Raw genomic sequence first — 461373 nt, forward strand, 5'->3', positions numbered from 1 at the left:
GCGTTGCGGCTAAAAACCTGATCCCGCCAACCATGTGGGGCTATAACGATGACGTTAAAGACTACACCTACGACCCAGAGAAAGCGAAAGCGCTGCTGAAGGAAGCAGGGCAGGATAAAGGCTTTACCGTTGAACTGTGGGCGATGCCGGTACAGCGTCCGTACAACCCGAACGCACGCCGTATGGCTGAAATGGTTCAGGCTGACTGGGCGAAAATCGGCGTTCAGGCCAAGATTGTTACCTACGAGTGGGGCGAGTATCTGAAGCGCGCCAAAGCGGGTGAGCATCAGGCAGTGATGATGGGCTGGACCGGTGACAACGGGGATCCGGACAACTTCTTCGCCACCCTCTTCAGCTGTGCGGCGGCAAAAGACGGCTCTAACTACTCTCGCTGGTGTTACAAGCCGTTTGAAGACCTGATCCAGCCGGCACGTGCCACCGACGATCACAACAAACGTATTGAACTCTACAAGCAGGCACAGGTTGTTATGCACGATCAGGCTCCGGCTCTGATTGTTGCTCACTCCACCGTGTACGAGCCAGTGCGCAAAGAAGTGAAAGGCTACGTGGTTGATCCGCTGGGCAAACACCACTTCGAAAACGTATCTGTTGAATAATCAGTAGGGTGTTCTCCCTCTCCCTGTGGGAGAGGGCAGGGGTGAGGGGCGTGCCATGCTTGCCCTCACCCTAACCCTCTCCCGCGGGAGAGGGAAGTTACATTTGTGAGCAATACAGACGCCACGCCACTGGTCGTGCGTCTTCAGAGAGAATCCGGGTTATGTTGCAGTTCATCCTCCGACGTCTGGGACTTGTCATCCCCACGTTTATCGGTATCACCCTTCTCACTTTTGCCTTCGTCCATATGATCCCCGGCGACCCGGTAATGATTATGGCGGGCGAGCGTGGTATTTCCCCTGAACGTCATGCGCAGTTGCTGGCTGAACTCGGCCTCGATAAGCCGATGTGGCAGCAGTACCTCCACTATATCTGGGGCGTTATGCACGGTGACTTAGGGATTTCACTGAAAAGCCGTCTTCCGGTGTGGGACGAGTTCGTGCCGCGTTTTAAAGCGACACTGGAGCTTGGCATCTGCGCCATGATTTTTGCCACTGCGGTGGGTATCCCTGTCGGGGTGCTGGCTGCCGTTAAACGTGGCTCTATTTTTGACCATACCGCTGTGGGCCTGGCGCTGACCGGCTACTCCATGCCGATCTTCTGGTGGGGCATGATGTTGATTATGCTGGTCTCGGTGCAGCTTAACCTGACGCCGGTCTCCGGACGCGTCAGCGATATGGTCTTCCTCGATGATTCCAACCCGTTGACCGGCTTCATGCTGATTGATACGGCGATATGGGGTGAAGAGGGCAACTTTATTGATGCGGTCGCGCATATGATCCTGCCGGCGATGGTGCTCGGCACGATCCCTCTGGCGGTAATCGTGCGTATGACCCGTTCGTCAATGCTGGAAGTGCTGGGCGAGGATTATATTCGTACCGCGCGTGCCAAGGGTCTGACGCGTATGCGAGTCATCATCGTTCATGCGCTGCGTAACGCCATGCTGCCGGTGGTGACCGTTATCGGTCTGCAGGTGGGTACGCTGCTGGCAGGGGCGATCCTGACCGAAACCATCTTCTCCTGGCCGGGCCTTGGCCGCTGGCTGATTGACGCGCTGCAACGCCGTGACTATCCGGTCGTGCAGGGCGGTGTATTGCTGGTCGCGACGATGATTATTCTCGTCAACCTGCTGGTCGATTTGCTGTACGGCGTGGTGAACCCGCGTATTCGTCATAAGAAGTAAGGGGCCATCATGTCACACGTTTCTGAAAATAAAGTGGTTGCTGCACCGGTTCCAATGACGCCGCTGCAGGAATTCTGGCACTACTTCAAGCGTAATAAAGGCGCGGTAGTGGGGCTGGTCTATGTCTCTGTCATGATCCTGATTGCCGTGTTTGCAAACGTGCTTGCACCGTATAACCCGGCGGATCAGTTCCGTGACGCGCTGCTGGCCCCCCCTGCATGGCAGGACGGCGGGAGCCCTGGCTCACCTGTTGGGTACCGATGATGTAGGTCGCGACGTGTTGTCGCGTCTGATGTACGGCGCGCGTCTGTCGCTGCTGGTAGGCTGCCTGGTGGTGGTGCTGTCCCTGATCATGGGGATCATCCTCGGCCTGGTTGCGGGTTATTTTGGCGGCATTGTTGATAACATCATCATGCGTATCGTCGACATCATGCTGGCGCTGCCAAGCCTGCTGCTGGCCCTGGTGCTGGTGGCGATATTTGGCCCGTCGATCGGTAACGCCGCGCTTGCGCTGACCTTCGTGGCACTCCCTCACTACGTGCGTTTAACCCGTGCGGCAGTGCTGGTGGAAGTGAACCGCGACTACGTCACCGCGTCCCGCGTGGCCGGTGCCGGTGCGATGCGCCAGATGTTCGTCAATATCTTCCCGAACTGCCTTGCGCCGCTGATTGTTCAGGCGTCGCTCGGCTTCTCTAACGCCATTCTTGATATGGCCGCTCTTGGCTTCCTGGGCATGGGTGCGCAGCCGCCAACACCGGAGTGGGGCACGATGCTCTCCGACGTGTTGCAGTTCGCACAAAGCGCCTGGTGGGTTGTCACCTTCCCGGGTCTGGCAATTCTGCTGACGGTGCTGGCATTTAACCTGATGGGTGATGGTCTGCGCGATGCACTTGATCCCAAACTGAAGCAGTAAGAGGCACGAGATGGCGTTATTAAATGTAGATAAATTATCGGTGCACTTCGGCGATGAAGGCACCCCGTTTCGCGCCGTGGACCGCATCAGCTACAGCGTAAATCAGGGCGAAGTGGTTGGCATTGTTGGGGAATCCGGTTCCGGTAAGTCCGTAAGCTCACTGGCGATTATGGGGCTGATCGATTATCCGGGCCGCGTGATGGCGGAAAACCTGCAGTTCAATGGTCAGGATCTGAAGCGCATTTCCGAGAAACAGCGCCGCCAGCTGGTGGGCGCGGAAGTGGCGATGATCTTCCAGGACCCGATGACCAGCCTGAACCCCTGCTACACCGTGGGCTTCCAGATTATGGAGGCGATCAAGGTCCATCAGGGCGGTAACAAGAAAACCCGTCGTCAGCGGGCGATCGACCTGCTGAACCAGGTGGGGATCCCTGACCCGGCATCGCGCCTTGATGTCTACCCGCATCAGCTTTCTGGCGGGATGAGTCAGCGTGTGATGATCGCGATGGCAATTGCCTGTCGGCCAAAACTGCTGATTGCCGATGAGCCGACCACAGCGCTGGACGTGACCATCCAGGCGCAAATCATCGAGCTGCTGCTGGAACTGCAGCAGAAAGAGAACATGGCGCTGGTGCTGATTACGCACGACCTGGCGCTGGTGGCTGAAGCAGCACACAAAATCATCGTGATGTATGCAGGACAGGTGGTGGAGACCGGAAGTTCGCACGATATCTTCCGCGCACCGCGTCATCCGTATACCCAGGCGCTTTTACGTGCGCTGCCGGAGTTTGCCCAGGATAAAGCGCGTCTGGCGTCGCTGCCGGGTGTGGTACCGGGTAAATATGACCGTCCGCAGGGCTGCCTGCTGAATCCGCGTTGCCCGTATGCGACGGATAAATGCCGTGCAGAAGAGCCTGAGCTGAACCAGCTGGCTGACGGTCGTCAGTCGAAATGCCACTACCCACTCGATGATGCCGGGAGGCCAACACTATGAGTACGCAACAGGCCACCACGCAACAACCGCTGTTGCAGGCTATCGACCTGAAAAAACACTACCCGGTGAAGAAGGGGATTTTTGCCCCTGAGCGCCTGGTGAAAGCGCTGGACGGCGTCTCCTTTACCCTCGAACGCGGTAAAACGCTGGCGGTGGTCGGGGAGTCGGGCTGCGGCAAATCAACCTTAGGCCGTCTGTTGACGATGATTGAAACGCCTACCGGCGGCGAACTCTATTATCAGGGGCAGGATCTGCTCAAGCACGATCCGCAGGCGCAGAAGCTGCGTCGCCAGAAAATCCAGATTGTGTTCCAGAACCCGTACGGTTCATTGAACCCGCGCAAGAAAGTGGGGCAGATTCTGGAAGAGCCGCTGCTGATTAACAGTAATCTCAGCAAAGAGCAGCGTCGTGAAAAAGCGCTGGCGATGATGGCGAAAGTCGGCCTGAAAACCGAGCATTACGATCGCTACCCGCATATGTTCTCTGGCGGTCAGCGCCAGCGTATCGCCATCGCCCGTGGCCTGATGCTCGATCCGGATGTCGTGATTGCCGATGAACCGGTCTCAGCGCTCGACGTTTCCGTGCGCGCACAGGTGCTGAATCTGATGATGGATCTGCAGCAGGAGCTGGGGCTGTCTTACGTATTTATCTCCCACGACCTGTCGGTGGTAGAGCATATCGCTGATGAAGTGATGGTGATGTATCTGGGGCGCTGCGTGGAGAAGGGGACGAAAGATCAGATCTTTAATAACCCTCGCCACCCGTACACCCAGGCGCTGCTCTCTGCGACACCGCGCCTGAACCCGGACGATCGTCGTGAGCGTATTAAGCTGACCGGTGAACTGCCAAGTCCGCTGAATCCACCTCCGGGATGTGCGTTCAACGCCCGCTGCATTCGCCGCTTTGGCCCTTGCACCCAGCTACAGCCGCAGCTGAAAGATTATCGCGGTCAGCTGGTGGCCTGCTTTGCGGTCGATCAGGATGAAAACGGCGAAAAGCCTCAGGCGTAAACAAAAAAACCGGCGTTGAGCCGGTTTTTTTATGTCTGCTAACCTATTTCCGCAAACGAATCTGGTCCACGGCGTGTTTCTCGCTCTTGGTGAGGATCAGGCTCGCCCGCTCGCGGGTAGGGAGAATGTTTTCTTTCAGGTTTACGTAGTTGATCTCGTTCCACAGACCTGTCGCCACCTTCACCGCCTCTTCTTCAGAAAGCTGGGCGTAGTGATGGAAATAGGAGTCCGGGTCAGTGAACGCCCCTTCGCGGAACTTCAGGAAACGGTTGATATACCAGCTTTGCAGTAAATCTTCCGGTGCATCGACATAAATAGAGAAATCGACGAAGTCAGAGACAAACACGTGATGCGGATCGTGAGGATAATCCATCCCACTTTGCAGCACATTTAACCCTTCCAGAATCAGAATGTCTGGCTGCACCACCGTTTTGTCTCCGCCTGGAATGCGATCGTAGATCAGGTGCGAATAGACCGGCGCCGTGACGTTAGGCACGCCGGATTTCAGGTCAGAGACAAATTTCACCAGACGGTGCATGTCATAAGAGAGCGGGAAGCCCTTCTTCTTCATCAGCCCGCGTTCTTTTAACACCTCATTGGGGTGCAGAAAGCCGTCGGTGGTGATCAGCTCCACGCTGCGGTGTTCTGGCCAGCGGCTCAGGAGAGCCTGCAAGACACGCGCGGTTGTGCTTTTACCTACCGCCACGCTGCCAGCAATACTGATGATATAAGGAATGCGTTGACCATTGGTTCCAAGGAACTGCTCCAGCACCGCCTGACGGCGCAGGTTGGAACTGATATAGAAGTTAAGCAAGCGTGAGAGGGGGAGATAAATTTCTGCCACTTCTTCCAGGGACAGATCTTCGTTTATCCCTTTTAACCGTGCGATTTCACCTTCCGTCAGCGTCATAGGGACGGAATCACGCAGGGCAGCCCACTGGCTGCGGTTAAAGTGAAGATAAGGCGTCATTAACGTTTGCTCTTTTTTGCTCATAAGCATGCTTCAGTGAGCCAGCATCACACTGCCGGATCATGGCTCATCACACAGTTAATTTTGGACAATGGGCAGGAGGTTAACACCAGATGACAGGAATAATAAGAAAAAAGATGGAAAGCGCTGCGTTACGCGGAAGCCGTCACGCTACGGCGTATGCGATGCAATTCGCTCATATATGTTGAATATTTGACCGCTAATGATTACTTTTACAGCGCTTGATGCGTGGTTAGCATAAAATGTGAGCGAAAGAACGTTTTATGCAAATTTTTAGTTGCATGACCGCGCAGGTATCCATAGAATGCGCGCTACTTGATGCCGACTTAGCTCAGTAGGTAGAGCAACTGACTTGTAATCAGTAGGTCACCAGTTCGATTCCGGTAGTCGGCACCATCAAGTCCGGTGGGGTTCCCGAGCGGCCAAAGGGAGCAGACTGTAAATCTGCCGTCACAGACTTCGAAGGTTCGAATCCTTCCCCCACCACCACTTTCTGGCAGCGTAAATGCCGCCGGAGCTGGTTTAAAAGCTGAATCAGCTCGAACTTAAAAAGAGAGAAATCTCTTTTTTTGTTACAGAAAGAACTGGGTAGCCGAGTTTCAGGATGCGGGCATCGTATAATGGCTATTACCTCAGCCTTCCAAGCTGATGATGCGGGTTCGATTCCCGCTGCCCGCTCCAATACGTGCTGATATGGCTCAGTTGGTAGAGCGCACCCTTGGTAAGGGTGAGGTCCCCAGTTCGACTCTGGGTATCAGCACCACTTCACTTCTCCTTCCCGTTTCTCTCTGTTTCAATTTTACTTGATTCAACAGTTCAGGCATTTCGCCTGGTTGATGTGGTGATATCACCGATTTATCCGTGTCTTAGAGGGACAATCGATGTCTAAAGAAAAGTTTGAACGTACAAAACCGCACGTTAACGTCGGTACTATCGGCCACGTTGACCATGGTAAAACAACGCTGACCGCTGCAATCACTACCGTTCTGGCAAAAACCTACGGTGGTTCTGCTCGTGCATTCGACCAGATCGATAACGCACCAGAAGAAAAAGCTCGTGGTATCACCATCAACACCTCTCACGTTGAGTATGACACCCCGACTCGCCACTACGCACACGTAGACTGCCCAGGCCACGCCGACTATGTTAAAAACATGATCACCGGTGCTGCGCAGATGGACGGCGCGATCCTGGTAGTAGCTGCGACTGACGGCCCAATGCCTCAGACTCGTGAGCACATCCTGCTGGGTCGTCAGGTAGGCGTTCCTTACATCATCGTGTTCCTGAACAAATGCGACATGGTTGATGACGAAGAGCTGCTGGAACTGGTAGAGATGGAAGTTCGTGAACTGCTGTCTCAGTACGATTTCCCAGGCGACGATACCCCAATCGTTCGTGGTTCTGCTCTGAAAGCGCTGGAAGGCGACGCAGAGTGGGAAGCGAAAATCATCGAACTGGCTGGCTACCTGGATTCTTACATCCCAGAACCAGAGCGTGCGATTGATAAGCCATTCCTGCTGCCAATCGAAGACGTATTCTCCATCTCCGGTCGTGGTACCGTTGTTACCGGTCGTGTAGAGCGCGGTATCATCAAAGTGGGTGAAGAAGTTGAAATCGTTGGTATCAAAGAGACTGCGAAGTCTACCTGTACTGGCGTTGAAATGTTCCGCAAACTGCTGGACGAAGGCCGTGCTGGTGAGAACGTTGGTGTTCTGCTGCGTGGTATCAAACGTGAAGAAATCGAACGTGGTCAGGTTCTGGCGAAGCCAGGCTCAATCAAGCCACACACCAAGTTCGAATCTGAAGTGTACATCCTGTCCAAAGACGAAGGCGGCCGTCATACTCCGTTCTTCAAAGGCTACCGTCCACAGTTCTACTTCCGTACAACTGACGTGACCGGTACCATCGAACTGCCAGAAGGCGTAGAGATGGTAATGCCAGGCGACAACATCAAGATGGTTGTGACTCTGATCCACCCAATCGCGATGGACGACGGTCTGCGTTTCGCAATCCGTGAAGGTGGCCGTACCGTTGGCGCGGGCGTGGTTGCTAAAGTTCTCGGCTAATTGCTGATAACATTTGACGCAATGCGCAATAAAAGGGCATCATTTGATGCCCTTTTTGCACGCTTTCACGCCAGAACCTGGCTCATCAGTGATTATTTTTGTCATAATCATTGCTGAGACAGGCTCTGCAGAGAGCGTATAATTCGAAAAGCGAATTAGCATTTCGATTTGGTTTGCCTCGCGATCGCGGGGTGAAAATGTTTGTAGAATACTTCTGACAGGTTGGTTTATGAGTGCGAATACCGAAGCTCAAGGGAGCGGGCGCGGCCTGGAAGCGATGAAATGGGTAGTGGTAGCCGTTCTGCTGATCGTAGCGATCGTCGGCAACTATCTTTATCGTGACATTATGCTGCCGCTACGCGCGCTTGCAGTGGTAATTCTGATTGCTGCAGCGGGTGGTGTCGCGCTGTTGACGACAAAAGGCAAAGCGACTGTCGCTTTTGCCCGCGAAGCGCGTACCGAAGTCCGTAAGGTAATTTGGCCGACTCGCCAGGAAACATTGCACACCACGCTGATCGTAGCGGCGGTAACCGCTGTAATGTCACTGATCCTGTGGGGACTGGATGGTATTCTGGTTCGCCTGGTATCCTTTATCACTGGCCTGAGGTTCTGAGATGTCTGAAGCCCCTAAAAAGCGCTGGTACGTCGTTCAGGCGTTTTCCGGTTTTGAAGGCCGCGTAGCAACGTCGCTGCGTGAGCATATCAAATTACACAACATGGAAGAGTTATTTGGCGAAGTTATGGTTCCGACCGAAGAAGTGGTCGAGATCCGTGGCGGCCAACGCCGCAAAAGCGAGCGTAAATTCTTCCCGGGTTACGTGCTGGTTCAGATGGTTATGAACGACGCGAGCTGGCACCTTGTGCGCAGCGTACCGCGCGTGATGGGCTTTATCGGCGGCACGTCTGACCGTCCGGCGCCAATCAGCGACAAAGAAGTTGATGCGATTATGAACCGCCTGCAGCAGGTGGGTGATAAGCCGCGTCCGAAAACGCTGTTTGAACCGGGTGAAATGGTTCGTGTTAATGACGGTCCGTTTGCTGACTTTAATGGCGTGGTCGAAGAAGTGGATTACGAGAAATCCCGCCTGAAAGTTTCTGTTTCTATCTTCGGTCGTGCGACCCCGGTAGAACTGGACTTTGCCCAGGTAGAAAAAGCCTAAGCAGCGATCAAAAAAGCGGCGATTTAATCGTTGCACAGGGCGCGAGATTGGAATACAATTTCGCGCCTTTTGTTTTTATGGGCCACGGCCTGTAAAACGATTTTATTCACGGGGAGCCTCGCTGAGGCGCTATCACCCAATCAGAGGATTTTAGAATGGCTAAGAAAGTACAAGCCTACGTCAAGCTGCAGGTTGCAGCTGGTATGGCGAACCCAAGTCCACCAGTTGGTCCAGCTCTGGGTCAGCAGGGTGTGAACATCATGGAATTCTGTAAAGCGTTTAACGCCAAAACTGAATCCCTGGAAAAAGGTCTGCCAATCCCAGTTGTAATCACTGTTTACGCTGACCGTTCTTTCACTTTCGTTACCAAAACCCCTCCTGCAGCAGTTCTGCTGAAGAAAGCGGCTGGTATCAAGTCTGGTTCCGGTAAACCGAACAAAGACAAAGTGGGTAAAATTTCCCGCGCTCAGCTGCAGGAAATCGCGCAGACCAAAGCTGCCGACATGACTGGTGCCGACATTGAAGCGATGACTCGCTCTATCGAAGGTACTGCACGTTCCATGGGCCTGGTAGTGGAGGACTAAGAAATGGCTAAACTGACCAAGCGCATGTCCGTGATCCGTGACAAAGTTGATGCGACCAAACAGTACGACATCAACGAAGCTATCGCTCTGCTGAAAGAACTGGCTACCGCTAAGTTCGTTGAAAGCGTTGACGTTGCTGTTAACCTGGGCATCGATGCTCGTAAATCTGATCAGAACGTTCGTGGTGCAACTGTACTGCCACACGGTACTGGCCGTTCCGTTCGCGTAGCTGTATTTACTCAGGGTGCAAACGCAGAAGCTGCTAAAGCTGCTGGCGCTGAACTGGTAGGTATGGAAGATCTGGCTGACCAGATCAAAAAAGGCGAAATGAACTTTGACGTTGTTATCGCATCTCCAGATGCAATGCGCGTTGTTGGCCAGCTGGGCCAGGTTCTGGGTCCACGCGGCCTGATGCCAAACCCGAAAGTGGGTACTGTAACCCCTAACGTTGCTGAAGCAGTTAAGAACGCTAAAGCAGGTCAGGTTCGTTATCGTAACGACAAAAACGGCATCATCCACACCACCATCGGTAAAGTGGACTTCGACGCTGACAAACTGAAAGAAAACCTGGAAGCTCTGCTGGTTGCGCTGAAAAAAGCTAAACCAACTCAGGCGAAAGGCGTGTACATCAAGAAAGTTAGCATCTCCACCACCATGGGTGCAGGTGTTGCAGTTGACCAGGCTGGCCTGAGCGCTGCTGCAAACTAATGCCTTTACGTGGGCGGTGATTTTGTCTACAATCTTACCCCCACGTTTGCTAACGAAAGTTAGCGGCTAAAAGAATTGTTCGTTGGAGCCTGGCCTAATCCAGGCCTCCGTCGAAGACCGCAGGTGTTTCGCAAGAGACTTAATCCCCTGCGTAGACGGTGACAGAACGCTAAGATTATTTTTGGATATTCTGGCTTGTTTCTGCTCACCGTATTAAGACGCTCTTTCCGTTGGGAAGAGTGAAGTGAGTTCCGGAACATGAGTTCCGGCAAACATCCAGGAGCAAAAGCTAATGGCTTTAAATCTTCAAGACAAACAAGCGATTGTTGCTGAAGTCAGCGAAGTAGCCAAAGGCGCGCTGTCTGCAGTAGTTGCGGATTCCCGTGGCGTAACTGTAGATAAAATGACTGAACTGCGTAAAGCAGGTCGTGAAGCTGGCGTTTACATGCGTGTTGTTCGTAACACCCTGCTGCGCCGTGCTGTTGAAGGTACCTCTTTTGAGTGCCTGAAAGACACGTTTGTTGGTCCGACCCTGATTGCATACTCTATGGAACACCCGGGCGCTGCTGCTCGTCTGTTCAAAGAGTTCGCGAAAGCGAATGCAAAATTTGAGGTCAAAGCCGCTGCCTTTGAAGGTGAGCTGATCCCGGCGTCTCAGATCGACCGCCTGGCAACTCTGCCGACCTACGAAGAAGCAATTGCACGCCTGATGGCAACCATGAAAGAAGCTTCGGCTGGCAAACTGGTTCGTACTCTGGCTGCTGTACGCGATGCGAAAGAAGCTGCTTAATCGCAGTTATCTTTATAAAGCATCTGCTTACGTATAAACTTATTCTGATATTCAGGAACAATTTAAATGTCTATCACTAAAGATCAAATCATTGAAGCAGTATCCGCTATGTCCGTAATGGACGTTGTTGAGCTGATCTCTGCAATGGAAGAAAAATTCGGTGTTTCTGCTGCTGCTGCTGTAGCTGTTGCTGCTGGCCCAGCTGCTGACGCTGCTGAAGAGAAAACTGAATTCGACGTAATTCTGAAAGCTGCTGGCGCGAACAAAGTTGCAGTAATCAAAGCTGTTCGTGGCGCTACCGGTCTGGGTCTGAAAGAAGCTAAAGACCTGGTAGAATCTGCTCCAGCTGCGCTGAAAGAAGGCGTGAGCAAAGACGACGCAGAAGCACTGAAAAAATCTCTGGAAGAAGCTGGCGCTGAAGTTGAAGTTAAATAAGCCAACTTTTCTGGTTGCAGCCTAAGTAATTAGGCTGATGGCTGGTGACTTTTTAGTCACCAGCCTTTTTGCGCTGTAAGGCCTCGGTAGCATTTCACACTGTTTGACTATCGATGTGTCTTTCAATGCTTGTTTCTATCGACGACTTAATATACTGCGACAGGGTGCTCGCTCTGTGTAAATCGCAATGAAATGGTTTAAGCGTGATAGCAACAGGTATTGCGGAAAGTATTCAATTTTCCGGTCCACAAAATGGTGTTGCACAAACTGTCCCTTCGTCGGACAGATGGGTCGACTTGTCAGCGAGCTGAGGAACCCTATGGTTTACTCCTATACCGAGAAAAAACGTATTCGTAAGGATTTTGGTAAACGTCCACAAGTTCTGGACATTCCATATCTCCTTTCTATCCAGCTTGACTCGTTCCAGAAGTTTATCGAGCAAGATCCTGAAGGGCAGTACGGTCTGGAAGCAGCCTTCCGTTCCGTGTTCCCAATTCAGAGCTACAGCGGTAACTCCGAGCTGCAGTACGTCAGCTACCGCCTTGGCGAACCGGTGTTTGACGTTCAGGAATGTCAGATCCGTGGCGTGACCTATTCCGCACCGCTGCGCGTAAAACTGCGTCTGGTGATCTACGAGCGCGAAGCGCCGGAAGGCACTGTTAAAGACATTAAAGAACAAGAAGTCTACATGGGTGAAATTCCACTCATGACAGACAACGGTACTTTCGTTATCAACGGTACTGAGCGTGTTATCGTTTCCCAGCTGCACCGTAGCCCGGGCGTCTTCTTCGACAGCGATAAAGGTAAAACACACTCTTCCGGTAAAGTACTGTATAACGCGCGCATCATTCCTTACCGTGGTTCATGGCTGGACTTCGAGTTCGATCCAAAAGACAACCTGTTTGTCCGTATCGACCGTCGTCGTAAACTGCCTGCAACCATCATTCTGCGCGCACTGAACTATACCACTGAACAGATCCTGGACCTGTTCTTTGAAAAAGTGATCTTTGAAATCCGCGACAACAAGCTGCAGATGGAGCTGGTGCCGGAACGTCTGCGTGGTGAGACCGCGTCGTTCGACATCGAAGCCGACGGCAAAGTGTATGTGGAAAAAGGTCGCCGTATTACCGCGCGCCACATCCGTCAGCTGGAAAAAGATGATATCAAACACATCGAAGTTCCGGTTGAATACATTGCAGGAAAAGTAGCCGCGAAAGATTACGTTGATGAATCAACTGGCGAGCTGATCTGCCCGGCTAACATGGAGCTGAGCCTGGATCTGCTGGCTAAGCTGAGTCAGGCTGGCCACAAACGTATCGAAACGCTGTTCACTAACGATCTGGACCACGGTCCGTACATCTCTGAGACTGTACGCGTCGACCCAACCAACGATCGTCTGAGCGCGTTGGTAGAAATCTACCGCATGATGCGTCCTGGTGAGCCACCAACTCGCGAAGCAGCTGAAAGCCTGTTCGAGAACCTGTTCTTCTCTGAAGACCGCTACGATCTGTCTGCAGTTGGTCGTATGAAGTTCAACCGTTCTCTGCTGCGCGATGAGATCGAAGGTTCCGGTATCCTGAGCAAAGACGACATCATCGAAGTGATGAAGAAGCTCATCGATATCCGTAACGGTAAAGGCGAAGTGGACGACATCGACCACCTCGGCAACCGTCGTATCCGTTCCGTAGGCGAAATGGCGGAAAACCAGTTCCGCGTTGGCCTGGTACGTGTAGAGCGTGCGGTGAAAGAGCGTCTGTCTCTGGGCGATCTGGATACCCTGATGCCTCAGGATATGATCAACGCCAAGCCGATTTCTGCAGCAGTGAAAGAGTTCTTCGGTTCCAGCCAGCTGTCTCAGTTCATGGACCAGAACAACCCGCTGTCTGAGATTACGCACAAACGTCGTATCTCTGCACTCGGCCCAGGCGGTCTGACCCGTGAACGCGCAGGCTTCGAAGTTCGAGACGTACACCCGACTCACTACGGTCGCGTATGTCCAATCGAAACGCCTGAAGGTCCAAACATCGGTCTGATCAACTCCCTGTCCGTGTACGCACAGACAAACGAATACGGTTTCCTTGAGACCCCGTACCGTAAAGTGACTGACGGTGTTGTTACCGACGAAATTCATTACCTGTCTGCTATTGAAGAAGGCAACTACGTTATCGCTCAGGCGAACTCCAACCTGGATGACGAAGGCCACTTTGTAGAAGATCTGGTTACCTGCCGTAGCAAAGGCGAATCCAGCTTGTTCAGCCGCGACCAGGTTGACTACATGGACGTATCCACCCAGCAGGTGGTATCCGTCGGTGCGTCCCTGATCCCGTTCCTGGAACACGATGACGCCAACCGTGCATTGATGGGTGCGAACATGCAACGTCAGGCCGTTCCAACTCTGCGTGCTGATAAGCCGCTGGTTGGTACCGGTATGGAACGTGCTGTTGCCGTTGACTCCGGTGTTACTGCAGTGGCTAAGCGTGGCGGTACCGTTCAGTACGTTGACGCATCCCGTATCGTTATCAAAGTTAACGAAGACGAGATGTATCCGGGCGAAGCGGGTATCGACATCTACAACCTGACTAAATACACCCGTTCTAACCAAAACACCTGTATCAACCAGATGCCTTGCGTATCTCTGGGTGAGCCAGTTGAGCGCGGCGACGTGCTGGCAGACGGTCCGTCCACCGACCTTGGTGAACTGGCGCTCGGTCAGAACATGCGCGTAGCGTTCATGCCTTGGAACGGTTACAACTTCGAAGACTCCATCCTCGTCTCCGAACGTGTGGTACAGGAAGATCGTTTCACCACCATCCACATTCAGGAACTGGCCTGTGTGTCCCGTGACACCAAGCTGGGGCCAGAAGAGATCACCGCTGACATCCCTAACGTGGGTGAAGCTGCGCTCTCTAAACTGGATGAATCCGGTATCGTTTACATCGGTGCGGAAGTGACCGGCGGCGACATTCTGGTTGGTAAGGTAACGCCGAAAGGTGAAACCCAGCTGACGCCAGAAGAGAAACTGCTGCGTGCAATCTTCGGTGAGAAAGCGTCTGACGTTAAAGACTCTTCTCTGCGCGTACCAAACGGTGTTTCCGGTACGGTTATCGACGTTCAGGTCTTCACCCGTGACGGCGTTGAGAAAGATAAACGTGCGCTGGAAATCGAAGAGATGCAGCTCAAACAGGCTAAGAAAGACCTGTCTGAAGAACTGCAGATCCTCGAAGCGGGTCTGTTCAGCCGTATCTACGCGGTGCTGGTTGCCGGTGGCGTTGAAGCTGAGAAGCTCGACAAACTGCCACGCGATCGCTGGCTGGAACTGGGCCTGACCGACGAAGAGAAACAAAATCAGCTGGAACAGCTGGCTGAGCAGTATGACGAACTGAAACACGAGTTCGAGAAAAAACTCGAAGCGAAACGCCGCAAAATCACTCAGGGCGACGATCTGGCACCAGGCGTGCTGAAGATTGTTAAGGTGTATCTGGCTGTTAAACGTCAGATCCAGCCTGGTGATAAGATGGCAGGTCGTCACGGTAACAAGGGTGTTATCTCTAAGATCAACCCGATCGAAGATATGCCGCACGATGCTAACGGTACGCCGGTAGATATCGTACTGAACCCACTGGGCGTACCGTCTCGTATGAACATCGGTCAGATTCTGGAAACCCACCTGGGTATGGCTGCGAAAGGTATCGGCGACAAGATTAACGCCATGCTGAAACAGCAGCAGGAAGTCGCGAAACTGCGCGAATTCATCCAGCGTGCCTACGATCTGGGCACCGATGTGCGTCAGAAAGTCGACCTGAACACCTTCAGCGATGAAGAAGTGCTGCGTCTGGCAGAGAACCTGCGCAAAGGTATGCCAATTGCAACGCCGGTATTCGACGGTGCAAAAGAAGCTGAAATTAAAGAGCTGCTGCAACTGGGTGGTCTGCCAACGTCTGGTCAGATTACGCTGTTTGACGGCCGTACCGGTGAACAGTTCGAGCGTCCGGTAACCGTAGGTTACATGTACATGCTGAAACTGAACCACCTGGTCGACGACAAAATGCACGCTCGTTCTACCGGTTCTTACAGCCTGGTTACTCAGCAGCCGCTGGGTGGTAAGGCACAGTTCGGTGGTCAGCGCTTCGGGGAGATGGAAGTGTGGGCGCTGGAAGCATACGGCGCAGCATACACCCTGCAGGAAATGCTCACCGTTAAGTCTGATGACGTGAACGGTCGTACCAAGATGTATAAGAACATCGTGGACGGCAACCATCAGATGGAACCGGGCATGCCAGAGTCCTTCAACGTACTGTTGAAAGAGATTCGTTCGCTGGGTATCAACATCGAACTGGAAGACGAGTAATTCTCGCTCAAACAGGTCACTGCTGTCGGGTTAACGCCCGACAGCAGAGTGTGCTAACTCCGACGGGAGCAAATCCGTGAAAGACTTATTAAAGTTTCTGAAAGCGCAAACTAAAACCGAAGAGTTTGATGCGATCAAAATTGCTCTGGCTTCGCCAGACATGATCCGTTCATGGTCTTTCGGTGAAGTTAAAAAGCCGGAAACCATCAACTACCGTACGTTCAAACCTGAGCGTGACGGCCTTTTCTGTGCACGTATTTTCGGGCCAGTAAAAGATTACGAGTGCCTGTGCGGTAAGTACAAGCGCCTGAAACACCGTGGTGTGATCTGTGAGAAGTGCGGCGTTGAAGTGACCCAGACCAAAGTGCGCCGTGAGCGCATGGGCCACATCGAGCTGGCGTCTCCGACTGCTCACATCTGGTTCCTGAAATCTCTGCCGTCCCGTATCGGCCTGCTGCTGGATATGCCGCTGCGCGATATCGAACGTGTTCTGTACTTCGAATCTTATGTGGTTATCGAAGGCGGGATGACGAACCTGGAACGTCACCAGATCCTGACTGAAGAGCAGTATCTGGACGCGCTGGAAGAGTTCGGTGACGAATTCGACGCGAAGATGGGTGCGGAAGCTATTCAGGCCCTGCTGAAGAGCATGGATCTGGAGCAAGAGTGCGAGCAGCTGCGTGAAGAGCTGAACGAAACCAACTCCGAAACCAAGCGTAAAAAGCTGACCAAGCGTATCAAACTGCTGGAAGCGTTCGTTCAGTCTGGTAACAAGCCAGAGTGGATGATCCTGACCGTTCTGCCGGTTCTGCCGCCAGATCTGCGTCCGCTGGTTCCGCTGGATGGTGGTCGTTTCGCAACGTCCGATCTGAACGATCTGTATCGTCGCGTGATCAACCGTAACAACCGTCTGAAACGTCTGCTGGATCTGGCTGCGCCGGATATCATCGTACGCAACGAAAAACGTATGCTGCAGGAAGCGGTAGATGCCCTGCTGGATAACGGTCGTCGCGGTCGTGCGATCACCGGTTCTAACAAACGTCCTCTGAAATCTTTGGCCGACATGATCAAAGGTAAACAGGGTCGTTTCCGTCAGAACCTGCTCGGTAAGCGTGTTGACTACTCCGGTCGTTCTGTAATCACCGTAGGTCCATACCTGCGTCTGCATCAGTGCGGTCTGCCGAAGAAAATGGCACTGGAGCTGTTCAAACCATTCATCTACGGCAAACTGGAGTTGCGAGGACTCGCCACCACCATCAAAGCCGCTAAGAAAATGGTTGAGCGTGAAGAAGCTGTCGTTTGGGATATCCTGGACGAAGTGATCCGCGAGCACCCGGTACTGCTGAACCGTGCACCAACTCTGCACCGTCTGGGTATCCAGGCATTTGAGCCAGTCCTGATCGAAGGTAAAGCTATTCAGCTGCACCCACTGGTTTGTGCGGCGTATAACGCCGACTTCGATGGTGACCAGATGGCTGTTCACGTACCGCTGACGCTGGAAGCCCAGCTCGAAGCGCGTGCGCTGATGATGTCTACCAACAACATCCTGTCTCCAGCGAACGGCGAGCCAATCATCGTTCCTTCTCAGGACGTTGTATTGGGTCTGTACTACATGACCCGTGACTGTGTTAACGCTAAAGGCGAAGGCATGGTGCTGACTGGCCCGAAAGAAGCTGAGCGTATTTATCGCGCTGGCCTGGCCTCTTTGCATGCGCGCGTTAAAGTGCGTATCACTGAATACGAAAAAGATGCTAACGGCGAATTCGTTGCGAAAACCAGCCTGAAAGACACGACTATCGGCCGTGCCATTCTGTGGATGATCGTACCGAAAGGTCTGCCTTTCTCCATCGTCAACCAGGCGCTGGGTAAGAAAGCGATCTCCAAAATGCTGAACACCTGTTACCGCATTCTGGGTCTGAAGCCGACCGTTATCTTCGCTGACCAGACAATGTACACCGGCTTTGCTTATGCAGCGCGTTCAGGTGCATCTGTTGGTATCGATGACATGGTCATCCCAGAGAAGAAACACGAGATCATCTCTGAAGCAGAAGCTGAAGTTGCGGAAATCCAGGAGCAGTTCCAGTCTGGTCTGGTAACCGCGGGCGAACGCTACAACAAAGTTATCGATATCTGGGCTGCGGCGAACGATCGTGTATCCAAAGCGATGATGGATAACCTGCAAACCGAAACCGTGATTAACCGTGACGGCGTAGAAGAGCAGCAGGTTTCCTTCAACAGCATTTACATGATGGCCGACTCCGGTGCGCGTGGTTCTGCAGCACAGATTCGTCAGCTGGCAGGTATGCGTGGTCTGATGGCGAAGCCAGATGGCTCCATCATCGAAACGCCAATCACCGCGAACTTCCGTGAAGGTCTGAACGTACTCCAGTACTTCATCTCCACGCACGGTGCGCGTAAAGGTCTGGCGGATACCGCACTGAAAACAGCGAACTCCGGTTATCTGACGCGTCGTCTGGTTGACGTTGCGCAGGATCTGGTGGTGACCGAAGACGATTGTGGCACCCTTGAAGGTATCACCATGACCCCGGTTATCGAGGGTGGTGATGTTAAAGAGCCACTGCGCGATCGCGTACTGGGTCGTGTTACCGCGGAAGACATTCTGAAGCCGGGTACCGCAGACATTCTGGTTCCACGCAACACGCTGCTGCACGAACAGTGGTGTGACCTGCTGGAAGCGAACTCTGTTGACTCCGTGAAAGTGCGTTCCGTTGTATCCTGTGACACCGACTTTGGTGTATGTGCGCACTGCTACGGTCGTGACCTGGCACGTGGCCACATCATCAACAAAGGTGAAGCCATCGGCGTTATCGCGGCACAGTCCATCGGTGAGCCGGGTACACAGCTGACGATGCGTACGTTCCACATCGGTGGTGCGGCATCTCGTGCGGCTGCTGAATCCAGCATCCAGGTGAAAAACAAAGGTAGCATCAAGCTCAGCAACGCGAAATCGGTTGTGAACTCCAGCGGTAAACTGGTTATCACTTCTCGTAACACCGAACTGAAGCTGATCGACGAATTCGGTCGTACCAAAGAGAGCTATAAAGTGCCTTACGGTGCTGTTATGGCGAAAGGTGATGGCGAGCAGGTTGCCGGCGGTGAAACCGTTGCAAACTGGGATCCACACACCATGCCAGTTATCACCGAAGTGAGTGGTTTCATCCGCTTCACTGACATGATCGACGGCCAGACCATTACTCGTCAGACTGACGAGCTGACCGGTCTGTCTTCTCTGGTGGTTCTGGATTCTGCTGAACGTACTACCGGCGGTAAAGATCTGCGTCCTGCACTGAAAATCGTTGATGCTCAGGGTAACGACGTTCTGATCCCTGGTACCGATATGCCTGCGCAGTACTTCCTGCCTGGTAAAGCGATTGTACAGCTGGAAGATGGCGTACAGATCAGCTCTGGTGACACCCTGGCGCGTATTCCTCAGGAATCCGGCGGTACCAAGGACATCACCGGTGGTCTGCCACGCGTTGCGGATCTGTTCGAAGCACGTCGTCCGAAAGAGCCGGCAATCCTGGCTGAAATCAGCGGTATCATCTCCTTCGGTAAAGAGACCAAAGGTAAACGCCGTCTGGTTATCACCCCGGTAGATGGCAGCGAGCCGTACGAAGAGATGATTCCTAAGTGGCGTCAGCTCAACGTGTTCGAAGGTGAACGCGTAGAACGTGGTGACGTGGTTTCCGACGGTCCAGAAGCGCCGCACGACATCCTGCGTCTGCGTGGTGTGCATGCTGTTACGCGTTACATTGTTAACGAAGTACAGGACGTATACCGTCTGCAGGGCGTTAAGATTAACGATAAACACATCGAAGTTATCGTTCGTCAGATGCTGCGTAAAGCGACCATCGAGAACGCGGGCAGCTCCGAGTTCCTGGAAGGCGAGCAGGTTGAGTACTCACGCGTCAAGATCGCTAACCGCGAACTGGAAGCGAACGGCAAAATCGGTGCGACCTTCTCGCGCGATCTGCTGGGTATCACCAAAGCGTCTCTGGCAACCGAGTCCTTCATCTCTGCAGCATCGTTCCAGGAAACCACTCGTGTCCTGACCGAAGCCGCTGTTGCAGGTAAACGCGATGAACTGCGCGGTCTGAAAGAGAACGTTATCGTGGGTCGTCTGATCCCAGCGGGTACCGGTTATGCGTACCATCAGGATCGTATGCGTCGTCGTGCTGCAGGCGAACTGCCAGCTGCACCGCAGGTGACTGCTGAAGATGCATCCGCGAGCCTGGCAGAGCTGCTGAACGCAGGTCTGGGCGGTTCCGACAACGAGTAATCGTTGATGCCGTAAATAAAAAACCCGCCTCGGCGGGTTTTTTTACAGCTGTAGCTTTTAATTTAGCAACGGGATGCGTCGATAAAGCTCAATCATATCGCCCGCCAGATCCTGGATGACCATCGCGTTCATCAGGTGATCCTGAGAATGGACGGTAATCAGGTTAACAGGAAGCTTCCCGGTGCCTTCATCAAGACCAATAAGCTGTGTCTGGATGGTGTGCGCATGCTTCACATACTCGCGCGACTCTTCCATCGCCTTTTCGGCTTCGTCAAAGTCACCTTTACGCGCCATCTGTAATGCCGTCAGGGCAGCACTGCGCGCCGCACCCGCGTTGACCAGCAGTTCCATGATTGTCGTTTCTAAGTCTTCCATTATGACTCCAGCAGTTTGAGCGCTTTTTCCAGTACGGCATCACCTTTCATCATGCCGTAATCCATCATGTCGATCACCGCGACCTTTTTACCCAGCGGCTCGGCCTGGGCCTGAAGTTTCGCCTGCTCGTATTTAACCTGTGGCCCCAGTAATACGATGTCGGCCGTCGCGATGTTGTCTTTAAATTCCGCGACCGGAACGGCTTTAATGGTGACTTCAACCCCTTTTTTCTGCGCGGCGTCTTTCATACGTTGAACCAGCATGCTCGTTGACATTCCCGCTGCACAGCATAAAACGATGTTCTTCATAATCAGCCTCGATCTACATGTGTTTATTGATAATTATCCCGTGCAGACTGCTTCAACAACCGCTTTACGGTGATTGTGTGTCAGGCATCACAAAGAAATCGGCATTTTTCTGAAACCGGTTACAATTTTGCGCCGGGCAGCGAAAATCAGCCGACGGACGTTCGAATAATGCGGTTTTTTCCCTGTTGTTTCGCGCTGTAGAGGGCGTTATCTACGCTCCCCACCAGTTCTTCCAGCGGTTCGAAATGCCACTCTCCCAGACCGGCACTGAACGTTACCCGCAGGTTTTCTTCCCGCCAGAGGCGTTTTTCAACGGCGGTACGCCACGCGTCCAGTAACGAGAATGCGCTAGCGATCTGGTCAGCCTGGAAAATCACTGCGAACTCTTCTCCACCGTAGCGGTAAACCGAGACGTTATGCGGCTGCATTATCTGGATCCCTTCACGCGCCACGTTACGCAGGACAATATCACCGCTCAGGTGACCCCAGGTGTCGTTAATCGATTTAAAGTTGTCGATGTCAATCAGCGCCAGGGCGAAAGGCTGGTGGGCACTGAGTAGCTCATCTACATCGCTATCAAATGCCCGGCGGTTTTTGCAGCCGGTGAGTGCATCATGGGTGGCCTGGCGCACATAGGCCATCTCACGCGCTTTATTGGACTGGATGGTATGGCTAAGCATCGCTTCCAGACGCGGAGCCTGGTTGACGTCGCCGGTTTTGATGGCGTTGATAATCGTCATCAGCACGGTACGCGACTCATGGCGCAGGTACAGACCGAAGAGGATGATAATGATGGCCGCCAGCGCAAAACCCCAGCCGACGATAGTGGTCTCATGGCGGGTAATGTCGGTGAGCGTTGCGCCCGAAACCCGGTAGATGACAAACCAGTCCGGGTTGGTGAAGGAGTAGTAGTAATACCAGGCTTTGGTTTTCTTATCATACAGATGGCCTTCGCTGCTGGTCATTTTGTCCATCAGCGCTTCGCTCACGTACTGCTTGAAGAGTGCGCCCGGATCAGGATGAAGCACCACGGCACCGTCGCGTTCGACAACAAAGAATTCCCCTTGTACAGGCGCTACCATCTGACGAAGGGTAAACCCCATGGAGGTCAAATCGAGATGAAATGCTATTGTACCCTTGAGCCGTCCTTCCGGCGAAATCAACGGCTTATAAAGAGTGACCGTGGGATGCCCGGTAAAATAGTCCATGTAGGGGCGGGTATAGTGGCTGAAGATGCTGGCTTCCGCCTGGGCGATGAACCATGGACGCGTCCGGGGATCGAAGGTTTTGCTCTTTTCCGTGGGAAGTACCTCCGGCGCGCGCAGATAACGGCCCTGGGTGTCTGTCAGAGAAATGGAAGAGACGGTCGGCATCAGGTTCTGTAGATGCATCAACATCTGTAAACCCTGCGACGGATTGACGTTCAGCATCTCGTTCAGCGTGTCGTTGCGTGCAAAATAGAGCGCCGAACGCCCAAGGATATAGTCGTTTTCACGCAGGATAGATTCGGTGTAGTTCACCGCCAGGTTGTGGGTGAAGTTACCATTAATCTTATGATAATCCTCAAGAAAATCTTTTTGTTGTGAAAGGGTAACCACGACCGCGATCAGCGCAAAACTGCACAGGATCCCCGCAAAGCTGAGCATAATGGGTCGGGTAAAAGAGAGCTTTCTGCTGTGAAGTGCCATGAGTTGTACATCAATCCTGATGGTGAGTTTTTTCGTCTGCCGATATCCTCTCAGCATAGTCGCTGTCCTGCGGTTAGCTGTGAATTATACGGAACACAGTTTCAGATGAGATGATTTATCTTAAGAACCATTAAGAAAATACTCATTCCTCTGGCGGGCGGCGTGTGCAATGAATCAGAGGCAGGGCGAAACGAGGAAGAAGCTTTTCGCCCTGGTCAGCTTCCGTTGCTGACGGCATGACAATAAAAAACCGGACGATAGATGACAATCGTCCGGTTGTGACTCTCCAGAGCGCCTCGACAATTTTTTAACGGCTTGCAGTGCGTTTCAACGCATTTGCGAGGCTCTTCCCAGCCAACTATCCCAGTCTTTCCAGACCGGTTGTAACCCCTGCGCGGTCAGGGCGGCGGCAACCGCTTCTGGCCGTCGACTATCATGTGGCGCAAATTGTTCCAGCTCCGGATGGTCATCGGCATAGCCCCCTGGCTGCGTTTTGGAGAACGCACTGACGTTGTTAATCGCAAGCGGGATCACGCGGTCACGAAACGCAGGAGATTCACGCGTCGAGAGGGATAATTCAACCTCCGGGGCAAGCAGGCGAAACGCACAGATGGCCTGGACCAGCTGACGTTCGTCCATTACCGAGGCGGGTTCAACACCTCCCGTACATGGCCGCAAGCGTGGGAAAGAGATGGAGTAACGGCTTTGCCAGTAGTGCTGCTGCAGCCATAGCAGGTGTTCCGCTACCATGTAGCAATCCACTCGCCAGCTATCTGACAGCCCAATCAGCGCACCCAGACCGATTTTGTCGATCCCGGCCCGGCCCAGTCTGTCCGGGGTCTCCAGCCGGAAGAAGAAATCCTGTTTCTTTCCCTTCAGGTGATGCCGGGCATACGTCGCCTCGTGGTAGGTTTCCTGATACACCATCACTCCGTCCAGCCCGAGGGTTTTAAGCTCCGCGTATTCCTCCTGCGACAGGGGCTGAACCTCCATCTGTAGCGACGCGAACTGACGGCGAATGGCCGGAAGGTGCTGTCGAAAATAGTCCATCCCGACTTTGCTCTGATGTTCACCCGTGACCAGCAGGAGATGCTCAAAACCCATTTCACGGATGGCGGCACACTCACGGGCGATTTCGCTCTCATCGAGTGTTTTCCGCTTGATGCGGTTGCTCATGGAGAAGCCGCAGTAGGTGCAGTTATTCGCGCACAGGTTAGAGAGGTAGAGCGGTACGTAAAAGCTCACCGTGTTGCCAAAACGCTGGCGGGTGAGCCTCTGAGCGCGCTGGGCCATCGGCTCAAGAAAGGTGCTCGCCGCCGGAGAGAGCAGGGCCATCATATCGTCGCGGGACAGGTGACGGGCTTGTAAGGCGCGCTCCACGTCAGCCTGCGTTTTACTGTTGATACGCAGGGCAATATCGTCCCAGTTAAGCTGCCGCCAGCGGTCGGTAAAGGTGGTCATGAGAGCGCCTCCAGAAAGCCGGTCAACGGGCTGGTGGCCTGTGCCTGAAAACTGCGCGTTCCCGGGCCAGACTCTCGTGCCAGCAAGCCAGCCTCCACGGCCATGCGGAACGCACGGGCCATCCTGATGGGGTCGTCGGCGACCGCAATGGCTGTGTTCACCAGCACGGCACTTGCTCCCATCTCCAGCGCCTGGGCGGCATGGCTGGGCACGCCAATGCCTGCATCCACCACCACCGGCACGGTGGCTTGCTCAATGATGATCTCCAGCATGGCGCGGGTCTCCAGGCCCTGATTAGAACCAATTGGAGCGCCCAGCGGCATGACGGCAGCGCAGCCGACCTCTTCCAGCCGTTTACACAGCACGGGATCGGCCCCGCAGTAGGGCAGAACGGTAAAGCCTTGCTGCACCAGCTTTTCGGCCGCTTTTAACGTTTCGATGGGGTCGGGCAACAGCCAGCGCGCATCCGGATGTATTTCCAGTTTCAGCCAGTGGGTACCCAGCGCTTCACGGGCCAGCTGAGCCGCAAAAATCGCCTCTTCAGCCGTTTTCGCACCGGAGGTATTGGGCAGCAGGGTAACGCCAGCATCCAGCAATGGTGCCAGAATGGCGTCGCTGTGATGGCGCAGATCGACGCGCTTGAGCGCCAGCGTCACCAGCTGGCTGCCGCTTTCACGGATGGCATCCACCATCAGCTGCGGCGAGGCGAATTTTCCGGTCCCGGTAAACAGATGTGAATCAAAGACTTTATCAGCAATACGTAACATCTCAGCCCCCGGCGATAACCTGAAACAGCAGGATCTGGTCGCCTTCGCTCACCTGCTGATGTTCCCACTGCTCACGCGGCAGGATCTGTTGATTAAGCGCCAGCGCCGTTCCCGGCTTGAGCTGGCGCAGCTTCTCGAGCAGCGCGGCAACGGTGAGACCGTCATCGCATTTCATCGGCTCATCATTAAACAGAATGCGCATTGCGGCCTCCGCACACCGGACAGTGGCTGGCGCGGTGCAGTGCCAGATGACGCCAGCCGCTGGAGCGGGCATCAAACAGCCGCAGCGTATTGCGCTCTGTTTCCATACCGCTGAGCAATTTAATGGCTTCCAGCGCCTGCAGGGTTCCCATCACGCCCACCACCGGGCCCAGTATGCCCGCGGTGCGGCAGTTGCGCTCCGGCTCGGCATCATCCGGCCACAGGCAGCGATAACAGCCCTGCGCCCAGGGCGGGGTCAGCACCATCATCTGCCCGCCGAAACCGACCGCACTGGCGGTGATAAGTGGCGTATTCTGTGCCACGCAGGCGGCGTTAATGGCCTGGCGGGTCGCCATATTGTCGGTGCAGTCCAGCACCGCATCAGCAAGGGCGACTTCGCGCTGCAGAGTGTCGCCGTGGAGCCGCTCCTGGTGCGCGATGAGCGTGATGTCCGGGTTCAACTGCTTCAGCCTTTTGCGGGTGATTTGCGCTTTGGGCTGGTTAACATCCTCCGTGGTGAAGAGGATTTGTCGCTGCAGGTTACTGATATGTACCTCGTCATCATCGGCCAGAACCAGCGTGCCCACGCCCGCGCCTGCCAGATAGAGCGCGGCAGGAGCGCCTAATCCGCCCAGACCAACAATCAGGACCCGGCTGGCGAGCAGCTTTTGCTGCCCGTCAATGGCGATATCCTCCAGCAGGATCTGGCGGCTGTAGCGCATAAAATCACGATCATTCATCGCCTGCTCCTGCCAGCTTTAACAGCTGTGCGGTGGCGGCCTGCCAGTCTGCCGCCTGGGTAATGGCGCTGACGACAGCGATACTGCCGACACCGGTATCCAGCACGGCAGGAGCGCGTTCCAGGCTGATCCCACCGATCGCGACGGTAGGGTAATCGGCAAGGCGTTTAACGTGCGCCGCCAGCTGCGTCAGCCCCTGTGGGGCAGAGGGCATCTGTTTGGTCTGCGTCGGAAAAACATGGCCAAGTGCGATGTACGAAGGGCGAGCCGCCAGCGCCACGTCGATCTCCATGTCGTCGTGTGTTGACACCCCCAGTCTTAATCCAGCGTCCCGGATAGCGCTCAGGTCCGTTGTTTCCAGGTCCTCCTGACCCAGATGCACACCGTACGCCTGGTGCTTAACGGCCAGTCGCCAGTAGTCGTTGATAAACAGGCGCGCGTCGTAGCGACGCCCCAGTGCGATGGCGGCGACCACATCGGCCTCCACCTCGTCATCACGTTTATCCTTAATGCGCAGCTGGATTGTGCGAACGCCGCACGCCAGCAGGCGTTCAATCCACGCCACGCTGTCCACCACAGGATAGAGCCCTAAACGGAAGGGAACGCAAGGGAAATCAGGCTGATACATTACGCCTCCTCTTTTTTGAGGTAGATTTCGCCGCCCTTCGCGCGGAAGGTTTTTGACATATCCGCCATGCCCACTTCAATGGTTTGCGTGGCGGCGTAGTCACGGACTTCCTGGCTGATTTTCATCGAGCAGAATTTTGGCCCGCACATGGAGCAGAAATGCGCCACTTTGCCCGACTCCTGCGGCAGGGTTTCATCGTGATACGCGCGGGCAGTGAAAGGATCGAGCGCCAGGTTGAACTGGTCTTCCCAGCGGAATTCAAAGCGCGCCTTCGACATGGCGTTGTCGCGGATTTGCGCGCCAGGGTGGCCTTTGGCCAGATCCGCGGCGTGAGCGGCGATTTTGTAGGTGATCAGCCCCTGCTTCACATCCTCTTTGTTGGGCAGGCCGAGGTGCTCTTTCGGCGTCACATAGCAGAGCATGGCGCAGCCGAACCAGCCGATCATCGCCGCACCAATCCCGGAGGTGAAGTGGTCATAGCCCGGAGCGATATCCGTGGTCAACGGCCCCAGGGTATAGAACGGCGCTTCGTGGCAGTGCTCCAGCTCTTCGGTCATGTTGCGGCGGATCATCTGCATTGGCACGTGTCCCGGGCCTTCAATCATCACCTGCACGTCATACTCCCAGGCGATTTTGGTCAGCTCACCCAGGGTATGTAGTTCGGCAAACTGCGCTTCGTCGTTGGCATCACGAATGGAGCCCGGACGCAGGCCGTCGCCCAGCGACAGGGAGACATCGTACGCGGCACAGATTTCACAGATCTCGCGGAAGTGTTCGTAGAGGAAGTTTTCTTTATGGTGCGACAGGCACCATTTGGCCATGATAGAGCCGCCGCGCGAGACAATACCGGTCAGACGCTTCGCCGTCATCGGCACGTAGCGCAGCAGCACGCCCGCGTGAATGGTGAAGTAGTCGACTCCCTGTTCAGCCTGCTCCAGCAGCGTGTCGCGGAAGGCTTCCCAGGTGAGGTCTTCGGCAATACCGTTCACCTTCTCCAGTGCCTGATAAACGGGCACCGTTCCGATAGGCACCGGGCTATTGCGCAGGATCCACTCGCGGGTTTCGTGGATGTAACGCCCGGTGGAGAGATCCATCACCGTGTCCGCGCCCCAGCGTGTCGACCAGACCAGTTTTTCCACCTCTTCTTCAATGGAGGAGGTCACGGCTGAGTTGCCGATATTGGCGTTGACCTTCACCAGGAAGTTGCGGCCAATGATCATTGGTTCAGATTCCGGGTGATTGATGTTGGCAGGGATAATCGCGCGGCCAGCGGCCACTTCATCACGCACAAACTGCGGCGTGATGTTTTCCGGCAGACGTGCCCCGAAGCCTTCACCCGGATGCTGGTGGCGTAACACCTCGCTGCGGATACGCTCGCGACCCATGTTTTCACGAATGGCGATAAACTCCATCTCCGGCGTAACGATGCCCTGGCGGGCATAGTGCAGCTGGGTAACGCATTTACCCGCTTTCGCGCGTTTCGGCGTCAGCAACCCGGCGAAGCGCAGCTCATCAAGACCATCGTCCGCCAGACGCGCTTTGGTGTACGCCGAGCTGCGGTCAGAGAGCTCTTCGCAGTCGTTACGCGCGTCAATCCACGGCTGGCGCAATTTCGGCAGCCCCTGCTGAACGTTAATGGCAACCGCAGGATCGCCGTACGGACCGGAAGTGTCATACACCGGAACGGCTTCGTTATCTTCATACTGCGGGTGCGCTTTGCTGCCACCGATAAGGGTCGGGCTAAGCTGGATTTCACGCATTGGCACGCGGATATCCGCCTGTGAACCGGTGATGTAAATGCGTTTTGAGTTCGGGAAAGCGGTGCCTTCCAGAGTGTCGATGAAGTGTTGGGCTTGTGCGCGCTGTTCGCGGCGGGTCAGTTTTGTTGTAGACATAGCTCATTCCAAAAGTGAAGGACATGGCTTGTCAGACGACGGATGAAGCAAGAGAGGATCGCCCTGGGGGCGATACAACAGCAGTGTGACTCTTGTTCCCTTCGCAGGTATTAGCCTGATCAGGTTCCGCGGATCCCGAATTAACGGTCTCAGCCCGTGCTTGCACACTGGGCACTCCGACAAGAAAAATCCCCCTCCGCAGAGGGGCGAATGGTTGTAAATTACTCGTTAACGATTAAGAACTCAAGCAGGTCGCGCGACGTTATCTTCGTGGCTCACATCCAGGCCGTGATCCAGGGCGAGGGCGATCAGCTTATCTTCCAGCGTGAATCGCTCTTCCAGCGCTTCGCCGAGGTCGGAAAGCGCCTGCTGAAACTCAAGATAGTTATCGTGATCGATAGCGTTCTCAAGCGTGGAATCGTAGTAATCCATGATCTGCTGGGTGTTAGCTTCCAGCAGCGGATAGAGTTTGCTGGCTGCTAAATACGGTGTAGTCCCTTCCATTTCGCGGATAATGCGTTCATAAATATTGAAATGGCCGTCGGACAGATAGTCGACCAGGCTCTGACAAAAATCATCCAGCGCTTTTTCATTCAACCGCATAAACGATTCTTTGCCAGGCTTAATACCGACCAGATTGTAATAAGCCACGAGTAGATGCTTGCGCACATGTAGCCAGCGATCCACCAGTTTGTTACTTCCTCTAACGCGCTCAGTCAGGCTCTCTAGCTGGTTTAACATGGTTGACTCCGCAAGGTTGAGAATTGAATCTGCTTATCCAAAATGTAACCACAATGCTAACAACATGTCAGTGAAGCGAAGGTAGTGCAATAGATATGGATCGTATTATTGAAAAATCAGATCTGGGTTGGTGGATCGTCAGTCACGAACAAAAATTATGGTTGCCTGCCGGGGAAATACCCTATGGCGCAGCAGAAAAATTCGATCTTGTCGGCCTGCCCGCGCTGAAGATCGGGGAATGGCAGGGTGAACCCGTGTGGTTGATCCAACAGCCACGCCGCAATGACATGGGATCGGTTCGTCAGGTGCTGGATCAGGATGTGGGCCTGTTCCAGCTGGCGGGCCGGGGCGTGCAGCTGGCTGAGTTTTACCGTTCGCATAAGTACTGCGGCTACTGTGGTCATACCATGCACCCCAGTAAAACCGAGTGGGCGATGCTCTGCAGCCACTGCCGTGAGCGCTACTACCCGCAAATTGCGCCGTGCATTATCGTCGCTATCCGTCGTGACGATTCCATCCTGCTGGCGCAGCATACCCGTCATCGCAACGGCATTCATACCGTGCTGGCCGGGTTCGTCGAGGTGGGCGAAACGCTGGAACAGGCGGTGGCGCGTGAAGTGATGGAAGAGAGCGGGATTAAGGTTAAAAACCTGCGCTATGTTACCTCCCAGCCGTGGCCGTTCCCGCAGTCGCTGATGACGGCCTTTATGGCCGATTATGACAGCGGCGAGATTGTCATCGACCAGAAAGAGTTGCTGGAGGCGAACTGGTATCGTTATGACGATTTGCCGCTGCTGCCACCACCAGGCACCGTCGCCCGTCGGCTGATAGAAGATACCGTAGCAATGTGTCGGGCTGATGCTGAGTGACATGTTACACTGAGGCCATGACGCTTAAGGAACTGCAAAAATGACCGAACTGAAAAACGATCGTTATCTGCGTGCGCTGCTGCGCCAGCCCGTTGATGTCACCCCGGTGTGGATGATGCGCCAGGCGGGACGCTATTTGCCAGAGTACAAAGCCACGCGTGCGCAGGCGGGCGATTTTATGTCGCTGTGCAAAAATGCCGAGCTGGCGTGTGAAGTCACGCTCCAGCCGCTGCGCCGCTTCCCGCTGGATGCCGCCATTCTCTTTTCGGACATTCTGACCATTCCGGATGCGATGGGCCTTGGGCTCTATTTCGAAACCGGCGAAGGCCCGCGTTTCACTTCAACAATCAAAAGCAAAGCGGATGTTGATAAGCTGCCCGTTCCCGATCCTGAGCAGGAGCTGGGCTATGTGATGAATGCCGTGCGCACCATTCGTCGCGAACTGAAAGGCGAAGTCCCGCTGATTGGCTTCTCCGGCAGTCCGTGGACGCTGGCGACCTATATGGTTGAAGGCGGCAGCAGTAAAGCCTTTACCGTGATCAAAAAGATGATGTATGCAGAGCCGCTGGCCCTGCATGCGCTACTCGATAAGCTGGCGAAAAGCGTCACCCTCTATCTGAACGCGCAGATCAAAGCGGGTGCGCAGTCGGTGATGATTTTCGATACCTGGGGCGGCGTGCTGACCGGGCGCGATTATCAGCAATTTTCGCTCTACTACATGCACAAAATCGTTGATGGCCTGCTGCGTGAAAATGAAGGCCGCCGTGTGCCGGTCACGCTGTTCACCAAAGGCGGCGGCCAGTGGCTGGAAGCCATGGCGGCGACCGGCTGCGATGCGCTGGGTCTCGACTGGACCACCGATATCGCCGACGCGCGCCGTCGCGTGGGTGACAAAGTGGCGCTGCAGGGCAATATGGATCCGTCCATGCTCTACGCGCAGCCTGCCCGTATTGAAGAAGAGGTGGCGTCTATTCTGGCTGGCTTTGGCCAGGGGGAAGGGCACGTGTTTAACCTCGGGCACGGTATCCATCAGGACGTTCCGCCAGAGCACGCTGGCGCGTTTGTGGAGGCGGTGCACCGACTTTCTGCGCAATATCACAAATAAGGAGTGGTTATGGATCTCGCGTCATTACGCGCTCAACAGATAGAACTGGCTTCATCCGTGATCCGCGAGGATCGTCTGGATAAGGATCCCCCGCAGTATATAGGCGGTGCGGATGTCGGGTTTGAGCAGGGCGGTGAAGTGACGCGGGCGGCGATGGTGCTGCTGAAGTACCCCTCACTTGAGCTGGTGGAGTACAAAGTGGCGCGTATCGCCACCACCATGCCGTACATACCGGGCTTTCTCTCCTTCCGTGAATACCCCGCGCTGCTCGCAGCGTGGGAGCAACTCTCACAAAAACCCGATCTGCTGTTTGTTGATGGACACGGTATCTCTCATCCGCGTCGCTTAGGCGTTGCCAGCCACTTTGGTCTGCTGGTGGATGTACCCACCATCGGTGTGGCCAAAAAACGCCTGTGCGGTGCATTTGAGCCGCTCTCCGCCGAGCCGGGCGCGCTGGCGCCGCTTATTGATAAGGGTGAGCAGCTGGCATGGGTCTGGCGCAGTAAAGCGCGCTGTAACCCGCTGTTTATCGCAACCGGGCACCGTGTGAGCATGGACAGCGCCCTGGCCTGGGTGCAGCGTTGTATGAAGGGTTACCGGTTACCTGAGCCCACGCGTTGGGCAGATGCGGTGGCCTCTGCTCGTCCGGCTTTTGTTCGTTGGCAGGAAATTCAGTGATGAATCAGGTAAACTGCGACTAATTTTCGATTCGAGATCTCATCATGCTACAAAACCCGATTCACCTGCGCCTTGAGAAGCTGGAAAGCTGGCAGCACGTCACCTTTATGGCTTGCCTGTGCGAGCGCATGTATCCGAACTACGCCGCGTTCTGCAAGCAGACGGAGTTTGGTGATGGCCATATTTATCGCCGGATCCTCGACCTCATCTGGGAAACGCTGACGGTCAAAGACGCAAAGGTGAACTTCGACTCTCAGCTGGAAAAACTCGAAGAGGCTATTCCGGTGGCGGATGATTTTGATCTGTACGGTGTCTATCCGGCAATTGATGCCTGCGTAGCGTTAAGCGAACTGATTCACTCTCGTCTGAGCGGTGAAACGCTGGAGCACGCTATTGAAGTCAGTAAGGCATCCATTACGACCGTAGCAATGCTCGAAATGACCCAGGCAGGCCGTGAAATGACCGACGAAGAGCTGCGGGCTAACCCTGCTGTTGAACAGGAATGGGATATTCAGTGGGAGATTTTCCGCCTGCTGGCAGAGTGTGAAGAACGCGATATTGAGCTGATAAAAGGGCTGCGTGCGGACTTGCGTGAGGCCGGCGAGAGTAATATTGGTATAATTTTTAACCAATGAGACAACAAAACGTGATTTAACGCCTGTTTTGTCGCACCTCGACTCTTCCCTTCTGCCCCCCGTCTGGTCTACATTTGGGGGGCGAAAAAAAGTGGCTATCGGTGCGTGTATGCAGGAGAGTGCTATTTTGGCATTTTCGTCGCACTCGATGCTTAGCAAGCGATAAACACATTGAAAGGATAACTTATGAACAAGACTCAACTGATTGATGTAATTGCGGACAAGGCTGATCTGTCTAAAGTGCAGGCTAAAGCTGCTCTGGAATCTACCCTGGCTGCTATTACTGAGTCTCTGAAAGAAGGCGATGCTGTACAACTGGTTGGTTTCGGTACCTTCAAAGTGAACCACCGCGCTGAGCGTACTGGCCGCAACCCGCAGACCGGTAAAGAAATCAAAATCGCCGCAGCTAACGTGCCGGCATTTGTTTCTGGTAAAGCACTGAAAGACGCAGTTAAGTAAGACGCGTGGCAGTGAACAGTTTTAACGAAGGGGCGGCAACGCCCCTTTTGTCATTCTGGCGTGGCGCGCTCGCGCTGGCGGGCGTGTTACTGCTTTCCGCCTGTAGCCATGACACCTCTTTACCACCGTTTACCGCCAGCGGTTACGCTGACAACCAGGGAGCGGTGAGGATCTGGCGTAAAGATTCTGGCGGTGAAGTGCATCTGCTTTCCGCTTTTAGCCCGTGGCATAACGGCAATACATCGACCGCAGAGTATCGCTGGCAGGGAGACGACCTGTCATTCATCGAACTCAATATCTACGGCAAAACCCCCGAACATGTAAAAGTGCGGTTTGATGACCACGGCGAGCTGAGTTTTATGCAGCGTGAAGTCAACGCTCAAAAACAGCAACTCTCCAGCGATCAGGTTGCTCTCTATCGTTATCGTGCCGGACAAATCCGCCAGACCAGTGATGCGCTGCGTCAGGGACGCGTGGTGCTGCGCCAGGGGCGCTGGCATACCGATGGTACGGTCACTACCTGCGAAGGGCAGACAGTCAAACCTGATCTTGAATCCTGGGCAACCGAACATATTCAGCGCCGTCAGCGTCATTCATCGATGGAAGTGAGTGTGGCGTGGCTTGAAGCGCCTGAAGGCTCTCAGCTGTTGCTGGTGGCGAACGAAGATTTCTGCACCTGGCAGCCGACAGAAAAGAGTTTTTGACGTAAATCCCCTCTCCCTTCAGGGAGAGGGTTAGGATGAGGGGGGGATTACTCCCCCTGCTCACGTGCAATCGCACGATAGCCGATATCCTGACGGCTAAAGCTACCGTTCCAGTGGATATCCGCCATCAGGGCATAAGCGCGCTTCTGCGCTTCGGCAACGGTATGACCCAGCGCGGTGGCACACAGCACGCGACCACCATTGGTCAGTACGCGATCGTCGTCAGCCAGTTTCGTTCCGGCGTGGAACACCTTGGCACCTTCGGTTTCTTCCAGCGGCAGGCCATGGATCTCATCTCCGGTGTTGTAGTGGCCAGGATAACCCCCCGCAGCAATCACCACACCCAGAGACGCGCGTTCGTCCCACTCTGAGGTTTTCTCATCCAGCTTGCCGTCGCATGCGGCCAGGCACAGTTCCACCAGGTCAGATTTCATGCGCAGCATGATGGGCTGAGTTTCTGGATCGCCGAAGCGGCAGTTAAATTCGATCACCTTCGGATTGCCCTGCTTGTCAATCATCAGGCCCGCATAGAGGAAACCGGTGTAAGTGTTACCCTCGGCGGCCATTCCTTTTACGGTTGGCCAGATGATACGGTCCATGGTGCGCTGATGCACTTCATCCGTCACCACAGGGGCAGGAGAGTAAGCGCCCATACCGCCGGTATTCGGTCCGGTATCCGCATTGCCCACGCGCTTATGGTCCTGGCTGGTGGCCATCGGCAGAACGTGTTCGCCATCCACCATCACGATAAAGCTCGCCTCTTCGCCATCAAGGAACTCTTCGATCACGATGCGGTGGCCTGCGTCGCCAAAGGCATTGCCTGCCAGCATATCCTGTACGGCTGCTTCGGCTTCTTCGAGCGTCATCGCGACGATAACACCTTTACCGGCAGCCAGACCGTCGGCTTTAATCACAATCGGCGCGCCTTTTTCACGTAAGTAAGCCAGCGCGGGCTCGACTTCGGTGAAGTTCTGGTATTCCGCCGTCGGGATGTTATGACGCGCAAGGAAATCCTTGGTAAAGGCTTTAGACCCTTCCAGTTGTGCTGCGCCTTCCGTCGGGCCGAAGATTTTCAGCCCTGCAGCACGGAACGCGTCAACGACGCCAATCACCAGTGGCGCTTCCGGGCCGACGATGGTGAGATCGATTTTCTCGTTCTGGGCAAAGCTCAGCAACGCGGGGATATCGGTCACGCCGATGGCGACGTTCTGCAGCGCAGGTTCCAGCGCCGTACCCGCATTACCCGGAGCCACAAAAACGGTTTCAACCAGCGGAGACTGCGCCGCTTTCCACGCCAGCGCGTGCTCGCGCCCGCCGTTACCAATCACTAATACTTTCATTTTCTGCTCCGGGAATTAATGACGGAAGTGACGCATATCGGTGAAGATCATCGCAATGCCGTGTTCGTCGGCAGCGGCAATGACTTCGTCGTCACGGATAGAACCGCCAGGCTGGATCACACAGGTGATACCCACAGCGGCGGCCGCATCAATACCGTCACGGAACGGGAAGAAGGCGTCAGACGCCATGGCAGAACCTTTTACTTCCAGGCCTTCGTCGCCTGCTTTGATACCGGCAATTTTCGCAGAGTAAACGCGGCTCATCTGGCCTGCACCTATCCCGATGGTCATGTTCTCTTTGGCATAGACAATGGCGTTGGATTTCACGAACTTCGCCACTTTCCAGCAGAACAGCGCATCACGCAGTTCCTGTTCGGTTGGCTGCCGTTTGGTGACGACGCGCAGGTCAGCGGCTGTCACCATGCCCAAATCGCGATCCTGAACCAGCAGCCCACCATTTACACGTTTGAAATCAAGACCCGGCACGCGCTCTGCCCACTGGCCGCAAACCAGCACGCGCACGTTCTGTTTCGCGGCGGTGATTTTCAGCGCTTCTTCAGACGCAGATGGCGCGATGATCACTTCAACAAACTGACGAGAGATAATGGCCTGTGCGGTTTCGGCATCCAGTTCACGGTTAAACGCGATAATGCCGCCGAAGGCAGAGGTTGGGTCAGTTTTATAGGCGCGATCGTAAGCGTCCAGGATAGAAGTACTGACCGCTACGCCGCAGGGGTTCGCGTGCTTCACAATAACGCAGGCAGGCTCATTGAACTCTTTCACACACTCCAGTGCGGCATCGGTATCGGCAATATTGTTATAAGAGAGTGCTTTGCCCTGAACCTGCTGTGCGGTAGCGACAGAAGCTTCTTTTACCTCTTCTTCTATATAGAAGGCTGCCTGCTGGTGGCTGTTCTCGCCATAACGCATATCCTGCTTCTTGATGAAGTTCAGGTTCAGCGTGCGTGGGAAGCGGCCGGAAGGATCTTTGCTTTCGCCGTGGTAAGCCGGCACCAGGCTACCGAAGTAGTTGGCGATCATGCTGTCGTACGCGGCGGTGTGTTCGAATGCTTTAATCGCGAGGTCGAAACGGGTGTCCAGAGTCAGTGACCCTTCGTTCGCATCCATTTCATTAATAATGGCGGAGTAGTCGCTGCTCTTCACCACAATGGCCACATCTTTATGGTTCTTGGCCGCGGAGCGCACCATCGTCGGTCCGCCGATATCAATATTCTCTACGGCGTCTTCCAGAGAGCAGCCTTCACGCGCCACGGTCTGGGCGAACGGATAAAGGTTAACGACAACCATATCAATTGGCGCGATATCATGCTGTTCCATAATGGCATCATCCTGACCGCGACGACCCAGAATGCCGCCGTGGACTTTCGGGTGCAGGGTTTTGACGCGTCCATCCATCATTTCCGGGAAACCGGTGTAATCGGACACTTCGGTTACCGGCAGACCTTTATCTGCTAACAGGCGTGCGGTACCACCTGTGGACAGCAGCTCTACACCACGTGCAGAAAGTGCCTGAGCGAATTCGACGATACCGGCTTTATCAGAAACACTGAGCAGAGCGCGGCGGACTGGACGACGTTGTTGCATGGTAAATCCCCTGGATTTCACGATTACAGAGAGCGTTAGATGAATTTTCCAGCGAAAAACTCATCTAACACACCTGACGAGGCATCCTTGTTAAGCGCGAGCATTTTAACGAAAACGTTTGCGCAACGCTCGCGAATTTTCACTTTTTCGCATCGCTGTGGATAACTCTGTGTGTAAAAAGGTATAAGGCGGGGTTTTGCTGGGGAATGCAGCAGTCAGTCATTTTTCTGTCATTTAGCGGTTGCGGTCGCTCGGGAACTCCCTATAATGCGCCTCCATCGACACGGCGGATGTGAATCACTTCACAAACAGCCCGGTCGGTTGAAGAGAAAAAATCCTGAAATTCAGGGTTGACTCTGAAAGAGGAAAGCGTAATATACGCCACCTCGCGACAGAGCGCTGAAGCGCGTCGCAACTGCTCTTTAACAATTTATCAGACAATCTGTGTGGGCACTCAAAGTGACATGGATTCTTAATGTCTTCGGACAAAAAATGAATACCAAGTCTCAAGAGTGAACACGTAATTCATTACGAAGTTTAATTCATTGAGCATCAAACTTTTAAATTGAAGAGTTTGATCATGGCTCAGATTGAACGCTGGCGGCAGGCCTAACACATGCAAGTCGAACGGTAGCACAGAGAGCTTGCTCTCGGGTGACGAGTGGCGGACGGGTGAGTAATGTCTGGGAAACTGCCTGATGGAGGGGGATAACTACTGGAAACGGTAGCTAATACCGCATAATGTCGCAAGACCAAAGAGGGGGACCTTCGGGCCTCTTGCCATCAGATGTGCCCAGATGGGATTAGCTAGTAGGTGGGGTAACGGCTCACCTAGGCGACGATCCCTAGCTGGTCTGAGAGGATGACCAGCCACACTGGAACTGAGACACGGTCCAGACTCCTACGGGAGGCAGCAGTGGGGAATATTGCACAATGGGCGCAAGCCTGATGCAGCCATGCCGCGTGTATGAAGAAGGCCTTCGGGTTGTAAAGTACTTTCAGCGGGGAGGAAGGTGTTGTGGTTAATAACCGCAGCAATTGACGTTACCCGCAGAAGAAGCACCGGCTAACTCCGTGCCAGCAGCCGCGGTAATACGGAGGGTGCAAGCGTTAATCGGAATTACTGGGCGTAAAGCGCACGCAGGCGGTCTGTCAAGTCGGATGTGAAATCCCCGGGCTCAACCTGGGAACTGCATTCGAAACTGGCAGGCTGGAGTCTTGTAGAGGGGGGTAGAATTCCAGGTGTAGCGGTGAAATGCGTAGAGATCTGGAGGAATACCGGTGGCGAAGGCGGCCCCCTGGACAAAGACTGACGCTCAGGTGCGAAAGCGTGGGGAGCAAACAGGATTAGATACCCTGGTAGTCCACGCCGTAAACGATGTCGATTTTGGGAGGTTGTGCCCTTGAGGCGTGGCTTCCGGAGGCTAACGCGTTAAATCGACCGCCTGGGGAGTACGGCCGCAAGGTTAAAACTCAAATGAATTGACGGGGGCCCGCACAAGCGGTGGAGCATGTGGTTTAATTCGATGCAACGCGAAGAACCTTACCTGGTCTTGACATCCACAGAACTTTCCAGAGATGGATTGGTGCCTTCGGGAACTGTGAGACAGGTGCTGCATGGCTGTCGTCAGCTCGTGTTGTGAAATGTTGGGTTAAGTCCCGCAACGAGCGCAACCCTTATCCTTTGTTGCCAGCGGTCCGGCCGGGAACTCAAAGGAGACTGCCAGTGATAAACTGGAGGAAGGTGGGGATGACGTCAAGTCATCATGGCCCTTACGACCAGGGCTACACACGTGCTACAATGGCGCATACAAAGAGAAGCGACCTCGCGAGAGCAAGCGGACCTCATAAAGTGCGTCGTAGTCCGGATTGGAGTCTGCAACTCGACTCCATGAAGTCGGAATCGCTAGTAATCGTAGATCAGAATGCTACGGTGAATACGTTCCCGGGCCTTGTACACACCGCCCGTCACACCATGGGAGTGGGTTGCAAAAGAAGTAGGTAGCTTAACCTTCGGGAGGGCGCTTACCACTTTGTGATTCATGACTGGGGTGAAGTCGTAACAAGGTAACCGTAGGGGAACCTGCGGTTGGATCACCTCCTTACCTTAAAGAACCTGCCTTTGTAGTGCTCACACAGATTGTTTGATAAATGAATAATTTCAAAATGTACTGTTAAGTGCATTGTGAAATTTTGCTCTTTAAAAATCTGGATCAAGCTGAAAATTGAAACGACACACATGTTATGTGTGTTCGAGTCTCTCAAATTTTCGCAATCAGAAGTGAAACATCTTCGGGTTGTGAGGTTAAGCGACTAAGCGTACACGGTGGATGCCCTGGCAGTCAGAGGCGATGAAGGACGTGCTAATCTGCGAAAAGCGCCGGCGAGGTGATATGAACCCTTGACCCGGCGATGTCCGAATGGGGAAACCCAGTGTGATTCGTCACACTATCGTTAACTGAATACATAGGTTAACGAGGCGAACCGGGGGAACTGAAACATCTAAGTACCCCGAGGAAAAGAAATCAACCGAGATTCCCCCAGTAGCGGCGAGCGAACGGGGAGCAGCCCAGAGTCTGAATCAGCTTGTGTGTTAGTGGAAGCGTCTGGAAAGTCGCACGGTACAGGGTGAAAGTCCCGTACACGAAAACACACAGGCTGTGAACTCGAAGAGTAGGGCGGGACACGTGGTATCCTGTCTGAATATGGGGGGACCATCCTCCAAGGCTAAATACTCCTGACTGACCGATAGTGAACCAGTACCGTGAGGGAAAGGCGAAAAGAACCCCGGCGAGGGGAGTGAAAAAGAACCTGAAACCGTGTACGTACAAGCAGTGGGAGCACCTTCGTGGTGTGACTGCGTACCTTTTGTATAATGGGTCAGCGACTTATATTCTGTAGCAAGGTTAACCGTATAGGGGAGCCGAAGGGAAACCGAGTCTTAACTGGGCGTTAAGTTGCAGGGTATAGACCCGAAACCCGGTGATCTAGCCATGGGCAGGTTGAAGGTTGGGTAACACTAACTGGAGGACCGAACCGACTAATGTTGAAAAATTAGCGGATGACCTGTGGCTGGGGGTGAAAGGCCAATCAAACCGGGAGATAGCTGGTTCTCCCCGAAAGCTATTTAGGTAGCGCCTCGTGAACTCATCTTCGGGGGTAGAGCACTGTTTCGGCTAGGGGGCCATCCCGGCTTACCAACCCGATGCAAACTACGAATACCGAAGAATGTTATCACGGGAGACACACGGCGGGTGCTAACGTCCGTCGTGAAGAGGGAAACAACCCAGACCGCCAGCTAAGGTCCCAAAGTCATGGTTAAGTGGGAAACGATGTGGGAAGGCCCAGACAGCCAGGATGTTGGCTTAGAAGCAGCCATCATTTAAAGAAAGCGTAATAGCTCACTGGTCGAGTCGGCCTGCGCGGAAGATGTAACGGGGCTAAACCATGCACCGAAGCTGCGGCAGCGACGCTTATGCGTTGTTGGGTAGGGGAGCGTTCTGTAAGCCGTTGAAGGTGGCCTGTGAGGGTTGCTGGAGGTATCAGAAGTGCGAATGCTGACATAAGTAACGATAAAGCGGGTGAAAAGCCCGCTCGCCGGAAGACCAAGGGTTCCTGTCCAACGTTAATCGGGGCAGGGTGAGTCGACCCCTAAGGCGAGGCCGAAAGGCGTAGTCGATGGGAAACAGGTTAATATTCCTGTACTTGGTGTTACTGCGAAGGGGGGACGGAGAAGGCTATGTTAGCCGGGCGACGGTTGTCCCGGTTTAAGCATGTAGGCGGAGGTTCCAGGTAAATCCGGTACCTTTTAACGCTGAGGTGTGATGACGAGGCACTACGGTGCTGAAGTAACAAATGCCCTGCTTCCAGGAAAAGCCTCTAAGCATCAGGTAACACGAAATCGTACCCCAAACCGACACAGGTGGTCAGGTAGAGAATACCAAGGCGCTTGAGAGAACTCGGGTGAAGGAACTAGGCAAAATGGTGCCGTAACTTCGGGAGAAGGCACGCTGATATGTAGGTGAAGCCCCTGCGGGTGGAGCTGAAATCAGTCGAAGATACCAGCTGGCTGCAACTGTTTATTAAAAACACAGCACTGTGCAAACACGAAAGTGGACGTATACGGTGTGACGCCTGCCCGGTGCCGGAAGGTTAATTGATGGGGTTAGCGGTAACGCGAAGCTCTTGATCGAAGCCCCGGTAAACGGCGGCCGTAACTATAACGGTCCTAAGGTAGCGAAATTCCTTGTCGGGTAAGTTCCGACCTGCACGAATGGCGTAATGATGGCCAGGCTGTCTCCACCCGAGACTCAGTGAAATTGAACTCGCTGTGAAGATGCAGTGTACCCGCGGCAAGACGGAAAGACCCCGTGAACCTTTACTATAGCTTGACACTGAACACTGGTCCTTGATGTGTAGGATAGGTGGGAGGCTTTGAAGCGTGGACGCCAGTCTGCGTGGAGCCATCCTTGAAATACCACCCTTTAATGGCTGGTGTTCTAACGTAGACCCGTAATCCGGGTTGCGGACAGTGTCTGGTGGGTAGTTTGACTGGGGCGGTCTCCTCCCAAAGAGTAACGGAGGAGCACGAAGGTTAGCTAATCCTGGTCGGACATCAGGAGGTTAGTGCAATGGCATAAGCTAGCTTGACTGCGAGAGTGACGGCTCGAGCAGGTGCGAAAGCAGGTCATAGTGATCCGGTGGTTCTGAATGGAAGGGCCATCGCTCAACGGATAAAAGGTACTCCGGGGATAACAGGCTGATACCGCCCAAGAGTTCATATCGACGGCGGTGTTTGGCACCTCGATGTCGGCTCATCACATCCTGGGGCTGAAGTAGGTCCCAAGGGTATGGCTGTTCGCCATTTAAAGTGGTACGCGAGCTGGGTTTAGAACGTCGTGAGACAGTTCGGTCCCTATCTGCCGTGGGCGCTGGAGAATTGAGGGGGGCTGCTCCTAGTACGAGAGGACCGGAGTGGACGCATCACTGGTGTTCGGGTTGTCATGCCAATGGCACTGCCCGGTAGCTAAATGCGGAAGAGATAAGTGCTGAAAGCATCTAAGCACGAAACTTGCCCCGAGATGAGTTCTCCCTGAGACTTAAAGTCTCCTGAAGGAACGTTGAAGACGACGACGTTGATAGGTCGGGTGTGTAAGCGCAGCGATGCGTTGAGCTAACCGATACTAATGAACCGTGAGGCTTAACCTTACAACGCCGAAGATGTTTTGGCGAAGAGACGATTTTCAGCCTGATACAGATAACAGAATTTGCCTGGCGGCTTTAGCGCGGTGGTCCCACCTGACCCCATGCCGAACTCAGAAGTGAAACGCCGTAGCGCCGATGGTAGTGTGGGGTCTCCCCATGTGAGAGTAGGGAACTGCCAGGCATTAAATAAGAAGAACCCCGTACCGTAAGGTGCGGGGTTTTTTGCTTTTGTTTTTCTCCCTCTCCTTGAAACTTTCTCACCTTTAGCTTGCAGACTCGACATTCACGCCAATTCTGGGTATCGTTGGCTGTCTGGATGTCTAAACGTTTATACGTATGCTGTGAGGATACAAGGTTATGCCGATTCGGGTGCAGGACGAGCTACCAGCCGTCAATTTCTTACGTGAAGAAAACGTCTTTGTGATGACCACTTCACGCGCGACAGGTCAGGAAATTCGCCCCCTGAAGGTGCTCATTCTTAATCTGATGCCGAAAAAGATCGAAACAGAGAATCAGTTCCTGCGCCTGCTTTCGAACTCTCCGCTTCAGGTGGATATTCAGCTGCTGCGGATCGATGCCCGTGAGTCGCGTAACACGCCTTCTGAGCATTTGAATAACTTCTACTGTAACTTCGACGATATCCGCGAGGAAAACTTCGACGGACTGATTGTCACTGGTGCGCCGCTGGGCCTGGTAGAATTTAATGATGTCGCCTACTGGCCGCAGATCAAACAGGTACTGGAGTGGGCAAAAGATCACGTCACGTCCACGCTGTTTGTCTGTTGGGCAGTACAAGCTGCGCTGAATATCCTCTACGGCATCCCCAAACAAACCCGTACCGAAAAACTCTCCGGCGTATACGAACACCACATTCTTCACCCTCATGCCTTGCTGACACGCGGGTTTGATGATTCGTTCCTGGCCCCGCATTCGCGCTACGCCGATTTCCCGGCGCAGCTGATTCGTGACTACACCGATCTGGAGATCCTGGCCGAAACAGAAGATGGCGATGCTTACCTGTTTGCCAGCAAAGATAAGCGTATTGCCTTTGTAACCGGCCATCCTGAATACGATCCACACACCCTCGCGGCAGAGTATTTCCGTGATGTCGAAGCGGGTCTCAATCCGGATGTGCCGTATAACTACTTCCCGAAAAACGATCCCCAGAACAAACCGCGAGCCACCTGGCGCAGTCACGGGAATTTGCTGTTTACCAACTGGCTCAACTATTACGTCTACCAGATAACGCCATACGATCTGCGTCACATGAATCCGACGCTGGAGTAATCTTCTGCATAAAACGATCCTAAAGCGTTTCAGCTATTCACATCAGGCACCTTCGGGTGCCTTTTTTATTTCCGAAATTCAACTCAACATGCAATAAAACTTTAAATTCATATTAATCAATAAGTTGAAGTTAAATTGAATTTAAAATGGAAGTTGTTTTTGATTTTGGAAAAAATAGAGATAGTCTTAATTCTGCTGAGCGAAAACTACACAACGATCTTTCGTTCGCATTGGGGATGTGAATTTGGATCTTTGATGAGGAGCAGAGTGATGACTCAACAGGCAACGACGGTCGATGAACTGGCCTTTACCCAGCCGTATGGCGAGCAAGAACAGCAAATTTTGACGGCTGAGGCGGTTGAATTCCTGACTGAACTGGTGACCCGCTTTACGCCGCAGCGCAATAAGCTGCTGGCTGCACGCATTCATCAACAGCAGGAAATTGATAATGGCAAGCTGCCTGGGTTTATTTCGGAAACCGCTTCCATTCGACGCGGCGACTGGAAAATCCGCGGCATCCCTGAAGATTTGCAGGATCGCCGCGTTGAGATCACTGGTCCGGTAGAGCGCAAAATGGTGATCAACGCCATGAACGCCAACGTTAAAGTCTTTATGGCGGATTTTGAGGACTCCCTGGCCCCGGACTGGCGTAAAGTGATCGACGGGCAGATCAACCTGCGCGATGCCGTTAATGGCACCATCAGCTATACCAACGAAGCCGGTAAAATTTATCAGCTGAAACCCAATCCGGCGGTTCTGATCTGCCGCGTACGCGGCCTGCACCTGCCGGAAAAACACGTCACGTGGCGCGGAGAAGCGATTCCGGGCAGCCTGTTTGATTTTGCCCTCTATTTCTTCCACAACCACAAAAACCTGCTGGCAAAAGGCAGTGGCCCCTATTTCTACCTGCCGAAGACCCAGGCCTGGCAGGAAGCGGCCTGGTGGAGTGAGGTGTTCAGCTACGCGGAAGATCGCTTCAACCTGCCGCGTGGCACCATTAAAGCCACCCTGCTGATTGAAACGCTGCCTGCCGTATTCCAGATGCATGAAATCCTGCACGCTCTGCGCGATCACATTGTGGGTCTGAACTGCGGACGCTGGGACTACATCTTCAGCTATATCAAAACGTTGAAAAACCACCCCGATCGCGTACTGCCGGATCGCCAGGTTGTCACCATGGATAAACCGTTCCTCAGCGCCTACTCGCGCCTGCTGATTAAAACCTGCCACAAGCGCGGTGCCTTTGCGATGGGCGGCATGGCGGCCTTTATTCCGAGCAAAGACGCTGAGCGTAACAATCAGGTGCTCAACAAGGTGAAAGCTGACAAGGAGCTTGAAGCGCGTAACGGTCACGACGGCACGTGGATCGCCCATCCGGGCCTGGCCGATACGGCAATGGAAGTCTTTAACCACGTACTCGGTGACAACAAAAACCAGCTGTTTGTCACCCGTGATGACGATGCCCCAATCGCAGAAGAGCAACTTCTGGCGCCGTGCTCGGGTGAACGCACGGAAGAGGGCATGCGTGCCAATATCCGCGTGGCCGTGCAGTACATCGAAGCGTGGATCTCCGGTAACGGCTGTGTGCCCATCTACGGTCTTATGGAAGACGCGGCGACGGCAGAAATCTCCCGTACCTCTATCTGGCAGTGGATCCACCATCAGAAAACGCTCAGCAACGGCAAGCCGGTGACCAAATCCCTGTTCCGCCAGATGCTGGCCGAAGAGATGCGCGTCATTCAGGACGAGCTGGGCGAACACCGCTTCAGCAGCGGACGTTTTGATGATGCCGCCCGCCTGATGGAGCAAATCACAACCTCAGATGACTTAATCGACTTCCTCACCCTGCCAGGCTACCGCCTGCTTGCGTAAATCCACCACATAACAATATGGAGCATCTGCACATGAAAACCCGTACCCAACAAATCGAAGAACTGAAGAAAGAGTGGACACAGCCGCGCTGGGAAGGTATCCGTCGCCCATACAGCGCTGAGGAAGTGGTGAAACTGCGTGGCTCGGTCAATCCGGAATGCACGCTGGCGCAAAATGGCGCGGTGAAGATGTGGCATCTGCTGCATGGCGGCTCCAAAAAGGGCTACATCAACAGCCTCGGTGCACTGACCGGCGGTCAGGCGTTGCAGCAGGCGAAGGCCGGTATCGAAGCCATTTATCTTTCCGGCTGGCAGGTCGCGGCGGATGCCAACCTGGCCTCCAGCATGTATCCGGATCAGTCGCTCTATCCGGCAAACTCGGTGCCGTCGGTGGTGGATCGGATCAACAACACCTTCCGCCGTGCGGATCAGATCCAGTGGGCGGCAGGTATTGAGCCAAACGATCCGCGCTTTATTGACTACTTCCTGCCGATCGTCGCGGATGCAGAAGCCGGTTTCGGCGGCGTGCTGAACGCCTTTGAGCTGATGAAATCGATGATTGAGGCCGGTGCAGCGGCCGTACACTTCGAAGATCAGCTGGCCTCGGTGAAGAAATGCGGACACATGGGCGGCAAAGTGCTGGTCCCGACCCAGGAAGCGATTCAGAAGCTGGTCGCTGCGCGTCTGGCCGCTGACGTGCTCGGCGTGCCGACGCTGGTGATTGCCCGTACCGACGCGGACGCGGCTGACCTGATCACCTCTGACTGCGATCCATACGACAGCGAGTTCATTACCGGCGAGCGCACCAGCGAAGGATTCTATCGTACCCATGCTGGCATTGAGCAGGCCATCAGCCGTGGCCTGGCGTATGCACCGTACGCAGACCTGGTCTGGTGCGAAACCTCCACGCCGGACCTGGCGCTGGCAAAACGCTTTGCCGATGCTATCCACGCCAAATACCCGGGCAAACTGCTGGCCTATAATTGCTCGCCGTCCTTCAACTGGCAGAAGAATCTGGACGATAAAACCATCGCCAGCTTCCAGCAGCAGCTGTCAGACATGGGCTACAAGTATCAGTTCATCACCCTGGCGGGGATCCACAGCATGTGGTTCAACATGTTCGACCTGGCGCACGCCTACGCGCAGGGTGAAGGCATGAAGCACTATGTCGAGAAAGTGCAGCAGCCGGAGTTTGCCGCGGGCAAAGAGGGCTATACCTTTGTTTCTCATCAGCAGGAGGTGGGAACCGGTTACTTTGATAATGTGACCACGATTATTCAGGGCGGCGCCTCCTCCGTCACTGCCTTAACGGGGTCAACAGAAGAAGCACAGTTCTAATCTTTTCCCCCTCTCCCCTCTGGGGAGAGGGTTGGGGTGAGGGGGAATCTATGTCGCGTGGTCTGGAATTACTGATTGCACAGACTATTTTGCAGGGCTTCGATGCCCAGTATGGTCGTTTTCTGGAAGTCACCTCCGGCGCGCAGCAGCGCTTTGAGCACGCCGACTGGCATGCGGTCCAGCAGGCCATGAAGCAGCGTATTCACCTCTACGATCATCACGTGGGTTTGGTGGTGGAACAACTGCGCTGCATTACCGACGGTAAAAACCCTGACGCGGCATTTTTACTGCGCGTTAAGGAGCACTACACCCATTTGTTGCCAGACTACCCGCGCTTCGAGATTGCGGAGAGCTTTTTCAACTCCGTGTATTGCCGGTTATTTGACCACCGCTCATTATCTCCTGAGCGGTTATTTATTTTTAGCTCCCAGCCGGAGCGCCGTTTTCGCACCATTCCGCGCCCGCTGGCGAAGGATTTTTTCCCCGACCACGGCTGGGAGAAGCTCCTGCACCGCGTGTTAACAGATTTACCGCTGCGTTTGCCGTGGGAGAATAAAGCCCGCGATATTGGCTTTATCATCGCCCATCTCCACGAATCCTTTGGCGAAGAGGCTCTCAGCCACTGCCATTTGCAGGTCGCCAACGAGCTTTTCTACCGCAATAAAGCCGCATGGCTGGTGGGCAAGCTGGTGACGCCCTCCGCCACCGTGCCGTTTCTGTTGCCCATACACCGTACCGATGACGGCGAACTGTTTGTCGATACCTGCCTGACCACCAGCGCTGAGGCCAGCATTGTGTTTGGCTTCGCCCGCTCCTATTTTATGGTCTACGCTCCGCTGCCTGCCGCCCTGGTGGAGTGGCTGCGCGAGATCCTGCCGGGCAAAACCACCGCCGAGCTGTATATGGCGATTGGCTGTCAAAAGCATGCCAAAACGGAAAGCTACCGGGAGTATTTGCGTTATGTCACCACCGCCGATGAGCAATTTATCGAAGCGCCCGGCATTCGCGGCATGGTGATGCTGGTCTTTACGCTGCCGGGGTTTGACCGGGTGTTTAAGGTCATCAAAGATACATTCGCGCCGCAGAAAGAGATGACCGCAGCGCATGTTCGTGCCTGCTATCAGCTGGTGAAAGAACACGATCGCGTCGGACGTATGGCGGATACGCAGGAGTTTGAAAATTTTGTGCTGGATAAGCGGCAGATCGATCCGGCTTTAATGGCCCTGTTACTGCAGGAAGCACCGGCAAAAATCACCGATTTGGGCGACAAAATAGCGATTAGCCATCTGTATATCGAGCGCCGTATGGTGCCGCTGAATATCTGGCTGGAACAGGCCGACGGTCAGGCTTTAAAAGATGCCATTGAAGAGTACGGCAACGCGATTCGTCAGCTTGCCGCCGCCAATATCTTCCCCGGCGACATGCTGTTTAAAAACTTCGGCGTGACCCGACACGGGCGGGTAGTGTTCTATGATTACGATGAAATTTGCTACATGACCGAGGTTAATTTCCGCGATATCCCGCCGCCCCGTTACCCGGAAGATGAACTCTCCGGCGAGCCGTGGTACAGCGTCTCACCGGGCGATGTCTTTCCCGAGGAGTTTCGCCACTGGCTGTGCGCCGACCCGCGTATTGGGCCATTGTTTGAAGAGATGCATGCCGATCTGTTTCGTGCCAGCTACTGGCGCGGGCTGCAAACGCGGATCAAAAACGGGCATGTGGAAGATGTGTACGCCTACCGTCGTAAGCAGCGGTTTTGCATCCGGTTTTCTCCCTATCACGCAGGGTAAGGGCATCATGTTTTCTCCCTCTCCCTGTGGGAGAGGGCCGGGGTGAGGGCAACAGACCGCACCCAATCCTAGCGAATCCCACCATACGCCAGGGTGACCTCTTTCGCAGCCTTAATCACCAGCGCACCCAGCTCGGTGACGCGATCGTCGGTCATACGTGAAATCGGCCCCGAGATGGAGATGGCGGCAAACGGTTCGCGATGCTCGTCAAAGATACAGGCCGCAATGCAGCGCAGGCCCAGGGCGTGCTCTTCGTCGTCAAACGAATAGCCGCGCTTACGGGTCAGAGCCAGATCTTCTTTCAGATGTACCGGTGAAACCAGCGTGGCGTGGGTATAGGCGTGTAGGCCTTTACGGTGCAGCAGCCCCGTCACCTGTTCCTCGCTCAGCTGCGACAGAAAGGCTTTCCCCGCGCCGGACGCGTGCATAGGCAGCTTACCGCCAATGGGGGCTGACATACGCATCAGCTGGGTACACTGTACCTGATCAATAATAATCGCCTGATGGTCGCTCTGGTCGAGTACGGCCAGATTCACGGTCTCGCCCGACTCTTCCATTAATTTGCGCAGGATAGGGTGCACAATCGCAAGCAGGTTGCGGCTTTGCAGGAAGCTGCTGCCGACGATGAACGCATGGGCGCCGACTGCCCAGTGCCCCAGCTCGCCAACCTGACGCACAAAGCCAAGCTGTTGCATGGTGGTCAGCAGCCTGTGCGTAGTGGAGTTCGGCAAACCAGCCTGTTGGGCCAGCTCCGTCAGGGCCACGCTGCTGTGCGACTCGGCTATCCATTCCAGCAGCTTCAAACCGCGTGTAAGCGATTGAACCTGTCCACCCTGTTGTGCGGCGGGGGTGGCAGCAGGTTTTCTGCCGCGTTTCGCGGGAACGGTCGTGACCATGACGATCTCCTTTTTCTGTATCGTGGAAATCATTTTCGTTTTATTTGGTGATTTTGCAACCGTTATCCTGACTGATCGGATGAGTGATAGTGAACATGTCTCATGTTACCGCCGTGTGACTTTTCCACCCTGCAAGATTGTGCCAGTATGGACCGCAGCCTTTTGGCCTGGTTGAGCGTTGTCGGGAGCAAGTGTGAGCAGCAAAGTAGAGCAACTGCGTGCGCAGTTAAATGAACGAATTCTGGTGCTGGACGGCGGCATGGGCACCATGATCCAGAGCTATCGCCTCAGTGAAGACGATTTCCGTGGCGAACGTTTTGCGGACTGGCCATGCGATCTCAAAGGTAACAATGACCTGCTGGTATTAAGCAAACCGCAGGTGATTGCGGATATCCACAACGCCTACTTCGAAGCGGGGGCGGATATCGTTGAAACCAACACCTTCAACTCGACAACCATCGCCATGGCGGATTACCAGATGGAATCCCTGTCGGCGGAGATAAACTATGAGGCGGCGAAGCTGGCCCGCGCCTGTGCCGACGCGTGGACGGCGCGCACGCCGGAGAAACCGCGCTACGTTGCCGGGGTGCTCGGCCCAACCAACCGCACCGCCTCTATTTCACCGGACGTAAACGACCCGGCGTTTCGTAACATCACCTTTGACCAGCTGGTGGCAGCCTACCGTGAATCAACCAAAGCGCTGGTGGAAGGCGGTTCCGACCTGATCCTGATTGAAACGGTTTTCGATACCCTCAATGCCAAAGCCGCGATTTACGCGGTGAAAGAGGAGTTCGAGGCGCTGGGCGTCGAGCTGCCAATTATGATTTCCGGCACCATTACCGATGCCTCTGGCCGTACCCTGTCCGGGCAGACCACCGAAGCGTTTTATAACTCCTTGCGCCACGCGGAAGCGCTCTCCTTCGGCCTGAACTGTGCGCTGGGTCCGGATGAGCTGCGCCAGTATGTGCAGGAACTGTCACGTATTGCGGAATGCTACGTCACCGCACACCCGAACGCCGGTCTGCCAAACGCCTTTGGCGAATATGATCTGGATGCGGACACCATGGCGGCGCAGATCCGCGAATGGGCCGAATCCGGTTTCCTGAATATCGTTGGCGGCTGCTGCGGCACCACGCCAGAGCACATCGCCGCAATGAGCAATGCCGTGGCCGGTCTGCCGCCGCGTAAACTGCCCGAGCTGCCGGTTGCCTGCCGGCTCTCCGGCCTTGAGCCGTTGACCATCGGTGACGACAGCCTGTTTGTGAACGTTGGGGAACGTACCAACGTCACCGGTTCCGCGAAATTCAAACGCCTGATCAAAGAAGAGAAGTACAGCGAAGCGCTGGACGTTGCCCGCCAGCAGGTAGAAAGCGGCGCGCAGATCATCGACATCAACATGGATGAGGGGATGCTCGACGCCGAGGCGGCGATGGTACGTTTCCTCAACCTGATCGCCGGCGAGCCGGATATCGCTCGCGTGCCGATCATGATTGACTCCTCCAAATGGGAAGTGATCGAAAAAGGGCTGAAGTGCATTCAGGGCAAAGGTATCGTCAACTCCATCTCAATGAAAGAAGGGGTCGATATCTTTATTCACCACGCGAAGATGGTGCGCCGCTACGGCGCGGCCGTGGTGGTGATGGCCTTTGATGAAGTGGGCCAGGCGGACACTCGCGAGCGCAAAATTGAGATTTGCCGCCGTGCGTACAAGATCCTGACCGAAGAGGTGGGCTTCCCGCCGGAAGACATCATCTTTGACCCGAACATCTTCGCCGTCGCCACCGGGATTGAAGAGCACAATAACTACGCCCAGGACTTTATCGGCGCGTGTGAAGACATCAAACGTGAGCTGCCGCATGCGCTGATCTCCGGCGGCGTCTCGAACGTGTCGTTCTCGTTCCGCGGCAACGACCCGGTACGTGAAGCGATCCACGCCGTATTCCTCTACTACGCCATCCGCAACGGGATGGATATGGGGATCGTCAACGCCGGACAGCTGGCGATTTATGACGATCTGCCCGCAGAACTGCGCGACGCGGTGGAAGATGTGATCCTCAACCGCCGTGACGACGCCACCGAGCGGCTGCTCGATCTGGCAGAAAAATACCGCGGCAGCAAATCGGACGACGCTGCCAACGTCCAGCAGGCCGAGTGGCGTAGCTGGGATGTCAAGAAGCGGCTGGAATATTCGCTGGTAAAAGGCATCACCGAATTTATCGAGCAGGATACCGAAGAGGCGCGCCAGCAGGCCGCCCGGCCCATCGAGGTTATCGAAGGGCCGCTGATGGACGGCATGAACGTGGTGGGCGATCTGTTCGGCGAGGGCAAAATGTTCCTACCGCAGGTGGTCAAGTCCGCGCGCGTGATGAAGCAGGCCGTGGCGTATCTGGAGCCGTTCATCGAAGCCAGCAAAGAGCAGGGCTCCAGCAACGGTAAAATGGTTATCGCCACCGTGAAGGGCGACGTGCATGACATCGGAAAGAACATTGTCGGTGTGGTGCTGCAGTGCAATAACTACGAGATTATTGACCTTGGCGTAATGGTGCCGGCGGATAAAATCCTCAGGACCGCGCGCGAAGTCAATGCTGACCTGATTGGCCTTTCCGGGCTGATTACCCCGTCGCTCGACGAGATGGTTAACGTGGCGAAAGAGATGGAGCGTCAGGGCTTCACCATTCCGCTGCTGATTGGCGGGGCGACCACCTCAAAAGCGCATACTGCGGTGAAGATTGAGCAGAACTACAGCGGCCCGACGGTCTATGTTCAGAACGCCTCGCGCACCGTGGGCGTGGTCTCAGCGCTGCTCTCCGACACCCAGCGCGATGACTTTGTGGCCCGGACCCGCAAAGAGTACGAAACCGTCCGCATTCAGCATGCCCGCAAGAAACCGCGCACCCCACCGGTGACGCTTCAGGCGGCACGCGATAACGATCTGGCGTTTGACTGGGCGAGCTATACGCCGCCGGTTGCCCATCGCCTGGGCGTGCAGGAGGTGACCGCCAACATCGAAACGCTGCGCAACTACATCGACTGGACACCATTCTTTATGACCTGGTCGCTGGCAGGCAAATATCCGCGCATCCTGGAAGATGAGGTTGTCGGCGAAGAGGCGAAGCGCCTGTTTAAAGACGCCAACGACATGCTCGACAAACTCAGCGCCGAGAAAGCCCTTAACCCGCGCGGCGTGGTGGGGCTGTTCCCGGCTAACCGCGTGGGGGACGACATCGAAATTTATCGCGATGAGACGCGCACTCACGTGCTGACCGTAAGCCATCACCTGCGCCAGCAAACCGAAAAGGTCGGGTTTGCCAACTACTGTCTGGCCGATTTTGTTGCGCCGAAGCTGAGTGGTAAAGCCGACTACATCGGTGCCTTCGCCGTGACCGGCGGTCTGGAAGAGGACGCCCTGGCGGATGCCTTTGAAGCGCAGCACGATGATTACAACAAAATCATGGTCAAAGCGATTGCCGATCGTCTGGCGGAAGCGTTCGCAGAGTATCTGCATGAGCGCGTACGCAAGGTTTACTGGGGCTACGCGGCGAATGAAAATCTCAGCAATGAGGAGCTGATCCGCGAAAACTACCAGGGGATCCGCCCGGCACCCGGCTACCCGGCCTGTCCGGAACATACCGAAAAGGGCACCATCTGGCAGCTGCTGGACGTTGAGGCCCATACCGGAATGAAACTGACCGAATCTTTCGCGATGTGGCCTGGGGCATCGGTATCCGGCTGGTACTTCAGCCATCCGGACAGCAAATACTTTGCCGTGGCGCAGTTGCAGCGCGATCAGATTGAAGATTATGCACTGCGTAAAGGCATGAGCGTCTCTGAAGTGGAGCGTTGGTTAGCGCCGAATCTCGGCTACGACGCCGACTGACCGTCACTTTTCCTTACAACTAACAGGGCGCTCATTGAGCGCCCTGTCTCTTTCTTACGTTTAAACCCTTATACTGACCTAAGGAAAATGAATAACGATAAGGAGGATAACCTTCCGTGCTGACCCTGTTACATCTGCTCTCGGCAGTCGCACTGCTGGTCTGGGGCACCCATATTGTCCGTACCGGCGTGATGCGCGTGTTTGGCGCACGTTTACGTACCGTTCTCAGCAGCAGCGTGGAGAAGAAACCGCTCGCCTTCTGCGCGGGTATTGGCGTAACGGCGCTGGTTCAGAGCAGTAATGCGACCACATTGCTCGTGACATCGTTTGTCGCTCAGGATCTGGTGGCGCTGGCCCCTGCACTGGTTATTGTGCTGGGCGCTGACGTGGGTACCGCGCTGATGGCACGTATCCTGACTTTCGATCTCTCCTGGCTGTCGCCGCTGCTGATATTTATCGGGGTCATCTTTTTCCTTGGGCGTAAGCAGACGCGCGCTGGCCAGCTTGGACGCGTGGGGATTGGCCTCGGGCTGATTCTGCTGGCGCTGGAGCTGATTGTGCAGGCGGTAACGCCCATTACCGAAGCCAACGGTGTGCAGGTTATCTTCGCCTCGTTAACCGGCGATATTATGCTGGATGCGCTCATCGGCGCGGTGTTTGCCATCGTCAGTTATTCCAGCCTGGCGGCGGTGCTGCTGACGGCCACGCTCACCGCCGCAGGGGCGATCTCCTTCCCGGTCGCACTGTGTCTGGTGATCGGGGCTAACCTCGGCTCGGGCCTGCTGGCGATGCTCAATAACAGCGCTGCCAATGCTGCCGCCCGCCGCGTGGCGCTCGGCAGTCTGCTGTTTAAGCTGGTGGGCAGCCTGATTATTCTGCCGTTTGTGCACCCACTGGCGAACCTGATGGACAACCTCTCTCTGCCGAAGGCAGAGCTGGTGATCTACTTCCACGTCTTCTACAACCTGGTGCGTTGCCTGGCGATGGTGCCGTTTGCTGAACCAATGGCGCGCTTCTGTGAACGGCTTATACGCGATGAACCGGAGCTGGATGCGCGCCTGAAACCGAAGCATCTGGACACTTCCGCGCTGGATACTCCTGCGCTGGCGCTGGCCAATGCCGCCCGCGAGACGCTGCGCATGGGTGATGCGATGGAAACCATGCTCGAAGGCCTGCAAAAGGTGATGCACGGCGAGCCGCGGGAAGAGAAAGAGTTGCGCCGGCTGGCGGATGATATCAACGTGCTTTATACCGCTATCAAGCTCTATCTGGCGCGCATCCCGCAGGATGAACTGGCGGAAGAGGAGTCCCGCCGCTGGGCGGAAATCATAGAGATGTCGCTTAACCTTGAGCAGGCTTCGGATATTGTGGAGCGGATGGGCAGTGAAATTGCTGACAAATCTCTGGCCGCCCGCCGTGCGTTCTCCGTCGAAGGGCTGAAGGAGCTGGAAGCCCTGCACGAACAACTTCTTAGCAACCTGAAGCTGGCGATGCTGGTCTTCTTCTCAAGCGATGTGCCGAGCGCACGCCGTCTGCGCCGCAACAAGCATCGCTTCCGTATCCTCAACCGCCGCTACTCGCACGCCCACGTTGAACGTCTGCACCAGCAGAACGTGCAGAGTATCGAAACCAGCTCCCTGCACCTGGGGCTACTGGGGGATATGAAACGCCTTAACTCATTGTTCTGTGCGGTGGCGTACAGCGTGATGGAACAGCCGGATGAAGATGACGAGCGGGATGAGTATTAATCCCCGGCGGGTTTGATTGTGAGCCCAAGACCCAATGCTTTCATGACCGCCAGCGTGGTTTTGAGCGTTGGGTTCCCCTTATCACTAAATGATCGGTACAGTTGTTCCCGTGACAGGCCAGTTTGCTGTGAAATGGTCGACATCCCTTTCGCTCGCGCGATGACGCCCAAAGCTTTAGCAATATACGCTGAGTCACCGGTTTCTAATGCATCAGCCATAAACACGGCTATTTCCTCATCATCCACCAACGCGATGGCTGGATCGTAGGGTGTTAATTTATGCATGCTCATTCACTCCTGCCATTGGGATACATTGCTCAGCATTTTTGCCATAAGTATGTCTCTGGCCTGGCTGCTTTTGTCACCACCACACAACAGCACGATGATGCAATTGCCCTGGTCTTTAAAATAGATTCTGTAGCCCGGACCAAAGTGGATCCTCAGCTCGCATATACCTTCCCCCACGGGTTTTATGTCGCCCGCTAAGCCATTTGCCAACCGAAAGAGGCGGGACGCGATAATGGTCCTTGCTCGCCGATCTTTTAAATTTTGCTCCCAGCGTCGGAAGGATTCTGTCTGAACGATCTCCTTCATATTACTCCCTGTGATTTATAAACTACAAATAAATGTATGTGGGGAGTAAAGCTAAAAGGAGTTAGCTCAAGGATAAATGGCCTGACGCTAAATCCTGAAAGTGTCTCGCAAACTAAAAAACCCGTCTCAGTTACCGTCGGCTAATCTTTTTTTCCTGCCCAGACCTAAGGTATATTTCGCCCTTCACAGGAGAAACTATGCTGCCAACTCAATCAATCCGATTAAACAAATACATTAGCGAGAGCGGGATCTGCTCACGTCGCGAGGCGGACCGTTACATCGAACAAGGTAATGTGTTCCTCAACGGCAAACGCGCCACTATTGGTGACCAGGTGATGCCTGGCGACGTGGTCAAAGTGAATGGTCAGCTCATCGAACCGCGTGATGCAGAAGACCTGGTGTTTATCGCGTTGAATAAACCGGTTGGGATTGTCAGCACCACAGAAGATGGCGAGCGGGACAACATCGTTGATTTCGTTAACCACAGCAGCCGTATCTTCCCGATTGGCCGTCTGGATAAAGACTCGCAGGGGCTGATTTTCCTCACTAACCACGGCGATCTGGTGAATAAGATTCTGCGTGCCGGGAATGACCACGAGAAAGAGTATATCGTGACGGTGAATAAGCCGGTCACGGACGAATTTATTCGCGGCATGGGCGCCGGTGTACCCATCCTCGGTACCGTCACGAAAAAGTGTAAGGTGAAGAAAGAAGCGCCGTTCGCGTTCCGCATTACCCTGGTGCAGGGCCTGAATCGTCAGATCCGCCGTATGTGCGAATACTTCGGTTATGAAGTGACGAAGCTGGAACGCACGCGCATCATGAACGTCAGCCTGTCCGGTATCCCGCTGGGCGAGTGGCGTGATTTAACCGATGATGAACTGATCGAGCTGTTTAAGCTTATCGAGAACTCCTCGTCTGAAGCAAAGCCGAAGGCCAAAGCCAAACCGAAAACTCAGGCGATTAAACGCCCGGTCGTGAAAGCACCGCAGTCGGAAGAGAAAGGGCGAGGCAAGCCCGCAGGTAAACGCTTTACGCAACCGGGACGTAAAAAGAAGGGGCGTTAAGCCCCTTTTTTCCCCGGCTTGCGCCTGCGGAGAGTGTAGGTCGGGTTAGCGTAGCGCCACCCGACTGTTAAAGACGATATTCATCTGTTTTCTGTGGTTTTTCTTCTATCGGTTTGCCGGACCAGTATCCCGCCAGCAGCGAACCGGACAGGTTATGCCAGACCGAGAAGAGCGCACCAGGCAGAGCCGCCAGCGGCGAGAAGTAAATTTTCCCGAGTGCCGCTGCCAGACCGGAGTTCTGCATCCCTACTTCAATTGCCAGCGTCCGGCAGGTGGATTCATCGAAGCCAAACAGTTTCCCGCCCCAGTATCCGCCCAGCAGGCCAATGGTGTTATGCAACACTATCGCGATAATCACGACAAAGCCCACGGATGCAATGTGCGACGCAGAACCGGCTACCACGGCGCTGATAATGGCCAGAATACAGACCATCGAAAACGCAGGCAGATAGGGCTCAACGGCTTTTACCACGCGCGGGAACAGGTGGTGAATGACAAGGCCCAACGCGATCGGGATCACCACGATTTGCAAAATGCTCAGCAGCATTCCCATCACGTCCACCTGAATATGGGCGTCAACGTACAGGCGTGTTAGCAGCGGCGTGGCAATCACGCCCACCAGCGTGGATACCGAAGAGATGGTTACGGAGAGCGCCACATCGCCTTTTGCCAGATAGATCATGACATTGGAGGCGGTTCCGCTGGCCACGCTGCCCACCAGCACCATCCCGGCGGAGAGGTCGGGTGGCATCTTAAAGGCCATTGCCAGCAGCCAGGCCGCAAGGGGCATCACCAGGTAGTGCAGGAAAATCCCTGCAGCAACCGGAGCCGGGCGTGAGAGCACGCGTTTAAAGTCGTCGATTTTTAGATGCACACCCATGCCGAACATAATCAGCATCAGCAACGTAGTCACCCACGGACCAATGCCCGTGAACGTAGTGGGGGTGTAATACGCGAGTATGGAGAGCAGCAGCGCCCATAACGGGAACAGCCGGGTGATGGCGGATAACATAGATATTCCTTGCAGTATTGTCGTGTTGTTTAGTTATAAAAAAGCCGGGTCTGTGCCCGGCTTATAGATATTGTTTATCGTGCTAACGAATTTTATTCAAACAAATTCTGATGAAGTTTCTGCACCACCTGTTCTGCCTGCTCAGCAGGCACCAGGAAGCAGAGGTTGTAGCTGGAGGCACCGTAGCAAATCATGCGGATATTGAACGGGTCGAGCACACCGAAGACCTCTTTGCCCACGCCACAGGCGCGCGACAGCTTATTACCGATGATGGCCACCAGCGCCAGGTTTTCTTCTACTTCCACGCGGCACAGTTCTGACAGCTCAATCAGCAGCGACTGGGTCAGCAGGGTGTCACCCGTTGAGGTTGAACCTGTGGTGTCCAGCGTCAGTGCGATACTCACTTCGGAGGTGGTGATCAGATCCACGGAGATGTTATGACGCGCCAGGATGCCAAACACTTCCGCCAGGAAGCCGCGCGAGTGCAGCATATTATGGCTGTGCAGCGTAACCAGCGTTTGCTTACGGCGCAGGGCCAGCGCGCGGAACAGCGGTGGATTTTCGGTTTTCTTGCACACCAGCGTACCGCCCGCTTTCGGATCTTTACTTGAACCGACGAAGACCGGGATATCACTACGCACGGCAGGCAGCAGCGTTGCCGGGTGCAGCACTTTCGCACCGAAGGTCGCCATTTCCGCCGCTTCTTCAAACGCAATCACATCAATACGTTTTGCCGCAGAGACGACGCGTGGATCGGTGGTGTAAATCCCCGGGACGTCAGTCCAGATATCCACACGGGTCGCATGCAGCGCTTCACCCAACAGTGCCGCGGTGTAATCACTGCCGCCACGGCCAAGCGTGGTGGTGCGTCCTTTGGCTTCGCTGCCGATAAAGCCCTGGGTGATCACGATACCCTCATCCAGGCGTGGAACCAGTTGCTGATTGGTCAACTCGGCCAGCGCTTCCACGTCCGGCTCGGCGCGGCCAAAGCGATCGCTGGTGCGCATGATTTTACGCACGTCGAACCACTGTGCCTGAACGTTACGTTCACGCATGATTTCAACAAACAGCAGGGTGGACATGAGCTCACCGTGGCTGACCAGCTCATCGGTCAGGGCGGTGGAGGTGGCCAGAGAAGCCGCTTCTGCCAGCGTGGTGATATTTTCCAGCAGACGCTCCACTTCTTCACGGATCACGTTCGGGTTCTGCAGACGTTCAAGGATATCGAACTGAATTTTGCGCAGTGCGTCCAGCTTAACGAAGCGCTCGGTGGCCTCCAGCCCTTCAGACAGAGAAACCAGCAGGTTCGTCACGCCAGCAGAGGCAGAAAGCACTACCAGGCGGGTATTCGGATCGGCCAGCACCACATCGGCGCTGCGGTTCATGGCATCGTAATCTGCCACACTGGTGCCGCCAAACTTGGCGACCACAAAACTCGTCATAACAACCTCGTGTCAGGGAATGAATAAAGCGACCATGGCACAAGAATGAAACGAAAACAGGTGCAGGCGCAAAATACGGCCCTATAAATAAAATGTGGGGGAGGTCCTGTCAATGCCGGGATTATGCGGATTTTTCATGGGGGGGTACCCCTGAGAAACAGGACTTATAACAGGGCCATATTTTATGCTCCGTTTTCCCCGGTTTTGACCGACATTTCGCCGCCACGGGTGGGCGCGTCAGCAGCTATACTTTTCGGGTCTTTTCACCTGCGTTTGATGCAGGCCAGGGCAATGGCATAAAAACCATCACAATTTTTATTTGCAGGCGCTACAATCGACCGCAGTCACAATCCTCAAATCAGAAGAGTATTGCTAATGAAAAACATCAACCCAACGCAGACCGCTGCCTGGCAGGCACTACAAAAACATTTTGATGAAATGAAAGACGTCACCATCGCGGAGCTGTTCGCGAAAGATGCCGATCGTTTCAACAAATTCTCCGCGACCTTCGATGATCTGATGCTGGTGGATTTCTCCAAAAACCGCATCACCGAAGAGACGCTGGCGAAACTGCAGGATCTGGCGAAAGAGACGGAACTGGCAGACGCCATCAAATCCATGTTCTCCGGTGAGAAGATCAACCGTACCGAAGACCGTGCCGTGCTGCATGTGGCTCTGCGTAACCGTAGCAATACGCCAATCATCGTTGACGGCAAAGATGTGATGCCGGAAGTGAACGCGGTGCTGGAAAAGATGAAAGCCTTCTCTGAAGCAATCATCTCCGGAAGCTGGAAAGGCTACACCGGCAAAGCCATCACCGACGTGGTGAACATCGGTATCGGCGGTTCTGACCTCGGCCCGTTCATGGTGACCGAAGCGCTGCGCCCATACAAAAATCATCTCAATATGCACTTTGTCTCCAACGTCGATGGTACCCACATCGCCGAAGTGCTGAAGAACGTGAACCCGGAAACTACACTGTTCCTGGTGGCCTCTAAAACCTTCACCACCCAGGAAACCATGACCAACGCCCACAGCGCGCGCGACTGGTTCCTGAAAATCGCAGGTGACAACAAGCACGTGGCGAAACACTTCGCAGCGCTGTCCACCAACGGTAAAGCGGTTGGCGAGTTCGGTATCGACACCGCGAACATGTTCGAGTTCTGGGACTGGGTTGGTGGCCGCTACTCTCTGTGGTCTGCGATCGGCCTGTCTATCATTCTCTCCGTGGGCTTCGACAACTTTGTTGAGCTGCTCTCCGGCGCGCACGCGATGGACAAACACTTCTCCACCACCGCACCTGAGAAAAACCTGCCGGTGCTGCTGGCGCTGATCGGTATCTGGTACAACAACTTCTTCGGCGCAGAGACCGAAGCGATCCTGCCGTACGACCAGTACATGCACCGCTTCGCGGCTTACTTCCAGCAGGGCAATATGGAATCCAACGGTAAATACGTTGACCGTAACGGCAACGCGGTGGATTACCAGACTGGCCCAATCATCTGGGGTGAGCCAGGCACCAACGGTCAGCACGCGTTCTACCAGCTGATTCACCAGGGGACCAAAATGGTACCGTGCGATTTCATCGCCCCGGCTATCACCCACAATCCACTGTCTGATCACCATCCTAAACTGCTGTCTAACTTCTTTGCTCAGACCGAAGCGCTGGCGTTTGGTAAATCCCGCGAGGTGGTAGAGCAGGAATACCGTGACCAGGGTAAAGATCCGGCCACCCTGGAACACGTTGTGCCGTTCAAAGTGTTCGAAGGCAACCGTCCAACCAACTCCATCCTGCTGCGTGAAATCACGCCGTTCAGCCTGGGTGCGCTGATTGCTCTGTATGAGCATAAGATCTTCACGCAGGGCGCAATCCTGAACATCTTCACCTTCGATCAGTGGGGCGTTGAGCTGGGTAAACAGCTGGCGAACCGTATTCTGCCTGAACTGGGCGATGACAAAGCGATCAGCAGCCACGACAGCTCGACAAATGGTTTGATTAACCGTTATAAAGCATGGCGCGCGTAATTAAATCGTCATAAAAACGTGCCGGCGATATGCCGGCATTTTTTTATCAGATAATTCCTGATGTCTGTTATTTAACTCAAATTCCCGTTATGAGTTTTATCCGAAAATACCTTTTAACCCGTTAATGAGTGCGGTTTATTTTAGGATTATACGGAGAGTTACTTTCGCCTTATGTAATTATATCTATTTGATTTTAAATGGATAATTTATTAGTTAATTATTCTTATACTTCACATTTATCCAATAGTCCGAAAACCCTTCCTCTATTTATCCGTACGGCAAACCCTCTGCTTTAGTTGTGTATACTCGAATCCGCCTGAATTTCTTTTCGGGCAAATCTCCATTCATTCATTGAAGGGAAATTGTTATGAAGAAAGTACTGTATGGCATTTTTGCCATATCTGCACTTGCGGCGACATCTGTCTATGCAGCTCCGGTCCAGGTCGGGGAAGCAGCAGGGTCGGCAGCGACGTCTGCGTCTGCGGGGAGTTCTACCGCGGCCAGCACCAGCACCGTAAGTTCAGCCGTGGGTGTCGCGCTGGCGGCAACCGGTGGCGGTGATGGCTCCAATACCGGAACCACGACCACTACGACGACCAGCACCCAGTAATTCCGGGTGTTTTAATCATAACCACACTTCGGTGTGGTTATTTCGCCCCTTCGGAGAAGAGTCGTGAAGCGACCTGCAATCATCCTGATTTGCCTGCTGTTGCAGGCGTGCTCGGCCACCACCAAAGGGCTGGGCAACTCACTGTGGGACAGCATATTCGGTACGCCGGGTGTGCATTTGACCGATGATGAACTTCAGAACATGCCGTATGCCAGCCAGTACATGCAGCTCAACGATGGTCCGCAACTGTTTGTGGTGCTCGCTTTCGATGAAAACGGGCAGCAGAAATGGGTGACGCAGGATCAGGCCACCATCGTGACGCAACATAGCCGTATTGTGAAAACCCTGCTCGGTGGCGATAACCTTCTTGAGGTCAACAACCTTGCGGCCGATCCGCTCAGCAAACCGAACCAGATCACCGACGGGGCAAGCTGGACGCGGACAATGGGCTGGACGGAACACAAGCAGGTGCGTTACGCCACCGCCCGCTCTACCTTCCGCTGGGACGGTACGGACAGCGTCAGGGTAGGCAGCGACGAAACCCGGGTTCGCGTACTGGATGAAGAGGTCACGACCGATCGGGCAACCTGGCATAACCGTTTCTGGGTGGATGATGAAGGGCAGATCCGTCAGTCCCTGCAATATTTGGGTGCCGGATTCTTCCCGGTTAAAACCACACTGATCAAGGCCGCGAAATCATGAAAACACTTATTCGCGTTGCGCTGATCGCAAGCTTTGCCACACCGCTCGCCTGGTCTGCCGGGACGGTGAAGGTCTACACGCCGGACAGCACGCAGCCCAAAACGTTAACGAACGCCGGCAACCTGATTGATCTCGTCGGCCAGCCAAGGCTGGCAAACAGCTGGTGGACAGGTGCGGTGATCGCCGAGCGGCAGGCAACGGTGGCGGCGGAACAAAAGCACAAGGCGCTGCTCGCCAGATTAACGGGATTAGCAGAGCAGGAAGACGGCGACGATGCGGCAGCCATTAACAGCCTTCGTCAGCAGCTTCTGGCGCTGAAGGTTACCGGAAGACAAAACATCAATCTCGATCCGGATGAAGTCCGCGTGACGGAAAAAGGTAATCCGGCCCTGGAGGGAGATTACACGCTCTGGCTCCCGGCGCAGCCTTCCACCATCACGGTGATGGGGCTTATCAGCAGCCCGGGTAAAAAACCGTTTACTCCCGGCCGCGACGTGGCGAGCTATCTCGACGAGCAGAGCCTGCTGAGTGGTGCGGATAACAGCTACGCCTGGGTGATTTATCCTGACGGGAACACGCAAAAGGCGCCGGTTGCCTACTGGAACAAGCGGCATGTCGAACCCATGCCAGGCAGCATCATTTTTGTCGGTTTTGCCGACCATTTCTGGACGAAGGCATATGACGGGCTGAATGCCGATATCCTTCATTCCCTGACACAGCGGATACCGGAATAATGAAAAAGACCTATCTCTATAGCATGCTGGCACTGTGTGTGAGTGCCGCCTGTCATGCAGAAACATATCCGGCACCCATTGGCCCGTCTCAGTCAGACTTCGGTGGCGTCGGTTTACTGCAAACCCCTACCGCGCGTATGGCGCGAGAAGGGGAAATTAGCCTTAACTATCGTGATAACGACCAGTACCGCTACTATTCTGCATCCGTACAGCTGTTCCCATGGCTCGAAACCACGCTGCGCTACACCGACGTACGAACGAAACAGTACAGCAGCGTGGACGCGTTTTCGGGCGATCAGACCTACAAAGATAAAGCCTTCGATCTCAAACTGCGCCTGTGGGAAGAGAGCTACTGGATGCCGCAGGTATCCGTGGGGGCCAAAGATATCGGCGGTACCGGCCTGTTCGACGCGGAGTACATTGTCGCCAGTAAGGCCTGGGGGCCATTTGACTTCTCGCTGGGGCTTGGCTGGGGCTATCTCGGCACCAGCGGCAACGTGAAAAACCCGTTCTGCACCTACAGCGACAAATTCTGCTATCGCGACAACAGCTATCAGAAAGCGGGTTCCATTAACGGTGACCAGATGTTCCACGGCCCGGCTGCCCTGTTTGGCGGCGTGGAGTATCAGACGCCGTGGCAGCCGCTGCGCCTGAAGCTGGAGTATGAAGGTAACGACTACTCGCAAGAGTTCGCCGGAAAGATTGAGCAAAAGAGCAAGTTTAACGTCGGCGCCATTTACCGCGTCACCGATTGGGCCGACGTTAACCTCAGCTACGAGCGCGGCAACACCGTGATGTTTGGCTTTACGCTGCGTACTAACTTTAACGACATGCGGCCGCACTATAACGACAACGCGCGGCCTGCGTACCAGCCGGAGCCGCAGGATGCCATTCTGCAGCACTCCGTGGTGGCCAACCAGCTGACGCTGCTGAAGTACAACGCCGGTCTGGCGGATCCGAAAATCCAGGTGAAAGGCGATACGCTGTACGTGACCGGTGAGCAGGTGAAATACCGCGACTCGCGGGAAGGGATCGAACGTGCTAACCGGATCATCATGAACGATCTGCCGGAGGGGATCCGCACGATCCGCGTAACGGAGAACCGCCTGAATCTGCCGCAAGTGACGACGGAAACGGACGTGGCCAGTCTGAAGCGCCATCTGGAGGGCGAGCCGCTGGGGCATGAAACCGAGCTGGTACAAAAACGCGTTGAGCCAATCGTGCCGGAGACGACCGAGCAGGGCTGGTATATCGATAAATCGCGCTTCGATTTCCACATCGACCCGGTGCTAAACCAGTCTGTCGGCGGGCCGGAAAACTTCTACATGTACCAGTTGGGCGTGATGGCAACGGCGGATCTGTGGGTGACCGACCACCTGCTGACCACCGGCAGCCTGTTTGGCAACATTGCCAACAACTACGACAAGTTCAACTACACTAACCCGCCGAACGACACGAAGCTGCCGCGCGTGCGTACCCGCGTGCGTGAGTACGTGCAGAACGATGCCTACGTAAACAACCTGCAGGCCAACTACTTCCAGTACTTCGGCAATGGCTTCTACGGCCAGGTCTACGGCGGTTATCTGGAAACCATGTATGGCGGTGCGGGGGCGGAAGTGCTTTATCGTCCGGTGGACAGCAACTGGGCGTTTGGTATTGATGCCAACTACGTTAAACAGCGTGACTGGCGCAGCGCGCAGGACATGATGAAGTTCACCGACTATAGCGTGAAAACCGGCCATCTGACGGCCTACTGGACGCCGTCGTTCGCCCAGGACGTGCTGGTGAAAGCCAGCGTGGGTCAGTACCTGGCGGGCGATAAGGGCGGCACGCTGGATATCTCCAAACACTTCGACAGCGGAGTGGTGGTGGGTGGTTACGCCACCATCACCAACGTCTCGCCGGACGAATACGGGGAAGGGGACTTCACCAAAGGGGTGTATGTGTCGATTCCGCTGGATCTGTTCTCATCCGGTCCAACCCGCAGCCGTGCGGCCATTGGCTGGACGCCGCTGACGCGTGACGGGGGCCAGCAGCTGGGTCGTAAGTTCCAGCTGTATGACATGACCAGTGATAAGAACATTAACTTCCGCTGATAGCCCTCATCCTTTTCTGTTGTAGGCCCGGTAAGCGCTTGCGCCACCGGGCCACTCACAAGCGGCGCAGCAGCCTCGCCGGGTTTCCCGCATAAACGCCTTTCTCGGTGATGGATTTGGTCACCACGCTCCCCGCACCAATCACCACCCCGTCGCAGATGGAGACCGCCAGGATGGTCGCCCCGCTGCCTATCGACACATCATTTCCCACAGTAATGCGTCCCCAGCTGTTCCGGTCAGTATTGGGTTTGCCGTCGCGGAACATATCGTTGGCAAACATCACCCCATGGCCAATGAAACAGCGTTCGCCCAGGGTGACGTATTCGCAAATGAAGGTGTGCGACTGAATTTTGCTCTCGTCGCCAATGCGCGTATTGCCCTGAATTTCAACAAACGGGCCGATAAACACACCGTTGCCAAGCACGCAGTCATAGAGATTGCAGGGCTCATACAGGGTGACATTTTCACCACAGGTTACGTTGCGAACCCCGGTAGGTCTGCGCTCCATTCGTTACCTCCGTACATAAAACATAATTAAAAAATATAGATCCACGTCACATTTTTGCGTTATACAGGAACCTCGCCCTGGAGAATGAGGTGCTGTATGACATCCCTGACTCGCCCGCGCGTTGAGTTCATCTCAACTATCCTCCAGACCGTGCTCAACCTCGGTCTGCTGAGCCTTGGCCTGATCCTGGTCGTCTTTTTGGGTAAAGAGACGGTGCATCTGGCGGATGTACTGTTCGCCCCCGAGCAAACCAGCAAATATGCGCTGGTGGAAGGCCTGGTGGTCTACTTTCTCTACTTTGAATTTATCGCCCTGATTGTGAAGTATTTCCAGTCAGGCTTTCACTTCCCGCTGCGCTATTTTGTCTACATTGGGATCACCGCGATAGTGCGGCTGATCATCGTCGATCATAAATCTCCCCTTGATGTGCTGATCTACTCGGCGGCGATCCTGCTGCTGGTGATCACGCTCTGGTTGTGTAATTCGAAGCGGCTGAAGCGCGAATAGGCGCTCTGACGCGGAAGAGATGCGGTCAAAATGTGATCTATATAGATTTAATTTAAAACTATATAGTTTTAAATGTGTGGCAGTTCAGGAATACGCGGTACTGAAATTAACTGCCACATACTTAATCTATTCGACAGGTGATCTGCATGGCCCACTCTTCAATACTGGAGCGGATAACTGACGTCTCGCAAAAGCTGGCATCAGAAGTCCATCTTCGAAGTCTACGGGACAGTTTTATTATTTCTGTCCCGTTCCTTGTCCTGGCTGGACTCTTCATTATGCTTAATTATGTTTTTCTCGATCCGAAAGGCATATTGAGCGGTCTGTTATCCACTGACACCCTGGTACAGCTACGCAATATTGGCGAGCGCGTTCTTAACGGAACAATGAATATTTTATCGCTGATGCTGGTGATATTAATTGCGTATCATATTGCCAGTAAGAAAAAACACCCTACGCCAGTCATACCCGCTATGGTTGCGCTGGCGGTGTTTTATGCATTAATGCCCATTGAAACCGTGCAAACCCTGGCCGATGGTCAGCAGGCTCGGCTTACCGGGATGGTCTCCTATGGCAGTACCAATGCTGGCGGTGTCTTTCTGGCAATACTGACGGCGGTGTTATCAACAAATCTTTTTTTATGGATTTCGAAAAATAAAAAATTACAGATCCGGCTAGGAGATGATGTGCCTTCCATGGTGGTGCAATCCTTCCAGTCGATGTTTTCAATTATGCTAACCGTCGCTATTTTCGCGCTGGTTGCATTTAGCGTTAATCTTTTCCTTCATACTGAAATCCCGACGCTGATTCAGCATCTCATCCAGGCGCCGCTGGTACATTTAACGACTAATTTATCCGGTTTTCTGGTGTTAACGACCCTGACAAATCTTCTCTTTTCGTTGGGGATACATCCGGGTGGGATTATTAATCCCATTCTTGAACCTCCCTTACTGGTAGCGATGCAGGAAAACATGTCCGCCTTTGCCAGCGGACAGATCCCACCCCATATTATCGTTCTGCCATTTCGCGATCTGTATGGTCATATGGGAGGAACCGGGAGCACGCTGGCCCTGCTGCTGGCAGTGTTTGTTCGAAGCCATATGTCCAGCCACCGTAACTTTTCCAGAACGGTGATTGCCCCAGGCATTTTTAATATTAACGAGCCGGTCATTTTTGGTTTCCCGGTACTCTACAACCCGTTAATGATGATCCCTTTTATCCTTTATCCGCAAATTAATTTTACGATCGCGTACTTTGCAACCGCCTGGGGGTGGGTCTCAAAAATTGTTGCCTACGTTCCCTGGTCAGTGCCTCCGCTTATTTCTGGCTGGCTCGGATCCGGCGGTGATTTTCGTAATGTCATTTTGCAGATCCTGCTATTAGCGCTTGGGGTCGTAATCTATTTACCTTTTTTAACCGCCTATGAGCGTTCGTTAATCAAACGCAGCAATGAAACGATAATTAATACTCTCGCCTCTGAGTCAGAAATAACGCTGCAGGAGGACAATGATATTCATCGGTTGGATGGGAAAACCATTATTCTGGCCTGCAATGAAGGTATGTCGACCTCTTTGATGGCCAGCAAAATGCGAAAATATTGCGAAAGCCAGAATTGTACGCTCAATGTGTATGCCGTGAATGCAGGTAAACTGGTCGATGAATATAAAAACGCCCAGCTTATTTTGCTGGGTCCGCAAATCGCGTATCTCCAGGAAACCATTCTTCAGGATATCAATCACCACTGCCCGGTGATCCCCCTTGACCCTCAGCACTTCAGCAAACTTGATGGACCGGAGGTAATTCATGCCGCCCTGCCATACTTTAAAAAGGAATCCGTATGATTAACTGCGCCTATATTGGCTTTGGTAAAAGCGCCACGCGCTATCATCTCCCTTATGTTTTATGCCGCAAGGATAAATACAACGTAAAGCGTATTTATGATATTGCGCGTAAGCCAGAGGTTGAAGCGCAGCCGCACTATCAACACATCTGTTTTACCTCCCGGCTGCAGGATATTCTGGAAGATAATACGCTTCAGCTGGTGGTTATCTGCACCCATCCTGATAGCCATTTTGAGTATGCCCGGCTATGTCTGGCACACGGCAAAAACGTGCTGGTCGAGAAACCTTTTACAACCACCCCAGAAGAAGCGAAAACGCTGTTTGCTCTGGCGAGAGAAAAGGGCTTAACCGTCTCTCCGTTTCAAAACCGACGTTTTGATAGCTGTTATTTGACCATGAAACAAGCGATTGAGAGCGGTAAACTGGGGGAAATTGTCGAGATCGAAAGCCATTTTGACTATTTTCGCCCGGCGTCGGAAACCTGTCCCGGCAGTTATTTCGACGGCGCGTTTTATGGCCTTGGCGTGCATACGCTCGATCAAATTATCGCCCTGCTGGGGCGTCCGCAGCAGGTCGGGTACCATCTTCAGCGCCAGAGAAACCCGCTCAACCCTGACGACGCCTTCACCGTTCACCTCTATTACCCGAAGACGACCGCGATCGTGAAAACCAGCCATCTGGTGAAAATACCCGCGCCGAGATTCACGGTACACGGTACGCGAGGATCGTTTATTCGCTATGGTATCGACCAGCAGGAAACCAGCCTGAAGGCGGGCATTATGCCTGGGCACCCAGGGTTTGGTGAAGATAGTGAATGCGCGGTGCTGGAGTATATCGATGACGCAGGATGTTCTGTCCGGGAGGAACTGTCGGCGGTACCCGGCGACTACGGACGCGTTTATGACGCGCTTTACGACACACTCTCCTCAGGCAAGGCCAACTATGTCAGCGAGCATGAAGCGTTAACCAATCTCGACATTTTGCAAAAGGCATTTCAACAGCCAACGCCTGCCATCGTTTCTCTCGAAGAGGAGGCGTAAAGATGAAACGGCTTCTGAATTGCCGGGCCAGCGACTTTCGTGGCCCCATTACCGGCGATAGCTTACGAGATGCCATCAGCGCCAGCGAAGGGCGCGTCATTATGGCCGAAATTGCCGTGCAGGCGCCCCCGCTGTTTGCAGAGGTGACGAATGCGGAATTGTTGTGCGCGTTTGGCGCCGACCTTCTGCTGCTCAAGGGGATCCATTTTCAGCGGCCCGCATTAAACGGCGGAGAAGAACGTTTTGGCGCCGATCCTGTCAGCCAGGTGAAATGCCTGACGGGGCGTTTAACAGGCGTTAATTTTGAAGTCCTGCCCGCAGACGATCTCTCCAGCCCCGGCGCTTTTCTGCCTGCGCATCTGGAGGCAGTGCGGCATGCGGATTTTTACTGCCTGACCGGCTATGACAAGCCCGGGGTGACGGCCGGGCGTATGTGTCAGGCGATAGCAGCGCTCAGGGCGCAAACCAATAAGCTGATTCTGGCCGCGAAATTTTATAATTCCGGGCTGGCGCAACCCCAGGAGTATGCTGGCTATATCAGTGCAGGCGCAGATGGCGCTATCTTTTCGGCACCAGGCGGATGCCGGGGGGCATCGGAAGGACGCGTCAGCCACATTGCGCAGGCAGTGCAGTCGCTGGGAGGGCTTGCCATCACCACGCTGAGCAGTAGTCAGGAAGGTGCGGATTGTGCTACGGTGCGCGACATTGGCCTGGCCAGTAAACGTTGCGGTAGCGACATGCATAATTTTGGCGACGCAGGGGTGGCAGGCATGGCCGACCCGGAAGCGCTGAATGCCTTATCCCTCGCTATCCGTGGCCGACGGCACACCTGGGTGCGTATGGCAGCATCCCTGTCTCGTTAATTTGAGTCGGCCCTGTAAGGGGCCGTTTGCGGAGAGCGTTATGCCTAAGTATATGGAGATCTACCATGAAGTGCGGCGGCGCATTGTGGTGGGCATCTATGCTCCCGACAAAAAATTGCCCGAAGGGGCAAGGCTCGCCGCTGAATTTGGATGTAGCGAGCTAACCATCACCAAAGCGCTGGATTTGCTCGTCCGCGAGGGACTGGTGTTGCGCAAGCGTGGGCTAGGCTCGTTTGTTAAGCGCCAGGTTTCTGCTGCAAGCAACTCACACCTGATAGGCACCGCGCAGCGCTGCGCCACTCAGGGGAAAACCCTTACCACTCGCGTGCAGTTATATACCGCCGTGCCTGCCTCTGCCGATATCGCGCAAAAATTGCAAATCCCTGAGGGTGAACTGGTGCATGAAATCCACAGGGTACGCGTCATAGCGGAGATCCCTTCCATCGTGGAGTACACCTGGATGCCTGTCGCGCTCTTTCCTCGTCTGGCTCTGAGCCATGTTCAGCATTCCATTTACGCGTACATTACCCATGAACTGGGGTGTACCGTCCATAGCGCACATATGAAAGTCACCGGGCGAAACGCCAGCGAGCAGGAAAGGGTGTGGCTGGAGCTGACCGAACCCACCACGCTTATTCAGGTGGAGCAGACGGCATTTCTCGATAACGGCAAGCTGTTTGAATACTCCTGCGCCCGCCATCTCTGGCATACCTTTAACTTTGAGACTGACTTTGTGCGTGTCTGACCCATAAAAAAATGGCGCTCCGAAGAGCGCCTAACAACAGTCACAAGTTGGGTTAATACAATACGTCTAAAGTTGAGGGTTGCAGTGGCATAACAGATGAAACTTAACCTTTCACACCGCCCGCCGTCAGGCCGTTGACCAGCCAGCGCTGCGCCAGCAGGAACACCACGGTAATCGGGATGGCAGAGAGTACGGCCGCCGCGGCAAAGTCGCCCCACAGGTAGTTTTGCGGGTTGAGGTATTGCTGCATACCCACGGCCAGGGTGTAACTATTCACATCACGCAGTAACAGAGACGCGACCGGCACTTCGGTGATGGCGGCGATAAACGACAGGATAAACACCACCGCCAGGATAGGCACCGACAGTGGCAGCAGAACCAGACGGAACGCCTGCCATGGTGTCGCGCCATCCAGCGCCGCCGCTTCTTCCAGCGAGCCGTCGATGGTTTCGAAATAGCCTTTGATGGTCCACACATGCAGGGCGATACCGCCAAGATAGGCGAAGATCACGCCGCCGTGGGTGTTCAGGCCGATAAACGGCACATACTGCCCCAGGCGGTCAAACAAGGCATACAACGCGACCAGAGACAGTACCGCCGGGAACATCTGGAAAATCAGCATCCCTTTCAGCAGTGAGGCCTTGCCCGGGAACTTCATACGGGCGAAGGCGTACGCACAGGTGGTGGAGAGCGTCACAATGCCGATCGCGGTGATGGTCGCCACTTTCACCGAGTTCCACAGCCACAGCAGTACCGGGAACGGCGGCGGGGTAACGCGGCCATCGGCATGCTCCACGCTGAAGCCCAGCGCAAGCTTCCAGTGCTCCCAGGAGATTTCGTCCGGGATCAGGCTGCCGGTAGCGAAGTTACCCGAACGCAGGGAGATGGCGATGACCATCAGCAGCGGGAACATGATCGCCGCAATAAAAATCAGCAGCCCTAAATGCGTCGCCAGGAGGCGCAGTTTCTGAGATTTGGGTTGTACCATAGCCATGATCGATGCCCTCCTTAGTCAAATTTCATACGTGTGGCTTTCAGGTTCACTATCGCCAGCGCGCCAACCAGCAGGAAGATCAGGGTGGCAATCGCTGCCGCCAGACCAAAGTCCTGACCGCCGCCGCCTTCAAAGGCGATGCGATAGGTGTAGCTCACGAGCAGGTCGGTATAGCCGGCTGGCGTGGTGGTACCGAGACGATCCGGGCCACCGTTGGTCAACAGCTGAATCAGCACGAAGTTGTTAAAGTTGAAGGCAAAGCTGGCAATCATCAGCGGAGTCAGCGGTTTGATGAGCAGCGGCAGCGTAATCTTAAAGAAGTTCTGGAACGGACCCGCGCCATCCATTGCCGAGGCTTCATACAGGTCGTCCGGGATAGCTTTCAGCAGGCCCATGCACAGGATCATCATGTACGGATAACCCAGCCAGGTGTTGACGATGATAATCATCGAACGGGCGGTGGTCGGGTCGCTGAACCAGGCCGGTTTGATGCCGAACAGCGCGCTCAGCATCATGTTGATTTCACCGAAGCTCTGGTTAAACAGCCCTTTGAAAATCAGAATTGAGATAAACGACGGTACGGCATACGGCAGGATCAGCAGCACGCGGTAGATCGCTTTGCCTTTCAGGGCTTCCCACTGCACGAGGCAGGCCAGCACCATACCCACGGCAACGGTCAGGAGTACCGTCAATACGGAGAAGACCACCGTCCAGACGAAGATAGCAAAGAACGGCTTCTGGATCCCTTCGTCGGTAAACACGCGGGTAAAGTTGTCCCAGCCGATAGTCACGGTATAGCCCGGGCTGAGTTTGTCATCGCCCCAGCTGCCGTCGGCGTTTACAGACTGATAGAAACCAATATCGTTGTTCGGACGGTACTTCACGCCGCTCTGGTTATTCGTCAGCGTGCCGTCATCCGCAAGGGTATAGAGTGGCTGCGTACCGGAAAACTGGCGCAGCGAGCTCATGGTCACTTTGCTTTCGTCTGGCAATACGGCGGTGAGCTGAGTCAGCGCCTGACGGTTCTGGGTAATGATACGCAGGTTAGCGCGTTCGCCTTCCGGCAGGGCAGGGGCCTCTTTTAAGGCCAGCTTCTGCTCGCCACCAAATTTGAAAGCGTCGGAAATATAGGTTTTGCCGCTCTCGCCGTCAGTCAGTGCTAATTTCCATTCGTCACCCGCAGGATACAAACCAAAGTTGAAGGTCTTGCCTGCCTGATAAGAACTGTCCAGAAGCACCTGAGTGGCGCGCTCTTGTGCGAGCTGGTTGGTGCTGCTGTAGTTAGTGAATGCGATAGCGATAGTACAGATCAGCGGGAACAGGACAAACAGCCCCATCCCGGCCACGCCCGGATAGACATAACGCCAGGCATACGCCTTACGGTTGGCGAAAATATACAGGCCAGCAGAGCTTAAAATCAGCGTCATGATGGCGAACAGATATTCCCCTTGTACGTACATTAAAACAACAAGGTAACCCACCAGCAGACAGAGCAGACCGATCGCTGACCACTTCAGCACGTCGCTTTGCCACCAATGTTTCTTTTTAATGACATCCATGGGGTTCTTCCTCTACAACGTTTGATCTTTTCTCCCTCTCCTGGGGGAGAGGGCCGGGGTGAGGGCGTGCGGATAGCGACAACCCTCACCCTAACCCTCTCCCAGAGGGAGAGGGGACTACGGCATTACTTAGTAATACGACCCTGCGCATCTTTCAGCGCGGCATCGACAGTCTGACGACCGCTTGCGGCGTTAATCACCGCAGTACGGGTGGCATACCAGAACGCGGCCATCTGTGGGATGTTCGGCATGATTTCGCCTTTCTGGGCGTTATCCATGGTTGCCGCGATGCGTGGGTCTTTTGCCAGCTGATCCTGGAAGGATTTCAGCGCAACGGCACCCAGCGGTTTGTCCTTGTTCACTTCATCCAGACCCTGATCGGTCAGCAGGTAGTTTTCGAGGAACTCTTTCGCCAGCTCTTTGTTCGGGCTGGCGGCGTTGATACCTGCGCTCAGCACGCCAACAAACGGTTTAGACGGCTTGCCGTTGAAGGTTGGCAGCAGCGTCACGCCATAGTTGATTTTGCTCTTGTCGATGTTGGTCCAGGCCCACGGACCGTTGATGGTCATCGCGGTTTCGCCTTTGTTGAACGCCGCTTCCGCGATGGAGTAATCGGTATCCGCGTTAATGTGTTTGTTCTTGATCAGATCGACCAGGAAGGTCAGACCCGCTTTCGCACCCGCGTTGTCCACGCCCACGTCTTTGACGTCATATTTGCCGTTTTCAAACTTAAACGCGTAACCGCCATCGGCAGCAATCAGCGGCCAGGTGAAGTACGGCTCCTGCAGGTTGAACATCAGCGCGCTCTTACCTTTCGCTTTCAGCTCTTTATCCAGTTTCGGGATCTCTTCCCAGGTTTTCGGCGGGTTAGGCACCAGGTCTTTGTTGTAAATCAGAGACAGGGCTTCCACTGCAATGGGATAAGCGATCAGCTTGCCGTTATAGCGAACGGCGTCCCAGGTGAACGGGAACAGTTTGTCCTGGAAGGCTTTATCAGGCGTGACTTCCGCCAGCAGGCCGGATTGTGCATAACCCCCGAAACGGTCATGCGCCCAGAAGATGATGTCCGGGCCGTCACCGGTTGCCGCAACCTGCGGGAATTTCTCTTCCAGCTTGTCCGGGTGTTCTACGGTGACTTTGATACCGGTGTCTTTTTCGAATTTTTTACCCACTTCGGCCAGGCCGTTATAGCCTTTGTCGCCGTTAATCCAGATAACCAGCTTACCTTCTTCAATTTTGGCGAGAGCCGGTGCGGAAATCATCATTGCTGCAAGGGCGGACAATGCGAAAACGCGTGCGCCAGTCTTGATCTTCATATCTGCCATCCTTTTTTGGTGATGTGCTCGTGGATACATAAGGTGGTTCAACGTCACTCAGTCTCCTTATTTGACATCCTCTTTCCATCCTCCCAACCCCTACGCCCCACCCCCGGTTTGTGTGATCTGTGTTGCATAAATTTAAGTTATGAGTGCTGGCGCACATAAAAACACGCTGAATTTTGCAGGTGGCTTCACGAATTTTGCCTCAGCCCGCCAGCTGCGGTCGCAGAGCCTGCTCTCTCATCCTCCCGCCTCCTCCCCCATAAAAAAGCCGGGGGGTGGAGGATTCGCGAAAGTAATGGATACCCCATAGTGAACTTATCTTGAATGTTTCTGTCGGTGACAGGTTGTAACGAAGGGAGAAGGGCATGGCGAGCGTACAGCTGCGTAATGTAACGAAAGCCTGGGGCGACGTAGTGGTGTCAAAAGACATCAATCTCGACATCCACGAAGGTGAATTCGTGGTGTTTGTTGGCCCATCTGGCTGCGGTAAATCAACTCTGCTGCGTATGATTGCCGGTCTTGAAACCATCACCAGCGGTGATTTGCTGATTGGTGATACCCGAATGAACGACATTCCGCCTGCCGAACGTGGCGTTGGCATGGTGTTCCAGTCTTATGCACTTTATCCCCATCTCTCCGTCGCCGAGAACATGTCCTTTGGCCTGAAGCTGGCGGGGGCGAAAAAAGAGGTGATTAACCAGCGCGTCACGCAGGTGGCGGAAGTGTTACAGCTGGCACACCTGCTGGAGCGTAAACCGAAGGCGCTTTCCGGTGGTCAGCGTCAGCGCGTCGCGATTGGCCGTACGCTGGTGGCCGAACCACGCGTCTTCCTGCTGGATGAACCGCTTTCTAACCTGGATGCCGCGCTGCGCGTCCAGATGCGTATCGAAATCTCCCGTCTGCATAAACGTCTTGGCCGCACGATGATTTACGTCACCCACGATCAGGTCGAAGCGATGACGCTGGCCGACAAAATTGTGGTGCTGGACGCAGGCCGCGTGGCACAGGTGGGTAAACCGCTGGAGCTGTATCACTATCCGGCAGACCGCTTTGTTGCGGGCTTTATTGGCTCGCCAAAGATGAACTTCCTGCCCGTCAAAGTCACGGCGACAGCCATTGAACAGGTACAGGTGGAGTTGCCAAACCGTCAGCAAGTCTGGCTGCCGGTCGACAGCGCCAACGTACAGGTGGGGGCCAACATGTCCCTCGGTATTCGTCCTGAGCATTTACTGCCGAGCCACATCGCCGATGTGACGCTGGAAGGTGAAGTTCAGGTCGTCGAACAACTTGGTCACGAAACACAGATTCATATCCAGATCCCCGCCATCCGTCAGAACCTGGTCTACCGCCAGAATGACGTGGTGTTGGTAGAAGAGGGTGCCACATTCGCTATCGGTTTGCCGCCAGAGCGTTGCCATCTGTTCCGCGAGGATGGCACTGCATGTCGTCGGCTGCACAAAGAGCCAGGCGTTTAAGCAATCCCAAAAGAAGACACGAAACCGACAGGTCAAGTGTTCAAAGAAAAGCAATGATCTCAGGAGATAGAATGATGATTACTCTGCGCAAAGTCCCTCTGGCACTCGCCATTGCGGCAGGCATTATGTCTGCCCAGGCAGGCGCTGTAGACTTTAAAGGTTATGCTCGTTCCGGCATTGGCTGGACCGGGAGTGGCGGTGAACAACAATGTTTCCAGGCAACCGGTGCTCAAAGTAAATACCGTCTCGGTAACGAATGTGAGACGTACGCTGAGCTGAAACTGGGCCAGGAAGTGTGGAAAGAGGGCGACAAGAGCTTCTATTTCGACACTAACGTAGCGTATTCCGTTTCTCAGCAGAACGACTGGGAATCCACCAGCCCGGCCTTCCGTGAAGCTAACGTGCAGGGTAAAAACCTGATTGAGTGGCTGCCAGGCTCCACCATCTGGGCCGGTAAGCGCTTCTATCAGCGTCATGACGTCCACATGATCGACTTCTACTACTGGGATATCTCAGGTCCTGGTGCCGGTATTGAAAACATCGATCTGGGCTTTGGTAAACTCTCTCTGGCAGCTACCCGCTCTTCTGAATCAGGCGGTTCTGCAACCTTCGCCGATCGTGATGCCAACGGCGACCGTGTTTATGACAACGTTGTACCTAACGACGTCTTCGACGTGCGTTTAGCCGGTCTGGAAACCAACCCGGGCGGTACGCTGGAGCTGGGCGTTGACTATGGTCACACCAACATTCCTGATGACTACTACCTGCAGCCTGGCGCTTCTAAAGATGGCTGGTTGTTCACTGCTGAACACACCCAGAGCATGATGAAGGGCTTCAACAAGTTCGTACTGCAGTACGGTACGGATTCCATGACCTCTAACGGCAAAGGTATTCCACAGGGCGGTAGTGTTGATAACGATGGCTCCATGTGGCGTGTGCTGGACCACGGTGCAATCACCCTGGCAGACCGTTGGGACCTGATGTACGTCGGTATGTACCAGAACATCGATCGTGACAACAACAACGGTACCGAGTGGTGGACTGTGGGTGTTCGTCCGATGTTCAAATGGACGCCAATCATGAGCACCCTGCTTGAAGTGGGCTACGACAACGTCAAATCTCAGAGAACTGACGAGAAGAACAGCCAGTACAAAATCACCCTGGCACAGCAATGGCAGGCAGGCGACAGCATCTGGTCCCGTCCGGCTATCCGTGTCTTCGCAACCTACGCGAAGTGGGATGAGAAATGGGGTTACGCAAACAACAGCGACACTGGCTACACCTCCGGTGTGGCTTACAGTGACACCTCTGCGAAAACCTTCAGCCGTGGCGACAACGATGAGTGGACCTTCGGCGCCCAGATGGAAATCTGGTGGTAATTCGTTAGACCTGACGTAATGACCTGAAAAGAGGGGCGCAAGCCCCTCTCTCCTTAGGGTGCTGCGCGCTATTGCCTGGCCACCGCAGTGCTCACGCTATCAGAGGTAATAACAATGAAAATGAAGAAAAGTCTCGTCGCGCTGTGCCTCTCTGCGGGGCTGTTAGCCTGTGTTCCGGCCGTCTCCTTTGCAGACGTGAATTTCGTGCCACAAAATACCAGTGCTGCGCCCGCTATCCCGGCAGCGGCACTCCAGCAACTGACATGGACGCCGGTTGATCAATCCAAAACGCAGTCGACTCAGCTCTCTATGGGGGGCCAACAACTGAACGTGCCGGGAATTTCTGGCCCCGTTGCGGCTTATAGCGTACCGGCAAACATTGGTGAATTGACCCTGACGCTGACCAGCGAAGTGAACAAACAGACCAGTGTGTTTGCGCCAAACGTCTTGATCCTCGATCAAAACATGACGCCATCGGCGTTCTTCCCGAGCGACTATTTTAGCTATCAGGAACCGGGCGTGATGAGTGCGGACCGCCTGGAAGGCGTTATGCGCCTGACGCCTGCTCTGGGTCAGCAAAAGATTTACGTGCTTGTATTCACAACAGAGAAAGATTTGCAGCAGACAACAAAGCTGGTTGACCCGGCGAAAGCTTATGCCAAAGGCACCGGTAACTCTGTCCCGGATATTCCGGATCCGCTTGCCCGCCATACCACTGATGGCCTGGTCAAACTGAAAGTTTCCACCAACAGCGCTTCCAGCGTACTCGTTGGCCCACTATTTGGCTCCTCCGGTACCGGGCCTGTCACCGTTGGGAATACCGCTGCACCTGTTTATACCGCGCCAGCGGCTACGGCAGCCGCGACCGCAGCCCCAGCTCCGGCGAAGAAAGCTGAGCCGGTACTGAACGACACCGAAGAATACTTCAACAACGCCATTAAGCAGGCGGTGAAGCGCGGCGATGTCGATAAAGCGCTGAAACTGCTTGATGAAGCCGAACGTTTAGGTTCAACCACTGCCCGTTCCACCTTTATCAGCAGTGTAAAAGGCAAGGGGTAACCGTTTCCCCACAGTGCTGATTTGTTAGTAGTTTAGTGCGCCTGAGTGGGCGCACTTTTTTTCGTGCCGCTCGCGCTGTTGCACCATTGTTGCGATAGTGATCGCTAAATAACGTTTGACCGCCCTCAATGCGCTTTTCTGCGATACAATGCCATTACGTTATGTATCGGAGAGTCCGGCATGTCACACCCTGCGCTAACGCAACTGCGTTCGCTGCGCTATTTCGACCAAATACCTGCGCTTGACCCGCAGCAGCTTGACTGGTTGCTGCTGGAAGATTCCATGACTAAACGTTTTGAGCAACAGGGCAAGACGGTTACGGTGACGATGATTCAGGAAGGGTTTGTCACCTCCGCTGACATTGCCAGTGAGCTGCCGCTGTTACCAAAAGAAGAACGCTACTGGTTGCGTGAAATTCTGCTCTGCGCGGATGGTGAGCCGTGGCTCGCCGGACGAACCGTGGTGCCTGAATCCACCCTTTCCGGGCCTGAGCTGGCACTGCAACGGCTGGGAAACACCCCGCTCGGGCGGTACCTTTTCACCTCGTCTGAACTTACCCGGGATTTTATTGAAATTGGACGCGATGCCGAACTGTGGGGACGTCGTTCCCGTCTTCGCCTGAGCGGTAAACCGTTAATACTGACGGAGCTTTTTTTACCGGCATCGCCGTTGTACTGAGAGGAAGAAAAAAATGGAGTGGAGCCTGACGCAGAACAAGCTGCTGGCCTATCACCGCTTAATGCGTACCGATAAACCCATCGGCGCGCTACTGCTGTTGTGGCCGACATTATGGGCGCTATGGGTGGCGACGCCGGGCGTTCCACCGCTGTGGATCCTGGGCGTGTTTGTGGCCGGTGTCTGGCTGATGCGTGCGGCGGGCTGTGTGGTCAATGACTACGCCGATCGTAAATTCGACGGACATGTGAAACGGACAGCCAATCGTCCGTTACCCAGCGGGCAGGTCACAGAGAAAGAGGCCCGCGTGCTGTTTATCGTGCTGGTGCTGCTCTCCTTCCTGCTGGTGTTAACCCTCAACACCATGACCATCCTGCTTTCCGTTGCGGCCCTCGCGCTGGCATGGGTCTACCCGTTTATGAAACGCTATACCCATCTGCCGCAGGTGGTGCTCGGCGCGGCGTTTGGCTGGTCGATCCCAATGGCGTTTGCGGCGGTCAGCGAGTCGGTACCGCTGAGCTGCTGGCTGATGTTCCTGGCGAACATTCTTTGGGCCGTGGCTTATGACACGCAATATGCGATGGTTGACCGCGATGACGATCTGAAAATTGGCATTAAATCGACCGCCATTCTGTTTGGTCGTCACGACAAGCTGATTATCGGTATCCTGCAGGTCGCGGTGCTGGCGCTGATGGTGGCGATTGGTCGCCTGAACGGGCTCAACTGGGAGTTTTACTGGTCAGTGCTGGTGGCGGGGCTGCTGTTTGCTTATCAGCAAAAGCTGATCGCAAAGCGTGAGCGTGACGCCTGTTTTAAAGCGTTTATGAATAATAACTACGTGGGCCTGGTGCTGTTCCTGGGGCTGGCGATGAGCTATTTTGGCTGAAAAAAAGCCCGGTGACGCTGAAGCTTACCGGGCCTGCATGATATGAAGCGTCAGATTGTGAGCCGGGTAAGGCGAAGCCGCCACCCGGCTTTTTCACATCACTCGCCCTGCGTCGCACTCTCAATCGTCAAACGCACGTCGGAGGTAATCAGCTCTGCCAGCATCTGATACACCTTCAGCGTCTCTTCCGGCTCGGCATCGCCCGTGTCGCTAATGAACCCTTCATCACGCAACGTCAGTACCAGTGAACTGAAGACCGCTTTGTCGAAGAATTCCGGGGCGTTGATGCCGTGCAGAACGGAAAGGCGCTGTGCCAGCGTCCGGCTCTCTTTCTCCAGCGTACCGCGGTTAATGGATGGGTTCGCGCTCAGCAGCCAGAAGGTGATAGCGTAGCGCTGCAGCGTTTCTCGCGCACCCGCCGCCAGCAGTTGCAGCGTACGGGAGCGTGACGGATTGATATGCAGCTCGTCGTTAACAACGGTAATCAGCCCCTGACGACGCAGCTCCTCGGTCATTTTATCCAGCTCTATCGCCAGCTCATCCTTGCTCCAGCGCAGGAACAGCTCTGCTTTCAGCATCGGATAGAGCGTCTCTACATGGCGCAGCAGCTCCTGACGAGAAATACGGCGATGCTGGGTAATGATCGCCGCCATCAGCGACGGCAGCATCAGCATATGCGCGATATTGTTACGATAGTAGGTCATCAGCACCGCCTGCTCGCGCGGGAGAATGATGATGTCGCCAATCGTATCTTTCTCGACTTCAAACTTGTTCATCTGCAGCGCATGGTCGATCAGCTCGCTCGCCGTGCTGGCAGGCGTCGTTGAATCCACCGAGTAGGGAACGTTGCGCATCAGGTCAAGATAGCAATCCAACTGCTCCGTAAGCTGTTCACGGGTCAGGGAGCGTTGACGTGACGCCAGCAGCGCCGTACAGCAGAGGTTCATGGCGTTTGCGGCACCGGCATTGTTAATACGCACCATCAGCTCAGCCGCGATACCGTTAACCGTAGGCGTCAGCCAGGCTGGACGCACCGCTTCGATAGGATCGATAGACTCGCGCCAATCGGGAACATGGTTGTTCAGATACGTCATCAACGGCATCGGCTCGCCGAAGTTTACGTAGCCCTGACCAAGATTGCGTAACTTGCTCAGCCCGCGCAGCATCTGCGGCAGGCTCTCTTTCTCTTTAGTCGCCCCGCGCAGCTCTTTGGCGTAAGTCCCCACTTCCATGACGTGCTCATAGCCAATGTAAATGGGCACCAGCGTGATGGGACGAGTGCCGCCGCGCAGCATCGCCTGGATGGTCATCGACAGCGTGCCGGTTTTCGGATCCAGCAGACGGCCGGTTCGTGAACGTCCCCCCTCCACGAAGTACTCAACGGAATAACCGCGGCTGAACAGCTCGCCCAGATATTCACGGAATACGGTGGAGTAGAGCTTGTTGCCCTTAAAGGTACGACGAATGAAGAACGCCCCCAGGCGGCGGAAAATCGGGCCTGCTGGCCAGAAGTTCAGGTTGATACCGGCTGCGATGTGCGGTGGCACCAGCCCCTGGTGATAGAGCACATACGAGAGGAGCAGGTAGTCCATGTGGCTGCGGTGGCAGGGCACATAAACAATTTCATGCCCGTCATGCGCCAGTTGGCGAACGCGCTCGGCGTTATGGACGTTAATGCCCTGATAGAGGCGGTTCCATGTAAAGCCCAGGATGCGGTCAGAAAGACGGATCATCTCATAGGAGAAGTTCGCGGCAATCTCTTCCATCAGCGCAATGGCGTTCTGCTGTGCTTTTTCATGAGAAATCTTTTTACTGCGCGCTTCGTCTTCAACAGCACGGGCGATCGCTTTGGAAGCCAGCAGCTTGTTGAAGAGATCCTGACGCGCCGGAAGGCGAGGGCCAACGGCGGCCAGACGCTGACGAGCGAAATGCATGCGCGCCACGCGCGCCAGTTTTTGCGCGATGATCTTATCGGTGCCGTGCTCGTCGGCCATCCGGCGCAGCGAGACGGAAGGGGAGAAGCGCACAAAGCTGTCGCGCCCCAGCCAGGAGACGGCGAAGAATTTCTGGATGCCATTAAGCATGCGTAACGGTGGGTTCTCTTCCCCCTTTTCGCGGCCCGGACGACGACCAAACATCACCGACACCGGCACCATCTGCACATCCAGATCGGGATTGCTGCGATGCAGGTCGAGATAGTCGTGGAACAGCTTAATGGACTCTTCTTTTGGCGTGTAATAGGTAAACACGCGTGGCCCACCGTGAATGAACACGTATCGCGGCAACAGCGTACCGTCGACTTCTAACGGTTCAAGCGGGTCAGGTAAATCATGCGCCAGACACTGGGCGCGAAGCGTCAGCAAGTCTGCCTTCGAGTTATAAGGCAAAACATACATAATAGGGCGCGACGTATCGAGCCCCAATTCCAGCGCGGGTTCTGCTGGGATAGACTTACTTTTTACCAGGACGCTTAATGGTAAATTAAGTAATTTGTAGTAAATTCGTGGCCAGCCAGACATAAACGATGTAAAGCCTCTGGTTAATAATGCAATTGCGGCGCAAGGATAACAGAAAGCGCGCGAAATTACTGTTGTTACCCGTCATACTTCAGGCTACAGCGCAACACGTTGCGCCTCCTGTTATTGACGCTATTTCAAATAAAAGGTTCTTTTAATGGCCAATAATACCACTGGGTTAACCCGTATCATTAAAGCTGCTGGCTATTCCTGGAAAGGTTTTCGCGCCGCTTGGGTCAACGAAGCCGCGTTTCGCCAGGAGGGTGTCGCCGCGATTGTCGCGGTGATTATCGCCTGTTTCCTTGATGTTGATGCCATTACCCGCGTGCTTCTGATCGGCTCCGTGCTGTTGGTGATGATAGTGGAAATTCTTAATAGCGCTATTGAGGCCGTTGTGGACCGTATTGGCTCTGATTTCCACGAACTTTCTGGCCGGGCAAAAGACATGGGCTCTGCTGCCGTGTTGCTGGCGATTATCACTGCGGTCATCACCTGGGTCACGCTGCTTTGGTCACATTTCCGATGAGCCTCGAGGAATAATTAAGTCCCTGGTTTTTTGTGCAGTTTTTGGTTCCAAAATCGCCTTTGACTGTATATACTCACAGCATAACTGTATATACACCCAGGGGGCGGAATGAAAGCGTTAACGACCAGGCAGCAAGAGGTGTTTGATCTCATTCGGGATCATATCGGCCAGACGGGTATGCCACCCACGCGTGCGGAAATCGCGCAGCGTCTGGGCTTCCGTTCTCCGAACGCTGCCGAGGAACACCTGAAAGCGCTGGCGCGTAAAGGCGTAATTGAGATTGTATCGGGTGCTTCACGCGGTATCCGCCTGCTGGTGGAAGAAGAGACGGGCATTCCGCTGGTGGGGCGCGTCGCGGCAGGTGAACCTCTGCTGGCGCAACAGCATATTGAAGGCCACTACCAGGTTGATCCCGGCATGTTCAAGCCGAGCGCGGATTTCCTGCTGCGTGTAAGCGGTATGTCCATGAAAGACATCGGTATTCTTGACGGCGATCTGCTTGCGGTGCATAAAACGCAAGACGTGCGTAACGGCCAGGTTGTGGTGGCACGCATCGATGATGAAGTCACCGTTAAACGCCTGAAAAAGCAAGGTAATACGGTTCAGCTGCTGCCGGAAAACAACGAGTTTTCCCCGATTGTGGTAGACCTCCGCGAACAAAACTTCTCTATCGAGGGGCTGGCGGTAGGGGTCATTCGCAACGGAGAATGGCTGTAATCTCATCCTGACAGGCTACGGATCTGCCGTGGCCTGATTCTTTATCCACTCCCGGTATTTTTTCATGTCACTGCTTACGGCATCCGATAAGGCATTGTGGCGTCTTGCACTGCCGATGATTTTTTCCAATATCACCGTTCCTCTGCTGGGGCTGGTGGATACGGCAGTTATTGGTCACCTTGATTCACCCATCTATCTGGGCGGTGTGGCGATTGGCGCGACGGCGACCAGCTTCCTTTTTATGCTCCTGCTCTTTTTGCGCATGAGTACCACCGGGCTTACGGCGCAGGCGTACGGTGCTAAAGATCCTTTGCGTCTGGCGCGCGCGCTGGTTCAGCCGTTAATTCTGGCGCTTGGGGCAGGCGCGTTAATCGCTATATTACGTACCCCACTGATTGATCTGGCGCTGCATGTCGTTGGCGGCAGCGAGGCGGTACTGGAGCAGGCACGACGCTTCCTTGAAATTCGCTGGCTCAGCGCGCCCGCGTCGCTGGCCAATCTGGTTCTGCTGGGGTGGTTACTCGGCGTGCAGTATGCCCGCGCGCCCGTAATCCTGTTGGTGGTAGGCAACCTCCTCAACATCGTGCTCGATCTCTGGCTGGTGATGGGCCTGCACATGAACGTACAGGGTGCGGCACTGGCGACGGCGATTGCCGAATACGGGACGTTTATCCTTGGTCTGTGGATGGTCTGGCGGGTGCTTGTCATGCGGGGGATTTCCCTTGCTCTGCTCAAGAGTGCATGGCGAGGCAATATCCGCACCCTGCTGGCGCTTAATCGCGACATTATGCTGCGCTCATTGCTGCTGCAGCTCTGTTTCGGCGCACTGACGGTCTTTGGCGCCCGGCTTGGGCCAGATATCGTCGCGGTGAATGCCGTTCTGATGACGCTGCTGACCTTTACCGCCTATGCACTGGATGGCTTTGCCTATGCTGTGGAAGCGCATTCCGGCCAGGCATACGGCGCACGTGAAAGTGGTCAGCTGCGGGATGTCTGGCGGGCGGCCTGTCGGCAGTCGGGGCTGGTGGCGCTGACGTTCGCGCTGATTTACGCCTGTTTTGGCGAACAGATTATTGCGTTACTCACCTCCCTTCCTGCACTGCGCGAGCTGGCAAGCCATTACCTCATCTGGCAGGTCATTTTGCCGGTGGTGGGGGTCTGGTGCTATCTGCTGGACGGTATGTTTATTGGCGCGACGCGAGGAGCGGAGATGCGTAACAGCATGGCGGTGGCGGCGGCTGGTTTTGCCCTGACGCTGCTCACGCTCCCCTGGCTGGGTAACCATGGTTTATGGCTCTCCCTGGCGGTCTTTCTCGCGTTGCGGGGCCTGTCACTGGGCTTTATCTGGCACCGGCACTGGCAAAACAATACCTGGCTTCCTTCCCGCAACGATATATCGTGACGGTTAAAGATTCCGAATATGAAATCAACTGCCGAATCCTTAACTACAATTATTATCACGTCCAGCAGAAAAGAACGTAACGGACGTTACGACCCGACGCTTAACTAAGAGGACACGATGATGAATAAAGACGAAATCGGCGGCAACTGGAAGCAGTTCAAAGGTAAAGCGAAAGAACAGTGGGGTAAGCTGACGGATGACGATATGACGGTCATCGAAGGTAAACGCGATCAGCTTGTCGGTAAAATTCAGGAACGCTACGGTTACGAGAAAGACCAGGCGGAAAAAGAGGTCGGCGACTGGGAAAAACGCAACGACTACCGTTGGTAACCGTGTGATACCCGACAGTACAAGGAAGTACTCCCTGAGGGCGGCCATGGGCCGCCTTTGTTTTGGCTGTTAACGCGGCTTTTTCTTTACGAGGATAGAGTGGTCATGGTGGCACGCGTCCTGATGCCGGCAGGCCTCCACTTCTACACACGCAGAGCATAATCCGTGTGCTTCAATGACGTTATGGCGCAAGGCAAAGCCCATTCTGGCCGCCAGCGTATGCATAATATCTTCTACGCCTTCCGCCCCTTCTTCTTTCACCACGCCACAACGGTCGCAGATAAACATGGCCGACGTATGGGTTGGCTGGTCAAAAAGATGACACAACACATAACTGTTTGTGGATTCGACCTTATGTACAAACCCTTGTTCCAGCAGAAAATCTAGCGCACGATAGACCGTAGGCGGTTTAGCCTGTGGCTCGCTTTCGCGCAGCAGGTCGAGCAGGTCGTATGCGCTGATGGCGCCCTGCTGCAGGGTCATCAGACGCAAGACTTCAAGGCGCTGCGGAGTCAGGCGCACATTGCGTTGCGCGCACAGCTTCTCTGCCTGCGCTAACAGCTCTTTTGTGGACTTATCCATTTAGCACCTCGGATGTTATAGGCTGGAAAACCCTCACTTTACCATGTTCTGGTAAAAACGCCGAGATCCGCCAGGCTGTGCTATACCTGACCCATCGCAAACCGGGAAATTAATGATGAAAAAACCTGACTGTATTCGGCACTGGCGAGACGTGGAAGAGCCAGATAATTCAACCTATCCCGACAGCAACGAGCTTTTCTCCATCGGTGCACCGCTGGCTCGTCACCTGGGGCTCAGGCGAATCGGTATTCACCACGAGCGTTTGCCGCCCGGGCGTCGAACCTCCTATCCCCACGCGGAAAGCGACGAAGAAGAGTTCATCTATGTGCTGGAAGGGTATCCGGAAGCCTGGATTAACGGCTATTTGTGGAAGCTTGAACCCGGCGACAGCGTAGGGTTTCCTGCTGGCACCGGCGTCTGCCATACCTTTATTAATAACACCGAAGAAGAGGTGCGATTACTGGTTGTTGGCGAGGCTAACAAGAAGCACAACCGAATCTACTATCCGCTTAATCCGGAGTATGCCGCCACGCGTGAAGATCGCTGGGTTGATCATCCCCCTCAGTTCTTTGGGCCGCACGATGGAAAACCTGGGAAAAAATAATTTCCTCTTCTATAAATATTGAGGGCCGTCACAAATAACAACAGGCCTGTCCGGAGTTTTACTTAAGGAAATAGCGGGTCTTTTTGTACTTATTCACAGCAATAGTTCGTTCCTGTTTGGGTGATAACAAACAGGGTGATGTTATTAACGACAATAAGACGAGCATACTGTGAAAAAACATTTTAAATTTTCGGTGGTTAGCATCGCTGTCTCCCTGTTTATGGCAAATCAGGCGGGAGCAGCCAATACCTGGACAGAATCACGTAGCGACGCAATGGGTGGCACGGGCGTCGCTTCGGGCAGCTATGGCAGCGGGGCGTTAATCAACCCTGCGTTGTTGGCAAAGGCGAAACCGGACGATGATGTGACGGTTATTTTACCGTCCGTCGGCGTGCAGGTGACGGATGAAGACAATCTTCAGGATGAGATTGATACCATCAACGATAAAATCAATCACTATAAGGATGTGGTTGATAGCCTGACCCCCATCGAAGTGATTACCAACCCGCTGGGCTCAATCGATCAGTTCCAGGGAGCGGCAAAAGATCTTGCCGATGAACTGGACTATCTCAAAGGCAAAACCGCACGCGCTACGGCAGGCGCGGGGATTGCGGTGAGTATCCCTAACGATGTGCTCTCCGTGGCCTTTATGGCGAAAGGCTATGCCCACGGGCGCGTCAGCTCTTCCATCGATCAGCAAGATATTGATTACCTGCGCAGTATCCAAAACAGCGATGCGGTGGCGGCGGGCGTGGCACTGGATGCGGCGCTAAACGGTACCGATCAAATCACGAAAAACCTTAACTCTACGGCGTCTGGCCGGGCGGCAATTGTCTCCGATTATGGTGTTGCCATTGCCCGTCAGTTCGATCTGGGTGGCGTCCCGGTTTCCCTTGGTGTCACGCCAAAACTGCAGAAAACCTGGATCTACAACTACACCACCTCAATTTACGATTACGACAGTAACAAGTGGAACGACAGCCGCTACCGGAAAGACGATACCGGCTTTAACGTGGATGCCGGTATCGCGGCCGATTTCGGCGAGAACTGGACGGTCGGGGTGAGCGGGCAAAACCTGATGTCGCGCGATATCGACACCAAGGACATTCGCATCCGCAACGGGCGCACGGGGGAAGTGGTGAGCTATAAAGACACCTATCAAATCCGTCCGCTGGTGACGGCCGGTGCCGCCTGGCACAACGATCTGGTGACCCTGACTGCCGATGGCGATCTGACAGAAACCAAAGGCTTTAAAAGCGAAGATACCTCGCAGTATGTTGGCGTGGGTGCGGAAGTGACGCCGCTAAGCTGGCTGGCCGTGCGGGCGGGTTATCGTGCCGATATGAAAGGGAATGACAGTAACGTCTTTACCGGTGGTGTTGGTTTTGCACCGTTTAACACGGTCCACGTCGACCTGATGGGGCTCTACGGTGAAGATGAAACCTGGGGCGCAGGGGCGCAGTTGAGTATGACGTTCTAAAGGGCACCGGAGGCGTTGCGCCTCCGGCTTTTCTTTATGCTATAGTAGCGCCCCTTTTCCACCAGATGCTTAAAACTTCGCCATGTCGTCAGAACACCAGACTGCCTTTCCCGCACACCGTTTCTCCATTGCGCCCATGCTCGACTGGACGGACAGACACTGCCGCTATTTCCTGCGCCAGCTCTCCCGCCATACGCTGCTGTACACCGAAATGGTCACCACCGGTGCAATTATTCACGGTAAGGGCGACTATCTGGCGTACAGCGAAGAAGAGCATCCGGTTGCCCTGCAGCTGGGTGGCAGCGATCCGGCTGCGCTGGCGCACTGTGCGAAGCTGGCAGAAGAACGTGGCTACGACGAAATTAACCTTAACGTTGGCTGTCCGTCCGATCGCGTGCAAAACGGCATGTTCGGCGCCTGTCTGATGGGGAACGCACAGCTGGTAGCGGACTGCATCAAGGCGATGCGTGATGTGGTCTCCATTCCGGTGACGGTGAAGACCCGTATCGGTATTGATGACCAGGACAGCTACGAATTCTTGTGTGATTTCATCAATACGGTTGCCGGAAAGGGCGAGTGCGAGATGTTTATCATCCATGCGCGTAAAGCCTGGCTCTCTGGCCTTAGCCCGAAAGAGAACCGCGAAATTCCGCCGCTGGACTACCCGCGTGTGTATCAACTGAAGCGGGACTTCCCGCACCTGACCATGTCGATCAACGGTGGTATCAAGTCGCTCGACGAGGCCAAAACACATCTGGCGCATATGGATGGCGTGATGGTCGGTCGCGAGGCATATCAGAATCCGGGTATTCTGACGACGGTCGATCGCGAGATCTTCGGCGTTGAAGGCGCAGACACTGACCCGGTTGCCGTGGTGCGGGCCATGTATCCGTACATTGAACGTGAGCTGAGTAACGGCACTTACCTTGGCCATATCACGCGTCATATGCTTGGCCTGTTCCAGGGGATCCCGGGCGCACGCCAGTGGCGTCGCTATCTGAGCGAGAACGCGCATAAAGCTGGCGCGGATATCGAAGTGCTGGAACAGGCGCTACGCCTGGTTGCAGATAAACGATAAATCTCGCTAAAAATTCGTCAAATTCACCCCGCCCCGCACAGCCTTGCGGGGCGTTTTACTTTTATAACAACATGTTAGGGTTGGCATGGATCTTGTAATGATTGCGACATCATTCGGGAACTCGTGGGAGAGAACCATGCTGGAACTGCTTTTTGTGATTGGCTTTTTTGTCATGCTGTTAGCCACCGGCGTGTCGCTGCTCGGCATTCTGGCAGCGCTTGTGGTGGCGACAGTGGTCATGTTTATTGGCGGATTATTTGCCCTGACGATCAAACTTCTGCCGTGGCTGCTGCTGGCCGTTGCGGTGGTGTGGGTTATACGGGCGATTAAATCACCAAAACTGCCCACTTATCAGCGTAATAACCGCTTTCGTTACTAAGGTATTGAGGGGTTCGTCACATACCTGCAACTTTTCCGGCGGCATTGCTTAGAACGGAATAGGATTTACTTATCGAATCTGTCACTATGGCTGCCGCTAAAGAATTCATCGAGCTGTACCCTACATACAGCCGAACTAAAAAAAGAAAGGGCTTCCTCAGGGAAGCCCAATTTCTTTTATGGGATCAGGGAATTAACAGACTTGACCCCTGCGTTGACCGGCTCTCCAGCACCTCATGCGCACGTTGCGCATCGCTTAGCGCGTACTTCTGCGCATCTGCCACATCCACTTTGATGACCCCGCTGGCAATCAGCGAGAACAGTTCGTTACTGGCTTCGAGCAACTCTTCGCGATTGGTGATGTAGCCCTGCAGGGATGGACGAGTGACATACAGCGAGCCTTTCTGGTTCAGAATACCCAGATTCACACCGGTCACCGCGCCTGACGCGTTACCGAAGCTCACCATCAGACCGCGGCGCTGCAGGCAGTCCAGAGACGCTTCCCAGGTATCTTTCCCTACCGAGTCATATACCACGCGCACTTTTTTGCCGCCGGTTACCTCTTTTAAGCGTTCAACGATGCTCTCTTCCCGGTAGTTAATCACCTGCCAGGCGCCGGCCTGCAGCGCGCGCTGGGCTTTTTGCGCGCTCCCCACGGTGCCGATCAGTTTTGCGCCTAACGCTTTGGCCCACTGGCAGGCGATGAGCCCTACGCCGCCCGCTGCCGCATGGAACAGGAACTGCTCGTCGGGTTTGATTTCATAGGTTTTGCGCAGCAGATAATAGACCGTCAGCCCTTTCAGGAAGGAGGCCGCGGCCTGTTCAAACGAAATGGCATTGGGCAGGAGGGCAACTTTGTCAGCCGGAACGTTGTGTACGGAGCTGTAAGCGCCCAGCGCCGATTGCGCATACACCACGCGATCGCCTTCTTTAACATGCTTAACGGCGCTGCCCACTTTGCTGACCACGCCCGCCGCTTCGGTACCCAGACCGCTCGGCAGTGACGGCGGTGGATAAAGACCGCCGCGAATATAGGTGTCGATGTAGTTAATGCCGATGGCTTTATTTTCAACCTGCACTTCATTTTCGCCAGGCGCGGCGGGGGTAAACTCCACCGCGTTGAGTACGTCAGGGCCACCATGCTTGTGAAATTCAATACGTGTTGCCATGCTTCCTCCAGAATGTGGTAATCTTTCGACCCACTCTTTATCTCGGTAACTCCATTCACTATGGCAGGAAACAAACCCTTCAACAAACAGACTGAACCTCGTGAGCGTGATTTTCAGGTCGCCGGGTTAAAAGTCCCGCCGCACTCGATTGAAGCGGAACAGTCGGTGTTGGGCGGTTTAATGCTGGATAACGAGCGCTGGGACGACGTCGCCGAGCGCGTCGTGTCCGACGATTTCTACACCCGCCCGCACCGCCACATCTTCACCGAAATGGCGCGCCTGCAGGAGTCCGGTAGCCCGATTGACCTGATTACGCTCGCGGAATCGCTGGAGCGGCAGGGGCAACTGGACAGCGTTGGCGGTTTTGCTTATTTAGCAGAACTGTCGAAAAACACGCCAAGTGCAGCGAACATTAGCGCTTATGCGGACATCGTTCGCGAACGCGCCGTTGTTCGTGAGATGATCTCGGTCGCGAATGAAATCGCCGAAGCGGGCTTTGATCCGCAGGGTCGCACCAGCGAAGACCTGCTCGATCTCGCGGAATCCCGCGTCTTTAAAATCGCTGAAAGTCGCGCCAATAAAGACGAAGGCCCGAAAAACATCGCCGATGTACTCGATGCCACCGTCGCCCGTATTGAACAGCTCTTCCAGCAGCCGCACGATGGCGTAACCGGAGTTAACACCGGCTATGACGATCTCAATAAGAAAACCGCAGGCCTGCAGCCGTCGGATTTGATTATCGTCGCCGCGCGTCCGTCGATGGGTAAAACCACCTTTGCGATGAACCTCGTCGAAAACGCGGCGATGTTGCAGGATAAACCGGTCTTAATCTTCAGTCTGGAGATGCCATCTGAGCAGATCATGATGCGTTCTCTGGCGTCGCTTTCTCGTGTGGATCAGACCCGTATCCGTACCGGTCAGCTCGACGATGAGGACTGGGCGCGTATCTCCGGCACCATGGGGATCCTGCTTGAAAAACGTAACATCTATATCGATGACTCCTCCGGCCTGACGCCGACAGAAGTGCGCTCCCGTGCGCGCCGTATCGCCCGCGAGCATGGCGGTATTGGCCTTATCATGATCGACTACCTTCAGCTGATGCGCGTGCCGTCGCTCTCCGATAACCGTACGCTGGAGATTGCGGAAATTTCCCGCTCGCTCAAGGCATTAGCCAAAGAGCTGCATGTGCCTGTCGTGGCGCTCTCGCAGCTTAACCGCTCCCTGGAACAACGTGCCGACAAACGCCCGGTCAACTCCGACCTGCGTGAATCCGGCTCCATCGAGCAGGATGCCGACTTAATCATGTTCATCTACCGTGATGAGGTTTATCACGAGAACAGCGACCTGAAAGGGATCGCCGAAATTATTATCGGTAAACAACGTAACGGCCCTATCGGTACGGTGCGTCTGACCTTTAACGGACAGTGGTCGCGTTTCGACAACTATGCCGGTCCTCAATATGATGATGAGTAATTTCTAAGGAAATCAAATGCAAGCGGCAACTGTTGTGATTAACCGCCGCGCTCTGCGACACAACCTGCAACGTCTGCGTGAACTGGCTCCCGCCAGTAAACTTGTTGCAGTCGTGAAAGCGAACGCTTACGGACACGGTCTTCTTGAGACCGCGCGAACGCTCCCCGATGCCGACGCCTTTGGCGTTGCCCGTCTTGAAGAAGCCCTCCGCCTGCGCGCGGGGGGGATCACCCAACCGATTTTGCTGCTCGAAGGCTTTTTTGAGGCTGCAGACCTGCCGACTATTGCAGACCAGCATTTGCACACGGCGGTACACAACGAAGAACAGCTTTCCGCTCTCGAAACCGCTGAGCTGAGCGAGCCAGTCACCGTCTGGATGAAGCTCGATACGGGCATGCACCGTCTGGGCGTACGTCCAGAACACGCGCAGGCGTTTTATCAGCGTCTGTGCCAGTGCAAAAATGTCCGCCAGCCGGTAAATATTGTCAGCCATTTTGCCCGGGCTGATGAGCCTGACTGCGGCGCTACTGAACAACAACTCGACATCTTTAACACCTTCTGCGAAGGCAAGCCGGGGATGCGCTCTATCGCGGCCTCCGGTGGCATTCTTCTGTGGCCGCAGTCGCACTTCGACTGGGCGCGTCCGGGGATTATTCTTTACGGCGTATCGCCGCTGGAGAACAGACCCTGGGGGCCGGACTTTGGCTTCCAGCCGGTGATGTCCCTGGTGTCTAAGCTGATTGCGGTGCGTGAGCACAAGGCGGGGGAACCGGTGGGTTACGGCGGCACCTGGACCAGCGCGCGTGACACCCGGCTGGGTGTGGTGGCGATGGGGTATGGCGACGGTTATCCACGTGCTGCGCCGTCCGGTACGCCGGTTCTGGTCAATGGCCGCGAAGTGAAGATTGTCGGTCGCGTGGCGATGGACATGATTTGCGTAGATCTTGGCCCCGATGCCCAGGATAAAGCGGGCGACGATGTGGTGATGTGGGGTGACGGTTTGCCCGTCGAACGCATCGCGGAAATCACGAAAGTGAGTGCTTACGAACTTATAACGCGCCTGACATCAAGGGTGGCGATGAAGTACATCGATTAAACTACTGTGAATGCCGGGGGGGCAGCGTTGCCTGACCCGGCATGGAACAGGTTAAACGCTCGATCTTCTGTCATATCCGGTTTATTGTTGAATTCCCTGCCTCATCGAATTCCGGAGAACCATCGCGTGTTTCAGAAAGTTGACGCCTACGCCGGCGACCCCATTCTCTCCTTAATGGAGCGTTTCAAAGAAGATCCTCGCAGCGACAAAGTGAATCTCAGCATTGGTCTGTATTACAACGAGGACGGCATTATTCCTCAGTTGAAAGCCGTTGCTGAAGCGGAAGCGCGTCTTAACGCCGCCCCGCACGGTGCTTCTCTTTATCTGCCGATGGAAGGGCTCAATACTTACCGTAACGCCATCGCGCCGCTGCTGTTTGGTGCCGATCACGCGGTGCTCGCACAAAAACGTGTTGCAACCATCCAGACCCTGGGCGGTTCAGGTGCGCTTAAAGTGGGTGCGGACTTCCTGAAAAAATACTTCCCGGATTCAGGGGTATGGGTCAGCGATCCCACCTGGGAAAACCACGTGGCGATTTTTGAGGGTGCTGGCTTTAAGGTGGCGACCTATCCATGGTTCGACAGTGAAACCAACGGCGTGCGCGTTGACGCGCTGCTGGAAAAACTAAATACCCTGCCAGAGCGCAGCATAGTGCTGCTGCACCCGTGCTGCCACAACCCGACCGGGGCAGATCTCACCAACACCCAGTGGGATGCGGTGATTGAGGTGCTGAAAGCGCGCAACCTGATCCCCTTCCTCGACATCGCCTATCAGGGCTTTGGCGCAGGGATGGAAGAAGATGCCTATGCCATCCGTGCCGTGGCCAGCGCTGGTCTGCCTGTTCTGGTCAGCAACTCGTTTTCAAAAATCTTCTCCCTGTACGGCGAGCGCGTGGGTGGCCTCTCTGTGGTGTGCGAAGACGCCGAAGCGGCAGGTCGCGTACTGGGGCAACTGAAGGCGACCGTGCGCCGCATCTACTCCAGCCCGCCAAACTTTGGCGCGCAAGTGGTGGCGACCGTGCTGGGAGACGAACAGCTAAAAGCCAGCTGGCTTGCAGAAGTGGTATCCATGCGTAAGCGTATTCTGTCGATGCGTCAGGAGTTGGTTAACGTGCTGAAAGAGGCCGTACCGGGGCATAACTTCGACTATCTGCTTAAACAGCGCGGGATGTTTAGCTACACCGGGCTGAGCGCCGCACAGGTTGAACGTCTGCGCGAAGAGTTCGGCGTCTACCTGATTGCCAGCGGACGTATGTGCGTGGCGGGTCTGAATGCCAGCAACGTTCATCGCGTGGCGCAGGCATTTGCTGCAGTAATGTAAGTACTTACTCACAATCCCTCTCCCCTTGGGAGAGGGCCGGGATGAGGGCATCAGGCCGCACAAACAGGTTGCCCGGCATTCTGTGATCTTCTTCTTTTTATCCAACCTCATAAGCAAAAACTCCTTCCCTTCATCTCCCGCTGGGGTTATGGTCGGATAGATTTTTGACCAGTCGCTCAAATTAAAACGATAACAAACTGAATATTCAGGGGAAAATATGCGCAAGATCACACTGGCGCTCAGCGCCGCCTGCTTATTGTTCTCGCTTAACAGTACGGTCGTCGCGCGCGCTTCCGCACCGACGCCGCTTTACACCGGCACTACCGCCGCTATTCTGGCTGAACAAGCCCCCATTCACTGGGTCTCTGTAGCCCAGATTGAAAACAGCCTGATGGGCCGCCCGCCAATGGCTGTGGGCTTTGATATTGACGATACCGTCCTCTTCTCCAGCCCCGGGTTCTGGCGCGGTAAAAAAACATACTCACCGGACAGCGAAGCGTATCTGAAAAACCCGGAATTCTGGGAAAAGATGAACAACGGCTGGGACGAATTCAGCATCCCGAAAGAGGTGGCCCGCGCGCTTATCGCCATGCATGTAAAACGCGGCGACAGCATCTACTTCGTTACCGGACGCAGTCAGACCAAAACGGAAACCGTCTCTAAAACCCTGCAGGATGATTTCCTGATCCCGGCGGCCAGCATGAACCCGGTGATTTTTGCGGGTGACAAACCGGGACAAAACACCAAAACCCAGTGGCTGGAGCAGAAACATATCAAAGTCTTCTACGGTGATTCAGACAACGATATCAGCGCCGCGCGTGATGTGGGAGCCAGAGGGATCAGGGTGTTACGCGCCTCAAACTCGACCTATCGCCCGCTGCCAATGGCCGGGAAGTTTGGCGAAGAGGTTATTGTGAACTCAGAGTATTAAACCGTTGGCGGCGAGTTTGGCTCTTTTTTAATCAAATCTCGTCGCTGCGGGTTTTACCTTTCGTCTTCTTGCTGCACACTTAGAAAGATTCACTTTCATAACGGAGCAGCACATGTGGTACCAACAAACCCTGACCTTAAGCGCTAAACCTCGCGGATTTCACCTGGTGACGGATGAAGTTATCGGGCAGATCCGCGATCTGTCGCGCGTCAAAACGGGTTTGCTGCATCTGCTGCTTCAGCACACGTCGGCCTCTCTCACGCTTAATGAAAATTGCGATCCCACCGTCCGGTCTGATATGGAGCGGCATTTTCTGAAAACCGTTCCGGACAACGCCTCCTACGAGCATGACTATGAGGGGGCGGACGACATGCCTTCGCATATCAAATCTTCTCTGCTGGGCGTATCACTAATGCTGCCGGTACACAACGGGCGGCTTCTGCTGGGAACATGGCAAGGGATCTGGCTGGGAGAACATCGCATTCACGGTGGTTCGCGTAAAATTATCGCAACGCTACAAGGGGAATAAAGATGACAATTTCGGAGCTACTGCAGTACTGCATGAGTAAGCCAGGCGCGGAGCAGAGCGTTCACAGCGACTGGAAAGCCACGCAGATTAAAGTGGGAGATGTGTTGTTTGCGATGGTGAAAGAGGTGGAAGGCCGCCCGGCGGCGTCGCTTAAAACCAGCCCGGAGCTGGCGGAGCTATTACGTCAGCAGCACGACGATGTCCGGCCGAGCAAACATCTGAACAAAGCGCACTGGAGTACGGTCTATCTCGACGGTTCACTCCCGGGGTCGCAGATTTACTACCTTGTGGACGCGTCTTATCAGCAGGCGGTTGAGCTGCTGCCGGAAGCGACCCGACAGCAACTCTCCGTGTGACAATTACAGCAACGGTTTAAGGAAGCGCGCGGTGTGCGAGGCTTCGCACTCTGCAACGGTCTCTGGCGTACCGGAGACGAGGATTTCACCGCCGCCGCTGCCGCCTTCCGGGCCGAGATCGACAATCCAGTCCGCGGTTTTAATCACGTCCAGGTTGTGCTCAATGACCACAATAGTGTTGCCCTGATCGCGAAGCTGATGCAGAACGTCGAGCAATTGCTGGATATCCGCAAAGTGCAGACCGGTGGTCGGCTCATCGAGAATGTACAGCGTTTGCCCGGTACCGCGTTTGGACAACTCACGCGCCAGCTTCACGCGCTGCGCTTCACCTCCAGAGAGCGTGGTCGCTGACTGCCCCAGACGAATGTAGGTCAGGCCTACGTCCATCAGCGTCTGCAGCTTACGCGCCAGCGCAGGCACGGCATCAAAGAACTCGCGCGCCTCTTCGATGGTCATATCCAGCACTTCGTGGATGGTCTTGCCTTTGTACTTAATCTCCAGCGTTTCACGGTTATAGCGTTTGCCTTTGCACTGGTCGCACGGCACGTAGATATCCGGCAGGAAGTGCATCTCAACCTTGATCACGCCGTCGCCCTGACAGGCTTCACAGCGGCCGCCGCGAACGTTAAAGCTGAAACGTCCTGGCGTGTAGCCGCGCGAACGCGCTTCCGGTACACCGGCGAAGAGTTCACGGACGGGCGTGAAGACGCCGGTATAGGTCGCCGGGTTGGAACGCGGCGTACGGCCAATCGGGCTTTGGTCGATGTCGATAACTTTATCGAAATGTTCCAGCCCCTGAATGTCGCGGTACGGTGCAGGTTCGGCCAGCGTCGCGCCGTTCAGCGCCGTCTGCGCAATCGGGAACAGCGTATCGTTGATCAGCGTCGACTTACCGGAACCGGATACGCCGGTGATACAGGTAAACAGCCCGACGGGCAGCGTCAGCGTCACGTCTTTCAGGTTGTTGCCGCGAGCGCCGGTGAGCTTCAGCACTTTTTCCGGGTTCGCCGCCACGCGCTGTTTCGGCACCTCAATTTTGCGCTTGCCGCTCATGTACTGGCCGGTTAACGACTCTGGCACCGCCATGATGTCTTTCAGGGTGCCTTCCGCGACCACCTGGCCGCCGTGCACGCCTGCGCCCGGGCCGATGTCGATCACATGGTCGGCAGCACGGATCGCATCTTCGTCGTGCTCGACCACAATCACCGTGTTGCCGAGGTTACGCAGATGAATAAGCGTTCCGAGCAGACGCTCGTTGTCGCGCTGGTGCAGGCCGATGGACGGTTCGTCCAGGACATACATGACGCCCACCAGGCCCGCGCCAATCTGGCTGGCCAGACGGATACGCTGGGCTTCACCGCCGGACAGCGTCTCTGCGGAGCGGGAAAGCGTCAGGTAGTTCAGGCCGACGTTCACCAGGAATTTCAGACGGTCGCCGATCTCTTTCAGCACTTTTTCGGCAATCTTCGCCCGCTGGCCGGAGAGCTTCAGGTTGTTGAAGAAGTCCATTGCGTGACCGATGCTCATGTCTGAGATGGTCGGCAACGCCGTGTTTTCGACAAACACGTGGCGCGCTTCGCGACGCAGACGCGTGCCCTCACAGGTGGCGCAGGAGCGGTTGCTGATGAACTTCGCCAGCTCCTCGCGCACCGCGCTGGATTCGGTCTCTTTGTAGCGGCGCTCCATGTTGTGCAGCACCCCTTCGAACGGGTGGCGACGCACGGAGGTATCGCCGCGATCGTTCATGTATTTGAACTCGATGTTCTCTTTACCGGAACCGAACAGGATCACTTTGTGCACGTTCGGGCTCAGGCTGGCCCACGGCGCTTCCACGTCGAACTTGTAGTGCTCTGCCAGCGATTTAAGCATCTGGAAGTAGTAAAAGTTACGCTTATCCCAGCCACGGATCGCACCGCCAGCCAGCGACAGTTCAGGATTCTGGATCACGCGGTCCGGGTCAAAATACTGCTGTACGCCCAGGCCGTCACACGTCGGGCAGGCTCCCGCCGGGTTGTTAAAGGAGAACAGACGTGGCTCCAGCTCACGCATGCTGTAGCCGCAAATCGGGCAGGCAAAGTTGGCGGAGAAGAGCAGTTCTTCCGCGTTCGGGTCGTCCATATCGGAGACCACCGCCGTACCGCCAGAGAGTTCCAGCGCAGTTTCAAAGGATTCCGCCAGACGGGTCGCCAGATCGTCACGCACTTTAAAGCGGTCAATCACCACTTCGATGGTGTGTTTTTTCTGCAGCTCCAGCTTCGGGGGATCGGACAGGTCACACACCTCGCCGTCGATACGGGCGCGGATATACCCCTGGCTTGCCAGGTTTTCCAGCGTTTTGGTGTGCTCGCCCTTACGCTCTTTAATGATTGGGGCAAGCAGCATCAGGCGTTTGCCTTCTGGCTGCGACAGCACGTTATCCACCATCTGGCTCACGGTCTGCGCCGCCAGCGGCACGTCGTGATCCGGGCAGCGCGGCTCTCCTACGCGGGCATACAGCAGACGCAGGTAGTCATGAATTTCGGTAATGGTACCGACCGTTGAACGCGGGTTGTGGGAGGTGGACTTCTGCTCAATAGAGATAGCAGGCGAAAGCCCCTCGATATGGTCTACATCCGGTTTTTCCATCAATGACAGGAACTGGCGCGCATACGCAGAGAGTGATTCAACGTAACGGCGCTGTCCTTCGGCATACAGGGTGTCGAAAGCCAGTGAGGATTTGCCAGACCCCGAAAGCCCGGTCACGACGATGAGTTTGTCGCGAGGGATTATGAGGTTGATATTCTTGAGATTGTGGGTGCGGGCGCCCCGAACTTCGATCTTATCCATTCACCTTTCCCGGTTGGAACACGGATTGCCTGGTTTGTTTGAAGGACAAACGGCTGTCAGAAACGGCTAATTATGACACAATTTAACCTGTTTGAATATACAGTATTGGAATGCATTTTCTGATTAGCTGTGTAACAATGTCGAGTTCGCGAGAGATTTCTGAACCCGCCACGCAACTATGCAAATTGACGCGTGGAAATGGTACACTCGCGCGTTTACACTATTAAGAAACGTATTCAGGAGACACGAACATGGCCAGCAGAGGCGTAAACAAGGTGATTCTCGTCGGTAATCTGGGCCAGGACCCGGAAGTACGCTACATGCCGAGTGGTGGCGCAGTTGCCAACATTACGCTGGCTACTTCCGAATCCTGGCGTGACAAAGCGACCGGTGAGATGAAAGAGCAGACCGAATGGCACCGCGTTGTGCTATTTGGCAAACTGGCAGAAGTGGCCGGTGAGTATCTGCGTAAAGGCTCTCAGGTTTATATTGAAGGCCAACTGCGTACCCGCAAATGGACCGATCAATCCGGTCAGGAAAAATACACCACTGAAGTGGTGGTAAACGTTGGTGGCACCATGCAGATGCTGGGTGGCCGTCAGGGCGGCGGCGCACCAGCAGGTGGTGGCCAGCAGCAGGGCGGTTGGGGCCAGCCTCAGCAGCCACAGGGCGGCAACCAGTTCAGCGGCGGCGCGCAGTCTCGCCCGCAGCAGCAGTCCGCACCGGCACCGTCTAACGAACCGCCAATGGACTTCGACGACGATATTCCGTTCTGATTCACGGATATGCAAAATAAAAAAACCCAGACATCGGTCTGGGTTTTTTATTCAGTCAGGTATCAGGTAATTACCATCGGCCAGTCTGGTGGCGTATGGCTCATTGCCTCAACCATCACTACTTTAATATTTTCCCAGACGGCGGCAATATCCAGCAGGGTGATACCAAGCAGACCCGTTGCAAACCAGCAAGCCGCGCCCAGTCCTAACAGCGTACTGATGACCGCAAGACCCGCGTAGTCAGATTTACGAAACTGAATGTTCAGCGTGCTGGCTAAAAACATCAGTACCGCACTCAACAAAGGCCAGCGCAGGAGAACCATGCTGGTCGTAATGGTTGCCATAAAACCCATCCTCTCCAAAACAGACGAACTGAATGAAACAGTGCTTCTCGTTACATGATATGTGTGAACTATATCACATTTGTTGATTTATTCGCCAGTGCCTATGCGAGCAGATTGGGGATTTTATTACGCTGAAAAAGAGAGGCGGCAGGATGGGGTTGCCTTCGACATCGGCGGATGCGAACCCACCACGTGCCGGGAGCAACCTCCTTCGAACGAGCGGAGGAGGGCAACGGCGTTCCCAGCGATGCCTTTTTATAAGTGAAGCGTTATTCTCTGCTGATCCTGGAAATAATGTGGTAATAGCCGAACGTTTATAAAACATTGATCAAATTACATCCGCGCAAATAGTATAAAACGTCATGTTGATGTTGTACTTTTTTCATGCTGCCAGAAGTTTGGCTTAATCAACGATCCTCTGTTGCGTTATCTTCAATCCCCCCGTTCAGGCTGGATAAATATTTCCCTTAATAGAAACGGAACGAATACTTTTAGTTTAGCTTACGGGCAAATATTATCGTCATAACGAAATTTAAGATTTTTAATACTAAAAGTCAGTTGCTAACTTCGCATGATTCATGCAACGTAATCACCTGTTTATCAAAGCATCCGGCCTTCATTACTACAGGCGTACAACATGCAGGGATATAGGGCGGGAAATGAATCGTAGCGCGCGGCGCAAGATGCTCAGAGTGGTAGGGATCATCATGGTAGTTATGCTGCCGGTGATGCTTGCGCTATGGTTTGCCCAGCTAAGAGCGGTGTCGGAAACAAGCGCGCAGTTACGCACATTTGCTGAACTGGCTTTAGACAAAACTGAACTGGTTATTGAACAGGTTGATCTGGCCCGGGCCGAAGCGGAAAAATATCAGGGTAAAGTTTGTACGCCGTCACATCGGCAATATATGTTGAACGTGGTTCGCGGCCGTCTGTTCATCGCTGATTTAATTTATGCCGAAGGCCAGAATTTTCGTTGCTCATCCATTTTTACCCCGGATCGGCCCTACGCGATCTCCCCCGCTAATTACATCCGTAAACCCGATATCGCTATCTATTATTACCGTGATACGCCATTTTTCACTGGCTATAAAATGACATATATGCAGCGCGGGAATTATGTCGTGGTGGTTAATCCGCTCTCGTACAGTGAAGTGATGTCCACCGATCACTCTCTCTCATGGGGCGTGTACGATACGGTAACGAATGCCTTCTTTTCCGTCAGTCAGAAAGCCAACGTTTCTTTATTAAACTCGATGATTCGGGATAAGGACGTGGTATTTCAAAAAGATGACCGTTTTTATACGGTGGTAAAATCGGATAAACGTCCGATTGCCGCCATCGTTTCAACGTCGAATAAACGCTTCTATGAAACGCTCTACCATCAGGCGACGTTGACGCTGCCGCTGGGAATGATCTGTAGCATCATTATTTTGCTGGTCTGGTCGCGCACCCACCGTGAGCTGAACTCCCCAGGACGATTGCTGCATCGGGCGCTGAATAAACGTCAGCTTTGTGTCCATTATCAGCCAATCATCGATATCAAGAATAATCAGTGCGTGGGGGCAGAGGCGTTGTTACGCTGGCCTGGTTTTAACGGGCCTGTCATGAGCCCGGCGGAATTCATCCCGCTGGCGGAAAAAGAGGGGATGAGTGAACGCATCACGGATTATGTTGTAGAAGAGGTCTTCAGCGATCTGGGCCATTTCCTGGCCGCGCATCCTGACCTCTATATTTCGATCAACCTGTCGGCGACGGATTTTCACTCTTCGCGGCTGATCGCCATGATATCCGACAAAGCGCGGCACTATGCCGTGCGTGCGCAGCAGATCAAAATCGAAGTGACGGAGCGCGGATTTATTGATGTGCCGAAAACTACGCCGGTTATCCAGGCTTTTCGTCAGGCGGGTTATGAAGTGGCAATCGACGATTTTGGTACAGGTTACTCGAACCTGCATAATCTCTACTCGCTGAATGTCGATATTCTGAAAATCGACAAATCCTTTATCGACACCCTAACCACCAACAGCACCAGCCATCTTATCGCCGAGCATATTATCGAGATGGCGCAGAGCCTGCGGCTCAAAACCATTGCGGAAGGGGTAGAAACTGCCGAGCAGGTAAGCTGGTTGTTGAAGCGCGGCGTACAGTTCTGTCAGGGATGGCACTTCGCGAAAGCGATGCCGCCCCAGGAGTTTATGACCTGGCAGCAGCAACCTTTGCACTGATAACCTTAATTCAACTGGTGACGGTAATCGCTTGGCGTGCGGTCAAACTCGCGGCGAAACACGCGGGAAAAGGTTTGTTGCGACACATACCCCAGATCCATCGCGATATCAAAAATAGGCCGCTGCGTAGAGCGTAACGCCTGCGCTGCCAGCAGTAACCTGCGCTGACGAATGTACTCACCCAGCGTCTGGTGCATTACGGTCCGGAACATTCTCTGTAAATACCATTTCGAATAGCCCGACTTTTTCGCGACCACATCAATGTTCAACGGTTGGTCGATATGTTCATCAATCCATTCAATAAGTGTCTGAATAATTTGCTGATGCGACATAAGGTTGCCCTCTGTAGATACAACTTTCCTGGTTGATTCGTCGTTTTCTCTGTGGGGGAGTATAATTCCTCAAGTTAACTTGAGGTAAAGAGGTTTTATGGAAAAGAGATTGCCGAGAATAAAAGCGCTTTTGACCCCGGGTGAAGTGGCTAAGCGAAGCGGTGTGGCAGTATCGGCGCTCCACTTCTATGAAAGTAAAGGGTTAATCAAAAGCATCCGTAACGCCGGAAACCAGCGGCGCTACACCCGTGACGTGCTTCGCTACGTGGCGATTATTAAAATTGCGCAACGAATCGGAATTCCCCTGGCCACCATCGGTGAAGCGTTCGGCGTGTTACCGGAAGGCCACACGCTGAGCCCGAAAGAGTGGAAAGAGCTGTCATCCCAGTGGCGTGAGGAGCTGGACCGGCGTATTCATACGCTGGTGGCGCTGCGTGACGAACTGGACGGGTGCATCGGTTGCGGCTGTTTGTCGCGCAGCGATTGCCCGTTACGCAACCCCGGTGACAAACTGGGCGAACAGGGGACGGGGGCGCGGCTGCTGGAAGAAGATTGAGATCTGTTTGCCGGGTGGCGGCTGCGCCATCCAGCAAAAAGCATAATAAAGAACTAAAGCGCCACATAAGGGCGCTTTAGTTTTTTCCGGTCTTTGTCTTTCTCTCTATCCCGCTGGCTCACGGGAGGGTTTCCCCCGACATCAGCACCCCTCATGTCGAGCTGGTTGAGGAGGTTCCGGTTTGTGCTGACACTTTAATTCTATGTAAGGGCCGCGTTTTCGCCAGTCACCGGGGCCGCTTTTTTGGCGAATATTTTTCGCGGTGTTGTTCAATTTTCTATAGTTAAAAAGTATGAATAACAGGAGACCTCTATGCTCACGGTACATCACCTTAACCAGTCGCGCTCACACCGCGTGATCTGGGCTCTGGAAGAACTTTCTCTGCCCTATGAGATTGTTCACTACCAGCGCGAAAAAACGATGCTGGCTCCCGAGTCCCTTAAACGCGTGCATCCGTTGGGCAAGTCTCCGGTCATTGAAGACAACGGACTGATCCTTGCTGAATCCGGTGCCATTCTGGAGTATCTGCAGGAAACCTACGACGCAGAATCGCAGCTTAAGCCGCTGGATCCTGCCCATAAGGTGCAATACCGCTTCTGGCTACACTATGCAGAAGGTTCTCTTATGCCGCTGCTGTTAATGAAGCTGGTATTTAGCAGCCTCGGTAAACCGCCCGTGCCGTTTGGAATACGCACGCTGGGGAAAGCGCTGGGTCAGGGCGTGCAAAAGGCCTATCTCAATCCCCAGCTCGAAACCCACGCGCGTTTTATTGAATCTCACCTGGCTGAAAATAGCTGGTTTGCCGGAGAGACTCTCAGCATGGCCGATATTCAGATGAGTTTCCCGATTTTTGCCCTGCTGGCACGCGGCGGTGTCGAGGATCTTCCGCACACCCATGCCTGGAAGAAAAAGGTCGAAAATCGTCCTGCCTGGCAGAGAACCCTGGAACAAGGTGGGCCGTTAACGATCCCTGGCGAGGCGTAATTTGTAACCCCATTGCGCATAAACGATAACGTTTGCGCATCCTCTGCTTATTTCTTCATCGTCATAAGGGAAATTTAGCGAAAAACGAGAAAGTTCAGTTGAAAAGGGCGGTGATTAGGCTGGATAATCGTTTGCCTAAATTTGACCACCCGTTTTGTAAGCGCGGAGCTAAACGTTTGCTTTTTTTGTGACGCCCCTTTTCGTCGCAAACGCAGCACAAGGATTTGACGTTTTGCTGGCAGTGGAGTCTCCACCACGCTTACGGACTTTCTATAAAAACTCTCAGGGGATGTTTTCTATGTCTACGCCATCCGCGCGTACCGGCGGTTCACTTGACGCCATCTTTAAAATTTCTGCTCGCGGCAGCACCGTGCGCCAGGAAATCGTTGCCGGTCTGACAACGTTTCTGGCAATGGTGTACTCCGTCATCGTTGTGCCGGGCATGCTCGGTAAAGCAGGCTTCCCACCGGCAGCGGTTTTCGTTGCAACCTGTCTTGTCGCCGGTGTTGGCTCCATCGTAATGGGGCTGTGGGCGAATCTGCCGATGGCGATTGGCTGTGCCATTTCCTTGACCGCCTTCACCGCGTTTAGCCTGGTGCTGGGCCAACACATCAGCGTACCGGTTGCCTTGGGCGCCGTCTTCCTGATGGGCGTGCTGTTCACCATTATCTCGGCAACCGGCATTCGTAGCTGGATTTTGCGCAACCTGCCGCACGGCGTGGCGCACGGCACCGGTATCGGTATCGGTCTGTTCCTGCTGCTGATTGCCGCCAATGGCGTGGGTCTGGTCATTAAGAACCCGCTGGACGGTCTGCCGGTGGCGCTGGGTCACTTCGCCAGCTTCCCGGTGATCATGTCCCTGATTGGCCTGGCGGTGATTATTGGTCTGGAAAAATTGAAAGTCCCAGGCGGCATTCTGCTGACCATTATCGGTGTGTCCATTGTTGGCCTGATTTTCGATCCGACCGTGCATTTCTCTGGTATTTTTGCCATGCCGTCGCTGAGCGATGACAACGGTAACTCCCTGATTGGCAGCCTGGATATTGTCGGCGCGCTGAACCCGGTGATCCTGCCAAGCGTGCTGGCGCTGGTGATGACGGCGGTGTTTGATGCCACCGGTACCATCCGTGCGGTGGCCGGTCAGGCGAACCTGCTGGATAAAGACGGTCAGATTATCGACGGTGGCAAAGCGCTGACCACCGACTCCCTGAGCAGCGTCTTCTCGGGTCTGGTAGGCGCTTCTCCGGCTGCGGTCTATATCGAGTCCGCTGCGGGCACCGCGGCAGGCGGTAAAACTGGCCTGACCGCCATTACCGTTGGTGTACTGTTCCTGCTGATCCTGTTCCTCTCTCCGCTCTCTTATCTGGTGCCAGCCTACGCTACGGCTCCGGCACTGATGTACGTCGGCCTGCTGATGCTGAGCAACGTGGCGAAAATTGACTTTGCGGACTTTGTGGACGCGATGTCAGGCCTGATCACTGCGGTATTTATCGTGCTGACCTGTAACATCGTGACCGGCATCATGATCGGCTTCGCGTCGCTGGTGATTGGTCGCCTGGTCTCCGGTGAGTGGCGCAAGCTGAACATCGGCACCGTGGTTATCGCCGTTGCGCTGGTGGTGTTCTACGCGGGCGGCTGGGCAATCTAAATTGTCCTTTGATGCGAAAACGGGTGGCTCAGGCCACCCGTTTTTATTTTCAGGACTCATCCCGTTGCCTTTTGCGTTACTCTGGGGAAGATAGAATAAAAGGCACGACGCCTTCCGTAGTACATAAGTAACACAGCAAACAGGGAACGCATGGAAATCTTTTTCACAATACTCATCATGACCCTTGTGGTCTCATTATCCGGGGTGGTTACACGCGTACTGCCCTTTCAGGTCCCCCTGCCATTAATGCAAATTGCCATCGGCGCGCTGTTGGCGTGGCCGACGTTTGGCCTGCACGTTGAGTTCGACCCGGAACTGTTCCTCGTGCTGTTTATCCCGCCACTGCTGTTTGCCGATGGCTGGAAAACACCCACGCGCGAGTTTCTGGAACATGGGCGCGAGATCTTCGGTCTGGCACTGGCGCTGGTCGTCGTGACCGTGGTCGGGATTGGTTTCCTGATCTATTGGGTGGTTCCGGGGATCCCGTTAATCCCCGCTTTTGCGCTGGCCGCAGTCCTGTCGCCAACCGATGCCGTGGCGCTGTCCGGCATAGTGGGTGAAGGGCGGATTCCGAAGAAAATCATGGGCATCTTACAGGGAGAGGCGCTGATGAACGACGCCTCCGGTCTGGTTGCCCTGAAGTTCGCCGTGGCCGTCGCAATGGGAACGATGATCTTTACCGTTGGTGGCGCGACCCTGGAATTCTTCAAGGTTGCTATTGGCGGTATCCTGGCGGGCTTCGTGGTGAGCTGGCTGTATGGCCGCTCGCTGCGCTTCCTCAGCCGCTGGGGCGGTGATGAACCCGCAACGCAGATCGTACTGCTGTTCCTGCTGCCGTTTGCCTCCTATCTGATTGCCGAACACATTGGCGTGTCGGGCATTCTGGCAGCGGTAGCGGCAGGGATGACCATCACCCGCTCCGGCGTAATGCGCCGCGCGCCGCTGGCCATGCGTCTGCGTGCAAACAGCACCTGGGCAATGCTGGAATTTGTCTTTAACGGCATGGTCTTCCTGCTGTTGGGTCTGCAGCTGCCGGGCATTATGGAATCCTCTCTGGTGGCGGCGGAGGCCGATCCGAACGTTGAAGTCTGGATGCTCTTTACCGACATCGTGCTGATCTACATGGCGCTGATGCTGGTGCGCTTCGGCTGGCTGTGGACGATGAAAAACTTCAGCGTGCGCTTCCTGAAGAAAAAGCCGATGGAGTTTGGTTCGTGGACCACGCGTGAGCTGCTGATTGCCTCCTTTGCGGGGGTACGCGGGGCGATTACCCTGGCCGGTGTGCTCTCCATTCCGTTGCTGTTGCCGACGGGCGATGTCTTCCCGGCGCGTTATGAACTGGTCTTCCTGGCGGCGGGCGTGATCCTGTTCTCACTGTTTGTCGGTGTGATTATGCTGCCGATTTTGCTGCAGCATATCGACGCCGGGGACGCCACGCAGCAGCATAAAGAGGAGCGGATTGCCCGCGCTGCCACTGCCGAAGTGGCGATTGTCGCTATTCAGAAAATGGAAGAGCGCCTGGCCGCCGATGCCGAAGAGAACATCGACAATCAGCTGCTGACGGAAGTGAGCTCACGCGTGATTGGTAATCTGCGTCGCCGGGCTGACGGCCGTAACGATGTGGAAAGCTCGCTGCAGGAGGAGAACCTTGAGCGCCGGTTCCGTCTGGCGGCGCTGCGCTCCGAGCGTGCCGAGCTGTACCACTTGCGTGCCACGCGGCAAATCAGTAATGAAACGCTGCAAAAGCTGCTGCACGATCTGGATCTGCTGGAAGCGTTGTTGATAGAGAATCAGTAACGCTGTTTTTTGCCCGGTGGCGCTGCGCTTACCGGGCCTACGTGCTCGATCGGTTCCCTCTCCCTGTGGGAGAGGGTTAGGGTGAGGGCACCCAAAATCCCTCACAACATTGCAGCCACGCCTGGGCGCTGTGCGACAAATATATCCCTTCTCGCCAGATCATCCCCAACTGCCAGTGCAAATCGCTTTCGAGTGGGATCCAGCGCAGCGTGTTTTTATCCAGACGCTCGCAAATCGGCTGCGGCAGAATGGCAATTCCCACGCCTGCCTGCACCATCGCTGCCAGGAAATCCCACTGGCCGCTGCGCACCGCAATGCGCGGCTTCACGCTATGTTGATTAAACAGCGTCATCAGCTGGCGGCTGAGGGCGAAATCTTCGTTGTAGATCAGCAGAGGGTATTCACCGAGCAGCTCAGGTTTCACTGAATCTCGCTTCAGCCAGTCGCCGGAGCGGGGAACCAGCACGCACAGCGGATGGCTAAAGAGCGGAAGCGTCGCCAGACCGCTCTCTTCCTCAACGGGGAGGGCTGTCATGGCGACGTCCAGCTCGCCGTTGGTTACGGCCTGCTGGACGGTTAACCCACCAAACTCCGAAATTTTGAGTTCAACGCCGGGGTAACGCTGGCGAAACAGGCTAATCGGCCCGGCCATCATCATCCCGACCATCGGCGGAATACCAAGGCGCAGCACCCCTTTGGTCAGGTGGTTAATATCGTCTAGCTCCGCTTCCAGCTGACGAAACTCGGCCAGGATCGCCAGGCCACGTTCAAACACCACGCGCCCGGTATCGGTAAGCAACAGCTTGCGTCCGTCGCGGATCAGCAGGGTACAGTTGAGTTCATCTTCGAGGTTTTTCAGCATTTTGCTGATGGTGGGCTGGGTAACAAATAACTTCTCCGCTGCGCGGGTAAAACTCTGCTGGCGAACCACTTCGACAAAATAGCGCAGCGTTCTTATGTCCATGATTATTCCTCGAAACTATACCTTCGATGATTTTAATTCATTTCAGTCCATACCGTGCGCTCACTATACTGGCGCCTCGTCTCATTTTTGAGGAAAACCCCCATGGCCGTGGCGTTAAGCCGTGTTACGCCTGCCGTTGTGCAACGACTCCAGGTACCGGTTCAGGTACTGCTCTACGCGGGACTGTTTGTTTTTGCGGAATATCTTGTCGGCTGGCTGCATCTGCCGCTGCCTGCCAACCTGGTGGGGATGGTGTTGATGCTGACGCTCATTCTCTGCCGCGTTATCCCCCTTAGTTGGGTGCGTGCCGGCGCGCGCTGGCTGCTGGCAGAGATGTTGCTGTTCTTTGTTCCTGCCGTGGTGGCGGTGGTGAACTATGCGCAACTGCTGATGGTGGACGGCTGGCGGATCTTCGCGGTCATCGCCCTGAGCACGCTGATGGTGCTGGGCGCCACCGCCTGGGTGGTGGACAAGGTTTATCGCTTCGAGATCCGCAGGCAAAAAACATGACTAACTTCCAGATAAGCGTGCTGTGCCTGATTGCCACGCTGGTTATCTACTTTGCCAACAAACGCCTGTATCGTCGCTTTCACGCGCTGCCGCTGATGCCGCTGGTCTTCACGCCGATCCTGCTGGTGCTGATGCTGGTTTTTGGCCATATCTCCTGGCAAAACTACATTGGCGAATCCCACTGGTTGCTGTGGCTACTGGGGCCGGCCACCATCGCCTTTGCGGTGCCGGTGTACGACAACCTGAATATCATTAAACGTCACTGGATGTCGCTCAGCGCGGGGGTGATTACCGCCACGGTGGTGGCGGTCTGTAGCTCCGTCTGGCTGGCGCGGCTGTTTACGCTGCCCGATGAAATTCAGCGTAGCCTGGCCGTGCGCTCGGTAACGACGCCATTTGCGCTGGCAGCCGCTAAACCGCTCGGCGGACAGCCGGATCTGGTGGCGCTGTTCGTGGTTGTCACCGGTGTCTTCGGTATGGCGGTAGGCGACATGCTATTTCTGCGGCTTTCTATCCGTGAAGGGTTGGCAAAAGGGGCGGGATTTGGCGCGGCGTCACACGGCGCGGGAACGGCACGCTCTTATGAGTTGGGTCAGCAGGAGGGAGTTGTAGCAAGCCTGGTGATGATGCTCTCCGGCGTGTTGATGGTGCTGATTGCGCCGCTGGTGGCGTGGGTGATGTTCTGAACTCCCCGGCCCGAAGGCCGGGGATCAAGACTCAGTGTGCGCGGCCTTGTTCCACGCCCAGGCCGGTTTGTGAGCGGATAAACTGGGCGCGGAATTTCTCACGCTCCAGGTTCCCCTCCGGCGAGTTGTCGGTTGCAGAGAAGATCCAGATACCGATAAACGCCACGGCGATTGAGAACAGCGCCGGGTACTCATACGGGAAGAGCGCCTTTTCGTGACCGAGGATCTGCACCCAAATCGTCGGGCCGAGGATCATCAGAATCACCGCGGTCAGCAGCCCCAGCCAGCCGCCTACCATTGCGCCACGGGTGGTCAGTTTAGACCAGTACATGGAGAGCAGGATGATAGGGAAGTTACAGCTCGCCGCAATTGAGAAGGCCAGCCCCACCATGAAGGCAATGTTCTGCTTCTCGAAGAGGATCCCCAGCAGGATCGCCACCACACCCAGAATCAGTACGGTGATTTTGGAGACTTTGAGCTCTTCACGCTCGGTTGCGCCTTTGCGGAACACGTTCGCGTACAGGTCATGCGACACCGCAGATGCTCCGGCAAGCGTAAGCCCGGCCACCACGGCAAGGATGGTGGCAAAGGCCACGGCTGAGATAAAGCCGAGGAAGAGATTGCCGCCTACCGCATCTGCCAGATGCACTGCCGCCATGTTGTTACCGCCAATCAGCGCGCCCGCCGCGTCTTTAAATGCCGGGTTCGCTCCCACCAGCATGATGGCGCCAAAACCGATGATAAAGGTCAGTATGTAGAAGTAACCCATAAACCCGGTGGCGTAGAAGACGCTCTTGCGCGCTTCGCGGGCATCGCTCACGGTGAAGAAACGCATCAGGATATGTGGCAAGCCTGCGGTACCAAACATCAGACCCAGACCGAGTGAAAGCGCGGATATCGGGTCTTTCACCAGCCCGCCCGGGCTCATGATCGCTTCCCCTTTCGGGTGGACCGCCATCGCTTCGGTAAACAGGTTGTTGAAGCTAAAGCCGACGTGTTTCATCACCATAAAGGCCATGAAGCTCGCACCGAACAGCAGCAGAACCGCTTTGATAATTTGCACCCAGGTGGTTGCCAGCATGCCGCCAAACAGGACGTACATCACCATCAGCACACCCACCAGCACTACCGCGACGTGGTAGTTCAGGCCGAACAGAAGTTCGATCAGTTTGCCTGCGCCAACCATCTGGGCGATCAGATACAGCGCCACCACCACCAGTGAACCGCAGGCGGAGAGAATACGAATCGGACCCTGCTTCAGGCGATACGAAGCCACATCAGCAAAGGTGAAACGCCCCAGGTTGCGCAAGCGTTCGGCGATCAGGAACAGAATGATCGGCCAGCCCACCAGGAAGCCGAGAGAGTAGATCAGACCATCGTAGCCGGAGGTGTACACCAGCGCGGAGATCCCAAGGAAAGACGCGGCAGACATAAAGTCGCCCGCAATCGCCAGCCCGTTCTGGAAACCGGTAATATTACCGCCCGCAGTGTAGTAATCATTACGGGAACGGACGCGTTTCGACGCCCACCAGGTGATATACAGCGTCAGCACCACGAAAATCAGGAACATGATAATCGCCTGCCAGTTGGTTGGCTGGCGCTGAACCTCGCCGGTAATGGCATCTGCGGCGTGTGCCGCAAAGGGAAGTGTGGCGGCAAGCGCCGTCAGGACTCTCTTCATGATGCTTTTACCTCACGCAGTACCGCTTTATTAAGACGATCGAATTCGCCGTTCGCGCGCCAGACGTAGACTCCGGTCAGCACAAACGAAATCACAATCACGCCAATGCCAATCGGGATGCCCCGTGTGACGCTGGTGCCCTCATGCAGCGGCGTACCCAGCCAGTGCGGGGCAAAGGCGATAAGCAGAATAAAGCCGACGTAGATAATCAGCATGATGATGGAAAGTAAGAAGGCAAACCGTTGCCGTTTATCAACGAGCTCCCTGTAGTGCGCACTATTCTCTATCTGCTGACAAATATCGTTATTCATCACAGAGTTCTCCAGAAGTAAGGTTGGTTTGTTTTATCCCCTCTCCCCTATGGGGAGAGGGTTAGGGTGAGTGGAGGAAGGTGCGGTCTGATGCCCTCACCCCGGCCCTCTCCCACAGGGAGAGGGAGAAAAGGTTACGAAGGCATTGCGATGGACTGCTTCTCTTCGAGCAGTTTTTCCACCACGCCCGGATCGGCGAGCGTTGAGGTATCACCAAGGTTGCTGGTGTCCCCTGCCGCGATTTTGCGCAAGATTCGGCGCATAATTTTGCCGGAACGAGTTTTCGGCAGTGAGTCAGTCCAGTGCAGTACATCCGGCGTGGCAAGCGGGCCAATCTCTTTGCGGACCCAGTTGCGCACGTCGGCATACAGTTCTGGCGATGGCTCTTCACCGTGGTTCAGCGTCACGTAGGCGTAAATCGCCTGGCCTTTAATGTTGTGCGGGATCCCCACAACGGCGGCTTCGGCAATCTTCGGATGCGATACCAGCGCGGATTCAATCTCCGCGGTGCCCAGACGGTGGCCGGAGACGTTCAGCACATCGTCCACGCGCCCGGTGATCCAGTAATAGCCATCCTCGTCGCGACGCGCGCCGTCACCGCTGAAGTACATGTTTTTAAAGGTTGAGAAGTAGGTCTGCTCGAAGCGTTCGTGGTCGCCAAAGAGCGTACGTGCCTGGCCCGGCCAGGAATCGACGATCACCAGGTTGCCTTCGGTGGCACCATCCAGCGGATTGCCTTCGTTATCCACCAGCGCAGGCTGGACGCCGAAGAACGGTTGGGTCGCTGAACCGGCTTTTAAGCGGGTCGCACCTGGCATTGGGGTGATCATGAACCCACCGGTTTCGGTCTGCCACCAGGTGTCCATTACCGGGCATTTTTCGTTGCCGATCTTCTTCCAGTACCACTCCCAGGCTTCCGGGTTGATAGGCTCGCCGACGGAGCCGAGGATGCGCAGGGAAGAGCGGTCAGTGCCTTCTATCGCTTTATCCCCTTCCGCCATCAGCGCACGGATCGCCGTTGGCGCGGTGTACAGAATGTTGACCTGGTGCTTATCGACCACCTGGCACATCCGCGCCGGGGTTGGCCAGTTTGGTACACCTTCAAACATCAGCGTTGTTGCACCGCAGGCCAGCGGGCCGTACAGCAGATAGCTGTGACCGGTGACCCAGCCCACGTCGGCAGTGCACCAGTAGATATCGCCCGGATGGTAGTCGAAAACGTATTTAAAGGTGGTGGCCGCATAGACCAGATAGCCACCGGTGGTATGCAGTACGCCTTTCGGTTTGCCGGTGGAGCCGGAGGTATAGAGGATAAACAGCGGATCTTCCGCGTTCATCTCTTGCGGTTGATGCTGGTCGCTTGCTTTTTCAATCAGGTCGCTCCACCACAGGTCACGCCCTTCATTCCAGTCGATCTTGCCACCGGTACGCTTAAGGACGATGACGTTGCTGACGGTTTTGACGTTCGGGTTTTTCAGCGCTTCGTCGACATTTTTCTTCAGAGGAATACCGCGCCCGGCGCGCACGCCTTCATCAGCGGTGATCACCAGTTTCGAACTCGAGTCGACAATACGCCCGGCAACCGCTTCCGGCGAGAACCCGCCAAAGATAACGGAATGGATCGCGCCGATGCGCGCGCAGGCCAGCATCGCCACCGCCGCTTCCGGCACCATCGGCATATAGATGGCGACCACATCGCCTTTTTTAATGCCCTGGTCCAGCAGCACGTTAGCGAAGCGGCACACGTCGCGGTGCAGCTCTTTATAAGAGATATGTTTGCTCTGAGAGGCATCGTCGCCTTCCCAGATAATGGCCGTTTCGTTACCGCGTTCGGCAAGGTGGCGATCGAGGCAGTTCGCCGCAAGGTTTAGCGTGCCGTCTTCATACCATTTAATAGAAACGTTACCCGGCGCAAAGGAGGTGTTCTTCACCTTCTGGTAAGGTTTGATCCAGTCAAGAATATGGCCCTGCTCGCCCCAGAAAGCGTCAGGATCAGAGACAGATTGCTGATACTTCTCGTGGTACTGCTCCGGGTTGATCAGGCAACGGTCCGCAATGTTAGCGGGAATGTCGTGTTTGTGTATTTGGCTCATGGCTTTTTTTCTCCTTGTAAGATGTTAATAATATGTCGCAAAAACGTTAATAGTAGGGGCTTTACAAGCTTTGTTTATTATTTGGGCGGCAGATCACGCATTGTTTGAAGCGTATGAAAAATGAGCGAATGAAACTTTGAAGAAAAATAATTTACCGGACGGATTATTCACATTTGCGCATAAAAAATCGTTTTTATAACAAATGGTTATTTATAAGAATTATCGTAAACTCGCGTCATAACGGCTTTTCGTAGTGAAATGCGTTGTTCTTTAAGGCTTGCGCAACACACCGCGCAGATGATACTCATACGCCGCGTTAAAAAATCCCATAAACCAACGCAACACAATTCATACCCTTTCAGTATGTCTCCATATTCATGCAGTCTGCATGAATAGGGCGCTTCATTGAGGAAGTCAGTTTCTATGAAAAACGTTAAAGTCAGCCTGGCCTGGCAAATCCTGCTGGCCCTTGTGCTGGGTATCCTGCTGGGTAGCTATCTCCATTATCACAGCGACAGCCGCGAGTGGCTGATTGCGAACTTGCTCTCCCCGGCGGGCGATATCTTTATTCATTTGATCAAAATGATCGTGGTGCCGATTGTCATCTCGACGCTGGTGGTCGGTATTGCCGGAGTCGGTGATGCAAAACAGCTGGGCCGCATCGGTGCAAAAACCATTCTCTATTTCGAAGTGATCACGACGATTGCCATCATCCTTGGCATTACCCTGGCGAATGTCTTCCAGCCAGGCTCCGGGATCGATATGTCGCAACTTGCGACGGTGGATATTTCGAAATACCAAAGTACGACCGCTGAAGTGCAGAGCCATGCGCACGGCCTGATGGGCACCATCCTGTCGCTGGTGCCGACTAACATTGTGGCGTCGATGGCGAAGGGCGAGATGCTGCCAATCATCTTCTTCTCGGTGCTTTTTGGTCTGGGTCTTTCCTCTCTGCCTGCCACGCACCGTGAACCGCTGGTCACCGTGTTCCGCTCCATCTCTGAAACCATGTTTAAAGTGACCCACATGGTGATGCGTTACGCGCCGGTTGGGGTGTTTGCGCTTATCGCGGTAACCGTGGCGAACTTCGGTTTTGCCTCCCTGTGGCCGCTGGCGAAGCTGGTAATTCTGGTGCATTTCGCCATCCTGTTCTTCGCGCTGGTGGTACTGGGTATTGTGGCGCGCCTGTGTGGGCTGAGCATCTGGATCCTGATCCGCATTCTGAAAGATGAGCTGATTCTGGCGTACTCCACGGCCAGCTCTGAAAGCGTGCTGCCGCGTATTATTGAGAAGATGGAGGCCTATGGTGCCCCGGCTTCTATCACCAGCTTCGTGGTGCCAACCGGCTACTCCTTTAACCTGGACGGCTCGACGCTGTACCAGAGCATCGCAGCCATCTTTATTGCCCAGCTGTACGGCATTGATCTGTCGCTGTGGCAGGAAATTGTGCTGGTGCTGACGCTGATGGTGACCTCAAAAGGGATCGCGGGCGTGCCGGGTGTCTCCTTCGTGGTGCTGCTGGCGACGCTTGGCAGTGTCGGTATTCCGCTGGAAGGTCTGGCGTTTATCGCCGGTGTTGACCGTATCCTTGATATGGCGCGTACGGCGCTGAACGTGGTTGGAAACGCGCTGGCGGTGCTGGTTATTGCCAAGTGGGAACATAAGTTCGACCGTAAAAAAGCGCTGGCGTATGAACGCGAGGTGCTGGGTCGTTTTGATAAGACGGCTGACCAGTAACATCCTAAGCCCGGTGGCGCTGCGCTTACCGGGCCTACGGGTTTTGTAGGCCGGGTAAGGCGAAGCCGCCACCCGGCACGTTATTCTCCGCTCAACGCATCAAACTCTTCACATCCCGTATCAAACCCTTCCGTACAGCTCAGGTTCAACCAGTAGAGCGCCTTCTGTTTATTGGGCGTGATAAAGCCTTTCTCGCCCTGCTGGAACAGCATCCCTGCCCAGTATTCGGCATAGCCAGTGCGTGACAAAGATGAGCTGCGCTTAAACCACGATGCCGCCAGAGCATCGTCCTGGGCCACTTCTACACCGTTGGCATAAATCAGACCCAGCAGCATTTGCGCATCTACCGCAGAGTCGTTGTCGATATCTTCGGTGGCCGTCTGCAGCAGTTTGATGGCCTGCGGGTAGTCTGTTTTGCCACCCTGGGTATTCACCAGAACGCGTGCCAGCATAATGGCGCCACGCTTGCTGCCCGCAATCGTGGCCTGCTGTGCCAGCGCTTTAGCCTGAGCGTAATCGCCCTGAGTAAAGTGGATCTGAGACAACAGGGCCATCGCATCGATGTCGCCCCCTTTTGCCGCTTTCTCTGCCCACATCGCCGCCTGCTTGCTGTCGCCGGAGCTGAACCAGGTGTCGGCGAGATAATACTGAGCGCGTGCATCGCCCGCCTCCGCCTGTGCTTTGTACTGGCTGCCAATCTCATCGGCATGGACGAACGACGTAAAAACTAATAACAACAGTAAAAATGGTTTCATGGATTCTTATCATCTGGGTACACGCCGCGCAGTATAATCGCGGCCATAGAATAAAAAAACGGGTGCGTTAAGACCTCAGCATCCTGCAAGCCGGGCGGAACTGTCGTTCCGCCCGCAGAGGTTAGCCTGCAACGCAGGCTAATTTCGCCGCCACCTCCTGATGTTCACTCTTTATTGTCAGTTCGCATAACTTTCCGCGAGTAATAAAGGTAAAGATCACTATCGTCAGGCAGATAATAAAGACAATGCCTAACGCAGTTTTTAATGGCGTCATGCCTTTTACTCCTTGTCAAAAAAAGAATAAGAGGCTACTCTCAACCTGTAGGTTGTTGAGGGGTAGCCTCGGGTAAATGAATATTTCCCGGGGCTTTCCACTTTCTGTCCCTCAACAATGCTCAAGACAGAAAGTCTTAAGCACCCGCCGCACATCTTATCCATCTGAATCAAAAAGCAAAGATGTAATTCTTTTTCGTGCAATTTACATTATTTCTGCGAGCAGCTTACAAGATTAATAATTGATATTTTTAATGAGTTAAGCAGAAATAAAAAGGGAGTGAATATTTCACTCCCTTTATTCATCAATTAAATAATATCATTATCCCATCGCACTTTCGCGCAAGCGGGCTTTCAGCTTGTTATATTCGTCGATCACATACTGTTCCGCAGCGTGCTGATCCGCAATCGGCTCCACGCGTACGGCACAGTACTTATACTCCGGCGTTTTGGTTATCGGGCTTAAGTTCTCCGTCACCAGTTCGTTACAGGCGCCAATCCACCACTGATAGGTCATGTACACCGCCCCTTTGTTGGGACGATCGCTGACCTGCGCACGGGTAATGATCCTGCCTTTACGCGAGTTCACCCATACCAGCGCTTCGTCTTCAATGCCAAGACGTTCAGCGTCAGCGGTGTTGATCTGCGCATAACCTGGCTCATCCGCCAGCGCTGCCAGCGCTGCGCAGTTGCCGGTCATCGAACGACAGGAGTAGTGGCCCACTTCACGCACGGTGGAAAGCACCATTGGATACTCATCGGTGAGTTTATCAATGGGGGCAACCCAGTCGCAGGTGAAGAACTGTGCCAGCCCATTTGGGGTGTCGAATTTCTCTTTAAAGAGATACGACGTGCCCTGGTCGGCCTCAGACTCATCCCGGCACGGCCACTGGATATACCCCAGTTCACCCATTTTTTCATAGGTTGCACCGTAGAAGTCCGGACACAGATGCCGCAACTCGTCCCAGATCTCCTGGGTGTTGTTGTAGTGCATTGGATAACCCATGCGGGTGGCAATTTCGCTGATGATTTGCCAGTCGGTTTTCAGATCCCACTTCGGCTCCACCGCTTTAAAGAAGCGCTGGAAGCCACGGTCTGCCGCCGTGTAAACCCCTTCATGCTCGCCCCAGGACGTTGACGGTAAAATCACATCTGCCGCTGCCGCGGTTTTGGTCATAAAGATGTCCTGAACAATCACCAGCTCCAGATCCTCAAACCCTTTACGCACCGCAGAGAGCTCGGCGTCGGTCTGGAGAGGATCTTCGCCCATGATGTAAGCCGCCCGCACTTCACCATGTGCCGCCCGGTGCGGCAGCTCGCTGATGCGATACCCGGTGTGCTCCGGCAAACTTTCCACCCCCCACGCTTTGGCAAACTTCGCGCGGTTTTCCGGGAACTTCACGTACTGATAGCCCGGATAGGTGTCCGGCAGCGCACCCATATCGCAGGCACCCTGCACGTTGTTCTGACCGCGTACCGGGTTCACGCCGACGTGTGCCTTGCCAAGGTTGCCGGTCAGCATGGCGAGGCTGGTCAGGGAACGCACGGTTTCCACGCCCTGATAGAATTGGGTCACGCCCATGCCCCACAGAATGGCGGCGGTTTTCGCCCCGGCGTACATCCTTGCTGCCTGACGGATCTCCTGCGCGCTGACGCCGGTGATCGCTTCGACAGATTCTGGCGTATAGCCTTCGACAATTTTCCGATACTCTTCAAAACCTTCCGTACGAGTGGCGACAAACGCCTGGTCGTAGAGGTTCTCCTCAATAATGACGTGCCCCATGGCGTTCAACAGCGCGATGTTCGAGCCGTTTTTCAACGCGATGTGCATATCTGCAATACGAGCCGTTTCGATTTTGCGCGGATCGCAGACGATGATTTTCGCCCCGTTCTGTTTGGCGCGAATAACGTGGTTCGCGACAATCGGGTGAGAATCCGCCGGGTTATAGCCGAAGATAAAGACGAGATCGGTGTTGTCTATCTCGTTAATTGCATTACTCATTGCGCCGTTTCCGACCGACTGGTGCAGACCTGCAACCGATGGGCCGTGTCAGACGCGAGCGCAGCAGTCGACGTTATTGGTTCCAATAACGGCGCGCGCGAATTTTTGCATTACATAGTTGGTTTCGTTACCCGTCCCGCGCGATGACCCGGTGGTCTGGATCGCATCCGGGCCATATTTAGCCTTAATGGCGCTCAGGCGGGTGGCGACGTAGTCCAGCGCCTCGTTCCACGAGACGGCTTCCAGCTTGCCACCGCGTTCACGGCGGATCATGGGGGTTTTCAGGCGCGGGGTGAGAATTTGGGTATCGTTAATAAAATCCCAGCCGTAGTACCCTTTCAGGCACAGCGTGCCCTGGTTGGTTTTCCCCTGTGCGGCCTCCGCCCGGACGATTTTGCCGTTATCGACCACCAGGTGGATCTTGCAACCTGAGGCACAATAAGGGCAAACCGTGACGACTTTTTTCATCAGTCTGCTCCAGTTAATCATTTCGCAGCCATAATGCAGCTTTTATGCCATGTTTTTAGTGTGGGTATCACTCGACTTTACGGGTGTTTTCCTGGCAAAACCCTGACGAAAAGCAGGCAATCGTCAAAATTGACGTGTCGAAAAGGCAGCGGATGTGACATGGGTTGTAATTCCGTCACGTAAAAATCCATTTGGCTGGAGCCGACGGCAGAATAGTTCAGACTTAACATAATCCCCTGACGGAAGCATGCGATGAAACCGGCGATTCTGGTGGTTGATGACGATACGGCAGTGTGCGAGCTGCTGCAGGATGTGCTCAGCGAGCACGTCTTTACGGTGCTCGTCTGCCATAACGGACAGGACGCACTGAACCGGGTTCATCAGGAACCGGGAATTGCCCTGGTCCTGCTGGACATGATGCTGCCGGATATCAACGGCCTGCAGGTCCTGCTGCAGTTGCAAAAGCAACGCCCGGATCTGCCGGTAGTGATGCTTACCGGGCTGGGGAGTGAGTCTGACGTGGTGGTAGGGCTGGAGATGGGTGCCGACGACTACATTGGCAAACCGTTTAATCCGCGTGTGGTGGTCGCCCGGGTTAAAGCCGTGCTCAGGCGTACCGGAGCGCTGGCGGCCGACACGCCCGCGCCACGAGTGGCGGGCATTGCTTTTAATGGCTGGACGCTGGATACCACCCGCTGCGAACTGATCGATCCGCAGCGTAACCCCGTACCGTTGACCCAGGGTGAATACGGCCTGCTGCTGGCGCTTACCCAGAATGCCCGCCGGGTACTGAGCCGCGAGCAGCTGCTTGAGCTGACCCACAGCGAAAGTGCCGATGTGTTTGACCGCACCATCGACGTGTTGATCATGCGCCTGCGCCGGAAAATCGAAGCCAATCCGCACCAGCCCGCATTAATCAAAACGATCCGCGGGCTGGGCTACGTCTTTGCCGCCGATGTCTGTCATCCCGATAGGGCGGCGTAAGTGCTTACGTTATGGCAGCGACAATAAGCGCGGCGAAAATCGCCGTGATGACCAGGTACTTCAGTGCGTAATAGAGCTTCCTATTGCGCTTCTTCAGACGCTGACCGCGTTCTCGCCCGGCGTGCACATATTTGAAGATACGGTTGATTCCCCCGGTGCGGTCGTTATCGTCATTGGGGGAGCTGGCCGCTGACATCAGCGTTGTCCCGACCCAGTGGTTAACCGCCTGCGCCCAGCGCCATTTCATCGGACGTTCGATATCGCAGAAGAGAATAATCCGCGTGTGATCCGATTTATTCTCCGCCCAGTGCACGTAAGTTTCATCAAAGATGACAGCCTCACCGTCACGCCAGCTGTGGCGCTGCTGGTCAACCTCTATAAAGCAGCGATCGTCATTTGGCGTGACCAGGCCTAAATGGTAACGAACCGAGCCGGCGTAGGGATCGCGATGCTTGCCGAGCTTCGCGCCCGCCGGGAGTTCGGCAAACATTGCCGCTTTCACGGACGGGATCTCACTCACCAGTTGTGTCGTAACGGGGCACAGGATCTGAGCCGAGGGATGCGCATCGGCATACCATTTGAGGTAAAACCGTTTCCAGCCGCGTTTAAAGAAGGTGTTAAAACCGGCATCGTTATGATTTTGTGCCGCCTTGATATGATCCTGCAAACGCAGCGCCTCTTCGCGAATGACCTCCCAGTTTTCCGTCAGTTTATTTAATTCCGGAAAGCGCTCGGTTTCAAAAAAGGGCTGTCTGGCGGGCAGCGAAGAGAACGCCGTCATAAACATATTGATAGGCGCCATAAAGGTGGAGTGGTCGAAAAGTTGACGGGAAAGCGTCTGTTTTTCTTTGCCGCGCGAATGCGCATAAATAACACTGATAATAAATATAGCGATGATAATTGCTGCGAACATTTTTCCTTGTCCTCTGTATCTCTCATTTCGGAAAAGCGTGTGGGCAATATGTTGCCCACGCCGAATGTGCCAGACGCAGAGAGTGTAGTTCGGCTATGCAAAATTCATAGAACTGTAATCAAAAATCGCAATTTTTGTTAATTTAGGCGCTGCTCTCCTGAATAAAGCGCGTCAATTCCTCCAGCGTTTTTGCTCCATAAATGGCATTCGCGGCCAGCAGGCTTGCCCGGGCGCAGGCATGCGCCAGGTAAATACTCTCTGCCAGCGGCAGCGATTCATGACAGCCATATAAGAAACCGGCACAAAAGGCGTCGCCCGCGCCGACGCTGCCAATAATCTCCTCCTGAGTCAGCCTCCATGAGGGGATCCAGCGTCCTTCTTCGTTTGCGGCTTCTCCCCAGGCACCTTCCGGGCAGTGGATCACCACCCGCTGCCGGACGCCTGCCGCCAGCAGCTGCGCGGCGGCTTCAGCGATGTGGGCAACGTGTGGTGCGTCGTTGCCGTCGCGCATCTCAAGGCCGCTAAATTCTCCGGCTTCCAGTTCGTTAATGACCAGATAATCGAGATGACGCAGGGCAGGGAGGACCAGCGGCTGATAGCGCGGATCGCCCTTGCGGGAGACCAGATCAAGCGAGGTTTCATACCCCTGCTCGCGCATCTGCGCCAGCAGCCGTGCGCTGCGGGTGCCGTATTCGTCATCTGGCATATCCAGACTGTCGAGCAGCAGCAGGTAGCCGAGGTGGAAGATTTTCATTGTGCCGTCGAGACGGTCAAACGCGGGGAGATCCAGCAGGCGGTTGGCCCCGGGAGAGTGGAAAAAGGTGCGCTGTCCGCTGGGGTCGGCCATCACCTGCGACATGGAGGTTGGCGCAAAGGTGGTGCGCTGTACGCGCTGTCGATTGACGTGATACTGGTCGAGCATTGCCAGAATGTAGTCCCCGTCGCTGTCTTCGCCAATCAGCCCCACCGCCTGCAGCGGCAGGCCGACGTGCATTTTCGCCAGCGTCAGCAGGACGTTAAGCGGCGCGCCGCCGGTGGAACGCTCGCTGTGGGTAATTTCTGCCAGCCAGCCGCGTTCCGGCCATTGCACGATCTGGTGAACGTGATCCACCAGCATATTGCCCGCGGCGATGATCCCTTTGCGTTCCATTATGCCTGCCCCGCGCTGCCAAAGATGCGCATCTGTTCGGCGACCGTATCGGTAATCGCCTCTTCTATGCCCAGCAGCAGCTCGGCAAACTCATCGTACAGCGGCTGGCGGTTGGCCATACGCTGCTCAACGGCGGAAAGCGCGGCCTGGGACATGCCGGTATAGAAGTTGATTTTATGAATACCAAGTTCAATGGCGCGACGAAAATCAGCATCGCTGATCCCGGAGCCGCCGTGCAGCACCAGTGGCAGGCCGGTCTGCTGGCGAATGGCGTCCAGACGGGGGAAATCGAGCTTTGGCTCGCCTTTATACTTGCCGTGCGCGTTGCCAATGGCGACGGCCAGCGCGTCAATGCCGGTTGAATCGACAAATTCCCGTGCCAGCTGCGGGTCGGTAAAGTACGCTTCATCCGCATGGCCGTAGAGCGCTCCGCCTTCATCGCCACCGACGGCACCTAACTCTGCCTCCACCGACACGCCCACCGCGTGACACATCTTCACCACTTCACGCGTCTGACGAATATTCTCCTCGTAGCTCAGTGTCGAGCCATCGAACATCACGGAGCTGAACCCTAAGCGCAGGGCGCGCACCACGGCGTCAAAGTGCAGGCCGTGGTCGAGGTTGAGTACCACGGGGATCGCGTGGCGGGCGGCTTCGTACTTAACCGCTTCGACAAGCGACTCCAGCGACACATATTTAAAATGCACTTCGGCGATGTTGATGATAAAAGGCGAGCGCTCCTGCTTCGCCGCGGCAAACAGGGCGCGCAGGAAGTGGGTGTCGAGAACGTTGAACGCACCCAGCGCGTAGCGATGTTGCCTGGCGTGCGCAAGACCGTCGGCAAGAGAAATCAATGGCATCATTTACCCCTTATATCCGAAACAGGTTGTACTCGTTGCACAGTACCAGCACCGCCGGTTCGTCTTCTTCGATGTTGTTATAGCGGGCAACGGGCTGCAAAAAGTGGTTGTCGTGTTCATCGTCATTGACCGATGACACTTCGCCCACCAGCACGTCGCCAAAACCGCGTTCACCCCAGAAACTGTGGTACAGGCCGGGCGTCAGACAGATGCTCTCCCCTGGTGTAAGGCGCAGCTGGCTGCCGGGGGCGTGGGTCTGCTGGCAACCGTCTATCGTGACGGTGACGTCAGTGTTTTCGGTCTCTGCATGTGCACCGGCATTCCATAACTCAATAATGAGATTTCCACCGCCGCGGTTGATGATGTCCTCCCGTTTGCGCCAGTGAAAATGCATGGGCGTGAGCTGACCGTCGCGTACGTGCATGATTTTTTCGGCGTAGCATTTTTCATACGGCGTGCCGTTTGGTGAGCCGTTGCGCAGGGTAAACAGCGTGAGCCCCTGCGCGGCAAAGCTGCTGCCGCCAAAGGCCGTTACGTCCCAACCGAGCTTAAGATCAAACACTTCCTGCCAGGCGGCCTGATCGAGCTGTTGCCATTTTGTGGGTGGGAAGCTGGCAAAAGGGGGGAGATGCACGTCGTGCATGGAGAAAAACTGCCGCGTGTGGCCGAGGATTTCGTTGATTTCGGAGCGTTTCATGGGGACTCCTTGTGTTTTTTGTCGGCCCAGTCCCCTCTCCCTGTGGGCTGAGGGATCCCCAGTAATATGGTCATGCCACCATGACCATATTACTGTACTCTTTTCCCAGCTTTTTCATCTCGTTAACTATATTCAGCCGTCTCACTTTTCCTGGCTCATGCCGGATGACTTCTTCTGCCAGACTCAGGTATGACAGAACCCGTCTGTGCCTGATGCTGCTTGCCTGATAGTGCCAGTGTAAACACTGCCTTTCTGCCCTGTAACCTGCCAGCCACATCACCAGGCTTGCCATTGCCGCGACCATATTCAGCACTTCCAGTCGCCCTTTTCCCTGACTCCGGCTCAGCCTCAGACCGAACCCGAAGCGTGGACTTTTGTCGTCCCGGAAGTTTTGTTCTATCTGCATTCTGCGGCTGTACAGGGCCATTATCTGGTGCGGCTCCAGTCCCTCTGCATTACTGAACAGCAGCCAGGGCTCCCGCGCGCTACTGCGGTGTTCCCGCTGTGTTTTCGGCATCCCCCCTTTTCCCTGACGCCCTGCGTCAGGGCGCTTATGCAGATAGAACCGGCCGTAACAGGGCGTTCGTGGTTTACGGGACAGGACACCGTAACCCACGCAGACCGGTTGTCCGGTAGCCTCAAGCTCACTGATTTTCATCCACTTTTTATCTCCGTCCAGCCGGAAGCTGATGCAGCCCCTGACCCTGCCGGTGAAGCTCCAGCCCAGCTGGCTGACATGCCGGAACCAGTCTGTCCGGAAGCCTGCATCCGTAATGATGGTGACGGCTTTATCTTTCGGGATGGCATCATGCAGGCGGTCAAGGAAGCGGCACTGTACATCGCTGTTCTGCGCCAGCTCTGCGGGGACAACCTCACTCATAAGCGGCAGTGAGCGACCATTACAGACCAGGCTTGCCCGCAGAAGATACCAGTTCCTGTCATGCCAGCCTGTCCAGTCGACAGCAATCACACAGAAGGGCATCAGGGAGGTGATGGTATGTGTGAGCAGGTGCTGAATACGGGGAATATCCCGGTGAAGGGCGGTATTACCCAGGGCACGGTCAACACGTTTAATTTTATTTTTGACGTGCGCCCTGCCGGGAAGAGAGCGACCAAGGCTGGTCAGGGTCAGATCCGCACCGTGCGTGAGGGCAACTGCCATGGAAACAAGAACATTAATCCGGAAGCTGTGAACGTCCGGTAAAGACGCGGAGAAAAATTTCTGGCAGACTGTCTGTAAAGGCACGATGAGGTCTCTTCTGATTTGTTAGCGCAACCAGTAGATCACACTTCATCGTGCTTTTCATTTTTCTGGGGAACCCTCAGCCCTGTGGGAGAGGGTTAGGGTGAGGGCATCGGGCCGCGCAATTGTTACTTAACCGTCCACCCCTTATACGTGCCGACGTTCTTTTTATCGATCATCGTCACCGGGATCAGCACAGGCTCTTTCGGCGCCGGTTTGCCCTGTAGAATGTCATAGCCGATCTCAACCGCTTTTGCCGCCATGACCTGCGGATCTTGTGCCGGCGTCGCCACAAACAGGGAGTTTTCCCGCTTCAGGGCTTCTTCGCCGTCCGGGCTACCGTCCACACCAACGATAAAGAACTCGTTGCGTTGCGCTTGCTTCGCCGCCAGATCGGCACCGATCGCGGTCGGATCGTTAATCGCGAAGACGCCATCGATCTTCGGATTGGCCGCCAGCAGCGAGGTCATGACTTCCAGGCCCCCTTCGCGGCTGCCCTTGGCGTTCTGGTTATCGGAGAGCACTTTGATATCCGGGTGTTTTTTGAACTCTGTCTGGCAACCTTCCACACGGTTCTGGACGGCAGAGACCGGCGGTCCGTTGATGATCACCACATTGCCTTTGCCGTTCAGGCGGTCGGTGATGTACTTACAGGCCATTTCGCCCGCCTGGGTGTTATCGGAGGTGATCGTCGCGTCTGCACCTTCTGCCGCCACGTCAACCGCGACCACCACGATCCCGGCCTCTTTCGCGCGTTTCACCGCCGGGCCGATCCCTTTAGAATCTGCGGCGTTGAGGATGATCATGTCCACTTTGGCGGCAATAAAGTTGTCGATCTGCGCCACCTGCTGGCCCAGATCGTACCCGCTGGAGACCAGCGTCACTTTGACGTTATCCCCCGCCAGCTTGCGCGCCTCCAGCTCGGCACCTTTGGTGATCTGCACGAAGAACGGGTTGGCCAGGTCACCCACCGTTACGCCGATGGACTTCAGATCTTTCGCCTGCGCAAACGGCGTTGCGGCAAGCAGCGCGCCAGCACAGAGCGCTGTCACTAAGGGCTTCAATCTCATGCTCTCTTCCTCACGTAGGGTATTGTTGTTATGCACTTTGATGGTGTCGGGTACGGTATTTGTCGATCAGCACCGCAATGATGATCACCGCCCCTTTGATCACCAGTTGCCAGAAGTAGGAGACGCCCATCAGCGTCATGCCGTTGTTGAGGGTGGCGATAATCAGCGCTCCCACCAGCGTGCCGGTGATCGTGCCGATCCCGCCAACGAAGCTGGTGCCGCCGAGGATCACCGCCGCAATCGCATCCAGCTCGTAACCCATGCCCAGGTTTCCGTTGGCGCTGTAGAGGCGCGACGCGCTCATCACACCGCCTAACCCGGAGAGCAGGCCGCTCATGCCATACACAAACAGCAACACCAGCCAGACTTTGATGCCCGTTAAGCGTGCCGCCTGCATGTTGCCGCCTACCGCATAGATGTGAACGCCAAGCGTAGTGCGACGCAGGATAAACCAGCACACCACAATCACCGCCAGGGCAATCACCACCAGCCACGGCACGGGGCCAAGATAGTTATTGCCTATCCACTCAAAATTGATGTTCGAGTTAATCACCGTCGTGCCATCGGCCAGCAGGTACGCTGCGCCCCGCAGTGCCGTGTAGGTGCCGAGGGTGACAATAAACGGTGGCAGTCCGGCAAAGGCCACCAGCGCGCCGTTGAACAGCCCCAGCACCAGGCCGAGCATCAGCGCGGCGGGAATAGAGAGCCCGGCGAATTCCGGTATTAACGACACCACCATCGCGGCGACCGCCGTGGTACCCAGAATCGACCCGACGGAGAGGTCAATCCCCCCGGTCAGGATGATGAAGGTCATCCCTGCCGCCAGCACGATGTTGATCGACGCCTGACGGGTAATGTTGAGCAGGTTGCTTTCGGTAAAGAAGTTAGGGGCGATAAAGCCAAAAACCGCCACGATCAGGATGAGAATGGGCAAAATGCCGACCGTTTGCATCAGATCGCTCATCAGCATTTTTTTGGCGGAGGCAGATTTTGCCACCTGCTGCGGATGGGTTGGAGTTGTCATAGTTGCACCGCCTGATGATGTGAGTCGTTCACGCCGGTTGCCAGCGTCATGATGTTTTCCTGAGAGATGTCGTGTCCGTGGAGCTCCCCGGCGATGCTGCCTTCACGCATGACATAGACGCGGTCGCTCATGCCCACCACTTCCGGCAGTTCGCTGGAGATCATCAAAATCGCCACGCCCTTGCGCGCCATCTGGTTCATGATGCGGTAGATTTCGCTTTTTGCGCCGACATCGACACCGCGCGTCGGTTCGTCGAGGATCAGAATACGCGGACCAATCGCCACCCAGCGGGAGATCAGCAATTTCTGCTGATTACCGCCTGACAGACCGCCCGCGCGGACCTGTGCGTGAGGCACGCGGATATTCAGCAGGGCGATGGCATCGTCAGAAATGGACTGCGCTTTTTTGCGGTTAAGCATGCCGAAGGTGGCGTCGCGCTCCAGCGTCGCCATGGTGATGTTCTCCTGCGCCGCCAGCTCCAGGAACAGCCCCTGCTCCTTGCGGTTCTCGGTAAGAAAACCGATCCCGTTTTCAATGGCCGCGCGCGGGGAGTGGATCACCACCGGCTCGCCGTCCACTTCAATCATTCCGCCCGTGGCTTTACGTACGCCAAAGATGAGCTGTGCCAGCTCGGAGCGACCGGCACCGACCAGCCCCGCCAGGCCGACGATTTCCCCTGAGCGCACCTGCAGGCTGCAGGGTTGGACTTTTTTACCGTCGGTGAGGTGATGCACGTTAAGACGCGGGCTGCCGAGCGGAATATCGCGCTCTTTGTTGAACAGATCGCTTAAGGGGCGACCCACCATCATTTTCACCAGCTCAGACGCGTTCAGTTTGTCGCGCGTCAGGCTACCGACGTATTGCCCGTCACGCAGGACGCTGACCCGGTCAGAGAGTTCGTACACTTCCGCCATGCGGTGGCTGATATAGATGATCGCCATCCCTTCATCCCGCAGGCGCAGGATCAGCTCAAACAGACGATGGGTTTCACGCGAGGAGAGGGCGGCAGTGGGTTCATCCATCACCAGAATGCGGCTGTTACGGTGCAGCGCGCGGGCGATTTCCACCTGCTGTTGTTCAGCGATAGTCAGCTTCATCACCAGGTCGGTGGCGTTGAAGTTTGCACCCAGACGGTCGATGACCGCCTGAGCCTGGGCGGCCATCTCTTTACGCTGCACCAGTCCGCCGCGCGAGAGTTCGCTGCCAAGAAAGATGTTTTCCGCAACTGTCAGGTTGGGGGCGAGTTGCATCTCCTGATAGATCAGGGTAATGCCTGCGGCCAGCGCATCCTTCGGGCCTTTAATGTGATACGGCTGACCGTCAATCAGGATCTCGCCGCTGGTCGCGGTGTAGGCGCCCGCGAGGATCTTCATCAGCGTGCTTTTTCCCGCGCCGTTTTCACCCATCAGCGCGTGGATCTCACCGGGAAAGACCGTCAAATCCACACCCTTGAGCGCGTGGAAGTTGCCAAACGTTTTGGCAATGCTGCGCATCTCCAGTACCGGGGTTCTGCTCATGGCGGATCTCCTGTGAAGGTTGATATCTGCACTTCATCACAGGTGCGTAAATGCAAAATGTCAGAAGCCGTTCATATTTGTCATAGTTATGAATAGCTAATCGCCGTCACATTTCTCTTTTCCCTCTGCCTGTGGGAGAGGGCCAGGGTGAGGGCACCCATTTGCAGAGGAGCCCAATCCCATGCCATCACGCTCGCCGTTCTTCGCCAGCGCCCGCGGTCGTCTGCTGATCTTTAATCTGTTGGTGGTGGCGGTGACGCTGATGGTCAGTGGTGTGGCGGTGCTGGGTTTTCGGCATGCCAGCCAGATCCAGGAACAGGTACAACAGCAGACGCTGGATGACATGACCGGCAGCATGAACCTCGCCCGCGATACCGCCAGCGTGGCAACCGCGGCGGTTCGGCTTTCGCAGGTGGTGGGGGCGCTGGAATACAAAGGAGAGGCCGAGAGGCTGAAGCAGACCCAAATGGCGCTGCGGCACTCGCTGGAACAGCTCGCAGATGCGCCCTTAGCGCAGCAGGAGCCGGGGCTGGTGGCGCGCATTATTCGTCGCAGTAATGAGTTACAGCAAAGCGTGACGGGCATGCTGGAGCGCGGACAGCGGCGCCATCTGCAGCGTAACGCGCTGCTTAGCTCGCTGTATCAAAGCCAGAGCTATTTACGCCATCTGCAGGATATTAACCGTCGGTTTGGCAGCAACATCCCGGATGCGCAGCAGCTTGCGGAAATGGACAGGTTGATTCTCGCCGCCATCGATACCCCCTCACCGCGCGCCACCCTACAGCAGCTGGACGCCGTTACCGCAACGTTGCCCCAGCGCGCCACGCAGCCCGTGGTGAATCTTGTTCTGCCCGATTTCAACGACGAGCTACGCAGGCTTGCCCCGCTGTCAAAGCAGCTTGAGGAGAGCGACCTGGCGATAAGCTGGTATATGTTCCACATCAAGGCGCTGGTGGCGATATTAAATAGCGATATCAATCAGTACGTTGAGCAGGTGGCGGAGGCTTCCCGGCTGCGTACGGCCCAGAGTCATCAGGAGCTGCGGTCCATCAGCGTATTTATCAGCATATTCGCCGTACTGGCGCTGATCATCACCGGTTGCGCCTGCTGGTATATCTACCGCAATCTGGGCTCCAACCTGACGGCGATCTCCCGGGCGATGTCGCGTCTTGCCCACGGCGAGCAGGACGTTTCGGTGCCCGCGCTGCAGCGGCGTGATGAGCTGGGAGAGCTGGCTCGCGCGTTTAACGTCTTTGCCCGCAATACCGCCTCGCTGGAGCACACTACCCGTCTGCTGAAAGAGAAAACCTCCCAGATGGAGATCGACCGCATCGAGCGTCAGGGACTGGAGGAGGCGCTGCTGCACAGCCAGAAGATGAAGGCCGTTGGTCAACTGACGGGCGGGCTGGCACATGATTTCAACAACCTGCTGGCGGTGATAATCGGTAGCCTGGAGCTGACCGATCCCGACTCCAGTGATGCCCCACGTATCGCCCGCGCGCTCAATGCCGCCGAGCGCGGTGCGTTGCTGACCCAGCGTCTGCTGGCTTTTTCCCGCAAGCAATCCCTGACTCCGCATGCGGTAGAGATGAAACCGCTGCTGGAGAATCTCAGAGAGCTGATGCGCCACTCCTTGCCCGCCACCCTGAGCCTGGAGATAGAGGCTCAATCCCCGGCCTGGCCGGCGTGGATAGACGTTGGTCAGCTCGAAAACGCCATTATCAACCTGGTGATGAACGCCCGCGACGCGATGGAGGGGCAGACGGGCGTGATTAAGATCCGCACGTGGAATCAGCGCGTCACTCGCAGCGACGGACGCAGGCAGGATATGGTGGCGCTGGAGGTGATCGACCGCGGCAGCGGTATGACGCAGGAGGTCAAATCCCGGGTGTTCGAGCCGTTCTTCACCACCAAGCAGACCGGCAGTGGCAGTGGGTTAGGGCTGTCGATGGTGTACGGTTTTGTGCGTCAGTCCGGCGGCCGCGTCGAAATTGAAAGCGCGCCGGGACAAGGCACCACCGTGCGGCTCCATCTGCCGCGCTCAACGCTGCCCGTCGTCCCTGAAGATGAAACGCACTCTGCCACCGCATCCGCTGAAAACGAACGGCTGGTGCTGGTCCTGGAAGATGAGGCCGATGTTCGTCAGACCCTGTGCGAGCAACTGCATCAGCTTGGCTACCTGACCCTTGAAGCGGAAAGCGGTGAGCAGGCACTGAACATGCTGGCGGCCTCGCCGGATATCGGCATGTTTATCAGTGATCTGATGCTGCCGGGCAGCCTGAGCGGGGCGGAGGTGATTAACCACGTGCGCAGCCACTACCCGCAACTGCCGGTGTTGTTGATCAGCGGTCAGGATTTACGTCCGACGCACAACCCGCAGTTGCCGGATGTAGCGCTACTGCGCAAACCGTTTACCCGCGTACAGCTGGCGCAGGCGCTGCGGAAAATCAGCGCTTAAACAGCGAATTTAGGATTTCATCAAGAGCCTGAGTAAAGTCGGCGATGCTAATCTGCGCAAAATTTAGCGGATTAAGATATAAAGGGAATTATGCCGGTACTCACAAGAGGGGACTCACAAATGATCGTGATGCCTACAACGTACAGCCCGAATACGGTTGCCAGGTCATTTACGCTCGTAGATGAATTTGAACTCTCCGGTCGGGTGTTACATGTCATTTATGACAGCCAGACGCCCCGGGCTGCAATTATTGAAGCAGATATCGAAACCTTTGATGGCGTTCCCCGGCATCGGGTTGTTGCTGCTCTGGATTTACAGCATAAAGCCCATCTGGGAAAGGACATTATCGCAGTCGAACGATGCTGGGAAGATACTCGCGTTGTCCAGGTAGAAGGCATTTGTGTCGATCCTGCCGAACGAGACAAAGGGCTGGCGACTCGTCTCTATGAAGCGTTGGTCTTACATTGCGGCGTGACCTTAATCAGCGACTTCGAGCAATATGAGGGTGGAAAGATGCTCTGGCAGAAAATAGCCCGTGAATCCGACCAAATCGCTGTTTTTGTACTCGACACAGAGCAGGGAGCATTCTGGCCTTATGATGGCAGCAAGGTGATATATGACGGAGGATGTATTCCTGAAGACCGCATCTGGAGTCATTCTCCGGACCAAAAATGCTCCGGGATTGTGCTGGTCGCAGAGAATAAACAGCGAGTGCGTCAAATAATGGAAGCGTCGCCTCGCTAAAGAATTTGAGATTCCTCCGCTACCTCTCCCGTTTGCGGTTAATTACCGTAAGGCCAGTTCACCTGCGAGTCTGGCCTTATGAAACGTTACTCTACCGCTCTGTTATTTGGTCTGCTGTCACTCTCCAGCCAACTGGCGCATGCCGATGTGATTGATGATGCCATTGGCAACATTCAGCAGGCGATCAACGATGCCTATAACCCCGGCAGCAGCCGCAGCAACGATGATGACGATCGTTATGACGATGACCGTCGCATTGATAGCCGTCAGTATGACGACCGCCGTCGGCAGCTTGAAGACAGACGCCGCCGTTTAGACGAGCGTCAGCGCCAGTTAGATGACGACAGACGACGCCTGGAAGAGGATGAGCGGCGGTTAGAAGAGGATTACGATCGCGGTTAAGTGCGGCCTGTTGCCCTTACCTCAACCCTCTCCCACGGGAGAGGGAGAAAACCTAATCCAGCACCAACACCATGCCGTCATATCCCGCTTCGATGCCGTCCGGCAGCGGGTTATCCATCATCCACACGTCAAACTGATGGCTGATATGGGTCAGGATCACCTGCGGGCAGCCAATCACCTCGTTCAGTGCCACCACGGTGTTTAAATCGCAATGGTTGCGCGGCGTCTGTGGGCGCGGTTCATGGCTACAGTCGATGATCATCGCCTGTGGCTGGTTGTTGAGCAGAAATTTCACCGTTTTCTCCGGCAATCCGGCGGTATCAGAGAGCCACGCCACGCGGCTGTGGGCGGACTCCAGCAGATAACCAAAGGTGAGCTTCGAGTGGTTGAGCGGCAGCGGCGTCACCCGCAGGCCCTGCAGCTCAAACATCACAAACGGCTCCAGCATATGGCTGAAATCCAGAATGCCCGGGTGTTTGAAGAGATCGTCACATCCGGCTTCATCCGGCGGGCCGTAAACGGGGATCGTCGCGCCAACGCCCCAGCGCAGGGGAAACAGCCCCTGAACGTGATCCATATGGTAGTGGGTCAGCAAAAACTGCTGAAAGCTGCCGGCTGGCCAGTCGTCCATCAGGTGCGGAATACCCGCGTCCAGTAGCGTCACCGCATCATTGAATTTGACGGCCGCGCTACAGGGCCGACGACGATAATTCTCCTGCAGACGTGCCCGGCGGCATGCCGCGCAATCGCAGCCAAACACCGGGACCAGCTGGGCACTGCCGGTGCCCGTTAACGTGATGGTCAGACTCATCGTGCACCTCTACAACGGTTTGGTGAAACGAAAATGGCTCTGCGTATACCCTTCACGAACATAAAAACGGTGGGCGTCCAGCCGCCGGACGCTGGTGGAGAGCTCCGTCAGTTCCGCGCCCGCCTGCCGCGCGGTGTCCTCTGCCCATGCCAGCAGTTGGCTCCCCACTTTAAGACCACGCGCCTCGGGCATCACCACCAGCTCCTGGATTTCGCCGATCCATCTGGCGTGGTGCAGGTGAAACTGCATATGCAGGCCAATCATACCCACCACCTGTCCATTCAGCTCTGCCAGCTGATAACGCATATTGTGGTCCTGCAGATTGGCCAGATACCCGGCGTGGAACGCCTGATGATCAAATTCGGCCTGTTTTAACTCGCAGATCAGCGCGTAAACGATTTGCGCATCATCGGCGGTGGCGGGGCGAAGCGTGCAGTCAGGCATGCTGTTTCTCCTTCTGACGGATAAGCGATAAAACGTTATCGACTGACTGTAGCAAACTTCCGTCGTTGTTGAGGATGTGGCAATCCGCTGGGGTATAGTGCGCTGCGCGTTCGAGCCGCTGCGCGATCTCTTTTTCGCTTTCGCGTCCGCGGCTTTGCAGGCGGCTGCGCAGGACATCCGGCGAAACCTGCAGACAGACCGGCAGCAGCGCCGAGGCATACCGGGCGCGTGCCTGGGGAAGATGCGCACGAGAGCCGTTGACCAGCACGTCAAAACCCGCGTGTAGCCACAGGTCGATCTCAATACCGATCCCGTAGTAGTAGCCGTTGGCGTGCCAGCTGAGCGCCAGCAGATTCTGCCCGGCGCGAGTGAAAAATTCCTGTTCGCTCAGGGCGATATGGTTTTCACTACCGGCATTCGCCGCCCGGGTAATATAGCGATGTGCGACCAGCAGCTGCGGGTGTTCCCGCTGCCGTAAGGCGGACAGCAGGCTGTCCTTCCCGGAGCCGGAGGGCCCCATTAACCAGATGACTCTTCCCATCAGAACACCCGTTTTCCCTGACGCCAGACGTGGTCGATATGGATGTGCTCGCCCTTACGGTGGGCCAGCACCAGATCCGCCCGTTTTCCTTCGGCTATCTCGCCCCTGTCGTGAAGATTAAGCGCCGATGCCGGGTTCTTCGTTACCAGGCGAATCGCCTGCGACAGCGTGAAGCAGTTGCTGTCGTCATCCGCGACACGGAAGGCGGCGTCCAGCAGGCTGGCGGGGTAGTAGTCGGAAGAGAGGATATCCAGCAGACCGAGCGAGGCGAGCTTGCTTGCCGCCACGTTGCCGGAATGCGAGCCGCCGCGCACGATGTTCGGTGCCCCCATCAGCACGTTCATGCCATGCGCGCGGGAGGCTTCTGCCGCCTCAAACGTGGTAGGAAATTCAGCGATCACGCTGCCAAGCTGGTGGGATTCGCGGACATGGTTGTGCGTGGCATCATCATGGCTGGCCAGCGCGATGTTACGGTCCCGGCACATTGCGGCAATCGAAACACGGTTCGGCTGTGACCACTGTGCCGCCAGCGCCAGCTGCTCTTCCTCGTAGCGCGCCATCTCCACATCGTTAAGAGAATATTTGCCCTGGTAATACTCGCGGTATTTTTCGAGGCTGGCGAACTGGCGCTGCCCCGGCGAGTGGTCCATCAACGAGACCAGCGACACTGGCTCGCGGTCTACCAGCTTTTCAAACAGCGGCAGGGTGGTGTGATGCGGCAACTCGCAGCGCAGGTGCAGGCGATGTTCGGCGCGGTTAAGACCGCGCTTTTGCGTCTCTTCCACGGCGTTGATCATCTTTTCCAGATTCTCCAGCCGATCGCCGCCGTCGCGTACGTCACCAATCGCCACCGCATCCAGCACGGTGGTGATGCCGCTGGCAACCATCAGCGCGTCGTGGCTGCTCATCGCCGAATGGGCGGGCCAGTCCACCTTCGGCCGTGGGGTGAAGAATTTATCCAGATTATCGGTGTGCAGCTCAATCAGCCCTGGCAGCAGCCAGCCGCCTTCGCCGTCCATCGCTTCGGGCAAATGGCTTCGGGTTTCGGCATACGCGCGGATCGCGCCGTCGCGGATCTCAATCGAGCCGTTGATGACCTCATCTTCCAGCACCAGCCTGACGTTATTGATAATCATACGTTTGTCCCCATCGGGTGCAATCTGTCCGCCACGCGGTTGCGAACGCTCTCGTCGTGGAAGATCCCGACGATCGCCGCGCCGCGCGCTTTGGCCTGTTCGATCAGTTCCACCACTGCCGCGCTGTTTTTGCTGTCGAGCGAAGCGGTGGGTTCATCAAGAAGTAAAATCGGGTAGTCGACGATAAACCCGCGAGCGATATTCACGCGCTGCTGCTCGCCGCCGGAAAAGGTCGACGGGGCAAGATGCCAGAGGCGCTCGGGCACATTGAGGCGCGTCAGCAGGCTGGCGGCTTTGGCGGCGCAGGTTTCGCGCGGCACGCCGAGATCCAGCAGCGGCTGCATGACCACATCCAGAGCGGAGATCCGCGGGATCACCCGCAGAAACTGGCTCACCCAGCCGATCGTCGAGCGGCGGACTTCCAACACCTTACGCGCGGGGGCCTGAACCAGGTCGACCCATTCATCGGCATGGCGAATATGAATGTGCCCCTCGTCCGGCAGATAGTTGGCGTACAGGGAGCGCAGCAGGGTGGATTTTCCGCTGCCGGAGTGGCCGTGCAGCACCACGCATTCGCCGCTGTTCACCTTCAGAGAGGCATTTTGCAGCACCGGCAGACGCACGCCGTTTTGCTGGTGGAGCACAAAGGTTTTACTTACGTTTTCTACGTGGATCATTTTGGCCTCGTGGCGTTTTCTTGCCGGGTGGCGCTTCGCTTACCCGGCCTACAAGGTACGGCGTTCGTTTTGCCGGGTGGCGCCCTCAATTCTGCAACACGGATGACACCAGCAGCTGGGTGTAAGGATGGAGCGGATCGTCGAGCACGCGGTCGGTTAACCCACTTTCCACCACCTGACCCTGCTTCATTACCAGCAGACGGTCTGCCAGCAGGCGAGCGACGCCCAGATCATGGGTGACAATCACCACCGCCAGGTTCAGCTCCACCACCAGGCCGCGCAGCAGGTCGAGCAGGCGCGCCTGCACTGAGACGTCCAGCCCACCGGTGGGTTCATCCATAAACACCAGCTTCGGGTGGGTGACCAAGTTACGGGCGATCTGCAGACGCTGCTGCATGCCGCCGGAGAAGGTGGTGGGCAAATCGTCGATGCGCGAGGCGGGGATCTCCACATCGGTCAGCCAGCGCTGTGCGGTTTCCCGGATGTTGCCGTAGTGCCGCGCGCCGGTCGCCATCAGCCGTTCGCCGATATTGCCTCCCGCCGAGACCTGACGACGCAGCCCGTCCAGCGGATGCTGATGTACCACGCCCCATTCGGTGCGCAGCAGGCGGCGGCGTTCAGCCTCGCTCATGCCATAGAGGGAGGCGCCCTCATACAAAATCTCGCCGTTCTGCGGGGCCAGGCGCGCGGAGATGGACTTCAGCAGGGTGGTTTTACCCGAACCGGATTCACCGACAATCCCCAGCACCTCGCCCGGCCACAGCTCGAACGAGACGTCGCTGAAGCCTTTGCCCGGCGCGTAAAGGTGGGTCAGGTTGTTCACTGAAAGCAGCGGTTTCATTGGCTGTTCGCCTCGCTCTGTTGGCGGCAGTAATCGGTGTCGGAGCAGACAAACATCCGTTTGCCCGTATCATCCAGCACCACTTCATCCAGATAGCTGTGTTTCGAGCCGCAGATGGCGCACGGCTCGTCCCACTCCTGCACCGTGAACGGGTGGTCATCGAAATCGAGACTCTCCACGCGGGTGTAGGGCGGGACGGCGTAGATGCGCTTTTCGCGCCCGGCACCGAACAGCTGCAGGGCAGGCATCATGTCCATTTTCGGGTTGTCGAATTTCGGGATCGGCGACGGATCCATCACGTAGCGCCCGTTGACCTTCACCGGGTAGGCGTAGGTGGTGGCGATATGGCCGAAGCGGGCGATATCTTCATACAGCTTCACCTGCATCACCCCGTACTCTTCCAGGGCGTGCATGGTGCGGGTTTCTGTTTCGCGCGGCTCGATAAAGCGCAGCGGCTCCGGGATCGGCACCTGGAAAATCAAAATCTGATCTTCAGTGAGCGGCGTTTCGGGAATACGGTGGCGGGTCTGGATAAGCGTCGCATCTTCGGTTTTTTCGGTGGTGTTGACGCCCGTCACGCGCTTAAAGAAGTTGCGAATCGACACGGCGTTGGTGGTGTCGTCGGCTCCCTGGTCGATGACCTTCAGCACGTCTGACTCACCGATGACGCTGGCGGTAAGCTGAATGCCCCCGGTGCCCCAGCCGTAAGGCATCGGCATTTCTCGACCACCAAACGGCACCTGATAGCCGGGGATAGCGACCGCTTTCAGGATGGCGCGGCGGATCATGCGTTTGGTTTGCTCGTCCAGATAAGCAAAGTTGTAGCCGCTTAGGTTAGCCATTTTCACGCTCCCGTTGCAGACGTTTCAGCAGTTCCAGTTCGGCCTGGAAGTCAACGTAATGCGGCAGCTTGAGGTGCGAAACAAAGCCCGCCGCCTCGACGTTATCCGCATGGGCCAGCACGAACTCTTCGTCCTGTGCCGGGCCGGAAATCTGTTCGCCGTAGTCCGGCGCCTGCAGGGCGCGGTCAACCAGCGCCATCGCCATGGCTTTACGCTCGCTCATGCCAAAGACCAGCCCGTAACCGCGGGTAAAGTGTGGGGTGTCGTCGTCAGGTGCGACAAAACCATTCACCATTTCACACTCGGTCATTAGCAGTTCACCGACGTTCACAGCAAAACCCAGCTCTTCGGGGATGATTTCGACGTCGAGATAGCCGCTGCGAATCTCCGCCGCAAACGGGTGGTTACGCCCGTAGCCGCGCTGCGTTGAATAGGCCAGCGCCAGCAGATAGCCTTCGTCCCCGCGCATCAGCTGCTGCAGGCGAGACGAGCGTGAACAGGGGTAAACGGGAGGCGTGCGGGTGATGTCGTCGGGTTGCGCTCCGGTCTCTTCTTCAGCCTTTGCCAGACCCTGCTTCGCCAGCAGGCTAAAGACGTGCGGAGATGCTTCCTGCCCGGTCTCCGTGGTGCTGAGCGTCGGCGTTTCGCCGTTCGCCAGCAGGGTGAAATCCAGCAGGCGGTGGGTGTAGTCGTACGTAGGGCCAAGGAGCTGGCCGCCGGGAATATCTTTATAAACGGCGGAAATTCGCCGCTCCAGGCGCATTTCTGCCGTATTGACCGGCTCGCTCACCGCCAGGCGGGGAACGGTGGTGCGCCAGGCGCGCAGCAAAAAGATGGCTTCGACGTTGTCGCCGCTGGCCTGCTTCAGCGCCAGCGCTGCCAGCTCGCGGTCGGCGACGCCGCCTTCGGTCATCACTCGATCCACCGCCAGGTTCAACTGCTGCTCAATCTGGGCGACGCTCAGCTCGGGAAGCTGTTCATCACCCCGTCGTCTGTGCGCCTGTAGCGCATGGGCGGCGGCGATGGCCTTCTCGCCCCCTTTGACGGCAACGTACATCAGCACACCTCCACGTGGGTGGTTCGCGGGATCGCCAGCAGGCGCTCGCCGCAGGTCAGGATCAGGTCAATGCCCAGCGGGAACGGATGCGGGCGTTCGGTCAGCTCATGAATAATGCACTCCGGCAGCTGTGGCGCGACCATGCGTTCGTCGGCAATCCCCGCCCCGGTCAGGCGCAGCATGCGACCACCGCTCAGGCTGGCGACCTGCAGGAGCAGCGTGGCGCTGGTCTCCGGTGCTACCGCGCTGCCTTCACTCAGGGCATTGAGCTGCTCATGGCTGATTTGCTCATCGGCAACGGCAAACACCGCCTGACGGGGCTGCTCAACCAGCGGGGCGTTAGTGTGAAAACGCAGATTCTGGCTGGCGATGTCATTGGATAACGTCCCCGAAAGCCACACCGGGGTATCGTTGTCGGCGAGGGTCAGCAGTACGCTGGTGGTCGCCAGGTTCAGCGGCAGCCAGCCCTGGGAGAGCTGATGCAGGGAGACAATCACGCCTGGCTCGCTCATGGCTTTCAGCAGGCGACGAAAACTGTGTTGGGCATCCTGGACGGCCAGGGTAAAAGCGGGTTGAAGCGTCATGCGTTATCTCCGCGAACAAGCGTAAAGAAGTCGACCCGGCTGGTATTGACTTGCGCCTGACGTGCGGCAGTGCGCGCGGCGAGGTTGGCTTCCAGCGGGGCAATCAGGGTTTCCATCAGGGTCTGGAAATGGGGTTGTTCCTGCAGCAGGGCGTCGATCACCGCGCAGCGCTCGGCGTGCGGTTTATCGCGACCGAGCACGTAGCTGTAACCCAGCGTGCCGCTGCTCAGACGAATGACCGCGCGGGTGAGGGCGGCATCACCGCCGAAAAAGCGCTCCCCGGTACCGCCCATTCTTGCCTGGATCTGTACCAGGCCAATTTCCGGCGCGCGGAGCGTTTCATAGTCTGGCGTCAGGTTAAGCGCGTTCATGCGGCTCGCCAGTGCAGCAGGCTGGCTATGGGCCAGGGCGCGCATCCAGCGCTGACGGGTGGAGGTGTCGAAATGCATTCAGTGCTCCATGGTGAATTCAATCATGTCGGCGCGGGTCAGGCTGACGGAGTACTCCGTTGCGTTGATCTCGCCGTCACGGTGGTTGAGGGTGCGCACGCAGAGCAGCGGAGCCATGTTGGGGATCTCCAGCACCTTGCTCTCTTTCGCCTGCGCGCGGCGGGCGCTGATACGCGTCTGGGTACGTTTGAGCACAAGACCCGTGGCGTCCTGCAAAAAGTCATGCAGTGAACCGCTGGAGAAGTGTTGCAGCACCGGCCAGAGGCTCAGGTCGCTGAAGTAGTGATCTATCTGGCAGACCGCCACGCCATTGACCCGGCGCAGGGTGCGCAGATGCACAACGTTGTCGCCCTCCTGAATACCCAGCGCATCGGCTACATGGCTGGAGGCCGGACGCAGCACGGAGAGCAGTTTTTCGCTGGTGGGATGGCTTCCCTGGTCGAGCAGGTTCTGACTAAAGCGCGCCTGGGCATTGAGCGGGTAATCGAACGGGCGCATCAGCACCAGCACGCCGACGCCCTGACGGCGCTGTACCCATCCGCGCTCAACCAGCTGATCGATGGCGCGGCGCAGGGTGTGGCGGTTCACTTCATAGCGGTCTGCAAGCTGCTGTTCGGCTGGCAGGTAGTCTCCGCAGCGATAATGGGTGCGCAGCTCCACTTCGAGCTTTGCTGCAATCTCTTGCCAGCGGGTAGGGTAACTGGTCGGATGTCTGGATAAGTGCATACCAATCAAAGCCTCGCTTCTCAGATGAAGTGCTTACGCAAACGTTGAGAGAGGAAATCCAGCAGGCTGACGGTGATGATGATGAGTACCATCAGGGCGCAGGTTTGCTGGAACTGGAAACCGCGGATCGCCTCCCACAGGGTGACGCCGATGCCGCCTGCGCCGACCATGCCGACGACGGTGGCGGAACGGACGTTAGATTCGAAGCGGTAGAGCGAATAGGAGATCAGCAGCGGCATGACCTGGGGCAGCACGCCGTAAAGGATCTCTTCAATTTTGTTGGCGCCGGTGGCGCGAATACCTTCGACCGGGCCGGGTTCAATGGCTTCCACGGCTTCGGAAAGCAGCTTGGAGAGCACGCCGGTGGTGTGGATGAATAGCGCCATCACCCCCGCGAACGGCCCCAGACCCACGGCAACCACGAACAGCATCGCGAACACCATTTCGTTAATGGCGCGGCAGGCGTCCATCAGGCGGCGCATCGGCTGATAAATCCACCACGGAACGATGTTTTCCGCGCTCATCAGGCCAAACGGAATGGAGAGGATGACGGCCAGGGCGGTCCCCCAGACGGCGATTTGCAGGGTGACAGCCATTTCGCCGAGATAGTCCTGCCACTGGCTAAAATCGGGCGGGAAGAAGTCGGCAGCGAAGGTGGCCATGTTACCGGCGTCTTTAAACAGCAGCAGCGGATCCATCTCCGCGCCCTTCCAGGAGATAACCAGCACCGCCAGCAGGATGGCCCAGCTAAATAGCGAGAACCAGCTGCGTTTCGGCGGTGGGAGGGTGATGGTTTGCATGTTGACTCCTTTGTGTTTAGTTCCCTCTCCCTGAGGGAGAGGGTTAGGGTGAGGGGGAAATGTGCGCGCTGATGCCCTCACCCCGGCCCTCTCCCACAGGGAGAGGGAGAAAAGCGTTACTGCACCGCTTTATTCACACTGGTCATTGCACCAAGCGCGGCGGTCAGGCGGTCCAGGTCTTCCAGCTGGGCCTGAATAGCTGCCACTTTGCTGGTCTTCTCCTCGTCCTTAAGCCCCTTGTTGTCCTTCACGCCCTGCATCTCTTTAAACAGCGCCAGCTGGCGAATCGGGACCAGTTGCAGGTCGCTCGACGGGCGGAACGGTGCCCAGCCCAGACGCGTCAGCACGGCTTTCTCTTCTGGCGTTTTGCCGTAGGTCATAAAGAAGTCGTACACCTTGTCCTTGGTGCTTTCAGAAAGGTTTTTGCGCCAGACAATCGGGTCACCCGGGATAAGAGGGGATTTCCAGATCACCTTCAGCTCTTTCAGTTTGTCCGGTGCGGAGGTCTTCAGCTTGTCGAGGTTTTCAGTATTGTTGGTGGCGACGTCCACCTGCTTGTTGGCCACGGCCAGGGCGTTGGTTTCATGGCTGGCATTGACGGTGCGTTTGAAATCGCTGGCAGAGGCATTGTTTTTGGCGAAGACGTAATAGCCCGGCACCAGGAAGCCTGAAGTGGAGTTCGGATCGCCGTTGCCGAAGGTCAGTTCTTTGCGTTTGGCGAGCATATCGTTGAGGTTATTGATCGGGCTGTCTTTGTTGACGATCAGCACGCTCCAGTAACCCGGAGAGCCATCGGCAGCAACGGTCTGGGCAAAGACCTGGCCGTTTGCACGATCCACCGCTTCCATGGCGGAGAGGTTGCCATACCAGGCGATGTCCACTTTGTTAAAGCGCATCCCCTGGATGATGCCCGCGTAATCCGGGGCGAAGAAGGCGTTTACTTTGATCCCCAGTTTGGTTTCCATATCTTTCAGGAAGGGCTCCCACTGAGGCTTCAGGTTCTGCTGTGATTCCGTCGAAATAATGCCAAAGTTCAGCGCTTTTTCCTGCTCCTCGGCGTACGCAGGGCTTAACAGGGTGCTGATGCTGAACATGCTGGTGAAAGCCAGCGCGGCAACCGTTTTATAGCTCATTTCCATTCCTCGTAGTGGGGACGTTATGCAGCCTTCGCGTTCTCTTCGACACGGTTAATGCTGCGGTAGAGATGGTCAAAACGTTCGTTATCAAACTGGTGGCTTGCGCCATCAAAGAACACATGTCCCTGACGCAGGGCGACAATGCGCTCGCAGTAGCGCAGGGCGTAATCCACCTGATGCAGCGTCACCACCACGGTGATGCCGTCGTTCTGGTTAATGTCATGCAGGGTTTCCATCACGATGCGGGCGGATTCCGGATCCAGCGAGGCGATGGGCTCGTCGGCAAGGATGATTTTCGCTTTCTGCATCAGGGCACGGGCGATGGCCACGCGCTGCTGTTGTCCACCGGAGAGGGTGGAGACGCGCTGATGGGCGAAGTGCGCCATGCCTACGCGGGTGAGTGCCCGCAACGCCTCTTGCTTCTGTAACGGGGAGAACCAGCGCAGACAGGTGCGCCAGAATGGGGTGCTGCCGAGCGCGCCAATCAGCACGTTCTCCAGCACCGTCAGTCGATTTACCAGATTAAATTGCTGGAAGATGCAGCCTGTCTGCGCGCGGCTTTTGCGGATATCCCGCGCCAGTCGCCCTGCACGCTGTACGGTGTTGCCCAGCAGTTCGACGTGGCTCTCCGGGATGCTATCGCCGGTAATCAGGCCGCTTAAGTGACGCAGAAGGGTGGATTTACCTGAACCGGATGGCCCCAGCAGCGCTACCATGTCGCCCTGCTGGACGGTCAGATCAACGGCATGCAGAGCCTTGTTGTGATGAAAGGTCTTGCTCAGTTTCTCGACGCGGATGACGGTTTGCATATGCTGGGCCTCACAATAAATGTGGCCTCATGCTGGCGCATCAATATGACATTTGGGTTAAGTGCAGGTTGCGGGAGTTTGAAGAGTTGAAGTGAAAACGATGACAATCTTTCCAGACCCGGTCAGCGCAGCGCCACCCGGGGTTGTTGCCGGATGCGCTGCGCTTATCCGGCCTACGAACTTTGTTGCTGCTTAACGACGTTAATCATCCACGGCACGCCGTATTTGTCGGTGACCTTACCGAAACCGTGCGCCCAGAAGGTCTCCTGCCAGGCCATTTCAATATTTCCGCCATCCGCGAGATTGTCGAACCAGCGTTGGCCTTCATTGACATCCTGTGTGTCGAGAACCAGCGTGAATCCGGCATACTGCGCCTTACTGCCCGGCGGCAGGCCATCGCTCATCATGATATCGCTGCCCGCAATGCGAACGTTGGAGTGGGCTATAGCGGAGTCCGGGAACTGCATGCCAGACGGGCAGCCTTCTTCGCTGCTCTCGCTTTTTGGCATTTCGCCGAAGGTGATTTTATAGAGGAGTTCTGCGCCGACGGCCTGCTGATAAAAGGCGGTTGCCTCTGCACAGTTGCCGGCGAAAGAGATGTAGGGACTTAACGGCATAATCTTTACCTCACGTAAGAAAAGCCCATTAAGTGTAGTGGGAGTGTGCCCGGTAAGCGAAGCGCCACCGGGCGGGTAAATCAGTTCTTTTTCACAAACTCAGATTTCAGTTTCATTGGACCAAAACCGTCAATTTTGCAGTCGATATTATGATCGCCTTCAACCAGACGGATATTCTTCACTTTGGTCCCGATCTTCAGCATGGAAGAGCTGCCTTTAACCTTCAGGTCTTTGACGACGGTGACGCTGTCGCCATCTGCCAGCAGGTTACCGTTAGCATCTTTTACAATCAGCACGTCAGCATCCTGTGACGGCTCTGCGTCGTTCCATTCGTGGGCGCATTCCGGGCAAATGAACATGCCATTATCTTCATAGGTGTATTCAGAATTGCATTTCGGGCAGTGTGGAAGTTGCATCGGGGGTATCCTCAAAAAAGTGCTTAACACGCTGGAAAGTGCCAGCAAAATGACGGCAGAGCGCCGAAAAAGAGGGCAAGTATAACGCAAATCCACACGATTGTCGGTGATATTGTTTAATAAAAAAAAACCGAAAAGCGTGTTGCGGGTGACACTTTCTGTCAGTCGGTTAAGCGATGCTAACGCCATTAACGTGTTGGGAAGAATTGACACTGAATATATCGAATATTTTATTGCGGCAAATTGCTACGTTCCGCCATTTCGGATAAGGTGAAGCGACACATTGTTATTTATCGCCGGTTTTCGTCGTCGTACATCTGTTATGACGCTGAACCATTCCCTCTCTTTTTAGGTGGGTAAATAATGATGATATATCCTGAAGTTTCTTAAAAATGGGCTACGCTTTTTATCTTTTGACTATCAGGTCAGGAGAAAAGCTTTTCACGCCATGCAAGGATAGCGATTTATTTCTGATTGTCTTCAATCAGTTATATTTCGGTGAACATGTTTTCCACACGTGATCATATAAGCCGAAAAACATAATTAAAACCCGGTGGCTTAATAAAAGTAATAAATTTGCGTTAAGGAAAGGCTTTTATCATGCACACACAGACAATTTTTGAATTAAGCCAGGAAGCAGAACGGTTGCTACAACTCGCCCTGCAAAACCTTGATACCTTGAAATCAATGCCGATAGCGATGCTGGAGAGTACCGCGACGGCCATTACGGGTGAAAAGAACAACGTTTTACCTTTGCATTTTAGCGCGCGTGGTGTCGAAGCACAGCAGGCGATGCTGAATAGTGAATTGCGCAAAATAACCCGTCTGGAAATGGTGCTGGCTATTGTTGGAACCATGAAGGCGGGGAAATCGACCACCATTAATGCGATTGTGGGCACCGAAGTATTGCCCAACCGCAACCGTCCGATGACGGCGCTCCCGACCCTTATTCGTCATACGCCGGGCCAGAAAGAGCCGGTACTGCATTTTACGCATGTCTCTCCCATTGATGATCTGATCCAACTGCTACAGAAAAAGCTCTGCGATGACGATCGCGGTAAGCTGGCGCAGCGTCTGGAAATCGATAAAGACATGAATACGCTGCTGGAGAGAATTGAAAGAGGCGAGGCTTTCGAGAAGCACCACCTTGGGGCGCAGCCGATATTTCATTGTCTGAAAAGCCTGAACGACCTGGTGAGGCTCTCTCAGGCGCTGGACGTGGCCTTCCCGTTCTCAGAGTACGCGGCGATAGAGCATATACCGGTGATTGAGGTGGAGTTTGTGCATCTTGCGGGTCTGGATGCGCACCTGGGGCAGCTGACGCTGCTGGACACGCCTGGGCCAAATGAAGCCGGGCAGCCCCATCTGCAAAAAATGCTCACCGAACAGTTGTCCCGCGCCTCCGCGGTGCTGGCGGTGATGGACTATACCCAGCTCAAATCGATTTCTGATGAAGAGGTTCGTCAGGCCATTTCGGTAGCGGGAAAATCGGTGCCTTTGTATGCGCTGGTGAATAAATTCGACCAGAAGGATCGCAACAGCGACGATGAAGAGCAGGTCAGGGCGATGATCTCCGGGACCTTAATGAAAGGGAACATCTCTCCGGGACAAATTTACCCTGTTTCGTCGATGTGGGCCTATCTGGCAAACCGCGCCCGCTATGAGATGGCGAACCATGGGCAGCTACCGGATCACCAGGAACAGCGCTGGGTACAGGACTTTGCCGAGGCCGCGCTGGGGCGTCGCTGGCGTACGGCGGACCTGGACGATATCGAACATATTCGCCATGCGGCTGATTTGCTGTGGGAGGATTCGTTATTTGAACAACCTATCCGCAAACTGATTTACGCCGCCTATGCCAATGCGTCGTTATTTGCGCTGCGTTCGGCGTCGCATAAGTTGCTCAACTATGCCCAAAATGCCAGAGAGTATCTCGATTTTCGCTATCAGGCCCTGACGGTGGCCTTTGAATCGCTGGAGCTGAATATTACGCGTCTTGAAGAGGATATGGCTCTGCTGCAAACGCGGCAGCGCGTGGCCAGCGAAGAAGTCAAACACGAAGTGGAGCAGGCCCTCCACGCCACTGACGATTTTATGGCGTTGCAGAAAGGAGCCCTTCAGCAGGCGATTGGCCATATCTTCAACAGCCACACGCTACTTGATTTGGCAGGTATTGATCCGCTGAATCATCGGCAGGATGCACCGGAGGCGCTGACGCAGCTGGTGCTGGATGATGAGAGGCAGGCGCAAACGGTACTGAACAGCATCCGCTCCGCCTGCGAGCAGGTCATGCTGGACGCACAGACGAAAATCAGCCGGGAGCTGGCGCTTCGCTTCGATCAACTGGAGTCTACGCTGGCGCGTTCGCTGAATGAGGCGATGCGGCCCATTGAGCTGCGTATTAAAGAGCAGCTCAGCCATGCCGGTTTCCGGGCGCGGATCAGTTTCCCGGCATTTCAGGCAAATCAGCTGAACTTCAATACGCGGGCGCTGTTTACTGATGCCATCGCGGAGGATACCCGTCCGGCAGGCCAGCCATCGGCTGCGGGAAGTGTACGGGAAACGGTGTCGCGCTGGCTGAACAATCCTGGCTGGGGCTGGGAAGATTATGTGGCGACGCGCACGCGATACGTTATTGATATTGCGCAGCTGCATGACAAGTTTATGCAGCATATTGATCAGTTTTGTGAACAAATCCGTAAAGCTTTAACCGCGCAGGTCGATGTCTCTGTTACGGCGGGTATGGCAACGTTCTTTGCAGAATTTTCGTTATGCCTTGCCGGGTTACAGGAAAGCTTGCGTGATAGCCTCGCAGTCCGTCAGCAAAATGAGCATTCGACCCGATCGCTCAGCCAGCTGTTGAAACAAAGTATCACGACTGCGACGTGGATTCAGGAAGATACCCGACTGTTACGCGATGATATTCAAACTCTTTTCGCGGCAGAGCAACCATGACAACACAGCTACTGGACGGTCCCGGGCGGACGCTGGAGTGTATCCATCCTAAATTTATGGTCGATCTGGTCCAGGGGGTAGACGCGCCGCGTCATACCCATCTGGGGCCGCAACAGCTGCAGTTTCGTGAGCGTTTGACGCAGGAGATCATGACGCACACCCGGCTGCGACCGTGGGCAATGGCGGGAATGCTCAACGAAAATGCGGCTCTGCGCCTGGGGCTGGCGGAAAAGCTGGCCGGCATGCTGGATCCGGGGCATCTCGCGCTGACGCGTATGGCCGATAAACTGGTTGCCCTGCGCCAGCAAACCTCTCTGCGTACGCAGCCCTCGCCGGGCCTGGTTCAGCAGTACGCTGAACTCTCTTCCCATTTTCTTCAACGCGCAGCCTATAAAGAAAAGGCGTTGTCCCAGCGTGGGTTAACGGTGCAGGCGGGCGATCATAGCGAGCAGATTTTTACCCGCTGGCGGGCCGGACACTATGATGGCTGGTCGCTGGCCGGGCGTTGCTACATTGTGCTGGAAGAGCTGCGCTGGGGAGCATTTGGCGATGCCTGTCGTCTGGCGAATGCGGACGTGGCGGCAATGCTCAAGGATAACCTGCGCAGCATGGCGGCAAATTATCTGGCGCAGGGGATCAATGCTTCTCCCACTACCCGCCATTTTTATCACCAGTGGCTCACAACCCCCTCTACGCCGGGGAGCATCGATCATAAAGATATGCTGGGCTGGCTGGGGGACTGGTGTCAGGCGGACAGCCACCCGGTGAGCTGGTCAGTAACTCAAAACTGGCAAACGGTCGCGCTGGGTATGCCGAGACTCTGTTCGGCAAAGCGGCTGGTGGATGGGATGGTGGAAGAAATTTTTGGTTGAACCCCTCACCCGGTGGGGAGAGGGGCCGGTCTTATGCGGTGCGTTAATGATGAAGCTCTACCGCTTTTGGTTCTGTATCCGGCTCGGGGAGATTGCCGAAGCGCTTCGCATACAGGGCCGTGATGATGGGCACCAGAATGGCGGTGACGATCACGCTGGCGGCAACCAGCGCCGTTGCCGAGGCCGCAACCGGTTCGAAAGCCGGGTTAATCTGGGCAATGATCACCGGATTCGCCACGGCGGCCCCGGCGGCTGAAGAGGCGGCTACACCTGCCGTTCCGTTTCCTCCGCCAATTACGCGATCGGCAATGATCAGCGGAATGCCGGTGATAATGATAACAGCCACGCCAAGGACAATACCCAGCAGACCGGTATCGAGGATCACCTTCAGGTTAATGGTATTTCCCAGCGCGAAGCCGAAGAACGGGATCAGCACCGGCGTGGCCTTGCTGAAGAAATCGCGCAGATCGTGGTCCAGATTCCCCAGCGCAAAACCGATCAGGAAAGGCAGGATCGCGCCGACAAAGTGGTGTGGTTCAAACGAGGCCAGCCCCGCCGAGCCCAGAATCAACATCGTCATCAGCGGACCGGACTCCAGAGACATCAGCACAAAGGCGCCAGACTCCTCTTTTGTGCCGTACTGGTTCATCAGGCTGGCATAGAGCCCACCGTTAGTCATATCCATCGCGGAGACAATGGCCAGAACGGATAATCCGGCGAAGAATCCGGTCTGAATGCCATTCTCCGGAATGAACAGTGCACAGACCATTGCCACAACCCAGGCAACCGCAATTTTCGTTATAACCAGCGTTCCGGATTTACGTAATACGGTGCCCGTTGCCCGCAGGTTAATAGATGCTCCAATACAAAAGAACCAGACGGCCAGAATGGGCACGGTTCCCGTAATCATTCCTTTTGTGAAACCACCAAAATAAGCACCGGTATCAGGTGCCAGGGTATTCAGAATGGCGCCAAGCACCAGAGGAACCAGCATCATCCCGCCGGGGATGCGTTCTATTGTGGCTTTAATCTTCATGTACAACCCTCACATCGTGTCCCGCGTGGCGGACGGAATGCTATCGAAAATAAAATCAACAAATTCAATTAATTGAAAGGATGCTTAGCCTGGCGCTTCGTTATCCTTTCAGGGAAATTAATCGCGTGCTCTTGATTCATGCCGCTCAAAAGCCCGCTGGACGTTGCGTTCGGATTTATCATGCGATCATTGGAATAATGATTCAATGAAAATAAAACAGTGTTTTAGTTATCTCTATCACATATTCAGCGTAAATATTCGAACCGCGTTTTAATATTTAAAATTTATGTAAATCTGATGTGACGCAGTATGGTTTTGAGAATTGTTGTGCAGGCGATAATAACGTGCGTGAGCATGTTCTTTTTTGGTGGATAAGAAAGAGCTGATGGGCGGCAATTGACAAATATTGAACTCAATTGACGATACGGAAAAATATATGTGAAGTTGATCACAAATATAAACGCTGGTAGGGTAAAAAGGTCATTAACTGCCCAGACAGGCGTCAACAGGTTCGGTTGTATCGACGTAAAACGTCAATGTAAGTAAACCTGCTACGCTTGAATAAGGCGATTCGCATGGAGCGGATCCCCGTTTCACGGTTCACCAGATGGCCGGTGAAATGGACAGGGCTGAGTCTACGAGGAAAGCTATGCTTAGAAGGAAAAAGATTAAACCCATCACGCTTCGCGACGTCACCATCATCGATGATGCAAAACTGCGTAAAGCGATCACTGCCGCCTCGCTCGGTAATGCGATGGAATGGTTCGATTTTGGTGTCTACGGCTTCGTGGCCTATGCGTTAGGTAAAGTGTTCTTCCCCGGCGCCGACCCCAGCCTGCAGATGATTGCCGCGCTGGGTACGTTCTCGGTTCCCTTCCTCATTCGCCCGCTGGGTGGTCTGTTCTTCGGTATGCTTGGTGATAAATATGGTCGTCAGAAGATCCTGGCCATCACCATTGTCATTATGTCGATCAGTACATTCTGTATCGGCCTGATCCCGTCTTATGCTTCGATTGGCATCTGGGCGCCAATATTGCTGCTGCTCTGTAAGATGGCTCAGGGATTCTCCGTAGGGGGAGAATATACCGGTGCCTCGATCTTCGTTGCAGAGTACTCCCCGGACCGTAAACGTGGCTTTATGGGAAGTTGGCTGGACTTTGGTTCCATTGCCGGGTTCGTCATGGGGGCGGGCGTGGTGGTGCTGATTTCAACTGTGGTTGGTGAGGCGAACTTCCTTGAATGGGGCTGGCGTATTCCGTTCTTCCTCGCGCTGCCGCTGGGGATCATTGGCCTGTACCTGCGTCATGCGCTTGAAGAGACGCCTGCGTTCCAGCAGCACGTTGATAAGCTTGAGCAGGGTGACCGCGAAGGTCTGCAGGATGGCCCGAAAGTCTCCTTTAAAGAGATCGCGACCAAACACTGGCGCAGCCTGCTGGTCTGTATCGGCCTGGTGATCTCCACGAACGTGACTTACTACATGCTGCTGACCTACATGCCGAGCTATCTGTCGCATAACCTGCACTACTCGGAAGACCACGGTGTGCTGATCATTATCGCCATCATGGTGGGTATGCTGTTTGTGCAACCGATTATGGGGCTGTTGAGTGACCGCTTTGGCCGTCGACCGTTCATTATTCTGGGTAGCGTTGCGCTGTTTGCCCTTGCTATTCCGGCATTCATTCTGATTAACAGCAATGTGCTGGGCCTGATTTTTGCCGGCTTGCTGATGCTGGCGGTGATCCTCAACTGCTTCATCGGGGTGATGGCCTCTACACTACCGGCCATGTTCCCGACGCATATTCGCTACAGTGCGCTGGCGGCGGCCTTTAACATCTCGGTTCTGATTGCCGGTCTGACGCCGACGCTTGCCGCCTCTCTGGTGGAAAGCACGCAAAACCTGATGATGCCCGCTTATTACCTGATGGTTATCGCGGTGATTGGTTTGATTACGGGTATTACCATGAAGGAGACGGCGAACCGTCCTCTGAAAGGGGCGACGCCTGCGGCATCGGATATTCAGGAAGCGAAAGAGATCCTGCGCGAGCACTACGATAACGTCGAGCAGAAGATTGAAGATATTGACGCAGAGATTGAAGAACTGCAGAAGAAACGCTCCCGACTGGTGGACCAACATCCACGCATCAACGAGTAATCAAAAAACCCGCCGCTGGCGGGTTTTCTTTTATTAGCATCCTGCTGCGATGTAATCGCCATTGGCGCTGATGGGGATCACCGTCAGGAACAGGATGGTCGCAAACAGGATCAGAACAATCCCGCCAGCAATCTTGACCGCCGGAACCAGCCACTTCAGCGAGGTGTCGCCACCAAACCAGGCGACCGTGCGCTCCCGGGCGTAACGCACGGCCAGCGATAGCCCCATAATCGACAGCGCGGTTCCCAGCGACATGGTCATTACCGCGGCCATTCCCCAGGTGACGATGCCCAGCGCATTCGAAAACATCAGGATCATAATGGCCCCACTGCACGGACGCGCGCCGATCGCCAGAATTACACCCAGACGGGTTTTCCAGTCACCCTGCGCAAGGTCTGCCCCTACGCCGTGATGGCCGCAGCCACAATGTTCATCATGCTGGTGAAGGGGCGTGATGGCGGAGATTGCCATCCTGCGCGGGCGCAGGCTTTTCAGCGCCTGGTAAATGATAAACGCGCCGAATGCGCCAATGAGGACCGCGCTTATCTTCTCGACATACCAGCGGCTGGTACTGATATCCCCGGACGCCAGGTTAAACCCCACCGCCAGAATAAAGACAAACAGAATGGCGCTGACGCCCTGCAGCATACTGCCAAAAAAAGGAACGACCCGGGCAGCCAGTTCGCTCTCTTTATTTGTACTGAGATAGGTCGTGACAATGAATTTGCCGTGCCCCGGCCCGATAGCGTGAAGTACGCCATAGAAGAACGCGCCGGTTAATAGCCATAAGCCACCGCTGTACTGATGGTTATTAAGCTGCAACAGGTACATCACCAGATAACGGTGCAGGGTGATTTGCGTAGCAAGACACCACTGGATGAAAGCCCCCCAGTGTGCGTGCAGAGTGAAGCCCGCAATAAGGAGTAGCAGCGTCATGAGGCCAGCGCCAGGAATGCGCCAGTCTCGGGTGAGGCGTTGTGTGATCATGGATATTGTCTGTCAGGGAAAATATTTGCCAATAGTATAGTTGATTATCCCCCTCAATCCGTGGGTTCTTATTATGCTTACGCGTTGTATTGTGGATAAGTCTGTGTGTAAAAGGGTATAAAGCGGGGTTTTGCTGGGGAATACAGCAGTCAGTCATCTTTTTGCAACTTTTCGGTTGCGGTCGCTCGGGAACTCCCTATAATGCGCCTCCATCGACACGGCGGATGTGAATCACTTCACAAACAGCCCGGTCGGTTGAAGAGAAAAAATCCTGAAAATCAGGGTTGACTCTGAAAGAGGAAAGCGTAATATACGCCACCTCGCGACAGAGCGCTGAAGCGCGTCGCAACTGCTCTTTAACAATTTATCAGACAATCTGTGTGGGCACTCAAAGTGACATGGATTCTTAACGTCGCAAGACGAAAAATGAATACCAAGTCTCAACGAGTGAACACGTAATTCATTACGAAGTTTAATTCATTGAGCATCAAACTTTTAAATTGAAGAGTTTGATCATGGCTCAGATTGAACGCTGGCGGCAGGCCTAACACATGCAAGTCGAACGGTAGCACAGAGAGCTTGCTCTCGGGTGACGAGTGGCGGACGGGTGAGTAATGTCTGGGAAACTGCCTGATGGAGGGGGATAACTACTGGAAACGGTAGCTAATACCGCATAACGTCGCAAGACCAAAGAGGGGGACCTTCGGGCCTCTTGCCATCAGATGTGCCCAGATGGGATTAGCTAGTAGGTGGGGTAAATGGCTCACCTAGGCGACGATCCCTAGCTGGTCTGAGAGGATGACCAGCCACACTGGAACTGAGACACGGTCCAGACTCCTACGGGAGGCAGCAGTGGGGAATATTGCACAATGGGCGCAAGCCTGATGCAGCCATGCCGCGTGTATGAAGAAGGCCTTCGGGTTGTAAAAGTACTTTCAGCGGGGAGGAAGGTGTTGTGGTTAATAACCGCAGCAATTGACGTTACCCGCAGAAGAAGCACCGGCTAACTCCGTGCCAGCAGCCGCGGTAATACGGAGGGTGCAAGCGTTAATCGGAATTACTGGGCGTAAAGCGCACGCAGGCGGTCTGTCAAGTCGGATGTGAAATCCCCGGGCTCAACCTGGGAACTGCATTCGAAACTGGCAGGCTGGAGTCTTGTAGAGGGGGGTAGAATTCCAGGTGTAGCGGTGAAATGCGTAGAGATCTGGAGGAATACCGGTGGCGAAGGCGGCCCCCTGGACAAAGACTGACGCTCAGGTGCGAAAGCGTGGGGAGCAAACAGGATTAGATACCCTGGTAGTCCACGCCGTAAACGATGTCGATTTGGAGGTTGTGCCCTTGAGGCGTGGCTTCCGGAGCTAACGCGTTAAATCGACCGCCTGGGGAGTACGGCCGCAAGGTTAAAACTCAAATGAATTGACGGGGGCCCGCACAAGCGGTGGAGCATGTGGTTTAATTCGATGCAACGCGAAGAACCTTACCTGGTCTTGACATCCACAGAACTTTCCAGAGATGGATTGGTGCCTTCGGGAACTGTGAGACAGGTGCTGCATGGCTGTCGTCAGCTCGTGTTGTGAAATGTTGGGTTAAGTCCCGCAACGAGCGCAACCCTTATCCTTTGTTGCCAGCGGTCCGGCCGGGAACTCAAAGGAGACTGCCAGTGATAAACTGGAGGAAGGTGGGGATGACGTCAAGTCATCATGGCCCTTACGACCAGGGCTACACACGTGCTACAATGGCGCAATACAAAGAGAAGCGACCTCGCGAGAGCAAGCGGACTCATAAAGTGCGTCGTAGTCCGGATTGGAGTCTGCAACTCGACTCCATGAAGTCGGAATCGCTAGTAATCGTAGATCAGAATGCTACGGTGAATACGTTCCCGGGCCTTGTACACACCGCCCGTCACACCATGGGAGTGGGTTGCAAAAGAAGTAGGTAGCTTAACCTTCGGGAGGGCGCTTACCACTTTGTGATTCATGACTGGGGTGAAGTCGTAACAAGGTAACCGTAGGGGAACCTGCGGTTGGATCACCTCCTTACCTTAAAGAACCTGCCTTTGTAGTGCTCACACAGATTGTCTGATGAAAAACAGCAGTAAAAACCTCTACAGGCTTGTAGCTCAGGTGGTTAGAGCGCACCCCTGATAAGGGTGAGGTCGGTGGTTCAAGTCCACTCAGGCCTACCAAATTTGCACAGCAAATTTGAAGAGGTTGCAAACGATGGGGCTATAGCTCAGCTGGGAGAGCGCCTGCTTTGCACGCAGGAGGTCTGCGGTTCGATCCCGCATAGCTCCACCATCTTTTATTGCGAACACAAGAAAACTTCAGAGTGAACCTGAAAAGGTGCACTGCGAAGTTTTGCTCTTTAAAATCTGGATCAAGCTGAAAATTGAAACGACACATCTTTAATGGTGTGTTCGAGTCTCTCAAATTTTCGCAATCAGAAGTGAAACATCTTCGGGTTGTGAGGTTAAGCGACTAAGCGTACACGGTGGATGCCCTGGCAGTCAGAGGCGATGAAGGACGTGCTAATCTGCGAAAAGCGCCGGCGAGGTGATATGAACCCTTGACCCGGCGATGTCCGAATGGGGAAACCCAGTGTGATTCGTCACACTATCGTTAACTGAATACATAGGTTAACGAGGCGAACCGGGGGAACTGAAACATCTAAGTACCCCGAGGAAAAGAAATCAACCGAGATTCCCCCAGTAGCGGCGAGCGAACGGGGAGCAGCCCAGAGTCTGAATCAGCTTGTGTGTTAGTGGAAGCGTCTGGAAAGTCGCACGGTACAGGGTGAAAGTCCCGTACACGAAAACACACAGGCTGTGAACTCGAAGAGTAGGGCGGGACACGTGGTATCCTGTCTGAATATGGGGGGACCATCCTCCAAGGCTAAATACTCCTGACTGACCGATAGTGAACCAGTACCGTGAGGGAAAGGCGAAAAGAACCCCGGCGAGGGGAGTGAAAAAGAACCTGAAACCGTGTACGTACAAGCAGTGGGAGCACCTTCGTGGTGTGACTGCGTACCTTTTGTATAATGGGTCAGCGACTTATATTCTGTAGCAAGGTTAACCGTATAGGGGAGCCGAAGGAAAACCGAGTCTTAACTGGGCGTTAAGTTGCAGGGTATAGACCCGAAACCCGGTGATCTAGCCATGGGCAGGTTGAAGGTTGGGTAACACTAACTGGAGGACCGAACCGACTAATGTTGAAAAATTAGCGGATGACCTGTGGCTGGGGGTGAAAGGCCAATCAAACCGGGAGATAGCTGGTTCTCCCCGAAAGCTATTTAGGTAGCGCCTCGTGAACTCATCTTCGGGGGTAGAGCACTGTTTCGGCTAGGGGGCCATCCCGGCTTACCAACCCGATGCAAACTACGAATACCGAAGAATGTTATCACGGGAGACACACGGCGGGTGCTAACGTCCGTCGTGAAGAGGGAAACAACCCAGACCGCCAGCTAAGGTCCCAAAGTCATGGTTAAGTGGGAAACGATGTGGGAAGGCCCAGACAGCCAGGATGTTGGCTTAGAAGCAGCCATCATTTAAAGAAAGCGTAATAGCTCACTGGTCGAGTCGGCCTGCGCGGAAGATGTAACGGGGCTAAACCATGCACCGAAGCTGCGGCAGCGACGCTTATGCGTTGTTGGGTAGGGGAGCGTTCTGTAAGCCGTTGAAGGTGGCCTGTGAGGGTTGCTGGAGGTATCAGAAGTGCGAATGCTGACATAAGTAACGATAAAGCGGGTGAAAAGCCCGCTCGCCGGAAGACCAAGGGTTCCTGTCCAACGTTAATCGGGGCAGGGTGAGTCGACCCCTAAGGCGAGGCCGAAAGGCGTAGTCGATGGGAAACAGGTTAATATTCCTGTACTTGGTGTTACTGCGAAGGGGGGACGGAGAAGGCTATGTTAGCCGGGCGACGGTTGTCCCGGTTTAAGCATGTAGGCGGAGGTTCCAGGTAAATCCGGTACCTTTTAACGCTGAGGTGTGATGACGAGGCACTACGGTGCTGAAGTAACAAATGCCCTGCTTCCAGGAAAAGCCTCTAAGCATCAGGTAACACGAAATCGTACCCCAAACCGACACAGGTGGTCAGGTAGAGAATACCAAGGCGCTTGAGAGAACTCGGGTGAAGGAACTAGGCAAAATGGTGCCGTAACTTCGGGAGAAGGCACGCTGATATGTAGGTGAAGCCCCTGCGGGTGGAGCTGAAATCAGTCGAAGATACCAGCTGGCTGCAACTGTTTATTAAAAACACAGCACTGTGCAAACACGAAAGTGGACGTATACGGTGTGACGCCTGCCCGGTGCCGGAAGGTTAATTGATGGGGTTAGCGGTAACGCGAAGCTCTTGATCGAAGCCCCGGTAAACGGCGGCCGTAACTATAACGGTCCTAAGGTAGCGAAATTCCTTGTCGGGTAAGTTCCGACCTGCACGAATGGCGTAATGATGGCCAGGCTGTCTCCACCCGAGACTCAGTGAAATTGAACTCGCTGTGAAGATGCAGTGTACCCGCGGCAAGACGGAAAGACCCCGTGAACCTTTACTATAGCTTGACACTGAACACTGGTCCTTGATGTGTAGGATAGGTGGGAGGCTTTGAAGCGTGGACGCCAGTCTGCGTGGAGCCATCCTTGAAATACCACCCTTTAATGGCTGGTGTTCTAACGTAGACCCGTAATCCGGGTTGCGGACAGTGTCTGGTGGGTAGTTTGACTGGGGCGGTCTCCTCCCAAAGAGTAACGGAGGAGCACGAAGGTTAGCTAATCCTGGTCGGACATCAGGAGGGTTAGTGCAATGGCATAAGCTAGCTTGACTGCGAGAGTGACGGCTCGAGCAGGGTGCGAAAGCAGGTCATAGTGATCCGGTGGTTCTGAATGGAAGGGCCATCGCTCAACGGATAAAAGGTACTCCGGGGGATAACAGGCTGATACCGCCCAAGAGTTCATATCGACGGCGGTGTTTGGCACCTCGATGTCGGCTCATCACATCCTGGGGCTGAAGTAGGTCCCAAGGGTATGGCTGTTCGCCATTTAAAGTGGTACGCGAGCTGGGTTTAGAACGTCGTGAGACAGTTCGGTCCCTATCTGCCGTGGGCGCTGGAGAATTGAGGGGGGCTGCTCCTAGTACGAGAGGACCGGAGTGGACGCATCACTGGTGTTCGGGTTGTCATGCCAATGGCACTGCCCGGTAGCTAAATGCGGAAGAGATAAGTGCTGAAAGCATCTAAGCACGAAACTTGCCCCGAGATGAGTTCTCCCTGAGACTTAAAGTCTCCTGAAGGAACGTTGAAGACGACGACGTTGATAGGTCGGGTGTGTAAGCGCAGCGATGCGTTGAGCTAACCGATACTAATGAACCGTGAGGCTTAACCTTACAACGCCGAAGATGTTTTGGCGAAGAGACGATTTTCAGCCTGATACAGATTAACAGAATTTGCCTGGCGGCTTTAGCGCGGTGGTCCCACCTGACCCCATGCCGAACTCAGAAGTGAAACGCCGTAGCGCCGATGGTAGTGTGGGGTCTCCCCATGTGAGAGTAGGGAACTGCCAGGCATCAAATAAGAAGAACCCCGTACCGTAAGGTGCGGGGTTTTTTGCTTTTGTTTTCTCCCTCTCCCTGCGGGTGACTGCATCCGACAGCACAGTTTCTCCCCATGATTAAACAAATTCACATTTCCTTCTACGAAATTTCTCAATTTCCCATTTTTTATATATTTATATATGTGGCAAAAGCATCATAAATTTCAGATTATTCATGCCACTCTGCGAGATATAAAACCCTGTTTTTTGAGCCTTACGAGTTAATAATGCGTATCTATCCCACATTAAATGTATTGCTTTGTGATGAAATTGTGATTTGGTAGCATTTGAATTAGTTCGAAGAAACGATGGGAATTAATATTAGGCGAGTTTCATTATTCGCATATCGTTTAAAGAACTAAACCAAGAGTTAATTTCACTCGCGTATATCATTTGTGTAGCGTGACGACTCTTTATTTCTCAGGATATTGGTAAAAACAGGATATTTTATGAAACTGAATAAAGTTGCTATGGCTGTTGCTTTGACCGCAGCTCTGAGTTCAATGTCTGCATTCGCTGATACGACGAATGGCCAGATTGAATTCCAGGGCGAACTGGTGAATACCGCATGTGGTCTGGCGCCAGGCTCAAGCCCGGTAAGCGTTGATTTCGGCCAAATTCCAGTTTCTGCACTGGCTAATGGTGCGCGCGCCGGAAACGTACATCAGAACATTGAACTGCAGCACTGTGACACCACCGTTGCACAAACAGCTGAGGTAACGTACTCCCCAACCAGCGTAAACCCAACGGATGCGTCTCTGGCTGCCTTCACTTCTGGTACTGCGTCGGGTGCCGGTATTGGCCTGCGTGACAGCGCCAGCCAGGACGTCGTCTGGGGTAACGCAACCACGCCTGTTCAGTTGGTTGATGGCACCAACACCATTCCGTTCGTGGCATATGTGAAAGCAGAAAGCGCAAGTGCGACCGTAACGGCGGGTTCCTTCCAGTCAACGGTTAACTTCGAGATTGCTTATCAGTAATCCGCAGAGCATCGTCAGTGCGGGAATTATCCCGCACTGTTAAAGAACGAAAATAAAATGGATTTTTAATGCTGCTTTATTTCACTGTCATCGCGATGGAACGATTTACGCGAAAGTCATGACGGCATTTCTCCATATTTTAATTGTAGGCATTAACAAAATAATTATAACGCGGTGGAACGCTGGACGCTTTTAATGGATTTGTTCAGGACGGGGATCATGTCAGTAAAATTAAAAACGAATCTTACAATTATTGCTCTCCTGGTGATGAATTGCTGCTATGCAGCAACGGCGCGCGGAGAAGAGCGCGTTGAGTTTAATACTGATGTTCTGGATGCTTCAGATCGTACCCGTATTGATCTGTCACGTTTTGCGACAGATAACTATGTCACACCTGGTGATTATCTGCTGGATATCCGTATTAACGGCCAGTCGGTAGGCCAGGAGAAAATCCGTTATGTGGAATCGCCTGAAGGCAATCGTACGCTGCCGTGTATCAGCGGCGACCTGCTGAACAAACTGGCGCTGAAAGAAGACGCACGTTCACAGATCGCTCAAATCTATGAAAACTGCTATTCCCTGCAGCGTTTGTCGGGCGCGAAATTAAGCAACTATGCCGGCGTGCTTGATATCACCGTGCCGCAGGCATGGATGAAGTACAACGATCCTGACTGGACGCCGCCTGAACGTTGGGATGAAGGTATTGCTGGCCTGATTTTTGACTACAGCATTAACGGGCAGCTGACTCGTCAGTTCAGCGACAATAAAAACTACAGCGCGATATCAGGTTACGGTCAGGCGGGAGCTAACATCGGCGGCTGGCGCATACGCGGTGAATATCAGACCAGCTACTACAGCCAGCACCATCAATCCAGTTTTGACTGGAACCAGATCTACGCCTACCGGCCTTTGCCGATGATGGCGGCAAAACTGACGCTGGGGGAGATTTACCTGAATTCGCAGGTTTTCGATACGCTGCGATTTACCGGGATTAACCTCGCCAGCGATGAGCGGATGCTGCCGCCTGCGCTGCAGGGCTATGCGCCTGAAATCCACGGTATTGCTCGCTCGAATGCCAAAGTGACCGTCAGTCAGAGCGGGCGCGTCATCTATGAAACTACCGTCCCCGCCGGACCGTTCAATATTCAGGATTTGCGCAGTTCAGTGCGCGGTACGCTCGATGTACGCGTTGAGGAGCAGGATGGCTCGGTATCGCTGTTCCAGGTGAACACCGCCAGCATTCCGTATCTCACGCGTCCGGGCTATGTGCGTTACAACCTCTCTGGTGGCACGCCGTCCCGCTATAACCACTCGCTAAAGGGACCGACGTTCCTGTCTGGCGATTTCTCCTGGGGGATCAGCAATGCGTGGTCGCTGTACGGTGGCCTTCAGTCATCGGGTGAAGCCTACACTGCAGCCTCTCTGGGTATAGGTCGCGATCTGAACGCGTTAGGGGCGATCTCTCTGGATGCCACAGAGTCGTGGAGCCGTGAGCCTGACGGCAAACGCCTGAAAGGTACCTCATATAAGTTGAGCTACGCAAAAACCTTCGACGAATACAACAGCTCAATCACGTTCGCGGGGTACCGCTTCTCACAGGAAGACTTCCGCACGATGGCGCAATACCTTGATGAGCGTTATCAGGGTTATGACCATGTCGGACGCGAGAAACAGCTCTACACCATTACCGGGAGTAAAACCTTCTGGGCCGGTGAGGCGGGTAAAGCGACGACCGTCTTTCTTACCTGGACCCACCAAAACTACTGGAATCAGCGCAGCCAGGATCGATACGGCATGTCCGTGGGGCGAGCCTTCCGCGTTGGCGATATCAACGGCATCACCGCCAATCTTTCTGCTTACCGTACCGATTATAAAGGGCGTAAGGACGACTCAATTTCCTTCTCGCTGTCTGTGCCGATTGGGGATAACAAATGGGCGGGTCTGGACGTCCAGACCAACAACGGTAAAACCAGTCCAATGGCGTCATACACCGACAACAGCGACTTCAACAATCTGTGGCGCGTTCGCGCGGGTGCCAGTCAGAACAGTAACGCCAGCGTTGACGGCTATTACCTGCACCGTTCGCAGTGGGCGGAAATTAATACCAACGCAAGCTACCAGCAAAATGAGTTTATGGCGTTAAGCACCACTCTGCGCGGCGGCTTTACGGCGACCCGGCACGGTGCGGCGATGCATAACAGTGGCGCAACAATGAACACGGCGCGGGTCATGGTCGATACCAACGGCATTGGCGGCGTCCCACTCAATGGTGAAAAGTCCCGGACTAACCGCTTCGGTATTGCCGTTGTACCGGATGTAGTGAGTTACAACAGCTTTGATACCCGCGTAGACGTCGACGCCATGGATGGCGATATCGAACCGGCCAGAGCCATCAGTACCAGCACCCTCACTGAAGGGGCCATCGGCTATCAGGCTTTTGGGATGGCGAAAGGGATGAAAATGATGGGCACGTTGCGCCTCGTTGATAACAGCGTCCCTCCTTTTGGGGCAGAAATTTACAACGCCGATGGCGTAAGCGTCGCCATGGTGCTGGAGGACGGAAAGGCATGGCTTGCGGGCATAAACGCCAATGAAACCCTGAATGTTATGTGGGGGGTAAACAGCAGTGCAAAGTAACCGTCCCGCCTGGAGAGAACAACGGACGTTCGGACATGCTTCTGCCGTGCCGTTAATCCTTTAGTAAGCATTATCTCACTGTAATGAAAGGCTAAAAATGAGCAAGAACAGACATAGCAGATATCTTATGGCGGCGTGTGCGCTGAGCCTGGTGGCGGGCTACGCGCAGGCAGGCGTCTCCCTGGATCGGACGCGCATCATCATTACGGAGAAAGAGTCTTCGTCCAGCGCCAATTTGTCCAATACCAGCCCGGATATCCCCTTCCTGGCCCAGTCGTGGGTGGAGGATGAAAAGGGCAATAAGATCGCCTCTCCGCTGATTGTACTCCCGCCGTTACAGCGAATTAATGGGGGGCAGAAAGGGATCGCGCGGGTCACTAAAACGGCTGGCATCGAAAAACTGCCGAAGGACAGAGAGAGTCTGTTCTACCTCAACGTCAGGGAAATTCCGCCAAAACCGGAAAAACCCAACACGCTTCAGCTGGCAATGCAATCACGCATCAAGTTGTTTTATCGCCCTGAAGCGGTGATCCCGAAGACAAAGGGGGAAGTTTGGCAGGATCGGGTGGTGTTCCAGAAAAGCGGCAGCGAAATGACCGTGCAGAATCCTACGCCTTACTACGTGACGATCCTCAGCCTGACCAAAGGAGACGGGGTGAAGATCACCCGTTTCCCGGGGATCATGGTTGCGCCTAAATCGAGCCAGACGTTTGCGGTAACGGACGCCGGTGTCAGTCAGTTTTCTATGAAGTTTGTGAATGACTATGGCGGGCATCCGGAGCTGAAATTCCGTTGTGATGGCAATACCTGTAAGGCGTTACCCCCTGCCCAGCAGGGTTAACAAGGAAGGAGCCTGACAATGCAACATCCTTATCCTTATGCCGCTCTTCTGGCGATGTGCGCGCTCGGATTTTCCGGGGCGGCACGATCCGTGGTGGACGGTGAAATTAAGGCGGTAAATGGCACCTATGAATACCTGATCAACATTAACAATCATGATATTACCAGCAATCAGGTCGGTGCTGTCGTTATCGACGAATTTGATCTGGCAGGGATGTTTCAGGGCCGCGCGTACTGCGCGCAGCCGATGATAAGCCAGCCGGTCTATTACACGTCGCAGGCAACGTTAACCCAATCAGGAATGACGGCGGGTTACCTCAAGCTGAATGACTACATGGACGTCAAAATCGAGATCTACATCGGCGGTAATCTACAGCAGTACAAAACCGTACCCTTCGATAACGTCTCCAATAACGTCAATCAGAACTACTGCAACCCCCCCAGCACCATACTGGACAACCAGTTTGCTTCCGGTGCGAAGGGGAAAGTGACCTTTATGATCACCAATCCCATTATCAATGGGGTCAACTTGCAGGGGTCAGAAATCGCAACACTTTATGGACGACTGGGGCCGGGGGCAATGGGCCAAACGCCACTGTCGCGCGTCACCATCGCTTCAGGCGTCATCACCGTACCGGATAAATGCATCGTGAATCAGGGGACGCCCATCGTCGTTGACTTCGGCAACATTCCGGGGACGGGCAGTCGGCTGGATGGCATCAATTACAGTCAAAACGTACCAATTCACGTCAAGTGCCAGGGCGGCAGTTTTTCCCAGGGAGAGCTGAATATCAAGCTGGGGATCCAGCAAGCTAATCCAGCATTCAGTGACGGCAAATACCTGAGTACGCAGGGAGCCGTCGACCGGTCTGAACTGGGGATCGCGCTGCGTGATAGCAAGGGTAATCCTGTGGTGCCAAACACGTTCTATAACGTGCCGGGATTTTCCCACAACGAAGGTGACTGGAACCTGATCGCCGCGCCGGTGGCCAAAAACACTACCTCGGTTATTCCCGAAGGCGAGTTCCATGCGTCGGCGACGGTTGTGGCTGAATTCCAGTAAGGAGGGAATATGCATCGCATGATAATCATCCTCACCTGTTATCTCACGGTCTTCGCTGCGGCACCCGCCTGGGCGCGGGGAGAGTTGATCGGTGGCGATCTTAGCTTTAAAGGCGTCGTTATGGCTTACCCGTGCAGTATTGCGCCAGAGTCGGGTCGGATCCTGGTGGATTTTGGTGAGATATCAACAAAGTCATTGTATATAAAAGGAAAAACGACACCGGTTCCGTTCGCGATTAAATTGCAGGACTGTAATCCGAACGTCTTTAACGCGGTGACGGTAACGTTCAGCGGCATCGCCAACGCCAATATGGCGGACCGGCTGGCCATCAACGCAACAGCGCCGGGTAATGCGGGCGGGGTAGGGATTGGATTGCTGGAGGAGGATGATACTCCCGTGCGCCTGAATGTCGCCACCCGTCCCACTCTCATCAACGACACCCTGTTACGGCTAAGCTTCCAGGCTTTTGTTGAAGCGGAACCCGATGCCGTGGCAAGCGGAACGTTAACTACCGGGCCATTTACCGCCACTGCACATTATACGTTGGATTATCAGTAGCGGCGTTAACCGGGAGCTGCGACATGAGATATCAGTTCTTTCTTTACGATAAAAATATTTTTTATTCGCAAGGAATTAAAATGGTTATTACCAGTTTACTCGCAGAACAAGCGGACGTTTTATATTCCTTAACGGATGATTACGATCAGCTCCTTGTTCAATTACAGCGTCAGGTTAATGACGAGGGTTGCATGTGGATCCTCTGTGATTTAGACAGCCTGCCGCGAGAGCGGCTTCACACGCTGCAATTAATGAAAGAGTTCTATCAGCAGGAAAATAAAAACCTGATTATTCTCTTAAGCAAACATAATATGCCTCTTTTTTTTGCGCTGTATTCGCTTTTGCCCACCGCGCACTGGTTGCTCAAAACTGAAAATATGGAGAGCATCACGCCTTTTTTTCAGCGGCTGTTGGATAAAACACGTCAGGGATGTTGCTTTAGTGCATCGCTGGTCAACTATACGAAAAAAAAACTTTATGACCGGAGCGTGGAACCCACGATTTCTGGAAGTGAGTGGTGGTTGATGGAAGAGCTATTTAAGGGGAAATCCCTGTCGCAAATATCAGACGAAGTAAACGTCGACATTCGTCGCTTGAGCTATATCAAACGCCATTTAATGAAGAGGTTGAATATCAGAAGCAATATCGCTTTATTCTCCGCGTTTCGCGGCATTATGCCCTGAATCCGTGAGCCACATTTTCGGTAGAACACATTACCGATTTAACAGTGCAACATATTGCACGCCATTAACCCGAAGTAAGGAGAACGGAAATGAAAAAACTGACCGCATTTGAAGCCGCGAGGATTGTGGGGGGAACCTGCAAGACGTGTGAAATCACGTATCAAAACGTCACCGTTGGTGGCGTCACCTCCTGTAAGCAGATCACAACCTGTACAGATAAGCATGGTTGTACGACCACAATGAGAGATGCTGATTCCAGCAAATGCGGTGGGATCCCTAACCGCTATTAACACCGACACTGCCTGGGGGCTGAACACCCTCAGGCTCTTATTTTCCACTGAGAGAATACGATAGTGACTACCTGTACGCGCAAAACCGCGATCGGTTATTCGATCTTTCTGATTATGGTTTCCGTTTTGATTACGGTACTTTGTTACCATATTTTTGTTTTTAAAACTTTTACGAGAGATGATTCGCAGACGCAGGCATTTCGCGAGGTCAGCCCCGACATGCAGGCGAACAGTCCGATTAAAAATGACCGCAGTATTATCGAAGTCATGTCTTATGGTTGTCATTATTGTGCGGCAAACGAAGAGAACCTCGCGGAATTTAGCCGTACTCTGCCGCCAGACAGCACATTTACCTCTATTCATATTGCTGACGAGGATAATGGTCTTGCAGCCTATGCACCGCTTTTTGCGACGCTGGAAGCGATGGGGATAGAAAAGCAGATTCGCGACAGTGCGTATAACGCCATTATCACGCGCAACGTCGATTTGACGGATGAAAAAAAGCTGAATGGTTGGTTAGTCAAAAATAATATTGATGTCGTCAAGTTTAATACGTTCAGGCTAAGCAAGGCGGTAAAAGAACGTCTCAGCGAAATGGCGGCCATTACTGCTTACTATGATATCAACGCCACCCCGATGTTTATTATTAATAAACGCTATGTTGTTGCTCAGGATCGCGAGTTCCCGGCGTTTGCGCAGCGCATTCGGGAATTGCTCGAAGAGGATAAATAATCCCGTGGTCAGATTATTCATAATCTGGAGCGTGTTGAGTTTTAAAAACAGCACGGGAAAGATTGAAGACATTCAGCAAAGGCTTACTCAGTGCGGTGTTTTTTTTCTGAGGAAAATTGTGCGCGTCGTGCCTCTCCCTGTGACGCTGACCGTGGCGAAGGGACTGTGCGCAACGCGACTGTTCGGGCGTGCGTTTCGCTTGCGTAACGCGGTGGCGAATGAAAACGTTCGTTGCCTGACCGGGCAAAAGGTCCGGCTGAACGTGGCCTGGCTGACAGTACGGCGACGCCTGCTGGAAGAGGCCGCCACCTGGGCGCAAAAACCGGCGCTGCTTCAGCAAATGCGTACTTGCGCAGCGGAACTCAATGCGGTGGTTACACCGTTGTACGAACAAAACGCACCCTACATACTGGCGCCGCTCCATACGGTGTCTGACGTGCTCGCTGCCATCATTGGTGCCAGCGTCACGCCGGGGAAAGCAAGCGTGGTGGTCTCGTCCAGCGCGGAGCTTTACAGCGCTCCCGCCCGTGCATTCGGCGGCGTAGCACTTGACTACTGTTCAATCCACCAGGAAAACAAAACGCTTGCCAGCAACCTGATGGATCTCATCACCGATGTCGCCGCCGGGCAGCGGAACATGATTATTTTTCCCGATATCACGCCCGACTATACCTCGCAGGCTGAAGGGATGCTGGTGGCGAAACAGCCGTGTCGTTTATTTGGTCGCAGCGCCAGGTTGCACGGTGGTCTGGTGCGTCTTTCCGGGGCGATAGCTGCGCAGGTCGTTTTTTATCACCTGAGCTATGACAACCGCCTGCACATTCACATTCATCCGCCGGTGAGCAGCCAGCATGTCGCCAGCGCGCTGCCCGACATCATTGAATCTACCCTGCAAGCGTCCCCGCAGGAGTGGCTCCTGTGGCACAGCCATTCTCTCTACTTTATTAATCACTCACGATAACAATGAAAAACACGATCCCGAATCTGATCTTTCAGGAAGAGACCAACGAATGCGGACTGGCGTGTGTAGCAATGCTGGCACAAACACAGGGACAGACTATCTCACTGGAAACGCTGCGCGATATTTTTCCAGCCTCCGACCACGGTACGTCGCTGGACACGCTGATGGCCATTCTGGCGCGGTTGGGCATTGCGACGGCCCCTGTGCTGTTTGAGCATCACGAACTCAGTGAACTGCCGCTGCCAGCCATTTTGCACTACGGCGCGAGCCACTATGTCCTGCTGGCCTGGCGTAAAGGCAACCACGTCTGCGTGATGAACCCGGCGATTGGCGAGCAGTGGCTGCCTTTTGCCGCGCTTAAGCAGGAGATCAGCGGCTATGCCCTGATAGTGGAGCCAGAGCAGAGGCTGGCTGCAGATCCCGCGCTGGCGCGACCGACAGCGGGACAGAGCATGCCTCGGGTGATGAGCATGAAGGAGACGGCAGATGTGCCGGGCATATATCGGCTGATGCTGTTGACCTTCATGGTGTCGTTAACGCTGTTTCTGATGCCCACGATGGTGAGTAGTGCCATCAATAAAGCTTTCTCCAGCGTTGAGAGCAGCGGCTTCCCGTACGGCTGGTTTATTCTGGCCTTTGTGGTCTCTTCGCTGATGGCGCTGGGGGTTCGGGCGATCGCCGAGCGCTACATTAAACGCTTTGTGCTGATCCACAGCGGTGTCGGCTTTTCTCGCATGCTTCAAAACCCCCTCCGTTTTTTTGAAAAACGCGCGCCGGGGGAGATCTTCAGCCGCTTCACGGCCTGGCAGATGGGCCTGCTGCAGAAGATCGAACTGGATAATGGTTTGCGTTCCGATTGGGTGATCGGTGCGATCGCGCTGGCGATCATGTTCTGGATCGCGCCCATCCTGGCGGCGATCTCCGCCATCGGCGTGACGGTGATGGGGATCATCAGCGTCTGGGCCGTGATCCGCGATCGCTGGTTTACCCAGCAGCTACAGCTGAAAAGCGCTGCGCTGAATGATTTTTTCATGGAGACCCTTCAGGGCATATTGACTGTCAAAACCGCCGGGCTGGAAGGGCAGCGTCAGGCGCAGTTTGCCGCCTTAAGCCGCGAGCTCTACACATGCCTACAGCGCCAGAAGGTCTATCAACAGGTGAAAGAAGGGCTCTATCAGCTATGCGGTAGCCTGGAGATGGTGGCGTTTATGCTGGTGGTACTGCCGATGGTCCATGGCAAGCAGATCTCGCTGGGCGATTTTTTTGCCTACAGCTTCCTGCGGCAAATCTTCACGTCCTACGTCACGCGGATCTTCTACGCCATCATCCAGAAAACGCAGCTGCACGTGATCGACACCCGCGCACATGCCCTCTTTGCTCCAGGAGGAGAACGCGCGCCCGCGCCGCTGATCGCGGTACCGACAGCGGATACAACGCCTGCTTTGGCCTTTGAGGCGCTTGGCTACGGGTATGACCCCGCTGTGCCCGTCCTTTCATCTGTCTCATTATCGCTGCCGGCGGGTGAGCAGATCGCGATAGTCGGGGAGTCGGGGGCCGGTAAAAGTACCTTACTTCGGCTGATCGCCGGGCTGTTTTCGCCTCAGGCAGGAGGATGTTATGCCGCCGGTCGCGCGCTGCCTGCCGCGCATCTGGCGCAGTATGTCTGTTTGCAAAGCCAGGAGGACATTCTTTTTAACGCCTCGGTGCGTGAAAACATCACCTTATTCGACGCGCACTACCGCGAGCGTGACCGCGGACGGATTGAGGCCCTGCTTGATGCTCTCATGCTGGGTGACGTGGTGCGTGCATTGCCGGGTGGTCTGGATGCTCTGATCCGCGAAAGCCACGCGGCGCTCTCTCTCGGCCAGCGTCAGCGCCTGTTGCTGGCCCGCGCGTTGTACAGCTCACGTCCGGTGTTATTGCTCGATGAGCCGACGGCCAATCTTGATGACGAAACCGCGGCAATCGTCATGGCAACGGTTCACGCCCACTGCCGCAGGGCCGGTAAGTCGTTGATTGTTGTCACGCATAGCGAGCAGGTTTTATCGGGCTTTCAGCAGGTTTACCACCTGGTCGACGGCAGGCTCAGCCTGCGGGAAGGGAGCGATGAAGCATAAATCTCGCTGGGTGATGCTGGGCTGCGGTCTGGCGTTTGTCGCCGCGATGGCGGGCGTCTGGGTGTCTATGGCCTCGCCCTCACCGCATACGCGTTTACCCGTGGACACTGTCGGCACCGGCGACATCGAAAAGGTGGTGCTGGTGACGGGGATCCTGAAGCCGGCGGTACAGGTTAACGTCGGTGCGCAGGTCAACGGACAGCTGCGGAAATTGTATGTTCGCCAGGGAGAGCGCGTGAAGAAAGGGCAACTGCTGGCAGAAATCGACCCGACGTTACAGGAATCGGAACTCAGGAATACAAAGGCGCAGCTTGCCAGCGCCCGAGCGCAAAAGCGCTCTGCGCAGGCAATGTTGCTGCGCTACCGCCAGGAGCTGGACCGACAGCGCCTGATGCAGCGCGACGGCTCGGGGGTGCGCAGTGAGTTTGAGCAGGCCAGGTCGCAATACGCTGTGCAGGTGCAGCAGATAGCGGTGAGCGAGGCGCAGATTGCACAGGCTGAAATGGCGGTGAAAACGGCGCAGGCCAACCTCAGCTATACCCGCATTGTCGCGCCGGTCGACGGCGAGGTGCTGGGTATTGTGACCCGTGAAGGTCAGACCATCGTTTCTTCGCAAACGGCGCCGACCATCCTGGTGTTGGCGGATCTCGATACGATGCAGGTGCAAACGCGTATTTCAGAAGCGGACGTCCAAAAAATTCATCCCGGCCAGCCGCTCAGTTTTTATGTCATCGCCAATCCGGATAAACGCTACGCCAGTACCATGGGCTATGTGCAGCCTGCGCCGCAGGACGCGATGGAGGCGTCCGGTGAAAGAGGTATGGGCGGGAACGCGCAGGCGATGGCAGTCTACTACACCGGCACGTTCGAAGTGCCTAACGCCGGGCGTGAGCTCAAAACATCCATGACGGCACAGGTATTTATTCAGATCGCCAGGGCCAGCAATGTCCTGCGTGTTCCGGTTGCCGCACTGGGCCAGGCGCAGGATGCCGATCGTTACACCATCACCACCGTTAAAGATGGAAATACGCAGTCCCGCACGATCCGCATTGGCATTCAAGATCGGCAGTACGCCGAAGTGCTGGAAGGGCTGCAGGCGGGCGAACAGGTGGTGCTGGAGCAAGAGACGGAGCGAGGATAGCGGATGGAGCCGATTATCGTATTACGGCGGGTGTGCAGACGATTCCACGCGGGCACTCAAACGTTAGCGGTGCTGAGTGATATTTCACTGACCTTTCATCGCGGTGAAATGGTGGCGATTGTGGGGGCATCCGGCTCGGGTAAGTCCACGCTGATGAACATCATTGGCTGCCTGGACAAGCCCACGTCCGGAGAAGTCCTGATCAACGGCACGCCCGTGCATAACGCGGATAGCCTCTACCTTGCCGATCTGCGCAGCCGTTACCTGGGATTCATTTTTCAGCGCTATCACCTGATGCCGTATCTGACCGCAGAAGAAAACATTGCCATTCCCGCGCTGTACACCGCAATGTCGGAACAGGAGCGTACCGTCCGTGTGCAGAGGTTAGCTGTTCAGCTCGGGCTGGAAAACCGTCTCCAGCACCGTCCAGCGGAGCTGTCGGGTGGACAACAGCAGCGGGTGAGCATTTGTCGGGCATTGATCAACGGTGCACACATTATCCTGGCAGACGAACCTACCGGCGCGCTCGACAGTACCCGTGGTAAGGCACTGATGGGCGTGCTGCATCAACTGCATGCGTCAGGGCACACGGTGATTATCGTTACCCATGACCGCGATATCGCCCGACAGGCGCAGCGCATTATTGAGATTAGCGACGGGCGAATCATCAGCGATGTACGGCACGCTGAGGTTCATCCCTCAACGCTGCTGCCGGAGCAGGACAACGGCCGAGCGTCGCTGGTGAGCCGTTTTCGCGAGTCGGTTCGTATGGCCTGGCGTGCACTGCTTGGGCACCGTATGCGTGCGTTTCTTTCCATGCTGGGGATCATCATTGGCATCGCGTCGGTGGTGTCGTCAATGGCGGTAGGGGAAGGCGCGCGGCGGGCGATCGTGGATGAGATAGGCAAGCTGGGAAATACGACGCTTGAGATCCGCCCGGGCACCGGATGGGGCAACGCGCGTCCGGACATGGCGCGCGCGCTGTCGATGGAAGACGTGCGCAGTTTGCAGGCGCTGCCGTGGGTGATGGGCGTCTCGCCGGTCGTCAGCAGCACTGCACTCGCGGTCCGCAAAGGTCTGGATTCCTCGATGATGCTGTCAGGGGTATCACAGGACTTTTTCACCCTGCAAGGGCTGCGCGTTGTTCAGGGTAATGGCTTCACGGCGCGCGATGTTGCGGAAGGTGAACCGGTTATGATCCTGGATGAAACCGGGCGAGATACGCTGTTCCCCGGTGGGGAAAATCCGCTCGGTGCACTTGTGCAGATTGCCGGTGCGCCGTGGCGCGTGATCGGCGTGGCCACTCGACCCGGGCCGAAAGTGGTGGGGGGCTTCATGGCGGCGTGGGTTCCGCATACTGCTTTGCAGCAGCGGCTGACGGGGCAAATACCGCTGGAGTCGCTGGTGCTGCGTTTTCAGCCGCCGCTGACATCACAGGAGGCCGCGCAGCGCGTGGAGCGCCACCTGCTGCGGGAACACGGACGAAAAGATTTCTTTATACAAACCGACGATCGGCTGGCGAATGCCATGCAAAAAACGTCGGACTCCATGTCGCTTCTGATTACAGCGATCGCGGCTATCTCGCTGCTGGTGGGCGGCGTGGGTGTGATGAATATCATGCTGGTGTCGGTGACGGAGCGGACGCATGAAATCGGCATTCGATTATCCGTGGGGGCTCGACCCGCAGACATCATGAACCAGTTTCTCATTGAGGCGGTGATGATCTGCGTGCTCGGTGGCCTGGTGGGGGTGTCAGGCGCCTGGCTGGCAGGGCATATTTTTGCCTTCGTGACGGACGCCTTTTCAATGGTGTTTACCGTATTCCCGGTGCTGATGGCCTGCGGTTTTTCTGCTGCGATCGGCCTCACGTTTGGTTATTTCCCGGCGCGCAGCGCGGCTCGCCTTTCCCCTACGGAGGCGCTGGCTCGCGAATGACACGATACCTCTTTTTAGCCGTACTGCTACTCCTGGCGGGTTGCCGCGCGATGACCCGCAGCGACTACCAGCGCCCGCTGCTGTCATTGCCCACACAGTGGCCCACGATGGCGGAAAAGGGGACGGAAAACGGCTGGCGTTTTAGCGATCCCCGCCTGTCTCGGGTGATTGAACAGGTACTGGAAAGCAATAACGATCTTGCAGCGGCAGCCCTCACGCTGCAGCAAGCACGCGTTGCGGCAGGACTCACCAGCACCAACATCTCCCCCGACGTCAGAGTGAGTGGAGCCGCCAGTAACAGTAAAAATGTGCGTCGGGGGGCACCTCCACAGGAGAACTACAGCGGCAGTGTTGCCATCGCCTGGGAGCTGGACCTGTGGGGAAAACTGGCGCGCACCCGTGAGCAAAGCGAATGGCAGGCCAGGGCAAGCGAGCAGGATTACCGTGCAACCGTTCTCTCAACGATGGGCCTCACCGCTCAGCTTTACTGGCGTATCGCCTTGTATAACCAGCAGATCCGCCATCAGCGTGACGGTCTGACTGTCTCTGAACAGACCGTGCAACAGGTGTCCTCATGGTTTAACGCCGGAAAGGTGGGGCAACTTGATGTTCTGCAAGCACAGCAGGCGCTGCTGGCGCGGCAAAATCAGCTCAGAACGTTGATTCAGCAGCGCCAGAACACACGCAGTGCGCTGGCACTGATGCTTAACAGGCCGGCGGAACAACATGCCGATGAATTGCGCGAGCTGGACGTGCATCAGCAGGTGCCTGTGGCACAAAAAACGCCGCTACGGGTGATCGCTCAGCGGCCAGATATTCAGGCTGCTGAGTCGCGCCTGCGCGCCGCGCTTGCGGGTTACGACGCGGCTCGCCTGCAGTTCTACCCCACGCTTTCGCTTGATGCGTCTCTGAATGCCGGGAGCCAGGTTTTTAGCCAGTGGTTCCGCGATCCTATCCGTACGACAGGGGCCGCGCTGGCCTTGCCGTTTATCCAGTGGAACACCCGTCAGCTCACCGTTGCGCAGGCGGATTTAGCGATAAAACAGGCCGCGATCGCATTTCGTTCTACCGCCTATACCGCACTCGCTGAAGTGGATGAGGCTATGGAAAACCGGCTGAGTGCAGATGAGCAACGCAGCCGACTCCATCAGTCGCTGGCGCTTAGCCAGCGGCGATTATCCCTTACGGAAAGCCGTTATCGCGCAGGTGCGGTGGATTTCCAGACGCTGCTCAACGCGCAGGACGATCTGCTGAACACAGAGAACGCCCTAGCGCAAACCCAGTACGACTACCTTTACGCCACGCTGCAGCTCTGGCTGGCACAAGGGGGCGACACGCAAAACAGGATGATAAAAGATGAAGCTGAAAAATGGAGATAATCGGGTGGTTGTTACCGGCTATGGGGCCGTTACCCCCCTTGGCGTGACGGCTGATGAGAGCTGGCAAGCGATCATGGACTATCGGCTGGGCTATCGCTACGTCGATTACACGGCGCGGAATATCAAAACCCATTTTCTCGGGCTGGTGGACAACGAACCCAGCCTGATTGGGGTTCCTGCCGCCGTCAGACGCCGTCTGCCGCGTTTTGCCCGGCTCACGTTTGGCGCGGCGCGTCAGGCCATGGCGATGGCTTTTGGCGGCCAGCCACCGCAGGAGTTCTATAGCCCGCTAGACTGCGGCGCGATCATGGGGACCGGCTGGGGAGGGCTGGACGAAAGCTACGATGCGCAGAGCGATTTTTCGGCAACGGGCTTCGCCTCGCCGTTTAACTGTTTTTATTCGATGCCTAGCGTCACCACTGCCGCCTGTAGCCAGTTCTGGGGGCTCAACGGCTTCCAGAACACCGTGGTAGCGGCCTGTGCGACGGGAACCATCGCCATTGGCGAAGCCTACGAGGTGATCCGCACCGGCAGAGCGCAGATGATGCTGGCGGGGGCCGGGGAGTCGCTGACCAGTCCCTGCGCGATCTGGAATATCGACGTATTAGGGGCGTTAAGTAAAGAAACGCAGGATCCGCAGCGCGCCAGCTGTCCTTTCAGTGCCCACCGTAATGGGTTCGTGCTGTCGGAAGGGGCGGCGGTACTGTGTCTGGAGTCGCGCGAGGGGGCGCTTGCGCGCGGCGCGACCATTCTTGGCGAAATTACGGGTTACGCCAATTTCTCTGACGCCTGGGATTTTACCTCGCCCGCTGAAGACTGCCTTGCGCGCGTGCAAACCATCATCTCCGCGCTGCGGCAGGCCGGACTTGAACCCGAGCACCTGGACTATATTAACGCTCATGGTACCTCGACACCGCTTAATGACATCAACGAAACGCAATCGCTAAAAATGGCGCTGGGGGAGGCGGTCTGGACTGTTCCCATTTCCAGCACGAAGTCTTACTCCGGGCACTTAATTTCAGCCGCAGGCGCGTTCGAGAGCATCGTCTGCCTGCAGGCCATTGCCAACGGCATTATCCCCGCGACGACCAATTTTCAGCATGCGGATGAGTGCTGTGATCTGGATTATGTCGTTGAAGGGCATCGTCACGCCACTATCCGCCGTACGCTCAACCTGAGCTTTGGGTTTGGTGGCGCAAACGCGGCGTTGATTCTGGAGAAACATTCATGATGACGCTGCGTTACAGCCAACAGGATGCGCGGCTATGGGCTGCATTTTCAGGGGATTACAACCCCGTGCATTTTGATAAAGCCTGGGTGAAATCGCAGGGGGGAAGCCGGCTCAGCGTGCACGGTATGCGCGCCCTGCTGGATGTCAAACGGTTCATCAGTCCGGAAGTTCGCCGCTCATCCTTTCTGAAGTGTACCGTGCGGTTGCGCAGGCCGCTGTGGCGGGATACCACTTACCTTCTGATGTGCGATCCCAACAAGCCTGTTTCAGCCTCCGTGTACGATCTTACCGCTCAAACGGTCTGCCTTTCATGTGCTATCGCGCCGGTTAACCTTTTTGCTGTGGCAGAAGCAGAAAGTCAGCGAGAACTCGGCGCATCAACCATTGCCGCGCTACATCAGACGTTTTTGCCCCTGCTTCCCCACGCACAGCAGTGGCATTTTCTTGATGCCCTGCTGTTTCGCCATCTTCTTCAGGATACCGCGCTGTTACATCAGAAAGACATCGCACCGCTGATACCGTCTGGTCATACGCTGGAGGCGTTGTTTACCCGCTATCCCGTTGTCCAGACCCATCAGGAGGTTGTTTTTGACAGCCATCTGCTCGCGCCCTGGCAGACGGTGCCTTTACCGGAACCGCTTGAGATAGAGACATTACCCGCCACGGTGGTTGGCGATCTTAGATATGGCGCAGTGGTGCGAATTGCTGCGCAAACCCGCTATCAACAACACTACATCAGCAGTGCCGTGACGCTGAAAGTTGGCCCGCTGACAAAAGGAAATGCAAATGAACTCGTATGAAATCATCTACAGCAAAATCAGCGAAATGATTGCTGATGCAAAAGATCTGCCGCTTGAGGCGCTGACACCGGACACGACGCTGCCGCAGCTGGAACTTGACAGCCTCGATTATGTTGAACTGATGGTACTGGCGAAACGCGAGTTTAACGTGACGCTCACGGCCGAAATGTTTATGAAAAAGCCGCATATGACCCTTCGCGATTTGAGTCTGTACATCGACCAGGAAATGGCTGGCTGAGATGACAAAGAGATGGATGTTGATCACCGGCGGCAGCAGAGGAATCGGACAGGCTTTGGTGAGCCACCTTCTGCCCGAGTGGAACATTGTGTTTACCGGCCGCAATGAGGCCGGAATTGGCCGTACGCTGGCGCAGGCGAAAGGTCTGCGCACGGCAACCTGGGTAAAAGGTTACCGCTGCGATGGCCGCGATGAGGCGGATGTCCAACGGCTGGCGACGTCGCTACTTGACGAGTTTGGCGCACCAGCGGCCATTGTACACAACGCCGGAATGACCCGTGACGCACTGCATATTCATCAAACGGCACGCGACTGGCAGGATGTGCTAACGAACAACCTGGTTGCGCTCGTGAACTGGAACCGAACGCTTTTACCCGCCATGATGATGCAGGGGAGCGGAGCCGTGGTATTGATGTCGTCCGTAACGGCAATAAAGGGCAATAGCGGCCAAACGGCCTATGCAGCCAGTAAGGCCGCAATGATTGGCCTGACGCGTTCGCTGGCGCAGGAGATGGGACGCTTTGGCATTCGGGTTAACTGTCTGGCGCCGGGACTGATTGAAGGTGAAATGGTTGAGGCTATCCCTGAAGCCCGCCTGAAAGCCATGCGGCAGAGCATTCCCTTACGCCGTCTGGGGCAAACGCAGGACGTGGCGCACGCTGTTGCCTTTCTGGCCGGAGAAGGAAGCCGCTATCTCACCGGGCAAACGCTGGTACTGGACGGAGGGCTGTCAGCCTGAGTTAAGGCAGCCGCGAGAAGGGCGACTTCCCGCGGCTCATGACAGGGTTAGTTGATTAATTCGCTGTACCAGAGCGCGTCGTTCTTTGACCGACTCATGGAATATCTGTAATAAAATCGCACTGTGTTGCTGCACGACACCCGCCAGCGCGGGGGCGATTTCCGCCGTTTCACCTACCCGGGCCTTAAATTCGGACGATAGCGTGACCCCCTGAAGTAACGAGGCCAGCCAAATGCTGGCTTTGATAATCGTCACTTCCGGCGGATAAGCGGATTTTGCATCTACGGATTTCTGAAGCTGACACCATCCTGCTATGTCTCTTATTGCCTCAATAGGATAGAGCTCATCCCAAACTGCTTTTCCCTCATCGGTCTGTGCCGGTGTGGCGCACAGGGCCAGGCTCGGGAGATTATGCAATAGCCCTCCGATTTCAATCTTTAAACACTGCACGGGAGGAATACCCATTTCTCTGGCAAGGTATCCCGATATTCGCCCGACCACCAGAGAGTGCTGAACCCCATGTTGACTGAATCCATCTATAATAAACGCCAGCATACCGGCGATATCGCGAAAGTTGTGTAATGAGAGGGGGTCGTTATGAATGCGGGGGATTTCTTTAATATAATCGTCAAACTCTGTTGATTGAATTCTTAGCCAAAAATGATCCCTGCTTGCGACCCTTTGGAAGGCATGGATATAGTCAGGTTGAAACAGGTCGTTCTCACCGCTGACAATAATTTTTATAATTTCTTCTTGTGCGGTGATGATATCGCTGGCCCGGTAGTGAGAGATTAATACATCCAGACGATCGGCCAGATAAATGATATGGCTTTCTTTCGGGGTTTTAATGCCATTAACACACGCCCCCCGACCATTATTCCAGTGGGTATGATGATATCGCACAATGGCGTTCAGCGGATTCAGTAAAGGGACACTGGCCAGCAATTCCGCTCCCACAGCAGCGTGGTTATTGAGTTCATTATCGTAATAGCTCATAGGCTGGAGGCGAGACTCTTCATTCAGTCCTCCAATATCATGAAGCAGGGCCGCCAGCAGGGTTTTCCGACATTGCGCAGGCGTAAACTGCGACTCTCGTGCCAGGAGCCAGGCAATATACGCCGTTCTGACATGATGCAAGTTAAGCCGAGGATTGATCATGTCTATTATTTTTGAGATGCAAGCCAGTGATTCTATTAAGTTTATATTCATGATATTGAAAATTTAACTTACGCTGTGCTTCGTTTAAGAAAACCACACAAATTATTTTCGTTTGCAACCATACTGCGGAAATGTGTGGTTACCAAAGAGTAATGTATTATTATTGAGTTTATTAAGGTAAATTATTTTGTCGTCTGGCCCTTTGCCAAATAATAAATTTATGGCGACAGTGTCATCAATATTATCTGTGCTGTCGCGCAGGGTGCGGACGCTCGTGACTTGATATAAATTCGCGCTGGGGTTAAATTTTTTGTATTTTATCTTGAGCGTTCGCGAAATCAGTTGGTTTTTATTGTCATGAGAGAGTAACCCATCGATATTCATGAGGATATGATCGTTCGCCATGTTGATAAAAATCAGCCCTTCAGCATGGACACTTTTGCCGTTAATGTTTTGTACGACAGAAAATTGCGATTCGCAGGAGAAAACAGCGGGGCTGGTAAATGAATACATCCCCCCCGCCAGGAAGAGAGCGAGGCAGAGTAACAGGAAAAAGACGCGCTTAGACATTGTTTTTTTCTCTGTAATAAAAACTTTCGCAGTTACCGTTATCACACTCAACGAGTAGCAATTGTATAATGTTACCTAAGGTTCCATTTATCTGCTTCTTGTAAAGGTACAGTTCTTTTGGCTGCGAACAGTCGAATGGTTGTGTTGTAAAATGAAAGCTATTTTTTACATCCCATAGCGACAGTGCGGGGGATGTAAAAATGATGCATTGGTCATCAACTATTTTATGTACGTTATTCCCTGAATCGACGGTGTGAGGCCTTATTACTAAAAGGATTGACACAATACCTAGCGCGATTATTCGGGCTATCCTTTCAAACACCGAAGGAGGAGGGGGGTTGCGCGTGGCTTCTGAGGTTTTTTCTTCCAGGAACGGGGTTCGATACTCGCGGTCGTTATGGATGATGACATCATCTGCAATCTTAAAACCAATGCGGGGAACGGTAGTGATAATCTCTTTTTCCACGCCCAGGTCGTTCAGATTTCTGCGTAACGTTGAGATATATTGATTGAGGTTACTATTTGATGCTCTGGCACCGTACTGATCAAACACGGAATGAAAAATTTCACTTCTGGACAGGATATCGCCGCGGTGATTGAGTAATTCTGCTAATAGACGCGTCGATGTCTGAGATAATTCAACGCAATCCCCGGTAAGCACATTAAGGAGAGATGCATCCTCCGTATCAAAAGTGATAAATCCCTCAATATCGTACCTCATATCCCTCTCCTCCCTAAGCCCTACTTTTCTCTCACATACCGACTGTTTTTGATAAAACAGTATGAAAGCCAGATAAAAACCCTGTTTTTACTTTCATTTGAAGCTAATGTTGCTGGTTGACTCAAGGGATTTCATACTGTTAACTCCTTCAAAACTCAGGAGTCGACAATGAAACTCTCACTGTGTTCATACAACCCGGAGGCTGTACATCCAGGCTACAACGCACCTCACGACAATCTGCAGATGTTAGCGGCGGAAATGGGAATAAGTGGTCTGGCGATGATCAGAGGCCCGGAACAAATGTTGATTCTCAATTTACTTAAAGATCATAGCACGCAGGGACTGTCCACGAGGGAGCTTGCCAATCTGTGCGGTATTTCAATTTATAAAGTTAGACACTTACTTCTTCCGCTGGAAAAATATGGCCAGGTTATACGGGATAAAATGCAAAAGCATCATCAGTGGTTTTTGTCAAAGGATGCGACATAATTATGTTTGCATTCTAACAAGGGGTATTTTTATTTGCAACAATGGCACGGAAGTCAAATAGATATATCTAAGACTTTTGAAAAATACTAATTATAATCTCGCAGGACGTTAAGAAAATTCCCAATAAATGTATTAACGTTCCTGTATTAATACTTATGAATTCATGTTTTTTGATTCAAAATAATATTGTTGTATTGCAGCTAAATGCCCTGCTTTACGTACGAGTGAATCATGCACCGAGGGGCCATGGAGAGTAGATGGGGAAGCGTGAATAGTTTGACGTTGAAAGTCATCTGAGGGGAATGCCCCCGGTGTTTTGGCGCTGAAAAGCAAAAACCCAGCCATAGGCTGGGTTCTTTAAATAGTGGTGCCCGGACTCGGAATCGAACCAAGGACACGGGGATTTTCAATCCCTTCAAAAAAGACCAAATGCTCTATCAGCACTAACAGTTTTTTACTGGTTTGCCTTGAGAAAATGTTTAAGTTTGCTGCAATATGATGTAAGCAATGCTTAAATACGGTGTTTCGAAACTACCATAATCCTACCATCAAATTGCCTTGGTTTAAGATGGCCCATCTTCGTATCCCAGTTCTAACAACTATATTGCATTAGGTGAGAGTACTTCATAATGAGCAAGCTAAAGCAATTAGCTCTTCAGAGATATCTGGGCTGATTCTGGTTGTTATGAGCTGCAACAGCTGACGTCCTCAGGTTAAGGTTTACTAAGATAAGTTTGTTTTCTTCGAAAGCTCTTGATGTTTCATGACATTGGCTAGATCGTGAACATATTGAAAGTTCGAGATAGTCACGGTAAACCTCACTTAAAGCAATTACAGTAACTAAGGTTACTACTACGTGGAGCAATTTTGATATAGTTGGAGAGAATAAAGAAGAGTTCTGTTGTTCTAGGCTCTTGGTCTCGTTGAAGCACAAAAGGATAGGGTGTGAACAAAATAAAAGCTGACTCAGATTTTCTTGTTAGTCATAAAACTAAAACATTGATTGGTATGACTTTGTTCGTACTTAAGGCAAGCCCTAATGTTCCGTTTACCGCCAGGCAATTGGCAATCAAAGTTTGCGAAAGCTTTCCTGAATACTGAATCGCCACGGATAATCTAGACACTTCCTAGCCGTTGATAATACTGGTTTTCATATTCTGTCGGTGACATCTGATCGCTGGAACCATGCCGACGCTTACTGTTATAAAACATTTCGATGTAATCAAAAATATCGCTGCGGGCTTCTTCCCGCGTTCCGTAGCTCTTTTTCTTTATCCGTTCGCGTTTCAACAACTGGAAAAAGCTTTCTGCAACCGCATTATCATGGCAGTTACCGCGACGGCTCATGCTGCCCTCCAGGCCGTGTGATTTCAGGAACGACTGCCACTCATGGCTTGTGTACTGACTGCCCTGATCCGAATGAACCAGCACCTGTTTTTGGGGATTACGGCGCCATACAGCCATCAGCAGTGCGTTCAGGACAATGTCCTTTGTCATCCGGGATTGCATGGACCAGCCGATAATTTTGCGTGAGAACAGATCAACAACCACGGCAAGATACAGCCAGCCTTCGTGGGTCCTGATGTAGGTTATGTCCGTTACCCAACGCTTATCCGGAGCATCCGGATTGAACTGTCGCTGGAGCCTGTTGGGCGACACGATACTGGCCTCGCCTTTACGTGCCCGCGGGCTCCGGTATCCGACCTGAGCCTTTATCCCGACACGTTTCATCAGTCGCCAGACTCTGTTCACTCCGCACTGTTGCCCGCTGTCCCGCAGATCCAGATGGATTTTGCGATAACCATAGACGCATCCCGATTCCAGCCAGAACTGTTTAATCTGTCCTGTCAGTCTCAGGTCTGCCTGATGGCGTTGTGAATGCGGCTGCTGAAGCCAGGCGTAAAAACCACTGGGATGAACATCCAGCACCCGACAGAGCAGGCGAACAGGCCAGCAACAGGTGTTGTCACGGATAAAGGCGTACCTCAGTCGGACAGCTTTGCGAAGTACGCCGCGGCTTTTTTTAATATGTCCCGTTCGTCGGTAACCCGCTTCAGCTCTTTCTGGAGACGGCGGATCTCGGCCTGAGCATCTGACTGTTCTTTATTAGCGGAAGAATCCGGACCGTACTTCTTTATCCAGGCGTAAAGGCTGTGGGTGGTGATATCGAGACGTGTTGCAACGCTGGCAACAGAATAACCGCGATCAACAACCTGTTTGACTGCTTCAGTTTTAAACTCTTCGGGATAACGCTTACCGCTCATGGGCACCTCTCTTTAAGCCATCTTAAATGACTCTGAGGTGTCTGTTAAACCCGTGGCGATTCATACGCAGAAAAGAAACTTGCTTCATCAGAACATCTTTCGAGTGTTGAAGACCTAATCTCCCAGGTAGCGGCAGAGATAGGCGCCCAAAGACCTTCGCTGGTTAAGAGAAATGCTCATATTAATGTGACGGCAGGAAAACCTAGGGAAGGTGCGAACAAGTCCCTGATATGAGATCATGTTTGTCATCTGGAGCCATGGAACAGGGTTCATCATGAGTCATCAACTTACCTTCGCCGACAGTGAATTCAGCAGTAAGCGCCGTCAGACCAGAAAAGAGATTTTCTTGTCCCGCATGGAGCAGATTCTGCCATGGCAAAACATGGTGGAAGTCATCGAGCCGTTTTACCCCAAGGCTGGTAATGGCCGGCGACCTTATCCGCTGGAAACCATGCTACGCATTCACTGCATGCAGCATTGGTACAACCTGAGCGATGGCGCGATGGAAGATGCTCTGTACGAAATCGCCTCAATGCGTCTGTTTGCCCGGTTATCCCTGGATAGCGCCTTGCCGGACCGCACCACCATCATGAATTTCCGCCACCTGCTGGAGCAGCATCAACTGGCCCGCCAATTGTTCAAGACCATCAATCGCTGGCTGGCCGAAGCAGGCGTCATGATGACTCAAGGCACCTTGGTCGATGCCACCATCATTGAGGCACCCAGCTCGACCAAGAACAAAGAGCAGTAACGCGATCCGGAGATGCATCAGACCAAGAAAGGCAATCAGTGGCACTTTGGCATGAAGGCCCACATTGGTGTCGATGCCAAGAGTGGCCTGACCCACAGCCTGGTCACCACCGCGGCCAACGAGCATGACCTCAATCAGCTGGGTAATCTGCTGCATGGAGAGGAGCAATTTGTCTCAGCCGATGCCGGCTACCAAGGGGCGCCACAGCGCGAGGAGCTGGCCGAGGTGGATGTGGACTGGCTGATCGCCGAGCGCTCCGGCAAGGTAAGAACCTTGAAACAGCATCCACGCAAGAACAAAACGGCCATCAACATCGAATACATGAAAGCCAGCATCCGTGCCAGGGTGGAGCACCCATTTCGCATCATCAAGCGACAGTTCGGCTTCGTGAAAGCCAGATACAAGGGGTTGCTGAAAAACGATAACCAACTGGCGATGTTATTCACGCTGGCCAACCTGTTTCGGGCGGACCAAATGATACGTCAGTGGGAGAGATCTCACTAAAAACTGGGAATAACGCCTTAAATGGCGAAGAAACGGTCTAAATAGGCTGATTCAAGGCATTTACGGGAGAAAAAATCGGCTCAAACATGAAGAAATGAAATGACTGAGTCAGCCGAGAAGAATTTCCCCGCTTATTCGCGCCTTCCTTAAGGCCTTGATTATATAAGCTGTTCATGTCAGTATTTTGTTTTAAGCGGAAGAGAAAAACTCGATGGGAAGTTCTGAACTTAGCTTGCTGCAAATGGCTGTCATGCAGTCTTGGAATGCGGTGGTGATTACCAGTGCTGACAGAGCAGCAGGATATCCTGTAAAAATTGCGAATCCTGCTTTTTGTCAGATGACAGGTTACGCAATTGATGAGTTGTATGGTCAGTCCTTGAAGATGTTACAAGGTCCTGCTACAGATCAGGAGGTGATTAACCGGCTTAGAAATTGTCTTAGCAGTGGTGAATACTTTGAGGGTATGACCACTAATTACCGCAAAGATGGTTTGCCATATTTGGTGCGCTGGAATATCTCACCGGTACGAGATGAAGAGGGCGACATCACGCACTTTGTTTCAGTGCAGCAAGATATGACTGCGTATGCCAAGGTTGAAGAGACCAGTAAAATTCTTGGTCAGGCATTGGATGCCGCAGCACAGCCGATACTCGTTACCGATGCGCAAGCTAAGATAATCTTTGCCAATCAAGCGTTTTGCCAGGTAAGCGATTATGAAGAATCAGAATTAATCGGCAATACACCATCACTTTTCAAGTCAGGCTTACAAGACGATGACTTTTACAAGAACGTAAAAGCATCTTTAATGACAGCAAAGACGTTCCAGGCAATTTTCATTAATAAACGTAAAGACGGTACCTTGTATCATTCTGAGCAGAGTATCTCCGCTATCAAAGACCACGCTGGTAACATTACTAACTATGTTAGTGTTGGAAAAGATGTCACTGAGCGACTTCGTGAAGAGCAAGCGCTACGTGAATCGGCAACAGTGGATCAACTAACTGGTTTGTTTAACCGCAATCATGGTAAGGCGTTGTTAAGCGAGGCTTATAGCTTTACTCTTAGCCGGGAAGAGCCCATGAGTCTAATTCTTTGCGATATTGATCACTTTAAGCAGATTAATGATAGCTTTGGGCATCCTGTTGGTGATCAGATCTTAGCTCAAGTATCGGGTCTACTTCGAAAGTCGGTTCGGGGTAATGATCGGGTAATTCGTTGGGGCGGAGAGGAGTTTTTGATCCTGCTTGAGAATTGCACTGATATGGTAGCGGCAGAATTAGCTGAACGCTTGCGATTGCGAATTGCTTCAGAGCAGTTTCAGAATGTAGGCAAGGTCACCGTGTCACTGGGAGTTGCATCATTATTTCAGAAAGAAAGTTTAGAGCAGCTGATCAGCCGTTGCGATGAAGCCTTGTATAAGTCAAAACGTAATGGTCGAAACCAACTAACGTTAGCGTAAGCGTTCACCAGTAGCATGTTTGACCTGCCCCCACGATTAGATACAACACTCAGTTAGTAACGTCGGAATCTTCATTCTCAGAATGACCCTTTCTCCAGCCCGCTGCAAATTCAGACGGTGTCTGATAATTCAGCGTGGAGTGCGGGCGGCATTCGTTATAATCCTGCCGCCAGTCATTAATAATTTTCCTGGCATGAACGATATCGCTGAACCAGTGCTCATTCAAACATTCATCGCGAAATCGTCCGTTAAAGCTCTCAATAAATCCGTTCTGCGTTGGCTTGCCCGGCTGGATTAAGCGCAACTCAACACCATGCTCAAAGGCCCATTGATCCAGTGCACGGCAAGTGAACTCCGGCCCCTGGTCAGTTCTTATCGTCGCCGGATAGCCTCGAAACAGTGCAATGCTGTCCAGAATACGCGTGACCTGAACGCCTGAAATCCCAAAGGCAACAGTGACCGTCAGGCATTCCTTTGTGAAATCATCGACGCAGGTAAGACACTTGATCCTGCGACCGGTGGAAAGTGCGTCCATGACGAAATCCATCGACCAGGTCAGATTGGGCGCCGCCGGACGGAGCAGCGGCAGACGTTCTGTTGCCAGCCCTTTACGACGTCTTCTGCGTTTTACGCCCAGGCCACTGAGGTGATAAAGCCGGTACACGCGCTTATGATTAACATGAAGCCCTTCACGGCGCAGCAACTGCCAAATACGACGGTAGCCAAAACGCCTGCGCTCCAGTGCCAGCTCAGTGATGCGCCCTGATAAATGCGCATCAGCAGCCGGACGGTGAGCCTCATAGCGGCAGGTCGACAGGGATAAACCTGTAAGCCTGCAGGCACGACGTTGCGACAGACCGGTCGCATCACACATCAACATCACGGCTTCCCGCTTCTGGTCTGTCGTCAGTACTTTCGCCCAAGAGCCACCTGAAGCGCCTCTTTATCCAGCATGGCTTCGGCAAGCAGCTTCTTGAGTCTGGCGTTCTCTTCCTCAAGCGACTTCAGGCGCTTAACTTCAGGCACCTCCATACTGCCATACTTCTTACGCCAGGTGTAAAACGTGGCATCGGAAATGGCATGCTTGCGGCAGAGTTCACGGGCGGGTACCCCAGCTTCGGCTTCGCGGAGAATACTGATGATCTGTTCGTCGGAAAAACGCTTCTTCATGGGGATGTCCTCATGTGGCTTATGAAGACATTACTAACATCGGGGTGTACTAATCAACGGGGAGCAGGTCAGGTAGCTGAGCTGTTATCCTTTCCGCCAGAAGTTGGCTGGTGTTTTGTAAGCGCTGAGGATGAAGGTGCGCATACCGTTGTGAAGACTGACTGCTGCGGTGCCCCAGTTGAGCCTGAACGTCATACAGTGTTCCGCCGTAGGACACGATGAGGGCGGCAACCGAATGGCGGCAGGTATGAATACACACTTCCTTGTCGAAAATTCCCGCCCGACGCACGATACGCTGAAAGGCTTTAACCGGGTTACTCAGCGGCATTCCCTGTTTTTTACCAATAAACAACCACGGATTTCCCCGCTGCGTTGGCAGCGTTCTGATTACGTCCATCGCCAGTGAGTTAAGGTGAACAATCCGTCCATAGCCATTCTTGGTTTCAGGGAGCCACAGGGTGCGTTTAACCGGGTCAACATGCTCCCACTTAGCCAGACGCAGCTCATCACGACGAAGGCCGGTCAGTAACAACAGTTTGACATAGCGGGCCGCGACGGGGCTGGTATCGTTATCGGCGGAGAGAAAAATACGACGAATTTCGTCCTCGGTGAAATAGCGCTGTCGGGCGTTGTTCTCCCTGAGAAGCTGTACCACCCTTGCCGGATGAACAGAGGTCATGCTTTGCCTTCCGGCCCATGTAAAGACGGCTTTAATGAGTACGATGACACGGTTACAGGTAGCCGCTGACAGGGAAGTACTTAACGTCTGCTGAAGGCGCAGAATGCTCGCTGGTGTGATATCGCTCAGCAGCCTCTGACCAATGGCTGGACGGATATGATCGCGGTAGCGCTGAACATCCTTTCCCCAACTGCGTTTAGCGGATTTTGCCCATGGCAGATAATGCTGATTAAAGAGTTCATCGAACGTCAGCTCCATTCTCTTGTTTTCACGCTCCTGCTTAGGGTCAGTGCCGGTGGCAAGGGAACGTTTGTGTTCTATGGCAATCTGACGAGCAAGATTGACGTCCACTTCAGGCCAGTGACCAATGGCGATGGCGCGTTTTCGTCCATGATAAAGGTAGCGTAGCAAAAACTTTTTACGACCTTCTCTTCTGCTGACCAGACACTTGAGGCCGGAAATCTCGGTGTCGCTGTATTCGGCATCGGTACTGCGTGCATCGGATGTGTTAGGGGGCAGGGATTTAATGAGCTGATTAGTAAAACGGAAGCGTTTCGGGCTGGACATATAACCTCCTGTGACTGGTTTAAAGAACGTCAGGGTTGACCCATCCCCGGCACGGCGCTGTTAATGGCTGAGTTGATTTTCTGGTGTGGCGAAGGGAATGCTGGTGCCACATGGGATGAATGAAGATGGGAGATGCAGAGAGAGCAGGCTTTACGGTCTGCTTCTGGTCTTAAGGAGAAAAATTGCCGTTGGGGAAAAGTTCACAGAAATAATATGTGTTTCAGTCGGATATAATTACATGTGATAAGGGCAAAGAGCGTGCTTTGCTAAAATTTGACATGTTGAAGTCCACTCTTTTTAACGATGTCGTTATGGACGACATGGCGAGTCTTGCTTAGATAATTAATCAAAATACTGTGACTTTGGACCCACGTTTACCACATTTCGAGCACTTGAGCCGAGTTTTAAGGTCTTCTAGAGTTACTCCCATTGCAACATACTGCTTAAGGTCGTTCAAAGTAAGGATTGTGGGGAGACGACAAAAAAATCCAGAGGCGCAACATACCAGCATCTCCGAGCCGTTTTTTAACCAGTCCTCAAGATTATCGTGCGATCTCGTTAGTCGTTCGATATCCGCTCTCCACTGCTGGATTTCATTACCGTTCCAGTCGATATTTAGCTCGATTTGTTTGGCAACGAACCGGTGTTTACCTCTGTTAACTGTGGGTTCATAGTCCTTACGTTGATCTTTGATGAGATCAGCCTCATAGAGGAAATCATCGTTTTTGTTGTCGGTATAATCAAAAATTACCTTAATTAAATCAATATCAACGTTTTGTTTTTTGATGAATAAACCCTGTGTTCCGCTTCCGTTCAAGTCCCGGCTAAAGTTAATGTTGAGATGGCGGCGGAGTGAGAAGAAATAGCTGTGGCCGTGCATAGCCAATGCAAGTCTGGCTATGTCATTGCAGTTGTAGGGTGTATGTGTATCCATGATGTTACCTTTAATTCATATTCGGTCGAGAGCGCCAGGAAACTATCCTAATATACCTTTTTTCTACACCAGTATTTGGATCAATTTTCATCCCTTTGGCCTGCTTCTTGTTGATTAACTCTCAGCGATGTTTGAAATAGGCCATCAGTGGTCAGAATCATTTTTTACTTCCACTTTTTGCTCAGATTTGACCCTAAGGTCTAAGTTCCAATACGTTTCGCTCAATTACTATCACCCCTGATAAATTATTCTATGATGACGTGGAGGGCGGGAGATTCAGGCAATGTTAAGAAATGAAAGGTTTAAATGCGAATATTACAGGTGGAGGAGATGGTGGATACCCCCGACTGACAAGGGGAGTTGATGGCGCTGAGTTCACCCCCTTGCCTGAAGAGGAGTCTCCCCGGTCTTCCCCCGGGGGTGATGGCAGGTAATCTGTTGTTAAATAAAGTAAATTATGAAATCCCCCATTTCCCCCGTATTCTCTGCTTCATTATGAATAATCTTAGAGAAAGGAACCGTAAAGGACCGTAGAAAGACCGTAGCTGTGAGGTGAGGGAAGGCACATCAGAGGGTGTTGAGGTGTCTAAAAGTAACGAACATCTGCGAAAATGGCGAGAAATCCAGCAAACAAATAACGTGTTGCAACGACCAGAAATCTACCGTAGCCAGAAAAGGAAAAAGCCCCGCTTTGCAGCGAGGCCCTATGAATATTGGTGCCCGGACTCGGAATCGAACCAAGGACACGGGGATTTTCAATCCCCGTGTTTTTGGAAAGCAGTGAAGTGAGCAATCGTTCTCATCTGAATAATGTTATTCAGGTGACGAAATGCATTCAAAAACGAAAGTTGTACCCGTAGTTTCTACCAAAGGTGGCGAGGGGAAATCAACCCAGGCCGCTAATCTCGGTGGTTTTCTCGCCGATGCAGGCATAAAAACCCTTATTATTGACGGCGACCATGCTCAGCCTACCGCCAGCAGTATCTACCCGTTAGCATATGAAGCACCCTGCGGCCTATACGAACTGCTCATGCAGACCGTAGACCTATCAAAAGCTGAAAATATTATTTCCCGCACCACGATCGATAACCTTGATGTCATCGTCTCCAATGACCCTCGAAACCTTTTACCTACCTATATGCTCAATGTTCCTGACGGACGCGTGCGTCTTCGTAATGCACTGTCAAATCAGGTTTTCAGTCAGTATGACGTCATTTTGATTGATTCACAGGGTTCACGTTCAGTGATGTCCGAACTGATTATTCTGGCCGCTACCGGCGAAATGATTGGGATGGTTAAACCTGTTCTGCCGGATGTTCGTGAATTTATGCGTGGAACTGTAGCTCTGATGGAAGAACTGATCCCGTATATGGCTTTTGGTATCAGTCTCCCACGCATACATATGCTGGTTAATTGTATGGATTATACGCTGCTCGCGAAAACCACAGTTGAACAGGCCGAAAACATCATAGTAAGCGGCGATTACAGTCAGCATGCAGATAAGATCGTCATCGATATGCTCCAGACCCGCATTTATGACCTGGACGTTTATAAGCAGGGGCATGCAGCAGGTCAGCCAGTGCACCGCCTTGAGAAGAAAACCAGCCGTAAAAGCGATTCCGCATTTGATTCTATGCATGGCCTCGCCTGCGAACTGTTCCCTGAATGGGTAAGCCTTTTCGATACGCTGGCAAAGGGAGGTGAGCGTGTCTGACGATCGCAGAAATATACCGGGGATTTATTCCCCTGATGCTGAACAGTCTGTCATCGGGGGTCTTATGCTGGATAACGACCGCTGGGATGAAGTGGCACTCCGTCTGAGTGCTGATGATTTTTTCCAGAAAGTCCATAAAGTTATCTATCAGGAAATGACCCGTCTGGTTGCGGCAGGAAAGCCGCTTGACCTGATTACGCTCTCGGAGAGTATCGAAAGTCGCGGTAAAGATGCCCTTGAACAACTAGGTGGTTTTGCCTACCTGGCTGAGCTCAGTAAAAACACCCCGAGTGCGGCAAATATCGTTGCGTACTGTGACATTGTGGCCAGAACCAGCCGGGCAAGGCAACTGGCCTCCATTGGCGCTGAAATCACCGAATCAGTCAGGACACCTGGCACCGATATTGACAGGGTGATGGAGACCGCCGAGCAGAAAATTACCCGTCTGGCAGAGCGCGCTGAACCAGAGCAGGGCGTCACGCTGCTTGAAGGGATGGAAAGGCTGCTGCCAGAACTGGAGCGGCGATGCAATGTGCCTGACGGTATTACCGGTACGCCAACAGGTTTTGAAGAACTTGATGCCATGACCAGTGGTCTCCAGGCGGGTGACCTGGTACTTATTGCGGCTCGTCCCTCGATGGGGAAAACAGCGCTTCTCATTAGCCTGCTACTGAACTCATTGATGAAAAAATCCGGCTCAAAGGGGCAGCTTTACAGTATGGAGCAACCCACCGAACAGATCCTGATGCGTATGCTCGCGTCGCTTGGCAGTATTGACCTCACGCATCTTAAAAGCGGGCTGATGGATGATGAGGACTGGGCTCGTGCAACAGACGCGTCGGCATTGCTGATGGGTGATCTCAACGACAGTCTCATCATTGATGATACCGGCTCACTGACGCCGGCGATGCTGCGTATCCGCGCCCGGCGCAATGCCCGCCGCTACGGTCACCCGTCGATTATCGGGCTCGATTACCTGCAACTGATGCGGTGCCCGGATCAGGAAAACCGCACGCAGGAAATTGCGGAAATCTCCAGGTCACTAAAAGCGCTGGCCAAAGAGATGATGTGTCCGGTGGTGGCACTGTCACAGCTGAACCGCCAGCTTGAAAGCCGCGCGGATAAGCGCCCCAACAACGGTGATTTACGTGATTCCGGTGCCCTGGAGCAGGACGCTGACGTCATCGTCTTTATTTATCGCGATGAGGTCTATCACGAAAACACCGAGGATAAAGGGATTGCTGAAATCATTATCAGTAAACAGCGCCAGGGACCCACGGGGACGATCCGCCTGCAGTATGAAGGTCGTTTTACCCGTTTTTCTGACGTCGCGGGCCGACCGGGGAGGAGCGCATGAGCAACGTCCGTAATCTTAATCTTGGCGCGGCCATGCTGCAGCGCGGCAAAACCCCGGCTCAGGGTGATGCGGTTCCCGCCGCAGTCCCCCTGCCAGTCAGCGAGATGGCAATGGTCCTCACTCTTGACCAACTGCGCCCTAATCCGGACAACCCCCGCAAGAGCCGTAACCCACATTTCGATGAAATCAAGGCTTCCATCAGGGCCTGTGGGTTGGTCCAGGTACCGAAAGTGACACGCGATCCGGACGGCGAAGACGTTTACATTTTCAGCGACGGGGGTAACACCCGGTATCAGATCCTCTGCGAACTGTGGCAGGAGACTGGTGATGAGCGTTTCTATCGCGTTCACACTATTTTTAAACCCTGGCCAGGACGGTTGAAATGTCTGGTCGGGCACCTGGCAGAAAACGAAGTCAGAGGAGACCTGAGTTACATAGATAAAGCGTTTGGTGTACACAGTGCCAGAGCCATTCAGGAAGAGCTGATGGGACGTCCAGTGACTCTGCGAGAACTATCCGATCTTTTAAACCTTGAAGGCTATCCTATTGACTATTCAACCATCAGTAGGATGGAGGATACCATAAAATATCTCTGGCCCTGCATCCCGAACTTGCTCAACAGTGGTCTGGCACGTCTGCAGGTGCTGTCACTGCTGCGCATTCGTTCCCAGGCAGGAAAGGTCTGGTCGCAGTTCGCACATGAGTCCTCCCCGCAGTGTTCGTTCGATCAGGTCTTTGAGGCGAGTTGCCAGGGGTTTGACGATCCTGACAGTTATGCATATGAGACATTCCGTGATGAGTTTATCGGTCAGCTGGTTAAGGCGCTGCCACATCCCAGCCTGAACTATGACCGCTGGATGATTGAACTGGACCCCCGCGAGCAGAAACGCCGTGAGCAGTTTGGTGAGCCGCCTCCGCTGCCCGTACTGACGCCACCACAGGAAAAAGCGGCAGGTCGTGAACCCCCGGAGCCGCAGGTGACTGTCCTGCCTCCGGATACTGCATCTGAAACGCCGGTCACGGGACTGCGCAGCGGCACGCTGACCACACCCGGACGCCCTGAGCCGGCACCGGAACTGCCCGCAGATGCTGAATTGCCTGTGAACGCACTGATGACCGCCGGCAGTGAACCACGTCGTGAAGTACAGAATGATCTGTTTGGCGGACGGCCGGTCATTTCTGGCGAAACGGCTGACCCTGACAGCATTTCTCTCCCTGATTTCAGCCCGGACACACTGATGTCAGCATTTGGCGAGGAGAATGCGTCCCCGGCTGCGTCCGTCAGTTCGGTCGCCTTTGCCGCAACCGGACTTGAGCCCGTCAGTGATATCTGGCACATCCCGGCCCTCCAGGATGATATTGAGCACCTGCAGGATATGGCTTACCGGCTTGTCTTCGAGATTGCTGAGGCGATGGGCTGCGCGGACAATGTGCGGGAGGATAAAAACCCTCAGTCAGCAGGCTTTGCCGTCTCCGAAACCGGCAGCGAATTTGTCCTCTTCCTGGCGGGCCTGTCCGGCTCGCTCCCCAACAGGCAGTTCAATATGTTTATGTTCTGCCTGAATTTCTTCGGTTCTCAGTCACCGGCTGACATGGCCGTATTCGACGATATCACGGTCGTGAAAACAATGCGCCTTATCCGCGTTATCCGCCGTCTGCGTGAACTGCAGCGACTCGCTGCGAAAGGAGGGGAAAATGTCTGATGATCTGAATGATGAAATGGCCCAGGCCAGTACAGCTCTGTTCATCCAGCACGGCATCGATGCCATCCGGGCAAAGGTAAACTCTGCAACACCGTCAAAAGCGTTCTGCGAATGCTGCGGTGCGGCTATTCCGGTTGCCCGTCAGCTTGCGGTTCCGGGCGTGGAGCTCTGTGCCGGTTGCCAGGAGGTAAAAGAGATGAAAAACCGTCACCGGGCCGACGGTGGCAGGGGGATGCGCCATGTCGGATAACGCAAAAATCACTGCCCGTATCCGGCGCCTGATGGCGCTGGGCACCCGCAACAGCAACCCGCATGAAGCCGCGCGTGCGGTGGCGCTGGCACAGCGGCTGATGCAGCGCCACGGGCTGACGCCGGACATGCTTTCCCTCAGTGATGTCAGTGAGTCAGTCTGTTTCAGCCTGACCAGTGATGCAGAAAAGGTGCCGGCCTGGCTGAGCTCGCTGGCAACCGTGGTCTGTATGGCCACGGGCTGCCGTTGCTGGTTTGGCTGGCATGTTCATGTCAGTCCACAGGGCGTGAGCAGCGTGCGCCGTTCACTGCACTTTTATGGATTCAGCGAACGACCGGAGGTGGCGCTCTACATCTATACCGTTCTCCAGCGGCAGTTGCGTGCCGCCACAGACGCACATATGTCCGGGTATCGCACGCGCCGCATTCTTCTGCGCACGCGCCGTCGCCGGGCAGACCAGTTCCGCGAGGGCTGGGTATCCGGCGTCTGGCAGGTGTTGCAGTCCTTTGCACCCTCGGGGGAAGAGAACGCCGTACTGCAGCGCTGGCTGGTCCGGCGTCATGCAGGCGAGCCGCTGGAAGATATGGCGGTCCGGTCTGCAGGCAAATGCCGGGGTGACAGAACGGCCCGGGTGGCCGGTTTTTTCGCAGGTCGCGATATCGACCTCCATCATGGTCTCAGTGGCGCACAGGCTTCCCGGCAGATAACGGCGGGAGGGCATGCACATGACTGACGTTCTTTTATGGAGTGCCTGCCTGTCGGGCTGGCTTTTTGATGTTCTGCTCATCGCTGACCGGGCGATATCAGGAGGTGGCCTGTGAGCCAGCATAATCTTTCTCAGGCCACCACGGCCATTCTGTCCTCACTGCTGATGGACGTCAAAAACGGCAATATCCGCCGCTGTGAGTCACTGGGTATGTCGGTCGAGGAAATCCGTGCGCTGAGTCATCTGAGCCTTGATGAACTGCATTACCTCAGCCAGTCACATGTTTCCGTTCTCGATGTCACCCTGAACCATGAAAACTTCTGGCTGATGCTGAATCAGGCCCGCAATGAGCAGAAGCGCTTCATGATGATTGACCGCGCACTGGAGCTCGGCGGTTCGATGGAGCTGATTGACCGGTATTTTGGTCTGTCTCCTTCGGAGGTGAGCGCCCGCCGCCGTCTGATGGGCATTGAATCCCGGCAGGGCCGAACCCAGGCCCTGACAGAGCCACAGGACGCCGCGCTCTGGGCCGAGTGGAAAGCGGCAGGGTTGTCATCACCGGACTCCCATCAGGCGCTGGAGGCGATGATGCTGGCGGCCGAGCAACTGGGGCTTTCACTGACGGCCGTATGGAGCCGGGTCTGCCAGTGGTGTCGGGAGGCGAATGCCGCAGGCCGCCGGGCTGAAATACCTGTGCGTAAGGAGGCGTGATGGAAATGGGTGATTTCTCCCCCCGGCAGCAGGTGTCACCGGCAGTACGCCGCCGCGCGCAGCAGCTGTTCCGCGCTGCCTGCGGTGGACAGAAGGTGTTCCGCCGGCTGACCATGAACGGCTACCTCAAGATAGACGTGGGGCCGTTCTGGCGCATTCTCAGTAAGGATGGCTGCCGGCAGTGGTGGCTGATGGACCATGAGACCTACAACCGTGAAATACGGCGGTAACGGACTGCCGCTGATGACCAGACAGTGCCGGGTTTATCCCGGCACTGTGCTGTCTCAGGCTGAAGAGGAGAGCATAAAATGACCATTCCCGCCGACAGCATCGTGGCGCACACGCTCGCCAGAATGCAGCAGAATCTTGAGCGGCGCACCGATACCGGCGATGTCAGCCAGGAGCGCAGCGGGCTGCTGTTCATGGGCAACGTGCACGATGCGTTCCCGCGCAGGCTGTTTCTGGATACACGCCTTTCACCGCTGGATAAAACCGCCTGGGTAATGATAAGGCTTTATGCCCAGCAGAACGAAGGGGCCATCTTCCCGACCTACGATGAGCTGCAGGTTCAGCTTGCCTCCGCGCATTCAGAGAAGGCATCGAGGGATACGGTCAGCCGCGTCCTGCTGATGCTGCGCCTGACCGGCTGGCTCAGCCTGTGTAAGCGGGTACGCGATGACCGCGGGCGTGTGCGGGGCAACATTTACGCGCAGCATGACGAGCCGCTGGGTTACCGTGACGCCGAAACCTTCGATCCGGGCTGGCTTAAGCTGGTTGAAGAGAGTTGCCTTAGCCGTAATAAAGCTGTCCGCATGACCGCGCTGGCCGTGGTGAATGACATACTTCAGGACCCCGGAATGCGTCACCGTCACAGTCGCCTGGCCCTTATCGAAAGTCGCCTGAGCGCGCCGTCCACACCCAGGCAGATGGTCAGTCATCGCCGGGCAGTGAACCGGAGTCCGGAATCCGGACTCAGTCAAAAAAGCACCAAAAACATCCCGGAATCACTGAGTCCGGAAAACGGACTCAGTACCCCGTCAGTGGATAAAACACAGAGTCCGGAATCAGGACTCAGTCTGAAATCAACGAGTTACACCGGAGTCCGGAATCCGGACTGTAACGTACGTTCTTTCACACAGAGTGTGAATAAAAAAACGTACGTACCGGGCGGGGAACATTTTCTGCCTGACGATTTTGTGAACGGACTGAACAGCGATGACCGGCAGATGCTGACCACACAGATGGCCTCACTGCCTGAGGCGGTGGCAAAGACGCTGGCTGACATGCTGCGTGAGCAACTGCGGCTTGGCAGGCTGAATAACCCGGTGGGCTGGCTGTTCACGATGCTGCGGCGTGCCCGCAGCGGTGAGCTGAACCTGCCGGAAGCAGCAGCACCTGCCCCTGCCGGCTCCGGCAGCAACAATCCACCGACAACCGGTACGCGTGCTGTACCGGCGGCGATCATCCCCGTGCAGCCTGCCAGACGGCCTTCCCGCGATGAGGTCAGGGCGATGATCGAGAGCATACGACAGAATGTTGGCAGATAAATCACTGGTTAAAATTTGAGCTTGTTGCCACTGGCAACAAGTATGTTTTTTGAGCGATTCATGACAGGCATGCTAAAAGTGGTCCTTAGCTTTGATTAAAAAGTGACCTTGTTGCCAGTGGCAACAAGATTAAAAAACGTACAAAGGATAATTTCCTGTCGCTGATTATGAGTTTCACATTGTTGGTCATGCGTGTGATTCAGGACTATGCGAGCTCTTCTTAACTGAATACAGGTGACGACAACGATGGCAGATAAACAGGTAACAAAGACAGGCTCGCTTCAGTCAGAAATGACAATTGCGCTCCATACCAATTATGCAATTGGTTTGTGGCTGGGTCGCAAACGGGAGAAACAGGAAGACAATACTCCTGTTAAACACGGCATCATCGGGATGCCTCAGTTCTTCGTGCGTGCAACACTGATTAACCAGGACTCCCTGAATAATAATCCGTGGGCAGATGAAGCCATGTACCGTCTGGAGGAAAAGCTGAGATCTGCAACAGAGACGATGACCGGGCTTATTAAGCAACTGGATGAAGAGATGAGTATGCTTCCAGCAGGTATTACGCTGACAGAAGTTACTTCGGTCGAACCACTCGATATTCATGTGTTTACGCGTACTCCTCTGGGATACCGGTGTGTGTTTCTGCTGGTCGGGTTTGACCAGTTTGCCAAGAAGGTTCTTCAGGCGTCACATTACGGGCTGATTACCCGTAATGGCCGGGATAATTATCTCAGTGAAGGTGGGCGACTTTTGCGTCAGATTTACGGGACGGTTCTTTCTTACCGCAGGGTGGATGCGACACGCCTGGATGCAGCAGAGAATAATGAAGTCTGGCAGAAGGCCTGTCAGGAAGCGGGTGAGCCCGATCGTGCCGTGCTGCTCGGAGAAAAACGTTCCGCATTTTCCCCTCCAGTTAATGAAGCGAGCGTGAACCTGCTGCGCCTGCGTTATCAGACAGTCTGAGTAGCCGGAGGCTGGTCATGCGGCTATTTATCTGTGAAAAACCCTCGCAGGGGCGCGATCTGGCCGGGGTTCTCGGTGCCACCCGGCGCGGTGACGGCTTTCTGACCGGCAGCGGAGTCACCGTCACCTGGGCAGTGGGGCACCTGCTGGAAACCGCACCGCCCGAGGCGTACGGTCAGCAATACGGTAAACCGTGGTCACTTTCGGCACTGCCGATCCTGCCTGCCCCCTGGCGGGTTGTGGTCAAAAAAGAGACGCAGGATCAGTTCAAAGTCATCGAGCGGCTGCTGCGACAGGTTGACGATGTGGTTATTGCCACTGATGCAGATCGGGAGGGGGAGGTCATTGCGCGTGAGCTGCTGGAATACTGCCGCTGGGAAGGTCCGGTGCAGCGGCTCTGGCTGTCTGCGCTGGATGAACTCAGTATCCGCGCGGCGCTTCAGGACCTGCGTCCCGGTCAGGCCACGCTCGGGATGTATCACGCCGGACTGGGGCGTGCCCGGGCCGACTGGCTGATAGGTATGAACCTCTCCCGTCTTTATACCCTGCGCGCAGCGGAGTCCGGTTTTGATGGCGTGGTCTCCGTGGGGCGTGTTCAGACGCCAACGCTGGCGCTGGTTGTCCGACGGGACCGGGAAATCGCAGCATTTGTGCCGAAACCGTTCTGGCAGGTTAAAGCGCTTATTTCCGCCGGTGACCTCACCTTTCCGGCGCAGTGGGTGCCGGCGAAGGTGTATACCGACGAGGAAAAGCGCTGTGTTCACCAGAACATCGCGCAGCAGGTGGCACAGCTCTGCCGGCAGACAGGTCACGCCGTGGTGACCGAATGTGACACTAAGCGTGAAAAAGCCGCCGCGCCACTGGCGTTTTCCCTCGGGTCCCTGCAGCAGGCCTGTGGCAGGCTGTGGGATATGTCCCCGCAGCAGGTGCTTGATACTGCCCAGAGCCTGTATGAAAAGCACAAGGCCACGACCTACCCCCGTACCGACTGCGGTTACCTGCCGGAATCGATGCGGGAGGAGATTTCCGGTGTGCTTGATGCCATCGGCCGTACCGACCCGGAATGTGCGCCGGTGCTGGCTCGCCTCGACAGAACATTTGTCTCGCGCATCTGGAACGACAAAAAAATTACGGCACACCACGGCATTATCCCCACCCGCAATGCGTTTCAGCTGTCCGCGCTGACGGAGACCGAGCGTAACGTCTATATGCTCATCCGCCGTAACTATCTGGCCCAGTTCCTCCCCCTGCATGAGTCCGATTTCACACGGCTGCAGTTCGACACTGGCGGGCAGCTGTTCCGTGCCACCGGGCGAACGGAGGTGATAAAGGGCTGGAAGGTTCTGTTTGAGAACGCTGGTGATAATGAAGTTGATGACGGCGATGAAGCAGACATTGCCCTGCCGCCGCTGGCGCAGAATGACCGCTGCGCGGTGACGGGGGCTGAGGTGGTGCAACTGATGACCCGTCCGCCGGCGCACTATACCTTTGCCACGCTGATTGGCGCCATGATGAACGCGGCAGCATTTGTCACCGACGTCGCGCTGCGCAAGGTGCTGAAAGACAACGCGGGACTGGGCACCGAAGCCACCCGCGCCGGTATTGTTGAGCAACTGCTGAACCGTCACTTTATCGTGCGTAAAGGCAGTAAAATCATGGCGACCGAACTGGGTGCCGATGTGATTGATGCCCTGCCGCCGCAACTGACCGAACCGGGCATGACGGCGCTGTGGGAACAGGCGCTGGATGAGGTCGCCGCCGGGCGTATGTCACTCGACGACTTCCTGCAGCGGCAGACTGGCTGGACGCGTAACCTGGTCAGTCAGGGCACACAGCAGCAGGTGCGTATCCGGGTTCCGCCCACGCCCGCCTGCCCGCTCTGCGGGGGAAAACCCGTCTGCGCAGGGGAGAGAAAGGGGAATTCTGGAGCTGCCAGCGCTGGCCGGAATGCAAAGGTGTCATCAACATCGGGGGCACCAGAAAGAAACGACCGCGCAGGGCTAAGTCTCCTGAATCAAAGAAGAATTAATCCTCTGTATCCGATTGCGGGGCGTTGTGGGCTCTGCTATTGTGACCCCGGCTCTGAAGCCGCACCCCGTGACTGCGGGTTTCGTCAGCATCTAATGCATGTGCTGCCGGAATACAGTCTGGCCGGCCCCGTCCACACCTGAACGGGAGACGGTAAGGCACAAAAACTCCGTGAAACCTGTGCCGGGCCCTTTCAGCCAGCGGAGCCACTGCGATAAGCAGGTTTACCTCAGGTCGATGGTGCAGACCTCAGAAGGCGGTGTCGCACGGCACCGCTTTTTTTATTTTTGTGTGCTGATGATTTTTTGCACGCTGCGGCGTTGACATCCGTGGCGTCTGAATGAATGATAAAGAGGCTAATCGTTGTCGTTCCGACAACTGCCAATGCCTGGGTGATTTGAGACAGGCGCCTTCGGGTAATCACATGCCAATGCCACATTAACCTGAGAGTGGCGCCTTCGGGTGGTTCAAACCTGTTTAACCTTTGCAAACAGGGACCTGATAACCAGGTTAAGGTCCATTTCACCATTACAGCCAGTCGGCAAACCTTGCTGACCTCCCTGCGGGAAACACTTCCCGTACGGGACAGATGTTTCTCCGCAACCCGTTCAGTTTTACTCCGGAGAAACCATCATGACTGCAACTACCACTACCCCTGCTTCAACCGGCTCTGCTTCTGCCTCCCAGAAAAAAGAGTTTTTCAACCTCAACGTCAATGGTATCGGGTATCTCAGCTCGATACGCCGTGTACAGGGTGGTAATGGTGAATTCACCTGCGCCGTTATCAATGCCCTCACCGGTCCGACAGACAATGCATCTTATACCCGTTTCGATGTCACCATCGCGGGTGCGGAGACCACCAAACTCATCAACCGCTGTCAGAAAGCCGTTGATGAAGAAGAAAAAGTGCTGATTGGCTTTGTGCTGAGCGGGCTGAAAGCCGATGTGTTTACCCTGCAGACGGGTGATCACGCCGGTGAAAGTCGCCCTTCCCTGAAAGCCCGCCTGATTAAGGTGGAGTTTATCAAGAAAGGTCAGGACGTCGTTTATCAGGCACCCAATGCTTCCCAGACGCCGGAATCCGGTTCATCGGCTCAGAAAGAGTACGATCCGAATTCGTTCTAAGCGTCACGGACACACCACCGGAACACACCCCGGTGGGTGTGCTCCTCTCAACACCATTCTTAAGAGGAAATCATTATGTCCGCACGCGGCGTCAACAAAGTCATCCTGGTCGGTCATCTCGGTCAGGACCCTGAAGTTCGTTACATGCCTGACAGTACGGCCGTGACCACGCTTTCTGTGGCCACGTCGGAAACCTGGCGTGATAAACAGACCGGTGAAAACCGTGAAAATACCGAATGGCATCGTGTCGTGCTGTTTGGCAAGCTGGCCGAAGTGGCCGGTGAATACCTGAGAAAGGGTTCACAGGTGTATATCGAAGGTCAGTTGCGCACCCGCAAGTGGACCGATACCAATGGTATTGAACGCTGGACGACAGAAGTCCGTGTGGGCGTTAACGGAACGATGCAGATGCTGGGCGGTGGCCGTAATAACAGCACCAACACCAGTGGAAATAATGCGCAGTCAGGTCAGCAGGGCGGCTGGGGCCAGCCTCAGCAACCGCAGCAGACACCGTCAGCGCCACAAAATCCGCAAAATGAACCTCCGATGGATTTTGACGATGATATACCGTTCTGAAAATTTCATAACGGATTCATATAATTATATACCCTCATGCGCCAGTTCAGTCTGGCGCTTTCTTTTTCAGCTTCAGCTGAATAACTATGTATAGCAATCTGCTACCATTCAGACTATCCTGTGTGTATAGCAATTTGTTACCAAGAGGAAGAATTATGCAAACTCCAGTCCGTAAATCCGTCCGTGACAAGCAAATCAATATCCGCGCCACGGATGAAGAACGTGCGGTGATTGATTACGCTGCGAGTCTGGTTAATAAAAACCGTACTGATTTCATCATTGAAAGGGCTGTGCATGAGGCCCAGAACATCATTCTGGACCAGCGTGTGTTCGTTCTTGATGATGCCCGTTACCAGGCGTTCATCAGGCAGCTTGAAGCCCCTGTGCAGAATGTTGAAGGTCGTCAGCGACTGATGGATGTAAAACCTGAATGGAAATAAATGTCACTGCGCCTGCTTTACTGACAGAGGAGCATGTTCTTCATTCGTTCGATTGCGGGAATGCGGTACTTGATGACTGGCTTCGCCGGCGTGCGTTGAAGAATCAGCATCTTAATGCTTCCCGGACATTCGTCATCTGTCCTGAAGGTACTGCGTGTGTAGTGGGTTATTATTCCCTTGCGACGGGCTCAGTTAGTCATGTCGACTTGAGTCGTAGTCTGCGACAGAATATGCCCGATCCCGTACCGGTTGTTTTGCTGGGCCGCCTTGCAGTCGATGTATCCACTCAGGGCAATAACTTCGGGAAATGGTTGCTGAATGATGCTGTGATGCGCGTATCGAATCTGGCGGATCAGGTCGGCATCAAGGCTATCATGGTGCATGCAATTGATGAGCGGGCTAAAGCGTTCTATGAATACTTTGGTTTTGTGCAGTCACCGGTTGCGGCTAACACGCTTTTCTACAAAATATAATGGTCTCATGCAGGTATTCATCTGTAGAACACATGGACCTGAAATCACATTCAACGCCGGTTCTCCGGCGTTTTTTCTTATCTGATTAAAGTGAAGGGCTTAGTCAGCTGATTAAGCCTGACTGGCTCTGCAATGTTTTTCTTCAGTTTCCGGAAAGAGTTTCGCATTGCCCGCTTTTTCATCCCCGCCAGAATAGCACTCCTGATTAAGACTAATCCTGGGGTGAATCCTGATGGCAGTACCTTCCAGACGTGTGGCAACGGGCGCTGCCCTCCTCGCCTGTTCAGTTATACAGGCGGGCTGCAGCAGCGCCGTTTCTGATCCCGCGCCCTTTGCAAACGGCCGCTATCAGCAGCCCACCCGCTTCGATGATATTTACCGCAACCGGGCCCCCGACGTGGTTCGCTATGACCGTTATACGCTGGTCAGCACGCGCCCGGACGATGCACAGCGCGATCCACTCAATCAGATTGTCGATATCACCATGCCGGCGCAACTGGTCAAAACGGTCGGTGAGGGCTTTCGCTATCTGCTGCTGGAGTCCGGATATTCACTGTGCTCAGCCACAACCTCCGCATTTTCAGAACTTCTTAGCCGTCCACTGCCGGCCGTTCAGCGTGATATCGGTCCGGTCCGGCTCAGTGAAGCCCTGCAGATTGTGGCCGGCCCGGCCTGGCGACTGAAGGTGGATGACGTTAACCGTGAAATTTGCTTTGAACTGCGGGACCAGTATCGCAGCTTCGCCGCACCGTTGCCGGCTCCGGTCTCACTGGTGTCACAGCATGCACCCGTCAGTCTCCCCCCGGTCATACAGCCAGCCCGGACTGGCGGGGCCGCCGGCACTGTCAATGCTGTGCCGCGTAATCCCTTTACCGGTGATACGAGTATCAACAGCACCCCGGGGACCCTGCAAAAACCGGTACTTACGGCGCAGAACCAGTCCGTCCCGTCACCGGTACTGACAGTGGCGAAGACACCTGCAGCACAGAAGTCTGCTGCGCTGTCGCCAGCCGGGCGCCCGCCGGTGCCACCACCTGCAGCTGCACCGAAAGCGGCCTCATCTCAGAAAACCCCTGTTACAGCCGTTCATCCGGTTACCGTACAGCCAGCTACAGTGAACGCTGCCCGGCAGACTGTGCCCGTCCGGCCCGTCACCTCACTGCCGCCGGCTCCCCCCGTCTCCGGTCAGACCGCTTCTTCATATATACCGGGGGCGCCGGTCACTCCTCAGCCAGTTGGCCAGACGTGGCGTGCCGAACCGGGTTCCACACTGAAAGAGACCCTGACGGGCTGGGCATCAAAGGCGACGTGCAGCAATGGCGGAAACTGGGTGGTCATCTGGCCGGTATCACTGGATTACCGCATTGATGCGCCTCTGGTGTTTCACGGCAACTTCGAATCCGTCCTGGTACAGGTCTTTGATCTCTACCGCAAAGCGGAAAAACCGCTGTTTGCCGAGGCTAACCGCATTCAGTGCCTGATTTCGGTGAGCGATACCCCGACGGGCGGAGGGCACTGATATGGGCTATGCGCTGCCCGTCTTTGTTTTCTGTCTGGTCATTGCGCTGATGGCCGGCGATGCGCAGCGTCACTCCGCTGAACACGTCCGGCTGTCGCTGCAGCAGACCCTGCCTGACCAGCTTGCCACCGACATGCTGCGCACCGCGGATGCGGTGAACAACTGGCGCCACGGCCGGACGGTCGCTGACGGCACGGTGACACCTGCACAGGCCGGCATCGTCCCCGCGCCTGACAGCCGTATTCAGACCGTGATTCAGGGGGGACGCCTCTGGGTCTGGGTTCCCGCCACTGATGGCGTGTATGCGGCACTGCGTACGCAGTCCGTGACCTCGGCACTGGCGCTGACCGTCAGCGGCGGGCGGCTGCGGATGGCGGACGGCACCGATATGAACCTGTCCCTGCCGTCCGGCGTGACGGAGGGCAGCATTGTTTACCTCAACTAACCTCATCAGGGAGCTGCCGATGCCGCGTTTACCTTTCTGCCTGACAGCGCTGGTCGCCGCGCTGGCGCTGTCATCATGTTCGCTGAATGAAATCAGCAAAATGGACAAGGAGGCCTCGGGGCAGGCCGATACCGCTCAGCGCGTACTGCAGAGTCGCCAGACCCTGACTCAGCCCACCGTTGTCTGGTCCGATAAACCCTGGGTGAACCTGCAGCCGGTCACGCCGGTCATCTCCACGCCGGATGAGAAGAACCTGCCCGCCTGCCAGATTACGATTAACCGGCCGGAGGGGATTTCGCTGCCGGAGCTGGGGCAGCGTATCACCGCGCTCTGCGGCATCCGCGTTTCCATCACGCCGGATGCCTTTGCCGCACTGAGCAGCATTTCCACCGGCAGCGTGGTGACGTCGCAAATGAACGGTCAGTTGCCGGCACCGGATGATAATGGCCGCGTACCTTTGTCACAGATGGGCACCACGTCTGCGCAGCCCGTCTCCGTTCAGTCATCTCCTTCGCTTATCCGGGGCCTGAAATATCAGGGCGATATCCGCGGGCTGCTGGATATGGCAGCGAGTGGTCTGGGACTGTCATGGCGCATCGACAGCAGCGGCGTGTATTTCTACCAGCAGGATACGCGTACCTTTCAGCTCGTCATCCTCAACACGAAGGTGAACAGCAGTGCCTCCATCAACTCCGGCTCCGGTAATCAACTTGGCAGCGGTGGCGGTACATCCGGGGGGACCACCGGCGACATCAGCTCGAACCAGAAGACCGACTATGGCATGAACAGCGACCTGTACGATGACATCAAAAAAACGGTTGAGCAGATGGTGACGCCAAAATCCGGCCGCTTCTGGCTGTCGTCTGCCACCGGTACGCTCAGCGTAACGGATACACCCGATGTTCTGAATCGTATCGGTCGCTATATCGAATACCAGAACAAGGTTCTGAGCCGTCAGGTCCAGCTTAATATCCAGATTGTCAGCGTCAACCAGACGCGTAACGAGCAGATGGGACTGGACTGGGGACTGGTCTATAAATCGCTGCAGAACGTGGGTGCCAGCCTGACCGGCTCAATGGCGAACGCCTCCTCATCCGCCGCCAGCGCCGGTATCTCCATTCTTGATACGGCCAGCGGCAATGCCGCTAAATTCTCCGGCTCCAGCCTGCTCATTCATGCCCTGTCTGAGCAGGGCAACGTCAGCATGGCGCTGAACCAGACCGACCCGACCGCCAACCTGACGCCGGTGGCCTATCAGCTCTCGAAATCCACCGGGATGCTGACCAGCTCCAGCTCGACGGCCACCGCCAACGTGGGGGTGACGTCAACGATGACCACGACCAACGTCACCACCGGTCTGTTCATGACCATGCTGCCCTTCATTCAGGAAAACGGTGATGTGCAGCTGCAGTTTGCCTTCAGTTATACCAGCCCGCCGGATATCAAAAGCTTTGTCAGCCGGGACGGTAATACCCGCAATGATACCGCAGACACCTCTACCGAAGGGCTCGCCCGTAAGGTCAACCTGCGCTCGGGCCAGACGCTGGTCCTGACCGGTTCTGAACAGCAGAACGTCTCGGCGGATAAGCAGGGCACCTTTACGCCGGGCAACTTTATCCTGGGCGGCGGTCAGACCGGCTCGCGGGGCCGTACCACGCTCGTCATCATGATCACCCCTGTTCTGCTGAGGTAACGATGTCATCACAGAAAAAAACAGCACGCCGCACCGGTATTCGTCTCACACACCACCGGCGCGACTGGATGGCCGGTCTTCACTGGGCGCCGCAGCACAGTGTACTCAGTGTTCGTCTGCGGGGCAGGGCCTCGCCGGACACCCACTGCGTGACGGCCGGCAGAGGCAGCGCTTCCATGGCGGGCGTTGTCTCCCCGGGACGCGTGCGTCACCGCCTTTATGCCCTTGCCGTGGCTTTTCAGTTGTCCGAAGGCGGTAATGCCTGGGGTATTTACCGTCTGAGCCGCGATGAAGACCTGTGGGTGTTCTTTGCCGCCAGTGGGGGGCAGCTTTCCGTGATGGGCGACGTGACCGGCACGCGGGCATTCATTGAGTCAGCCGCACAGAATTTTCTGCGCTTTAACGATGCCGATGCGCCGGGCCTGCGCTGTGCGGCCACGGCTGAGGATGGCCGCGATGCCACCACGCTCACGGACAGGCTGAGTGGTGCACAGCTCAGGCGCTGCCGCCTGCGAAAACGCCTGGCACCAATGTCGCTCATCCTGCCGGCTGTCGTGCTCACCCTGGCGACGGCTGCCGGCGTTTACTGGCACGATACCGTGCAGCAGCAGGCAGACCGGGATAAGGCGATGGAGGCTTCTCGCTCCCGTGTGGCGCCGAAAAACGATAAACCTGCCCTCCCGGCCCGTGCACCGCACCCGTGGGCCTCACAGCCTCCGGTGTCAGTGCTGCTCAGCAACTGCTGGCTGACGCGGGAGCCGGTCTTTGCCTCGGTGGCCGGCTGGCGTTTTACCGACGGTGAGTGTGTGCCGGAAGGACTGCGGCTGCGCTTTGTCGCCACCCCCGGCTCAACAGTGGAAGACTTCTCCCGCCGCGCCCGTGAACTGCTGGGGCATGCGGCCGTTTTTAACCTGCAGGAAGGCGGGAAAAATGGTGATGTTTTCATTCCATTCCGTAAATACCTCGCAGGCGAGTACACCGATGAAGCGCTGCCGGGTGCCGAGGCGCAACTGATGCGGTTTATCTCTCACCTGCAGCGCCGCAACCTGGACGTGAAATTCACGGAGGTGAAGCCGCCTGCCGTCGCGCCGGGTCAGGAAAAAAACACGCCCGTCCAGGACTGGCGGGAATTCACCTTCTCCGTCAGCTCGCGTCTGCAGCCTGAGCGCCTGCTGCAGGATTTTGATGCCGCCGGGCTTCGCCTGACCAGCGTGTCCATCACCATGAGCCCGCAGGGGCAGTTCGGATACACCATGAAGGGGAGCATTTATGCGCAGAATTAATCCCGCCCGGACGGGGCTGCTGCTGTCCGTTCTGCTCAGCGGGCCCGCGCTGTCAGCCACCACCGCCGATGCGCTGCCACCGAACGTCACCCTCGGGGAACTGGAAGCCACACAGGCCAGGAACCTGATTCTGGAGCAGAAAGTCCAGACCGCCCGTCTGGAACAGCAGCTGCGCGAAAGCCAGTCCGGGCAGAGTACCGACCGTAATTATCTGGCGACATCCCTGCAACCGTCAGCCCCGCTCATGACGCAACCCGTCCCGTCACAAACGGCCGCGACGTCTGGCACGGAGAAGCGTGCCGGCAGTGTGCGCCTGCAGGAGATTTACGGTCGCGGCACACAGCTGCGCGCCCGCATTGTGCTGCCGGACGGGGGCGTCACCGAGGTGGCGAAAGGTGACCAGATCCCCGGCACTGCTAAACGGGTCACGGAGGTCACGTCCACGCTCGTGCGCCTCAGTGACAATTCTGAACTTTCCTTCTGAGGCAATGATGACGCCCGATAAAGACATTATGGATTTTGTGTTTGCCGAACAGCATCCGTCCGGCGGCGTGACGCTGCTTATCGACGGTAACCGGCGAAAAGAACCGGCCATACAGCGCTGGGTGATGGATGTCACCCGCGAGTATCCGACGGCAAAGACCGAGTTTGTGACGCTGAGCGAGCTGAACCGCCGGCGTGAAGTGGCAGAGCGTCAGGGGCTGGCCCTGTCCCGGAGCGTCAGTGAAAGTGATCTGAACAGTCGCGATATCAGCGTATCGCAGGATAAGGTCATCAGTTATATGAAACTGGGAAACGAGTTCAGTGCGTCTGATATCCATATTGAAATCAGCGCCGACCGTAAGCTCAGCATCGTCCAGTTGCGCATTCACGGCGAGCTGGAAGTGGTGGATGAAGTGAAAGATGTGGAGGGGATGACACTGGCCTCCACCTCCTATCTTTCCATGTGCGACGTGCGCGAGCAGTCATTTTTTGCCGGCCGCGAGCAGTCAGGGCGCATCGATGCGAAGTTTGCCCGCCGTGCCGGTCTGTATGGCGCCCGCTATGAACACCGTCCCACGCCCGACGGGCTTATTGTGGTCATGCGACTCATTCCTGATGACGGCGATAACATTCCCGGGCTGCCGCAACTGGGTTTTCTGCCGGAGCAGATAACGCTCATTATGCAGATCCTGCGCCTGCCGGAAGGCATGGTGCTGCTGACCGGGCCTACCGGTTCCGGCAAAAGCGCCACGCTGCGTGTGTTCAGCGATATCTGGCTGAAACTGACCGGCGGGAAAAAGCGCCTGCTGACGCTGGAAAACCCGCCCGAGGGGCGTATTCCCGGCGCCATCCAGACGCCGGTCATGCCGGCTGACAACTCGCCGGAAGCCATCAGCCGCGCCTGGAGTAACGCCAATGCCTCCGCGCTGCGTCTCGATCCGGATGCCATCCTGAACGGCGAAATGCGTGACCTGTATTCCCTCATCGCCGCCATTTACGCCAGTGAAACCGGCCACGCGCTGTTCTCGACCCTGCATACCCAGAGTCCCATCGGTTCCCTGCGCCGTATGGAGCACTTCGGCATTGACCGCCACCTTCTGGCGGATGCCGCACTCATTACCGGCCTGATAGGCCAGCGTCTGGTGCCGCTGCTGTGTGAAAAATGCCGTATTCCCTGGCAGGTGAAAGCGCCTGAGCTTGACGGCGAAACGCGCGCGCGCCTGGAAAAATACTGCACCGTGGAGGGGGTATGCGACACCGGCAAACTCTTCTTCCGTAATCACGAGGGCTGTTCTCACTGCCAGAAAACGGTGCCGCTGACCGGCCGCATCGTCAGCCGCGGCGTAACCGGTCGCACGGCCATTGCCGAGGTTGTCCGCACAGATGCCCGACTGATGCAGCTCTGGTTGTCTCACGGCCCGGCCGTTGCCCGTCAGTACTGGGTAAACCAGGGGGGTATCACCCGCCGTATGCATCTGCTGCGTTATCTCGCGCAGGGGCGCGTTGATCCGGTGGAAGGCGATCTTATCTGTCCGCTGGACGAGGACGACATCATGCAGTGTGAGGTGCCAAATGTCGGTTAAGACCCGTTTTTCGCCTGAGCGTGACATGTCGCTGGCGGAAATGCTGCGGTATCGCCTGGTCAGGGCAACGTTTACCGGGCAGTATCGCCAGCCGTTTTACGAAACCCTGCGCTTTCTGCTGGAAAACCGCAAAGCACTGGAAGAGGCGCTGGCCATGATTGGTGAGGTGCATACCGACTTTGGCCGGCGCTGGCACCCCTATTATGAACTGGTGCAGGACTGTCTTGAGGGTGTGAAAGACAACCGCGAGGGCCGCTCCCTTAAGGATGTACTGGCTGCCTGGGCACCTTATGAAGAGGCGGCGCTTATCAGCGCCGGTATGGAAACCGGCAATATTCCCGGTGCGCTGATGCAGGCTGACAAGCTGATTGTCGCCCGCCGGCTCATCCTCGGTCAGGTGGTTTTTGCCTCGGTCTTTCCGTCAGCGCTGGCCCTGCTGAGCGCGGGGCTGCTGCTGGCCAACAACATGGCACTGGTGCCCACCCTGAGCAAAATGTCTGACCCTGCACGCTGGACCGGTGCACTCGGGCTGATGAACGGGGTGGCTCAGTGGACCGACAGGTGGGGTGTGACCGCAGCAGGGGCCACCGTCGGGGGCGTCATTCTGGCGTTCTGGTCACTGCCGCGCTGGCGAGGCCGGCTGCGTCGTGTTGCCGATTTTCTGATGCCCTGGTCGGTTTACCAGGATCTGCAGGGGGCAGTGTTCCTGATGAATATCGGTGCCCTGCTGGGGGCTGGCGTGCAGGAGCTTAAGGCGCTGCAGATCCTCAACGAGTTCGCTCCGCCCTGGCTGCAGGAGCGTATCGAAGCGGCAATGGAGTGTATGAGCGACGGTGACTCGCTGGGCATGGCGCTGCGCCAGAGCGGTTACGACTTCCCCAGCCGCGAGGCGGTCAACTACCTCTCGCTGCTGGATAAGGGCAACAGCGCTGCGTCACTCATTACTAACTATGCCGACCGCTGGCTCGAACAGGCGCTGACGCGTGTGGCCCGGCGGGCAAACGTCACCAAACTCTTTTCTCTCGTTCTGATTATGAGTTTCTTCTTACTCATCCTGCTGATGGTGATGCAGATTCAGGACATGAACACCTTCAACATACATTAAGGAACGACTATGTCATCTCAGACATCACATTATCACCAGCGCCAGCCAGACCGGGGCTGGGGTATCCTTGAGCACGGCAGCATTGCCCTGTTTACGGTTATCGTCATCTGCATTGTCGGGGCGCTTGTCTGGGGGCTCTCTGGCAAAAAGTCTGTTGCGGTGGAAACCTCAAATATCCAGACCGTTGTGACCAATGCCCAGCAACTCAAGCAGACCCAGGGCGGGTATAACTTTACCAGCGGCACCACGATGACCGGCACGCTGATTCAGCAGGGAGGCGCGCCAAAAGCTGGCTGGACGATTCAGGGGACGGCCAGTTCCGGCACGGGGACGATGTGGAACAGCTACGGTGGCCAGGTTGTCATGGCACCTGTGGCATCAAACGGATTCAATAATGGTTTCTCCGTCACCACGCAGAAAGTGCCGCAGGCCGACTGTATCTCCATTGCCACCCAGCTCGGCTCCGGTGGCGCATTCAGTGCCATCAGCATCAACAGCACCGATTACAGCGACGGTCTGGTCAGCGCCGAAGATGCCGGCAAAGCCTGTACCGCTGACACCGGTATGACGGGTAACAACACCCTGGTCTTCACGCACAACGGCTGATGACATGCTGCGCCTGACAGTCCTCCTGCTGTTTATCCTGCTCAGCCCCCGCGCGGGGGCATTCTGCTTTGACGCAGCCGGGGCAAAGTACCACATCGATCCGCTGCTGATTCAGGCCATTGCCACCGGCGAAAGCAGTCTGCGCCCGGGGATTACGAATGTTAACCGCGATAAAAAGACCGGGCGTGCGCTCAGCACTGATTACGGGCTGATGCAGGTCAACTCCTCGCACATCCCGGCGCTGATGGCTCAGGGGGTTATCCGCAGCCCGCAGGATCTGCTGACCCGTCCCTGTCTCAATGTGCAGATTGGCACCTGGATTCTGGCGAAACATTTTCAGGTATGCGGTATCAGCTGGAACTGTCTGGGTTCTTACAACGCCGGGTTTCGTCAGGATCGCCATGAAACGCGCGAATCCTACGCTAACCGGATTTATGCCATTTACCGGCGCCTTTTACTGAAAGAGCGGGGGATCAGACTGTGACGCTGCTGACGCTGAGTATGCCGTGGCCAACGCTTGGCATCCTTTTTCCCCTTAGTCTCGGTTTGTTTAATGTTATGGCGATCCTCGTGCGTATTAACCTGGTGATATCGGGGCACCGGAACGGGGGCAGTTCTCCTGTGCGTCCGGCGATAGTCTGGCTGTATGCCGCTGCTGTCAGTGTCATGCTGCTGGCGCCTGCACCGGCGATACTCCGCCTTCTGTCCTTTTTCCTCAGCCTGTTTCTTTTCAGAATGACGCTGACCGATGCGCTGACGGGACTGCTCCCCCGCGAAATGACGGTGAGCTGTCTGACTGCGGGTCTTGCTGCCGCACTTCTGCACCCGGGGTTTACGGAACATCTCCTTTCTGCGGTCACCGCGATGTTGATATTTGGTGGCTGGCGATATGGCTCAACGAAGATTCAGGGGCGCGAGTGTCTGGGGCTTGGCGATGTGTGGCTGGCCGGTGCCATTGCCGCATGGCTCGGTGGAGCCAGCGGGCTTTATGCCCTGCTGACCGGTGTGATGTTCTTTGTCCTGTGGCAGTTAACGGTGCGTCGCATCCGCGAGGGCGGGCCGATGGGCCCCTGGCTGTGTGCCGGTGCGATGTCAGTGACACTGCTTAAACTTTATCAGCCACTTATTACATGGTGATACCAGTGAACGTAACAAAAACAACCGATCGTGGCTGGGCTATTCTCAGCACAGGTGCGGCTTTAGTGATCCTGCTGCTGGTCAGCGTATGGGGATATTCGCTTATCAGCGACTGGATGCAGAGACGGACCTGGATGAACACCTCCGCGCAGGTGTCCCGCTTCACGCAGGCCGTAAAGAGTTATACCGGGCGTTATTACGATACGTTACTCGCCAGTGCCACCACCACCGCGCCGGTCATTGTGACCCCCGCTATGCTGAAAAATACCGGTTTTCTGGAGCAGGGCTTCAGTGAGACCACCATTGACGGTCAGGCTTATTCCGCTGCGGTGATACGCAATGCCACCAACACCGACCAGCTGCAGGCGATGATTTACACGCAGAACGGATCTGCGCTGCCGTTTCTCGCGCTGCGTCAGATATCAATGGATATCTCTGCCGGCATGGGGGGCTACATCTGGACGTCCGGTATCGCCACCGGTGCAATGGGGAGCTGGACTGTTCCTCTCGCACAGTTTGGTGTCAGCAGCACGCAGGGGCATATTGCCACACTGCTGACTGCGGATGAACTGGGGGTGGCACGCGGTGAAAGTGACCGGCTTTACCGTTTTTCGGTCACCGGTAAGCCCGATCTCAACACCATGCATACCAGCATCGATATGGGCGGCAACAACCTCAACAATACCGGAACCGTCAATGCCGTAACGGGGACGTTCAGCGGCAACGTGACCGCCGGTGGCAATATGACGGCAAACGGCACGGTAACGGGACAGAACGTCGCTGCAGGGACAAATGTCACCGCCGGCAATACCATTACAGCCAGTAACGATATCCGTTCGAATAATGGCTGGTTCATTACTCGGGACGGGAAAGGCTGGCTGGATGAAACACATGGCGGTGGTTTTTATATGTCCGATAATGACTGGGTACGGGTTGTTAATAACAAGAATATTTACACCGCCGGTCAGGTTCGCGGTGGTAGCGTACGGGCAGATGGTCGTCTGTCCACCGGTGAGGTTCTGCAGCTCGATGGGGTGAACACAGCGGGTGCAACTTGTTCACCAAACGGGCTTGTAAGCCGTGATGCGTCTGGCGCAATACTTTCCTGTCAATCCGGTGTGTGGACAGGTGCCGGAAAAATTATAATTCGTCCTGTAAATGGGTATCAGCGCCAAATGCAAATGATGACATTGCTGGTTATAAACAGCCTCCTGTCCTACAGGATGGATTGTTCAGTCTGTACGTTGGTTTCAGATTCCATCCTATGTTGACGATGAACATGTAGACGCCTACTGCTGCCCTTTCTCCTAACTGTCAATCCGGTGTGTGGACCAAACAGTCAAATTCTATGTGTTTATCGAATACATTTCCCGGTGCTATAGGCATTACGCGCTGTACTGTCCTTTCGTATGTTGGGGGACTGCTTACTGGAATTTGCGCGGACCAAAATCCTCAGCATGATCCATTTCATACTGGCCGACCATATACCTGGATGGCCATAGATACACCTGTCCAGTCAAACTATGTAATTCCGTGCGATTAGGTTCATCTCCGGTTCAAGTGGTAGGAAAATATGGCCGGTGTAAGATTGACAGTCACTGCAAACGGACGGCGTAACAACGGACGTTATCGTAAGTGCAGTATTCACCATCCTCCGTACACGCATCAGAACCAGAAGCTACCCACCCATCATTAATCATTCCGGATGACTGAATATATGCCTGACACACATCGCCATAATTCTCACCCGTTCCTGATACTGTCCATGTGGTTCGCTGTAGTGCAACTGTGCTTTTTCGCCACACACCGGATTGACAGGAAGATAATTTACCTTGAGCAATAAGCTACTGCTGCAAGACATTGACCATTATTATTCCCCCCTCCAGTGACTATCCGCCATGTATTGGCGCTACCAGGGATACTTTGGTCGGGAGAGTTATGACCGTCATTTCCAGACCATCCGGTTAAAGTCCAACCGCCAGAAATGACTCGCATCCCATTAGGGCAAACAGCAGTTGATAATGTATTTGCTCCGCATGCGCTATTCCCCTGTACCATTTGGAATCCCCCAAGACTGGTGCTTTGCCACACACCGGATTGACAGTTAGGAGAAAGGGCAGCAGTAGGCGTCTACATGTTCATCGTCAACATAGGATGGAATCTGAAACCAACGTACAGACTGAACAATCCATCCTGTAGGACAGGAGGCTGTTTTATAACCAGCAATGTCATCATTTGCATTTGGCGCTGATACCCATTTACAGGACGAATTATTAATTTTTCCGGCACCCGTCCACACACCGGATTGACAGTGATGTCTGACAGCAGTGTGATATCTTTCCTGATTTTTCAGGGGAATAGGATGGCGGTCAGGAATCGGATAAAAAAAATGCCACTGGCAAAAGCACTGGATAAATATTTCAGTGCGGTCTCTGTCCACAAACGTGGTCATCTTCAGGAGTTTTACCGCATCAACGTTATCAAGCGTTCAACGCTGTCACTGAAGTGCATGGATGAGATTACCTCCGTGGATATCGCTGATTACCGTGATATGAGGCTGAATACGGTGAGCGACCGTACAGGTCGTACTGTGAGTCCCAATACGGTCAGGCTTGAACTGGCCTTACTTTCGGCGCTGTATAATCTTGCGCGTATCGAATGGGGAACCTGCTCACACAATCCCGTCGAACACGTCCGTAAACCTGCGGCGTCCCCCGGGCGTACGCGCCGGCTGACCTCCACCGAAGAGCGCCGGATTGCGCGCGCCCTCCGCCAGAAAAATCCACAGCTTCTCGCCATTTTTCATCTGGCGCTGGAAACAGCCATGCGTCAGGGAGAAATTCTGTCCCTGCGCTGGGAATATGTGGATCTTCATCTGGGTATTGCTCACCTGCCGCTCACGAAAAATGGCACCGCCCGTGATGTGCCTTTGTCATGGAAAGCACGACAGGTTCTGAAAGAGTTTGCGGGGCCGGTGACGGGGCCGGTTTTTGATTACACCTCAAATGGTTTTAAAAGCGCATGGCGGGTTCTTCTGGCTGAGCTGGAGATACATGATCTCCATTTTCACGATCTGCGTCATGAAGCGGTCAGCCGCTTGTTCGAGCTCGGGACGCTGAATGTCATGGAGGTGGCGGCGATCTCAGGCCATAAGAGTATGAATATGCTGAAACGGTATACACACCTTCGGGCCTCTCAGCTGGTCAGCAAACTGGATGCCCGACGCCGTCAGGCACAGAAGCTGGCAACGTTATTTGTTCCCTATCCGGCAGAGATTTCAGAATCCGGCGGCCTGTTCCGGGTGCAGTTCAGTGACCTGGAGCACACGGCTATTACCGCAGTAAATCGTGATGAAGCCCTGGCAAATGCAGCTTCACATCTTCTGCGAATTCAGGCTCTGGCAGCGCGAGCCGGTAAAAGGCTTCCTCCACCGGGTGAAATTGGCGTCCGGGAAGCTCACCGCGTACTGATTAATCCCTTCCATAAAGGGGGAGAGGCAGCAGGCACTGATAACGGAACTTAATCGGTGATCCCCTCCCCGGAATAATTTTAAAAAATGGCTGATGAGTTAATCATCGCCATTCACGGCGTGTTTTAGCACCTTATGGCCGTTCTGCTGTGCAGCCATAAGGAATCCCTGTATGTCACTCAGTCATGCCTCGCCCGATGAACTGCTCCCTGAAGCTCCTGAGCATCAGGTCAGTGCGCCGGAGGTGCAGTCCGCTGCTGCGGTTAAGCCACGTATCCGGCTTCCGTTCAGCCCCCGAAAAATTCTTCAGACTGGCAGCATCATTTTGCTGACTGTCAGTCTGACGGGTTCCCTGATCGCGCTGGTTGTCATGGGGCGTCAGGTTTCAGACCTGACAATACGTGTTAACACACTCGATGCGGCATTTCGCAGCGGCCAGATAGGCCAGCTCACCTCAAATATTTCAGCGATGGAAGCGCGCCTGAAGACGCTCGAACAGCAGGCGGCCACGCTTGCCTCACTTCCTGCTGCTATGCAGTCGGCCGATGAGCAGCAGAGCGCCCTGAGAACATCCGTCAGCCAGCTTCAGGAGGCCGGCAACGACAACACCCGGGCGGTGACTCAGTTGCAGTCACGCGTGGGCTCTCTTGAACACGATGTACAGCAGTCCCGGGCCGAGCTTGATGAGATTAACCGTAAGGCGGAACTCACGCAGAAAACGCCGGCGCCTGAAAAGCCCCGGACCAGCACTGGTGCAGTGCCCCCCCGGGTGGGCGCCGCTGTAAAAAAGACTGACCGGTCAGCCAGGCGTACGGTGACGCCGGCTGCACCGTTTGTGCTGACCGGCATTGAACGCCGTGGTGGTCAGACCTTCGCCGTCGTCATTCCCCGCGGTGTCTCGCAGATATCGGCCATGCGCCTGCTCTCACCGGGGGATGCCATGCTGGGCTGGACGCTGCGCTCAACGGAGGGCAGCGGTGCTGCTGTCTTTCTGGTAAACGGCCGCGAACACCGGATTCAGGTTGAATAAACGGAGATAACGCTTTGATGAAAAAAACACTGATGGCCTCACTGTTTCTGGTGCCGCTCATGACCTCCGCTGCCACGGTCAGGACATCCTCCGCGCAGAGCAGCATATCCACATCGCAGGAGTCCTCCACCGGCGTGCTGAGTGCGCAGCAGCAGGCGCAGCAGTGGGGACTGTCTGACAGCGACTGGAGCCGTTATCAGACCCTGATGGAGGGGGATCGCGGCATTATGTCACCGGGCCTTGACCCGCTGACGGCGCTGGGTGTGGAAACCGATAACAGTGCTGAACGCCGTCGCCTGGCTGAACTCTGGGTGAGGCACGAATACCAGCGAAGCGAAAAGGAGCTGGCCTTTCAGCGCGAAATCAATGCTGCCTGGCTGCGACTGTATCCGGAGACGCTGGCCGTCAACATGGGCAGCAATGCGGCGGGTATCGCGCACGACACACAGGGGCGTCTCGCCCTGTTTGTGAAAGAGAACTGCTCGCGTTGCGATGCGCGTCTGGCGGCCGTGCTCGCCGACGACCGTCCCGTCGATATTTATCTGGTCGGCGGAAACAGCGATGAGGCCATCCGTACCTGGGCCATCCGTCACAACATCCCGGTGGAAAAAGTCCGCAGCCGCCAGATAACGCTCAACCACGACGGTGGCCTGTGGCTGCGCTACGGGCAGGGCCAGATGCCGGTGATTCTGCAGCAGGGGGAAAACGGATGGCAGCTCGCCGCATTCTGATGCTGGGTGCCGGGATTCTGTTTGCAACAGCGGCGTCCGGCGCCACAGACCTGCAGGTTATTCCTGATGCGTACCGGCAGATAGCCGCCGCTGAGCGGGTGCCGGCGGAGTCACTGTATTCGCTGGCAATGGCCGAAAGCACCCGCAAAACTGCCTGGGGTGCGAAGCCGTGGCCGTGGACCATTAACGTCGCAGGCAGGGGTTACCATTACAGCACGCGTGAAGAGGCCTTCACGGCGCTGCTCGGGTTTATGCAGCGCTGGCCGCTGAAAAATATTGATGTCGGTGTGGCCCAGGTGAACCTGGGCTGGAACGGGCATTTTTTCCCGACATACCGTGATGCGTTTGATCCGTACACCAATCTTCGCGCAGCGGCCCGTATCCTGCGGGCCTGCTATGACGCCCGCCCCGGCAGCTGGCTTCGTGCGGCGGGCTGCTACCACCATCCGTCAGGCGGTGCGCACGCGGCAACCTATATGGCCATTGTGCGACGCAAGCTCAGTCAGATAGCCATGACCGGTACACCGGCGGCCGTCGGTCAGCCCGGGTTACTGGCCCGAAATTCTCTTTCCTGGATTGAACCGCAATGAAAAATACGCTTCGTTATACCCTTGTTTTCACGCTTTTTTCAGGGCTGCTGACCAGTGCCTTTAGTGCCTCTGCCACGCTGACCGTGGTGGGCGACCTCGGCGGTGAATCCACAGGACCGCTGTTTGACGCCATCAATGCCGGTCCGGGTCAGTCTGCAACGGAGTCGCCCGTTCTCCCGCCACCGCCGGCATCGCTTTCCCTGTCCGACATGCTGCCGGTCAGCACGCCTGAAATGTCACCAGGCGCTGTCGCCGCCCGGCCGCTGAATCTTCCCGGCATGCCGCCGGTGTTTGTACTGGGTGACGATGCGTCTTCCCGTCATTGGCTCACGCACCACGCCACCACGCTCAGCCGCATGCAGGCAACCGGCATGGTTATCAGTGTCAGGGATGAGCAGGGATTAAACGCACTGCGTCAGCTGGCGCCGGGGGTGGCAATGGTGCCTGTCAGCGGCGGTGACCTGGCCCGTCGCCTGGCACTGACGCATTATCCTGCCCTCATCACCGCAACGGGGATATCACAGTGATGCCGGCCTCCCTTATCGCTGAGTTGCTGAACCCGCACAGGGGACTGTCTGTCCTGGCAATGACGGGGGCGGTAGTGCTGGCATTCCTGGCATTAAAACCGCGCACTGTCAGTCAGCGCCGCCATCGTCGCTATCAGAAACAGGCCGCACGGGCGCTGCTTCGCCTGCCACAGCTGCGCGACGAGGCGGCAAGGATGGCCTGGTTGCGTAAGATGAACCCGTATGTGTTCGAGGAAATGCTGCTGACGGCACTTTCCCGGCAGGGCCTGCGCATACAGCGTAACGCCCGTTACAGCGGTGATAACGGCGCAGACGGTCAGGTCTGGATCAACGGTCGTCGCTGGCTGATTCAGGCCAAACGTTACAGCGCCACCATCAGTGCCGCGCATGTTTCGGTATTCGGGTTACTGACAGAGCGCGAGGGGTGTCCGGGGCTGTTCGTTCACACCGGCCGGACCGGCGAGGTCAGCCGGGAAGCCTTTCGCCGCTATGACGGCATCATCCTTATCAGCGGGCAGCGCCTGCTCTGGCTGCTGTCCGGTGACCGGCGCTGGATGGACACACTGACCAGACCGCCACACCGCTCCCTCACCCCACAAAGTCAACGTAAAGAACCGGCACCATCCCCCGTCATCCGCGATTAAGAAGGAACATTGCCATGCCCAGAATGCTGTATTCCCTGACAGACCGCATCGTCGACCTGGTTACCTCTCAGGCGGCAAAAACGGCCCCGATGGTCATTTTCGTCCTCGTGCAGTGTGTGCTCAGAATATGTATTCTGCGTCCCCTCATTATCTTTTGCTGCATGGTACTCGCGGTACTGATCGCCGTGCCTGTTGCGGTTTTTATCAGTCCGTCGTTCACCCCGGATGTGCTGGCTCAGGGCCTCTTACGGGTGATTCACCTGCTCCCCGGGGCGTATACCCCGCTGTGCGTAGCCGGTGCACTGTCTGAACTGGTTTACCTGATTCGCCGTTTTACGGTTCTCCCTGATTTCTGGCCGGATAATGCGGCTCAGCGAAAAGGGAGATAAGCGATGAGTGATTTTCTGGCGAGAACGGATGCTAACCCGCCACACTGGGCGGGGGAGGTTATCGGCAAATGGGATGACCATAAGTTGCGCCTGTACGGTGGTTTTCTCCGCCGGCATTACTGGACCGATCAGGGCAGTATTAATGTGTTCTGCATAAAAGGCACCGACCATCCTGACTATCAGGGGCTGACCTGGCATGAGTTTCTGCACCGGGGTAAACGCATGGACCGGAACATTCCGATGCTGGAGCGTAATCCGGGTTACTACCTGGAGACTGACCGTAAAAAACCTTCCATGTATTACAACAGCTATGACGGTATTGACTGGTATATCGGTGCTGACGGCAATCACCGCAGCGGTCTGGCACGGTTTCTGTTTCATGAGCGGGAAATGGCGTATCTGCATGGCGTGCATCTGAACCATTATGAGTTCGATGAACCCCTGCTGGCCGTGTATCTGGCCCTTCGTGAGGAACTGAGCCAGCATGCGGCACAGGGCTTTCACATGGACCTGAATGTCAACCGCGTTCATCGCGCCCGGGAGGATACCGCAGGCTGGAAAACCGATATCTATTCCACGTCGCTGTATTTCAGTGTGGGGTCATGGTGCAGGGAACACGCTGACAACCTGGACATCAGCGCACTGGCTGCACCGCGTGATTTTTCGTGTCCGGATGAGGGATGGCAATTGCTTGTGTCTCTGATGGCATGGCGGGATAAGCGTACTGCAACAAAACGTCCCGGATTTTTCAGCCGGCTGACCAGCAGGGGGCGTATATGAGCGATCGCTATGTGATGGAATCCCTGCTGCGCCCGGCTGTGGAACTGTATTCCGCAACGGTTGCGGCCAGTGCGACCTGTATCTGCCTGACCGCCCCGTGGGCGGTGGCACTCTCGCCTTCTGTCAGTTGGGTGACGGCCGCCGGTTTCGGCGTTCTGGCCCTGAAGCGCACCCGCGAGGGCATGAAAATTCTGCGCTACCGGCAGAATATCCGCCGTCTTCCCCGTTATGTACTGACCAGCGAACAGATACCGGTCAGCCGGCGCCATCTGTTTCTGGGGAAAGGTTTTCAGTGGTCTGTGCGTCATACCCAGCGGCTGATTGAGGCGCGTCGGCCGGAGTGCGAAATCTATGTGCAGCCCTCCGTGCTGTACCGCATGGCGCGTGAGATGGAAAAGAAGATGGAGTACAGCCTCCCCTGGCTGTGCCGGCTGACCTGCACGGATTCGGCGCTGAACCCTTTTCGCCCTTTACCCCCGGTCGGCGGCAGCCCGGTGTATCACGGTGTCGAGCCTGATGAGACTACGGTGACCTACGATCTCGGCGAACGCGTCGGGCATATGCTCGTTATCGGCACGACCCGCGTGGGCAAGACCCGACTGGCGGAACTGCTTATCACCCAGGATATCCGCCGCACAAACGCCGCCGGTGAACACGAGGTGGTCATTGTGTTTGACCCTAAAGGGGACGCGGACCTGCTCCGGCGGATGTACGCAGAGTCGCACCGCGCGGGGCGTCAGGATAACTTCTGGGTGTTCCACCTCGGCTGGCCCGATATCAGCGCCCGGTATAACGCCGTCGGACGGTTCAGCCGTATCTCCGAGGTGGCCTCCCGCGTGGCCGGTCAGCTCTCGGGGGAAGGTAACTCCGCGGCCTTCCGTGAATTTGCCTGGCGGTTCGTCAATATCATCACCCGCGCGCTGGTCGCCCTCGGACAACGCCCGGACTACGGCCTCATTCTGCGGTATGTCACCAATATCGGTGAGCTGTATGAGACTTACGTGGATAACTTGCTGAGCGAAAAGGCGCCGCAGCTGATGAATACAACGGAAGCCATGATGCAGAGCGGGATCAGCGATAAGGACCTGCCGCGTCATCTCCAGGGACGGCCTAACGGCGTGAAAATCTGGGTGTCAGAGCAGGTGCTCGGCAGCCCGGAGGGGAAAAAACTCTGGGACCCGGTGCTGGACGGCCTGCGCAGCGCGGTGCAGTACGATCGCACCTACTTCGATAAAATTGTGGCATCCCTGTTACCACTACTGGAGAAACTCACTACCGGCAAAACGGCCGCGCTTCTCGCCCCAGACTACACCGACCTGGACGATCCGCGTCCGATTCTCGACTGGCACAATATCATCAAGTCCCGAGGCGTGGTATACGTGGGCCTCGATGCACTCTCCGACCCGGTGGTGGCCGCCGCCGTTGGAAACAGCATGTTCGCAGACCTCGTGTCTGAGGGAGGCCACATCTATAAGTTCGGTCTCGGTGATGAGGAAGAGGGGAAATCCGCAAAGGTGGCCATCAACCTTCACTGCGATGAGTTTAACGAGCTGATGGGGGATGAATTTATCCCGCTTATTAACAAAGGCGGTGGTGCCGGTTTTCAGGTGACGGCTTACACCCAGACGCTTTCTGACATCGAGGCCCGCATCGGCAGTACGGCCAAAGCGAACCAGGTGGTGGGTAACTTCAACACTCTGGTGATGCTGCGCGTGCGCGAGAAAAACACCGCCATGCTGCTCACCGATCAGCTCCCGGAAGTGGATGTCTACCAGAAAACACTGACATCGGGTGTCACCGACGTCTCGCGTCCCGGGGAAGGCACGGATTTTAACAGCAACGTTAACGACCAGGTGAGTCTGGTAAAAGTGCCGATGATAAGACCTGCTGACATCATCAATCTGCCGAAAGGCCAGGCCTTTGCACTGCTGGAAGGGGGAAGACTGTGGAAAATCCGTATGCCGTTGCCGGCGGATAACAACGACCCACATATGCCGGCCAGCCTGAAGCATCTGGCTGACAGCATGGAGAAAAACTACCACACCGGTGAAACCTGGTGGACCGGTGGTGACATAACGTATGCAGGAGGGCCGGATGCCACAGCAGGACAGTGAGAACGGGCAGCGCAGCGCGACGCCCCGACAGCGACAGTCCGGTCCGATTGGCCTGCTGCTCTGGGATTTCCCGATGGGCCTTATCGGTGTGTTGCTCGGTTCACTCCTGGTCAGCCTGCTTATCGAGTATGTCTGTATTGCGCTGTTGTGGCCGGAAGAAGGCGCGGCCCACAGCTATCAGGTGATGGTGGCAGAAAGCCACTGGCTCTCGGAAGGGTATACGCGCAGTCTGCTGATGGCCGCCCCGGTTGAGACAGTCAGCCGGTGGGTGCACGTTGCCTGGCAGTGGCTGTTTGTGGATAGCGGGTTCAGTGGCTGGCTGCAGTCATTTAAATCCCTGAGCGAAAAAGGTAGCGGGCTTATTCCGGCGCTGAACGGAATCGGAGCCACGCTTGTGAGCTGGCTGGGTGTGTACCTTCAGGCCACGGTCTGGGTCACGCTGATATTCTTCATCCGGGTAATGATCCTGTTTCTCAGCCTGCCGCTGTTCGCGCTGGTTGTCATCACGGGCGTGGTGGACGGGCTGGTCAGACGTGACCTGCGTCGCTACGGCGCGGGGTATGAATCGAGCTTTGTGTATCACCATGCCAAACGCTTTATCAAACCCGCCCTGTATGGCCCCTGCATGCTCTATCTGGCCTGGCCAACTGCGGTGTGGCCGAATCTGCTGTTGCTGCCATCAGCCTTGCTGGTCGGTGGTGTGCTCGCCGTGGTGACCGGCTCGTTCAAAAAATACCTCTAGAAAGTCGCCCGCAGTACCGTTTTCGGGATGATGCCCGGAAGCCCGCAGCTGGTGCGGGCTTTTTTTTGATCTTGACTCAAAACGGTAGCTGATTCAGCAGGCATACTCAGGCATTAATTTTCGCTGACACATAAAGAATTTCCTGCTGTAAGACAGGCTGCTTTGCGTCACTCTGCCGACGACCCGTTAACCGGAGAGCCGCAGAATGCCTCATACCCGAATCCTCACAGCCCTGCTGATGGCCGTCCTGCCCGCGCTGCAGTGCCACGCTTCAGAGAAAGATGAACTCGCGCTGGTCATGCGCCAGCTCGACCAGGTGCAGGCCGGGCTGGACCGCGCCCGCGTGGTGGCGAACCAGACCCAGGATGCCCGCTTTTACTTCGATTATCAGCAGGCGACGCGCGATATCACCACCATGAAGCAGGGGATCTCAACCTATCTTGAACCCTCCCGCGCGCAGCCTGCGTCACCGTCGTCTTCTGTCACCGGACAGTACCGCGCACAGGCACCGGCATGGCGATGAACGGTGCACAGCTTAATGGCTGGAGCGCCGGCACCGGCAGCAGCCTCACGCCTTCGCAACTGAACACGCTCATCCTCGGCACGCTCGCAGTCGTCATTCTCCTGTTCAGCGCCTGGGCGCTGGTTCAGGCCTATCGCGGGGTTGCCTCGAAATCCGTGACATTTCGTCAGTTCAATGAGCTTGCCGTGCGACTGATCGTGCTTTACCTGGCAATGCTGTTTCTGTTTTTCCACTGAAAGGACCATATCAATGATATCCACATTACTCAGGCGTTACCGGGCTATCCGGGCCCGTGCAAAACACATACTGCTGACAGGGCTATTTTTTACCGGTAATGCCCTGGCCGACCTTCCTCCCATTGAACAACCCACGACTGGCGGCGGTGGCGGGACGTACAACATCATGATGGGTTACGCAAAAATGGGCGGTCTCGCACTCGGACTGCTTGTCAGCGTGGGAGCATTTCTGGCCGTGGCGCATGCTGTCATCACGTCTTTCCATGATATCCGCAAGGGAAAAGGCTCCTGGACGGAATTCCTGCTTTACGGTGTGGTGGGCATCATTCTTATCCTTGTAGTTATTTTTCTGGCGACCAAAGCGTCAGACATTCTGTAAGGAGACTCTATGGCCGTCATCGATTTCCTTCCTGACCGTCTGAACAACCCGCCTGTGGTGTGGAAAGGTTTCACGTCCGGTGAATTTCTTCTGGCGGCCATCACCGGCGTCATTGCCGGTATTCCGCTGGCGGTGCCGCTGGCTCTGGTACCTTTTATCGGCTGGCTGGCCTTTCCCACCTGTATGCTGCTGATGCCGATGTTCGTCATCTTCTTCGGCGGGGGCTGGATTGCGGGTTACAAGCGCGGTAAGCCGGAGAATTATATCTGGCAACGCCTGGAGGAAATCCGCTGTCGTACCGGTCTGTCCCGTGCCCTGATCCTCAACAGCCGGGCATGGGAGATGAAACGTACCACAGCGATAAAACGCGGAGGTCTGTCATGAGTCGTTTCCGCAATGGCATGACCGCGCGGGATAATCATATTTTCTCCCTGCGCATCGCCTGTGCGCTGCTGTTCGCTGGCATGCTGATGGCCGGTATTGGCTGGATGCGTGCACCGTCAGAACTTACCATCCACAATCCGCCGGATCTGCGTTCAGGCAGCACCCGTAAATGGTGGGAAGTGCCGCCTTCCACCGTGTACAGCTTTGCCTTCTATATCTTTCAGCAGCTCAATTCCTGGCCAAAGAACGGCGAGGTGGATTATCCGGCAAAAATTGCCCAGATGAGTCCTTACCTGACGCCGTCCTGCCAGGATTTTCTCAATAAAGACGCGGAGATGCGTAAAAACAGCGACGAGCTCCGGGACCGCGTGCGCGTGGTGTATGAGATCCCGCGCCGTGGCTACAGCAGCCGCAGCGTCACCATTCTCGATCAGGACCACTGGATAGCACAGCTCGATCTGGTGGCGGATGAGTATTACCACACTGAGCCGGTAAAACGTGCGCTGGTCCGCTATCCGCTGAAAGTGGTGCGCTGGGAGGGTGATCCGGAACGCAATCCCTTCGGACTTGCTCTGGACTGTTATGCGGCCACCCCGCAGCGGCTGGAGGCCGTCACGCTGCCTGAGCCGGAGAAAAAGTGATGAAGAACCCGTTAAAAAAATGCCGTCTGCTCCTGCTCGCCGGACTGATCCTGTCGGGCGCGGCAGACGCTGTGGAGCTGATGAAATGGGAACGTATCCCGCTGCAGGTTCCCCTGACGGTGGGTCAGGAGCGTATCGTTTTTGTGAATAAAAACGTGCGTGTCGGCTTTCCACCCGCGCTTAACAATAAGCTGCGTATTCAGAGCACCGGCGGCGTGGTGTATCTCGATGCGAGTGAGGCGTTTCCGGTGACGCGGCTTGAGCTGCAGAACAAGGAAAACGGGGAAATTATTCTGCTCGATGTATCAGCCGCACCGGGAAAAACCACGCGTGAACCCGTGAAAATTGTCTATGACGGCGAAGTGGCCACCGCAACCGCCAGTGACAGGCAGTCCGTCAGCAGCGAGGGTGACAGCACCGGCCGCAGTGCTCAACAGGCTGATACGGAAACCACAAAGCCGGACCGTAAGCCCGCGAAACTGAATGCACCGCTGCCGGTGGTCCTGACCCGCTATGCGGCCCAGAACATGTACGGTCCGTTGCGTACGGTTGAACCGGTGCCGGGTATCAGCCCGGTGTCACTGAAGCTGCCTTCCGTCATCACCACACTGATGCCTGCTGAACCGGTCACCGTCACGCCGATGGCCGCCTGGAGTCTGCAGGGCAGCAGCGTCGTCGCGCTGCAGGTCCGTAACCGTTCTGCCGGAAAGGTCATTCTTGATCCCCGCGCGCTGGAAGGTCAGTTTACCACGGCCACCTTCCAGCACCGCTGGCTGGGGCGCGCAGGCACACCGGAGGATACAACGGTCCTCTATCTGGTGACGCCCGGACGCCCGGAGGGTGCCTTCATTGCTGAGCCACCCTCGCTGCAGCCCGCTGACGGACATAAACGGAGAGCGAAAAAATGAAGGCACCCTCCTCAAATCTTCTCGTGAAAGTCGCCGTTCCGGTGGTACTGGCCAGCGCGGTGGTGGTGGGCGTGAAATCCTGCTCAGGGGGGGGGAATCAGACGGCTGCACCACATACCGCCAGCAATGTTGCGCTGAAGGACCTGTCGCCGGAAGATCTCAAAGCGCTGGGTATTGAAGGTGACACGCCGCAGGACACACTGCGCACGGTGGTGGGAAATTTCCGCAAAGTGCAGGACCGTCTCGATACGCTCGCGGACGATAACAAAAAGCTCAGCGACGAAAATAAAGCCCTGAAAACCACCAACAGCAATGTGGACACGCAGATTAATCAGGCAGTAAGCAATGCCCGTGCCGAGGAGGCGCAGAAACGCCAGCAGCTCAGTGCAGAGGTCACCGATCTCAGTACCCAGGTCAAACAGCTGATGGATCAGTTGCGCAATGGCGGTGCCGGCACGGAATCCGGAAAAAACAGCGGCTCCGGCAGTGATATTCCGATCGGGCTGGGCTATGACAGTGGGCTGAACAGCGGCGCCGCCGGCGTATCGTCTTCCGCTGATGGACTTCATTGGGTGGAGCCAAAAGACGGTGTCCCCGTTGATGCCAGCGGCCGGCCGGTGACCGACAGCAACAAGAATAACGCCACAGGCTTCTCGTTTGCCACGTCGTTTGCTGATACAGCTGATGCCGGTAAACAGGCCGTCGGCAACACCACAGCAGCGGTACAGACGCAGCTTACGGATGCACAGAAGGCCACCGACCCGGTGTACACGCTGCCGGAGAATTCCACCCTCGTTGGCAGTCGCGCGATGACCGCACTCCTGGGGCGCATCCCCGTGGATGGTAAAGTGACCGACCCCTATCCCTTTAAGGTGATGATTGGCAAAGACAACCTGACGGCAAACGGCATCGAGTTGCCTGACGTGCAGGGGGCCATTGTTTCCGGCACGGCGACGGGCGACTGGACGCTGTCATGCGTGCGGGGCTCCATTACCAGCATCACTTTTGTCTTCAGCGACGGCACGGTCAGGACGCTGCCTTCGCCTGACGGACAGGGGCAGAACGGAAACAGCAGTAATCAGAACAGTCAGGGCGGTAATAGCAGCAGTATTGGCTGGTTGTCCGATGATAACGGTATTCCCTGCATCTCCGGGACGCGCAAGAGCAATGCTTCGACCTATCTGCCGACCATCGCCGCACTTGCGGCCGCCAGTGCGGCGGGTGATGCCGTGGCGGAAAACCAGAGTACCGGCCAGACCAACGCTTACGGTGGCGTGACCTCAACGCTCACCGGTAATGCCGGTCAGGCCGTACTGGGTAAAGCGCTCTCCGGCGGCATGCGTGAGACCGTTGACTGGGTGAAGGCCCGCTATGGCCAGACGTTTGATGCCATCTACGTGCCGCCGGGTCAGACAGTGGCTTTGCATATCACGCGCCAGCTGGCCATCGATTACGAGGAAAAAGGCCGCAGGGTTAAATACGATTTCAGCCTGGCCGGCAGCGGCACGGGCATGGACTGACGGAGAGACTGATGCAAAATGATATCCCTGATACCGCTGTGATGAGGTGGCGCAGTCTGCGTCCCGTCACGCTTTTCCTGACCGGAGCCGTGGCACTGCTGCTTGCCGGCTGCAGCACATCAAAAGATGAGATGCTCCCGCCGGGTGACAGCACCATGCTGGAACTGTGGAATGATGGTGCTTCAGCCACCCATGCAACCGGTGAGAGCCGGACCACCCTGCGCCGTCCGGTTACGGACAGTGAGCGGGTTATTTCACGGCAGACCCGGGACAGCTACAGCCGCACCCAGGAGAATGAAATCCAGCAGACGTTTCCGCGCCTGCCCAACCCCGACCTGGTGATGTACGTCTTCCCGCATCTGGCCGACGGCAACACGCCGGTGCCCGGTTACAGCACCGTATTTCCCTTCTACAGCCAGGTACAGTACGCGCTGCCCGGCGAGCGCACGGAGGATTTGTAATGGCCTTTTCACTTTTCCGTCGCAGGGCTGAAGCGCAGGAAGCACACCAGTACGGTGACGGGCCGTTTTCTGTTAACGGCCATGAACCCCTGACGCGCGAGGGACGTCTGACCCGCAGCGAGGAAGCGAAGCTGTATGAGACGGCTCCGTCCATCATCGATCACATTCCCTGGGGGGAATATCTCCCTGAACATCAGTGCATCCTGCTTGATGACGGCGTGTCGGTCGGGGCAGTTTACGAAATCATCCCGGTGGGCACCGAGGGGCGTCCGGATTCCCGCCTGGAGGAAATTCGCGACGTGGTCGAAAACGCCCTGCAGGACAGTCTTCCGGAGCTGGATACACATCAGTGGGTGGTGCAGTTCTACTGTCAGGACGAGTCTGACCTGATGGTGTATATGGATAAGATCCGGGGGTATGTTAAGCCCCGGGCGCAGGGCACCGACTTCACCGACGCCTGGCTGAGGGAACAGGCCCGTCATCTGCAGAATGTGGCCACTGAAAAAGGCCTGTTTGTCGATGAGGCCGTCACCGGTGCGCCGTGGCGCGGTCAGATACGTCGTACGCGTATGGTCATCTACCGCTGGGTGGAGTCACCGTATCGTGACCCGATGGCCCCCGAGGTGCTGCTGAAGCAGGTCTGCGATCGCCTGACGGCCGCCATGAGCGGTGCCGGTATTCAGTGCCAGCGCCAGAACGGCGAGCAGATCCACAGCTGGCTGCTGCGCTGGTTCAACCCTGAACCAACGTGGGTGGATAAGGCCACACTGTATCGCTGTGCCAGACATACTGACGACGCTCCTGGCGAACTGCCGTTGCTGAATGATTTCAGTGAAAGCCTGTGGTTCACCCGCCCCCGCAGTGATGCGGAGAAAGGCGTATGGTGGTTTGATGACGTGGCGCACAGGGCGGTGCCGGTGGCTCGTCTGCGCAGCGCACCCACCACGGGGCACCTGACCGGCGAGGTCCGCCGTGGCGATAATATCAACGCCATTATGGACCTGCTGCCGGAAGGTACGGTGCTTGTCATGACGCTGGTTATCCATCCGCAGGACAAGCTGGAGGAAAACTTTGCCCGGCTGAGTCGTGACTCGATGGGGGAGAACGTGGATTCGCTGCGTGCCCGGGAGGATGCGGCCACCGCCCGCACTTACCTGGGTAATAAGCATAAACTGTATCGCGCGGCCATTACCCTGCTGATTAAAGCCCGCGACCTGCCTTCACTGGACAGTCGCTATCTCGACCTCAGCAGTAAGCTACTGAACTGCGGGCTGGAGCCGGTAAACCCGGAGCATGATATCGGGCCGCTCAGCACCTACATGCGTGCATTACCCATGTGCTTTAATCCGGAGCAGGACCGGCACAACTGGTATACCCGTCTGATGTTCGTGCAGCATTTTGCCTGCCTGGCGCCGGTGTACGGGCGTGATACCGGCACCGGCAACCCGGGCTTTACCTTTTTTAACCGGGGCGGTGGTCCGCTGTCCGTCGATCCCCTCAACAAAAATGACCGTACGCAGAACGCCCACCTCCTGCTGTTTGGGCCGACCGGTGCAGGTAAATCGGCTACCGCACTTGATAAGCTGGCACAAATGATAGCCATTTACCGTTCACGTATCTTTTTACTGGAGGCGGGTAACAGCTTCGGGCTGGCCGGAGACTACTTTGAGTCCCTGGGACTCACCGTTCATCGTGTCAGCATCAAGCCCGGTAAGGCCATCTCGCTGGCGCCGTTCGGTGATTCGCATCTGCTGATGCAGGAAAAACCGGATGAACTCATTATCAGTGAAGACGCCCTGCCGGATATTGATGACGATGAGGACAAGGATGAAAAACGTGATGTGCTGGGTGAGATGGAGATTGCAGCACGCCTGATGATTACCGGCGGCGAGCCAGCGGAGGAGCAGAGAATGACGCGCGCCGATCGCGGGATGATCCGGGAAGCCATCATGATCGCTGCGCGGAGTACGTTTGAGGCCGGACGGCAGATGTTGCCTGAAGATCTGATGTTTGCGCTGCAGGGCATCGCCCGGGATGCCGGGATGGGTGAGGACGGGCGCGAAAGGCGTACGGCCGCGCGCCGGGCCCGTGCTGAGGAAATGTCGGAAGCGCTACGGATGTTTACCGAAGGCTTTGAAGGTGAGCTGTTTAACCGTCCGGGTACGCCGTGGCCGGAGGCTGATGTGACCATCGTTGACCTTGGTACGCTGGCGCGCGAAGGCTATGAGGCGCAGATGGCCGTTGCGGTGATTTCCCTGCTCAACACCATCAACAATATTGCTGAGCGCGAGCAGTACAGTGACCGGGATATTATCGTGTCGATCGATGAGGCGCATATCGTGACCGCAAATCCCCTGATGGGGCCTTATGCCACCAAGATTGTGAAAATGTGGCGTAAGCTGGGTGCCTGGCTCTGGCTGTTCACGCAGAACCTGGCCGACTTTCCGGATACGGCCAAAAAGATGCTCAATATGGCGGAGTGGTGGATTTGTCTGGTGATGCCCCCTGATGAAGTGGAGCAGATAGCGCGTTTTAAAACGCTGAACAGTGAACAGAAGGCGATGCTGTTGTCTGCCACCAAACTTCCTAAAAAATATACGGAAGGCGTTATTTTGTCACGTAAGGTGCAGGCCCTGTTCCGTGCCGTGCCCCCGAGCCTCTACCTTGCTCTGGGTATGACAGAAAAAGAAGAGAAAGCTGAAAGACGCCTCATTATGAATGAATTACAGTGCAGTGAACTTGAGGCTGCGTTTCATGTTGCGCGCCGGCTTGATGAAAATCGCGGACTGAGTATCTGACAGGGGAATTCATGAAGAAACTGACTATGGCACCGCCGATGGTCGTTGCGGACAAAGCGCTGATTGCGTCTGTCATTTTTACCGTACCGCCGCAGGGTATGGCCTCGATAGGGCAGTCTGACAGCGTGTCGCTTGATACGCTGCTGCGGGAAATACTGAAACGTCTGAAAACACCGTTTTTGCTGTCGGTTTACCCGCACCGTGTTGGCCGTCGCAGTTGCGTGGCGGTACACCTGACGGATGAGAATGAAAAAAAACTGGATATCCTGATCACTGTGACTGGCAATACGCTGTGGCCCGGTGAAGCGGAGTTCAGAAATGGCCTGCGCTGGAATGTCTGCGTACCCGACGCCACCGACCTGCTGTGGGTACTGAAGGAGATTGACAGAGTTACGGGCGGGGAAATCTGCAGTTAACAGGACCTGCGTGTTTGTCGGACAGCGCAGTCTGCTGTCTGACAAATACGCAGGCTGCGGGTGCGGGCGGCAAAGAGCCCGCGTTGATTTGCCTTTCAGTCCTTCGGGAATATCGTGTCTGAAACATTACAGTCTGCCTCTTCGATGCCAGTCCCGAGTTGTCAGTAGCCATTGTTGTAGCGACTCTGCATTTTATACAGGCGTCGTGTTTCATTTCGTCGTCCGTCCGGTGCTATGTTTGCGCCCATACTGATGCAGTGTTCCCTGCGACGGGCAATGGCTTCCCGTACGGCATCGTCGTCCGACAGGTCCATCACAGCCAGCCACCGGCGGGCGGCACGGCGCCACTGCCCCCGGTGTTCCAGACTTTCAGCAATACTGTCTTTCAGTTCCATATATCTCCATCGCCAGGCAGTCATGACATTGCCGGCTATTCTTCCACAGACGCAATCACAGTTCTTTATTTAACCCTCAGCGCGCTTACGGAAAATGGCATCTGAACCCCCATATCGGAGACTTCTGATGCGCTATCCCTTTGAACTCGATCCACAGATTATCCATCACATTATTTACAGCCAGGCCGGTTCCATCGGCAAGGCCGTGATAGAACTCATCATGAACAGCGTCGATGCCGGCGCCGGCGCGGTGATTATCGATATTACCCCGGAAGGCTTCTCCTGCCGGGATGATGGCCGGGGTTTTGCGTCATACGATGATGTTAAGCGCTACTTTGGCCGGTTCGGCACCCCGCACCAGGAGGGCGATGCCACTTACGGCCGTTTCCGGCTCGGGCGGGGGCAGATTATGGCACATGCCCGGACGCTGTGGCGTTCGCAGCGATGGCAGATGTCCGTTGATACGCGTGAAATGGGGTATCACTATGATCTGGAAGAACTGACTCAGCCGATTCAGGGATGCATCATCAGCGGTGAATGGTATGAGCCGCTCACCAGCCAGGAGCGTATGTCCTGCCTCCAGGAAATCCGCGACCTGGTACGCTATACGCCCGTCACGGTACATCTCAACGGCACCATCATTACCCGGAATCCGGCGCTGGAAAAGTGGGATATGGAGGACGATGAGGCCTGGTATCGCCTGCGCGAAGACGGTGCCGTATCCATTTACAATCAGGGCGTCCTGGTACGACATGACCCGGCTCATATCTGGGGCGTGGGTGGCCTTGTCGTCAGTAAAAAGCCGCTCGCGCTGAACGTCTCACGCACCGAAATCCTGCGCAAGACCTGCCCTGTGTGGGCATCGATTGCGGCCCGGTTTGGCCGGCTTGCTGCCACTTTTTCTGACAATCAGGGTAAGCACCGTAAAACGGAAGCCCGGCGGGAGAAAACGGCGCGATCGCTGCTGTCAGGCGAGGGAGACATGCAGAGTCTTTTCAATGGTGAGGAGGTCATCACCCTGCTGCCCGGAAAGCAGCATGTTACGCTGGAGCACTTCATCCGCAAATGCTGCCATTACCCCTCTGCGGTGGATAAAAACTGTTTCACTCTCATCCGTTATGCCGGTGATGTGCCCCGGGGAGAACTCATTGCCCGTGCGGGGATCGCACCCGTGGTGCATCCGGTCACGCTTTCCCGCTTTGGCTGTTATGAGCCGGAAGAGTTTATGGAGTGCCTGAGCCGTGTCCGGGAAAACCTCATGGCGTACAGGGAACCCCTGCCCCGGGAGCAGCGATGGGGTTCCGGCTGGCTGTCAGAACTGGCGCTCGTTGATTTTGAGACGCTCAGCACAAACTTTATCGACAGCACGCAGATGGTCAGTGAGAAACAACTGGATAAGGAGACACGGCGGGCGTGGACGGCGCTGCGATGGTGTCTGGCCCGGTATGCTGCCGTCTGTTCGGGGGGGGAGGCGGGTTATCAGTCACGTTCTTACGGCGGCAAATGCTTCCAGATCCTGCTGGGTGAGTCCACGTCGTCCGATGCCTGGACGGACGGTGAAACCTATATTGCCTACAACATTGATATCGTGCGCCGGCTGAAGCCTGATGCGCTGCGTACCGCCAGCCTGTTGTTCAGCCTGACGGAACATGAGGTGGCGCATGAGGGTGACAGTCTGGACTGTGGCCATGATGAGGCCTTTTACCAGCGGTTTCATGACATCAGTACCCTGTGCGCCCCCGACAGGCAGCGTTATATGCACGTCTGGCTGATGAAATACACCACCAGTCTGGAAGCGGAGAGCAAGCGTGCCAAAGGCACAGCATGGCGGGAACGTTACCTGACCGAGCGAGCCAGTACCGGCCGGGAGAAAAAGGGGCTTCCCGGTGTCATCAGCCATGAAGGCATTGAGGACGCTGTGAACGCACCGGCTGAGCCGGAAGATGTAGCCCGGCTCAGCTTTCTCAACCTGCAGTTGAACGGTGCGGGCACGGTAGCACCGGCGGAGACCGACTGGAATAGTGTGGTGGCCGCGGGTATTGAGCAGACCCGGGTAAATCAGGACATACGTGGCCAACAAAAGAAACTACTGGAGGAATGGTACGCTTCAGATAAAGATGAGACCGATATCCTGACGGATGAGCAACAGGCAGATGAAGCCGAAGAGCAGATGTGGCTGGAGTCCCGTAAATTGCATTACCTGTCCATTTTACCCGGGGCGACTGAGGAAAATCTGCATGACAGGGCTGTGGCATTTCTTGCTTATATGACCGATTCAGAAGAGGAGGAACTGGCCGCCTGGGCCATGCGGGCCTGGGAAAACAGTGACCAGTGGTATGCCAGAAATACCCTGTCGTGCAGTGAGGCTGATTTCCTGTATGAGCAGGATTTTGATCAGCCACTTGGGGAAAATGTCCCGGCAGACTGGCTTCCGTTTATGCAGGAGGGCGAAACCCGATGGAGCATTGAGCGTAACGCGGCAGCGGCCGGGTTTATCCGGGAAATGGATTATCTGGAGTGGCGTCGCGACAGCGCCATCGATGACATTCCCTGACTGTGCATAATACAGGGTTTGTCAGCCGACCGGGTGGTGTGGATTTTGCTTTCTGTCAACCAGTCATACGGATAATAAATTATCGGCACCGGGCTCAGAGTTAATTACTGACCAGCTGTATCATTGACCGCACCCTGAGCGGGTTACTCACTCAGGGAGTGTTCTCCATGAAATTACCTGTCTGCTGCCTCGCAGCACTTTTCCTTACCGCCGGCGTCCGTGCCGGCACCGTCATTTATACCGACAGTACCCACCCGGTCACGGGCAACCCCGGTCCTGAAGTGACCGTCGTTCTGCTCGATGCCCCTGACCGGCTGCAGGCGCAGCTGTTCGGGCCGCTCCCGGCAGACCCGGCGCAGGCTGAGCAGCAGGCGCGGACGGTTATCGGTTCACCGGATTTTCAGCGACGCCAGCAGGACCTTGCCGGGGCTTATGCCGGCCTCACGCGTGCCTGGTCGCTGGGTCTTGAGAAATACCCCGCGGTGGTGTTTGACGATAAGTGGGTGGTTTACGGCACCTCTGACGTCGACGTTGCCACACAGAAGCTGAACGTATGGAAGGAGAAGGCACAGTGAAAATGTCTTTCTCCCGCCCGCGCCGGCTGGCGCTGGCCACGTTAATGGTCTGCACGGGCACGATGGCCAGCGTCAATACCGCCAGCCTGCTCTCCAGTGCCACCAGTCCGGACTGTATCAGCTGGCGCATCAGCGGCATCTGTTACTGGCTGTTCTGCACGCCGTTCGGCTGCTCGGTGAAAACCTCCGTGAAGGTCACGCATTTTATTCCTGAAGCCGTGGTTTCGGCCTACCTCAGCCCGGGTGCCAATCCGTGGACCGAAATGTCGGCTGTCAGCAGCCTGGCCGACAGCACCGAAAGCACGCTGCTCGGTAGTGCTGCAGGTGTGGCCACCGGCGGTGGCCGTCAGGAGATGAAAGCCCCGGGTGAGCGCAAGCAGAACCTGCACTTTTACTATGGCGATGCGTATGGACATCCGGCCACCAGACTTATTGGCGGGATGGTCCCGGGTTATTCGTGCGACAGTGCCGCCACGCCCTTTATGCCGTACTTCACAAGTGCTCTCGATGCACTGGCCTGGCGCACCGGCGTGCCGGAATCACTCTACCCGGAGGCGCTTATCCCCGGACAGCGTGAAATCGGCAGTACCATCGGCGGCAATATGTGGGGCAACGTCTACCCCCGCAGCGGCTTTGTGACCCAGACCGACAGCTACAAATCGGCGGCCATGGTGGTGCAGCGCGTGGCTGACATCATTACCCGCCAGGGACAACTGCATGTTTACAGCCCGCTCACCGGCCAGCGTTCGCCGGGGTACTGGCCACCCGACCCCGTGCAGGAAAACACCGGTACGAAAAATCACAAGTGGCAGCGTCTTTCCCCACAGCTGTCGCAGAGCTGCGCGGTGTTCCCGGACACCGGTGGACAGGAGGCTCAGGACGGCAACTACGCCTGGGCACTGTGGCAACCGTACAGTTGTTGCAAGCGACGCGGGCAGACTTTTCTTTACAGCACCGATTTCTCATGAGGACTATGCAGATGAAACAACAGTATCCGCAGCGGCTGCGCCGCCCCCTGGCGACACTGGCACTTTTCGCCGCTCTTTCCCTGCCTGCACTGGCCGTGAATACATCGCTTTCGTCCGATGGCGCCTCGGTCAGCGGTGCCATCAATGACGGTCTTTTTTACTCCATTGGTGGCGGTTCAGTGATTTCCCCGCCGCCGAGCCGCAGCAATATGTCGCGACTCGGGCTGAACGACGGCTGGAGCAGTGACCTCATGTGCGGCAACTTCGACCTGAAAACCACTGTAGGCAACCAGCTTAACGGTATCACCAGTGGGTTTAAGGACCTGATGGGTAACGTGATTCAGGGGGCGACCGGGGCGGTCATGAGCATGCCGGCGATGGCCATTCAGCGCGCCAACCCGGGTCTGTATGAAATGCTCACCAACGGGGTGCTTCAGGCGGGGCTCAGTTACGACAAAGCCCTGCTGAACTGCCAGAATATGTCGAAAAAACTCGCCGATTACACTGTGGGCAGCAAGTGGCAGCAGGCTGCTGTATCTGAGGAGTACAAGGATATCGTGGCGTCCAGCGGCGGGGATGCGGTCTCCAGCGACCAGCAATTGCAGAAGGCCACCGGTGAAGAAGGTGTCACCTGGGTCGGCGGCCAGAAGCGCGGTGGTAAGGGGCAGCAGGCCATCCAGCCCACCCGGGACCTGGCGAAAGCCGGTTATAACATGATGAACAGCCTGCCGGTGACCAGCAACAGCAGCGTGGGCTCCGCCAGCTGCAATGGCACGGCCTGTCAGCGATGGCCATCGTCCGATGATGCAGCCGCCGCGGTGGTGAAAGTGCTGGGTGACCGCTCCATCCGTACCTGCCGTGAGACCAGTGAATGCACCAGTGGTGGCACGGACAATCAGCCCGGGAGTACTGTTGCCGGCACCGGTTTCTCGCCGGTGCTGGAGGATGCAACGAAAACCAACCTGGAACAACTGGATAAGCTGGTCGGCGGCCAGATCCAGCCCACCGCGGAAAATCTGGGGGCGCTCAAAACCGGCAGTCTGGTGGTGACACGCGGCGTCATTCAGTCGCTGCGCGATGACCCCGATAAAGCCGCTCTGGTGCAGCGTCTGGCGGGTGAGCTGGCGATGGCCGACACCGTCGAGACCGCGCTCACCATGCGCCGCATGCTGACCACCGGTGAGTCTGAACCGAATGCCGCCGAGCAGCCAGAGGCGATTGCCGAGGGTGACCGCCGCATCGATGCCCTGGACCGGGAACTGAATGCCCTGCGTAACGAGATGGAGCTGCGTAAGGCCATCAGTAACAACAGCCTGCTCACCACGCTGGAACGTCAGGGTGCCCGTAACCAGGATAACCAGCTGCAGCAGAAAGCCGGCAACCAGGACCAGGGCTTCAGCCAGATGAACCAGACGCAATCCTCAGGAGCAAAGTGATATGAAGCGCTCTTTTCTTCGCGGTCGTACGGGCCGCATTGTCCTGATGATTGCCGCCTTACTGCTTATAACCGTGGCCATGTTCGCACTGGCCTCTGTGTTTATGGCGTATGACCCGGATGGCCACCTGACCCGTCGCTGGCTGCATGACAGCCGCTGGGCACTGTTTACCTGGCGGCTGCTCATGTATGCCGGCATCGCGGTAGTCTGGCGGATGAAGGTCCGGCCGCAGATGCTGGCGCGCTGGCCGGAGGTCCGGGCTCGCCTGCCGCGCACGGAACTGCTCGGCGTACTGTTTATTGCGGCCACGGAGTGCGTGGCCTGGGCAGGTGTGGCGTGAGGAGGAGGGGACAATGACTGCGAACAGTTTTCTGGAGTATTTTCTCATCCTGTTCGGCTGGGTGATGAACAACGCCATGTGGACCATCCTCGGCAGCACGGGGCTGTTCGCCCTGCCGCTGGTCTTTAAGGTGATGGGTGTGTGGCTGAAGGTCCGGGAGGAAGGGGCAGACGAAGGCAACAAAGGGTTGCTGGCACTGCCCCGTATCGAGCATGCGCTTTACGTGTCGTTTGTGGTGATGTTGTTCTGCTGCATTCCGCTGCTGCCGGTGGATATCAGTACCATTAAATTCGACAGTTCCCGGGCAAAACAGTGCGGTGTCAGTGTTCCCACGCCGCAGAACTCCGGTTACAGCGGACTGGTGAACGACTTTGACGGCCGCACGGCTGAGGTGCCCATCTGGTGGTATCTGCTGCACATGATTTCGAAAGGCACCACGCAGGCGATGATTGCGTCCATCCCGTGCGGTACGGAGCTGCGCCAGATGCGGTTTGACGTGCAGAACACGAAGCTGCGTGACCCGGTATTGCTGCAGGAGGTGCAGGATTTTGCGAACCAGTGTTACTCGCGGGCGTACTTTCGTCTCAAGAACAGCAACAGCCAGCTCAGCGATGCTACCATTAACTCGGTGGGCTGGATTGGCAGCGACTATTTTCTGAATACGTCCGGCTATTACGATTATTACACCGCCACCACACCGAGGGGCCAGTGGCCTTATGACAGCACGCGCGACAGCGGTTATCCGGATACCGGGCAGGGAGGCTATCCCACCTGTAAAACGTGGTGGTCAGATGGCTCGTCCGGGCTGCGCAAGCGGGTACTGGCCAGCTTTGGTGACAACACGCGTAAGGAGATGCAGCGATCATTCCCGGGGACGCAGTGGGAAGAGGTCGCCCTGCGCTGGCTGGTCAGTCCGCGTAATGCCGGCCTCTCCGGAGACGGAACGACGTATGCCGTGGGAAGTTCTGATAACGTGACCGGCGTGGTCGGTAATATGACACGACTGACGTCCACTATCGGGCTGGGCCTCAAGCAGGCGGAAGCGCTGCCGGGATTTGATGCGCTGAAACAGGCGCTTCCGATGATTCAGGCGCTGCTGCAGATGATGATTATTACGGTAATACCGGTCCTGATGATGTTCAGTGCCTATGAGCCCAAAACGGTGGTGACGATATCATTTGCGCTGTTTGCGTTGCAGTTCATCACGTTCTGGTGGGAACTGGCCGGGTGGCTCGATGACCGTCTGATCACCATCCTCTACGATAATATGGCCCAGCAGGGACTGGCCAGTTCTGTACCTTTTGCGAATTTTATCAGCTCAACCAACGACGGCTGGATCATGAATCTGGTGCTGGGAATGATGTATGTGGTTTTCCCGGTGTTCTGGATTGGCATGCTTAGTTGGATTGGCGTTAATTTGGGAACTGCAATATCGACAGGTTTGGAAAAAGGTGGTTCTTTGCCACAGAAGGCTGGTGCAGAGGCGGGTAGAGATGCCCAGAAGATTGCTACAGATAAAGCCGGAGGTGCTTTAAAAGGGGGACTTAAGCTTAAATAGAAGCATTTATAAGATGAACTGCATGTTGCTTAGAACGCGCAGTTCATCTGTTATCATTCCATTGTCTATCTTGACTTTCCCAATCTTCTCTTTCTGCATCCCAGCTTTCACTCCACTCTTCATTTTGTTTTTTACGTTCTGGAGTAATAATCATAAGATCTGCTATACCAGCCAGCACAGCAGTTCCACATGCATTGGTTGCACTGGAGAACTCAAGCGGTTCTGGTTTCTTCCTCTGCAACTTTGACTCATCACAAACAATATTACGGCGTTTATTGGCGAACCGGGCAAATGTGCTGGCGATATCATCAGCACGGAATCCATCTTTGCTCATATTTACCTCCACCTATTTAGCCATTGGTTATCATTATTTAAACGAACCCTGATTAATTCTACACCAGGTAATTCATTAATAAAGCGGTAAGTGAGAATTTCAGCTAGCATGGGCGAAGCGGTGAGGGACGGCGATTTTTTCCGCCCTCACAACCGAGATTTCCAGCGCTGACCGATTAGCAGTGGGAAAACTTATCACAGCATTCCGTACTTCTGTTCGCGGGCTTCAAAGGCCTGACGCCCACCTTCTAATACGTCGCAGATGGCCTTACGCATGCTGTTTTTCTGCCCGTGGTCGCCGTGCTCAAGTGCGCCGCTGCGGTAGCTGATCACTTCATCTTCATTGCTGGCCACAATTACCTGTTCGGCGTCACAGTTCACCACCAGATTGGCATTATGTGTCACGATGATGACTTGCCGGTAAAGTTTGATTTTGCGGAAAAGCGGAACAAGCTGGCGCATGATAAAGTCATTATCAAGGTCGTCCTCTGGCTGATCGAAAACAAATGGAGAACCAAACGCATCGGTCGCCAACTTCAGGCAAACGTAGAACGTTCCGCGCTGTCCAGCCGACAGCTTCTCAACCGTTTTTCCTTTGTATTCAAACTCGGCCCTCACCGTCAGATAGCTGCTGATGTGTTCGGGGCTGCAGAGGAAGCGCTGCAGGGCGTAGGGTCCCTGATTGTTGAAATACTCGGACCTCCAAAGAAAGGCCTCAAGCGTAATCTTATTTCCGGGTTCCTCGGGAAGCTCGATGATGGCATCACCCCGGACAAGTGCCACAAAATCATCAATGCTCCTTACGCCGAGAACCTGAGTTAGCTTTTCTGTGCCAGACTGCTCGCCTGCAGTCCGGAACCGTCCGCGGTTAAGTCGCTCAAGTATTCCATTATAGAACCTAGCGGTGTCAAAGTGAGGCTGTCCGTAAATACGTATATCGGTCAGGATCTCTTTTATCAGTTCCTGCTGGTCAGGCTTAAGATGTGGTTTTTCCGCTAGTGCGGCAAAGCAGGAGTCGATAGCCGTTTTCTGCTCCAGAAGCTGACGGACATAAGTCTCCACCAAGTTTCCCCTCTGCCGGACGTCATTGTTGTACTGTGTAATACGCTGCTGAATTTCTCCATGTCTGAGCTGCGCTTGCTGAATTTCCCGCTGATAGCCTTGAATTTTGTCGAGCACGCCAGTGATGTCCTGTTCAATACCCTGCTCCCGGAATTCAGCAGTTATTCGCAGATTGTCCTCTCCGGTCTCCATCAGTTGAGTCTGTAGCGCTTCCATATAGGCTTTGACTCTAGCCATCAGCTCTGACAGATCTAGCGGTGGCACGGGAACCACGCCGGCGGAAACCGTATTCATCTCGGTCAGGCGGCTATTCAGTGATGTTTCTGCGGCTGTAGCCTCCCGCAGAAAAGCATTTCCTGCATTGATGCCTCGCGTCAGTGCGGTGGCTCGTAGACTGTTTGCCCGAAATCGTTCAATCAGTGCTTTGTTCTTTTCACTAGTGAGTGTGTTTATCTTATCCTGGGCGACCTTGATAACTTCGTCCTGATACCCGGGCGTATTGATATAGTACTGGCGCTCATCCTGGGCCACATAGTATTCGCGGAACGTTTGGAAGGCGTTCAGGTTTTCACCCAGCCCTCTACGCTGTTCGTCCGCAACCTCGCAGTCGGCCAGCCGAAGCATTTTTTTGATCTCATCGCTGATAAGGCCGGGTTGCTGGCATAGGGTTTTGATTTCCCCCTGCGAAACGTGCAGATAGTCATAGCTGTCAGTGCGAGTATCAAAAAGCGTCTTTTCACCGTTTGTCTTATCCAGCTCTATTGACAGATGTTCAACGTTGACCTCACGTTCTTCAATGCCGTACGCTGTGGCGCCGGCAAAGCGGGAGCGCAGCGCGTCAAGAAGAAGGCTCTTACCTGTACCCCTCCCGCCGATTATGGCCACCATGTCTTGATTCAGAGGAATACTCTGTTTTTTAAACCGGATTGCTTGCCCGTCGAAAATTGTGCCTTCAACAGCAATATGGCTGAAATGTACTTTTGGGGGCCTTTGCGCCAGCCAGTCCGCGCCCAACTGCAGGCGAGCTTCTGGTTCCAGCAATGCCTGACGGAGACCCTCAAATGTTGGCTTCGCCTTAACCCATGTGTAAGCGCGGCCAATGTGTTCTGCCCGATGAGCGTCCGAGCAGTGAAAAACTGGTTTAAGCGAGGCTCCCGGATAGCGCGTTGTCGTTAAGAAGTAATCTCTATCGTTGGGGTCCCCAAAAATAATATGTCCCTGACGATCAATTTCAGTAGCAATCGCTGCTGAACGCCCGGTTGCACCCGGACGGTAGCCGCCGTAACCATTCGGGCAGACGGCTACGATATAATCGATAAAAGGTCTCAGCGCTGACGAAAGATGTTCGAGCAGATCACTGAGGTTAACCACGATGGTATCCACGTTATGCCCGCTATCACGTACGCTGCTTTCACAAGCGTATACTTTTTTCCCACTATCATCGGTCAGCTTCAGAGGAAGTCTGGAAAGTATCTCGTTTATTTTTGAGGTACTGAGCTTGTCGGAGAACAAAACGTGCACATTGATAAACGCTTCGTCTTTATTCTGTTGATCGAGACGAAACTCGACGTTGCCAAGCACTGTAATATTAAGACCCTGCCGGCCAATTTCACTCCGGATAATCTCCAGTTCATTTTCCTGGAAATAAAAATAGTTGGTCAGGCCTATCAGGGACAGTTGTTGCTCTCCCAGCTTTCTGACGTAGGTCTCTATATCACAGTTATCGGCGTATACATTGGCAAGCCAAGTCATCGGACTGTGAATGTGCAGGTCCCATTTATTCCATTCAGAGCCTTTCATTCGCTGCAGTTCCCCTCTATTCGGGATTAATCTCATTGAGATAATAATGAGAGCGTTTTGAGCTTGCCATGTTTTTGAGCAATTATTAGCATCAGGGTGTCGGGGAAGTCATACACACTTACAGAGACAGAGGAATAAATGGGATGAAATCGGCCAGAGAAACTGCTGTTGAACTGGCAGCGCTCCTGACTCTCTGTCAGACGCTTCAGTCTGAAAAAAACGGGGTGGGGCGCCACGCGCCGAGCGTGTTTGCCAGCGACCATGAAACGTTTTCGGAGCGAATTGTAGAGGCGTGTATGTATACGAAAATGCTCAATTATCTGCTCCCCATGCACAGCCAGTTGGTCACGGTGGGAGATGAAATGGAACGACAGAGTAAAATCCGGGTAAACGCTAGTGAAAGTTATGCACGAGTCGCCTTGGATCATCTGCTGGCGCAGTATCTGCCCGGTCAGTCCCGGATAAATGACTGTGTGGCAGCTTTGCCGGCATTTTCTGTCCCACTGATGTAAAACTTCCTCATCCTGAGGTGACCATCGACTGGTCGGCCGTGCTGGCATTACGTCACACTGTTTAGCTAATAAAAGCGCGAGGAATATCTAGCCATTTCGTTGTCTAAGAAGGTGAGAGCATTTCACGTTTCATCTGCCGTTCAAGCGCTATTCACACTTCCCTAACCCGGAATGGTTGATCCCGTCCAGCACTTTCATCAGTTCATCGCTGTTCGCGCGTGGCTGTATCCGGATAAAATATTTACTTATAGGGGTGATAAGCATTTCGCTATGTCTGAGGTGTTTTCCATGAAGTACGCTTGTGCTCTTATTCAGCAGGGAGTTACACAGATGGAAATAACTGAAGCAGATGAAAGACATATCTCCGCGATTCAGCAGATATACGCCTGGCATGTATTGCATGGCACAGCCACTTTTGAAACAGAGCCACCCGATGTGGCAGAAATGACCGCCCGGCAAAAAAATATACATGCTGCCGGACTCCCGTGGTTTGTCGCGACAGAGAATGGAGAGGTTCTGGGTTATTGTTACCTTTCACTTTACCGTGAAAGATGCGCATACCGATTCACTCTGGAAGATTCCGTATACATAGCCCCTGCATTTCAGGGGCGAGGGATCGGAACGTTGTTATTGTCACGTGTAGTGGCATGGGCAGAGGAACATGGTTTTCGCCAGCTTATCGCCGTAGTGGGTAACAGTGAAAATATCGCCTCTCTTTCACTGCACCGTTCCGCAGGCTTCAGGCATACGGGGACACTTAAATCCGTGGGGTTTAAGCATGGTCGCTGGCTTGATACAGTAATACTGCAACGCACTCTTGGTGCCGGTGATGTTACACTTCCGGACATACCCACTGGCTGAGGCTCTTCTCTACATCCGGGAGGGCTATTACGGGGCGTGCCTTCCCCGAAAGAAATCAGATATCTCCCGTAAATCTTAAGCACTATATGCTGCGCTGGTTTACCCTCCCGGAAAGTGCAGAGGCACTTTCCTTACGTTCACTGTAGCGGTCAACCAGGTAGGCAGTTCTCCCCCGGGTAAGCAACGTAAACTTCATCAGCTCTTCCATCACATCCACGATCCTGTCGTAATAGGCTGAGGGCTTCATCCTGCCTTCTTCATCAAATTCCTGCCAGGCTTTGGCGACTGACGACTGATTGGGAATGGTGATCATACGCATCCAGCGTCCTAAAATACGCATCTGGTTAACCGCGTTAAAGGACTGGGAGCCACCGCTGACCTGCATCACCGCCAGCGTTTTCCCCTGCGATGGGCGTACAGCCCCTTCGCTCAGTGGGAGCCAGTCTATCTGTGCTTTCATAATCCCGGTCATCGCCCCATGACGTTCAGGGGAGCACCACACCATTCCTTCTGACCATCGCACCAGTTCACGTAGCTCGGCAACTTTTGGGTGGGTATCCGGAGCATCATCTGGCAGGGGAAGCCCGGAAGGATTAAAAATACGGACTTCAGCGCCCATGGCGGTGAGCAGGCGTGCTCCTTCCTCCGTAGTCAGGCGGCTGTATGAACGTTCACGTACAGATCCATAAAGCATCAAAATACGTGGTGCATGCCCGGGCGTTTCAGATAAAGGTTTGCCAGTGAAGTCCGGAGTATCGAAAATGTCAGGGATGATATTTGGCAGGCTGTCATTTAATTCGTTCATTGCAGGCTTTACTCACAGGTTGATGTATTGTTAAAACACTGGCTGCGCTGCCCATGCAACACTCATCCAGCAAAAATCCGACAATCTGGGTCAGTTGTTCATACTGCGGCTGGCAGTACAGGGGGACGGCCCTGCCTTTCCTGACGTATGAGCCTCACTGACTCCCTGAAAGGGCAGAGTGAAGAATCTGCTGTTGCCGGGCGTTTGAAAAATACAGTTCAGGGGCCATCAGGGTACAAATTTGCCCCCTGATGGATAATTTTTCGACGGGAAGGTCTGCCAGCACATTACGGCATTGTTACTGGTAGCCGTATCGCTTACAAAGATAATTGACCTGTACCGGCGAAGTCAGTGATTTTGGCCTGATTAGCTGGACCTGTTTTTTCACCTGAGCAGGCTGATAACCTGACTCGAGCATCAGAACAGCGGCCATCATGCCTGTCCGGCCAGAACCACCATGACAATGGATAACCAGCGTCCCGCCAGACCGGACTAAAGCCAGCAGGCTCTTTTTCTCTCGGGCAAATGCCTGTTCAAATGGTTCTTCAGGTGCACAGCTGTCTTGCACGGGGAGGTGAAACCAGTCCATATGAAGGTCAGCGCACAGTGACGGAAGTGCATCAGCCTGATTTTCACTGAGTTCAGCCAGCGTCATCATGTAGTGGCACACTAAATTTGGCCACCTGATGAAAGGTGATATTCTCACCACAACACAAAACAGGTGACTTAATGAACAAGAAAACCAAACGAACCTTCCCCCCTGAGTTCAGGCTGGAATGTGCACAGCTGATTGTTGATAAGGGCTACTCATATCGACAGGCCAGTGAAGCGATGAATGTCGGTTCAACCACGCTTGAGAGCTGGGTACGCCAGCTCAGGCGAGAGCGCCAGGGGATTACGCCCTCTGCCACACCCATTACTCCAGACCAGCAACGTATCCGCGAGCTGGAAAAGCAAGTTCGCCGTCTGGAGGAACAAAATACGATATTAAAAAAGGCTACCGCGCTCTTAATGTCCGACTCGCTGAACGGTTCACGATAGCCGCCAGACTAAGTGACAGCCACACGGTTGTCAGCCTGTGTTCTGCTCTGGAAATACACCGCAGCAGTTACCGGTACTGGCGAAAACGACGCGATACGGTTAATCCGGCACGAGTCAGGTTGTGCAGCGAAATACGCCGGGCGTGGAACCAAAGTCGGGGCTCTGCGGGCGCGCGCACTCTGGCTGAAATGCTGACTCAAAACGGCGTCCCGATGAGCCGTTACCGTGCCGGGCGTCTGATGAAATATCTGAACCTGAGCAGTTGTCAGCCCGGAAAACATCAGTATAAAAATGCCCGTCAGGAGCATACCAGCCTGCCGAATCTGCTTGAGCGTCAGTTCGCAGTACCGGAGCCAGACCGGGTATGGTGTGGAGATATTACGTATCTCTGGGCAGGAAATCGCTGGTGCTATCTGGCGGTTGTTATGGATCTTTTTGCCCGCAGGGTTATCGGCTGGAGTCTGTCAGCGCATGCCGATACCGCACTGATAAGCAGTGCCCTGCGGATGGCCTATGAGACGCGTGGCCAACCCCGGGATGTCATGTTCCATAGCGACCAGGGAAGCCAGTATACAGGCCTTAAATATCAACAACTTCTCTGGCGTTGCAGAATAAATCAAAGCGTCAGTCGGCGGGGAAACTGCTGGGATAACAGCCCCATGGAACGCTTCTTCCGCAGTCTGAAAACAGAATGGGTGCCAACGAATGGTTACGCAGGCAAGGACGAGGCCCGGCAGCAAATTAATGATTACATATTGAACTACTACAACAGCGTCAGACCTCACCATTATAACGGTGGGCTGACGCCGGAAGAGTCAGAGAACAGATACCATTTTTACTGTAAAACTGTGGCCAGTATTACTTGACCACTACATCATCGTGATAACAGCCTGCGCACCGGCTTCTTTTAAGGATTTTAATGAATCAGCAAGGGACACCCCTCTGGTTCCCGGGCAGGGGGTAAATATCAGCCTGGCACCATTGTCCAGGGTGAGAATATCAAACGGATGAAACATCAATAAAGACTCCATACTTATTGTTATTAATCTGGTTAACGTTATGCCTTTACCCCATCCATGCTGGCTGTATCAACAGGGATAACGTCCTCAGGACATCGTCAGGGTTTGTAAGAAAGGGTGGCCGGGCGGTACCGGATTAATGTTCGTCAGATCCGGTATTACCCATTGCCTGCAGCTGCTTCTGTAATGAAAGCCGATCGATTTTATCCAGGGGAAGGCTCAGAAACAGCCGGATGCGCGTGGCAATCTGTTTTTCAACCTCCACAAAGGCGTGGTATTTCTCCGTATCGGTTCCCGCTGCTAAAGCCGGATCCCGGAAACCCCAGTGGGCTGTTATGGGGCTGCCCGGGAACACCGGACATCCTTCTCCCGCCATCCGGTCACACAGCGTAAAAATGAAATCCATTTGCGGGGCATCAGGATGCCGAAAGTTTTGCAGGTGTTTGCTTTTCAGGGATTCAGTGCTGAATCCCTGATCGTTAAGTACCCTGAGCGTCAGCGGGTGAGGTGAACTGGCCGGTTGAGTGCCGGCGCTGAATGCCCGGAATTTTCCCCCGCCAAGCTGGTTCATCAGCACTTCCGCAAACAGGCTCCGTGCCGAATTCCCTGAACACAGGAACAGGACATTGTATGTTTTACTCATCATCGCGGCTTACCTTCTGTCAGGCCGGAAAGGTATGATCGGGCTGCTCAGGTGCTGACAGCCCGACCACTGGGATTACTTCACGACACGCTGCCCCTGGGCATCAATCACCTGTTCGCCGTCCTCTTTGCTGAACGCTCCCTTTTGTGCATCCGGCAGAATATCCAGCACCACCTCAGACGGACGGCACAGCCGGGTACCCAGAGGGGTGACCACAACAGGACGATTGATCAGGATGGGATGCTGCAGCATAAAATCAATCAGCTCATCGTCACTCCATTTGTCCTCTGCCAGGCCCAGTTGCTCATAAGGCTCCACATTTTTACGCAGCAGGTCACGCACGCAGATCCCCATATCAGCGATAAGTGTGACCAGCTCAGCGCGGGCCGGCGGCGTCTCAAGGTATAAAATGACCGTGGGTTCCACACCACTGTTGCGGATCAATTCGAGGGTATTGCGGGACGTCCCGCAGGCCGGGTTATGATAAATCGTAATTGCGCTCATAAATCACTCTCTTAGGGTTTGACGGGCGCAGGTCAGTGACGACCAGTGCCGGGTTAATCAGAACGAAACGGATAAACGTAATGCCAGAGCAACCAGCGTCACAAACAGCACGGGCAGGGTCATTACGATGCCGACCCGGAAGTAATATCCCCAGGTGATCCGGATATCTTTCTGCGCCAGCACATGTAACCACAGCAGGGTGGCCAGACTGCCGATAGGGGTGATTTTGGGCCCCAGGTCGCTGCCAATGACATTGGCGTAAATCATGGCCTCTTTAATCACTCCGGTCGCGGTACTGCCATCGATAGACAGTGCTCCTACCAGGACGGTTGGCATGTTATTCATGATCGAGGAGAGGAAGGCGGTCAGGAAGCCCGTGCCCAGCGTGGCCGCCCACAGGCCCTGGCTGGCGAACTGATTAAGCACAGCAGACAGGTAGTCAGTCAGTCCGGCATTACGCAGTCCGTAGACCACCAGATACATGCCCAGGGAGAAAATCACAATCTGCCAGGGGGCTCCGCGAAGCACCTTTCCGGTATTAATCGCATGTCCTTTTTTGGCGACCAGAAACAGGATGAGTGCGCCGACGGCGGCAACTGCACTGACGGGGATCCCCAGGGGTTCAAGCCCAAAGAATCCGAGCAGTAAAAGAGCCAGAATCCCCCAGCCTGTCCGGAAGGTATTCCGATCGCGGATAGCCTCTTCCGGCGCTTTAAGGCGCGAAATTTCATAGGTCGCGGGAATATCCTTCCGGAAATACAGATGCAGCATCACCAGTGTGGCAATAATGGCCGCGATATCAACCGGCACCATAACGGACGCATATTCATTGAACCCGAGCTTAAAGAAATCCGCCGAGACGATGTTCACCAGGTTCGAAACGATGAGTGGCAGGCTGGCGGAGTCTGCGATAAATCCTGCCGCCATAACGAACGCCAGCGTGGTGCCTTTACTGAATCCCAGTGCGAGCAACATGGCGATAACGATAGGTGTCAGGATGAGCGCCGCACCGTCGTTGGCAAACAGCGCCGCTACCGCAGCACCCAGTAAAACAATCCAGGAAAACAGCCATCGTCCGCGGCCGTTACCCCAGCGTGCGACGTGCAGAGCTGCCCATTCAAAGAAACCTGATTCGTCGAGTAACAGACTGATAATAATGACCGCAATGAACGCAGCCGTCGCATTCCAGACAATATGCCAGACGGCCGGAATATCACCGGGGTGAACCACACCAGTAATCAGTGCGAGTAAGGCCCCGAGCATCGCGCTCCAGCCTATTCCCAGCCCCCGGGGTTGCCAGATGACCAGTACAATGGTCAGAATAAAAATAGCTGCAGCCAGCCACATAAAGCCTCCTGTCGGGCAGGACTCTTCCTGCCCGTATTTATTATTTTCCTGCCTGACGGGTAAGACGTTTGAGTTGTTCAATACCTGTCGGCTCTTCCTGCTGCAGAGGGATCAGCGCCATGCGTGAGGCCAGCTCCGTCCTGACCTTATTGATCTGAGCAGCTTCGTGTGCAGCCCTTGTTAATAACAGCGGTGACGTTGTTTCTGTTGCGACCAGACTGTTATTGATGAGCCATGCCCAGGGTTCAATACCGGCCCGACGTAAATCCTCCTGTAAACCGGCAGCTTCGAGAACAGGAGTGGTTTCAGGCAGGGTTACGAGCATGATTTTGGTTCGCTCAGGATCCTGCAACTGCATCATTGGCGTCAGATAATGCCCTTTTTCGCCCATTCGTTTTACCACTTCACGATGGTAGGCTCCCGTGGCATCCAGCAGTAACAGGGTGTGGCCTGTCGGGGCGGTATCCATGACCACAAAACGTTTCCCGGCCTCCCTGATCACACGGGAAAATGCCTGGAATACCGCGATTTCCTCCGTGCAGGGGGAACGTAAATCTTCTTCCAGTAACGCCCGTCCCTGTGGGTCCAGCTCCTTTCCTTTGGTGGCAAGAACATGTTCCCGGTAACGCGCAGTCTCGGCATGCGGATCGATACGACTGACCTGGAGATGAGGCAGTTGTCCGTTAAGCGTGCTTTCAAGGTGTGCTGCGGGATCCGATGTGGTGAGATGGACATCAAACCCTTTATCAGCGAGGGCCACGGCCACAGCGGCGGCCAGCGTTGTTTTTCCCACGCCGCCTTTGCCCATCAGCATCACCAGACCATGTCCGCCACGGGCAATATCATCAATCAGCATTTCCAGGGACGGTACGGAGAGAGGCTCTGACACGGGTTTCGCTGCGGGCAGTGAGCATGGCTTATTTTCTCCCGTCAGCAAACGGCGAAGCGCCGTCACGCCAACCAGGTTTTCCTGCTGAAGGCTTAACCTGTCCGTCGGAAGCGATGCAAGCACCTGCGGCATGTGAGAAAGAATACGTTGTTCACGCTGATACAGTGCGCTGGCAAGACTGTCCTCTGAGGCTTCTCCGGCAGGCATGATCCCGTTTATGACCAGGTACTGGTGCTTGAGACCGACATGCAACAGTTCATCATGCGTGCGGGCAACTTCAGCCAGCGTTGACTGCTGAGCGCGGGCGACCAGGATTAACCGTGTCTTTTCCCCGTCTGCCAGCACCGATAATGCATGCGAGTAACGTTCCCGCTGTTTTTCCAGTCCGGCCAGCGGCCCAAGGCAGGATGCACCGTCAGGATTCGTCTCGATAAAACTGCTCCAGGCACCTGGCAGCTGTAGCAGACGAATGGTATGCCCTGTAGGGGCGGTATCAAAAATCACATGGTCAAAATCATTCAGTAACGCGTCGTCGGTCAGCAGCCCGGTGAACTCATCAAAGGCGGCAATTTCTGTTGTGCAGGCACCGGACAACTGTTCTTCAATGCTGCGGACGACATCTTCGGGCAAAATCCCTTTAACCGGATCAACGATGCGGGCACGATACTGTTGCGCCGCCGCCTGCGGATCGATTTCCAGCGCAGTGAGTCCGGGTACGTCAGAGATGACCGTCAGGGTGTTACCAATCTGCTGCCCGAAGACCTGGCCCACATTGGACGCGGGATCGGTACTGACCAGCAGGATGCGTTTGCCCTCATCAGCCAGACGAATAGCGGTTGCGCAGGAAAGCGAGGTTTTTCCGACGCCTCCTTTCCCCGTAAAAAAGAGAAACTTCGGGATAGTGTTGAGATAATTCATCATAAGCTCCTGTCCGGTTGGGTTCAGCAACATGACGTGTTGCCGCCACAGCAGCTTTTCCCCGGTGCCATGCCTGTTTTCTCCTGATTAAGCCCAAACCAGCGAGCCAGATCCTGCCGTGTCGGATAGCGACCAGACAGGACAAACTCGCCATCCAGCAAAATTAACGGCAGGCTTTCAGCACCGGAGCGCTCAAGAAAGGCTTTAACTGACGGATTCTCAGCAAATGCCAGAGGTTGCTGCGACAGGTTAAAACGTTCCACCGACACACCCTGCTGTTTCAGCCACGTGACGTCTGCGGAAAATGACACCAGAGCCTGGTCCACTTCCGTCCCGCACACACCCGAACTGCAGCAAAGTGCCGGGTCATACACTGACAGTGTTTTCATTCTCTATTCCTTCAGGTTTCCGTTAAAAAATGGTTTCACCGATCCGGTTCAGTTCAGCCTGAAGACGCTCCTCAGGGCCCGACAGGACTGATGGCGCAAGCAACAGAAAGGCTTCAATCCGGCGACGAAGAATATGCCAGGCCTGTTCGAAAGCGGCATCGATCTCCTCATCACTTCCTGTAGTCTTATCAGGATCCTCGACTCCCCAGTGTGCCCTCACCGCCGGAGCCAGATACGCAGGACAGGTTTCACCCGCCGCATTCCCGCACACCGTGATCACCACATCCGGGGTCACAGGGAGGTTGTTCCACGATTTGCTGTAATACCCATCCGTGGGTATCCCTTCTTTCCTGAGAAGAGCAAGAGCGCGGGGATGGACTTCACCTTTAGGCTGACTGCCTGCGCTGAAGGCGTGGTGCGCTTCCGGTGAAAGCGCATTAAACGTCGCTTCGGCCAGAATGGAACGACAGGAATTACCGGTACACAGAAAAAGAATATTCATAACATCACCATATAAATTCGTTAAAACATATATGTATGGATAAATTTTTTAATTTGTTAAAGACAAACCGCTCTGCCGCCGGTTGTGGCGCTGTTGCGGGCAATCCGCCCGGCCAGAAGCGAAATATCCTCTTTCTGACTGAGATAAGCCTGTTCAATGACAGCTGCCGCCCAGGCGGGCATATGCGCTGAAAGCCGGTAGTGGATCCATTTGCCTTCGCGGCGGTCAATAAGCAGTCCACTTTCCCGTAGCATGGAGAGATGGCGGGATATTTTGGGCTGAGATTCCTCAAGCGTTCCGCAAAGCTCACAAACACAGAGTTCTCCTGACGCCCTGAGTAACAGAACGATTTTCAGGCGAGTTTCATCCGAGAGATTCTTGAAAAGCTGAAGCGCAGTAATCGGGGCCATAAATACTCCGGGGTTTTATTAGACTTCATCTTAGTCTTCGCTGTATTGATGTCAATAACATATTCGATTTAATGAATATGAATGACTATAATCAATAAGACTGAGCAAGGGAGGTCACAATGCGTATCGAAAAAGTCACTGGCTGGCTATTCAGGCTGATCCCGGAACGCGTTTTTGACGCGTTATCCGGGATCGTATGTGCGGAAATGGATGGTATTGCGCGTGACCGTCTGCCGGAACAGACTGAGCGGAAGGCCACACTCCCTGCAGCAGGGCAAGAGCGGCGAAAAAGAAATAACTGACCGGATGCTGTCAGCCCGTCACATCGTCGGGCCCCCTGAATTGACCTCAGTCTGCCGTGAGGCCCTCAGGCGAATCCGACAGCATCTCTCCGGCAATTACGGACATATCAAGAGAACGCTTTAATGGTGCAACCGACAGGCTCACTACCTTGCCTGATGAAGGCATGGAAGATGCATGAACACGAACTTTATTGCTGGTTACTCAGACAAACGGGTAATCAGGCTGATACTGATGATCTGATACAGGAAACCTTCCTCCGGGCAATACGTCAACAGAGAAAATTCTGTTCCATTGTAAATACAAGAGCCTGGCTGTTTGAGGTTGCCCGGCATCTGGTTATTGATAAAAGCCGGCGGCAGCGCCCATATCAGCCTCTCCACGATGGTGTATGCATACAGGATAATGCCCCTGAAACTGTCGATTCACTCGCTGAATGTCTGCCCCGTATACTGGATAAAATGACAGAGGATGATCGAACTATCCTTACTCTTTGCGATCTGGAAGGGATGAAACAGGCCGATTTTGCAGACCGAAGCGGTCTCACGCTTGCTGCAACCAAATCGAGATTATTACGGGCGAGAGAGAGATTGCATAAGAAACTCTCCAGTGATTGTCAGGTCAGACTGGATGAGTATGGTCGGGTATGTTGTTTTACTCCCCGATGAAGACTTCCGGACTCAGAAAGAAACTATTTCTGTTGCACTGCATATGTATATTGCACAGGTGGTTACGTTATCAGAATAGAGAATGTAGCGAAATCCTGCTCAGGTTAACATTTCTCAGCAAGGGAAATTAAATCGAGAAAACCGGCATCCTTTTCTGTTAAACAGCGTCTTCCAAAGTAACAACCATCGTGAGGCCTGTTCGTTATGTTCCAGATTTTCACAGATTTTGCCACCTGGCTGGTCTATCAACGACTTAATCTGAGTCCTGCCACCAAACTGGGGGATGCGCTCCATTTTTTTGTCGAAGACGTGAGCAAGATTTTCGTTCTGTTGCTGGTCTTGATCTACTTCGTAGCCATGTTACGGGCATCGCTGGATGTCGGGAGGGTAAGAGATTATCTTGCAGGTAAACATCGGGGGGTGGGGTATTTACTGGGATCCTGCTTCGGTGCCATTACCCCGTTCTGCTCCTGCTCAAGTATCCCGGTATTTCTGGGATTTACTTCGGCTGGTATTCCCCTCGGAATTACCATGGCCTTTCTCATCACCTCCCCACTTATCAATGAAGTCGCCGTCCTGCTTCTGGTCAGCCTGCTCGGATGGAGGTTCACGCTCATTTATATTGTTGTCGGAATGGCTGTTGGTATAGCTGGCGGTGCTTTTCTTGATCGGATTAAGGCCGAACGCTGGTTAGCCGACTTTGCCGCTGACGCCCTCAGAGACGGGCAGCAACATCAAACTGCTGTGATCCGACAATCTACCGGGACACCGCATATGTCTCTCTCAAAGCGACATGCCTTTGCTAAAGATGAAACGCTCACCATTTTTAAACGTGTCTGGCTCTGGGTCATTCTCGGTGTAGGACTTGGCGCTGCACTGCATGGATTTGTGCCGGACGGATGGATCGCATCGCATCTTGGTGCCGGTCAGTGGTGGAGCGTTCCGGTAGCCGTACTGGTTGGCATACCACTCTATTCCAATGCGACCGGTGTGATCCCCGTGATGGAAAGCCTGATTACTAACGGCCTGCCAGTGGGTACAGCACTGGCTTTTTGCATGAGCACTGTCGCAGTCAGCTTCCCTGAGTTCGTTCTGCTCAAACAAGTGATGAAGTGGCAATTACTCTGCATCCTGCTGTTGCTGTTGTTGACCTCATTCACACTGGTTGGCTGGGTTTTTAACGTCGTATTCCCGCTGGTTTCCTGAGGAGGATTATAAAATGAAGCATGTAAAAGTACTGGGTACAGGTTGTTCCAGTTGTAAAACAACCATCCGGCTTATCCAGCAAGTAGCTGATGAGCGAGGCGTCGCTATTCAGCTTGAAAAAGTGGAGTCACTACCTGAAATAATGAAATACAAAGTGATGTCGACACCGGCAGTCGTCATTAATGACATCGTTGTACACGCCGGAGGAATACCGTCAAAAGACATTATCGAAAGCTGGCTCTGATCTGCAGGATGTGAACCCTGCAGATCAGAGAGAGATGTAAAGATCAGGCCCGGAGCTTATGTCTTCACCTCCGGGTCGCTCTAACGCAGCAGATAAAATTCAAACTCTGATTATTCGTTCAAACTCTGACGCTCCGCTTCAAGCCCTAGGATCCGGAGGCACATCTGCTCAATAAGCTCAGGAGTAAACGTTTTTTTAAAACGAGCGATGACTTCAGCGTCAGTGTCATCCATATATTTTAAGGGCTTCTTAAATGCCATGATGCTAAGCCGGGCAAGCGCCAGAAGTTCAGCAGTCATAAGGGCTTTCTGCATATTGTCGCCTTTCCTTCCCGATTCAGGGTTCTAATAACCATCTGGAATTAAGCGTTCCCGGAGTTTCCTCCGGGTGTCGGCTTATCTGAGCATTAACAGGGGGACACGGGTCTGTTCGATCATCGCAGTGGTGTTACTGCCGATGAAAAAACGTCGCAGGGAAGAGTGGCCATATGCACCCATGACAATCAGATCCACATTGTTGTCTGAGGCGTAACGGCAGAGCGCCTCCGGTACCGAACGCCCTTCAGCTAACCGGGATATCGCACTGATACCTGAGGTCTGCAGACTACGCCGCGCCTCTTCGAGAGTATGAGCATCTCCGTTAACCATAACGACATGGCACTCCATTCCTAACAGCAGGGGACTGAGCGTAAGACGACGCAGGTTTCTCCGGCTTTCCTCGCTGCCATCAAACGCAAACATGGCTTTTGAAGGGGGAGTAAAAGTTTCCGGTACAATCAATACCGGCTTTTTCTGCAGGCGGATAATACTCTCCAGATTACTGCCAACCGGGTTCTGTGTCCCCCGGCGCCCGAGTATCATCAGGCGAATATCCTTCAGATCAGCCAGGATGATATCCAGTGCTCCATGTTTCTGAAGTTGCTGAACATCCGGGATACCGATCTGGCTGAGCAGTTCCGCGCATCCGGCAAGAATGGCGCGTCCCTGAGTCATCAACAGGCGGTTGCGCTCCCCTTCTATCCGGACAAGCTCCTGCGTCAGTTGCTCCCGGCTGTCAATACCGATAGCCCCTGTCAGGTCCGAAACAGCCGGTTGTTCGTTTTTTTCCAGCACATGCAGCAGGGCAAGAGGAACGTCAAGCTTTCCTGCAACCCAGGCCGCATATTCACACACAGCGCGTGTAGATGACGATCCATCCACGCAGGCAATAATGGTGTTGTTCATATCATTAATTCCTGACATTAATGACCTCCCATCAGTTTTTCGACTTCTTCGGGTTTATCGTGAACACCAAAGCGATCAACGATAGTACGGGTTGCTTCGTTCATCCCGCGGATCTCAACTTCAGTTCCTTCTCTGCGGAATTTAATCACCACCTTATCCAGTGCGCTGACAGACGTGATATCCCAGAAATGGGCTTGCGCAACATCAATGACAACTTTCTCTACCGCTTCGCGAAAATCAAAATACGCCATAAAGCGGTCGGCGGAGGCAAAAAACACCTGTCCGGTGACCTTATAGAACCGGGTATCCTTCTTCAGTTCTGAAGAGACAACCAGAAAACGCGCCACTTTAGTGGCAAAATTCAGGGAAGCGATCAGGACACCAGTCAGTACCCCGAATGCCAGATTATGAGTGGCCACCACCACCACGACCGTTGCCAGCATCACCACGCTGGTAGAAATTGGATGGCTTTTAAGATCTGCAACTGAACGCCATGAAAAGGTACCAATCGAAACCATGATCATCACGGCGACCAGTGCGGCCATAGGGATTTGGGAGACCAGGTCCCTGAGGAATACCACCATGCACAGCAGGACCACACCGGCAGTAAGGGTGGAAAGGCGGCCCCGCCCGCCAGATTTTACGTTAATAACGGATTGTCCAATCATTGCACAGCCCGCCATTCCCCCGATAAAGGGTGTGCAGATATTGGCGATGCCCTGAGCCTTGCATTCCCTGTTTTTGTCACTGGGTGTATCCGTCATATCGTCCACAATAGTGGCCGTCATCATTGATTCCAGTAACCCTACAACGGCGAGGCCTGCGGAGTACGGGAGAATAATCAGGAGGGTATCGAGATTCAGCGGGATATCTGGCAACAGGAAGACCGGCAGACTGTCAGGCAGTTTGCCCATATCCCCGACAGTACGAACGTCCAGATGTAACCACATGGCAATCGCCGTCAGCACCACGATACAGACAAGGGGTGAGGGGATTGTTTTATTCAGATACGGGAAAAGGTAGATGATGGCGAGACCACCTGCTGTCATGGCATAAACATGCCAGGTCACATTGGTGAGTTCAGGTAGCTGCGCCATGAAAATCAGGATCGCGAGTGCATTAACGAATCCGGTCACCACGGAGCGTGAGACGAAGCGCATAAGCCCGCCGAGCTTCAGATAGCCAGCTATCAGCTGGAATACGCCGGTCAGTATGGAGGCCGCCAGTAAGTACTGCAGACCATGGTCTTTCACCAGGGTCACCATCAGGAGCGCCATTGCCCCCGTGGATGAAGATATCATCGCCGGGCGACCACCAAAGAAGGCCATAACCAGCGGGATACAGAAGGCGGAGTAAAGTCCCACCTGAGGATCAACACCGGCAATAATGGAAAAGGCGATCGCTTCAGGAATGAGTGCGAGCGCGACAACAATACCAGCCAGCACGTCACCACGGACGTTACCCAGCCAGTCCCTACGCGTCGAGGACAGCAACATAGTAATTTCTCAATTTTTAGATGGAGTTAGCCCCGGAGGACATAAGTTTCAAATACGATAAAACACATCCGCAGACGGGATGTTATTGCGTGCGTTCTGAGGCTCGCTCAGTACGGCGGAGGAAGGAAAAACTCAGGGTGGCGTAATGCGCATGATCAGCAGGTAAATCCTCGAAAGCAGGTACTCAGCCCTTAGTGAACAGAATAAGCCAGCGTAATGTACTTTAGTGCTGACCACATGCTCTGCAGGATGCAGAGTCTCTCTACTATAAACGAAAATACAACACGATCAATGCACAGGCTCCGTATGGGCAGTTCAGGCACCAGAATATGACTGTCGGTGATCAAGGTAACCGCATGCATGTCTTGATATCAGAACGATTACGTTTCCAGAACATACCCTACGCTGATTAAAAAGCGGTCTTACCGTACAATAATTTTCTATATCTAAACTGCCCCCTGTAACATCGACCTTTTCCCGCAGGGTTGAAAAATCTCCCTCAGATGGCCAGTTACAGGGGATATCGCGGACTTTTGCTATTAATTAAACCTGTCGCGATGCTGTCAGAACTTACAATGTGACAGAGAGACACAGCGAGTGAAGAGGGAAATCATTTTGACGCTTTTCGAGCTACGAGTGGTGCTAACCGGAATATTACCCCCTGATTTTTCAGGAGGACGTTATTTTTCTGTGATGTGAATCTAATCTATTTTTAACAGATATCCTTCCCGTGGTCTTCTCAGGATAATCGCATGAAAAATGTACTTGTTTTCTTTAACTCTCAACCCGCTGAATTAGTAAAAACCCTGAGGGAAGTCAATATCATCAGGCGCGTATACCCGAACGGGGAAGAAGCTCATCTCAAAATCATGCTTTCCGGCATGCACTCCGTTGGACGAAAGAAATGTGAGATTTTCATAGCATCAGACAGAGACCTGAAGCATGACGAAATTATAACTGCTGCGAATACTCTGCTGTGAACTGAACCTTTATCGTATCAGGGGATTTACAGCTACGGATACGATGAATTTTCGTTAAGATATCCGAAAACTCCGGATGTCTCAGACTGCAAGCGTTGAACTCTGATGTCAGCACTTTAATTGAGTCACAGATAGTATCCGCGTTCCTTCCCTTCATCTTCCCCTGCTCTGCTACACACTTACAGACTCAAGGGCAAAGCAAAAAAATCCTCCGCCGGTGAGCAGAGTATATTGCATATGCCACTTTACGAGTGTATATATGGCATATGCCAATAAGGAGCCTTCATGCCAAGACCCAGAATTCCCCGTAACATTTGTGGCCGCCCTGCGGATACCTGTTTTAAGCCCAATGCGCGACCGATGAGCCAGCTTGAACATGTTCATTTAAAAGAAGATGAGTTTGAAGCGTTACGACTGGTCGATTTACTGGGCATGCAACAGCAGGAAGCGGCTGTTGCAATGGGGGTTTCAAGGCAGACACTGGCCAATGTCCTGAAAGCAGCCCGTTTTAAGGTTGTGGACTGTCTCACTCAGGGCAAGGCCTTAATAATGCACTCTGAAAGGGAAGGAGTTACACAAGATGATCACAGCCATTCCAGTGAATGACGACCGGGTAGCGAATCATTTTACCAAAGCGAGTCACCTTGTTTTTGTGGATAAGCGCGGTGCGGAACTCAGCCGGACAGAGAATCCCGCGCTGGGCGCAGATTGTTCAGGTAAACGGAAGCTGGTTGACCTTCTGGTTCAACAACAGGTCAGCCGCGTTGTGGTCCGTAACATCGGGGAACGGATGCTGGGTAAATTACTGGGGCATCAGATCGCGGTGTACCAGACTGACTGTGGCCGTCGTTTGTTCACTGAACTATGTGATCCGGATACCCGTGTACTGACTGAACTGAATAAGCCGGAGCAGGGACGCCAGTCCCTTAACCATGAGGCGAAGGGGAAAAAATGCTGTCACTCTGACGGGAACACAGCAGAAAATGCGTGCCTGCGGGGTCATCAGCATCATCACGGAAACGGGCGCTGTTGCCATTCCTGAGTTTATTTCATCACGGGTGGTGATTTTTATCCGACCCGTATTGTGTATAAACCAGGAGCCGGAATGTGTGGAGGAGGCAGTAATGACTGCCGGGTATGAGAACCCCATCTGACTGAATTCCGGATGCCTCCCGTCAGTATGTAGTGGTCAAGTAATACTGGCCACAGTTTTACAGTAAAAAATGGTATCCTGTTCTCTGACTCTTCCGGCGTCAGCCCACCGTTATAATGGTGAGGTCTGACGCTGTTGTAGTAGTTCAATATGTAATCATTAATTTGCTGCCGGGCCTCGTCCTTGCCTGCGTAACCATTCGTTGGCACCCATTCTGTTTTCAGACTGCGGAAGAAGCGTTCCATGGGGCTGTTATCCCAGCAGTTTCCCCGCCGACTGACGCTTTGATTTATTCTGCAACGCCAGAGAAGTTGTTGATATTTAAGGCCTGTATACTGGCTTCCCTGGTCGCTATGGAACATGACATCCCGGGGTTGGCCACGCGTCTCATAGGCCATCCGCAGGGCACTGCTTATCAGTGCGGTATCGGCATGCGCTGACAGACTCCAGCCGATAACCCTGCGGGCAAAAAGATCCATAACAACCGCCAGATAGCACCAGCGATTTCCTGCCCAGAGATACGTAATATCTCCACACCATACCCGGTCTGGCTCCGGTACTGCGAACTGACGCTCAAGCAGATTCGGCAGGCTGGTATGCTCCTGACGGGCATTTTTATACTGATGTTTTCCGGGCTGACAACTGCTCAGGTTCAGATATTTCATCAGACGCCCGGCACGGTAACGGCTCATCGGGACGCCGTTTTGAGTCAGCATTTCAGCCAGAGTGCGCGCGCCCGCAGAGCCCCGACTTTGGTTCCACGCCCGGCGTATTTCGCTGCACAACCTGACTCGTGCCGGATTAACCGTATCGCGTCGTTTTCGCCAGTACCGGTAACTGCTGCGGTGTATTTCCAGAGCAGAACACAGGCTGACAACCGTGTGGCTGTCACTTAGTCTGGCGGCTATCGTGAACCGTTCAGCGAGTCGGACATTAAGAGCGTCGGTTAGCCTTTTTTAATATCGTATTTTCGTTCCTCCAGACGGCGAACTTGCTTTCCAGCTCGCGGATACGTTGCTGGTCTGGAGTAATGGGTGTGGCAGAGGGCGTAATCCCCCTGGCGCTCTCGCCTGAGCTGGCGTACCCAGCTCTCAAGCGTGGTTGAACCGACATTCATCGCTTCACTGGCCTGTCGATATGAGTAGCCCTTATCAACAATCAGCTGTGCACATTCCAGCCTGAACTCAGGGGGGAAGGTTCGTTTGGTTTTCTTGTTCATTAAGTCACCTGTTTTGTGTTGTGGTGAGAATATCACCTTTCATCAGGTGGCCAAATTTAGTGTGCCACTACAGTACAACCGGACACTGAACAGAAACAGATGAATTGTTATCTTAATGCCAGAAAGGCCCATACCTGTTGTATGGCCTGTGGTTCCCGCGACAACAACCCTGATTCGGTGAGCTTAATGTTTTCAGAACACCCGAATGGTTCTGTATGTGCGAACTACACGGCCGATCACAGGCATCAGGGCTATACGGGTCTTTTACATGGAGGAATGACGAGTACCCTGCTGGATGCAGCAATGACTCATTGTTTGTTCATGCAGGGTGTGCAGGCCCTGACGGCTGAACTGACGGTCAGATTCATTTCACCCGTTTGTACCGGGGAAAAACTGATGGTATGTGCCAGACTGCTTGGGCAACGCAGGGGGATTTACCAGCTCGAAGCATGGCTGACAAAGGGACAGCAGAAAGTGGCACGTGCCACGGCGAAATTCATTGTCCCGTCGCAGGATATTGCTCTGGCACATCGCTAGTGTGACAGACGACAGGTGTACCTGGTTATTATAAAAATTTGAGGCTGTTTTGCCCAGACCGGAAAGAATAATGGCACATCGTATATCCCACTGAAACAATGTAAGAGGTAGTTATGAGTAAACAAATCATTGATATTGGTATTGCTGAATCATCCCGAGTGGAGATTGCAGACGGCCTGGCCCGGCTTCTTGCTGACACCTATACCCTGTATATAAAAACACATTACTATCACTGGAATGTAACTGGCCCCATGTTTAACAGCTTACATTTAATGTTTGAAAATCAATACAATGAGCTGGCCACTGCCGTTGATGATATCGCTGAACGTATACGCTCGCTCGGATGCTTCGCGCCCGGCACATATCATGAATTTTCACGTTTAACAGCGGTTAATGAAGACAAGGATATTCCGGCAGCAAAAAACATGATTGAAAATCTTGTCCAGGGCCAGGAGACCGTGGTTAAAACTGCACGCTCTTTATTCCCGGTCGTTAATAATGCGAATGATGAAGCCACAGCAGATCTGCTTACACAACGTATCCAGTTGCATGAGAAAACTGCCTGGATGTTGCGTAGCCTGCTTGAATAATGTAACCCGGTGGTAGCAGAAAAAACGGTTTATCAGCCACAGGCCATTGCTGACAGTGCAGTATCATCCTTGATCTCGTGGCTTTTTTTCTGAAAAAAACATTAAAAATCAATAATATAACCAGTTGTTGCGTGAGCGATAAATACAGTCCGGACAGGCATCAGCGGCGGGTATATCCGCACCACTGCCGCTTTCCCGTTACAGTATCGCAGGCTCCGGCCAGGCACGGGGAAGGCGCTGCACAGCCTGAACAGGGTTAATGATCCACTGATAAAACGGTTTGCGGTGAAAGCAGGATCACATTATTCGTTGTTATGGCTTTCTTTACCGGTGTCTTCCTGCGGGCAGTAGAGATCATATAAGGTATTTAACAACGTCATGATACGGTTATCCCCGATACGGTAATATACCATTTTACCTGCCCGTCGGGTCTCGACCAGCTTCAGGCGGCGCATGACACCCAGCTGCTGAGACAGGGTCGGCTGAGTGATACCGACCGCCGCTTCCAGCTCGGTCACATTCGCTTCCCCCTGGCTTAACTGACACATCAACAATAGCCGGTCGCTGTTGGCCAGTCCCCGTAAGACATCTGCTGCCCCCAGGGCTGCATTTTTCATATCGGTCTGACGTTTTGTGTCTTCATTCATGCGCATTGCTGATTTCTCACATTATGTATTTTTATATAATATAGTTTAGTATACTAATGGCGCTATGATTTTGCCACCGTGTTCGTCAGGTCTGCAGCGTCTTGCTGGCCCGGGTGAATGATTATATCTGGCAGGAATTTTTGCCCCCAGTAAACGGAGAGGATTTAATGAAAATAGTGATTGTTGGTGGTGTCGCCGGCGGCGCATCCGCTGCAGCCAGGGCACGTCGATTGTCAGAAGATGTCAGCATTGTTGTGCTTGAGCGGGGAAGCAATGTCTCCTTCGCCAACTGTGGATTGCCTTACCATATAGGCGGGAAAATTCCGTTACGGCAGTCACTTATTCTCAAAACCCCGGAGGATTTTAAATCCCGTTTTAACATAGACGTCCGTATATATCATGAAGTGACCTCAGTAGACCCGGTGAATAAAACGGTAACGGTTAAGAATCTGACCTCAGGGGAGGTCTATAGCGAAGAGTGGGATCGTTTGCTCCTCAGTACCGGCGCCGCTCCGGTTGTCCCCCCTTTGCCCGGGCTACAGGAAGAGGGGGTCTTTACGCTGCGAAATCTTACTGACATGGATGCTATCCAGGCGTGGATTGAGCAACATAACGTCGCTCACACCACGCTTGTCGGCGGGGGATTTATCGGGCTCGAAGTGATGGAGGCACTGAGCGAAAGAGGGATCAGTGTGACCCTGCTGGAGATGGGGGAACAGGTTATGGCTCCGGTTGATCCTGAAATGGCATCGGCCCTGCATCAGGAAATCAGGAGTCATGGCGTGGATCTGCGTCTCAGAACGGCACTCAACGAGGTACTGCGGACAGAAACGGGATTCCGCGTTGCACTTTCTGACGGTGAGTTTCTGCAAACCGACATGGTTATTCTCGCCATCGGGGTAAAACCTGAGAATACCCTTGCCACAGGAGCCGGGCTCGCAGTGGGGAAACGGGGAGGCATCAGTGTCAATGCCTGTATGCAGACCAGTATCCCTGACATCTACGCCGTGGGGGATGCTGTTGAAACTCCTGACCTTGTCTTTCAGGAACCCGCTAATGTTCCTCTGGCAGGGCCAGCCAACCGCCAGGGACGTATTGCTGCTGATAACATGCTTGAACGTCACAGCCTTTACCATGGCAGTCAGGGTACATCCATTTGTAAGGTATTTTCGCTGAGTATTGGCAGTGTCGGTGCGAATGAAAAACAGTTGAAAGCCCATGGTACCCGATACGAGAAGGTTTACGTCCATGCCGCTGATCATGCCAGTTACTACCCGGGAGCAACGATGATCAGTCTGAAACTGCTGTTCAGCCCTGACACCGGTAAAATTCTCGGAGCCCAGGCGTCAGGAAAAAAAGGGGTAGATAAACGCATCGATGTCCTGGCTGTCGCACAGCGCGCGGGGCTTACCGTCAACGATCTCGAGCATCTTGAGCTTACTTATGCTCCTCCTTTTAACAGTGCAAGGGACGTTGTTAACCAGGCTGGAATGGTGGCGGCAAATGTAATTAAAGGAGATACGGTCATCTGTCATGCCAGCGATGTGTTACAACGGGAACCGGGCAGTTATTGTTTCCTTGATATTCGCTCTCCTGCAGAACTGAAACAATTTGGTGAATATCCTGATGCACTATCCATCCCTCTGGATTCCCTGCGGGAGAATCTTGAAAAATTACCTAAAGATAAAGAGATTTTTATCGGGTGTCAGAGTGGCCTGCGCGGGCATGTGGCATACCGTATTCTGCAGGCTCACGGCTTCCGGGCATATAATCTGAGCGGTGGTTTTATAACCTGGAAAGCGGTTATGGCGTCGATGAATAAATAACAGATGACGTGCCATCTATATGGCACGTCATCTTTCCGTATTCTCAGCATTTGTTACATCTCAACGCTGACGCGGGAGCAACATGATAAGCGCCCCAGTCAACGCAGACAGAACTGATCCCACCAGTACGCCGACTTTCACTTCATCTATGAGTAACTGGCTTTCCGCAAATGCAAGGTTGCCAATGAAAAGGCTCATGGTAAAACCAATTCCACACAGAACAGAGACGCCGTATATCTGCAGCCACGAGCTGTTTTTCGGTTTTTGGGCCAGCCCCAGACCGACAGCGAGCAGCGAAAGGCCAAAAACGCCCACCTGCTTACCCAGGAAGAGTCCCGTGGCCACACCAACTGGCACGGGTGACAGAAGATCCTCTGCGGTCAGGCCTGTGAGCGATACGCCTGCATTCGCGAAACCAAACACCGGCAGAATAAGGAAAACCACCCACGGCTCAAGACCATGTTCAAGTCGCTCCAGCGGTGAACCGGAAGTGCTGTCTGTTTTCAGCGGGATGAAGAGGGCCACCAGAATACCAGCCACCGTAGCATGAACCCCCGACTGCAGCATAAAAAACCACATCAGGCAGCCTGCAACGAGGTAGGGAAGCAGTCGCTTCAGGCCAGCTCTGTTCATCATGAACATCATCAGTGCGGTTACCATAGCGCCGCCCAGCATCATGAGTGAAATATGACTGGTATAAAAAATTGCAATAATCGCTACGGCTCCCATGTCATCAAGGATGGCCAGGGCAGAGAGAAAAATCTTCAGCGACGCCGGAACCCTCCTTCCCAGCAAAGTCAGCACACCGAGCGCGAACGCAATGTCCGTCGCAGCCGGGATGGCCCATCCGCGAAGCGTTTCTGCATTGCTGGCATTAAACCCGGCATAAATCAGTGCCGGCACGGCAACGCCTCCCAGCGCCGCAAAACCCGGTAGGGCGCGCTGGCTCCATGTTGCCAGTTGACCAACGAGAAGCTCCCGCTTAATCTCGAGACCGACAAAGAGAAAAAAGATGGCCATCAGCCCGTCGTTGACCCAGTGCTCCGTGGAAAGCCCGACAGTTTTGTATTTCAGCAGTGATTCATATCCCTCAAGCAGGGGAGAGTTGGCCACCACGATGGCTGCTACAGACGCGAGGATCAGTATAATACCGCCCGCCGCCGGCGAGCTGATAAACCCTCTGACAACTCCGTTAAGCTTTTTTTTATTTGCGCTCATGGAATGTGTCGCCTCCTTTCAGAAAGTTGATACCTGGCTGTTTCTTACTGACAGAAATACGGAAAACGTGGATCTGTCCCTGAAGACACCTGGCGGATGACATTCTCAGGCTTGCTTGCATGACATAATTCACCTGAAGTGATTGATAATAAACTATTTTATCACAAGCGTTAACCTGAGCCGTTGTAATGCGCGTAAATTCCGGTAAATGCCGTACACCTTACCGTCTTCAGTTATGCGCATCCATGGGCACAAGAAAAAGCATTGGCCTGCTGACTTTCCAGAGGCGTTGATCTATGATGTTTTTAAAGGTGATGGCGTTCCACCTTTCCCAACCGCCCCGTCCGGGGCTGATGACGCCTGATATGACTCTTGATTTTCAGGAGGTATGTCAGGCCGTCGATAAATCCTTCCGGCCTGTGTACTTCCCTTAACGGGGATACATCTTTGATTAATGTTTTTGGTCATCTTAACCCTGACAGCGACGCTGTCTGCACCGCAGCCGTGACGGCGGGCTGGCTCAACCGGTGTAACCGTCCTGCCCGTGCCTGGCGGCCCGGTGAAGCGAATCCTGAGACACGCTATATTTTTGAAGCTGCCGGGCTCTCCCTGCCGCCCCTGCTGGATATTCCACTGAAAGGTGAACCGGTATGGCTGGTCGATTTTACCGAACCGGCACAGGGGCCTGCTGATCTCCTCCAGAGCAATATCATCGGGATTATCGACCATCACCGGCTTGGCGGTCTGGTCACGCAACTGCCGCCGGAGGTCTGGATAAAACCGGCAGGCAGCAGCGCGACAGTACTCTGGCTGCTGATGGATGCAGAAATGCGCCGCACGATGCCCCCGACTCACGCAACCCTGCTTCTTGGCGCGCTGCTCAGCGACACCATTAATCTGTGCTCACCCACCACGACGGAAGACGATATCCGTACAGCCACTGAACTCTGCGTCCTGTCGGGGATAAAACGCAGGGCATTTGCTCATGGGCTCATGACCGCCAAAACCGACATCAGCGGACAGTCAGCAGAGCAGCTTCTGAATAAAGACCTGAAGGCCTTTTCGCTCGCTGGCACGGATGTGCGTATCGCACAACTGGAGGTCAACTCACCTGAACAGGTCGCTCCCCTACTGGATGAACTGCAAAATGCGATGGCGCAGATGGCGGTGACAACCGGAGCCGGACTTATCGTGCTGATGGTGACTGATATCCAGGAATGCTTTTCAACACTGTATTTCGCCGGGCCGGAGAGTGGCAACATAACATCATGCTCCGTACCGGGCATGGTCAGCCGGAAGAAACAGCTTCTGCCCTGGCTGGAGCACTTCCTCAGTCAAAGCCGGAGACAGCCATGAAAATCTACACACATGCACTTGTTCTTGTTCAGGGGAAAGAGGATGGCGTTACCCTTCTCGCACTGGCGGCAACGCTATCCCGCCTGCTGCAAATGAAAATCACTCTTGCTCATATCTGCAATGACTATCGGGAGATGAACTACGTATCGGACGGCCTGATGGACGATGCCGTATCAAAAGATGTTGTTCAGGTGAAGGCGCTGTTCAGTGAACTGACGTCCTCTGTGGCCGAACACGTTGACGCACGTGAACTGGTCACCATGCGGCGTTTTGAAGATGTACAGAAATGCATCACCGACACCGGTGTGGACCTGGTGATTGCAGGTCACCGTAATCGTTTTATGGGGGCGCTGACATCCCGTTCTGCTGAATACATTAACCATCTTAACGTCGACGTTCTGATTAAACACATTCCAAACTGAACCACTGGAGATTTATATGAGCTTTATACTGGAAAAAGTTACTGCCCGTGAAATTCTCGACTCTCGCGGTAATCCCACTGTTGAAGTGGACGCTTTTACTTCTGACGGAATGATGGCCCGGGCATCGGTACCGTCTGGCGCCAGCACCGGCTCACGCGAGGCGACCGAACGCCGTGATGGCGATGCCACTCGTTTTGGCGGGAAAGGGGTCCGTGATGCCGTTAAGGCCGTGGATACAGAAATCTGCGACACCGTCAGGGGAACAGATGTGCGGGAGCAGCGGCGACTGGATAATCTGATGCGGGAGCTGGACGGCACTGAGAACAAAAGTCGGCTCGGCGCCAATGCCATTCTGGGTGTTTCTCTGGCGGTGGCCAGACTGGCTGCTCAGGTCACCCGTCAGCCGCTTTACCGCTATCTTGGAGGGCTTAATGCCAGCCTTCTGCCCGTTCCGTGCATGAATATTATTAACGGTGGCGTTCATGCCCGTGGTCAGGGCGCCGATTTTCAGGAATTCATGATAGCGCCGCACGGTGCGCCAACGCTGGCAGAGGCCGTTCGTCAGGGCAGCGAGGTCTATCAGGCTCTGCGCCAGATCCTTCTGTCCCGTAACCTCTCCGCCGCGGTGGGTGATGAAGGGGGATTTGCCCCGGCCGTCTCCTCGAACCGTGAGCCGCTGGAATTCATTGTCCAGGCAATTGAGAAAGCCGGTTACCGGCCGGGGGAAGATATCAGTATCTGTATGGACCCGGCATCCAGCGAATTTTACCGCGACGGGAAATATCACCTTCGCACCGAAAGCAGCGCCCTGAGCTCTGAAGAGATGACGGATTATTATGGTGAACTGATGAACCAGTTCCCCATTGTCCTGCTTGAAGACGGACTCGCCGAGGATGACTGGGCTGGCTGGAAATACCTGCATAATAAACTGGGCGGCCGTACCGAACTGGTCGGTGATGACCTTTTCGTAACGAATGTGAAGTATATCCGCCGGGGTATTGAAGAAAAGCTGGCCAGCGCGGCGCTCATCAAACTCAACCAGATTGGCACACTGAGCGAGACGTTCGACGCGGTTTCACTGTGTCATGAACACGGATGGGGCGCTTTTATTTCGCACCGCAGCGGTGAAACTATGGACACATTTATCGCCGACATGACGGTGGCATTGCGGGCGGGGCATCTGAAAACCGGCGCGCCCTGCCGTGGTGAACGTATTGAAAAATACAATCAACTTATGCGCATTGAGCAGGATCTGGGCAGTGAAGCCCGTTATGCGGGTATCAAGGCATTTGTTCGCCGGGGTTGACCGAAATCATAACGGCATCTGAAGGATGTATGCCGGTTAAATCCGGCATACATCCTGGTTTCGAAATTATATTCATCTGAGATGGGGAGTCGGGCATTGGGTCAGTTGTCAGCAATTATGATTGGCGGGGCTGTGGGGTGTGTCATTCGCTGGTTTTTTGGGGTTAAGCTCAACAGTTTCTTTCCTTCACTTCCGCCCGGAACGCTGGTGGTTAACCTGCTGGGGGCTTTTATCATCGGTGCCGCAATGGCCTATTTTATGCGCAACCCTCAGTTGGATCCTGCCTGGAAACTGCTGATCGTTACCGGTCTGTGTGGTGGGCTTACCACCTTTTCAACATTCTCTGTAGAGGTCTTCACATTATTGCAGGTGGGAAATTACTTGTGGGCCCTCACTTCCGTACTGGTGCACGTGGTAGGGTCGCTGCTCATGACCGCGGCGGGTTTTTACCTGATAACATTACTTGCATAAAACTTACAATGCAGCTCTGGTCAAGTTACAGATTTGACCTGCTCTGCACTGAATACTAGGTCTGCCGGACAGGGCTGAGGGAGAATGGCTTCCTGCCGGCTTTAACGATGATTACCCGTTCAGGTAGAACATAAAAATATGCCCCTTTAGAGCGAAAGGCGGACGCCAGTAACGCTGAAACAAGAAACGATAACGGGTTAAATGTTTAGCGCCTCGCAAAGGATTCAAATGTTTTGATGGCCTGCTTCAGCCAGTCGGGAAAGTTTGCTCTGTACCACCATGTCAGTTGTAAAAAATGATGAAGCCTAAGAAAGAAAAAGCTTTCCAGTAGGCACCGTAAACAGAGATGAAACCGGAGAGGGTAATATCATGATTACAAAAATTCTGATTGCCTATGATGGTTCGGAGTCTGCAAAAGAGGCTATGGATTTCGCCTTTGAACTTGCTCATCATTTTAACAGCGAATTGTATGTTATGGCTGTTTGTCACTTAACTGAGTTTGGCGGTGAGGTTGAGATGCTGGATTTTGTGAGTCGGACACAATCCTACTTCTATCAGAGGATGAGAAATCTGAGGAAACAGTATCCGGAAATGAAAAAAAAACCTCGATTACATATTGCCACAGGGCATCCGGCAGAACAGATTCTGCATTATGCCGATGGTCATGGTATCGATCATATTGTGGTCGGTCACAGAGGAAAAAAACAGTTTTCTCAGTGGTTGTTGGGTTCAGTTGCTCGACAGGTGGTGGACCATGCCCCTTGCCCGGTAACAGTTACCCGTAAATGAGACTATTTTCATTGGATGGTACGCAACAGATCTATTTCCTTTTGTTTTTTTTACGAGAAGTTCGGTTCAGTGACCATAGCGAGAAAGCAAAAACACAAATCAGGCCCAGTGAAAGGAGAATTAACGTCGTTATTAAATAATCCATGATAGCCTCCATTTTTATACTGTGACCATTTTAGCATGTCATGCAATTTAATATGTGAATGTAAATGATTTTTATATTCAATAGATAATATGGCAATAAAGTCAGTCTGGAGAAAAGATGGAATTTATAAGCATATTGTATGCCACACTCGACGGAAACCGTCAGCATACACTCAGAAAAAATGAACCTGCATGTTTTGCTGATTTAAACCTTGATAAAGTTATCACTTCGATAACTCATGGTCGGGAAGTGTATAATATTAAACCATTTTTTTATTCACCATTAGAATATCTTGACGATATCTACTATCGGCAGGGTATAATTCAGGATGTTGGAAATGAAAATCTCTATAGTGCTATAAAGGAATTCTCATCTGACATGCAGAAAATTAGAGAGATTTCAGGGGAAAAGGAGTACCGGTACTATCATTATCAGCAAAGACGCTGGGAACTTGAGTGTATACTACTTTATTGTCAGTCGGTTACAAAACTTCGGGAGCATTTAAGCTCGTTGTTACTTGGGTCGTCCGGTATGACAAATTTTAGAAATTATCTTTCCGGGTACATTGATAGTGAGAATTTTAAAAGTTTATCCGCAATGGCAAACCGGATAAAAGATAATCTTGAGGGAATTCGCTATAATCTCAGAATTAAAGGTGACACAATCAATGTGGAACACCATGCAGATGAAATAAACTATAGCGATAAGATTATTAATGTTTTCTCAAAATTCAAACAACGTGATGTAACGGTTAAACTTGATTTTAAGAGTCATGACACTGTCATGACTAATGTTGAAGCCAGAATTCTGGAGTGCGTTGCCAGACTTTTTCCGTCTGTTTTTTCTGAGCTCGATACATTTATTGAAACCAGAAGCGATTATCAGAGTCATACACTGAACATTTTTGAACGTGAAATCCAGTTTTATCTGGCCAGCATCGAATATTTCCGCAACTTTCAGAACGCCGGATTATCATTTTGTATTCCTGAGATAAATGTTAATAATAAAAATATAACAGTCACCAACGGATTTGATCTGGCTCTTGCTTATTCACTTCTGAAGAAAAAAGAGAATGTAGTATGTAATGATTTTCAGTTGCGGGAATGTGAACGCATTTTAGTTGTTTCTGGCCCTAATCAGGGAGGGAAAACCACATTTGCCAGAATGATCGGACAGTTGCACTATCTGGCTTTGCTGGGGCTATACGTTCCCGCAGAGGATGCGAATTTGTTTCTGGTCGATAATATTTTTACTCATTTTGAAAAAAGCGAAAATATTCATAATCTTAGGGGTAAATTGTATGACGACCTTGTACGGATCAAATCTATACTTGATGTGGCTACATCAAAAAGCCTTATTATCATGAATGAGATTTTTACCTCAACAACTTCACACGACGCGTTATACCTTGGAACCCAAATTATTAAAAAAATAGTGATGCTGGATGCACTTTGTGTATGTGTGACTTTTATCGATGAACTCACCAGACTGGATCGGGCTATCGTCAGTATGATGAGTACGGTGGAAAATGATGAAAGGGCTTCACGAACCTACAGGATTGCCAGAAAACCTTCGGATGGCGTGGCGTGGTCAGCGACATTGGTTCAGAAGTATGGTCTGACATATGAAAAAATAAAAGGGGAGGTGAATGGATGAACGTATATCTGATGTATAAAGATGCTGATTTTGTTTTGGATGATATTTTCCCGGATAATTTCAATATCCAGGTGAGAGATCTGGGGTTGGATGTATTATTCCAGAGTCTTTCTGCTGGGGATGAGTTTTTATATTCAGTGGTCAAAAAAGCCTGTTCTCAGTCGCTTGCTGACGTTCCGTGTATTGAGTACAGACAGGCTATTTTGCGTGACTGTCTTTATAACTCAAATATTATCAGGGAATTTTATCAGGCGGTTCTTGAGTGCCTGACGATGGAGAAAGAAAAACTTCACTACATTGTATTTGGTCATTCCCCCTCAGCAATGCTTCATCAGTCAATTTCCTTCACTAGATTTTTCCTTGAAAATTTAAAGAAAGTCAGAGCTATTGCTGAAAAAAATATTTATTTTTTTGAGTCATCCGGAATGACTCGCCTCCTGAAGATGATTATCCAGGAACTGAATGAGGATTATCTGAGGGGTATAGAAGAACATCTTAAACAGATGGACTTCAAAAGAGGCGTATTAATGAGTGCCAAGCTTGGTCCGGGAAGTCGTGGAGACGAGTATATTCTCAGAGAACCCAACTCGCCGGATAAGTGCTGGTTCAGGCGCATTTTCTCAAGGAGACCTGAACATTACTCGGTTCAAATAGCCCCTCGTGATGAAAATGGCTTCAGAGCACTTAGCGATTTACGGGATGAGGGACTGGTACTGGTTGCTAGTGCAATGGCGCAGTCTACAGAGCATTTACGGAATTTTTTCAAATCACTGCGTGCAGAGCTAGGATTTTATGTGTGCTGTATTAACCTTGCTGAAGAATTAAATAAACGCAATTTACCCCAGTGTTTCCCTGTTCCTGTATATAAACGAGAGCGTCGTCTGGTTTTTGAATCGTTGTATGATGTTTGTCTGGGGCTTACATCAGACAAGAATATCGTCGGCAATACATTAAAGACTGATAATAAAAACACATTCATTATTACCGGTGCAAATCAGGGCGGGAAGTCTACCTTTTTACGTAGTATTGGACTGGCACAGATAATGATGCAAAGTGGAATGTTTGTCGTGGCTGAGTATTTCTGTACCGATATTTGCGGTCAAATCTTTACTCACTATAAGTGTGAAGAGGATAGCTCTATGGTTAGTGGAAAACTGGATGAAGAGCTCCTGCGTATGCGCGATATCGTTGATCTTCTGGAACAAGACGATCTTGTCCTGTTCAATGAGTCGTTTTCAGCGACCAACAGCCGGGAAGGGGCTGATATTATCAGGGGGATTGTGATGGCGCTTGCAGAGAGCAGGGTAAAAATTTTTTTTGTTACCCATTGTTCAGAGTTTGCCTGCGCGTTTTATCAGGAATTCCATCCAGATACCGAATATCTGTGTGCTGAAAGACGAGACGATGGTGAAAGGACGTTCAGGATCGAGGAGGGAGCACCGATGGATACTAGCTTTGGTGAAGACTTATATCAGGCGGTTTTTACATCTGATGAGCTTGCATGATCCTCTGTTCCTGATAAAAACAGAACAGGGATGTGTTTTTAAAGCATTGCCATCATTAAATGGCCAGCCGCTTTCATCAGTAGTGAATCGATAGAATGGTGTTATTAATAAAAGAATTGCTGTTCTGATTAAATGCCTCGTCTTCAGAAGGAAAAGTGGAGAGCATTGTCATACCACCATACAATCCAGTGGTAACATAAAAACTCCACACTGGGGCACGGTGGAACGGTCCGGCAACATATGGACACATACTAGTGATACACAGATAATCATTGCTAATAATGAATTATAAATAAAACACTTAAACCCACAGAATATCGTAACTTACTCCAGTATATAGCGACCACTGATGGTTTTGTCTTCGCTCATTTCATAAAGGACTGGGACACCCGTAGGGATATGCAGATCCATTACATTATTTTCGTCTGTCTGCTCAAGGTACATTGTCAGAGCCCGAAGCATATTGGCATGGCCGATCAGTAATAATGTTTCTCCGCTGACGAGGCTTTGTTGAATAAATCAGATTTCGGGTAAGTCTCCCCCGTAGCGGGTTGTGTTTTCAGGCAATACGCACGCTTTCAGGTATACCTGCTTTCGTCATTTTGTTCAGCGCTCGTACCAGGGCCATAGCCTCCGCAACCTGACCATCGTAGTCACGCAGCGTCAGTGAACCCCCGAACAGCTGTTTTACCCGGTACATCGCCGTTTCCGCTATCGAGCGACGGTTGTAATCTGTTGTCCATTTCCACCGCGCATTACTCCCGGTCATTCGCTGATTAGCCACTGCACGGTTACGGTCTGCATATTCACCGGGCCAGTAACCCGCACCTTTTCGGGGAGGGATAAGCGCGCTGATTTTCTTACGCCGCAGTTCATCGTGACATAGCCGGGTATCGTAAGCGCCATCGGCGGCGGCTGACCTGATTTTCCGGTGGGTTTGCCGGATTAACCCGGGGAAGGCCTCTGAGTCCGTAACGTTGTTCAGCGACAGGTCAGCGCAGATGATTTCATGTGTTTTACTGTCAACGGCGAGATGCAGCTTACGCCAGATACGGCGGCGTTCCTGGCCATGCTTTTTGACTTTCCACTCGCCTTCACCGAAGACCTTCAGCCCGGTGGAATCAATTACCAGGTGTGCGATTTCACCCCGGGTGGGCGTTTTGAAACTGACATTAACCGACTTTGCCCGCCTGCTGACACAGCTGTAATCCGGGCAGCGTAGCGGAACGTTCATCAGAGAAAAAATGGAATCAATAAAGCCCTGCGCAGCCCGCAGGGTCAGCCTGAATACGCGTTTAATGACCAGCACAGTAGTGATGGCAAGGTCAGAATAGCGCTGAGGTCTGCCTCGTGAAGAAGGTGTTGCTGACTCATACCAGGCCTGAATAGCTTCATCATCCAGCCAGAAAGTTATGGAGCCACGGTTGATGAGGGCTTTATTGTAGGTGGGCCAGTTGGTGATTTTGAACTTTTGCTTTGCCACGGAACGGTCTGCGTTGTCGGGAAGATACGTGATCTGATCCTTCAACTCAGCAAAAGTTCGATTTATTCAACAAAGCCCGCTGACGACGCGGGGAGCGATGACATGCTGCCAGTAAGGTATAACTCTTCGTAGTGCCATCTCAAGACTTTCACCTTTTGGGAGATCTGACAGAGCAATATGGTGATAGCGGGCTTCGCGATGGAGAAGTTGTGGGGCTGCCGCAAGCAAAGGCGGAATACCTCGGTAACTTTTTCGCCAGTGATACACCAGTTCCTCGCCCATTTGTTGTGCCGCTTCATCTTTCCTCATCCCTTGCAGGGCGCCATAATGACGTTCATTCAACCGCCAGGTTTTACTCACTGGCAGCCATAACAGGTTCAGTGTCTCCATTATCAACCAAAGTGAATGTATTGCCCGGTTGAGAACAGATGTACAGGCTGAATCTATCTGTATACCAGCCTGTTTTATGAGCCTGGCTGCATGTCGGGCTTCTTCTTCTCCTCTCCTGGTCAGCGTAACGTCTGTCCATCCTGTAAAACGATTTTGCTGATTCCATTCACTTTCGCCATGTCGGAGCAAAATTATTTTTCCCATGACCCAGAACCCGTTGTTGTTAATAGTACGTATCAATAAATTGCCAGGGTTTTCCTGGCATCCACGTTTAATAACCTTTTTTTTTCGATGTTCTGCTGAGAAAATGGCGGACCAGCAAATGGCTGCTACTCCCGATGAAAAGGGCAATAGCGATTGCCACGTAATCATCAGGAAGTGCGGAAAAAAATACATCTGAGATTAGGAAAACCAGACAAGTTGTCAGTATTCCGATGACCGTTGATAGTAAGAGTATTTTAGGATTCACAGAGGACCTCCTTATAGCCCCCAGATCGAAGGTATGGGGTAGGTACAGGACTGGCTTTTTTAAAGGCTGGCTTACCGATAAAGACTGCCGCCTCACCCATAGCGTTTTCAATACGCTTCAACTGATTGTATTTTTCAATGCGCTCTCTGCCGCAGGGGGCACCAGTTTTTAGACGACTGTAACGAAGTTCGCAAACGAATGCGTCATTATTCAGGTCCGAAATTTCACGTAATGTGGTGATGGTTTCTTGATTCTTCGTGGTCGAGCAGGTGAATTTTCCTGGACGATAATGGGGGGCTGGTCCGCCGATGTGGTTAAGCGGGTCGGCCGAAGCTGGAACACTACAGACAGTGTAGCGCAGCCCAATAACATGAATGAAAAGAGAACATTTTGACAAGGGCGTTTTGTGGAATGAGAAGAAATTGTCTGAATTTCGCATAGAAACACCTGACATACATGCTTAAAAGGAAACAGCGATATTGTATATCAGGCGTCATCATCCAGTTTGAAAGTACTGGCGGTTGGGAAAGGTGGAGCACCATCACCTTATGGATTGAGCTTAAATGAGACTTTCTCTGAAATCAATATTTATTACGGCATGCCATATCAGCGATGTGTTACAACGGGAAACAGGCAGGTATTGTTAACTTGATATTCGCTCTCCCGCAGAACGAAAAAAAATTGGTGAATATCCTGATGAGTTATCCATTCGCGGACGAAAATCATCATTCACCTTTCGCCCCTGTCGGAGGTGGTGCAGCAGTGTCTGTTCCCGGATGTGGTCTGGCGTAACCAGCCCCGTGCGGAAAAACGCGTGAATCTGCGCTAGCACAAGGTACAGCGGAAGGAAGATAAACGCTGGTGCCATGAGGCCATGCTGCATCAGAGCCTGGTCGCGCGGGCTGATCTGAGTGTTCAGTCGCCGGAAATGGTGGGAGCATAGTATTCGCGCTGGTCGGACGAACTGGCATCGATGTTCTGGCAGTGGCGCAGGCGCTTTCCCTCGCTGGCGGAACTCAGGTGGCACCAGGACGCGGTGGAGGAGTAGCCTGACGGCCAGCGTGCGGCTGACCGCTGGCGCGTGCCCTCCAAGCTGAACCAGCTTGGAGGGCATATGATACATATGGAACTGGCAGACATTGCCCGTCGCTGGTCGCTTCGCACCGAAAGCAGGGGCGGTCAGTGGGCAATGTTGCCTTTATCGAAGTCGGCGCGTTAAGGGAAAACGAACAGGCAGACGCATGGGGCTGCCGGCGGGGATTCAAAGCGGCCAGCGTGGTGGTGTAGGTGAAAGTGTCACGGGCAGATTTTCTGCGTGACCGGCTGAAACCCCACAGGGCAGTGGGGGGATGGGCGATTTTTGTTATTTTCTGTGTCTGGAGGATGTCATTACCATTGATGAACTTCCCGACCGCTGGGGGCTACTCTGGGTGAATGAAAGGAGGCGCATCACAGGGCCAACTCTATGTCTCGACAACATCAGAGTAGCAGTTTACCCGCCGTAAGGCAGGAGAAGAGGCTTTGCGTTGACACGAACAACTGGGAACAGATCACTGATGTAAATATTATCAGCGAGTATACTATGAATGAAAATGATCTTCATGTGGCTGCGTAACGCTATGGTTTATCGACAAGGTTATAGACTGGAAAAAAGCCCATTAGTTGCTCTGTATTTTGCTACAGAAAAAATTCAGATGAGCTAACTGATGCTGCTGCTTTCATGACTTGGGATGTTCCAGATAGTAAATTAGATGTAATGCAAAGTTCGAAATTTCTTGGAGTAATTCAAGTAGAGCGAAATTTTTGCTAAGAAGTGTATTATAAAAGCTGTCATTTTTATGGGGTGAATTATGAAAATTATATCGCTGACCCTTTTGATGTGGTTCTTTTAAAAAGATTGATGACTATCTTGAAAATGTAAATTTCTCTTAATTTATTATAATTTAAGGTTGGGCTAAAAATAAAATAAAAACTTTAATTTTTTTATTTGAAGATATTGGGTCTCAGTGTGTCTGAAATAAATTTCTTGAAGCCTTTTCTTTAATCTTTGAAATTGTTCTAGGGCGAAATGGGCTCCAACTGCAGCGGAAATTAAGATAATGTCGACATGTTTAATGAACATCAAGCTATAATAAAACAACTACCTATAAATCAATGAGTGAAAAATCAGGGGTGTATCGCTATTTTTAAATGGGATTAATGATGAGGCTTATCCTGCGAACCTTTTTGATACAATATCGCAAATCGATGGGGTAAGCCTTTCAGATTTAAAGGGGAAATTCATGGTTATTAAAAATAGTTATTCCTAAAGAAAAAATTGATGAAGTTCGGGAGGATTGAATTTATATAGTTTGACTAAAGAATTTATTTATCCTGAGATAATGTATTTCACCGAGTACATGCAAGACAAAATAGTCTCAAGATATCGAATCCGAACGTAAACTGCTCCTTCATGATTTAATTTCGGAACATACTAACTTTGCTTTTTGCTGTTGTAACCTTGATAAAGGATCGCACTCTGATCTAACATGGCTCCGTTATACCGTTGCGTAAAGCAACATGCCAATGTCCCTGCAATCTGAGAGGGACGCCTTCGGGTGATTGCTTGCCAAAACCGTCATGACCTGAGAGACGGAGCCTTCGGGCGGTAACTCCGTTTAACCTTTGAAAACGGAGGTCGTATAGCGACGAAGGTCCTTTTACTTACAATGCCTGTTTATGGCCTTTTCATCTCAATGGTGGTTCTCGCCAACGTTTCCTCTTTCGTTCAGACGCTGAATTCCGGTTGCAAACTTTGCGGCGTGGGTATGACCATTTGAAACATTTGGGCATCTTCCACGACTGCATTGAGAGCAGAGGAGCGCGGCGTCACTTGCGTTCGAGTGAAACGAGTACCAAGTGACGCGCGCAGCGCACTACGTCTCAACCCACGTACGACGTGGTTTTCAACGTTTTCGTACCAACTGAACAACACGTAACTAAGGGTTTTACGACCTTAAAGACGTCCTCTCATACGTTTTAACGCAAATTAACCAACGTCCTTCAACACGCTTATGCGTCAGGACTTCACTTCATTTAAGGAGAAATCGGCACGACATCGATGGCGACACCGGCGAGCAGCTGGTGTGTGGAGGCAGTCTGATGAATATCAGCCCGGCGAAAGCCGCGAACAGGTCAGAGACCTGGGGAGCCTTGCAATAACTCAACATTTCGCCGCCCCGATGCACAGATGTCTGCCGAGTCGCAGGAAGCGCAACCGTAACCGTGCCATCGGGGTGAAATACCATCGTCTGTAACTTCAGTGCAGCCGGTGACAAAGCTTTTCCGTTCACTCAGACGGAAAAGCTCTGTCACCTTTTTATGAGGAGAAGCTGTAATGGCTAAATTGAATAAAAATTTGAAAACACTTGCCAGACAGGCAGGTGGAAGTTTTAAGACTGTTGCCGATCGGATGAAAATAGCCGACAGATTTGCTGCCCGGTTGCAAAGTCTTAATATTCAGATTAGGGACATTAAAAATATTAAAACAGGGCATGTTGAATTATATGTTCGCAGCCGTCTTGCGGAAGACATATCAAAACGCACCCTGCAAAATGAAATGTCCGCCATTCGTTCTTTGTTACGTGTTGCGGGAAAAACGTTTATGGCCGATCCGTCTCACGAAAAACTGAGCAATGAAGCATTGAACATCTCCGGAACAAGTCGTGATGGAACAAAAGTGGCCATCACCGATGAACATCTTGATTCTGTACTTTCGTTAGTTAAGGAGAAAGATGAAGGCGTGGCTGTTGCCATTCAACTCTCTCGTCTCCTCGGTTTACGAACAGAGGAAACGATCCAGTCGGTTAAATCACTTTCGACATGGAAAAAGGCTTTGCAGAACGGAGAGAATAAAATCAGAGTGGTTTTTGGGACGAAAGGTGGAAGGCCCAGGGACACGACAATTATTAAGCGTGAAGAGACATTAAAATTATTATCTTCCGCTTTGAAGTACACAGCAGAACATAATGGAAAACTCATCGATAAACCTTCCTTACACCTTGCCATTGAGCGATACAGAAATATCGTACGTGAAGCGGGAATGGTTGGAGAGTTTGCTCCTCATAGCCTCAGGTACGCTTATACACAAGATGTGATCGGATTATATTTAGAACACGGCTTCAGTGTAAAAGAAGCTCAGGCTCTTGCTTCTATGGATTTAGGTCACGGTGATGGTCGTGGACATTATGTAGCGAGGATTTATAGCAAGACAAAATCATAGCAGCCAACGTGTTGAACGCTATCACTAAGTTTTATTGAAATTAAATTATTCTCACTCATTGATGGCAGGGGTTATGATGAATGTACTTAAAGTATCCAGGTTAGTTAAAGTGGCTAATAGGGCTTCATTTTTTGATTTTATTTCACTCGTATCAGAAATTGAAGGGCGTTTGAAATTGTTGCATGCATACTCCATTCTCTTTGCCATCGATGGTAAGGGTGATAGTTACTTCTCTTTTGAGCATGTTTCCCGGACTACTTTTTTAGTTACTGAAAGATTAATGGAATATAAACTTCTTGGACTGATTCCTGATCATAGAGTTAAGTGCCTTGATGATATTTTTGAGCAATGTAAACAGGTACTGGGTGATAAAAAGTGGAACATGGCAGTGACAGGTGGGACAGTAGTTGCTCAGGATGTACTTGACACATATGCAGAAACTTTTCTCACCACCTATGTTGAAGAGTCCGATACCCGCTTCTTAAAGGATTTTGTTCAATGGTACTTAAGTACCTGTTGAACAATCATCAAGCCTGTCGTACGATAATTTTGCTAACCGTTGTCATCACGACAACTGCCAATGTTCGGTGGATTTGAGACGAACGCCTTCGGGTAATCCATGCCAATGCCACCACAACCTGAGAGGTGGCGCCTTCGGGTGGTTCAAACCTGTTTAACCTTTGCAAACAGGGACCTGATAACCAGGTTAAGGTCCATTCAACTTATTCTTCCAGATTTTTCATCCCACGGGACAACGCTTCCCGTATCGGGTGGTCGTTTCCCTTTTTTATTCAGGAAATGCCGCCATGACCTTTCTTCATATTGTTTACTTTGTTGCTGTTTTTGCCGATCGCTTTGTGTGCTTCATTGCACCAAAAACGCTGATTGCTGAATGGTTTTTCTGGTTCACCGGTGATGCGAAGTCATTACTGCTTGTTGTTCGTGAGCTGGAGCTTGCCCGTTCATATCAGAAGGACGAAGCATCAGTGTTGCTGACGGAATTCTCGGTCTACCATGCCGCCTTTTTCTTCGGAGAACGCGAGTATTACGGACTAAAGGTTCGCTGGCCACGCTGGTTCATCAACCGCCTTCATTTTACCGGGATGCAGCTCGACGCCACGCAGTGGCAGGAAGGCTGTCAGAATGGATTCAGCGACGCAGCCGCACTGGAGTCCAGGGCGACTGCTCATTGCTGATAACGCTGTACATTTCACTCACTTCTCCCACAGGACTCCGCTCCCGACAGGGCAGGGTTCCACGTTTTATAAGGAACCTTTGATGACTGCTTTTGCTATTACTGTTGATGTCCTTGCTGCCAGCATCCATTCAAAGACCGGGTTCATTTCGGTGATGTCGGAGATTGAAGGGCTGTTACAGAGCGCTACAGCGCTGAACATTTGCGGCATCCCGGACAGCATCGATCTGGATGGTTTTCCGGAACGCTGCAGCCAGACAATCCACCTTGCCAGTGTTGTTGGTGAGGCCCAGGAAATGAATCTGATTCCAGACTCTCTTCGTCAGTTTGTCGATGATGTTGTCCTGACGGGAAAACGCTTCGACGCTGAAGGCGACACTAACGCATGGTGCTACGGTTTTAAGCTGGGCACCGAACGTGGACTGGCTAACTGGTCCGGCGTTTAACGACAATATCTGATTTTTTACGACGGATATTCGATTACTGATAACTCACCCATGCGGGGATAACCCCCCGCATAGCGGTGAAGGTGTCTCCGCCTTAACCAACGGAGACATACCATGAGTATAATGCTCATCCTTGCATCAAAAGCGGCTTCAGCTCTGGCGCACGTTTCTGAGTCACTTAATCAACGTAAGAAAGAATGGTTCACCAATCAGTCGGGGCACAGCAGCTTCCGGCCGGAAGTGATCCCGGATGGTAACGGATTCACAGCCATAATTTCCCGACGAACCGGTTACAGTCCGAAAGACTGGACCTATCAACGTTGTGCAACCGCAGGACGGTTTGCCTCCTCGCGTCAGGCAATGAATGCTGGTCGCCGGATGGCGCAGCAGCTGGCTGATTTACGTTACCGTTTTGACTGATACAACACACTGACCTCCCCCAGGGATCTTCCCTGCGGGAGGTACTGGCGGGCATGGCTTCATTTTATTCTGAGGTATTCAACATGACCGTATTTAATGACATCGCTTTTGACAGATCTTACGCACCTCAGGGAATGCATGAACTGTGGCAGGGGCAACGCTCGCTTTCCCGTTTCATCGCTTATGTTGCGGAATTAGAGGGTGAACTCCTGGCAATACGTGCATTCCGGCGCTGCGCTATCCCTGACCTGACGGGCAGCTACGGCGTTCCGGTACGCACATTCCGGCTTGTTTCGATTGCCCGGCTTATTGGGTACGCCTGTATGACCGGGGCATTTACTGACGGTTTATTCGAAAAGTACATTGCCGGGCTGATCCTTCTCGGAGAACAGATTGCCCCCCGGGCCTGGAATTTTGGGTTTAGTGAGGGGCAGATGCACTTTGATGAGATGCGCTCTGACGATGAAGCCAGTGAGGAACAACGGGCTGTATTCTGTGCGAGTGCAGACTATATAGCCTGATTTCTGAAGCGAAAGCGGCTCCCGAGAGAAGCTTTCTCAGTTAAACAAACACTTTCCGGAGGGACCTTCCCTCCCGGGGAAGTTTCCTCCTCCTTTCCCCGGAGGAAATATGATCCGCTTTACTTCTGATGAACTACGTCCGCTGTTTACACAGAATCTGGGTATGCAGCGCCCGCTGATACTTGAAAAGAAACTGGGCATTTATCTTCGTGTACCGGATGACAGACGTCCGGGGGAGTGGCTGAAAGCCTGGGCTGCAGGCTGCAATCCGTTAAAAGATGCAGACTGGTTCACACTTGTCGACACGCTCATACCCGAACATGAGTTTTCTTTTCAGACATTTATGGCACAGAGCATGTTTGATGCCGTGCTGAACGACCATCACGACCTGCTCATGAAGCCTGTTATCAGTAAGCTGAATAACGCGCTGACACTTCACAAGGGAACGAGACCACCCATGAAGGTATATGTGCCGGTGGGCGAATATCGCTACCGGATACAGTGGCTTTATGAGCAGTCCTTACGCCACTTCCATGCCTGTGTGGGTGATGCTGAACGTCTCAGCTGGCGTTCGCAGGCATTGCATGTGCTGGATCAGGTGATACGCCTGGACTCGAAACGGGCGAAACCCGCCGACCGGGAGAGGTTTGACCGGGCGGTCGAGAGCGTACGTGACCGTATCCGTTCGGTGATGTCCGACGGCTCCTTACGTTATTACTGATTTTTCCACGCACCGGTGGCGCATCGTCCGCCACCGGGCAGGGATGCGCCCCGCACTCAGAGGCAGCATCCCATGAAGATAACCACCGGCCGGCGTAAACCGGCGGCAGTACAGACCCCCGACCTGTATCAGCAGGTCACTGACAAAATCATTCTGGCGCTCGAAAACGGCGTACCGCCCTGGCGGCGCCCCTGGCGTTCGGCTCAGAACGTGCATGGAGGCAGTCTGCCGGTCAATGCCGTCACCGGCCGCGCCTACAGTGGCATTAATGTACCACTGCTGTGGATGGCCGCTGAAGAACACGGGTACACGTCCGACCGCTGGCTGACTTTCCGGCAGGCGAAAGCCGTCGGCGGTTATGTCAGGAAGAATGAGACCAGCGCGCTGGCCATCATCTACAAACCGTTTGAGAAACAGGCCCGCGACAGCAGCGATAACCTGTTGTATCGCGACGGTGAACCGGTCATGGAGCAACTGGCCATGCTGAAGCAGTTGCAGTTGTTCAATGTTGCCCAGTGCGACGGCCTTCCCGAATCCGTACAGGGTGAACAGCCCAACACGGTGGAGGCAGAGCCGCCCTCTGAACTCAGTGCAGCTCAACTGCAGCAGGTGCAGCAGATACTCAGCACAACCGGCGTCGGCTGTGACCATCGCCGGCAGGACCGCGCATTTTACCGTCCGGGTGCCGACCGCATTGTGATGCCGACGGCATCGCAGTTCCGGACGGAAGCGGATTACTGGTCCACGCTGTTGCACGAACTGGTACATGCCACCGGCCACAGCAGCCGCCTGAACCGGGAAGGTATTACCTCATCATCGCGTAAGTTCGGTGATCCGGTTTACGCCTTCGAAGAGCTGATAGCGGAAACCGGAAGTGCCTTTCTCTGTGTGGAGCTCGGCATTACCGGCGACGTGCAGCACGAAAGCTATCTGGCCGGCTGGCTGAAAGCCCTTCGTGAAGACAAAAGAGCGATTTTCCGTGCCTGCCGGTTTGCCCGGGAAGCGTCGGAATATTTACTTGCCCCCCTGAACCGGAACACGGAACAGGCGGCATAAACTGACCCGGCGGCTGCGGCCGCCATCATCCCCCTGGGGGCATCTTCCTCAGGGAGATGCCCTCTTTTCGTTTTAACCGACAAGAGGAGTTTCACAATGTTCTCATGGTGCCAAAACCGTCTGGAGATCACCGGTAAATCAGTCTGTCTCGATGTGATGCAGCCCTGGATTGCCGGCACGGAAAAACCGCTTTACCGGCATGCCATCCGGCAGGCGATAAAGCTGTTCCTCGCCGGCTGTGCCGGCATACTGAAGCCCGTCAGGGCGGTGGATTACGCACCGTATCCTATGCTGACCGCATCCGGTACAGGCGCGCAGACCTCACCCAACCAGGCCTTCCAGCATTTTATCGAGCTGCTGGAGCAGAATGCGTGGCTTGACAGCAAGACGCTCTCCCGTATGGAGAAAATCTGGCTGCAGTCCGGCATCGATGCACTGAAATGGGAAGCCATTCCCTTTGCAGCGCGGCAGATAATGGCGCAGCTGATGGCCGTGCACTATGCCGACTGGTTCGGCGTTGCCGGTGCCGGTGGTCAGTTTGATCCGCAGGAGCGCTGGGAGTCGCTGAGCATCATGCCGGAGACGACCTGCCCCTGTGACATGCTGATGGTGATGCCGTCACGTCTGGCCTCCGAGCTCAACGGCGAAGGTGGTCTTTTCACCGGGCTCTGTATAACGTCCGAACTCTATATGCAGCTCTTTGGCATGGAGTTTCCGGCGGGCCATCAGGCCAGCTGGAGCAGGGATGACGTGGGGTCACTGACGCTGAGCTTTGCATCTCCCTGGTATCCGCCGTCAGGTGAGGTTATGGGGATAATGTCGCAGATGTTTGACTGTGAAATCCGGCACTACTGGATTTCACCGGATGCCGGCACGTCAGGGTTCAACTGCTTTGATCGGGGGGACCACGTTGACAGTGGTCCGTACCAGGCAGAAGCGCTGCGGCAGTCAGCATCCGGCGACGGTGCACGCATGTATCTGGTGACACCCGAAACGGCTGCGGTTCCTGCAACCACCGCAGCGCACTACGGCAGCATCCGCGCATAACATTCACTTAACGTCGGTTTATCCGGCTCCTCTGACCGGTCACAGCGAAAGCTGTGGCCGTTTTTCACCCTGAAGGGAACACCGTTTCCCTCCGGGCGCGTGTTCTCTTTCCGGAAGGGAGCACATATGAAAAGCGTCATCAACCACGAAAAAGCCTTTCTCTCACTCTTCAGCCAGACTGCACGGTACCATCACCGGCATCAGGTATTTGAAGACTTTGTCAGCTGCAGTGTGATCGCACTGCAGAACAGCCTTCAGTTCTGTGACAAACGGGAAGAAAAGTACATGCGTATTGTCGGCCGTTACGAAAAAACGGACATCTCCCGTATGGCGCAGCTACTGGCCCATGTGACCAACGGGCTGGATGAGACGCCCGGCGATTTTCTTGGCCGCGTTTTTATGCAGCTTGAACTGGGTGATAAATACCGTGGTCAGTTTTTCACGCCGTGGAATATCGGTCTGATGATGGCCAGAATGCAGCTCGGTAACGTCGAAGATAATTTTAGGGACAAGCCGTTTATCACGCTTTCCGAACCTGCCTGCGGCGCCGGCTGTATGGCTCTGGCATTTGCCTTTGTTCTGCGTGAGGCTGGCTATTCTCCTCACCGGTATCTGTGGGTCTCTGCTCAGGATATCGATCCGCTGGCGGCCGGTATGGCGTATATCCAGCTTTCGCTGTCTGGTGTGCCGGGGGAGGTGGTGATCGGCAACTCACTAAACGATGAGCGCCGGCGAATACTTCACACGCCCGCGCATTACATGGGGAACTGGAGTTTCCTGCTGCAGACGAGAATGAATGCAGCCGTTGCATGAAAGCTCATACTGAACAAAAGGCCACGAATCATTGTGGCCTTTTCTTTTCACATATCTGAAAAGTTATCGAAGATTCCGGATAAAAAAACGAGGATTAATGGGATAATATAGCTGCCAAGAAAACCAAGACGAAAAAAGTCAACGTAATTGTCGGTGAATGGTTTCGTATCCCACATTACGAATGCATCCAGAGTTGCTACACATGCCACTAAAATATAGCCAGCAACGGGACTGAATAGCTTCATAAGAAGTACAGGCCATTTTTCAGCATTCTCACACAAATAGAGCGCAAACCCAGATATCCATACAAATGTTAACAGGATAGTAACCCGCCAGCTTATGTATTCCGGCGGGAATATATTTCTTTTCATCATGACATACCAAAATAGTAACTCCGTGCCATATATGGCTAATGGGATCGCAAGTAAAAATAATCTTGAAAATCTGATGTTAATTTTCATTCTGTAGCCTTTTAACCCAGGTCATCGTAGAACGGGTCTACAATATAAGAACCATGCTTACCGGCGACGGCTCCTGGTTTTGTCTGTAAAGCAAAAATAAATATTCGCAGCGGGATTTCTCTTCTCAGCAGAAGTCTGGTCAGCCTGAAGGTATAAATAAGGTGGTGGTAATACTTCATACCTGTATTTTCGCCTCCTGCTGTTGATAGTGTTCTGATCTTGACCCGCCATCTCCGGACAGCTTTTGTATCTTAAGTTAACGATGTCCGCTGCCGCCGATATTCCCTCGGGGAGTGATATCCCAGCGCGCTGTGCGGGTGGTTTTCATTGTAATGTGTGAACGCTGCTGCAAGGTTTCGCAGGGCTGTTCTCACATCTGGTTTTGGCATGAACGCGATATAGTCTTCCTTCATCGTCTTCACGAACCGTTCGGCCATGCCATTGCTCTGCGGGCTGCTCACCGCTGTTGTACACGGCTCCAGATTCAGCTCTCTGGCGAACCTCCGCGTTTCATGCGCGGTATATGCTGAACCGTTATCCGTCAGCCATTGAACCGGTGTGGTCGGCAGCCCGTCGCCGAAGCGCTTTTCCACCGACCTCAGCATCACATCCTGCACCGTCGAACTGTCGTAGCCTCCTGTGCTCGCTGCCCAGTCTATGGCTTCTCTGTCGCAGCAGTCCAGCGCGAACGTGACCCGCAGCTTCTCACCGTTGTCGCAGCCGAACTCGAAGCCATCTGAACACCAGCGCATATCGCTTTCTGCCACCGCGATTTTGCCCTTATGTTCACGCTTCGACCGCTCTGGTTTGTCATGCAGTAACAGCAGATTATGCTCGCTCATAAGCCGGTAAAGCCGTTTGGCGTTCACGGGGGGCAGTCCCTCTGTACGACGTTGCGTACGCAGGATGCCCCACACACGGCGATAGCCGTAACTGGGCATATCGCTGATGATATCGAGGATCTCTGACAGTATTTCAGCGTCTGCTTCGTCATCACGCCGGTTACAGCGCCTGTCCTGCCAGTCGGCAGAACGGTTAATTCGCAGTGACAGCTGCGCACGCGACACGCCCATGGTGCGGCTGACCAGGGCTATTCCCCGTCCTTTGGCAACAAGGGCGCGTGCGCTATCCATTTTCGCGACTGAGCGTACTCCACGGCTTCTTTCAGGATCTCAACTTCCATCGTCTTCTTGCCCAGCAGGCGCTGAAGCTCCCGGACCTGCTTCAGAGCAGCAGTAAGCTCAGAAGCTGGAACAACTTCTTCCCCGGCCGCAACGGCGGTGAGGCTGCCTTCCTGATATTGCTTCTTCCACTTAAACAGCAGGCTGGGCTGGATGCCATGCAGGCGGGCGACATGGGAGACATTCATGCCCGGCTCCATCGTCTGCTGGATAATGGCGATCTTCTCCTGAGGAGTTTTACGTTTACGGACTTCTTGCCCTAACAGGATCCCGGTCATCTCAAAATTGGCGTTAGTGTTAGACATATATTCAAGCCTATCTCTTATCTGGAGATACAGCTACTGTCTGGAGTTTCAGGGGGCTACATCATGTTCAAACCAGAACACCACCGGCTTATCGACGATCTCTACCAGGCCAAAGCGCTCTGCGGTGCGGAAATTGACGCTATATGTTCGGGCGCGCTCTACCTGCTGGCTGATTTCTTTTCTCATTCCTTCAACGCTAAATGCCCCCTTGAACAGGTTGCACGGTGCGCAGGCGGGAAACAGGTTTTCTATTGTGTGCAGATCTGGATGCAAGACTTTACCAGTGTTTCTGGCAACATGCGTTACTCCGCTTCCAACTGGTGCCAGCACATATTCAAAATCGCGGCGCACAGGTTCAACGTGATCTGCATGCCAGCCTTTTTCAGGGAGAAAGCAGCCACAATACGCACAGCGCCCGCCGAACTTCATGCGCAGCTCTGCCCGCTGCGCTTTTGTGATTTTGTTCTTTGGCCTGGAGAAACGACCGTCCGGAACTTCCGCTTTAGGCAGGTGCTTCGGCAAATCAGGCAGTTCAATCATCATGCCTTCACGATTTTTAACCTGAAGTGGTCAACAAAAACTGGCCACCGCGTTAGAGTTTTTCCAGTATCGGTTTTCTGATTCGTTTGGCGGTAACCCACCATTATATTCGTGCGGTCTTAGTGCGCTGTAATATCCAACGATATAGTCCGTTATTGCGTGAGCTGCATCGCTGAAGCTTACATAGCCCGTCGCCGGCACCCATTCGTTCTTCAGACTCCTGAAGAAGCGCTCCATTGGGCTGTTATCCCAGCAGTTTCCACGCCGACTCATACTCTGCCTGATCCGGTATCGCCACAGTAACTGCCGGAACTGCCTGCTCGTATAATGGCTGCCTTGATCGCTGTGGAACATCACCCCGACGGGCTTACCACGGGTTTCCCATGCCATTTCCAGTGCTTTCATGGTGAGCCTGCTGTCCGGCGAGAACGACATGGCCCAGCCCACTGGTTTTCTTGCGAACAGGTCGAGAACAACGGCGAGGTACGCCCAGCGCTTACCCGTCCAGATATAGGTCACATCACCGCACCACACCTGATTTGGTTCCGTTACGGCGAACTGTCGCTCAAGATGATTCGGGATAGCAACGTGCTCATGACCGCCACGCTTATACCGGTGAGTCGGCTGCTGGCAACTGACCAGCCCCAGCTCTTTCATGAGTCTGCCAGCAAGCCAGCGCCCCATCTGGTAACCTCTCTGGGTTGCCATTGTGGCGATGCTTCTTGCTCCGGCAGAGCCGTGGCTGATGCCATGCAGTTCAAGTACCTGACTGCGTAATACAGCCCGTCTGCCGTCTGGCTTTTCAGGACGGTTTTTCCAGTATTTGTAGCTGCTGCGATGAACCCCGAACACATGGCAGAGAGTGGCCACAGGATAACGCGCCCTGAGTTTCCCGATTATCGAGAACTGTTCAGGGAGTCTGACATCAAGAGCGCGGTAGCCTTTTTTAATATTTCATTTTCCATTTCAATACGTTGTAGCTTTTTCCTGAGCTCACGGATTTCAATTTGTTCCGGGGTAATGGGGGAGGCTTTTGGTGTTTTGCCCTGCCGTTCATCACGTAATTGTTTCACCCATCGCGTCATTGTGGAAAGGCCGACATCCATAGCGCTGGCTGCATCTGCCACGGTGTAGTTCTGGTCAACGACCAGTTGAGCGGATTCGCGTTTTAAACTCTGCGCTGAAATTTCTTTTTTTCATTATGACACCTGTGTTGTTCTGAGGTGAGCATATCACCTCTGTTCAGGTGGCCAAATTCAGTAAACCACTTCAACCCTGGGCATACCTGTTCCCCCATTTCCAGATTGAGATTGATGCCAGCGGCAGACAGTACGAAATCGCCGAAATCCGTGGTGAAGCTGATGCGCCCCGAACGTCGTAATAACCCGATTTTTTCAAGCCGTTTCACCTGTTCTTTCTCAAGGTCATGGCCACCTGATTCCGGGTCATCACAGCACTCAGCAAAGCGGTTCAGCGCTGTAATATCATCGTCAGAAACGAATGATCGCCACGGCTCCGTATTAATGCTCACCGTGCGAGTTTTCAGAATGGTGTCTGCGATTTGAGAATACTCAGAGCGACGTTGTTCGTTGTACTGTAAACGTGCATGCCATCCCATCAGGTAAAATGCATAGAATGTCCCGTTCTCCCCGGTTTTCCAGTGTTCAGTAGGGAGGTCTTTCTTGATTGCACGCCATGCCCACTCCCGGCAGTAGTCTGCGTCAGTGGTCTCTTTGAAGTCGAACGGCGCAACCGGGCGGGCTTCTAGATCGGCGATGCGTTGGCGCAGTTGAGAATTATCGGTTTTGTCAGCTTCGCGCCCTGCAAGCAGCGATGCGATGATGTTTAATTCGTCGTTATTCACTAATGCCATAAACTCACTGGTGGCATTATCCCATGCAGTCAGCGCTTCATAATTTGTGGGATTGTTTCGGTGATCTGCGAATGTTGAAAGGTATTTCTTCGCCGCCAGTGTCAACATGTCGTTATTCATACTGCATCGCCTTTTCTGTAGGTTATGATTTTGATATCGAGAGTTTTGCTGTACGGGTTGATTTCAATCGCACGGGTCATCGCCTCCAGGCTGAGTGATGGAGTAAGTCCACCGATACCGCTTCCCAGTAAAGGAAAAGCAACAGAGTGAAATCCCTTCACGGCGGCGAGGTTCAGGGCCGCATCTGTGCAGCAATGGACGATTGATTCCGAGCTGCACCAGAACATATTCAGTGCGGCTGCATGAATGATGGGTGTTTTAAGTTTACCGCCATCAGTCAGGCAGACCGTTCCCGGGCGCATCACACCTGTTCGGGCGAGTTGTCGGAACGGCTCCGGCCCTGCCAGCTGTTTCAGTCTGCCGGAGACCCCCTTAGGCCAGAGCAGCCACCAGGGTATAAAATTCATATTCCAGGCATTGATCAGACAATCAGCTTCCTGTTCGAAGAGATCACCTGGCAGGACGGTAAGTGTCATTCTTCATCTCCGTCAGGATATATTACTGCACCGGGAAGACTTTCCGGCTCAGGGACGATATCGGTATCGGAAATGCTTTGCAGATAGCGCAGCGCTTCTTCTGCTGTTGAGAATTCAGTAATGTTGCTGCGACTCATATAGCTGTCAGTGGTAATTCCGTATTTTCCCGTTCCTGTATTAAAAACGAAGTTGTGGCAACAATTGTCAGTCGGGACGTTATAGACAATCATTGTTTTTTCGTTATTGTGGTCGGTCCGCAAATATTGCATAACGAATTCAACCATGCGGATATTTTGATACAGTTCGTGTTCTGATGTTGTGGTAAAACCAACAGAGAAGGCGCCCTGATTAGTATGGCAATTATACATCCCGCCCGCGTGAAGGCCTTTTTCCCTGACCCATTTTTCTTTGTATTCATACATTGCCGGTGAGGGATTAACGAGGTCAAAAATAACCTGCCAGTTCGGTATATCTCCCCATGACGCAATCAGCAGTTCGTCACGTTCATTTTGCAGCTGAGCAAGGTTATCCTCTGCAATTTCAAGATTGCGTTCCGCACGTTTAACGGAGCGCTCCCGGCGTGCCACAATATTCTGCGCTTCTGCAATCCGTTCGTGGATGGCATTGAGTTGTGTCTGTAACTGAACCATGATGTGACCTCTTATTTATTTGAGAGAGCCGCTAGCGACATCCGGGATCTGCTTCCACAAACGTGATGTCCAGGTTTTTTTAAGATGCTCCGGATTGGAAGATATATAGGTTGCTGTAATAAAGCTCTCTTTACTGTTCCCCCGAACATCGAGCGTCAGGCGGTCATTTTCGGCCCAGTTCCGGCTCATGCGATAGTAGTTGCCCGGCTGCGCCTCCCAACTGGTGCCTTCTGAGATCGCCGATGCTGACCAGCCTGCATTTCCCTGACCGCTGTTATGTGCAGCAGCGACATCAATGTCCGATACAAACCCGTAATGCTGTTTCAGACGCATGGCTACAGTTTCAGCTGGAATCGGTATAGGGCCATAAAACTGGCCGACGTAATTACGTTGGTTCGGTTCAGCACTGTTTTGTGTCTGCTGCTGACTCACAGGGTTGATAAGCGATGTCAGCCTGCTGAGGCTGAGGTCGTTTAAGGGGGAACTGCCGCTACAGCCGGTCAGCGTTAATAAAAGAGTCGTCAGAGAGACAACGGAGAACATTTTTATCATGGTATTACCCTTTTGACGTCTTCAGGAAGTGAAATCCCGGGGCTTATCCTCTGTTGCCCCGGTCTTGTTGAATCAGAAGGTGAACTGCATCTGGGCGACTGCACCGTAGGTACGATCGGTGCCGGCAATGCCCGTGATGTCCAGATGGACCACATCAAAAGGCGAGAAACCGAGCCCGGCCGTGAAGGCGGAGCCATCGTTCGAAATGATGTTCTGGCGGTAACCTGCACGAACCTGCATCCAGCTCCACGCATTCAGCTCGACGCCAGCGCTTGCAAACTGACGCTTTTTGTCGGTATCGAAACGGCTGGCTTCAGTCAGGTCGACATCGAGCGCCGTTGTGATAAAACCGCTGTGCCATGCAGCTCCGGCCGTAGCCTGCGGCTTAACTTTGAATGTCCCGGTCGAGCCATTTACCGGTTTGGTCTCAACGGAACGGGGAATGACGTTCAGGACTGCCAGACCCAGAGTCCAGTTGTCAGTCAGATCCGTTGCCAGTCCCAGGTCAGCGTTAAAACCCGTTTTTGTGTTGCGGTAATCGCCGGAATGGATATCGCTCTTATCGAAATCGCGAACGGAGACATTGTAGTTAAACAGGTCAATACGCTGATATTTCGGGGTGATGCCCAGGGACCATCTCTGACCGGCAGTTTCAAACTCATGTGCCATTGCTACCCCGACATCGGTGATAACGGCTGCACGGCCATAAGCTTTCGAGGTCAGGGAATTCTTGTCTACAGCGGATGGAGGGATGTCGCCATCAGCCACCTTATCGAGATAATCCAGGTCATGGTCACTGACTTTACCCTCAACAGACACTGTCCCCCAGGACTTCACGACTACCGCAAAAGGCAGGGTCTGATTTGGCACGGTTGCCACTACAGAGGCACCGACCTGACCATTGGCATGAGTATCTTTCAGATCCTGCAGTTTATTTTTAAGTGCCGCTGCGCTTTCGCTGACACCGGACTGGCTGTCGGCGGCTGCATCAAAACGGTCCCACAGGTCTTTCACATCATCCGCTTTGTCCACCGTGTTATCGGGATCAGAGACTTGCGCGCCGACAGACGGCAGCACCAGGCTGAAATAATCGGTTGGTCCAAAATGCGTCAACAGCGCCGGGTTGGACAGCGCCGCGGTACCGTAGTGTGCTGATGCCACGCCGGTGCCCCCCATTGCGTCCCCCCGTGCTTCCATCCAGCCTGTGGCTGCATAGACTGACGGCACCGCAGAAACCAGCAGGGCAACAGAAATGCAGCGTGTAATCATTGAAACTGAAGCTTTCATCATTTATTTCCTTTTCTCATTTATGGTGTTTAAGGCAAAAGAATCCCCTGACGCTGGCGCGCCAGTTAAAACGGGCTATTCAGTGAATTCAGATGGAACGGGTTGAAATAATGTCTTCCGCTATCTTTCTCCATTCATCATTTATAAAATTATCCGGATTAAGGAAAGGCTCCCTTTCTTCAGTGCTCCAGATCCTTTGGGTATATTTTCCGTGAGAATCGTGGAAGGGTTTTTGTATTTCCCTTAATGCTGCCGGCGGAAGTACTTCCCCGGATATCATTGAATCCAGAATGTTCCCTGAATCAATAAAGGTATCGACAAGGGAGAGGACTTCGGCTTTAAACAGCAATCCGCACAGGGCCAGGAATAAAGTAAATTGTTTCCCTGACTCACCGGATACTGAACAACGGCCAGCACATTCCACAACACGGAACCTTGTGTCGTTAATGGTTGTGTACCGGCGAATAAACAGGAAAATATCATCCTGCTCTTTTTTTCGAATAAAAAAGAGATCCGGCCGGGCGATAAAATCTTCCGGATTGATTTCCTGAATTCTGCACGTTAATAACCGGGATGCATCGAGCCAGTCAGGAAATACGGTAATCCGGACCGGAGGGACGATTTTGCCCGAGAGCCACCCGGTACTGACATAAAACCATTCAGACAATTTTTCCAGCAGGGGCGGGGTCATGTAACCGAGCGTTCTTTCCCGGTTTTCCAGCACACCCAGGCTCATGTTCCAGTCCGCAAGCAGATGGGCCACCTCCGGAGATGACAGATTGTATTCGTCCATCAACAGCCAGAAACGTTCAGGGATGCGGGTAACGGCGGCCTGATGCGGTGTGAGGGTTTCACGCATGACGCCTTCAATCATAATATTCACGAGAGCCGCAGCCGAGATACCCAGACGACCTGACATGAGGATGATAAAATCCCCCACAGCAGGTTTGAAACGGATGGCCATCGGGTTACCGGATGTTTTCTTTCCGTCGGACATTGCGGCGGTCAGCTGCAGCAATTCGTCGTCCCGTTCAAGGGCGATCCTTGCCAGCAGGGATGTCATATTCAGATGCTTCATAAAAAGTCCTGGTGTTGGCTAACAGTCTAATTTTCATCGGTTTATTTATATGTATCCGGTGTGAATACGTTACGCCGCGAAAATGCGGATGTATAACGGATAAAATCGATCGTTCAGATCGAATACATGCATGTATCCAGTGTGAAACGGCGCGCAGACTGTTGACAGGGGAAATTATTTTTCCGTGTTTAAAGATTTTCGCCGGAGGACCAGCACGGGCCAGTCCCTGCGGAAGTCCGTGCGCCAGCGCCACTGCCGGAAAAGGATTTCGAGCTGCATCAGTGCTCTTTTCCAGGGAGTAAAAGGAATCTGATAAATACGGCTGCGGACCGTGAGTCCATATTCCGTGGTGTGGGCCAGTAGCCTGCGGGCACGTATACCGGTCAGCAGGTGCGATGAGATGATAACGGTGCGGTGTGTTTCCAGTGCCTGACAGGTTGAGGCGTTCACGTTCTGCCAGAACAGACAGACACGCGACGGCGTCAGGTCGGTGGTGGGCTGCCAGGGGGCCAGGTGAACCCATGCCCGCTTTCCGTGCTGGCTTATCAGCGTCATCTTCGGCCTGAAACGACGCTCTGCCCATGCGAGCGGGCGCAGCAGGAAGGGGAGGCCGGACAGCAGCACCCAGACCAGATAAAAACCGGAGCAGGGAACGCCGCCGGTGATCTCCAGACCCATCACGCCGGACAAACCCAGCCATAGCAGGAAAAAAGAAAAAACACAGGCTTGCTGCATGAACAGACTCCCGATAACGGTGTTAACAGAGGCGTGCAGGAGAGCACTCCTCCTCTGGTCCCGGCACCCTGAAAATCTGAAACCACTTCTGAATATTTTCACAAGCAGGATTTCTGTCAGGGGCGGTTCAGGGTTTCCGGTTGCAATTATCAGGGGGGCTTTTAGCGTAGCGTCATTTTCAGCAGGCATATTCCGGCGGAGGTGATGGTGCGTGGACTTAACTGGTTAACAGGCAGGAGCAGACAGGAAAAACGGCCCGGAGAGAGGCTACCGGCGGGTGCCACGCCGTCCCGGACTGTTGCTGATGATGGCTGGCGCCCTGCTCAGACGGGCAGATCACTGCTGCAGGCAGACGAATACCGTCGCCTTATCCGGGTGCTGACAGAGAACAGCCCGCTGTCGCAGCAGGTCACGGAAGCTTGGTGGCTCAGGCCACTGGAGGAGATGGCGGGACGGGTGCAGGCCTGCCCGGGGGCCTGGTCTGGGCCGTTCTCCGGACCGGGAGGGTTTAATGAACTCAGCCTGAACGTAGCCACACGTGCGGTGAGGCTGGTACGTGGCATGATGCTGCCACCGGGTGCCACGCCTGAAGAGCAGGCAGAGCAGATGCCCGGCTGGGTCTGTGCAGCGTACTGGGCCGGGCTGTTCCATCACCTGCCCTGGCTGATGCAGGTGGAGGGGGCGCTGAAAAGCGGACGTGTCTGGTATCCGGGGCTGAGTGTGCCCGGAGAACCGTGGCGGGTCAGGCCGGCCGGTGAACCTCCGGGGGCGACGGGCAGTGTATATGTGGCGTTCAGGCTCCTGCCTGAGGCCGCTCTGCTGTGGCTTCAGCGCTGGCCTGTGCTGTCTGATACGCTGCTGCTGTTTCTTTCCGGACGTCGTGCGGAAGCCGGGATTCTGAACAGTATTGTGAACGATGCGCTGCGCAGCTGCGGTCTCTCTGATACGGCCGTTATGTCCGGGCAGCCACCAGACCCGGTCTCCCTTGTGACAGTTGTGCCTGTCACTGGTCATACCTTCCCTAAATTATATGAGACTGATTCTATCCCATTGTCCAGTAACGATAATTCTCCGGATGTTTCAGTGCCAATTAAAACCGGAGATATGACCTACAGTTTCAGTCAGGACGGAGAGAAAACGTCCGTTAATACTGTCCCTTCAGCACTGGTACTGGAATCAGCACTTTCAACACATGAACCGCTGCTTTCAGCAGAAAATGATATCAGCAGGGATGAGGAAGGTGGGGCGCAGGTATCCACGGAGAACCTGCTGTCATTGCTGGACCTGATGGCAGAAGGGAAAAGCTCTGTGGTAACGGAAAATGTACCTGCAGATAGTGCTGATAGCCCTCCGGCCACGGAGCTTCCGCCCGGTACGCACCCTTCGCATGAGGAGGGGATGGACAAGGAAGAGCAGGCCGGCGCGTTATTTCTGGAGTGGGTCAGGGACAGCGTTGAGGACGGCACGCTCAGCGTCAATGAAAAGGACAGCATTCTGCACGTTCTGGCGCAGTTTGTATTCATGGTGTCACCGGCCTGTTTTTACCGTCACACCTCTACAGCGGAAGGGAGTGTTACCGACAAGGACAGGCTGCAGAAAAGTTTTGAGGCGCTGAACGTACACCATTCACGAAATGGTAAGGGGTTATTCCATTACCATCAATACGACACGCCGGATAAAAGCGGTCGTTTTACCAAAGTGTCAGGCTACATGATTAACGCTGACATTATTTTTAAAAAAGGGAGCTGTCTCACGGACAGTATATGGCTTTCAGCGAAGAAATAATTTGCTGAGGTTAAGTTAATATTACGAGGTCATTATGGCAGACATTGTGACGTTTGAAAAAATTCTCGATGACTATTTTTTTAATAAAGTTCTTCGTCGTGCAACAGAATGGAGTTACCGAAAGGTGGTGAGAACTTTCCTTGAATTTTACGGAGAAGATATTCTTCCGGAAAATGTGACGCGAATGGATGTTCTGAAATGGAGACGGTATGTTCTGAATGAACAGATGTCCAGTAAGCGGACATGGAATAACAAGGTTGCCCACATGCGGGCAGTATTTAATCATGCCATCACGAATAAACTTATTTCAGCCAGAGAGAATCCTTTTAACCAGGTGATTGTTAAACCCGATATTAAACGAAAAAAAACACTATCCGGGGAGCAGATGAAGAAAATTGATTTAATCATGGAAAGGAAAATTGAGCTGGAGCAGATGGGCGTTCACGATCCGCGGCCAAATGCCCTTGAACCCGCCTGGTTCTGGATGACGGTCATTGAGACACTGAAGTTCACCGGTATGCGCCAGAATCAGCTGCTGCATATACGACTTTGTGATGTGGACCTGAAACTGGGCATCATTGAATTACAGGCTGAAGGTTCTAAAAACCACCGGGAGCATCGCGTGCCGATCACAGCGCGGCTGAGACCGCGTCTTGAGCAACTGTATCTTATGTCTGTACAGAAGGGATCCAAAAAAGGGGAGCAGTTATTCAACATCAACCGGTTTACACCCAAAAAGAAAAGAATTATTCGGGCTAAAAACATGGATCACCTACCGATGAGGGCCTTCTTCAGAAGACTGTCCAGGGAGTGTCAGTGTGATATCAGCCCGCACCGGTTCAGGCATACGATAGCCACAGACCTGATGAAACGCCCGGAGAGAAGCCTGAATGATGTCCAGATGCTGCTCGGTCATTCCAGCGTAGCGGTGACCCTGGAATATGTGGAAGCAAACATGGATAACCTGAGGCGAAATCTTGAAGCCGCATATGCAGCTTAGGAGTAATCCTAAGTCAAATTCATAAGGATTTGATATCTAAACGGGAAAAATCGCGGGTTTTCCTTTACAGATCGTTGACAGAGCAGCGCTGAGAAGGTAAATACCTGTAACTGAAATTGTTGGGATGTGAGAAATCCGGAGGATGCGACCAACATCCTCCGGATTCTTAATCCCTAAACCCTCAGGTGCAGAACGACTTTGCCTCATCCTGCACGATGATGGGGCCGGGACTTTGTCTTGCCCGTTAAGGATCTCATCTCTTAACGGACAGGCTCTGAAGAAGTGGTGCCCGGACTCGGAATCGAACCAAGGACACGGGGATTTTCAATCCCCTGCTCTACCGACTGAGCTATCCGGGCAACGGAGCGCATTAAACCGCAATCCCGCCCGATCGTCAACACTATTTCTGGAAAAGCTGTTCAACTGCTTAAGTTTGCGGCAATGCGCTGACTTCTGAAGCAAACAGGTCAAATTACGCTTACGTCAACGCGCCGCCCATGCGGCACTGGGCAAAGCGCAGGATGTCCTCTGCCAGGCGGTGAGCGGTATCCACATCGGCCTGGCTACGGTTTACCAGCATACGGCTCAGGCAGCCTTCCAGCACCAGCTCCATTTGCTTTGCCACCATTGCCGGATCATCCACTTCAAGCGTTGTCAGCAGTTCGTGGGTGAAGTCGTGCGCCGCCCGTTTTTGCTGATCCGCCAGCTGGTGGATCGGATGGCCTGGATCGGGGTAGTACGTGCAGGCGGCGATAAACAGACAACCCGGGTAGCGGTTGTTACTTACACATTCCGTCAGCGCGGTATAGCGCGCCAGCAGCTTCTGTTCGGCGGTCAGTTCTTCATTCAACATCAGCTGCCTGCGCCAGATATCAACCTGCTGGCTGAGGTAGCGCAGGGCATCATAAAGCAGCGCCTCTTTATCGGGCCAGAAGCGCGTAAGCTCATCCAGAGGGTAATCGATACGGTCGGCTACCATCTCAAGCGTGGTGCTGGCGATCCCTTGAATCTCAAGTAATTGCAGGGCTTGTCCCAGTACGTCTTCGCGTTGCACGGTTCTCTCCTCCGTTATTCCCAACGGTTGTCCCGTTTAAAGTGTTGTTTACGGTTGGCGATCGCGCAAATGCGCGCTGAAAGCCGCCGCGTCCATAAACCCGGTTACACGCTGCCCTGGCTGTTCTTCACCCTGTTGATTGAAGAACAGAATGGTCGGCAGCCCGAGCACGTTAAGTTGCTTCAGCAGGGCTTTATCCTGCGCATTGTTGGCGGTCACGTTTGCCTGAAGCAGAACGGTCCCGTTTAGCGCACCTTGCACCTGCGGGTCGCTAAAGGTGTACTTTTCAAACTCTTTGCAGGCAACGCACCAGTCTGCGTAGAGATCGAGCATCACCGGTTTGCCGCGCGCCTGGGCCAGAGCCTGGTTAAGATCATCCACGTTCTTGATCTGGATGAAATTCAGATGCGCCTGGTTCTGAGCCACTGGCGTGCCAAATGCCCAATCCTGAAGTGGACGCACGCTCACCAGCGCAGCGGCGAGCAGGACGATTTGTACCAGACGCATCCACGCGCTTTTTGCCCCCAGACTGACGATAAACGCCCAGGAGAAGAACGCTACGCCGAGCATCGCCCACAGGCGCATCCCCCAGACGTCACCGACAATACGCTCCAGCAGGAAGACCGGCAGCGCCAGAATGACAAAGCCAAACGCGGTTTTCACCGTCTCCATCCACGGCCCGCTCTTCGGCAGCAGGCGGTTGCCAAATACCGTGACCAGGATCAGCGGTAGACCCATCCCAAGCGCGTAAAGGTACAACGTACCGCCGCCAAGCCACATATTACCGCTCTGGGCGATATAGAGCAGAATCGCGCTAAGCGGAGCAGTGGTGCAGGGGGAGCAAATCAGCCCGGCGATAGCTCCCATCGCAAACACGCCACCTGCTGAACCCCCCTGTTGGCGGTTGCTGAGCAGCGTTAAGCGGGTTTGCAGGGAAGACGGCAGTTGCAGGGTGAACAGGCCAAACATCGACAAGGCCAGCAGGATAAACATCACCGACAGGCCGATAAGGACATAAGGGTGCTGAAGAGCTGCCTGGAACTGCAAGCCAGCCGCCGCAACCACGAGGCCGAGTGCCGTATAGGTTAACGCCATTCCCTGCACGTAAATAAAGGCAAGCAGTAGCGCGCGGGCGGTGCTAAGACGCTGTTTTCCGCCCAGCACTATCCCGGAGATCAACGGGTACATCGGCAGTACGCATGGCGTGAAGGCGATGCCGATACCAATCAGCAAGGCCCAGAGCGCGGAGAAAGGGAGGTCTGACGCAGGCTCACCTTCACGCTTGACCTCTGCAGGAAGAGGAGCAACGTTGGCGGCAGATGCTTTAACTTCACTAAGCGGAACGATCCTCGTTTCTGGGGGATAGCAGAAGCCTGCATCGGCACAGCCCTGGTAAGTGACGGTGAGCGTAGCGCCTTTGTCTGCCTGTTGCACCGTTACGGGCACGCTTAAGTGCTGGCGATAAATCTCGCTTTTGCCGTAAAACTCATCCTCGTGCCATTCGCCCGCAGGCAGTTGCAGCGCGCCCACGCTTGCCTGAGCGGGTGTGATACTGACCTGCTTACGATACAGGTAATAGCCCTCTTTCACCTGCCAGGTGAGGTTGAGGTCATGCTGGTTTTGCTGGAAATCGAAAACAAATGCCTGATCGGCAGGAATAAAGTTCGAACGGCCGGGCGCGTCAAACAACCCGGCAAAGACTGACGTGCTGCACAGCAGCAGGATCAGCGTAAGGAAACGTTGAGCCATGAGAGATAATCGTTATCACCGTGGAGCACTGGCAATACCAGCAGTTCCGGAGTTTGGTAAGGATGATGAGATTTGAGGCAGTCAAGAAGCGCCTGCTGGTTTGCCGGGTTGGTTTTGAGCAACATCTGGACTTCATACTCCTGCTCCAGTTTGCCTTCCCAGTAATAGAGGGAGGTCGCTCCGGGGAGGAGGGTTACACAGGCAGCCAGTTTTTCGGCCAATACTTTGGCGGCGAGATCCTGGGCGGAAGCTTCATCAGGGGCGGTACACAATACGACAACAGCATCAGGCGTGTTCACAAGTCGACCTCCTCATCACGAAAGTGGTCACTATATCACGCAAGGCGATTGGTCATTAATGAAACGGGCCGCAGAGCGGCCCGATTTTAACTATTTTTACAACCCGAAACGGTTTACAGCACGACGCCGCCGATGATAAAGCCGAGGATCACGCACAGCGTAATCGCGACCACACCCGGGATCAGGAACGCATGGTTAAACACATACTTACCGATGCGGGTTGAACCGGTGTCATCCATTTCAACCGCCGCCAGCAGGGTTGGATAAGTGGGCAGAACGAACAGGGCAGAAACGGCAGCAAACGAGGCAATGGCCGTCAGTGGCGTTACGCCCAGCATCAGAGCCGCAGGCATCAGCGCCTTGGTCGTGGCAGCCTGAGAATAAAGCAGGGTAGCGGCAAAGAACAGTACCACCGCCAGCAGCCATGGGTAGTTGTGCAGCAGGTCACCCGCAACGGTCTGGATATCGCTGATGTGCGCTTTTACGAAGGTATCACCGAGCCATGCCACACCCAGCACGCACACGCAGGCGCTCATACCGGATTTAAAGGTGCTGGCATTCAGCACTTCGCTGGTATCGATTTTACAGGTGATGCTGATCAGGGTTGCGATGGTCAGCATGAATACCACAATCGCTTCGTTACGCGGCAGAACCGGGTTCTGGATGAGGCCTACTGTGTCACTGATGGCCGTCGCGTAGAACATCACCGCCACGATACCGATCAGGAACAGCACCACGGAGCGTTTCGCATGCGGCTTCAGTTTGAAGACCTGGCTACCGCGCAAGCTCACTTCGCCCTTGGCCAGACGTTCCTGATAAACCGGATCGTCTTTCAGTTCAGCGCCGAGGAAGTTACACAGCACGGCGGTGATCATGACTGCAATCAACGTTACCGGAATACAGATCGCCAGCAGCGTCAGATAGCTCACACCCATGGGTTCCAGGATACCGGCGAAGAACACCACTGCCGCGGAGATAGGCGAGGCGGTAATCGCAATCTGGGAGGCCACCACCGCAATAGAGAGCGGGCGAGATGGACGGATACCCTGTTCTTTCGCCACTTCGGTAATCACCGGCAGCGTGGAAAAGGCAGTGTGACCGGTACCGGCGAGAATGGTCATGAACCAGGTCACCAGCGGGGCAAGGAAGGTAATGTATTTAGGATGACGGCGCAGCATACGCTCCGCCAGACTCACCAGGTAGTCCATACCGCCAGCCACCTGCATGGCGGCGATAGCGGCAATAACTGCCATGATGATTTCGATAACGTCAAACGGGATTGCGCCGGGTTTAATCTGAAAGATAAGGGTAAGAACGAGCACCCCGAGACCGCCGGCAAAACCGATGCCGATACCCCCGAGTCTTGCTCCCAAATAAATCGCCAACAGGACGATGACGAGTTCTGCTCCAAACATAAGGACCTGCCTTGCTTATTAACAAGTTGATATTGAATTGTTGTATTTTGGTAACGCCTAAAAAGAAAAAAGGCACGTCACAAGTGACGTGCCTTTCGGAAGCTTAGCCTGAACGGTTACTGTTCGCTTTCATCGGTGTATCGTTTCGCTTTATATGCCGGGTGCATCAGGTTCTGGGCGGAGAAGATATCGTCCAGCTCGGCTTCGGTCAACAGTCCGCGCTCCAGTACGACTTCACGCACGCTCTTACCGGTTTCGGCGCAAATCTTACCGACGATGTCGCCGTTATGGTGGCCGATGAACGGGTTAAGGTAGGTGACGATCCCGATGGAGTTGTACACGTAACCTTCGCAGACTTCTTTATTCGCGGTAATGCCGTTGATGCATTTTTCCAGCAGGTTATAGCAGGCGTTAGTCAGGATATGGATAGATTCGAACATCGCCTGGCCAATCACGGGCTCCATGACGTTCAGCTGCAGCTGACCGGCTTCAGAGGCCATGGTTACGGTCGTATCGTTACCAATAACCTTGAAGCAAACCTGGTTCACCACTTCTGGCACTACCGGGTTCACTTTCGCTGGCATGATGGACGAACCGGCCTGCAGTTCTGGCAGGTTGATTTCGTTCAGGCCAGCGCGTGGGCCGGAAGAGAGCAGGCGCAGGTCATTACAGATTTTGGACAGTTTCACCGCCAGACGTTTCAGGGCGCTGTGTACCATGACGTAGGCGCCGCAGTCGGAGGTGGCTTCAATCAGATCTTCTGCAGGTACGACCGGCAGGTTAGAGACTTCAGCCAGTTTCTGAACCGCCAGCTGCTGATAGCCATCCGGGGTGTTCAGACGCGTACCGATGGCGGTGGCACCCAGGTTCACTTCCAGCAGCAGCTCGGAAGTGCGCAGCAGGTTTTTGGTTTCTTCATTCAGCAGCACGTTAAACGCGTGGAATTCCTGACCGAGGGTCATTGGTACCGCGTCCTGCAGCTGGGTTCGCCCCATTTTCAGAATGTCCTGGAACTCAACCGCTTTGCGCTGGAAACCGTCGCCCAGCTGGTTGATGGCGTCGACCAGTTTCACAACGGAGGCATAAACCGCGATGCGGAAGCCGGTTGGGTAGGCGTCGTTAGTGGACTGACATTTGTTGACGTGATCGTTCGGGTTCAGGTACTGGTATTCACCTTTCTGGTGGCCCATCAGCTCCAGGCCGATATTTGCCAGTACTTCGTTGGTGTTCATGTTGACGGAGGTGCCCGCGCCGCCCTGATAGACGTCAACCGGGAACTGGTCCATGCATTTGCCGTTGTTCAGCACTTCATCGCAGGCCGCGATAATCGCATTTGCCGCGCTTTTAGGAATGGTTTGCAGCTCTTTGTTTGCCAGCGCTGCCGCTTTCTTCACCATCACCATGCCACGGACAAACTCAGGAATGTCGCTGATTTTGCTGTTGCTGATGTAGAAGTTTTCAATCGCTCTCAGAGTGTGGACACCGTAGTAGGCATCCGCTGGAACTTCCCTGGTACCCAACAAGTCTTCTTCGATACGAATGTTGTTTAACATGTGAACCTTCTTTTCAAGCTGCCGATGGATTGTACTAAACACACAGTATTTATGTGGTTTTGAATATTTTCTGACCGACGATTATTCCCTCAATCGGCCAATTGCTCGAGATCATATGCTGATGATAGCGAATTGCCGTAAGCTGGATCACTTATTATCGACCCGATTCCATGATAATTATTAATCTGTGAAATGGGTCACCGCTTTAATATTTCCAAAAAAAATATCCGTGCAAACCGATTGAATTTTAGCTAACCGTCCTCATCTCTTACAGACGCGTGTCGCGAACACATTCAGACAGGGGCCAAAAGGCACCTGCCACACAGGAGATGCCAGTGCGCTGGATACCGTTTATTGCTTTCTTTCTCTATGTTTACATTGAGATTTCGATTTTTATCCAGGTCGCCCATGTGCTGGGCGTCCTGCTGACGCTGATTCTGGTGATTTTCACCTCCGTCATCGGCATGTCGCTGGTGCGTAATCAGGGTTTCAAAAATTTCCTGTTAATGCAGCAGAAGATGGCCGCAGGCGAGAGCCCGGCGGCCGAGATGATCAAAAGCGTATCGCTGATTATTGCCGGTCTGCTGCTGATCCTGCCGGGCTTCTTCACCGACTTCCTCGGTCTGCTGCTGCTGTTGCCGCCGGTGCAAAAACACCTGACTATGAAGCTGCTGCCGCATCTGCGCTTTAGCCGGATGCCGGGTGGCGGGTTCAGCACCGGCCCGGGTGATACGTTTGAAGGGGAATACCAGCGTAAGGATGACCAACACGACCGTTTGGATCATAAAGACGATCGGTAATGTCTTTGCCCGGTGACGCTTCGCTTACCGGGCGCTACTACAGCGCCACCCACAGCCCTGCCAGCATGACGACGGCGTACATACTCTTCCATCCCACCATCATCAGCAACAGCAGGCAAAGCACTCCCCCGACAACGGCCAGTGCTTTATAGCGACCCTTCAACAGACGACAACCCGCCAGCATGCACAGCAGGTAGATCATAATAAATATGCCGTTGGCATAAATGATCAGTGCATCCAGATTGATCTTAAGCGCGTAAATACACAACGTGCTCACAACGCAACTTCCCAGCACGAGATTCAGCGCATTCAACGGCAGCTGACGCTTAGACAACTGCGCAAGACGGCTCTGCGGTTTATTGCGCGCCTGAGACCACACCAGCCGCGCAAAGCTCTGGATGTAAATATTGAGGCTGGCAAAACAGGCCAGATAGCCAATCACACAGGCCACCCACAGCGCTTTTACGCCAAACAGCTGTACCACGATACCCGGCAGCGAAGCGGCGGCTGCTTTATCTGCGCCAAAGGCGTCGAAGTGCAGCACCAGCACAGTACAGGCCCAGTAAACCGTGCCTGCGACCAACAGGCCAATCATCAGGGCTCGCGGAAAATCGCGCTCGGGATGCTTAAACTCCGACGCCAGATGGGCGAACGCTTCCAGACCGACAAAACACCAGAACATGACTGACAGCGCAGCGAAGAGCTGCGCATGATTGATATCGGTGATGGCCGGGAAGGGGATCTCCTCGACGCGAATATCACCCGCCCACCAGATAGCGGTGATGAGCGCGACAATCAGCACCGCGACGATCGTCTGCAGGTTAGCGCTGGAACTGGCCCCGCGTGAGCCCACCCACCAGACGATAGCCAGCGTACCCAGCTCAGCCAGCAGCAGTGCTTCGTCATGCCAGCCGAAGAGCGCTTGCCCAAAGCCGGTTGCGATATGTAGCGCCGCAGGCAGACCAACCGGAATGACGGAAAGGAACAGCCAGCCGGTGACGCGCTCCAGTCGTGGGCCAAACGCCATGCCGACAAAGTGCGCCACGCCGCCCGCGCTGGGAAAATGCCTTCCCAGAATGGCGAACACGATCGCAACCGGGAACACCAGCACAATCAGCACCGGCCACGCCCACAGGCTGTTATTTCCGGCAACCAGCGCCGCCAGTGCGGGCACCGCAAACACCCCTGTTCCTAACAAGGAGGTTGAGAGCAGGCCTACCCCCTGCGCCAGCCCCAACTCCTGCTTGAGTCCACTCATTGACATCGTCCCGCCACCATTCAAAGAGAGCCGATGGTAACACTTTCGCAAATTTTTTTTCGACTCCCCCTTGAAGGGGTAAAAAGCTATCCCCATCTCTCAGGGCACTAGCCGGAAAACCGTGTGCGGCCCGGCGTCATCCATAACTGATAATGACTTTCTCAAAGGAGAGCTATCAATGAGTATTCGTCCGTTACATGATCGTGTGATCGTCAAACGTAAAGAAGTTGAAACCAAGTCTGCTGGCGGTATCGTTCTGACGGGTTCTGCAGCAGCAAAATCAACGCGTGGCGAAATCATCGCTGTCGGTAAGGGCCGCATCCTGGAAAACGGAACTGTGCAGCCGCTGGACGTTAAAGTTGGTGACATCGTCATTTTCAACGATGGCTACGGCGTGAAATCCGAGAAGATCGACAATGAAGAAGTGTTGATCATGTCCGAGAGCGACATTCTGGCAATTGTTGAAGCGTAATTAACGCACGAAACTGTACGAATTTGAGGAAATAAGAACATGGCAGCTAAAGACGTAAAATTCGGTAACGACGCTCGTGTAAAAATGCTCCGCGGCGTAAACGTACTGGCAGACGCAGTGAAAGTCACCCTGGGCCCGAAAGGCCGTAACGTAGTGCTGGATAAATCCTTCGGCGCGCCAACCATCACCAAAGATGGTGTTTCCGTTGCACGTGAAATCGAGCTGGAAGACAAGTTCGAAAATATGGGCGCGCAGATGGTGAAAGAAGTGGCCTCTAAAGCGAACGACGCTGCAGGCGACGGTACCACCACCGCGACCGTACTGGCGCAGGCAATCATCACTGAAGGTCTGAAAGCCGTTGCTGCGGGCATGAACCCAATGGATCTGAAACGTGGTATCGACAAAGCTGTCGCGTCCGCTGTTGAAGAACTGAAAGCGCTGTCCGTACCATGCTCTGACTCTAAAGCGATTGCTCAGGTAGGTACCATCTCCGCTAACTCCGACGAAACCGTAGGTAAACTGATCGCTGAAGCGATGGACAAAGTCGGTAAAGAAGGCGTGATCACCGTTGAAGACGGTACCGGTCTGGAAGACGAACTGGACGTGGTTGAAGGTATGCAGTTCGACCGCGGTTACCTGTCCCCATACTTCATCAACAAGCCAGAAACTGGCGCTGTTGAACTGGAAAGCCCGTTCATCCTGCTGGCTGATAAGAAAGTCTCCAACATCCGCGAAATGCTGCCAGTGCTGGAAGCCGTTGCGAAAGCAGGCAAGCCACTGGTTATCATCGCTGAAGACGTTGAAGGCGAAGCGCTGGCGACCCTGGTGGTTAACACCATGCGTGGCATCGTGAAAGTGGCTGCGGTTAAAGCACCTGGCTTCGGCGACCGTCGTAAAGCTATGCTGCAGGACATCGCTACCCTGACCGGTGGTACTGTAATCTCTGAAGAGATCGGTATGGAGCTGGAAAAAGCGACCCTGGAAGACCTGGGCCAGGCGAAACGTGTTGTGATCAACAAAGACACCACCACCATCATCGATGGCGTGGGTGAAGAGTCCGCTATTCAGGGCCGTGTTGCTCAGATCCGTAAGCAAATTGAAGAAGCAACGTCTGATTACGACCGTGAAAAACTGCAGGAGCGCGTAGCGAAACTGGCAGGCGGCGTTGCGGTAATCAAAGTCGGTGCGGCTACCGAAGTTGAAATGAAAGAGAAAAAAGCACGCGTTGACGATGCCCTGCACGCGACCCGTGCTGCGGTAGAAGAAGGCGTGGTTGCTGGTGGTGGTGTTGCGCTGGTGCGTGTTGCCGCCAAACTGGCTGGCCTGTCCGGTCAGAACGAAGACCAGAACGTGGGTATCAAAGTTGCGCTGCGCGCGATGGAAGCGCCTCTGCGTCAGATCGTTTCCAACGCCGGTGAAGAGCCATCTGTTGTTACCAACAACGTGAAAGCGGGCGAAGGTAACTACGGTTACAACGCGGCAACTGAAGAATACGGCAACATGATCGACTTCGGTATCCTGGATCCAACTAAAGTGACCCGTTCTGCTCTGCAGTATGCGGCATCGGTAGCTGGCCTGATGATCACTACCGAGTGCATGGTGACCGACCTGCCTAAAGGCGACGCGCCTGACTTAGGTGCTGCTGGTGGTATGGGCGGCATGGGTGGTATGGGCGGCATGATGTAATTGCCCCCTTCGCCCGGCAGCCATCAGGCGTTGGGCGCTACCTCTTAATAAAAAACCCCGGGCATCGCTGTCCGGGGTTTTTTGTTTTAGAACAGCAGTTGCATGACCCACATAGAGAGCAGAGCGTTAATTACGCAGACGCCAATAATATGCGGATAGTATTTAGGGTTTACCCCTGCCGTGGCTTTGTTGAATAAATCAGATTTCGGGTAAGTCTCCCCCGTAGCGGGTTGTGTTTTCAGGCAATACGCACGCTTTCAGGTATACCTGCTTTCGTCATTTTGTTCAGCGCTCGTACCAGGGCCATAGCCTCCGCAACCTGACCATCGTAGTCACGCAGCGTCAGTGAACCCCCGAACAGCTGTTTTACCCGGTACATCGCCGTTTCCGCTATCGAGCGACGGTTGTAATCTGTTGTCCATTTCCACCGCGCATTACTCCCGGTCATTCGCTGATTAGCCACTGCACGGTTACGGTCTGCATATTCACCGGGCCAGTAACCCGCACCTTTTCGGGGAGGGATAAGCGCGCTGATTTTCTTACGCCGCAGTTCATCGTGACATAGCCGGGTATCGTAAGCGCCATCGGCGGCGGCTGACCTGATTTTCCGGTGGGTTTGCCGGATTAACCCGGGGAAGGCCTCTGAGTCCGTAACGTTGTTCAGCGACAGGTCAGCGCAGATGATTTCATGTGTTTTACTGTCAACGGCGAGATGCAGCTTACGCCAGATACGGCGGCGTTCCTGGCCATGCTTTTTGACTTTCCACTCGCCTTCACCGAAGACCTTCAGCCCGGTGGAATCAATTACCAGGTGTGCGATTTCACCCCGGGTGGGCGTTTTGAAACTGACATTAACCGACTTTGCCCGCCTGCTGACACAGCTGTAATCCGGGCAGCGTAGCGGAACGTTCATCAGAGAAAAAATGGAATCAATAAAGCCCTGCGCAGCCCGCAGGGTCAGCCTGAATACGCGTTTAATGACCAGCACAGTAGTGATGGCAAGGTCAGAATAGCGCTGAGGTCTGCCTCGTGAAGAAGGTGTTGCTGACTCATACCAGGCCTGAATAGCTTCATCATCCAGCCAGAAAGTTATGGAGCCACGGTTGATGAGGGCTTTATTGTAGGTGGGCCAGTTGGTGATTTTGAACTTTTGCTTTGCCACGGAACGGTCTGCGTTGTCGGGAAGATACGTGATCTGATCCTTCAACTCAGCAAAAGTTCGATTTATTCAACAAAGCCCCCTGCCGTACCGAGACAGCGGCCGGTGTTTTGCACCGGATTACCCATCAGATAGATAGCCGGAAGCAGTACGGTGGCGTCATGCCCGCTGAGCGACCCTGCCACCACCAGGCTTGCGCAGACGCCCACGCCGCCGCCCATGCTCATCACCGACGCCAGCAACACGGTGGCGGCTTCTCCGGGCAGCCCCCACAGCGCCATAATCGGCTCGCAAACGCGGCCAACGATATCCAGCAATCCTGTTACCTTCAGCGCCTGGATGATCACAAAGGCCATTACGACGTTTGGCAGCAGGCTGGTAGTGGCGATGGTAAAGCCACGGCGAGCGCCGTCGATAAAGAGATCCATCAGGTTTTTACGCACTTCGGCGGTCATCTTCTCTCTCCTTGATCTGACGGGTTTCCATGTGCGCAATCCATGCTCTGAGAAAATTGGCACCTATAAATTTAAAGACCAGAATCACTGCCAGCGGGGTGATAACCGGTACGGTGATGCTGGTAAACAGCGCCGCGCCGGACGAGAAGTAATTGGTGATAATTGCGCTACCGCTGGTCTGAAAGGTGGCGAAAATCGCTCGTTCCCTGTCGCTGATAACGCCTTCATCGGCGAGCTCTTTGGTCATACCTGCAGCCGCATCGGTGTTTTGCAAATTGGCGATAAGCGCCAGAGAACAAATACCTGGAATGCCCAGCAACGGTTTCAAAACGGGCGTCATCAATTGCTGTGCCGCCCGCAGCCCGCCCAGCCCTTCGGTCACTGAAATGATGCCCAGCGACAAAATAACAGACGGTGCAAGTTCCAGCGCAAACAGAAAGCCATCTTTTGCGCCGGTACCGCCTGTGCCGCGAAAAGAGACGCTTGCGGCGCCTTCGCCGTTAACCTGACCAAATGTGCCGTTCAGCACGGTGAAATCAAAGACTCGCCACCATTCGGTGGCTTTGGCGAAAAAGCCAGAAAAGAAAATGATGGTTAGAAAGAAAGCGAGATACCCTACCCACGTCACTTTCCCCTGATTCGGGGATACTTCACTCATGTTGCCTCCTGTTTTTATGTTTCCCTGTCACCACACGCGCAAAAAATAAGCCGGTGGCCTGTCACTAAAAACGAAAAAGCATAAAAAAACGATATCCGCGGGGTGATTATCAGAATTCATTTAGGGGAGGCGAAGGCACCATTCGTGCTTGATATCTCGCAGAAACGCACGGAGGTTTTTCTTTTGGTCATCTTTTTAGTATAAGGTTTACACACGGACAACTACTGTCCAGCTTATTGAAAACGAGGAATAACATGCGCGTAAAAGTCTGTGCAGGGATTGTAGGAGCAGCATTGCTGCTGGCGGGTTGTAGCTCCAGCAATGAGCTGACTGCAGCGGGTCAGGGCGTTCGCTTTGTGGAAGATAAGCCGGGTAACGAGTGCCAGTTTTTAGGCACGGCAACCGGTGAGCAAAGCAACTGGATGTCGGGTCAGCACGGCGAAGAGGGCGGCTCTATGCGTGGCGCGGCTAATGCCTTGCGTAACCAGGCCGCGGCGATGGGTGGCAACGTGATTTACGGAGTAAGCAGCCCGACGCAGGGAATGTTATCCAGCTTCGTGCCAACCGCCAGCCAAATGAATGGCCAGGTCTATAAGTGCCCGAACTGATTGCCTTTTTCCCTCTCCCACCGGGAGAGGGTTAGGCTGAGGGGAAACTAGCTCTGTCTTAGCTGCAAATCCAGCGGCGTCTTGCTCGGTTCACCGCCAATCTCACGCGCCAGCTTCGGCACCATATAACCTGACACCAGCGTTAACAGTTCACGCACGATCTGCCGGGCTTCTTCATCCGTCACCATGAAATGGGCCGCACCCTGAACGCGATCCAGCACGTGCAGGTAATAGGGCATCACTCCCGCATCAAACAGCGCATTGCTGAGGTCCGCCAGCACGCGGGCATTATCATTTACGCCGCGCAGCAGCACGCTCTGGTTCAGAAGCGTCACGCCTGCCTTGCGTAAACGCACCATTGCCGCACGAAATGCATCATCAATTTCATTGGCGTGATTGATATGGTTCACCAGCAGCACCTGCAGGCGGGACTGCTCCAGGCGTGAGACCAGTCCGTCAGTGATACGTGCCGGAATAACAATCGGCAGACGGCTGTGTATGCGCAGGCGCTTAATATGCGGAATGGCTTCAAGCTGGGTCAGCAGCCAGTCCAGCTCATAATCTTTCGCCATCAGCGGATCGCCACCGGAAAAAATGATCTCATCCAGCTCAGAATGGGCGGCGATATAGTCCAGCGCGACCTGCCAGTTGCGTTTATTGCCCTGATTTTCGGCATACGGGAAGTGTCGACGGAAGCAATAACGGCAATTTACCGCACAGCCACCTTTCACCAGCAGCAGCGCACGGTTCAGATACTTGTGCAGCAAACCGGGTACCACGCTGTTCTGCTCTTCCAGCGGATCGGTGCTATAGCCGGGTGCCGTGATGAACTCTTCCTGTGCGGTAAGCGTCTGTTTTAATAATGGATCGTCAGGATTGCCTTTCTCCATACGGGCAACAAACGCGCGGGGAACGCGCAGGGCGAAAAGCCGCTTCGCCTCCCGGCCGGCCAGCAAATCGGTATGCTGTTCGAGCTCAAGAAGACGCAGTAATTCATCAGGACTGGTGATTACATCGGCAAGTTGCGATAACCAATCTTCTCTGGACGGGGTGTTTAGGGTTACAATATGCGCCATTTTGTGGCTTAGCTACCAGTTAACAAATTTAGAGGGCCTTATGGCAACGTACTATAGCAACGATTTTCGTGCTGGTCTTAAAATCATGTTGGACGGCGAACCGTATGCGGTTGAAGCCAGCGAATTCGTTAAACCAGGTAAAGGCCAGGCATTTGCACGCGTTAAGCTGCGCCGCCTGCTGACCGGTACCCGTGTCGAAAAAACCTTCAAGTCTACTGACTCCGCTGAAGGCGCTGATGTTGTCGATATGAACCTGACTTACCTGTACAACGACGGTGAGTTCTGGCACTTCATGAACAACGAAACGTTCGAACAGTTGTCTGCTGACGCTAAAGCCATTGGCGATAGCGACAAATGGCTGCTGGATCAGGCTGAGTGCATCGTGACCCTGTGGAACGGCCAGCCTATCGCGGTTACCCCACCGAACTTCGTTGAACTGGAAATCGTTGAAACTGACCCAGGTCTGAAAGGTGACACCGCCGGTACAGGTGGTAAGCCAGCGAAACTGTCTACCGGTGCCGTGGTTAAAGTGCCACTGTTCGTACAGACTGGCGAAGTGATCAAAGTGGATACCCGCTCCGGCGAATACGTATCTCGCGTGAAGTAAGTGTTAAGGCGCAGCGTTGCTGCGCCTGATTTTTGCAGGCAGGGATGATGAAACGCACCGTTAAAATTCTGCTTCTGTTAGCGCTGTCCAGCGCGTTGCTTTCCGGCTGTAATACCACACGTGGAATGGGGGAGGATATCCAGGATCTCGGCCATATCATTTCTCACGCCGCCAGCTAATCCCGTCTAATTTTCCTAAAAATGCTTCCTTTTCCGTCAACTGGCGGGATCTTGTCTATTCTTAAGTTGCTATACACAAAACAACTCTGGCTATAAAAGGAAGATATTATGGTTAAGAAGACAATTGCAGCGATCTTTTCAGTTCTGGTACTTTCTTCAGTATTAACGGCCTGTAATACCACGCGCGGCGTTGGTCAGGACATTTCTGAAGGCGGTAGTGCAATCTCCGGCGCGGCAACAAAAGCTCAGCAGTAATTTAAAAACGGTACGGGCCCGGACGGGTTTCGTACCGTCAGTTTTCTGATTCCTGCAGAGATAAAAACGGGGAAAAGCGCGTATCCATATGCAATTTCATGCGGATATTTCGCTTATAGGTATAGACCGTTTTTCCATTGATCCTCAGGTGAGTGGCAATCTTCTGATTGCTTGCGCCATCCATCCACAGCGTCAACACCTTCTCCTCCTGGCGAGTCAGCAGGGGGGCCGCGACCGCAGGGATCTCAACGCTTGCGCGAGTCGTCAGGGCGTCGTTGATGACCGTCGCCAGCGTCTCCAGTCCGGCATTTTTGGTAAGCGAAGCCCATATCGGAAATTGGGACAGAAAGCCTGCCATCTCTTTATCTTCCCCCGACTGCAGCAAAATGAAAGGCACTTTTTCACTGGCGTTCAGCAGGGAAGAAAGCTGCTGGAAATGATGAATGTCCTGCATAAAGCCGTGCAGATCGGCGATAACCACCGATGGATCCCACTGCAGAATATGCTCTCTGGCGAGGATGAGATTATTCAGCCCGGTCACGACGAAGTGCCCGGGAAACAAACCGGAATGATTGAGCCATGCTTCAAACCCCGCGCGGGTGAAGTGACATCGGTCAATCAAAAGAATTTTGAACATAATAGATTCGCAGTCGGCTAGTGGTTTGGCTTCCTGCCATCAGAAAGCACATCATGATAGAGAAGTCGGATGAGTGATAAATGCCTGAACTACGCGCCATACTGAGGCTATTTCTTGCCTTAACAGGTTCAGCACAAAGGGATTGAAAAAAAATCGTTCGTTAACCAAAATAAGTGACCTAATCTATGCCTTACGGGACGACCCGTAAGCGTTTCGTTCACCGGGGACGGCCCCAACTTGCAGTTAAGTTAAGGAGCCTGAAATGTCCTGGATTATTCTTGTTATCGCCGGTCTGCTCGAAGTGGTTTGGGCAATTGGTCTGAAGTACACCCACGGATTTACCCGCCTGACACCCAGCGTGATTACCGTTACCGCCATGATTGTGAGTATTGTGCTGCTCTCCTGGGCGATGCGCTCTTTGCCGGTGGGGACGGCCTATGCTGTCTGGACGGGCATTGGTGCAGTGGGCGCGGCGATTACCGGGATTTTGCTGCTGGGAGAGTCGGCGAGTCTGGCGCGTATCGCCAGCCTCGCGTTGATTGTGTGCGGTATTATTGGGCTGAAACTCAGCGCCCACTAATGCGGTTGTTCTACCCAGATGAGTTTTGACACATCAAACCCTTGCCGGGTCGCAACGTCCAGCATCTGCTGTTTCATCTCTGACGAAATGGTCGGCGTGCGGGAGAGTATCCATAAATAGTCGCGATCCGGCCCGCAGACCAGCGCATGGCGGTACTCTCTGTCGAGGGCGATGACATTGTACCCGCCATAGAACGGGCCAAAGAACGAGACTTTTAGCGCGGCCCGGCGCGGGTCGCCGGTAAAGTACGCTTTTCCCGTCGACTGTTGCCACATCTGCCGATCCGGATTGTATCCACGGTTGATTACCTGAATACCCCCGTCGTCCATCGAACTGTAATGTGCTGTGACTTTCTCTAACCCCCGCTCAAACCGATGGTCGAGCCGGGCGATTTCATACCAGGTTCCGAGGAAACGTTGAGCGTCGAAATTACTTACAACAGTGACGCCGGAGGGAGGGGTAGGGGAACTGCAGGCAACCACTAAAAACGCGGCTGTCACCGCGGCGATAACAGGCAGAATGCGCATAGGAGTTTCCTTACTGTTTTTTGTTAAGTGTAGATGACAGCAGGGAAATTGCGGAAGATTGTGCAGCGTGTTTCGCCGGGTGGCGCTGCGCTTACCCGGCCTATACAACGCGTAAATTTTGTAGGCCGGGTAAGGCGAAGCCGCCACCCGGCAAAGGTTTACTGTAGCGCGTCGAGGATACGGTAAGCCGTTTCCACCCGTACCGGGTTCGGATAGCTTTTATTTGCGAGCATCACAATACCGATCTGCTTTTCAGGAATAAACGCCACGTAGCTGCCAAACCCACCCGTAGAGCCCGTTTTATGCACCCAGGAGGCTTTTACTGGCGGAGCCGGAGGATTCACTTCTGCGACCGGCAACGGCGCCAGTGCGACCTTATTGTCGCTGCCATCCACCACGGTTTTGGCATCGACCGGCCAGTTGAGCATCTCCCAGCCTAACCCTTGATACATGGCACCCACGCGCCAGTAGCGAGACTGCGCCAGCGCAATACCCTGCTGCAGAGTGGACTGCGGGAGTGTCTCAGGTGCCATATTGGCCATCACCCAGCTCGCCATATCTTTGACGTTAGATTTCACACCATAGGCTTCTGCATCCAGCATACCAGGCGAAACGTGGACCGCTTTTCCCTCACGATAACCCCATGCGTAGTGCGGCTCTTCAGCGTGTGGAACGTTTATCCACGTATGGTTGAGTTTCAGGGGCTTAAAGACCCGCTCCGCCATGGCCTGCTCGAAGCGCATGCCGGACGGTTTAACGGCCAGTGAGCCAAACAGGCCGATGCTGGTGTTGGCGTACAGACGCGTGGTACCCGGGGCCCACTTTGGCTGCCAGGACTGGTAGAAACGCAGCAGAGAGGCGTTATCGGTAACATCATCCGGTACCTGCAACGGCAATCCGCCTGCCGTATAGGTTGCCAGGTCGAGCAGGCGAATGCCTTGCCACTGCTTGCCCGTCAATTCAGGCCAATATTTCGTGACCGGGTCGGCCAGCGAAATCTCTTTGCGGGCAATGGCATCGCCACCCAGCACGCCAGTGAAGGTTTTACTGACGGAGCCCAGTTCAAATAAGGTTTGCGGCGTGACGGGCTTATTCGCCGCGACGTCTGCTTTACCGAAAGTAAAATAGTGTGGCTGGCCCTGATAAATGACGGCCACGGCCATTCCGGGTATGGCCTGCGCCTTCATCAGGGGCGTAACGGTACGTTCCACGACGTCAGCCAGCTGTTTTTCTGACATCGGCGCGGCAAAAGCAGAGCAGGCAACGCTGAGCAGCAGGGCGCAGCTTAGGGATTTTTTCATCATCAGTTATCTTCCGTAATAGCGAGTCAAGGGGATGTCCGGGCCCGTCAGACGTTCGTAGTCTGGGTGATTTGACTGAGGCTGACAAACGGTTAAATTTAGCATTAGCTGTTAATTTTTCTAACGGAAGGGACCATGACACGCAGCTATCTCCCTCTTAATTCGCTTCGGGCGTTCGAAGCCGCCGCCAGGCACCTCAGTTTTACTCATGCCGCGATTGAGCTGAATGTGACCCATTCCGCGATTAGCCAGCACGTGAAGGCGCTGGAACAACACCTTAACTGCCAGCTGTTTGTCCGCGTTTCGCGCGGGTTGATGTTAACCACCGAAGGCGAGAATCTGCTGCCGGTGCTGAATGACTCCTTCGATCGTATCGCAGGCATGCTGGATCGCTTTGCTAACCATCGGGCGCAGGAGAAGCTGAAAATTGGCGTGGTGGGGACCTTTGCCACTGGGGTGTTATTCTCACAGCTGGATGATTTCCGTCGCAGTTATCCGCATATCGATCTTCAGCTTTCCACGCACAACAATCGCGTCGATCCGGCAGCTGAGGGGCTTGATTACACCATTCGCTACGGTGGGGGAGCGTGGCACGGCACGGAGGCGACGTTCCTCTGTTCAGCGCCGCTGGCACCACTTTGCACGCCGGACATTGCAGCCGCGCTGCACACCCCTGCCGATATCCTGAAGTTTACCCTGCTGCGCTCTTACCGGCGCGATGAGTGGACAGCCTGGATGCAGGCCGCCGGAGAAAACCCGCCTTCACCCACGCATCGGGTTATGGTGTTTGATTCGTCGGTCACTATGCTGGAGGCCGCACAGACAGGCACAGGCATTGCTATCGCCCCTGTCGATATGTTTACCCATCTGCTGAACAGCGAGCGCATTGTGCAGCCGTTTACGACGCAGATTGATCTTGGCAGTTACTGGCTAACGCGGCTGCAGTCACGCGCCCAAACCCCGGCAATGCGTGAATTTGCTCAGTGGCTGGTGGGGAAGATGCAGAAATAACAGGCCCGCCGGAGGGCGGGCCTGGTGTGTCAGATAGTGACTACGGCAATCAGTGTGACCACGGTCAGGATGGTTGCCAGACCGTAGAACACCCATTTACCGCTCGGTACGTGGATCTTCAGATCATGCATCGCATGATGGATACGGTGCAGGCCGCACCACAGCGGCAGGACAATCATCAGGAAGATGAATACCCGGCCAATAAAGCTACCTGCAAATGCCAGGACGCGCTCATAGCTCAGCGCATCACCGGGGAACAGCCCCAGCGGCAGCATAATGCCGACCAGCAGGATAATGACAGGTGCAATGATGGCACTCCACATGCCGCCTGCGCCAAAGAGGCCCCAGAAGACCGGCTCGTCTGAACGTTTTGGATTTGGATTGATCACAATAGTCTCCTTACCAGAACAGTGCGACAAACAGAATGACCACAGAGACCACTGCCGTCACTGCCCAAAGCCCTTTAATGACCGGCTCTGGCCCCATTTTTTCGCCTTTTACGATAATATTCGCCGCTTTTGGCGCCAGTTCAAACCAGGTTTTGGTATGAAGCAGGGCGGCTGCGAGCACAATCAGGTTCAGGATCACGATGATCGGGTTTTGCAGGAACCCGACAAAACTGGCCCAGGTTTCAGGACCATGTTTGAGGGCAAAGACGCCATACATCAGTTCAAGGCTGAACCAGACCGCAGGCACCGCAGTGCCTTCACGCAGCATATAGAAGCGATAAAACGGCAGTTTCTTCCACCAGGTGGACGGCATCGGCCGCACGTAGGCTTTGCGTTTAGTCGTCATCATGCACTCCTTAGCGTGGTTTCAGGGTGGCGATAAGAAAGTCTTTCGAGCTTTCCACTTTACCCTGCTGAATAGCGGCGGCCGGGTCGACGTGCTTCGGACAGACTTCGGAGCAGTAGCCCACAAAAGTACAGCTCCAGACGCCGTTCTGGCTGTTAAGCTGCGGCATACGTTCTTTTTTACCGTGGTCGCGGCTATCCTCGTTGTAGCGGTGCGCCAGCGTGATCGCCGCCGGGCCGATGAACTCAGGGTTCAGGCCAAACTGTGGACACGCGGCGTAGCAAAGACCGCAGTTGATGCACCCGGAGAACTGATGATATTTCGCCATCTGGGCGGGTGTCTGGGTATTCGGTCCCTGATCCGGCGTGCGCGGGTTGCCAATGATGTACGGCTTAATGGCTTCCAGGCTTTCGATAAAGTGGGTCATATCGACCACCAGATCGCGCTCAATCGGGAAGTTGCCCAGCGCTTCAACCTTGATGCCTTTGGTGTAATCACGCAGGAAGGTTTTACAGGCCAGTTTCGGTACTTTGTTCACCATCATGCCGCAGGAGCCGCAGATGGCCATGCGGCAGGACCAGCGATAGCTCAGGTCCGGTGCCAGGTTATCCTTGATATAGCCGAGCGCATCCAGCAGAGAGGTTTGCTCGTCATAAGGCACTTCATAGAAAGCGCTGTGTGGCGCGGTGTCCACTTCCGGGTTGTAGCGCACCACTTCAACTTTCAGTGTTTGCATCTCAGCCATTCGCCTTCTCCTTCTTCTCGGCGGCTTCTGCTTCTGCGCCGTAAACGCGTTTAGCCGGTGGCAGCGTTGTGATCTTCACGTCGCTGTAGTCCAGACGAGTGGTGCCATCCGCGTCGCGCCAGGCGAGGGTGTGTTTCAGGAAATTGACGTCGTCACGCTCGGTGCAGCCCTCATCAAGACGCTGATGTGCCCCGCGTGACTCTTTGCGTGCCAGCGCAGAGTGCGCCATACATTCCGCGACGTTCAGGCCGTGACCGAGCTCGATGGTATAAAGCAGGTCGGTGTTGAACACGCTGGAGGTGTCGGTGATGCGCACGCGTTTGAAACGCTCCTGCAGTTCCGCCAGCTTATCGACAGTTTTCTGCATCAGCTCTGGTGTACGGTAGATACCGCAGCCCTCTTCCATCGACATGCCCATTTCGTCGCGGATTTTCGACCAGTTTTCGTTGCCTTCCTGGTTGACCAGATCCTTCAGCCGTTTCTCAACGTCAGCGACCTGCGCGTCCAGTGCTGCGCCGTTGGCTTCGCCCGCCGTTGCGGCACGCTCCATCGCGCGTTCGCCCGCCATGCGGCCAAAGACAACCAGCTCCGCCAGCGAGTTTGACCCGAGACGGTTGGCACCGTGCAGGCCGACAGAGGAGCATTCGCCGACGGCGAACAACCCTTTGATGCGCGTTTCACACTGCTGGTCGGTTTCGATCCCACCCATGGTGTAGTGCGCTGTTGGGCGTACCGGAATCGGCTCTTTCACCGGGTCGACACCCACGTAGGCTTTTGCCAGCTCGCAGATGAACGGCAGACGTTCCAGCAGTTTCTTCTCGCCGAGGTGACGCAGATCGAGGTAGACCACATCGCCACGCGGCGTGGAGATCGTGTTGCCTTTGCGCCACTCATGCCAGAAGGCCTGAGACACCTTGTCGCGCGGGCCGAGCTCCATGTATTTGTTTTTCGGCTCACCGAGCGGCGTTTCCGGGCCCATGCCGTAATCCTGCAGATAACGGTAGCCATTCTTGTTGACCAGAATACCGCCTTCGCCACGGCAACCTTCCGTCATCAGAATGCCGGAACCCGGCAGGCCGGTAGGGTGATACTGGACAAATTCCATATCGCGCAGCGGCACGCCGTGGCTGAGCGCCATGCCCATACCGTCACCGGTGACGATACCACCGTTGGTGTTGTAGCGGTAAACCCGGCCCGCGCCGCCCGTTGCCATCACTACCGCGTTAGCGCGGATCTGCACGAGCGTGCCTTCCATCATGTTCATCGCCACCAGACCGCGCGCGTGACCGTCATCGACCAGAATATCGAGGACAAAATGTTCGTCAAAACGCTGGATTTGTGGGAACTGAAGGGAGGTCTGGAACAGGGTGTGCAGCATGTGGAAGCCGGTCTTATCAGCGGCAAACCAGGTGCGTTCAATTTTCATTCCGCCGAAGCGACGAACGTTGACGCTGCCGTCCGGACGGCGGCTCCACGGGCAGCCCCACTGTTCAAGCTGGGTCATCTCCGTTGGACAGTGATGTACAAAGTAGTCAACGACATCCTGTTCGCAAAGCCAGTCGCCCCCTGCAACCGTGTCGTGGAAATGGTATTCGAAGCTGTCATGATCCTGCGCAACGGCGGCGGATCCTCCTTCTGCGGCAACCGTGTGGCTGCGCATCGGATAGACTTTTGAAATCAGTGCGATTTTAGCGTTGGGATTAGCCTGTGCTGCAGCAATTGCAGCACGTAATCCCGCTCCGCCAGCGCCTATTACGGCAAGATCGGCTTGAAAAGTTTGCACGACATTCCTCCAGATTTTTGTTATTTCGCAACGCGATAAACTAAAGGTAGCCCACCTGTCCGCAAGGACGATTGCGAAAGCGTTTCCACTGCTCCTTTATGGGTAAAGAAGTATAACCGCGCGAACGGCAGGGAAATTTGACGTGTTCGATTTTTTTGCTGTTCTGTGCGGTGATTTATCATCGTGAATGATGAATTCCGTCACGTGATAGTTGCCCTAAATGAAATGCGATTTTTATTGCGCAAAATTTGTCTCTGTCCGTGCTAACGAGTAGACTTCGTGCCCTTGTCTGAAATCGGAGAATTACCCATGAGCGAAACGGCCACCTGGCAGCCGAGCGCATCCATCCCCAATCTGCTGAAACGCGCTGCAATTATGGCGGAGATCCGCCGCTTCTTTGCCGACCGCGGAGTCCTTGAGGTGGAAACGCCGTGCATGAGTCAGGCTACGGTAACGGATATTCATCTGGTGCCGTTTGAAACCCGTTTTGTTGGCCCCGGCCATTCACAGGGCATGAACCTCTGGCTGATGACCAGCCCGGAATACCACATGAAACGCCTGCTGGCGGCAGGGTGTGGCCCGGTGTATCAGTTGTGCCGCAGCTTCCGTAATGAAGAGATGGGGCGTCACCATAATCCGGAATTCACCATGCTGGAGTGGTACCGTCCGCATTACGATATGTACCGCCTGATGAACGAGGTGGACGATCTGCTGCAGCAGGTTCTCGACTGCTCAGAAGCGGAAACGCTCTCTTATCAGCAGGCTTTCCAGCGTTATCTGGAAATTGATCCACTGTCAGCGGATAAAACCCAGCTGCGCGAAGTCGCGGCAAAACTGGATCTGAGCAACGTGGCGGATACTGAAGAAGATCGCGACACGCTGCTGCAACTGCTCTTCACCTTTGGGGTTGAACCGCAGATTGGCAAAGATCGTCCGACTTTCGTCTACCACTTCCCGGCAAGCCAGGCTTCTCTGGCGCAGATCAGCACTGAAGATCACCGCGTGGCGGAGCGTTTTGAGGTCTATTACAAGGGCATTGAGCTGGCGAATGGTTTCCACGAACTGACCGACGCCCGCGAACAGCAGCAGCGTTTTGAGCAGGATAACCGCAAGCGCGCCGCGCGCGGTCTGCCGCAGCAACCTATTGATACTAACCTGCTGGCGGCCCTGAAAGCGGGTCTGCCGGATTGTTCTGGCGTGGCGTTGGGTGTGGATCGTCTGGTGATGCTGGCGCTGGGCGCGGAACAGCTGGGCGATGTGATTGCTTTTACCGTCGATCGAGCCTGACGGCAGTCCCCCCTCTCCCACGGGAGAGGGGGGACTGGCTGGCTTACAAACTCCCCGCCGGGCGTTTACGCGCCGCAGAGGTTAATGTTTTTCCTGTCTTAAGTCCGTCCAGGCTTTCCAGACGCATCTGGAACGGTGGGAACGGCATATCAATACCGTGCTCACGGAAGCCAGCCAGAATCAGCTGGTGGATCTCATGGCGCAGCGGCATACGGTGCCCCATTTCGGCGGCGTAAATACGCAATTCGAAAATCTGGATACCCTGCTGGAGATCGACCAGGAACACTTCCGGCGCCGGGTTATCAAGGACCAGCGTGCAGCGTTCGGCGGCGGTGTAGAGGATCTGTGTGACCTCTTCACTGTTGGCATCCGAGGGCGCCGGTACCGTCAGTACCACACGCGTGACGGAGTCTGACAGCGACCAGTTGATAAACTGCTCGGTGATAAACGCCTTGTTGGGCACGATGATCTCTTTGCGATCCCAGTCGCTGATCGTGGTGGCGCGGGTGTTGATTTTGGTGATGCTGCCTGTCAGATCGCGGATCGTCACCGTATCGCCAATACGAATCGGTTTTTCAAACAGGATAATCAGGCCGGACACAAAGTTAGCGAAAATCTCCTGCATGCCAAAGCCCAGACCAAACGTCAGCGCGGCAACCAGCCACTGCAATTTAGACCACTCAATACCAATCATGGAGAATCCAACCATCCCGCCAAAGAGCAGAATCAGGTATTTGGTGATGGTGGTAATGGCATAGCCCGTACCAGGAGTTAAATCCAGGTGCTGCAACAGCGCCAGCTCCAGCAGTGCCGGGAAATTACGCACCAGCTGCGTGGTGATGATCAACACCAGAATGGCAATCAGTACCGCACCTAAGGTTATGGGCTCCAGGCTCTCCACACCCTGCACCGTGGACGTCACATCCCACAGCGAGATGTTCTCCAGGAAACCAAACGCGGAGTGGATTTCTGACCACAGGAAGATCACCGACAGCAGCGCAATCAGCATCAGGATGGAGCGTACCAGACGCAGAGACTGGGTGCTGATTGCGTCGAGATCCAGCTCAACCTCGTCCGCATCTATCGTGCCTTCGGTGCTGTTGACGTGGTTTGGCTCATCCTCGCCCCGCGCACGCTGGGCGAGGATCTCTGCCCGACGGTGCTTGGCGCGGTCAAACGCCAGACGGCGTCGCTGGATCAACATCCCCCGGCGGATGACGTGATAGATCACCAGCAGCAGGAACCAGATGGCAACGGAGGTTTCCAGTCGCGCCAGCAGTGCCTGCGAGGTCGCCAGGTAACCCACCGCTGCTGCCAGCATGGCAACCAGGGGGGCGCACAGCAGCAGGTTCCAGAGCATGCGGTTGAACATGTTGTCGCCGCTGCCGGTTTTATCCAGATAGAGCGGTATACCAGCCCGTTTCAGGCTGAGCGTGACGATGGCCAGCGCACCGCATATCAACATAAAGCAGAGACGGCCCAGCGAGCCCGAAAACTCCCGGTCATTGAGATTATCAAACATGATCAGTGCCATAATCAGCGGCACAATCAGCCCGATGCTCATCAGGTAGTAACGCATGGCGCGCGCCACGCGGTTACGCGGCCAGCCAAAGTGAGCAATGAACAGACCATTCGGTCGCGCAAACGTGGCGCAAATCATCACTACCCACAGCAGGGGGACGGTAGCGGTCACGCCATCGCCAATGGCGACCGCGAGCGGGTAGGGCCAGGCCTCCCGCAGGCCATAACCGAGCGTCATCCACAGGACCGGCAGCGGCGAGGCGACAAGTATTGACCAGAACACGGTACGCAGCGTCAGCCAGAAGTGATCCTGCGTAACCTTACCCACCCGGGCGCTGGAGCGTTCCAGGAAGCGGGTGAAGTGTCTGCGTGAGTAAATGCTAAAGCCCACCAGAATCAACGCGCCCAGAAGAGGGAAAATGGTCTCTTTGCTGGTGAGCATCATCACGCTGGCTTTTCCAAGCTGGCTAAAGGTATCCAGCGAGATCAAACGGCGCAGATCCTGAACGATCTCGATTGGCCATGAGAAGGTCATTGGGCGCACGTCAGAGGTCCAGAAGAGATAACGGTGCGTTGCCTCGTTCACCTCTTTCAGCGCATCTTCCAGCTGACTGTTGGAGACCTTCAGCTTGGTCAGCTCCAGAATCAGCGTATCCCCGCCCTGTAACAGGGAGTTCAGCAGCTCGCGCTGGGTCCGCAACTGGGCTTCCAGAATACGATTTTGCTCGCTGGTGAGAGGCTGCCCATCGGCCTGACGGATCTGGCGGATTTGCGGCTGTTTATTGAGAAGGTCTTCATAGTGCAGGCGTTGAACACGCAGTTGCGCCATCTCGGTATCCAGCTGCTGCGGTTTTGGCATCTCCGGCAGGCGTGAAACCTGGGCGCGTAATGCCTCTCCCAGCAGGTTGGACGAGCCCAGCCACTGAGACTGTTCACGCAGGGTGTTGAGCGCCTGGCGAACCTGAAGGGTTTGATTGGTGGCCTGACGTTGCTGGGACGCCACCAGATCCATACGCTGCGCCTGCTGATTCAGTGCAGCAGAGAGCTCACGGTTAACCTTAAACTGGTCAACGATGCCCGCTGGCAGGTTATCGCTGTTTTCTGCCAGCAGCTCGGTGCTTTCCAGCGCGCGCTCAGCTTCACGCTGGCGCTGGCTGTTAAGTTGATTACGTAAAGCCTGCAGGTAAGCATCGAGCTGTTCGCTCTGCTTTTGCGCCAGTTCGGAGCGCATCCGCGACAGCTCCTGGCGGTTGTTTGCCGAGAGCTGCGCCAGCTCCAGTTCATCGACCAGTGCTTTAAGTCTGGCTGATTGAGCCTGAAGCGACAGATTTTGCGCCTGGTTCTGCGGTGTGTTACCCGTTTGGGTACCGATACGGCGCTCAACCTCGTTGAGCTGACGGCGGGCATCGGTTTGCTGTTGCGGAAGCTGGCTCAGCGAGTCGGCGATTTCACGTGCGCGTTCCTGCTCCTGCTGTGCCAGACGACTCTTTTCCAGAAGCTGACTGCTAACCTGCAGGATCTCCTGATTCAACGCGTCAGAGGTCATGCCAGCAGGCACATCGCGCGGTTCATCGCGCAGATTGCTCAACTGATTGCGTAGCGTTTGCGAGAGTTTGGGGAAGTTGTCGATAACCTGCTGATATTGCTGAGCGCGCTCAAGGGAGCCTTTCCGCTCCTCAAGCGCATTCAGTGCAGACTGGAGCGACTCCACGGTCTCTGGCTGAGCGGGTTTTGCCGCTTTCGCCTGCTCCAGTTCCTGGGTTATCTGTTTTGCGTCGGGGGCTGTCGCTGCGTACGCCCCCATGCTGAGGCACCAGGCCATCAGTAGTACGATAATCGGGCGCACGTCAGCGTTCCTTCTGTTGTTAGCCTTCGTCTTTTTTGTCGTCAACCAGCGGGCTGGCGTCAAGTTCGGCCTTGATCTCTTCTTCCGGGAGCGGTGCAGGCTCTGCGTCCGGCGTCACAAAAGGTTCAGTCGAGACCGCCAGCGGCTGGCCGAGTTTGGTGACTGACAGGCTCTGGAGCTGTTCAGCCAGCTTCACTTTGCCAGGGGCAAAGAGGTTGATAACCGTGGAACCCAGCTTGAAGCGACCCATCTCCTGGCCTTTCAGCAGAGCGACCGCGCCTTCTTCTTCACCGGCAGGCCAGGTCCAGCGTTTGATCACGCCTTCACGTGGCGGGGTGATGGTTCCAGCCCAGACCGTTTCGATGCTGCCGACAATCGTTGCACCCACCAGAATCTGCGCCATTGGGCCAAACTCAGTATCAAACAGGCAGATGACGCGTTCGTTACGCGCGAACAGGTTGGGAACGTTTTGCGCGGTCAGGTGGTTCACGGAGAACAGATCGCCCGGCACGTAGATCATTTCACGCAGGATCCCGTTGCACGGCATGTGCACGCGGTGATAGTCACGCGGAGAGAGATAGGTGGTGGCGAAAGTACCGTTGCGGAACAGATCCGCCATCAGGTAGTTACCCGCCAGCAGCGCTTCCAGGCTGTAGTTGTGGCCTTTTGCCTGCAGGATTTTATCGTCTTCGATGTTACCCAGCTGGCTAATCACGCCATCCGCAGGCATGACCAGCACGTTAGGATCGGTATCAACCGGGCGGACTTCGTCGCGCAGTGGGCGCACGAAGAATTCGTTGAAGGTGCGATAGCTGGCGGTATCTGGCTTCTGCGCCTCTTTCATGTCGACCTTGTAATATTTTACGAAAAGGTCGATGACCAGTTTGGTCAGCCAGCCCGCTCGTTTGCTCGCGCCCCAGCCCGCCAGGCGAGTGAGCCACAGTTTTGGCAGAATGTATTGAAGCGAAAGTTTAAATGCGTTTAACAAGGTAGCCTCCAGGCCATTTTTTGTCGTTCCTGATCCGGCTGTAATCAGCCGGAACCTGAAAAAAGGGGACGATTTTAGCGATGCTTAGCTTAGTTGTCAGTTATCAGAATCAGAAAAGTTTTTACGCGTTTTTACCTGATCCATGCTCTCAAGAATGCGGTGGTAGTTATCAAAGCGGGTCTCCGCAATCTCACCTTTCTCGACCGCTTCGCGGATGGCACAGCCCGGGTCGTTATCGTGTTTACAGTCCCGGTATTTACAAGCCCCTAAATAATCATGGAATTCGACAAATCCGTTGAAGATTTGTTCCGGCTCAAGGTGCCACAAACCGAATTCGCGCACGCCCGGAGAGTCAATCACATCGCCGCCATGCGGGAAGTGGTAGAGACGAGAAGCGGTAGTGGTGTGCTGGCCCAGGCCCGAGACATCAGAGACATCGTTAGTCAGAATTTCTTGCTGGAGACCGAGAAGATTATTCAGCAGGCTGGATTTCCCCACGCCGGACTGACCCGCAAAGATACTGATGCGCCCGGTCAGCGCTTCTTCCAAGGGTTTCAGGCCATCTTTGGTGTAGCTGGAGACCATCAGCACGCGATAACCGATCTTGCGGTAGATATCCATCTGCTCATTCACGAAGTCCATACCTTCATCATCCAGCAGATCGATCTTGTTCAGAACAATGATTGGCTCAACCTGTAACGTTTCGCAGGCAACAAGGTAGCGGTCGATAATATTGAGCGACAGCTCGGGCAAAATCGCCGAGACGATGACGATCTGGTTGATATTGGCGGCAATGGGTTTTACCCCGTCGTAGAAATCGGGACGGGTAAGTACCGACGTGCGCTCGTGAACCGCTTCAACGATACCTTTGACCGTTACGCCTTCCGCCGCCTCTTTACCTGGACGCCAGACAACGCGATCGCCGGTAACCAGCGAACGGATAGTCCGTCGAATATTGCAACGGTGGATCTCACCGTCGGCGGATTCCACGTCGGCATGCATACCGAAACGGCTGATGACGACGCCTTCCGTCGGCTCACCAAACAGGTTGTCGTCGTAATCGACCTTCTCCGAAGTGGTTTTAAGACGGCGCTGGTGATTGGCATTCACGCGGCGCTGCTGCCCTTTGGAGAGTTTATTTTTACTCAATCGCGCTGGCTCCTGGTCGCCCGTAAGGGGCAAAACCTCTATGATACACTCTAATTAATACTAGTTAACCTGCTACAGCCGGTTATGCGAGAAGGGTGGAAAATAACATGAGCGCGGATGAAAACAACCTGATTTGGATCGATCTTGAAATGACCGGGCTGGATCCCGAGCGCGATCGCATTATTGAGATTGCCACGCTGGTTACCGATGCAAACCTGAATATTCTGGCGGAAGGGCCAACCATTGCGGTGCACCAGTCCGACGATCAGCTGGCGTTGATGGATGAGTGGAACGTGCGTACCCACACCGGCAGCGGGCTGGTTGAACGGGTGAAAGCGAGCACGATGGGCGACCGCGAGGCGGAGCTGGCGACGCTTGAGTTTCTGAAACAGTGGGTCCCGGCGGGCAAATCCCCTATCTGCGGTAATAGCATTGGCCAGGATCGTCGTTTCCTGTTTAAGTACATGCCGGAGCTGGAGTCTTACTTCCACTACCGTTATCTGGACGTGAGCACCCTTAAAGAGCTGGCGCGCCGCTGGAAACCCGAAATCCTCGATGGCTTTAAAAAGCAGGGTACGCATCAGGCGATGGACGATATCCGTGAGTCCGTCGCGGAGCTGGCGTACTATCGCGAAAACTTTATTAAGCTGTGATTTTGAGACCTGGCGCCTTGCGTGGCCGGGTTTTTGTCGTTAAATTGTTCAGCTTGCCGATTAAATAAGCACTTGAACTGATTTTCGAAAAAATCGCGTTGAGGGGGGTTGCAGCTAAAAGGATTTCTCGTATAATGCGCCTCCCGTAACGACAGAGAAATACGCGTTACGACAGCAACAAAAGCAGTACAAATTTGCGGGAATAGCTCAGTTGGTAGAGCACGACCTTGCCAAGGTCGGGGTCGCGAGTTCGAGTCTCGTTTCCCGCTCCAAAATTTGAAAGTATCGCAAGATACGCCAGCTTCAGAACACCCAAGCGGGAATAGCTCAGTTGGTAGAGCACGACCTTGCCAAGGTCGGGGTCGCGAGTTCGAGTCTCGTTTCCCGCTCCAAATTCTTCTTGATATCAAAAATATCCACAGCGATAAAATGCGTTGGGGACGTTTTCTATTACTTCCGAAATACTCTTGTAAACAGAGTTATCCACAGATTTTGGGTATGACCGAAACCGTGTTAAAAGTTAGCAGGGTGAATAGTATCTCTGTAACTTGCTGTATATGCTTGAGAAAATTTGATTTCAAAATGTTATTGAGATCACTTGACCTCATCTCCAGCCCTGATGCTGCTTGAGTTTGTAATTTTATTCACAGGCTGTGAATAGTTCACGCATCCCGCGGAAGCCCTTTTTCTATCACCCTCACCAGGCGTTGTTTTTGCGGTGGTTGCACCTCAACCACGCAGGCATTTCGCTTCTCGATTTGCTGCGCAATCGCCCACTCTATGTGTTCATCGAGAAGTGGGTGCTCACCTCTACGGCTCTCAAGCGCCCGGATATTCGCTTCATCCCACGGGGCATTCCCCAGCGCAACGGCGACATTACGCAGCCAGCGCAGATGGCCAATACGGCGAATGGCCGAACCTTCCGTCACTTTCAGGAACCAGGCTTCACTCCAGGCGAACAGTTCAATGAGCTGTGGCGCATGCAGCGCCTTACGCGGGCTAAAATCCTCTTCGTCTGTGAGCTGCGAATAACGGTTCCACGGGCAAATTAACTGGCAGTCGTCGCAGCCGTAGATGCGATTGCCAATAAGTGGTCGGAATTCTTCAGGGATCGCCCCTTCCAGTTCGATGGTGAGGTAAGAGATGCAGCGTCGGGCATCCACCGTATAGGGCTCAACGATAGCGCCCGTCGGGCAGATAGTCATACAGGCCACGCAGCGCCCACAACCTTCTTCTACCGGGCCGTCTACCGGCAGTGGTAAATCAATCAGCAGTTCACCAAGGAAAAAGAACGATCCGGCGTCGCGGCTCAGAATAAGTGAGTGCTTACCAGTCCAGCCAAGCCCGGCTTTTTCAGCGATAGGGCGCTCAAGAACAGGCGCGGAGTCGACAAACGGTCTAAAATTCAGCGAAACACAGTGCTGCTGAATAGTTTCGCCGAGTTTTTTTAGTCGGTTACGCAGAAGCTTATGGTAATCACGCCCCAGGGCATACCGGCTAACGTAACCGAGAGAGGGATTTTTTAACGTACGCGCAAAAGCCGCGTTGGCGGGAAGATAATTCATGCGTACGCTGATAACGCGTAACGTACCCGGCAACAGCTCGTGTGGACGGGCCCGCATCATGCCATGACGCGCCATCCACTCCATTTCGCCGTGGTATTGTTTATCCAGCCAGGCCTGCAGTTTTGGCTCGCTGGCGGAGAGATCGGTGTCGGTGATCCCCACCTTCTGGAAGCCCAGTTCAGCACCCCACTGTTTTATTTTTTGCGCTAACTGATTGAGATCGAGGGGCTGTGACATGACGGACCATACTGTGAAGAAAAACCCCGCAAGTATACCACATTCCATCTGGCATGCGGATGACCTCAGACGCGCCGAAAAAGAGGCTGCAGACAGTCTTGGCATTACCCTTTATGAGCTCATGCAACGGGCGGGTGAGGCGGCATTCAACATTGCCCGCAGTGCGTATCCGCAATCCGGCCACTGGCTCATTTTATGCGGACACGGCAATAACGGCGGCGATGGTTACGTTGTCGCCCGGCTGGCGGTCGCGGCAGGTCTCCGCGTTACGTTACTGGCGCTGGAGAGCGATAAGCCGCTGCCGGAAGAAGCCAGCGCCGCGCGGGAAGCCTGGCTGAATGCAGGCGGAGTGATTCATGCATCCGATATCGTCTGGCCAGAGGATGTTGATCTGATTGTTGATGGTCTGCTGGGCACCGGGTTACGTAGTGCGCCCCGTGATAACGTAGCCGCTCTGATTGCGCGCGCCAATGCCCATACCGCGCCGGTGGTGGCACTGGATATTCCCTCTGGTCTGATGGCGGAAACCGGTGCGACGCCAGGAGCGGTGATCCAGGCCGCGCATACCGTCACGTTTATTGCCCTGAAGCCCGGGTTACTCACCGGGAAAGCGAGGGATGTGGTGGGCTCGTTGCACCATAACGCCCTGGGGCTGGAGAGCTGGCTTGCCGGACAGGAGACACACCTTTCCCGCTTTGATGCGACTCAACTTAGCCACTGGTTGCCGCCGCGTCGGCCAACGTCGCACAAAGGCGACCACGGCAGGCTGGTCATCATTGGCGGCGATCACGGTACGGCTGGCGCAATCCGGATGACGGGGGAAGCTGCGTTGCGCAGCGGCGCGGGGCTGGTCCGGGTGCTGACGCGCAGTGAAAATATCCCGCCCATTATTACGGCCCGACCGGAACTGATGGTGCATGAGCTTACGCCGCAGACCCTTGAAGAGAGTCTTGAGTGGGCGGATGTGGTGGTGATTGGCCCGGGACTCGGGCAACAGGCCTGGGGTAAGCAGGCGCTGCAAAAGGTCGAGAATTTTCGTAAACCGATGCTCTGGGATGCCGATGCGCTGAACCTTCTGGCAATCAACCCGGATAAGCGTCACAATCGCATCCTGACGCCACACCCCGGCGAAGCCGCGCGGCTGCTTAACTGCAGCGTGGCAGAAATTGAAAGCGATCGCTTACTTTCTGCTCGCCGTCTGGTAAAACGTTACGGAGGTGTTGCCGTTCTCAAAGGGGCGGGAACCGTCATCGCAAGCGATGAGGCACTGGGCATTATTGATGCCGGAAATGCGGGCATGGCGAGTGGCGGAATGGGCGATGTGCTTTCAGGCATCATCGGCGCATTGCTCGGGCAGAAACTTCCCCTTTATGATGCAGCCTGTGCCGGCTGCGTGGCTCACGGTGCGGCGGCTGACAGCCTGGCTGCACGGTATGGCACACGCGGTATGCTGGCCACCGATCTTTTTTGCACGCTGCGGCGTGTTGTTAACCCGGATGTGATTGACGTAGAAGATGACTAATCGAGCGATTCCTTTACCTGATGAACAAGCCACTTTAGAACTCGGCAAGCGCGTGGCGCAGGCCTGTCAGGGGGCGACTGTCATTTATCTTTATGGTGATTTAGGTGCGGGTAAAACCACCTTCAGCCGGGGTTTTTTGCAGGCGTTAGGCCATAACGGGAATGTGAAAAGCCCAACCTACACGCTGGTAGAACCGTACACTCTTGAAAATCTCATGGTGTATCACTTCGATTTATACCGACTTGCGGATCCTGAGGAGCTGGAATTTATGGGGATCCGTGATTATTTTGCCAATGATGCCATCTGCCTGGTGGAGTGGCCGCAACAAGGTGCGGGTGTGTTGCCTGACCCGGATGTCGAAATTCACTTAGATTACCAGGCACAAGGGCGTGAGGCGCGCATCAGTGCTGTTTCCTCATCAGGCAGTTCCTTACTGGCGCGTTTAGCCGGTTGAGCGTAGGGATGACGGGATGATAAATCGCGTTAAAGGTTGGTTATTGGCTGCCACAGTGCTGCTGTGCGCGCAGGCTGGTGCGGCAAGCCTCTCGGATATTCAGGTGTCGAACGGGGAGAGTCAGGCCCGGATCACGTTCAGTTTTATGGGCGACCCTGAATATGCTTTTTCTCAACCAGACAGCCGCAGCGTGGCGCTGGATATCAAACAGACGGGTGTGATCCAGGGGTTGCCCTTGCAGTTCAGCGGTAACAACCTGGTCAAAAGTATTCGTTCCGGCACGCCAAAAGACAGTCAGTCATTGCGCCTGGTGGTCGATCTGACCGAAAAGGGTAAAACGCGGGCGGTGAAGCAGCAAAACGGCGCGAATTATACGGTGGTCTTTACCATCAATGCCGATGCGCCTCCGCCACCGCCACCGCCGCCGGTTGTGGCGAAACGGGTGGAAGAGCCGGTTTATACCCCGCGCCCGTCTGAACCTGCGCGTAATCCGTTTAAAACCGACAACGATCGCATCACCGGCGTCACCAGCAGTAATACCGTGACGCGCCCGGCGGCCAGCGCGCGTCGGGTGGTCAGCAGTGATAAAGTGATTATCGCCATTGATGCCGGTCATGGCGGGCAGGATCCGGGTGCAATTGGTCCAGGTGGTACGCGTGAGAAAAACGTGACCATCGCCATTGCCCGTAAGCTACGGACGCTGTTGAACGATGACCCGATGTTTAAAGGCGTATTGACCCGTGACGGCGATTACTTTATCTCCGTGATGGGACGCTCAGACGTGGCGCGTAAGCAAAATGCTAACTTCCTGGTCTCCATTCATGCGGATGCCGCACCAAACCGTAACGCCACGGGGGCATCGGTGTGGGTGCTGTCAAACCGTCGGGCGAACAGTGAAATGGCTAACTGGCTTGAAGAGCATGAGAAGCAGTCCGAACTGTTGGGTGGTGCGGGCGATGTGCTGGCCAACAGCCAGTCTGACCCGTATCTCAGCCAGGCGGTGCTCGATTTACAGTTCGGTCATTCTCAGCGCGTCGGGTATGATGTCGCCACCAACGTACTGAATCAGCTGCAAGGCATCGGGGCATTGCATAAACGCCGTCCGGAGCATGCGAGCCTTGGGGTTCTGCGTTCGCCGGACATTCCATCGATCCTCGTGGAAACGGGCTTTATCAGTAATAACAGCGAAGAGCGTTTGCTGGGCAGCGACAGCTATCAGCAGCAAATTGCCGAAGCGATTTATAACGGTCTGCGTAAATATTTTGAGGCTCATCCGCTGCAGTCTGCGCCGCAGGGCGGTGCAGCCCAGACGGCCAGCGCCGTGCTGCCGGGTGAGATGACTGCGACCAACTAAGGAGAATTCATGCCGATTCAGGTTCTACCGCCGCAGCTTGCGAACCAAATCGCCGCCGGTGAGGTGGTGGAGCGCCCTGCGTCGGTGGTGAAGGAGCTGGTCGAAAACAGTCTTGATGCGGGAGCTACCCGCATCGATATTGATATCGAACGTGGTGGCGCAAAGCTGATTCGCATTCGGGACAACGGGTGCGGTATCAAAAAAGAGGAGCTGGCGCTGGCGCTGGCGCGTCACGCGACCAGTAAAATCGCCTCTCTGGACGACCTGGAAGCGATCATCAGCCTCGGGTTTCGCGGCGAGGCGCTGGCCAGTATCAGCTCGGTTTCCCGTTTAACGCTAACCTCCCGTACGGCCGAACAGCAGGAAGCCTGGCAGGCCTATGCCGAAGGGCGCGATATGGACGTCACGATTAAACCTGCGGCGCATCCTGTTGGCACGACGCTCGAAGTATTGGATCTCTTCTACAACACTCCCGCCCGCCGTAAGTTTATGCGCACCGAGAAGACCGAATTCGGTCATATCGATGAGATTATCCGCCGTATCGCGCTGGCGCGTTTCGATGTCACCATCAACCTCAGCCACAACGGCAAGGTGATGCGCCAGTACCGCGCAGTAGCGGAGGGCGGGCAGAAAGAGCGTCGTCTGGGGGCAATCTGCGGCACGCCGTTTCTGGAACAGGCGCTGGCCATTGAATGGCAGCACGGTGATTTGGCCTTACGCGGTTGGGTTGCCGACCCGAACGCCAGCAGCGCCGCCTTCGCGGAGATCCAGTATTGCTACGTAAACGGCCGCATGATGCGCGACCGTCTGATCAACCACGCCATTCGTCAGGCCTGTGAAGATAAGCTCGGCGCGGATCAGCAGCCTGCGTTTGTGCTTTATCTGGAAATCGACCCGCATCAGGTTGATGTTAACGTCCATCCTGCCAAGCATGAAGTTCGGTTCCATCAGTCGCGACTGGTGCACGATTTTATCTATCAGGGCGTGCTGAGCGTTTTGCAGCAGCAGGTTGAACCCACGCTGCCGCTGGAAAAAGAAGAGCCCGCTTCGCGTCCAATACCGGAAAACCGTGTTGCGGCGGGACGTAACCATTTTGCCGAGCCCGCTGTCGCGCGTGAACCGGAAGCGCCACGTTTCTCGTCGGCAGGAAGCGCGCCGCGACCCACCGGTGCGAACTATCCCAACGCTCAGCCCGGCTATCAAAAGCAGCAGGGGGCGTTGTACCGTAAACTGCTGGAAACCCCCGCAGTCACGCGTAAAGAGCACAGTGAGGTACAAGCGCCTTCGCTGGAAGGGCATAGTCAGAGCTTTGGCCGGGTGCTGACGATTATTGCGCCGGATATGGCGTTACTCGAACGCGAGGGCAAGCTCATGCTCCTGGCCCTGCCGGTTGCTGAACGCTGGCTAAAACAGGTGCAACTGACCCCGGGAGAAAACGCGGCTTGTGCGCAACCGCTTTTGATCCCGGTTCGACTAAAAATATCCACTGAAGAAACAAGGGTACTGCAGCGCGCAGAGGCCCAACTGGCGCAGATGGGGATTGAAATGGTACTGGAATCACAGCATGTGACAATTCGCGCAGTGCCTTTACCCTTACGCCAACAAAATTTACAAAACTTGATTCCTGAACTGATAGGCTACCTGGCGCAACAAACAACGTTTGATGCCGCCAACACCGCGCAGTGGATCGCCCGCCATTTGGCCAGCGAACATACGCCGTGGAGTATGGCACAGGCGATTAGCGTGCTGGCAGAGGTGGAACGCCTTTGCCCGCATCTGGTGAAAGCACCGCCGGGTGGATTATTACAACCTGTTGATTTACAAACGGCGATGACTGCCCTTAAAGATGATTGATGTCAGTAAGGCGAGCCTGCCTAAGGCGATTTTTTTGATGGGCCCTACGGCCTCCGGCAAAACGGCGTTAGCCATTGAGCTACGTAAAGTTTTGCCCGTAGAGTTGATTAGTGTCGATTCTGCCCTCATCTACCGAGGAATGGACATTGGCACGGCGAAGCCCGACGCAGCCGAACTGCGCGCGGCTCCACATCGTTTGCTGGACATTCTCGACCCGGCGCAGGCCTACTCCGCAGCGGATTTTCGCCGCGATGCCTTAGCCGAGATGGCTGAGATAACGGCGGCGGGACGTATACCGCTGTTGGTTGGCGGCACCATGCTCTATTTCAAGGCGTTGCTGGAGGGGCTCTCTCCTCTGCCATCAGCGGACCCTGAAATAAGAGCAAAAATTGAACAGAAGGCGGCAGAGCAGGGATGGGACGTTTTGCATCAGCAACTGGCAGAGATTGACCCGGTTGCCGCAGCACGGATCCATCCAAATGATCCGCAAAGGCTTTCCCGGGCACTGGAAGTTTTTTTCATTTCGGGTAAAACTTTAACGGAACTGACGCAAACGTCAGGAGACGCTCTGCCGTATCAGGTGCATCAGTTCGCTATCGCCCCGGCGAGCCGTGAACTGCTCCATCAACGAATTGAGCAGCGTTTTCATCAGATGTTGGCTTCAGATTTTGAAGCAGAAGTGCGGGCGTTATTTGCCCGTGGAGATTTGCATACGGACATGCCTTCCGTTCGTTGTGTGGGATACCGCCAGATGTGGTCATATCTTGAAGGCGAGATTTCATATGATGAAATGGTTTATAGAGGTGTTTGCGCCACGAGACAGTTAGCGAAGCGCCAGATCACCTGGTTGCGCGGTTGGGAAGGGGTTCACTGGTTAGACAGCGAAAAACCGCAACAGGCGCTAAACGAAGTGATTGAGGTTATTGGTGATATCGCTCACTGAATGTGTACAATTGAGACGTATCGTGCGCAATTTTTCAGAATCGCAAGGTTCTAAGTACAAAACAAGCATATAAGGAAAAGATAGAATGGCTAAGGGGCAATCTTTACAAGATCCGTTCCTGAACGCATTGCGTCGGGAACGTGTTCCAGTTTCTATTTATTTGGTGAATGGTATTAAGCTGCAAGGTCAGATTGAGTCTTTCGATCAGTTCGTGATCCTGTTGAAAAACACGGTCAGCCAGATGGTCTACAAGCACGCTATTTCTACTGTTGTTCCGTCCCGTCCGGTATCTCATCACAGCAATAACGCTGGCGGCGGCACTGGTAGTAACTACCATCATGGCAGCAACGCGCAGGGTTCTTCTGCTCCTGCGCAGGACAGCGACGAGACCGAATAAGGTTTCGCACTGTTATCCACACGGGGAGCCAGGGATCCTGCGTTCCCCGCTGATATTTTTAGAGGGTTTTACGCTTGTTTGACCGTTATGATGCCGGTGAGCAGGCGGTGCTGGTACACATCTATTTTTCGCAAGACAAAGATATGGAAGACCTCCAGGAGTTTGAATCTCTGGTCTCTTCCGCCGGTGTCGAAGCAATGCAGGTGATTACCGGTAGCCGTAAAGCGCCGCACCCAAAGTATTTTGTTGGTGAAGGTAAAGCAGTAGAAATTGCGGATGCCGTAAAAGCAACCGGTGCTTCAGTCGTGTTGTTTGATCATGCGCTGTCTCCGGCTCAGGAGCGTAACCTGGAAGCGCTTTGCGAATGCCGTGTTATCGATCGCACGGGGTTGATTTTAGATATTTTTGCTCAGCGTGCACGTACCCACGAGGGTAAGCTGCAGGTTGAGCTGGCGCAGTTGCGCCATCTGGCCACGCGTCTTGTACGTGGCTGGACCCACCTTGAACGACAAAAAGGCGGGATTGGTTTGCGCGGTCCGGGTGAAACCCAGCTCGAAACCGACCGCCGTTTGCTGCGCGGCCGTATTACTCAGATCCTCTCTCGTCTGGAAAGAGTCGAGAAACAGCGTGAGCAGGGACGTCGGGCGCGTACGAAAGCCGACATCCCGACGGTGTCGCTGGTGGGGTATACCAACGCCGGTAAATCCACCCTGTTTAACCAGATTACCGAGGCCCAGGTCTATGCCGCAGACCAGCTGTTTGCGACCCTGGACCCGACGTTGCGTCGTATCGACGTGGCGGATGTGGGTGAAACCGTGCTGGCGGATACCGTAGGGTTTATCCGCCACCTGCCGCATGATCTGGTGGCCGCGTTTAAAGCCACCCTGCAGGAGACGCGTCAGGCGACCCTGCTGCTGCACGTGATTGATGCTGCAGATGTTCGCGTGCAGGAAAACATCGACGCGGTGAATGTGGTGCTCGAAGAGATCGAGGCCCACGAGATCCCAACGCTGTTGGTGATGAACAAGATCGACATGCTGGATGATTTTGAGCCGCGTATCGATCGTGATGAAGAAAACAAACCAATTCGGGTCTGGCTTTCCGCCCAGACCGGTATTGGCGTGCCACTGCTTTTCCAGGCTTTGACAGAACGTCTTTCCGGTGAGGTAGCCCAGCACACGCTGCGACTGCCACCACAGGAAGGCAGGCTGCGCAGCCGGTTTTATCAGCTTCAGGCGATAGAAAAAGAGTGGATGGAGGATGACGGCAGCGTGGGGATGCAGGTGCGTATGCCGATCGTTGACTGGCGTCGCCTCTGTAAACAAGAACCTGCGCTGGTCGACTATATCGTCTGATCGGAAAGGGGATGCCTGAATAATTCGCCCTTGCATAACAAATATGGAGCATATACATGGCGTGGAATCAGCCCGGTAATAACGGACAGGACCGCGACCCGTGGGGAAGCAGCAATAATCAAGGCGGCAACTCTGGGGGAAATGGCAACAAAGGTGGTCGCGATCAGGGGCCGCCGGATCTGGATGATATCTTCCGCAAGCTAAGCAAGAAGCTTGGTGGGCTTGGTGGAGGAAAAGGGTCTGGCTCGGGTGGCAATTCTACCCAGGGCCCGCGCCCGCAAATGGGTGGTCGCATCGTGGGCATTGTGGCCGCTGCTGTGGTCATCATCTGGGCTGCCAGCGGGTTCTACACCATTAAAGAAGCCGAGCGCGGCGTGGTCACCCGTTTTGGTAAGTTCAGCCATCTGGTTGAGCCGGGCCTGAACTGGAAACCGACCTTCATTGACGACGTCACTGCAGTGAACGTGGAGTCGGTGCGTGAGCTGGCTGCTTCCGGCGTGATGCTGACCTCTGATGAGAACGTAGTGCGCGTTGAGATGAACGTGCAATATCGTGTTACGGATCCAGAACGTTATCTGTTTAGCGTAACCAGTGCCGATGACAGTCTGCGTCAGGCGACCGACAGCGCCCTGCGTGGTGTGATCGGTAAATACACCATGGACCGCATTCTGACTGAAGGTCGTACCGTTATTCGTAGCGATACACAGCGTGAGCTGGAAGAGACCATTCGTCCGTACAACATGGGTATCACCCTGCTGGACGTCAACTTCCAGGCTGCTCGTCCGCCGGAAGAGGTGAAAGCCGCGTTTGATGACGCGATTGCCGCGCGTGAGAACGAACAGCAGTACATCCGTGAAGCGGAAGCGTACGCCAACGAAGTTCAGCCACGTGCTAACGGTCAGGCGCAGCGTATTCTTGAAGAAGCACGCGCGTATAAGACCCAGACCATCCTGGAAGCGCAGGGTGAGGTGGCTCGTTTCGCGAAAATCCTGCCGGAATATAAAGCGGCTCCGGAAATTACCCGCGAGCGTCTCTATATCGAAACCATGGAAAAAGTGCTGAGCCATACACGTAAAGTGCTGGTTAACGACAGCAAAGGTGGAAACCTGATGGTACTGCCGCTGGATCAGATGCTGAAAGGCGGTTCTGCACCGGCAGCAAAAGACAACAGCGGTGCGAATAACCTGCTGCGTCTGCCACCTGCATCGTCCGGTAGCTCCAGCGCAACAACCACGCCTTCTTCGAACGATGGTGACATTATGGACCAACGCCGTGCTAACGCGCAGCGTAACGACTACCAGCGTCAGGGGGAATAAGGATGCGTAAGTCAGTTATTGCGATCATCGTCATCGTACTGGTCGTACTTTATACCTCTATCTTTGTGGTGAAAGAGGGCGAGCGCGGGATTAAGTTCCAGTTCAGCAGCGTCGTCCGTGACAGTGACAAGCGTCCGGTGATTTATGAGCCGGGTCTGCACTTCAAGGTTCCTTTTATCCAGTCAGTGAAGACGCTTGATGCGCGTATCCAGACCATGGATAACCAGGCCGACCGTTTCGTGACTAAAGAGAAGAAAGACCTGATCGTTGACTCTTATATCAAGTGGCGTATCAGTGATTTCAGCCGTTACTTCCTGGCAACGGGCGGCGGTGATGTTTCTCAGGCGGAAGTGCTGTTGAAACGTAAATTCTCTGACCGTCTGCGTTCTGAAATTGGTCGTCTGGATGTGAAAGACATCGTGACCGACTCTCGTGGTCGTCTGACGCTGGAAGTGCGCGATGCGCTGAACTCCGGCACCGCGGGTACGGAAGACGAAGTTGAAACGCCAGCAGCGGACGATGCAATTGCTAAAGCGGCGGAACGTGTTCAGGCTGAAACCAATGGTAAAGTGCCTGTAATCAACCCGAACAGTATGGCTGCGCTGGGTATCGAAGTGGTGGATGTGCGTATTAAGCAGATCAACCTGCCGGCGGAAGTGTCTGAGGCGATTTACAACCGTATGCGCGCCGAGCGTGAAGCGGTAGCCCGTCGTCACCGTTCACAGGGTCAGGAAGAAGCGGAAAAACTTCGTGCGGCCGCGGACTACGAAGTGACCAAGACGCTGGCGGAATCTGAGCGTCAGGGCCGTATCCTGCGTGGTGAAGGTGATGCGGAAGCCGCGAAACTGTTCGCCGATGCGTTTAGCCAGGATCCAGACTTCTACGCCTTTATCCGTAGCCTGCGTGCTTACGAGAATAGCTTCCAGAGCAACCAGGATGTGATGGTGCTCAGCCCGGACAGCGATTTCTTCCGTTATATGAAGACGCCGACTAACGCAACGCGATAAACTCAGTCTCGTTTGAGTATTCAAACCACCGCTCTTAACGGAGCGGTGGTTTTCTTTTATAAGGATTAAAAATGAATTCAACGATCTGGCTGGCACTGGCGCTGGTTTTAGTCCTGGAAGGCCTGGGCCCGATGCTCTATCCGCGCGCCTGGCGTCGCATGATCGCCACCCTGAGCCAGTTGCCGGATAATATTTTGCGCCGATTCGGCGGCGGTCTTGTGGTTGCTGGCATTGTTATCTACTACATGTTGAGGAAAACGATTGGCTGATCAAAAAGTGATCGGTTTTGGCATATTTTGGGGTCAAAAAGTGCTGTATATCTGAAAAAGCGATGGTAGAATCCATTTTTAAGCAAACGGTGATTTTGAAAAAAATGGGTAACAACGTCGTCGTACTGGGCACCCAATGGGGTGACGAAGGTAAAGGGAAGATTGTTGATCTTCTGACTGAACGGGCTAAATATGTTGTACGCTACCAGGGCGGTCACAACGCAGGCCATACTCTCGTAATCAACGGTGAAAAAACCGTCCTCCATCTTATTCCATCAGGCATTCTCCGCGAAAACGTCACCAGCATCATCGGTAACGGCGTAGTGCTGTCTCCGGCTGCGCTGATGAAAGAGATGAAAGGTCTGGAAGACCGTGGTATCCCGGTTCGCGAGCGTCTGCTGCTCTCCGAAGCCTGCCCGCTGATCCTTGATTATCACGTGGCGCTGGACGTTGCGCGTGAAAAAGCGCGTGGCGCGAAAGCGATCGGCACCACCGGTCGTGGTATCGGCCCGGCTTATGAAGACAAAGTGGCTCGTCGCGGTCTGCGCGTGGGCGACCTGTTCGATAAAGCCACCTTCGCTGAAAAACTGAAAGAAGTGATGGAATATCACAACTTCCAGTTGGTGAACTTCTACAAAGCAGACGCTGTTGACTACCAGAAAGTGCTGGATGATGTCATGGCGATTGCAGACATTCTGACCGGCATGGTAGTTGATGTGTCCGATCTGCTGGACCAGGCGCGCAAGCGTGGCGATTTCGTCATGTTCGAAGGTGCGCAGGGTACGCTGCTGGATATCGACCACGGTACCTATCCGTACGTAACCTCCTCTAACACCACCGCAGGTGGCGTGGCGACCGGCTCTGGCCTGGGTCCACGTTATGTGGATTACGTTCTGGGCATCATCAAAGCGTACTCCACTCGCGTGGGTGCGGGTCCATTCCCGACCGAACTGTTTGATGAAACCGGCGAGTTCCTGTGCAAGCAGGGTAACGAGTTTGGCGCGACCACCGGTCGTCGTCGTCGTACCGGCTGGCTGGATGCAGTGGCTGTGCGTCGTGCAGTGCAGATCAACTCCCTGTCTGGCTTCTGCCTGACCAAACTGGACGTCCTGGACGGGCTGAAAGAGGTGAAAATCTGCGTCGGCTACCGCATGCCAGATGGCCGTGAAGTGACCACCACTCCGCTGGCTGCTGACGACTGGGAAGGTATCGAGCCAATCTACGAAACCATGCCAGGCTGGTCTGAGACCACTTTCGGTGTGAAAGAGCGTAGCGGCCTGCCACAGGCAGCGCTGGATTACATCAAGCGCATTGAAGAACTGACCGAAGTGCCGATCGACATTATCTCTACCGGCCCGGATCGTACTGAAACGATGATCCTGCGCGACCCGTTCGACGCATAATCTTCGTGACTGCTGGCCTGCGGGGAAACCCGTAGGCCGGATAAGCGTAGCGCCATCCGGCGACCGCTCCTGGATATCCGCTTTTTCGCCCCGTCTGTCAAATAAATTAGCCCCTAACTATCTGGCTGGTTTATCATCATTAATGAATATCTCTGCGGTTTTACCGCGTTTTCCCTTTTTTCCTGAGGTTGATGTGCAGTTAACAAGTTTCACCGATTACGGCTTACGCGCGCTAATCTACATGGCGTCGTTACCCGATGGGAAAATGACCAGTATCTCTGAAGTGACAGAGGTCTACGGCGTGTCCCGTAATCATATGGTCAAAATAATCAATCAACTTAGTCGTGCCGGATACGTTGCTGCCGTCCGCGGGAAAAATGGTGGGATCCGTCTCGGTAAACCGGCGCAAAGTATTCGTATTGGGGATGTGGTGCGTGAACTGGAGCCTTTGTCTCTGGTGAACTGCAGCAGTGAGTTCTGCCACATTACACCCGCTTGTCGCCTGAAACAGGCGCTTTCTCTGGCCGTGCAAAGTTTTCTTAAGGAACTGGATAACTACACGCTGGCCGATTTGGTTGAAGAGAATCAACCGCTTTATAAATTATTGCTGGTGGAATGAAGAAAATTTCCACCGGAGCTGACAACGGAGGAACCGATATGTCACATGATCCTTTCCAGGAACGCGAAGCTGAAAAATACGCGAATCCTATCCCCAGCCGCGAGTTCATCATTGAACACTTAACAAAACGCGAAAAACCCGCCAATCGTGAAGAACTTGCTGTTGAATTAAACATTGAAGGTGAAGAGCAAACTGAAGCCCTTCGCCGCCGCCTGCGCGCCATGGAGCGCGACGGGCAACTGGTCTTTACCCGTCGCCAGTGCTATGCGCTGCCAGAACGCCTCGACCTGTTGAAAGGGACCGTCATTGGTCACCGCGACGGTTACGGTTTTTTGCGCGTAGAGGGCCGCAAAGACGACCTCTACCTCTCATCCGAACAGATGAAAATGTGTATTCACGGCGACCAGATCCTGGCGCAGCCGCTGGGTGCCGATCGTAAAGGCCGTCGCGAAGCACGCGTGGTTCGCGTGCTGGTGCCAAAAACCAGCCAGATCGTTGGCCGCTACTTTACCGATGCCGGTGTAGGCTTTGTGGTACCGGATGACAGCCGTCTGAGCTTCGATATCCTGATCCCGCCTGAAGAGGTGATGGGCGCGCGCATGGGCTTTGTGGTAGTAGTGGAGCTTACCCAACGTCCAACGCGTCGCACCAAAGCGGTAGGTAAAATCGTCGAAGTGCTGGGCGATAACATGGGTACCGGCATGGCTGTTGATATGGCCCTGCGTACACATGAGATCCCCTACATCTGGCCAAAAGCGGTTGAAGAGCAGATTGTGGGTCTGAAGGAAGAGGTTCCGGAAGAGTCCAAAGCGGGACGCGTGGATCTCCGCAGTTTGCCGCTGGTCACCATTGATGGAGAAGATGCCCGCGACTTTGATGACGCCGTATACTGCGAGAAAAAACGCGGTGGCGGCTGGCGTCTGTGGGTTGCTATCGCCGACGTGAGCTATTACGTTCGTCCCCACACGCCGCTCGATAACGAAGCGCGCAGCCGTGGTACGTCGGTTTACTTCCCGTCTCAGGTGGTACCGATGCTGCCGGAAGTGCTCTCCAACGGCCTCTGTTCCCTGAACCCGCAGGTTGATCGCCTGTGTATGGTTTGCGAGATGACCATCTCCAGTAAAGGTCGCTTAACCGGTTATAAATTCTACGAAGCGGTAATGAGCTCCCATGCGCGTCTGACCTATACCAAGGTCTGGCATATGCTGCAGGGCGATCAGGACCTGCGTGAACAGTATGCGCCGCTGGTGAAGCACATCGAAGAGTTGCATAACCTCTACAAAACGCTGGATCAGGCGCGTGAAGAGCGCGGTGGGATCTCGTTTGAGAGCGAAGAGGCGAAGTTCATTTTCAACGCTGAACGCCGCATTGAGCGTATTGAACAGACCCAGCGTAACGATGCGCATAAGCTGATCGAAGAGTGTATGATCCTGGCGAACATCTCGGCGGCCCGTTTTGTCGAGAAAGCTAAAGAGCCGGCGCTGTTCCGTATCCACGATAAACCGTCGACGGAAGCCATTACCGCGTTCCGCTCCGTACTGGCTGAACTCGGTCTGGAGCTGCCTGGCGGTAACAAGCCAGAGCCGCGCGATTATGCCGAGCTGCTGGAATCCATTGGCGATCGTCCGGATGCAGAAATGCTGCAGACCATGCTGCTGCGCTCCATGAAACAGGCGATTTACGACCCGGAAAACCGGGGTCACTTCGGTCTGGCGCTGCAGTCTTACGCGCACTTTACGTCGCCGATCCGCCGTTATCCGGACCTGTCTTTGCACCGTGCGATCAAGTATCTGCTGGCGCAGGAGCAGGGCCATAAAGGGAACACGACTGAAACCGGCGGGTACCACTATTCAATGGAAGAGATGCTGCAGCTTGGCCAGCACTGTTCCATGACCGAACGCCGTGCCGATGAAGCGACGCGCGAAGTCTCTGACTGGCTGAAATGCGACTTTATGCTGGATCAGGTCGGTAACATTTTCAAAGGTGTTATCGCCAGCGTGACCGGGTTTGGTTTCTTTGTTCGCCTTGACGAGCTGTTTATCGACGGTCTGGTGCATGTCTCCAGCCTCGATAACGACTATTATCGTTTCGACCAGGTTGGACAGCGCCTGATTGGTGAGTCGGGTGGACAGACCTATCGCCTTGGCGACCGGGTGGAAGTCAAAGTCGAAGCCGTCAACATGGACGAGCGTAAGATTGACTTCAGTCTGATCTCCAGCGAGCGCGCGCCGCGCAACGTAGGTAAAACCGCGCGTGAGAAGGCGAAAAAAGGCGGTAACGGCAACGCGAGCGGCAAACGTCGTCAGGCGGGTAAGAAAGTGAACTTCGAGCCAGACAGCGCCTTCCGCGGTGAGAAAAAGCAGAAGCCAAAAGCGGCGAAGAAAGAGGCTCGCAAGGCGAAAAAGCCGTCCGCGAAAACACAGAAAATTGCTGCTGCGACCAAAGCGAAGCGCGCAGCGAAGAAACAGCAGGCGGAGTAAATTCTCCCCTCACCCTGACCCTCTCCCCACTGGGGAGAGGGGGAAATACCTATTATGAGAATCATCAATGAGTGAAATGATTTACGGCATCCACGCGGTGCAGGCCCTGCTGGAGCGCGCACCGGAGCGTTTTCAGGAAGTGTTCATTCTGAAAGGGCGTGAAGACAAACGTCTGATGCCGCTGATCCACGCACTGGAAGCGCAGGGCGTGGTGATCCAGCTGGCCAACCGTCAGTTCCTGGATGAGAAAAGTGAAGGCGCGGTTCACCAGGGGATTATTGCCCGCGTGAAGCCAGGCCGTCAGTATCAGGAAAACGATCTGCCGGATTTGATCGCTGCACTGGATAACCCGTTCTTCCTGATCCTTGATGGCGTGACCGATCCGCACAACCTCGGCGCGTGCCTGCGCAGCGCCGATGCGGCGGGCGTGCACGCGGTGATCGTACCGAAAGATCGTTCTGCACAACTGAACGCAACGGCGAAGAAAGTGGCCTGCGGTGCAGCAGAAAACGTTCCGCTGATCCGCGTCACCAACCTGGCGCGCACCATGCGTATGCTGCAGGAAGAGAATATCTGGATCGTCGGTACCGCCGGTGAAGCGGATCATACTCTGTATCAGAGCAAAATGACCGGCCGTCTGGCGCTGGTGATGGGTGCGGAAGGTGAAGGCATGCGTCGCCTGACGCGTGAGCACTGCGACGAGCTGATAAGCATCCCGATGGCGGGCAGCGTGTCGTCCCTGAACGTTTCTGTTGCAACGGGTATTTGCCTGTTTGAAGCGGTACGTCAGCGCGGCGAATAAACAGCAAGGCCGTCCTGTGGACGGCCTTTTGTGTTTTATCTCTCTCCCGGTGGGTGAGGGCACCAGACGGTGACAACCTTACTCCTCTAACGTCCGCAAATGGTCATCCTTCCTGAGCGTCATCAGCGCCACAATACTCACCACCGCCGTCGCCATGACGTAATATGCCGGAATGTCGAGGTTTCCCGTCTCCTTAATCAACCCGGTAATAATAAGCCCCGCACACCCCGAGAAAATGGCATTCGACAAGGAATACGCCAGACCAAGCCCGGTATAGCGCACACGCGTCGGGAACATCTCTGAGAGCATTGCCGGCCCTGGACCTGCCAGCATGCCCACCAGACCGCCAGCTATCAATACCACGATCGCTTTTACCGCGAGGGTACTGGACTCCGCCTGCAGAATTTTCAGCAGCGGCAGGGCGAGGATCAGCAGTAACGCGGTGGCGATAATCATCACCGTGCGGCGGCCAATCCTGTCGCTCAGGATCCCCGACGGAATAATGGTGAGCGCAAAGCCGACATTCGAAATCACGGCTATCAACAGTGCCTGGTTAAATCCGGTGTGCAGTGCCGATTGCAGATAGGTCGGCATAATCACCAGATAGGTATATCCCGCCGCCGACCAGACCATCACCCGGCCAATTCCCATCACGATCGCTTTAATTGTGGCGACGGTACTGGCCTGCGCGATCAGCGGTTTTTCCTGCTGCTGCACGAAGCTCGGCGTCTCTTCCATACTCACCCGCAACCAGAGCGCCACCACCCCCATAGGCAGGGCCAGGAAAAATGGGATACGCCAGCCCCAGTCATGCAGGGCTTCCGGTGTCAGTAAGGCAGAAAGCAAGGCGACAATACCCGCGCCCGCTAATAGCCCCAGCGCCACCGTGAACGATTGCCATGCGCCATACAGACCACGTTTACCGCGTGGTGCAAATTCCGTCATCAAGGAAACCGCACCACCGTACTCACCCCCCGCGAACAATCCCTGCAGGATGCGCAGCAACGTAACGATCAGCGGCGCAGCGATACCGATGCTGGCATAGACTGGCACAACACCGATGGCGGCGGTGGCGAGCGTCATCAGCACCAGCACAATAATCAGCGTCGGTTTGCGGCCAATACGGTCACCGATGCGGCCAAACACCACCGCCCCCAGTGGGCGGAAAAAGAAAGCGATGGCAAACGAGGCGTAGGTGAGGATCAGGCTGGTCAGCCCCGACTCGCCTTCAAGCTGGAAGAAGTTTTTCGCAATCACGGTGGCCAGAAAGCCGTAGACCGCAAACTCATACCACTCGATGAAATTACCAATGGAGCCTGCAATTAACGCACGCTTATGCGCATTCGGTTGCATAACTTTCCTCACTGAAAGGGGTAAGAATAAATTATTCAATAAAAGTGAAGTGATGAAATAGTTTATTCTTATGTTCTGTGAGCTATTTCACGAATGATATCAGCGGGATCGCTACCGTGTGACCTTACTCCCATGCAGCGTGCACAGGGTCTGTCCATACTTATCTTCATTGCCACTGAAGGAGGGAGACAGCATGCACTGGCAAACACATACCGTTTTTAACCAACCCGCACCGCTTTCGAACAGCAACCTTTTTCTCTCTGATTGTGCCCTGCGTGACGCGGTGGCCCGCGAAGGCGCGGAGTGGGATAGCGAGTTGCTGGCCAGTATAGGCCAGCAGTTAGGTACGGCGGAGTCGCTGGAGCTTGGCAGGCTGGCGAACGTCAATCCGCCGGAGTTACTTCGCTATGACCCCACCGGTGAGCGGCTGGATGATGTCCGTTTTCACCCCGCCTGGCATCTTCTGATGCAGGGGCTGTGCGCTAACCGGGTGCATAACCTGGCGTGGGAAGAGGAGGCGCGTAAAGGCTCCTTTGTCGCTCGCGCCGCGCGCTTCGTGTTGCATGCTCAGGTTGAGGCCGGAACGCTGTGCCCCGTGACCATGACGTTTGCCGCCACGCCGCTGCTGCAACAGGCGCTCCCTGAACCTTTCCAGAACTGGCTCACGCCGCTACTGAGCGATCGTTATGATCCTCACCTTGCCCCTGGAGCCCAAAAGCGCGGCCTGCTGATCGGCATGGGGATGACGGAAAAACAGGGCGGCTCGGACGTGCTCAGCAACACTACCAAAGCAGAAAAGTGCAGCGACGGCAGCTACCGGCTGGTGGGTCATAAGTGGTTTTTCTCTGTGCCACAAAGCGATGCGCATCTGGTGCTGGCGCAGGCGAAAGGCGGGTTGTCCTGCTTTTTTGTTCCTCGCTTTTTGCCTGACGGGCAGCGCAACGCCGTGCGCCTGGAGCGGCTGAAAGACAAGCTCGGCAACCGCTCTAACGCCAGCAGTGAAGCGGAGTTTCTGGATGCGTCCGGCTGGCTGTTAGGGGAAGAGGGGGAAGGGGTACGACAGATCCTTCGCATGGGCGGGTTAACGCGTTTTGACTGCGCTCTGGGCAGCCATGGGTTGATGCGTCGGGCATTATCCGTGGCGCTGTACCACGCCCATCAGCGGCAGACGTTCGGGAAAAACCTCATCGATCAGCCACTGATGCGCGACGTCCTGAGCCGCATGGCGCTGGTGCTGGAGGGGCAAACGGCGCTGCTGTTTCGTCTTGCCCGGGCGTGGGATAAACGCGCCGATCCGCAGGAGGCGGCCTGGGCGCGGCTTTTCACGCCAGCCGCGAAATTCAGCGTCTGCAAAGCGGGTATCCCGTTCGTGGCAGAGGCGATGGAGGTGTTGGGCGGCATCGGGTACTGTGAGGAGAGTGAACTCCCCCGCCTGTATCGCGAGATGCCGGTGAACAGCATCTGGGAAGGCTCAGGGAACATCATGTGTCTGGATGTTCTGCGCGTTCTGGCGAAGCAGCCGGGTATGTTCGATCTGCTGGCAGAGGATTTTGCGCAGGTGAAAGGTCAGGACAGACACTTCGATCGTAGCTGGCGGCAGCTGCAGCAAAAACTGCGTAAACCGCAGGAGGCGCAGGGGCGGGAGATTGCGCATCAGCTATTCCTGCTGGGCGCCGGAAGCCAGATGCTGCGGCACGCCTCTCCGCCCGTCGCGCAGGCGTGGTGCCGCATGATGCTGGATACCCGTGGCGGCACGCTGATGACAGAGCAGGTTCAAAGCGATCTTCTGCTGCGCGCCACGGGCAGGGTAGGCTAGTTTTTAAGCTGGAACAGGCTCACCAGTTGAGTGAGGTGCGACCCTTTCTCGCGCAGTGATTGTGCGGTTTGCTCGCTGCGCGAGACGCGATCGGCGTTGATGTGGGAGGCTTCACCAATATGGGTCATGGCCAGATTCACCTGACGGATCCCCGCCGACTGTTCGCGGGATGCATGGTTAATCTCGGTCACCAGTTGGTTGATGTTATCGATGTGCGCGATGATGGCATCCATCGCCAGACGCGTCTGCTCTGAGAGCGCATGGCCTTCACTCACCTTGTTCAGCGTGTCGCCAATCAGCTGCTCAATCTCTTTCACCGCATTAGCGCTGCGTGCCGCCAGGGCGCGCACTTCCTGCGCGACCACAGCAAACCCTTTTCCGTGTTCGCCGGCACGTGCTGCTTCAACCGCTGCATTAAGCGCCAGAATGTTAGTCTGGAAAGCAATCGACTCAATCACACGCGTGATGTCCTCGATGCGCTTTGAGGCGTCGCGAATATCGTCCATGGTGGAGACCGCGTGCGTCACCGTCTCGCCCCCCTGATGCACCGCGCGTGAGGTTTCCCCCACCAGCTGCTGCGTCTGTTCCATATTGGCCGCGTTTTGCTGCACGGTTGCGGCGAGTTGTTCCATACTCGCGGAGGTCTCTTCAACGCTACTGGCCTGTTTGTTGATCTGCTCTGAGATCTCACCGGTATCAGAGGCCAGGGCGTTAGTGCCCAGATGGATCTCGCCTGCGGCCTCGCGTACCTGCAGGACAATCTTTTGCAGACCGCCGCCGATCCCGTTGATGGCGTCGATAAGCTGGCCAACCTCATCCTGGCGGGTAACGGACAGGCTGGCACGCAGATCGCCTGCCGCATATTGTCGGGCAAGGTGAATGACGTTACGCAGCGGGCGCGTCAGCATGCGACGAATGATGATGACAAACAGCGCGGCAAACAGGACTGACAGCGCCACGCCTGCCAGCAGGAAGCGATCCCGCATCGTGGTGACGCTTGAGAGCAGGACCGATTTATCCACTTCCCCCACGATGGTCCAGTTCCAGCCCGGCAGCGGCGTGTAGGCCATTTTCAGTATGCGACCACCCTCACTTGTGCGTTCCAGCGTGCCCGGGGTATTGCTCAGCAACTGCTGCTGGGTGGCGCTATCCCACTCAGGAAGCTGGCCTTCCCGGTTCGAGTGGAACAGGAACTGTCCGCGCGTTTTACCGTTACTGCGATCCAGCACGAAGAAGTGTCCGCTGTCACCTAAACGACGATTGAGGATTTTTTCGCGCATCACGTTCCAGGAGTGGGTGATATCCACACCAACAAAAATGATCCCAATGACCTGGCCTTCTGCGTTTTTGAACGGCTGATACTGGGTGATATAGCGCTTACCGAACAGCAACGCCAGACCGCGATAGACCTCGCCTTTAGTGACGGCCGCATAGGCCGGGCTGGCAGTGTCCAGAACGGTACCCATTGCCCGATCGCCGTTCTCTTTGCGCAGGGAGGTGGCGACACGGACAAAGTCATTACCGCTGCGCACAAACAGGGTCGAGATTGCCCCTGTACGCGTCAGGAAGTCGTCAGAAAGTGCATTGTTTTCATGCAGGCCTGTTTCACCCCCTTTCAGAAGGGGAACGCTAAGCCCGTTAATGGTCTGGAGTTGATTGCTGTCGACGCTCAAAGGTTGCGGTAAAAAGGTGGTGAACAGCCGGGTATAGCTCTCGACCTCTTCGCTCAGACTGGTGTTAAACATCTGTACCATATCAACCATACCGGTGGACTGGTTATGCAGGTCTTCTACCGCAAGGGCTTCAAGCTGCTGGCTGGCTTTATGGCTGAGCAGAAAAGTGAAAAGCAGAAACAGCGTGGCGACACTCACGCCGGTAAGAAGCGATAGCTTTGCGCCCAGACCCGCACGGCGAAAAAAAGTGATCATAAATTGCTCATTATTGAAAAGGTATGGCTTTTCAACGGCAGGACAGAGCTAACATTTACTTAAATAATGTAACAAAATGTTATCAAATTGTTTTTAATGGGGTTGAAAGAAGATAAAAAATTTGCAAAAACGAAAAGCCACTAAAAATAAGTGGCTTTTATCGGAGGTGATTAGACGTAGAGAATAGCCTGTACGCGCCAATGATCGCTGCGGTTATCTTCCTGCATCTGAATAATTCGATACCAGGAAGCGCCCTGTTCATCGGCTTTTAGTGCCACGACACGTTCAACATCTTGCGGGCTCCCCGAAATGTTATTGACGGAGATCTGGCCAATTTCATTAAGGCCAGTGACGCAATCAGCACTGGCGAATTCTGCTGACTGTGCAGTCGTGCTCACAAGGCCTACTGAGAGCAACAGAGAGGTCAAAGCAAGAGTTCGTTTCATTGTCAGCTCCATTTCACATTTCTCCGGTATCCGCCGGGCACTCCTTCGCAAATAAACTCACTTCCATTGTCGCGGGCATGGAGTTTATTGTGGACAGGAAAATGTCTATGGACGCAAAGCAGTGTAAATGTCGTTCAAATGAAGATCGTTATTTACGGTACAATATAGCCTGTGAATACCACTGTCCCGTAATGATGGTTTCATCGATCATAATGATGACGTAATAATCTGCTTTGGCGGCGGCAGCTTGCGCCTTTATTGACTCCTCTGCGTCATCCGGGGATCCGCGAACCAGCGCGGAGACGGTACCCATTCGTTGTAATCCTTCCGTCTGATTACGACGAATCTCCTGCGGATGGTCGGCGACCGGGGGAGCGGGTTGCGGTGTCCCCTGTAGTGCACTACAGCCACTGAGCAGAACCAGCAACAATAAAGTAGCAAACCTGCGCATAACCATATCTCGTTTCCTGATAGCCATAGTGTAGTTGTCTGCGAATTTAGTTTTGGGGGAATGTTCCCGAAGTGTTATCTGGTACGTATATTTCGAATGAAAATATCGTGAAAGCGTAATCCAGTTCTCAACATTATGAATCATTCATCAGCACAGGGTCGACAATGATTGAAATTGAAACTCGCCGCCTCGGCAATCATGAAATATTACACGCTATCCCTGCGGGAAAAAGTGCACACCCGCTGCCTGTTGTGGTTTTTTATCATGGCTTTACTTCATCGAAGCTGGTGTACAGCTACTTTGCGGTGGCGCTGGCGCAGGCCGGTTTTCGGGTAGTGATGCCGGATGCGCCCGATCACGGTGCACGTTTTACCGGTGATGAACAGGTGCGACTGGGGCAGTTCTGGCAGATTTTGCACGGTAGCCTGAGCGAATTTGCCGGGCTGCGCGATGCGCTTTACCAGGCGGGGCTGGTGGCGGATCAACGGCTGTCGGTGGCCGGCGCATCGATGGGGGGAATGACGGCGCTCGGGATCATGGCTCGTCACCCTGAGGTGACCTCCGTGGCGTGCCTGATGGGCTCGGGCTATTTTACGTCATTGTCAAAAACGCTGTTTCCACCGCAAGACGCGACGGAGATTGATGCGTTGCTGGCCGAATGGGAAGTGACCCGGGCGTTACCGCGTCTGGCCGATCGCCCGTTGCTGTTGTGGCATGGTGACGCGGATGATGTGGTGCCCCCTGGCGAAACCTTCCGTCTCCAGCAGGCACTACAGCGCGAAGGGCTGGACGGCAACCTGACCTGTCTGTGGGAAGCGGGGGTTCGCCACCGTATCACGCCAGCGGCACTGGACGCGACGGTGGACTTTTTCCGCCAGCATCTTTAAACGCGCAGAATTTTGACGCCCTGATCTTCCAGCTTCTGGAGGATCTCTGGATTGGCATGTTTGCCGGTGATCACCATGTCAATCTGTTCGGCGCGGCTGAACAACATGCCAGCTCGCTCGCCGACTTTGCTGCTGTCGACCAGTACGACGAGCTTGCCCACGACGTTAAGCATATTTTGCTCTGCCATCGCGGTTAACATGTCGGTTTTGTAGAGCCCGTCCGCGGTCAGGCCTTTGCCGCTGGTAAACATCCAGTGCCCGGCATAGAGGCTGTTTTCGCTATCCTGGGGACTGAGGGTAATGGATTGGCTCTTATTATACTGGCCGCCCATGATCACCACGCTTTCATGTTCCTGATCGATAAGATAGTTAGCCAGCGGCAGATAGTTGGTGATGATTTGCACCGGTTTACCGCACATCTCGCGGCCCAGCAGAAATGCCGTGGAGCCGCAGTTGATCACCACGCTCTCACCCGGGTTGACCAGCTGTGATGCGGCTCTGGCAATGCGCACTTTTTCATCGTGGTTTTGCGCCTGATGGATGTTCATCGGCGTCCAGCGGGGGCGCTGCTGGCTGATGGCTTCCGCGCCGTTACGGACTTTTTTCAGCTTACCGCTCTCATCCAGCTTGTTGATATCGCGTCGTGCCGTCGCGGGTGAAATCCCTAAACGTTCGATCACTTTCTCGACGGTGATAAACCCTGTTTGCGCCAGGAGTTCCAGTAATATTTGATGCCGTTGCGCTTCCGTCATGAGCTATTCCGATAAGAATTGATTTGAAAAGATGATATTTGAAATAGCGTGAAATTACTAAAATAAATATGAAATCGCCAGACGCAAGGTCTGGCGATGGGGGTTCACAATCAGAGGAATGACTTGAACGGCAGGTCTGGCTCAATGGTGAAGCAATCATCGAAACCGCGTGGGTAGTGATACTCAAGATTGTCTTTGTCCAGCGGCCAGGTGAACTTGCCGCCTACCTGCCAGATAAATGGCTTGAAGCCATACTTCAGACGGTCTTTTTTCATCTCCCACAGTACGCGGATTTCCTGCGGATCGGCCTGGAAGTTTGACCAGATATCGTGGTGGAAAGGAATCACTACTTTGGTGTTCAGTGCTTCCGCCATGCGCAGCATATCGGCGCTGGTCATTTTGTCGGTAATGCCGCGTGGGTTCTCGCCGTAGGAGCCCAGCGCCACGTCAATCTGATGCTCGTTACCATGCTTCGCATAGTAGTTGGAGTAGTGAGAATCACCGCTGTGGTACAGGGAACCGCCAGGGGTTTTAAACAGATAGTTCACTGCTCGCTCATCCATGCCGTCTGGCAGGACGCCTGCGGCTTTCTGGTCAGCAGGCAGGGTGATCAGCGCGGTGCGGTCAAAGGCGTCCAGCGCATGGATTTCAATGTCTTTAATTTTCACCACGTCGCCTGGCTTCATGACGATGCAGCGCTCTTTCGGCACGCCCCAGCCAATCCAGAGATCCACGCAGGTCTGCGGTCCGATAAACGGCACGTCGTCCGCGCAGTTTTGCATCACCGCTGCCGCCACGTTTACATCGATGTGATCGTTATGATCGTGGGTGGAAAGGACGGCGTCGATCTGGCGAATGGCAAAAGGATCAAGAACAAACGGCGTGGTGCGCAGGTTCGGCTGCAATTTTTCGACACCTGCCATGCGCTGCATCTGATGACCTTTTTTCATCAGCGGATTGCCGTGGCTCTGTTTGCCGGTACCGCACCAGAAATCAACGCAAATATTGGCGCCACCCTCGGATTTCAGCCAGATGCCGGTGCAACCCAGCCACCACATTGCAAACGTACCAGGAGCAACCTGTTCCTGCTCAATCTCTTCATTCAGCCAGCTGCCCCATTCCGGGAAGGTGCTCAGAATCCATGATTCACGGGTGATGGTGTTCACTTTACTCATCGTTTTGACTCCTGGTTTAATCAAAAGTAATCATTTGGTGATTTGTTGTGATTAATGCTGGCACTCTTTGAATCGGTTTGCAACGAGTAAATTGAGGAAATTTATCTTCGCCATGTCACAGATAATCTATTTCTACGTTGTTAGAATATCCGCTATCAATGATTAATTGTATGAATTATAAGAAATAATTTATGCGTGGGAATCGATAGTGAAAATCATTACTAACACCATGGAAATAATTTGCGTGATACGTCACAAATAATCAAATGCAATCTTGTGGTGATTATTTGTGATTAATAGAGTGATGGCACCAACCGAACAGGGATTACCCCCTCGTGTTCTCATTTCTGGAGAGAGTTATGGAGATCCTCTACAACGTCTTTACCGTTTTTTTTAATCAGGTAATGACTAACGCCCCGCTTTTGCTGGGTATCGTGACGTGCCTGGGCTACATCCTTCTGCGCAAAAGCGTCAGCGTCATCATCAAAGGCACAATCAAAACCATCATCGGTTTCATGCTGTTGCAGGCGGGTTCAGGCATTCTGACCAGCACGTTTAAGCCTGTGGTTGCGAAGATGTCGGAGGTGTATGGCATCAACGGCGCCATCTCTGACACCTACGCGTCGATGATGGCCACCATTGACCGCATGGGAGATGCCTACAGTTGGGTGGGGTACGCGGTACTGCTCGCGCTGGCGTTGAACATCATTTACGTTCTGCTGCGCCGCATTACCGGCATCCGCACCATCATGCTGACTGGCCACATTATGTTCCAGCAGGCCGGGCTGATTGCGGTGTCTCTCTATATCTTCGGCTACCCCATGTGGACCACGATTATCTGCACCGCCGTGCTGGTATCGCTCTACTGGGGTATCACCTCCAACATGATGTACAAGCCGACGCAGGAGGTCACCGACGGCTGCGGTTTCTCCATCGGCCATCAGCAGCAATTCGCCGCCTGGCTCGCTTACAAGGTCGCACCGTACCTGGGTAAAAAAGAGGACAGCGTAGAAGATCTCAAGCTGCCGGGCTGGCTGAATATCTTCCACGACAACATCGTCTCAACCGCCATTGTGATGACCATCTTCTTCGGCGCCATTCTGCTCTCCTTCGGGATTGATGTGGTGCAGGCGATGGCGGGGAAAACGCACTGGACGGTTTATATCCTGCAGACCGGTTTCTCCTTCGCGGTAGCCATTTTCATCATTACCCAGGGCGTCCGTATGTTTGTTGCCGAACTGTCTGAAGCCTTTAATGGGATCTCCCAACGCCTGATTCCTGGTGCGGTGCTGGCCATTGACTGTGCGGCTATCTACAGCTTTGCGCCAAACGCGGTGGTCTGGGGCTTCATGTGGGGCACCATCGGCCAGTTGATTGCGGTAGGCATTCTGGTCGGCTGCGGCTCATCCATTCTGATTATTCCTGGCTTTATCCCAATGTTCTTCTCCAACGCCACCATTGGCGTCTTTGCTAACCACTTTGGCGGCTGGCGCGCGGCGCTCAAGATCTGTCTGGTGATGGGCATGGTGGAGATCTTCGGTTGCGTGTGGGCGGTCAAGCTCACCGGTATGAGCGCCTGGATGGGCATGGCGGACTGGTCAATCCTGGCACCGCCAATGATGCAGGGCTTTGCGTCCGTCGGGCTGGTCTTTATGGCCGTCATCATCCTGATTGCTCTGGCTTATATGTTCTTCGCTGGCCGTTCTCTGCGAGCTGAAGAAGATGCGGAAAAACAAACAGCAGAAGTTTCTGCTCACTAAGGAGTTTCGATTATGACCGTACGTATCCTGGCTGTGTGTGGCAATGGGCAAGGTAGCTCCATGATCATGAAGATGAAAGTGGACCAGTTTTTAACCCAGTCAAACATTGACCACACGGTGAACAGCTGCGCGGTGGGTGAATACAAAAGTGAACTGAACGGCGCCGATATCATCATCGCGTCTACCCATATCGCCGGTGAAATTAGCGTTTCTGGCAACAAATATGTCGTGGGGGTACGCAACATGCTCTCCCCTGCGGATTTCGGCCCAAAACTGCTGGAAGTGATCAAAGCGCACTTCCCCCAGGACGTGAAGTAAGGACGCCACATGAAACTACGTGATTCGCTGGCAGAGAATAACTCCATCCTTTTACAGGCTGAGGCCAGCACCTGGCAGGAGGCGGTCAAGCTGAGTGTGGATCTGCTGGTTAAGGCTGACGTTGTCGAGCCGCGGTATTACCAGGCCATTCTTGATGGTGTGGCGCAGCATGGTCCTTATTTTGTCATCGCGCCAGGCCTTGCAATGCCGCACGGTCGCCCGGAAGAGGGCGTGAAGAAAACCGGCTTCGCGCTGGTAACGCTGAAAACGCCTTTGGTGTTTAACCATGAAGATAACGACCCGGTCGACATCCTGATCACCATGGCGGCCGTCGATGCCAATACCCATCAGGAGGTTGGCATCATGCAGATCGTTAACCTGTTTGATGACGAAGCGAATTTTGATCGTTTACGCGCCTGCCGCACCGAGCAGGAAGTGCTGGATTTAATTGATAACGCCACAGCGGCGGCAGTTTAAGAAGGAATTGAAAATGTCATTACCAATGTTGCAGGTTGCGCTGGATAACCAGACTCTGTCCGATGCGTATGAAACCACCCGCTTGATTGCGGAAGAGGTGGATATTATCGAAGTTGGCACCATTCTGTGCGTAGGCGAAGGCGTGCGCGCCGTTCGCGATCTGAAAGCGCTCTACCCGCATAAAATCGTGCTGGCCGATGCCAAGATTGCCGATGCAGGCAAAATTCTCTCCCGCATGTGTTTTGAAGCCAATGCCGACTGGGTCACTGTGATCTGCTGTGCAGATATCAACACCGCGAAAGGCGCGCTGGATGTGGCGAAAGAGTTCAACGGCGATGTGCAGATTGAACTGACCGGTTTCTGGACCTGGGAACAGGCCCAGGCGTGGCGCGATGCTGGCATTCAGCAGGTCGTTTATCACCGCAGCCGTGATGCGCAGGCCGCCGGCGTGGCGTGGGGAGACGCGGATATCAGCGCCATTAAACGTCTTGCTGACATGGGCTTTAAAGTGACCGTTACCGGTGGCCTGGCACTGGAAGATCTGCCGCTGTTTAAAGGTATCCCTATTCACGTCTTTATCGCGGGTCGCAGCATTCGTGATGCCGCGTCTCCGGTGGAAGCGGCACGTCAGTTCAAACGTTCAATCGCTCAGCTTTGGGGCTAAGGAGCGGGTATGTTGTCTAAACAGGTCCCGCTTGGCATCTATGAAAAGGCACTCCCCGCGGGGGAGTGCTGGCTGGAGCGGCTGAAACTGGCGAAACAGTTGGGCTTCGATTTTGTCGAAATGTCCGTGGATGAGACCGATGAACGTCTTTCTCGCCTCGACTGGAGCCAGGAGCAGCGTCTGGCGCTGGTGAGTGCGGTCGCCGAAACGGGCGTACGCGTGCCGTCTATGTGCCTCAGTGCCCACCGCCGTTTTCCGCTTGGCAGTGAAGATGATACGGTGCGCGCGCAGGGGCTGGAGATCATGCGTAAAGCCATTCGTTTTGCGCAGGATGTCGGTATTCGCGTGATACAGCTTGCCGGGTATGACGTTTACTATCAGGAAGCCAATGACGAAACGCGTCGTCGTTTTCGTGATGGCCTGAAAGAGAGCGTTGAAATGGCTAGCCGCGCGCAGGTGACGCTGGCGATGGAGATCATGGACTATCCGTTAATGAACTCGATCAGCAAGGCGCTGGGCTACGCGCATTACCTGAACAATCCGTGGTTCCAGCTCTATCCTGATATCGGCAACCTGTCGGCGTGGGATAACGACGTACAAATGGAACTGCTGGCGGGGATGGGCCATATCGTCGCGGTTCATGTCAAAGATACACGTCCTGGGGTATTCAAAAACGTTCCGTTCGGCACCGGGGTGGTGGATTTCGAACGGTGCTTCCAGACGCTCAAACAGGCGGGGTATTGCGGACCTTACCTGATTGAGATGTGGAGCGAAACGTCAGATGACCCGGCAGGTGAAGTGGCTAACGCTCGCGACTGGGTACGGGAACGTATGGCACGGGCCGGCTTACTGGAGGCTGAATATGCTTAAGCTTAAGCAGCAGGTCTTTGACGCTAATATGGATCTCCCGCGCTATGGGCTGGTGACCTTCACCTGGGGAAACGTCAGTGCTATCGACCGAGAGCAGGGACTCGTGGTGATTAAGCCCAGCGGCGTGGCATATGACGCTATGAGCCCTGACGATATGGTGGTGGTTGATCTTGAGGGTAACGTTGTCGACGGCAAATGGCGCCCTTCTTCAGATACAGCCACCCATCTGGCGCTCTACCGGCGTTACCCTTCTCTGGGCGGCGTAGTGCATACGCACTCTACGCATGCCACAGCCTGGGCACAGGCGGGGCGGGCCATTCCGGCTCTGGGAACCACGCATGCGGACTACTTCTTTGGTGACATTCCGTGCACGCGGGCACTCACGCAGACCGAAGTGGAAGGCGAGTACGAGCTCAACACCGGCAACGTCATTATCGAAACGCTGGGTGAGAGCGAACCGCTGCATACGCCGGGCATTGTGGTCTATCAGCACGGTCCGTTCGCCTGGGGAAAAGATGCGCATGACGCTGTCCATAACGCGGTAGTCATGGAGGAGGTGGCACGCATGGCGTGGATTGCTCGCGGCATCAACCCACAGCTTCAGGGCATTGATGATTACCTGATGAACAAGCATTTCATGCGCAAGCACGGTCCAAACGCCTATTACGGGCAGAAGTGAATAAGTGCTCTGGAATACCGAAAACAGTTGTAACCGGTGGTATTTCAGAGCCATTCATAAAAAAATCCCCCGGGCAGGGGGCAAGTAAAACGATGGCTATATTCTTTTTGTTGGCTTTCCTGGTGCTAGCGTCAAAGCGTTATCGGTAAATATCTGCACTGGCGTGCATGTTGCCGTTGCTGCCGGGCTCACGCATCAGAATAACGTGGTAGTAATTTGCCCCCTGAGCATCGGTTTCTTTATTAAGCGCCTGATCTGCTTCGCTCTCTGTGGCGAAATGGTGATTGATGTAAATAACGCCTAAGCTCTGCACATCATCCATGTTTCTGGCCTGTCGGCTGTCTATCTTGATGGCTGCCATCGCGTTTGCACTGAGCAAAAGCGCAGCCATTACGGCAATTGCGATTTTTTTCATGATATGCGCTCCACGACTGCGTGCTGTGAGACGGTTGTTTGCTCCCCTCCGGTATTTATATGGTCTCTGATTAAAGTGTAATCACTTATCCGGCGAGGATGCGTGACCATTTCTGATGCAGTTGTTCAAAAAAACAACGCTTCCTGATGTGGTTAATTTTAAATCACCCACTTAGACCAGCTTTGCGGTTTGTGCGAATTATTTGTGCAATCAGCTTGAGTTTCCTGGGGGGCGCAAGTATTATGACGCGTCAATTTTTCAGCCGACCTTTAACACGTTCCTTGCCTCCCCGGGCCTCGGCTGACCCAGACAGGAGGCTGAATAATCCGTAAGGAGCAATTCGATGCGTCATTACGAAATCGTTTTTATGGTCCATCCTGACCAGAGCGAACAGGTTCCGGGTATGATCGAGCGTTACTCTGCTGCCATCACTGGTGCAGAAGGTACGATCCACCGTCTGGAAGACTGGGGCCGCCGTCAGCTGGCTTACCCGATCAACAAACTGCACAAAGCACACTACGTTCTGATGAACGTTGAAGCTCCGCAGGAAGTGATCGATGAGCTGGAAACTACCTTCCGCTTCAACGATGCCGTTATCCGCAGCATGGTTATGCGTACCAAACACGCAGTTACCGAAGCATCTCCGATGGTTAAAGCGAAAGACGAGCGCCGTGAGCGTCGCGATGATTTCGCAAACGAAACCGCAGATGATTCTGATGCTGGGGATTCTGAAGAGTAATTTCTGATGACCAACCGTCTGGCGTTGTCCGGCATCGTATGCAGGGCTCCCCTTCGAAAGGTCAGTCCATCAGGAATTCCGCATTGCCAGTTCGTGCTTGAGCATCGTTCTGTGCAAGAGGAAGCCGGGTTTCACCGGCAGGCGTGGTGCCAAATGCCCGTTATCATTAGCGGACACGAAAACCAGGCCATTACTCACAGTTTAACGGTCGGTAGTGCAGTAATCGTTCAGGGGTTCATCTCTTGCCACAAGGCAAAGAACGGTCTGAGCAAAATGGTTCTGCATGCCGAGCAGATTGATTTGATAGATTCTGGAGACTAGCCATATGGCACGTTATTTCCGTCGTCGCAAGTTCTGCCGTTTCACCGCGGAAGGCGTTCAAGAGATCGACTATAAAGATATCGCAACGCTGAAAAACTACATCACCGAAAGCGGTAAGATTGTCCCAAGCCGTATCACCGGTACTCGTGCAAAATACCAGCGTCAGCTGGCTCGCGCTATCAAACGCGCTCGCTACCTGTCTCTGCTGCCGTACACTGATCGTCATCAGTAATCGGGCACGGTCCATTAATACGACTTTAAGAGGATAAGGTAATGCAAGTTATTCTGCTTGATAAAGTAGCAAACCTGGGCAGCCTGGGTGATCAGGTAAACGTTAAAGCGGGCTACGCTCGTAACTTCCTGGTTCCACAGGGCAAAGCTGTTCCTGCTACCAAGAAAAACGTAGAGTTTTTCGAAGCACGTCGTGCTGAACTGGAAGCCAAACTGGCTGACGTTCTGGCGGCTGCTAACGCTCGCGCTGAAGCAATCAACGCACTGGGCACTGTTACCATCGCTTCCAAAGCTGGCGACGAAGGTAAACTGTTCGGTTCCATCGGTACCCGCGATATCGCTGATGCAGTTTCTGCAGCAGGCGTTAAAGTGGCTAAGAGCGAAGTTCGTCTGCCGAACGGCGTTCTGCGTACCACTGGTGAGCACGAAGTTGACTTCCAGGTTCACAGCGAAGTGTTCGCTAAACTGGTTGTTAACGTTGTAGCTGAGTAATTTTTTACTCTGCTCGCGTCGAAGCGCCGGCCTTGTGCCGGCGTTTTGCTTTTTAAAGCCTGACGAACCTCTCTTTTAGCTTGTATGGTCGCGATTCCTGACGCATTCTCTGATAATAAAATGAAACGCAATTTTATCTTTGAGATTTGCCATGGAAACCGCTCTGTCTACGCCTGTCTTTGCCCGTCGCAATGTGGCCTACGCCTGCGCCACACTCTGCTGTCTGCTCTGGGGTAGCTCTTACCCGGCCATTAAAAGTGGCTATGAACTCTTTCAGATCGCAACCGATGATATTCCGTCAAAAGTCGTCTTTGCCGGATACCGTTTTCTGTTTGCCGGAGCACTGCTGCTGCTGTTTGCGCTGGCACAGCGTAAACCCATCGCCAGGCTCACGCCCACGCAGTTTGGCCAGCTTACGATCCTGGGACTGACGCAGACCACCATTCAGTACACCTTCTTTTATATCGGGCTGGCATACACCACGGGCGTTAATGGCTCGATCATGAACGCCACCGGCACCTTCTTCAGCGTACTGCTGGCGCATTTTATCTACCACAACGACAAGCTCAGCTATAACAAAACGCTGGGCTGTATTCTGGGGTTTGCCGGGGTGATGCTGGTGAATTTCCACAGTGGTATTCGTGATTTCCGCTTTGTCTGGAATGGTGACGGGTTTGTGGTGCTGGCGGCGTTCATCCTCTCCGCCGCCACGCTTTACGGCAAACGGATTTCCCAGACGGTTGATCCCACGGTGATGACCGGCTGGCAGCTGGGCATTGGTGGTCTTGCGCTGGTGGCAGGGGGATATGCAACGGGCGGGACGCTGGAGGTGCATAGCCTTACCGCGGTGGCGGTATTAGGGTATCTGACGTTGCTCTCATCCGTCGCCTTCGCCCTGTGGAGCGCGCTGCTGAAAGTGAACCGCGTCAGTATGATTGCCCCGTTCAACTTTGTGATTCCCGTCGCCGGGACGGTACTGTCCGCTATTTTCCTCGGCGAAAACATCCTTGAGATTAAATACGCGATTGCGCTGGTGCTGGTCTGCTCGGGGATCTGGTGGGTGAATAAACGGAGTGCCTGAGAACAAAAGTGCCGGGTGGCGGCTTCGCCTTACCCGGCCTACGCCATTACCGTGCTCTGATAAAACTGCCGTCTGGCTGGCGGGTAAACAGCACCTGTTGGCCATTACCCGTATCAATCGTTAGCCCGGTGACCACGCCGCTGGCATTCTGGCGGATCTGCACCATCTGGCCGTTCTGCAGGTTACTGAGCGGCTTACCCGCGCCTTCTACCTGGGCCATCGCATAGACATCGGTTGGCGGCAGGTTATGGTCGCGGAACAGCTGGGCAAGCGTTTTGCCCGCCTCCACGCGGTAGGAACGCCATTGCTGCTCAATGCCGGTTGGCTGCTGCGTCTGGGGTTCAGACGGGGCTGCGGCCTGCTCCTGCGGCTGTTCTTCCTGAATAGGCTCTGGCTCAACCGGTGCAACCTGTCCCGGATCGTTAGACGGCGTCACAAGCTGTGTCTGCATGGTTTGCGTGTCAGGCTGCGGGCGCGTTTGCGACTGAAGATCCAGTTGCGCATTGCGGGTGACCGGTGCGGTGTCGACATTATCGCCGCCAGAAGGGAGCAGGAAACCGACGATCATCAGCAGCGCGCCTATGATAATCCCTCTGCGATGCAGAGGAGGTAGCGGGTCCATAATGCGAAAATTGTCCGGCGCATGCCAGATTTTCGCCAGGGTAGGTTTCAGTTCAAATCGCCCGGGCATGGCTCTCCTCCTGCTCCGCGTCTTTTTTATCCTGTGCTCCGAAGTATAGTTTGCTAACTGCCTGAACGGCGTAGCAAACTCGACATCCGTGACATCCATTCGGGATTAATCCTGGTTACCTCTATTGTTTCTGTTTCGTCGCAGTTTGTCACCTTAACTTCAGACAAAGTTTTACCCATAAGGGCATGGCTGCTATGCTGCCCGCTACTTTAAATGTGATGGAAGGAAAACCCATGACCACCCCGACTTTTGACACTATCGAAGCGCAGGCAAGTTACGGTATCGGCTTGCAGGTAGGACAGCAACTGAGCGAATCCGGCCTGGAAGGTCTGTTACCAGAAGCGCTGGTGGCGGGTATCGCTGACGCGCTGGAAGGCAAACAGCCAGCCGTTCCGGTTGATGTTGTGCACCGTGCGCTGCGTGAAATCCACGAACGTGCTGACGCTGTGCGTCGCGCGCGCTTCGAAGAGATGGCGGCAGAAGGCGTGAAATATCTGGAAGAGAACCGTGAGCGTGAAGGCGTGAACAGCACCGAGTCTGGCCTGCAGTTCCGCGTGATCAACCAGGGCGACGGCGCTATCCCGGCACGCACTGACCACGTTCGCGTGCACTACACCGGTAAACTGATCGACGGTACCGTGTTCGACAGCTCTGTTGCACGCGGCGAACCGGCTGAATTCCCGGTTAACGGCGTTATCGCAGGCTGGATTGAGGCTCTGACCCTGATGCCAGTCGGCTCCAAATGGGAACTGACTATCCCACACAACCTGGCGTACGGTGAGCGTGGCGCTGGTGCGTCCATCCCACCATTCAGCACCCTGGTGTTTGAAGTCGAGCTGCTGGAAATCCTGTAATCGGCTTTTCTTATTTCCTCTCTCCGTCCGGGGAGAGGAAAATAGTGTTAAAACCTATAGTTACGACGGAATCAATATTTTATCTTGCAAACGAAACTGTTGCGTGTATTTTTGTGAGCTGTTTCGCGCTGTATGAGTGATATGACACTCACTTCCAACATATTATTAACATAATATCTAAATCATAGTATTCATCCCGCCGATTCTTACCTAATATCGATAAACCCTTACAAAGGGACCGTCATTTATTTGACGTTTTTAAAGGCCAGAAGAGCCTTAACAACACAGACAGGCATAAACAGGAAAATTACATGGTAGATCAGGTCAAAGTCGCCGCGACAGAAGAGGCGACGTCTGAACAGTCGCTACGGCGCAATCTCACAAACCGTCATATTCAGCTTATCGCCATCGGGGGTGCCATCGGTACCGGGCTGTTTATGGGCTCAGGCAAAACCATCAGTCTTGCCGGGCCGTCGATCATTTTCGTTTATATGATCATCGGTTTTATGCTCTTTTTTGTGATGCGTGCAATGGGTGAATTGCTGCTCTCCAACCTCGAATACAAATCTTTCAGCGATTTTGCTTCCGACCTGCTCGGTCCCTGGGCGGGTTATTTCACCGGCTGGACCTACTGGTTCTGCTGGGTCGTGACCGGCATGGCGGATGTCGTCGCCATTACTGCCTATGCGCAGTTCTGGTTCCCGGGGCTGTCGGACTGGGTCGCTTCGCTGGCGGTGATTGTTCTGCTGCTGAGCCTCAACCTCGCCACCGTTAAGATGTTCGGTGAGATGGAGTTCTGGTTCGCGATGATCAAGATTGTCGCTATTGTGGCGCTGATTGTGGTGGGCCTGGTAATGGTGCTGACGCACTTCCAGTCGCCAACCGGCGTACAGGCTTCGTTTACCCATCTGTGGAATGACGGCGGCTGGTTCCCGAAAGGCATCAGCGGCTTCTTTGCTGGCTTCCAGATTGCGGTATTTGCCTTTGTGGGGATTGAGCTTGTCGGAACCACCGCTGCGGAAACCAAAGACCCGGAAAAATCCCTGCCGCGTGCAATCAACTCCATTCCGGTTCGTATCATCATGTTCTACGTCTTCGCCTTGATCATTATTATGTCCGTAACGCCGTGGAGCTCGGTTGTGCCAAGCAAGAGCCCATTTGTTGAACTGTTCGTGCTGGTGGGACTGCCTGCAGCAGCGAGCCTGATTAACTTCGTGGTGCTGACATCTGCAGCGTCATCGGCGAACAGCGGTGTGTTCTCAACCAGCCGCATGCTGTTTGGCCTGGCGCAGGAAGGCGTTGCGCCGAGCGCGTTCGCGAAGCTCTCTAAGCGTGCTGTTCCGGCGAAAGGGCTGACGTTCTCCTGCATGTGCCTGTTAGGTGGGGTGGTTATGCTCTACGTGAACCCGAGCGTTATCGGTGCGTTCACCATGATCACCACCGTTTCGGCGATCCTGTTTATGTTCGTCTGGACGATCATCCTTTGTTCGTACCTGGTGTATCGTAAACAGCGTCCGCATCTGCATGAGAAATCGATCTATAAGATGCCGCTGGGCAAGCTGATGTGCTGGGTATGCATGGCGTTCTTCGCGTTCGTTCTGGTTCTGCTGACGCTGGAAGATGACACCCGTCAGGCGCTGATCGTCACGCCGCTGTGGTTCATCGCCCTGGGATTGGGCTGGCTGTTCATTGGTAAGAAACGAATGGCAGGCGTAAGGTAAAAGCAAAACGGCAACTTCGGTTGCCGTTTTTAGTTTTTGCACCCTCTTCCCGTGGGAGAGGGCCGGGGTGAGGGCATCAGGCTTCAGTGGCCTTTTTATTTACCCGCTAATGCACGCGGGAACAGAACGTTATTCTCAAGACTGATGTGTTCCATCAGGTCATCGATCATCTCGTTAATGCCGTTGTACATCGCTTTCCATGTGGTGCAGGCTTCTGGCGGCGGCGTGACGTTATTGGTCGTGTGTTTGATGACTTCCAGCAGTTCACCCGCGTCGTCATGTTCGCTTTCCATCACGCTAATTGGCCCCATCGCCTGGCTGCCCATTCCCTGTTTAATCATCGGGAAGAGGATCTGCTCTTCTTTCATCATGTGGCTGGTGAGTTCTTCATGCAGCATGGTCAGGTATTTCGCCAGGCCGCGCGGCACGGAAGGCTTGTCGGCATGAACGCGCTCCACTTTGGTGGCCTGCAGGATCAGCTCCGGCAGTTGTTCGCGGTGGCGATCGTGGTAACGCACGATAATGTGGTCGATGATTTCGGCAAGCGGGGCCGTGCGCCACTCTTTGTTGATGGGTTGCTCTGCCAGCAGAGCCAGCTCCGCTTCAATAACCTCTACATCCAGCTCTTTGCGCGAGGCCGCACGTGCCAGAGTTTGCTTACCGCCGCAGCAGTAATCCATGTCGTATTTACGAAACAGCGCAGAAGCGCGAGGGATGGAGAGCGCCAGCTCGCCGAGTGGTTGGTCGCGGAAGGCCATAGCAGTTACCTCATCATCAAGAATATAAGATGCATATTAAATGCATCTTTAAGGCGGCGCTATAACCCTTTAGAGGCAAGGGTGAAAATGAGATGTAAGTCACAAAAAATTAGCGTGTTTAACTCACTGAATGAATGCAGAAAATAACTTTAGAAACTTTTTTAACGTGGAGAAACAGTAAACAACCCGCCGCGCCTGCCGATATATCCACGTCAGACAAACCTGCATATTACAAAGGCAACGCATGTTTAAACGTATAAAAGTCATTACCCTTTTGATTTCGGTGCTGCTTGTGCTCGGCATCATGCAACTCGTTTCCGCCGGTATCTTTATCAACGCGCTGAATAACGATAAAGACAATTTCACCGTGTCGCAGCTATCCAGCAAGAACGTGGCGGAGTTTACCGATGCATGGATCAGCCTGAACCAGGCGCGCGTCACCCTGAACCGCGGCATGCTGCGTCTGCAAAGCAGCATGGCCTCGCAGATTAACGGCGGACAGCTCAATGAACTGGTAAACACGGCGAAAAACCTGCTGGCCAATGCCCAGTCTCATTACGACAAATACTATGCTTTGCCGAATACCCCAGGGCTGGATCCCAACCTGGCAAATCGCCTGGAAGAGCAGTACCGCAATTACTCCGCGACGCTGACCCAAATGAACGTTTTGCTCTCTCAGGGCAATCTGGAAGAGATGTTCAAGCAGAATGCAGAGCAGAAACAGACCGCGATGCAAAACGTTTACCGGGAATGGCGTGAAGCCCAGGCCGTGCTTACGGATAAAGGTATCAAAGATAACGAAAGTGATTACAAGCGTATCCTGTGGATCCTCTCTGCGGTTATGCTGCTGGTAATTATCGTGATTATCTCCAGCTGGATTGCCATGCGCCGCGTGCTGCTGTTGCCGCTGCAGGATGTGATAAGCCATATCCGCGCCATTGCCGCCGGTGATTTAACCCAGCCGATCCATGCAGAGGGTAAAAACGAGATGGCCGTACTGGCGCAAAACGTCCAGGAGATGCAAACCGCGCTGGCAAACACCGTGGGCGTGGTTCGTGAAGGTGCGGATACCATTTACACCGGTGCGGGGGAAATCTCTGCGGGCAGTAACGATCTTTCTTCCCGTACCGAGCAGCAGGCTGCCTCGCTGGAAGAGACGGCTGCCAGCATGGAGCAGCTGACGGCAACGGTGAAACAAAACGCCGACAATGCCCGTCAGGCTTCCCGTCTGGCGCTTGATGCCTCTTCAACGGCGAAGAAGGGCGGTAACGTTGTAGAAGGCGTGGTGCGCACCATGGACGAAATCGCCACCAGTTCCAGCAAAATTGCGCAAATTACCAATGTCATTGACGGCATTGCCTTCCAGACGAACATCCTGGCTCTTAACGCGGCAGTTGAAGCGGCGCGCGCAGGTGAGCAGGGGCGTGGCTTTGCGGTGGTAGCCGGAGAAGTGCGTACGCTCGCTCAGCGCAGCGCCCAGGCGGCGAAAGAGATCAAAGCGCTGATTGATGACTCTGGTGAGCGAGTTAACGCAGGCTCGCAACTGGTGAACGAAGCCGGGGCCACCATGGCGGAGATTGTTAACGCCGTGACTCGCGTCACCGACATTATGGGTGAAATTGCCTCTGCGTCTGATGAGCAGAGCCGCGGGATCGACCAGGTGGGCCAGGCGGTGGCAGAGATGGATCGTGTTACCCAACAGAACGCCTCGCTGGTGGAAGAGTCTGCGGCCGCAGCGGCCGCGCTGGAAGACCAGGCGGCACGCCTGAACGACGCGGTGGCGGTGTTTAAAATTGCCCGCAGCCAGGCAGTGAAGGCGGCTCCGGCGAAAACCTATGCGCCAAAAGCGCAGCCCGTTGCTTCTGCGTCTGAAGCCAACTGGGAAACGTTTTAAAAGCTTGCCCGGAGGCGGCTACGCCTGACCGGGCCTACGTTTTTGCAGGCCCTGCAAACGCCTCACATCTCCGACGCCGGAACGACCATCGGTTTTTCCGGCTTCGCTCTTACCGCCATCACTACCCCCATCACCAGCAGCACTATTCCACAGGCCGTTAACAGCGGCGGTACGCTCTGGCGCATCAGGAAGGTGTACAGCAGCCCGGCCAGCGTTTCGAAGACAATCAGCGGCCCTAAGATCACCGTGGGCAGTTTCTGGCTGGCGATATTCCAGCACAGTGCGCCCACCCAGGAACAGAGCACAGCGATAGCGATCATCAGCCCGACAAAGACCCACGGCCGCGGCCCGAAAGGGAGGGCGAAGTCCGGTTGTTGCTGCCCAGACCAGAGGCACGCCCCGGCATAGCCCACCAGCGAGACCGGCAGCGTCACCAGCGCCTGTGCCGTTGCCCACATCATCGGATGTTTATCCGGGTTCTCCCGCAACCATCGCGCATTACGCAGGGCATACCAGGCCCAGCAGGCGACGGAAATAAACGCTAAACCGATCCCCGAACCGTAACGCCAGACGCTGAAATCAGCGAGCCCGTGGCGAAGCTCGGCAATATTCACACAGACCAGCCCGACGCCCGTGCAGATCAGCGCGGGTACCATTTTTGACCATGCCAGTTTGCCATCGCGCTGGCTGTACAGCAGGTTCGCAAAGACGGGGATAACGACAGGCAGCGTGCCGATAATCATGGTCGATACCGGCGCGCCGGTACGCTGAATGGCGCTCGCCAGGCAGACGTAATAGATAAGGTTGCCCATCATGGTCAGCGCCAGCGCGGTCATCCAGTCCTGGCGGTTGAGCTGGCGTAAACGCGTACGACCGAGCCAAGCCAGCGGCAGGGCAATCAGCCCCAGCGCCAGATAGCGTCCGGTTGACTGCAGGGCCGCCGGATACTCGGGCACAATCAGCGGGCCGACAAAAATCAGCCCCCACATCAGCCCTGCCAGCAGGGCATACAACACGCCACTAATCATTATTCCATCCACATCAATTGACTTTGTACTCAGTGTAGAAGGGGGGATTGCGCGCGTATTGTATGAGATTGCGCATCAGCGCCCGATAACTTGTTTCTGGTAGCGGACGGGCGTAATCCCGTAGCGGCGGGTAAACGCGCGGGTTAAATGCGACTGGTCGGTCAGCCCGGTCGCGGCGGCCACTTCGGCGGCGGGCATGCCGTGCGTAAGGAAGCCTTTGGCGCGCCACAGGCGAATAGCCATCAGCATCTGGTGCGGCGTGACGTGGAAATGGGCTTTAAACTGGCGCTGAAAATGGTAAGGGCTGAGAGAAACCACGTTGGCCAACTCGTCCAGCGTCACGGCGTGCATGTAGTTGTCGTGCAGATACTCGCGTACCCGTTCGAACCGGTGCGCGCCTTCCTTAATTATTGGAGCGTGATGGGCCAACGGCTGGAAGGTCTCAATCAGATCCAGCAGCAGTCCTTTTTGCGCAAGTGGGTCCTGGGTATGCCACAGGCCGTAGATCAGCTGGCCGATTTGCTGCGAACGCAGCGGGTCGTGGCGGGTAACGTCGCTAAACCACCAGTGACGCAGGCCAGTCACCTCTTCCAGTAAAGCGGGTTCGATGTAAACCATCCGGTAGCGCCAGCCGCCTTCGGTGGCCGATTCACCGGTGTGGATCTCGTCCGGGTTCATGGTGACAACGGATTTTTCAGCGGCCAGGTGCTGGGTACCGCGATAGCGAAAGCGCTCGGCACCGGTTTCGATGGTGCCGATGCCGAAGGCTTCATGCGTGTGAGGCTCAAAGGCGTAGTCAGCGATATGCGCGTGATAAAGTTCCAGACCCGGCAACTGCGCCAGATGGCGAAAGCGCGCGCTGTCTCTCTCATCGCTAAATTGTTCCGGTACGCCTTGCACACTGATTCTCCTCGGGGGCTGTCTTGTGATTATCAGAGATGATCCGGGATTATGCACTAAACATCTTTGCGCGAACGGTCTTACGGTAATCCCCCGGTGAAACCGTGGTTTTATGTTTAAACTGGCGATTAAAGTGCGCAATATCCTCATACCCAACCGCGTTGGCGATCTCCTGAATACACAGGTTGGTTGATTGCAACATATTCATGGCTAACTCAATTCTGGCGGTTAATAAATATTGCAAAGGGGACATGTCAGTGGCGTTTTTAAAACGACGATTAAAGTTGCGCAAACTCATGCCAGCCATATCGGCAAGATTTTGCATTGATATATCTGAGGCGCAGTTGGCTTTAATCCAGGTCTGGATTTGCACAATATCTTCATCGGGATGGGGTTTGTTTTCTTCGCTGTAGCACTGACGATCAAACTGGCTACGAATTTCATGGAAAAATGTCCGTTGAGTATGTGTGGCTACCCGTTTTCCATATATCGTTTCAATAAAATGAATTGTCAGATCTGACAAGGCCTTAACGCTGGCGGCGCAGTAAATATTTTCGGCCTGGGTGAGAAAATGTTTAGTTTGTAATTTAACGCTGGGGTAATCGCGTGAGAATTGCCGGAAGTAGTGCCAGTGTGTGGTGGCGGGTTTCCCGTTAAGCAACCCTGATTCCGCCAGAAAACAACAGCCGGTTCCGACGGCAGCGATGCGGGTGCCTCGTGCGGCCTGCTCAGAAAGCCACGCCAGCAGCTCAGGCTGTTGTCTGACTACCGCGCGAGGGTTGCGCCACAGGGCCGGAATATAAATAACATCGTAGTGTCTGTCGTCGGCAAGTGTGGTGTCGGCAGTAATACTGAAGCCACTGTGCGTGCGGATCGGCAAACTGTTTATGCCGATGGTATTGACCTTCAAAATGCTTTCCGGTCGACAGAGCCTGAAACGCGATCGCTTTGCCGGGGGCGTATCTGTGTTGGCGTTTGTTTTTTGCTCAGCTAAATAGCTACTGGCCGCTGATTTCCACATTTCAATCGGTAGACTGAGGCCGGAACTTAGCATGCGTTCGCATAACACAAATCCTATTTGTGTATTTGTCATTTTTGATTAATACCTGTTTTGACTATTATTTTTGGTAGCTCATCTTTAACCTGGCCAAAAAAGTCAGCATTTTGGCTGGATTTTCATATTAGCTTTTGTTGGCGATTTGTAAACTAATATCTGTAAATTGTCTTAGCTTGATAACAAAATAAATTCACGACCAATACAGGATGGATTATGGTGAAATTACCCGTAATAACAGCATTTGGTGGCTATGGTCCGGCTGGTCGTAGTTCTTCTCATCATGCATTTCGCCGAATGGTTATAGAGTCATTATCCGAAGAGGAACGGCAGCAGACGTTATTATCGCTCGCTATCCTGATGGGCCTTCTTAAATATGATGAAGGCGGATATTGTGACATTTCCGGTAAAAGATTCACGCCCGATCAGGCTGCCGCGACGATAAAGAACGAGGCGCTTGAAGGATCCCTTATCAGAAAAATCACGGACGATAATTTTGATGTTGATGCCATCGTTAGTCATGCAAAATTGAATATGGCTTCGGACGAAAACGGTTTTAGTTTTAATATCTCTTCCAGACAATTACCTCAACCCTTACCGCAGGGATGGCATGCTGAGGAATTAACGGATCAGCGCGTGCGCATTACCGTCCGGGGTGATATGGACTGTAGAATTGAGACGCTGTTGCGCACGGAAGTTCAGGCCGCAGGTTTGCTACCACAAGGATTCCGGCCGGGTGACTATTACAATTCACAGTTTCACCCGCGGGCGTTGCAAATGGCCGTTGTCGGGGCGTCAGATGCGATCAACGCTTTGGGGATCCCGTGGCGGGATATACAGGCGAAAATTTCGCCGGATAAGCTGGGTATCTACTCGGGCAATATTATGGGACAGCTCGACGAGTATGGCTTTGGCGGAATGTTGCAGTCGCGTCTCAAGGGCCATCGCGTCAGCGCCAAGCAGTGTCCGCTGGGCCTGAACAGCATGTGCGCTGATTTTCTCAATGCCTATGTGCTGGGTAGCGTGGGCCACACCAGCGCCACGCTGGGAGCATGCGCCACGTTTCTTTATAACCTGAACGCGGCCGTCGAAGACATAAAAGCAGGGCGCATTCGCATGGCCGTGGTAGGCAGCGCAGAAGCACCGGTTACGTCAGAGGTGATTGAAGGTTTTGATGCCATGGGCGCGCTGGCGACAGAGAGCAAACTCAGGCATATCGATCAGACGGAGACGGCCGACTGGCGCAACAGCAGCCGTCCGTTTGGCAATAGCTGTGGGTTTGTGATCGCCGAGTCCAGTCAGTATATCGTGTTGATGGACGACGAACTGGCGATGCAGCTCGGCGCAGAGATTCACGGTTCTGTGGGAAACGTCTTTATCAATGCTGATGGCTATAAGCGTTCGATTGCTTCACCGGGGCCGGGGAATTACATCACTATGGCAAAAGCTGTCGCCTCTGCAGTGTCGATGGTTGGACTGGAGACGGTGCAAAAGGGATCGTTTATCCAGGCTCATGGTTCAAGCACGCCGAAAAATTGTGTCTCGGAAGCGGATATTTTTGACCGTGTTGCGCAAGCCTTTTCGATTCACAACTGGCCGGTGACGGCGGTGAAATCTTACCTGGGACACTCCCTGGGGCCTGCCAGCGGGGACCAGTTGATAAGCTGTCTCGGTGTCTTCCGCTATGGCATTTTACCGGGCATTAAAAGTGTGTCGCACATCGCGCCGCAGGTGAATAACGCGCGTTTACACATCCCTGTTCAGGACTGCAAATTAGAGGATGAACAGGGGCAAATTGCGTTTATTAATTCAAAAGGCTTCGGCGGTAATAATGCCACGGGGGTGGTTTACTCGCCGAAGCTTACTCAACAATGGTTGCGCAAACGCTATGGCGAACCGGCCTTTGCAGATTATCAGCAGCGTAACCGCCAGGTGCAACGACAGGCCCGTGCTTACGATGAAGCTGCCTCTCACGGCGAATTAAACGTTATTTATCTGTTTGGGCAGCAGGGGATAAATGAAGACGATATCAATATTGATATGAATGGCATCACTATTCCCGGCTTTGAAAAGCCTATTTCGTTTGCGAGGGAAAAAGAATATAGCGATTTTTAATTTCTACCTGCGACGTAAGCGGGGTTAACAGGAGTCACTTTTATACAGGCGCAAATTAATTTGAATACTATGTCAGCGGCAGGATTGAGTGCTTTATAGCGACTCTCTTTCGCAAAAGAATAGATTGAGCTGTGCTCTTTAAGCCCTAATCGAGTCGGTGGCGAGGTATTCCGCTTTTTATTTTACCCCGCCATCCGTAATAATAGCCTTCCCGTTACAAAATGGTTTTAACGCTTTCAGCCAGCGACGTGGTTGGTCGCCCAATCAATTTGCTCAGCGTATGGCTATCGTCAAAGAGCCCGCCTTTAGATGCGCCCACATCAGAGTCCGCCAGCATATCCGCCAGCCCGGCAGGCAGGCCGACACTCTTCAGCGCAGCGGCGAAATCCGCTTCGCTCATGTTCTGATAAACCACCGGTTTACCGCTCTGCTTGCTCAGTTCAGCCGCCAGTTCGCTCAGCGTCCACGCGCTGTCGCCTGCCAGTTCATAGACCTTGCCAGCGTGGCCCTCTTCCGAAACCACTTTTGCCGCCGCCGCCGCGTAATCCGCACGGGTGGCAGAGGCGATTTTGCCTTCACCTGCGGCACCGATAAACACGCCGTGTTCCAGCGCAGGCGGCGCGCTCGCCAGGTAGTTTTCGGTATACCAGCCGTTGCGCAGCAGGGCATAAGGAATGCTGGATGTTGCCAGCGCTTTTTCCGTAGCAACGTGCTCAACGTGCAGGCCCAGCGGTGAGTTATCCGCATGCAGCAGGCTGGTGTAGGCGATAAATATCACGCCAGCCGCTTTGGCAGCGTTGATGACGTTCTGGTGCTGCGTGGCGCGCTGACCCACTTCGCTGGATGAGATCAGCAGAAGTTTCTTCACACCCTTCAGCGCCGTGGTCAACGCGGCCTGGTCGGTGTAATCGCCCTGACGAACCACAATACCCTGCTGGCTCAGGGCTTCCGCTTTCGCCGGGTTACGCACAATGGCGACAATCTGGTTTGCCGGGACGGTTTTTAACAGCTGTTCGATAACGAGGCGGCCAAGCTGGCCGGTAGCGCCGGTAATCGCGATCATGATCAATCTCCTTCGTGTTTGTCTGGTGTTGTGGCACACTAGCACCATAACTAACTTTTAGTAAGTACGTACAAAAAGGTAAGTATTAAATGACGATACCGACACTCAGCGAACAAATGCGCGATGGTAACCTCTTCGCGGAGCAGTGCCCGTCCAGAGAGGTGCTCAAACATGTCACCAGCCGCTGGGGGGTTCTGATCCTGGTGGCGCTACGTGAGAGAACGCACCGCTTCAGCGATCTGCGCCGTAAAATGGGCGGCGTGAGCGAGAAGATGCTGGCCCAGTCGCTGCAGGCACTGGAGCATGACGGTTTTGTCGATCGCGTTTCGTATCCTGTTGTACCGCCGCACGTTGAGTATAGCCTGACGCCGCTTGGCGTAGAGGTGAGCGAGAAAGTGGCCGCGCTGGCGGACTGGATAGAGGTGAATACGCCAAAAGTAATGGCGAACCGGGATGAGCGGGCAGCGTAAAACCCGGGAATGTGCGGTCTGATGCCCTCAATCTAACCCTCTCCTACAGGGAGAGGAATAAACACTAAAAACGGCAACGTGCGTTGCCGTTTTGCTTTTACTTACTTAAATCCACCTGATAAATGGCGAACCCGATATCATCCGTCGCAACCTTCTTCATCGGATACTGCGCCTTCTCCTTAATAAACGCCGCAGCCTTATCCGACGGAGACGTTTCAATGCGAATATCCAGTGGGGTATCGCTGTGGATCGGGGCCAGACGCCAGTTGTTATCGACCGCCGGATGAATCTCTCCCGCCTTTTTCGACTCAGCGCTGATCCAGGCGGCAAGCACCGAGCGGTTCTCATCCGGGGATGCAAAGGCAATGTGGCTATCGCCGGTGCCGGCAAATTTGCCGCCATACGCGCGATAGTTATTGGTCACCACCAGGAAGGTGGCCGCCGGATCGACAGGCTTGCCCTTGAAGGTCAGGTTTTTGATGCGCTCTGCCTGCGGGTTAATCGCCTGGCACTCACCGTCATATTTCGCCGGCTGGGTGACATCAATCTGATAATCCACCCCGTCGATAACGTCGAAGTTATAGGTGCGGAACCCGTCCCAGTTAATCAACGACTGCGGCTTGCTGCTCTTCGGATCGATCTGGTTAAACTGCCCGGCGGAGCATTCCAGCCACTCTTTCACCTCTTTACCCGTTGCTTTAACCACGACCAGCGTGTTCGGGTAGAGATAGAGATCGGCGGCGTTACGGAACGTCAGATGGCCTTTTTCCACTTCAACATAGCTGGCCGGGTCATTTTTACGTCCGCCCACTTTGAACGGTGCGGCGGCGGAAAGCACTGGCAGGTTGGCTAAGTCCGGATCGCCCTGAACAAAATGTTCGGCATAGGCTTTCTGCGCCATGTTGACCACCTGAACGGTTGGGTCATCCTGTATCAGCGCCAGATAGCTGTACATGTTGTCGGCGGATTTGCCGATCGGCTTGCTAACGAATTCGCGGGTGGCGTCGTGGTCATGCTTGAGCACGTCGAGGAGTTTTTGGTCTTCAGCCGCCAGTGATTTTTTGGCGGCAGCATCGTAAATGGGGCGCGCTTCGGCTTTGGATCCGGTCACCTTCCAGCTGCCGCTGTCGTTATTGAGTACCAGATCCACCACGCCAAGATGATCGCCCCACATGCCGGGCATTACCGCCGGCACGCCGTTGAGCGTTCCCTTGTCGATGTCTGCCCCTTTGATGCTGGCAAAATCCTTACCCGGGAAGACCGCATGAGCGTGGCCGAAGAGGATCGCGTCCACGCCCGGCACTTCGCTCAGGTAGTAAACGGAGTTTTCCGCCATCACCTGGTACGGATCGGCAGAGAGGCCCGAGTGGGCGACAACGACCACAACATCCGCCCCTTTTTCACGCATCTCCGGTACATATTTACGCGCCGTTTCGGTGATGTCGTTAACGGTGACTTTGCCGGTGAGATTGGCTTTATCCCAGGTCATGATCTGGGGCGGTACAAAGCCGATGTAGCCAATTTTCAGCGTCTGCTTTTTACCGTCCTGATCAACAACCTCGGTCTCTTTAATCAGATAAGGGGTGAAAAGCGGCTTTTTGGTCTTAACGTCGATGATATTGGCGTTAACGTACGGGAATTTTGCGCCTGCCAGCGCATCGTGCAGGTATTTAAGACCATAGTTGAATTCGTGGTTACCGAGGTTGCCGACGATATAATCCAGGGTGTTCATCGCTTTATACACCGGGTGGATCTCGCCTTTTTTCAGCCCCTTTGCCGCCATGTAGTCACCCAGCGGACTCCCCTGAATCAAATCACCGTTGTCGACCAGCACGCTATTTTTCACTTCATTGCGGGCGGCATTGATCAAACTTGCCGTGCGTACCAGTCCGAATTTTTCCGTAGGGGTATCTTTGTAGTAATCGAAGTCCATCATATTGCTGTGCAGGTCGGTGGTTTCCAGAATACGGAGATCGACCGTCGCCGCCTGTACGCTCGCTGCAATCAGCGTCGCCAGGAGCGTTGCGCTAAACTTAATCATCAGAGGAGTCCTTTTTTCGATCCAGGCCACAAAAGAATATGTATCTATCGTTTGTTGCTTACAGAAGTGTGAATCCTGCCAGAAAAAAGGGCGATGAAACCGGAATTGCTTCACAGATAGCGGAATTGTTCACATTACGATATAAATAAAACAAAGAGTTATACCCACTGCGTTAACGAAGAGGTGGAGAATGTTAGATAAAATTTGTCAGCTCGCACGGGATGCGGGCGATGCCATCATGCAGGTGTATGACGGCGCACAACCGATGAACGTTGTCAGCAAGGCGGATGATTCCCCGGTCACGGCGGCGGATATCGCGGCGCATGGCGTGATCATGAAAGGGCTACAGGCACTCACGCCAGAGATCCCCGTGCTTTCCGAAGAAGCGCCGCAGAGCTGGGATGAGCGTCAGCACTGGCAGCGTTACTGGCTGGTCGATCCTCTGGACGGCACCAAAGAGTTTATCAAGCGTAACGGTGAATTCACCGTGAATATCGCTCTGATCGACAAGGGCAAGGCGGTGCTTGGGGTGGTTTACGCGCCGGTGATGAAAGTGATGTACAGCGCCGCAGAAGGCAAGGCCTGGAAGGAAGAGTGTGGTGTCCGCAAGCCGATCCAGGTGCGCGATGCGCGCCCTCCGCTGGTGGTCATCAGCCGCTCGCACAGCGACAGCGAGTTGGAAGAGTACCTGCAACAGTTGGGTGAACATCAGACGACCTCGATTGGCTCCTCGCTGAAATTCTGTCTGGTGGCGGAGGGGCAGGCGCAGCTCTATCCCCGTTTCGGGCCGACGAACATCTGGGACACGGCAGCCGGCCACGCGGTAGCCGCGGCCGCGGGTGCGCATGTTCATGACTGGCAGGGCAAGCCGCTGGACTACACCCCGCGCGAATCATTCCTCAATCCAGGCTTCCGGGTCTCTCTTTACTGAGCCAGCAGCTTGTGCAGCAGATCAACCACCTGCTGCACCTCTTCCTGGGTTAACGCCCCGTCTTTTACCCACTGCACCTGGCCGTTTTTATCCAGCACGATAATCGCGGAACTCTCTTCCTCAAGCTGCCAGGCTTTGCGCGTCACGCCGTTGCTGTCGACAATAAACTGCGACCACGGGTAGAGCTTTTTGTTGCTCTCAAGGCTTGAGCGTACAAACATCCCGGAGCCAGGGATGGCATCGTCGGTATTCACAATGGTGGTGGTCTGATAGCGGTCATGCGGGAATTTTGCGGCCTTGATCGCTTCCACCAGGTTTGCGTTTTTCTCTTTTGCAGATGTACGACCGGCAATATGTTGTACAACTCTCACTTTGCCCGCGAGCTGCGCGCTATTCCACGGTTTGTAGCTAAACTTATCATTGTCGAGAATCAATTCTCCCCGGTCAGCAATGCCGACTGGCGGTACGCGTTGTCCTTTTTCAATGTTGTGGGCACTCGCCCACAGGGGCAGGAGCAGGCATGCGGCTGCAAGAATGTTACGTAGGGTCATGGTGTTTCCTTATTGTATGCAGGTGATCCGACCACTTGGTCTTACGCTTTTAATCATAAGTGCGATCAATGGGCTTTTCCCGCAATCCCGATGCCAGTTTGCGGGCGAACGCACATATCCATAAAAAAACGACGGCTTATACTGCCTGTAGTCACAGTTTGAAAAGATTATTCTGAATAATTGTAATCAAACGGTAAATAAACTTATGCACACTGGGTAACTACGTAGTTCTGGTCTATAGTCATTGGGCAACAAAATTTGCGCTCAGAACAGTCGGGCCGATTGTGGCGCCGCAAGAGCGTATGATTCGCAGGAGATACAAGAATGAAAATTTTCCAACGCTACAACCCGCTTCAGGTGGCGAAGTACGTGAAGATCCTGTTCCGTGGACGGTTGTATATCAAGGATGTTGGCGCTTTTGAGTTTGATAAGGGCAAGATCCTTGTCCCAAAAGTGAAGGACAAACAGCACTTGTCTGTGATGTCCGAAGTCAACCGTCAGGTTATGCGTCTGCAAACTGAGATGGCTTAACCAACGTGCTATGCAGTAGTTAAAAAAACGGCTCCCGATGGGAGCCGTTGATGTTTGTGGGGGCAGGAACCTTACGCCGACACCTTCTCTTCCGCATCCGGCAGCTTCGGCACCAGCACGGTCGGTTTGTTATCGATACGCGTCACCAGCAGCTGGTCGATGCGGTAGTTATCAATATCCACCACTTCAAACTTGTAGCCGGAGAACTTCACCGAGTCGGTGCGCTTCGGGATTTTACGCAGCATAAACATCATAAAGCCGCCGATGGTCTCGTAGTTGCCTGACTGCGGGAACTCGTCGATATCCAGCACGCGCATCACGTCGTCGATTGGCGTTGCGCCGTCAATCAGCCATGAGTTCTCATCACGCGCCACAATCTGCTCTTCCAGACCCTGGCCGACCAGGTCACCCATCAGCGTGGTCATGACGTCGTTGAGGGTAATGATACCCACCACCAGCGCGTATTCGTTCATGATAACGGCGAAGTCTTCACCGGCGGTTTTGAAACTTTCCAGCGCTTCAGAGAGCGTCAACGTGTCCGGTACAATCAGGGTATTGCGGATCTGCACGCCGCTGTTAAGCGCCAGGCTTTGGTTCGCCAGCACGCGGTTCAGCAGATCTTTGGAATCCACATAGCCGATGATGTGGTCGATATCTTCATTACAGACCAGGAATTTAGAGTGCGGGTGCTCCGCGACTTTATTCTTCAGGCTCTGCTCGTCTTCATGCAGATCGAACCAAATCACGCTTTCACGGCCCGTCATGGAAGAGGGCACGGTACGGGATTCCAGCTCGAACACATTTTCGATCAGCTCATGCTCTTGCTTACGCAGCACCCCGGCCAGCGCACCGGCTTCTACCACGGCATAGATGTCGTCGGAGGTGATGTCATCTTTACGCACCATCGGCAGTTTAAAGATGCGGAAGATGACGTTCGCCAGGCCGTTGAAGAACCACACCAGCGGACGGAACACGAACAGGCAGAAGCGCATCGGGTTGATGATACGCAAAGCCACAGCTTCTGGCGCAATCATACCGATGCGTTTCGGGGTCAGGTCAGCGAACAGGATGAACATCCCGGTGACCAGCGAGAAGGAGAGAATAAAGCTCATCTGCTCGGCAAGTTCGGCGGACATGTACTGCACGAACAGGCTGTAAAAGGCCGGAGAAAACGCTGCATCCCCCACGATACCGCCGAGAATAGCGACCGCGTTCAGGCCAATTTGTACCACGGTGAAGAACGTTCCAGGATTTTCCTGCATCTTCAGGATACGGGAAGCATTGATGTTGCCTTCGTCGGCAAGCAGCTTAAGTTTGATTTTACGGGACGCGGCCAGCGAGATCTCGGATATCGAGAAAAATGCGCTGACGGCTATCAGACAAAGTATTACTAAAATACTGTTTAACATAGTTTATCCGGCTTCTCGCCAGATCCTCGGAAGGGAAGTTGATACCATTTGTGTGGAAACACATTGAATGTCAGCTCGTAGCGTTGAGCTGATTATTTCAGCGGGTAGTATAGCGTAAAGAGATGTAAACCTGCCAGAGGTCACGTTTTGGAAATCATGGTATTGAAAATACCAGCGGTAAGGAGGATCGCCTGAGAGGAGGCTTAGCTGATCAGCACTACTACCGCAGCACATTTCCTCTTCATAGCGGGGGAGTGACAATCGGTAACTAGGTATGATTTATGAAGAAACGTTTCTCTCATCTCGGAGGATGCTTCTAAACTATAGCTTTGTATGTATTCTTTAGCAAAAAGAAGGTGCTTTGACTTACTCAGCTCATTTAACTTTTTATATGTATTTATCTCAAATTAACTTGTTAGGGATGTAATCTATTCCTATGGCTCTTTTGTGGATTTTGTGATGAATATCAACGATATATTATTATTTTTAAAATAACAATGGGTTTTTTCATTACACAGCAATGGAGTTACAATGAAACTTGAACGGATTGAAATTCAAAATTTTAGAGGAATAGGTACTGCATCAATTAATCTAGAAAATTTCACAACATTAATTGGTTCTAATAACATTGGAAAGTCAACAGTTTTAAAAGCCATCAAGATTTTAGTGGATACTACAAATCCGACTACAGAGGATTGGCCTTTTAGACAAGCAAGTGATGGAGAGCTTATTATTGCAGGCTATTTTATTGATATTCAAGATTGGGAAAGAACAAAACCGGCAATTTCAAATCTCATTCTTAATGATAAGTTGGCGATAAGGGTAAGGGCTACTTGGGATGAAGATAATAATTGTATTTCCCTCCCTATTTATGAGGCCTACTGTCGTAGGGAAATTATTGAAGGATTTACAAATAAAATTACGGAGGCCAGACGAGTACCATATCTTTTAGAAATTATAGAGCGTCTTGATGTAAATAGTTCAGAGGCGTATAAAGCAAACTTACAGCAAGTGATTGAGATAATAAGAACGGAATATCCTGACAAAGTTACAACAGAAGAAGGATGGTCCTCGGAAAATATTAACTTTAAAAACAGCCTCCAACAAGCCTTACCTCATATATTATATATACCTGCATGCTTTAAGATAGAGGATGATTTAAAGTCACAAAAAGGAACTCCATTTGGGCATTTATTTTCTAATCGAATCTTTCCTGCGCTACAAGCTGACTCTTCTTTTTCCGGTTATCTAGATTCTGCTAATTATATGCAAAGAAAAATGAAAGGGGAAATCGACGGTGAGACAATTGAAGGTTTAATGGAATTGATGGATTCTATATCAGAATCACTTAATAAAGTAATGGACATTTCTTCAAAAGTAAAACTATCTGTTGGCGAAATTGACATTAATTCAGTATTTATGAAAGCTGCAGGTTTAGTGATTGAAGATAGACTGGAAACCCAACTTGAATATCAGGGGAGTGGTGTGCAAAGAGCACTTGCATATGCTCTTCTTGAATCGAATGCTATTTTTGAAGTAAGCGAATCTAGACGCTCAACAATAATCCTCTATGAAGAGCCTGAATTGTATATCCATCCTCACTTAATGAGATTACTAAGAGATACATTACGAAGTAAATCTTCAGGTTCTGAATGGCAGGTGATTGTAAGTACTCATTCTCCATTTTTAATAGATATTGCAGAAAACCCTTCATCATTGAAGCTACTCAAAGATCACGATAATGGTACAAGAACGGTACACGAAATTAATGAGGATATCTTTAGTGTCGGGGGGCAATATAATGAAAGAGATATGCTGAGAGCAGCCTTAGATTTTCACCCCACAGTATGCGAGGCTTTTTTTGCTAAAAGAGTAGTAGTTGTTGAGGGCGATACCGAAGTCGCTATTTTGCGTTTTGCAGAAAATCTATGTGATAAATTTGAAATTAATAAAAGGCTTGTCAAAGATACAACTATCGTTTCGGCAGGCGGAAAATGGACCATACCAGCAATTGCGAGAATTCTGAGGAAACTTAATATACCATTTAAAGTGATTCATGATACAGACCGAAAAGGTAGGACAGACCAAGAGCTTGAGGCTCTCTCACCAATTAGTGAATATAAAGCTAACGAAAAGATTGAAAGTATCGTAGGTGCAGATGATGTATACCGTGTTGATGATACATTTGAACACGTTTTATGGAATTTAGAAACAGATGGTGAGGCTCCAACAGATGGTGGAAAACCATTCAATGCTTGGAAGAGAATGTGATCTTATATAAATAACGAAATAGTATTGCATGAAAATTGTGAAAGAAAATTAAGAGAGATTACTCAGTTCATTTATGGATGATGTAATTGTATCTAGTCATTCATGCCAGAATATCTGACATGAATGACATTTCTTCAATGAATGTATTTAGTAAAAACCATTGTCGTTGGTGTCTTGATTTTTATTAAATTGTTTTTCTACGGAAACGCTCTCCTAAGTATCTTTATTCGTTCTAATTCAAAGAATAGTACTTTTTTATCAGTAAAAAATTGTCTGGGAAGAATATATACCCTCCTTGATACTATCATTGCTTATTTTATACTTGAAAGATTGAGCTTATTCACTGCACGACGGGCAGCATCGCCTCCCCATACCTGATCGTACTCATAGCCTGTGAGCTGTTTTATCACCACACGGGTATTGGCATCGCAGTCGCGGTAATCGCCGCCCAGCTTACGGCGGGCAATCTCCTTGAGAAGCAGTTTATGCGTCTCGCGGGTGAGCTTGAACTTATAGGTAGTGAAGAAGCTCACCGCCAGCAGGGCTGCCGTCGCGAAGATCATCAGGCCTATAATCGCCCCCAGCGCGCTTTCAGGCTGTGCGCCGCCGCCCTTCACAAAGCCGGACTCCTGCAGGACCAGGCCAATAATCATGATGGCGATCGCCACGGTGCTTTTGCGGGTCAGGACCATCACCCCGGCAAAAATCCCTTCGCGGCGCTGCTGCGTCACCATCTCGTCAATATCAGGAATGAAGCTGTAGATATTCCACGGTATGTAATAGAGGCCTGCTCGGGTGGCGCCCAGCAGGATAAAGACCGCCGTGAACAGCAGCGTGGGCACCTGGGTTTTGGTCAGGTAGACCGTAAACAGGAACACCAGCACGAAGAATATCCCGCCGTAAGAGAGGCGCAAAGCGGCAGAAGGGGAGACATTCAGCCTGTTCAGCAACAGCATAAATCCATATGTGCCAGGTACCGAGGCGAAAGCCGCAATGCTCAGCCAGCCGGAGACGGCTGCCGCGTCCTGGCTCAGACAATACACGACATAATAGGTAAAGACCGAACCGAATACGTCCATCGCCGTAAATGAAAAGATATAAATAATAATATGCAGGCGGAACGCGCGAATACGGAAAGAGGAAAAGAGATCCAGCACCAGATATTTCAGGTGATTAATTAATCCGCTGCTGCGCTGTTTATCCACTTTAAACGTGGATGGCTGTTGCACATCTTTCGCTTCCCAGGTGGTATACCAGGTAATAAATACCGCAATACAGAATACGCAGGAGAATATCAGCCCGGTAAGAGTATAGGTAAACGGATTATCTTTCCCCGTGAACTGCATAATGACGCCGGGAACGGAAACCGCAAGAAAGCCGCCGAGCTGAGAGCAGATCATGCGCACACCGGAGAGACGGCTACGCTCTTCATACCGGTTAGTCATCTCAGCGGCCAGGGTTTCCCAGGGCACCAGCACCATCGCCGACAAGAGCTCAATAGAGAGGTAAGTGCCCAGGTAATACCAGTACCCCATATCTGTCATCCACAGCAGGGCATACAGAAACATTAAGGGTGAACTGAGTAATAAAAAGAAGCGGCGACGGCCAAATTTACGCCCGAGCCAGGTATCACCGAAATTATCAGTGATATAACCCATAATCGGGCTTAATAACGCATCAATGACGCGGGCAATAGCAAATATCGAACCCGCTTCGACGACAGAGAGCCCGCAATAGGTGGTGTAAAAAAATAAAAGCCAGGTGCCGATAATGGCGAAAGCGCCTCCGCCAAACAGATCGGTTATACCGTAGCCGAGCGCCACGCCATAACCCACTCTACGTTCAGTTGGTTTGACCATAATAATATCCAGTGTAGGGTAATGATTAACCCGATCTGTCGGGTCGTTTTTTATTTACTGCTGGAATACAAATTACGTTCTATTAATTGATTTCTATCCATTGCCTTAATTGAGATGATCGATAAATAGCCTCCACAAGGGTGAGTGATTTCCCGGCTTCACGGATATCGGTGTAATCCGTGTAACCGGGGTGAGTGATAGCCTGATAAAAACGGCGGATCGCCTGCTGGTGGCCCAGCCCCCAGTAGCTTTTGACCGAACCGTCCGGGGAGTCGTCGCAGGTGAGCCTGACGCGCTCACCCGGCGTCACGCGCCAGAGCGTGTTGTCGTTGAGCAGCAGCGAGCCCTGCTCGCAGTGGATCTCCATCAGAAGCGGGGAATCAGTGGTATTGCAGTTGCTGGCGTAAAACAGGCCGCGCGCGCCGTTAGCAAAGTGCAGCGTGGCCATCGCGCTGTCTTCGCCTTCCGTCACGTCCGCCAGTTCACCGCTATCCACCACACCTTTCACACGCGTCACGCCGCCGGCGAACCACTGCATCAGGTCGAGGGTATGAATGGCCTGGTTGATCAGCAGGCTGCCTCCTTCCGTAGCCAGTCGCCCACGCCACGGACTTTGGGTGTAGTACGCGCCCGAGCGTGACCACGTCAGCACCGCTTTGATGCTGAGCATTTTTCCCAGCTCGCCTTCGTCCAGCGCCTGGCGAATGCGCAGGCTGGTGGGGTTGAGCCGGTTCTGATAACACACGCCGAGCAGACCCGTAGCCTGGTCAGCGGCGCGGGTGATATCCACCAGTTCGCTGCTGTTCATGCCCACCGGTTTTTCGCAGAAAACATGCTTTCCGGCGGCGAGGGCCGCCAGAATCATGCTTTTATGCTCAAAGTGCGGCGTGCAGATATGGACCACATCGATGGCATCATCCAGCAGCATCTCCCGGTAATCCTGATAGAAGCGGCACTGATAGCCCAATGCCAGCTTCAGCCCTTTGACGCTGTCGATATCTGCCAGCGCGCGCAGCGCAACGTTGGGGAGCTGGCGCAGCGCATTCACGTGGCAACCGTGAATCGCTCCGGCGCCGATCACCGCCGTGTTCAGGAGCTTCATTGTCGCCTCCCGTTATGCCGTTGCGTTGGCCAGCATCTGTGCCTTCACGCAGAGCTCCGCCGCCTTAAAGGCGTGAGCCTGGGTCATGGCATGTTCAGTACGATGCAAACAGTCGAGGATCAGTTCGCCAAAGAACGGGAATCCGACCTGGCCGGCGACCGGATAACGGAACTCCCCCTCGTTATTGACGAGATACACCACATCCTGTTCACCACGGGTGAGATCGACATATTTGCGGATCTCAATATAGCCTTCGGTGCCCAGCAGCGTCAGGCGGCCATCGCCCCAGGTCGAGAGCCCGTCAGGGGTAAACCAGTCGCAGCGGAAATAGCCGCTGGCGCCGTTTTCCCCTTTCAGCATGGCATCGCCAAAATCTTCGAAGGCGGGGTACTGGGGGTGTTTAACGTTCCGTACCTGGCTTGCCACCACGGTGGCGTCACTGTTGCCGGTGTAAAACAGGAACTGCTCAATCTGATGGCTGCCGATATCGCATAGAATGCCGCCGAAATAGCGCCGATCGTAGAACCAGTCAGGGCGGCCGGTCCCTTCCCGGTGCGGGCCCGTCCCCAGCGTTTGTACGACGCGGCCAATGGCCCCTTGCTGCACCAGTTGTCCGGCAAAGACCGCGCTCTCAACATGCAGGCGTTCGCTGTAATACACGGCGTATTTCCGGCCCGTTTTTTCCACCATGGCTTTGGCATCTGCCAGTTGTTCAAGGGTGGTAAGGGGGGCTTTATCGGTGAAGTAATCTTTGCCTGCGGCCATCGCTTTTAGCCCCAGCGCGCAGCGCTCGGCGGGAATGGCGGCGCCAGCTACCAGACGCACCTCATCGTCGGCGAGTATGACATCCAGGGAGTCTGCAACCCTGGCCTGCGGATACTGCTGAATGAATTTATCCACTTTTGCCGGATCGGGGTCGTAGACCCATTTCAGCGTGGCGCCCGCTTCAATCAGGCCGTTACTCATGCCGTAGATATGGCCGTGGTCGAGCGCGGCAGCGGCAAAGACAAACTCTCCTTCCCTGACAACGGGCTGAGGTTTACCCACTGGCGCGTAGTTCATGCCGTCATTTTTGTTCATGGTGTTACTCCTTCATCCAGATCTTTGCCCAGGGGAATCGCACCGACTTCGCTGAAGTTGGCGACGCTTGCGGATTTTTCATAAAAACGGGGGGCGAGGGCGTTGGTCCCGCCGGTACGGTAAAACGGATCGTCGCGTTGAATCGGCAGCGAAACCACGCAGCGGGTGACGGCGGATTTATAGATCGCGGTTATCAGCTCCAGCGAGCGTTTGCCCTGCAGACCATCCACTAACGGCGCCGTGCCGTGCTCGATGGCATACAGCAGGTCGTTAATCTGCCCGGTGTGCAGCGTCCATTCGAGCTTCGGCGTCTCGTGAAAAACGGCGTTAAGCTGCGCTTCCCGTTGCCGGTCCCGATCCTCCTGGGGGAAGCCGTTATCAGCGCTGACGCTGGCAAAGGCCTGCCACGGTGCAGAGATGCGCGCCTTTTCACCCTGGATAATGATTTTCTGATCTTCTCCGTGGTGCACGACCGAGGCGGTTAGCTGAGTGAGTGCGCCGCTGGGGTATTTAAATATTGCCGCGCTGAGATCTTCGACTTCAGCGTTGTCGTGCGCCACGTTGGTCATCATAGCCACCACTTCAGACGGGAAACCCAGCATCCACTGAATGGCGTCGATGTGGTGAACCGCGTGGTTAAGGGTGCAGCCGCCGCCCTCTTTTTCCCAGGTGCCGCGCCACCACAGGTCGTAGTAGCAGTGTCCGCGCCACCAGAACGAGTCCACCTGGGCATGGCACACCTTGCCAGCAAGGCCCGAATCCAGCGCCGCTTTTAAACGCCAGAAGGCATCGGTAAAGCGGTTTTGAGCGATGATGGCGAGCAATTTACCGCTGGCCTGTTGCGCGGCGATCATGGCGTCGCACTCCTCCAGCGAGGCGGCCATTGGTTTTTCGCACAGCACATGGCAACCCGCATTGAGGGCATTAATGCTTATCTCTGCATGAACGTGGGGCGGCGTGCAGACGTCGACAATATCGATATCTGGCTCTGACGCCAGCATCTGCTCGTGGCTTTCATACACGCGTGCGTCCGTCAGGTTGTAGCGTGCTTTTTTCTCGTGGGCTTTTTCCGGGTAGATATCGACCAGCGCGACGATCCGGCAGCGTTGGCCAAACTGCAAATAACCCTGAATATGGTTATGCGAGATATTTCCTGTTCCCACGATAGCGACATTTAACATCGTTTCTTCTCCTGAGTTACCAGGTGCCGGAGGCATCCAGCGTGACGCTGGCGGTCTCTTTAGCCACTGAGGTGCTGATACGCTGTTGAAGCAAGCGCAGATACTGTTTCTCGTTGAGCGGGAGGTCGACCCAGTCGTCGGTCCAGGTGGAGAGGTGCATGGCGTTGGAGAGCGTTAACCCGTGGATCCCTTCCAGCCCCGGGGCAATGAGCGGCTCGCCGCGCAGGATGGCGCCGCAGAAATTGGCGGTAATGACGTGGTGTTCGCTGCATTCCGGGCCGACGGGAAGCGTGACCTCCCAGCATTCCGGTTCACCAAAGCCGTTTTGCCAGCGGGCGTTGAAGGCGGTTTCAGATTCCCGCAGCCGCCAGTAGCGCAGTTTCCCTTCTTCGACGACCACCTTGCCGCGATCGCCGACGATCTCCAGCCGGTTGGTCCCCGGCGTTTCAGCCACGGTCGTGATAAATACGCCCGTCGCACCGTTGGCGTATTCGGCGTAGGCGGTGACCTCATCTTCCACTTCAATGTCGCGATGCTTACCAAACTGGCAAAACGCGCGCAGACGGATCGGCATACCAACCAGCCACTGCCAGAGATCGAGCTGATGTGGGTCCTGATTGAGCAGTACGCCACCGCCTTCTCCTTTCCAGGTGGCGCGCCAGCCGCCGGAGTTGTAGTAGCTCTGCGAGCGATACCAGTTGGTAATGATCCAGTTGGAGCGGCGGATCTCACCCAGCTCGCCGCTGTCGATCAGATCTTTCACCTTCTGGTAGAGCGGATTCGGGCGCTGGTTGTACATGATGCCGAACACCACATCGCAGGTCCGGGCACAGGCGTTCATTTCCTGCACCTGCGCCGTATATACGCCGGCCGGTTTTTCGCAGAGCGTGTGGATGCCGTGGCGCATTGCCAGCATCGACAGACGCGGATGCTCGTAGTGCGGCGTTGCGACAATCACCGCGTCGATAAGTCCGCTCTGAAGCATCTCCTGCGCATCGCTGAAAAGGGGGAGGGAGCCGACCAGCTGGCGAATGGCCGGATGCTTTTCCGGTGCATTATCACAAACCGCCGCCAGGCATGCGTCACTGACCGTACCCGCCAGTAAATAACGGGCGTGGACCGTACCGATATTACCTATTCCGATAATGCCAAAACGTACCTTCTCCATGTCACACCTTAATTTCAGTTGAAATGAGGGATGACCGGAAAATAGGAAAGGGGAGCCGCAGCGACAATGTGTTTTTGTGAGAATACTCGCAAGCTGTTTAAGTAATCTCCAGGGTATCTGAAATTTGGTTTTAAAATCAAAGCGCTGTTTCTGCAAATATTTGCAAAAACTGATTGAGAGCGAGGTCACACTATGCCGGGCAGGTTAAAAATGGAGGAGATTGCGACCCTGACGGGGTATTCCGTCAGCACGGTTTCGCGGGTATTAAGCGGCAAGTCTTATGCCAGCGATAAAGCCCGTGACGCGATCGTTCGCACCGCGCGCGAATTAGGTGTTCTGGAGGCAATGGCAAGCGGAAGGCTGTTAATTAACGGTATCGCTGTCTTTGCCCCGGAAAGAACTTTTCAGGGGCGTGGAGACATTTTTTATCTGGAAGTGACCAAAGGCATTGCTGAAGCGTGCGCCCCGCATAACGTGTGGGTCAGTTGCTGCGGATTAGAAGAGCAGCACGCCGACGTGAAATTGTTTATGGAAAAGGCCAGCCATAAGAATATCAACGCAATAATAATTATTGGGACTGATGATTCCACCATCTTTAAACTGGCGAGCACGCTGAATAAGCCCTGCGTATTGATTAACTCCGTTGATCGGGATCGGGTGCTGGACGCCGTGTCACCCGATCACCGGGCGATTGGTTTCACCGCCATGCAGTACCTTTTTGAGCAGGGGCACCGCCGAGTGCTCACGCTCACCTGCCTGCGGCGTGAGACGCTGTATGCGCGTCTGGACGGCATTAAAGAGGCGTACCGCCATTTTCACGTGGCCTTTGATCCCCAGCGTGATTTGCTGGTGACGGAGTGGTTTACGGCAGAGGAGGCCGAGCGGGCGCTGGATGCATGGCTGTTAAGTCATGACAGATCGCAGTGGCCAGAGGTGATTTTCCCGAACAGTACCAGCATGACGGAGGGGGTGATCAGGGCGTTAACGCGCCATGGGCTGCGCATTCCGGAAGACATTTCGCTCATTACGACCGATTTTGCATGGAATTTAGCGCACCGTCTGGAAAAACCGATCACAGGCGTCACGGTGCCCTGCCGTGAGCTGGGGATTGAGGCCGTACACCTGCTGCAAACGCGGCTCAACCGACCTCAGGCGCCGGTCTATAACCTGCTGTTGCAGGGCAAAGTCATGGATTACGGCTCAGTCAGTAATGCCACGCGCCACGCGGCTCGCGTGGCGCTGGATCAGTAATCAGGCAAGCTGCGGCGGCAGGCACACGCCGATGCCACCAATTCCGCAGTAGCCGTACGGATTTTTGTGCAGATACTGCTGGTGGTCGTCCTCGGCATAGTAGAACGGTTTCGCGGTGGTGATTTCCGTTGTCACCTCGCGCGTATCACCTGCGTCGCGCATGGCCTGCTGGAAACGCTCCTTACTGGCGAGTGCGGCGGCTTCCTGCTCAGGCGTGAGCGGATAAATCGCCGAACGATACTGGGTGCCATGGTCATTACCCTGACGCATACCCTGCGCCGGGTCGTGGTTTTCCCAGAACACCTGCAGTAGCTGTTCATAGCTGATGACGGACGGGTCGTATACCACGCGTACGGCTTCAGCATGGCCGGTCTCGCCGGAGCAGACTTCGCGGTAGGTGGGGTTTGGCGTATATCCGCCCGTGTAGCCCGCCGCGGTGCTGTAGACGCCAGGCAACTGCCAGTAGAGGCGTTCCACGCCCCAGAAGCAGCCCATGGCAAACAGGGCGATTTCCATGCCTTCAGGTACGTTGGTCATGGAATGGCCATTCACGGCGTGTAAGGTTGCGACTGGCATAGGGGTGTTGCGTCCCGGTAATGCATCTGCTTGTGAAACCAGATGCTTTTTGTCGAATAAACTCACGATGGGGCCTCCCGGGGTGCGATGTTTCGGTTAAGGTTGTCACGAAGCGTTTAATTGAACACAATAAATGCGCTGAATGAGTCTAGATTTAATCATAAGAAATATTTGGGTGTTACACCCTTTTTCAACCCGAGAATTGGGTTTTTTGGCTAACAGGCCGTATTTTGCCGCGGAGCGGCACTTCATTTGCTTCCAGGGTGGAAACAGGGATATTCAGGAGAGAACGTGACAAAAATCCGCCAGTTATGTTTGGTCAGTGTCTTGCTGACAAGCGGGGTTGCCAGCGCGGCGAATGTCCGTTTGCAGGTTGAGGGGTTATCCGGGGCGCTGGAAAAAAACGTGCGTGCACAGCTGTCGACGATTGAAAGTGACGAAGTGACGCCGGACCGGCGTTTTCGTGCACGCGTGGACGACGCGATACGCGAAGGGCTAAAAGCCCTGGGATATTACGAACCCACCATCGATTTCGATCTCCGCCCACCGCCAAAAAAGGGGCGGCAGGTGCTTATTGCCCGCGTCTCGCCGGGTGAGCCGGTGCTGATAGGCGGCACCAATGTGGTGTTACGCGGCGGCGCGCGTACCGATCGCGATTATCTGGATCTGCTCAGTACGCGGCCTAAAATTGGTACCGTACTGAATCACGGTGATTACGACAGTTTCAAAAAATCACTGACGAGCGTCTCCTTACGCAAGGGCTACTTCGACAGCCAGTTCAATAAAAGCCAGCTGGGCATTGCGCTGGGCAGACGCCAGGCCTTCTGGGATATCGACTACGACAGCGGCGAACGTTACCGCTTTGGCGATGTGACGTTCGAAGGCTCGCAAATTCGTGAAGAGTACCTGCAAAACCTCGTGCCGTTCAAAAAGGGTGACTACTACCATTCACGCGATCTGGCCGAGCTGAACCGCCGCCTGTCGGCAACCGGGTGGTTTAATTCGGTGGTCGTTGCGCCGGAGTTTGAAAAGGCCCGCAAAACCAAGGTATTACCACTGCACGGTGTGGTGTCGCCACGCACCGAAAACACCATTGAGACCGGGGCTGGCTATTCAACGGACGTGGGGCCGCGCGTGAGGGCGACCTGGAAAAAGCCGTGGATGAACTCGTACGGCCATAGCCTGACCACCAGTGCCAGTATCTCAGCCCCGGAGCAACAGCTCGACTTCAGCTACAAAATTCCGCTGCTGAAGAACCCGCTTGAGCAGTATTACCTGGTCCAGGGGGGCTTTAAGCGTACCGATCTGAACGATACCGAGTCGGATTCCACCACGCTTGCCGTATCCCGATTCTGGGATCTCTCCAGCGGCTGGCAGCGCGCCATTAACCTGCGCTGGAGTCTTGACCACTTTACCCAGGCCAACGTCACCAACACCACCATGCTGCTCTATCCGGGGGTAATGATCAGCCGTACCCGCTCACGCGGCGGCCTGATGCCGACCTGGGGCGATTCCCAGCGTTACTCTATCGATTACTCCAACACCATGTGGGGTTCCGATGTGGATTTCTCGGTGATTCAGGCGCAAAACGTCTGGATCCGCACGCTGTATGACAAACACCGCTTTGTGATGCGCGGGAACCTCGGCTGGATTGAAACCGGCGACTTCGACAAAGTCCCGCCCGACCTGCGCTTCTTCGCCGGGGGCGACCGCAGTATCCGCGGCTACAAATACAAATCCATCGCGCCTAAAGATGATGACGGCAAGCTGATCGGGGCCTCCAAGCTGGCGACCGGCTCGCTGGAGTACCAGTACAATGTCAGCGGAAAATGGTGGGGCGCCATGTTTGTGGACGGCGGCGAAGCGGTGAGCGATATCCGCCGCAGTGATTTCAAAACCGGCGCGGGCGTGGGCGTGCGCTGGCAGTCGCCCGTCGGGCCCATCAAGCTCGACTTCGCTGTGCCGGTGGGTGACAAAGAAGAACACGGTTTACAGTTTTACATCGGTCTGGGGCCTGAATTATGAGTTTATGGAAGAAGATAAGCCTCGGAGTACTGATTTTTATCGTGCTGCTGCTCGGTACGGTGGCGTTTCTGGTGGGCACGACAACCGGTCTGCATCTGCTGTTTAACGCGGCGAACCGCTGGGTACCCGGGCTGGAAATCGGCCAGGTGACGGGCGGCTGGCGCGATCTACGTCTGAAGAATATTCGCTACGAGCAGCCTGGCGTTGCGGTCAACGCGGGCGAGTTTCACCTTGCCGTCAGGCTGGGTTGCCTGCGGGACAGTAAGCTCTGCGTCAACGACCTGTCGCTAAAAGATGTGAACGTGGCGATTGATTCGGAGAAAATGCCGAAATCAGCGCCGGTTGAAGAAGAGGACAGCGGCCCGCTGAATCTCTCGACGCCGTACCCGATTGCGCTTTATCGGGTGGCGCTGGACAACGTCAATGTCAAAATCGATGACACCACCGTATCGGTGATGGATTTCACCTCCGGCCTGCGCTGGCAGGAGAAAAACCTCACCCTGACGCCAACCACCCTGCAGGGATTGCTGATCGCGCTGCCGAAGGTGGCGGACGTGGCGCAAGAGGAGATCGTCGAGCCGAAGATCCAGAACCCACAGCCGGAAGAGAAACCGCTGGGTGAAACGCTGAAAGATCTGTTCTCGAAGCCCGTCCTGCCGGAGATGACGGACGTGCACCTGCCGCTGAACCTGAATATCGAAGCGTTCAAGGGCGAGCAGTTGCGTCTGACTGGCGACACCGATCTCACGGTCTATAACATGTTGCTGAAGGTCAGCAGCATCGACGGCAACATGAAGCTCGACGCGCTGGATATCGACACCAACCAGGGCTCTGTCAATGCCTCGGGTCATGCCCTGCTGCGTGACAACTGGCCGGTGGATATTACCCTGAACAGCGCGCTCAACATCGACCCGCTGAAAGGCGAAAAAGTGAAGGTTAAGGTGGGCGGCGCGCTACGCGACAAGCTGGATGTTGGGGTGAATCTCTCCGGCCCGGTGGACATGGTCCTGCGCGCGCAAACCCAGCTGGCGGAAGCCGGACTGCCACTTAACCTTGAGGTGGTCAGCAAGCAGCTGTACTGGCCGTTCACCGGCGAAAAACAGTTCCAGGCCGATGACCTGAAGCTGAAGCTGAGCGGCAAGATGACCGATTACACGCTGTCGTTCCGTACCGCCGTGAAGGGCCAGGACGTGCCACCCGCCACGATCACGCTGGATGCAAAAGGGAATGAACAGCAGGTTAATCTCGACAAACTGACCGTTGCGGCGCTGGAAGGCAAAACCGAGCTGACCGCGCTGCTCGACTGGCAGCAGGCGATCAGCTGGCGCGGTGAGCTGAAGCTCTCGGGGATTAACACGGCGAAAGAGGTGCCGGACTGGCCGTCAAAACTGGACGGTCTTATCAAAACCCGCGGCAGCCTGTACGGCGGCACGTGGCAGATGGATGTCCCGGAAATCAAGCTCACCGGTAACGTGAAGCAGAACAAGGTTAACGTAGAAGGTTCGCTCAAAGGCAACAGCTACCTGCAGTGGGTGATCCCGGGTCTGCACGTGGCGCTGGGCCGCAACACGGCGGATATCAAAGGCGAGCTGGGGGTGAAAGATCTGAACCTCGACGCCACTATCGATGCGCCGAATCTGGATAACGCCCTTCCGGGGCTTGGCGGCACGGCGAAGGGGCTGCTTAAGGTGCGCGGCACGGTGGATGCACCGCAGTTGCTGGCGGATATCACGGCCAGTAACCTGCGCTGGCAGGAGCTGTCCATCGCCCGCGTTCGCGTTGACGGGGATGTGAAATCCACCGATCAGATCGGCGGTAACCTGAACCTGCGCGTGGAGCGCATTTCTCAGCCGGACGTGAACATTAATCTGGTGACCCTGGACGCCAAAGGCAACGAGAAGCAGCACGACCTCCAGCTGCGCGTGCAGGGCGAGCCGGTTTCCGGGCAGCTTCACCTGACGGGGAGCTTCGACCGCAAGGCGGAGCGCTGGAAAGGGACGCTCGACAATACCCGTTTCAACACCCCGGTAGGGCCATTGGTGCTGTCACGCGCTATTGCCCTGGACTACCGCAATGCCGAACAAAAGATCAGCATTGGCCCACACTGCTGGACCAACCCGAATGCGGAGCTGTGTGTGCCGCAGACCATCGACGCGGGAGCGGAAGGGCGCGCGCAGATCACCCTCAATCGTTTTGATCTGGCGATGTTAAAACCGTTCATGCCGGATACCACTCAGGCGAGCGGCGTCTTTAGCGGGAAGGCCGATGTGGCCTGGGACACCACCAAAGATGGGCTGCCACAGGGCAGCGTGACGCTTTCTGGCCGCAACGTGAAGGTGACACAGGATGTCAACAACGCGCCGCTGCCGGTGGCGTTTGATACCCTGAACCTGAGCGCGGATCTGCACAACAACCGCGCCGAGCTGGGTTGGCTTATCCGCCTGACCAATAACGGCCAGTTCGACGGTAAGGTGCAGATTACCGACCCACAAGGGCGACGTAATCTGGGCGGGAACGTCTCTATTCGCAACTTCAACCTGGCGATGGTTAACCCGATTTTCTCGCGCGGTGAAAAAGCGGCGGGGATGCTCAACGCGAACCTGCGGCTGGCGGGCAATGCGCAAAGCCCGCAGCTGTTCGGCCAGATGCAGCTAAACGGTGTGGATATCGACGGCAACTTTATGCCGTTCGATATGCAGCCAAGCCATATTACGATGAACTTCAACGGGATGAGCTCAACGCTGAACGGCTCGGTGCTGACCCAGCAGGGGCAAATCAACCTCAGCGGTGACGCCGACTGGAGCCAGCTTGATAACTGGCGCGCCCGTATCGCCGCGAAAGGCAGCAAGGTGAGGATCACCGTACCGCCGATGGTACGTCTGGATGTCTCGCCGGATATCGTCTTTGAAGCAACGCCGAGCCTCTTTACCCTCGACGGGAACGTGGACGTGCCGTGGGCGCGCATCGTGGTTCACGAGGTGCCGGAAAGCGCGGTGGGCGTCTCCAGTGATGAAGTGATGCTCGACGATAACCTCAAGCCGATTAATCAGCAAAGCGCGGGCATTCCGATCAACAGCAATCTTACCGTGCATGTGGGGAATAACGTTCGTCTGAATGCGTTTGGGCTGAAGGCACGCCTGACGGGTGACCTGAAAGTGGCGCAGGACAGACAGGGGCTTGGCCTGAACGGGCAGATCAACATTCCTGAAGGGCGCTTCCATGCTTATGGTCAGGATTTGATTGTGCGTAAAGGTGAACTGCTGTTCTCCGGCCCGCCGGATCAGCCGCTGCTCAACATTGAAGCGATTCGTAACCCGGAAGCGACAGAAAACGACGTGATTGCGGGCGTGCGCGTCACCGGTTCGGCCGACGAACCGAAGGCGGAGATCTTCTCCGACCCGGCGATGTCCCAGCAGGAAGCACTCTCTTACCTGCTGCGTGGTCAGGGCCTGGATAGCGGCCAAAGCGACAGTGCAGCGATGACCTCAATGTTAGTGGGTCTGGGGGTTGCACAAAGTGGTCAGGTTGTGGGTAAAATCGGTGAGACGTTCGGCGTAAGCAATCTGGCGCTGGACACCCAGGGCGTGGGTGACTCCTCGCAGGTGGTGGTCAGCGGCTATGTATTGCCGGGTCTGCAGGTAAAATATGGCGTGGGGATCTTTGACTCGCTGGCAACTCTCACGTTACGCTATCGCCTGATGCCTAAGCTATATCTGGAAGCAGTGTCCGGCGTAGACCAGGCACTTGATCTGCTCTATCAGTTTGAGTTTTAGCAATGCGAATATTTGTCTACGGCAGTTTACGAACCAAGCAAGGCAACAGTCACTGGATGACCAATGCCCTGTTGCTTGGGAATTACAATATCGAAAACTACCAGTTGTACAGCCTGGGCCACTATCCAGGCGCGGTTCCCGGCGAAGGAACAGTACACGGTGAAGTTTATCGTATTGATAACGCGACACTTGCCGAACTTGATGCCTTGCGCACCAGGGGCGGTGAATACGCGCGCCAGTTGATCCAGACGCCGTACGGAAGTGCGTGGATGTACGTCTACCAGCGTCCGGTCGAAGGGTTAACGCGGATTGTAAGCGGTAACTGGTTAGACAGAGACCAGTACTGAAAAAACAACGCCACCGTGAGGTGGCGTTGTTTTTTGTGCCTTCAACTCTCTTCTGTATCCCGGCGACGGGTTAAAAACAGAGGAACAAACAGCATGATGTACGGGGCAATAAGCCATAACAGGCACAGGGCGCGTGAACGGCCATAGTAGTTTATGCACCGCGTATTGCTTGAAATGACGGGCAGGAAAAACAGTAAAAACAGCAGAATCGCATAATCACTTCGATAAGGGATCCATAAGTACCCCAAAAACCAGGCAAGCTGGAATGCCAGGATGCAGAGATACTGCCATTTACTGTCTTTGCCGTAACAGTCAAACGCCTTTATGTAGCCCATCTTTATGCTTTGAAGAAAGAAACTTAGCATGTATAACGCTCACGATCGCGACGGTCAGGAGGGTGCTCGTGAGCAACGCCCCTAAAAAATAGCCGTAGGTAATGTCAGTAGCACCCGGGCCTAAAGTATGCAATTTACTATATCCTCTCTCTACGGCAACGAAAAGCGTATAGAGACCGATATTAATACAGAACTGAAGCAGACATGAAACAACGATATTTCTGGGGATTCTTTTTAATAGAGTGAGCGACGCATAAATAATACATGCTGAAAGAACGAAGAAGAACCCGTTGCATAAACTGGATAATAAGGCGCTGTTCACTTCGCTAAATATTAAATTATTGCTCCCATAGTACCATGCCAGGTATTCAGTATATGTGCTTCTGCCAAAGATAAAGGCGGCAATAATAAGGATGAAAAGACTCACGATATGAGTTTTTTTATTCATAATTTTGCTCCTTTTGAGAGCAGTTCTTTCATTGTTTTACTGGCTTCTAGCTGATCTTTGATTATGGCAAGATCGCGCGTGTTATGGTTATATTTTGCAATAGCGGTTGGCGTGCCTTTTCCACCATTGTCCATAAAGAAAACAATATCCTTACGGCCATACAGAAGAACTTGTGGAATGGGATCACGGCCATAACTCACCGCCTGTGGCAGCGAGTGGATAGACTCTGTCGTGAGGAACCGAGGAATATTTTCAAGTTCAATATTGCCTAACGGTGTTGTGGCAACAAGGGAGCCGATAAAATCGGTCGTATACACTAACGTATCTGTATCTTTGGTCGTGACTTTTGAACCCGTAATATATTTTATCTGTTGCCAAAGAGTAATGTCTTTGGGGATAACCTTAACTCCATCCATAAACATATCTTGCTTGCGTTTGAGCTGAATGACAGTACGGTGTACCTGTGTCAAAGAGGGACTTATTTCCCCAAAAGAAGGCATCAGGCCATCGCGAGAATACAGGCGTTCAATGATAAAATAAATTCCAGTTGGGCGGGCAACATCAATGTTAATGGATGACATGTGAATCCTATAAAGAATGGGGATTAATGTTCATCGTGACAGTATGTTGTTAATGGCCAGTCTATTCAACTATCCCCACCATAAATGATAGTGCATCGTTTATGGTTTTATTATATGCATGAAAAGGAATGAGATTCTTCTTAAATATCCGCTTGTGATGCGTTAGCCAAGTACAAAAAAGCCCCGACCAGCGGGGCTTTATCGATGTGCGGTAAGAATTACTTCTTAGCAGCGCGTTCGAAAGAGGCGATGATTTCTGCTTTCGCCGCTTCTGCGTTGTCCCAGCCGTCAACTTTAACCCACTTGCCTTTTTCGAGGTCTTTGTAGTGCTCGAAGAAGTGAGTGATCTGCGCTTTCAGCAGTTCTGGCAGGTCGTTCACATCTTTGATGTGATCGTACTCTTTGCTCAGCTTGGTGTGCGGTACCGCAACCAGTTTCGCATCTTCGCCGGATTCGTCGGTCATTTTCAGCACGCCAACTGGGCGGCAGCGAATGACTGCGCCTGGCTGCAGTGGGTATGGCGTTGGAACCAGCACGTCAACCGGGTCACCGTCCAGAGACAGGGTGTGGTTGATGTAACCGTAGTTGCATGGATAGAACATCGCGGTAGACATGAAACGGTCTACAAACAGCGCACCGCTCTCTTTGTCCACTTCGTATTTGATAGGATCTGCGTTAGCCGGGATTTCGATAACAACGTAGATGTCTTCTGGCAGTTCTTTACCCGCAGGGACGTTGAGTAAGCTCATGTCTGTGTCCTTTAAAATGGATGGTAAACAAGTGGCAGGTATTATAGCCAACTGGCGCTGAATGTCTCCGCCTGTTTTCGTCTTCTCACCGCGTTCGTTTCACTTTTCAGACCGATTCCATGACAGAAAAATCCATAAACTCAGCCGCATTTTTCATGGAGAAATGAAAGCGATTACAAACTTGTGATTAACGTTTTATTCACTTTTCTGAAGTGTGATGTAACGCAATTCGTTACATATTTCATTGGCTATAGTCATTTCGCAGAACATCTTTTAACCAACAATAACTCACCCTACGAGGACGTTCATATGTGGAAGCGCTTACTTCTTGTCACAGCAGTTTCGGCAGCCATGTCGTCTATGGCGATGGCCGCACCTTTAACCGTAGGATTTTCGCAGGTCGGCTCTGAATCAGGCTGGCGTGCGGCAGAAACCAACGTTGCGAAAAGCGAGGCCCAGAAACGCGGCATCACGCTGAAGATCGCCGATGGCCAGCAAAAACAGGAAAACCAGATTAAAGCCGTGCGTTCGTTTATTGCGCAGGGTGTGGATGCCATCTTTATTGCGCCCGTTGTGGCCACCGGCTGGGAGCCTGTCCTGAAGGAAGCGAAAGATGCTGAGATCCCGGTCTTCCTGCTCGATCGTTCCATCGATGTAAAAGACAAATCTCTCTATATGACCACCGTGACCGCCAACAACGTTCTTGAAGGGCAATTAATTGGTGACTGGCTGGTGAAACAGGTGGATGGCAAGCCGTGTAACGTCGTTGAGCTGCAAGGTACGGTCGGCGCGAGCGTGGCCATCGACCGTAAGAAGGGGTTTGCTGAGGCCATCTCCAAAGCGCCAAACATTAAAATTATCCGTTCTCAGTCCGGCGACTTTACCCGCAGTAAAGGTAAAGAGGTCATGGAGAGCTTTATCAAGGCTGAAAACAACGGCAAGAACATCTGCATGGTTTACGCCCACAACGATGACATGGTGATCGGGGCGATTCAGGCCATTAAAGAAGCGGGCCTGAAACCGGGCAAAGATATTCTCACCGGCTCTATCGACGGCGTGCCGGACATCTACAAAGCGATGATCGACGGCGAAGCCAACGCCAGCGTGGAGCTCACGCCAAACATGGCCGGTCCGGCATTCGATGCGCTGGAGAAATTCAAGAAGGACGGCACGATGCCTGAGAAGGTGACGGTCACCAAATCCACCCTCTACCTGCCGGATACCGCGAAAGAAGAGTTAGAGAAGAAGAAAAATATGGGCTACTAAGCTTGTCTGAACATGCCGGGTGACGCTGCGCTTACCCGGCCTACGATACGCTCTTTTGTAGGCCGGGTAAGCGTAGCGTCATCCGGCTTGATGCAGGGGGAAAACCATGACCACTGAACAACACCAGGAAATCCTCCGCACAGAGGGCTTGAGTAAATTCTTCCCCGGCGTAAAAGCGCTGGATAACGTTGATTTTAGCCTGCGACGCGGCGAGATCATGGCGTTGCTGGGCGAGAACGGTGCGGGGAAATCGACGCTGATTAAAGCCCTGACCGGGGTTTATCACGCCGATCGCGGCACCATCTGGCTGGAAGGTAACGCCATATCACCCAAAAATACCGCCCATGCGCAGCAGTTGGGGATCGGGACGGTGTACCAGGAGGTGAACCTGCTGCCGAACATGTCGGTCGCGGATAACCTGTTTATTGGCCGGGAGCCACGACGCTTTGGCCTGCTGCGCCGCAAGGAGATGGAAGCGCGGGCGACAAAACTGATGGCGTCTTACGGCTTCTCTCTCGACGTACGCGAGCCGCTGAACCGTTTTTCCGTCGCCATGCAGCAGATTGTCGCCATTTGTCGCGCTATCGACCTCTCGGCAAAAGTGCTGATCCTTGATGAGCCCACCGCCAGCCTCGATACCCAGGAAGTGGAGATGCTCTTTACCCTGATGCGCCAGCTGCGCAATCAGGGCGTGAGCCTGATCTTCGTCACCCATTTCCTCGATCAGGTGTATGAGGTGAGCGATCGCATTACGGTGCTGCGCAACGGCAGTTTTGTCGGCTGCCGCGAAACCCGCGAGCTGCCGCAGATTGAACTGGTCAAAATGATGCTCGGCCGCGAGCTGGAGTCCAATGCGCTCCAGCGTGCCGGCCGTACGCTGCTGAGTGAGAAACCGGTCGCCGCGTTCAGTGATTTCGGCAAGAAAGGGGTCATCTCGCCGTTTAACCTGGAGGTGCGCCCCGGTGAAATTGTCGGTCTGGCGGGCCTGTTAGGCTCGGGCCGTACCGAAACCGCCGAGGTGATCTTCGGGATCAAGCCTGCAGACAGCGGCACCGCGCAGATCAAAGGTAAACCGCAAACCCTGCGCTCGCCACATCAGGCCTCCTGTCTGGGTGTGGGTTTCTGCCCGGAAGACAGAAAAACGGATGGCATTATTGCCGCCGCCTCGGTGCGGGAAAATATCATTCTGGCCTTACAGGCGCAGCGCGGCTGGCTGCGGCCGATCCCACGGAAAGAGCAAAACGCCATTGCCGAGCGCTTTATTCGCCAGCTCGGTATCCGTACCCCGAGCGCAGAACAGCCGATAGAGTTCCTCTCCGGGGGCAACCAGCAGAAGGTACTGCTTTCCCGCTGGCTGCTGACCAAACCTCAGTTCCTGATCCTCGATGAACCGACCCGCGGCATTGACGTGGGGGCGCACGCCGAAATTATCCGCCTTATTGAAACCCTGTGCGCGGACGGGCTGGCGCTGCTGGTCATCTCGTCTGAACTGGAGGAGCTGGTGGGTTATGCCGATCGCGTCATCATCATGCGCGATCGCAAGCAGGTGGCAGAGATCCCGCTGGATAAACTGTCCGTTCCGGCAATCATGAATGCCATCGCGGCGTAAGGAGTGAATCGTGATGTCTCGTTCGCTTTCGCAAACTGGCGAAACAAAACGCCGCTTCAACTGGCCGACCGGCACGCCGTAAATCGCCGCGCTGCTGGTGGTGTTGCTGGTCGATAGCCTGGTCGCACCGCATTTCTTCCAGATAATCGTGCAGGATGGCCGTCTGTTCGGCAGTCCGATCGATATTTTAAACCGCGCCGCGCCGGTGGCGCTGCTCGCCATTGGTATGACGCTGGTGATCGCCACCGGCGGGATCGACCTTTCTGTTGGCGCGGTGATGGCTATTGCCGGGGCGACGGCAGCCTCAATGACTGTGGCCGGGCACAGCCTGCCGGTGGTGCTGCTGGCGGCGTTGGGCACCGGCGTGCTGGCCGGACTGTGGAACGGCATTCTGGTGGCGGTGCTCAAAATCCAGCCGTTTGTTGCCACGCTGATATTGATGGTGGCCGGGCGCGGTGTCGCACAGCTCATCACCTCGGGGCAGATTGTTACCTTCAACTCGCCGAACCTGGCGTGGCTCGGGAGCGGCAAGCTGCTCTTCTTCCCCACGCCGGTGATCATTGCGCTGGTGACGCTGGTGGTGTTCTGGATCTTTACCCGCAAAACGGCGCTGGGCATGTTCATTGAAGCGGTCGGGATCAACATTCGTGCGGCACGCAACGCCGGGGTCAATACGCGGCTGATGGTGATGCTCACGTACGTATTGAGCGGCGTGTGTGCCGCCATCGCCGGGGTGATCGTCGCGGCAGATATTCGTGGGGCTGATGCCAACAACGCCGGGTTATGGCTGGAGCTGGATGCGATCCTGGCGGTGGTCATTGGCGGCGGATCGCTGATGGGCGGGCGCTTTAACCTGCTGCTCTCGGTGATTGGCGCGCTGATTATTCAGGGGATGAACACCGGGATCCTGCTTTCCGGGTTCCAGCCGGAACTCAACCAGGTGGTGAAAGCGGTGGTCGTGCTCTGCGTGCTGATCGTCCAGTCACCGCGCTTTGTCAGCATCATTAAGGGGATCCGTGGCCATGATAAAACGTAATTTACCGTTAATGATCACGCTGGGCGTGTTTGTGCTGGGCTATCTCTACTGCCTGACCCAGTTCCCGGGGTTCGCCTCGACGCGTGTGATTTGTAACATTCTGACGGATAACGCCTTTTTAGGCATCATCGCGGTCGGCATGACCTTTGTGATCCTCTCCGGGGGGATTGATCTCTCCGTCGGATCGGTGATCGCCTTTACCGGTGTGTTCCTTGCCAAAGCGATCGGTTTCTGGGGCATCTCGCCGCTGGTGGCGTTTCCGCTGGTGCTGGTGATGGGCTGTGCGTTTGGTGCCTTTATGGGGCTTCTGATTGACGCGCTCAAGATCCCGGCCTTTATCATTACGCTTGCCGGGATGTTCTTCCTGCGCGGCGTGAGCTACCTGGTGTCTGAGGAGTCGATCCCGATCAACCATCCGGTGTACGACACGCTCTCCAGCCTGGCGTGGAAAATCCCCGGCGGGGGGCGCCTGAGCGCGATGGGGCTGCTGATGCTGGGCGTGGTGGTCATTGGTATCTTCCTTGCTCATCGCACCCGGTTTGGTAATCAGGTCTACGCTATTGGCGGCAACGCGACCTCGGCCAACCTGATGGGGATCTCCACCCGTAGCACCACCATCCGCATCTATATGCTCTCCACCGGGCTGGCGACGCTGGCGGGGATTGTCTTCTCCATTTACACCCAGGCGGGTTACGCGCTGGCCGGGGTTGGCGTTGAACTGGATGCGATTGCCTCTGTGGTGATTGGCGGCACGCTGCTCAGCGGCGGGGTGGGGACGGTGCTGGGAACACTGTTTGGCGTGGCAATCCAGGGGCTGATCCAGACCTATATCAACTTTGACGGCACGCTCAGCTCGTGGTGGACGAAAATCGCCATCGGCATTTTACTGTTTATTTTTATTGCCCTGCAGCGCGGTCTGACGGTGCTCTGGGAGAACCGCCAGAGCTCGCCTGTTACCCGCGTGAACACATCAGTAACAGAGCGATAACATGCTGAATTTGCTTAAAGTCTAAACATTTTCCGGTAGCGGCCGATACTCTTTTTTTATGCCCAGAAATATCTCGCTACCGGAAATAACATCATGCTTAAAACGCTATCGATTCGTACCGGCTTGCTCTCTTTACTGGCCGTTATGACCCTTCTGCTGCTGATTGTCAGCGGCATTGGCATTTATGCCCTCACACAGAGTTCTTCGTCACTTCAGCGCATTAACCACCTTCAGGGTGAGCAGATGGTGCAGCTCAATTCTGGCTATACGCTGATCCTTCGTGCGCGCAACGAGGCGGGCCAGGCTGTCAGAATGATGGAAATTGGTCTGCTGGACGATGCCGCGAAATCGGTGAAAAGCATTAATCAGGAGATCGCCCTGGCGCAAAAAACGCTGAAAGGCGTGATCGACGCAGGCGTGGCCGATCCCCAGGGACAGCAGTTGCTGGATAAGGTGGCGGCCAGTCTGGCGGCCTATAACCAGCAGGGGATCAACCCAATGTTGAAAGCGCTGAACGAACAGAGCGCAGACAGCTATTACGATCTGCTGGAGAGTAAGCTCATTCCGGTAGCAAAGCAGTTTGATAACGATATGCAGGCGTTCCAGATGTGGAGCGACGCGCGCGGGAAAGCGGAAGTCAGCGCCGTGCAGTCGAGCAAAACGCGGGTTCTGGTCCTGATCGTTGTCGCGGCGCTGCTGACGGCAGGCATCATTGTGCTGGCCTGGCTGGTGCTGCGCCACATGCTGCTCAAGCCGCTCTCGGCGTCGATTGCGCAGCTGGAAAACGTCGCCGCGGGGGATTTAACCCACACGCTGAATGCCCCGGCGAGCCAGGAGTTCAACCGTCTGAACGCTGCCATCGAGGGCATGCGCCAGTCGCTGATGCACTCGGTGCTGCGGGTCCGCGATGCCAGCTCGCAAATTGATACCGGCAGCCGCGAGCTGACGGCGGGAAACAGGGATCTTGCCGAGCGCACGGAGTCCACCGCGACCTCGCTGGAGCAGACCGCCGCCAGCATGGAAGAGATCACCGCCACGGTGAAACTCAACGCGGATAACGCCGAGCAGGCGCACCAGCTGGCGAAATCTGTCTCGGATACTGCCGATCACGGCAGCGAAATGGTCTGCTATGTAATTGAGAAAATGCGCGATATCTCCGGCAGTTCGGCGCGGATTGCCGACATTCTGAGCGTTATTGACGGTATTGCCTTCCAGACCAATATTCTGGCGCTGAACGCCTCCGTGGAAGCGGCGCGTGCGGGCGAGCAGGGGCGCGGTTTTGCCGTCGTTGCGGGCGAGGTACGCAATCTTGCCAGCCGCAGCGCCGATGCGGCAAAAGAGATCCGTTCACTTATCAGCGACTCGCAGACCCACGTTAATGAGGGCAGCGAGCTGGCGCAGCAGGCGGGCGAAACGATGGATGAGATCGCAACCGAAGTGCTGCGCATGACCAAACTGATGCGCGAAATTGCCACCGCGTCTCAGGAACAGAGCCGCGGCATTGAACAGGTGAATATTGCGGTAAATCAGATGGATGAAACCGCGCAGCAGAATGCGGCGCTGGTACAGCAATCCTCTGCCGCGACGCGCTCGCTGGAAGAGCAGTCACGCCAGCTGATGGAAGCCATGTCATCATTTAAACTGACGACGCAGAGTGTCGCATAATATTCCCCGACCCTGTACATTCTGTACCAGGGTATTATTCTCGGACAAATTAATCGCGCTAATATTATCGTGAATATTACCGAGTAATATTTCCAGATGGTGAGTTAAGGTTAACGCTTTTTCCGTCGGTTCAAGATATAACCCTTTACGGATAAATAGCGGTTCAGCAAAAAGCTGGCTAAAGCGCTTCAACGCCAGGCTCACGGCCGGGCGTGACATCTCCAGCCGGACAGAGGCCTTCGCCATGCTGCCGCAGCGGACCACTTCAATAAAGACAGGAATAAGATTTAAATCGATGCCGGTATTGGCACGGGAATAGTTTTTCGTCACGGGTACGCTCCAGGAAATATCTGTCAAACTGTTATGGAAATAATGCAGGAGCGAATCTGAATATTAAAGCGCGTTTTTTATAAACACTTATACGGTAAATTATATAAATGTATTGGGGAGCCAGAGCGGCTCCCCGGGAGAGGGATTACGCGTCCGGATACTCACGGATAAAACGTTCAACGTCTTCAACCATATGGTTGTTGCCGACGAAGAAGGAACGACGCTGGTGCAGACTTTCTGGCACGATATCCAGAATACGCTCTTTACCATCGCTCGCCTTGCCGCCCGCCTGTTCCGCCAGGAACGCCATCGGGTTGCATTCATACAGCAGACGCAGCTTCCCGTCCGGGTGGCTGGCGGTGCTTGGGTAGAGGTAAATGCCGCCTTTCAGCAGGTTACGGTGGAAATCCGCAACCAGGGAACCGATATAGCGGGAGGTGTAAGGGCGCTGCGTCGCTTTATCTTCTTCCTGGCAGAATTTAATGTACTTCTTCACGCCAGTCGGGAACTTGATGTAGTTACCTTCGTTGATGGAGTAGGTGTTGCCCTTCTCCGGGAAGCGCATACGTTCCTGACACAGGCAGAACACGCCCAGCGACGGATCGTAAGTAAAGGCATGAACGCCACAGCCGGTGGTGTAGACCAGCATGGTGGAGGAGCCATACACGACATAACCGGCAGCAACCTGCTGACTGCCAGGCTGCAGGAAATCTTCTTCTGTCACCGGCGTGCCAACAGGCGTGACGCGGCGGTAGATGGAGAAAATGGTACCGACAGAAACGTTAACGTCGATGTTGGAGGAGCCGTCCAACGGATCCATCAGAACAACGTATTTCGCGTGTTCACACCCTTCGAATACGACAATTTCATCTTCTTCTTCAGAGGCGATACCCGCAACGATGTCGCGCGCGCGCAGTGCAGCTTTCAGTTTTTCATTTGCGAACAGATCGAGTTTCTGCTGAACCTCGCCCTGAACGTTCTCGGCACCGCTGGCACCCAGGATATCGACCAGACCGGCCTTGTTGATATCACGGTGGATGATCTTAGCGCCCAGCTTTATTGCCGACAGCAAAGCAGTGAGTTCACCGGTAGCATGAGAGAACTCGTGCTGCTTTTCGACAATAAATTCACCTAACGTTTTCATAACACTTTCCCTGCATCTTTGTGAGTAGAGCGATTGTATGTTCACTAAAACGACTAATGCCCAACAATCTTAACAAATATTCAAATAGTAGCGCAGAGGTGAATCGCGCCAGCAATATACGGATTTACCTGAAATGCGTTTCACACCCGCTAACATGTGAGTAAAATGTGCGCCACATTGAAGAAGGATAGTGACGTATGCGCATTCATATATTGGGGATTTGTGGCACTTTCATGGGCGGACTGGCAATGCTGGCGCGCTCGCTGGGCCATGAAGTGACAGGTTCGGACGCCAATGTGTATCCGCCGATGAGCACGCTCCTGGAGAAACAGGGCATCTCTCTGATTCAGGGTTATGATGCCAGCCAGCTGGATCCCGCGCCGGATCTGGTGATCATTGGCAACGCCATGACGCGAGGTAATCCGTGCGTTGAGGCGGTACTGGAACGCAATATTCCGTTCATGTCTGGCCCACAGTGGCTGCATGATTTCGTCCTGCGCGACCGTTGGGTTGTTGCCGTGGCCGGTACGCACGGTAAAACCACCACCGCCGGTATGGCGACCTGGATCCTTGAAGCCTGTGGTTACAAGCCTGGCTTTGTCATTGGCGGCGTTCCGGGCAATTTCGACGTGTCTGCGCGTCTGGGGGAGAGCCCGTTCTTTGTGATCGAAGCCGATGAGTACGACTGTGCGTTCTTCGACAAGCGCTCCAAGTTTGTACACTACTGCCCGCGCACGCTGATCCTCAACAACCTTGAGTTCGATCATGCGGATATCTTTGACGATCTGAAAGCCATTCAGAAACAGTTCCACCACCTGGTGCGCATCGTTCCGGGTCAGGGCCGTATCATCCTGCCGGAGAACGACATCAATCTTAAGCAGACCATGGCGATGGGCTGCTGGAGCGAGCAGGAGCTGGTGGGTGAGCAGGGCCACTGGCAGGCGAAAAAACTCAACGTGGATGCCTCGGAGTGGGAAGTGTGGCTCGACGGCGAGAAAGTGGGTGAGGTGAAGTGGGGCCTGGTTGGCGAACACAACATGCATAACGGCCTGATGGCAATCGCTGCCGCACGCCATGTGGGTGTTCAGCCTGCGGACGCGGCGAATGCGCTGGGTTCATTTATCAATGCCCGTCGCCGTCTGGAGCTGCGCGGTGAAGCCCACGGCGTAACCGTGTATGACGATTTCGCGCACCACCCAACTGCTATTCTGGCGACGCTTGCAGCGTTACGCGGCAAGGTCGGCGGTACCGCGCGCATTCTGGCGGTGCTGGAGCCACGCTCTAACACCATGAAAATGGGCATCTGCAAAGACGATCTCGCGCCATCCTTAGGGCGTGCCGACGAAGTCTTCCTGCTGCAGCCACAGCATATTCCGTGGCAGGTAGCTGAAGTGGCCGATGCCTGCATTCAGCCTGCGCACTGGAGTGCGGATGTTGATGCTCTGGCGGATATGGTGGTGAAAGCCGCTCAGCCGGGTGACCATATTCTGGTGATGAGTAACGGCGGTTTTGGTGGGATCCATCAGAAGCTGCTGGACGGTCTGGCGAAAAAGGCTGAGGCCGCAGAGTAAAAAAAAGCCCGGTGGCGCTAGCGCTTACCGGGCCTACATTACTCTTCTCCCTCTTCCCTATGGGGAGAGGGCTGGGGTGAGGGGGGAACAGGCGGTTCGATATTACTCTTCGTTCTCAGACAGCTCGCGCAGATACTGGAAAATCAGACGCGCGGACTTCGGCGGCTTATTCCCTTCTTTCTCTTTCTTCGCGTTGCGGATCAGTGAACGCAGCTGCTGGCGGTCGGCATCCGGCCACAGGTTCAATACTTCCGGTACCGCATCATCACCCTGTTCAATCAGACGGTCGCGGATCTGCTCCAGCTTGTGGAACAGCGCAACCTGCTGGTTGTGGCGGTTTTTCAGTTTATCCAGCGCCTGGCGGATCGGATCGACGTCGCGCTGACGCAGCATTTTACCGATAAGCTGAAGCTGGCGACGACGGCCTTCTTTTTTGATTTTCTGTGCCAGTTCAATGGCATCACGCAGATCCTGGTCGAGCGGGATCTTATCCAGCGCGTTTTTACCCAGTTCCACCATTTCTGCGCCAAGCTGTTTTAACTCTTCGGCGTCGCGTTTAATTTCACTTTTACTGACCCAGATGATCTCATCATCTTCGTCTTCGATGTCATCACCGGGAACGTCGTCGAGCCAGTCTTCGGGCTGCTTAGTCATGTCAGGCTCCTTAAAAAAAGAGGCTAATGTTACCAGTTAAGACGCGCACTGAAAAACGGTTCTCTGTTAGACTTCAGTTAACTCTCTCTTACAGTATGGCATTTGCGATGAAAGTAACCTCACAAGTTGAAGCGCAGCGTAAGATTCTGGAAGAAGCCGTCTCCACCGCGCTGACGCTCGCTTCAGGTAAATCAGATGGCGCCGAAGTGGCGGTCAGCAAAACCACCGGCATTAGCGTGAGCACCCGCTATGGCGAAGTGGAGAATGTAGAATTCAACAGCGATGGCGCACTGGGGATCACGGTCTATCACCAGAACCGCAAAGGCAGCGCGTCGTCTACCGATCTCAGCCCCGATGCCATTGCCCGTACCGTGCAGGCGGCGCTGGATATTGCGCGTTACACCTCACCGGATCCTTATGCAGGCGTTGCGGATAAAGATCTGCTGGCGTTTGATGCCCCGGATCTCGATCTTTTCCACCCGGCGGAAGTTACCCCGGACGAAGCCATTGAGCTGGCCGCACGTGCCGAACAGGCGTCTTTGCAGGCGGATAAACGCATCACCAATACCGAAGGCGGCAGCTTCAACAGCCACTACGGCATCAAAGTCTTCGGCAACAGCCACGGAATGCTGCAGGGCTATTGCTCAACCCGTCACTCGCTTTCCAGCTGCGTGATCGCCGAAGAGAACGGCGATATGGAGCGGGATTATGCTTACACCATCGGCCGCGCGCTGGGGGATTTACAGTCCCCTGAGTGGGTGGGCAAAGCGTGTGCTGAACGCACGCTGTCTCGCCTGTCACCGCGTAAGCTCTCCACCATGAAAGCCCCGGTTATTTTTGCCAATGAAGTGGCGACCGGTCTGTTTGGCCATCTGGTGGGCGCTATCGCGGGCGGCTCAGTTTACCGTAAATCGACCTTCCTGCTCGACTCACTGGGCAAACAGATCCTGCCGGAATGGCTGACCATTGAAGAGCACCCGCACCTGCTGAAAGGGCTGGCCTCCACGCCGTTCGACAGCGAAGGCGTGCGCACGGAACGCCGCGATATCGTTAAAGACGGCATTCTGACCCAGTGGCTGCTGACCAACTACTCCGCGCGCAAGCTGGGGCTGAAAAGCACCGGACACGCGGGGGGCATTCATAACTGGCGCATTGCCGGACAGGGCCTGAACTTCGAGCAGATGCTGAAAGAGATGGGCACCGGCCTGGTGGTGACAGAACTGATGGGCCAGGGCGTGAGCGGCATTACCGGAGACTACTCTCGCGGTGCGGCAGGCTTCTGGGTCGAAAACGGCGAGATTCAGTATCCGGTGAGCGAAATTACCATCGCCGGCAACCTGAAGGACATGTGGCGCAATATCGTTACGGTCGGTAACGATATTGAAACACGTAGCAATATACAGTGTGGTTCTGTATTACTGCCGGAAATGAAAATCGCCGGCCAGTAATACCCGAAAAGCGTTTTAATAATAAAAAAGGAAGTGAGCAATGCGTAAACACCTGTTAGCGATCGTCGCGGCTTCAACGCTGGTTCTTGGCTCTTCTGCGTTTGCTGCCGATCTTGAAGACAACATGGACATCCTCAGTCAAAACCTGAAGGTCGTTCAGAAAACGGACAATGCGGCAGAAATGAAAAGCGCATTGACCAAAATGCGTGAAGCGGCGCTGGATGCGCAAAAAGCGACGCCGCCAAAGCTGGAAAGCAAAGCGGCAGACAGCGCAGAGATGAAGGACTATCGCCACGGCTTTGACGTGCTGGTCGGTCAGATTGACGGCGCGCTGAAACTCGCTAACGAAGGCAAAGTGAAGGAAGCCCAGGCGGCAGCCGACCAGTTTGTCGCGACGCGTAACACGTATCACAAAAAGTATCGTTAATTGGGTGCCTGAGCTGTACGTCCTTTCCCGTATGCGGGGGCGCAGTTAGCGCCCCCGCATCTTTGCTCCCTACTGGCCGGAGCGACACTCCATCCGCGCTGTCACTTCAAGCGAGCCGTTTCGAAAACGGATCTCGCACAGTGTTTTCCTCGTCACCAGCGTTAAGATGATTATTGTCAAAGCAATAATCATCAAAACCCGGATAATTGGGGATTGGCGTTTCATGGATGCCTCCTTGCTTTAAAGCGGGCGAGGTAGCGAACTCCACGGTCCGACGTGTCGTTTCGAGCCCCCGCCCTGATTTTTTATCAGGCGGGGCTTTCCACTTTCCGTCCCATGCCTGAGACGGTCAGTCTCAAGCACCCGCCGCCACTCTAGCGAATCCCCATAAGAAAACCTTATCCACGTCACATTTCTACGAGTCGGCTCGTAATCTTTTCCGCTTCGCTCTCCCTGTATTTGCCGTCAGATAACGTGATATTCATCACGTAAATACAGCGATTTATCCAGATTCAGCCTATTTATGTGGCACAGATCACTGCTGCGGCTCGCCTTTCCACTTCGAAGTGGAAAACAACTCGCTACAAACCCGCCATCGCCAACGTTAGTTTTATTCCAGAGCCATTAACGGGGTAAGACCAGTGAGTAACGGAGCGGTAATGAACGACGTTGGGGATCACGCGGAGCAAACAGAAAAGCTCGCGAACACCATGCTACAGCAGGTTTATGCCCTGCTGGCCCGGCACAACATCATCCCCAATGCAGTACAGGAACAGATGCTCACCTCCCATGTCCGCGCGATGGCGCACCGGTCCGTGACCGGCGAGCCGTTGCCGGAAGTGGAGGCAGAGCTGTTCGACGAAATTTCACCGGATTCAATGCGGCTCGCCCGTGAAGTGGTAGCGCATTTTGGCAACCTTCCTGATGAAGAAGCCTGGCTGCTCTCCGTTCACTTTGAAGTCGCTAAAGACAACCTTTAAGGAGCAACACATGGAACAGATTACAGTCGTGATTGGCGATCGCCTGGGTAAAGGCCAGAAAGTGGCTGCCGGTGTGGAAAAAGCGGGTGGACGTGCGGTTGTCGTGCCGGGTATGGCGGCAGATATGAAACTCGGCGACGTCATGAAAGCGGAAAACGCCACCTTCGGCATCTCCTTCTGCGGCAGCGGCGGCGCGGGTGCCATCACGGCGCAAACCAAATATGGCTACAAAGCGAAATACGGCATGCGCTCCGTGGATGAGGGGGTGACCGCCATCAACGAAGGCTGCAACGTGCTGGGCTTTGGCTTTATGGATAAAGAAGAGCTGGGCGAGCGTCTGGTGCAGGCGTGGCAGAAGAAGCACGGCGCATAAGCATGAAAGAACAGTTCACAACCACGGTGAGAGTGAAGGGGAAGGGCGACGCCAAAGCGCGCGCCTTTGCCGACGCGCTCAACCACGTTCAGGCCGCGGTGATGAAAGCCTCACCGCATATCTTACTGCGTATTGAGCCACAGGATGTGCAGGTCGTTCAGGCGCAAGAAGCGGTGCGTAAAGAAGCGTTTCTGTTCTTCTTTTTGCGCCGGGAAAGACGCACCTACAGCGTGGAGCTGGATGTGACCGTCAACGTGACCGCCATCAATCTCGACCAGGTGGATTTCGTCACGCAACGCTGATTATTCATAAAAGGGCAGACTGATGTTCTTAATTATATTAATAAAATCGCTCATCATTGGCGGCCTGGTAGGCGTCGGTGTTGGAGCCGGGGCTGCACGCATGTTTCATGCGCCTACCACTCAGGGTATGGGCGCGTTTCGTACGTTGGGGGAACTGAACTCCTGCGAAGGGGATCCGGCTTCTCACTTCTCCTTTGGGTTAGGCTTCTTCTTTAACGCCTGGGCCTCTTCCGTGGCCGCAGGTGCCTTCACACAGGACGTAGACCACCGCATCATCCCAAACTGGGGTGCTGCAGCCTTGATGATCAAAAACCGTAACGTCGGCGAAACGCTGCACGATCCCCGCAAAATGGCGATTGCCTGCGGCATCATCGGCATGATTGTCGTCACCTTCCTTAACCTGACTGCCTCGTCTGTTCCGGCCGCACTGCAGGTCACCGCCGTGAAGGTGCTGGTACCGGCGGCAAACCTGCTGGTGAACACCGTGATGCCGGTGATCTTCTGGCTGGCGGCCATCGACGCGGGTAAAAAATCCGGCTTCTGGGCCACCATCTTCGGCGGCGCGGCGCAGCTGATTATGGGTAACGCCGTACCGGGCCTGGTACTGGGGATCCTGATCGGTAAAGGCGTGGAAGAGAGCGGCTGGAACCACGTCACCAAAGTGATGATGGCGGCCATCGTTCTGCTCTTCGTGCTGAGCGGCTTCTTCCGCGGCTTCGACATGAAGATGATTGAATCCTTCCATCTGACCGTGCCGAACTGGCTCGACATGATCCACAACTCGCTCAGCGGTAAATAACAGGAGCCTCTACATGGAACAGAATAAAGGTTTTTGGTATGCCGACTGGTCGTTCCCGATCTTCGTTGGCCTGCTCTCCTCCGGCGTGTTTGCCGGGACGCACATGTACTACCTCTACGGCATCGGCGCGTTTAACGAAGTGGCCTTCGTGGCGATGCTGAAGGCGGGAATTGATACCGGCGTATACGGCGCGGTGGCGGCGTTCGGCGCAAGCTTCCTGTTCGCCCGTATTATCGAAGGATCGCTGGTAGGGATCCTCGACATCGGCGGGGCGATCCAGACCGGCGTGGGTCTGGGTGTGCCAGCACTGCTGCTGGGCGCGGGGATCATGTTCCCGGTGACCAACTTCATTGCCTCGCTGATTACCGGCCTGGTGATTGGTCTGGCGATCGGCTACGTCATCATCCTGGCGCGTAAGTTCACCATCAACCAGAGCAACTCCACCTACGGGGCGGACGTGATGATGGGCGCGGGCAATGCCTCCGGTCGTTTTCTGGGGCCGTTGATTATCCTCAGCGCCATGACCGCTTCTATTCCGATTGGCGTCGGTTCCCTGCTGGGCGCGCTGCTGTTCTACATCTGGCAGAAGCCGATCACCGGCGGTGCCATCCTTGGCGCCATGATTTTAGGCTGGTTGTTCCCGGTCGCCCTTTAATACCTGCGGGCGCGCTGGCGCCCGCCTTATCAGGAGAACCCCATGTTTGATTTACTCCTGCGCCGTGCGCGCCTTAGCGACGATACCCTGACCGATATCGCCATTCTGGACGGGAAAATTGCCGCAACAGGCGACATAGACGCTCCCGCCCGCAAAACGGTGGAGCTGAACGGTGACGTATTCGTCAGCGCAGGCTGGATCGACTCCCACGTCCACTGCTACCCGAACTCCCCCATTTACCACGACGAACCGGACAGCGTGGGTATCGCTACCGGCGTCACCACCGTGGTGGATGCGGGCAGTACCGGTGCCGACGACGTGGACGATTTCTACGAAATCACCCGCAAAGCCTCAACCGAGGTCTTTGCCCTGCTGAATATCTCCCGCGTGGGGCTGATTGCCCAGAACGAGCTGGCCAATATGGCGAATATTGATGCCGAGGCCGTGAAGCAGGCGGTGAAACGCCATCCTGACTTTATCGTCGGGCTGAAAGCGCGCATGAGCAGCAGCGTGGTGGGTGAAAACGGTATTACGCCGCTGGAGCGTGCGAAAGCCATTCAGAAAGAGAACGGCGACCTGCCGCTGATGGTGCACATCGGCAATAACCCGCCTAACCTCGACGAAATTGCCGAGCTGCTGAGCTCGGGCGACATCATTACCCACTGCTACAACGGCAAACCAAACCGCATTCTGACGCCCTCCGGCGAGCTGCGCGCCTCCATTACCTCTGCCCTGAAACGCGGTGTGCGGCTGGACGTAGGCCACGGTACGGCGAGCTTCAGCTTTGAAGTGGCGAAACGCGCTATCGCGATGGGCATTCTGCCGCACACCATCAGCTCGGATATCTACTGCCGCAACCGCATCAACGGCCCGGTGGGCTCGCTTTCGAGCGTGATGTCGAAATTCCTCGCCATCGGCATGTCATTGCCGCAGGTGATTGACTGCGTCACCGCCAACGCCGCCGACGGCCTGCGCCTGACGCGCAAAGGGCGTATCGAACCCGGCCTCGACGCCGACCTGACGCTGTTCACCCTTAAACGTCAGCCGACGGTGCTGACGGATGCTGAAAACGACAGCCTGCAGGCTGAACACATTCTGGTGCCGCTTGCCGCGATCCGCGCGGGCAAGGGCTACATGACCGAACAAGGGAGCACGGAACATGCCTTCGATTTATGAGAAGTACCACTTAAAGCAAGTCATCAACACCTCTGGCCGCATGACAGCGCTGGGTGTCTCCACGCCGCGCCCGGAGGTGGTGCAGGCGGCGATGGACGGCATGAATCACTATTTCGAGATGAAAGATCTGGTCAATAAAACCGGGGAATACATCGCGAAGCTGCTGGATGTGGAGGGCGCGACGGTGGTCTCCTGCGCATCCGCGGGCATCGCCCAGTCCGTGGCGGCGGTGCTGGTGAAAGACAGCGACTGGCTGCTGGAAAACCTGCACGTTACCCCAATTGAGAACAACGAAATCGTGCTGCCGAAAGGCCACAACGTTAACTTTGGCGCGCCGGTGGGCACCATGGTGGCGCTGGGCGGCGGCAAGCTGGTGGAAGCGGGCTATGCCAACGAATGCTCAGCCGATCAGCTGGCGGCGGCCATCACCCCGCGCACCGCGGCGATCCTTTACATCAAATCGCACCACTGCGTGCAGAAAAGCATGCTCAGCGTTGAGCAGGCAGCGGTCGTGGCGCGCAAACACGATCTGCCCCTGATCGTCGATGCCGCAGCGGAAGAAGATCTGCATACCTATTACCGCTCCGGCGCCGACCTGGTGATCTACAGCGGCGCGAAAGCGATCGAAGGGCCCACCAGCGGCCTGGTGATCGGCAAGACCCAGTACGTTGAGTGGGTGAAGCGCCAGACGGCGGGCATTGGCCGCGCCATGAAGGTGGGTAAAGAGGGGATCCTCGGCCTGACCTGCGCCATCGAACACTACCTGACGGCGACTAAAGAGAGCGGGGCGGAGATGGTGGCGAAGATGACGCCGTTTATCGACGCGCTCAACACCCTGAACGGCGTTACCGCGCGCGTGGTCTGGGACAGCGCCGGTCGCGATATCGCGCGTACCGAGATTAAGTTCGACGAAGCCGTAACCGGCATCGGCACCGGCGAGCTGGTGAATGCCCTGAAGCAGGGCGAATACGCCATTTATTTCCGCGGCTACAAGGCCAACGAAGGGATTATCGAAGCGGACGTGCGCAGCGTGAACGCTGACCAGCTGAACATTGTGTACCGTCGCATAAGCGAAGTGTTAGGACAGGAGAAAAAGGCATGAAACTGACCCCCAATTTTTACCGTGACCGCGTCTGCCTGAACGTGCTGGCAGGCTCAAAAGCGAACGCCAGCGCCATTTACGAGGCGGCGGAAGGTCATGTGCTGGTGGGCGTGCTCTCCAAAAATTACCCGGACGTGCCCAGCGCGGTTGCTGATATGCGCGAGTACGCGGCGCTGATTGATAACGCGCTCTCGGTAGGCCTGGGGGCGGGTGACCCGAACCAGTCGGCGATGGTGAGCGAAATCTCCCGTCAGGTGCAGCCGCAGCACGTTAACCAGGTTTTCACTGGTGTAGCCACCAGCCGTGCGCTGCTGGGGCAGAATGATTCGGTGGTCAACGGTCTGGTCTCCCCGACCGGCACCGTCGGGATGGTAAAAATCTCCACCGGCCCGCTGAGCAGCGCGGCACCGGACGGCATTGTGCCGGTTGAAACGGCGATCGCCCTGCTGAAAGATTTTGGCGGCAGTTCAGTCAAATACTTTCCGATGGGCGGCCTGAAGTGCCGTGACGAATACCTGGCCGTGGCGGAAGCCTGCGCCCGTCACGACTTCTGGCTGGAGCCGACCGGGGGAATCGATCTGGAAAACTACGAGGCGATCCTGCAGATCGCCCTGGACGCGGGCGTGAGCAAAATCATTCCGCATATTTATAGTTCGATTATCGATAAAGCCAGCGGCGATACGCGTCCGGAAGATGTGCGTACGCTGCTTGCGATGACGAAGAAGCTGGTGAAGTAAAACAAAACCTTACCCCTCACCCCAGCCCTCTCCCCAAAGGGGAGAGGGTGTAATCGTCCCCTCTCCCCTTTGGGGAGAGGGTTAGGGTGAGGGGGGAACACACCGCATAACCCCAAAGGAGCCATCATGCACACCCGTACCCTGCTTGTCGCTTCACTCTCTTTACTGGCTAACGCCGCTATCGCCCAGCCGCAGTACGCCTGGGTGGGCACCTATAACCCCAACGGGGAAGGGCTGTACCGCTTTACCGTCGACCCGAACACCGGTGCGCTCGGCGATAAAACGCTGGTGAGTCAGCTGCCGAACGCCGCGCAGCTGGCCGTCTCGCACGATGGCAAAACGCTGTATCTGGCAAGCGAAGTGGAGCAGGGCGTGGTGCAGGCGCTGCGGATAGATGATAACGGCGAGCTGAGCGAGCTGAATCAGGTCTCCTCCGGCGGTGCGGGGCCGGTGTATCTTTCGCTCACGCCGAACGGTCAGCATCTGCTGGTGGCGAACTACGTAAGCGGATCGATCGCAGTGCTGCCGATCAAAGCCGATGGCAGCCTGGGTGACGCCACGGATCGGCACCAGGATCAGGGTGAGCCAGGCGCTGCGAAACCGGAGGCGGCAGCAGAAGGCAGTTTTGCCATCAGCGATCATAATGGCCCCCATGCGCACATGATCGCCGCCGATCCGAGCGGGAAATATGTGTTTTCCACCGATCTGGGGCTGGATCGCATCTATCAGTACCGCTTTGACGATCGAGCCGGCAAGCTGACGCCGAACGATCCGCCGTTTATCAGCGCCTCCTCAAAAGGGGCCGGGCCGCGGCACTTTGTCTTTACGCCGAAGGGGGATGCGCTGTGGCTGATTAACGAAGAGGCGTCTACGCTCACCCATTATACGCTGGACAGCAACGGCAGGCTGAAAGAGGGCAAAACGCTCTCCGCGCTGCCAGAAGGTTACAAAGGCACCAGTTTTGCGGCCGGACTGGCGCTGAGTGCAGATGGTAAACAGCTGTACGTGGCTAACCGTTTGCATAACAGCATCGGGCACTTTACCGTAACAGCGGAGGGCACGCTGACGCATCAGGACGATGTCTGGACGCGTGGCGACTACCCGCGCACCCTGACGCTCGATAAACAGGGGCGCTGGCTTTACGTCATGAACCAGCGCAGCGACAACATTACCCGTTTCCGCGTCGGTCAGGACGGCAAGCTAAGCTTTGAGTCAGACTACACCCCGGTCGGCAGCCCATCCCAGATGGTCATTTCACCCTGAGCAGTAAGAGGACAACGACGTGCGATTTCCGAACCAACGTTTAGCGCAACTTTTCGATCTGTTGCAAAACGAGACGCTGCCGCAGGACGAGCTGGCGCAGCGGCTGTCGGTCTCCACGCGAACCGTCCGGGCGGATATTTCCGCCCTGAACGCGCTGCTGGCAAGCCACGGCGCGCAGTTTATTCTCAGTCGCGGCAATGGCTACCAGCTCAAAATTGACGATGCGGTACGTTATCAGCAGCTACAGGCTTCCCATCCGCGCGCGCTGCGCATTCCCCGTACCGGGCCGGAGCGCGTGCATTATCTGGTGGTGCGTTTTCTCACCTCGGCGTTTTCACTCAAGCTGGAAGACCTGGCCGACGAGTGGTTCGTCAGCCGCGCCACGCTGCAGAGCGATATGGCGGAGGTGCGGGAGTGGTTCCACCGCTACAACCTGACGCTGGAAACGCGTCCACGCCACGGCATGAAGCTGTTTGGCAGTGAGATGGCGACCCGCGCCTGTCTGACCGATCTGCTCTGGGAACTGGCCCAGCAGGACAGCCTGAACCCGCTGGTGACCGACGTGGCGCTCAATGCCGGAGTAGCAGAGCAGATGGTGCCCGTACTGCACGAGGCGCTGACGCGGCATCACATCCGCCTGACGACGAAGGCGAGCTGTTCCTGCGACTCTACTGCGCGGTGTCGGTGCGCCGCATCAGCGAGGGGTACCCGCTGCCGGAATTCCATGCCGAAGATGTGGAAGAGAACGTGCGTGACGCGGCGAAAGATATCGCGGTGACCATCCAGCAACTGGCGGGCAAAGCGCTTTCCCCTTCGGAAGAGAGCTGGCTGTGCGTGCATATCGCCGCGCGGCAGATCCAGGATATCGCGCCGAGTGCCATCAATGCGGATGACGACGAAGCGCTGGTCAACTACATCCTGCGCTATATCAACACCCACTATAACTACAACCTGCTCAGCGACGAGCAGCTGCATGCGGATCTGCTTACCCATATCAAAACCATGATCACCCGCGTGCGGTATCAAATCATGATCCCGAATCCGCTGCTGGATAACATCAAGCAGCACTATCCGATGGCGTGGGATATGACGCTGGCGGCAGTCTCAAGCTGGGGCAAATACACGCCGTATGTGATCAGCGAAAACGAGATTGGCTTCCTGGTGCTGCATATTGGCGTCGGGCTGGAGCGCCACTATAACATTGGCTACCAGCGCCAGCCGCGCGTGCTGCTGGTGTGCGATGCCGGTAATGCCATGGTACGCATGATTGAGGCGGTGCTGCAGCGCAAATACCCGCAGATTGAGGTCACACGCACGCTTACGCTTCGCGAGTACGAGCAGACGGAATCCATTAGCGAAGACTTTGTGATCTCGACTGCCCGCGTCAGTGAAAAGTCTAAGCCGGTGGTGATGATCGCCCCGTTCCCGACGGACTACCAGCTGGAGCAGATCGGCAAGCTGGTGCTGGTGGACAGAACCCGTCCGTGGATGCTGGATAAATACTTCGACGCTGCGCATTTCCGTATTCTCAACGCCCCAGTGGACCAGCAAACGCTGTTCCGCGAGCTCTGCGTCCAGCTTGAAGAAGAGGGCTTTGTGGGGGCTGAATTCCTCGACTCGGTCGTTGAACGTGAAGCCATCGTCAGCACCATGCTCGGCGACGGCATCGCGCTGCCGCACTCCCTTGGCCTGCTGGCGCAGAAAACGGTGGTCTATACCGTGCTCGCCCCGCACGGCGTCCAGTGGGGCGACGAAACCGCCCACGTCATCTTCCTGCTCGCCATCAGCAAAAGCGAATACGAAGAGGCGATGGCGATCTACGATATTTTCGTCACCTTCCTGCGCGAACGTGCGATGTCACGGCTGTGTAGCTGCGGAGATTTTGCCGAGTTTAAGGCGGTGGCGATGGAGAGTTTGAGCCGGTTTTGAGAGGCGTTATCCAGAATTCGATGTAATGCGAATGTAATGCTAAACTGCATTACACATTCGATTCTCCTGGAGGCATAATGGCTACGCTTAACGTCCGTCTGGATGACAAACTCAAAAACGAGGCTTATGCCGTGCTGGAAAAACTCAATATCACCCCAACAGAAGCCGTGCGACTCCTGTTTCAGTATGTCGCCGAGACGGGACGCATGCCGGTGAAAACGGTCACGATTAGCGACAGCGAAGATGCGCTGATACAGACAGTCCGGGAGCGACTGGCTAATCCGCAAAAGGGAATTAAGGTTAGTCTGGATGACTTATGAACTGGAATTTGACCCGAGGGCGTTAAAAGAGTGGAGCAAGCTGGGGGAGACTGTAAAAAAGCAGTTCAAGAAGAAACTTGCCGGGGTGTTGGTAAACCCCCGGATCGAATCGGCCCGTCTGCATAACCTGCCTGATTGCTACAAAATAAAACTCAGATCCCAGGGTTACCGTTTGGTCTATCAGGTTCAGGACAACGTGGTAACGGTAGTTGTCATCGCCATTGGGAAAAGAGAGAAATTAACTGTGTATCACGATGCTAACAAACGGCTATAGCGTTCAGCGCAAATGATGCACAACCTGGTTACTGCTGCCGCGCCAGATAAGCGCCGGGTCTTTTAAATCCTGTACAAATTTGCCGTCGACCAGCACGTTAATCAGATCCACCACTTCCCTTTGCTGCGCGTTCAGCTCGTCCAGCTTATAGCCCGTCCAGACCCAGATATCTTTTCCTGCGCACTCGCGGCGAATGCGTTTCACCAGCTTCAGGATCTCCGGCACGTTTTGCGGATGCAGCGGATCGCCGCCGGAGAGCGAAATCCCCTGGCGTTTGATGCGGGTGTCGTTGAGGTCGTTAATGATCCGGTCTTCCACCTCGGCAGTAAACGGCATGCCGGAATTGAGCCGCCAGGTGCTTTTGTTGTAGCAGCCAGGGCATTCGTGCACGCAGCCTGAGACAAAAAGAGTGCAGCGGGTGCCGGGGCCGTTAACGATGTCGACGGGGTAGTACTGGTGATATCGCATAGAAATGTCCAGAGAATGTATGCGCGCTGATGCCCTCACCCCGGCCCTCTCCCACGGGGAGAGGGGGAAGAGTTCCCTCTCCCTTGAGGGAGAGGGCTAGGGTGAGGGGGAGAACACGGAACTTACCCGATCTGCCCATTCCCTAAATGCTTCACGCGGCGTTTCACCTCTTCCTGCTTACCGGCGTTGAACGGACGCGCATCCGGGCTGCCAAGATAGCCGCACACGCGGCGGGTTACCGATACGCGGGCCGCATCGTGGTTGCCGCATTTCGGGCAGGTAAAGCCTTTACTGGTACACTCAAACTCGCCGGTAAAGCCGCACTCGTAGCACTCATCGATAGGCGTGTTGGTGCCGTAATACGGCACGTGCTGATAGCTGTAATCCCACACGTCTTCCAGCGCTTTAAGGTTGTGCTGGATGTTCGGGTATTCGCCGTAGCAGATAAAGCCGCCGCTGGCGATAGGGGGATAGGCCGCTTCAAAGTCAATTTTGTCGTACGGGTTAACCTTTTTCTCCACGTCCAGGTGGAAGCTGTTGGTGTAGTAACCTTTATCAGTCACCCCTTCCACAATACCGAACTCGGCGGTGTCCAGACGGCAGAAACGGTCACACAGGTTTTCGCTCGGCGTGCTGTACAGGCTAAAGCCGTAGCCGGTCTCTTCTTTCCACTGGTCAACGGCATCGCGCAGGCGCTGAACAATGGCGATGCCTTTCTCGCGCAGCGCGTCGCTGTCATACATATGCGTGTTGCCAAACAGGGCGTTGATGGTTTCGTGAATGCCGATATAGCCCAGCGAGATCGACGCACGACCGTTTTTGAAGATCTCAGACACATCGTCGTCCGCTTTCAGACGCACGCCGCAGGCCCCTTCCATATAGAGGATTGGCGCGACACGGGCTTTCACCCCTTCCAGACGGGCGATGCGGGTCATCAGCGCTTTACGCGCCAGCTGTAAACGCTCATCCAGCAGCGCCCAGAAGGCGTCTTCATTACCTTTGGCTTCCAGCGCGATGCGCGGCAGGTTCAGGCTGATCACGCCCAGGTTGTTGCGGCCGTCATGCACCTGCTCACCATTTTCGTCCTCATACACGCCGAGGAAGCTGCGACAGCCCATCGGGGTTTTAAACGAACCGGTGACTTTCACCACCTGGTCGTAGTTCAGAATGTCCGGATACATACGCTTGCTCGCGCACTCCAGCGCCAGCTGTTTAATGTCGTAGTTCGGGTCACCAAACTTATGGTTCAGACCGTCGCGGATGGCGAACACCAGTTTCGGGAACACCGCCGTTTTGCGGTTTTTGCCAAGACCGGAGATACGGTTACGCAGAATGGACTGCTGAATCAGGCGCGATTCCCAGCTGGTACCCAGACCAAAGCCGAACGTGACAAACGGCGTCTGACCATTCGCGGTATGCAGCGTGTTCACCTCGTACTCCAGCGACTGGAACGCGTCATAGCACTCTTTCTCGGTGCGGGAATGGGCGTAGCCGTCGGCATCGGGGATTTGCCACTCTTCCGCTGTTTTACGGTGCTTCTTAAAGCTGGCGGTGACAAACGGGGCCAGCACTTCATCAATGCGGTTAATGGTGGTGCCGCCATAAATGTGGCTCGCGACCTGGGCGATAATCTGCGCCGTGACGGCCGTCGCCGTGGAGATAGACTTCGGTGGTTCAATCTCGGCGTTACCCATTTTAAAACCGTGGGTAAGCATGCCCTTGAGGTCGATCAGCATGCAGTTAAACATCGGGAAGAACGGCGAGTAGTCGAGATCGTGGTAGTGGATCTCACCGCGCTCGTGCGCCGATACCACGTCGCGCGGCAACAGATGCTGACGGGCGTAGTGTTTAGCCACGATACCGGCCAGCAGATCGCGCTGGGTCGGGATCACCTTGCTGTCTTTATTGGCGTTTTCATTGAGCAGGGCGGAGTTGGTCTGCTCGACCAGACCCCGGATTTCCTGATTCAGACGACCGCGCTTCTCACGCTGGACGTCGCGGTCGTGGCGGTACTCAATGTATGCGCGCGCTAACTGCTTGTAAGGACCAGACATCAGCTGGTTCTCAACCGCAGTCTGGATCTCGCTGATATCCACCTGGCTGCGTTCGTTCATCTGGCGGCTAACGACGTCTGCGACGGTGGCGCAGTAATCTGCGTCATCGACTCCCGCTGCTTTAGCTGCACGCAGAATGGCTTCCTGAATGCGCTCTGATTTAAACGGCACTTTACAGCCATCACGTTTCATCACATGCGGTGTCATGATCACTCCATTTTAAAAACAGGTTATCCACAGAGGTGGGGAAGTATGCACCGGGTGGATTATCAGCCAGCCCAATGACTTCCCGCGTTCCCGACCCTTGTTATCCACAATCCCGGAGAGCGGAGTCGCCGTGTTGTTGTTGGAATAGTAGACGATAAATACAAGATGTTGGGTCGGCCAGCATTTTAAGTGCTACATATAGTGATTTGCATCAAACATGTTTGCGATTTTTTTGATTCAGAACAAAGTAAAAAGACGAGAGTACAAACGGCGGGCGCTGGAGCGAATGTAAATCCGCAAAGGAAAAATCTGATTAATTATTCAACAAAAACAGTAAAGTAAGCCGGGCGCTGCTGTTACGCCCGGCGGGAGATTACGCCTGTAGCCACCAGACGGCTTCAAACGGACGTAGCGTGGCGGTGTGTGGGGCCGGGTAGTTACTCATGACGGCCTGCCACTCACCGCTGAGAACATCAGATTCCCATTCATGAGACTGATGGCTGAGGTTAGCCACCACCACCAGGGTTTTCCCCTGCCACTGGCGGCGATAACACCACAGGGACGGATGTTCCGGCTGCAGATCCTGATAATCGCCCCACGTCAACACCGGCAGGGTTTTGCGCAGGCGAATTAGCGACTGGTAGGTATAAAACACCGAATCGGGATCGTCCAGCGCCGCGCGGGCGTTGACCGTCTCGTAGTTGTCGCAGACGCCAATCCACGGCTCACCTTCGGTAAAGCCCGCATTGTGCGAGGCATCCCACTGCATCGGCGTGCGCCCGTTATCGCGCGACTTACTCGCCAGAATCGCCAGGAGTTCGTTCGGATCGCGGCCGTTAGCTCGCAGTTCGGCGAACATGTTCAGGCTTTCCACGTCGCGGTAATCGGTGATACGGCTGAAGTGCGGGTTGGTCATGCCAAGCTCTTCACCCTGATAGATATACGGCGTGCCCTGCATCCCGTGCAGCACCATGCCCAGCATCTTCGCCGCCGGTACGCGGTATTCGCCTTCATCGCCAAAGCGCGACACAATGCGCGGCTGATCGTGGTTACACCAGAACAGCGCGTTCCACGCTTTGTTATGCATCCCCTGCTGCCAGTGGTTGAAGAGGGTTTTCAGCGCCACGAAATCCGGTTTTGCCAGCGTCCATTTTTCGCCGCCGGGGTAATCCACCTTCAGATGATGGAAGTTAAAGGTCATCGACAGCTCGCGCCCGTCGAGAGACGCATACTGCTGGCAGTTCTCCAGCGAGGTGGAGGACATCTCGCCCACCGTCATCAGATTACGCGGCGTAAAGACGTCGCGGCTCATCTCCTGGAGATATTCATGAATGCGCGGCCCGTCAGTGTAGAAGCGGCGACCGTCGCCAATATCGTCATTCGGGAAAGCCTGATCTTTCGAAATCAGGTTAATCACATCCAGACGCAGGCCGTCCACGCCGCGATCGGCCCAGAACTCGCACACCTTTTTCAGTTCAGCGCGCACGGCCGGATTCTCCCAGTTGAGATCCGCCTGCTCCGGGGCGAAGAGGTGCAGATAATACTGCTCGCTCTCGGCGTGCCAGCGCCAGGCGTTGCCGCCGAATTTGGAGCGCCAGTTGTTGGGAAGCTGCTCCGGCGTGCCGTCGCGCCAGATATAAAACTGGCGGTACGGGCTGGCTTTATTCAGTGATTCACGGAACCAGGCGTGCTGGGTTGACGTGTGGTTAAACACCATATCCAGCACGATGCGAATGCCGCGTTCATGCGCCTGGGCGACCAGCTCGTCAAAGTCATCCAGCGTGCCGTACGCCGGGTCGATGGCGGTGTAATTCGCCACGTCGTAGCCGTTATCGACCTGCGGGGAGATGTAAAACGGCGTCAGCCAGATGGCGTCAATACCGAGGGTTTTCAGGTAGTCCAGCCGCTGCGTCACGCCGCGCAAATCGCCGGTGCCGCTGCCGGTCGTGTCCTGAAAACTTTTTGGGTAAATCTGATAGATGACTCCGTTCTGCCACCAGTGAGGAAGGGTATTCATAATGCGTTCCTGCAAATGCGAAGGGGCGCAACTGCGCCCCGAAAGATGAAGTTAAACAATCTGCAGCGCGCCCTGACGGAACTTACGCTGGTAAACCACGGTGGTGAGCGCCATAGGGACGATGATCGCGATGGCCATCGCCAGGGCAAACACCTGCCAGAAGGCGGGCTGAATGGAGAGAATACCCGGCAGGCCACCAACGCCGATGCCGTTTGCCATCACGCCGTTGAGACCACACACCAGACCCGCCAGACCCGAGCCGATCATGGCGCAGAGCATCGGGAAGCGGTATTTCAGGTTGATACCGTACATCGCCGGTTCGGTGACCCCGAGATACGCGGAGATGGCGGCCGGAACGGAAATTTCACGCTCGTTATGCTTACGGCTGACCAGAATAATGCCCGTTACGGCAGATGCCTGAGCGATGTTAGACAGCGCGATAATCGGCCAGACCGGCGTGCCGCCAAGGCTCTGGATCATCTGCATATCAATCGCCAGCGTGGTCTGGTGTACGCCGGTGATCACCAGCGGGGCGTACAGGAAGCCGAACAGCGCGGCACCAATCGGCGCGAAGCTGCCGGTCATCAGGTGACGGACGGCAAAGGCCACACCGTCGCCGATCATGCGGCCAAACGGACCGATAAAGGCGTGCGCCAGGAACACCGCCAGGATCAGCGAGCAGACCGGCACCACTACCAGATAGAGGTAATCTGGCACGATGCGTTTCAGGCGCGTCTCAATAAAGCCCAATGCCAGACCCGCCAGCAGTGCCGGGATAACCTGCGCCTGATAGCCCACTTTGGCGATGGTGAACAGGCCAAAGTTCCACACTTCCGGCGCCTGCTGGCCAAGTAAGTAAGCGTTCATTAACTGCGGAGAGACCAGCGTTACGCCGAGCACGATACCCAGAATCGGGGTACCGCCCATTTTACGCACGGCGGACCAGCAAATCCCCACCGGCAGATAGAAGAAGATCGCTTCGCCAATCAGCCACAGGAAGTCGTAAATGGTTTTCAGCGCCGGGTACATCTGCGCCAGGGTTTTGCCGTCGCTCATCGGCACATCACCGATGACGTTACGGAAGCCTAAAATTAAGCCCCCGCTGATCAGCGCTGGCAGCAGCGGGAAGAAGATCTCTGCGAAGTGGGAGATAAGCTGCTCGTGCCATTTCATATTCTGGCGCGCGGCCTTTTTGGCCTGCTCTTTATCTGCCGCGTTGTGCCCGGTAGTGGCGAGCAGAGCCTGATAGTAATCGCCCACTTCGGTACCAATAACCACCTGGAACTGCCCGGCGTTGGTGAAGCAGCCTTTCACCATCGAAAGCGCTTCAATCGCTTTCGGATTGGCTTTGGCCGGATCGTTCAGCACGAAGCGCAGGCGGGTAATACAATGGCTGACCGTCGCGATGTTTTCGCGACCGCCCACCAGGACGATCAGCTGATCGATATCTGCTTGTTTGACTTTACTCATCATGAAACCTCATGACAGATGGGAGGGGTGTAATGACCTGAGCGCAAGCCTACTCCTTCAGCGGGACGGCGAAAATGGGAACGTTCCCGAAATCGGGCGAAGATCACAATAAACCGATTTATGGCGGTTATGAAAGATGGACGGGAATGACGATTTGGCGGGGTTCTGCGCGCCCGTTGATCTGCTCAATCAGCTGTGCGGCGGCCTGACGGCCGGACTCAGCGTAGCCCGGATCGACGGTGATGATCTCCGGGTGCAGGAACTTCATCAGCGGGGTACTGCCTACGCTGGCGACCTGCAGGTCGTCGATGCGCTGTTCCTGTAAATATTTGCTCGCACCCAGCGCCAGGGTATCGGTCGCGCACACCAGCGCGGTGGTCTGCGGGGTCAGTACGCTGGCGACCTGTTCATAGCCCTGCTTCATGCCAAGCCCGGGCAGGGAAGCCACGGCAGAGAGGTTGTGCTTTTTGCAAAACGCCAGATAGGCTTCGTGACGGCGTTTGCCGGTGGTGACGTCCGCGTGCGGTACGCCAAGATAGCTGATATGGCGATGGCCTTTTTCGTACAGGCGCTGCATCAGGGTAATAATCGCCCCTTCATCGTCATAGCAGACGGACGCAAATCCGTGGGCATCGCGTGCCAGCAAGACCAGCGAGGGTTGCCAGGGTTTGAGCATCTCCTCTTTAATGCCGGTAAAGCCAAACAGGACCACCCCGTCGATGTTGCGTCGCGCCAGCATCCCCAGATGCTCTTCCACCAGCTGTGGCGAGAACTGGCTCTCCATCATGATTGGATCGTAACCCTGCTCATAGAAGGCGGGCAGCATGGTTTGTACGGCGAGGTTTTCAGAGAGAGAATCCAGACGCGAGACAATAATGGCGACCACTTTATCGCTCTGTCCGCGCATGGCGCGTGCGGAACGGGAAGGGGAAAACCCGTGCTGATTCATCACCGCCTCGACGCGCTCGCGCGTGCGTTCGCTGACACCGCTCTCGTTGTTCAGCACGCGCGACACGGTGGATTTCCCCACGCCGCTTAAACGCGCAATGTCTTTAATCGTAAGGCGGTTTTGCATGCTGTATTCCCTGTAACAACGATAACGGTGTCAAATGAGCCTAATGCTATAGCGCTAATTCGCTATGGGCAAAGTCTGGTTTACGTTCGGTTTATTTGAGGGTGGGTATAATACCGCCCGACGCGCCGCTTAGGGTACGGTTAAATCCTTATACTGCGCGGCGTACCCCTTATTTTTACTTACCGGAGGCGACATGGATCCCGATCCCACACCTCTCCTGACCAGGAGAACCCCTTCTTTCCGGTAAGCCAGCCTTGTGCTGTCTCACCGGTGATGTGAGGCAGCAACGTTCTGAACGTTCCTGCTTGAAAATTTAAGTGCCTGTCAGGTACGGCTTTGCCACGCCTGCAGGAATGACTGCGTCCGCCCTGGCGGATGCGGGGGAATGACTATGTTTAAAAATATCACCCGGCAGCTGCAGGCGCTGCTGAGCCGCCACCTGCCACACCGTCTGGTTCAGCGCGATCCGCTGCCAAACGGCAAAAATTTCTCCGGCGCCACTATTCCCGCCAGCCTGACCGAGCGTTGCCTCAACGTGGCGGCGATGGATGAGAACGAAGTCTGGCGTGCCTTTAACGGACACCCGGAAGGGCTGAACGCGGCTGAAGTGCAAAAAATCCGGGCCGTGCATGGCGATAACCTTATCCCGGCGCAAAAGCCAGCGCCGTGGTGGGTGCATCTGTGGATCTGCTACCGCAACCCCTTCAACCTGCTACTGACGGTGCTGGGCATTATCTCTTACGCCACTGAAGATCTGTTTGCCGCGGGCGTTATCGCCCTGATGGTGGGGATCTCCACGCTGCTGAACTTTATCCAGGAAGCGCGCTCCACCAAAGCGGCGGATGCCCTGAAGGCGATGGTCAGCAACACCGCGACCGTGTCGCGAGTCATCAACGATCTGGGTGAAAACGCCTGGGTCGAACTGCCCATCGACCAACTGGTGCCGGGCGATCTGGTGAAGCTCGCCGCCGGGGATATGATCCCGGCGGATTTACGCATCATCCAGGCGCGCGATCTGTTCGTGGCCCAGGCCTCGCTCACCGGGGAGTCCCTGCCGGTGGAAAAGGTGGCGCGGAGCCGCGATCCGCAGCAGATGAACCCGCTTGAGTGCGACACCCTGTGCTTTATGGGCACCACGGTGGTCAGCGGCACGGCGCAGGCGATTGTCATCGCCACCGGCGGCAATACCTGGTTTGGTCAGCTTGCCGGACGTGTGACAGAGCAGGAGAGCGAGCCGAATGCGTTCCAGAAAGGGATTGGCCGCGTCAGCATGCTGCTGATCCGCTTTATGATGGTGATGACGCCGATTGTGCTGCTGATCAACGGCTACACCAAAGGCGACTGGTGGGAAGCCGCGCTGTTTGCGCTCTCCGTGGCGGTTGGCTTAACGCCGGAAATGCTGCCGATGATTGTCACCTCCACCCTGGCGCGCGGGGCGGTGAAGTTGTCAAAACAGAAGGTGATCGTCAAACACCTCGACGCCATTCAGAACTTTGGCGCAATGGACATTCTCTGCACCGACAAAACCGGCACGCTGACGCAGGATAAAATCGTGCTGGAGAACCACACCGATATCGCCGGTAAAACCAGCGAACGCGTGCTGCACAGCGCCTGGCTGAACAGCCACTACCAGACCGGGCTGAAAAATCTGCTCGATGTTGCGGTGCTGGAAGGGGTGGATGAAGAGTCTGCCCGCTCACTCTCTGGCCGCTGGCAGAAGGTGGATGAGATCCCGTTCGATTTTGAGCGCCGCCGGATGTCGGTGGTGGTCAGCGAGCAGCCGGATGTGCACCAGCTGATCTGCAAAGGCGCGTTGCAGGAGATCCTCAATGTTTCCACCCAGGTGCATTACAACGGCGACATCGTGCCGCTGGACGACACCATGCTGCGCCGCATCAAACGCGTCACGGATAACCTGAACCGTCAGGGGCTGCGGGTGGTGGCGGTGGCGAGCAAATTCCTGCCTGCGCGCGAGGGGGACTATCAGCGTATCGACGAATCCGATCTGATCCTCGAGGGTTATATCGCATTCCTCGATCCGCCGAAAGAGACCACCGCTCCGGCGCTGAAAGCGCTGAAGGCCAGCGGGATCACCGTGAAAATTCTTACCGGCGACAGCGAGCTGGTGGCCGCCAAAGTGTGCCACGAAGTGGGGCTGGACGCGGGTGACGTGGTGGTAGGCAGCGATATCGAACACCTCAGTGACGACGAGCTGGCTCAGCTTGCCCGGCACACCACGCTGTTTGCCCGCCTGACGCCGATGCACAAAGAGCGTATCGTCACCCTGCTGCGTCGCGAAGGGCACGTGGTGGGCTTTATGGGCGACGGTATCAACGACGCGCCCGCGCTGCGTGCGGCGGATATTGGCATCTCCGTGGACGGGGCGGTGGACATCGCCCGCGAAGCGGCAGACATCATCCTGCTGGAAAAGAGCCTGATGGTGCTGGAAGAGGGCGTGATCGAAGGGCGTCGGACTTTTGCCAACATGCTGAAATACATCAAAATGACCGCCAGCTCCAACTTCGGTAACGTCTTCAGCGTGCTGGTGGCGAGCGCGTTTCTGCCGTTCCTGCCGATGCTGCCGCTGCATCTGCTGATCCAGAACCTGATGTACGATGTCTCTCAGGTGGCGATCCCGTTTGATAACGTCGATGACGAGCAGATCCAGAAGGCGCAGCGCTGGAACCCGGCGGATCTGGGGCGTTTTATGCTCTTCTTTGGCCCGATCAGCTCCATCTTTGACATCCTGACCTTCTGCCTGATGTGGTTTGTGTTCCACGCCAATACACCGGAACATCAGACCCTGTTCCAGTCCGGCTGGTTCGTGGTGGGGCTGCTGTCGCAAACGCTGATTGTGCATATGATCCGCACACGTCGTATTCCGTTCATCCAGAGCCGTGCCGCCTGGCCGCTGATTGTGATGACGGGGATTGTGATGGCGCTCGGCATCGCGCTGCCGTTCTCACCGTTGGCCAGCTACCTGCAGCTGCAGGCCTTACCGCTGAGCTACTTCCCGTGGCTGGTGGCGATCCTCGCGGGCTATATGGTGCTGACGCAGATGGTGAAAGGGTTTTACGCGCGTCGGTATGGGTGGCAGTAAAAACACACCCTCACCCTAACCCTCTCCCTGGAAGGGAGAGGGCCGGGGTGAGGGGACTGGCTTTCCTCTCAAATTCAACAACCTGTGATCTCCGTCGGCGCATTCGCTTGACGACAAATTGAGCGCATGTTACCAGAATGTTTTGCCTGTATTTGGCCCGTCAGATAAGGAACATTCATGTTACGGTACAGCCTCTTAACCGCCGGGCTGCTGCTCGGCGCGTCAGCGTTTGCCGCCCCGGCAGGCGATCTTCCCCTGATGCCCTGGCCTGCGAAGGTTGAACGCCCGACCACTCAGGGTGCGCTGGTGCTTAATAATCAACTCTCCGTAAGCGTCAGCGGAGACGATCTCGGTGACGCCGTTAACCGCCTGCGCCAGCGCATTGCCCTGCAAACCGGCTGGACGCTGCAGCCGCAGGCCGACAAACCCGAAAAACCGACCATCCGCATTGCCATCGCCAAAAAAGTGAAGCCGCAGCCGCTGCCGGACAGCGACGAAAGCTATAAGCTGACGGTGGATGCCAACGGGGTGGATATCTCCGCCAACACCCGCTTCGGCGCGCTGCGTGCCATAGAAACGCTGCTCCAGCTGGTGCAAAACGGCGCGGAAAACACCTCTGTACCGTGGGTGACCATTGAAGATTCCCCGCGCTTCCCGTGGCGCGGGCTGCTGCTGGACTCGGCACGCCACTTTATCCCGCTGGCGGATATCAAACGCCAGCTCGACGGTATGGCCGCGGCAAAACTCAACGTGCTGCACTGGCATTTAACCGACGATCAGGGCTGGCGCTTCAGCTCAAAGCGCTATCCTAAGCTGACCCAGCTTGCCAGCGACGGGCTGTTCTACACGCCAGAGCAGATGCGCGAGATTGTCCGCTATGCTGCCGATCGCGCTATCCGCGTGGTGCCGGAGATCGATATGCCGGGCCACGCCTCGGCCATTGCCGTGGCCTACCCGGCGCTGATGAGCGCGCCGGGGCCGTACGAAATGGAGCGCCACTGGGGAGTCTTAAAGCCGGTGCTGGATCCGACCAAAGAGGCCACTTACGCCTTTGCTGACGCGATGGTCAGCGAACTGGCAGCGATCTTCCCCGATCCTTATCTGCACATCGGTGGCGATGAGGTGGATGACAGCCAGTGGAAAGCGAATCCGGCCATTCAGCAGTTTATGCGCGACCACAAGCTGGCGGACAGCCACGCGCTGCAGGCGTATTTCAACCGCAAGCTGGAAACGATCCTTGAAAAACACCACCGGCAGATGGTGGGCTGGGATGAGATCTACCATCCCGATCTGCCCAAAAGCATTCTGATCCAGTCCTGGCAGGGGCAGGATGCGCTGGGACAGGTGGCGCAGAACGGCTACAAAGGGATCCTCTCGACGGGCTTCTATCTCGATCAGCCGCAGTCCACCGCTTACCACTACCGCAATGAGATCGTTCCGCAGGCTTTAAACGGCGTGGACGTGATTGCCGACACCGACAGCGCCCAGAGCTGGGCCTTCTCCATGCCGCGTCTGAAAGGCAAACCGGTCGAAGGCAGCTTTACGCTGGTGAAAGGGGAGTCCGGCTGGCGCGGATTTATTGATTTTGCCGGCAAGTCCCGCCGCGCGGTGGATAACATTGCGTGGCGCGATGACAATCAGGTGACGTTTACCGTTGATACATGGATGGGCGAAACGCGCCCGGTGGTGTCGGTTGATAACGATAAGCTCACGGGTTATTTCCTGGTGGGGAATGTCCGCTACCCGATCAGCGGCACGCGTCTTGATGAGGTCCCTAAAGGCACTCCGCCGGTAGTGCCGGATATCGCGCATCAGGTTAATCTGCTTGGCGGAGAAGCCGCGCTGTGGGCGGAAAACGTGGTGGCGCCGGTGCTGGATATCCGTCTGTGGCCGCGTACCTTTGCGGTGGCGGAGCGGTTATGGTCCGCGCAGGATGTTACCGATGTCGACAACATGTACACCCGCCTGCAGGCGATGGACAGCTGGTCGACGGTCTCGGTCGGGCTGCAGCAGCACACCCAGCAGCAGGTGCAGTTCACGCGCCTTGCCGGGAATGCCGATACGCTGCCGCTGCAAATCCTCGCCCAGGCGGTGGAGCCTGCGCAGTATTATACCCGTCAGCATCTTAAATTCCAGGCCGGAAACTACCATCAGTTTGAGCCGCTTAACCGCTTCGCGGATGAGCTGAACGCTGAAAGCGCCACCGTGCGCCAGATGAACAAATGGGCCGACCGTCTGGTGAGCGACGCCGAGGATACCGAAAGTGCCGACGCGCTGCGCCATGTGTTTAACCGCTGGCAGAGCAATACCAGCGACGCGCTGGCACTGAGTGAAAACAGCTATCAGCTGAAGGCGATCAAGCCGGTGATTCAGGAGGTGGACAAGCTGGCCTCGATTGGCCTGAGGCTCACCGATCTGGTGGCGCGTCAGGGCACGCTGGACGATAAAGAGATCGCCTCAATTCAGAGCGAGCTGGATAACGCGGCGAAGGTTCAGGACGAAGTGGTGATTGCAGCGGTGTACCCGCTGGAGACGCTGCTGCGCGCGACGCGGAATCAGTAGACCCCCTCACCCTAACCCTCTCCCAGGGGGAGAGGGAATTAATACACCCTCTCCCTTTGGGAGAGGGCCGGGGTGAGGGATCAGACGACTCAGTGCTTAAGCACCCACGCCTCTTTCCAGTGTGAACCGGTGCCCGGCTCAAACTGGGTCGCATACTTGCTCCACTGCACGCAGTAGCCGCTGTACGGGAAAGGCTTACACTGGTAGGTCTTACCGTCTTTTGGCTGCAGCACCACGGTGCCCGCTTTGTACGACGCGATGTTATCCGGGAAGATGTAATCATGCTGACCGGTGCTGTTGTCCGCCGCGGCTTCCTCTTCCAGCATCAGGTTCAGCACATCCTGCGCAAACAGCGTGCCGTCTTTATTGGTGGCGTAGTACTTCAGCATGTGGTGACCCGCCTCAACGCCGGTCAGCGTCAGGGTGACGTCCTGATTCGCGTTATTCATCTCCTGCTTCAGGTACCCTTTTTCCGCCCCGTGATGGTTCATGACGTGGGCTTCGAAATCGACGTTACCGTGGGTATTCACATGGAAGGTGACGGTCGCATTGCCGTTCTCGATTTTGCTGTAGTGCAAATTGCTGACGGCGATGGTTTCATTGACCTCTGCCTTCTGCTCTTCGTACGAAATCGCAACGGACTGCAGGGCGCTGTCCTCTTTGACGAATACGCTGTTCGCGCCATGGACCGGGCTAATGTCGCCGCCCTCATCCTTCACGCCGACGCGAATGTCCTGGTGCGCGGTGTTAATTTTCTGCGCCAGATCGTACGACCACTGGTTGGCATCCCCCTGCGCGGCCGTGGCGATCGTTATTTCCGTGCGCAGGGACGTCACTTCACCGTGCGCGTCGAAGAAGCGGGCAATGACCTTATCGCCGACGTTCAGGTTATTACCCGCAATCTGGCCGCTGAGGACTTTGCTCCACTCTGATTCGATGCCGGCACCGTCATCCGGGGTAACATTGCCGCCGTTACCAAAATCAACGTCAATGGCCTGGTAGAAACTGTTCGAGGTATCCGCTATTTCCCAGACGCCATAAATCACCTGGTAACCCGTTCGCGCAGGTACATTACAGGTCATGGCTTTGCGCATCGCGGGGGCCTGGCCATTTCCATTCACGGTACAGAACGGGGTTAATTCAAACTGATCGCGGGTCAGGGGTTTATTCGGATCCCAGTTTTGTTTGGTGATGTAGTAACGCCAGTTGGTGGTTTTGTGCGGCGCGGTGTGATACCAGACAAACTCATGCGGGCCGGCGGTCATGGGGCTTTTCGTCCACGCGTTCAGGCTCTGTTTATCCAGCTGGGAGTAATTCGCAATCCCCGCGCTGGCAAGCTGGCCGTCTGGCGGCATCGCACCGCCCGGGAAGCCGGAGGTTTTCTCCACGCTCTGCGGTTCATACTGAACAGAGCCACAGTCAATGTTTTGACCGAGCTTGCACATATAAGCGCGGCTGGCAGGAGACTCAATATATCCGTGCGCTAAAGCGGATGAGGCAACGGTCAGGGTCGCCATCGCAAGGGCAATTTTTGATAATTTCATTGTTAGTCCATTAATAATAAATACGCAGGGTGATGTTATTAATGGCGGGTGGGGAAGGTCATGCTGTGGTGAGAGGAAAAATAACCAAAAAAAATGGACAGCCGAAGCCGCCCATTCTCTGCTGCTATCAATCAGCGACGTACGGCAATCGCTTCGATTTCAATTTTCACGTCTTTTGGCAGACGAGCCACTTCCACGCAGGAGCGCGCCGGGAAAGAGGCGTTATGCTCGGTGAAGAACGCTTCATAAGTAGCGTTAACGGTGGCGAAATCGTTCAGATCTTTCACGAAAACGGTGGTTTTCACGATGTCGCCCACTTTCAGGCCTGCGGATTCCACAATCGCCTGCACGTTTTCCAGCGACTGACGCGCCTGCGCCGCTACGTCGGCTGGCACTTCACCGGTCTTCGGGTTCACCGGGATCTGGCCAGAGGTAATAATCATGCTACCCAGATCAACGCCCTGAACGTATGGGCCGATAGCCGCTGGTGCATTTTCCGTCGCGAGTACTTTGGTCATGATTTCTCCAGAATAACAGCTGATTTAAGAGTCCCGGCCATTATAGGGAGGCCGGGATCCTTTACCAACCTCAATTAGTTGGCCAGCACCACATAATGAGAAAACTCTTTTTCGCAGTATTTGCATTTGAGTGCGATGTCATCGGCGCGTTTTTTCACTGCGAAGCTGGAGGAGACCGGTTCCGCGTGGCTGATGCAGTTGCTGTTCGGGCAAACCAGCACGCTCTCAATCCGCTCCGGCAGGCTTGGGCGTGATTTGCCCACCACGTCGTAATTGTCGATACGGTTAACGGTGGCGTCCGGCGCGTACAGCGACAGCTGGTTAACCTGCTCGTCGGTCAGGAAGGTATTCTCGATCTTGATCAGGTCCTTGCGGCCCATTTCGCCTGACGGCAGATTCAGGCCGATGGTGATGCGCTGGTCGGTTTCGGTCAGTTTAAACAGCGTCAGCAGCTTAAAGCCGACCTGCGCAGGGATGTGGTCAATCACGGTGCCACGTTTGATGGCTTCAACCTGGAGTTTGTTATCGTGTGTCATTGTCGTTTCCCCTTACAGAGCCAATTCGCGATTCAGAACCAGTGCCAGTAACGCCTGGCGGGCGAAGATGCCGTTTCCGGCCTGCTGGAAGTACCAGGCGTGCGGCGTTTTATCCACGTCTGTGGTGATCTCATCGATGCGCGGCAGCGGGTGCAGCACCTTCATGTTGTCGCGCGCGCCCTCGAGGTCGCTGGCGCGCAGCACAAACTGCGCCTTCACGTTGGCGTACTCGGACGGATCCAGACGCTCTTTCTGCACGCGGGTCATATACAGAATATCCACGTTGCCCATCACCTCTTCGATGCTGGCGTGCAGGCTCCACGGAATGCTTTTTTCATCCAGCATGTCGAGAATGTACTGCGGCATCGCCAGCGCGTCCGGGGCGATGAAGAAGAAGCGGTTGCCGTTGAATTTCGCCAGCGCCTGGGTCAGGGAGTGAACCGTGCGGCCATATTTCAGGTCACCCACCATGGCGATGTTCAGGTTTTCCAGACGGCCCTGGGTCTCCTGAATGGTGAACAGATCCAGCAGGGTCTGCGTCGGATGCTGGTTGGCACCGTCACCGGCGTTCAGCACCGGAATACCGCCGGAGAACTCGGTCGCCAGACGGGCCGCGCCCTCCTGCGGGTGACGCATTACAATCGCGTCAACGTAGGTGCTGATCACTGAAATCGTATCCGCCAGGGTTTCGCCTTTTTTACCCAGCGACGTGTTACTGCTATCTGAGAAGCCCACCACACTCGCGCCCAGGCGGTGCATGGAGGTTTCAAAGGAGAGGCGCGTGCGGGTCGAGGCTTCAAAGAAGCAGCTCGCAATCACCTTGTGCTTCAGCAGCTCCGGTTGCGGATTGGCCTTCAGTTTTGCCGCGGTTTCCAGAACCAGTTCCAGCTCTTCGCGGCTGAGGTCGTTTATGGAAATGATGTGTTTTTGATAAAGCGGATTCATGTTTATCTCCTGACGCCGGGCAAAAAAAAGCCCCTCAAATGAGGGGCTCTGGGAATAGGTTTAGCAACGGGAAGAAAAACGGCAGGCCAGCGTCTGATTTCAGACGCGGTAAGACGTTATGTCGAACACGCTTGACCATGCTTCCTCCCGGCAAATTGTCGGGCATTATACGCACCCCGATGTCCGGATCAAGCAATTTAATGCACGCTTTACTCAATGCAAACGGTTCTTTATGAATATTAATGCGTTCTGAGTAAATAATTAATTTGCTTATGCACCAGCGCGGTACGTTTCACCACCCGGGGGGCGACCCAGACAATACTGCTTCCGGCAACCACGCCTAAAATTTCCGGTAACTGGTGATAATCCAGAATGCGCGCCACCGCGCGGCCATATCCGGCCACGGTATGAATAAGGATAAATTCGCTATTATGCTCCACGCTGACCACCATTTCGGAAACGGTACGCGCGGCGTCGGGGGCAGGGCGCAGAAGAGGATTCAACGAATAAATCTTTAGCCCTTTGGCATTTCGAATTTTTATGACACCAAGCAACTTGAGCAGACGTGAAACGGTGGACTGGCTGATGGTCTCAAAACCACGCTCCTGCAAATCGCGGCGAATCTCTTCCTGGGAGAGATAGCTCTTTTCTGCGATCAGGCGCTGACAGACCGTCAGCTGTAGCTGTTCTTTTGGAGAGTAATCACCATATTCCGTCATAACTATTTCCCATGTAAGTGGCTGAAACAAAACGCCCGGTGGCGCTACGCTTACCGGGCCTACAACGTCAAAACATCACAATACTGCCCCCAGGCTTAACGCCACCATGATCACCACCGTGAGTATCCCCAGCAGCGGCGCCACCCATTTCAGGTAGCGCACATAGGGCACGCGGGCGATAGCCAGCCCGCCCATAACCACCGCGGAGGTGGGCGTCACCAGGTTAACGATACCGGAGGCTGACTGGTAAGCCGTGACTACCAGGTCGCGGTTGACGTTAGCGAAATCGGCAAGCGGTGCCATGATCGGCATCGTCAGAACGGCCAGGCCGGATGAAGAAGGCACAAGAAATGACAGCACCACCTCCAGCCAGTACATCACGTTGATAAACGCCACCGTGGATAACCCGCTGACCAGCCCTTCCGCGCTGTGCAAAATGGTGTGGGTAATCATGCCCTTATCCATGATGACTACGATACCGCGGGCGATGCCGATAATCAGCGCGACGCCCAGCAAATCTCGTGCGCCGTTGATAAACGTTGAGGTCAGCTCCTCTTCGCTCATGCGGGCGATAAGCCCCACGATAATGGCGCTGGCGAGAAACACCGCCGAGATCTCCGCCATCCACCAGCCCAGCACCGCCACGCCGTAAATCATCACCGCGAAGGCGAGGGCGAAAATGACCAGGATGATTTTGCGCACCGGGGTAAATTCCAGCGTCTGTGCGTCTTTGTTACCGAGGAAATGGGCACGGTTCTCTTCCTGTTTGTCTGCAACGATGGAAAGAGACGGATCCTGGCGCACCTTACGGGCGTAACGCATTACCCACGCCACGCAGATGATCCAGCCGATGACCAGCAGCGCCACGCGAAGGACGATCCCGTTGGTGAAGGGGATACCGGCGGCGTTGGCGGCGATCACCGTGGCGAAGGGGTTGATGGTAGAGCCGAGCGTGCCGATCCCCGCGCCGAGCAACACGGTGGAGGCCGCGACAACCGGATCAAAACGGGCGGCCAGCATTACCGGTACCAGCAGGGTGTAGAACGGCAGTGACTCTTCGGCCATGCCGTAGATGGTGCCGCCTGCGGCGAACAGCGCCATCAGGATCGGGATCATCCACTCTTCACGCCCGCGTAATCGCGTGGTGACGCGCTCGATCCCGGCGTCGATCGCCCCGGTTTTGGTGACGATCCCGAGAAATCCCCCGATGATCAGGATAAACAGCGCTACGTCGATCGCCCCGGCCTGGCCGGACTCCGGATCGTACAGCCCGGCAATGGGAGCCATCAGTACGGAAACCAGCCCCTGCGGGTGGGCCGCCACGTGCGCATAGGTCCCGGCAACCGGCACGTCCTTGCCGAGCGCCTCGTTCATTGCCATATGGTACTGTCCGGCCGGAATAATCCACGTCAGCACGGCCACGACGGCAATCAGAAAAAAGAGAATGGTGTAAGCGGAGGGAAACTTAAACTTGCCCATGATGTTCTCCTGAACCCCGGCGCACCCCGTGGCGCGCCGGGCGGTGATTAGTCGCCGAGTGTCGCCACCATGACGGCTTTTATGGTGTGCATACGGTTTTCTGCTTCGTCGAAGACAATAGAGTTTGGTGATTCAAAGACCTCTTCTGTCACCTCCAGTCCTTTCAGGCCGTAGGCCATCTCAATTTCGCGGCCCACTTTGGTGTGTTCGTTGTGGAACGCCGGCAGGCAGTGCATAAACTTGACGTTCGGGTTGCCGGTGGCCTTCATCACCTGCGCATTGATTTGATACGGCTTCATCAGGCTGACGCGCTCGGCCCAGGCTTCCTTCGGCTCGCCCATGGAGACCCACACGTCGGTGTAGAGGAAATCGGCTCCCTGCACACCTTCTTCTACGTCGTCGGTAAGGGTGATGCGTGCGCCCGTTTCTTTGGCGATGGCGCGGCACTGCTCAACCAGCCCCGCTTCCGGCCAGAAGGACTTTGGTGCCACCAGGCGGATATCCATTCCCATTTTGGCCGCGCCGACCATCAGCGAGTTGCCCATGTTGTTGCGCGCGTCGCCCAGATAGGCAAAGCTCAGCTCCGGCAGGGTTTTGCCCGGCGAGTGCTCCAGCATGGTCATCAGATCGGCGAGGATTTGGGTGGGGTGGAACTCGTCAGTCAGGCCGTTCCATACCGGCACGCCCGCGTACTCGCCCAGCTCTTCGACGATGGCCTGGCCGTAGCCGCGATACTCGATGCCGTCATACATGCGGCCCAGCACGCGGGCGGTGTCTTTCATCGACTCTTTATGGCCAATCTGCGAGCCGCTTGGGCCGAGGTAGGTGACCTGCGCGCCCTGGTCAAATGCGCCCACTTCAAAGGCGCAGCGGGTGCGGGTGGAGGTTTTTTCAAAAATCAGGGCGATATTTTTCCCGACCAGGGTTTGCTTCTCACGTCCGGCTTTTTTGGCGGCCTTCAGTTCGATGGCGAGGTCGATCAGGTACTGGATCTCCGCCGGGGTATAGTCCAGCAGTTTGAGGAAGTTGCGGTTTTTCAGGTTGATGGTCATGTGGGAAATCCTTTTTAAAATTTTGCTGTCTGGTGCCCTCACCCCGGCCCTCTCCCACGGGGAGAGGGAGAGTCGGGTGAGGGGGAAGTTATTCAGTTACGAATCAACGTGCCTTTCTCGCCCGCGAGGATCTCCGCGCCGTCGGCCAGCGCGCCGATCCCGGCAATCCCGTTGCAGGCCTCAACAAACTCGCGGCAGGCGGCCACTTTCGGTCCCATCGAGCCGGCGTCGAACGCCATGCCCTTGAGCAGTTCCGGCGTCACCTGTGCCAGCGGACGCTGGGTTGGTTTGCCCCAGTCGAGGTACACCGCGTCGGCATCGGTGAGGATCAGCAGGGCATCCGCCTCAATCTGGCGCGCCAGCAGGGCGGCGGAGAGGTCTTTGTCGATCACCGCCTCAATGCCGTGATAGCCGTTGGCGTTTTCCACCACCGGCACGCCGCCACCGCCGTTGCAGATCACCAGGTGGTCGCGCTGGATCAGCGCCGCGATGGCATCGCTCTCAACGATGCGTTTCGGCTGCGGAGAGGGCACCACGCGGCGGAAGTAGCTGCCGTCGGCCTTGAACACCCAGCCTTTCTCTGCCTGTAGCGTTTTTGCCTGGGCTTCGCTGTAGACCGGGCCGATGTACTTGGTCGGGTTGCTGAAGGCCGGGTCGGCGGCGTCCACCTCCACCTGGGTGAGCAGCACGCTCACCTCGCGCTGGGGCAGGCTGTTTTTCAGCGCCTGCTGGAGCATGTAGCCGATCATCCCCTGGCTTTCGGCGCCGAGAACGTCCAGCGGGTAGGGGGCGACTTTGTCGTAGGCGCTGTTCTGCAACGCCAGCAGCCCGACCTGCGGCCCGTTGCCGTGCACCAGCACCACGCGCCACTGCTCCGTCAGCCCGGCGATGGTACGGGCCGCGAGATCGATGTTTTTACGCTGGATCTCGGCTTCTAGCGGTTCGCCGCGTTTGAGCAATGCGTTGCCGCCCAGGGCCACAACCAGAGTGGGTTTTCGTTCCATAGTGGCTCCTTAAATTCCGTCGCGTTCCAGTGGGCAGCTCATGCAGCGCGCGCCGCCGCGACCGCGTCCCAGCTCGTCGCCCGGGATAGGCAGCACGGTGATCCCCGCTTTGTCGTATTTCTCGTTGGTCCAGACGTTGCGCTCGTAGCCGATCACCACGCCCGGGCGGATGGTGAGCACGTTGTTGGCGTCGTTCCACTGCTCGCGCTCGGCTTCAAAGGCGTCGCCGCCGGTGGTGATCAGGCGTACCTGATTAATACCGAGCGCTTTCTCGATGGCGTGCAGCAGGTCGGTTTCCTGGGTGCGCAGCAGGCCGCCGCGTCCGTCCGGGGTGAGCGTCCAGCACTGGGCGTCTTTACGCACCACTTCCGGGTAGACGGAGAAGGTGTCCACGTCGATGTGGGTCATGACGGTGTCGAGGTGCATGCAGGAGCGGTGTTTTGGCAGCTCAACGGCAATCACGCGCTCGGCCTGTCGATGTTTAAACAGGCTGTTAGCGAGGAACTCCACGCCCTGCGGGGTGGTGCGTTCAGACATGCCAATTAATACCGCGCCGCGGCCAATCACTAATACGTCGCCGCCCTCCAGGGTGGCATGGTCATAATTAATATTCTCGTCGCCGAAATACTTAATAAATTCGCCATCGGCGAATGCCGGGTGCCAGCGATATATGGCCCGCAGGTTATTGGTTTCACGCTGGCGGGCCGGTTTGGCCATCGGGTTAATGGAGACGCCGTTATAAATCCAGCACGAGGTATCGCGGGTAAATAAATGGTTTGGCAGCGGCTTCATAATAAAATCATTCGCCGTGTGGGTATCCACCACCATATTTTTAATCGCCGCCGGAATTTCACCGTAGGTTAATCCGCCGCTCAGTCTGCGCGCCAGTTCCCGGTGCGGCATATCCGCCAGCCAGCCGCGGACATCGCTGGCAAAGGTGGGGCCGAGACGGTAGTCGGAGATTTGCGTCTCCAGCAGCCAGGCTTTCGCCTCTGCAATATCAAGCGTTTGAGTGAGAAGGTCGGTCAACAGCAGGACTTCCACACCCTGCTCGCGCAGCGTGTTTGCGAAAATGTCATGCTCCTCACCCGCCCGCTCAACCGAGAGCACATCATCAAATAACAGCTCCTGACAGTTTGATGGCGTTAAGCGTTTAAGACTTAAATTAGGGCGGTGCAGCATCACGCTACGCAATTGACCAATTTCAGAACCGACATAATGCTTTTCCATAATTATTCCTTTAACTGTTTTTCAGAATAAAAAGGGCATGCGCCATATTCGTGTAATGATATGGCGGCTAAGCTCAATTGATTTCGTGGTCAATAGTAGGCGCTTAAATAAACCGTATTGTGATGTTGCTCACGTGAAATTAGGTATTGAGTAGTTTGTTTTCATTTGCATGATTCGCATCAGATAATGATTAATTTGATATTATTAGCCGGTGAATAGCTAAGCAGGATCCGTTGGCATTATTTGTGGTTGTTATTATTTTGTAGAATTTAATGTTTTGACATATTTGGTTATGATATTGATTTTAAATGATTTTATTTCATGTGCGGAATGGCTATGCAGAATAGCCAATTAACTATTTTTGACTTAAGAAAAATCAATAAATAATTATGGAATTTAATAGCAAATAATCAAAATGATAAAGTGTGAAGCTGGCGCGAGTTTTATGATGAAGGCAGTACAATCAGTGAGTTAGCGACACGGCATCGTCACGACGCGCTGAGGTTATGCATAACAACTGCATAAATGCCTGTGAGGGATTAACAGCAAATTAACACCATTCCCGATAAACATGCGTTCGCGCAACTCTCCGCGAAAAAGGGCTGGTATGGCAGTTTGAATTCTCGTATAAAAGATTAAAATGAAACAGCGTTTTATTATGAGGGTTTAATTATGATTATCGGCAACATCCACCATCTGCAAGCCTGGCTACCGGAACCCCTGCGTCTGGCCATCGAGCACGTTAAAGCCCACGTCACCGACGCCACCCCGCCGGGCAAACACGACATCAACGGCAACAACCTGTTTTATCTGGTCTCCGAAGACATGACCCAGCCGTTTGCCGAGCGCCGCGCGGAGTACCATGCTCGCTATCTGGACATTCAGATTGTGCTCAAAGGGCAGGAAGGGATGACGTTCAGTACCTTGCCACACGGCACGCCGGACACCGACTGGCTGGCGGATAAAGATATCGCGTTCCTGCCGGAAGGCGAGCAGGAGAAAACCGTGGTGCTGAGCGAAGGGGATTTCGTGGTGTTCTGGCCGGGTGAAGTGCATAAGCCGCTGTGCGCGGTGGGGGCGCCTGCTAAGGTCAGGAAAGTGGTTGTTAAGATGTTGGTGGAGTAACCCCTTACCCCTCACCCTAACCCTCTCCCTGTGGGAGAGGGCCGGGGTGAGGGCACCAGACCGCACCCACGCATAATGTGATCCAGCTTAAACTTCCCACACTCCCTCCTCATCTCTCATTTACCTGTGCTTTTTCTGCGTCATAGTATGATCGTTAAATTAATGAACGCCGTTCTATAATGTAGAACAAAATGATTCAGCAAGGAGATCTCATGCCGCAGTCCGCGTTGTTCACGGGAATCATTCCCCCTGTCTCCACCATTTTTACCGCCGACGGCCAGCTCGATAAGCAGGGCACCGCCGCGCTGATCGACGATCTGATCGCGGCAGGCGTTGACGGCCTGTTCTTCCTGGGCAGCGGCGGTGAGTTCTCCCAGCTCAGCGCCGAAGAGCGTAAAACCATTGCCCGCTTTGCTATCGATCACGTCGATCGTCGTGTGCCGGTGCTGATCGGCACCGGTGGCACCAACGCCCGGGAAACCATTGAACTGAGCCAGCACGCCCAGCAGGCGGGGGCGGACGGCATCGTGGTGATCAACCCCTACTACTGGAAGGTATCTGAAGCGAACCTGATCCGCTATTTCGAGCAGGTGGCCGACAGCGTCACGCTGCCGGTGATCCTCTATAACTTCCCGGCGCTGACCGGGCAGGATCTGACGCCGGCGCTGGTGAAAATCCTGGCCGACTCGCGCAGCAACATCGTCGGCATTAAAGACACCATCGACTCCGTGGCCCATCTGCGCAGCATGATCCACACCGTCAAAGCCGCCCATCCGCACTTCACCGTGCTGTGCGGCTACGACGATCATCTGTTTAATATCCTGCTGCTCGGCGGCGATGGGGCGATCTCGGCCAGCGGCAACTTTGCTCCGCAGGTGTCGGTGAATCTTCTGAAAGCCTGGCGGGATAAAGACGTGGCGAAAGCGGCTGAGTATCATCAGACCTTACTGCAAATACCGCAGATGTATCAGCTGGATACGCCGTTTGTGAACGTCATTAAAGAGGCAATTGTGCTCTGCGGCCGCCCGATTTCTACCCACGTGCTGCCGCCCGCCTCTGCGCTGGACGAGCCGCGTAAGGCGCAGCTGAAAACCCTGCTGCAACAGCTCAAGCTCTGCTGAGCCGGACGATAACCATGACCATCGAGAAAATTTTCACCCCGCAGGATGATGCGTTTTATGCCGTCATCACCCATGCGGCGGGGCCGCAGGGCGCGCTGCCGCTGACTCCGCAGATGCTGATGGAATCCCCCAGCGGCAATCTGTTCGGCATGACCCAGAACGCCGGGATGGGCTGGGACGCCAACAAGCTGACCGGCAAAGAGGTGCTGATTATTGGCACCCAGGGCGGCATCCGCGCCGGGGACGGACGACCAGTTGCGCTGGGCTACCACACCGGGCACTGGGAGATCGGCATGCAGATGCAGGCCGCGGCGAAGGAGATCACCCGCAACGGCGGGATCCCGTTTGCGGCCTTCGTCAGCGATCCGTGCGACGGGCGCTCGCAGGGCACGCACGGGATGTTCGACTCCCTGCCGTACCGCAACGATGCGGCGATTGTGTTTCGTCGTCTGATTCGCTCCCTGCCGACGCGCCGGGCGGTCATTGGCGTGGCGACCTGCGATAAAGGGCTGCCTGCCACCATGATTGCGCTGGCCTCGATGCACAATCTGCCGACCATTCTGGTGCCGGGCGGGGCGACGCTGCCGCCGACCGTGGGGGAAGACGCGGGCAAGGTGCAGACCATCGGCGCGCGCTTTGCTAACCACGAACTGTCATTGCAGGAGGCCGCCGAGCTGGGCTGTCGCGCCTGCGCCTCGCCGGGCGGCGGATGTCAGTTCCTCGGCACGGCGGGCACCTCGCAGGTGGTGGCCGAAGCGCTGGGTCTGGCGCTGCCGCACTCCGCGCTGGCGCCGTCCGGGCAGGCGGTGTGGCTGGAAATTGCCCGCCAGTCGGCGCGGGCGGTGAGCGAGCTGGATAACCGCGGCATCACCACGCGCGATATCCTCACCGATAAAGCCATCGAAAACGCCATGGTGATCCACGCGGCGTTCGGCGGCTCCACCAATTTACTGCTGCACATCCCGGCCATCGCCCACGCGGCGGGCTGCACGATCCCGGACGTAGAACACTGGACACGCGTCAACCGCAGGGTGCCGCGCCTGGTCAGCGTGCTGCCCAACGGCCCGGACTATCACCCGACCGTGCGCGCCTTCCTTGCGGGCGGTGTGCCGGAGGTGATGCTCCACCTGCGCGATCTCGGCCTGCTGCATCTGGATGCCATGACCGTCACTGGCCAGACGGTGGGCGAAAACCTCGACTGGTGGCAGGCGTCCGAGCGCCGTAAACGCTTCCGCCAGTGCCTGCGCGAGCAGGACGGCGTGGATCCGGATGATGTGATCCTGCCGCCGGAGAAGGCAAAAGCGAGAGGGCTGACCTCGACGGTCTGCTTCCCGACGGGCAACATCGCGCCGGAAGGCTCGGTGATCAAGGCCACGGCCATTGACCCGTCGGTGGTGGGTGCCGATGGCGTTTACCGTCATACGGGCCGGGCAAGGGTGTTTGTCTCGGAAGCACAGGCGATTAAAGCCATCAAGCAGGAAGAGATTAAACAGGGCGATATCATGGTGGTGATCGGCGGTGGGCCGTCCGGTACCGGCATGGAAGAGACCTACCAGCTCACCTCTGCGCTGAAGCATATCTCGTGGGGCAAGACGGTGTCGTTAATCACCGATGCGCGCTTCTCTGGCGTGTCGACGGGCGCCTGCTTCGGCCACGTGTCGCCGGAAGCGCTGGCAGGCGGGCCGATTGGCAAGCTGCGCGACAACGACATCATTGAGATTGCCGTGGATCGCCTGACCCTGACGGGCAGCGTCAACTTTATCGGCACCGCAGAAAACCCGCTGACGCCGGAAGAGGGCGCGCGCGAGCTGGCAGTAAGACAGACGCACCCGGACCTGCACCCTCACGACTTTTTGCCGGACGATACCCGCCTGTGGGCGGCATTGCAGTCGGTGAGCGGCGGCACCTGGAAAGGCTGTATTTATGACACCGATAAAATTATCGAGGTAATTAACGCCGGTAAAAAAGCACTCGGACTTTAATTATTTTCTGAGCGATACCGTCTACGGGAAATATCCCGTGGACGGTTTTCGCGTATCTTAAATTTATCAATTTAAACAATGCGTTGTGATATATCGGTGGCGTCACAAAAGCAAAATATCGTAATTCGGAAATAAGATATGACCATTGCTGGTTAATTGAACAGCTCATTACACTCCATTAACACGATGTTGTGAAATCAGCATACGAAAATAAAGGTGCGATGATGATGCAATTAACCATGAAAGATAAAATTGGCTACGGGCTGGGTGACACCGCCTGCGGCTTTGTCTGGCAGGCCACCATGTTCCTGCTGGCTTACTTTTATACCGACGTGTTTGGCCTGTCGGCGGGCATTATGGGCACGCTGTTTTTGGTCTCCCGCGTGCTCGACGCCGTGACCGACCCGCTGATGGGGCTGCTGGTGGACCGCACCCGCACGCGCTACGGCCAGTTCCGCCCGTTCCTGCTGTGGGGGGCGATCCCGTTTGGCATCGTCTGCATGCTGACCTTCTACACGCCGGATTTCTCTGCGCAGGGCAAAATCATCTACGCCTGCGTAACCTACATTCTGCTGACCCTGGTCTACACCTTCGTTAACGTGCCGTACTGCGCCATGCCGGGCGTGATTACCGCCGACCCGAAAGAGCGTCACGCCCTGCAGTCGTGGCGTTTCTTCCTGGCGGCGGCGGGCTCGCTTGCCATTAGCGGCATCGCGCTGCCGCTGGTGAGCATCATCGGCAAAGGGGACGAGCAGGTGGGCTATTTCGGCGCCATGTGCGTGCTGGGGCTGACCGGCGTGGTGCTGCTCTACGTCTGCTTCTTTACCACCAAAGAGCGTTACACTTTTGAGGTTCAGCCGGGCTCGTCGGTGGCGAAAGACCTTAAGCTGCTGCTGGGCAACGGCCAGTGGCGGATCATGTGCGCGTTCAAGATGATGGCGACCTGCTCCAACGTGGTACGCGGCGGGGCGACGCTTTACTTCGTCAAATACGTGATGGATCACCCGGAGATGGCGACCCAGTTTTTACTCTACGGCAGCCTCGCCACCATGTTCGGCTCGCTCTGCTCCTCCCGTCTGCTGGGCCGCTTCGACCGGGTAAAAGCCTTCAAGTGGATCATCGTCGCCTACTCGCTGATCAGCCTGCTGATTTTCGTCACCCCGGCGGAGCATATTGCCCTGATTTTCGCCCTCAACATCCTGTTCCTGTTCGTCTTCAACACCACCACGCCGCTGCAGTGGCTGATGGCCTCTGACGTGGTGGATTACGAAGAAAGCCGCAGCGGGCGTCGCCTCGACGGGCTGGTGTTCTCCACCTATCTGTTCAGCCTGAAGATTGGCCTGGCGATTGGCGGGGCGGTGGTGGGCTGGATCCTCGCGTACGTCAACTACTCCGCCAGCAGCAGCGTGCAGCCGGTTGAGGTGCTGACCACCATCAAAATTCTGTTCTGCGTGGTGCCGGTGGTGCTCTACGTGGGCATGTTCATCATGCTGTCGTTCTATAAGCTCACCGATGCCCGCGTGGAGGCCATCAGCCAGCAGCTGATCAAGCACCGCGCGGCGCAGGGCGAGGCCGTTCCCGACGCAGCGACAGCCGCATCCCATTAACCGGAGGCAATATGGAAATCACCAACCCAATACTCACCGGCTTCAACCCGGATCCGTCTTTATGTCGTCAGGGCGAGGACTACTACATCGCCACTTCGACCTTCGAGTGGTTCCCGGGCGTGCGCATCTATCACTCCCGTGACCTGAAAAACTGGTCGCTGGTCAGCACCCCGCTGGACCGCGTGTCGATGCTGGACATGAAGGGCAACCCGGACTCCGGCGGCATCTGGGCGCCGTGCCTGAGCTATGCCGACGGCAAATTCTGGCTGCTCTACACCGACGTAAAGATTGTTGATTCGCCGTGGAAAAATGGCCGTAACTTCCTCGTCACCGCGCCGTCCATCGAGGGGCCGTGGAGCGATCCGATCCCGATGGGCAACGGCGGGTTTGACCCGTCCCTGTTCCACGACGACGATGGCCGCAAGTACTACCTGTATCGTCCGTGGGGGCCGCGCCACCACAGCAACCCGCACAACACCATTGTGATGCAGGAATTCGATCCGCAGACCGGCACCCTCTCGCCCGAGCGCAAAACGCTGTTTACCGGCACGCCGCTCTGCTACACCGAAGGCGCGCACCTTTATCGCCACGCGGGATGGTACTACCTGATGGTGGCCGAAGGCGGCACCAGCTACGAGCACGCGGTTGTGGTGCTGCGTTCAAAAACCATCGACGGGCCGTACGAGCTGCACCCGGACGTGACGATGATGACCAGCTGGCACCTGCCGGAGAACCCGCTGCAGAAGAGCGGCCACGGCTCGCTGCTGCAGACCCACACCGGGGAATGGTATATGGCCTACCTCACCAGCCGCCCGCTGCGCCTGCCCGGCGTGCCGCTGCTGGCCTCCGGCGGACGCGGCTACTGTCCGCTGGGGCGCGAGACCGGCATCGCCCGCATTGAATGGCGCGACGGCTGGCCGTACGTGGAAGGCGGCAAGCACGCGCAGTTGACCGTGAAAGGCCCACAGGTGGCGGAACAGCCTGCATCCATTCAGGGCAACTGGCGGGAGGACTTCGACGGCAGCACGCTTGACCCGGAACTGCAGACCCTGCGCATCCCGTTCGACGACACCCTCGGCTCGCTCACCGCGCGCCCGGGCTATTTACGGCTCTACGGCAACGACTCGCTCAACTCGACCTTTACCCAGTCGACCGTGGCGCGCCGCTGGCAGCACTTCACCTTCCGCTCCGAAACGCGGATGCAGTTCTCGCCGGTTCACTTCCAGCAAAGCGCCGGACTGACCTGCTACTACAACAGTAAAAACTGGAGCTACTGCTTTGTGGACTACGAGGAGGGGAAGGGGAGAACCATCAAGGTTATTCAACTCGACCACAATGTGCCGTCATGGCCGCTGCATGAGCAGCCGATTCCGGTGCCGGAGAGTGCGGAGAGCATCTGGCTGCGGGTGGATGTGGATACGCTTGTCTACCGCTACAGCTACTCGTTCGATGGCGAGACGTGGCACACCGTGCCGGTAACGTTTGAGGCGTGGAAACTGTCGGACGACTACATTGGCGGGCGCGGTTTCTTCACCGGCGCGTTTGTGGGGCTGCACTGCGAGGACATCAGCGGCGACGGCTGCCACGCGGACTTCGACTACTTCACCTACGAGCCGGTTTAACGGCTCAGGCCGGGTAGCCCAGCGCGCGTGAAAGCTGGAGCCCGGCCTGCTGAAGCTGCTCGCGGAAATTAGCCAGCCCGGCATCGTCCACGCGCGAGGTCAGCGTCGACAGGCTCAGGGCGGCAATCACGCGGGATTCATGGTTCCACACCGGCACCGCCACGCAGCGCACGCCCTGCTCGTTCTCTTCGCTGTCCAGGGCATAGCCCTGCTCACGGGTCTGCGCCAGAGCGGCCATTAAAGCTTCGCGAGAGGCGAGGGTGGAAGGGGTATAGGTGGTGTACTGATAGCCCTCAAGCAGGGCGTTCAGCTCGGTCTCGCCCAGCCAGGCAATCAACACCTTGCCGATGGCGGTGGCATGAACCGGCAGGCGGCGGCCAATGCGCGAATAGGCGATGGCGGCCAGCTTGCCTTCAATCTTCTCGATATAAACCCCTTCACGCCCGTCGAGGATCCCCAGATGGGTGGTCTGCCCGGTCCGTTGGGACAGCTCCGTCAGCCAGCCTTTCGCCTTCTGACGAATATCGATGGAGCCCACGACGAAATGACCGCGCTCAACCAGCTTCATGCCGAGGCGATATTTACCGTTCTCCGGGTTCTGATCGATATAGCCATGGAGCTGCAGGGTTTTCAGCAGGGAGTGGAGGGTACTCTTGCTCAGCCCCATCATTTTGCTGATGTCGGTGATCTTAAGCTCGGTGGCCTGCTCGTTGAACAGGTCGAGGATCTGCAACGCACGTTCAACAGACTGAATAATCGGCATAATGCTGGCATGTCCACGCTGGAATTAAGGCGAAAACGTACCTTTTTCGGGGTGAAAAATCAATGAAGGGGAGGTAAAAGCAAAAACGACAACCCTGTTGTCGTTTTTTAGTGTTTTCCCCCTCTCCCTGTGGGAGAGGGCCGGGGTGAGGGCACCAGACCGCAGAGGACTCAACCCCCAAGCGTCGCCACCATCACCGCCTTAATCGTATGCATCCGGTTTTCCGCCTGGTCAAACACGATGCTCGCCGCCGACTCAAACACCTCGTCCGTCACTTCCATCCCGCCGTGCAGGTCGAACTCCTTCGCCATCTGCTTGCCGAGCGTGGTCTGGTCGTCATGGAACGCGGGCAGACAGTGCAGGAACTTCACGTTCGGGTTGCCGGTCAGCGCCATCATCTGCGCGTTCACCTGATACCCACGCAGCAGCGCAATTCGCTCCGCCCACTTCTCTTTGGCTTCGCCCATCGACACCCACACGTCGGTATAGATAAAGTCCGCACCCTTCACGCCCGCCGCCACGTCTTCCGTCAGGGTGATCTTCCCGCCGTGCTTCTGGGCCAGCGCGCTGCATTCCGCCACCAGGCTCTCTTCCGGCCAGCAGGCCTTCGGAGCCACCAGACGCAGATCCAGCCCGGTCAGCGCTGCCGCTTCCAGCATTGAGTTGCCCATGTTGTTGCGCGCGTCGCCCGCGTAGACCAGCGTCATCTCGTTAAACGCCTTGCCCGGCAGGTGCTCCTGCATGGTCAGCAGGTCCGCCAGCAGCTGCGTTGGGTGGAACTCGTTGGTCAGCCCGTTCCACACCGGCACGCCCGCGTACTGCGCCAGCGTCTCGACCACTTCCTGGCCGTGACCGCGATACTGAATGCCGTCGTACATCCGCCCGAGCACGCGCGCGGTGTCCTTAATTGACTCTTTATGCCCAATCTGACTGCCGCTCGGCCCTAAATAGGTGACGCGCGCGCCCTGGTCAAATGCGGCAACTTCGAAAGAGCATCGTGTACGGGTTGAGTCTTTTTCGAAGATGAGCGCGATGTTTTTGCCAGTAAGCTTTTGTACTTCCTTGCCATTTTTTTTATCGGCTTTGAGCTGTGCGGCAAGAGTCAGCAGAGAAGTGAACTGTGCAGGGGTAAAGTCGAGCAATTTCAGAAAGTGTTTCTTGTACAGATCAGACATTTTATCCTCACATGGCGAACGCCACTTATTGAATTAAAATTCACTTTATATGTGTAATTATTCATTTGCAACCCCGTTTAACAAATCTTTCTCACAAAGGTGGAGGCAAACACGTCCGTGTGTGAAAATAGAAGTATCTGCCGCACTTTAAAGAGGAATGAGCCATGGCAAACCCGGAACACCTGGAAGAACAACGCGAAGAGACGCGTCTGATTATTGAAGAGCTGCTGGAAGACGGTAGCGATCCGGACGCGCTGTACACCATCGAGCACCATTTCTCTGCGGATGATTTCGACGCGCTGGAAAAAATGGCGGTGGAAGCTTTTAAACTGGGTTACGAAGTGACCGAGCCGGAAGAGCTGGAAGTGGAAGAGGGCGATACCGTCATCTGCTGCGACATCCTGAGCGAAGGCGCGCTGAAGGCGGAGCTTATCGACGCGCAGGTAGAACAGCTGATGAACCTGGCCGAGAAGTTTGACGTGGAGTACGACGGCTGGGGAACCTACTTCGAAGATCCGAACGGTGAAGACGGCGAAGAAGGCGACGACGAAGATTACGTCGACGAAGACGACGACGGCGTGCGTCACTAAGCGTTTCAGGCGGTGGCGCGCGCCACCGCTTTTTCAAGGCAGAACCATGGATTACCCGCAGATACTCGCCCCCGTACTTAACTTCCTCCAGTGCCCGACCCCGCAAGCATGGATTGATAAAGCCCGCGACCCGGCGAACCTGCCGCTGCTGCTCACCGACCACATGGTGTGCGAGCTCAAGGCCGCCCAGACCGCGCTATTACTCGTGCGTAAATACGTCGCCGACGAAAGCGGTGCTGACGCGCTGCTCGACTGGCTCAAACCCTACGAACAGTTCACCTTCCGCGACGGCCCGGAGCCGGACTTCATCGCCCTGCACAGGCAGATTGGCAAAAGCGTGATGCCCAAAACCGACGACCCGTGGGGCCAGGCGCTCATCGACAGCATGGTGCTGCTTATTAAAGAGGAGCTGCACCACTTCTGGCAGGTGCGCGAGGCGATGCTGGCCCGCGACATTCCGTACGTCAAAATCACCGCCAGCCGCTATGCCAAAGGGATGCTGAAGGAAGTGCGCACCCACGAGCCGCTGACGCTGATCGACAAGCTCATCTGCGGCGCCTACATCGAAGCCCGCTCCTGCGAACGCTTCGCCGCGCTGGCCCCGTTCCTCGACGACGACCTGCAGAAGTTCTATCTCTCGCTGCTGCGCTCGGAAGCGCGCCATTATCAGGACTACCTGACGCTGGCCCAGCAGGTGAGCGACGACGATATCTCACCGCGTATAAAGCTTTTTGGCGAAATTGAAGCCACACTTATCTCGACACCGGATAACGAGTTTCGCTTCCACAGCGGCGTGCTGGTGTAAACCGGCATAACTCAAGGATAAGGATGCGAGATGAATAAAACGTGGACCCGTATTGTGATTGTCGTCATTGCGGCTGCCGCCGTGGCGTTCTGGGTGTTTTTCGACAGGCAGCGCGCCCCGGAACGGCAGATGGATAACGCCCTCAACGCGATGCCCGCCTGGCAGGTGATTAAGGAGCAGGAGCCCGCGCTGCACCAGCGCATCCTCGACCAGATGGCCGCCCTGCAAAAAGCGGGCGAGCCGGAGCAGCAGATTATCGACACCATCCAGCCGCAGATCCTGCATCTGCAGATGACGCGCCTGCAAAACGCACCGGACGCCAACGTGGTGAACTACATGACCATCAATATGGAGCAGACCGCCGCCATCCAGAAGGTGAGCGACGACGCCTGCTTCCGCTTCCTCTACCCGATGGTGAAGGGCGGCATCAACCCGATGCGCATGCTGGATAAAGACCTGATGGCGCGGCGCATGCAGGCCGATGCCGACATGATGCGCGCGGCCTACGGCAAAAACCGCCACATCGTGACCCAGGCCGAGCGCGAGGCGGCTGTCGAAGATGTGCGGCCGATTATGAAGGCACTTGCCGATAAGTACGGCGAGGACATCCAGCTGCTGCAGATGCCGGAGAAGGCGGTGGGCAAAGAGAAGCTCTCCTGCGATATGGTGCAGGAGATGTGGGCGAAGGTGCTGGCGCTGCCGGAGCAGAAGGCGGCGAGGGTGATTAGGCTGGCGGTATCTGAGCTGGACTGACGGTAGCGCTGGTTTTTTGGGCACTTAGCGCAGGTTTAGCGCGTCGTCGCTTGCATGGCGGCGCGCGACAGGTATAATCCACAACGTTTCCGCATCCCCTTCAGTGCCGAAGTGGCGAAATCGGTAGACGCAGTTGATTCAAAATCAACCGTAGAAATACGTGCCGGTTCGAGTCCGGCCTTCGGCACCATTAGTACTTCCAATATCATCCGAGAAAGTCCATCAAACCCTTTGAAATCAACGCTTGCAGCGGTTTTTACGTCCTGAGTTGTCCGTGGTAGTCCGTTGAAATCCGGATGTCATTGGGGGCATAATTGGGGGCATCTTAACTTCTGACCTGCTCCCCGTTGATTAGTACACCCCGATGTTAGTAATGTCTTCATAAGCCACATGAGGACATCCCCATGAAGAAGCGTTTTTCCGACGAACAGATCATCAGTATTCTCCGCGAAGCCGAAGCTGGGGTACCCGCCCGTGAACTCTGCCGCAAGCATGCCATTTCCGATGCCACGTTTTACACCTGGCGTAAGAAGTATGGCAGTATGGAGGTGCCTGAAGTTAAGCGCCTGAAGTCGCTTGAGGAAGAGAACGCCAGACTCAAGAAGCTGCTTGCCGAAGCCATGCTGGATAAAGAGGCGGCTTCAGGTGGCTCTTGGGCGAAAGTACTGACGACAGACCAGAAGCGGGAAGCCGTGATGTTGATGTGTGATGCGACCGGTCTGTCGCAACGTCGTGCCTGCAGGCTTACAGGTTTATCCCTGTCGACCTGCCGCTATGAGGCTCACCGTCCGGCTGCTGATGCGCATTTATCAGGGCGCATCACTGAGCTGGCACTGGAGCGCAGGCGTTTTGGCTACCGTCGTATTTGGCAGTTGCTGCGCCGTGAAGGGCTTCATGTTAATCATAAGCGCGTGTACCGGCTTTATCACCTCAGTGGCCTGGGCGTAAAACGCAGAAGACGTCGTAAAGGGCTGGCAACAGAACGTCTGCCGCTGCTCCGTCCGGCGGCGCCCAATCTGACCTGGTCGATGGATTTCGTCATGGACGCACTTTCCACCGGTCGCAGGATCAAGTGTCTTACCTGCGTCGATGATTTCACAAAGGAATGCCTGACGGTCACTGTTGCCTTTGGGATTTCAGGCGTTCAGGTCACGCGTATTCTGGACAGCATTGCACTGTTTCGAGGCTATCCGGCGACGATAAGAACTGACCAGGGGCCGGAGTTCACTTGCCGTGCACTGGATCAATGGGCCTTTGAGCATGGTGTTGAGTTGCGCTTAATCCAGCCGGGCAAGCCAACGCAGAACGGATTTATTGAGAGCTTTAACGGACGATTTCGCGATGAATGTTTGAATGAGCACTGGTTCAGCGATATCGTTCATGCCAGGAAAATTATTAATGACTGGCGGCAGGATTATAACGAATGCCGCCCGCACTCCACGCTGAATTATCAGACACCGTCTGAATTTGCAGCGGGCTGGAGAAAGGGTCATTCTGAGAATGAAGATTCCGACGTTACTAACTGAGTGTTGTATCTAATCGTGGGGGCAGGTCACTGATAAAGAGCTGTTGTTCCCGGGGGATCATGATGCAACTCAGGTCATGAGTGAAAACACGATAAATAGCGCATTGCGTGCGATGGGCTATGACACGAAAACCGAAGTTTGCGGACATGGATTTAGGACGATGGCGCGTGGTGCTATGGGGGAGTCAGGGTTATGGAGCGATGACGCGATTGAACGACAGTTGAGCCATTCTGAAAGAAATAATGTCCGTGCTGCGTATATTCATACCTCTGAGCATTTGGATGAGCGTCGTTTGATGGTGCAATGGTGGGCTGATTACCTTAAAGCAAATGAAAGCAAAGCAGTTACACCTTATGATTTTGCTAAAATAAACAAAAAAAATTAGAAAAATAAACGCCTATACTTTCAATAGGCGTTTATTTTTTATTAAACACTTTGATCATAATCTTCCAGTAGCAACTTTTTTTCGCACTTCGTCCTTCCAGTTACCACTATGGATTATTCTATCGAAATTATTCCCTGCTCTTCCTGATAACAAATCAATTCGTGATAGCTTGCTGATTTCATCCCAGTTATCATAGAGGATGTATATCGCATTACCATATTCTATATTCTCAAAAACAACCAGATCGTCCTCTAGCATTGCTCCAAGATAATTACTGAACGTACTATTCCCGGTGACAATCTTTTTAGGTTCAAGGCTCATAAAGAAGTCATATCTATTTTCTGCAACATTTTTCTTGTCTGGAGTGATATTTTTTCCTCTAAAGATTCTTGATAAAACTTCTTCTTTACTACCTGGTGGGAATATGTCCCATGACACTATAAGTGTGTCAGCATAAGTTGATATAGGCTTATCAGCATTTTCAACTCCACATTTACCAAGATTTTCTTGGAGAAGATTTAAGTCGAATAATAAATCATCATCAAACGTGCTCGATTTTTTTTCTAAAATTCTGGTCACTCTGAAATTAAATATGAAATGACTCCCCGAAGACTGTTTGTGATTAATTTCAATTGCTATTAGTTTCGGTGGGATAATGTCTCTGGGGTACTTCTCGTGAGGTAGTCTAACAGTATGCGTACCGTTGGAGCTATCACCCCAGTTAGGGGACTCAATTTCAGTGTAATGAGTTTCTTTAGGGAGATCTCTTCTAACGATCTCTTCACCGAAAACATTTTTAAGAGAATATTTTCCCTGCAATGGATCCGGTATTACTGACGCCTCATATGCATTTACACCATTATCATAGTATATTCCAAGGTGTTCAAGCATTCCATTTTTTAATTGACTTTCTGTAATTGCGATGGAAGTGCCAGCAACAACAGTATTGCCAAGTCTTTTTAGCTTGCTATAAACGTTTTTGGGTATAACTCGTATGTTCCTTTTCATTTTTCCCTCACACTTGATCGTCGATGTCTCGTTGCTCTCTCTTGTTATGTAAGTCATTGATAAACATAACATTCGCAAGTATAACGCTAATTACTGCCTCAATCTGCATGTACGAAATAGCAATAATCAATGCTAAAGATGTGTTTTTTATTACTTCTTGACTCTCAATATAAAGGTGACTCTTGAAAAATACTAGTTTTAGTAAATATATAACAAGTAAAGTTATCATAACGAAAGATGACTTTAGAACACTTCCAACTATTGCTTCTAACCTTCTTGTATCTTCCAGTTGTTCGGTGAAATCAACAGTTTCTATAGTTTTGGGGTTAACGATCCGCTGTAAAGCATTTGGATAAAGAAATGCTAACCAAATTCCCATAATAGTAAAAACCATTCCAGAAACTGATACGAGAAGAGTGCAATAGTTAGCAAAATCGTTATACACATAGTTAATATTGGATGTTGAAATAATCAATAGCGATAAAATGAATATTGCTATGTATATCCGCGTGTATTTGACGATGCCTACTATAGCTTTCAACATTCAATCGGCTTTGTTGAATAAATCGAACTTTTGCTGAGTTGAAGGATCAGATCACGTATCTTCCCGACAACGCAGACCGTTCCGTGGCAAAGCAAAAGTTCAAAATCACCAACTGGCCCACCTACAATAAAGCCCTCATCAACCGTGGCTCCATAACTTTCTGGCTGGATGATGAAGCTATTCAGGCCTGGTATGAGTCAGCAACACCTTCTTCACGAGGCAGACCTCAGCGCTATTCTGACCTTGCCATCACTACTGTGCTGGTCATTAAACGCGTATTCAGGCTGACCCTGCGGGCTGCGCAGGGCTTTATTGATTCCATTTTTTCTCTGATGAACGTTCCGCTACGCTGCCCGGATTACAGCTGTGTCAGCAGGCGGGCAAAGTCGGTTAATGTCAGTTTCAAAACGCCCACCCGGGGTGAAATCGCACACCTGGTAATTGATTCCACCGGGCTGAAGGTCTTCGGTGAAGGCGAGTGGAAAGTCAAAAAGCATGGCCAGGAACGCCGCCGTATCTGGCGTAAGCTGCATCTCGCCGTTGACAGTAAAACACATGAAATCATCTGCGCTGACCTGTCTGATGTAGCCCCCTGAAACACCAGACAGTAGCTGTATCTCCAGATAAGAGATAGGCTTGAATATATGTCTAACACTAACACCAATTTTGAGATGACCGGGATCCTGTTAGGGCAAGAAGTCCGTAAACGTAAAACTCCTCAGGAGAAGATCGCCATTATCCAGCAGACGATGGAGCCGGGTATGAATGTCTCCCATGTCGCCCGCCTGCATGGTATCCAGCCCAGCCTGCTGTTTAAGTGGAAGAAGCAATATCAGGAAGGCAGCCTCACCGCCGTTGCGGCTGGAGAGGAAGTCGTTCCTGCTTCTGAGCTTACTGCTGCTCTGAAGCAGGTCCGGGAGCTTCAGCGCCTTCTGGGCAAGAAGACGATGGAAGTTGAGATCCTGAAAGAAGCCGTGGAGTACGGTCAGTCGCGAAAATGGATAGCGCACGCGCCCTTGTTGCCAAAGGACGGGGAATAGCCATGGTCAGCCGGACCATGGGCGTGTCGCGTGCGCAACTGTCACTGCGGATTAACCGTTCTGCCGACTGGCAGGACAGGCGCTGTAACCGGCGTAATGAAGAAGCAGACGCAGAAATACTGTCGGCTATCCTCAACATTATCAGCGATATGCCGAGTTATGGTTATCGACGCGTGTGGGGCATCCTGCGCAAGCAACGTCGCACAGAGGGACAGCCACCTGTGAATGCCAAACGGCTTTACAGGATAATGAGCGAGCATAACCTGTTGTTGTTGCATCACAAACCAGAGCGACCGAAGCGTGAACATAAGGGCAAGATAGCGGTGGCAGAAAGCGATATGCGCTGGTGTTCAGATGGCTTCGAGTTCGGCTGCGACAACGGCGAAAAACTGCGGGTAACGTTCGCGCTGGACTGCTGCGACCGTGAGGCCATAGACTGGGCAGCAAGCACGGGAGGCTATGACAGTTCGACCGTGCAGGATGTGATGCTGAGGTCGGTGGAAAAGCGCTTCGGCGACAGGCTGCCCCGACACAGGCGGTGCAGTGGCTGACGGACAACGGGTTCAGCATATACCGCGCATGAAACGCGGAGGTTCGCCAAAGAGCTGAATCTGGAGCCATGTACAACAGCGGTGAGCAGCCCGCAGAGCAATGGCATGGCCGAACGGTTCGTGAAGACGATGAAGGAAGACTATATCGCGTTCATGCCGAAACCGGATGTGAGAACAGCCCTGCGAAACCTTGCAGCGGCGTTCACGCATTACAATGAAAATCACCCGCATAGTGCGCTGGGATATCACTCTCCGAGAGAATACCGGCGGCAGCGGGCATCGTTAACTTAAGATACAAAAGCTGTCCGGAAATGGCGGGTCAAGATCACTGCGCTGACCTGTCGCTGAACAACGTTACGGACTCAGAGGCCTTCCCCGGGTTAATCCGGCAAACCCACCGGAAAATCAGGTCAGCCGCCGCCGATGGCGCTTACGATACCCGGCTATGTCACGATGAACTGCGGCGTAAGAAAATCAGCGCGCTTATCCCTCCCCGAAAAGGTGCGGGTTACTGGCCCGGTGAATATGCAGACCGTAACCGTGCAGTGGCTAATCAGCGAATGACCGGGAGTAATGCGCGGTGGAAATGGACAACAGATTACAACCGTCGCTCGATAGCGGAAACGGCGATGTACCGGGTAAAACAGCTGTTCGGGGGTTCACTGACGCTGCGTGACTACGATGGTCAGGTTGCGGAGGCTATGGCCCTGGTACGAGCGCTGAACAAAATGACGAAAGCAGGTATACCTGAAAGCGTGCGTATTGCCTGAAAACACAACCCGCTACGGGGGAGACTTACCCGAAATCTGATTTATTCAACAAAGCCCATTCAATCTTCTCCAGATGCTTTCTTTTTTCTTGACTGAGATTGTAATGCTTTTAATTCTTTTAATATAGGGGAAATGAATTCTTTTCTTTTGTGTGATATTTGTTCGTAAATATATGCAGCAGAATATGTTGAATAGTCTTCGGAAGGGATATTAATAATATCACGCATTCTATATTTATCTACCCATGTTATGCCCTTGTCTGTAGCAAATCCGACATTGTCCCAGAGACGTTTTTCTCTATCCTCAGCAGAATATTTTTCAATTATTTCTTTAACTTCTTTCAAGGATGGTTTTGCTTCTGCTTTTATTTCAATCTGTCTTGTTCTAGTGTTTTTCTTTCCGGACACAAATGGGACGAGTGTGCTGAAGGTTTTTAACCAATCAGCTCGAGCGTCATTTGGATTTATAATAATGGTTTCTCTACGCACAATATGTGTTATTTTTGGTACCAATTTACCTAGCTCAGTATGAGTAGTTTCTAAGCTTCGAAGCTTCATGTCAAATCTGTACATGTATTTATATAAGTCTTCATCATCAGTATTAGATAACCTTATATATCCTTTCTCGGTTTTGTTTTTAACTCTTTTGCTATGTTTAACTCTATTTGTGATAGATGCATGCACATAGTCTTGAAATAGTTCAGAGTCACAAACAGAATGGTCAAATTTAATTGATACTATAGTTTCAATCTCAGGGATAATCCAATAGAAGCATGGTCGACCCCAGATTACTTTCTTCCCTTTATAGCTATTAGTATATTTAACGACTGATGAACTGCCGATTTCACCATCTTCACTCGCCCCTAATAAAGAACCAGTACTATCAGTATCAGATTTCCATAACATGATTAAGAAATCGCCAGTATTTGCGTCCTTGTAAATGTCTTTGCAATAACACTTTGATCGGTTTGGTTTTTCTTTTGGATCCCATGGTATCGTGAGTGCAAGAGATTTAGTTCCCACCCAATTCTGTATGAGGTCGAATGTTTCGCTAAGTTCTAAACCATATGTATTGTCATCATTTACCTTGTATAAACCACATTTATTAACCTTGAAGAAATTGAGATGCCCTACATTCATGCTCTTTCCTTAGCTTCTTATCTTGGGATATGCACCACGATCAAAAATTAAGCATACTCCCATTGACTTCATGTGGGCAATTTTTTTTACCCTGTAATTTGATCAGTTTAACGTTAAATTTTCGTGAGTTACCTGAGCCTTTTTCGCTTCTTTTTGATTACTGATTCCACTAGCTGGATGTAAATTTAATAATTATCCTCATTGCTTGGCGCGCAATGCTCTCCCCGCCACGCCTGCCCGCTTAAGGGGGCGCATTTAATGCAGGTGCATGACCGGCCTCAGGGCGCGCCAGTGCTGGCGCTGGCGGGGGTTCCAGTATAGGTAAAACGCATGCAAAACCATGCACCTTATGCATGCATGGCTTTTTTACGGGAAAAAGGCGGGATTTTCGGGAATTTTTTAAAGGACTACTGCGCGGCCAGCTCTGCGCGTCGGCGGGTGTAATTCAGGTTCTGTGCGGGTGTGAATTTTTCACGACAATCATCGCGCGAGGCCGCGTCAGGCCTGAATCCGATGGCCGTTAAAATGTCATAATCCTGCACCGAATAATTAATTTTTTCACCGGCGGTCAGCCAGACCAGCAGCGCCTCACGCAGATAGTCGAGTGAGTGCTGCATGGCGCAGCGCTGAATGGCGGCATGCTGCCCGGAATAATTCATCAGCTCCGGGGCAAGGGCGGCGGCCAGCTCCGCGCCGTGCGCCTGCATAAAATCATTCAGACGGTTACGGATGCTGATGCGCTGCACCTCCTCATGCGAGCGGATATAACGCCCGGCAGCCTGATTTATTTCCCACTTTTTCACATCGATAATTTCGCGCAGGGTTTGCAGACTCCGGCCGCTGTGGTCGTTACCGGCAAGCTGTTCGCGGTATGCCTGTTCGGCCTGCTTCAGTTCATCCCGGCGTTGCAGCCAGGCGGATTTATTTGCCTGACAGGCCTCAAAGGCTTTCTGTAGCGTCAGTGTGGTCACGTATGTCTCTCCTGATGTCTGGCCGTGCTCACGCACCGGCACGGTTAACGGTGGCCGCCGGTGCGGGTACAGGGGTAACCGGCTCAGTAACCGGTGAACGGATAATCCCGTCAACGGATTCAAGCGTACGGAAGGTC

The 461373-nt window shown here is 54.6% G+C and carries 418 protein-coding genes, 10 tRNA genes, 6 rRNA genes, 18 pseudogenes and 3 riboswitches (2 of these 455 running past the window's edge); of the genes and pseudogenes, 277 read left to right on the forward strand and 175 right to left on the reverse strand.

The features are described from left to right. The 5 genes and pseudogenes from dppA to dppF form a co-directional block, all read left to right on the forward strand. Positions 1-617, forward strand: the 3' end of a protein-coding gene (gene dppA, locus ECL_RS01100; RefSeq protein WP_023620080.1) for a dipeptide ABC transporter periplasmic-binding protein DppA. 991 nt of this gene lie to the left of the window's left edge; the window shows 617 of its 1608 coding nt (coding positions 992-1608); its start codon lies beyond the left edge, outside the window; its stop codon occupies positions 615-617. A 161-nt stretch (positions 618-778) separates the two neighbouring features. After that, positions 779-1798, forward strand: a complete 1020-nt coding sequence (gene dppB, locus ECL_RS01105; protein WP_014830232.1) for a dipeptide ABC transporter permease DppB — start codon at positions 779-781, stop codon at positions 1796-1798. A 9-nt stretch (positions 1799-1807) separates the two neighbouring features. Then, positions 1808-2711, forward strand: a pseudogene (dppC, locus tag ECL_RS01110) (dipeptide ABC transporter permease DppC). Between the two features lie 10 nt (positions 2712-2721). Then, positions 2722-3705 (forward strand): dipeptide ABC transporter ATP-binding protein, encoded by a 984-nt coding sequence (dppD, locus tag ECL_RS01115; RefSeq protein ID WP_013094994.1) that lies wholly within the window; start codon positions 2722-2724, stop codon positions 3703-3705. Further along, positions 3702-4715, forward strand: coding sequence for a dipeptide ABC transporter ATP-binding subunit DppF (gene dppF, locus ECL_RS01120; protein ID WP_013094995.1), 1014 nt, complete (start codon positions 3702-3704; stop codon positions 4713-4715). Before dppD ends, dppF begins: the two co-directional genes overlap by 4 nt. 43 nt (positions 4716-4758) lie before the next feature. Here dppF and coaA read toward each other — a convergent pair whose 3' ends face one another. Further along, a complete protein-coding gene (coaA, locus tag ECL_RS01125; RefSeq protein WP_013094996.1) occupies positions 4759-5709 on the reverse strand; it encodes a type I pantothenate kinase in 951 nt (316 codons plus the stop codon). Positions 5710-6026: 317 nt separating this feature from the next. On the opposite strand from coaA, the gene ECL_RS01130 reads away from it, so the two are divergent. The 13 genes from ECL_RS01130 to rpoC all read left to right on the forward strand — a co-directional run bounded on the left by ECL_RS01130 (position 6027) and on the right by rpoC (position 20097). Beyond that, a tRNA-Thr gene (locus ECL_RS01130) sits at positions 6027-6102 on the forward strand. An 8-nt stretch (positions 6103-6110) separates the two neighbouring features. After that, positions 6111-6195, forward strand: a tRNA-Tyr gene (locus ECL_RS01135). 117 nt (positions 6196-6312) lie between these two features. Next, positions 6313-6387 (forward strand) — tRNA-Gly (locus ECL_RS01140). A gap of 6 nt (positions 6388-6393) precedes the next feature. Beyond that, positions 6394-6469, forward strand: a tRNA-Thr gene (locus ECL_RS01145). Between the two features lie 118 nt (positions 6470-6587). Continuing rightward, complete coding sequence (gene tuf, locus ECL_RS01150; RefSeq protein WP_013094997.1) at positions 6588-7772, forward strand: elongation factor Tu; 1185 nt, start codon at positions 6588-6590, stop codon at positions 7770-7772. A gap of 229 nt (positions 7773-8001) precedes the next feature. Beyond that, a complete protein-coding gene (secE, locus tag ECL_RS01155; RefSeq protein WP_013094999.1) occupies positions 8002-8385 on the forward strand; it encodes a preprotein translocase subunit SecE in 384 nt (127 codons plus the stop codon). Between the two features lies 1 nt (position 8386). Further along, positions 8387-8932 (forward strand): transcription termination/antitermination protein NusG, encoded by a 546-nt coding sequence (nusG, locus tag ECL_RS01160; protein ID WP_003862341.1) that lies wholly within the window; start codon positions 8387-8389, stop codon positions 8930-8932. A gap of 155 nt (positions 8933-9087) precedes the next feature. Continuing rightward, on the forward strand, positions 9088-9516 hold the full coding sequence (gene rplK, locus ECL_RS01165; RefSeq protein WP_008503452.1) for a 50S ribosomal protein L11: 429 nt from the start codon (positions 9088-9090) through the stop codon (positions 9514-9516). A gap of 3 nt (positions 9517-9519) precedes the next feature. Beyond that, complete coding sequence (gene rplA / locus ECL_RS01170; RefSeq protein WP_013095000.1) at positions 9520-10224, forward strand: 50S ribosomal protein L1; 705 nt, start codon at positions 9520-9522, stop codon at positions 10222-10224. Between the two features lie 292 nt (positions 10225-10516). After that, positions 10517-11014 (forward strand): 50S ribosomal protein L10, encoded by a 498-nt coding sequence (gene rplJ / locus ECL_RS01175; RefSeq protein WP_013095001.1) that lies wholly within the window; start codon positions 10517-10519, stop codon positions 11012-11014. 66 nt (positions 11015-11080) lie between these two features. After that, a complete protein-coding gene (gene rplL, locus ECL_RS01180; RefSeq protein WP_013095002.1) occupies positions 11081-11449 on the forward strand; it encodes a 50S ribosomal protein L7/L12 in 369 nt (122 codons plus the stop codon). A gap of 319 nt (positions 11450-11768) precedes the next feature. Further along, positions 11769-15797 (forward strand): DNA-directed RNA polymerase subunit beta, encoded by a 4029-nt coding sequence (gene rpoB / locus ECL_RS01185; RefSeq protein WP_008503453.1) that lies wholly within the window; start codon positions 11769-11771, stop codon positions 15795-15797. Positions 15798-15873: 76 nt separating this feature from the next. After that, the gene (rpoC, locus tag ECL_RS01190) at positions 15874-20097 is read left to right on the forward strand and encodes a DNA-directed RNA polymerase subunit beta' (RefSeq protein ID WP_013095003.1); all 4224 of its coding nucleotides are present in this window, start codon (positions 15874-15876) and stop codon (positions 20095-20097) included. Between the two features lie 57 nt (positions 20098-20154). Here rpoC and ECL_RS01195 read toward each other — a convergent pair whose 3' ends face one another. The 10 genes from ECL_RS01195 to ECL_RS01240 form a co-directional block, all read right to left on the reverse strand. Next, positions 20155-20472, reverse strand: a complete 318-nt coding sequence (locus ECL_RS01195; protein WP_013095004.1) for a PTS lactose/cellobiose transporter subunit IIA — start codon at positions 20470-20472, stop codon at positions 20155-20157. Next, positions 20472-20780: a PTS sugar transporter subunit IIB gene (locus ECL_RS01200; protein ID WP_023334100.1), complete on the reverse strand. Its 309-nt coding sequence runs from the start codon at positions 20778-20780 to the stop codon at positions 20472-20474. Before ECL_RS01200 ends, ECL_RS01195 begins: the two co-directional genes overlap by 1 nt. Before the next feature lie 146 nt (positions 20781-20926). Continuing rightward, positions 20927-22468 (reverse strand): sensor domain-containing diguanylate cyclase, encoded by a 1542-nt coding sequence (locus tag ECL_RS01205; protein ID WP_044159596.1) that lies wholly within the window; start codon positions 22466-22468, stop codon positions 20927-20929. A gap of 327 nt (positions 22469-22795) precedes the next feature. Further along, complete coding sequence (thiH, locus tag ECL_RS01210) at positions 22796-23929, reverse strand: 2-iminoacetate synthase ThiH (protein WP_013095007.1); 1134 nt, start codon at positions 23927-23929, stop codon at positions 22796-22798. Beyond that, positions 23926-24696 (reverse strand): thiazole synthase, encoded by a 771-nt coding sequence (gene thiG / locus ECL_RS01215; RefSeq protein ID WP_013095008.1) that lies wholly within the window; start codon positions 24694-24696, stop codon positions 23926-23928. Before thiG ends, thiH begins: the two co-directional genes overlap by 4 nt. Before the next feature lies 1 nt (position 24697). Beyond that, positions 24698-24898 carry a sulfur carrier protein ThiS gene (thiS, locus tag ECL_RS01220; RefSeq protein ID WP_013095009.1) on the reverse strand — a complete coding sequence of 67 codons (201 nt, stop codon included), beginning with the start codon at positions 24896-24898 and terminating at the stop codon, positions 24698-24700. After that, positions 24882-25637 carry a HesA/MoeB/ThiF family protein gene (locus tag ECL_RS01225; protein ID WP_013095010.1) on the reverse strand — a complete coding sequence of 252 codons (756 nt, stop codon included), beginning with the start codon at positions 25635-25637 and terminating at the stop codon, positions 24882-24884. The genes thiS and ECL_RS01225 overlap by 17 nt, the downstream gene beginning before the upstream one ends. Continuing rightward, positions 25630-26265: a thiamine phosphate synthase gene (gene thiE, locus ECL_RS01230; protein WP_013095011.1), complete on the reverse strand. Its 636-nt coding sequence runs from the start codon at positions 26263-26265 to the stop codon at positions 25630-25632. Before thiE ends, ECL_RS01225 begins: the two co-directional genes overlap by 8 nt. Beyond that, the gene (thiC, locus tag ECL_RS01235; RefSeq protein ID WP_013095012.1) at positions 26265-28160 is read right to left on the reverse strand and encodes a phosphomethylpyrimidine synthase ThiC; all 1896 of its coding nucleotides are present in this window, start codon (positions 28158-28160) and stop codon (positions 26265-26267) included. The genes thiE and thiC overlap by 1 nt, the downstream gene beginning before the upstream one ends. A gap of 79 nt (positions 28161-28239) precedes the next feature. Next, a riboswitch (TPP riboswitch) is annotated at positions 28240-28349 on the reverse strand. A 54-nt stretch (positions 28350-28403) separates the two neighbouring features. Further along, positions 28404-28901: an Rsd/AlgQ family anti-sigma factor gene (locus tag ECL_RS01240; RefSeq protein ID WP_013095013.1), complete on the reverse strand. Its 498-nt coding sequence runs from the start codon at positions 28899-28901 to the stop codon at positions 28404-28406. 95 nt (positions 28902-28996) lie between these two features. On the opposite strand from ECL_RS01240, the gene nudC reads away from it, so the two are divergent. From nudC to ECL_RS01270, 6 genes are all read left to right on the forward strand, one after another. Beyond that, complete coding sequence (nudC, locus tag ECL_RS01245; RefSeq protein ID WP_013095014.1) at positions 28997-29770, forward strand: NAD(+) diphosphatase; 774 nt, start codon at positions 28997-28999, stop codon at positions 29768-29770. 40 nt (positions 29771-29810) lie between these two features. Then, a complete protein-coding gene (gene hemE / locus ECL_RS01250; protein ID WP_013095015.1) occupies positions 29811-30875 on the forward strand; it encodes a uroporphyrinogen decarboxylase in 1065 nt (354 codons plus the stop codon). A gap of 9 nt (positions 30876-30884) precedes the next feature. Beyond that, positions 30885-31553 carry a deoxyribonuclease V gene (gene nfi / locus ECL_RS01255; protein ID WP_013095016.1) on the forward strand — a complete coding sequence of 223 codons (669 nt, stop codon included), beginning with the start codon at positions 30885-30887 and terminating at the stop codon, positions 31551-31553. Between the two features lie 44 nt (positions 31554-31597). Continuing rightward, positions 31598-32188, forward strand: a complete 591-nt coding sequence (locus ECL_RS01260) for a YjaG family protein (protein ID WP_013095017.1) — start codon at positions 31598-31600, stop codon at positions 32186-32188. Positions 32189-32374: 186 nt separating this feature from the next. After that, a complete protein-coding gene (hupA, locus tag ECL_RS01265) occupies positions 32375-32647 on the forward strand; it encodes a nucleoid-associated protein HU-alpha (RefSeq protein WP_002445246.1) in 273 nt (90 codons plus the stop codon). Between the two features lie 11 nt (positions 32648-32658). Continuing rightward, positions 32659-33351 (forward strand): DUF1481 domain-containing protein, encoded by a 693-nt coding sequence (locus tag ECL_RS01270; protein WP_044159086.1) that lies wholly within the window; start codon positions 32659-32661, stop codon positions 33349-33351. A 47-nt stretch (positions 33352-33398) separates the two neighbouring features. Here the strand turns inward: ECL_RS01270 and purD are convergent, their stop codons facing one another. Together purD and purH are read right to left on the reverse strand one after the other, a co-directional pair. Continuing rightward, a complete protein-coding gene (purD, locus tag ECL_RS01275) occupies positions 33399-34691 on the reverse strand; it encodes a phosphoribosylamine--glycine ligase (RefSeq protein ID WP_013095019.1) in 1293 nt (430 codons plus the stop codon). A 15-nt stretch (positions 34692-34706) separates the two neighbouring features. Beyond that, positions 34707-36296: a bifunctional phosphoribosylaminoimidazolecarboxamide formyltransferase/IMP cyclohydrolase gene (gene purH, locus ECL_RS01280; protein ID WP_013095020.1), complete on the reverse strand. Its 1590-nt coding sequence runs from the start codon at positions 36294-36296 to the stop codon at positions 34707-34709. A gap of 562 nt (positions 36297-36858) precedes the next feature. On the opposite strand from purH, the gene ECL_RS01285 reads away from it, so the two are divergent. From ECL_RS01285 to aceK, 7 genes are all read left to right on the forward strand, one after another. Then, positions 36859-38401 (forward strand): 16S ribosomal RNA (locus ECL_RS01285). A gap of 198 nt (positions 38402-38599) precedes the next feature. After that, positions 38600-41504, forward strand: a 23S ribosomal RNA gene (locus tag ECL_RS01290). A gap of 62 nt (positions 41505-41566) precedes the next feature. Next, a 5S ribosomal RNA gene (gene rrf, locus ECL_RS01295) occupies positions 41567-41682 on the forward strand. Together the 16S, 23S and 5S rRNA genes form the textbook arrangement of a ribosomal RNA operon. A 176-nt stretch (positions 41683-41858) precedes the next feature. Further along, on the forward strand, positions 41859-42788 hold the full coding sequence (metA, locus tag ECL_RS01300; protein ID WP_013095021.1) for a homoserine O-acetyltransferase MetA: 930 nt from the start codon (positions 41859-41861) through the stop codon (positions 42786-42788). A gap of 270 nt (positions 42789-43058) precedes the next feature. Beyond that, entirely contained in the window at positions 43059-44660 is a 1602-nt protein-coding gene (aceB, locus tag ECL_RS01305; RefSeq protein WP_013095022.1) for a malate synthase A, read from the forward strand. A 32-nt stretch (positions 44661-44692) separates the two neighbouring features. After that, the gene (gene aceA, locus ECL_RS01310) at positions 44693-45997 is read left to right on the forward strand and encodes an isocitrate lyase (RefSeq protein WP_013095023.1); all 1305 of its coding nucleotides are present in this window, start codon (positions 44693-44695) and stop codon (positions 45995-45997) included. Between the two features lie 50 nt (positions 45998-46047). Further along, positions 46048-47787: a bifunctional isocitrate dehydrogenase kinase/phosphatase gene (gene aceK, locus ECL_RS01315; RefSeq protein WP_013095024.1), complete on the forward strand. Its 1740-nt coding sequence runs from the start codon at positions 46048-46050 to the stop codon at positions 47785-47787. Positions 47788-47855: 68 nt separating this feature from the next. Here the strand turns inward: aceK and iclR are convergent, their stop codons facing one another. Beyond that, positions 47856-48683 (reverse strand): glyoxylate bypass operon transcriptional repressor IclR, encoded by an 828-nt coding sequence (gene iclR, locus ECL_RS01320; RefSeq protein ID WP_013095025.1) that lies wholly within the window; start codon positions 48681-48683, stop codon positions 47856-47858. 193 nt (positions 48684-48876) lie between these two features. Here iclR and metH point away from each other — a divergent pair, with 193 nt between their 5' ends. Together metH and ECL_RS01330 are read left to right on the forward strand one after the other, a co-directional pair. Next, positions 48877-52560 (forward strand): methionine synthase, encoded by a 3684-nt coding sequence (gene metH / locus ECL_RS01325; RefSeq protein WP_013095026.1) that lies wholly within the window; start codon positions 48877-48879, stop codon positions 52558-52560. A gap of 116 nt (positions 52561-52676) precedes the next feature. Beyond that, complete coding sequence (locus ECL_RS01330; RefSeq protein ID WP_013095027.1) at positions 52677-54308, forward strand: Na/Pi cotransporter family protein; 1632 nt, start codon at positions 52677-52679, stop codon at positions 54306-54308. Here the strand turns inward: ECL_RS01330 and ECL_RS01335 are convergent. Continuing rightward, positions 54305-54592 (reverse strand): addiction module antidote protein, encoded by a 288-nt coding sequence (locus ECL_RS01335; protein ID WP_013095028.1) that lies wholly within the window; start codon positions 54590-54592, stop codon positions 54305-54307. The two genes, ECL_RS01330 and ECL_RS01335, sit on opposite strands and share 4 nt — an antisense overlap. Before the next feature lie 6 nt (positions 54593-54598). Beyond that, positions 54599-54901, reverse strand: a complete 303-nt coding sequence (locus ECL_RS01340) for a type II toxin-antitoxin system RelE/ParE family toxin (protein ID WP_029882644.1) — start codon at positions 54899-54901, stop codon at positions 54599-54601. A gap of 197 nt (positions 54902-55098) precedes the next feature. Between ECL_RS01340 and rluF the strand changes: the two genes are divergently transcribed. Beyond that, the gene (gene rluF / locus ECL_RS01345; protein WP_013095030.1) at positions 55099-55968 is read left to right on the forward strand and encodes a 23S rRNA pseudouridine(2604) synthase RluF; all 870 of its coding nucleotides are present in this window, start codon (positions 55099-55101) and stop codon (positions 55966-55968) included. Positions 55969-56035: 67 nt separating this feature from the next. Here rluF and panS read toward each other — a convergent pair whose 3' ends face one another. Together panS and lysC are read right to left on the reverse strand one after the other, a co-directional pair. After that, positions 56036-56980 (reverse strand): ketopantoate/pantoate/pantothenate transporter PanS, encoded by a 945-nt coding sequence (gene panS / locus ECL_RS01350; RefSeq protein ID WP_013095031.1) that lies wholly within the window; start codon positions 56978-56980, stop codon positions 56036-56038. 92 nt (positions 56981-57072) lie between these two features. After that, positions 57073-58422 (reverse strand): lysine-sensitive aspartokinase 3, encoded by a 1350-nt coding sequence (gene lysC / locus ECL_RS01355; RefSeq protein ID WP_013095032.1) that lies wholly within the window; start codon positions 58420-58422, stop codon positions 57073-57075. 375 nt (positions 58423-58797) lie between these two features. Here lysC and pgi point away from each other — a divergent pair, with 375 nt between their 5' ends. The 5 genes from pgi (at position 58798) to ECL_RS01380 (ending at position 64589) form a co-directional block, all read left to right on the forward strand. Beyond that, a complete protein-coding gene (pgi, locus tag ECL_RS01360; RefSeq protein ID WP_013095033.1) occupies positions 58798-60447 on the forward strand; it encodes a glucose-6-phosphate isomerase in 1650 nt (549 codons plus the stop codon). Positions 60448-60814: 367 nt separating this feature from the next. Continuing rightward, complete coding sequence (gene yjbE / locus ECL_RS01365; RefSeq protein ID WP_013095034.1) at positions 60815-61057, forward strand: exopolysaccharide production protein YjbE; 243 nt, start codon at positions 60815-60817, stop codon at positions 61055-61057. A gap of 63 nt (positions 61058-61120) precedes the next feature. Beyond that, the gene (locus tag ECL_RS01370; RefSeq protein ID WP_013095035.1) at positions 61121-61759 is read left to right on the forward strand and encodes a YjbF family lipoprotein; all 639 of its coding nucleotides are present in this window, start codon (positions 61121-61123) and stop codon (positions 61757-61759) included. After that, complete coding sequence (locus ECL_RS01375) at positions 61756-62493, forward strand: capsule biosynthesis GfcC family protein (protein ID WP_013095036.1); 738 nt, start codon at positions 61756-61758, stop codon at positions 62491-62493. Before ECL_RS01370 ends, ECL_RS01375 begins: the two co-directional genes overlap by 4 nt. Then, positions 62493-64589 (forward strand): YjbH domain-containing protein, encoded by a 2097-nt coding sequence (locus tag ECL_RS01380; protein WP_013095037.1) that lies wholly within the window; start codon positions 62493-62495, stop codon positions 64587-64589. The genes ECL_RS01375 and ECL_RS01380 overlap by 1 nt, the downstream gene beginning before the upstream one ends. A gap of 55 nt (positions 64590-64644) precedes the next feature. Here ECL_RS01380 and ECL_RS01385 read toward each other — a convergent pair whose 3' ends face one another. Beyond that, positions 64645-65097, reverse strand: a complete 453-nt coding sequence (locus tag ECL_RS01385) for an acyltransferase (protein WP_013095038.1) — start codon at positions 65095-65097, stop codon at positions 64645-64647. A gap of 96 nt (positions 65098-65193) precedes the next feature. Between ECL_RS01385 and psiE the strand changes: the two genes are divergently transcribed. The 5 genes from psiE (at position 65194) to ECL_RS01410 (ending at position 70093) form a co-directional block, all read left to right on the forward strand. Then, positions 65194-65604 (forward strand): phosphate-starvation-inducible protein PsiE, encoded by a 411-nt coding sequence (psiE, locus tag ECL_RS01390; RefSeq protein WP_000202963.1) that lies wholly within the window; start codon positions 65194-65196, stop codon positions 65602-65604. Positions 65605-65750: 146 nt separating this feature from the next. Then, positions 65751-67445 (forward strand): PTS transporter subunit EIIC, encoded by a 1695-nt coding sequence (locus ECL_RS01395; protein ID WP_013095039.1) that lies wholly within the window; start codon positions 65751-65753, stop codon positions 67443-67445. Further along, positions 67442-68485, forward strand: a complete 1044-nt coding sequence (locus ECL_RS01400; RefSeq protein WP_013095040.1) for an oxidoreductase — start codon at positions 67442-67444, stop codon at positions 68483-68485. Before ECL_RS01395 ends, ECL_RS01400 begins: the two co-directional genes overlap by 4 nt. 2 nt (positions 68486-68487) lie before the next feature. Further along, on the forward strand, positions 68488-69348 hold the full coding sequence (locus ECL_RS01405; RefSeq protein ID WP_013095041.1) for a DUF7916 family protein: 861 nt from the start codon (positions 68488-68490) through the stop codon (positions 69346-69348). A 40-nt stretch (positions 69349-69388) separates the two neighbouring features. Beyond that, positions 69389-70093 (forward strand): GntR family transcriptional regulator, encoded by a 705-nt coding sequence (locus tag ECL_RS01410; RefSeq protein WP_013095042.1) that lies wholly within the window; start codon positions 69389-69391, stop codon positions 70091-70093. A gap of 103 nt (positions 70094-70196) precedes the next feature. On the opposite strand, the gene malG is transcribed toward ECL_RS01410, so the two are convergent. The 3 genes from malG to malE all read right to left on the reverse strand — a co-directional run bounded on the left by malG (position 70197) and on the right by malE (position 73962). Then, entirely contained in the window at positions 70197-71087 is an 891-nt protein-coding gene (malG, locus tag ECL_RS01415) for a maltose ABC transporter permease MalG (protein ID WP_013095043.1), read from the reverse strand. Positions 71088-71101: 14 nt separating this feature from the next. Further along, positions 71102-72646: a maltose ABC transporter permease MalF gene (gene malF, locus ECL_RS01420; protein ID WP_013095044.1), complete on the reverse strand. Its 1545-nt coding sequence runs from the start codon at positions 72644-72646 to the stop codon at positions 71102-71104. Between the two features lie 125 nt (positions 72647-72771). Next, positions 72772-73962, reverse strand: a complete 1191-nt coding sequence (malE, locus tag ECL_RS01425; RefSeq protein ID WP_013095045.1) for a maltose/maltodextrin ABC transporter substrate-binding protein MalE — start codon at positions 73960-73962, stop codon at positions 72772-72774. A gap of 371 nt (positions 73963-74333) precedes the next feature. Between malE and malK the strand changes: the two genes are divergently transcribed. The 5 genes from malK (at position 74334) to ubiA (ending at position 79442) form a co-directional block, all read left to right on the forward strand. Beyond that, positions 74334-75443: a maltose/maltodextrin ABC transporter ATP-binding protein MalK gene (malK, locus tag ECL_RS01430; RefSeq protein WP_008500080.1), complete on the forward strand. Its 1110-nt coding sequence runs from the start codon at positions 74334-74336 to the stop codon at positions 75441-75443. A gap of 71 nt (positions 75444-75514) precedes the next feature. Next, the gene (locus ECL_RS01435) at positions 75515-76822 is read left to right on the forward strand and encodes a maltoporin (RefSeq protein ID WP_013095047.1); all 1308 of its coding nucleotides are present in this window, start codon (positions 75515-75517) and stop codon (positions 76820-76822) included. Positions 76823-76936: 114 nt separating this feature from the next. Next, a complete protein-coding gene (gene malM / locus ECL_RS01440) occupies positions 76937-77881 on the forward strand; it encodes a maltose operon protein MalM (protein ID WP_013095048.1) in 945 nt (314 codons plus the stop codon). A 180-nt stretch (positions 77882-78061) separates the two neighbouring features. After that, positions 78062-78559: a chorismate lyase gene (gene ubiC / locus ECL_RS01445; protein ID WP_013095049.1), complete on the forward strand. Its 498-nt coding sequence runs from the start codon at positions 78062-78064 to the stop codon at positions 78557-78559. 13 nt (positions 78560-78572) lie between these two features. After that, positions 78573-79442, forward strand: a complete 870-nt coding sequence (gene ubiA / locus ECL_RS01450) for a 4-hydroxybenzoate octaprenyltransferase (RefSeq protein WP_013095050.1) — start codon at positions 78573-78575, stop codon at positions 79440-79442. Between the two features lie 98 nt (positions 79443-79540). Here the strand turns inward: ubiA and plsB are convergent, their stop codons facing one another. Then, a complete protein-coding gene (gene plsB, locus ECL_RS01455; protein WP_013095051.1) occupies positions 79541-81961 on the reverse strand; it encodes a glycerol-3-phosphate 1-O-acyltransferase PlsB in 2421 nt (806 codons plus the stop codon). 154 nt (positions 81962-82115) lie between these two features. On the opposite strand from plsB, the gene ECL_RS01460 reads away from it, so the two are divergent. The 5 genes and pseudogenes from ECL_RS01460 to ECL_RS01475 all read left to right on the forward strand — a co-directional run bounded on the left by ECL_RS01460 (position 82116) and on the right by ECL_RS01475 (position 84933). Beyond that, positions 82116-82484 carry a diacylglycerol kinase gene (locus tag ECL_RS01460; protein ID WP_013095052.1) on the forward strand — a complete coding sequence of 123 codons (369 nt, stop codon included), beginning with the start codon at positions 82116-82118 and terminating at the stop codon, positions 82482-82484. Positions 82485-82592: 108 nt separating this feature from the next. Then, positions 82593-83201 carry a transcriptional repressor LexA gene (lexA, locus tag ECL_RS01465; RefSeq protein ID WP_013095053.1) on the forward strand — a complete coding sequence of 203 codons (609 nt, stop codon included), beginning with the start codon at positions 82593-82595 and terminating at the stop codon, positions 83199-83201. Between the two features lie 64 nt (positions 83202-83265). Then, positions 83266-84603, forward strand: a complete 1338-nt coding sequence (gene dinF, locus ECL_RS01470) for an MATE family efflux transporter DinF (RefSeq protein ID WP_044159015.1) — start codon at positions 83266-83268, stop codon at positions 84601-84603. Beyond that, a pseudogene (locus tag ECL_RS27880) lies at positions 84600-84674 on the forward strand (hypothetical protein); the annotation flags it as partial. The gene dinF and the pseudogene ECL_RS27880, both read left to right, overlap by 4 nt. A gap of 49 nt (positions 84675-84723) precedes the next feature. Continuing rightward, complete coding sequence (locus ECL_RS01475; protein WP_020686626.1) at positions 84724-84933, forward strand: CsbD family protein; 210 nt, start codon at positions 84724-84726, stop codon at positions 84931-84933. A 69-nt stretch (positions 84934-85002) separates the two neighbouring features. Here the strand turns inward: ECL_RS01475 and zur are convergent, their stop codons facing one another. Further along, complete coding sequence (gene zur, locus ECL_RS01480) at positions 85003-85515, reverse strand: zinc uptake transcriptional repressor Zur (protein WP_013095057.1); 513 nt, start codon at positions 85513-85515, stop codon at positions 85003-85005. Between the two features lie 115 nt (positions 85516-85630). On the opposite strand from zur, the gene ECL_RS01485 reads away from it, so the two are divergent. From ECL_RS01485 to pspG, 4 genes are all read left to right on the forward strand, one after another. Beyond that, positions 85631-86119, forward strand: coding sequence for a cupin domain-containing protein (locus ECL_RS01485; RefSeq protein WP_023620296.1), 489 nt, complete (start codon positions 85631-85633; stop codon positions 86117-86119). 220 nt (positions 86120-86339) lie between these two features. Further along, positions 86340-87599 (forward strand): conjugal transfer protein TraF, encoded by a 1260-nt coding sequence (locus ECL_RS01490; RefSeq protein ID WP_228486131.1) that lies wholly within the window; start codon positions 86340-86342, stop codon positions 87597-87599. 82 nt (positions 87600-87681) lie between these two features. Then, a complete protein-coding gene (gene dusA / locus ECL_RS01495; protein WP_013095060.1) occupies positions 87682-88677 on the forward strand; it encodes a tRNA dihydrouridine(20/20a) synthase DusA in 996 nt (331 codons plus the stop codon). 136 nt (positions 88678-88813) lie between these two features. Further along, the gene (gene pspG, locus ECL_RS01500) at positions 88814-89056 is read left to right on the forward strand and encodes an envelope stress response protein PspG (RefSeq protein ID WP_013095061.1); all 243 of its coding nucleotides are present in this window, start codon (positions 88814-88816) and stop codon (positions 89054-89056) included. A 184-nt stretch (positions 89057-89240) separates the two neighbouring features. Here the strand turns inward: pspG and ECL_RS01505 are convergent, their stop codons facing one another. Next, on the reverse strand, positions 89241-90224 hold the full coding sequence (locus ECL_RS01505) for a quinone oxidoreductase (RefSeq protein WP_013095062.1): 984 nt from the start codon (positions 90222-90224) through the stop codon (positions 89241-89243). A 60-nt stretch (positions 90225-90284) separates the two neighbouring features. Between ECL_RS01505 and dnaB the strand changes: the two genes are divergently transcribed. The 6 genes from dnaB (at position 90285) to ECL_RS01535 (ending at position 95929) form a co-directional block, all read left to right on the forward strand. After that, entirely contained in the window at positions 90285-91697 is a 1413-nt protein-coding gene (gene dnaB / locus ECL_RS01510; RefSeq protein ID WP_013095063.1) for a replicative DNA helicase, read from the forward strand. 16 nt (positions 91698-91713) lie between these two features. Continuing rightward, a complete protein-coding gene (gene alr / locus ECL_RS01515) occupies positions 91714-92793 on the forward strand; it encodes an alanine racemase (RefSeq protein ID WP_013095064.1) in 1080 nt (359 codons plus the stop codon). Between the two features lie 126 nt (positions 92794-92919). Then, the gene (gene tyrB / locus ECL_RS01520) at positions 92920-94113 is read left to right on the forward strand and encodes an aromatic amino acid transaminase (protein ID WP_013095065.1); all 1194 of its coding nucleotides are present in this window, start codon (positions 92920-92922) and stop codon (positions 94111-94113) included. A gap of 217 nt (positions 94114-94330) precedes the next feature. After that, complete coding sequence (aphA, locus tag ECL_RS01525) at positions 94331-95044, forward strand: acid phosphatase AphA (RefSeq protein WP_013095066.1); 714 nt, start codon at positions 94331-94333, stop codon at positions 95042-95044. Positions 95045-95156: 112 nt separating this feature from the next. Continuing rightward, positions 95157-95573 carry a secondary thiamine-phosphate synthase enzyme YjbQ gene (locus tag ECL_RS01530; protein WP_013095067.1) on the forward strand — a complete coding sequence of 139 codons (417 nt, stop codon included), beginning with the start codon at positions 95157-95159 and terminating at the stop codon, positions 95571-95573. Positions 95574-95575: 2 nt separating this feature from the next. Then, on the forward strand, positions 95576-95929 hold the full coding sequence (locus tag ECL_RS01535; RefSeq protein WP_013095068.1) for an MmcQ/YjbR family DNA-binding protein: 354 nt from the start codon (positions 95576-95578) through the stop codon (positions 95927-95929). Between the two features lie 3 nt (positions 95930-95932). Here the strand turns inward: ECL_RS01535 and uvrA are convergent, their stop codons facing one another. Beyond that, positions 95933-98755 (reverse strand): excinuclease ABC subunit UvrA, encoded by a 2823-nt coding sequence (gene uvrA, locus ECL_RS01540; protein WP_013095069.1) that lies wholly within the window; start codon positions 98753-98755, stop codon positions 95933-95935. Between the two features lie 251 nt (positions 98756-99006). Between uvrA and ssb1 the strand changes: the two genes are divergently transcribed. Next, positions 99007-99531 carry a single-stranded DNA-binding protein SSB1 gene (gene ssb1 / locus ECL_RS01545; RefSeq protein ID WP_003860284.1) on the forward strand — a complete coding sequence of 175 codons (525 nt, stop codon included), beginning with the start codon at positions 99007-99009 and terminating at the stop codon, positions 99529-99531. 62 nt (positions 99532-99593) lie between these two features. Here the strand turns inward: ssb1 and ECL_RS01550 are convergent, their stop codons facing one another. Further along, the gene (locus ECL_RS01550; RefSeq protein ID WP_008503385.1) at positions 99594-99875 is read right to left on the reverse strand and encodes a YjcB family protein; all 282 of its coding nucleotides are present in this window, start codon (positions 99873-99875) and stop codon (positions 99594-99596) included. A 659-nt stretch (positions 99876-100534) separates the two neighbouring features. Here ECL_RS01550 and ECL_RS01555 point away from each other — a divergent pair. Further along, a complete protein-coding gene (locus ECL_RS01555) occupies positions 100535-102100 on the forward strand; it encodes an EAL domain-containing protein (RefSeq protein WP_023622182.1) in 1566 nt (521 codons plus the stop codon). Positions 102101-102105: 5 nt separating this feature from the next. Here the strand turns inward: ECL_RS01555 and soxS are convergent, their stop codons facing one another. Further along, complete coding sequence (soxS, locus tag ECL_RS01560) at positions 102106-102432, reverse strand: superoxide response transcriptional regulator SoxS (protein ID WP_013095071.1); 327 nt, start codon at positions 102430-102432, stop codon at positions 102106-102108. A 97-nt stretch (positions 102433-102529) separates the two neighbouring features. Here soxS and soxR point away from each other — a divergent pair, with 97 nt between their 5' ends. From soxR to ECL_RS01580, 4 genes are all read left to right on the forward strand, one after another. Next, a complete protein-coding gene (soxR, locus tag ECL_RS01565; RefSeq protein ID WP_013095072.1) occupies positions 102530-102988 on the forward strand; it encodes a redox-sensitive transcriptional activator SoxR in 459 nt (152 codons plus the stop codon). Between the two features lie 312 nt (positions 102989-103300). Beyond that, the gene (locus tag ECL_RS01570; protein ID WP_013095073.1) at positions 103301-103972 is read left to right on the forward strand and encodes a glutathione S-transferase family protein; all 672 of its coding nucleotides are present in this window, start codon (positions 103301-103303) and stop codon (positions 103970-103972) included. Positions 103973-104270: 298 nt separating this feature from the next. Beyond that, positions 104271-105620: a guanine/hypoxanthine transporter GhxP gene (ghxP, locus tag ECL_RS01575; RefSeq protein ID WP_013095074.1), complete on the forward strand. Its 1350-nt coding sequence runs from the start codon at positions 104271-104273 to the stop codon at positions 105618-105620. A gap of 150 nt (positions 105621-105770) precedes the next feature. Further along, entirely contained in the window at positions 105771-107417 is a 1647-nt protein-coding gene (locus ECL_RS01580; RefSeq protein ID WP_013095075.1) for a Na+/H+ antiporter, read from the forward strand. 76 nt (positions 107418-107493) lie between these two features. On the opposite strand, the gene ECL_RS01585 is transcribed toward ECL_RS01580, so the two are convergent. Then, positions 107494-108381 (reverse strand): LysR family transcriptional regulator, encoded by an 888-nt coding sequence (locus tag ECL_RS01585; protein WP_013095076.1) that lies wholly within the window; start codon positions 108379-108381, stop codon positions 107494-107496. A gap of 102 nt (positions 108382-108483) precedes the next feature. Here ECL_RS01585 and ECL_RS01590 point away from each other — a divergent pair, with 102 nt between their 5' ends. Together ECL_RS01590 and ECL_RS01595 are read left to right on the forward strand one after the other, a co-directional pair. Next, complete coding sequence (locus ECL_RS01590) at positions 108484-108891, forward strand: CidA/LrgA family protein (RefSeq protein WP_013095077.1); 408 nt, start codon at positions 108484-108486, stop codon at positions 108889-108891. Next, positions 108888-109577 (forward strand): LrgB family protein, encoded by a 690-nt coding sequence (locus ECL_RS01595; RefSeq protein ID WP_013095078.1) that lies wholly within the window; start codon positions 108888-108890, stop codon positions 109575-109577. The genes ECL_RS01590 and ECL_RS01595 overlap by 4 nt, the downstream gene beginning before the upstream one ends. Before the next feature lie 31 nt (positions 109578-109608). Here ECL_RS01595 and actP read toward each other — a convergent pair whose 3' ends face one another. From actP to acs, 3 genes are all read right to left on the reverse strand, one after another. Next, the gene (gene actP, locus ECL_RS01600) at positions 109609-111258 is read right to left on the reverse strand and encodes a cation/acetate symporter ActP (protein WP_013095079.1); all 1650 of its coding nucleotides are present in this window, start codon (positions 111256-111258) and stop codon (positions 109609-109611) included. Then, positions 111255-111569, reverse strand: a complete 315-nt coding sequence (locus ECL_RS01605; protein WP_013095080.1) for a DUF485 domain-containing protein — start codon at positions 111567-111569, stop codon at positions 111255-111257. Before ECL_RS01605 ends, actP begins: the two co-directional genes overlap by 4 nt. Positions 111570-111703: 134 nt before the next feature. Then, on the reverse strand, positions 111704-113662 hold the full coding sequence (acs, locus tag ECL_RS01610) for an acetate--CoA ligase (protein WP_013095081.1): 1959 nt from the start codon (positions 113660-113662) through the stop codon (positions 111704-111706). Positions 113663-114085: 423 nt separating this feature from the next. On the opposite strand from acs, the gene gltP reads away from it, so the two are divergent. Further along, positions 114086-115399, forward strand: coding sequence for a glutamate/aspartate:proton symporter GltP (gene gltP / locus ECL_RS01615; protein WP_013095082.1), 1314 nt, complete (start codon positions 114086-114088; stop codon positions 115397-115399). Between the two features lie 80 nt (positions 115400-115479). On the opposite strand, the gene ECL_RS01620 is transcribed toward gltP, so the two are convergent. The 3 genes from ECL_RS01620 to fdhF all read right to left on the reverse strand — a co-directional run bounded on the left by ECL_RS01620 (position 115480) and on the right by fdhF (position 118897). Continuing rightward, complete coding sequence (locus tag ECL_RS01620) at positions 115480-116154, reverse strand: tetratricopeptide repeat protein (protein ID WP_013095083.1); 675 nt, start codon at positions 116152-116154, stop codon at positions 115480-115482. A gap of 121 nt (positions 116155-116275) precedes the next feature. Continuing rightward, positions 116276-116428 (reverse strand): Hok/Gef family protein, encoded by a 153-nt coding sequence (locus ECL_RS01625; protein ID WP_013095084.1) that lies wholly within the window; start codon positions 116426-116428, stop codon positions 116276-116278. A gap of 321 nt (positions 116429-116749) precedes the next feature. Continuing rightward, complete coding sequence (fdhF, locus tag ECL_RS01630; RefSeq protein ID WP_077681898.1) at positions 116750-118897, reverse strand: formate dehydrogenase subunit alpha; 2148 nt, start codon at positions 118895-118897, stop codon at positions 116750-116752. 252 nt (positions 118898-119149) lie between these two features. Here fdhF and ECL_RS01635 point away from each other — a divergent pair, with 252 nt between their 5' ends. Then, complete coding sequence (locus ECL_RS01635) at positions 119150-119881, forward strand: response regulator (protein WP_013095088.1); 732 nt, start codon at positions 119150-119152, stop codon at positions 119879-119881. A 4-nt stretch (positions 119882-119885) separates the two neighbouring features. Here ECL_RS01635 and lpxO read toward each other — a convergent pair whose 3' ends face one another. From lpxO to ECL_RS01675, 8 genes are all read right to left on the reverse strand, one after another. Next, complete coding sequence (gene lpxO / locus ECL_RS01640) at positions 119886-120794, reverse strand: lipid A hydroxylase LpxO (RefSeq protein ID WP_013095089.1); 909 nt, start codon at positions 120792-120794, stop codon at positions 119886-119888. Between the two features lie 142 nt (positions 120795-120936). Beyond that, complete coding sequence (locus ECL_RS01645) at positions 120937-121944, reverse strand: carbohydrate kinase family protein (protein ID WP_013095090.1); 1008 nt, start codon at positions 121942-121944, stop codon at positions 120937-120939. Continuing rightward, entirely contained in the window at positions 121944-122804 is an 861-nt protein-coding gene (locus tag ECL_RS01650; protein ID WP_044159019.1) for a ketose 1,6-bisphosphate aldolase, read from the reverse strand. The genes ECL_RS01645 and ECL_RS01650 overlap by 1 nt, the downstream gene beginning before the upstream one ends. A 10-nt stretch (positions 122805-122814) precedes the next feature. Next, a complete protein-coding gene (locus ECL_RS01655; protein ID WP_013095092.1) occupies positions 122815-123501 on the reverse strand; it encodes a D-lyxose/D-mannose isomerase in 687 nt (228 codons plus the stop codon). 70 nt (positions 123502-123571) lie between these two features. Beyond that, positions 123572-124663, reverse strand: coding sequence for an IS4 family transposase (locus ECL_RS01660; RefSeq protein ID WP_226842839.1), 1092 nt, complete (start codon positions 124661-124663; stop codon positions 123572-123574). Between the two features lie 209 nt (positions 124664-124872). Beyond that, positions 124873-125814, reverse strand: a complete 942-nt coding sequence (locus ECL_RS01665; RefSeq protein ID WP_013095094.1) for an ABC transporter substrate-binding protein — start codon at positions 125812-125814, stop codon at positions 124873-124875. A gap of 28 nt (positions 125815-125842) precedes the next feature. Then, complete coding sequence (locus tag ECL_RS01670; RefSeq protein ID WP_013095095.1) at positions 125843-126838, reverse strand: ABC transporter permease subunit; 996 nt, start codon at positions 126836-126838, stop codon at positions 125843-125845. Further along, the gene (locus ECL_RS01675) at positions 126835-128355 is read right to left on the reverse strand and encodes a sugar ABC transporter ATP-binding protein (protein WP_013095096.1); all 1521 of its coding nucleotides are present in this window, start codon (positions 128353-128355) and stop codon (positions 126835-126837) included. Before ECL_RS01675 ends, ECL_RS01670 begins: the two co-directional genes overlap by 4 nt. 181 nt (positions 128356-128536) lie before the next feature. On the opposite strand from ECL_RS01675, the gene ECL_RS01680 reads away from it, so the two are divergent. The 3 genes from ECL_RS01680 (at position 128537) to yjdP (ending at position 131959) form a co-directional block, all read left to right on the forward strand. Next, positions 128537-130813: a hybrid sensor histidine kinase/response regulator gene (locus ECL_RS01680; RefSeq protein WP_013095097.1), complete on the forward strand. Its 2277-nt coding sequence runs from the start codon at positions 128537-128539 to the stop codon at positions 130811-130813. A 120-nt stretch (positions 130814-130933) separates the two neighbouring features. Next, positions 130934-131557 (forward strand): GNAT family N-acetyltransferase, encoded by a 624-nt coding sequence (locus ECL_RS01685; protein WP_013095098.1) that lies wholly within the window; start codon positions 130934-130936, stop codon positions 131555-131557. 78 nt (positions 131558-131635) lie between these two features. Then, positions 131636-131959, forward strand: a complete 324-nt coding sequence (yjdP, locus tag ECL_RS01690; protein ID WP_013095099.1) for a DDRRRQL repeat protein YjdP — start codon at positions 131636-131638, stop codon at positions 131957-131959. 52 nt (positions 131960-132011) lie between these two features. Here yjdP and phnP read toward each other — a convergent pair whose 3' ends face one another. The 16 genes from phnP to ECL_RS01770 form a co-directional block, all read right to left on the reverse strand. After that, the gene (phnP, locus tag ECL_RS01695) at positions 132012-132770 is read right to left on the reverse strand and encodes a phosphonate metabolism protein PhnP (RefSeq protein ID WP_013095100.1); all 759 of its coding nucleotides are present in this window, start codon (positions 132768-132770) and stop codon (positions 132012-132014) included. A gap of 9 nt (positions 132771-132779) precedes the next feature. Further along, the gene (phnO, locus tag ECL_RS01700) at positions 132780-133214 is read right to left on the reverse strand and encodes an aminoalkylphosphonate N-acetyltransferase (protein WP_013095101.1); all 435 of its coding nucleotides are present in this window, start codon (positions 133212-133214) and stop codon (positions 132780-132782) included. After that, complete coding sequence (gene phnN, locus ECL_RS01705) at positions 133207-133758, reverse strand: ribose 1,5-bisphosphokinase (RefSeq protein WP_109455545.1); 552 nt, start codon at positions 133756-133758, stop codon at positions 133207-133209. Before phnN ends, phnO begins: the two co-directional genes overlap by 8 nt. Next, on the reverse strand, positions 133755-134891 hold the full coding sequence (phnM, locus tag ECL_RS01710; protein WP_013095103.1) for an alpha-D-ribose 1-methylphosphonate 5-triphosphate diphosphatase: 1137 nt from the start codon (positions 134889-134891) through the stop codon (positions 133755-133757). The genes phnN and phnM overlap by 4 nt, the downstream gene beginning before the upstream one ends. Continuing rightward, positions 134888-135568, reverse strand: coding sequence for a phosphonate C-P lyase system protein PhnL (phnL, locus tag ECL_RS01715; RefSeq protein ID WP_013095104.1), 681 nt, complete (start codon positions 135566-135568; stop codon positions 134888-134890). Before phnL ends, phnM begins: the two co-directional genes overlap by 4 nt. An 85-nt stretch (positions 135569-135653) precedes the next feature. Then, positions 135654-136409 carry a phosphonate C-P lyase system protein PhnK gene (gene phnK, locus ECL_RS01720; protein WP_013095105.1) on the reverse strand — a complete coding sequence of 252 codons (756 nt, stop codon included), beginning with the start codon at positions 136407-136409 and terminating at the stop codon, positions 135654-135656. Continuing rightward, positions 136406-137251: an alpha-D-ribose 1-methylphosphonate 5-phosphate C-P-lyase PhnJ gene (phnJ, locus tag ECL_RS01725; protein ID WP_013095106.1), complete on the reverse strand. Its 846-nt coding sequence runs from the start codon at positions 137249-137251 to the stop codon at positions 136406-136408. The genes phnK and phnJ overlap by 4 nt, the downstream gene beginning before the upstream one ends. After that, positions 137244-138308 (reverse strand): carbon-phosphorus lyase complex subunit, encoded by a 1065-nt coding sequence (locus ECL_RS01730; RefSeq protein ID WP_013095107.1) that lies wholly within the window; start codon positions 138306-138308, stop codon positions 137244-137246. The genes phnJ and ECL_RS01730 overlap by 8 nt, the downstream gene beginning before the upstream one ends. Continuing rightward, the gene (gene phnH / locus ECL_RS01735) at positions 138308-138892 is read right to left on the reverse strand and encodes a phosphonate C-P lyase system protein PhnH (protein ID WP_013095108.1); all 585 of its coding nucleotides are present in this window, start codon (positions 138890-138892) and stop codon (positions 138308-138310) included. Before phnH ends, ECL_RS01730 begins: the two co-directional genes overlap by 1 nt. Next, positions 138889-139341 carry a phosphonate C-P lyase system protein PhnG gene (gene phnG, locus ECL_RS01740; RefSeq protein ID WP_013095109.1) on the reverse strand — a complete coding sequence of 151 codons (453 nt, stop codon included), beginning with the start codon at positions 139339-139341 and terminating at the stop codon, positions 138889-138891. The genes phnH and phnG overlap by 4 nt, the downstream gene beginning before the upstream one ends. Further along, positions 139342-140067, reverse strand: coding sequence for a phosphonate metabolism transcriptional regulator PhnF (gene phnF / locus ECL_RS01745; protein WP_013095110.1), 726 nt, complete (start codon positions 140065-140067; stop codon positions 139342-139344). A gap of 20 nt (positions 140068-140087) precedes the next feature. Next, positions 140088-140867, reverse strand: a complete 780-nt coding sequence (gene phnE, locus ECL_RS01750) for a phosphonate ABC transporter, permease protein PhnE (protein ID WP_013095111.1) — start codon at positions 140865-140867, stop codon at positions 140088-140090. 116 nt (positions 140868-140983) lie between these two features. Continuing rightward, positions 140984-142000, reverse strand: a complete 1017-nt coding sequence (gene phnD / locus ECL_RS01755) for a phosphonate ABC transporter substrate-binding protein (RefSeq protein WP_013095112.1) — start codon at positions 141998-142000, stop codon at positions 140984-140986. A gap of 23 nt (positions 142001-142023) precedes the next feature. Then, complete coding sequence (gene phnC / locus ECL_RS01760; RefSeq protein ID WP_013095113.1) at positions 142024-142812, reverse strand: phosphonate ABC transporter ATP-binding protein; 789 nt, start codon at positions 142810-142812, stop codon at positions 142024-142026. A gap of 173 nt (positions 142813-142985) precedes the next feature. After that, on the reverse strand, positions 142986-143429 hold the full coding sequence (yjdN, locus tag ECL_RS01765; RefSeq protein WP_013095114.1) for a VOC family metalloprotein YjdN: 444 nt from the start codon (positions 143427-143429) through the stop codon (positions 142986-142988). 80 nt (positions 143430-143509) lie between these two features. Continuing rightward, positions 143510-143845: a zinc ribbon domain-containing protein YjdM gene (locus ECL_RS01770; RefSeq protein WP_013095115.1), complete on the reverse strand. Its 336-nt coding sequence runs from the start codon at positions 143843-143845 to the stop codon at positions 143510-143512. Positions 143846-144445: 600 nt separating this feature from the next. Here ECL_RS01770 and crfC point away from each other — a divergent pair. Next, positions 144446-146800 (forward strand): clamp-binding protein CrfC, encoded by a 2355-nt coding sequence (crfC, locus tag ECL_RS01775; protein WP_013095116.1) that lies wholly within the window; start codon positions 144446-144448, stop codon positions 146798-146800. Next, a complete protein-coding gene (locus tag ECL_RS01780) occupies positions 146797-147672 on the forward strand; it encodes a diguanylate cyclase regulator RdcB family protein (protein ID WP_029882903.1) in 876 nt (291 codons plus the stop codon). Before crfC ends, ECL_RS01780 begins: the two co-directional genes overlap by 4 nt. A gap of 43 nt (positions 147673-147715) precedes the next feature. Here ECL_RS01780 and kdgT read toward each other — a convergent pair whose 3' ends face one another. Beyond that, positions 147716-148708, reverse strand: coding sequence for a 2-keto-3-deoxygluconate transporter (gene kdgT / locus ECL_RS01785; protein WP_013095118.1), 993 nt, complete (start codon positions 148706-148708; stop codon positions 147716-147718). Between the two features lie 649 nt (positions 148709-149357). Here kdgT and proP point away from each other — a divergent pair. Continuing rightward, positions 149358-150860, forward strand: a complete 1503-nt coding sequence (proP, locus tag ECL_RS01790; RefSeq protein ID WP_013095119.1) for a glycine betaine/L-proline transporter ProP — start codon at positions 149358-149360, stop codon at positions 150858-150860. A 33-nt stretch (positions 150861-150893) separates the two neighbouring features. Here the strand turns inward: proP and ECL_RS01795 are convergent, their stop codons facing one another. After that, positions 150894-151847, reverse strand: coding sequence for a nickel/cobalt transporter (locus ECL_RS01795; RefSeq protein ID WP_044159025.1), 954 nt, complete (start codon positions 151845-151847; stop codon positions 150894-150896). Between the two features lie 497 nt (positions 151848-152344). Between ECL_RS01795 and ECL_RS01800 the strand changes: the two genes are divergently transcribed. From ECL_RS01800 to ECL_RS01905, 22 genes and pseudogenes are all read left to right on the forward strand, one after another. Next, positions 152345-153886: ribosomal RNA gene (locus tag ECL_RS01800) — 16S ribosomal RNA — on the forward strand. A gap of 69 nt (positions 153887-153955) precedes the next feature. Beyond that, positions 153956-154032: transfer RNA gene (locus ECL_RS01805), tRNA-Ile, on the forward strand. 36 nt (positions 154033-154068) lie between these two features. After that, positions 154069-154144: transfer RNA gene (locus ECL_RS01810), tRNA-Ala, on the forward strand. Between the two features lie 170 nt (positions 154145-154314). After that, positions 154315-157222, forward strand: a 23S ribosomal RNA gene (locus tag ECL_RS01815). A 63-nt stretch (positions 157223-157285) separates the two neighbouring features. Next, positions 157286-157401, forward strand: a 5S ribosomal RNA gene (gene rrf, locus ECL_RS01820). A gap of 476 nt (positions 157402-157877) precedes the next feature. Continuing rightward, complete coding sequence (locus tag ECL_RS01825; protein ID WP_013095121.1) at positions 157878-158408, forward strand: fimbrial protein; 531 nt, start codon at positions 157878-157880, stop codon at positions 158406-158408. A gap of 219 nt (positions 158409-158627) precedes the next feature. After that, positions 158628-161101, forward strand: a pseudogene (locus ECL_RS01830) (fimbria/pilus outer membrane usher protein). A 41-nt stretch (positions 161102-161142) separates the two neighbouring features. Further along, the gene (locus tag ECL_RS01835; RefSeq protein ID WP_370882414.1) at positions 161143-161886 is read left to right on the forward strand and encodes a fimbrial biogenesis chaperone; all 744 of its coding nucleotides are present in this window, start codon (positions 161143-161145) and stop codon (positions 161884-161886) included. 18 nt (positions 161887-161904) lie between these two features. Beyond that, positions 161905-162948: a fimbrial protein gene (locus tag ECL_RS01840; RefSeq protein ID WP_013095124.1), complete on the forward strand. Its 1044-nt coding sequence runs from the start codon at positions 161905-161907 to the stop codon at positions 162946-162948. 9 nt (positions 162949-162957) lie between these two features. Then, a complete protein-coding gene (locus ECL_RS01845) occupies positions 162958-163506 on the forward strand; it encodes a fimbrial protein (RefSeq protein WP_013095125.1) in 549 nt (182 codons plus the stop codon). Between the two features lie 23 nt (positions 163507-163529). Beyond that, positions 163530-164189 (forward strand): transcriptional regulator, encoded by a 660-nt coding sequence (locus ECL_RS01850; RefSeq protein ID WP_013095126.1) that lies wholly within the window; start codon positions 163530-163532, stop codon positions 164187-164189. An 89-nt stretch (positions 164190-164278) separates the two neighbouring features. Next, on the forward strand, positions 164279-164479 hold the full coding sequence (locus tag ECL_RS01855; RefSeq protein WP_013095127.1) for a DUF4762 family protein: 201 nt from the start codon (positions 164279-164281) through the stop codon (positions 164477-164479). A gap of 114 nt (positions 164480-164593) precedes the next feature. Beyond that, positions 164594-165211, forward strand: a complete 618-nt coding sequence (locus ECL_RS01860) for a DsbA family protein (RefSeq protein WP_044159563.1) — start codon at positions 164594-164596, stop codon at positions 165209-165211. Positions 165212-165215: 4 nt separating this feature from the next. Then, entirely contained in the window at positions 165216-166172 is a 957-nt protein-coding gene (locus tag ECL_RS01865; RefSeq protein ID WP_044158985.1) for a hypothetical protein, read from the forward strand. 2 nt (positions 166173-166174) lie between these two features. Then, positions 166175-168289: a peptidase domain-containing ABC transporter gene (locus tag ECL_RS01870; protein WP_013095130.1), complete on the forward strand. Its 2115-nt coding sequence runs from the start codon at positions 166175-166177 to the stop codon at positions 168287-168289. Then, complete coding sequence (locus tag ECL_RS01875) at positions 168279-169430, forward strand: efflux RND transporter periplasmic adaptor subunit (protein WP_013095131.1); 1152 nt, start codon at positions 168279-168281, stop codon at positions 169428-169430. Before ECL_RS01870 ends, ECL_RS01875 begins: the two co-directional genes overlap by 11 nt. Before the next feature lie 3 nt (positions 169431-169433). After that, entirely contained in the window at positions 169434-171365 is a 1932-nt protein-coding gene (locus tag ECL_RS01880; RefSeq protein ID WP_013095132.1) for an ABC transporter permease, read from the forward strand. Beyond that, positions 171362-172744: a TolC family protein gene (locus ECL_RS01885; RefSeq protein ID WP_044158987.1), complete on the forward strand. Its 1383-nt coding sequence runs from the start codon at positions 171362-171364 to the stop codon at positions 172742-172744. The genes ECL_RS01880 and ECL_RS01885 overlap by 4 nt, the downstream gene beginning before the upstream one ends. Beyond that, positions 172722-173975 (forward strand): beta-ketoacyl-[acyl-carrier-protein] synthase family protein, encoded by a 1254-nt coding sequence (locus tag ECL_RS01890; protein ID WP_013095134.1) that lies wholly within the window; start codon positions 172722-172724, stop codon positions 173973-173975. The genes ECL_RS01885 and ECL_RS01890 overlap by 23 nt, the downstream gene beginning before the upstream one ends. Continuing rightward, positions 173972-174775: a hotdog family protein gene (locus ECL_RS01895; protein ID WP_013095135.1), complete on the forward strand. Its 804-nt coding sequence runs from the start codon at positions 173972-173974 to the stop codon at positions 174773-174775. The genes ECL_RS01890 and ECL_RS01895 overlap by 4 nt, the downstream gene beginning before the upstream one ends. Further along, on the forward strand, positions 174762-175013 hold the full coding sequence (locus ECL_RS01900) for an acyl carrier protein (protein WP_013095136.1): 252 nt from the start codon (positions 174762-174764) through the stop codon (positions 175011-175013). Before ECL_RS01895 ends, ECL_RS01900 begins: the two co-directional genes overlap by 14 nt. A gap of 1 nt (position 175014) precedes the next feature. Then, positions 175015-175752, forward strand: coding sequence for an SDR family oxidoreductase (locus ECL_RS01905; RefSeq protein WP_044158989.1), 738 nt, complete (start codon positions 175015-175017; stop codon positions 175750-175752). A gap of 36 nt (positions 175753-175788) precedes the next feature. On the opposite strand, the gene ECL_RS01910 is transcribed toward ECL_RS01905, so the two are convergent. From ECL_RS01910 to ECL_RS01920, 3 genes are read right to left on the reverse strand one after another with little or no spacing between them, the layout of a single operon-like run. Continuing rightward, complete coding sequence (locus ECL_RS01910; RefSeq protein WP_013095138.1) at positions 175789-176961, reverse strand: HD domain-containing protein; 1173 nt, start codon at positions 176959-176961, stop codon at positions 175789-175791. A gap of 51 nt (positions 176962-177012) precedes the next feature. Further along, positions 177013-177480, reverse strand: a complete 468-nt coding sequence (locus ECL_RS01915) for a FidL-like protein (protein ID WP_044158991.1) — start codon at positions 177478-177480, stop codon at positions 177013-177015. Continuing rightward, positions 177473-178201, reverse strand: a complete 729-nt coding sequence (locus ECL_RS01920; protein WP_023621694.1) for a winged helix-turn-helix domain-containing protein — start codon at positions 178199-178201, stop codon at positions 177473-177475. The genes ECL_RS01915 and ECL_RS01920 overlap by 8 nt, the downstream gene beginning before the upstream one ends. A 168-nt stretch (positions 178202-178369) precedes the next feature. Here ECL_RS01920 and ECL_RS01925 point away from each other — a divergent pair, with 168 nt between their 5' ends. Beyond that, positions 178370-178690 carry a FaeA/PapI family transcriptional regulator gene (locus ECL_RS01925; protein ID WP_014830351.1) on the forward strand — a complete coding sequence of 107 codons (321 nt, stop codon included), beginning with the start codon at positions 178370-178372 and terminating at the stop codon, positions 178688-178690. A 1116-nt stretch (positions 178691-179806) separates the two neighbouring features. On the opposite strand, the gene ECL_RS01930 is transcribed toward ECL_RS01925, so the two are convergent. After that, positions 179807-180954 (reverse strand): IS3 family transposase gene (locus tag ECL_RS01930; protein WP_088581786.1). Its coding sequence is split into 2 segments (ribosomal slippage): positions 179807-180717 and positions 180717-180954, totalling 1149 coding nucleotides; the frame shifts between segments, so codons are not numbered across the junction. Positions 180955-181228: 274 nt separating this feature from the next. On the opposite strand from ECL_RS01930, the pseudogene ECL_RS01935 reads away from it, so the two are divergent. Both ECL_RS01935 and ECL_RS01940 read left to right on the forward strand, forming a co-directional pair. Continuing rightward, a pseudogene (locus ECL_RS01935) lies at positions 181229-182209 on the forward strand (IS5-like element IS5 family transposase). A 211-nt stretch (positions 182210-182420) separates the two neighbouring features. Next, positions 182421-183668: a sensor domain-containing diguanylate cyclase gene (locus ECL_RS01940; RefSeq protein ID WP_013095143.1), complete on the forward strand. Its 1248-nt coding sequence runs from the start codon at positions 182421-182423 to the stop codon at positions 183666-183668. A 49-nt stretch (positions 183669-183717) separates the two neighbouring features. Here ECL_RS01940 and ECL_RS01945 read toward each other — a convergent pair. From ECL_RS01945 to ECL_RS01955, 3 genes are all read right to left on the reverse strand, one after another. After that, a protein-coding gene (locus ECL_RS01945) for an IS3-like element ISSen4 family transposase (RefSeq protein ID WP_144340281.1) occupies positions 183718-184838 on the reverse strand; the annotation gives its coding sequence in 2 pieces (ribosomal slippage) (positions 183718-184580 and positions 184580-184838; 1122 coding nt in all). 49 nt (positions 184839-184887) lie between these two features. Beyond that, entirely contained in the window at positions 184888-186084 is a 1197-nt protein-coding gene (locus ECL_RS01950; protein ID WP_013095144.1) for a tyrosine-type recombinase/integrase, read from the reverse strand. Between the two features lie 346 nt (positions 186085-186430). Then, positions 186431-187018, reverse strand: a complete 588-nt coding sequence (locus ECL_RS01955; protein ID WP_023293471.1) for a hypothetical protein — start codon at positions 187016-187018, stop codon at positions 186431-186433. Positions 187019-187847: 829 nt separating this feature from the next. On the opposite strand from ECL_RS01955, the gene ECL_RS01960 reads away from it, so the two are divergent. The 45 genes and pseudogenes from ECL_RS01960 (at position 187848) to ECL_RS02180 (ending at position 229753) form a co-directional block, all read left to right on the forward strand. Continuing rightward, complete coding sequence (locus ECL_RS01960) at positions 187848-188732, forward strand: ParA family protein (protein WP_013095145.1); 885 nt, start codon at positions 187848-187850, stop codon at positions 188730-188732. Continuing rightward, entirely contained in the window at positions 188725-190089 is a 1365-nt protein-coding gene (gene dnaB-PI, locus ECL_RS01965) for an SPI-7-type island replicative DNA helicase (protein ID WP_044158999.1), read from the forward strand. The genes ECL_RS01960 and dnaB-PI overlap by 8 nt, the downstream gene beginning before the upstream one ends. Beyond that, positions 190086-191792 (forward strand): ParB family protein, encoded by a 1707-nt coding sequence (locus ECL_RS01970; RefSeq protein WP_007372572.1) that lies wholly within the window; start codon positions 190086-190088, stop codon positions 191790-191792. The genes dnaB-PI and ECL_RS01970 overlap by 4 nt, the downstream gene beginning before the upstream one ends. Continuing rightward, positions 191785-192042, forward strand: coding sequence for a TraR/DksA C4-type zinc finger protein (locus tag ECL_RS01975; protein ID WP_007372573.1), 258 nt, complete (start codon positions 191785-191787; stop codon positions 192040-192042). The genes ECL_RS01970 and ECL_RS01975 overlap by 8 nt, the downstream gene beginning before the upstream one ends. Beyond that, positions 192032-192775: a DUF2786 domain-containing protein gene (locus ECL_RS01980; RefSeq protein WP_013095147.1), complete on the forward strand. Its 744-nt coding sequence runs from the start codon at positions 192032-192034 to the stop codon at positions 192773-192775. The genes ECL_RS01975 and ECL_RS01980 overlap by 11 nt, the downstream gene beginning before the upstream one ends. A gap of 84 nt (positions 192776-192859) precedes the next feature. Continuing rightward, a complete protein-coding gene (locus ECL_RS01985) occupies positions 192860-193459 on the forward strand; it encodes a DUF2857 domain-containing protein (protein ID WP_007372575.1) in 600 nt (199 codons plus the stop codon). Then, positions 193459-193689 (forward strand): ParE family toxin-like protein, encoded by a 231-nt coding sequence (locus tag ECL_RS01990; RefSeq protein ID WP_013095148.1) that lies wholly within the window; start codon positions 193459-193461, stop codon positions 193687-193689. Before ECL_RS01985 ends, ECL_RS01990 begins: the two co-directional genes overlap by 1 nt. Positions 193690-193767: 78 nt before the next feature. Then, positions 193768-195006, forward strand: coding sequence for an STY4528 family pathogenicity island replication protein (locus ECL_RS01995; protein WP_013095150.1), 1239 nt, complete (start codon positions 193768-193770; stop codon positions 195004-195006). A gap of 246 nt (positions 195007-195252) precedes the next feature. Further along, the gene (locus ECL_RS02000) at positions 195253-195975 is read left to right on the forward strand and encodes a PFL_4669 family integrating conjugative element protein (RefSeq protein ID WP_013095151.1); all 723 of its coding nucleotides are present in this window, start codon (positions 195253-195255) and stop codon (positions 195973-195975) included. Between the two features lie 17 nt (positions 195976-195992). Then, a pseudogene (locus ECL_RS02005) lies at positions 195993-198004 on the forward strand (DNA topoisomerase III). Between the two features lie 632 nt (positions 198005-198636). Further along, the gene (locus ECL_RS02010; RefSeq protein WP_007372582.1) at positions 198637-199128 is read left to right on the forward strand and encodes an STY4534 family ICE replication protein; all 492 of its coding nucleotides are present in this window, start codon (positions 198637-198639) and stop codon (positions 199126-199128) included. A 75-nt stretch (positions 199129-199203) separates the two neighbouring features. Next, positions 199204-199704: a single-stranded DNA-binding protein gene (locus ECL_RS02015; protein ID WP_007372583.1), complete on the forward strand. Its 501-nt coding sequence runs from the start codon at positions 199204-199206 to the stop codon at positions 199702-199704. A 155-nt stretch (positions 199705-199859) separates the two neighbouring features. Then, on the forward strand, positions 199860-200144 hold the full coding sequence (locus tag ECL_RS02020) for a type II toxin-antitoxin system TacA family antitoxin (protein WP_007372584.1): 285 nt from the start codon (positions 199860-199862) through the stop codon (positions 200142-200144). Further along, on the forward strand, positions 200135-200617 hold the full coding sequence (locus ECL_RS02025; protein WP_044159004.1) for a GNAT family N-acetyltransferase: 483 nt from the start codon (positions 200135-200137) through the stop codon (positions 200615-200617). Before ECL_RS02020 ends, ECL_RS02025 begins: the two co-directional genes overlap by 10 nt. A 232-nt stretch (positions 200618-200849) precedes the next feature. After that, on the forward strand, positions 200850-202136 hold the full coding sequence (gene pilL2, locus ECL_RS02030; protein WP_013095156.1) for a PFGI-1 class ICE element type IV pilus protein PilL2: 1287 nt from the start codon (positions 200850-200852) through the stop codon (positions 202134-202136). A 1-nt stretch (position 202137) separates the two neighbouring features. Beyond that, positions 202138-202581: a type IV pilus biogenesis protein PilM gene (gene pilM, locus ECL_RS02035; protein ID WP_007372587.1), complete on the forward strand. Its 444-nt coding sequence runs from the start codon at positions 202138-202140 to the stop codon at positions 202579-202581. Between the two features lie 19 nt (positions 202582-202600). Further along, the gene (pilN, locus tag ECL_RS02040) at positions 202601-204274 is read left to right on the forward strand and encodes a PilN family type IVB pilus formation outer membrane protein (protein ID WP_013095157.1); all 1674 of its coding nucleotides are present in this window, start codon (positions 202601-202603) and stop codon (positions 204272-204274) included. Between the two features lie 2 nt (positions 204275-204276). Then, positions 204277-205557: a type 4b pilus protein PilO2 gene (pilO2, locus tag ECL_RS02045; RefSeq protein ID WP_176682058.1), complete on the forward strand. Its 1281-nt coding sequence runs from the start codon at positions 204277-204279 to the stop codon at positions 205555-205557. Beyond that, a complete protein-coding gene (gene pilP / locus ECL_RS02050) occupies positions 205544-206041 on the forward strand; it encodes a type IV pilus biogenesis protein PilP (protein WP_013095159.1) in 498 nt (165 codons plus the stop codon). Before pilO2 ends, pilP begins: the two co-directional genes overlap by 14 nt. Positions 206042-206048: 7 nt before the next feature. Next, positions 206049-207623 carry a GspE/PulE family protein gene (locus ECL_RS02055; RefSeq protein WP_013095160.1) on the forward strand — a complete coding sequence of 525 codons (1575 nt, stop codon included), beginning with the start codon at positions 206049-206051 and terminating at the stop codon, positions 207621-207623. Then, the gene (locus ECL_RS02060; RefSeq protein WP_013095161.1) at positions 207613-208728 is read left to right on the forward strand and encodes a type II secretion system F family protein; all 1116 of its coding nucleotides are present in this window, start codon (positions 207613-207615) and stop codon (positions 208726-208728) included. The genes ECL_RS02055 and ECL_RS02060 overlap by 11 nt, the downstream gene beginning before the upstream one ends. A 9-nt stretch (positions 208729-208737) precedes the next feature. Continuing rightward, a complete protein-coding gene (locus ECL_RS02065; protein ID WP_007372593.1) occupies positions 208738-209334 on the forward strand; it encodes a type 4 pilus major pilin in 597 nt (198 codons plus the stop codon). Positions 209335-209338: 4 nt separating this feature from the next. Then, positions 209339-209818 carry a lytic transglycosylase domain-containing protein gene (locus tag ECL_RS02070; RefSeq protein ID WP_013095162.1) on the forward strand — a complete coding sequence of 160 codons (480 nt, stop codon included), beginning with the start codon at positions 209339-209341 and terminating at the stop codon, positions 209816-209818. Further along, on the forward strand, positions 209815-210471 hold the full coding sequence (locus tag ECL_RS02075) for a prepilin peptidase (RefSeq protein ID WP_013095163.1): 657 nt from the start codon (positions 209815-209817) through the stop codon (positions 210469-210471). The genes ECL_RS02070 and ECL_RS02075 overlap by 4 nt, the downstream gene beginning before the upstream one ends. 5 nt (positions 210472-210476) lie before the next feature. Continuing rightward, complete coding sequence (gene pilV, locus ECL_RS02080) at positions 210477-211742, forward strand: shufflon system plasmid conjugative transfer pilus tip adhesin PilV (protein WP_013095164.1); 1266 nt, start codon at positions 210477-210479, stop codon at positions 211740-211742. A 1091-nt stretch (positions 211743-212833) separates the two neighbouring features. Continuing rightward, positions 212834-213994, forward strand: coding sequence for a site-specific integrase (locus ECL_RS02085; protein WP_013095165.1), 1161 nt, complete (start codon positions 212834-212836; stop codon positions 213992-213994). 118 nt (positions 213995-214112) lie between these two features. Continuing rightward, a complete protein-coding gene (locus ECL_RS02090; RefSeq protein WP_013095166.1) occupies positions 214113-214970 on the forward strand; it encodes a plasmid transfer protein in 858 nt (285 codons plus the stop codon). A 17-nt stretch (positions 214971-214987) separates the two neighbouring features. Then, on the forward strand, positions 214988-215701 hold the full coding sequence (locus ECL_RS02095; protein WP_013095167.1) for a TIGR03759 family integrating conjugative element protein: 714 nt from the start codon (positions 214988-214990) through the stop codon (positions 215699-215701). Further along, on the forward strand, positions 215680-216291 hold the full coding sequence (locus ECL_RS02100) for a transglycosylase SLT domain-containing protein (protein WP_007372603.1): 612 nt from the start codon (positions 215680-215682) through the stop codon (positions 216289-216291). Before ECL_RS02095 ends, ECL_RS02100 begins: the two co-directional genes overlap by 22 nt. After that, positions 216288-216818 carry an integrating conjugative element protein gene (locus ECL_RS02105; protein ID WP_013095168.1) on the forward strand — a complete coding sequence of 177 codons (531 nt, stop codon included), beginning with the start codon at positions 216288-216290 and terminating at the stop codon, positions 216816-216818. Before ECL_RS02100 ends, ECL_RS02105 begins: the two co-directional genes overlap by 4 nt. Then, positions 216818-217462, forward strand: a complete 645-nt coding sequence (locus ECL_RS02110) for a restriction endonuclease (RefSeq protein ID WP_013095169.1) — start codon at positions 216818-216820, stop codon at positions 217460-217462. The genes ECL_RS02105 and ECL_RS02110 overlap by 1 nt, the downstream gene beginning before the upstream one ends. Before the next feature lie 14 nt (positions 217463-217476). Further along, on the forward strand, positions 217477-217851 hold the full coding sequence (locus ECL_RS02115) for a hypothetical protein (RefSeq protein ID WP_013095170.1): 375 nt from the start codon (positions 217477-217479) through the stop codon (positions 217849-217851). Between the two features lie 3 nt (positions 217852-217854). Further along, positions 217855-218631, forward strand: coding sequence for a hypothetical protein (locus ECL_RS02120; protein WP_013095171.1), 777 nt, complete (start codon positions 217855-217857; stop codon positions 218629-218631). Next, on the forward strand, positions 218628-220745 hold the full coding sequence (traD, locus tag ECL_RS02125) for a type IV conjugative transfer system coupling protein TraD (protein ID WP_013095172.1): 2118 nt from the start codon (positions 218628-218630) through the stop codon (positions 220743-220745). The genes ECL_RS02120 and traD overlap by 4 nt, the downstream gene beginning before the upstream one ends. After that, positions 220726-221487 carry a TIGR03747 family integrating conjugative element membrane protein gene (locus ECL_RS02130; RefSeq protein WP_007372609.1) on the forward strand — a complete coding sequence of 254 codons (762 nt, stop codon included), beginning with the start codon at positions 220726-220728 and terminating at the stop codon, positions 221485-221487. Before traD ends, ECL_RS02130 begins: the two co-directional genes overlap by 20 nt. Before the next feature lie 205 nt (positions 221488-221692). Further along, complete coding sequence (locus ECL_RS02135; RefSeq protein ID WP_007372612.1) at positions 221693-222010, forward strand: integrative conjugative element protein, RAQPRD family; 318 nt, start codon at positions 221693-221695, stop codon at positions 222008-222010. Next, a complete protein-coding gene (locus tag ECL_RS02140) occupies positions 222001-222246 on the forward strand; it encodes a TIGR03758 family integrating conjugative element protein (protein WP_007372613.1) in 246 nt (81 codons plus the stop codon). The genes ECL_RS02135 and ECL_RS02140 overlap by 10 nt, the downstream gene beginning before the upstream one ends. Before the next feature lie 13 nt (positions 222247-222259). Then, on the forward strand, positions 222260-222625 hold the full coding sequence (locus ECL_RS02145; protein WP_007372614.1) for a TIGR03745 family integrating conjugative element membrane protein: 366 nt from the start codon (positions 222260-222262) through the stop codon (positions 222623-222625). A 9-nt stretch (positions 222626-222634) separates the two neighbouring features. Beyond that, a complete protein-coding gene (locus ECL_RS02150; RefSeq protein ID WP_007372615.1) occupies positions 222635-223009 on the forward strand; it encodes a TIGR03750 family conjugal transfer protein in 375 nt (124 codons plus the stop codon). After that, complete coding sequence (locus ECL_RS02155; RefSeq protein WP_013095173.1) at positions 223006-223650, forward strand: PFL_4703 family integrating conjugative element protein; 645 nt, start codon at positions 223006-223008, stop codon at positions 223648-223650. Before ECL_RS02150 ends, ECL_RS02155 begins: the two co-directional genes overlap by 4 nt. Continuing rightward, the gene (locus ECL_RS02160) at positions 223650-224558 is read left to right on the forward strand and encodes a TIGR03749 family integrating conjugative element protein (protein ID WP_013095174.1); all 909 of its coding nucleotides are present in this window, start codon (positions 223650-223652) and stop codon (positions 224556-224558) included. The genes ECL_RS02155 and ECL_RS02160 overlap by 1 nt, the downstream gene beginning before the upstream one ends. After that, positions 224555-226078 carry a TIGR03752 family integrating conjugative element protein gene (locus ECL_RS02165; protein WP_013095175.1) on the forward strand — a complete coding sequence of 508 codons (1524 nt, stop codon included), beginning with the start codon at positions 224555-224557 and terminating at the stop codon, positions 226076-226078. Before ECL_RS02160 ends, ECL_RS02165 begins: the two co-directional genes overlap by 4 nt. Positions 226079-226119: 41 nt before the next feature. After that, positions 226120-226539 (forward strand): TIGR03751 family conjugal transfer lipoprotein, encoded by a 420-nt coding sequence (locus ECL_RS02170; protein ID WP_035943490.1) that lies wholly within the window; start codon positions 226120-226122, stop codon positions 226537-226539. Further along, positions 226539-229337 carry a conjugative transfer ATPase gene (locus tag ECL_RS02175; protein WP_013095177.1) on the forward strand — a complete coding sequence of 933 codons (2799 nt, stop codon included), beginning with the start codon at positions 226539-226541 and terminating at the stop codon, positions 229335-229337. Before ECL_RS02170 ends, ECL_RS02175 begins: the two co-directional genes overlap by 1 nt. A gap of 11 nt (positions 229338-229348) precedes the next feature. Beyond that, positions 229349-229753 carry a hypothetical protein gene (locus ECL_RS02180; RefSeq protein WP_007372621.1) on the forward strand — a complete coding sequence of 135 codons (405 nt, stop codon included), beginning with the start codon at positions 229349-229351 and terminating at the stop codon, positions 229751-229753. A gap of 161 nt (positions 229754-229914) precedes the next feature. Here ECL_RS02180 and ECL_RS02185 read toward each other — a convergent pair whose 3' ends face one another. Further along, entirely contained in the window at positions 229915-230172 is a 258-nt protein-coding gene (locus ECL_RS02185; protein WP_237558160.1) for a PerC family transcriptional regulator, read from the reverse strand. 103 nt (positions 230173-230275) lie between these two features. On the opposite strand from ECL_RS02185, the gene ECL_RS02190 reads away from it, so the two are divergent. The 6 genes from ECL_RS02190 to ECL_RS02215 all read left to right on the forward strand — a co-directional run bounded on the left by ECL_RS02190 (position 230276) and on the right by ECL_RS02215 (position 237579). After that, complete coding sequence (locus tag ECL_RS02190; RefSeq protein WP_013095179.1) at positions 230276-232702, forward strand: ATP-binding protein; 2427 nt, start codon at positions 230276-230278, stop codon at positions 232700-232702. Between the two features lie 167 nt (positions 232703-232869). Continuing rightward, complete coding sequence (locus ECL_RS02195) at positions 232870-233277, forward strand: TIGR03757 family integrating conjugative element protein (RefSeq protein WP_013095180.1); 408 nt, start codon at positions 232870-232872, stop codon at positions 233275-233277. 2 nt (positions 233278-233279) lie between these two features. After that, positions 233280-234245, forward strand: a complete 966-nt coding sequence (locus ECL_RS02200) for a TIGR03756 family integrating conjugative element protein (protein ID WP_233607940.1) — start codon at positions 233280-233282, stop codon at positions 234243-234245. An 11-nt stretch (positions 234246-234256) separates the two neighbouring features. Continuing rightward, positions 234257-235681, forward strand: a complete 1425-nt coding sequence (locus tag ECL_RS02205; protein ID WP_013095182.1) for an integrating conjugative element protein — start codon at positions 234257-234259, stop codon at positions 235679-235681. Position 235682: 1 nt separating this feature from the next. After that, a complete protein-coding gene (locus tag ECL_RS02210; protein WP_013095183.1) occupies positions 235683-236021 on the forward strand; it encodes a hypothetical protein in 339 nt (112 codons plus the stop codon). 13 nt (positions 236022-236034) lie between these two features. Then, positions 236035-237579: a conjugal transfer protein TraG N-terminal domain-containing protein gene (locus ECL_RS02215; RefSeq protein WP_013095184.1), complete on the forward strand. Its 1545-nt coding sequence runs from the start codon at positions 236035-236037 to the stop codon at positions 237577-237579. A gap of 43 nt (positions 237580-237622) precedes the next feature. Here the strand turns inward: ECL_RS02215 and ECL_RS02220 are convergent, their stop codons facing one another. Continuing rightward, positions 237623-237913, reverse strand: a complete 291-nt coding sequence (locus tag ECL_RS02220; protein ID WP_013095185.1) for a hypothetical protein — start codon at positions 237911-237913, stop codon at positions 237623-237625. Positions 237914-238107: 194 nt separating this feature from the next. Further along, on the reverse strand, positions 238108-240774 hold the full coding sequence (locus tag ECL_RS02225; RefSeq protein ID WP_013095186.1) for a TrlF family AAA-like ATPase: 2667 nt from the start codon (positions 240772-240774) through the stop codon (positions 238108-238110). Positions 240775-240917: 143 nt separating this feature from the next. Between ECL_RS02225 and ECL_RS27590 the strand changes: the two genes are divergently transcribed. Continuing rightward, positions 240918-241286, forward strand: coding sequence for a hypothetical protein (locus ECL_RS27590; protein WP_227522475.1), 369 nt, complete (start codon positions 240918-240920; stop codon positions 241284-241286). A 103-nt stretch (positions 241287-241389) separates the two neighbouring features. On the opposite strand, the pseudogene ECL_RS27605 reads toward ECL_RS27590, so the two are convergent. After that, positions 241390-241523, reverse strand: a pseudogene (locus ECL_RS27605) (DNA polymerase V subunit UmuC); the annotation flags it as partial. Between the two features lie 93 nt (positions 241524-241616). Here ECL_RS27605 and ECL_RS02235 point away from each other — a divergent pair. After that, the gene (locus tag ECL_RS02235; RefSeq protein ID WP_013095190.1) at positions 241617-242147 is read left to right on the forward strand and encodes a GNAT family N-acetyltransferase; all 531 of its coding nucleotides are present in this window, start codon (positions 241617-241619) and stop codon (positions 242145-242147) included. Between the two features lie 82 nt (positions 242148-242229). Here ECL_RS02235 and arsH read toward each other — a convergent pair whose 3' ends face one another. Together arsH and ECL_RS02245 are read right to left on the reverse strand one after the other, a co-directional pair. Next, a complete protein-coding gene (arsH, locus tag ECL_RS02240) occupies positions 242230-242952 on the reverse strand; it encodes an arsenical resistance protein ArsH (RefSeq protein ID WP_013095191.1) in 723 nt (240 codons plus the stop codon). 298 nt (positions 242953-243250) lie between these two features. Next, positions 243251-243610: a phosphatase domain-containing protein gene (locus ECL_RS02245; RefSeq protein WP_237707064.1), complete on the reverse strand. Its 360-nt coding sequence runs from the start codon at positions 243608-243610 to the stop codon at positions 243251-243253. Positions 243611-243645: 35 nt separating this feature from the next. Here ECL_RS02245 and ECL_RS02250 point away from each other — a divergent pair. Beyond that, positions 243646-244859 (forward strand): IS3 family transposase gene (locus ECL_RS02250; RefSeq protein WP_099516394.1). Its coding sequence is split into 2 segments (ribosomal slippage): positions 243646-243940 and positions 243940-244859, totalling 1215 coding nucleotides; the frame shifts between segments, so codons are not numbered across the junction. A 289-nt stretch (positions 244860-245148) separates the two neighbouring features. Here ECL_RS02250 and ECL_RS02255 read toward each other — a convergent pair. The 7 genes from ECL_RS02255 to ECL_RS02285 all read right to left on the reverse strand — a co-directional run bounded on the left by ECL_RS02255 (position 245149) and on the right by ECL_RS02285 (position 250614). Beyond that, entirely contained in the window at positions 245149-245658 is a 510-nt protein-coding gene (locus ECL_RS02255) for an arsenate reductase ArsC (protein ID WP_007372635.1), read from the reverse strand. A 72-nt stretch (positions 245659-245730) separates the two neighbouring features. Continuing rightward, positions 245731-246159, reverse strand: a complete 429-nt coding sequence (gene arsC / locus ECL_RS02260) for a glutaredoxin-dependent arsenate reductase (RefSeq protein WP_007372636.1) — start codon at positions 246157-246159, stop codon at positions 245731-245733. A gap of 57 nt (positions 246160-246216) precedes the next feature. Beyond that, positions 246217-247506 carry an arsenical efflux pump membrane protein ArsB gene (locus ECL_RS02265; RefSeq protein WP_013095195.1) on the reverse strand — a complete coding sequence of 430 codons (1290 nt, stop codon included), beginning with the start codon at positions 247504-247506 and terminating at the stop codon, positions 246217-246219. A gap of 40 nt (positions 247507-247546) precedes the next feature. After that, positions 247547-249313, reverse strand: a complete 1767-nt coding sequence (gene arsA, locus ECL_RS02270; protein ID WP_013095196.1) for an arsenical pump-driving ATPase — start codon at positions 249311-249313, stop codon at positions 247547-247549. Positions 249314-249336: 23 nt separating this feature from the next. Then, on the reverse strand, positions 249337-249702 hold the full coding sequence (gene arsD, locus ECL_RS02275) for an arsenite efflux transporter metallochaperone ArsD (RefSeq protein WP_044158970.1): 366 nt from the start codon (positions 249700-249702) through the stop codon (positions 249337-249339). Between the two features lie 22 nt (positions 249703-249724). Further along, positions 249725-250204: an arsenate reductase ArsC gene (locus ECL_RS02280; RefSeq protein WP_013095198.1), complete on the reverse strand. Its 480-nt coding sequence runs from the start codon at positions 250202-250204 to the stop codon at positions 249725-249727. 56 nt (positions 250205-250260) lie between these two features. Beyond that, complete coding sequence (locus tag ECL_RS02285) at positions 250261-250614, reverse strand: metalloregulator ArsR/SmtB family transcription factor (protein WP_013095199.1); 354 nt, start codon at positions 250612-250614, stop codon at positions 250261-250263. A gap of 119 nt (positions 250615-250733) precedes the next feature. Between ECL_RS02285 and ECL_RS02290 the strand changes: the two genes are divergently transcribed. The 4 genes from ECL_RS02290 (at position 250734) to ECL_RS02305 (ending at position 253032) form a co-directional block, all read left to right on the forward strand. After that, positions 250734-250916 carry a hypothetical protein gene (locus tag ECL_RS02290; RefSeq protein ID WP_013095200.1) on the forward strand — a complete coding sequence of 61 codons (183 nt, stop codon included), beginning with the start codon at positions 250734-250736 and terminating at the stop codon, positions 250914-250916. Between the two features lie 171 nt (positions 250917-251087). After that, entirely contained in the window at positions 251088-251582 is a 495-nt protein-coding gene (locus ECL_RS27920) for a sigma-70 family RNA polymerase sigma factor (RefSeq protein ID WP_198406523.1), read from the forward strand. A 204-nt stretch (positions 251583-251786) separates the two neighbouring features. Next, on the forward strand, positions 251787-252788 hold the full coding sequence (locus tag ECL_RS02300) for a permease (protein ID WP_013095204.1): 1002 nt from the start codon (positions 251787-251789) through the stop codon (positions 252786-252788). Positions 252789-252801: 13 nt separating this feature from the next. Further along, positions 252802-253032: a thioredoxin family protein gene (locus ECL_RS02305; protein WP_013095205.1), complete on the forward strand. Its 231-nt coding sequence runs from the start codon at positions 252802-252804 to the stop codon at positions 253030-253032. Positions 253033-253142: 110 nt separating this feature from the next. Here ECL_RS02305 and ECL_RS02310 read toward each other — a convergent pair whose 3' ends face one another. From ECL_RS02310 to ECL_RS02320, 3 genes are all read right to left on the reverse strand, one after another. Beyond that, complete coding sequence (locus tag ECL_RS02310) at positions 253143-253346, reverse strand: hypothetical protein (RefSeq protein WP_013095206.1); 204 nt, start codon at positions 253344-253346, stop codon at positions 253143-253145. Positions 253347-253427: 81 nt separating this feature from the next. Then, positions 253428-254255 (reverse strand): universal stress protein, encoded by an 828-nt coding sequence (locus ECL_RS02315; protein ID WP_007372648.1) that lies wholly within the window; start codon positions 254253-254255, stop codon positions 253428-253430. 17 nt (positions 254256-254272) lie between these two features. Beyond that, a complete protein-coding gene (locus tag ECL_RS02320; protein WP_013095207.1) occupies positions 254273-255751 on the reverse strand; it encodes a SulP family inorganic anion transporter in 1479 nt (492 codons plus the stop codon). A 752-nt stretch (positions 255752-256503) separates the two neighbouring features. On the opposite strand from ECL_RS02320, the gene ECL_RS02325 reads away from it, so the two are divergent. The 3 genes from ECL_RS02325 (at position 256504) to ECL_RS02335 (ending at position 257773) form a co-directional block, all read left to right on the forward strand. Then, a complete protein-coding gene (locus ECL_RS02325) occupies positions 256504-256731 on the forward strand; it encodes a hypothetical protein (RefSeq protein ID WP_007372650.1) in 228 nt (75 codons plus the stop codon). A gap of 285 nt (positions 256732-257016) precedes the next feature. Next, positions 257017-257337, forward strand: coding sequence for a DUF134 domain-containing protein (locus ECL_RS02330; protein WP_001137910.1), 321 nt, complete (start codon positions 257017-257019; stop codon positions 257335-257337). After that, on the forward strand, positions 257312-257773 hold the full coding sequence (locus tag ECL_RS02335; RefSeq protein ID WP_013095208.1) for a NifB/NifX family molybdenum-iron cluster-binding protein: 462 nt from the start codon (positions 257312-257314) through the stop codon (positions 257771-257773). Before ECL_RS02330 ends, ECL_RS02335 begins: the two co-directional genes overlap by 26 nt. 147 nt (positions 257774-257920) lie before the next feature. On the opposite strand, the pseudogene ECL_RS02340 reads toward ECL_RS02335, so the two are convergent. Next, positions 257921-259103: pseudogene (locus ECL_RS02340) on the reverse strand (IS3 family transposase). A gap of 186 nt (positions 259104-259289) precedes the next feature. On the opposite strand from ECL_RS02340, the gene ECL_RS27610 reads away from it, so the two are divergent. After that, the gene (locus ECL_RS27610; protein WP_227522476.1) at positions 259290-259640 is read left to right on the forward strand and encodes a PaaI family thioesterase; all 351 of its coding nucleotides are present in this window, start codon (positions 259290-259292) and stop codon (positions 259638-259640) included. Between the two features lie 113 nt (positions 259641-259753). Next, positions 259754-260230, forward strand: a complete 477-nt coding sequence (locus ECL_RS02350) for a Dps family protein (RefSeq protein WP_013095212.1) — start codon at positions 259754-259756, stop codon at positions 260228-260230. A 302-nt stretch (positions 260231-260532) separates the two neighbouring features. Here ECL_RS02350 and ECL_RS02355 read toward each other — a convergent pair whose 3' ends face one another. Continuing rightward, complete coding sequence (locus tag ECL_RS02355) at positions 260533-260883, reverse strand: ArsR/SmtB family transcription factor (RefSeq protein WP_013095213.1); 351 nt, start codon at positions 260881-260883, stop codon at positions 260533-260535. Positions 260884-261044: 161 nt separating this feature from the next. Here ECL_RS02355 and ECL_RS02360 point away from each other — a divergent pair, with 161 nt between their 5' ends. Next, positions 261045-262703, forward strand: coding sequence for an FAD-dependent oxidoreductase (locus ECL_RS02360; protein WP_013095214.1), 1659 nt, complete (start codon positions 261045-261047; stop codon positions 262701-262703). A gap of 60 nt (positions 262704-262763) precedes the next feature. Here ECL_RS02360 and nhaA read toward each other — a convergent pair whose 3' ends face one another. After that, on the reverse strand, positions 262764-263921 hold the full coding sequence (gene nhaA / locus ECL_RS02365) for a Na+/H+ antiporter NhaA (RefSeq protein ID WP_013095215.1): 1158 nt from the start codon (positions 263919-263921) through the stop codon (positions 262764-262766). A 301-nt stretch (positions 263922-264222) separates the two neighbouring features. Further along, positions 264223-264291, forward strand: a riboswitch (Fluoride riboswitch). Between the two features lie 77 nt (positions 264292-264368). Between nhaA and ECL_RS02370 the strand changes: the two genes are divergently transcribed. The 7 genes from ECL_RS02370 (at position 264369) to ECL_RS02400 (ending at position 271571) form a co-directional block, all read left to right on the forward strand. Continuing rightward, entirely contained in the window at positions 264369-265277 is a 909-nt protein-coding gene (locus ECL_RS02370; protein ID WP_013095218.1) for a DHHA2 domain-containing protein, read from the forward strand. Further along, entirely contained in the window at positions 265274-265699 is a 426-nt protein-coding gene (locus tag ECL_RS02375; protein WP_013095219.1) for an adenine nucleotide alpha hydrolase family protein, read from the forward strand. Before ECL_RS02370 ends, ECL_RS02375 begins: the two co-directional genes overlap by 4 nt. Positions 265700-265715: 16 nt before the next feature. Further along, positions 265716-267005 carry a phosphopyruvate hydratase gene (gene eno, locus ECL_RS02380; RefSeq protein ID WP_013095220.1) on the forward strand — a complete coding sequence of 430 codons (1290 nt, stop codon included), beginning with the start codon at positions 265716-265718 and terminating at the stop codon, positions 267003-267005. Between the two features lie 81 nt (positions 267006-267086). Next, positions 267087-267476: a fluoride efflux transporter CrcB gene (crcB, locus tag ECL_RS02385; protein WP_044158961.1), complete on the forward strand. Its 390-nt coding sequence runs from the start codon at positions 267087-267089 to the stop codon at positions 267474-267476. Between the two features lie 369 nt (positions 267477-267845). Then, positions 267846-268265, forward strand: coding sequence for a universal stress protein (locus tag ECL_RS02390; protein ID WP_013095222.1), 420 nt, complete (start codon positions 267846-267848; stop codon positions 268263-268265). 262 nt (positions 268266-268527) lie between these two features. Continuing rightward, positions 268528-270066, forward strand: a complete 1539-nt coding sequence (locus ECL_RS02395; protein ID WP_044158959.1) for a MutS-related protein — start codon at positions 268528-268530, stop codon at positions 270064-270066. Further along, complete coding sequence (locus ECL_RS02400; protein WP_013095225.1) at positions 270063-271571, forward strand: MutS-related protein; 1509 nt, start codon at positions 270063-270065, stop codon at positions 271569-271571. Before ECL_RS02395 ends, ECL_RS02400 begins: the two co-directional genes overlap by 4 nt. A gap of 559 nt (positions 271572-272130) precedes the next feature. Here the strand turns inward: ECL_RS02400 and ECL_RS02405 are convergent. The 3 genes and pseudogenes from ECL_RS02405 to ECL_RS27925 form a co-directional block, all read right to left on the reverse strand. Beyond that, the gene (locus ECL_RS02405; RefSeq protein ID WP_013087110.1) at positions 272131-273099 is read right to left on the reverse strand and encodes an IS5-like element IS903B family transposase; all 969 of its coding nucleotides are present in this window, start codon (positions 273097-273099) and stop codon (positions 272131-272133) included. Positions 273100-273120: 21 nt separating this feature from the next. After that, the gene (locus ECL_RS02410; protein ID WP_237707065.1) at positions 273121-273816 is read right to left on the reverse strand and encodes a 2,3-bisphosphoglycerate-dependent phosphoglycerate mutase; all 696 of its coding nucleotides are present in this window, start codon (positions 273814-273816) and stop codon (positions 273121-273123) included. A 152-nt stretch (positions 273817-273968) separates the two neighbouring features. Further along, a pseudogene (locus ECL_RS27925) lies at positions 273969-274100 on the reverse strand (phosphopyruvate hydratase); the annotation flags it as partial. A gap of 293 nt (positions 274101-274393) precedes the next feature. Further along, positions 274394-274468, reverse strand: a riboswitch (Fluoride riboswitch). A gap of 400 nt (positions 274469-274868) precedes the next feature. Here ECL_RS27925 and ECL_RS27930 point away from each other — a divergent pair. From ECL_RS27930 to ECL_RS02465, 11 genes and pseudogenes are all read left to right on the forward strand, one after another. Next, positions 274869-274961: pseudogene (locus tag ECL_RS27930) on the forward strand (plasmid SOS inhibition protein A); the annotation flags it as partial. Positions 274962-277289: 2328 nt separating this feature from the next. Beyond that, a complete protein-coding gene (locus ECL_RS02420) occupies positions 277290-278174 on the forward strand; it encodes an integrase domain-containing protein (protein WP_013095229.1) in 885 nt (294 codons plus the stop codon). Between the two features lie 73 nt (positions 278175-278247). Then, the gene (locus ECL_RS02425; RefSeq protein WP_099725561.1) at positions 278248-278694 is read left to right on the forward strand and encodes a hypothetical protein; all 447 of its coding nucleotides are present in this window, start codon (positions 278248-278250) and stop codon (positions 278692-278694) included. 286 nt (positions 278695-278980) lie between these two features. Continuing rightward, on the forward strand, positions 278981-279370 hold the full coding sequence (locus tag ECL_RS02430) for a hypothetical protein (protein WP_013095231.1): 390 nt from the start codon (positions 278981-278983) through the stop codon (positions 279368-279370). 82 nt (positions 279371-279452) lie between these two features. Further along, positions 279453-279815, forward strand: a complete 363-nt coding sequence (locus ECL_RS02435; protein WP_013095232.1) for a hypothetical protein — start codon at positions 279453-279455, stop codon at positions 279813-279815. 123 nt (positions 279816-279938) lie between these two features. Continuing rightward, entirely contained in the window at positions 279939-280235 is a 297-nt protein-coding gene (locus ECL_RS02440; RefSeq protein ID WP_013095233.1) for a hypothetical protein, read from the forward strand. A gap of 83 nt (positions 280236-280318) precedes the next feature. Beyond that, positions 280319-280756, forward strand: coding sequence for a hypothetical protein (locus ECL_RS02445; protein ID WP_099725666.1), 438 nt, complete (start codon positions 280319-280321; stop codon positions 280754-280756). A gap of 109 nt (positions 280757-280865) precedes the next feature. Then, positions 280866-281477 carry a hypothetical protein gene (locus ECL_RS02450; protein WP_013095235.1) on the forward strand — a complete coding sequence of 204 codons (612 nt, stop codon included), beginning with the start codon at positions 280866-280868 and terminating at the stop codon, positions 281475-281477. Between the two features lie 72 nt (positions 281478-281549). Then, the gene (locus tag ECL_RS02455; RefSeq protein WP_013095236.1) at positions 281550-282533 is read left to right on the forward strand and encodes an ArdC family protein; all 984 of its coding nucleotides are present in this window, start codon (positions 281550-281552) and stop codon (positions 282531-282533) included. Positions 282534-282629: 96 nt separating this feature from the next. After that, complete coding sequence (locus ECL_RS02460; protein ID WP_013095237.1) at positions 282630-283580, forward strand: DUF1281 domain-containing protein; 951 nt, start codon at positions 282630-282632, stop codon at positions 283578-283580. Between the two features lie 126 nt (positions 283581-283706). Then, entirely contained in the window at positions 283707-284393 is a 687-nt protein-coding gene (locus tag ECL_RS02465) for an N-6 DNA methylase (RefSeq protein ID WP_013095238.1), read from the forward strand. 47 nt (positions 284394-284440) lie between these two features. Here ECL_RS02465 and ECL_RS02470 read toward each other — a convergent pair whose 3' ends face one another. From ECL_RS02470 to ECL_RS02520, 10 genes and pseudogenes are all read right to left on the reverse strand, one after another. Beyond that, positions 284441-284854 carry a hypothetical protein gene (locus ECL_RS02470; RefSeq protein WP_054442362.1) on the reverse strand — a complete coding sequence of 138 codons (414 nt, stop codon included), beginning with the start codon at positions 284852-284854 and terminating at the stop codon, positions 284441-284443. Positions 284855-285105: 251 nt separating this feature from the next. Further along, positions 285106-286313, reverse strand: a protein-coding gene (locus ECL_RS02475) for an IS3 family transposase (protein ID WP_109455549.1) whose coding sequence is annotated in 2 segments (ribosomal slippage) — positions 285106-285992 and positions 285992-286313 — 1209 coding nt in all. Because the reading frame shifts where the segments join, the coding sequence is not laid out codon by codon here. A gap of 75 nt (positions 286314-286388) precedes the next feature. After that, positions 286389-286880 carry an HNH endonuclease gene (locus tag ECL_RS02480; protein ID WP_013095242.1) on the reverse strand — a complete coding sequence of 164 codons (492 nt, stop codon included), beginning with the start codon at positions 286878-286880 and terminating at the stop codon, positions 286389-286391. A 30-nt stretch (positions 286881-286910) separates the two neighbouring features. Next, positions 286911-288080, reverse strand: a pseudogene (locus ECL_RS02485) (IS3-like element ISEc52 family transposase). Between the two features lie 789 nt (positions 288081-288869). Then, entirely contained in the window at positions 288870-289349 is a 480-nt protein-coding gene (locus ECL_RS02495; RefSeq protein ID WP_013095244.1) for a macro domain-containing protein, read from the reverse strand. Then, entirely contained in the window at positions 289346-289999 is a 654-nt protein-coding gene (locus tag ECL_RS02500; protein WP_013095245.1) for a hypothetical protein, read from the reverse strand. The genes ECL_RS02495 and ECL_RS02500 overlap by 4 nt, the downstream gene beginning before the upstream one ends. Positions 290000-290014: 15 nt before the next feature. Further along, complete coding sequence (locus ECL_RS02505) at positions 290015-290551, reverse strand: hypothetical protein (protein WP_013095246.1); 537 nt, start codon at positions 290549-290551, stop codon at positions 290015-290017. 72 nt (positions 290552-290623) lie between these two features. Then, complete coding sequence (locus ECL_RS02510) at positions 290624-291820, reverse strand: conjugal transfer protein TraF (RefSeq protein ID WP_013095247.1); 1197 nt, start codon at positions 291818-291820, stop codon at positions 290624-290626. A 106-nt stretch (positions 291821-291926) separates the two neighbouring features. Further along, positions 291927-292916, reverse strand: a complete 990-nt coding sequence (locus ECL_RS02515; protein WP_013095249.1) for a hypothetical protein — start codon at positions 292914-292916, stop codon at positions 291927-291929. 174 nt (positions 292917-293090) lie between these two features. After that, a complete protein-coding gene (locus tag ECL_RS02520; protein WP_013095250.1) occupies positions 293091-293651 on the reverse strand; it encodes a hypothetical protein in 561 nt (186 codons plus the stop codon). A gap of 204 nt (positions 293652-293855) precedes the next feature. Between ECL_RS02520 and ECL_RS02525 the strand changes: the two genes are divergently transcribed. Together ECL_RS02525 and ECL_RS02530 are read left to right on the forward strand one after the other, a co-directional pair. Beyond that, complete coding sequence (locus tag ECL_RS02525; RefSeq protein ID WP_086538577.1) at positions 293856-295436, forward strand: TraI domain-containing protein; 1581 nt, start codon at positions 293856-293858, stop codon at positions 295434-295436. A gap of 34 nt (positions 295437-295470) precedes the next feature. Next, on the forward strand, positions 295471-296436 hold the full coding sequence (locus tag ECL_RS02530; protein ID WP_013095253.1) for a tyrosine-type recombinase/integrase: 966 nt from the start codon (positions 295471-295473) through the stop codon (positions 296434-296436). A 283-nt stretch (positions 296437-296719) separates the two neighbouring features. Here the strand turns inward: ECL_RS02530 and ECL_RS02535 are convergent. The 6 genes from ECL_RS02535 to aspA all read right to left on the reverse strand — a co-directional run bounded on the left by ECL_RS02535 (position 296720) and on the right by aspA (position 302506). Beyond that, positions 296720-296795 (reverse strand) — tRNA-Phe (locus tag ECL_RS02535). A 119-nt stretch (positions 296796-296914) separates the two neighbouring features. Then, complete coding sequence (locus tag ECL_RS02540; RefSeq protein ID WP_013095254.1) at positions 296915-297490, reverse strand: transcriptional regulator; 576 nt, start codon at positions 297488-297490, stop codon at positions 296915-296917. A 48-nt stretch (positions 297491-297538) separates the two neighbouring features. Then, the gene (locus ECL_RS02545; protein WP_013095255.1) at positions 297539-299239 is read right to left on the reverse strand and encodes a protein-disulfide reductase DsbD; all 1701 of its coding nucleotides are present in this window, start codon (positions 299237-299239) and stop codon (positions 297539-297541) included. Then, positions 299215-299538: a divalent cation tolerance protein CutA gene (cutA, locus tag ECL_RS02550; protein WP_013095256.1), complete on the reverse strand. Its 324-nt coding sequence runs from the start codon at positions 299536-299538 to the stop codon at positions 299215-299217. Before cutA ends, ECL_RS02545 begins: the two co-directional genes overlap by 25 nt. A gap of 113 nt (positions 299539-299651) precedes the next feature. After that, a complete protein-coding gene (locus ECL_RS02555; protein WP_013095257.1) occupies positions 299652-300953 on the reverse strand; it encodes an anaerobic C4-dicarboxylate transporter in 1302 nt (433 codons plus the stop codon). A gap of 116 nt (positions 300954-301069) precedes the next feature. Further along, positions 301070-302506, reverse strand: coding sequence for an aspartate ammonia-lyase (gene aspA / locus ECL_RS02560; RefSeq protein ID WP_003855923.1), 1437 nt, complete (start codon positions 302504-302506; stop codon positions 301070-301072). A gap of 335 nt (positions 302507-302841) precedes the next feature. Here aspA and ECL_RS02565 point away from each other — a divergent pair, with 335 nt between their 5' ends. Beyond that, the gene (locus tag ECL_RS02565; RefSeq protein ID WP_013095258.1) at positions 302842-303306 is read left to right on the forward strand and encodes an FxsA family protein; all 465 of its coding nucleotides are present in this window, start codon (positions 302842-302844) and stop codon (positions 303304-303306) included. Positions 303307-303343: 37 nt separating this feature from the next. Here ECL_RS02565 and yjeH read toward each other — a convergent pair whose 3' ends face one another. After that, a complete protein-coding gene (gene yjeH, locus ECL_RS02570) occupies positions 303344-304564 on the reverse strand; it encodes an L-methionine/branched-chain amino acid transporter (RefSeq protein ID WP_044158944.1) in 1221 nt (406 codons plus the stop codon). A 178-nt stretch (positions 304565-304742) separates the two neighbouring features. Between yjeH and ECL_RS02575 the strand changes: the two genes are divergently transcribed. Together ECL_RS02575 and groL are read left to right on the forward strand one after the other, a co-directional pair. After that, positions 304743-305036 carry a co-chaperone GroES gene (locus tag ECL_RS02575; protein WP_003855929.1) on the forward strand — a complete coding sequence of 98 codons (294 nt, stop codon included), beginning with the start codon at positions 304743-304745 and terminating at the stop codon, positions 305034-305036. Between the two features lie 39 nt (positions 305037-305075). Next, positions 305076-306722, forward strand: a complete 1647-nt coding sequence (gene groL, locus ECL_RS02580) for a chaperonin GroEL (protein WP_013095260.1) — start codon at positions 305076-305078, stop codon at positions 306720-306722. Positions 306723-306808: 86 nt separating this feature from the next. On the opposite strand, the pseudogene ECL_RS27620 reads toward groL, so the two are convergent. The 4 genes and pseudogenes from ECL_RS27620 to ECL_RS02595 form a co-directional block, all read right to left on the reverse strand. Further along, a pseudogene (locus ECL_RS27620) lies at positions 306809-306904 on the reverse strand (hypothetical protein); the annotation flags it as partial. 56 nt (positions 306905-306960) lie between these two features. Continuing rightward, positions 306961-307929 carry an IS5-like element IS903B family transposase gene (locus ECL_RS02585; protein ID WP_013087110.1) on the reverse strand — a complete coding sequence of 323 codons (969 nt, stop codon included), beginning with the start codon at positions 307927-307929 and terminating at the stop codon, positions 306961-306963. A 35-nt stretch (positions 307930-307964) separates the two neighbouring features. Continuing rightward, a pseudogene (locus tag ECL_RS02590) lies at positions 307965-308336 on the reverse strand (YjiG family protein); the annotation flags it as partial. Further along, the gene (locus tag ECL_RS02595) at positions 308317-308994 is read right to left on the reverse strand and encodes a nucleoside recognition domain-containing protein (protein ID WP_013095262.1); all 678 of its coding nucleotides are present in this window, start codon (positions 308992-308994) and stop codon (positions 308317-308319) included. The gene ECL_RS02595 and the pseudogene ECL_RS02590, both read right to left, overlap by 20 nt. A gap of 254 nt (positions 308995-309248) precedes the next feature. On the opposite strand from ECL_RS02595, the gene ECL_RS02600 reads away from it, so the two are divergent. Further along, a complete protein-coding gene (locus ECL_RS02600) occupies positions 309249-309602 on the forward strand; it encodes a DUF4156 domain-containing protein (RefSeq protein ID WP_013095263.1) in 354 nt (117 codons plus the stop codon). A gap of 47 nt (positions 309603-309649) precedes the next feature. Here ECL_RS02600 and epmB read toward each other — a convergent pair whose 3' ends face one another. Further along, positions 309650-310678, reverse strand: coding sequence for an EF-P beta-lysylation protein EpmB (epmB, locus tag ECL_RS02605; protein WP_013095264.1), 1029 nt, complete (start codon positions 310676-310678; stop codon positions 309650-309652). A 40-nt stretch (positions 310679-310718) separates the two neighbouring features. Between epmB and efp the strand changes: the two genes are divergently transcribed. The 3 genes from efp to ecnB all read left to right on the forward strand — a co-directional run bounded on the left by efp (position 310719) and on the right by ecnB (position 311719). Further along, positions 310719-311285, forward strand: a complete 567-nt coding sequence (efp, locus tag ECL_RS02610; RefSeq protein ID WP_014830362.1) for an elongation factor P — start codon at positions 310719-310721, stop codon at positions 311283-311285. 47 nt (positions 311286-311332) lie between these two features. Beyond that, positions 311333-311464 carry an entericidin A/B family lipoprotein gene (locus tag ECL_RS02615; RefSeq protein WP_013095266.1) on the forward strand — a complete coding sequence of 44 codons (132 nt, stop codon included), beginning with the start codon at positions 311333-311335 and terminating at the stop codon, positions 311462-311464. 108 nt (positions 311465-311572) lie between these two features. Next, entirely contained in the window at positions 311573-311719 is a 147-nt protein-coding gene (gene ecnB, locus ECL_RS02620; RefSeq protein ID WP_003025482.1) for a lipoprotein toxin entericidin B, read from the forward strand. A 37-nt stretch (positions 311720-311756) separates the two neighbouring features. Here the strand turns inward: ecnB and ECL_RS02625 are convergent, their stop codons facing one another. Further along, positions 311757-312356 (reverse strand): response regulator transcription factor, encoded by a 600-nt coding sequence (locus ECL_RS02625; RefSeq protein WP_013095267.1) that lies wholly within the window; start codon positions 312354-312356, stop codon positions 311757-311759. Positions 312357-312618: 262 nt separating this feature from the next. On the opposite strand from ECL_RS02625, the gene sugE reads away from it, so the two are divergent. Next, positions 312619-312936, forward strand: coding sequence for a quaternary ammonium compound efflux SMR transporter SugE (sugE, locus tag ECL_RS02630; protein ID WP_013095268.1), 318 nt, complete (start codon positions 312619-312621; stop codon positions 312934-312936). On the opposite strand, the gene ECL_RS02635 is transcribed toward sugE, so the two are convergent. Further along, positions 312933-313463: a lipocalin family protein gene (locus ECL_RS02635; protein WP_013095269.1), complete on the reverse strand. Its 531-nt coding sequence runs from the start codon at positions 313461-313463 to the stop codon at positions 312933-312935. The two genes, sugE and ECL_RS02635, sit on opposite strands and share 4 nt — an antisense overlap. Before the next feature lie 158 nt (positions 313464-313621). Next, positions 313622-314767: a class C beta-lactamase CMH-4 gene (locus ECL_RS02640; protein WP_013095270.1), complete on the reverse strand. Its 1146-nt coding sequence runs from the start codon at positions 314765-314767 to the stop codon at positions 313622-313624. A 132-nt stretch (positions 314768-314899) separates the two neighbouring features. Between ECL_RS02640 and ampR the strand changes: the two genes are divergently transcribed. Next, a complete protein-coding gene (gene ampR, locus ECL_RS02645; protein ID WP_013095271.1) occupies positions 314900-315775 on the forward strand; it encodes a LysR family transcriptional regulator AmpR in 876 nt (291 codons plus the stop codon). Between the two features lie 29 nt (positions 315776-315804). Here ampR and frdD read toward each other — a convergent pair whose 3' ends face one another. The 4 genes from frdD to frdA are packed head-to-tail and all read right to left on the reverse strand — an operon-like array spanning position 315805 to position 319098. Next, positions 315805-316164, reverse strand: coding sequence for a fumarate reductase subunit FrdD (frdD, locus tag ECL_RS02650; RefSeq protein WP_013095272.1), 360 nt, complete (start codon positions 316162-316164; stop codon positions 315805-315807). A gap of 10 nt (positions 316165-316174) precedes the next feature. Then, entirely contained in the window at positions 316175-316570 is a 396-nt protein-coding gene (gene frdC, locus ECL_RS02655; protein WP_013095273.1) for a fumarate reductase subunit FrdC, read from the reverse strand. 10 nt (positions 316571-316580) lie between these two features. Continuing rightward, positions 316581-317315: a fumarate reductase iron-sulfur protein gene (gene frdB / locus ECL_RS02660; RefSeq protein ID WP_013095274.1), complete on the reverse strand. Its 735-nt coding sequence runs from the start codon at positions 317313-317315 to the stop codon at positions 316581-316583. Continuing rightward, entirely contained in the window at positions 317308-319098 is a 1791-nt protein-coding gene (gene frdA, locus ECL_RS02665; RefSeq protein WP_013095275.1) for a fumarate reductase (quinol) flavoprotein subunit, read from the reverse strand. Before frdA ends, frdB begins: the two co-directional genes overlap by 8 nt. Before the next feature lie 309 nt (positions 319099-319407). Between frdA and epmA the strand changes: the two genes are divergently transcribed. Beyond that, positions 319408-320385, forward strand: a complete 978-nt coding sequence (gene epmA / locus ECL_RS02670; protein ID WP_013095276.1) for an elongation factor P--(R)-beta-lysine ligase — start codon at positions 319408-319410, stop codon at positions 320383-320385. Positions 320386-320428: 43 nt separating this feature from the next. Here the strand turns inward: epmA and mscM are convergent, their stop codons facing one another. From mscM to rsgA, 3 genes are all read right to left on the reverse strand, one after another. Continuing rightward, positions 320429-323752 (reverse strand): miniconductance mechanosensitive channel MscM, encoded by a 3324-nt coding sequence (gene mscM, locus ECL_RS02675; RefSeq protein WP_013095277.1) that lies wholly within the window; start codon positions 323750-323752, stop codon positions 320429-320431. A 19-nt stretch (positions 323753-323771) separates the two neighbouring features. Continuing rightward, on the reverse strand, positions 323772-324740 hold the full coding sequence (gene asd / locus ECL_RS02680; RefSeq protein WP_013095278.1) for an archaetidylserine decarboxylase: 969 nt from the start codon (positions 324738-324740) through the stop codon (positions 323772-323774). A 96-nt stretch (positions 324741-324836) separates the two neighbouring features. Next, entirely contained in the window at positions 324837-325889 is a 1053-nt protein-coding gene (gene rsgA, locus ECL_RS02685; protein ID WP_013095279.1) for a small ribosomal subunit biogenesis GTPase RsgA, read from the reverse strand. 107 nt (positions 325890-325996) lie between these two features. Here rsgA and orn point away from each other — a divergent pair, with 107 nt between their 5' ends. From orn to ECL_RS02700, 3 genes are all read left to right on the forward strand, one after another. Next, entirely contained in the window at positions 325997-326542 is a 546-nt protein-coding gene (orn, locus tag ECL_RS02690; protein WP_013095280.1) for an oligoribonuclease, read from the forward strand. A 196-nt stretch (positions 326543-326738) separates the two neighbouring features. After that, positions 326739-326814 (forward strand) — tRNA-Gly (locus ECL_RS02695). A 44-nt stretch (positions 326815-326858) separates the two neighbouring features. Continuing rightward, positions 326859-326934, forward strand: a tRNA-Gly gene (locus ECL_RS02700). A gap of 270 nt (positions 326935-327204) precedes the next feature. On the opposite strand, the gene queG is transcribed toward ECL_RS02700, so the two are convergent. Beyond that, the gene (gene queG, locus ECL_RS02705) at positions 327205-328344 is read right to left on the reverse strand and encodes a tRNA epoxyqueuosine(34) reductase QueG (RefSeq protein ID WP_013095281.1); all 1140 of its coding nucleotides are present in this window, start codon (positions 328342-328344) and stop codon (positions 327205-327207) included. Between queG and nnr the strand changes: the two genes are divergently transcribed. The 14 genes from nnr (at position 328343) to rlmB (ending at position 344119) form a co-directional block, all read left to right on the forward strand. Further along, on the forward strand, positions 328343-329866 hold the full coding sequence (gene nnr, locus ECL_RS02710; RefSeq protein WP_044158940.1) for a bifunctional ADP-dependent NAD(P)H-hydrate dehydratase/NAD(P)H-hydrate epimerase: 1524 nt from the start codon (positions 328343-328345) through the stop codon (positions 329864-329866). The two genes, queG and nnr, sit on opposite strands and share 2 nt — an antisense overlap. Further along, the gene (tsaE, locus tag ECL_RS02715; RefSeq protein WP_013095283.1) at positions 329859-330320 is read left to right on the forward strand and encodes a tRNA (adenosine(37)-N6)-threonylcarbamoyltransferase complex ATPase subunit type 1 TsaE; all 462 of its coding nucleotides are present in this window, start codon (positions 329859-329861) and stop codon (positions 330318-330320) included. The genes nnr and tsaE overlap by 8 nt, the downstream gene beginning before the upstream one ends. A 16-nt stretch (positions 330321-330336) precedes the next feature. Further along, the gene (amiB, locus tag ECL_RS02720) at positions 330337-331674 is read left to right on the forward strand and encodes an N-acetylmuramoyl-L-alanine amidase AmiB (RefSeq protein ID WP_044158937.1); all 1338 of its coding nucleotides are present in this window, start codon (positions 330337-330339) and stop codon (positions 331672-331674) included. 9 nt (positions 331675-331683) lie between these two features. After that, positions 331684-333528: a DNA mismatch repair endonuclease MutL gene (mutL, locus tag ECL_RS02725; RefSeq protein ID WP_013095285.1), complete on the forward strand. Its 1845-nt coding sequence runs from the start codon at positions 331684-331686 to the stop codon at positions 333526-333528. Further along, positions 333521-334471 (forward strand): tRNA (adenosine(37)-N6)-dimethylallyltransferase MiaA, encoded by a 951-nt coding sequence (gene miaA, locus ECL_RS02730; protein WP_013095286.1) that lies wholly within the window; start codon positions 333521-333523, stop codon positions 334469-334471. Before mutL ends, miaA begins: the two co-directional genes overlap by 8 nt. An 85-nt stretch (positions 334472-334556) precedes the next feature. Beyond that, positions 334557-334868, forward strand: a complete 312-nt coding sequence (gene hfq / locus ECL_RS02735; protein WP_013095287.1) for an RNA chaperone Hfq — start codon at positions 334557-334559, stop codon at positions 334866-334868. A gap of 74 nt (positions 334869-334942) precedes the next feature. Further along, entirely contained in the window at positions 334943-336223 is a 1281-nt protein-coding gene (hflX, locus tag ECL_RS02740) for a ribosome rescue GTPase HflX (protein WP_013095288.1), read from the forward strand. A gap of 56 nt (positions 336224-336279) precedes the next feature. Continuing rightward, complete coding sequence (hflK, locus tag ECL_RS02745) at positions 336280-337539, forward strand: FtsH protease activity modulator HflK (protein ID WP_013095289.1); 1260 nt, start codon at positions 336280-336282, stop codon at positions 337537-337539. A gap of 2 nt (positions 337540-337541) precedes the next feature. After that, entirely contained in the window at positions 337542-338546 is a 1005-nt protein-coding gene (gene hflC / locus ECL_RS02750) for a protease modulator HflC (protein WP_013095290.1), read from the forward strand. A gap of 71 nt (positions 338547-338617) precedes the next feature. Beyond that, on the forward strand, positions 338618-338815 hold the full coding sequence (locus ECL_RS02755) for a DUF2065 domain-containing protein (protein ID WP_013095291.1): 198 nt from the start codon (positions 338618-338620) through the stop codon (positions 338813-338815). Positions 338816-338919: 104 nt separating this feature from the next. Further along, positions 338920-340218, forward strand: coding sequence for an adenylosuccinate synthase (locus tag ECL_RS02760; protein ID WP_006178975.1), 1299 nt, complete (start codon positions 338920-338922; stop codon positions 340216-340218). 193 nt (positions 340219-340411) lie between these two features. Beyond that, a complete protein-coding gene (nsrR, locus tag ECL_RS02765; protein ID WP_014830384.1) occupies positions 340412-340837 on the forward strand; it encodes a nitric oxide-sensing transcriptional repressor NsrR in 426 nt (141 codons plus the stop codon). A 38-nt stretch (positions 340838-340875) separates the two neighbouring features. Then, positions 340876-343317, forward strand: coding sequence for a ribonuclease R (gene rnr / locus ECL_RS02770; protein WP_013095293.1), 2442 nt, complete (start codon positions 340876-340878; stop codon positions 343315-343317). 67 nt (positions 343318-343384) lie between these two features. Then, a complete protein-coding gene (gene rlmB, locus ECL_RS02775) occupies positions 343385-344119 on the forward strand; it encodes a 23S rRNA (guanosine(2251)-2'-O)-methyltransferase RlmB (protein ID WP_013095294.1) in 735 nt (244 codons plus the stop codon). Positions 344120-344197: 78 nt separating this feature from the next. On the opposite strand, the gene ECL_RS02780 is transcribed toward rlmB, so the two are convergent. Then, positions 344198-345472: an MFS transporter gene (locus tag ECL_RS02780; protein ID WP_013095295.1), complete on the reverse strand. Its 1275-nt coding sequence runs from the start codon at positions 345470-345472 to the stop codon at positions 344198-344200. 193 nt (positions 345473-345665) lie between these two features. Here ECL_RS02780 and ECL_RS02785 point away from each other — a divergent pair, with 193 nt between their 5' ends. Further along, entirely contained in the window at positions 345666-347288 is a 1623-nt protein-coding gene (locus ECL_RS02785) for an isovaleryl-CoA dehydrogenase (RefSeq protein ID WP_013095296.1), read from the forward strand. Here the strand turns inward: ECL_RS02785 and ECL_RS02790 are convergent. The 3 genes from ECL_RS02790 to bsmA form a co-directional block, all read right to left on the reverse strand. Beyond that, on the reverse strand, positions 347285-349216 hold the full coding sequence (locus ECL_RS02790; RefSeq protein WP_013095297.1) for a methyl-accepting chemotaxis protein: 1932 nt from the start codon (positions 349214-349216) through the stop codon (positions 347285-347287). The two genes, ECL_RS02785 and ECL_RS02790, sit on opposite strands and share 4 nt — an antisense overlap. Before the next feature lie 170 nt (positions 349217-349386). Next, the gene (gene yjfN, locus ECL_RS02795) at positions 349387-349674 is read right to left on the reverse strand and encodes a DUF1471 family protease activator YjfN (protein WP_013095298.1); all 288 of its coding nucleotides are present in this window, start codon (positions 349672-349674) and stop codon (positions 349387-349389) included. 136 nt (positions 349675-349810) lie between these two features. Next, complete coding sequence (bsmA, locus tag ECL_RS02800) at positions 349811-350140, reverse strand: biofilm peroxide resistance protein BsmA (protein ID WP_071830088.1); 330 nt, start codon at positions 350138-350140, stop codon at positions 349811-349813. A 137-nt stretch (positions 350141-350277) separates the two neighbouring features. Here bsmA and yjfP point away from each other — a divergent pair, with 137 nt between their 5' ends. Further along, positions 350278-351000, forward strand: coding sequence for an esterase (gene yjfP / locus ECL_RS02805; protein WP_013095300.1), 723 nt, complete (start codon positions 350278-350280; stop codon positions 350998-351000). Here the strand turns inward: yjfP and ulaR are convergent. Continuing rightward, the gene (gene ulaR, locus ECL_RS02810; RefSeq protein WP_013095301.1) at positions 350997-351752 is read right to left on the reverse strand and encodes an HTH-type transcriptional regulator UlaR; all 756 of its coding nucleotides are present in this window, start codon (positions 351750-351752) and stop codon (positions 350997-350999) included. The genes yjfP and ulaR overlap by 4 nt on opposite strands. 110 nt (positions 351753-351862) lie before the next feature. Beyond that, complete coding sequence (gene ulaG / locus ECL_RS02815; protein WP_010427455.1) at positions 351863-352927, reverse strand: L-ascorbate 6-phosphate lactonase; 1065 nt, start codon at positions 352925-352927, stop codon at positions 351863-351865. 359 nt (positions 352928-353286) lie between these two features. On the opposite strand from ulaG, the gene ulaA reads away from it, so the two are divergent. The 6 genes from ulaA to ECL_RS02845 are packed head-to-tail and all read left to right on the forward strand — an operon-like array spanning position 353287 to position 357695. After that, complete coding sequence (gene ulaA, locus ECL_RS02820; protein ID WP_013095302.1) at positions 353287-354687, forward strand: PTS ascorbate transporter subunit IIC; 1401 nt, start codon at positions 353287-353289, stop codon at positions 354685-354687. A 12-nt stretch (positions 354688-354699) separates the two neighbouring features. Continuing rightward, positions 354700-355005: a PTS ascorbate transporter subunit IIB gene (gene ulaB, locus ECL_RS02825; RefSeq protein WP_004109091.1), complete on the forward strand. Its 306-nt coding sequence runs from the start codon at positions 354700-354702 to the stop codon at positions 355003-355005. A gap of 9 nt (positions 355006-355014) precedes the next feature. Beyond that, positions 355015-355482 carry a PTS ascorbate transporter subunit IIA gene (gene ulaC / locus ECL_RS02830; protein WP_013095304.1) on the forward strand — a complete coding sequence of 156 codons (468 nt, stop codon included), beginning with the start codon at positions 355015-355017 and terminating at the stop codon, positions 355480-355482. Between the two features lie 13 nt (positions 355483-355495). Then, complete coding sequence (gene ulaD / locus ECL_RS02835; protein ID WP_013095305.1) at positions 355496-356146, forward strand: 3-keto-L-gulonate-6-phosphate decarboxylase UlaD; 651 nt, start codon at positions 355496-355498, stop codon at positions 356144-356146. A gap of 9 nt (positions 356147-356155) precedes the next feature. After that, entirely contained in the window at positions 356156-357016 is an 861-nt protein-coding gene (locus ECL_RS02840; RefSeq protein WP_013095306.1) for an L-ribulose-5-phosphate 3-epimerase, read from the forward strand. Continuing rightward, on the forward strand, positions 357009-357695 hold the full coding sequence (locus ECL_RS02845) for an L-ribulose-5-phosphate 4-epimerase (protein ID WP_013095307.1): 687 nt from the start codon (positions 357009-357011) through the stop codon (positions 357693-357695). Before ECL_RS02840 ends, ECL_RS02845 begins: the two co-directional genes overlap by 8 nt. A 139-nt stretch (positions 357696-357834) precedes the next feature. Here ECL_RS02845 and yjfY read toward each other — a convergent pair whose 3' ends face one another. Continuing rightward, complete coding sequence (gene yjfY / locus ECL_RS02850) at positions 357835-358110, reverse strand: DUF1471 family protein YjfY (protein WP_013095308.1); 276 nt, start codon at positions 358108-358110, stop codon at positions 357835-357837. A 343-nt stretch (positions 358111-358453) separates the two neighbouring features. Here yjfY and rpsF point away from each other — a divergent pair, with 343 nt between their 5' ends. The 5 genes from rpsF to ECL_RS02875 all read left to right on the forward strand — a co-directional run bounded on the left by rpsF (position 358454) and on the right by ECL_RS02875 (position 360974). Further along, a complete protein-coding gene (rpsF, locus tag ECL_RS02855) occupies positions 358454-358849 on the forward strand; it encodes a 30S ribosomal protein S6 (protein WP_003856034.1) in 396 nt (131 codons plus the stop codon). 6 nt (positions 358850-358855) lie between these two features. Beyond that, positions 358856-359170, forward strand: coding sequence for a primosomal replication protein N (gene priB / locus ECL_RS02860; protein WP_008502895.1), 315 nt, complete (start codon positions 358856-358858; stop codon positions 359168-359170). Positions 359171-359174: 4 nt separating this feature from the next. Continuing rightward, positions 359175-359402, forward strand: coding sequence for a 30S ribosomal protein S18 (rpsR, locus tag ECL_RS02865; protein WP_000135199.1), 228 nt, complete (start codon positions 359175-359177; stop codon positions 359400-359402). 41 nt (positions 359403-359443) lie between these two features. Continuing rightward, on the forward strand, positions 359444-359893 hold the full coding sequence (gene rplI / locus ECL_RS02870) for a 50S ribosomal protein L9 (RefSeq protein WP_008502894.1): 450 nt from the start codon (positions 359444-359446) through the stop codon (positions 359891-359893). Positions 359894-360044: 151 nt separating this feature from the next. Continuing rightward, on the forward strand, positions 360045-360974 hold the full coding sequence (locus ECL_RS02875) for a DMT family transporter (protein WP_013095309.1): 930 nt from the start codon (positions 360045-360047) through the stop codon (positions 360972-360974). A 46-nt stretch (positions 360975-361020) separates the two neighbouring features. Here the strand turns inward: ECL_RS02875 and ECL_RS02880 are convergent, their stop codons facing one another. Beyond that, positions 361021-361665, reverse strand: coding sequence for an OapA family protein (locus ECL_RS02880; RefSeq protein WP_013095310.1), 645 nt, complete (start codon positions 361663-361665; stop codon positions 361021-361023). A 233-nt stretch (positions 361666-361898) separates the two neighbouring features. On the opposite strand from ECL_RS02880, the gene fklB reads away from it, so the two are divergent. Together fklB and cycA are read left to right on the forward strand one after the other, a co-directional pair. Next, on the forward strand, positions 361899-362519 hold the full coding sequence (gene fklB / locus ECL_RS02885) for a BamJ family beta-barrel-assembly machinery protein (RefSeq protein ID WP_008502892.1): 621 nt from the start codon (positions 361899-361901) through the stop codon (positions 362517-362519). Between the two features lie 311 nt (positions 362520-362830). Next, positions 362831-364240, forward strand: a complete 1410-nt coding sequence (gene cycA, locus ECL_RS02890; protein WP_013095311.1) for a D-serine/D-alanine/glycine transporter — start codon at positions 362831-362833, stop codon at positions 364238-364240. Between the two features lie 95 nt (positions 364241-364335). Here the strand turns inward: cycA and ytfE are convergent, their stop codons facing one another. Beyond that, positions 364336-364998, reverse strand: a complete 663-nt coding sequence (ytfE, locus tag ECL_RS02895) for an iron-sulfur cluster repair protein YtfE (RefSeq protein ID WP_013095312.1) — start codon at positions 364996-364998, stop codon at positions 364336-364338. A 244-nt stretch (positions 364999-365242) separates the two neighbouring features. Between ytfE and ECL_RS02900 the strand changes: the two genes are divergently transcribed. Then, positions 365243-366892 (forward strand): methyl-accepting chemotaxis protein, encoded by a 1650-nt coding sequence (locus ECL_RS02900; RefSeq protein ID WP_013095313.1) that lies wholly within the window; start codon positions 365243-365245, stop codon positions 366890-366892. 62 nt (positions 366893-366954) lie between these two features. On the opposite strand, the gene ECL_RS02905 is transcribed toward ECL_RS02900, so the two are convergent. The 3 genes from ECL_RS02905 to ECL_RS02915 all read right to left on the reverse strand — a co-directional run bounded on the left by ECL_RS02905 (position 366955) and on the right by ECL_RS02915 (position 369913). Continuing rightward, positions 366955-367920, reverse strand: a complete 966-nt coding sequence (locus ECL_RS02905) for a DMT family transporter (protein WP_013095314.1) — start codon at positions 367918-367920, stop codon at positions 366955-366957. A 75-nt stretch (positions 367921-367995) separates the two neighbouring features. Continuing rightward, entirely contained in the window at positions 367996-368820 is an 825-nt protein-coding gene (locus tag ECL_RS02910; RefSeq protein ID WP_013095315.1) for an AraC family transcriptional regulator, read from the reverse strand. A 49-nt stretch (positions 368821-368869) separates the two neighbouring features. Next, positions 368870-369913, reverse strand: coding sequence for a GlxA family transcriptional regulator (locus ECL_RS02915; RefSeq protein ID WP_235123410.1), 1044 nt, complete (start codon positions 369911-369913; stop codon positions 368870-368872). Positions 369914-370090: 177 nt separating this feature from the next. On the opposite strand from ECL_RS02915, the gene ECL_RS02920 reads away from it, so the two are divergent. Continuing rightward, positions 370091-371989: a beta-ketoacyl synthase gene (locus tag ECL_RS02920; RefSeq protein ID WP_013095318.1), complete on the forward strand. Its 1899-nt coding sequence runs from the start codon at positions 370091-370093 to the stop codon at positions 371987-371989. Positions 371990-372203: 214 nt separating this feature from the next. Here the strand turns inward: ECL_RS02920 and ECL_RS02925 are convergent, their stop codons facing one another. Continuing rightward, complete coding sequence (locus ECL_RS02925; protein WP_013095319.1) at positions 372204-373052, reverse strand: SDR family oxidoreductase; 849 nt, start codon at positions 373050-373052, stop codon at positions 372204-372206. 89 nt (positions 373053-373141) lie between these two features. Between ECL_RS02925 and ECL_RS02930 the strand changes: the two genes are divergently transcribed. Then, the gene (locus ECL_RS02930) at positions 373142-373522 is read left to right on the forward strand and encodes a winged helix-turn-helix transcriptional regulator (RefSeq protein WP_013095320.1); all 381 of its coding nucleotides are present in this window, start codon (positions 373142-373144) and stop codon (positions 373520-373522) included. Positions 373523-373619: 97 nt separating this feature from the next. On the opposite strand, the gene ECL_RS02935 is transcribed toward ECL_RS02930, so the two are convergent. After that, the gene (locus tag ECL_RS02935; RefSeq protein ID WP_013095321.1) at positions 373620-375563 is read right to left on the reverse strand and encodes a bifunctional 2',3'-cyclic-nucleotide 2'-phosphodiesterase/3'-nucleotidase; all 1944 of its coding nucleotides are present in this window, start codon (positions 375561-375563) and stop codon (positions 373620-373622) included. Positions 375564-375753: 190 nt separating this feature from the next. On the opposite strand from ECL_RS02935, the gene cysQ reads away from it, so the two are divergent. Next, positions 375754-376494 carry a 3'(2'),5'-bisphosphate nucleotidase CysQ gene (gene cysQ, locus ECL_RS02940; RefSeq protein ID WP_013095322.1) on the forward strand — a complete coding sequence of 247 codons (741 nt, stop codon included), beginning with the start codon at positions 375754-375756 and terminating at the stop codon, positions 376492-376494. Here cysQ and ECL_RS02945 read toward each other — a convergent pair. Continuing rightward, positions 376488-377045, reverse strand: a complete 558-nt coding sequence (locus tag ECL_RS02945) for a YtfJ family protein (RefSeq protein ID WP_013095323.1) — start codon at positions 377043-377045, stop codon at positions 376488-376490. The genes cysQ and ECL_RS02945 overlap by 7 nt on opposite strands. A gap of 324 nt (positions 377046-377369) precedes the next feature. Between ECL_RS02945 and ECL_RS02950 the strand changes: the two genes are divergently transcribed. Further along, positions 377370-377576 (forward strand): DUF1107 domain-containing protein, encoded by a 207-nt coding sequence (locus ECL_RS02950; protein WP_008501430.1) that lies wholly within the window; start codon positions 377370-377372, stop codon positions 377574-377576. 71 nt (positions 377577-377647) lie between these two features. Here ECL_RS02950 and paeA read toward each other — a convergent pair whose 3' ends face one another. Next, positions 377648-378985: a polyamine export protein PaeA gene (gene paeA, locus ECL_RS02955; RefSeq protein WP_013095324.1), complete on the reverse strand. Its 1338-nt coding sequence runs from the start codon at positions 378983-378985 to the stop codon at positions 377648-377650. 531 nt (positions 378986-379516) lie between these two features. Between paeA and ECL_RS02960 the strand changes: the two genes are divergently transcribed. Continuing rightward, complete coding sequence (locus tag ECL_RS02960; RefSeq protein WP_013095325.1) at positions 379517-381256, forward strand: ATP-dependent nuclease; 1740 nt, start codon at positions 379517-379519, stop codon at positions 381254-381256. A gap of 311 nt (positions 381257-381567) precedes the next feature. Here the strand turns inward: ECL_RS02960 and ECL_RS02965 are convergent, their stop codons facing one another. From ECL_RS02965 to ECL_RS02985, 5 genes are all read right to left on the reverse strand, one after another. Then, positions 381568-383115 (reverse strand): MFS transporter, encoded by a 1548-nt coding sequence (locus ECL_RS02965; protein WP_013095326.1) that lies wholly within the window; start codon positions 383113-383115, stop codon positions 381568-381570. A gap of 82 nt (positions 383116-383197) precedes the next feature. Beyond that, positions 383198-384217: a Gfo/Idh/MocA family protein gene (locus ECL_RS02970; protein ID WP_013095327.1), complete on the reverse strand. Its 1020-nt coding sequence runs from the start codon at positions 384215-384217 to the stop codon at positions 383198-383200. Between the two features lie 12 nt (positions 384218-384229). Beyond that, positions 384230-385297, reverse strand: a complete 1068-nt coding sequence (locus tag ECL_RS02975; protein ID WP_013095328.1) for a Gfo/Idh/MocA family protein — start codon at positions 385295-385297, stop codon at positions 384230-384232. After that, a complete protein-coding gene (locus ECL_RS02980; RefSeq protein ID WP_013095329.1) occupies positions 385294-386478 on the reverse strand; it encodes a Gfo/Idh/MocA family protein in 1185 nt (394 codons plus the stop codon). The genes ECL_RS02975 and ECL_RS02980 overlap by 4 nt, the downstream gene beginning before the upstream one ends. A gap of 16 nt (positions 386479-386494) precedes the next feature. After that, complete coding sequence (locus ECL_RS02985; protein WP_013095330.1) at positions 386495-387646, reverse strand: Gfo/Idh/MocA family protein; 1152 nt, start codon at positions 387644-387646, stop codon at positions 386495-386497. A 192-nt stretch (positions 387647-387838) separates the two neighbouring features. Between ECL_RS02985 and ECL_RS02990 the strand changes: the two genes are divergently transcribed. Then, on the forward strand, positions 387839-388897 hold the full coding sequence (locus ECL_RS02990) for a LacI family DNA-binding transcriptional regulator (protein ID WP_029882373.1): 1059 nt from the start codon (positions 387839-387841) through the stop codon (positions 388895-388897). On the opposite strand, the gene msrA is transcribed toward ECL_RS02990, so the two are convergent. Then, positions 388898-389539 carry a peptide-methionine (S)-S-oxide reductase MsrA gene (gene msrA, locus ECL_RS02995; RefSeq protein WP_014830428.1) on the reverse strand — a complete coding sequence of 214 codons (642 nt, stop codon included), beginning with the start codon at positions 389537-389539 and terminating at the stop codon, positions 388898-388900. It abuts the gene before it with no gap. A gap of 225 nt (positions 389540-389764) precedes the next feature. Between msrA and tamA the strand changes: the two genes are divergently transcribed. Genes tamA through ECL_RS03010 form a run of 3 tightly spaced genes read left to right on the forward strand, consistent with a single transcriptional unit; the run spans position 389765 to position 395618 of the window. Then, complete coding sequence (gene tamA / locus ECL_RS03000) at positions 389765-391498, forward strand: autotransporter assembly complex protein TamA (protein WP_013095333.1); 1734 nt, start codon at positions 389765-389767, stop codon at positions 391496-391498. Further along, positions 391495-395271, forward strand: coding sequence for an autotransporter assembly complex protein TamB (gene tamB / locus ECL_RS03005; RefSeq protein ID WP_013095334.1), 3777 nt, complete (start codon positions 391495-391497; stop codon positions 395269-395271). The genes tamA and tamB overlap by 4 nt, the downstream gene beginning before the upstream one ends. Positions 395272-395273: 2 nt before the next feature. Next, positions 395274-395618, forward strand: a complete 345-nt coding sequence (locus ECL_RS03010; RefSeq protein ID WP_028027890.1) for a gamma-glutamylcyclotransferase family protein — start codon at positions 395274-395276, stop codon at positions 395616-395618. Positions 395619-395930: 312 nt separating this feature from the next. On the opposite strand, the gene ECL_RS03015 is transcribed toward ECL_RS03010, so the two are convergent. The 3 genes from ECL_RS03015 to ppa form a co-directional block, all read right to left on the reverse strand. Further along, complete coding sequence (locus tag ECL_RS03015; RefSeq protein WP_013095337.1) at positions 395931-396401, reverse strand: hypothetical protein; 471 nt, start codon at positions 396399-396401, stop codon at positions 395931-395933. After that, on the reverse strand, positions 396398-396982 hold the full coding sequence (locus ECL_RS03020) for a hypothetical protein (protein WP_013095338.1): 585 nt from the start codon (positions 396980-396982) through the stop codon (positions 396398-396400). Before ECL_RS03020 ends, ECL_RS03015 begins: the two co-directional genes overlap by 4 nt. Before the next feature lie 218 nt (positions 396983-397200). Continuing rightward, positions 397201-397731, reverse strand: coding sequence for an inorganic diphosphatase (gene ppa, locus ECL_RS03025; protein WP_008501423.1), 531 nt, complete (start codon positions 397729-397731; stop codon positions 397201-397203). Between the two features lie 309 nt (positions 397732-398040). Between ppa and ytfQ the strand changes: the two genes are divergently transcribed. The 5 genes and pseudogenes from ytfQ to ECL_RS03050 all read left to right on the forward strand — a co-directional run bounded on the left by ytfQ (position 398041) and on the right by ECL_RS03050 (position 404295). Beyond that, complete coding sequence (ytfQ, locus tag ECL_RS03030) at positions 398041-398997, forward strand: galactofuranose ABC transporter substrate-binding protein YtfQ (protein WP_044158919.1); 957 nt, start codon at positions 398041-398043, stop codon at positions 398995-398997. A 106-nt stretch (positions 398998-399103) separates the two neighbouring features. Next, positions 399104-400606: a galactofuranose ABC transporter, ATP-binding protein YtfR gene (ytfR, locus tag ECL_RS03035; protein ID WP_013095340.1), complete on the forward strand. Its 1503-nt coding sequence runs from the start codon at positions 399104-399106 to the stop codon at positions 400604-400606. 10 nt (positions 400607-400616) lie between these two features. Then, positions 400617-401642, forward strand: a pseudogene (gene ytfT / locus ECL_RS03040) (galactofuranose ABC transporter, ATP-binding protein YtfT). Beyond that, positions 401629-402630 carry a galactofuranose ABC transporter, permease protein YjfF gene (gene yjfF, locus ECL_RS03045; RefSeq protein WP_014830436.1) on the forward strand — a complete coding sequence of 334 codons (1002 nt, stop codon included), beginning with the start codon at positions 401629-401631 and terminating at the stop codon, positions 402628-402630. The pseudogene ytfT and the gene yjfF overlap by 14 nt, the downstream one beginning before the upstream one ends. Before the next feature lie 93 nt (positions 402631-402723). Then, positions 402724-404295, forward strand: coding sequence for a methyl-accepting chemotaxis protein (locus tag ECL_RS03050; protein WP_013095343.1), 1572 nt, complete (start codon positions 402724-402726; stop codon positions 404293-404295). Here ECL_RS03050 and ECL_RS03055 read toward each other — a convergent pair. Both ECL_RS03055 and fbp read right to left on the reverse strand, forming a co-directional pair. Then, on the reverse strand, positions 404263-404625 hold the full coding sequence (locus ECL_RS03055; RefSeq protein WP_013095344.1) for a LysR family transcriptional regulator: 363 nt from the start codon (positions 404623-404625) through the stop codon (positions 404263-404265). The two genes, ECL_RS03050 and ECL_RS03055, sit on opposite strands and share 33 nt — an antisense overlap. A 145-nt stretch (positions 404626-404770) precedes the next feature. Beyond that, the gene (gene fbp, locus ECL_RS03060) at positions 404771-405769 is read right to left on the reverse strand and encodes a class 1 fructose-bisphosphatase (RefSeq protein ID WP_013095345.1); all 999 of its coding nucleotides are present in this window, start codon (positions 405767-405769) and stop codon (positions 404771-404773) included. 197 nt (positions 405770-405966) lie between these two features. Here fbp and mpl point away from each other — a divergent pair, with 197 nt between their 5' ends. Beyond that, complete coding sequence (gene mpl / locus ECL_RS03065) at positions 405967-407340, forward strand: UDP-N-acetylmuramate:L-alanyl-gamma-D-glutamyl-meso-diaminopimelate ligase (protein ID WP_013095346.1); 1374 nt, start codon at positions 405967-405969, stop codon at positions 407338-407340. A 102-nt stretch (positions 407341-407442) separates the two neighbouring features. On the opposite strand, the gene yjgA is transcribed toward mpl, so the two are convergent. Further along, complete coding sequence (gene yjgA, locus ECL_RS03070; RefSeq protein ID WP_008501414.1) at positions 407443-407994, reverse strand: ribosome biogenesis factor YjgA; 552 nt, start codon at positions 407992-407994, stop codon at positions 407443-407445. Positions 407995-408089: 95 nt separating this feature from the next. Between yjgA and pmbA the strand changes: the two genes are divergently transcribed. Both pmbA and cybC read left to right on the forward strand, forming a co-directional pair. Then, positions 408090-409442, forward strand: a complete 1353-nt coding sequence (gene pmbA, locus ECL_RS03075) for a metalloprotease PmbA (protein ID WP_032618803.1) — start codon at positions 408090-408092, stop codon at positions 409440-409442. Between the two features lie 40 nt (positions 409443-409482). Continuing rightward, positions 409483-409869 carry a cytochrome b562 gene (gene cybC, locus ECL_RS03080; protein WP_013095348.1) on the forward strand — a complete coding sequence of 129 codons (387 nt, stop codon included), beginning with the start codon at positions 409483-409485 and terminating at the stop codon, positions 409867-409869. Positions 409870-409938: 69 nt separating this feature from the next. On the opposite strand, the gene ECL_RS03085 is transcribed toward cybC, so the two are convergent. After that, the gene (locus ECL_RS03085; protein ID WP_020688727.1) at positions 409939-410094 is read right to left on the reverse strand and encodes a Hok/Gef family protein; all 156 of its coding nucleotides are present in this window, start codon (positions 410092-410094) and stop codon (positions 409939-409941) included. A gap of 416 nt (positions 410095-410510) precedes the next feature. Between ECL_RS03085 and ECL_RS03090 the strand changes: the two genes are divergently transcribed. The 12 genes and pseudogenes from ECL_RS03090 to ECL_RS03145 all read left to right on the forward strand — a co-directional run bounded on the left by ECL_RS03090 (position 410511) and on the right by ECL_RS03145 (position 419779). Further along, positions 410511-410849: a glycine dehydrogenase gene (locus ECL_RS03090; protein ID WP_109455529.1), complete on the forward strand. Its 339-nt coding sequence runs from the start codon at positions 410511-410513 to the stop codon at positions 410847-410849. A gap of 10 nt (positions 410850-410859) precedes the next feature. Then, on the forward strand, positions 410860-411222 hold the full coding sequence (locus tag ECL_RS03095; protein ID WP_006179053.1) for an SFCGS family glycine-rich protein: 363 nt from the start codon (positions 410860-410862) through the stop codon (positions 411220-411222). 2 nt (positions 411223-411224) lie between these two features. Next, positions 411225-411524, forward strand: coding sequence for a DUF4312 family protein (locus ECL_RS03100; RefSeq protein WP_006810338.1), 300 nt, complete (start codon positions 411225-411227; stop codon positions 411522-411524). Between the two features lie 22 nt (positions 411525-411546). Beyond that, a complete protein-coding gene (locus ECL_RS03105) occupies positions 411547-412323 on the forward strand; it encodes a DUF4311 domain-containing protein (RefSeq protein WP_006810337.1) in 777 nt (258 codons plus the stop codon). A gap of 13 nt (positions 412324-412336) precedes the next feature. Then, positions 412337-412978, forward strand: coding sequence for a DUF4310 family protein (locus ECL_RS03110; RefSeq protein ID WP_013095350.1), 642 nt, complete (start codon positions 412337-412339; stop codon positions 412976-412978). A gap of 42 nt (positions 412979-413020) precedes the next feature. Continuing rightward, positions 413021-414154: an amidohydrolase/deacetylase family metallohydrolase gene (locus ECL_RS03115; RefSeq protein WP_013095351.1), complete on the forward strand. Its 1134-nt coding sequence runs from the start codon at positions 413021-413023 to the stop codon at positions 414152-414154. Continuing rightward, positions 414138-415256 carry a DgaE family pyridoxal phosphate-dependent ammonia lyase gene (locus tag ECL_RS03120; RefSeq protein ID WP_013095352.1) on the forward strand — a complete coding sequence of 373 codons (1119 nt, stop codon included), beginning with the start codon at positions 414138-414140 and terminating at the stop codon, positions 415254-415256. The genes ECL_RS03115 and ECL_RS03120 overlap by 17 nt, the downstream gene beginning before the upstream one ends. Continuing rightward, positions 415253-415993, forward strand: a complete 741-nt coding sequence (gene dagF / locus ECL_RS03125) for a 2-dehydro-3-deoxy-phosphogluconate aldolase (RefSeq protein ID WP_013095353.1) — start codon at positions 415253-415255, stop codon at positions 415991-415993. Before ECL_RS03120 ends, dagF begins: the two co-directional genes overlap by 4 nt. A gap of 126 nt (positions 415994-416119) precedes the next feature. Continuing rightward, positions 416120-417256, forward strand: coding sequence for a lactonase family protein (locus ECL_RS03130; protein WP_013095354.1), 1137 nt, complete (start codon positions 416120-416122; stop codon positions 417254-417256). Between the two features lie 19 nt (positions 417257-417275). After that, positions 417276-419185, forward strand: a pseudogene (locus tag ECL_RS03135) (BglG family transcription antiterminator). A 77-nt stretch (positions 419186-419262) separates the two neighbouring features. Then, positions 419263-419505, forward strand: a complete 243-nt coding sequence (locus ECL_RS03140) for a type II toxin-antitoxin system RelB/DinJ family antitoxin (protein WP_008501400.1) — start codon at positions 419263-419265, stop codon at positions 419503-419505. Next, on the forward strand, positions 419495-419779 hold the full coding sequence (locus tag ECL_RS03145; protein ID WP_013095355.1) for a type II toxin-antitoxin system RelE family toxin: 285 nt from the start codon (positions 419495-419497) through the stop codon (positions 419777-419779). Before ECL_RS03140 ends, ECL_RS03145 begins: the two co-directional genes overlap by 11 nt. Positions 419780-419782: 3 nt before the next feature. On the opposite strand, the gene nrdG is transcribed toward ECL_RS03145, so the two are convergent. The 5 genes from nrdG to treR all read right to left on the reverse strand — a co-directional run bounded on the left by nrdG (position 419783) and on the right by treR (position 427070). Continuing rightward, a complete protein-coding gene (nrdG, locus tag ECL_RS03150) occupies positions 419783-420247 on the reverse strand; it encodes an anaerobic ribonucleoside-triphosphate reductase-activating protein (protein ID WP_013095356.1) in 465 nt (154 codons plus the stop codon). Between the two features lie 122 nt (positions 420248-420369). Beyond that, entirely contained in the window at positions 420370-422508 is a 2139-nt protein-coding gene (gene nrdD, locus ECL_RS03155; RefSeq protein ID WP_013095357.1) for an anaerobic ribonucleoside-triphosphate reductase, read from the reverse strand. A gap of 373 nt (positions 422509-422881) precedes the next feature. Continuing rightward, positions 422882-424525 (reverse strand): alpha,alpha-phosphotrehalase, encoded by a 1644-nt coding sequence (gene treC / locus ECL_RS03160; protein WP_013095358.1) that lies wholly within the window; start codon positions 424523-424525, stop codon positions 422882-422884. A 51-nt stretch (positions 424526-424576) separates the two neighbouring features. After that, entirely contained in the window at positions 424577-425995 is a 1419-nt protein-coding gene (treB, locus tag ECL_RS03165) for a PTS trehalose transporter subunit IIBC (RefSeq protein WP_038420863.1), read from the reverse strand. A gap of 127 nt (positions 425996-426122) precedes the next feature. After that, complete coding sequence (gene treR / locus ECL_RS03170) at positions 426123-427070, reverse strand: trehalose operon repressor TreR (protein WP_013095360.1); 948 nt, start codon at positions 427068-427070, stop codon at positions 426123-426125. Between the two features lie 391 nt (positions 427071-427461). On the opposite strand from treR, the gene mgtA reads away from it, so the two are divergent. Together mgtA and ECL_RS03180 are read left to right on the forward strand one after the other, a co-directional pair. After that, positions 427462-430170, forward strand: coding sequence for a magnesium-translocating P-type ATPase (gene mgtA / locus ECL_RS03175; RefSeq protein ID WP_044159534.1), 2709 nt, complete (start codon positions 427462-427464; stop codon positions 430168-430170). A gap of 177 nt (positions 430171-430347) precedes the next feature. Further along, entirely contained in the window at positions 430348-432732 is a 2385-nt protein-coding gene (locus ECL_RS03180; RefSeq protein ID WP_013095362.1) for a beta-N-acetylhexosaminidase, read from the forward strand. Positions 432733-432821: 89 nt separating this feature from the next. On the opposite strand, the gene gbpA is transcribed toward ECL_RS03180, so the two are convergent. From gbpA to arcA, 10 genes are all read right to left on the reverse strand, one after another. Beyond that, on the reverse strand, positions 432822-434276 hold the full coding sequence (gbpA, locus tag ECL_RS03185) for an N-acetylglucosamine-binding protein GbpA (protein WP_013095363.1): 1455 nt from the start codon (positions 434274-434276) through the stop codon (positions 432822-432824). Between the two features lie 131 nt (positions 434277-434407). Next, a complete protein-coding gene (ridA, locus tag ECL_RS03190) occupies positions 434408-434794 on the reverse strand; it encodes a 2-iminobutanoate/2-iminopropanoate deaminase (protein WP_006810315.1) in 387 nt (128 codons plus the stop codon). 74 nt (positions 434795-434868) lie between these two features. Further along, on the reverse strand, positions 434869-435330 hold the full coding sequence (pyrI, locus tag ECL_RS03195; protein ID WP_013095364.1) for an aspartate carbamoyltransferase regulatory subunit: 462 nt from the start codon (positions 435328-435330) through the stop codon (positions 434869-434871). A gap of 12 nt (positions 435331-435342) precedes the next feature. Then, positions 435343-436275: an aspartate carbamoyltransferase gene (gene pyrB / locus ECL_RS03200; protein ID WP_013095365.1), complete on the reverse strand. Its 933-nt coding sequence runs from the start codon at positions 436273-436275 to the stop codon at positions 435343-435345. Positions 436276-436309: 34 nt separating this feature from the next. Further along, positions 436310-436414, reverse strand: coding sequence for a pyrBI operon leader peptide (locus tag ECL_RS03205; protein WP_022646880.1), 105 nt, complete (start codon positions 436412-436414; stop codon positions 436310-436312). A gap of 100 nt (positions 436415-436514) precedes the next feature. Next, positions 436515-436994, reverse strand: coding sequence for an arginine repressor (locus ECL_RS03210; protein WP_013095367.1), 480 nt, complete (start codon positions 436992-436994; stop codon positions 436515-436517). Between the two features lie 75 nt (positions 436995-437069). Further along, positions 437070-438473 carry a YfcC family protein gene (locus ECL_RS03215; protein ID WP_013095368.1) on the reverse strand — a complete coding sequence of 468 codons (1404 nt, stop codon included), beginning with the start codon at positions 438471-438473 and terminating at the stop codon, positions 437070-437072. Positions 438474-438520: 47 nt separating this feature from the next. Beyond that, positions 438521-439525, reverse strand: a complete 1005-nt coding sequence (gene argF, locus ECL_RS03220; protein WP_013095369.1) for an ornithine carbamoyltransferase — start codon at positions 439523-439525, stop codon at positions 438521-438523. A 92-nt stretch (positions 439526-439617) separates the two neighbouring features. After that, a complete protein-coding gene (locus tag ECL_RS03225) occupies positions 439618-440529 on the reverse strand; it encodes a carbamate kinase (RefSeq protein WP_013095370.1) in 912 nt (303 codons plus the stop codon). A gap of 9 nt (positions 440530-440538) precedes the next feature. Then, entirely contained in the window at positions 440539-441759 is a 1221-nt protein-coding gene (gene arcA, locus ECL_RS03230) for an arginine deiminase (protein ID WP_013095371.1), read from the reverse strand. A 672-nt stretch (positions 441760-442431) separates the two neighbouring features. Between arcA and ECL_RS03235 the strand changes: the two genes are divergently transcribed. The 5 genes from ECL_RS03235 (at position 442432) to ECL_RS03255 (ending at position 449216) form a co-directional block, all read left to right on the forward strand. Continuing rightward, complete coding sequence (locus tag ECL_RS03235; protein ID WP_013095372.1) at positions 442432-442884, forward strand: YhcH/YjgK/YiaL family protein; 453 nt, start codon at positions 442432-442434, stop codon at positions 442882-442884. Between the two features lie 212 nt (positions 442885-443096). Further along, positions 443097-444005 carry a 2-keto-3-deoxygluconate aldolase gene (gene yagE, locus ECL_RS03240; RefSeq protein WP_013095373.1) on the forward strand — a complete coding sequence of 303 codons (909 nt, stop codon included), beginning with the start codon at positions 443097-443099 and terminating at the stop codon, positions 444003-444005. A gap of 14 nt (positions 444006-444019) precedes the next feature. Then, the gene (gene yagF / locus ECL_RS03245) at positions 444020-445987 is read left to right on the forward strand and encodes a xylonate dehydratase YagF (RefSeq protein ID WP_013095374.1); all 1968 of its coding nucleotides are present in this window, start codon (positions 444020-444022) and stop codon (positions 445985-445987) included. A 224-nt stretch (positions 445988-446211) separates the two neighbouring features. Continuing rightward, on the forward strand, positions 446212-447594 hold the full coding sequence (locus ECL_RS03250) for an MFS transporter (RefSeq protein ID WP_013095375.1): 1383 nt from the start codon (positions 446212-446214) through the stop codon (positions 447592-447594). An 11-nt stretch (positions 447595-447605) separates the two neighbouring features. Next, entirely contained in the window at positions 447606-449216 is a 1611-nt protein-coding gene (locus ECL_RS03255) for a glycoside hydrolase family 43 protein (protein ID WP_013095376.1), read from the forward strand. A gap of 4 nt (positions 449217-449220) precedes the next feature. Here ECL_RS03255 and xynR read toward each other — a convergent pair whose 3' ends face one another. The 3 genes from xynR to argL all read right to left on the reverse strand — a co-directional run bounded on the left by xynR (position 449221) and on the right by argL (position 451219). Next, a complete protein-coding gene (gene xynR, locus ECL_RS03260) occupies positions 449221-449979 on the reverse strand; it encodes a DNA-binding transcriptional repressor XynR (protein WP_013095377.1) in 759 nt (252 codons plus the stop codon). 170 nt (positions 449980-450149) lie between these two features. Further along, positions 450150-451154: an ornithine carbamoyltransferase gene (gene argF / locus ECL_RS03265; RefSeq protein ID WP_013095378.1), complete on the reverse strand. Its 1005-nt coding sequence runs from the start codon at positions 451152-451154 to the stop codon at positions 450150-450152. After that, complete coding sequence (gene argL, locus ECL_RS27625) at positions 451124-451219, reverse strand: putative translational regulatory protein ArgL (protein WP_213014347.1); 96 nt, start codon at positions 451217-451219, stop codon at positions 451124-451126. The genes argF (ECL_RS03265) and argL overlap by 31 nt, the downstream gene beginning before the upstream one ends. A 99-nt stretch (positions 451220-451318) precedes the next feature. On the opposite strand from argL, the gene rraB reads away from it, so the two are divergent. From rraB to ECL_RS03295, 6 genes and pseudogenes are all read left to right on the forward strand, one after another. Then, positions 451319-451744, forward strand: a complete 426-nt coding sequence (gene rraB / locus ECL_RS03270; RefSeq protein WP_006810300.1) for a ribonuclease E inhibitor RraB — start codon at positions 451319-451321, stop codon at positions 451742-451744. Between the two features lie 46 nt (positions 451745-451790). Beyond that, positions 451791-452549 carry a tRNA isopentenyl-2-thiomethyl-A-37 hydroxylase MiaE gene (gene miaE / locus ECL_RS03275; protein WP_013095379.1) on the forward strand — a complete coding sequence of 253 codons (759 nt, stop codon included), beginning with the start codon at positions 451791-451793 and terminating at the stop codon, positions 452547-452549. A 30-nt stretch (positions 452550-452579) separates the two neighbouring features. After that, positions 452580-453302 (forward strand): hypothetical protein, encoded by a 723-nt coding sequence (locus tag ECL_RS03280; protein ID WP_013095380.1) that lies wholly within the window; start codon positions 452580-452582, stop codon positions 453300-453302. Between the two features lie 105 nt (positions 453303-453407). Next, a tRNA-Leu gene (locus ECL_RS03285) sits at positions 453408-453492 on the forward strand. Positions 453493-453706: 214 nt separating this feature from the next. Next, entirely contained in the window at positions 453707-454828 is a 1122-nt protein-coding gene (locus tag ECL_RS03290; RefSeq protein WP_013095381.1) for an IS3 family transposase, read from the forward strand. 31 nt (positions 454829-454859) lie between these two features. Continuing rightward, positions 454860-455213: pseudogene (locus ECL_RS03295) on the forward strand (tyrosine-type recombinase/integrase); the annotation flags it as partial. A 54-nt stretch (positions 455214-455267) separates the two neighbouring features. Here ECL_RS03295 and ECL_RS03300 read toward each other — a convergent pair. Continuing rightward, entirely contained in the window at positions 455268-456278 is a 1011-nt protein-coding gene (locus tag ECL_RS03300; RefSeq protein WP_013095383.1) for a hypothetical protein, read from the reverse strand. Further along, the gene (locus ECL_RS03305; protein ID WP_044158907.1) at positions 456229-456765 is read right to left on the reverse strand and encodes a hypothetical protein; all 537 of its coding nucleotides are present in this window, start codon (positions 456763-456765) and stop codon (positions 456229-456231) included. Before ECL_RS03305 ends, ECL_RS03300 begins: the two co-directional genes overlap by 50 nt. 38 nt (positions 456766-456803) lie before the next feature. On the opposite strand from ECL_RS03305, the pseudogene ECL_RS03310 reads away from it, so the two are divergent. The 3 pseudogenes from ECL_RS03310 to ECL_RS03320 all read left to right on the forward strand — a co-directional run. Next, positions 456804-457346, forward strand: a pseudogene (locus ECL_RS03310) (IS5 family transposase); the annotation flags it as partial. Between the two features lie 90 nt (positions 457347-457436). After that, positions 457437-458647, forward strand: a pseudogene (locus tag ECL_RS03315) (IS3 family transposase). Between the two features lie 38 nt (positions 458648-458685). After that, positions 458686-459126 (forward strand): annotated as a pseudogene (locus tag ECL_RS03320) (IS5-like element IS903B family transposase); the annotation flags it as partial. Between the two features lie 59 nt (positions 459127-459185). Here ECL_RS03320 and ECL_RS03325 read toward each other — a convergent pair. From ECL_RS03325 to ECL_RS03335, 3 genes are all read right to left on the reverse strand, one after another. After that, positions 459186-460265, reverse strand: a complete 1080-nt coding sequence (locus ECL_RS03325; protein ID WP_013095387.1) for a hypothetical protein — start codon at positions 460263-460265, stop codon at positions 459186-459188. Between the two features lie 407 nt (positions 460266-460672). Beyond that, positions 460673-461236 (reverse strand): phage polarity suppression protein, encoded by a 564-nt coding sequence (locus ECL_RS03330; protein ID WP_013095388.1) that lies wholly within the window; start codon positions 461234-461236, stop codon positions 460673-460675. 28 nt (positions 461237-461264) lie between these two features. Further along, positions 461265-461373 carry the 3' portion of an ogr/Delta-like zinc finger family protein gene (locus ECL_RS03335; RefSeq protein ID WP_013095389.1) on the reverse strand. 110 nt of this gene lie beyond the right edge of the window, so the window shows 109 of its 219 coding nt (coding positions 111-219); its start codon lies beyond the right edge, outside the window; its stop codon occupies positions 461265-461267.

Origin of the sequence: Enterobacter cloacae subsp. cloacae ATCC 13047, assembly GCF_000025565.1 — a bacterium.
Taxonomy (GTDB): Bacteria; Pseudomonadota; Gammaproteobacteria; order Enterobacterales; family Enterobacteriaceae; genus Enterobacter; species Enterobacter cloacae.

What these genes read in the sequence shown, in the direction of transcription:
- dppB (WP_014830232.1), top strand. Translation starts at nt 779, where the DNA reads ATGTTGCAGTTCATCCTCCGACGTCTGGGACTTGTCATCCCCACGTTT.
- dppD (WP_013094994.1), top strand. Translation starts at nt 2,722, where the DNA reads ATGGCGTTATTAAATGTAGATAAATTATCGGTGCACTTCGGCGATGAA.
- dppF (WP_013094995.1), top strand. Translation starts at nt 3,702, where the DNA reads ATGAGTACGCAACAGGCCACCACGCAACAACCGCTGTTGCAGGCTATC.
- coaA (WP_013094996.1), bottom strand. Translation starts at nt 5,709, where the DNA reads ATGAGCAAAAAAGAGCAAACGTTAATGACGCCTTATCTTCACTTTAAC.
- tuf (WP_013094997.1), top strand. Translation starts at nt 6,588, where the DNA reads ATGTCTAAAGAAAAGTTTGAACGTACAAAACCGCACGTTAACGTCGGT.
- secE (WP_013094999.1), top strand. Translation starts at nt 8,002, where the DNA reads ATGAGTGCGAATACCGAAGCTCAAGGGAGCGGGCGCGGCCTGGAAGCG.
- nusG (WP_003862341.1), top strand. Translation starts at nt 8,387, where the DNA reads ATGTCTGAAGCCCCTAAAAAGCGCTGGTACGTCGTTCAGGCGTTTTCC.
- rplK (WP_008503452.1), top strand. Translation starts at nt 9,088, where the DNA reads ATGGCTAAGAAAGTACAAGCCTACGTCAAGCTGCAGGTTGCAGCTGGT.
- rplA (WP_013095000.1), top strand. Translation starts at nt 9,520, where the DNA reads ATGGCTAAACTGACCAAGCGCATGTCCGTGATCCGTGACAAAGTTGAT.
- rplJ (WP_013095001.1), top strand. Translation starts at nt 10,517, where the DNA reads ATGGCTTTAAATCTTCAAGACAAACAAGCGATTGTTGCTGAAGTCAGC.
- rplL (WP_013095002.1), top strand. Translation starts at nt 11,081, where the DNA reads ATGTCTATCACTAAAGATCAAATCATTGAAGCAGTATCCGCTATGTCC.
- rpoB (WP_008503453.1), top strand. Translation starts at nt 11,769, where the DNA reads ATGGTTTACTCCTATACCGAGAAAAAACGTATTCGTAAGGATTTTGGT.
- ECL_RS01195 (WP_013095004.1), bottom strand. Translation starts at nt 20,472, where the DNA reads ATGGAAGACTTAGAAACGACAATCATGGAACTGCTGGTCAACGCGGGT.
- ECL_RS01200 (WP_023334100.1), bottom strand. Translation starts at nt 20,780, where the DNA reads ATGAAGAACATCGTTTTATGCTGTGCAGCGGGAATGTCAACGAGCATG.
- ECL_RS01205 (WP_044159596.1), bottom strand. Translation starts at nt 22,468, where the DNA reads ATGGCACTTCACAGCAGAAAGCTCTCTTTTACCCGACCCATTATGCTC.
- thiH (WP_013095007.1), bottom strand. Translation starts at nt 23,929, where the DNA reads ATGACCACCTTTACCGACCGCTGGCGGCAGCTTAACTGGGACGATATT.
- thiG (WP_013095008.1), bottom strand. Translation starts at nt 24,696, where the DNA reads ATGTTACGTATTGCTGATAAAGTCTTTGATTCACATCTGTTTACCGGG.
- thiS (WP_013095009.1), bottom strand. Translation starts at nt 24,898, where the DNA reads ATGCGCATTCTGTTTAATGATGAGCCGATGAAATGCGATGACGGTCTC.
- ECL_RS01225 (WP_013095010.1), bottom strand. Translation starts at nt 25,637, where the DNA reads ATGAATGATCGTGATTTTATGCGCTACAGCCGCCAGATCCTGCTGGAG.
- thiE (WP_013095011.1), bottom strand. Translation starts at nt 26,265, where the DNA reads ATGTATCAGCCTGATTTCCCTTGCGTTCCCTTCCGTTTAGGGCTCTAT.
- thiC (WP_013095012.1), bottom strand. Translation starts at nt 28,160, where the DNA reads ATGTCTACAACAAAACTGACCCGCCGCGAACAGCGCGCACAAGCCCAA.
- ECL_RS01240 (WP_013095013.1), bottom strand. Translation starts at nt 28,901, where the DNA reads ATGTTAAACCAGCTAGAGAGCCTGACTGAGCGCGTTAGAGGAAGTAAC.
- nudC (WP_013095014.1), top strand. Translation starts at nt 28,997, where the DNA reads ATGGATCGTATTATTGAAAAATCAGATCTGGGTTGGTGGATCGTCAGT.
- hemE (WP_013095015.1), top strand. Translation starts at nt 29,811, where the DNA reads ATGACCGAACTGAAAAACGATCGTTATCTGCGTGCGCTGCTGCGCCAG.
- nfi (WP_013095016.1), top strand. Translation starts at nt 30,885, where the DNA reads ATGGATCTCGCGTCATTACGCGCTCAACAGATAGAACTGGCTTCATCC.
- ECL_RS01260 (WP_013095017.1), top strand. Translation starts at nt 31,598, where the DNA reads ATGCTACAAAACCCGATTCACCTGCGCCTTGAGAAGCTGGAAAGCTGG.
- hupA (WP_002445246.1), top strand. Translation starts at nt 32,375, where the DNA reads ATGAACAAGACTCAACTGATTGATGTAATTGCGGACAAGGCTGATCTG.
- purD (WP_013095019.1), bottom strand. Translation starts at nt 34,691, where the DNA reads ATGAAAGTATTAGTGATTGGTAACGGCGGGCGCGAGCACGCGCTGGCG.
- purH (WP_013095020.1), bottom strand. Translation starts at nt 36,296, where the DNA reads ATGCAACAACGTCGTCCAGTCCGCCGCGCTCTGCTCAGTGTTTCTGAT.
- metA (WP_013095021.1), top strand. Translation starts at nt 41,859, where the DNA reads ATGCCGATTCGGGTGCAGGACGAGCTACCAGCCGTCAATTTCTTACGT.
- aceB (WP_013095022.1), top strand. Translation starts at nt 43,059, where the DNA reads ATGACTCAACAGGCAACGACGGTCGATGAACTGGCCTTTACCCAGCCG.
- aceA (WP_013095023.1), top strand. Translation starts at nt 44,693, where the DNA reads ATGAAAACCCGTACCCAACAAATCGAAGAACTGAAGAAAGAGTGGACA.
- aceK (WP_013095024.1), top strand. Translation starts at nt 46,048, where the DNA reads ATGTCGCGTGGTCTGGAATTACTGATTGCACAGACTATTTTGCAGGGC.
- iclR (WP_013095025.1), bottom strand. Translation starts at nt 48,683, where the DNA reads ATGGTCACGACCGTTCCCGCGAAACGCGGCAGAAAACCTGCTGCCACC.
- ECL_RS01335 (WP_013095028.1), bottom strand. Translation starts at nt 54,592, where the DNA reads ATGCATAAATTAACACCCTACGATCCAGCCATCGCGTTGGTGGATGAT.
- ECL_RS01340 (WP_029882644.1), bottom strand. Translation starts at nt 54,901, where the DNA reads ATGAAGGAGATCGTTCAGACAGAATCCTTCCGACGCTGGGAGCAAAAT.
- rluF (WP_013095030.1), top strand. Translation starts at nt 55,099, where the DNA reads ATGCTGCCAACTCAATCAATCCGATTAAACAAATACATTAGCGAGAGC.
- panS (WP_013095031.1), bottom strand. Translation starts at nt 56,980, where the DNA reads ATGTTATCCGCCATCACCCGGCTGTTCCCGTTATGGGCGCTGCTGCTC.
- lysC (WP_013095032.1), bottom strand. Translation starts at nt 58,422, where the DNA reads ATGACGAGTTTTGTGGTCGCCAAGTTTGGCGGCACCAGTGTGGCAGAT.
- pgi (WP_013095033.1), top strand. Translation starts at nt 58,798, where the DNA reads ATGAAAAACATCAACCCAACGCAGACCGCTGCCTGGCAGGCACTACAA.
- yjbE (WP_013095034.1), top strand. Translation starts at nt 60,815, where the DNA reads ATGAAGAAAGTACTGTATGGCATTTTTGCCATATCTGCACTTGCGGCG.
- ECL_RS01375 (WP_013095036.1), top strand. Translation starts at nt 61,756, where the DNA reads ATGAAAACACTTATTCGCGTTGCGCTGATCGCAAGCTTTGCCACACCG.
- ECL_RS01380 (WP_013095037.1), top strand. Translation starts at nt 62,493, where the DNA reads ATGAAAAAGACCTATCTCTATAGCATGCTGGCACTGTGTGTGAGTGCC.
- ECL_RS01385 (WP_013095038.1), bottom strand. Translation starts at nt 65,097, where the DNA reads ATGGAGCGCAGACCTACCGGGGTTCGCAACGTAACCTGTGGTGAAAAT.
- psiE (WP_000202963.1), top strand. Translation starts at nt 65,194, where the DNA reads ATGACATCCCTGACTCGCCCGCGCGTTGAGTTCATCTCAACTATCCTC.
- ECL_RS01395 (WP_013095039.1), top strand. Translation starts at nt 65,751, where the DNA reads ATGGCCCACTCTTCAATACTGGAGCGGATAACTGACGTCTCGCAAAAG.
- ECL_RS01400 (WP_013095040.1), top strand. Translation starts at nt 67,442, where the DNA reads ATGATTAACTGCGCCTATATTGGCTTTGGTAAAAGCGCCACGCGCTAT.
- ECL_RS01405 (WP_013095041.1), top strand. Translation starts at nt 68,488, where the DNA reads ATGAAACGGCTTCTGAATTGCCGGGCCAGCGACTTTCGTGGCCCCATT.
- ECL_RS01410 (WP_013095042.1), top strand. Translation starts at nt 69,389, where the DNA reads ATGCCTAAGTATATGGAGATCTACCATGAAGTGCGGCGGCGCATTGTG.
- malG (WP_013095043.1), bottom strand. Translation starts at nt 71,087, where the DNA reads ATGGCTATGGTACAACCCAAATCTCAGAAACTGCGCCTCCTGGCGACG.
- malF (WP_013095044.1), bottom strand. Translation starts at nt 72,646, where the DNA reads ATGGATGTCATTAAAAAGAAACATTGGTGGCAAAGCGACGTGCTGAAG.
- malE (WP_013095045.1), bottom strand. Translation starts at nt 73,962, where the DNA reads ATGAAGATCAAGACTGGCGCACGCGTTTTCGCATTGTCCGCCCTTGCA.
- malK (WP_008500080.1), top strand. Translation starts at nt 74,334, where the DNA reads ATGGCGAGCGTACAGCTGCGTAATGTAACGAAAGCCTGGGGCGACGTA.
- ECL_RS01435 (WP_013095047.1), top strand. Translation starts at nt 75,515, where the DNA reads ATGATGATTACTCTGCGCAAAGTCCCTCTGGCACTCGCCATTGCGGCA.
- malM (WP_013095048.1), top strand. Translation starts at nt 76,937, where the DNA reads ATGAAAATGAAGAAAAGTCTCGTCGCGCTGTGCCTCTCTGCGGGGCTG.
- ubiC (WP_013095049.1), top strand. Translation starts at nt 78,062, where the DNA reads ATGTCACACCCTGCGCTAACGCAACTGCGTTCGCTGCGCTATTTCGAC.
- ubiA (WP_013095050.1), top strand. Translation starts at nt 78,573, where the DNA reads ATGGAGTGGAGCCTGACGCAGAACAAGCTGCTGGCCTATCACCGCTTA.
- plsB (WP_013095051.1), bottom strand. Translation starts at nt 81,961, where the DNA reads ATGTCTGGCTGGCCACGAATTTACTACAAATTACTTAATTTACCATTA.
- ECL_RS01460 (WP_013095052.1), top strand. Translation starts at nt 82,116, where the DNA reads ATGGCCAATAATACCACTGGGTTAACCCGTATCATTAAAGCTGCTGGC.
- lexA (WP_013095053.1), top strand. Translation starts at nt 82,593, where the DNA reads ATGAAAGCGTTAACGACCAGGCAGCAAGAGGTGTTTGATCTCATTCGG.
- dinF (WP_044159015.1), top strand. Translation starts at nt 83,266, where the DNA reads ATGTCACTGCTTACGGCATCCGATAAGGCATTGTGGCGTCTTGCACTG.
- ECL_RS01475 (WP_020686626.1), top strand. Translation starts at nt 84,724, where the DNA reads ATGAATAAAGACGAAATCGGCGGCAACTGGAAGCAGTTCAAAGGTAAA.
- zur (WP_013095057.1), bottom strand. Translation starts at nt 85,515, where the DNA reads ATGGATAAGTCCACAAAAGAGCTGTTAGCGCAGGCAGAGAAGCTGTGC.
- ECL_RS01485 (WP_023620296.1), top strand. Translation starts at nt 85,631, where the DNA reads ATGAAAAAACCTGACTGTATTCGGCACTGGCGAGACGTGGAAGAGCCA.
- ECL_RS01490 (WP_228486131.1), top strand. Translation starts at nt 86,340, where the DNA reads ATGGCAAATCAGGCGGGAGCAGCCAATACCTGGACAGAATCACGTAGC.
- dusA (WP_013095060.1), top strand. Translation starts at nt 87,682, where the DNA reads ATGTCGTCAGAACACCAGACTGCCTTTCCCGCACACCGTTTCTCCATT.
- pspG (WP_013095061.1), top strand. Translation starts at nt 88,814, where the DNA reads ATGCTGGAACTGCTTTTTGTGATTGGCTTTTTTGTCATGCTGTTAGCC.
- ECL_RS01505 (WP_013095062.1), bottom strand. Translation starts at nt 90,224, where the DNA reads ATGGCAACACGTATTGAATTTCACAAGCATGGTGGCCCTGACGTACTC.
- dnaB (WP_013095063.1), top strand. Translation starts at nt 90,285, where the DNA reads ATGGCAGGAAACAAACCCTTCAACAAACAGACTGAACCTCGTGAGCGT.
- alr (WP_013095064.1), top strand. Translation starts at nt 91,714, where the DNA reads ATGCAAGCGGCAACTGTTGTGATTAACCGCCGCGCTCTGCGACACAAC.
- aphA (WP_013095066.1), top strand. Translation starts at nt 94,331, where the DNA reads ATGCGCAAGATCACACTGGCGCTCAGCGCCGCCTGCTTATTGTTCTCG.
- ECL_RS01530 (WP_013095067.1), top strand. Translation starts at nt 95,157, where the DNA reads ATGTGGTACCAACAAACCCTGACCTTAAGCGCTAAACCTCGCGGATTT.
- ECL_RS01535 (WP_013095068.1), top strand. Translation starts at nt 95,576, where the DNA reads ATGACAATTTCGGAGCTACTGCAGTACTGCATGAGTAAGCCAGGCGCG.
- uvrA (WP_013095069.1), bottom strand. Translation starts at nt 98,755, where the DNA reads ATGGATAAGATCGAAGTTCGGGGCGCCCGCACCCACAATCTCAAGAAT.
- ssb1 (WP_003860284.1), top strand. Translation starts at nt 99,007, where the DNA reads ATGGCCAGCAGAGGCGTAAACAAGGTGATTCTCGTCGGTAATCTGGGC.
- ECL_RS01550 (WP_008503385.1), bottom strand. Translation starts at nt 99,875, where the DNA reads ATGGCAACCATTACGACCAGCATGGTTCTCCTGCGCTGGCCTTTGTTG.
- ECL_RS01555 (WP_023622182.1), top strand. Translation starts at nt 100,535, where the DNA reads ATGAATCGTAGCGCGCGGCGCAAGATGCTCAGAGTGGTAGGGATCATC.
- soxS (WP_013095071.1), bottom strand. Translation starts at nt 102,432, where the DNA reads ATGTCGCATCAGCAAATTATTCAGACACTTATTGAATGGATTGATGAA.
- soxR (WP_013095072.1), top strand. Translation starts at nt 102,530, where the DNA reads ATGGAAAAGAGATTGCCGAGAATAAAAGCGCTTTTGACCCCGGGTGAA.
- ECL_RS01570 (WP_013095073.1), top strand. Translation starts at nt 103,301, where the DNA reads ATGCTCACGGTACATCACCTTAACCAGTCGCGCTCACACCGCGTGATC.
- ghxP (WP_013095074.1), top strand. Translation starts at nt 104,271, where the DNA reads ATGTCTACGCCATCCGCGCGTACCGGCGGTTCACTTGACGCCATCTTT.
- ECL_RS01580 (WP_013095075.1), top strand. Translation starts at nt 105,771, where the DNA reads ATGGAAATCTTTTTCACAATACTCATCATGACCCTTGTGGTCTCATTA.
- ECL_RS01585 (WP_013095076.1), bottom strand. Translation starts at nt 108,381, where the DNA reads ATGGACATAAGAACGCTGCGCTATTTTGTCGAAGTGGTTCGCCAGCAG.
- ECL_RS01590 (WP_013095077.1), top strand. Translation starts at nt 108,484, where the DNA reads ATGGCCGTGGCGTTAAGCCGTGTTACGCCTGCCGTTGTGCAACGACTC.
- ECL_RS01595 (WP_013095078.1), top strand. Translation starts at nt 108,888, where the DNA reads ATGACTAACTTCCAGATAAGCGTGCTGTGCCTGATTGCCACGCTGGTT.
- actP (WP_013095079.1), bottom strand. Translation starts at nt 111,258, where the DNA reads ATGAAGAGAGTCCTGACGGCGCTTGCCGCCACACTTCCCTTTGCGGCA.
- ECL_RS01605 (WP_013095080.1), bottom strand. Translation starts at nt 111,569, where the DNA reads ATGAATAACGATATTTGTCAGCAGATAGAGAATAGTGCGCACTACAGG.
- acs (WP_013095081.1), bottom strand. Translation starts at nt 113,662, where the DNA reads ATGAGCCAAATACACAAACACGACATTCCCGCTAACATTGCGGACCGT.
- gltP (WP_013095082.1), top strand. Translation starts at nt 114,086, where the DNA reads ATGAAAAACGTTAAAGTCAGCCTGGCCTGGCAAATCCTGCTGGCCCTT.
- ECL_RS01620 (WP_013095083.1), bottom strand. Translation starts at nt 116,154, where the DNA reads ATGAAACCATTTTTACTGTTGTTATTAGTTTTTACGTCGTTCGTCCAT.
- ECL_RS01625 (WP_013095084.1), bottom strand. Translation starts at nt 116,428, where the DNA reads ATGACGCCATTAAAAACTGCGTTAGGCATTGTCTTTATTATCTGCCTG.
- ECL_RS01635 (WP_013095088.1), top strand. Translation starts at nt 119,150, where the DNA reads ATGAAACCGGCGATTCTGGTGGTTGATGACGATACGGCAGTGTGCGAG.
- lpxO (WP_013095089.1), bottom strand. Translation starts at nt 120,794, where the DNA reads ATGTTCGCAGCAATTATCATCGCTATATTTATTATCAGTGTTATTTAT.
- ECL_RS01645 (WP_013095090.1), bottom strand. Translation starts at nt 121,944, where the DNA reads ATGGAACGCAAAGGGATCATCGCCGCGGGCAATATGCTGGTGGATCAC.
- ECL_RS01650 (WP_044159019.1), bottom strand. Translation starts at nt 122,804, where the DNA reads ATGCCATTGATTTCTCTTGCCGACGGTCTTGCGCACGCCAGGCAACAT.
- ECL_RS01655 (WP_013095092.1), bottom strand. Translation starts at nt 123,501, where the DNA reads ATGAAACGCTCCGAAATCAACGAAATCCTCGGCCACACGCGGCAGTTT.
- ECL_RS01660 (WP_226842839.1), bottom strand. Translation starts at nt 124,663, where the DNA reads ATGGCAGTTGCCCTCACGCACGGTGCGGATCTGACCCTGACCAGCCTT.
- ECL_RS01665 (WP_013095094.1), bottom strand. Translation starts at nt 125,814, where the DNA reads ATGAGATTGAAGCCCTTAGTGACAGCGCTCTGTGCTGGCGCGCTGCTT.
- ECL_RS01670 (WP_013095095.1), bottom strand. Translation starts at nt 126,838, where the DNA reads ATGACAACTCCAACCCATCCGCAGCAGGTGGCAAAATCTGCCTCCGCC.
- ECL_RS01675 (WP_013095096.1), bottom strand. Translation starts at nt 128,355, where the DNA reads ATGAGCAGAACCCCGGTACTGGAGATGCGCAGCATTGCCAAAACGTTT.
- ECL_RS01680 (WP_013095097.1), top strand. Translation starts at nt 128,537, where the DNA reads ATGCCATCACGCTCGCCGTTCTTCGCCAGCGCCCGCGGTCGTCTGCTG.
- ECL_RS01685 (WP_013095098.1), top strand. Translation starts at nt 130,934, where the DNA reads ATGATCGTGATGCCTACAACGTACAGCCCGAATACGGTTGCCAGGTCA.
- yjdP (WP_013095099.1), top strand. Translation starts at nt 131,636, where the DNA reads ATGAAACGTTACTCTACCGCTCTGTTATTTGGTCTGCTGTCACTCTCC.
- phnP (WP_013095100.1), bottom strand. Translation starts at nt 132,770, where the DNA reads ATGAGTCTGACCATCACGTTAACGGGCACCGGCAGTGCCCAGCTGGTC.
- phnO (WP_013095101.1), bottom strand. Translation starts at nt 133,214, where the DNA reads ATGCCTGACTGCACGCTTCGCCCCGCCACCGCCGATGATGCGCAAATC.
- phnM (WP_013095103.1), bottom strand. Translation starts at nt 134,891, where the DNA reads ATGATTATCAATAACGTCAGGCTGGTGCTGGAAGATGAGGTCATCAAC.
- phnL (WP_013095104.1), bottom strand. Translation starts at nt 135,568, where the DNA reads ATGATCCACGTAGAAAACGTAAGTAAAACCTTTGTGCTCCACCAGCAA.
- phnK (WP_013095105.1), bottom strand. Translation starts at nt 136,409, where the DNA reads ATGAAACCGCTGCTTTCAGTGAACAACCTGACCCACCTTTACGCGCCG.
- phnJ (WP_013095106.1), bottom strand. Translation starts at nt 137,251, where the DNA reads ATGGCTAACCTAAGCGGCTACAACTTTGCTTATCTGGACGAGCAAACC.
- ECL_RS01730 (WP_013095107.1), bottom strand. Translation starts at nt 138,308, where the DNA reads ATGTACGTTGCCGTCAAAGGGGGCGAGAAGGCCATCGCCGCCGCCCAT.
- phnH (WP_013095108.1), bottom strand. Translation starts at nt 138,892, where the DNA reads ATGACGCTTCAACCCGCTTTTACCCTGGCCGTCCAGGATGCCCAACAC.
- phnG (WP_013095109.1), bottom strand. Translation starts at nt 139,341, where the DNA reads ATGCATTTCGACACCTCCACCCGTCAGCGCTGGATGCGCGCCCTGGCC.
- phnF (WP_013095110.1), bottom strand. Translation starts at nt 140,067, where the DNA reads ATGCACTTATCCAGACATCCGACCAGTTACCCTACCCGCTGGCAAGAG.
- phnE (WP_013095111.1), bottom strand. Translation starts at nt 140,867, where the DNA reads ATGCAAACCATCACCCTCCCACCGCCGAAACGCAGCTGGTTCTCGCTA.
- phnD (WP_013095112.1), bottom strand. Translation starts at nt 142,000, where the DNA reads ATGAGCTATAAAACGGTTGCCGCGCTGGCTTTCACCAGCATGTTCAGC.
- phnC (WP_013095113.1), bottom strand. Translation starts at nt 142,812, where the DNA reads ATGCAAACCGTCATCCGCGTCGAGAAACTGAGCAAGACCTTTCATCAC.
- yjdN (WP_013095114.1), bottom strand. Translation starts at nt 143,429, where the DNA reads ATGCCGTTAAGTCCCTACATCTCTTTCGCCGGCAACTGTGCAGAGGCA.
- ECL_RS01770 (WP_013095115.1), bottom strand. Translation starts at nt 143,845, where the DNA reads ATGCAACTTCCACACTGCCCGAAATGCAATTCTGAATACACCTATGAA.
- crfC (WP_013095116.1), top strand. Translation starts at nt 144,446, where the DNA reads ATGCACACACAGACAATTTTTGAATTAAGCCAGGAAGCAGAACGGTTG.
- ECL_RS01780 (WP_029882903.1), top strand. Translation starts at nt 146,797, where the DNA reads ATGACAACACAGCTACTGGACGGTCCCGGGCGGACGCTGGAGTGTATC.
- kdgT (WP_013095118.1), bottom strand. Translation starts at nt 148,708, where the DNA reads ATGAAGATTAAAGCCACAATAGAACGCATCCCCGGCGGGATGATGCTG.
- proP (WP_013095119.1), top strand. Translation starts at nt 149,358, where the DNA reads ATGCTTAGAAGGAAAAAGATTAAACCCATCACGCTTCGCGACGTCACC.
- ECL_RS01795 (WP_044159025.1), bottom strand. Translation starts at nt 151,847, where the DNA reads ATGATCACACAACGCCTCACCCGAGACTGGCGCATTCCTGGCGCTGGC.
- ECL_RS01825 (WP_013095121.1), top strand. Translation starts at nt 157,878, where the DNA reads ATGAAACTGAATAAAGTTGCTATGGCTGTTGCTTTGACCGCAGCTCTG.
- ECL_RS01835 (WP_370882414.1), top strand. Translation starts at nt 161,143, where the DNA reads ATGAGCAAGAACAGACATAGCAGATATCTTATGGCGGCGTGTGCGCTG.
- ECL_RS01840 (WP_013095124.1), top strand. Translation starts at nt 161,905, where the DNA reads ATGCAACATCCTTATCCTTATGCCGCTCTTCTGGCGATGTGCGCGCTC.
- ECL_RS01845 (WP_013095125.1), top strand. Translation starts at nt 162,958, where the DNA reads ATGCATCGCATGATAATCATCCTCACCTGTTATCTCACGGTCTTCGCT.
- ECL_RS01850 (WP_013095126.1), top strand. Translation starts at nt 163,530, where the DNA reads ATGAGATATCAGTTCTTTCTTTACGATAAAAATATTTTTTATTCGCAA.
- ECL_RS01855 (WP_013095127.1), top strand. Translation starts at nt 164,279, where the DNA reads ATGAAAAAACTGACCGCATTTGAAGCCGCGAGGATTGTGGGGGGAACC.
- ECL_RS01860 (WP_044159563.1), top strand. Translation starts at nt 164,594, where the DNA reads ATGGTTTCCGTTTTGATTACGGTACTTTGTTACCATATTTTTGTTTTT.
- ECL_RS01870 (WP_013095130.1), top strand. Translation starts at nt 166,175, where the DNA reads ATGAAAAACACGATCCCGAATCTGATCTTTCAGGAAGAGACCAACGAA.
- ECL_RS01875 (WP_013095131.1), top strand. Translation starts at nt 168,279, where the DNA reads ATGAAGCATAAATCTCGCTGGGTGATGCTGGGCTGCGGTCTGGCGTTT.
- ECL_RS01880 (WP_013095132.1), top strand. Translation starts at nt 169,434, where the DNA reads ATGGAGCCGATTATCGTATTACGGCGGGTGTGCAGACGATTCCACGCG.
- ECL_RS01885 (WP_044158987.1), top strand. Translation starts at nt 171,362, where the DNA reads ATGACACGATACCTCTTTTTAGCCGTACTGCTACTCCTGGCGGGTTGC.
- ECL_RS01890 (WP_013095134.1), top strand. Translation starts at nt 172,722, where the DNA reads ATGAAGCTGAAAAATGGAGATAATCGGGTGGTTGTTACCGGCTATGGG.
- ECL_RS01895 (WP_013095135.1), top strand. Translation starts at nt 173,972, where the DNA reads ATGATGACGCTGCGTTACAGCCAACAGGATGCGCGGCTATGGGCTGCA.
- ECL_RS01900 (WP_013095136.1), top strand. Translation starts at nt 174,762, where the DNA reads ATGAACTCGTATGAAATCATCTACAGCAAAATCAGCGAAATGATTGCT.
- ECL_RS01905 (WP_044158989.1), top strand. Translation starts at nt 175,015, where the DNA reads ATGACAAAGAGATGGATGTTGATCACCGGCGGCAGCAGAGGAATCGGA.
- ECL_RS01910 (WP_013095138.1), bottom strand. Translation starts at nt 176,961, where the DNA reads ATGAATATAAACTTAATAGAATCACTGGCTTGCATCTCAAAAATAATA.
- ECL_RS01915 (WP_044158991.1), bottom strand. Translation starts at nt 177,480, where the DNA reads ATGTCTAAGCGCGTCTTTTTCCTGTTACTCTGCCTCGCTCTCTTCCTG.
- ECL_RS01920 (WP_023621694.1), bottom strand. Translation starts at nt 178,201, where the DNA reads ATGAGGTACGATATTGAGGGATTTATCACTTTTGATACGGAGGATGCA.
- ECL_RS01925 (WP_014830351.1), top strand. Translation starts at nt 178,370, where the DNA reads ATGAAACTCTCACTGTGTTCATACAACCCGGAGGCTGTACATCCAGGC.
- ECL_RS01940 (WP_013095143.1), top strand. Translation starts at nt 182,421, where the DNA reads ATGGGAAGTTCTGAACTTAGCTTGCTGCAAATGGCTGTCATGCAGTCT.
- ECL_RS01950 (WP_013095144.1), bottom strand. Translation starts at nt 186,084, where the DNA reads ATGTCCAGCCCGAAACGCTTCCGTTTTACTAATCAGCTCATTAAATCC.
- ECL_RS01955 (WP_023293471.1), bottom strand. Translation starts at nt 187,018, where the DNA reads ATGGATACACATACACCCTACAACTGCAATGACATAGCCAGACTTGCA.
- ECL_RS01960 (WP_013095145.1), top strand. Translation starts at nt 187,848, where the DNA reads ATGCATTCAAAAACGAAAGTTGTACCCGTAGTTTCTACCAAAGGTGGC.
- ECL_RS01970 (WP_007372572.1), top strand. Translation starts at nt 190,086, where the DNA reads ATGAGCAACGTCCGTAATCTTAATCTTGGCGCGGCCATGCTGCAGCGC.
- ECL_RS01975 (WP_007372573.1), top strand. Translation starts at nt 191,785, where the DNA reads ATGTCTGATGATCTGAATGATGAAATGGCCCAGGCCAGTACAGCTCTG.
- ECL_RS01980 (WP_013095147.1), top strand. Translation starts at nt 192,032, where the DNA reads ATGTCGGATAACGCAAAAATCACTGCCCGTATCCGGCGCCTGATGGCG.
- ECL_RS01990 (WP_013095148.1), top strand. Translation starts at nt 193,459, where the DNA reads ATGGAAATGGGTGATTTCTCCCCCCGGCAGCAGGTGTCACCGGCAGTA.
- ECL_RS01995 (WP_013095150.1), top strand. Translation starts at nt 193,768, where the DNA reads ATGACCATTCCCGCCGACAGCATCGTGGCGCACACGCTCGCCAGAATG.
- ECL_RS02000 (WP_013095151.1), top strand. Translation starts at nt 195,253, where the DNA reads ATGGCAGATAAACAGGTAACAAAGACAGGCTCGCTTCAGTCAGAAATG.
- ECL_RS02010 (WP_007372582.1), top strand. Translation starts at nt 198,637, where the DNA reads ATGACTGCAACTACCACTACCCCTGCTTCAACCGGCTCTGCTTCTGCC.
- ECL_RS02015 (WP_007372583.1), top strand. Translation starts at nt 199,204, where the DNA reads ATGTCCGCACGCGGCGTCAACAAAGTCATCCTGGTCGGTCATCTCGGT.
- ECL_RS02020 (WP_007372584.1), top strand. Translation starts at nt 199,860, where the DNA reads ATGCAAACTCCAGTCCGTAAATCCGTCCGTGACAAGCAAATCAATATC.
- ECL_RS02025 (WP_044159004.1), top strand. Translation starts at nt 200,135, where the DNA reads ATGGAAATAAATGTCACTGCGCCTGCTTTACTGACAGAGGAGCATGTT.
- pilL2 (WP_013095156.1), top strand. Translation starts at nt 200,850, where the DNA reads ATGGCAGTACCTTCCAGACGTGTGGCAACGGGCGCTGCCCTCCTCGCC.
- pilM (WP_007372587.1), top strand. Translation starts at nt 202,138, where the DNA reads ATGGGCTATGCGCTGCCCGTCTTTGTTTTCTGTCTGGTCATTGCGCTG.
- pilN (WP_013095157.1), top strand. Translation starts at nt 202,601, where the DNA reads ATGCCGCGTTTACCTTTCTGCCTGACAGCGCTGGTCGCCGCGCTGGCG.
- pilO2 (WP_176682058.1), top strand. Translation starts at nt 204,277, where the DNA reads ATGTCATCACAGAAAAAAACAGCACGCCGCACCGGTATTCGTCTCACA.
- pilP (WP_013095159.1), top strand. Translation starts at nt 205,544, where the DNA reads ATGCGCAGAATTAATCCCGCCCGGACGGGGCTGCTGCTGTCCGTTCTG.
- ECL_RS02055 (WP_013095160.1), top strand. Translation starts at nt 206,049, where the DNA reads ATGACGCCCGATAAAGACATTATGGATTTTGTGTTTGCCGAACAGCAT.
- ECL_RS02060 (WP_013095161.1), top strand. Translation starts at nt 207,613, where the DNA reads ATGTCGGTTAAGACCCGTTTTTCGCCTGAGCGTGACATGTCGCTGGCG.
- ECL_RS02065 (WP_007372593.1), top strand. Translation starts at nt 208,738, where the DNA reads ATGTCATCTCAGACATCACATTATCACCAGCGCCAGCCAGACCGGGGC.
- ECL_RS02070 (WP_013095162.1), top strand. Translation starts at nt 209,339, where the DNA reads ATGCTGCGCCTGACAGTCCTCCTGCTGTTTATCCTGCTCAGCCCCCGC.
- ECL_RS02085 (WP_013095165.1), top strand. Translation starts at nt 212,834, where the DNA reads ATGGCGGTCAGGAATCGGATAAAAAAAATGCCACTGGCAAAAGCACTG.
- ECL_RS02090 (WP_013095166.1), top strand. Translation starts at nt 214,113, where the DNA reads ATGTCACTCAGTCATGCCTCGCCCGATGAACTGCTCCCTGAAGCTCCT.
- ECL_RS02095 (WP_013095167.1), top strand. Translation starts at nt 214,988, where the DNA reads ATGAAAAAAACACTGATGGCCTCACTGTTTCTGGTGCCGCTCATGACC.
- ECL_RS02100 (WP_007372603.1), top strand. Translation starts at nt 215,680, where the DNA reads ATGGCAGCTCGCCGCATTCTGATGCTGGGTGCCGGGATTCTGTTTGCA.
- ECL_RS02105 (WP_013095168.1), top strand. Translation starts at nt 216,288, where the DNA reads ATGAAAAATACGCTTCGTTATACCCTTGTTTTCACGCTTTTTTCAGGG.
- ECL_RS02110 (WP_013095169.1), top strand. Translation starts at nt 216,818, where the DNA reads ATGCCGGCCTCCCTTATCGCTGAGTTGCTGAACCCGCACAGGGGACTG.
- ECL_RS02115 (WP_013095170.1), top strand. Translation starts at nt 217,477, where the DNA reads ATGCCCAGAATGCTGTATTCCCTGACAGACCGCATCGTCGACCTGGTT.
- ECL_RS02120 (WP_013095171.1), top strand. Translation starts at nt 217,855, where the DNA reads ATGAGTGATTTTCTGGCGAGAACGGATGCTAACCCGCCACACTGGGCG.
- traD (WP_013095172.1), top strand. Translation starts at nt 218,628, where the DNA reads ATGAGCGATCGCTATGTGATGGAATCCCTGCTGCGCCCGGCTGTGGAA.
- ECL_RS02130 (WP_007372609.1), top strand. Translation starts at nt 220,726, where the DNA reads ATGCCACAGCAGGACAGTGAGAACGGGCAGCGCAGCGCGACGCCCCGA.
- ECL_RS02135 (WP_007372612.1), top strand. Translation starts at nt 221,693, where the DNA reads ATGCCTCATACCCGAATCCTCACAGCCCTGCTGATGGCCGTCCTGCCC.
- ECL_RS02140 (WP_007372613.1), top strand. Translation starts at nt 222,001, where the DNA reads ATGGCGATGAACGGTGCACAGCTTAATGGCTGGAGCGCCGGCACCGGC.
- ECL_RS02145 (WP_007372614.1), top strand. Translation starts at nt 222,260, where the DNA reads ATGATATCCACATTACTCAGGCGTTACCGGGCTATCCGGGCCCGTGCA.
- ECL_RS02150 (WP_007372615.1), top strand. Translation starts at nt 222,635, where the DNA reads ATGGCCGTCATCGATTTCCTTCCTGACCGTCTGAACAACCCGCCTGTG.
- ECL_RS02155 (WP_013095173.1), top strand. Translation starts at nt 223,006, where the DNA reads ATGAGTCGTTTCCGCAATGGCATGACCGCGCGGGATAATCATATTTTC.
- ECL_RS02160 (WP_013095174.1), top strand. Translation starts at nt 223,650, where the DNA reads ATGAAGAACCCGTTAAAAAAATGCCGTCTGCTCCTGCTCGCCGGACTG.
- ECL_RS02165 (WP_013095175.1), top strand. Translation starts at nt 224,555, where the DNA reads ATGAAGGCACCCTCCTCAAATCTTCTCGTGAAAGTCGCCGTTCCGGTG.
- ECL_RS02170 (WP_035943490.1), top strand. Translation starts at nt 226,120, where the DNA reads ATGAGGTGGCGCAGTCTGCGTCCCGTCACGCTTTTCCTGACCGGAGCC.
- ECL_RS02175 (WP_013095177.1), top strand. Translation starts at nt 226,539, where the DNA reads ATGGCCTTTTCACTTTTCCGTCGCAGGGCTGAAGCGCAGGAAGCACAC.
- ECL_RS02180 (WP_007372621.1), top strand. Translation starts at nt 229,349, where the DNA reads ATGAAGAAACTGACTATGGCACCGCCGATGGTCGTTGCGGACAAAGCG.
- ECL_RS02185 (WP_237558160.1), bottom strand. Translation starts at nt 230,172, where the DNA reads ATGACTGCCTGGCGATGGAGATATATGGAACTGAAAGACAGTATTGCT.
- ECL_RS02190 (WP_013095179.1), top strand. Translation starts at nt 230,276, where the DNA reads ATGCGCTATCCCTTTGAACTCGATCCACAGATTATCCATCACATTATT.
- ECL_RS02195 (WP_013095180.1), top strand. Translation starts at nt 232,870, where the DNA reads ATGAAATTACCTGTCTGCTGCCTCGCAGCACTTTTCCTTACCGCCGGC.
- ECL_RS02200 (WP_233607940.1), top strand. Translation starts at nt 233,280, where the DNA reads ATGTCTTTCTCCCGCCCGCGCCGGCTGGCGCTGGCCACGTTAATGGTC.
- ECL_RS02205 (WP_013095182.1), top strand. Translation starts at nt 234,257, where the DNA reads ATGAAACAACAGTATCCGCAGCGGCTGCGCCGCCCCCTGGCGACACTG.
- ECL_RS02210 (WP_013095183.1), top strand. Translation starts at nt 235,683, where the DNA reads ATGAAGCGCTCTTTTCTTCGCGGTCGTACGGGCCGCATTGTCCTGATG.
- ECL_RS02215 (WP_013095184.1), top strand. Translation starts at nt 236,035, where the DNA reads ATGACTGCGAACAGTTTTCTGGAGTATTTTCTCATCCTGTTCGGCTGG.
- ECL_RS02220 (WP_013095185.1), bottom strand. Translation starts at nt 237,913, where the DNA reads ATGAGCAAAGATGGATTCCGTGCTGATGATATCGCCAGCACATTTGCC.
- ECL_RS02225 (WP_013095186.1), bottom strand. Translation starts at nt 240,774, where the DNA reads ATGAAAGGCTCTGAATGGAATAAATGGGACCTGCACATTCACAGTCCG.
- ECL_RS27590 (WP_227522475.1), top strand. Translation starts at nt 240,918, where the DNA reads ATGAAATCGGCCAGAGAAACTGCTGTTGAACTGGCAGCGCTCCTGACT.
- ECL_RS02235 (WP_013095190.1), top strand. Translation starts at nt 241,617, where the DNA reads ATGGAAATAACTGAAGCAGATGAAAGACATATCTCCGCGATTCAGCAG.
- arsH (WP_013095191.1), bottom strand. Translation starts at nt 242,952, where the DNA reads ATGAACGAATTAAATGACAGCCTGCCAAATATCATCCCTGACATTTTC.
- ECL_RS02245 (WP_237707064.1), bottom strand. Translation starts at nt 243,610, where the DNA reads ATGATGACGCTGGCTGAACTCAGTGAAAATCAGGCTGATGCACTTCCG.
- ECL_RS02255 (WP_007372635.1), bottom strand. Translation starts at nt 245,658, where the DNA reads ATGATGAGTAAAACATACAATGTCCTGTTCCTGTGTTCAGGGAATTCG.
- arsC (WP_007372636.1), bottom strand. Translation starts at nt 246,159, where the DNA reads ATGAGCGCAATTACGATTTATCATAACCCGGCCTGCGGGACGTCCCGC.
- ECL_RS02265 (WP_013095195.1), bottom strand. Translation starts at nt 247,506, where the DNA reads ATGTGGCTGGCTGCAGCTATTTTTATTCTGACCATTGTACTGGTCATC.
- arsA (WP_013095196.1), bottom strand. Translation starts at nt 249,313, where the DNA reads ATGAATTATCTCAACACTATCCCGAAGTTTCTCTTTTTTACGGGGAAA.
- arsD (WP_044158970.1), bottom strand. Translation starts at nt 249,702, where the DNA reads ATGAAAACACTGTCAGTGTATGACCCGGCACTTTGCTGCAGTTCGGGT.
- ECL_RS02280 (WP_013095198.1), bottom strand. Translation starts at nt 250,204, where the DNA reads ATGAATATTCTTTTTCTGTGTACCGGTAATTCCTGTCGTTCCATTCTG.
- ECL_RS02285 (WP_013095199.1), bottom strand. Translation starts at nt 250,614, where the DNA reads ATGGCCCCGATTACTGCGCTTCAGCTTTTCAAGAATCTCTCGGATGAA.
- ECL_RS02290 (WP_013095200.1), top strand. Translation starts at nt 250,734, where the DNA reads ATGCGTATCGAAAAAGTCACTGGCTGGCTATTCAGGCTGATCCCGGAA.
- ECL_RS27920 (WP_198406523.1), top strand. Translation starts at nt 251,088, where the DNA reads ATGCATGAACACGAACTTTATTGCTGGTTACTCAGACAAACGGGTAAT.
- ECL_RS02300 (WP_013095204.1), top strand. Translation starts at nt 251,787, where the DNA reads ATGTTCCAGATTTTCACAGATTTTGCCACCTGGCTGGTCTATCAACGA.
- ECL_RS02305 (WP_013095205.1), top strand. Translation starts at nt 252,802, where the DNA reads ATGAAGCATGTAAAAGTACTGGGTACAGGTTGTTCCAGTTGTAAAACA.
- ECL_RS02310 (WP_013095206.1), bottom strand. Translation starts at nt 253,346, where the DNA reads ATGCAGAAAGCCCTTATGACTGCTGAACTTCTGGCGCTTGCCCGGCTT.
- ECL_RS02315 (WP_007372648.1), bottom strand. Translation starts at nt 254,255, where the DNA reads ATGAACAACACCATTATTGCCTGCGTGGATGGATCGTCATCTACACGC.
- ECL_RS02320 (WP_013095207.1), bottom strand. Translation starts at nt 255,751, where the DNA reads ATGTTGCTGTCCTCGACGCGTAGGGACTGGCTGGGTAACGTCCGTGGT.
- ECL_RS02325 (WP_007372650.1), top strand. Translation starts at nt 256,504, where the DNA reads ATGAAAAATGTACTTGTTTTCTTTAACTCTCAACCCGCTGAATTAGTA.
- ECL_RS02330 (WP_001137910.1), top strand. Translation starts at nt 257,017, where the DNA reads ATGCCAAGACCCAGAATTCCCCGTAACATTTGTGGCCGCCCTGCGGAT.
- ECL_RS02335 (WP_013095208.1), top strand. Translation starts at nt 257,312, where the DNA reads ATGATCACAGCCATTCCAGTGAATGACGACCGGGTAGCGAATCATTTT.
- ECL_RS27610 (WP_227522476.1), top strand. Translation starts at nt 259,290, where the DNA reads ATGTTTTCAGAACACCCGAATGGTTCTGTATGTGCGAACTACACGGCC.
- ECL_RS02350 (WP_013095212.1), top strand. Translation starts at nt 259,754, where the DNA reads ATGAGTAAACAAATCATTGATATTGGTATTGCTGAATCATCCCGAGTG.
- ECL_RS02355 (WP_013095213.1), bottom strand. Translation starts at nt 260,883, where the DNA reads ATGCGCATGAATGAAGACACAAAACGTCAGACCGATATGAAAAATGCA.
- ECL_RS02360 (WP_013095214.1), top strand. Translation starts at nt 261,045, where the DNA reads ATGAAAATAGTGATTGTTGGTGGTGTCGCCGGCGGCGCATCCGCTGCA.
- nhaA (WP_013095215.1), bottom strand. Translation starts at nt 263,921, where the DNA reads ATGAGCGCAAATAAAAAAAAGCTTAACGGAGTTGTCAGAGGGTTTATC.
- ECL_RS02375 (WP_013095219.1), top strand. Translation starts at nt 265,274, where the DNA reads ATGAAAATCTACACACATGCACTTGTTCTTGTTCAGGGGAAAGAGGAT.
- eno (WP_013095220.1), top strand. Translation starts at nt 265,716, where the DNA reads ATGAGCTTTATACTGGAAAAAGTTACTGCCCGTGAAATTCTCGACTCT.
- crcB (WP_044158961.1), top strand. Translation starts at nt 267,087, where the DNA reads ATGGGGAGTCGGGCATTGGGTCAGTTGTCAGCAATTATGATTGGCGGG.
- ECL_RS02390 (WP_013095222.1), top strand. Translation starts at nt 267,846, where the DNA reads ATGATTACAAAAATTCTGATTGCCTATGATGGTTCGGAGTCTGCAAAA.
- ECL_RS02395 (WP_044158959.1), top strand. Translation starts at nt 268,528, where the DNA reads ATGGAATTTATAAGCATATTGTATGCCACACTCGACGGAAACCGTCAG.
- ECL_RS02400 (WP_013095225.1), top strand. Translation starts at nt 270,063, where the DNA reads ATGAACGTATATCTGATGTATAAAGATGCTGATTTTGTTTTGGATGAT.
- ECL_RS02410 (WP_237707065.1), bottom strand. Translation starts at nt 273,816, where the DNA reads ATGATTACGTGGCAATCGCTATTGCCCTTTTCATCGGGAGTAGCAGCC.
- ECL_RS02420 (WP_013095229.1), top strand. Translation starts at nt 277,290, where the DNA reads ATGGCTAAATTGAATAAAAATTTGAAAACACTTGCCAGACAGGCAGGT.
- ECL_RS02425 (WP_099725561.1), top strand. Translation starts at nt 278,248, where the DNA reads ATGATGAATGTACTTAAAGTATCCAGGTTAGTTAAAGTGGCTAATAGG.
- ECL_RS02430 (WP_013095231.1), top strand. Translation starts at nt 278,981, where the DNA reads ATGACCTTTCTTCATATTGTTTACTTTGTTGCTGTTTTTGCCGATCGC.
- ECL_RS02435 (WP_013095232.1), top strand. Translation starts at nt 279,453, where the DNA reads ATGACTGCTTTTGCTATTACTGTTGATGTCCTTGCTGCCAGCATCCAT.
- ECL_RS02440 (WP_013095233.1), top strand. Translation starts at nt 279,939, where the DNA reads ATGCTCATCCTTGCATCAAAAGCGGCTTCAGCTCTGGCGCACGTTTCT.
- ECL_RS02445 (WP_099725666.1), top strand. Translation starts at nt 280,319, where the DNA reads ATGACCGTATTTAATGACATCGCTTTTGACAGATCTTACGCACCTCAG.
- ECL_RS02450 (WP_013095235.1), top strand. Translation starts at nt 280,866, where the DNA reads ATGATCCGCTTTACTTCTGATGAACTACGTCCGCTGTTTACACAGAAT.
- ECL_RS02455 (WP_013095236.1), top strand. Translation starts at nt 281,550, where the DNA reads ATGAAGATAACCACCGGCCGGCGTAAACCGGCGGCAGTACAGACCCCC.
- ECL_RS02460 (WP_013095237.1), top strand. Translation starts at nt 282,630, where the DNA reads ATGTTCTCATGGTGCCAAAACCGTCTGGAGATCACCGGTAAATCAGTC.
- ECL_RS02465 (WP_013095238.1), top strand. Translation starts at nt 283,707, where the DNA reads ATGAAAAGCGTCATCAACCACGAAAAAGCCTTTCTCTCACTCTTCAGC.
- ECL_RS02470 (WP_054442362.1), bottom strand. Translation starts at nt 284,854, where the DNA reads ATGAAAATTAACATCAGATTTTCAAGATTATTTTTACTTGCGATCCCA.
- ECL_RS02480 (WP_013095242.1), bottom strand. Translation starts at nt 286,880, where the DNA reads ATGATTGAACTGCCTGATTTGCCGAAGCACCTGCCTAAAGCGGAAGTT.
- ECL_RS02495 (WP_013095244.1), bottom strand. Translation starts at nt 289,349, where the DNA reads ATGACACTTACCGTCCTGCCAGGTGATCTCTTCGAACAGGAAGCTGAT.
- ECL_RS02500 (WP_013095245.1), bottom strand. Translation starts at nt 289,999, where the DNA reads ATGGTTCAGTTACAGACACAACTCAATGCCATCCACGAACGGATTGCA.
- ECL_RS02505 (WP_013095246.1), bottom strand. Translation starts at nt 290,551, where the DNA reads ATGATAAAAATGTTCTCCGTTGTCTCTCTGACGACTCTTTTATTAACG.
- ECL_RS02510 (WP_013095247.1), bottom strand. Translation starts at nt 291,820, where the DNA reads ATGATTACACGCTGCATTTCTGTTGCCCTGCTGGTTTCTGCGGTGCCG.
- ECL_RS02515 (WP_013095249.1), bottom strand. Translation starts at nt 292,916, where the DNA reads ATGAAGCATCTGAATATGACATCCCTGCTGGCAAGGATCGCCCTTGAA.
- ECL_RS02520 (WP_013095250.1), bottom strand. Translation starts at nt 293,651, where the DNA reads ATGCAGCAAGCCTGTGTTTTTTCTTTTTTCCTGCTATGGCTGGGTTTG.
- ECL_RS02525 (WP_086538577.1), top strand. Translation starts at nt 293,856, where the DNA reads ATGGTGCGTGGACTTAACTGGTTAACAGGCAGGAGCAGACAGGAAAAA.
- ECL_RS02530 (WP_013095253.1), top strand. Translation starts at nt 295,471, where the DNA reads ATGGCAGACATTGTGACGTTTGAAAAAATTCTCGATGACTATTTTTTT.
- ECL_RS02545 (WP_013095255.1), bottom strand. Translation starts at nt 299,239, where the DNA reads ATGGCTCAACGTTTCCTTACGCTGATCCTGCTGCTGTGCAGCACGTCA.
- ECL_RS02555 (WP_013095257.1), bottom strand. Translation starts at nt 300,953, where the DNA reads ATGTTTGGAGCAGAACTCGTCATCGTCCTGTTGGCGATTTATTTGGGA.
- aspA (WP_003855923.1), bottom strand. Translation starts at nt 302,506, where the DNA reads ATGTTAAACAACATTCGTATCGAAGAAGACTTGTTGGGTACCAGGGAA.
- yjeH (WP_044158944.1), bottom strand. Translation starts at nt 304,564, where the DNA reads ATGAGTGGACTCAAGCAGGAGTTGGGGCTGGCGCAGGGGGTAGGCCTG.
- ECL_RS02575 (WP_003855929.1), top strand. Translation starts at nt 304,743, where the DNA reads ATGAGTATTCGTCCGTTACATGATCGTGTGATCGTCAAACGTAAAGAA.
- groL (WP_013095260.1), top strand. Translation starts at nt 305,076, where the DNA reads ATGGCAGCTAAAGACGTAAAATTCGGTAACGACGCTCGTGTAAAAATG.
- ECL_RS02595 (WP_013095262.1), bottom strand. Translation starts at nt 308,994, where the DNA reads ATGAGTGAAGTATCCCCGAATCAGGGGAAAGTGACGTGGGTAGGGTAT.
- ECL_RS02600 (WP_013095263.1), top strand. Translation starts at nt 309,249, where the DNA reads ATGCGCGTAAAAGTCTGTGCAGGGATTGTAGGAGCAGCATTGCTGCTG.
- epmB (WP_013095264.1), bottom strand. Translation starts at nt 310,678, where the DNA reads ATGGCGCATATTGTAACCCTAAACACCCCGTCCAGAGAAGATTGGTTA.
- efp (WP_014830362.1), top strand. Translation starts at nt 310,719, where the DNA reads ATGGCAACGTACTATAGCAACGATTTTCGTGCTGGTCTTAAAATCATG.
- ECL_RS02615 (WP_013095266.1), top strand. Translation starts at nt 311,333, where the DNA reads ATGAAACGCACCGTTAAAATTCTGCTTCTGTTAGCGCTGTCCAGCGCG.
- ecnB (WP_003025482.1), top strand. Translation starts at nt 311,573, where the DNA reads ATGGTTAAGAAGACAATTGCAGCGATCTTTTCAGTTCTGGTACTTTCT.
- ECL_RS02625 (WP_013095267.1), bottom strand. Translation starts at nt 312,356, where the DNA reads ATGTTCAAAATTCTTTTGATTGACCGATGTCACTTCACCCGCGCGGGG.
- sugE (WP_013095268.1), top strand. Translation starts at nt 312,619, where the DNA reads ATGTCCTGGATTATTCTTGTTATCGCCGGTCTGCTCGAAGTGGTTTGG.
- ECL_RS02635 (WP_013095269.1), bottom strand. Translation starts at nt 313,463, where the DNA reads ATGCGCATTCTGCCTGTTATCGCCGCGGTGACAGCCGCGTTTTTAGTG.
- ECL_RS02640 (WP_013095270.1), bottom strand. Translation starts at nt 314,767, where the DNA reads ATGATGAAAAAATCCCTAAGCTGCGCCCTGCTGCTCAGCGTTGCCTGC.
- ampR (WP_013095271.1), top strand. Translation starts at nt 314,900, where the DNA reads ATGACACGCAGCTATCTCCCTCTTAATTCGCTTCGGGCGTTCGAAGCC.
- frdC (WP_013095273.1), bottom strand. Translation starts at nt 316,570, where the DNA reads ATGACGACTAAACGCAAAGCCTACGTGCGGCCGATGCCGTCCACCTGG.
- frdB (WP_013095274.1), bottom strand. Translation starts at nt 317,315, where the DNA reads ATGGCTGAGATGCAAACACTGAAAGTTGAAGTGGTGCGCTACAACCCG.
- epmA (WP_013095276.1), top strand. Translation starts at nt 319,408, where the DNA reads ATGAGCGAAACGGCCACCTGGCAGCCGAGCGCATCCATCCCCAATCTG.
- orn (WP_013095280.1), top strand. Translation starts at nt 325,997, where the DNA reads ATGAGCGCGGATGAAAACAACCTGATTTGGATCGATCTTGAAATGACC.
- nnr (WP_044158940.1), top strand. Translation starts at nt 328,343, where the DNA reads ATGACGGACCATACTGTGAAGAAAAACCCCGCAAGTATACCACATTCC.
- queG (WP_013095281.1), bottom strand. Translation starts at nt 328,344, where the DNA reads ATGTCACAGCCCCTCGATCTCAATCAGTTAGCGCAAAAAATAAAACAG.
- tsaE (WP_013095283.1), top strand. Translation starts at nt 329,859, where the DNA reads ATGACTAATCGAGCGATTCCTTTACCTGATGAACAAGCCACTTTAGAA.
- amiB (WP_044158937.1), top strand. Translation starts at nt 330,337, where the DNA reads ATGATAAATCGCGTTAAAGGTTGGTTATTGGCTGCCACAGTGCTGCTG.
- mutL (WP_013095285.1), top strand. Translation starts at nt 331,684, where the DNA reads ATGCCGATTCAGGTTCTACCGCCGCAGCTTGCGAACCAAATCGCCGCC.
- miaA (WP_013095286.1), top strand. Translation starts at nt 333,521, where the DNA reads ATGATTGATGTCAGTAAGGCGAGCCTGCCTAAGGCGATTTTTTTGATG.
- hfq (WP_013095287.1), top strand. Translation starts at nt 334,557, where the DNA reads ATGGCTAAGGGGCAATCTTTACAAGATCCGTTCCTGAACGCATTGCGT.
- hflK (WP_013095289.1), top strand. Translation starts at nt 336,280, where the DNA reads ATGGCGTGGAATCAGCCCGGTAATAACGGACAGGACCGCGACCCGTGG.
- hflC (WP_013095290.1), top strand. Translation starts at nt 337,542, where the DNA reads ATGCGTAAGTCAGTTATTGCGATCATCGTCATCGTACTGGTCGTACTT.
- ECL_RS02755 (WP_013095291.1), top strand. Translation starts at nt 338,618, where the DNA reads ATGAATTCAACGATCTGGCTGGCACTGGCGCTGGTTTTAGTCCTGGAA.
- ECL_RS02760 (WP_006178975.1), top strand. Translation starts at nt 338,920, where the DNA reads ATGGGTAACAACGTCGTCGTACTGGGCACCCAATGGGGTGACGAAGGT.
- rnr (WP_013095293.1), top strand. Translation starts at nt 340,876, where the DNA reads ATGTCACATGATCCTTTCCAGGAACGCGAAGCTGAAAAATACGCGAAT.
- rlmB (WP_013095294.1), top strand. Translation starts at nt 343,385, where the DNA reads ATGAGTGAAATGATTTACGGCATCCACGCGGTGCAGGCCCTGCTGGAG.
- ECL_RS02780 (WP_013095295.1), bottom strand. Translation starts at nt 345,472, where the DNA reads ATGCAACCGAATGCGCATAAGCGTGCGTTAATTGCAGGCTCCATTGGT.
- ECL_RS02785 (WP_013095296.1), top strand. Translation starts at nt 345,666, where the DNA reads ATGCACTGGCAAACACATACCGTTTTTAACCAACCCGCACCGCTTTCG.
- ECL_RS02790 (WP_013095297.1), bottom strand. Translation starts at nt 349,216, where the DNA reads ATGATCACTTTTTTTCGCCGTGCGGGTCTGGGCGCAAAGCTATCGCTT.
- yjfN (WP_013095298.1), bottom strand. Translation starts at nt 349,674, where the DNA reads ATGGAGCTGACAATGAAACGAACTCTTGCTTTGACCTCTCTGTTGCTC.
- bsmA (WP_071830088.1), bottom strand. Translation starts at nt 350,140, where the DNA reads ATGGCTATCAGGAAACGAGATATGGTTATGCGCAGGTTTGCTACTTTA.
- yjfP (WP_013095300.1), top strand. Translation starts at nt 350,278, where the DNA reads ATGATTGAAATTGAAACTCGCCGCCTCGGCAATCATGAAATATTACAC.
- ulaR (WP_013095301.1), bottom strand. Translation starts at nt 351,752, where the DNA reads ATGACGGAAGCGCAACGGCATCAAATATTACTGGAACTCCTGGCGCAA.
- ulaG (WP_010427455.1), bottom strand. Translation starts at nt 352,927, where the DNA reads ATGAGTAAAGTGAACACCATCACCCGTGAATCATGGATTCTGAGCACC.
- ulaA (WP_013095302.1), top strand. Translation starts at nt 353,287, where the DNA reads ATGGAGATCCTCTACAACGTCTTTACCGTTTTTTTTAATCAGGTAATG.
- ulaB (WP_004109091.1), top strand. Translation starts at nt 354,700, where the DNA reads ATGACCGTACGTATCCTGGCTGTGTGTGGCAATGGGCAAGGTAGCTCC.
- ulaC (WP_013095304.1), top strand. Translation starts at nt 355,015, where the DNA reads ATGAAACTACGTGATTCGCTGGCAGAGAATAACTCCATCCTTTTACAG.
- ulaD (WP_013095305.1), top strand. Translation starts at nt 355,496, where the DNA reads ATGTCATTACCAATGTTGCAGGTTGCGCTGGATAACCAGACTCTGTCC.
- ECL_RS02840 (WP_013095306.1), top strand. Translation starts at nt 356,156, where the DNA reads ATGTTGTCTAAACAGGTCCCGCTTGGCATCTATGAAAAGGCACTCCCC.
- ECL_RS02845 (WP_013095307.1), top strand. Translation starts at nt 357,009, where the DNA reads ATGCTTAAGCTTAAGCAGCAGGTCTTTGACGCTAATATGGATCTCCCG.
- yjfY (WP_013095308.1), bottom strand. Translation starts at nt 358,110, where the DNA reads ATGAAAAAAATCGCAATTGCCGTAATGGCTGCGCTTTTGCTCAGTGCA.
- rpsF (WP_003856034.1), top strand. Translation starts at nt 358,454, where the DNA reads ATGCGTCATTACGAAATCGTTTTTATGGTCCATCCTGACCAGAGCGAA.
- priB (WP_008502895.1), top strand. Translation starts at nt 358,856, where the DNA reads ATGACCAACCGTCTGGCGTTGTCCGGCATCGTATGCAGGGCTCCCCTT.
- rpsR (WP_000135199.1), top strand. Translation starts at nt 359,175, where the DNA reads ATGGCACGTTATTTCCGTCGTCGCAAGTTCTGCCGTTTCACCGCGGAA.
- rplI (WP_008502894.1), top strand. Translation starts at nt 359,444, where the DNA reads ATGCAAGTTATTCTGCTTGATAAAGTAGCAAACCTGGGCAGCCTGGGT.
- ECL_RS02875 (WP_013095309.1), top strand. Translation starts at nt 360,045, where the DNA reads ATGGAAACCGCTCTGTCTACGCCTGTCTTTGCCCGTCGCAATGTGGCC.
- ECL_RS02880 (WP_013095310.1), bottom strand. Translation starts at nt 361,665, where the DNA reads ATGCCCGGGCGATTTGAACTGAAACCTACCCTGGCGAAAATCTGGCAT.
- fklB (WP_008502892.1), top strand. Translation starts at nt 361,899, where the DNA reads ATGACCACCCCGACTTTTGACACTATCGAAGCGCAGGCAAGTTACGGT.
- cycA (WP_013095311.1), top strand. Translation starts at nt 362,831, where the DNA reads ATGGTAGATCAGGTCAAAGTCGCCGCGACAGAAGAGGCGACGTCTGAA.
- ytfE (WP_013095312.1), bottom strand. Translation starts at nt 364,998, where the DNA reads ATGGCCTTCCGCGACCAACCACTCGGCGAGCTGGCGCTCTCCATCCCT.
- ECL_RS02900 (WP_013095313.1), top strand. Translation starts at nt 365,243, where the DNA reads ATGTTTAAACGTATAAAAGTCATTACCCTTTTGATTTCGGTGCTGCTT.
- ECL_RS02905 (WP_013095314.1), bottom strand. Translation starts at nt 367,920, where the DNA reads ATGATTAGTGGCGTGTTGTATGCCCTGCTGGCAGGGCTGATGTGGGGG.
- ECL_RS02915 (WP_235123410.1), bottom strand. Translation starts at nt 369,913, where the DNA reads ATGACAAATACACAAATAGGATTTGTGTTATGCGAACGCATGCTAAGT.
- ECL_RS02920 (WP_013095318.1), top strand. Translation starts at nt 370,091, where the DNA reads ATGGTGAAATTACCCGTAATAACAGCATTTGGTGGCTATGGTCCGGCT.
- ECL_RS02925 (WP_013095319.1), bottom strand. Translation starts at nt 373,052, where the DNA reads ATGATCGCGATTACCGGCGCTACCGGCCAGCTTGGCCGCCTCGTTATC.
- ECL_RS02930 (WP_013095320.1), top strand. Translation starts at nt 373,142, where the DNA reads ATGACGATACCGACACTCAGCGAACAAATGCGCGATGGTAACCTCTTC.
- ECL_RS02935 (WP_013095321.1), bottom strand. Translation starts at nt 375,563, where the DNA reads ATGATTAAGTTTAGCGCAACGCTCCTGGCGACGCTGATTGCAGCGAGC.
- cysQ (WP_013095322.1), top strand. Translation starts at nt 375,754, where the DNA reads ATGTTAGATAAAATTTGTCAGCTCGCACGGGATGCGGGCGATGCCATC.
- ECL_RS02945 (WP_013095323.1), bottom strand. Translation starts at nt 377,045, where the DNA reads ATGACCCTACGTAACATTCTTGCAGCCGCATGCCTGCTCCTGCCCCTG.
- ECL_RS02950 (WP_008501430.1), top strand. Translation starts at nt 377,370, where the DNA reads ATGAAAATTTTCCAACGCTACAACCCGCTTCAGGTGGCGAAGTACGTG.
- paeA (WP_013095324.1), bottom strand. Translation starts at nt 378,985, where the DNA reads ATGTTAAACAGTATTTTAGTAATACTTTGTCTGATAGCCGTCAGCGCA.
- ECL_RS02960 (WP_013095325.1), top strand. Translation starts at nt 379,517, where the DNA reads ATGAAACTTGAACGGATTGAAATTCAAAATTTTAGAGGAATAGGTACT.
- ECL_RS02965 (WP_013095326.1), bottom strand. Translation starts at nt 383,115, where the DNA reads ATGGTCAAACCAACTGAACGTAGAGTGGGTTATGGCGTGGCGCTCGGC.
- ECL_RS02970 (WP_013095327.1), bottom strand. Translation starts at nt 384,217, where the DNA reads ATGAAGCTCCTGAACACGGCGGTGATCGGCGCCGGAGCGATTCACGGT.
- ECL_RS02975 (WP_013095328.1), bottom strand. Translation starts at nt 385,297, where the DNA reads ATGAACAAAAATGACGGCATGAACTACGCGCCAGTGGGTAAACCTCAG.
- ECL_RS02980 (WP_013095329.1), bottom strand. Translation starts at nt 386,478, where the DNA reads ATGTTAAATGTCGCTATCGTGGGAACAGGAAATATCTCGCATAACCAT.
- ECL_RS02985 (WP_013095330.1), bottom strand. Translation starts at nt 387,646, where the DNA reads ATGGAGAAGGTACGTTTTGGCATTATCGGAATAGGTAATATCGGTACG.
- ECL_RS02990 (WP_029882373.1), top strand. Translation starts at nt 387,839, where the DNA reads ATGCCGGGCAGGTTAAAAATGGAGGAGATTGCGACCCTGACGGGGTAT.
- tamB (WP_013095334.1), top strand. Translation starts at nt 391,495, where the DNA reads ATGAGTTTATGGAAGAAGATAAGCCTCGGAGTACTGATTTTTATCGTG.
- ECL_RS03010 (WP_028027890.1), top strand. Translation starts at nt 395,274, where the DNA reads ATGCGAATATTTGTCTACGGCAGTTTACGAACCAAGCAAGGCAACAGT.
- ECL_RS03015 (WP_013095337.1), bottom strand. Translation starts at nt 396,401, where the DNA reads ATGAATAAAAAAACTCATATCGTGAGTCTTTTCATCCTTATTATTGCC.
- ECL_RS03020 (WP_013095338.1), bottom strand. Translation starts at nt 396,982, where the DNA reads ATGTCATCCATTAACATTGATGTTGCCCGCCCAACTGGAATTTATTTT.
- ppa (WP_008501423.1), bottom strand. Translation starts at nt 397,731, where the DNA reads ATGAGCTTACTCAACGTCCCTGCGGGTAAAGAACTGCCAGAAGACATC.
- ytfQ (WP_044158919.1), top strand. Translation starts at nt 398,041, where the DNA reads ATGTGGAAGCGCTTACTTCTTGTCACAGCAGTTTCGGCAGCCATGTCG.
- ytfR (WP_013095340.1), top strand. Translation starts at nt 399,104, where the DNA reads ATGACCACTGAACAACACCAGGAAATCCTCCGCACAGAGGGCTTGAGT.
- yjfF (WP_014830436.1), top strand. Translation starts at nt 401,629, where the DNA reads ATGATAAAACGTAATTTACCGTTAATGATCACGCTGGGCGTGTTTGTG.
- ECL_RS03050 (WP_013095343.1), top strand. Translation starts at nt 402,724, where the DNA reads ATGCTTAAAACGCTATCGATTCGTACCGGCTTGCTCTCTTTACTGGCC.
- fbp (WP_013095345.1), bottom strand. Translation starts at nt 405,769, where the DNA reads ATGAAAACGTTAGGTGAATTTATTGTCGAAAAGCAGCACGAGTTCTCT.
- mpl (WP_013095346.1), top strand. Translation starts at nt 405,967, where the DNA reads ATGCGCATTCATATATTGGGGATTTGTGGCACTTTCATGGGCGGACTG.
- yjgA (WP_008501414.1), bottom strand. Translation starts at nt 407,994, where the DNA reads ATGACTAAGCAGCCCGAAGACTGGCTCGACGACGTTCCCGGTGATGAC.
- pmbA (WP_032618803.1), top strand. Translation starts at nt 408,090, where the DNA reads ATGGCATTTGCGATGAAAGTAACCTCACAAGTTGAAGCGCAGCGTAAG.
- cybC (WP_013095348.1), top strand. Translation starts at nt 409,483, where the DNA reads ATGCGTAAACACCTGTTAGCGATCGTCGCGGCTTCAACGCTGGTTCTT.
- ECL_RS03085 (WP_020688727.1), bottom strand. Translation starts at nt 410,094, where the DNA reads ATGAAACGCCAATCCCCAATTATCCGGGTTTTGATGATTATTGCTTTG.
- ECL_RS03095 (WP_006179053.1), top strand. Translation starts at nt 410,860, where the DNA reads ATGGAACAGATTACAGTCGTGATTGGCGATCGCCTGGGTAAAGGCCAG.
- ECL_RS03100 (WP_006810338.1), top strand. Translation starts at nt 411,225, where the DNA reads ATGAAAGAACAGTTCACAACCACGGTGAGAGTGAAGGGGAAGGGCGAC.
- ECL_RS03105 (WP_006810337.1), top strand. Translation starts at nt 411,547, where the DNA reads ATGTTCTTAATTATATTAATAAAATCGCTCATCATTGGCGGCCTGGTA.
- ECL_RS03110 (WP_013095350.1), top strand. Translation starts at nt 412,337, where the DNA reads ATGGAACAGAATAAAGGTTTTTGGTATGCCGACTGGTCGTTCCCGATC.
- ECL_RS03115 (WP_013095351.1), top strand. Translation starts at nt 413,021, where the DNA reads ATGTTTGATTTACTCCTGCGCCGTGCGCGCCTTAGCGACGATACCCTG.
- ECL_RS03120 (WP_013095352.1), top strand. Translation starts at nt 414,138, where the DNA reads ATGCCTTCGATTTATGAGAAGTACCACTTAAAGCAAGTCATCAACACC.
- dagF (WP_013095353.1), top strand. Translation starts at nt 415,253, where the DNA reads ATGAAACTGACCCCCAATTTTTACCGTGACCGCGTCTGCCTGAACGTG.
- ECL_RS03130 (WP_013095354.1), top strand. Translation starts at nt 416,120, where the DNA reads ATGCACACCCGTACCCTGCTTGTCGCTTCACTCTCTTTACTGGCTAAC.
- ECL_RS03140 (WP_008501400.1), top strand. Translation starts at nt 419,263, where the DNA reads ATGGCTACGCTTAACGTCCGTCTGGATGACAAACTCAAAAACGAGGCT.
- ECL_RS03145 (WP_013095355.1), top strand. Translation starts at nt 419,495, where the DNA reads ATGACTTATGAACTGGAATTTGACCCGAGGGCGTTAAAAGAGTGGAGC.
- nrdG (WP_013095356.1), bottom strand. Translation starts at nt 420,247, where the DNA reads ATGCGATATCACCAGTACTACCCCGTCGACATCGTTAACGGCCCCGGC.
- nrdD (WP_013095357.1), bottom strand. Translation starts at nt 422,508, where the DNA reads ATGACACCGCATGTGATGAAACGTGATGGCTGTAAAGTGCCGTTTAAA.
- treC (WP_013095358.1), bottom strand. Translation starts at nt 424,525, where the DNA reads ATGAATACCCTTCCTCACTGGTGGCAGAACGGAGTCATCTATCAGATT.
- treB (WP_038420863.1), bottom strand. Translation starts at nt 425,995, where the DNA reads ATGAGTAAAGTCAAACAAGCAGATATCGATCAGCTGATCGTCCTGGTG.
- treR (WP_013095360.1), bottom strand. Translation starts at nt 427,070, where the DNA reads ATGCAAAACCGCCTTACGATTAAAGACATTGCGCGTTTAAGCGGCGTG.
- mgtA (WP_044159534.1), top strand. Translation starts at nt 427,462, where the DNA reads ATGTTTAAAAATATCACCCGGCAGCTGCAGGCGCTGCTGAGCCGCCAC.
- ECL_RS03180 (WP_013095362.1), top strand. Translation starts at nt 430,348, where the DNA reads ATGTTACGGTACAGCCTCTTAACCGCCGGGCTGCTGCTCGGCGCGTCA.
- gbpA (WP_013095363.1), bottom strand. Translation starts at nt 434,276, where the DNA reads ATGAAATTATCAAAAATTGCCCTTGCGATGGCGACCCTGACCGTTGCC.
- ridA (WP_006810315.1), bottom strand. Translation starts at nt 434,794, where the DNA reads ATGACCAAAGTACTCGCGACGGAAAATGCACCAGCGGCTATCGGCCCA.
- pyrI (WP_013095364.1), bottom strand. Translation starts at nt 435,330, where the DNA reads ATGACACACGATAACAAACTCCAGGTTGAAGCCATCAAACGTGGCACC.
- pyrB (WP_013095365.1), bottom strand. Translation starts at nt 436,275, where the DNA reads ATGAATCCGCTTTATCAAAAACACATCATTTCCATAAACGACCTCAGC.
- ECL_RS03205 (WP_022646880.1), bottom strand. Translation starts at nt 436,414, where the DNA reads ATGGTCAAGCGTGTTCGACATAACGTCTTACCGCGTCTGAAATCAGAC.
- ECL_RS03210 (WP_013095367.1), bottom strand. Translation starts at nt 436,994, where the DNA reads ATGACGGAATATGGTGATTACTCTCCAAAAGAACAGCTACAGCTGACG.
- ECL_RS03215 (WP_013095368.1), bottom strand. Translation starts at nt 438,473, where the DNA reads ATGGGCAAGTTTAAGTTTCCCTCCGCTTACACCATTCTCTTTTTTCTG.
- argF (WP_013095369.1), bottom strand. Translation starts at nt 439,525, where the DNA reads ATGACCATCAACCTGAAAAACCGCAACTTCCTCAAACTGCTGGACTAT.
- ECL_RS03225 (WP_013095370.1), bottom strand. Translation starts at nt 440,529, where the DNA reads ATGGAACGAAAACCCACTCTGGTTGTGGCCCTGGGCGGCAACGCATTG.
- arcA (WP_013095371.1), bottom strand. Translation starts at nt 441,759, where the DNA reads ATGGAAAAGCATTATGTCGGTTCTGAAATTGGTCAATTGCGTAGCGTG.
- ECL_RS03235 (WP_013095372.1), top strand. Translation starts at nt 442,432, where the DNA reads ATGATTATCGGCAACATCCACCATCTGCAAGCCTGGCTACCGGAACCC.
- yagE (WP_013095373.1), top strand. Translation starts at nt 443,097, where the DNA reads ATGCCGCAGTCCGCGTTGTTCACGGGAATCATTCCCCCTGTCTCCACC.
- yagF (WP_013095374.1), top strand. Translation starts at nt 444,020, where the DNA reads ATGACCATCGAGAAAATTTTCACCCCGCAGGATGATGCGTTTTATGCC.
- ECL_RS03250 (WP_013095375.1), top strand. Translation starts at nt 446,212, where the DNA reads ATGATGCAATTAACCATGAAAGATAAAATTGGCTACGGGCTGGGTGAC.
- ECL_RS03255 (WP_013095376.1), top strand. Translation starts at nt 447,606, where the DNA reads ATGGAAATCACCAACCCAATACTCACCGGCTTCAACCCGGATCCGTCT.
- xynR (WP_013095377.1), bottom strand. Translation starts at nt 449,979, where the DNA reads ATGCCGATTATTCAGTCTGTTGAACGTGCGTTGCAGATCCTCGACCTG.
- argF (WP_013095378.1), bottom strand. Translation starts at nt 451,154, where the DNA reads ATGTCTGATCTGTACAAGAAACACTTTCTGAAATTGCTCGACTTTACC.
- argL (WP_213014347.1), bottom strand. Translation starts at nt 451,219, where the DNA reads ATGAATAATTACACATATAAAGTGAATTTTAATTCAATAAGTGGCGTT.
- rraB (WP_006810300.1), top strand. Translation starts at nt 451,319, where the DNA reads ATGGCAAACCCGGAACACCTGGAAGAACAACGCGAAGAGACGCGTCTG.
- miaE (WP_013095379.1), top strand. Translation starts at nt 451,791, where the DNA reads ATGGATTACCCGCAGATACTCGCCCCCGTACTTAACTTCCTCCAGTGC.
- ECL_RS03280 (WP_013095380.1), top strand. Translation starts at nt 452,580, where the DNA reads ATGAATAAAACGTGGACCCGTATTGTGATTGTCGTCATTGCGGCTGCC.
- ECL_RS03290 (WP_013095381.1), top strand. Translation starts at nt 453,707, where the DNA reads ATGAAGAAGCGTTTTTCCGACGAACAGATCATCAGTATTCTCCGCGAA.
- ECL_RS03300 (WP_013095383.1), bottom strand. Translation starts at nt 456,278, where the DNA reads ATGACTTACATAACAAGAGAGAGCAACGAGACATCGACGATCAAGTGT.
- ECL_RS03305 (WP_044158907.1), bottom strand. Translation starts at nt 456,765, where the DNA reads ATGTTGAAAGCTATAGTAGGCATCGTCAAATACACGCGGATATACATA.
- ECL_RS03325 (WP_013095387.1), bottom strand. Translation starts at nt 460,265, where the DNA reads ATGAATGTAGGGCATCTCAATTTCTTCAAGGTTAATAAATGTGGTTTA.